Annotated in this window: 409 protein-coding genes, 10 tRNA genes, 5 pseudogenes and 1 riboswitch (2 of these 425 running past the window's edge); of the genes and pseudogenes, 218 read left to right on the top strand and 206 right to left on the bottom strand. The window is 71.2% G+C overall.

Annotated features, from left to right (window positions below):
• Positions 1-890, top strand: the 3' portion of a protein-coding gene (locus tag ACQPZX_RS29570) for a GntP family permease (protein ID WP_433362004.1). The gene continues 634 nt to the left of window position 1, outside the view; the window shows 890 of its 1524 coding nt (coding positions 635-1524); its start codon lies off the left edge, out of view; its stop codon occupies positions 888-890.
• Here the strand turns inward: ACQPZX_RS29570 and ACQPZX_RS29565 are convergent.
• Positions 887-2272: a PLP-dependent aminotransferase family protein gene (locus ACQPZX_RS29565; protein WP_433362001.1), complete on the bottom strand. Its 1386-nt coding sequence runs from the start codon at positions 2270-2272 to the stop codon at positions 887-889. The two genes, ACQPZX_RS29570 and ACQPZX_RS29565, sit on opposite strands and share 4 nt — an antisense overlap.
• Between ACQPZX_RS29565 and ACQPZX_RS29560 the strand changes: the two genes are divergently transcribed.
• Positions 2271-3188, top strand: coding sequence for a DMT family transporter (locus tag ACQPZX_RS29560; RefSeq protein WP_433361999.1), 918 nt, complete (start codon positions 2271-2273; stop codon positions 3186-3188). The genes ACQPZX_RS29565 and ACQPZX_RS29560 overlap by 2 nt on opposite strands.
• Here ACQPZX_RS29560 and ACQPZX_RS29555 read toward each other — a convergent pair.
• From ACQPZX_RS29555 to ACQPZX_RS29530, 6 genes are all read right to left on the bottom strand, one after another.
• Positions 3175-3630 carry a hypothetical protein gene (locus ACQPZX_RS29555; protein ID WP_433361996.1) on the bottom strand — a complete coding sequence of 152 codons (456 nt, stop codon included), beginning with the start codon at positions 3628-3630 and terminating at the stop codon, positions 3175-3177. The two genes, ACQPZX_RS29560 and ACQPZX_RS29555, sit on opposite strands and share 14 nt — an antisense overlap.
• A 104-nt stretch (positions 3631-3734) precedes the next feature.
• Positions 3735-4580: an ABC transporter permease gene (locus tag ACQPZX_RS29550; protein ID WP_433361993.1), complete on the bottom strand. Its 846-nt coding sequence runs from the start codon at positions 4578-4580 to the stop codon at positions 3735-3737.
• Positions 4577-5470, bottom strand: coding sequence for an ABC transporter ATP-binding protein (locus tag ACQPZX_RS29545; protein WP_433361990.1), 894 nt, complete (start codon positions 5468-5470; stop codon positions 4577-4579). Before ACQPZX_RS29545 ends, ACQPZX_RS29550 begins: the two co-directional genes overlap by 4 nt.
• Positions 5458-6513, bottom strand: a complete 1056-nt coding sequence (locus ACQPZX_RS29540) for a hypothetical protein (RefSeq protein WP_433361987.1) — start codon at positions 6511-6513, stop codon at positions 5458-5460. The genes ACQPZX_RS29545 and ACQPZX_RS29540 overlap by 13 nt, the downstream gene beginning before the upstream one ends.
• Positions 6497-6988 (bottom strand): sigma-70 family RNA polymerase sigma factor, encoded by a 492-nt coding sequence (locus tag ACQPZX_RS29535; protein ID WP_433361984.1) that lies wholly within the window; start codon positions 6986-6988, stop codon positions 6497-6499. The genes ACQPZX_RS29540 and ACQPZX_RS29535 overlap by 17 nt, the downstream gene beginning before the upstream one ends.
• A gap of 104 nt (positions 6989-7092) precedes the next feature.
• The gene (locus ACQPZX_RS29530) at positions 7093-7725 is read right to left on the bottom strand and encodes a TetR family transcriptional regulator (protein ID WP_433361981.1); all 633 of its coding nucleotides are present in this window, start codon (positions 7723-7725) and stop codon (positions 7093-7095) included.
• A gap of 36 nt (positions 7726-7761) precedes the next feature.
• On the opposite strand from ACQPZX_RS29530, the gene ACQPZX_RS29525 reads away from it, so the two are divergent.
• A complete protein-coding gene (locus tag ACQPZX_RS29525) occupies positions 7762-8604 on the top strand; it encodes an SDR family NAD(P)-dependent oxidoreductase (protein ID WP_433361978.1) in 843 nt (280 codons plus the stop codon).
• Here the strand turns inward: ACQPZX_RS29525 and ACQPZX_RS29520 are convergent.
• Positions 8571-9014, bottom strand: coding sequence for a hypothetical protein (locus ACQPZX_RS29520; protein WP_433361975.1), 444 nt, complete (start codon positions 9012-9014; stop codon positions 8571-8573). The genes ACQPZX_RS29525 and ACQPZX_RS29520 overlap by 34 nt on opposite strands.
• Before the next feature lie 146 nt (positions 9015-9160).
• Here ACQPZX_RS29520 and ACQPZX_RS29515 point away from each other — a divergent pair, with 146 nt between their 5' ends.
• Positions 9161-10987, top strand: a complete 1827-nt coding sequence (locus ACQPZX_RS29515) for a LamG-like jellyroll fold domain-containing protein (protein WP_433361972.1) — start codon at positions 9161-9163, stop codon at positions 10985-10987.
• A gap of 1 nt (position 10988) precedes the next feature.
• Here the strand turns inward: ACQPZX_RS29515 and ACQPZX_RS29510 are convergent, their stop codons facing one another.
• From ACQPZX_RS29510 to ACQPZX_RS29495, 4 genes are read right to left on the bottom strand one after another with little or no spacing between them, the layout of a single operon-like run.
• The gene (locus tag ACQPZX_RS29510; protein WP_433361969.1) at positions 10989-12569 is read right to left on the bottom strand and encodes a protein kinase domain-containing protein; all 1581 of its coding nucleotides are present in this window, start codon (positions 12567-12569) and stop codon (positions 10989-10991) included.
• A gap of 9 nt (positions 12570-12578) precedes the next feature.
• The gene (locus tag ACQPZX_RS29505; RefSeq protein WP_433361966.1) at positions 12579-14675 is read right to left on the bottom strand and encodes a bifunctional polysaccharide deacetylase/glycosyltransferase family 2 protein; all 2097 of its coding nucleotides are present in this window, start codon (positions 14673-14675) and stop codon (positions 12579-12581) included.
• On the bottom strand, positions 14672-15055 hold the full coding sequence (locus ACQPZX_RS29500; RefSeq protein WP_433361963.1) for a hypothetical protein: 384 nt from the start codon (positions 15053-15055) through the stop codon (positions 14672-14674). Before ACQPZX_RS29500 ends, ACQPZX_RS29505 begins: the two co-directional genes overlap by 4 nt.
• 36 nt (positions 15056-15091) lie before the next feature.
• Positions 15092-15715 (bottom strand): maleylpyruvate isomerase family mycothiol-dependent enzyme, encoded by a 624-nt coding sequence (locus ACQPZX_RS29495; protein ID WP_433361960.1) that lies wholly within the window; start codon positions 15713-15715, stop codon positions 15092-15094.
• A 340-nt stretch (positions 15716-16055) separates the two neighbouring features.
• Between ACQPZX_RS29495 and ACQPZX_RS29490 the strand changes: the two genes are divergently transcribed.
• The 8 genes from ACQPZX_RS29490 (at position 16056) to ACQPZX_RS29455 (ending at position 16703) form a co-directional block, all read left to right on the top strand.
• A tRNA-Gly gene (locus ACQPZX_RS29490) sits at positions 16056-16128 on the top strand.
• Positions 16129-16139: 11 nt separating this feature from the next.
• Positions 16140-16213: transfer RNA gene (locus tag ACQPZX_RS29485), tRNA-Leu, on the top strand.
• Positions 16214-16223: 10 nt separating this feature from the next.
• A tRNA-Leu gene (locus ACQPZX_RS29480) sits at positions 16224-16296 on the top strand.
• 12 nt (positions 16297-16308) lie between these two features.
• Positions 16309-16383 (top strand) — tRNA-Pro (locus ACQPZX_RS29475).
• A 10-nt stretch (positions 16384-16393) separates the two neighbouring features.
• Positions 16394-16467 (top strand) — tRNA-Pro (locus ACQPZX_RS29470).
• Between the two features lie 10 nt (positions 16468-16477).
• Positions 16478-16549, top strand: a tRNA-Val gene (locus tag ACQPZX_RS29465).
• Between the two features lie 2 nt (positions 16550-16551).
• Positions 16552-16625: transfer RNA gene (locus ACQPZX_RS29460), tRNA-His, on the top strand.
• 5 nt (positions 16626-16630) lie between these two features.
• A tRNA-Arg gene (locus tag ACQPZX_RS29455) sits at positions 16631-16703 on the top strand.
• Between the two features lie 91 nt (positions 16704-16794).
• Here the strand turns inward: ACQPZX_RS29455 and ACQPZX_RS29450 are convergent.
• Positions 16795-17925 (bottom strand): tyrosine-type recombinase/integrase, encoded by a 1131-nt coding sequence (locus tag ACQPZX_RS29450; RefSeq protein WP_433361957.1) that lies wholly within the window; start codon positions 17923-17925, stop codon positions 16795-16797.
• Positions 17926-17999: 74 nt separating this feature from the next.
• Positions 18000-18542: a hypothetical protein gene (locus ACQPZX_RS29445; RefSeq protein WP_433361954.1), complete on the bottom strand. Its 543-nt coding sequence runs from the start codon at positions 18540-18542 to the stop codon at positions 18000-18002.
• Between the two features lie 122 nt (positions 18543-18664).
• On the opposite strand from ACQPZX_RS29445, the gene ACQPZX_RS29440 reads away from it, so the two are divergent.
• The 14 genes from ACQPZX_RS29440 (at position 18665) to ACQPZX_RS29375 (ending at position 29124) form a co-directional block, all read left to right on the top strand.
• The gene (locus ACQPZX_RS29440; protein ID WP_433361951.1) at positions 18665-18877 is read left to right on the top strand and encodes a helix-turn-helix domain-containing protein; all 213 of its coding nucleotides are present in this window, start codon (positions 18665-18667) and stop codon (positions 18875-18877) included.
• 3 nt (positions 18878-18880) lie between these two features.
• Positions 18881-19108: a hypothetical protein gene (locus tag ACQPZX_RS29435; protein WP_433361948.1), complete on the top strand. Its 228-nt coding sequence runs from the start codon at positions 18881-18883 to the stop codon at positions 19106-19108.
• Positions 19105-19857, top strand: a complete 753-nt coding sequence (locus ACQPZX_RS29430; RefSeq protein WP_433361945.1) for a ParB N-terminal domain-containing protein — start codon at positions 19105-19107, stop codon at positions 19855-19857. The genes ACQPZX_RS29435 and ACQPZX_RS29430 overlap by 4 nt, the downstream gene beginning before the upstream one ends.
• A 162-nt stretch (positions 19858-20019) precedes the next feature.
• Positions 20020-21930: an AAA family ATPase gene (locus tag ACQPZX_RS29425; RefSeq protein WP_433361942.1), complete on the top strand. Its 1911-nt coding sequence runs from the start codon at positions 20020-20022 to the stop codon at positions 21928-21930.
• A 119-nt stretch (positions 21931-22049) separates the two neighbouring features.
• Complete coding sequence (locus tag ACQPZX_RS29420) at positions 22050-22400, top strand: hypothetical protein (protein ID WP_433361939.1); 351 nt, start codon at positions 22050-22052, stop codon at positions 22398-22400.
• A 104-nt stretch (positions 22401-22504) separates the two neighbouring features.
• The gene (locus ACQPZX_RS29415; protein ID WP_433361936.1) at positions 22505-22792 is read left to right on the top strand and encodes a hypothetical protein; all 288 of its coding nucleotides are present in this window, start codon (positions 22505-22507) and stop codon (positions 22790-22792) included.
• Positions 22789-23178 (top strand): DUF7715 family protein, encoded by a 390-nt coding sequence (locus tag ACQPZX_RS29410; RefSeq protein ID WP_433361933.1) that lies wholly within the window; start codon positions 22789-22791, stop codon positions 23176-23178. The genes ACQPZX_RS29415 and ACQPZX_RS29410 overlap by 4 nt, the downstream gene beginning before the upstream one ends.
• A complete protein-coding gene (locus ACQPZX_RS29405) occupies positions 23175-23591 on the top strand; it encodes a hypothetical protein (RefSeq protein WP_433361930.1) in 417 nt (138 codons plus the stop codon). The genes ACQPZX_RS29410 and ACQPZX_RS29405 overlap by 4 nt, the downstream gene beginning before the upstream one ends.
• A complete protein-coding gene (locus ACQPZX_RS29400) occupies positions 23588-24373 on the top strand; it encodes a hypothetical protein (protein ID WP_433361927.1) in 786 nt (261 codons plus the stop codon). Before ACQPZX_RS29405 ends, ACQPZX_RS29400 begins: the two co-directional genes overlap by 4 nt.
• Before the next feature lie 136 nt (positions 24374-24509).
• Positions 24510-24890, top strand: coding sequence for a hypothetical protein (locus ACQPZX_RS29395; RefSeq protein WP_433361924.1), 381 nt, complete (start codon positions 24510-24512; stop codon positions 24888-24890).
• The gene (locus ACQPZX_RS29390; protein ID WP_433361921.1) at positions 24887-25132 is read left to right on the top strand and encodes a hypothetical protein; all 246 of its coding nucleotides are present in this window, start codon (positions 24887-24889) and stop codon (positions 25130-25132) included. Before ACQPZX_RS29395 ends, ACQPZX_RS29390 begins: the two co-directional genes overlap by 4 nt.
• Positions 25129-25326 carry a hypothetical protein gene (locus ACQPZX_RS29385; RefSeq protein ID WP_433361918.1) on the top strand — a complete coding sequence of 66 codons (198 nt, stop codon included), beginning with the start codon at positions 25129-25131 and terminating at the stop codon, positions 25324-25326. Before ACQPZX_RS29390 ends, ACQPZX_RS29385 begins: the two co-directional genes overlap by 4 nt.
• 307 nt (positions 25327-25633) lie before the next feature.
• Positions 25634-28978 (top strand): phage tail tape measure protein, encoded by a 3345-nt coding sequence (locus ACQPZX_RS29380; protein ID WP_433361915.1) that lies wholly within the window; start codon positions 25634-25636, stop codon positions 28976-28978.
• Entirely contained in the window at positions 28978-29124 is a 147-nt protein-coding gene (locus ACQPZX_RS29375; protein ID WP_433361912.1) for a hypothetical protein, read from the top strand. The genes ACQPZX_RS29380 and ACQPZX_RS29375 overlap by 1 nt, the downstream gene beginning before the upstream one ends.
• Here ACQPZX_RS29375 and ACQPZX_RS29370 read toward each other — a convergent pair.
• From ACQPZX_RS29370 to ACQPZX_RS29355, 4 genes are all read right to left on the bottom strand, one after another.
• Positions 29121-29312: a helix-turn-helix transcriptional regulator gene (locus ACQPZX_RS29370; RefSeq protein WP_433361909.1), complete on the bottom strand. Its 192-nt coding sequence runs from the start codon at positions 29310-29312 to the stop codon at positions 29121-29123. The genes ACQPZX_RS29375 and ACQPZX_RS29370 overlap by 4 nt on opposite strands.
• A complete protein-coding gene (locus tag ACQPZX_RS29365; RefSeq protein ID WP_433361907.1) occupies positions 29309-29605 on the bottom strand; it encodes a hypothetical protein in 297 nt (98 codons plus the stop codon). The genes ACQPZX_RS29370 and ACQPZX_RS29365 overlap by 4 nt, the downstream gene beginning before the upstream one ends.
• Positions 29602-29745 (bottom strand): hypothetical protein, encoded by a 144-nt coding sequence (locus ACQPZX_RS29360; protein WP_433361904.1) that lies wholly within the window; start codon positions 29743-29745, stop codon positions 29602-29604. Before ACQPZX_RS29360 ends, ACQPZX_RS29365 begins: the two co-directional genes overlap by 4 nt.
• A gap of 160 nt (positions 29746-29905) precedes the next feature.
• Positions 29906-31009 carry a helix-turn-helix domain-containing protein gene (locus ACQPZX_RS29355; protein WP_433361901.1) on the bottom strand — a complete coding sequence of 368 codons (1104 nt, stop codon included), beginning with the start codon at positions 31007-31009 and terminating at the stop codon, positions 29906-29908.
• 109 nt (positions 31010-31118) lie between these two features.
• Between ACQPZX_RS29355 and ACQPZX_RS29350 the strand changes: the two genes are divergently transcribed.
• Positions 31119-31304, top strand: coding sequence for a hypothetical protein (locus ACQPZX_RS29350; RefSeq protein WP_433361898.1), 186 nt, complete (start codon positions 31119-31121; stop codon positions 31302-31304).
• Positions 31305-31513: 209 nt separating this feature from the next.
• Here the strand turns inward: ACQPZX_RS29350 and ACQPZX_RS29345 are convergent, their stop codons facing one another.
• Genes ACQPZX_RS29345 through ACQPZX_RS29335 form a run of 3 tightly spaced genes read right to left on the bottom strand, consistent with a single transcriptional unit; the run spans position 31514 to position 32453 of the window.
• Positions 31514-31921, bottom strand: coding sequence for a hypothetical protein (locus tag ACQPZX_RS29345; RefSeq protein WP_433361895.1), 408 nt, complete (start codon positions 31919-31921; stop codon positions 31514-31516).
• A complete protein-coding gene (locus ACQPZX_RS29340) occupies positions 31918-32250 on the bottom strand; it encodes a hypothetical protein (RefSeq protein WP_433361892.1) in 333 nt (110 codons plus the stop codon). The genes ACQPZX_RS29345 and ACQPZX_RS29340 overlap by 4 nt, the downstream gene beginning before the upstream one ends.
• On the bottom strand, positions 32247-32453 hold the full coding sequence (locus ACQPZX_RS29335; RefSeq protein WP_433361889.1) for a hypothetical protein: 207 nt from the start codon (positions 32451-32453) through the stop codon (positions 32247-32249). The genes ACQPZX_RS29340 and ACQPZX_RS29335 overlap by 4 nt, the downstream gene beginning before the upstream one ends.
• A gap of 140 nt (positions 32454-32593) precedes the next feature.
• On the opposite strand from ACQPZX_RS29335, the gene ACQPZX_RS29330 reads away from it, so the two are divergent.
• Positions 32594-32690 (top strand) — tRNA-Ser (locus tag ACQPZX_RS29330).
• A gap of 5 nt (positions 32691-32695) precedes the next feature.
• Here the strand turns inward: ACQPZX_RS29330 and ACQPZX_RS29325 are convergent.
• Positions 32696-33649: an SAM-dependent methyltransferase gene (locus ACQPZX_RS29325; RefSeq protein ID WP_433361887.1), complete on the bottom strand. Its 954-nt coding sequence runs from the start codon at positions 33647-33649 to the stop codon at positions 32696-32698.
• A gap of 78 nt (positions 33650-33727) precedes the next feature.
• Between ACQPZX_RS29325 and ACQPZX_RS29320 the strand changes: the two genes are divergently transcribed.
• Together ACQPZX_RS29320 and ACQPZX_RS29315 are read left to right on the top strand one after the other, a co-directional pair.
• Positions 33728-34657, top strand: a complete 930-nt coding sequence (locus tag ACQPZX_RS29320) for a PrsW family intramembrane metalloprotease (RefSeq protein WP_433361884.1) — start codon at positions 33728-33730, stop codon at positions 34655-34657.
• Between the two features lie 173 nt (positions 34658-34830).
• Positions 34831-35580, top strand: coding sequence for a sulfite exporter TauE/SafE family protein (locus ACQPZX_RS29315; RefSeq protein WP_433361881.1), 750 nt, complete (start codon positions 34831-34833; stop codon positions 35578-35580).
• A 128-nt stretch (positions 35581-35708) separates the two neighbouring features.
• Here ACQPZX_RS29315 and ACQPZX_RS29310 read toward each other — a convergent pair whose 3' ends face one another.
• Positions 35709-37145, bottom strand: a complete 1437-nt coding sequence (locus tag ACQPZX_RS29310; protein ID WP_433361878.1) for a DHA2 family efflux MFS transporter permease subunit — start codon at positions 37143-37145, stop codon at positions 35709-35711.
• 76 nt (positions 37146-37221) lie between these two features.
• Here ACQPZX_RS29310 and ACQPZX_RS29305 point away from each other — a divergent pair, with 76 nt between their 5' ends.
• Both ACQPZX_RS29305 and ACQPZX_RS29300 read left to right on the top strand, forming a co-directional pair.
• Positions 37222-37770: a TetR/AcrR family transcriptional regulator gene (locus ACQPZX_RS29305; RefSeq protein ID WP_433361875.1), complete on the top strand. Its 549-nt coding sequence runs from the start codon at positions 37222-37224 to the stop codon at positions 37768-37770.
• A 15-nt stretch (positions 37771-37785) separates the two neighbouring features.
• Positions 37786-37974, top strand: coding sequence for a hypothetical protein (locus tag ACQPZX_RS29300; RefSeq protein ID WP_433361872.1), 189 nt, complete (start codon positions 37786-37788; stop codon positions 37972-37974).
• On the opposite strand, the gene folP is transcribed toward ACQPZX_RS29300, so the two are convergent.
• On the bottom strand, positions 37971-38768 hold the full coding sequence (gene folP / locus ACQPZX_RS29295) for a dihydropteroate synthase (RefSeq protein ID WP_433385488.1): 798 nt from the start codon (positions 38766-38768) through the stop codon (positions 37971-37973). The genes ACQPZX_RS29300 and folP overlap by 4 nt on opposite strands.
• A 129-nt stretch (positions 38769-38897) precedes the next feature.
• Here folP and ACQPZX_RS29290 point away from each other — a divergent pair, with 129 nt between their 5' ends.
• Complete coding sequence (locus tag ACQPZX_RS29290) at positions 38898-39836, top strand: TIGR03557 family F420-dependent LLM class oxidoreductase (protein ID WP_433385485.1); 939 nt, start codon at positions 38898-38900, stop codon at positions 39834-39836.
• On the opposite strand, the gene ACQPZX_RS29285 is transcribed toward ACQPZX_RS29290, so the two are convergent.
• Positions 39837-40307, bottom strand: coding sequence for a MarR family transcriptional regulator (locus tag ACQPZX_RS29285; RefSeq protein ID WP_433361869.1), 471 nt, complete (start codon positions 40305-40307; stop codon positions 39837-39839).
• A 73-nt stretch (positions 40308-40380) separates the two neighbouring features.
• Here ACQPZX_RS29285 and ACQPZX_RS29280 point away from each other — a divergent pair, with 73 nt between their 5' ends.
• Positions 40381-41046 carry an NAD(P)-dependent oxidoreductase gene (locus tag ACQPZX_RS29280; RefSeq protein ID WP_433361866.1) on the top strand — a complete coding sequence of 222 codons (666 nt, stop codon included), beginning with the start codon at positions 40381-40383 and terminating at the stop codon, positions 41044-41046.
• A gap of 7 nt (positions 41047-41053) precedes the next feature.
• Here ACQPZX_RS29280 and ACQPZX_RS29275 read toward each other — a convergent pair whose 3' ends face one another.
• Positions 41054-41677 (bottom strand): CG0192-related protein, encoded by a 624-nt coding sequence (locus tag ACQPZX_RS29275; protein ID WP_433361863.1) that lies wholly within the window; start codon positions 41675-41677, stop codon positions 41054-41056.
• 195 nt (positions 41678-41872) lie between these two features.
• On the opposite strand from ACQPZX_RS29275, the gene ACQPZX_RS29270 reads away from it, so the two are divergent.
• Positions 41873-43555 carry a putative bifunctional diguanylate cyclase/phosphodiesterase gene (locus ACQPZX_RS29270; RefSeq protein ID WP_433361860.1) on the top strand — a complete coding sequence of 561 codons (1683 nt, stop codon included), beginning with the start codon at positions 41873-41875 and terminating at the stop codon, positions 43553-43555.
• On the top strand, positions 43555-44337 hold the full coding sequence (surE, locus tag ACQPZX_RS29265) for a 5'/3'-nucleotidase SurE (RefSeq protein ID WP_433361857.1): 783 nt from the start codon (positions 43555-43557) through the stop codon (positions 44335-44337). Before ACQPZX_RS29270 ends, surE begins: the two co-directional genes overlap by 1 nt.
• Here surE and ACQPZX_RS29260 read toward each other — a convergent pair.
• Entirely contained in the window at positions 44326-44862 is a 537-nt protein-coding gene (locus ACQPZX_RS29260; RefSeq protein WP_433361855.1) for a TetR/AcrR family transcriptional regulator, read from the bottom strand. The genes surE and ACQPZX_RS29260 overlap by 12 nt on opposite strands.
• A gap of 84 nt (positions 44863-44946) precedes the next feature.
• Between ACQPZX_RS29260 and ACQPZX_RS29255 the strand changes: the two genes are divergently transcribed.
• The 4 genes from ACQPZX_RS29255 to ACQPZX_RS29240 all read left to right on the top strand — a co-directional run bounded on the left by ACQPZX_RS29255 (position 44947) and on the right by ACQPZX_RS29240 (position 49141).
• On the top strand, positions 44947-46134 hold the full coding sequence (locus ACQPZX_RS29255) for a thiolase family protein (protein ID WP_433361852.1): 1188 nt from the start codon (positions 44947-44949) through the stop codon (positions 46132-46134).
• A gap of 45 nt (positions 46135-46179) precedes the next feature.
• Positions 46180-48213, top strand: a complete 2034-nt coding sequence (locus ACQPZX_RS29250) for a prolyl oligopeptidase family serine peptidase (protein ID WP_433361850.1) — start codon at positions 46180-46182, stop codon at positions 48211-48213.
• A gap of 68 nt (positions 48214-48281) precedes the next feature.
• Complete coding sequence (locus ACQPZX_RS29245; RefSeq protein ID WP_433361847.1) at positions 48282-48632, top strand: hypothetical protein; 351 nt, start codon at positions 48282-48284, stop codon at positions 48630-48632.
• A complete protein-coding gene (locus ACQPZX_RS29240) occupies positions 48632-49141 on the top strand; it encodes a glycosyltransferase (RefSeq protein WP_433361844.1) in 510 nt (169 codons plus the stop codon). Before ACQPZX_RS29245 ends, ACQPZX_RS29240 begins: the two co-directional genes overlap by 1 nt.
• A 12-nt stretch (positions 49142-49153) precedes the next feature.
• On the opposite strand, the gene ACQPZX_RS29235 is transcribed toward ACQPZX_RS29240, so the two are convergent.
• Genes ACQPZX_RS29235 through ACQPZX_RS29220 form a run of 4 tightly spaced genes read right to left on the bottom strand, consistent with a single transcriptional unit; the run spans position 49154 to position 55317 of the window.
• Entirely contained in the window at positions 49154-49468 is a 315-nt protein-coding gene (locus tag ACQPZX_RS29235; protein ID WP_433361841.1) for a nuclear transport factor 2 family protein, read from the bottom strand.
• A 17-nt stretch (positions 49469-49485) separates the two neighbouring features.
• Positions 49486-52965 carry a thiol reductant ABC exporter subunit CydC gene (gene cydC, locus ACQPZX_RS29230; protein WP_433361838.1) on the bottom strand — a complete coding sequence of 1160 codons (3480 nt, stop codon included), beginning with the start codon at positions 52963-52965 and terminating at the stop codon, positions 49486-49488.
• Positions 52962-53942, bottom strand: a complete 981-nt coding sequence (cydB, locus tag ACQPZX_RS29225) for a cytochrome d ubiquinol oxidase subunit II (protein WP_433361835.1) — start codon at positions 53940-53942, stop codon at positions 52962-52964. Before cydB ends, cydC begins: the two co-directional genes overlap by 4 nt.
• A gap of 13 nt (positions 53943-53955) precedes the next feature.
• Positions 53956-55317, bottom strand: a complete 1362-nt coding sequence (locus ACQPZX_RS29220) for a cytochrome ubiquinol oxidase subunit I (RefSeq protein ID WP_433361832.1) — start codon at positions 55315-55317, stop codon at positions 53956-53958.
• Between the two features lie 77 nt (positions 55318-55394).
• On the opposite strand from ACQPZX_RS29220, the gene ACQPZX_RS29215 reads away from it, so the two are divergent.
• The 3 genes from ACQPZX_RS29215 to ACQPZX_RS29205 all read left to right on the top strand — a co-directional run bounded on the left by ACQPZX_RS29215 (position 55395) and on the right by ACQPZX_RS29205 (position 57935).
• Positions 55395-55742 carry a BlaI/MecI/CopY family transcriptional regulator gene (locus ACQPZX_RS29215; protein WP_433361829.1) on the top strand — a complete coding sequence of 116 codons (348 nt, stop codon included), beginning with the start codon at positions 55395-55397 and terminating at the stop codon, positions 55740-55742.
• Positions 55743-55764: 22 nt separating this feature from the next.
• Positions 55765-56667 carry a M56 family metallopeptidase gene (locus ACQPZX_RS29210; protein WP_433361826.1) on the top strand — a complete coding sequence of 301 codons (903 nt, stop codon included), beginning with the start codon at positions 55765-55767 and terminating at the stop codon, positions 56665-56667.
• A 122-nt stretch (positions 56668-56789) separates the two neighbouring features.
• Positions 56790-56926: riboswitch (cyclic di-AMP (ydaO/yuaA leader) on the top strand.
• 16 nt (positions 56927-56942) lie between these two features.
• Complete coding sequence (locus ACQPZX_RS29205) at positions 56943-57935, top strand: NlpC/P60 family protein (RefSeq protein WP_433361823.1); 993 nt, start codon at positions 56943-56945, stop codon at positions 57933-57935.
• Positions 57936-58024: 89 nt separating this feature from the next.
• Here the strand turns inward: ACQPZX_RS29205 and ACQPZX_RS29200 are convergent, their stop codons facing one another.
• Positions 58025-58477, bottom strand: a complete 453-nt coding sequence (locus ACQPZX_RS29200; protein ID WP_433361820.1) for a MarR family winged helix-turn-helix transcriptional regulator — start codon at positions 58475-58477, stop codon at positions 58025-58027.
• Positions 58478-58530: 53 nt separating this feature from the next.
• On the opposite strand from ACQPZX_RS29200, the gene ACQPZX_RS29195 reads away from it, so the two are divergent.
• The 6 genes from ACQPZX_RS29195 to ACQPZX_RS29170 all read left to right on the top strand — a co-directional run bounded on the left by ACQPZX_RS29195 (position 58531) and on the right by ACQPZX_RS29170 (position 66524).
• Positions 58531-59604 carry an epoxide hydrolase family protein gene (locus tag ACQPZX_RS29195; RefSeq protein ID WP_433361817.1) on the top strand — a complete coding sequence of 358 codons (1074 nt, stop codon included), beginning with the start codon at positions 58531-58533 and terminating at the stop codon, positions 59602-59604.
• 44 nt (positions 59605-59648) lie between these two features.
• Complete coding sequence (locus tag ACQPZX_RS29190) at positions 59649-60896, top strand: AAA family ATPase (protein WP_433361814.1); 1248 nt, start codon at positions 59649-59651, stop codon at positions 60894-60896.
• A gap of 1 nt (position 60897) precedes the next feature.
• A complete protein-coding gene (locus ACQPZX_RS29185; protein ID WP_433361811.1) occupies positions 60898-62031 on the top strand; it encodes a tetratricopeptide repeat protein in 1134 nt (377 codons plus the stop codon).
• A 71-nt stretch (positions 62032-62102) separates the two neighbouring features.
• Complete coding sequence (locus tag ACQPZX_RS29180) at positions 62103-64814, top strand: ATP-binding protein (protein WP_433361808.1); 2712 nt, start codon at positions 62103-62105, stop codon at positions 64812-64814.
• Between the two features lie 32 nt (positions 64815-64846).
• Positions 64847-66073, top strand: a complete 1227-nt coding sequence (locus ACQPZX_RS29175) for a cation:proton antiporter (RefSeq protein WP_433361805.1) — start codon at positions 64847-64849, stop codon at positions 66071-66073.
• 4 nt (positions 66074-66077) lie between these two features.
• Positions 66078-66524, top strand: a complete 447-nt coding sequence (locus ACQPZX_RS29170) for a CBS domain-containing protein (protein WP_433361803.1) — start codon at positions 66078-66080, stop codon at positions 66522-66524.
• A gap of 12 nt (positions 66525-66536) precedes the next feature.
• On the opposite strand, the gene ACQPZX_RS29165 is transcribed toward ACQPZX_RS29170, so the two are convergent.
• Together ACQPZX_RS29165 and ACQPZX_RS29160 are read right to left on the bottom strand one after the other, a co-directional pair.
• A complete protein-coding gene (locus tag ACQPZX_RS29165) occupies positions 66537-67832 on the bottom strand; it encodes an SLC13 family permease (RefSeq protein WP_433361800.1) in 1296 nt (431 codons plus the stop codon).
• A gap of 104 nt (positions 67833-67936) precedes the next feature.
• Entirely contained in the window at positions 67937-68329 is a 393-nt protein-coding gene (locus ACQPZX_RS29160) for an SCO5389 family protein (RefSeq protein ID WP_433361798.1), read from the bottom strand.
• Positions 68330-68453: 124 nt separating this feature from the next.
• Between ACQPZX_RS29160 and ACQPZX_RS29155 the strand changes: the two genes are divergently transcribed.
• Positions 68454-69041: a tyrosine-protein phosphatase gene (locus tag ACQPZX_RS29155; protein WP_433361795.1), complete on the top strand. Its 588-nt coding sequence runs from the start codon at positions 68454-68456 to the stop codon at positions 69039-69041.
• Here the strand turns inward: ACQPZX_RS29155 and ACQPZX_RS29150 are convergent.
• From ACQPZX_RS29150 to ACQPZX_RS29130, 5 genes are all read right to left on the bottom strand, one after another.
• Positions 69019-70068, bottom strand: coding sequence for a HoxN/HupN/NixA family nickel/cobalt transporter (locus tag ACQPZX_RS29150; RefSeq protein ID WP_433361792.1), 1050 nt, complete (start codon positions 70066-70068; stop codon positions 69019-69021). The genes ACQPZX_RS29155 and ACQPZX_RS29150 overlap by 23 nt on opposite strands.
• Positions 70069-70260: 192 nt before the next feature.
• Positions 70261-71070, bottom strand: a complete 810-nt coding sequence (locus ACQPZX_RS29145; RefSeq protein ID WP_433361789.1) for a GntR family transcriptional regulator — start codon at positions 71068-71070, stop codon at positions 70261-70263.
• 66 nt (positions 71071-71136) lie between these two features.
• Positions 71137-71916: a tryptophan synthase subunit alpha gene (trpA, locus tag ACQPZX_RS29140; RefSeq protein ID WP_433361786.1), complete on the bottom strand. Its 780-nt coding sequence runs from the start codon at positions 71914-71916 to the stop codon at positions 71137-71139.
• Between the two features lie 77 nt (positions 71917-71993).
• Positions 71994-73148 carry a tryptophan synthase subunit beta gene (gene trpB, locus ACQPZX_RS29135; protein ID WP_433361783.1) on the bottom strand — a complete coding sequence of 385 codons (1155 nt, stop codon included), beginning with the start codon at positions 73146-73148 and terminating at the stop codon, positions 71994-71996.
• A gap of 77 nt (positions 73149-73225) precedes the next feature.
• Positions 73226-74332: a LolA family protein gene (locus ACQPZX_RS29130; RefSeq protein WP_433361780.1), complete on the bottom strand. Its 1107-nt coding sequence runs from the start codon at positions 74330-74332 to the stop codon at positions 73226-73228.
• A gap of 104 nt (positions 74333-74436) precedes the next feature.
• Here ACQPZX_RS29130 and ACQPZX_RS29125 point away from each other — a divergent pair, with 104 nt between their 5' ends.
• Genes ACQPZX_RS29125 through ACQPZX_RS29115 form a run of 3 tightly spaced genes read left to right on the top strand, consistent with a single transcriptional unit; the run spans position 74437 to position 77227 of the window.
• Positions 74437-75096: a response regulator transcription factor gene (locus tag ACQPZX_RS29125; RefSeq protein WP_433361778.1), complete on the top strand. Its 660-nt coding sequence runs from the start codon at positions 74437-74439 to the stop codon at positions 75094-75096.
• A gap of 1 nt (position 75097) precedes the next feature.
• Positions 75098-76438 (top strand): ATP-binding protein, encoded by a 1341-nt coding sequence (locus ACQPZX_RS29120; protein WP_433361775.1) that lies wholly within the window; start codon positions 75098-75100, stop codon positions 76436-76438.
• 45 nt (positions 76439-76483) lie between these two features.
• On the top strand, positions 76484-77227 hold the full coding sequence (locus ACQPZX_RS29115; RefSeq protein WP_433361772.1) for a YcnI family copper-binding membrane protein: 744 nt from the start codon (positions 76484-76486) through the stop codon (positions 77225-77227).
• A 104-nt stretch (positions 77228-77331) separates the two neighbouring features.
• Here the strand turns inward: ACQPZX_RS29115 and ACQPZX_RS29110 are convergent, their stop codons facing one another.
• The 8 genes from ACQPZX_RS29110 to ACQPZX_RS29075 form a co-directional block, all read right to left on the bottom strand.
• Positions 77332-78411: a hypothetical protein gene (locus ACQPZX_RS29110; protein ID WP_433361769.1), complete on the bottom strand. Its 1080-nt coding sequence runs from the start codon at positions 78409-78411 to the stop codon at positions 77332-77334.
• A gap of 500 nt (positions 78412-78911) precedes the next feature.
• Positions 78912-79472: a hypothetical protein gene (locus tag ACQPZX_RS29105; protein WP_433361767.1), complete on the bottom strand. Its 561-nt coding sequence runs from the start codon at positions 79470-79472 to the stop codon at positions 78912-78914.
• Between the two features lie 23 nt (positions 79473-79495).
• Positions 79496-80101, bottom strand: coding sequence for a hypothetical protein (locus ACQPZX_RS29100; RefSeq protein WP_433361764.1), 606 nt, complete (start codon positions 80099-80101; stop codon positions 79496-79498).
• 78 nt (positions 80102-80179) lie between these two features.
• The gene (locus ACQPZX_RS29095; protein WP_433361761.1) at positions 80180-80503 is read right to left on the bottom strand and encodes a hypothetical protein; all 324 of its coding nucleotides are present in this window, start codon (positions 80501-80503) and stop codon (positions 80180-80182) included.
• A gap of 28 nt (positions 80504-80531) precedes the next feature.
• Positions 80532-80933, bottom strand: a complete 402-nt coding sequence (locus tag ACQPZX_RS29090; RefSeq protein WP_433361758.1) for a hypothetical protein — start codon at positions 80931-80933, stop codon at positions 80532-80534.
• A 77-nt stretch (positions 80934-81010) separates the two neighbouring features.
• Positions 81011-82636 (bottom strand): family 43 glycosylhydrolase, encoded by a 1626-nt coding sequence (locus ACQPZX_RS29085; RefSeq protein WP_433361755.1) that lies wholly within the window; start codon positions 82634-82636, stop codon positions 81011-81013.
• A 93-nt stretch (positions 82637-82729) separates the two neighbouring features.
• Positions 82730-83716 (bottom strand): polysaccharide deacetylase family protein, encoded by a 987-nt coding sequence (locus ACQPZX_RS29080; RefSeq protein WP_433361752.1) that lies wholly within the window; start codon positions 83714-83716, stop codon positions 82730-82732.
• 284 nt (positions 83717-84000) lie between these two features.
• Positions 84001-84270, bottom strand: coding sequence for a DUF2277 domain-containing protein (locus tag ACQPZX_RS29075; protein WP_433361749.1), 270 nt, complete (start codon positions 84268-84270; stop codon positions 84001-84003).
• A 99-nt stretch (positions 84271-84369) separates the two neighbouring features.
• On the opposite strand from ACQPZX_RS29075, the gene ACQPZX_RS29070 reads away from it, so the two are divergent.
• From ACQPZX_RS29070 to ACQPZX_RS29060, 3 genes are all read left to right on the top strand, one after another.
• On the top strand, positions 84370-85143 hold the full coding sequence (locus tag ACQPZX_RS29070; RefSeq protein ID WP_433361746.1) for an isocitrate lyase/PEP mutase family protein: 774 nt from the start codon (positions 84370-84372) through the stop codon (positions 85141-85143).
• A 114-nt stretch (positions 85144-85257) separates the two neighbouring features.
• A complete protein-coding gene (locus ACQPZX_RS29065; protein ID WP_433361743.1) occupies positions 85258-85956 on the top strand; it encodes a TetR/AcrR family transcriptional regulator C-terminal domain-containing protein in 699 nt (232 codons plus the stop codon).
• Positions 85957-85962: 6 nt separating this feature from the next.
• Complete coding sequence (locus ACQPZX_RS29060) at positions 85963-86349, top strand: DUF1992 domain-containing protein (RefSeq protein ID WP_433361740.1); 387 nt, start codon at positions 85963-85965, stop codon at positions 86347-86349.
• Here the strand turns inward: ACQPZX_RS29060 and ACQPZX_RS29055 are convergent.
• A complete protein-coding gene (locus tag ACQPZX_RS29055) occupies positions 86346-87947 on the bottom strand; it encodes a DUF6114 domain-containing protein (RefSeq protein WP_433361737.1) in 1602 nt (533 codons plus the stop codon). The two genes, ACQPZX_RS29060 and ACQPZX_RS29055, sit on opposite strands and share 4 nt — an antisense overlap.
• Positions 87948-88034: 87 nt before the next feature.
• Complete coding sequence (locus tag ACQPZX_RS29050) at positions 88035-88658, bottom strand: DUF6230 family protein (RefSeq protein WP_433361734.1); 624 nt, start codon at positions 88656-88658, stop codon at positions 88035-88037.
• Between the two features lie 393 nt (positions 88659-89051).
• Between ACQPZX_RS29050 and ACQPZX_RS29045 the strand changes: the two genes are divergently transcribed.
• Genes ACQPZX_RS29045 through ACQPZX_RS29035 form a run of 3 tightly spaced genes read left to right on the top strand, consistent with a single transcriptional unit; the run spans position 89052 to position 94303 of the window.
• Positions 89052-91127 carry a transglycosylase domain-containing protein gene (locus ACQPZX_RS29045; RefSeq protein ID WP_433361731.1) on the top strand — a complete coding sequence of 692 codons (2076 nt, stop codon included), beginning with the start codon at positions 89052-89054 and terminating at the stop codon, positions 91125-91127.
• A gap of 39 nt (positions 91128-91166) precedes the next feature.
• Entirely contained in the window at positions 91167-92390 is a 1224-nt protein-coding gene (locus ACQPZX_RS29040) for a sensor histidine kinase (protein ID WP_433385482.1), read from the top strand.
• On the top strand, positions 92387-94303 hold the full coding sequence (locus tag ACQPZX_RS29035; RefSeq protein ID WP_433361728.1) for an ATP-binding protein: 1917 nt from the start codon (positions 92387-92389) through the stop codon (positions 94301-94303). Before ACQPZX_RS29040 ends, ACQPZX_RS29035 begins: the two co-directional genes overlap by 4 nt.
• A gap of 13 nt (positions 94304-94316) precedes the next feature.
• Here the strand turns inward: ACQPZX_RS29035 and ACQPZX_RS29030 are convergent, their stop codons facing one another.
• Positions 94317-94847 (bottom strand): hypothetical protein, encoded by a 531-nt coding sequence (locus tag ACQPZX_RS29030; protein ID WP_433361725.1) that lies wholly within the window; start codon positions 94845-94847, stop codon positions 94317-94319.
• 35 nt (positions 94848-94882) lie between these two features.
• On the opposite strand from ACQPZX_RS29030, the gene ACQPZX_RS29025 reads away from it, so the two are divergent.
• Genes ACQPZX_RS29025 through ACQPZX_RS29015 form a run of 3 tightly spaced genes read left to right on the top strand, consistent with a single transcriptional unit; the run spans position 94883 to position 96523 of the window.
• Positions 94883-95260: a VOC family protein gene (locus tag ACQPZX_RS29025; RefSeq protein ID WP_433361722.1), complete on the top strand. Its 378-nt coding sequence runs from the start codon at positions 94883-94885 to the stop codon at positions 95258-95260.
• 32 nt (positions 95261-95292) lie between these two features.
• On the top strand, positions 95293-95853 hold the full coding sequence (locus ACQPZX_RS29020) for a TetR/AcrR family transcriptional regulator (RefSeq protein ID WP_433361719.1): 561 nt from the start codon (positions 95293-95295) through the stop codon (positions 95851-95853).
• 4 nt (positions 95854-95857) lie between these two features.
• Positions 95858-96523, top strand: a complete 666-nt coding sequence (locus tag ACQPZX_RS29015) for a lysophospholipid acyltransferase family protein (protein ID WP_433361716.1) — start codon at positions 95858-95860, stop codon at positions 96521-96523.
• Between the two features lie 118 nt (positions 96524-96641).
• Here ACQPZX_RS29015 and ACQPZX_RS29010 read toward each other — a convergent pair whose 3' ends face one another.
• Positions 96642-97583 carry a DUF4037 domain-containing protein gene (locus ACQPZX_RS29010; protein ID WP_433361713.1) on the bottom strand — a complete coding sequence of 314 codons (942 nt, stop codon included), beginning with the start codon at positions 97581-97583 and terminating at the stop codon, positions 96642-96644.
• A gap of 71 nt (positions 97584-97654) precedes the next feature.
• On the opposite strand from ACQPZX_RS29010, the pseudogene ACQPZX_RS29005 reads away from it, so the two are divergent.
• A pseudogene (locus ACQPZX_RS29005) lies at positions 97655-98380 on the top strand (SGNH/GDSL hydrolase family protein); the annotation flags it as partial.
• Between the two features lie 72 nt (positions 98381-98452).
• On the opposite strand, the gene ACQPZX_RS29000 reads toward ACQPZX_RS29005, so the two are convergent.
• Positions 98453-98986, bottom strand: coding sequence for an EXLDI protein (locus tag ACQPZX_RS29000; protein WP_433361710.1), 534 nt, complete (start codon positions 98984-98986; stop codon positions 98453-98455).
• Positions 98987-99078: 92 nt separating this feature from the next.
• On the opposite strand from ACQPZX_RS29000, the gene ACQPZX_RS28995 reads away from it, so the two are divergent.
• From ACQPZX_RS28995 to ACQPZX_RS28985, 3 genes are read left to right on the top strand one after another with little or no spacing between them, the layout of a single operon-like run.
• A complete protein-coding gene (locus ACQPZX_RS28995; RefSeq protein ID WP_433361707.1) occupies positions 99079-100518 on the top strand; it encodes a hypothetical protein in 1440 nt (479 codons plus the stop codon).
• Between the two features lie 25 nt (positions 100519-100543).
• Positions 100544-101326 (top strand): FAD binding domain-containing protein, encoded by a 783-nt coding sequence (locus tag ACQPZX_RS28990; RefSeq protein WP_433361704.1) that lies wholly within the window; start codon positions 100544-100546, stop codon positions 101324-101326.
• The gene (locus tag ACQPZX_RS28985; RefSeq protein ID WP_433361701.1) at positions 101323-103905 is read left to right on the top strand and encodes a molybdopterin-dependent oxidoreductase; all 2583 of its coding nucleotides are present in this window, start codon (positions 101323-101325) and stop codon (positions 103903-103905) included. The genes ACQPZX_RS28990 and ACQPZX_RS28985 overlap by 4 nt, the downstream gene beginning before the upstream one ends.
• A 17-nt stretch (positions 103906-103922) precedes the next feature.
• On the opposite strand, the gene ACQPZX_RS28980 is transcribed toward ACQPZX_RS28985, so the two are convergent.
• The 3 genes from ACQPZX_RS28980 to ACQPZX_RS28970 form a co-directional block, all read right to left on the bottom strand.
• Positions 103923-104291, bottom strand: a complete 369-nt coding sequence (locus ACQPZX_RS28980; protein ID WP_433361698.1) for a LiaF domain-containing protein — start codon at positions 104289-104291, stop codon at positions 103923-103925.
• A gap of 88 nt (positions 104292-104379) precedes the next feature.
• Positions 104380-105015 (bottom strand): DUF4231 domain-containing protein, encoded by a 636-nt coding sequence (locus ACQPZX_RS28975; protein WP_433361695.1) that lies wholly within the window; start codon positions 105013-105015, stop codon positions 104380-104382.
• Positions 104969-105148, bottom strand: a complete 180-nt coding sequence (locus ACQPZX_RS28970) for a helix-turn-helix domain-containing protein (protein ID WP_433385479.1) — start codon at positions 105146-105148, stop codon at positions 104969-104971. Before ACQPZX_RS28970 ends, ACQPZX_RS28975 begins: the two co-directional genes overlap by 47 nt.
• Before the next feature lie 357 nt (positions 105149-105505).
• On the opposite strand from ACQPZX_RS28970, the gene ACQPZX_RS28965 reads away from it, so the two are divergent.
• The gene (locus ACQPZX_RS28965) at positions 105506-106681 is read left to right on the top strand and encodes an alginate lyase family protein (RefSeq protein WP_433361692.1); all 1176 of its coding nucleotides are present in this window, start codon (positions 105506-105508) and stop codon (positions 106679-106681) included.
• A gap of 14 nt (positions 106682-106695) precedes the next feature.
• Positions 106696-108876 carry an RICIN domain-containing protein gene (locus ACQPZX_RS28960; protein ID WP_433361689.1) on the top strand — a complete coding sequence of 727 codons (2181 nt, stop codon included), beginning with the start codon at positions 106696-106698 and terminating at the stop codon, positions 108874-108876.
• On the opposite strand, the gene ACQPZX_RS28955 is transcribed toward ACQPZX_RS28960, so the two are convergent.
• Positions 108863-109777, bottom strand: coding sequence for a quinone oxidoreductase family protein (locus tag ACQPZX_RS28955; protein WP_433361687.1), 915 nt, complete (start codon positions 109775-109777; stop codon positions 108863-108865). The two genes, ACQPZX_RS28960 and ACQPZX_RS28955, sit on opposite strands and share 14 nt — an antisense overlap.
• Positions 109778-109856: 79 nt before the next feature.
• Here ACQPZX_RS28955 and ACQPZX_RS28950 point away from each other — a divergent pair, with 79 nt between their 5' ends.
• The 3 genes from ACQPZX_RS28950 to ACQPZX_RS28940 are packed head-to-tail and all read left to right on the top strand — an operon-like array spanning position 109857 to position 111491.
• Positions 109857-110318: a MarR family winged helix-turn-helix transcriptional regulator gene (locus ACQPZX_RS28950; RefSeq protein WP_433361684.1), complete on the top strand. Its 462-nt coding sequence runs from the start codon at positions 109857-109859 to the stop codon at positions 110316-110318.
• Positions 110315-111094: a nucleotidyltransferase domain-containing protein gene (locus ACQPZX_RS28945; protein WP_433361681.1), complete on the top strand. Its 780-nt coding sequence runs from the start codon at positions 110315-110317 to the stop codon at positions 111092-111094. The genes ACQPZX_RS28950 and ACQPZX_RS28945 overlap by 4 nt, the downstream gene beginning before the upstream one ends.
• 43 nt (positions 111095-111137) lie before the next feature.
• Positions 111138-111491 carry a group I truncated hemoglobin gene (locus tag ACQPZX_RS28940; protein ID WP_433361678.1) on the top strand — a complete coding sequence of 118 codons (354 nt, stop codon included), beginning with the start codon at positions 111138-111140 and terminating at the stop codon, positions 111489-111491.
• Here ACQPZX_RS28940 and ACQPZX_RS28935 read toward each other — a convergent pair.
• A complete protein-coding gene (locus ACQPZX_RS28935; RefSeq protein WP_433361675.1) occupies positions 111488-112084 on the bottom strand; it encodes a TetR/AcrR family transcriptional regulator in 597 nt (198 codons plus the stop codon). The two genes, ACQPZX_RS28940 and ACQPZX_RS28935, sit on opposite strands and share 4 nt — an antisense overlap.
• A gap of 49 nt (positions 112085-112133) precedes the next feature.
• Here ACQPZX_RS28935 and ACQPZX_RS28930 point away from each other — a divergent pair, with 49 nt between their 5' ends.
• On the top strand, positions 112134-113804 hold the full coding sequence (locus tag ACQPZX_RS28930) for an FAD-binding dehydrogenase (RefSeq protein ID WP_433361672.1): 1671 nt from the start codon (positions 112134-112136) through the stop codon (positions 113802-113804).
• Here ACQPZX_RS28930 and ACQPZX_RS28925 read toward each other — a convergent pair.
• The gene (locus ACQPZX_RS28925) at positions 113801-114742 is read right to left on the bottom strand and encodes a ricin-type beta-trefoil lectin domain protein (protein ID WP_433361669.1); all 942 of its coding nucleotides are present in this window, start codon (positions 114740-114742) and stop codon (positions 113801-113803) included. The two genes, ACQPZX_RS28930 and ACQPZX_RS28925, sit on opposite strands and share 4 nt — an antisense overlap.
• Positions 114743-115030: 288 nt before the next feature.
• Between ACQPZX_RS28925 and ACQPZX_RS28920 the strand changes: the two genes are divergently transcribed.
• Positions 115031-116770, top strand: a complete 1740-nt coding sequence (locus ACQPZX_RS28920; protein ID WP_433361666.1) for an alpha/beta hydrolase — start codon at positions 115031-115033, stop codon at positions 116768-116770.
• A 148-nt stretch (positions 116771-116918) separates the two neighbouring features.
• Here the strand turns inward: ACQPZX_RS28920 and ACQPZX_RS28915 are convergent, their stop codons facing one another.
• From ACQPZX_RS28915 to ACQPZX_RS28885, 7 genes are all read right to left on the bottom strand, one after another.
• Positions 116919-119465, bottom strand: a complete 2547-nt coding sequence (locus tag ACQPZX_RS28915; protein WP_433361663.1) for a VIT domain-containing protein — start codon at positions 119463-119465, stop codon at positions 116919-116921.
• Complete coding sequence (locus ACQPZX_RS28910; protein ID WP_433361660.1) at positions 119462-120043, bottom strand: MerR family transcriptional regulator; 582 nt, start codon at positions 120041-120043, stop codon at positions 119462-119464. The genes ACQPZX_RS28915 and ACQPZX_RS28910 overlap by 4 nt, the downstream gene beginning before the upstream one ends.
• Before the next feature lie 33 nt (positions 120044-120076).
• Complete coding sequence (locus ACQPZX_RS28905; protein WP_433361657.1) at positions 120077-122137, bottom strand: peptidase M6 immune inhibitor A; 2061 nt, start codon at positions 122135-122137, stop codon at positions 120077-120079.
• A 47-nt stretch (positions 122138-122184) separates the two neighbouring features.
• On the bottom strand, positions 122185-122451 hold the full coding sequence (locus tag ACQPZX_RS28900) for a hypothetical protein (RefSeq protein ID WP_433361654.1): 267 nt from the start codon (positions 122449-122451) through the stop codon (positions 122185-122187).
• Positions 122452-122558: 107 nt separating this feature from the next.
• Positions 122559-123293 (bottom strand): ABC transporter permease, encoded by a 735-nt coding sequence (locus ACQPZX_RS28895; RefSeq protein ID WP_433361651.1) that lies wholly within the window; start codon positions 123291-123293, stop codon positions 122559-122561.
• Positions 123290-124189, bottom strand: coding sequence for an ABC transporter ATP-binding protein (locus ACQPZX_RS28890; RefSeq protein ID WP_433361648.1), 900 nt, complete (start codon positions 124187-124189; stop codon positions 123290-123292). Before ACQPZX_RS28890 ends, ACQPZX_RS28895 begins: the two co-directional genes overlap by 4 nt.
• A gap of 95 nt (positions 124190-124284) precedes the next feature.
• Positions 124285-125460, bottom strand: a complete 1176-nt coding sequence (locus ACQPZX_RS28885; protein ID WP_433361645.1) for a dipeptidase — start codon at positions 125458-125460, stop codon at positions 124285-124287.
• 468 nt (positions 125461-125928) lie between these two features.
• Between ACQPZX_RS28885 and ACQPZX_RS28880 the strand changes: the two genes are divergently transcribed.
• The gene (locus ACQPZX_RS28880) at positions 125929-128466 is read left to right on the top strand and encodes a putative bifunctional diguanylate cyclase/phosphodiesterase (protein WP_433361642.1); all 2538 of its coding nucleotides are present in this window, start codon (positions 125929-125931) and stop codon (positions 128464-128466) included.
• A gap of 221 nt (positions 128467-128687) precedes the next feature.
• Here the strand turns inward: ACQPZX_RS28880 and ACQPZX_RS28875 are convergent, their stop codons facing one another.
• On the bottom strand, positions 128688-129329 hold the full coding sequence (locus tag ACQPZX_RS28875) for a DUF998 domain-containing protein (RefSeq protein WP_433361639.1): 642 nt from the start codon (positions 129327-129329) through the stop codon (positions 128688-128690).
• 142 nt (positions 129330-129471) lie between these two features.
• Between ACQPZX_RS28875 and ACQPZX_RS28870 the strand changes: the two genes are divergently transcribed.
• The 3 genes from ACQPZX_RS28870 to ACQPZX_RS28860 are packed head-to-tail and all read left to right on the top strand — an operon-like array spanning position 129472 to position 132104.
• Positions 129472-129792 (top strand): YciI family protein, encoded by a 321-nt coding sequence (locus tag ACQPZX_RS28870; RefSeq protein ID WP_433361636.1) that lies wholly within the window; start codon positions 129472-129474, stop codon positions 129790-129792.
• A gap of 4 nt (positions 129793-129796) precedes the next feature.
• Positions 129797-131695 (top strand): DUF6596 domain-containing protein, encoded by a 1899-nt coding sequence (locus ACQPZX_RS28865; protein WP_433361633.1) that lies wholly within the window; start codon positions 129797-129799, stop codon positions 131693-131695.
• A 10-nt stretch (positions 131696-131705) separates the two neighbouring features.
• Positions 131706-132104: a MazG nucleotide pyrophosphohydrolase domain-containing protein gene (locus ACQPZX_RS28860; RefSeq protein ID WP_433361630.1), complete on the top strand. Its 399-nt coding sequence runs from the start codon at positions 131706-131708 to the stop codon at positions 132102-132104.
• Here ACQPZX_RS28860 and ACQPZX_RS28855 read toward each other — a convergent pair.
• Positions 132094-133308 (bottom strand): benzoate/H(+) symporter BenE family transporter, encoded by a 1215-nt coding sequence (locus tag ACQPZX_RS28855; RefSeq protein WP_433361627.1) that lies wholly within the window; start codon positions 133306-133308, stop codon positions 132094-132096. The two genes, ACQPZX_RS28860 and ACQPZX_RS28855, sit on opposite strands and share 11 nt — an antisense overlap.
• A 91-nt stretch (positions 133309-133399) precedes the next feature.
• Complete coding sequence (locus ACQPZX_RS28850) at positions 133400-135379, bottom strand: glycosyltransferase family 39 protein (RefSeq protein ID WP_433361624.1); 1980 nt, start codon at positions 135377-135379, stop codon at positions 133400-133402.
• Between the two features lie 141 nt (positions 135380-135520).
• Between ACQPZX_RS28850 and pgi the strand changes: the two genes are divergently transcribed.
• From pgi to ACQPZX_RS28835, 3 genes are all read left to right on the top strand, one after another.
• Entirely contained in the window at positions 135521-137146 is a 1626-nt protein-coding gene (gene pgi / locus ACQPZX_RS28845) for a glucose-6-phosphate isomerase (protein WP_433361621.1), read from the top strand.
• Between the two features lie 34 nt (positions 137147-137180).
• Positions 137181-138254: a winged helix DNA-binding domain-containing protein gene (locus tag ACQPZX_RS28840; protein WP_433361618.1), complete on the top strand. Its 1074-nt coding sequence runs from the start codon at positions 137181-137183 to the stop codon at positions 138252-138254.
• Positions 138255-138321: 67 nt separating this feature from the next.
• Positions 138322-139668, top strand: a complete 1347-nt coding sequence (locus ACQPZX_RS28835) for a carbohydrate-binding protein (RefSeq protein WP_433361615.1) — start codon at positions 138322-138324, stop codon at positions 139666-139668.
• A gap of 89 nt (positions 139669-139757) precedes the next feature.
• On the opposite strand, the gene ACQPZX_RS28830 is transcribed toward ACQPZX_RS28835, so the two are convergent.
• The gene (locus ACQPZX_RS28830) at positions 139758-140600 is read right to left on the bottom strand and encodes an alpha/beta fold hydrolase (protein ID WP_433361612.1); all 843 of its coding nucleotides are present in this window, start codon (positions 140598-140600) and stop codon (positions 139758-139760) included.
• 36 nt (positions 140601-140636) lie between these two features.
• On the opposite strand from ACQPZX_RS28830, the gene ACQPZX_RS28825 reads away from it, so the two are divergent.
• The 4 genes from ACQPZX_RS28825 to ACQPZX_RS28810 all read left to right on the top strand — a co-directional run bounded on the left by ACQPZX_RS28825 (position 140637) and on the right by ACQPZX_RS28810 (position 144611).
• A complete protein-coding gene (locus tag ACQPZX_RS28825) occupies positions 140637-141275 on the top strand; it encodes a helix-turn-helix domain-containing protein (RefSeq protein ID WP_433361610.1) in 639 nt (212 codons plus the stop codon).
• A 39-nt stretch (positions 141276-141314) separates the two neighbouring features.
• Entirely contained in the window at positions 141315-142049 is a 735-nt protein-coding gene (locus tag ACQPZX_RS28820; RefSeq protein ID WP_433361607.1) for a hypothetical protein, read from the top strand.
• Between the two features lie 482 nt (positions 142050-142531).
• Positions 142532-144067, top strand: a complete 1536-nt coding sequence (gene groL, locus ACQPZX_RS28815) for a chaperonin GroEL (RefSeq protein WP_433385476.1) — start codon at positions 142532-142534, stop codon at positions 144065-144067.
• Positions 144060-144611, top strand: a complete 552-nt coding sequence (locus tag ACQPZX_RS28810; RefSeq protein WP_433361604.1) for a hypothetical protein — start codon at positions 144060-144062, stop codon at positions 144609-144611. The genes groL and ACQPZX_RS28810 overlap by 8 nt, the downstream gene beginning before the upstream one ends.
• Here ACQPZX_RS28810 and ACQPZX_RS28805 read toward each other — a convergent pair.
• On the bottom strand, positions 144598-145563 hold the full coding sequence (locus tag ACQPZX_RS28805) for an FAD-dependent oxidoreductase (protein WP_433361601.1): 966 nt from the start codon (positions 145561-145563) through the stop codon (positions 144598-144600). The genes ACQPZX_RS28810 and ACQPZX_RS28805 overlap by 14 nt on opposite strands.
• A 303-nt stretch (positions 145564-145866) precedes the next feature.
• On the opposite strand from ACQPZX_RS28805, the gene ACQPZX_RS28800 reads away from it, so the two are divergent.
• A complete protein-coding gene (locus tag ACQPZX_RS28800) occupies positions 145867-146793 on the top strand; it encodes an SCO2521 family protein (protein ID WP_433361598.1) in 927 nt (308 codons plus the stop codon).
• Positions 146790-147755, top strand: coding sequence for a DUF6879 family protein (locus tag ACQPZX_RS28795; RefSeq protein ID WP_433361595.1), 966 nt, complete (start codon positions 146790-146792; stop codon positions 147753-147755). The genes ACQPZX_RS28800 and ACQPZX_RS28795 overlap by 4 nt, the downstream gene beginning before the upstream one ends.
• On the opposite strand, the gene ACQPZX_RS28790 is transcribed toward ACQPZX_RS28795, so the two are convergent.
• From ACQPZX_RS28790 to ACQPZX_RS28775, 4 genes are read right to left on the bottom strand one after another with little or no spacing between them, the layout of a single operon-like run.
• Complete coding sequence (locus tag ACQPZX_RS28790) at positions 147740-148684, bottom strand: SCO2522 family protein (protein ID WP_433361592.1); 945 nt, start codon at positions 148682-148684, stop codon at positions 147740-147742. The two genes, ACQPZX_RS28795 and ACQPZX_RS28790, sit on opposite strands and share 16 nt — an antisense overlap.
• A complete protein-coding gene (locus tag ACQPZX_RS28785) occupies positions 148681-149589 on the bottom strand; it encodes an SCO2523 family variant P-loop protein (RefSeq protein ID WP_433361589.1) in 909 nt (302 codons plus the stop codon). Before ACQPZX_RS28785 ends, ACQPZX_RS28790 begins: the two co-directional genes overlap by 4 nt.
• Positions 149589-151445 carry an SCO2524 family protein gene (locus ACQPZX_RS28780; RefSeq protein WP_433361586.1) on the bottom strand — a complete coding sequence of 619 codons (1857 nt, stop codon included), beginning with the start codon at positions 151443-151445 and terminating at the stop codon, positions 149589-149591. The genes ACQPZX_RS28785 and ACQPZX_RS28780 overlap by 1 nt, the downstream gene beginning before the upstream one ends.
• Before the next feature lie 33 nt (positions 151446-151478).
• Positions 151479-152243: an SCO2525 family SAM-dependent methyltransferase gene (locus tag ACQPZX_RS28775; protein ID WP_433361583.1), complete on the bottom strand. Its 765-nt coding sequence runs from the start codon at positions 152241-152243 to the stop codon at positions 151479-151481.
• A gap of 369 nt (positions 152244-152612) precedes the next feature.
• Between ACQPZX_RS28775 and ACQPZX_RS28770 the strand changes: the two genes are divergently transcribed.
• Both ACQPZX_RS28770 and ACQPZX_RS28765 read left to right on the top strand, forming a co-directional pair.
• Positions 152613-153698, top strand: coding sequence for an LLM class flavin-dependent oxidoreductase (locus ACQPZX_RS28770; RefSeq protein WP_433361580.1), 1086 nt, complete (start codon positions 152613-152615; stop codon positions 153696-153698).
• The gene (locus tag ACQPZX_RS28765; protein ID WP_433361578.1) at positions 153695-154309 is read left to right on the top strand and encodes an FMN reductase; all 615 of its coding nucleotides are present in this window, start codon (positions 153695-153697) and stop codon (positions 154307-154309) included. Before ACQPZX_RS28770 ends, ACQPZX_RS28765 begins: the two co-directional genes overlap by 4 nt.
• Positions 154310-154336: 27 nt before the next feature.
• Here the strand turns inward: ACQPZX_RS28765 and ACQPZX_RS28760 are convergent, their stop codons facing one another.
• The 5 genes and pseudogenes from ACQPZX_RS28760 to ACQPZX_RS28740 all read right to left on the bottom strand — a co-directional run bounded on the left by ACQPZX_RS28760 (position 154337) and on the right by ACQPZX_RS28740 (position 160520).
• On the bottom strand, positions 154337-154750 hold the full coding sequence (locus ACQPZX_RS28760; RefSeq protein WP_433361576.1) for a hypothetical protein: 414 nt from the start codon (positions 154748-154750) through the stop codon (positions 154337-154339).
• A 163-nt stretch (positions 154751-154913) separates the two neighbouring features.
• Positions 154914-157826 carry a protein kinase domain-containing protein gene (locus ACQPZX_RS28755; RefSeq protein ID WP_433385473.1) on the bottom strand — a complete coding sequence of 971 codons (2913 nt, stop codon included), beginning with the start codon at positions 157824-157826 and terminating at the stop codon, positions 154914-154916.
• Positions 157827-157862: 36 nt separating this feature from the next.
• Positions 157863-158393 (bottom strand): annotated as a pseudogene (locus ACQPZX_RS28750) (helix-turn-helix domain-containing protein); the annotation flags it as partial.
• 163 nt (positions 158394-158556) lie between these two features.
• A complete protein-coding gene (locus tag ACQPZX_RS28745) occupies positions 158557-159939 on the bottom strand; it encodes an MFS transporter (protein WP_433361573.1) in 1383 nt (460 codons plus the stop codon).
• A gap of 17 nt (positions 159940-159956) precedes the next feature.
• Positions 159957-160520, bottom strand: a complete 564-nt coding sequence (locus tag ACQPZX_RS28740; RefSeq protein WP_433361570.1) for a histidine phosphatase family protein — start codon at positions 160518-160520, stop codon at positions 159957-159959.
• 173 nt (positions 160521-160693) lie between these two features.
• Here ACQPZX_RS28740 and ACQPZX_RS28735 point away from each other — a divergent pair, with 173 nt between their 5' ends.
• The 3 genes from ACQPZX_RS28735 to ACQPZX_RS28725 all read left to right on the top strand — a co-directional run bounded on the left by ACQPZX_RS28735 (position 160694) and on the right by ACQPZX_RS28725 (position 162122).
• Complete coding sequence (locus ACQPZX_RS28735) at positions 160694-161107, top strand: hypothetical protein (protein WP_433361568.1); 414 nt, start codon at positions 160694-160696, stop codon at positions 161105-161107.
• 129 nt (positions 161108-161236) lie between these two features.
• Positions 161237-161431: a hypothetical protein gene (locus ACQPZX_RS28730; RefSeq protein WP_433361566.1), complete on the top strand. Its 195-nt coding sequence runs from the start codon at positions 161237-161239 to the stop codon at positions 161429-161431.
• 19 nt (positions 161432-161450) lie between these two features.
• Positions 161451-162122, top strand: a complete 672-nt coding sequence (locus ACQPZX_RS28725; protein WP_433361563.1) for an SAM-dependent methyltransferase — start codon at positions 161451-161453, stop codon at positions 162120-162122.
• Between the two features lie 9 nt (positions 162123-162131).
• Here the strand turns inward: ACQPZX_RS28725 and ACQPZX_RS28720 are convergent, their stop codons facing one another.
• The gene (locus tag ACQPZX_RS28720) at positions 162132-164510 is read right to left on the bottom strand and encodes a beta-glucosidase family protein (protein WP_433361560.1); all 2379 of its coding nucleotides are present in this window, start codon (positions 164508-164510) and stop codon (positions 162132-162134) included.
• Between the two features lie 36 nt (positions 164511-164546).
• On the opposite strand from ACQPZX_RS28720, the gene ACQPZX_RS28715 reads away from it, so the two are divergent.
• Positions 164547-165551, top strand: coding sequence for a LacI family DNA-binding transcriptional regulator (locus ACQPZX_RS28715; protein WP_433361557.1), 1005 nt, complete (start codon positions 164547-164549; stop codon positions 165549-165551).
• A 105-nt stretch (positions 165552-165656) separates the two neighbouring features.
• The gene (locus ACQPZX_RS28710) at positions 165657-166127 is read left to right on the top strand and encodes a hypothetical protein (protein ID WP_433361556.1); all 471 of its coding nucleotides are present in this window, start codon (positions 165657-165659) and stop codon (positions 166125-166127) included.
• On the opposite strand, the gene ACQPZX_RS28705 is transcribed toward ACQPZX_RS28710, so the two are convergent.
• Positions 166124-167125, bottom strand: coding sequence for an NAD(P)H-dependent glycerol-3-phosphate dehydrogenase (locus ACQPZX_RS28705; RefSeq protein ID WP_433361553.1), 1002 nt, complete (start codon positions 167123-167125; stop codon positions 166124-166126). The genes ACQPZX_RS28710 and ACQPZX_RS28705 overlap by 4 nt on opposite strands.
• Positions 167126-167204: 79 nt before the next feature.
• On the opposite strand from ACQPZX_RS28705, the gene ACQPZX_RS28700 reads away from it, so the two are divergent.
• A complete protein-coding gene (locus ACQPZX_RS28700) occupies positions 167205-168806 on the top strand; it encodes an acyl-CoA synthetase (protein ID WP_433361551.1) in 1602 nt (533 codons plus the stop codon).
• Positions 168807-168812: 6 nt separating this feature from the next.
• Here ACQPZX_RS28700 and ACQPZX_RS28695 read toward each other — a convergent pair whose 3' ends face one another.
• The gene (locus ACQPZX_RS28695) at positions 168813-169682 is read right to left on the bottom strand and encodes a hypothetical protein (protein ID WP_433361548.1); all 870 of its coding nucleotides are present in this window, start codon (positions 169680-169682) and stop codon (positions 168813-168815) included.
• Between the two features lie 9 nt (positions 169683-169691).
• Positions 169692-171410: a serine/threonine-protein kinase gene (locus ACQPZX_RS28690; RefSeq protein WP_433361545.1), complete on the bottom strand. Its 1719-nt coding sequence runs from the start codon at positions 171408-171410 to the stop codon at positions 169692-169694.
• A 213-nt stretch (positions 171411-171623) separates the two neighbouring features.
• Here ACQPZX_RS28690 and ACQPZX_RS28685 point away from each other — a divergent pair, with 213 nt between their 5' ends.
• From ACQPZX_RS28685 to ACQPZX_RS28675, 3 genes are read left to right on the top strand one after another with little or no spacing between them, the layout of a single operon-like run.
• Entirely contained in the window at positions 171624-172841 is a 1218-nt protein-coding gene (locus ACQPZX_RS28685; RefSeq protein WP_433361542.1) for an Ig-like domain-containing protein, read from the top strand.
• A 55-nt stretch (positions 172842-172896) separates the two neighbouring features.
• Positions 172897-174204: an MFS transporter gene (locus ACQPZX_RS28680; protein WP_433361540.1), complete on the top strand. Its 1308-nt coding sequence runs from the start codon at positions 172897-172899 to the stop codon at positions 174202-174204.
• 23 nt (positions 174205-174227) lie between these two features.
• Complete coding sequence (locus ACQPZX_RS28675) at positions 174228-175151, top strand: mycothiol acetyltransferase (protein WP_433361538.1); 924 nt, start codon at positions 174228-174230, stop codon at positions 175149-175151.
• A 349-nt stretch (positions 175152-175500) separates the two neighbouring features.
• Here ACQPZX_RS28675 and ACQPZX_RS28670 read toward each other — a convergent pair whose 3' ends face one another.
• The gene (locus ACQPZX_RS28670; protein WP_433361536.1) at positions 175501-176085 is read right to left on the bottom strand and encodes a hypothetical protein; all 585 of its coding nucleotides are present in this window, start codon (positions 176083-176085) and stop codon (positions 175501-175503) included.
• A 188-nt stretch (positions 176086-176273) separates the two neighbouring features.
• Between ACQPZX_RS28670 and ACQPZX_RS28665 the strand changes: the two genes are divergently transcribed.
• The 10 genes from ACQPZX_RS28665 to ACQPZX_RS28620 all read left to right on the top strand — a co-directional run bounded on the left by ACQPZX_RS28665 (position 176274) and on the right by ACQPZX_RS28620 (position 188365).
• Positions 176274-177539: an efflux RND transporter periplasmic adaptor subunit gene (locus ACQPZX_RS28665; RefSeq protein ID WP_433361534.1), complete on the top strand. Its 1266-nt coding sequence runs from the start codon at positions 176274-176276 to the stop codon at positions 177537-177539.
• Positions 177540-177607: 68 nt separating this feature from the next.
• The gene (locus ACQPZX_RS28660) at positions 177608-178363 is read left to right on the top strand and encodes a response regulator transcription factor (RefSeq protein ID WP_433361532.1); all 756 of its coding nucleotides are present in this window, start codon (positions 177608-177610) and stop codon (positions 178361-178363) included.
• Positions 178364-178410: 47 nt separating this feature from the next.
• Positions 178411-179865: an ATP-binding protein gene (locus ACQPZX_RS28655; RefSeq protein ID WP_433361530.1), complete on the top strand. Its 1455-nt coding sequence runs from the start codon at positions 178411-178413 to the stop codon at positions 179863-179865.
• A 64-nt stretch (positions 179866-179929) separates the two neighbouring features.
• The gene (locus ACQPZX_RS28650; RefSeq protein WP_433361527.1) at positions 179930-181162 is read left to right on the top strand and encodes an efflux RND transporter periplasmic adaptor subunit; all 1233 of its coding nucleotides are present in this window, start codon (positions 179930-179932) and stop codon (positions 181160-181162) included.
• Positions 181159-181896 carry an ABC transporter ATP-binding protein gene (locus ACQPZX_RS28645; RefSeq protein ID WP_433361524.1) on the top strand — a complete coding sequence of 246 codons (738 nt, stop codon included), beginning with the start codon at positions 181159-181161 and terminating at the stop codon, positions 181894-181896. The genes ACQPZX_RS28650 and ACQPZX_RS28645 overlap by 4 nt, the downstream gene beginning before the upstream one ends.
• A gap of 72 nt (positions 181897-181968) precedes the next feature.
• Positions 181969-183180: an ABC transporter permease gene (locus ACQPZX_RS28640; RefSeq protein ID WP_433361522.1), complete on the top strand. Its 1212-nt coding sequence runs from the start codon at positions 181969-181971 to the stop codon at positions 183178-183180.
• An 18-nt stretch (positions 183181-183198) separates the two neighbouring features.
• The gene (locus ACQPZX_RS28635; RefSeq protein WP_433385470.1) at positions 183199-183783 is read left to right on the top strand and encodes a hypothetical protein; all 585 of its coding nucleotides are present in this window, start codon (positions 183199-183201) and stop codon (positions 183781-183783) included.
• A 26-nt stretch (positions 183784-183809) separates the two neighbouring features.
• Positions 183810-184844, top strand: coding sequence for a LacI family DNA-binding transcriptional regulator (locus tag ACQPZX_RS28630; RefSeq protein ID WP_433361520.1), 1035 nt, complete (start codon positions 183810-183812; stop codon positions 184842-184844).
• A gap of 64 nt (positions 184845-184908) precedes the next feature.
• On the top strand, positions 184909-186870 hold the full coding sequence (locus tag ACQPZX_RS28625; protein WP_433361518.1) for a right-handed parallel beta-helix repeat-containing protein: 1962 nt from the start codon (positions 184909-184911) through the stop codon (positions 186868-186870).
• A gap of 34 nt (positions 186871-186904) precedes the next feature.
• A complete protein-coding gene (locus ACQPZX_RS28620; protein WP_433361516.1) occupies positions 186905-188365 on the top strand; it encodes an alkaline phosphatase D family protein in 1461 nt (486 codons plus the stop codon).
• On the opposite strand, the gene ACQPZX_RS28615 is transcribed toward ACQPZX_RS28620, so the two are convergent.
• Positions 188362-188691, bottom strand: coding sequence for a VOC family protein (locus ACQPZX_RS28615; protein ID WP_433385467.1), 330 nt, complete (start codon positions 188689-188691; stop codon positions 188362-188364). The two genes, ACQPZX_RS28620 and ACQPZX_RS28615, sit on opposite strands and share 4 nt — an antisense overlap.
• Between ACQPZX_RS28615 and ACQPZX_RS28610 the strand changes: the two genes are divergently transcribed.
• The 3 genes from ACQPZX_RS28610 (at position 188578) to ACQPZX_RS28600 (ending at position 192968) form a co-directional block, all read left to right on the top strand.
• Entirely contained in the window at positions 188578-189624 is a 1047-nt protein-coding gene (locus ACQPZX_RS28610; RefSeq protein WP_433361513.1) for a helix-turn-helix transcriptional regulator, read from the top strand. The two genes, ACQPZX_RS28615 and ACQPZX_RS28610, sit on opposite strands and share 114 nt — an antisense overlap.
• A 196-nt stretch (positions 189625-189820) precedes the next feature.
• Positions 189821-192586 carry an AAA family ATPase gene (locus ACQPZX_RS28605; protein WP_433361510.1) on the top strand — a complete coding sequence of 922 codons (2766 nt, stop codon included), beginning with the start codon at positions 189821-189823 and terminating at the stop codon, positions 192584-192586.
• A gap of 139 nt (positions 192587-192725) precedes the next feature.
• Positions 192726-192968 carry a hypothetical protein gene (locus tag ACQPZX_RS28600; protein ID WP_433361507.1) on the top strand — a complete coding sequence of 81 codons (243 nt, stop codon included), beginning with the start codon at positions 192726-192728 and terminating at the stop codon, positions 192966-192968.
• Here ACQPZX_RS28600 and ACQPZX_RS28595 read toward each other — a convergent pair.
• Positions 192956-193972, bottom strand: a complete 1017-nt coding sequence (locus tag ACQPZX_RS28595) for a TerC family protein (RefSeq protein ID WP_433361505.1) — start codon at positions 193970-193972, stop codon at positions 192956-192958. The genes ACQPZX_RS28600 and ACQPZX_RS28595 overlap by 13 nt on opposite strands.
• A gap of 921 nt (positions 193973-194893) precedes the next feature.
• Positions 194894-195655 (bottom strand): dioxygenase family protein, encoded by a 762-nt coding sequence (locus ACQPZX_RS28590; RefSeq protein ID WP_433385464.1) that lies wholly within the window; start codon positions 195653-195655, stop codon positions 194894-194896.
• A 449-nt stretch (positions 195656-196104) separates the two neighbouring features.
• Between ACQPZX_RS28590 and ACQPZX_RS28585 the strand changes: the two genes are divergently transcribed.
• The 3 genes from ACQPZX_RS28585 to ACQPZX_RS28575 are packed head-to-tail and all read left to right on the top strand — an operon-like array spanning position 196105 to position 198912.
• The gene (locus tag ACQPZX_RS28585) at positions 196105-196755 is read left to right on the top strand and encodes a GOLPH3/VPS74 family protein (RefSeq protein WP_433361502.1); all 651 of its coding nucleotides are present in this window, start codon (positions 196105-196107) and stop codon (positions 196753-196755) included.
• A 46-nt stretch (positions 196756-196801) separates the two neighbouring features.
• Positions 196802-198316: an APC family permease gene (locus ACQPZX_RS28580; protein ID WP_433361499.1), complete on the top strand. Its 1515-nt coding sequence runs from the start codon at positions 196802-196804 to the stop codon at positions 198314-198316.
• Positions 198313-198912, top strand: coding sequence for a GNAT family N-acetyltransferase (locus tag ACQPZX_RS28575; RefSeq protein WP_433361496.1), 600 nt, complete (start codon positions 198313-198315; stop codon positions 198910-198912). Before ACQPZX_RS28580 ends, ACQPZX_RS28575 begins: the two co-directional genes overlap by 4 nt.
• An 86-nt stretch (positions 198913-198998) precedes the next feature.
• Here the strand turns inward: ACQPZX_RS28575 and ACQPZX_RS28570 are convergent, their stop codons facing one another.
• Positions 198999-200729: a serine/threonine-protein kinase gene (locus ACQPZX_RS28570; protein ID WP_433361493.1), complete on the bottom strand. Its 1731-nt coding sequence runs from the start codon at positions 200727-200729 to the stop codon at positions 198999-199001.
• A 148-nt stretch (positions 200730-200877) separates the two neighbouring features.
• On the opposite strand from ACQPZX_RS28570, the gene ACQPZX_RS28565 reads away from it, so the two are divergent.
• Positions 200878-202308, top strand: a complete 1431-nt coding sequence (locus tag ACQPZX_RS28565; RefSeq protein WP_433361490.1) for a serine hydrolase domain-containing protein — start codon at positions 200878-200880, stop codon at positions 202306-202308.
• Here ACQPZX_RS28565 and ACQPZX_RS28560 read toward each other — a convergent pair.
• On the bottom strand, positions 202305-203048 hold the full coding sequence (locus ACQPZX_RS28560; RefSeq protein ID WP_433361487.1) for a hypothetical protein: 744 nt from the start codon (positions 203046-203048) through the stop codon (positions 202305-202307). The two genes, ACQPZX_RS28565 and ACQPZX_RS28560, sit on opposite strands and share 4 nt — an antisense overlap.
• A gap of 59 nt (positions 203049-203107) precedes the next feature.
• Here ACQPZX_RS28560 and ACQPZX_RS28555 point away from each other — a divergent pair, with 59 nt between their 5' ends.
• Positions 203108-203605: a GNAT family N-acetyltransferase gene (locus ACQPZX_RS28555; RefSeq protein WP_433361484.1), complete on the top strand. Its 498-nt coding sequence runs from the start codon at positions 203108-203110 to the stop codon at positions 203603-203605.
• Positions 203606-203650: 45 nt separating this feature from the next.
• Here ACQPZX_RS28555 and ACQPZX_RS28550 read toward each other — a convergent pair whose 3' ends face one another.
• From ACQPZX_RS28550 to ACQPZX_RS28540, 3 genes are all read right to left on the bottom strand, one after another.
• Positions 203651-205063, bottom strand: coding sequence for an MFS transporter (locus ACQPZX_RS28550; protein ID WP_433361481.1), 1413 nt, complete (start codon positions 205061-205063; stop codon positions 203651-203653).
• 132 nt (positions 205064-205195) lie between these two features.
• Positions 205196-205837 carry a TetR family transcriptional regulator gene (locus ACQPZX_RS28545; RefSeq protein ID WP_433361478.1) on the bottom strand — a complete coding sequence of 214 codons (642 nt, stop codon included), beginning with the start codon at positions 205835-205837 and terminating at the stop codon, positions 205196-205198.
• 12 nt (positions 205838-205849) lie between these two features.
• Positions 205850-206677, bottom strand: a complete 828-nt coding sequence (locus tag ACQPZX_RS28540) for an oxidoreductase (protein ID WP_433361475.1) — start codon at positions 206675-206677, stop codon at positions 205850-205852.
• 133 nt (positions 206678-206810) lie between these two features.
• Here ACQPZX_RS28540 and ACQPZX_RS28535 point away from each other — a divergent pair, with 133 nt between their 5' ends.
• Complete coding sequence (locus ACQPZX_RS28535; protein ID WP_433361472.1) at positions 206811-209531, top strand: ATP-binding protein; 2721 nt, start codon at positions 206811-206813, stop codon at positions 209529-209531.
• Here ACQPZX_RS28535 and ACQPZX_RS28530 read toward each other — a convergent pair.
• Positions 209517-210776: an alpha/beta fold hydrolase gene (locus ACQPZX_RS28530; protein WP_433361469.1), complete on the bottom strand. Its 1260-nt coding sequence runs from the start codon at positions 210774-210776 to the stop codon at positions 209517-209519. The two genes, ACQPZX_RS28535 and ACQPZX_RS28530, sit on opposite strands and share 15 nt — an antisense overlap.
• A complete protein-coding gene (locus tag ACQPZX_RS28525; RefSeq protein ID WP_433361466.1) occupies positions 210773-211369 on the bottom strand; it encodes a TetR/AcrR family transcriptional regulator in 597 nt (198 codons plus the stop codon). Before ACQPZX_RS28525 ends, ACQPZX_RS28530 begins: the two co-directional genes overlap by 4 nt.
• An 89-nt stretch (positions 211370-211458) precedes the next feature.
• On the opposite strand from ACQPZX_RS28525, the gene ACQPZX_RS28520 reads away from it, so the two are divergent.
• From ACQPZX_RS28520 to ACQPZX_RS28490, 7 genes are all read left to right on the top strand, one after another.
• Positions 211459-212460 (top strand): acetyl-CoA C-acyltransferase, encoded by a 1002-nt coding sequence (locus ACQPZX_RS28520; protein ID WP_433361463.1) that lies wholly within the window; start codon positions 211459-211461, stop codon positions 212458-212460.
• Positions 212461-212555: 95 nt separating this feature from the next.
• A complete protein-coding gene (locus ACQPZX_RS28515; protein WP_433361460.1) occupies positions 212556-212975 on the top strand; it encodes a YciI family protein in 420 nt (139 codons plus the stop codon).
• The gene (locus tag ACQPZX_RS28510) at positions 212953-214206 is read left to right on the top strand and encodes an RNA polymerase sigma factor (RefSeq protein WP_433361457.1); all 1254 of its coding nucleotides are present in this window, start codon (positions 212953-212955) and stop codon (positions 214204-214206) included. Before ACQPZX_RS28515 ends, ACQPZX_RS28510 begins: the two co-directional genes overlap by 23 nt.
• A 68-nt stretch (positions 214207-214274) precedes the next feature.
• Entirely contained in the window at positions 214275-215342 is a 1068-nt protein-coding gene (locus ACQPZX_RS28505) for a histidine kinase dimerization/phospho-acceptor domain-containing protein (protein WP_433361454.1), read from the top strand.
• 10 nt (positions 215343-215352) lie between these two features.
• A complete protein-coding gene (locus ACQPZX_RS28500; RefSeq protein WP_433361451.1) occupies positions 215353-218034 on the top strand; it encodes a tetratricopeptide repeat protein in 2682 nt (893 codons plus the stop codon).
• Positions 218035-218043: 9 nt separating this feature from the next.
• Positions 218044-218433 (top strand): hypothetical protein, encoded by a 390-nt coding sequence (locus ACQPZX_RS28495; protein WP_433361448.1) that lies wholly within the window; start codon positions 218044-218046, stop codon positions 218431-218433.
• Positions 218434-218512: 79 nt separating this feature from the next.
• Positions 218513-219046 carry a hypothetical protein gene (locus ACQPZX_RS28490; RefSeq protein ID WP_433361445.1) on the top strand — a complete coding sequence of 178 codons (534 nt, stop codon included), beginning with the start codon at positions 218513-218515 and terminating at the stop codon, positions 219044-219046.
• On the opposite strand, the gene ACQPZX_RS28485 is transcribed toward ACQPZX_RS28490, so the two are convergent.
• Positions 219043-219795: a GntR family transcriptional regulator gene (locus tag ACQPZX_RS28485; protein ID WP_433361442.1), complete on the bottom strand. Its 753-nt coding sequence runs from the start codon at positions 219793-219795 to the stop codon at positions 219043-219045. The two genes, ACQPZX_RS28490 and ACQPZX_RS28485, sit on opposite strands and share 4 nt — an antisense overlap.
• Positions 219796-219938: 143 nt before the next feature.
• Between ACQPZX_RS28485 and iolC the strand changes: the two genes are divergently transcribed.
• From iolC to ACQPZX_RS28425, 12 genes are read left to right on the top strand one after another with little or no spacing between them, the layout of a single operon-like run.
• Positions 219939-220889 carry a 5-dehydro-2-deoxygluconokinase gene (gene iolC, locus ACQPZX_RS28480; protein ID WP_433361439.1) on the top strand — a complete coding sequence of 317 codons (951 nt, stop codon included), beginning with the start codon at positions 219939-219941 and terminating at the stop codon, positions 220887-220889.
• Positions 220882-221751, top strand: coding sequence for a Cgl0159 family (beta/alpha)8-fold protein (locus tag ACQPZX_RS28475; protein ID WP_433361436.1), 870 nt, complete (start codon positions 220882-220884; stop codon positions 221749-221751). Before iolC ends, ACQPZX_RS28475 begins: the two co-directional genes overlap by 8 nt.
• Positions 221751-222638 (top strand): 5-deoxy-glucuronate isomerase, encoded by an 888-nt coding sequence (gene iolB / locus ACQPZX_RS28470; protein ID WP_433361433.1) that lies wholly within the window; start codon positions 221751-221753, stop codon positions 222636-222638. The genes ACQPZX_RS28475 and iolB overlap by 1 nt, the downstream gene beginning before the upstream one ends.
• The gene (gene iolD, locus ACQPZX_RS28465) at positions 222635-224488 is read left to right on the top strand and encodes a 3D-(3,5/4)-trihydroxycyclohexane-1,2-dione acylhydrolase (decyclizing) (protein WP_433361430.1); all 1854 of its coding nucleotides are present in this window, start codon (positions 222635-222637) and stop codon (positions 224486-224488) included. The genes iolB and iolD overlap by 4 nt, the downstream gene beginning before the upstream one ends.
• Before the next feature lie 8 nt (positions 224489-224496).
• Positions 224497-225993, top strand: coding sequence for a CoA-acylating methylmalonate-semialdehyde dehydrogenase (locus ACQPZX_RS28460; RefSeq protein WP_433361427.1), 1497 nt, complete (start codon positions 224497-224499; stop codon positions 225991-225993).
• An 11-nt stretch (positions 225994-226004) separates the two neighbouring features.
• The gene (locus tag ACQPZX_RS28455) at positions 226005-226952 is read left to right on the top strand and encodes a TIM barrel protein (protein WP_433361424.1); all 948 of its coding nucleotides are present in this window, start codon (positions 226005-226007) and stop codon (positions 226950-226952) included.
• Positions 226939-227931, top strand: a complete 993-nt coding sequence (locus ACQPZX_RS28450; RefSeq protein WP_433361421.1) for a sugar ABC transporter substrate-binding protein — start codon at positions 226939-226941, stop codon at positions 227929-227931. The genes ACQPZX_RS28455 and ACQPZX_RS28450 overlap by 14 nt, the downstream gene beginning before the upstream one ends.
• A 13-nt stretch (positions 227932-227944) precedes the next feature.
• Positions 227945-228994: an ABC transporter permease gene (locus tag ACQPZX_RS28445; RefSeq protein ID WP_433361418.1), complete on the top strand. Its 1050-nt coding sequence runs from the start codon at positions 227945-227947 to the stop codon at positions 228992-228994.
• Between the two features lie 2 nt (positions 228995-228996).
• A complete protein-coding gene (locus ACQPZX_RS28440; protein WP_433361415.1) occupies positions 228997-229815 on the top strand; it encodes an ATP-binding cassette domain-containing protein in 819 nt (272 codons plus the stop codon).
• Entirely contained in the window at positions 229815-230831 is a 1017-nt protein-coding gene (locus tag ACQPZX_RS28435) for a Gfo/Idh/MocA family protein (protein WP_433361412.1), read from the top strand. Before ACQPZX_RS28440 ends, ACQPZX_RS28435 begins: the two co-directional genes overlap by 1 nt.
• Positions 230828-231688: a sugar phosphate isomerase/epimerase family protein gene (locus ACQPZX_RS28430; RefSeq protein ID WP_433361409.1), complete on the top strand. Its 861-nt coding sequence runs from the start codon at positions 230828-230830 to the stop codon at positions 231686-231688. The genes ACQPZX_RS28435 and ACQPZX_RS28430 overlap by 4 nt, the downstream gene beginning before the upstream one ends.
• Positions 231689-231707: 19 nt before the next feature.
• The gene (locus ACQPZX_RS28425; RefSeq protein ID WP_433361406.1) at positions 231708-232946 is read left to right on the top strand and encodes a D-arabinono-1,4-lactone oxidase; all 1239 of its coding nucleotides are present in this window, start codon (positions 231708-231710) and stop codon (positions 232944-232946) included.
• Between the two features lie 4 nt (positions 232947-232950).
• Here the strand turns inward: ACQPZX_RS28425 and ACQPZX_RS28420 are convergent, their stop codons facing one another.
• The 8 genes from ACQPZX_RS28420 to ACQPZX_RS28385 all read right to left on the bottom strand — a co-directional run bounded on the left by ACQPZX_RS28420 (position 232951) and on the right by ACQPZX_RS28385 (position 249401).
• A complete protein-coding gene (locus ACQPZX_RS28420) occupies positions 232951-233760 on the bottom strand; it encodes a hypothetical protein (protein ID WP_433361403.1) in 810 nt (269 codons plus the stop codon).
• Between the two features lie 65 nt (positions 233761-233825).
• The gene (locus ACQPZX_RS28415; protein WP_433361401.1) at positions 233826-236834 is read right to left on the bottom strand and encodes an NACHT domain-containing protein; all 3009 of its coding nucleotides are present in this window, start codon (positions 236832-236834) and stop codon (positions 233826-233828) included.
• 96 nt (positions 236835-236930) lie between these two features.
• The gene (locus ACQPZX_RS28410; protein WP_433361398.1) at positions 236931-237809 is read right to left on the bottom strand and encodes a glycoside hydrolase family 16 protein; all 879 of its coding nucleotides are present in this window, start codon (positions 237807-237809) and stop codon (positions 236931-236933) included.
• 172 nt (positions 237810-237981) lie between these two features.
• Positions 237982-240042, bottom strand: coding sequence for an ATP-dependent zinc metalloprotease FtsH (ftsH, locus tag ACQPZX_RS28405; RefSeq protein WP_433361395.1), 2061 nt, complete (start codon positions 240040-240042; stop codon positions 237982-237984).
• Positions 240043-240166: 124 nt separating this feature from the next.
• Positions 240167-241354, bottom strand: a complete 1188-nt coding sequence (locus ACQPZX_RS28400) for a hypothetical protein (RefSeq protein ID WP_433361392.1) — start codon at positions 241352-241354, stop codon at positions 240167-240169.
• Between the two features lie 428 nt (positions 241355-241782).
• Positions 241783-246606, bottom strand: coding sequence for a DUF4011 domain-containing protein (locus tag ACQPZX_RS28395; RefSeq protein ID WP_433361389.1), 4824 nt, complete (start codon positions 246604-246606; stop codon positions 241783-241785).
• A gap of 49 nt (positions 246607-246655) precedes the next feature.
• Complete coding sequence (locus ACQPZX_RS28390; RefSeq protein WP_433361386.1) at positions 246656-248812, bottom strand: MMPL family transporter; 2157 nt, start codon at positions 248810-248812, stop codon at positions 246656-246658.
• Positions 248813-248852: 40 nt separating this feature from the next.
• The gene (locus ACQPZX_RS28385; RefSeq protein ID WP_433361383.1) at positions 248853-249401 is read right to left on the bottom strand and encodes a TetR/AcrR family transcriptional regulator; all 549 of its coding nucleotides are present in this window, start codon (positions 249399-249401) and stop codon (positions 248853-248855) included.
• 273 nt (positions 249402-249674) lie between these two features.
• Here ACQPZX_RS28385 and ACQPZX_RS28380 point away from each other — a divergent pair, with 273 nt between their 5' ends.
• Positions 249675-251891 carry an MMPL family transporter gene (locus ACQPZX_RS28380; protein ID WP_433361380.1) on the top strand — a complete coding sequence of 739 codons (2217 nt, stop codon included), beginning with the start codon at positions 249675-249677 and terminating at the stop codon, positions 251889-251891.
• 54 nt (positions 251892-251945) lie between these two features.
• Here the strand turns inward: ACQPZX_RS28380 and ACQPZX_RS28375 are convergent, their stop codons facing one another.
• Positions 251946-253157 (bottom strand): YncE family protein, encoded by a 1212-nt coding sequence (locus ACQPZX_RS28375; protein WP_433361377.1) that lies wholly within the window; start codon positions 253155-253157, stop codon positions 251946-251948.
• 137 nt (positions 253158-253294) lie between these two features.
• On the opposite strand from ACQPZX_RS28375, the gene ACQPZX_RS28370 reads away from it, so the two are divergent.
• A complete protein-coding gene (locus ACQPZX_RS28370; RefSeq protein ID WP_433361374.1) occupies positions 253295-254446 on the top strand; it encodes a PucR family transcriptional regulator in 1152 nt (383 codons plus the stop codon).
• 93 nt (positions 254447-254539) lie between these two features.
• Here the strand turns inward: ACQPZX_RS28370 and ACQPZX_RS28365 are convergent, their stop codons facing one another.
• Positions 254540-255355, bottom strand: coding sequence for a LysR family transcriptional regulator (locus tag ACQPZX_RS28365; protein ID WP_433361371.1), 816 nt, complete (start codon positions 255353-255355; stop codon positions 254540-254542).
• A 93-nt stretch (positions 255356-255448) separates the two neighbouring features.
• On the opposite strand from ACQPZX_RS28365, the gene ACQPZX_RS28360 reads away from it, so the two are divergent.
• Positions 255449-256690: an MFS transporter gene (locus ACQPZX_RS28360; protein WP_433361368.1), complete on the top strand. Its 1242-nt coding sequence runs from the start codon at positions 255449-255451 to the stop codon at positions 256688-256690.
• A gap of 153 nt (positions 256691-256843) precedes the next feature.
• On the opposite strand, the gene ACQPZX_RS28355 is transcribed toward ACQPZX_RS28360, so the two are convergent.
• The 5 genes from ACQPZX_RS28355 to ACQPZX_RS28335 all read right to left on the bottom strand — a co-directional run bounded on the left by ACQPZX_RS28355 (position 256844) and on the right by ACQPZX_RS28335 (position 262396).
• Complete coding sequence (locus ACQPZX_RS28355) at positions 256844-258037, bottom strand: alanine--tRNA ligase-related protein (RefSeq protein ID WP_433361365.1); 1194 nt, start codon at positions 258035-258037, stop codon at positions 256844-256846.
• A 243-nt stretch (positions 258038-258280) separates the two neighbouring features.
• Positions 258281-259840, bottom strand: a complete 1560-nt coding sequence (locus tag ACQPZX_RS28350) for a pectate lyase family protein (RefSeq protein WP_433361363.1) — start codon at positions 259838-259840, stop codon at positions 258281-258283.
• Positions 259841-260521: 681 nt separating this feature from the next.
• Positions 260522-261334, bottom strand: coding sequence for an alpha/beta fold hydrolase (locus tag ACQPZX_RS28345; RefSeq protein ID WP_433361360.1), 813 nt, complete (start codon positions 261332-261334; stop codon positions 260522-260524).
• A complete protein-coding gene (locus ACQPZX_RS28340) occupies positions 261331-261915 on the bottom strand; it encodes a TetR/AcrR family transcriptional regulator (protein WP_433361357.1) in 585 nt (194 codons plus the stop codon). Before ACQPZX_RS28340 ends, ACQPZX_RS28345 begins: the two co-directional genes overlap by 4 nt.
• A gap of 37 nt (positions 261916-261952) precedes the next feature.
• The gene (locus ACQPZX_RS28335) at positions 261953-262396 is read right to left on the bottom strand and encodes a MarR family winged helix-turn-helix transcriptional regulator (protein ID WP_433361354.1); all 444 of its coding nucleotides are present in this window, start codon (positions 262394-262396) and stop codon (positions 261953-261955) included.
• Positions 262397-262564: 168 nt separating this feature from the next.
• On the opposite strand from ACQPZX_RS28335, the pseudogene ACQPZX_RS28330 reads away from it, so the two are divergent.
• Both ACQPZX_RS28330 and ACQPZX_RS28325 read left to right on the top strand, forming a co-directional pair.
• Positions 262565-262666 (top strand): annotated as a pseudogene (locus ACQPZX_RS28330) (cupin domain-containing protein); the annotation flags it as partial.
• Positions 262667-262710: 44 nt separating this feature from the next.
• Positions 262711-262911 (top strand): hypothetical protein, encoded by a 201-nt coding sequence (locus ACQPZX_RS28325; protein ID WP_433386065.1) that lies wholly within the window; start codon positions 262711-262713, stop codon positions 262909-262911.
• Positions 262912-263058: 147 nt separating this feature from the next.
• Here ACQPZX_RS28325 and ACQPZX_RS28320 read toward each other — a convergent pair whose 3' ends face one another.
• The 6 genes from ACQPZX_RS28320 to ACQPZX_RS28295 form a co-directional block, all read right to left on the bottom strand.
• Positions 263059-264429 (bottom strand): NAD(P)/FAD-dependent oxidoreductase, encoded by a 1371-nt coding sequence (locus ACQPZX_RS28320; protein WP_433361351.1) that lies wholly within the window; start codon positions 264427-264429, stop codon positions 263059-263061.
• A gap of 117 nt (positions 264430-264546) precedes the next feature.
• Complete coding sequence (locus ACQPZX_RS28315; protein ID WP_433361348.1) at positions 264547-265650, bottom strand: glycoside hydrolase family 53 protein; 1104 nt, start codon at positions 265648-265650, stop codon at positions 264547-264549.
• Positions 265651-265740: 90 nt separating this feature from the next.
• On the bottom strand, positions 265741-266781 hold the full coding sequence (locus ACQPZX_RS28310) for a LacI family DNA-binding transcriptional regulator (protein ID WP_433361345.1): 1041 nt from the start codon (positions 266779-266781) through the stop codon (positions 265741-265743).
• Positions 266782-266801: 20 nt separating this feature from the next.
• Positions 266802-267707: a carbohydrate ABC transporter permease gene (locus tag ACQPZX_RS28305; RefSeq protein ID WP_433361342.1), complete on the bottom strand. Its 906-nt coding sequence runs from the start codon at positions 267705-267707 to the stop codon at positions 266802-266804.
• A gap of 1 nt (position 267708) precedes the next feature.
• Positions 267709-268629 carry a carbohydrate ABC transporter permease gene (locus tag ACQPZX_RS28300; RefSeq protein WP_433361339.1) on the bottom strand — a complete coding sequence of 307 codons (921 nt, stop codon included), beginning with the start codon at positions 268627-268629 and terminating at the stop codon, positions 267709-267711.
• Positions 268630-268696: 67 nt separating this feature from the next.
• Positions 268697-270013 (bottom strand): ABC transporter substrate-binding protein, encoded by a 1317-nt coding sequence (locus ACQPZX_RS28295; protein WP_433361336.1) that lies wholly within the window; start codon positions 270011-270013, stop codon positions 268697-268699.
• A gap of 216 nt (positions 270014-270229) precedes the next feature.
• Here ACQPZX_RS28295 and galT point away from each other — a divergent pair, with 216 nt between their 5' ends.
• Positions 270230-273568 carry a galactose-1-phosphate uridylyltransferase gene (gene galT, locus ACQPZX_RS28290; RefSeq protein ID WP_433361333.1) on the top strand — a complete coding sequence of 1113 codons (3339 nt, stop codon included), beginning with the start codon at positions 270230-270232 and terminating at the stop codon, positions 273566-273568.
• Positions 273569-273820: 252 nt separating this feature from the next.
• Positions 273821-274777: a hypothetical protein gene (locus ACQPZX_RS28285; RefSeq protein WP_433361330.1), complete on the top strand. Its 957-nt coding sequence runs from the start codon at positions 273821-273823 to the stop codon at positions 274775-274777.
• Here the strand turns inward: ACQPZX_RS28285 and ACQPZX_RS28280 are convergent.
• Together ACQPZX_RS28280 and ACQPZX_RS28275 are read right to left on the bottom strand one after the other, a co-directional pair.
• Complete coding sequence (locus tag ACQPZX_RS28280) at positions 274774-275334, bottom strand: gamma carbonic anhydrase family protein (protein ID WP_433361327.1); 561 nt, start codon at positions 275332-275334, stop codon at positions 274774-274776. The genes ACQPZX_RS28285 and ACQPZX_RS28280 overlap by 4 nt on opposite strands.
• 105 nt (positions 275335-275439) lie before the next feature.
• Entirely contained in the window at positions 275440-276540 is a 1101-nt protein-coding gene (locus ACQPZX_RS28275; protein WP_433361324.1) for a phytanoyl-CoA dioxygenase family protein, read from the bottom strand.
• A gap of 72 nt (positions 276541-276612) precedes the next feature.
• Between ACQPZX_RS28275 and ACQPZX_RS28270 the strand changes: the two genes are divergently transcribed.
• Positions 276613-277626 carry a LacI family DNA-binding transcriptional regulator gene (locus ACQPZX_RS28270; RefSeq protein ID WP_433361321.1) on the top strand — a complete coding sequence of 338 codons (1014 nt, stop codon included), beginning with the start codon at positions 276613-276615 and terminating at the stop codon, positions 277624-277626.
• A gap of 57 nt (positions 277627-277683) precedes the next feature.
• Entirely contained in the window at positions 277684-278346 is a 663-nt protein-coding gene (locus tag ACQPZX_RS28265) for a DUF4184 family protein (protein ID WP_433361318.1), read from the top strand.
• A 139-nt stretch (positions 278347-278485) separates the two neighbouring features.
• On the opposite strand, the gene ACQPZX_RS28260 is transcribed toward ACQPZX_RS28265, so the two are convergent.
• The 6 genes from ACQPZX_RS28260 to ACQPZX_RS28235 form a co-directional block, all read right to left on the bottom strand.
• Complete coding sequence (locus ACQPZX_RS28260) at positions 278486-279958, bottom strand: diguanylate cyclase domain-containing protein (protein WP_433361315.1); 1473 nt, start codon at positions 279956-279958, stop codon at positions 278486-278488.
• Positions 279959-280026: 68 nt separating this feature from the next.
• Entirely contained in the window at positions 280027-281736 is a 1710-nt protein-coding gene (locus tag ACQPZX_RS28255) for a VWA domain-containing protein (protein ID WP_433361312.1), read from the bottom strand.
• 92 nt (positions 281737-281828) lie between these two features.
• The gene (locus ACQPZX_RS28250) at positions 281829-283019 is read right to left on the bottom strand and encodes an FAD-dependent oxidoreductase (protein ID WP_433361309.1); all 1191 of its coding nucleotides are present in this window, start codon (positions 283017-283019) and stop codon (positions 281829-281831) included.
• Between the two features lie 47 nt (positions 283020-283066).
• Positions 283067-283918, bottom strand: coding sequence for a maleylpyruvate isomerase N-terminal domain-containing protein (locus ACQPZX_RS28245; protein WP_433361306.1), 852 nt, complete (start codon positions 283916-283918; stop codon positions 283067-283069).
• Positions 283912-284730: a fumarylacetoacetate hydrolase family protein gene (locus tag ACQPZX_RS28240; RefSeq protein ID WP_433361303.1), complete on the bottom strand. Its 819-nt coding sequence runs from the start codon at positions 284728-284730 to the stop codon at positions 283912-283914. Before ACQPZX_RS28240 ends, ACQPZX_RS28245 begins: the two co-directional genes overlap by 7 nt.
• Positions 284727-285869 (bottom strand): cupin domain-containing protein, encoded by a 1143-nt coding sequence (locus tag ACQPZX_RS28235; protein ID WP_433361300.1) that lies wholly within the window; start codon positions 285867-285869, stop codon positions 284727-284729. The genes ACQPZX_RS28240 and ACQPZX_RS28235 overlap by 4 nt, the downstream gene beginning before the upstream one ends.
• Before the next feature lie 48 nt (positions 285870-285917).
• On the opposite strand from ACQPZX_RS28235, the gene ACQPZX_RS28230 reads away from it, so the two are divergent.
• Positions 285918-286682: an IclR family transcriptional regulator gene (locus tag ACQPZX_RS28230; RefSeq protein WP_433361297.1), complete on the top strand. Its 765-nt coding sequence runs from the start codon at positions 285918-285920 to the stop codon at positions 286680-286682.
• On the opposite strand, the gene ACQPZX_RS28225 is transcribed toward ACQPZX_RS28230, so the two are convergent.
• Genes ACQPZX_RS28225 through ACQPZX_RS28185 form a run of 9 tightly spaced genes read right to left on the bottom strand, consistent with a single transcriptional unit; the run spans position 286675 to position 295691 of the window.
• Positions 286675-287772: an NAD(P)/FAD-dependent oxidoreductase gene (locus ACQPZX_RS28225; protein WP_433361294.1), complete on the bottom strand. Its 1098-nt coding sequence runs from the start codon at positions 287770-287772 to the stop codon at positions 286675-286677. The genes ACQPZX_RS28230 and ACQPZX_RS28225 overlap by 8 nt on opposite strands.
• A gap of 20 nt (positions 287773-287792) precedes the next feature.
• Positions 287793-287981 (bottom strand): ferredoxin, encoded by a 189-nt coding sequence (locus tag ACQPZX_RS28220; RefSeq protein ID WP_433361291.1) that lies wholly within the window; start codon positions 287979-287981, stop codon positions 287793-287795.
• A complete protein-coding gene (locus ACQPZX_RS28215) occupies positions 287978-289135 on the bottom strand; it encodes a cytochrome P450 (protein WP_433361288.1) in 1158 nt (385 codons plus the stop codon). Before ACQPZX_RS28215 ends, ACQPZX_RS28220 begins: the two co-directional genes overlap by 4 nt.
• A gap of 8 nt (positions 289136-289143) precedes the next feature.
• Positions 289144-290814, bottom strand: a complete 1671-nt coding sequence (locus ACQPZX_RS28210) for a CocE/NonD family hydrolase (RefSeq protein ID WP_433361285.1) — start codon at positions 290812-290814, stop codon at positions 289144-289146.
• Positions 290811-291695: an MBL fold metallo-hydrolase gene (locus ACQPZX_RS28205; protein WP_433361282.1), complete on the bottom strand. Its 885-nt coding sequence runs from the start codon at positions 291693-291695 to the stop codon at positions 290811-290813. The genes ACQPZX_RS28210 and ACQPZX_RS28205 overlap by 4 nt, the downstream gene beginning before the upstream one ends.
• Complete coding sequence (locus ACQPZX_RS28200) at positions 291692-292570, bottom strand: alpha/beta hydrolase (protein ID WP_433361279.1); 879 nt, start codon at positions 292568-292570, stop codon at positions 291692-291694. Before ACQPZX_RS28200 ends, ACQPZX_RS28205 begins: the two co-directional genes overlap by 4 nt.
• Position 292571: 1 nt before the next feature.
• The gene (locus ACQPZX_RS28195) at positions 292572-293684 is read right to left on the bottom strand and encodes an FAD-dependent oxidoreductase (protein WP_433361276.1); all 1113 of its coding nucleotides are present in this window, start codon (positions 293682-293684) and stop codon (positions 292572-292574) included.
• A gap of 10 nt (positions 293685-293694) precedes the next feature.
• The gene (locus tag ACQPZX_RS28190) at positions 293695-294648 is read right to left on the bottom strand and encodes a phosphotriesterase family protein (protein WP_433361273.1); all 954 of its coding nucleotides are present in this window, start codon (positions 294646-294648) and stop codon (positions 293695-293697) included.
• Between the two features lie 5 nt (positions 294649-294653).
• Complete coding sequence (locus tag ACQPZX_RS28185; RefSeq protein WP_433361270.1) at positions 294654-295691, bottom strand: hypothetical protein; 1038 nt, start codon at positions 295689-295691, stop codon at positions 294654-294656.
• A 248-nt stretch (positions 295692-295939) separates the two neighbouring features.
• Between ACQPZX_RS28185 and ACQPZX_RS28180 the strand changes: the two genes are divergently transcribed.
• Positions 295940-297178, top strand: coding sequence for an IS110 family transposase (locus tag ACQPZX_RS28180; RefSeq protein ID WP_433361267.1), 1239 nt, complete (start codon positions 295940-295942; stop codon positions 297176-297178).
• Positions 297179-297207: 29 nt separating this feature from the next.
• Here the strand turns inward: ACQPZX_RS28180 and ACQPZX_RS28175 are convergent, their stop codons facing one another.
• Positions 297208-298797 carry an MFS transporter gene (locus tag ACQPZX_RS28175; protein ID WP_433361264.1) on the bottom strand — a complete coding sequence of 530 codons (1590 nt, stop codon included), beginning with the start codon at positions 298795-298797 and terminating at the stop codon, positions 297208-297210.
• A 111-nt stretch (positions 298798-298908) separates the two neighbouring features.
• Between ACQPZX_RS28175 and ACQPZX_RS28170 the strand changes: the two genes are divergently transcribed.
• Both ACQPZX_RS28170 and ACQPZX_RS28165 read left to right on the top strand, forming a co-directional pair.
• On the top strand, positions 298909-299520 hold the full coding sequence (locus ACQPZX_RS28170; protein WP_433361261.1) for a TetR/AcrR family transcriptional regulator: 612 nt from the start codon (positions 298909-298911) through the stop codon (positions 299518-299520).
• 52 nt (positions 299521-299572) lie between these two features.
• Complete coding sequence (locus tag ACQPZX_RS28165) at positions 299573-300478, top strand: alkaline phosphatase family protein (protein ID WP_433361258.1); 906 nt, start codon at positions 299573-299575, stop codon at positions 300476-300478.
• Between the two features lie 7 nt (positions 300479-300485).
• On the opposite strand, the gene ACQPZX_RS28160 is transcribed toward ACQPZX_RS28165, so the two are convergent.
• The 3 genes from ACQPZX_RS28160 to ACQPZX_RS28150 are packed head-to-tail and all read right to left on the bottom strand — an operon-like array spanning position 300486 to position 304176.
• A complete protein-coding gene (locus tag ACQPZX_RS28160) occupies positions 300486-302879 on the bottom strand; it encodes an FtsX-like permease family protein (RefSeq protein ID WP_433361255.1) in 2394 nt (797 codons plus the stop codon).
• Positions 302876-303592 carry an ABC transporter ATP-binding protein gene (locus ACQPZX_RS28155; RefSeq protein WP_433361252.1) on the bottom strand — a complete coding sequence of 239 codons (717 nt, stop codon included), beginning with the start codon at positions 303590-303592 and terminating at the stop codon, positions 302876-302878. The genes ACQPZX_RS28160 and ACQPZX_RS28155 overlap by 4 nt, the downstream gene beginning before the upstream one ends.
• On the bottom strand, positions 303589-304176 hold the full coding sequence (locus tag ACQPZX_RS28150) for a helix-turn-helix transcriptional regulator (protein ID WP_433361249.1): 588 nt from the start codon (positions 304174-304176) through the stop codon (positions 303589-303591). The genes ACQPZX_RS28155 and ACQPZX_RS28150 overlap by 4 nt, the downstream gene beginning before the upstream one ends.
• Before the next feature lie 85 nt (positions 304177-304261).
• Here ACQPZX_RS28150 and ACQPZX_RS28145 point away from each other — a divergent pair, with 85 nt between their 5' ends.
• Positions 304262-305824 (top strand): Na+/H+ antiporter, encoded by a 1563-nt coding sequence (locus ACQPZX_RS28145; protein ID WP_433361246.1) that lies wholly within the window; start codon positions 304262-304264, stop codon positions 305822-305824.
• Here the strand turns inward: ACQPZX_RS28145 and ACQPZX_RS28140 are convergent, their stop codons facing one another.
• From ACQPZX_RS28140 to ACQPZX_RS28070, 15 genes are all read right to left on the bottom strand, one after another.
• Positions 305825-306523, bottom strand: coding sequence for an AfsR/SARP family transcriptional regulator (locus tag ACQPZX_RS28140; RefSeq protein WP_433361243.1), 699 nt, complete (start codon positions 306521-306523; stop codon positions 305825-305827).
• Positions 306524-306619: 96 nt separating this feature from the next.
• Positions 306620-306808, bottom strand: coding sequence for a hypothetical protein (locus ACQPZX_RS28135; RefSeq protein ID WP_433361240.1), 189 nt, complete (start codon positions 306806-306808; stop codon positions 306620-306622).
• Positions 306798-309278: a phage tail tip lysozyme gene (locus tag ACQPZX_RS28130; protein ID WP_433361237.1), complete on the bottom strand. Its 2481-nt coding sequence runs from the start codon at positions 309276-309278 to the stop codon at positions 306798-306800. Before ACQPZX_RS28130 ends, ACQPZX_RS28135 begins: the two co-directional genes overlap by 11 nt.
• Positions 309279-309301: 23 nt before the next feature.
• The gene (locus tag ACQPZX_RS28125; protein WP_433361234.1) at positions 309302-310459 is read right to left on the bottom strand and encodes a hypothetical protein; all 1158 of its coding nucleotides are present in this window, start codon (positions 310457-310459) and stop codon (positions 309302-309304) included.
• Positions 310456-311949: a hypothetical protein gene (locus tag ACQPZX_RS28120; RefSeq protein ID WP_433361231.1), complete on the bottom strand. Its 1494-nt coding sequence runs from the start codon at positions 311947-311949 to the stop codon at positions 310456-310458. The genes ACQPZX_RS28125 and ACQPZX_RS28120 overlap by 4 nt, the downstream gene beginning before the upstream one ends.
• Complete coding sequence (locus ACQPZX_RS28115) at positions 311946-312860, bottom strand: hypothetical protein (protein WP_433361229.1); 915 nt, start codon at positions 312858-312860, stop codon at positions 311946-311948. The genes ACQPZX_RS28120 and ACQPZX_RS28115 overlap by 4 nt, the downstream gene beginning before the upstream one ends.
• A 7-nt stretch (positions 312861-312867) precedes the next feature.
• Positions 312868-313953: a hypothetical protein gene (locus tag ACQPZX_RS28110; protein WP_433361226.1), complete on the bottom strand. Its 1086-nt coding sequence runs from the start codon at positions 313951-313953 to the stop codon at positions 312868-312870.
• The gene (locus ACQPZX_RS28105) at positions 313950-315008 is read right to left on the bottom strand and encodes a hypothetical protein (protein ID WP_433361224.1); all 1059 of its coding nucleotides are present in this window, start codon (positions 315006-315008) and stop codon (positions 313950-313952) included. Before ACQPZX_RS28105 ends, ACQPZX_RS28110 begins: the two co-directional genes overlap by 4 nt.
• 11 nt (positions 315009-315019) lie before the next feature.
• Positions 315020-316873, bottom strand: coding sequence for a hypothetical protein (locus ACQPZX_RS28100; protein ID WP_433361221.1), 1854 nt, complete (start codon positions 316871-316873; stop codon positions 315020-315022).
• Positions 316870-318252, bottom strand: coding sequence for a S8 family peptidase (locus tag ACQPZX_RS28095; RefSeq protein WP_433361218.1), 1383 nt, complete (start codon positions 318250-318252; stop codon positions 316870-316872). Before ACQPZX_RS28095 ends, ACQPZX_RS28100 begins: the two co-directional genes overlap by 4 nt.
• Complete coding sequence (locus ACQPZX_RS28090) at positions 318249-319109, bottom strand: hypothetical protein (protein WP_433361215.1); 861 nt, start codon at positions 319107-319109, stop codon at positions 318249-318251. The genes ACQPZX_RS28095 and ACQPZX_RS28090 overlap by 4 nt, the downstream gene beginning before the upstream one ends.
• The gene (locus tag ACQPZX_RS28085) at positions 319102-319335 is read right to left on the bottom strand and encodes a hypothetical protein (RefSeq protein WP_433361212.1); all 234 of its coding nucleotides are present in this window, start codon (positions 319333-319335) and stop codon (positions 319102-319104) included. The genes ACQPZX_RS28090 and ACQPZX_RS28085 overlap by 8 nt, the downstream gene beginning before the upstream one ends.
• Positions 319332-320780, bottom strand: a complete 1449-nt coding sequence (locus ACQPZX_RS28080) for a hypothetical protein (protein ID WP_433361210.1) — start codon at positions 320778-320780, stop codon at positions 319332-319334. Before ACQPZX_RS28080 ends, ACQPZX_RS28085 begins: the two co-directional genes overlap by 4 nt.
• Complete coding sequence (locus ACQPZX_RS28075) at positions 320780-323626, bottom strand: peptidoglycan-binding domain-containing protein (protein ID WP_433361207.1); 2847 nt, start codon at positions 323624-323626, stop codon at positions 320780-320782. Before ACQPZX_RS28075 ends, ACQPZX_RS28080 begins: the two co-directional genes overlap by 1 nt.
• A 23-nt stretch (positions 323627-323649) precedes the next feature.
• Complete coding sequence (locus tag ACQPZX_RS28070) at positions 323650-324384, bottom strand: AfsR/SARP family transcriptional regulator (RefSeq protein ID WP_433361204.1); 735 nt, start codon at positions 324382-324384, stop codon at positions 323650-323652.
• Between the two features lie 144 nt (positions 324385-324528).
• Here ACQPZX_RS28070 and ACQPZX_RS28065 point away from each other — a divergent pair, with 144 nt between their 5' ends.
• Positions 324529-325674: a DUF3500 domain-containing protein gene (locus ACQPZX_RS28065; protein ID WP_433361201.1), complete on the top strand. Its 1146-nt coding sequence runs from the start codon at positions 324529-324531 to the stop codon at positions 325672-325674.
• A complete protein-coding gene (locus tag ACQPZX_RS28060) occupies positions 325671-326810 on the top strand; it encodes an amidohydrolase family protein (protein ID WP_433361198.1) in 1140 nt (379 codons plus the stop codon). Before ACQPZX_RS28065 ends, ACQPZX_RS28060 begins: the two co-directional genes overlap by 4 nt.
• A 594-nt stretch (positions 326811-327404) precedes the next feature.
• Here ACQPZX_RS28060 and ACQPZX_RS28055 read toward each other — a convergent pair.
• From ACQPZX_RS28055 to ACQPZX_RS28045, 3 genes are all read right to left on the bottom strand, one after another.
• Positions 327405-327989, bottom strand: a complete 585-nt coding sequence (locus ACQPZX_RS28055) for a DoxX family membrane protein (RefSeq protein WP_433361195.1) — start codon at positions 327987-327989, stop codon at positions 327405-327407.
• Positions 327990-328086: 97 nt separating this feature from the next.
• Positions 328087-330456, bottom strand: a complete 2370-nt coding sequence (locus ACQPZX_RS28050) for a glycoside hydrolase family 65 protein (RefSeq protein ID WP_433361192.1) — start codon at positions 330454-330456, stop codon at positions 328087-328089.
• A gap of 71 nt (positions 330457-330527) precedes the next feature.
• Positions 330528-331121 carry a hypothetical protein gene (locus ACQPZX_RS28045; RefSeq protein WP_433361189.1) on the bottom strand — a complete coding sequence of 198 codons (594 nt, stop codon included), beginning with the start codon at positions 331119-331121 and terminating at the stop codon, positions 330528-330530.
• Positions 331122-331280: 159 nt separating this feature from the next.
• Between ACQPZX_RS28045 and ACQPZX_RS28040 the strand changes: the two genes are divergently transcribed.
• Together ACQPZX_RS28040 and ACQPZX_RS28035 are read left to right on the top strand one after the other, a co-directional pair.
• Entirely contained in the window at positions 331281-331892 is a 612-nt protein-coding gene (locus ACQPZX_RS28040) for a CBS domain-containing protein (RefSeq protein ID WP_433361186.1), read from the top strand.
• Positions 331893-332094: 202 nt separating this feature from the next.
• Positions 332095-332340 (top strand): hypothetical protein, encoded by a 246-nt coding sequence (locus tag ACQPZX_RS28035; RefSeq protein WP_433361183.1) that lies wholly within the window; start codon positions 332095-332097, stop codon positions 332338-332340.
• Positions 332341-332597: 257 nt separating this feature from the next.
• On the opposite strand, the gene ACQPZX_RS28030 is transcribed toward ACQPZX_RS28035, so the two are convergent.
• From ACQPZX_RS28030 to ACQPZX_RS28015, 4 genes and pseudogenes are all read right to left on the bottom strand, one after another.
• Complete coding sequence (locus ACQPZX_RS28030; RefSeq protein WP_433361180.1) at positions 332598-333797, bottom strand: hypothetical protein; 1200 nt, start codon at positions 333795-333797, stop codon at positions 332598-332600.
• Between the two features lie 12 nt (positions 333798-333809).
• On the bottom strand, positions 333810-334907 hold the full coding sequence (locus ACQPZX_RS28025; RefSeq protein ID WP_433361177.1) for a hypothetical protein: 1098 nt from the start codon (positions 334905-334907) through the stop codon (positions 333810-333812).
• A 403-nt stretch (positions 334908-335310) separates the two neighbouring features.
• A pseudogene (locus ACQPZX_RS28020) lies at positions 335311-336012 on the bottom strand (M23 family metallopeptidase); the annotation flags it as partial.
• 31 nt (positions 336013-336043) lie between these two features.
• Entirely contained in the window at positions 336044-336457 is a 414-nt protein-coding gene (locus tag ACQPZX_RS28015) for a hypothetical protein (protein WP_433361174.1), read from the bottom strand.
• A 95-nt stretch (positions 336458-336552) separates the two neighbouring features.
• On the opposite strand from ACQPZX_RS28015, the gene ACQPZX_RS28010 reads away from it, so the two are divergent.
• Positions 336553-338040 carry a serine/threonine protein kinase gene (locus ACQPZX_RS28010; protein ID WP_433361171.1) on the top strand — a complete coding sequence of 496 codons (1488 nt, stop codon included), beginning with the start codon at positions 336553-336555 and terminating at the stop codon, positions 338038-338040.
• Positions 338041-338732: 692 nt separating this feature from the next.
• On the opposite strand, the gene ACQPZX_RS28005 is transcribed toward ACQPZX_RS28010, so the two are convergent.
• Complete coding sequence (locus tag ACQPZX_RS28005; protein ID WP_433361168.1) at positions 338733-339449, bottom strand: hypothetical protein; 717 nt, start codon at positions 339447-339449, stop codon at positions 338733-338735.
• A 53-nt stretch (positions 339450-339502) separates the two neighbouring features.
• Entirely contained in the window at positions 339503-340213 is a 711-nt protein-coding gene (locus tag ACQPZX_RS28000; RefSeq protein ID WP_433361165.1) for a TSUP family transporter, read from the bottom strand.
• A gap of 72 nt (positions 340214-340285) precedes the next feature.
• On the opposite strand from ACQPZX_RS28000, the gene ACQPZX_RS27995 reads away from it, so the two are divergent.
• Entirely contained in the window at positions 340286-340510 is a 225-nt protein-coding gene (locus tag ACQPZX_RS27995) for a hypothetical protein (protein WP_433361162.1), read from the top strand.
• A gap of 7 nt (positions 340511-340517) precedes the next feature.
• On the opposite strand, the gene ACQPZX_RS27990 is transcribed toward ACQPZX_RS27995, so the two are convergent.
• Positions 340518-341378 carry an NAD(P)-dependent oxidoreductase gene (locus ACQPZX_RS27990; RefSeq protein ID WP_433361159.1) on the bottom strand — a complete coding sequence of 287 codons (861 nt, stop codon included), beginning with the start codon at positions 341376-341378 and terminating at the stop codon, positions 340518-340520.
• A 192-nt stretch (positions 341379-341570) separates the two neighbouring features.
• Here ACQPZX_RS27990 and ACQPZX_RS27985 point away from each other — a divergent pair, with 192 nt between their 5' ends.
• The 7 genes from ACQPZX_RS27985 (at position 341571) to ACQPZX_RS27955 (ending at position 348620) form a co-directional block, all read left to right on the top strand.
• Positions 341571-342572 (top strand): tripartite tricarboxylate transporter substrate-binding protein, encoded by a 1002-nt coding sequence (locus ACQPZX_RS27985; RefSeq protein WP_433361156.1) that lies wholly within the window; start codon positions 341571-341573, stop codon positions 342570-342572.
• Positions 342573-343022: a tripartite tricarboxylate transporter TctB family protein gene (locus ACQPZX_RS27980; protein ID WP_433361153.1), complete on the top strand. Its 450-nt coding sequence runs from the start codon at positions 342573-342575 to the stop codon at positions 343020-343022.
• Positions 343022-344527, top strand: a complete 1506-nt coding sequence (locus tag ACQPZX_RS27975; RefSeq protein ID WP_433361150.1) for a tripartite tricarboxylate transporter permease — start codon at positions 343022-343024, stop codon at positions 344525-344527. The genes ACQPZX_RS27980 and ACQPZX_RS27975 overlap by 1 nt, the downstream gene beginning before the upstream one ends.
• Positions 344528-344539: 12 nt before the next feature.
• Positions 344540-345484 carry an NAD-dependent epimerase/dehydratase family protein gene (locus ACQPZX_RS27970; RefSeq protein ID WP_433361147.1) on the top strand — a complete coding sequence of 315 codons (945 nt, stop codon included), beginning with the start codon at positions 344540-344542 and terminating at the stop codon, positions 345482-345484.
• A gap of 212 nt (positions 345485-345696) precedes the next feature.
• Complete coding sequence (locus tag ACQPZX_RS27965) at positions 345697-346938, top strand: BtrH N-terminal domain-containing protein (protein WP_433361144.1); 1242 nt, start codon at positions 345697-345699, stop codon at positions 346936-346938.
• 58 nt (positions 346939-346996) lie between these two features.
• Positions 346997-348163, top strand: coding sequence for a VOC family protein (locus ACQPZX_RS27960; RefSeq protein WP_433361141.1), 1167 nt, complete (start codon positions 346997-346999; stop codon positions 348161-348163).
• 10 nt (positions 348164-348173) lie between these two features.
• Entirely contained in the window at positions 348174-348620 is a 447-nt protein-coding gene (locus ACQPZX_RS27955) for an OsmC family protein (protein WP_433361138.1), read from the top strand.
• A gap of 6 nt (positions 348621-348626) precedes the next feature.
• Here ACQPZX_RS27955 and ACQPZX_RS27950 read toward each other — a convergent pair whose 3' ends face one another.
• Positions 348627-349673 carry an alcohol dehydrogenase catalytic domain-containing protein gene (locus tag ACQPZX_RS27950; RefSeq protein ID WP_433361135.1) on the bottom strand — a complete coding sequence of 349 codons (1047 nt, stop codon included), beginning with the start codon at positions 349671-349673 and terminating at the stop codon, positions 348627-348629.
• A gap of 132 nt (positions 349674-349805) precedes the next feature.
• Here ACQPZX_RS27950 and ACQPZX_RS27945 point away from each other — a divergent pair, with 132 nt between their 5' ends.
• A complete protein-coding gene (locus tag ACQPZX_RS27945) occupies positions 349806-350909 on the top strand; it encodes a cellulose binding domain-containing protein (protein ID WP_433361132.1) in 1104 nt (367 codons plus the stop codon).
• On the opposite strand, the gene ACQPZX_RS27940 is transcribed toward ACQPZX_RS27945, so the two are convergent.
• The 3 genes from ACQPZX_RS27940 to ACQPZX_RS27930 are packed head-to-tail and all read right to left on the bottom strand — an operon-like array spanning position 350902 to position 355479.
• Positions 350902-354054, bottom strand: a complete 3153-nt coding sequence (locus ACQPZX_RS27940) for an NACHT domain-containing protein (RefSeq protein ID WP_433361129.1) — start codon at positions 354052-354054, stop codon at positions 350902-350904. The two genes, ACQPZX_RS27945 and ACQPZX_RS27940, sit on opposite strands and share 8 nt — an antisense overlap.
• A gap of 21 nt (positions 354055-354075) precedes the next feature.
• Positions 354076-354552, bottom strand: a complete 477-nt coding sequence (locus tag ACQPZX_RS27935) for a hypothetical protein (RefSeq protein WP_433361126.1) — start codon at positions 354550-354552, stop codon at positions 354076-354078.
• Between the two features lie 9 nt (positions 354553-354561).
• Complete coding sequence (locus ACQPZX_RS27930; protein ID WP_433385461.1) at positions 354562-355479, bottom strand: helix-turn-helix transcriptional regulator; 918 nt, start codon at positions 355477-355479, stop codon at positions 354562-354564.
• A gap of 95 nt (positions 355480-355574) precedes the next feature.
• Here ACQPZX_RS27930 and ACQPZX_RS27925 point away from each other — a divergent pair, with 95 nt between their 5' ends.
• Positions 355575-356258, top strand: coding sequence for an alpha/beta fold hydrolase (locus ACQPZX_RS27925; protein ID WP_433361123.1), 684 nt, complete (start codon positions 355575-355577; stop codon positions 356256-356258).
• Here the strand turns inward: ACQPZX_RS27925 and ACQPZX_RS27920 are convergent, their stop codons facing one another.
• Together ACQPZX_RS27920 and ACQPZX_RS27915 are read right to left on the bottom strand one after the other, a co-directional pair.
• Positions 356259-356933: a response regulator transcription factor gene (locus tag ACQPZX_RS27920; RefSeq protein WP_433361120.1), complete on the bottom strand. Its 675-nt coding sequence runs from the start codon at positions 356931-356933 to the stop codon at positions 356259-356261.
• A gap of 13 nt (positions 356934-356946) precedes the next feature.
• Complete coding sequence (locus tag ACQPZX_RS27915; RefSeq protein ID WP_433361117.1) at positions 356947-357348, bottom strand: DUF1003 domain-containing protein; 402 nt, start codon at positions 357346-357348, stop codon at positions 356947-356949.
• Positions 357349-357408: 60 nt separating this feature from the next.
• On the opposite strand from ACQPZX_RS27915, the gene ACQPZX_RS27910 reads away from it, so the two are divergent.
• Positions 357409-358731, top strand: a complete 1323-nt coding sequence (locus ACQPZX_RS27910) for an ATP-binding protein (RefSeq protein ID WP_433361114.1) — start codon at positions 357409-357411, stop codon at positions 358729-358731.
• Positions 358732-358733: 2 nt separating this feature from the next.
• Here ACQPZX_RS27910 and ACQPZX_RS27905 read toward each other — a convergent pair whose 3' ends face one another.
• The 4 genes from ACQPZX_RS27905 to ACQPZX_RS27890 form a co-directional block, all read right to left on the bottom strand.
• Positions 358734-360014, bottom strand: a complete 1281-nt coding sequence (locus ACQPZX_RS27905; RefSeq protein ID WP_433361112.1) for a sugar ABC transporter permease — start codon at positions 360012-360014, stop codon at positions 358734-358736.
• Complete coding sequence (locus ACQPZX_RS27900) at positions 360011-360769, bottom strand: ATP-binding cassette domain-containing protein (protein ID WP_433361109.1); 759 nt, start codon at positions 360767-360769, stop codon at positions 360011-360013. Before ACQPZX_RS27900 ends, ACQPZX_RS27905 begins: the two co-directional genes overlap by 4 nt.
• Entirely contained in the window at positions 360766-361872 is a 1107-nt protein-coding gene (locus ACQPZX_RS27895) for a sugar ABC transporter substrate-binding protein (protein WP_433361106.1), read from the bottom strand. Before ACQPZX_RS27895 ends, ACQPZX_RS27900 begins: the two co-directional genes overlap by 4 nt.
• Before the next feature lie 581 nt (positions 361873-362453).
• The gene (locus tag ACQPZX_RS27890) at positions 362454-363053 is read right to left on the bottom strand and encodes an AMIN-like domain-containing (lipo)protein (protein WP_433361103.1); all 600 of its coding nucleotides are present in this window, start codon (positions 363051-363053) and stop codon (positions 362454-362456) included.
• Positions 363054-363192: 139 nt separating this feature from the next.
• Between ACQPZX_RS27890 and ACQPZX_RS27885 the strand changes: the two genes are divergently transcribed.
• The 6 genes from ACQPZX_RS27885 to ACQPZX_RS27860 all read left to right on the top strand — a co-directional run bounded on the left by ACQPZX_RS27885 (position 363193) and on the right by ACQPZX_RS27860 (position 367675).
• Positions 363193-364233 carry an NAD-dependent epimerase/dehydratase family protein gene (locus ACQPZX_RS27885; RefSeq protein ID WP_433361101.1) on the top strand — a complete coding sequence of 347 codons (1041 nt, stop codon included), beginning with the start codon at positions 363193-363195 and terminating at the stop codon, positions 364231-364233.
• 69 nt (positions 364234-364302) lie between these two features.
• Entirely contained in the window at positions 364303-364743 is a 441-nt protein-coding gene (locus ACQPZX_RS27880; protein ID WP_433361098.1) for a VOC family protein, read from the top strand.
• A gap of 59 nt (positions 364744-364802) precedes the next feature.
• Positions 364803-365339 (top strand): hypothetical protein, encoded by a 537-nt coding sequence (locus ACQPZX_RS27875; RefSeq protein ID WP_433361095.1) that lies wholly within the window; start codon positions 364803-364805, stop codon positions 365337-365339.
• On the top strand, positions 365339-366127 hold the full coding sequence (locus ACQPZX_RS27870; protein ID WP_433361092.1) for a hypothetical protein: 789 nt from the start codon (positions 365339-365341) through the stop codon (positions 366125-366127). Before ACQPZX_RS27875 ends, ACQPZX_RS27870 begins: the two co-directional genes overlap by 1 nt.
• A gap of 28 nt (positions 366128-366155) precedes the next feature.
• Complete coding sequence (locus ACQPZX_RS27865) at positions 366156-366569, top strand: hypothetical protein (protein WP_433361089.1); 414 nt, start codon at positions 366156-366158, stop codon at positions 366567-366569.
• A gap of 26 nt (positions 366570-366595) precedes the next feature.
• Complete coding sequence (locus ACQPZX_RS27860; RefSeq protein ID WP_433361086.1) at positions 366596-367675, top strand: hypothetical protein; 1080 nt, start codon at positions 366596-366598, stop codon at positions 367673-367675.
• Here ACQPZX_RS27860 and ACQPZX_RS27855 read toward each other — a convergent pair.
• The 3 genes from ACQPZX_RS27855 to ACQPZX_RS27845 are packed head-to-tail and all read right to left on the bottom strand — an operon-like array spanning position 367668 to position 370575.
• On the bottom strand, positions 367668-368759 hold the full coding sequence (locus ACQPZX_RS27855) for an NAD(P)/FAD-dependent oxidoreductase (protein ID WP_433361083.1): 1092 nt from the start codon (positions 368757-368759) through the stop codon (positions 367668-367670). The two genes, ACQPZX_RS27860 and ACQPZX_RS27855, sit on opposite strands and share 8 nt — an antisense overlap.
• 6 nt (positions 368760-368765) lie before the next feature.
• Positions 368766-370004, bottom strand: a complete 1239-nt coding sequence (locus ACQPZX_RS27850) for an NAD(P)-binding domain-containing protein (protein WP_433361081.1) — start codon at positions 370002-370004, stop codon at positions 368766-368768.
• Positions 370005-370008: 4 nt separating this feature from the next.
• Positions 370009-370575 (bottom strand): OsmC family protein, encoded by a 567-nt coding sequence (locus tag ACQPZX_RS27845; RefSeq protein WP_433361078.1) that lies wholly within the window; start codon positions 370573-370575, stop codon positions 370009-370011.
• A 124-nt stretch (positions 370576-370699) separates the two neighbouring features.
• Between ACQPZX_RS27845 and ACQPZX_RS27840 the strand changes: the two genes are divergently transcribed.
• Genes ACQPZX_RS27840 through ACQPZX_RS27830 form a run of 3 tightly spaced genes read left to right on the top strand, consistent with a single transcriptional unit; the run spans position 370700 to position 374802 of the window.
• Entirely contained in the window at positions 370700-373387 is a 2688-nt protein-coding gene (locus ACQPZX_RS27840; RefSeq protein ID WP_433385458.1) for an ATP-binding protein, read from the top strand.
• A 52-nt stretch (positions 373388-373439) separates the two neighbouring features.
• Positions 373440-374180 (top strand): alpha/beta hydrolase, encoded by a 741-nt coding sequence (locus tag ACQPZX_RS27835; RefSeq protein ID WP_433361076.1) that lies wholly within the window; start codon positions 373440-373442, stop codon positions 374178-374180.
• 13 nt (positions 374181-374193) lie between these two features.
• The gene (locus ACQPZX_RS27830; RefSeq protein WP_433361073.1) at positions 374194-374802 is read left to right on the top strand and encodes a nucleotidyltransferase domain-containing protein; all 609 of its coding nucleotides are present in this window, start codon (positions 374194-374196) and stop codon (positions 374800-374802) included.
• Between the two features lie 6 nt (positions 374803-374808).
• On the opposite strand, the gene ACQPZX_RS27825 is transcribed toward ACQPZX_RS27830, so the two are convergent.
• Positions 374809-375738 (bottom strand): anti-sigma factor RsbA family regulatory protein, encoded by a 930-nt coding sequence (locus ACQPZX_RS27825; protein WP_433361070.1) that lies wholly within the window; start codon positions 375736-375738, stop codon positions 374809-374811.
• Between the two features lie 2 nt (positions 375739-375740).
• On the bottom strand, positions 375741-376580 hold the full coding sequence (locus ACQPZX_RS27820; protein WP_433361067.1) for an MEDS domain-containing protein: 840 nt from the start codon (positions 376578-376580) through the stop codon (positions 375741-375743).
• Between the two features lie 230 nt (positions 376581-376810).
• On the opposite strand from ACQPZX_RS27820, the gene ACQPZX_RS27815 reads away from it, so the two are divergent.
• On the top strand, positions 376811-377632 hold the full coding sequence (locus ACQPZX_RS27815; protein WP_433361064.1) for a helix-turn-helix domain-containing protein: 822 nt from the start codon (positions 376811-376813) through the stop codon (positions 377630-377632).
• Positions 377633-377643: 11 nt separating this feature from the next.
• The gene (locus ACQPZX_RS27810; RefSeq protein WP_433361061.1) at positions 377644-378426 is read left to right on the top strand and encodes an SAM-dependent methyltransferase; all 783 of its coding nucleotides are present in this window, start codon (positions 377644-377646) and stop codon (positions 378424-378426) included.
• Between the two features lie 3 nt (positions 378427-378429).
• Here ACQPZX_RS27810 and ACQPZX_RS27805 read toward each other — a convergent pair whose 3' ends face one another.
• Positions 378430-378633: a DUF397 domain-containing protein gene (locus tag ACQPZX_RS27805; RefSeq protein ID WP_433361058.1), complete on the bottom strand. Its 204-nt coding sequence runs from the start codon at positions 378631-378633 to the stop codon at positions 378430-378432.
• Between the two features lie 230 nt (positions 378634-378863).
• Between ACQPZX_RS27805 and ACQPZX_RS27800 the strand changes: the two genes are divergently transcribed.
• Both ACQPZX_RS27800 and ACQPZX_RS27795 read left to right on the top strand, forming a co-directional pair.
• Entirely contained in the window at positions 378864-379475 is a 612-nt protein-coding gene (locus ACQPZX_RS27800; protein WP_433361055.1) for a GGDEF domain-containing protein, read from the top strand.
• Between the two features lie 24 nt (positions 379476-379499).
• A complete protein-coding gene (locus tag ACQPZX_RS27795; protein WP_433361052.1) occupies positions 379500-380528 on the top strand; it encodes a uroporphyrinogen decarboxylase family protein in 1029 nt (342 codons plus the stop codon).
• Positions 380529-380531: 3 nt separating this feature from the next.
• Here ACQPZX_RS27795 and ACQPZX_RS27790 read toward each other — a convergent pair whose 3' ends face one another.
• Positions 380532-381122, bottom strand: coding sequence for a TetR/AcrR family transcriptional regulator (locus tag ACQPZX_RS27790; protein WP_433361049.1), 591 nt, complete (start codon positions 381120-381122; stop codon positions 380532-380534).
• A 78-nt stretch (positions 381123-381200) separates the two neighbouring features.
• Between ACQPZX_RS27790 and ACQPZX_RS27785 the strand changes: the two genes are divergently transcribed.
• From ACQPZX_RS27785 to ACQPZX_RS27760, 6 genes are all read left to right on the top strand, one after another.
• Complete coding sequence (locus ACQPZX_RS27785) at positions 381201-382142, top strand: LLM class F420-dependent oxidoreductase (protein WP_433361046.1); 942 nt, start codon at positions 381201-381203, stop codon at positions 382140-382142.
• Between the two features lie 103 nt (positions 382143-382245).
• Positions 382246-383409, top strand: coding sequence for a monooxygenase (locus ACQPZX_RS27780; RefSeq protein WP_433361043.1), 1164 nt, complete (start codon positions 382246-382248; stop codon positions 383407-383409).
• Positions 383410-383463: 54 nt separating this feature from the next.
• Positions 383464-384612 (top strand): sensor histidine kinase, encoded by a 1149-nt coding sequence (locus ACQPZX_RS27775; protein WP_433361040.1) that lies wholly within the window; start codon positions 383464-383466, stop codon positions 384610-384612.
• The gene (locus ACQPZX_RS27770; protein ID WP_433361037.1) at positions 384612-385280 is read left to right on the top strand and encodes a response regulator; all 669 of its coding nucleotides are present in this window, start codon (positions 384612-384614) and stop codon (positions 385278-385280) included. The genes ACQPZX_RS27775 and ACQPZX_RS27770 overlap by 1 nt, the downstream gene beginning before the upstream one ends.
• A gap of 172 nt (positions 385281-385452) precedes the next feature.
• Positions 385453-388302 carry a hypothetical protein gene (locus ACQPZX_RS27765; RefSeq protein WP_433361034.1) on the top strand — a complete coding sequence of 950 codons (2850 nt, stop codon included), beginning with the start codon at positions 385453-385455 and terminating at the stop codon, positions 388300-388302.
• Positions 388303-388345: 43 nt separating this feature from the next.
• Positions 388346-388738, top strand: a complete 393-nt coding sequence (locus tag ACQPZX_RS27760; RefSeq protein ID WP_433361031.1) for a cupin domain-containing protein — start codon at positions 388346-388348, stop codon at positions 388736-388738.
• A 290-nt stretch (positions 388739-389028) separates the two neighbouring features.
• Here the strand turns inward: ACQPZX_RS27760 and ACQPZX_RS27755 are convergent, their stop codons facing one another.
• The gene (locus tag ACQPZX_RS27755) at positions 389029-389898 is read right to left on the bottom strand and encodes a hypothetical protein (protein ID WP_433361028.1); all 870 of its coding nucleotides are present in this window, start codon (positions 389896-389898) and stop codon (positions 389029-389031) included.
• Between the two features lie 239 nt (positions 389899-390137).
• Entirely contained in the window at positions 390138-391760 is a 1623-nt protein-coding gene (locus tag ACQPZX_RS27750) for a tetratricopeptide repeat protein (RefSeq protein WP_433361025.1), read from the bottom strand.
• A 101-nt stretch (positions 391761-391861) separates the two neighbouring features.
• Between ACQPZX_RS27750 and ACQPZX_RS27745 the strand changes: the two genes are divergently transcribed.
• Positions 391862-393169, top strand: coding sequence for a TIGR04013 family B12-binding domain/radical SAM domain-containing protein (locus tag ACQPZX_RS27745; RefSeq protein WP_433361022.1), 1308 nt, complete (start codon positions 391862-391864; stop codon positions 393167-393169).
• Between the two features lie 3 nt (positions 393170-393172).
• Here ACQPZX_RS27745 and ACQPZX_RS27740 read toward each other — a convergent pair whose 3' ends face one another.
• Genes ACQPZX_RS27740 through ACQPZX_RS27730 form a run of 3 tightly spaced genes read right to left on the bottom strand, consistent with a single transcriptional unit; the run spans position 393173 to position 398839 of the window.
• The gene (locus tag ACQPZX_RS27740; protein ID WP_433361019.1) at positions 393173-395794 is read right to left on the bottom strand and encodes a hypothetical protein; all 2622 of its coding nucleotides are present in this window, start codon (positions 395792-395794) and stop codon (positions 393173-393175) included.
• 18 nt (positions 395795-395812) lie between these two features.
• On the bottom strand, positions 395813-397183 hold the full coding sequence (locus ACQPZX_RS27735) for a pyridoxal phosphate-dependent decarboxylase family protein (protein WP_433361016.1): 1371 nt from the start codon (positions 397181-397183) through the stop codon (positions 395813-395815).
• A gap of 12 nt (positions 397184-397195) precedes the next feature.
• Complete coding sequence (locus ACQPZX_RS27730; RefSeq protein WP_433361013.1) at positions 397196-398839, bottom strand: HAMP domain-containing methyl-accepting chemotaxis protein; 1644 nt, start codon at positions 398837-398839, stop codon at positions 397196-397198.
• Between the two features lie 82 nt (positions 398840-398921).
• Between ACQPZX_RS27730 and ACQPZX_RS27725 the strand changes: the two genes are divergently transcribed.
• Entirely contained in the window at positions 398922-399119 is a 198-nt protein-coding gene (locus ACQPZX_RS27725) for a hypothetical protein (RefSeq protein ID WP_433385455.1), read from the top strand.
• A 3-nt stretch (positions 399120-399122) separates the two neighbouring features.
• On the opposite strand, the gene ACQPZX_RS27720 is transcribed toward ACQPZX_RS27725, so the two are convergent.
• Positions 399123-399545 carry a YybH family protein gene (locus tag ACQPZX_RS27720; RefSeq protein WP_433361010.1) on the bottom strand — a complete coding sequence of 141 codons (423 nt, stop codon included), beginning with the start codon at positions 399543-399545 and terminating at the stop codon, positions 399123-399125.
• Positions 399546-399626: 81 nt separating this feature from the next.
• On the opposite strand from ACQPZX_RS27720, the gene ACQPZX_RS27715 reads away from it, so the two are divergent.
• On the top strand, positions 399627-399998 hold the full coding sequence (locus tag ACQPZX_RS27715) for a YciI family protein (RefSeq protein WP_433361007.1): 372 nt from the start codon (positions 399627-399629) through the stop codon (positions 399996-399998).
• Positions 399986-401176, top strand: a pseudogene (locus tag ACQPZX_RS27710) (RNA polymerase sigma factor); the annotation flags it as partial. The gene ACQPZX_RS27715 and the pseudogene ACQPZX_RS27710, both read left to right, overlap by 13 nt.
• On the opposite strand, the gene ACQPZX_RS27705 reads toward ACQPZX_RS27710, so the two are convergent.
• Positions 401170-401265, bottom strand: a tRNA-Sec gene (locus tag ACQPZX_RS27705). The pseudogene ACQPZX_RS27710 and the gene ACQPZX_RS27705 overlap by 7 nt on opposite strands.
• 18 nt (positions 401266-401283) lie before the next feature.
• Here ACQPZX_RS27705 and selD point away from each other — a divergent pair.
• On the top strand, positions 401284-402282 hold the full coding sequence (gene selD, locus ACQPZX_RS27700) for a selenide, water dikinase SelD (RefSeq protein ID WP_433361005.1): 999 nt from the start codon (positions 401284-401286) through the stop codon (positions 402280-402282).
• A 29-nt stretch (positions 402283-402311) separates the two neighbouring features.
• Positions 402312-402878, top strand: coding sequence for a hypothetical protein (locus ACQPZX_RS27695; RefSeq protein ID WP_433361002.1), 567 nt, complete (start codon positions 402312-402314; stop codon positions 402876-402878).
• Here the strand turns inward: ACQPZX_RS27695 and ACQPZX_RS27690 are convergent.
• The 4 genes from ACQPZX_RS27690 to ACQPZX_RS27675 are packed head-to-tail and all read right to left on the bottom strand — an operon-like array spanning position 402850 to position 410068.
• Positions 402850-405126, bottom strand: coding sequence for an L-lactate MFS transporter (locus tag ACQPZX_RS27690; protein WP_433360999.1), 2277 nt, complete (start codon positions 405124-405126; stop codon positions 402850-402852). The two genes, ACQPZX_RS27695 and ACQPZX_RS27690, sit on opposite strands and share 29 nt — an antisense overlap.
• A complete protein-coding gene (locus ACQPZX_RS27685) occupies positions 405123-406007 on the bottom strand; it encodes a 4Fe-4S dicluster domain-containing protein (protein WP_433360996.1) in 885 nt (294 codons plus the stop codon). The genes ACQPZX_RS27690 and ACQPZX_RS27685 overlap by 4 nt, the downstream gene beginning before the upstream one ends.
• On the bottom strand, positions 406000-409263 hold the full coding sequence (gene fdh / locus ACQPZX_RS27680; RefSeq protein WP_433360993.1) for a formate dehydrogenase: 3264 nt from the start codon (positions 409261-409263) through the stop codon (positions 406000-406002). The genes ACQPZX_RS27685 and fdh overlap by 8 nt, the downstream gene beginning before the upstream one ends.
• Positions 409264-409273: 10 nt before the next feature.
• Positions 409274-410068 (bottom strand): SDR family NAD(P)-dependent oxidoreductase, encoded by a 795-nt coding sequence (locus ACQPZX_RS27675; RefSeq protein ID WP_433360990.1) that lies wholly within the window; start codon positions 410066-410068, stop codon positions 409274-409276.
• 48 nt (positions 410069-410116) lie between these two features.
• Here ACQPZX_RS27675 and ACQPZX_RS27670 point away from each other — a divergent pair, with 48 nt between their 5' ends.
• Complete coding sequence (locus ACQPZX_RS27670) at positions 410117-410500, top strand: winged helix-turn-helix transcriptional regulator (RefSeq protein WP_433360987.1); 384 nt, start codon at positions 410117-410119, stop codon at positions 410498-410500.
• A gap of 88 nt (positions 410501-410588) precedes the next feature.
• On the opposite strand, the gene ACQPZX_RS27665 is transcribed toward ACQPZX_RS27670, so the two are convergent.
• Positions 410589-411101: a DUF4240 domain-containing protein gene (locus ACQPZX_RS27665; protein ID WP_433360984.1), complete on the bottom strand. Its 513-nt coding sequence runs from the start codon at positions 411099-411101 to the stop codon at positions 410589-410591.
• A 45-nt stretch (positions 411102-411146) separates the two neighbouring features.
• Between ACQPZX_RS27665 and ACQPZX_RS27660 the strand changes: the two genes are divergently transcribed.
• Positions 411147-411560: a hypothetical protein gene (locus ACQPZX_RS27660; protein ID WP_433360981.1), complete on the top strand. Its 414-nt coding sequence runs from the start codon at positions 411147-411149 to the stop codon at positions 411558-411560.
• 4 nt (positions 411561-411564) lie between these two features.
• Here ACQPZX_RS27660 and ACQPZX_RS27655 read toward each other — a convergent pair whose 3' ends face one another.
• Complete coding sequence (locus ACQPZX_RS27655) at positions 411565-412308, bottom strand: SDR family NAD(P)-dependent oxidoreductase (RefSeq protein WP_433360978.1); 744 nt, start codon at positions 412306-412308, stop codon at positions 411565-411567.
• 181 nt (positions 412309-412489) lie between these two features.
• Between ACQPZX_RS27655 and selA the strand changes: the two genes are divergently transcribed.
• The 4 genes from selA to ACQPZX_RS27635 are packed head-to-tail and all read left to right on the top strand — an operon-like array spanning position 412490 to position 418740.
• Positions 412490-413788 (top strand): L-seryl-tRNA(Sec) selenium transferase, encoded by a 1299-nt coding sequence (selA, locus tag ACQPZX_RS27650; RefSeq protein ID WP_433360975.1) that lies wholly within the window; start codon positions 412490-412492, stop codon positions 413786-413788.
• 4 nt (positions 413789-413792) lie between these two features.
• Entirely contained in the window at positions 413793-415550 is a 1758-nt protein-coding gene (gene selB / locus ACQPZX_RS27645; protein ID WP_433360972.1) for a selenocysteine-specific translation elongation factor, read from the top strand.
• 54 nt (positions 415551-415604) lie between these two features.
• Complete coding sequence (locus ACQPZX_RS27640; protein WP_433360969.1) at positions 415605-417560, top strand: phosphocholine-specific phospholipase C; 1956 nt, start codon at positions 415605-415607, stop codon at positions 417558-417560.
• 10 nt (positions 417561-417570) lie between these two features.
• The gene (locus tag ACQPZX_RS27635; protein ID WP_433360966.1) at positions 417571-418740 is read left to right on the top strand and encodes an MFS transporter; all 1170 of its coding nucleotides are present in this window, start codon (positions 417571-417573) and stop codon (positions 418738-418740) included.
• A 17-nt stretch (positions 418741-418757) separates the two neighbouring features.
• On the opposite strand, the gene ACQPZX_RS27630 is transcribed toward ACQPZX_RS27635, so the two are convergent.
• Entirely contained in the window at positions 418758-419318 is a 561-nt protein-coding gene (locus tag ACQPZX_RS27630; protein WP_433360963.1) for a QsdR family transcriptional regulator, read from the bottom strand.
• A 149-nt stretch (positions 419319-419467) separates the two neighbouring features.
• On the opposite strand from ACQPZX_RS27630, the gene ACQPZX_RS27625 reads away from it, so the two are divergent.
• A complete protein-coding gene (locus ACQPZX_RS27625) occupies positions 419468-420343 on the top strand; it encodes an alpha/beta hydrolase family protein (RefSeq protein ID WP_433360960.1) in 876 nt (291 codons plus the stop codon).
• On the opposite strand, the gene ACQPZX_RS27620 is transcribed toward ACQPZX_RS27625, so the two are convergent.
• On the bottom strand, positions 420306-421232 hold the full coding sequence (locus ACQPZX_RS27620) for a LysR family transcriptional regulator (RefSeq protein ID WP_433360957.1): 927 nt from the start codon (positions 421230-421232) through the stop codon (positions 420306-420308). The two genes, ACQPZX_RS27625 and ACQPZX_RS27620, sit on opposite strands and share 38 nt — an antisense overlap.
• Positions 421233-421252: 20 nt before the next feature.
• Here ACQPZX_RS27620 and ACQPZX_RS27615 point away from each other — a divergent pair, with 20 nt between their 5' ends.
• Positions 421253-421741, top strand: a complete 489-nt coding sequence (locus ACQPZX_RS27615) for a RidA family protein (protein WP_433360954.1) — start codon at positions 421253-421255, stop codon at positions 421739-421741.
• On the opposite strand, the gene ACQPZX_RS27610 is transcribed toward ACQPZX_RS27615, so the two are convergent.
• Positions 421653-422552: a sigma-70 family RNA polymerase sigma factor gene (locus ACQPZX_RS27610; RefSeq protein ID WP_433360951.1), complete on the bottom strand. Its 900-nt coding sequence runs from the start codon at positions 422550-422552 to the stop codon at positions 421653-421655. The two genes, ACQPZX_RS27615 and ACQPZX_RS27610, sit on opposite strands and share 89 nt — an antisense overlap.
• Positions 422553-422615: 63 nt before the next feature.
• On the opposite strand from ACQPZX_RS27610, the gene ACQPZX_RS27605 reads away from it, so the two are divergent.
• The 6 genes from ACQPZX_RS27605 to ACQPZX_RS27580 all read left to right on the top strand — a co-directional run bounded on the left by ACQPZX_RS27605 (position 422616) and on the right by ACQPZX_RS27580 (position 426079).
• The gene (locus tag ACQPZX_RS27605) at positions 422616-423377 is read left to right on the top strand and encodes an SDR family oxidoreductase (RefSeq protein ID WP_433360948.1); all 762 of its coding nucleotides are present in this window, start codon (positions 422616-422618) and stop codon (positions 423375-423377) included.
• 35 nt (positions 423378-423412) lie between these two features.
• Positions 423413-423745, top strand: a complete 333-nt coding sequence (locus tag ACQPZX_RS27600; protein ID WP_433360946.1) for an ArsR/SmtB family transcription factor — start codon at positions 423413-423415, stop codon at positions 423743-423745.
• Entirely contained in the window at positions 423729-424196 is a 468-nt protein-coding gene (locus ACQPZX_RS27595; RefSeq protein WP_433360943.1) for an SRPBCC family protein, read from the top strand. Before ACQPZX_RS27600 ends, ACQPZX_RS27595 begins: the two co-directional genes overlap by 17 nt.
• The gene (locus tag ACQPZX_RS27590) at positions 424193-424465 is read left to right on the top strand and encodes a YciI family protein (RefSeq protein ID WP_433360940.1); all 273 of its coding nucleotides are present in this window, start codon (positions 424193-424195) and stop codon (positions 424463-424465) included. Before ACQPZX_RS27595 ends, ACQPZX_RS27590 begins: the two co-directional genes overlap by 4 nt.
• 82 nt (positions 424466-424547) lie before the next feature.
• The gene (locus tag ACQPZX_RS27585) at positions 424548-425195 is read left to right on the top strand and encodes a dienelactone hydrolase family protein (RefSeq protein ID WP_433360937.1); all 648 of its coding nucleotides are present in this window, start codon (positions 424548-424550) and stop codon (positions 425193-425195) included.
• Positions 425171-426079 carry a phosphoribosyltransferase family protein gene (locus ACQPZX_RS27580; protein WP_433360935.1) on the top strand — a complete coding sequence of 303 codons (909 nt, stop codon included), beginning with the start codon at positions 425171-425173 and terminating at the stop codon, positions 426077-426079. Before ACQPZX_RS27585 ends, ACQPZX_RS27580 begins: the two co-directional genes overlap by 25 nt.
• On the opposite strand, the gene ACQPZX_RS27575 is transcribed toward ACQPZX_RS27580, so the two are convergent.
• A complete protein-coding gene (locus ACQPZX_RS27575) occupies positions 426070-427278 on the bottom strand; it encodes a polysaccharide deacetylase family protein (protein WP_433360932.1) in 1209 nt (402 codons plus the stop codon). The genes ACQPZX_RS27580 and ACQPZX_RS27575 overlap by 10 nt on opposite strands.
• A gap of 519 nt (positions 427279-427797) precedes the next feature.
• A complete protein-coding gene (locus ACQPZX_RS27570; RefSeq protein ID WP_433360929.1) occupies positions 427798-429150 on the bottom strand; it encodes a ferredoxin reductase family protein in 1353 nt (450 codons plus the stop codon).
• A 189-nt stretch (positions 429151-429339) separates the two neighbouring features.
• Between ACQPZX_RS27570 and ACQPZX_RS27565 the strand changes: the two genes are divergently transcribed.
• The 3 genes from ACQPZX_RS27565 to ACQPZX_RS27555 all read left to right on the top strand — a co-directional run bounded on the left by ACQPZX_RS27565 (position 429340) and on the right by ACQPZX_RS27555 (position 431900).
• Complete coding sequence (locus tag ACQPZX_RS27565; RefSeq protein WP_433360926.1) at positions 429340-430821, top strand: D-alanyl-D-alanine carboxypeptidase family protein; 1482 nt, start codon at positions 429340-429342, stop codon at positions 430819-430821.
• Between the two features lie 83 nt (positions 430822-430904).
• Positions 430905-431306 (top strand): SRPBCC family protein, encoded by a 402-nt coding sequence (locus tag ACQPZX_RS27560; RefSeq protein WP_433360924.1) that lies wholly within the window; start codon positions 430905-430907, stop codon positions 431304-431306.
• Positions 431307-431345: 39 nt separating this feature from the next.
• A complete protein-coding gene (locus ACQPZX_RS27555; protein WP_433360921.1) occupies positions 431346-431900 on the top strand; it encodes a hypothetical protein in 555 nt (184 codons plus the stop codon).
• Between the two features lie 3 nt (positions 431901-431903).
• Here ACQPZX_RS27555 and ACQPZX_RS27550 read toward each other — a convergent pair whose 3' ends face one another.
• Positions 431904-434177, bottom strand: coding sequence for a helix-turn-helix domain-containing protein (locus ACQPZX_RS27550; RefSeq protein WP_433360918.1), 2274 nt, complete (start codon positions 434175-434177; stop codon positions 431904-431906).
• Between the two features lie 243 nt (positions 434178-434420).
• Between ACQPZX_RS27550 and ACQPZX_RS27545 the strand changes: the two genes are divergently transcribed.
• Positions 434421-435665: a PP2C family protein-serine/threonine phosphatase gene (locus tag ACQPZX_RS27545; RefSeq protein ID WP_433360915.1), complete on the top strand. Its 1245-nt coding sequence runs from the start codon at positions 434421-434423 to the stop codon at positions 435663-435665.
• Positions 435666-436015: 350 nt separating this feature from the next.
• On the opposite strand, the gene ACQPZX_RS27540 is transcribed toward ACQPZX_RS27545, so the two are convergent.
• A complete protein-coding gene (locus ACQPZX_RS27540) occupies positions 436016-436510 on the bottom strand; it encodes a hypothetical protein (protein ID WP_433360912.1) in 495 nt (164 codons plus the stop codon).
• Positions 436511-437068: 558 nt separating this feature from the next.
• Entirely contained in the window at positions 437069-437305 is a 237-nt protein-coding gene (locus ACQPZX_RS27535) for a CopG family transcriptional regulator (RefSeq protein ID WP_433360910.1), read from the bottom strand.
• A gap of 419 nt (positions 437306-437724) precedes the next feature.
• Between ACQPZX_RS27535 and ACQPZX_RS27530 the strand changes: the two genes are divergently transcribed.
• Positions 437725-438450 carry a methyltransferase domain-containing protein gene (locus tag ACQPZX_RS27530; RefSeq protein WP_433360907.1) on the top strand — a complete coding sequence of 242 codons (726 nt, stop codon included), beginning with the start codon at positions 437725-437727 and terminating at the stop codon, positions 438448-438450.
• Between the two features lie 218 nt (positions 438451-438668).
• Here ACQPZX_RS27530 and ACQPZX_RS27525 read toward each other — a convergent pair whose 3' ends face one another.
• On the bottom strand, positions 438669-440744 hold the full coding sequence (locus ACQPZX_RS27525) for a glycoside hydrolase family 15 protein (RefSeq protein WP_433360904.1): 2076 nt from the start codon (positions 440742-440744) through the stop codon (positions 438669-438671).
• 135 nt (positions 440745-440879) lie between these two features.
• Between ACQPZX_RS27525 and ACQPZX_RS27520 the strand changes: the two genes are divergently transcribed.
• Positions 440880-441929 carry an aldo/keto reductase gene (locus ACQPZX_RS27520; RefSeq protein ID WP_433360901.1) on the top strand — a complete coding sequence of 350 codons (1050 nt, stop codon included), beginning with the start codon at positions 440880-440882 and terminating at the stop codon, positions 441927-441929.
• Between the two features lie 55 nt (positions 441930-441984).
• On the opposite strand, the gene ald is transcribed toward ACQPZX_RS27520, so the two are convergent.
• Positions 441985-443100, bottom strand: a complete 1116-nt coding sequence (ald, locus tag ACQPZX_RS27515; RefSeq protein ID WP_433360898.1) for an alanine dehydrogenase — start codon at positions 443098-443100, stop codon at positions 441985-441987.
• 129 nt (positions 443101-443229) lie between these two features.
• Between ald and ACQPZX_RS27510 the strand changes: the two genes are divergently transcribed.
• The 3 genes from ACQPZX_RS27510 to ACQPZX_RS27500 all read left to right on the top strand — a co-directional run bounded on the left by ACQPZX_RS27510 (position 443230) and on the right by ACQPZX_RS27500 (position 444730).
• Positions 443230-443700 carry an Lrp/AsnC family transcriptional regulator gene (locus tag ACQPZX_RS27510; RefSeq protein WP_433360895.1) on the top strand — a complete coding sequence of 157 codons (471 nt, stop codon included), beginning with the start codon at positions 443230-443232 and terminating at the stop codon, positions 443698-443700.
• 132 nt (positions 443701-443832) lie between these two features.
• Complete coding sequence (locus ACQPZX_RS27505) at positions 443833-444090, top strand: ATP-binding protein (RefSeq protein WP_433360892.1); 258 nt, start codon at positions 443833-443835, stop codon at positions 444088-444090.
• 22 nt (positions 444091-444112) lie between these two features.
• Entirely contained in the window at positions 444113-444730 is a 618-nt protein-coding gene (locus tag ACQPZX_RS27500; protein ID WP_433360889.1) for an MBL fold metallo-hydrolase, read from the top strand.
• On the opposite strand, the gene ACQPZX_RS27495 is transcribed toward ACQPZX_RS27500, so the two are convergent.
• Both ACQPZX_RS27495 and ACQPZX_RS27490 read right to left on the bottom strand, forming a co-directional pair.
• Positions 444727-445728 (bottom strand): LacI family DNA-binding transcriptional regulator, encoded by a 1002-nt coding sequence (locus ACQPZX_RS27495; RefSeq protein ID WP_433360886.1) that lies wholly within the window; start codon positions 445726-445728, stop codon positions 444727-444729. The genes ACQPZX_RS27500 and ACQPZX_RS27495 overlap by 4 nt on opposite strands.
• 48 nt (positions 445729-445776) lie before the next feature.
• The gene (locus tag ACQPZX_RS27490) at positions 445777-446784 is read right to left on the bottom strand and encodes a hypothetical protein (protein ID WP_433360884.1); all 1008 of its coding nucleotides are present in this window, start codon (positions 446782-446784) and stop codon (positions 445777-445779) included.
• 144 nt (positions 446785-446928) lie between these two features.
• On the opposite strand from ACQPZX_RS27490, the gene ACQPZX_RS27485 reads away from it, so the two are divergent.
• The gene (locus tag ACQPZX_RS27485; protein WP_433360881.1) at positions 446929-447525 is read left to right on the top strand and encodes a hypothetical protein; all 597 of its coding nucleotides are present in this window, start codon (positions 446929-446931) and stop codon (positions 447523-447525) included.
• 76 nt (positions 447526-447601) lie between these two features.
• On the opposite strand, the gene ACQPZX_RS27480 is transcribed toward ACQPZX_RS27485, so the two are convergent.
• Positions 447602-449191: a cellulase family glycosylhydrolase gene (locus tag ACQPZX_RS27480; protein WP_433360878.1), complete on the bottom strand. Its 1590-nt coding sequence runs from the start codon at positions 449189-449191 to the stop codon at positions 447602-447604.
• A gap of 33 nt (positions 449192-449224) precedes the next feature.
• Positions 449225-451288, bottom strand: coding sequence for a glycoside hydrolase family 3 N-terminal domain-containing protein (locus ACQPZX_RS27475; protein ID WP_433360875.1), 2064 nt, complete (start codon positions 451286-451288; stop codon positions 449225-449227).
• Positions 451289-451415: 127 nt separating this feature from the next.
• Here ACQPZX_RS27475 and ACQPZX_RS27470 point away from each other — a divergent pair, with 127 nt between their 5' ends.
• The 4 genes from ACQPZX_RS27470 to ACQPZX_RS27455 form a co-directional block, all read left to right on the top strand.
• Positions 451416-452654 carry an MFS transporter gene (locus ACQPZX_RS27470; protein ID WP_433360872.1) on the top strand — a complete coding sequence of 413 codons (1239 nt, stop codon included), beginning with the start codon at positions 451416-451418 and terminating at the stop codon, positions 452652-452654.
• 2 nt (positions 452655-452656) lie between these two features.
• Complete coding sequence (locus ACQPZX_RS27465; RefSeq protein WP_433360869.1) at positions 452657-452869, top strand: hypothetical protein; 213 nt, start codon at positions 452657-452659, stop codon at positions 452867-452869.
• Positions 452866-453876 (top strand): LacI family DNA-binding transcriptional regulator, encoded by a 1011-nt coding sequence (locus tag ACQPZX_RS27460; RefSeq protein WP_433360866.1) that lies wholly within the window; start codon positions 452866-452868, stop codon positions 453874-453876. Before ACQPZX_RS27465 ends, ACQPZX_RS27460 begins: the two co-directional genes overlap by 4 nt.
• Before the next feature lie 74 nt (positions 453877-453950).
• Positions 453951-454848, top strand: the 5' portion of a protein-coding gene (locus tag ACQPZX_RS27455; protein ID WP_433360863.1) for a hypothetical protein. Its footprint extends 284 nt past the window's final position; the window shows 898 of its 1182 coding nt (coding positions 1-898); its start codon is at positions 453951-453953; the stop codon falls past the right edge of the window.

The raw sequence follows: 454848 nt of genomic DNA, 5'->3' as shown, positions 1-454848 counted from the left end.
TCTCCAAGCGGGTGCACGTGCCGGTGCCGGCGCTGCTCGAGCCGGTCGGCTCGGGCGCGGCCTCCGGCTCGGGCGCGGCCTCCGGCTCGGGCGCGGCCTCCGGCTCGGGCGCGGCCGCCAGCTCGGGCGCCGGCACTGCACCAGGCGACGAGGACTATGTCCCTGGCGACGAGGACTACGCGGAGGACGCGACCCGGCCGGAACGGCATCGGACCCACCGGCGCAACCCGGGCTTCTGGGCGGCCGTGCTGACCGTGCTGCTGCCGATCGTGCTGATGCTGGCCCGGGCGATCGGGGAGCTGACGCTCGACAAGGGCAGCGGCGCCCGCAACTTCCTCGACGTGCTCGGCAACCCGCCCGTGGCGCTGCTCCTCGGCGTACTCGTGGCGATGTGGACCCTCGGGAAGCGCTCGGGGATGGACCGCCGCGAGACCAACGCGGTGCTCGGCGGCTCGCTGCCGCCGATCGCCGGGATCCTGCTGATCGTCGCCGCGGGCGGCGGCTTCAAGCAGGTGCTGGTCGACGCGGGGATCGGCAACGTGGTGGCGGACGCGGCGCAGGACGCGCACATCAACGCGCTGCTGCTGGGCTGGCTGGTCGCGGTCGGCATCCGGCTGGCGACGGGCTCGGCGACGGTCGCGACGATCACGGCGGCGGGCATCGTGGCGCCGCTGGCGGCCACCCTCGACAAGCCGGAGATCTCGTTGCTGGCGCTGGCGATCGGGTGCGGGTCGCTGTTCTTCTCGCACGTCAACGACGCCGGTTTCTGGCTGGTCAAAGAGTATTTCGGGATGACCGTCGGGCAGACCATCAAGACCTGGTCGATCATGGAGACGATCATCTCCGTGGTCGGCGTGATCTGCGTGTTCCTGCTCGACCTCGTGGTCTAAAGAGCCCGAGCCAGGCGTCGCACGGCCTCGTCCATGAGGTCGGGCGGCGCCGCCGCGTAGGTGAGCCGCAGGTACGCGCCCGGCGGCTCGGCGGCGTGCCAGGGGCGGCCGGGGAAGACGACCACGCCCTCGGCCGCGGCCGCGGCGGTCACGGCGACGTCGTCGGCGCCGTCGGGGAGCGGGGACCACAGGTGCAGGCCGCCGCGGGGGATCGCGGGCGGGATCAGCGACGGCAGGTGACGGCGCAGGGCGGCCAGCAGGGCCTCGCGGCGCTCGCGCAGGGCGGAGCGCAGGGCCCGGCAGTGGCGGGACCACGCGGGCGCGGTGAGGAACTCGAGGGCGGCCTGCTGGAGCGGGCCGGCCACGAAGAAGTCGTCGAGAAGGCGGGCGGCGCGCAGGCGGGCGCCGGCCGGTCCGCGCGCGCCGATGGCGGCTATGCGGAGGCCGGGGGCGGCCGCCTTGGTGAGCGATCGCAAGTAGACGACGTGGCCGTCGGAGTCGTCGGCGGCCAGCGGGGCCGGGGCCTCGCCGTCGATGGTGAGATCGCGGGCGTAGTCGTCCTCGAGGAGGAACGCGCCGGCGTCGCGTACGCAATCGAGGACCGCGGCCCGGCGGTGGGACGCCAAGCTCGCGCCCGTCGGGTTGTGGTGCAGCGGCTGGCAGTAGAACAGGCGGGCGCCGGTGCGGGCGAAGGCGGCGGCGAGCTGGCCGGGGAGCACGCCGTCGGCGTCGGTGGGCACGGGCACGACGCGCAGGCCGGTGGCGCGGGCGGCGGCGAGCGCGCCGAGGTAGGTGGGCGACTCGACCAGCAGAGTGTCGCCGGGGCCGGCGAGCGAGCGCAGCGCCGACGAGAGGGCCGCCTGGCCGCCGGGGCAGATGACCATGTCGTCGGCGCGCAGGCCGCCGCCGGTGGAGCGGGCGAACCACGCGCGCAGGTCGGCGCGGCCCTCGACCGGCCCGCGCTCCCAGGCGGCGGGGTGGCGGGCGGCGCGGGCCAGGGCGGCGCCCAGGGCGGCCGAGGGCTGCAGGTCGGGGTGCAGGTAGCCGCCGGAGAGCGGGATCGCGCCGTCCGGCGGTAACGCCAGTAACGCCTGCATGTCGGCCTCGCCGCCGAGCCGGGCACCCAGCGCGACGGTCTGCCAGGACAAATCGGGCAAGCGAGGTATGGCGGATCGGCGCGCGACGAAAGTTCCCCGGCCCGGGCGAGCCTCGACGACGCCTTGCGCGGCCAGTTGGCGGACCGCCTCGGTCACGGTCACCGGGGAGGCGTGGTGGCGCGCGGTCAGCTCTCGCATCGAGGGCAGCCGCGAGCCGGGCGCGCCGGCCGCTGCCAGCGCGCGCAGATCTTGGATAACGCGGTCGACTGCGTTACCGTTCTCCATGACAGTACAGAGTAGCGCTACTGCGCCGGGCACGGTAACAGCCGATCGGATCGGTGGCCTCGCCCTCGGCGCGCTCGGGGTGCTCGCGTTCAGCATGTCGCTGCCGGCCACCCGGGTGGCGGTGCACGAGATCGACCCCTGGTTCGTCGCGTTCGGCCGGGCGGTGGGCGCGGCGGCGCTGGCCTGGGCTTACCTGAGCCTCACGCGAGCGCCGCGGCCGACCGGAAACCAGTGGCGACGACTCGCGATAGTTGCGTTCGGTGTCGTGTTCGGCTTTCCGTTCTTCACGTCGCTGGCGCTGACCACGCAGACCTCGGCGCACGGCGCGGTGGTGGTCACCGTCCTGCCGGCGATGACCGCGATTTTCGCGGTGTTGCGCGCGGGCGAGCGTCCGCCGCCGCTGTTCTGGGTCGCCTGCACGGCCGGTGTGGGCGCGGTGCTCACGTTCCTGATCACCAGCGGCGCGGTGCACGGCGCCCTGACGGCCGCCGACTTCTACCTGCTCACGGCGGTGGTGCTCTGTGGTCTCGGGTACGCCGAGGGCGGCGCGCTCGCCCGGGAGCTGGGCGGCGCCCGTACGATCTGCTGGGCCCTGGTGTTGAGCCTGCCCTGCACCCTGCCGATCGCGCTCGGCTCGGCCCTGCTGCACCCACCTCACGCCGGCGGCCCGGCCTGGGCCGCCTTCGGCTACGTCACCGTCATCTCCATGTTTCTCGGCTTCTTCGCGTGGTACGCGGGCCTCGCGCGCGGCGGCATCGCCCAGGTCGGGCAGATCCAGCTGGCTCAGCCGGTCCTGACCCTGGCCTGGTCGGCGCTGCTGCTCGGCGAGACCGTGACCCCGGCCTCGATCGGCGCGGCGCTGGTGGTGCTGACCTGCGTGGTCCTGATCCAGCGGACGAGGTTCAGCGGGAGATGACGCCGTTGCGGGCCTCGATCGCCCCGACGGTGTTGTGGAAGGCCTTCACCAGGCCGCCCTTCGCGACCGAGCCGAGCAGCGCCCCGACCAGCTTGCCCTTGACGTTCTTGCCCTCGCGGACCACGACCGCGTCGATGGCGGTGGTGCCGTCGGCCTGACGGGTCATCGTGTACGTGTGCCCGGACGCACCGCCCCAGAGGTTGGAGTCGATCGTCCGCATGACGATGCGGTTCGGGTCGGACCAGTCGTACTGCAGCCGCTCCCAGACGCCGCCCTTGCCCTCGGTGACGTCGGCCCGGTTCGGGCCCTGCGAATGCACCTTGAGCTCGCCGTCGGCGCTGTTCGTGAAAATTTCCTGGCGGCCCGGCCCGAAGTCGGTCACCCCGGCGACGAACTGCTCGGGAGTGAGGGTGGTCGTTTCGTGCATGTGGATCGTGGCCATCGGGGGTGCTCCTTCTTTCTCTGTGGTGACTACAGATTTCCGCAGCACCCCCGTGCGCCGAGCCAGTAGGAGACCCTGGGCGGACCCCTGGTAGGCCCCGGGTGTCACAGGTCGCGGCGCCCCAGCGCCACCCCGGCGAGCCCCAGGATCAGCGCGATCCACACTGTTGACCAGCCAAGATAGGCGATTGTCACGCTGTTGGCGCTGATGAACGGCGAGGCGCCCGCACCGGACGTGAACTGCGTCATGACACTCGGGTCCTGGAAGGCGTTCATGGTGCCCTGCCACAAGCCGTCGGTCGGAAGCAGGGCCCGCGAGACGGTGCCGACCCGCGCGACACTTTCGTTGCCGAGGTCCTCGCCGACCGTGCCGACCACCCCGGCGATCCAGGTCGCGCCGAACAGCCCGACCGCGACCACCCCGGAGGCCATGGGCGAGACGACGGTCGACAGCAGCAGGCCCAGAGTGAGCAGCACGGTCGCCTGGCCGGCCAGCAGCGCCAAGCCGGTGATCGGGTGCGGCGGCCAGTAGCCGACGGTCACCTTCACGATGATCAGCTGGGCCAGGCCGGCGACCGCGACGAAACCGCTGCCGAAGACGACCAGCCCCAGCCACTTGCCGAGCAGAATCCACCCGCGCCGCACCGGCCGGGCCAGCATGGCCAGGGAGATGCCCGACTCGAACTCGCCGGAGAGCGTGGGCCCGGCCAGGAACGCGGTGCCGAGCGCCGCGATCAGCGAGAGCCCGAACATGACGAGGTTGAGCACGATCGAGGCGACCATGCGGGCCTCGCCGGTGGTGAGCCCGTCGAACTCGGCGTCGATCCGGGAGAATCCCCAGGCGCTGAGCGCGAGGAGGACGACGGTGAGCGCGGCCAGGGCACGCAGGACGCGACGGCGAGCCGCCTCCTTGAGCGTGAGTGCGGCGATGACGCCGATTACCTTGATCATTTCGCCTCTCGCAAGATGTCGAGCAGCCGCTCCTCGAGCGTGATCCGGCCGGGCTCGACCGCGTGGATCCGCACGTCCAGCGCGACCAGGTCGGCCACCAGCGCCGGCACCTCGTCCTCGCCGGCGTCGAGCACGACATATTCGTCGCCGTCGCGCAGAAAGTTTCCGAGACGCTTCTCGGCCTTTTCGCCGACGTTGTCGAGCCGCAGCCGGATTTCCGGTCGTCCGAGCAGCTCGGGCAGCGTCCCGGCGGCGGCGACCCGGCCCTTGTCGAGGATGACGACCCGGTCGCAGACCCGTTCCACCTCGCCGATCAGGTGCGAGTTGAGCAGCACCGCCACCCCGCGCGCCTTGAGGCCGAGCAGCAGGTCCCGCACGTCGGCCCGGCCGATCGGGTCGAGCGCGCTGGTCGGCTCGTCGAGCACCACCAGCTCGGGCCCGGCCACCAGCGCCACCGCGAGCCCGAGGCGCTGCTGCATGCCCTTGGAGAAGCCGCCCACCCGGTCCCCGGCCCGGTCGGCGAGGCCGACCAGGCCGAGAGTCTCCCGGCGCGCGGCGGCGGGCACCTCCGCGTTCGCCAGGCGTACGTGCAGGTCCAGCACCTCGGTCGCGGTGAGCCAGGGCTGGTAGCGGAACAGCTCCGGCAGGTACCCGACCTTGGCCCGCGAGGCCGGGTCGCGTCCCGGGCGGCCGAGCAGCAGCACCTCGCCGGCGTCCGGCCGCACCAGGCCGAGCAGCATCTTGATCACCGTGGTCTTGCCGGCGCCGTTCGGCCCGAGCAGGCCCAGCACCTCGCCCCGGCCCACGGCGAGCGAGACGTCGCTGACCGCCGTGCGCTGCCGGTAGCGCTTGCGCAGGCCCGAGCACCAGGCCGCGGTCACCGGCTCCATCGCAGCCCCCGCGCCACCGCGACCGCCTCGCCGCCCGAGATCGAGCCGGCCACCGCGGTGATGTAGCCGCCGTCGACCCAGACCACGCCGGCCATCGTGCCGTCCTTGAGGGCGAGGACCGTGGCCTGCACGCCGCCGACGTCGACGGTCGAGGTGGTCTGGCTGTTGCCCTTGACGATCAGGGGCAGGGCGGCGGTCCCGCGCAGCTGGGTCGCGACCGACTCGGGCAGTCCCGGCAGGGACAGCAGGTAGTCCCGGGCGGTCTCGTACGGGATGCCGGTGGAGTAGACGACCGGGGCGACCACCCGGGCCACGATCATGGCCGGGACGCCGTGCCCTTCGCTCCAGATCGCGGCCAGGCCGGGGCCGGCGGTCAGGCGGAACTGGCTGCCGTCCATGCCGGCGGGCGGCGGCGGCAGCGGCTTTCCCACCTCGGCGGCGGTCTTCGCCGCTCGCTCGGCCTCGAAGGTGAAGGTCGCGGCGGCCTTGTCCCCGACCCGGTAGGCCGGCTCACCGGTCACGCCGCGGGGGAGGTCGGCCACGGCCGGGACGGGCAGGCCGGTCACCGCGGTCGCCTCCGCCGCGCCGCTCACCGCCCGGACGTGGGCCGGCTTGGTGAGCTCGACCGTCCCGTACGCGGAGAAATCGGGAAGCGCGACCAGGTCGCCCGGGCTGACCACCACCGGGGTGACCCGTTCGGCGTGGAAGATCGGCAGCCAGTCGGCGGCGGCCGCCGCTCCGGCGCCGGCCAGCAGGACCGCCACGGCCGCCCCGGCGACGAACGGGCTGCGAAGTTTCCAGCGCCGGCCGCGAATCTTTCCGGGCTCGGCGGCGGAATCGGACAGTCGTTGCCAGGCGGCGTCGACGTCCGGCGTCTCTTCGGCGTGCGACAGCATGCCGGCCGCGAAAGTTGCGTCCTCGCCGGCGGCAGCCAGCGCGGCCTGGCATTGCGGGCAGCCCGCGACGTGCGAGCGGTCGGCGTCCGGGATCGCCTCCGGCTCGTCGACGAGCCGGCGCAGCGTGCCCTCACTCGGATGACGCATGACTGTTCAACTCCTTCCGCAGCGCGGACTCGGCGCGTCGGACGGTGGTGCCGACGCTGGCCGGAGAAAGATCGAGAGCGGCTGCGACCTCGGCGTAGCTGAGCCCGCTGTGCCGCAGCACGAGGGCGACGGCCTGTTTCCGGGGCAGCCGCGAAAGGGCGGCCCGGACCCGTCGCCTTTCGTCGAGCGTGACCACCGCTTCCGCGACATCGGGCGAGAAAGTTTCGTGGTTCCCGACGGCTTCCTCGCGGCTGGCCCGGCGCCGGCCCGTCCGCAGATGGTTGAGCGCCGCGTGCGCCGCCGCGACCGACAGCCACGGCATCGCCTCGTCACCCGGCACCGACGATCGGCCGAAACTCAGGAAGACCTCCTGGGCCACGTCCTCGGCCTCGTCGCGCGACCCGAGCACCCGGGCCGCGACCGACACCACCCGCGGATAGGCGGCGCGGAAGACCTGTTCGAGGTCGGTCCGCACGGCCGGTCTTCTGAAAACGGCCACGCCACCCTTCCGTTCACCCCACCACGTTCCTGCAACGTCCACATCCATGAAGCACCGCCGGGCGGAGATCTGTGACAGGTCTAGCGCATGCCGGCCAGCAGAGCCGTGAGAATGCGGGTCAAGCGGGGCTCGACGTCGACGATCGCGTGGGCCAGGTCGGGGTTCGATTCGTAGAAAGCTCGCAGGGTCGTGCCGGGGGCGGCCATCTGCCAGAGGGCGCCGGCCATGCTCGTGGCGGTGGAAATGACGTCGAAAACTTGCTGCTCGGTCAGCGAAAGCATGCGTCGCAGATCGCTGACGAGAGGGGTCAGCGCCGCGAGGGTCGACGTCTTGTAGTCGCGAACGACCTCGAGCGAAACGTTGCGTTCCAAGTTGAGCGGGGCTTGCGCGAGCAGATCGCAGAAGAGGGGGCGGGAGGCGAGGGAGTGGGCGAGGATTCCGGCCACCTCGCCGGGGTCGCCCAGGCCGGCGCGGGCCTCAGCGATCCACTCGCGCCAGCCGTCGGCGGCGAGGGCGAGGAAAATCTGCTCCCTTGTCTCGAAATACCGGAGCATGGCCGATTTGTGGAGGCCGACCTCCGCGGCCACGTCGGTGAGCGTGATCTCGCGCACCGGGCGGGCCGTGGCCAGGGCCCGGGCCGCGGCGAGGATGTCCTGCGAGCGCTGTGCCTTGGCGGAGGCGCTGCGGGCGCGGCGATGAGTCGCTGAGGTCACATCCCAAGGTTAACGCAACCGCGTTTTACTAAAGGCATGAGCGAACAGACGTGGTTCATCACCGGCGCCTCCCGCGGTCTCGGCCGCGCCATTACCGAGGCCGCCCTCGCCGCGGGCGACCGGGTCATCGCGACCGCCCGCCGCCCGTCGCACCTGAAAGACCTGGTCGACGCGTACGGCGAAAGAATCGTTCCCGTCGAGCTCGACGTCACGGACGCTGACGCCGTGCGGACGGCGGTGGATCGCCGGATCGACGTGGTCGTCAACAACGCCGGCTACGCCAATCTCGGCCCGATCGAGACCACCAGCGAGGAAGACTTTCGCCGCCAGTTCGAGACGAATTTCTGGGGCGTCTACAACGTGACCCGCGCGGCTCTGCCGGGGATGCGCGAGCGGGGCAGCGGCACGATCGTGCAGATCTCCTCGATCGGCGGCCGGGTCGGCGGCAGCGCCGGACTCGGCTCCTATCAGGCCGCCAAGTTCGCCGTCGACGGGCTGAGCCGCGTCCTCGCCGTCGAGACCGCGCCGCTGGGCCTGCGGGTCCTGGTGGTCGAGCCGGGTGGCTTCGCGACCGACTGGGCCGGCTCGTCGATGACGATCCACGAGGTGCCGGCGGCCTACGACGCGACGGTCGGCGTGCTGGCGCGAGGCATGGGCGCCGCGAACTTTTCCGCCGGCGACCCGAAACGTGCCGGGGAAATTATCGTGCGGGTCGTCCACGGCGACGACGTGCCCACGCACCTGCCGCTCGGCGGGAACGCGACCACGATGGCCCAGGCCGAGGCCCGCCGCGAGCTGGCCGAGGCGCAGAAGTGGGAGCAGGTCAGCCGCTCGGCCGACTTTCCTCAGGCCGAGGGGCAGGCGTCGTCCAGCTTCTGACCCACGGTCTGGAAACCGCCGTTCGCGTACGCCTTCGGATCCGATCCCTGCGCGGCGGCCGTCAGATCGGACGACACCTCACCGAGCGCCTGCTTCAACGAGGGATCGGTCACGCCGGCCGCCTCGGTGTTCAGCTTGGCGGCCATGTCATTGAAAGTGTCGCGCAAACCCTGCCGGTTGTGCTCGCCGTCGCCGCGAATGTATCCGGCCATCCGCACCGCGCCGTCGGTGAGGATCTTGTAGGCGGCGGTGCACACGTACTTGGGCACGCCGGCCGAGCCGGACGGGGTCGGCGCCACGCTGAACGGCACCGGCACGCTCTCGGGCGAGATCTCGATCGAGCAACCGGCGGCCAGGGCCGCCGTCGCGACCAGGGCGAGGGGCAGGGCGGCGAGGCGGCGTTGCGGCACGGCGTTTCTCCCTCTGTTACTCGCGCGTACGGCGGGGGCCAAGCATAGAACGTCCGCGATGGGCGTGCTGAAGTTAGTCCCTTGAATCCTATTTGCCACCCGTTCGGCGACGCATCCTTCCGTGCGAACCACCGTTGACGTGCAATGTGCTCAACTTGCGAATAAGCGGTAAATCGGTCGTTCGGCGGGCGCTGATCGTCGGCGTCGCGACGGTCGTGGTCGCGGCCGGCGGCGCCGCCCTCGCCGAGGTGGTCTCGCCCGACCCGGTGACCTCGCCGTCGTTCAACGGCCCGGTCTACGCGGTCGCCTATCGCGGCGGCACCGTCTACGTCGGCGGAAACTTCACCACCGCCAACGCCGGCGGCAAGAACGTCGCCCGGACCCGGCTCGCCGCCTTCGACGCCCGGACCGGCGCGCTGCTGCCGTGGAACCCGAGCGCCGACGCTAACGTGCGCGCCCTCGCCGTCGACGGCGACGTGGTCTATGCGGCGGGCGACTTCGACACGATCAACGGCGAGCCCCGCGACGCGGTGGCCGGGATCGGCGCGACCAGCGGCCTGACCACCTCGCTGCGGCACACCGTGCTCGGCCAGCCCAACGCGCTCGTGACCGGCGCGGGGCGCCTCTACCTCGCCGGGCGGATCACCTCGGTCGACGGGGTTCCGCGCACCAACCTGGCCGCGTTCACGCTGGCCACCGGCGCGCTCGACGCGTGGGCGCCGACCGTGGACGACACCGTGAACGCCCTCGCGTACGCGAGCGACCGGGTCTATCTGGGCGGACGTTTCCACAAAACCAACGGGGTCAGCTCCACCCTTCGCCTGAGCGCGGTCGACCCGGCCACCGGCGTACTCGACAAGGGTTTTCTGCCGAAACCGGTGTCGCAAGTTTTCGCGCTCACGGCCGACAGCACCGGGGTTTATGCCGCCCTCGGCGGCCTCGGCGGACGAGCCGTCGCCTACACGCACGCGGGCGCGACCCGATGGACGCGGGTCTTCGACGGCGACGCGCAGGCGATCGCGGAGCTCGACGGCACGACCTATGTGGGTGGGCACTTCGACAAGGCGTGCACCACCTCGAACAACGGCATCAAGGGCGTGTGCACCGACGGCTCGGTGGCGCGCGGGAAACTTGCCGCGATCGACAGCCAGGGCAACCTGCTCGACTGGTCGCCGCAGGCCAACGGCGTGGCCGGGACGAGGCAGCTGGCTACCAGCGCGGCGCTCGGCGCGATCAGCGCGGTCGGCGACTTCACCCTGGTCGGCGGCGTGACCCGCAAGCGGTACGTGCAGTTCGCGGGGGTGACGCCGCACCAGGAGAAGGCCACGGCGGCCAGCGACTATGTGGCGTCGTACAACTTCGATACGACGATCGCGGACGGAACGTTCGACGACGGATCGGCGCACGGGCACCTGCTGCGCGCGGTGACCCGCAACGGCGGGAAGGTCACGCTGACGCCGCACGGGACCGGGCAGGCGCTGACGTTCCCGGCCAAGTGCACCGGCACGACCTGCCCGCGGCTGGTGCTGCAGGCCGCGGACACGCCCGACCTGAACCCGGGGGCGAGAAACTTGCGCTACGGCGCGTCGGTGCTGCTGGCGCCGGCCGAGACGGCCAGCGGCGAGAACATTCTCCAGAAGGGCTACTCGACCGGCGGCGGCCAGTACAAGCTGCAGGTCGACGGGGTTTCCGGCAAGCCGAGCTGTGGGATGGGCGGTGCGTCCGAGACGGCGGTGCACATCGCGCGCAGCCGCCAGTCGATCGCGGACGGGAAGTGGCACACCCTGGAGTGCCGCCGGACCGGGCCGACGCTGGCGATCCTGGTGGATGGGCTGGTGCAGGCGAGCGAGGCCGTGCCGGAGGATCTGGCAGTGACGTCGGCTCAGCCGTTCAGCATCGGCGGCAAGGGCGTGGGCGCCGACAACGACCAGTTCCACGGGTCGGTCGACGACATCTGGATCCACATCGGCTGAGTCAGGGGGTTGGCGTGGCGGCGGCCTCGGCGTTCTCCTCGCCCTGGTCGCCGCCGCCGCTTCCGCTTCCAGTGCCGCTGTCGCTGCCGCTGCCACCGCTCCCGCTGTCGCCTTCGTCGCCGCCGCTGGTGCCGGTGGTGGCGGTCGACTCGGGCTCGGTGGTCGCCGTGGGCGAAGTTTCCTTCGGCGTCGAGGTGGTGGTCTCGGTGGGGGCCTGGGTCGCGGTCGGCTTCGTGGTCTGGGCGGGGGCGCCGCCGGTGTTCGTGGTGGCGGTGGCGCCGGGGGTCGTGCTGCCGCCGTTCTTCGTGGCTTCGCGGTTGCTGTTCTTCTTGGTCGTGTTGCCGGCCGGCGCGGCGGGGGAGGCGTTGGTGCCGCTGGTCGCGTTGGGCGGGGTAGTGGCGGGAAGGTTTCCGCCGGTGTTGGCCAGGAGCAGGACGGTGGCGAGGGTGCCCAGCACGATCAGGGCGGCGGCGGCCAGCAGAATGTTTCGCCGCTTGTTTCCTGGGCTGCCGGGCGGGCCCGGTGCCCACGGCGGTTCGGGCGCTCCCGGCGTGGCGGGGAAGATCGCCGTGCCGGTGCCCGCCGCGCCGCCTGGGCGTGTCACGGCCGCCGACCCGGACCACGCGCCGTCCCGGAGCCCGCCGGCCGCTCCGTCCGCGCCCGCCACGCCCGCGCCCGCCATACCCGCGCCTGCCGCGCCCGCGCCTGCCGCGCCCGCGCCGGCCGCTCCGAGCAGGCCGGTTGCGGCCAGGATCGCCGTCGTTCCCGCGCCCGCCGATGCCAGCTCCGCCGCGTCGGCCATCGCCGCCGCCGACGAGAAGCGGGCCGCCGGGTCCTTGGCCATCGCGGTCTCCACCACGATGCGCACTGGTTCGGGGACCTCCCGGGGCAGGGGCGGCGGCTCCTCCTTGAGGTGATGCAGGGCGATCTGGATCGGGTTGTCGCCCATGAACGGGGGATGCCCGGTCAGGCAGTGGTAGGCGACGCAGCCCAGCGCGTACACGTCGGCCGAAGGCCCGGTTGTTTCCTTGGAAACTTGCTCGGGTGCGATGTAAAGGGCGGTGCCCACCACCTCTTTCGCACCGGTCAGCGCGGCCGACTCGGCCGAGCGGGCCACCCCGAAGTCGACCAGCACCACCGTGCCGTCCGGCTTGATGATCAGGTTTCCCGGCTTGACGTCGCGGTGCACGATGCCGGCCTGGTGCGCCGCCTCCAAGGCCCGTCCGGCCTGCGCCACGATCGACATCGTCTCGGCGGTCGTGAGCCGCCCCCGGGTCGCGATCCGCTGGTTGAGCGCCTCACCCTCGACGCGGGCCATCACGATGTACGCGTCCGGCCCGCTCTGCCCGTAGTCGTAGACGTCCGCCACCCCGGGGTGGTGCAGGACCGCCATCGCCCGCGCCTCGTGCTTGAAGCGTGTCTGGAAACCGGGATCCTCCGCTCGGCCGGCGTGCAGCGTCTTCACGGCGACGTCGCGGCCGAGCACCGTGTCGGTGGCCTGCCAGACCTCGCCCATGCCGCCGGCCGCTATCCGGTCGTCCAGCCGATATCGATCACCGAGAACTTCTCCAGGGTGGGGCATGTTGTCCCTCTACCCACTCGGCGCGGCGCTGAAATCTCCCGTCCGGCGTATCTTCTGCCAGCCCAGCCGCCGCCCGGTCAGCGCCGCGAGCGCCGAGGCGAGCAGCACCGCGTACATCACCTGGCGGTAGACAACTTGCTGCAGCGGAAGCGTCCACAACGGGCGCAGACTTTCGTGGTCGAGACGGAAAGCCAGCACCGCCGTTATCGTCTGGACGAGCAGCATGGCCAGCCAGCCGAGCAGCGTGATCCGCCGGTCCAGGAAGATCAGCCCGTACACGGCCATCAGGTCGATCAGGGGCGCGAGCAGCGGCAACACGACGCTGAAGAGCGCGATGAACGGGATCCGGGTACGGCCGAAATGACCGTGCCGATGTTTCCACAGCGCCTGCATCGTGCCGTAACTCCACCGGTACCGCTGGCGCCACAGCTGCCGCGGGGTGGCCGGCGCCTCGGTGTAGGCGACCGCGTTCTCCTCGTAGACGACCCGCCACCCTTTCTGCTGGATGGCGAGGGTCAGATCGGTGTCCTCGGCCAGGGTGCCGGTGCTCAGTCCCCGGGTGTCGTCGAGGGCCTTCCGGCGGAACGCGCCGAGCGCGCCGGGGACCGTCGGGATGCAGCCGAAAGTGTCGTAGAGCCGCCGGTCCAGGTTGAAGCCGATCACGTACTCGATGTGTTGCCACTTTCCGATCAGCCCGCGCCGGTTGCTCACCTTGACGTTTCCGGCGACCGCGCCCACTCGCGGGTCGGCGAACGGCTGGACGAGTTTGTGCACCGAGTCGGGCAGCAGCATGGTGTCCGCGTCGACCATGACGATCAGGTCGTCGCTGGACAGGGCCACGCCGGTGTTCAGTGCGCGGGCCTTGCCGCCGCTCGGAATCCGAACAACCCTGATATTTCCAATTTCTTCCAGTGCCTCGGCGGTGCCGTCGGTGGACTCGTCGTCGACCACCAGGACCGACACGTCCGGGTGCGCGGAACGGGTCATCGACGTCACGGCCGGCACGATCGTCTCGCGCTCGTTGTAGGCCGGCACCACGATCGTCACCGGATCGTTCACCTCGGGGCCCCACGACCAGGTCGGGGAACGCCGTCGCCGGGCGTGCGAGATCGAGAACACGAACAGGATCAGGGTGCGGATCACGATCAGTCCGCCGGCCAGGATCAACAGGGCCCAGAGCAGCCGCAGGATGCCGTCCGAGCCACGGATGGTCCAGGCCAGCGCCCGGCCCCGCCAGACCTCCGCCGTACCCGCCTCGGGGTTGGCCTGCCCGGTCACCGTGCTGAACCGGTACCCGCGCTGCTGCAACAGCGGGATCAGCCGGTCGAGCGCCGCCACCGTCTGCCCGCGGTCGCCGCCGGCGTCGTGGAACAGCACGATCGCGCCCTCGTCGCTCTTGGGCGTCGCGTTCTGCACGATCCGGTCGGCGCCCGGCCGCCGCCAGTCCTGGCTGTCCAGGTCGTCGAGCACGGTCAGGTAGCCCTGCGCGCCGACCGCCCGCACGGTCGCGTAGTCGTCGTCGGTGAGCGCGTCCGACGTCGACGAGTAGGGCGGGCGGAGCAGCGCGGTTTCGCGACCGGTCGCGTATGCGATCGCCAGTTGGGTCTGCGAATTTTCCAGCTGTTTGCGCCACTGCGACAGACGCGCGAGATCCGGGTGGGTGAACGTGTGCGCGCCGATCTCGTGGCCCTCGGACGTGATACGCCGGGCCAGCTCGGGATGCCGCGCAACCTCCGACCCGATCACGAAGAATGTTGCCGGCACATGATGCTTGGCGAGCACGTCGAGAATCCGTGGCGTCCACGTCGGATCGGGACCGTCGTCGAAGGTCAGCGCGATCGTCCGGGCCGGCATCCGCCGCGAGGTGGGCTTTCCGTTGTCCATCCCGATGATCGGCCCGCCGTCCTGCACGGTCGCGGGCACGTCACCGGTCGCGGAGTCGCGCGGGGTGGTGCCGTCCGGGCTGAACCCGGCGTCGGTGTACACCTCGACCACCACGACGGTCCCGATCAGTAGCAGCGCCACCAGCGCGAACAGCAATCTGGGGCCACGCCGGGGCCGCCGCGGGACCGTCTCGGCGGGCGCCGGCGTCCCATAGACCGTCACCGCGACACCGAGACCGACGGCACCGGCCGCGGCGGCGGTGCGGCCGGCCCGACCAGCTGACTCACCCACACCGCCGCCAGCGCCACAATCAACAAGACCCCCATCGCGTACGCGAAAGCGCGTATCCGCCGGCGCCGGGCACCACTCGGATCCACAAAGACCGGCTGGGTCAGAGACACGTCATGCTCGACGATGCCGGTGACCGCGTGCTCCGGCAGCTGGGCTTTCCCCACGGCCTGCCCGATCTTCGCCCGGCCGCGCGGGGGCCGCCGCACGGGCGCGCGCCCGGTCGGCTTCTCCTCGGCCGCCGGCGAACTTTCGTCCTCGGTCGCCCGCCGGCTTTCTTCCGCGGTTGCCCTCCGACTTTCTTCCTCGGTCACTCATCGACGCTAAGAGAAGCGCCCCGAGCCCGCATCTCAGCCGGAGAACCGTGCGGCCGCCGTACCCGTCAGAAGAGCGGACGGAATCCGCCTGCCGCACACCACCAACAGCAGGTCAGCGGCGCTGCCGCCCAGCGGCGTGCCCTGGCCGAGACTCCAGTCGAGGTCGTCGGCCTCCAGCCGCACGCCGGACAGGTCCGCGCCGAAGTAGCGAATGTTCTTGCTGTTCATCGAGTCGAGGATGATCCGCACCCGCGACGCCGGCGGTCGTCGCTCGAGGCCGAGCCCGACCGAGATGTCCAGCCCGTGGATGACGTCGTGGGAGAGCGCGCCCACGATCCCGCCGCCTGGCGGCCGCCACTGATGCTCGATGTTGTCGCGCAACGACGCCAGCAACTCCGCGTCGCTCAGCCGGGCGGTGTCCTGCTTCGCCTGCCGATCCGCCATCCGATGAAAGTTCCCCCGCGCCTTGAGCATCCCCAGCGCGAAACTTGCCGCCGACATCCGGAACGGCATGGTCATGTGCGCGACCACCTCCCGCACCCGCCACCCCGCGCACAGCGACGGCGCGGCCCACTGCTCGGGCGTCAGGGCTCCGAGCATCGCGGCGAGCTCGGTCCGCTCCGCCACCACCGCGTCCCGCAGCGTCTGGTCATCCATGGTTGTCGTCTCCTCCGGCGCGCGCCCCACGGCACGCTTCGGAGGGTGTACGCCCGGCGCGGCCCGAACTAATCGGTCGCGCTTAAATCCGTTGCCGGGTCGCCGCGTCCGGCCGTACGGTTTTAATCACCGACCGATTCCAGGGCGTAGGAGAAACGATGACACGGCATATCCCGACGGTTCCGCAGCGGCTCACGCCGTGCGGCCGGGTTGTCGTGACCGGCCTACGAGGTCTTCCCCTGCCCGTTCCGGGAGGCAGGCGCCGCTAGCGCACGCTGGCGATCGTCGAGCCGCCCTCCCGGAAACGCGGGATCGGGCGGTTTTTCTTTGCAATTTTCCCGCGGTTGTAGCTCAGCTGGCAGAGCGCCACCTCGCCATGGTGGAGGCCACCGGTTCGATTCCGGTCAGCCGCTCGAAACAAGTTGCCCTCGTGGCCCAACTGGCAGAGGCACGACGTCGAGAACGTCGACGGTGCGCGTTCGAATCGCGCCGAGGGCACGGTCCACCCGCCCGGGTAGCCCAACGGAAGAGGCACGCCGCCCAGGACGGCGCGAGTGCGCGTTCGAATCGCGCTCCGGGCACGAAAGAAACAGCGGGATGTGGCGCAGCTTGGTCAGCGCACCGGTCTGGGGGACCGGGGGCCGCCGGTTCGAATCCGGCCATCCCGACGCAGGAAAACGGGTCGTGGCGCAGCTTGGCAGCGCGCTCGCTTCGGGAGCGAGAGGCCGCCGGTTCAAATCCGGCCGACCCGACGAAAGAAACGCCCATATAGCTCAGCGGAAGAGCGCCGCTTTCACACGGCGGAAGTCCCAGGTTCGATCCCTGGTGTGGGCACGGTGGCCGTAGCTCAGCAGGTCAGAGCGCCGGGTCGTGACCCCGGAGGTCGTCGGTTCGAAACCGTCCGGTCACCCTCAAGCCCTCGTAGCTCAGTGGAGAGAGCACCGGATTCCGAGTCCGAAGGCCGCTGGTTCGAGTCCAGCCGGGGGCGCGACGAAAGTAGTCCGCTGACCAGCACAGATATTCGCGACCAGGCAAGTCGAGGCTCGCCTTCGGATCGGGATGTAGCAGCGGATGTAGCATCACGCGCCGACAATCTTGCGGAGTACGCCGTCCATCTTGTCGGCGGTGCCCTTGCGCACGCTCTCGAAGACGTGCACGTAGATGTCCGCGGTCGTCGCCTGCCGGGTATGGCGCAGCATGCTCTGCACCTCCTTGATCGAGGCGCCTTCGGCAAACGCCAGCGAGGCGGCGAGGTGCCGCAGGTCGTGCAACTTCATCGCCACGTCCGCCCGCTTGCACACGGCCGCCCATGCGCGGTTGACGCCGCGCGGCTCGATCGGCGTACCTACGCGGGTGGCGAAGATCAGGTCAGGGTCGAGCCATACCCGAGCCGCGAGCCGGGCGGCCACCTGCTCGCGGCGATGCTCGCGGAGTAGCTCGACCAGCGCGGCCGGCAGGCTGAGCGTCGCGCGGGACTCCGAGGTCTTCAGCTGTTTCTCGACCAGGCGACCCCGGCGCCGCCCGGTCTCCGGGTTGGCCTCGGCATCGCGAACTCGCCGGATCTGCTTGTGGAGCCGGGTCGTCGCCTTGTCGAGGTCGGTCAGTGACCACCGCATGCCCAGCGCCTCGCCGCGGCGAGGTCCGAGCGCGAGCATCGTCAGCCACAACACCCGGCGCTTGTCATTGATCATCTCGGCAAAAACGCGAGCCGCGTCGTCCTCGCTCGGCGGCGCGGCCGGTTTGCTCTGCCCGGCCGGCAACGGTACGAGCGCGAAGACGTTCCTGCCGATCAGCTCGTCGCGCATCGCGTCGTTCAGGGCTCGGCGCACCGCCCCGTGCGCCATGCCGACCGAGCGCGGCGAGTACTGCTTGCCGCGCGAACTGCTTGCCCGCAGCCGGTCGCGCTGCCACGCGCGCACATCCTCCGTGGAGAGCCGGTTGCGTTTCGCCTTAGCGATGTCGGTCGGCAAGACGTGGATCTCGATCTTCTCGCGATAGCTGTCGGCAGTGCTCTCGTCGAGATGGCCTGCCTCGACCTGGCCGGCGACGAACACGTCCAGCCACCACCTCAGATGCTCACCGAGCGTCGGATCTCGGCCGACTGTTACCGGACGGCCGGCCTCAATCTCGGCGAGCAGCGTCCGCCGGGCTTTCAATGCAGCTTTCTCGTCGTCGCCGTAGACGACTTTCCGCTTGCCGCTCGGCAGCATCACGGCCGCACACCATTTGCCGTCGCTCTTGCGCTGGTAGACGCTGCCCTCGCCTGATGGGCTGCGCTTGCTGGTCACCGCGTCCCCCGCTTCCGGGCGGGCGGAAGGAAGCCGCGGAGCCGCGCCTCACGCACCCATGTGTGGACTGTCGGAGGCTTCACTCCCGCCTCGGCAGCCATCGCTGCGACCACGTGCGGAACTGCACGAGCCCACGCCTTGTAGTGCTCGGCAACGAGCTGGGAGAACGCGACCGGGTCCGATCGGTCGGCATCCTTCAGTGGCGTTAGATCGGCGATCTCCGCCTGGACCTGGTCGAAGGTCTGGTTCAGGGAACGAGCGTTCTCGATTGCCGACACGGGAACCTTGCGCAGCGTCTCCGCCGTCACGGCATCGCCTGGGCCGTATGGCCGAATGTCCGCGAGCACCAGCACGCCGGCGAGGACCGGCCGACCATCCTCGTCATGCCGTAGCGCGGTGAACATCGCCGCGCCGGTCCTGGAGTGGTCCTTGTGGACACCGTCCCATTGCAGGCCGGTCTCGCGGGTCAGGGTCTCGGCCAGAGCATTTACGAAGCTCTTCGTCTCCGGGTCGTACTTCAGCGGGTCGCGTTCAGTCACGTTCAACACGGTACGCGCGAGCTGTCTAGCTCGTCAATGAACCGCGCTGACTTGTAAAAGATCTGCTCGTCCTGTATTCCTGTCGCAGTGGTCAATGAACGTGACCCACTCATGGAGGAACGATGTCGAGCACATTAGCCACGCCTCTGCTGCTGACGCCCGAACAGGCCGCCGCTCAGCTCGGGATCGGGCGAACCAAGATGTTCGCCCTCATCGGTGGGGGTGAGGTCGAGTCGGTGACGATCGGTCGCCACCGCCGCGTGCCCACAGACGCGCTCGCCGCCTACGTCGAGCGTCTACGCGCCCAGCAGGCCAGCACCGGAGCGGCGGCCTGACCCGTGACCCCCGACAAGAACGCCCGCCCCGGACGGCGATCCGAGACGGGCGCGAAGCAGGCCGGGCCGGCCGACGCCAGCGTACTCACCTGGGCCGAGGTCTACGACGATGCCGAGCGCTGGATCAGCTGGACGGCTCGGCGCCGTTGGCCGGATTTCGCCGTGAACGACCAGGTGTGGGCCTGCTCGATCACCGCGTGGGAGCTGCACGGGCGGAGGTCCGCCGCATGACCGGTCAGCCGTATCAACTGCTGCCACCCCTGGCTGCCGACGAGTATGCCGCCCTGCGCGCGGACATCGAGGCGCACGGGATCCGGGTGCCGATCGACGTCGACGAGGCCGGCCAGGTCCTCGACGGTCACCACCGCCAGCAAATCGCGGCAAGTCTCGGAATCCCTTGCCCCACAAGGCTTGTGGACGGGCTGACCGAGGACCAGAAGCGCGAGCACGCTTTAGCTGTCAACGCCCAGCGGCGGACTCTCAGCCGCGAGCAGCGGCGCGCCCTGGTCGTCGCGGAGCTAGAGCGCGACCCATCCCGGTCCGATCGCGCGATCGCTCGACTGTGCGGCGTCGACCACAAGACGGTGGCCGCCGTACGCCGCGGCGGGTGGGGAATTCCCCACCCGGTCACCGCGGCCGCTACCGGAGACGCCGAACAGGTGCGGTCGGCACTGGCCGAGGCTGAGGCCGCGGTCGAGGGCGGTCTGCGGTCGCTGGACGGGCAGGTCATCGTCATGCTGCTGCGCGGCGACGCGCCTACCCAGGTAGTGGGCTGGCTGGCAACGGTCTGGCACCGCTTCGAGACTGAGGCGACGAACATGGGCGAGGACTTCCTCAGCCCTCTCCGCAAGGTGTTGTACGCCGACCGTGTCACCGAGGTGCTGGCGTGGCCGGGCGGATGGTACGCCGCCGAGTGCCAGCGTGAGCCGGACGAGCTGAGCGAGATCTACCACGCGACGATCGGGGCGGCGCGTGACTGACCAGCTCCTCATCGAGCGCCCCGCTGCCCGCGTCGGCGATGCGGGCAAGCCGCGGTGCGCTGCCACCACCGTCCGGGGCGGGGCGTGTAGGGCCTGGCCTGCGCGCGACGGATTCCCTTGGTGCGCCTCGCATCGGTGGCTGCATGGACGGGTCGGTGCCCAGTGACCGACGATCCGTACCGCCGTGTACTCCGAGCCCTGCGCGACCGCGGTCTCGAGGTCCACGAGAGCGGCCAGAGCAAGGCCAGCGTGCAGTGCCCCGTGCACGACGACCACAACGCCTCGGCGACCGTCAGCCGCGGCGACCGGAAGGCCGTCGTGTTCAGCTGCATGGCCCAGAAGGGCTGCACGTACGACGACTTCCTCGCCGCCCTCGGGCTCGACAAGGCGGCCCTGGCCGACCGCACCGAGCGCGCTGTATGGACCCCGTACGGCGACGCGGTGGCGGTCTACCCCTACCGCGACGAGGCCGGGGCGCTGCTCTTCGAGGTGTGTCGCACGGCCGACAAGCAGTTCCCCGTGCGCGTGCCCGACCCGTCCCGACGGTCCGGCTACCGCTGGAAGCTGGCCAGCACCCGACGGGTGCTCTACCGCCTGCCCGAGGTGATCGCCGCCGTCGCCGCCGGCAGGCCGGTGTTCGTGACCGAGGGTGAGAAGGATGTTGCCACGCTTGTCGGGCTCGGCCTCGATGCGACGTGCAACCCGGGCGGGGCAGGCGGCGGCTGGCGGCCCGAGTACAGCGACTCCCTGCGCGACGCCAACATCATGATCATCGCCGACGCCGACGCGAACGGGCGTAAGCACGCCCGCAAGGTCCGTGCCGCCCTGGCCGGCATCGCCGCCACGGTGGAGATCGCCGAGCCCGCCGGCGGCTGCAAGGACGTGACCGACCACGTGGTCAAGTTCGGCGGCCTGGACGGCCTGCGCTACGAGGACGACCTGAGTGACGACACGCCGGATGAGCCGCCCGCCGAGGACGAGGCGCCGGAACCAGAGGCCATCAAGCCTGCCCTGACGTTCTCCACCGTCGCCGAGCTACGTGCCCGCGTTCGGGCGGCAGGGCCGCGGCGATGGCTGCTGCGCGGCCTCTGGCCGGCCGGGGACTACGGCGTCCACGCGGGCGAGATGAAGGCCCAGAAGTCGTGGAACACGGTCGCCGCGGCGGTCGCGGTCGCATCTGGGACGCCGTGGCTCGGCTCGGTCGACGTCGACCTGTCCGGGCCGGTCGTGATGTTCGCGGGCGAGGGCGGCGAGGCCGACCTGCTGCGCCGCATCGACGCCGTAGCCGCTGCGGCCGGGCTGAACGCCGACGACCTGCCGATCACGATCTGCGCCCGGGCACCGCACCTTCGCAACGTCGTGCACCTGGGCGAGATGGCCGACCAGATCGAGCGAGAGCGCCCTGTGCTGGTCACCCTCGACCCGCTGTACCTGTCGGCCGGCGGCGCCAAGGGCTCCGACCTCTACGCCATGGGCGAGCTGCTTGAGCGGCCTCAGCACCTGTGCCAGGAGGCCGGAGCAGGGCTGTGGGTCACCACGCACACCAACCGCAAGGAGGGCCGCGGCGCGTCCCGCATCACCGGCGCCGGCCCGGCCGAGTGGGGCCGGGTGCTGGCCACCGCCACGGTGAAGAGCCGCAAGGTCGACAAGGTCACCCGCGAGACCACCGTCATCACCGAGCTCGACTTCATCGGCGGCAGCATCCCCGGCGGCACGCTGCGGGTGACGCGACGGATTCGCGCCGACGATCCTGACGACCTCGATTCGCCGCTGCACTGCTGGGTGAAGGGCGAGTTCGTCGACGAGGACGAAACGGACACCGAGCGGCCCAAGATGCCGCCCTCGCGAACCAAGCTCCTCGATGCGCTACGCCACTTCTCGGGCGCGCCCGTGACGGTCAAGGCGCTGGTCGACCACATATCGACTTTGCACGGTCACGGGTTGACCCGCGAGACCTGCTCACGGGAGCTGAACGCACTTCTCGCCGACGGCCATGCCGACCGCATTGACCAGGGCAAAGGCGCTGCGGCCGAGTGGTTCGTGACCAGCGACGGACAGGCGGTGGACCTGTGACCATCACACCCCCCGTCACACCCGATCACAGGGGTGTGCGTGATGTGACCGCCGCCCTTATAGGGCGGTCACGTCATCACACCCCCCTCCCGCATCCCGTCACAGCGAAGGACATCAATGTGAGTGACGTGCCCAACCCGTACTCCGATGAGGAGTGGCAGCAGCGCCTCGCGCAGGCGGTCGGCAAGACCCTGCACAAGAAGGCGGCGGCGCGCGACGAACGCCGCGAGCGCCAAGCACGACGAGACGCGGGCCTCAAGCAGCGGCACAGCACGAAGCTGACCCAGCACGACGCCGCCACGGTGGTCGACGAGAGCGGCAGTCGATGCCGGTACCTCGTGAGCGAGGCGCCGCCGAGGCCGTGCCCGAACGAGCGGCTGCCGGGAGGCGAGTGGTGCCGCCCTCACTTGACGCGCGCTGTCCAGTTGGCCCGGCGACTCGGGCTCGACATGGAAGGGGAACGACCGTGACTCAGCAACCAGCGTGCTGCGCCGGCCTCGGCGAGGTCTGCCCGCAGCATCAGCAAGCCCAACGCGTGCAACGGCAAGCCAGCACCCGAGACGCAGGAGGACCGATGACCGACGCATCCGAGAGTGACGTGGAGCTGGCGAGCCGGCTTGCCGGAGTCGTGGTCGACCCCGACCCGGAGCGAGCCGCGATCTACTGCATGGACTGCCGTACGCCCAACCTCGTCGTCACCAAGGGACCGACCGGGCCACTGCTCGCGATCGGCCACGACACCGAGTGTCCGACGTACGCGGCCATGACCGATGACCAGCGCACGGTGATCGGCGAGGAGGCGGCACTCGTGCACACCTGCCGACAAGAGGTCGCGGACTGGCGAGAGCGGGCCGATCGGTGAAGGCGCTCGCGGCCACAGCTCGCACGCAGGGCGACGAGAGCTGGGACTTCAGCTTCACTGTGCCCGGCGAGCTGGTCTACCTCGGGCTCATCTGCGGGCGAGACGAGTACGACCCTGACGGGCCCAACGCTTGCGGCTGCGCCAAGGCGTTCATCGGGCTCAACAGCGGCATGGCCACCACGACGGCCGAGGTCCGGGAGATCCCGCTGTCGGCCGAGGACTTCCGGGAAGCGGTGCGCTCCAGCCTCGAGCAGAGCGGCTGGGCTGCGCTGGGCGCCGACCCGGGCGACTTCGTGACCGAGCTGGCTGAGATCGCAGCCGACTACCCGGTCGGCACGGTGCTCGGCCGGCGCATCGACGACCTGATCGTGCGCACGCAGGGATGACCGTGCAGCCGCAGCGGACGCCCGCCGCAGTCGCGATCGGCGGTGGAGTCTGGCTCGCCCCCGCTCTCGCCGAGCCGGTGTGGCGGGCACTGCGGGCCGAGATCGAGCGGCGCCGGGCCGACGGTGGCATGGTGCGGCCCGAGGTCGCCCAGGCGCTGGATGCGTTGCGGGAGGCGGCTCTCCGGTATCTCACGGACGCGAACGGACCAATTTCGCGGACATCCGCGGACATTGATCCATCATCGGCGGCGAGTGCTAGCGCGGTGCTCCCCACCTCGACCTTGGCCGACCATCTCGGCGTCTCGCCTCGCCACGTACGCCGGCTGGCCAAGGTCGAGGGCATCGCACCCCTACGCCGCAACCAGTGGGCCGCCGAAGACGCGGCGGCCCTAGTAGCTCGGAGGCGTCAGTGACCAGTCCCGACCCGGCGCTCGCCGCCATCCTCACCCGCCTGCGCGGCGACGGCAGCCTCACCGGGCCCGCGCCGCTTCCCGACGTCCGCGAGGACCGGAGCTACACGCAGGCGCTCGCGGCCAAGGAGACGTACACCGCGGCCGCCGCCCAGGCCCGCAACGACTCCCTGCAGCACCCGGCCGTACGCGCAGCCGCCGTGGTCAAGGCGTACAACGCCTGCATCCAGACGCTCGCCACGCTGCACGAGGATCTCGAGAGCCGGCGCCGGACACGGCAGGAATGGATCGAGACCCAGCTGCCCATCGGCCCCGGCATCGCGCCGGGCACCACACCGGCCGACCGCACCGTGCTGCTCGCCGCGTTCAACGCCGCACTGGCCAAGGCGCGGGAGACAGGCACCGCCGGCCGAGCGTCGATGCTCGCCGACGCCGAGCGCTTCGGCGACGAGGCCGTACGCCGCGCCGTCTTCACCGCCAGCTACGACGTCAGCGAATGGCAGCTGCTCGACCGATGGATCGACAGCCACTCGCCCGCGACCCGCGGCCTGGTCGACGAGTGGCGCACGCTGCAGAACCTGCTGCTCGGCTACACGGGCGAGATGCAGCTGCGCTTCGAGCAGATGGCGTTCGCTCAGCCGCCCAAGCCCAGCGAGGTGTACGAGCTGCCGCGCCTGGTCGAGACCTTCAACGCGACGGTGCGAGCACACAACGGCTCGCAGGCCGTACGCAGCGGTCAGGCGCGGGCACAGAACATCCTCGACCTCGGTCAACTCCTTACCTGAGCAGGCATGACTACAGAGAGGCATAGGGGGCTTCCCCTCCGTGTCCATATAGGAGCGGACCGCCGGGGAGGGGCAAAAGAAGCCGGGACCCCTGAAACGTCTGGACCTATTGGCCGAGTCGCACGCGAGGTGATCAATGTCTGAGGCTCCGAAGCCACCTACCGGCTTGCGCGCCGGCGGCCAGCGCCTGTGGGACTCGATCACCGGCGAGTTCGAGCTGGACGAGCACGAACTGTCCCTCGCCCGGGAGGTGTGCCGCACTGTCGACCAGGTCGACGAGCTGGAATCGATCGTCCGGCGCGACGGCGCGATCATCGAGTCGCCGCAGGGCCTGAAGACGCACCCGGCCATGGTCGAGGCGAGGCAGCAACGCATCGCGCTGGCGCGCCTCCTGGCGGCCCTGCGCATGCCCGCCGGCGACGAGGGCGACAAGGTTCAGGGTCGGCGCGAGCATCGCCCACAGAGGCGCTCAGGGGTCCGCGGCGTGTACGGCATCAAGGGCGGGAAGGCGTCGTGAAGCGCCGCGAGGACCCGTTGGCGAACCTGGGCGAGCTGCCTGACTGGTTGCCGAGGTTCGAGCTGGCGAGGTGGATCGACACGGACGCCCAGCCGCCGGAGGGCTGGGCCTTCGACGACGCGACTTGGCGGCACATCGTGGCGCACCAGCGCTGGGTGGACGCTGGCCGGGCGTGGCTGGCCGAGCGTGGCGTTCATCGCGGCCATTTCGCCCTGACGCGCCCGCAGGCGGTGTCTCGGTGAGGCGGCGCGTCGTCGAGGATCCCGCGGCTCAGGTCGAGGTGCCGATGTGGATCACTCACCTCGAGGTCGGCCTGCGCCACATCGGCAGCGTCGACGAGCACGGCACGGTGTCACTCGATGGCGTGGATCGGCTGAACGCCCGCCGAGACGCTTGGCTGCGCGAGCGCGGACTGGACCCGCGGGGCGTGCTGTGAGGCGCAGGGAGCCCACGCGCCGAGACGACCGGCCCGAGGCCCCGCTCTGGATCCGGCAGTGGAACTTCGGCCGCCATCGCTTCGGCGCTGCGCCCGACGAGGGGCCGGGCGGCCCGGCTACCCGGCGGTGGCGACAGGCGCAGGACAAATGGTGCGTCGAAAACGGCTGCTGGCGCCCGGGCAAGTCCTGCGCCGAGGTCTTCAAGTTCTGCAAGCTCGAGCGGCCGTGTGGGGCCGAGGAGAGGCTAGGTGCCTGATGGCTTTGCGGACCGTCGGGGTACGCCTTACGGCTGATGTAAGTCAATACATGTCCGGCCTCAAGCGCGCCGGCGCGGCAACGAAGGACTTCGTCGGCGAGCTGGACAAGTCCGCCAAGGCGGGCTCGCTCGACCACGTGGCCGACCGGGCGGCGCTGCTCGGCATCGGTCTGGCCGGTGCGGCGACTGCCGCGGTCAAGATGCGCGCGGACTTCGACAAGGCGATGTCGGGCGTCAGGGCGGCCACGCACGCCGGCGCGGGCGAGATCGATCGGCTGCGGGCAGCGGCAATAGAGGCCGGCAAGAGCAGCTCCTACAGCGCCACCGAGGCAGCCGACGCGATCACCGAGCTGTCCAAGGCGGGCGTGTCCACCGCCGACGTGCTCGGCGGCGGACTCAAGGGCGCGCTGTCGCTGGCGGCGGCCGGCCAGCTCGACGTCGGCGAGGCGGCCGAGACCGCGGCGTCCGCGATGACGCAGTTCAAGCTGTCCGGCAAGGACATCCCGCACATCGCCGACCTGCTCGCCGCCGGCGCCGGCAAGGCGCAGGGATCGGTGCACGACATGGGCATGGCCCTGTCGCAGTCCGGCCTGGTCGCAAACCAGTTCGGGCTCAGCGTCGAGGACACCACGGGCACCCTCGCGGCGTTCGCGAGCGCTGGCCTGATCGGCTCCGACGCGGGCACGTCGTTCAAGACGATGCTGCTACAGCTGGCGAACCCGGCCGAGAAGACCAAGGACCTCATGGAGGACCTCGGCATCCAGGCCTACAACGCGCAGGGCAAGTTCGTCGGCATCACCAACCTCGCCGAGCAGCTGAAAGACAAGCTCGGCGGCCTCACCCAGGCGCAGCGTGACGCCGCCCTCGCGCAGATCTTCGGCACCGACGCGATTCGCGCCGCCAACGTCCTGTACGAGCAGGGCGGCGCGGGCATCCAGTCCTGGGTCGGCAAGGTCAACGACGCCGGCTACGCAGCCGACACGGCCGCCGAACTGACCAACAACTTGGCCGGCGATCTGGAGCGCCTGAAGGGCTCCCTGGAGACGTTCGCGATCGAGTCGGGCGGCGGCGCGACCGGCGGCTTGCGCGCGCTGACGAAGAGCACCAATGCGTTCGTCGACCAGCTGAGTCTGCTGCCCTCCGGCATTACTGGCACGGTGACGGTGCTGGCCGCGCTCGGCGGCGCTACGGCGCTCGGCGCTGCGGGCTGGGTCAAGATGCGCAGCAGCACCGCCGACGCGCTCGAGGAGCTCCGGGCGACCGGGCCCGCGGGCGACAAGGCCGCCGGCGCCCTCGAGAAGACGACGAAGTGGGCAGGGCGTGCTGCGGTGGCGTTCGCCATCACGCAGGCCGCCGCCGCCGGCGTGAACGCGGCGTTCGGCAGCGACCTCAACCCGCAGGTCGACGCCCTCGGCCAGAGCCTCGACCAGTGGGCCACCACAGGCGCGAAGTCCGGCGAGGCCGCCCGGTTGCTCGGCGACGACTTCAAACACCTGGGCTACGACCTCGGAACCCTCGACTCCGGTTTCTGGACCGGCCTCGGCAACGGCGCGGCCGGAGTCGCCGAGTCGATCAGCGGCCTCGGCGGCGTCATGGACGAGAGCTTGCAGCACGCCAGAGAACGGCTTTCGGCGATCGACAGCACGCTGGCAACGATGGTCCAGAACGGCCAGGGCGAGCAGGCCGCGATCATCTTCTCCAAACTGGCCGGCGAGGCGAAGAAGTCCGGCGTCTCCGTCGACGAGCTCAAAAAGGGGATGCCCGGCTACGCCGCGGCCCTCCAGACCGCCGGTACGGCCGCAGGCGGGCTAGCCACGGCCACTGCGGGGATCGCCGGGCCCACCGAGGACGCCACCACGGCGACCGCGGAGTACAAGACCGCGGCCGACGCCGCGGCCGGCGCGGCCCTCGGCCAGCGCGACGCCATCGCGTCGCTGTCCAACTTCATGAAGGCCCAGATCGACCCTGTCTTCGGGCTGATCGACGCGCAGAAGAGCCTGAGCACGGCACAGAACGACGCCCGGCAGGCGCAGAAGGACCTGTCGGCCGCGATCCGCAAGCACGGGGCGGACAGCAAGGAGGCCCGGGCGGCGTCCGCCAAGCTGGACGAGGCGACCCGGACCCTCACCGGCTCGGCCGTCGACCTGCAGGGCAAGGTAGGCGCGCTCGGCGGAAGCTTCGACGGCAAGATGACCCCGGCGCTGTACTCGACGCTGCGTGCTGCTGGGCTGACCGACACCCAGATCAAGAACGTCAGCGGCCAGTTCAGGGACGCCAAGAAGGCGGCTGACGCCTACGACGGGAAGTACGAGGCGATTGCGTCGGCGCCGGGCGCGAAGCAGGCCAAGGCCGACCTCGACAAGGCATACACGGCGGCCAACCACTTCGCCGGGCCGTACCGGGCCAACGTCTCGATCAGCGGCGACGTGAACGTCGGCAAGCGCCTCGACCGGCTGCGCGAGCTGCAGGAAAGCCTCAAGGCCGGCAAGAACATCTCCGTCGCGAACGCCATGGCGAAGAAGGGCTTCGGCTATGCCGAGGGCGGCTGGACGGGGCCGGGCGCGAAGTACGACGTGGCGGGCGTGGTGCACGCCGACGAGTACGTGGTCAACAAGCAGGCCCGCGGGAACCTCGAGGACGCCAAGCCGGGCGGCCTGGATTACATGAACCGCACCGGCCGCTGGCCCGGCTTCGCCCAGGGAGGCCTGGTCGGCTGGCCGTACCGCACCACCGCGGCGATGACCCGGGTCCCGTCGGAGAAGGAGGCCCGCGCTGTCGTCGTGCCTGCCCTGCCGTCCGGCGGGCGGACCAGCGACTGGATCGTCCGGGTCGTGCGCGCCGCCTTCCCGGGCATGGAGGTTCTCTCGAAGGACCGCCCGGGCGCGATCACGTTGACCGGCAACCGGTCGTATCACGCGATGGGCCGGGCCGTGGATTTTCGGGCGTCAAAGCCGCTGGCCGAGTGGATCAACGCGAAGTACTTTGCGGCGACCCGCGAGCTGATCACCCCGTGGCAGTCGCTGAACATCCAGAACGGCCGCCGCCACGCCTACTCGTCGCTGGTCTACAACCAGCACAACTTCGCTGGCGGCAACCCGCACGACCACTGGGCGATGAAGAACGGCGGCACGATCTCGGAGCCGATCCTCGGCGTCGGCGCGTCGGGCCGCACCTACAGCTTCGGCGAGAACTATCAGCCGGAGCGTGTCATCCCGAACTGGCAGTCCTCCGCCGGCGGCGGTGGCGGCGGCAACACCACGGTCATCAACCTGACTGTGCCGATCGCGGCCGGCGCCAACCCGGTCGAGCACGGCCGGCAGATCGCGCAGGGCCTACGGCCGTGGCTCGACGCCGGCGGCACGATGGTGCTGCAGAACGGAACACGGGTGTTCTGATGGCGCTGCCACAGGTGTACGTGGATGTGGGCTTCACCGCATCGGGCACCGGCAACGTCTTCACCGGGCCGGTCGGCAGCCGCATGGAGCTGCAGGCCTGGCTGTCCGCGTCGATCGACGACCTGCGGCGCAGGGGACAGCTCTAGGCGTCGCGCCCGAGATCGGGCCTGTGCTCGCTGATCCACTGCTCGACCTCGGCGGTCCACCAGACCCGCCGACCGCTGGTGAGTCCTGGCTCCGGGAAGTCCGGCCTCTTGCTGAGGCGGTACGTCTGGCTGCGGCTCAGGCCGAACCGCTCGACCAGCTCACCGAAACCCACGAGGTCGAGCTTCACGCCGCGCCTCGCGGCCGGGTCCACGCGATGAAGCGCTCGAACGCGTCGCCCAGCGGGCCTGGCCCCTGGTCGAAGATGAAGCTCTCCAGGTAGGTCCACATCAGCACCGCGGTCCCGGTCGGGTCGTCCTGCTTCTCGGCGAGCAGGTTCTCTCGGGCCGCGTTGCACGGCCACTCGTCGCCGCACACCCGGCACGTCCACGCCGGCCGCTGAGGCACGTGAGTGGGGCGCGGCGGCTCGCCCGTCACCTTCATGTTGAAGCCGCGGAAGGTGTGCAGCGGGCGCTCGTTCATCGCTCGGCCCGTGCCTGCTCGATGAGCCGGCTCAAGGCTGCGGTGTGCTCGGCGGCCGACCGCTGCGGTGTCTCCTTGATCAGTCGTGCCAGGCGCCGGCGTCGCAGGAGCGCGCGCAGGCCGGGTATCCGTCGCAGCATTGTCGCCTCCGGGGGACGCGGGACCAAGGGGGCGGCGGCGGGGCCACGGGGTTCGAACGCGCTGCTCCGCCGCCGTCAACCTGATCGTGGTCGGGGGATCACCGGGTGTGGAGTAGGGGCGCGTCCCCAAGCTGTCCGCGGACACCCATCACGGACGGGCTCAGCTTCCGGCCTGGCGCTCCAGACGCTCCGCCTCGTGTGCCAGGGAAGCCGATCCTGTCGACGCAGCCAGCACGCGCACCTCGGCGATCAGTCCCTCGGCCACGTCGCGGTCACCGGCCTGCAGGTGCGCCTCGGCGAGCCGAAGCTTGTAGTTCGCGCCGAACTCCGACCCGGCGACCAACGGCCCCGCCTCGGCCAGGCCGGCACGCAGCTCGCCGATCGCGTCGTCGTTGCGGCCCAGAAGCCCGTACGCGAGTCCGCGCTGCATCCGCAGGTAGCCCGGCGTGTAGAAGTACGTCCACGGCGGCTCGCCCTCAGGGTGCGCGGCCGCCGCCGCCATCTGCTCGTCGGCCGCATCGAAGAGCCGCTCGACGTCACCGGCTTCGCCGAGCAGGGCATGCCCGCGCGCTTCCTGCTGAGCGGCCATCGCCCGCAGGCCCGGGCTCAGCGCGTGCCCCGCCGCGGCCGCGGACAGGCCGATCACGGGCCCGGGCTGCCGTGCCGTCCAGGCGAGGTGCCCGCGCATCGACAGCGATGTCGCGATCAGGTTGTCGTCACGCGCCTCGGTCGCGTGCTCCAACGTGCGCGCGTACCGGGCTCGTGCCGCCGGCCCCCTGCCACTGGCGGCCTGTAGCCATCCGGCGAACTGCTCCCACTGGCCGGCCACATCCACGACCCGCTCCCGGATGGCGCCGCGCGCCTCGTCGGCCAGCTCGTCGACCAGTCGCAGCGGCTCGGCGGTGACCACGATCAGACGCTCGGCACCGATCGAGTCCTCGAGGCGGCGCATGCTCGCCAGCGTCGCGGCAAGGGCATCGACAGCCGCAGTGTCGACCGTGCGCGGCGCGGCAGCCACGTACGCGAGCCGCTCGGCACTCCCGTTCGCACCGGGCATGCGAGCCGCAGCGGCCAGAATGCCGCCGGCGCCGAGAAGCGCGTCGACGCGCTCGGCCTCGACCGGGTCGGGAACCTTCGCGCCCGTGCGCCATTCACCGATCACGGTCTTCGAGTGGTTGGTCAGCTTCGCGAGCTCGCGCACGGACAGTCCACGTTCGTCGCAGAGGCGGCGCAGCACGTCGCCGAAGAAGCCCGAATCGTCCACGGGGTCACGTCCCTGCTTGCGGTCAGGGGCGGCGGACCGGCCCGCAAGAACCGGTCACGCCAACACGAGCGTACGCCCGAAGGCCGGAGCCGTTCGGGCACCCGAACGAGTGAGCGTCGTACGCCCCGCCCTGCCGGTCGTCCACCGATCGGTGGACGGTGATCTCGTGCGGTCGCACCGTACGGTGCGCAACATGGGCGCATTGAAGATCTGGCATCTGCTGGTCTGCCTGCTGTTCGTCTTCGGCGTGGCCGGGGTCATCGCCGCGATCACGGTGGCCGTACGCCGCAGGTAGCTCACGACGCTTCGAGGCTTCTGCCGGTCGGGCCCGTCTCCGGCGCTCGGGATTCGGCACCTGCGTGCCGATCTGGATTGCGCATTCGCGTGCGCGATTCGGCCACGCCCTGGCCGAATCCGTGAGCCGCGCGCGGGTCTCGGCGACAACGGAAGCGGCCCGCCCCGGCGAGGGAGCGGGCCGCGAAATCCGTACGGCCGTGACGGATTTCAGCCGATCGCCCGGGGCCTCCGCTGCCGGGCCGCGGGCAACGTGCGCTGATAGGTGACCTCGGGTCGGTCCGTGCGGTCGATGAGCCGCGTACGCCGGTCAACGTCCCCGCGGTCGACCGGCCTCGTCTTGCCGGGCGCCATCAGGAACGACGTGAGCTGTAGCGACGGCAGGTGCTCCGGCCGGCAGGCCAGCGCAATGTCCGCCGCGCCGTCGACGATCAGCCGCAGCGCCTCGATGTGGTCCGCCGGGTCGACGACCGCGACTAGGTCCAGGCCGAGCCGCTCGATGTCGTCGAGAGCACGGCTCAGCAGCAGCGCGGCGATCTCGCCGCTGCGGGGGACGACCAGCACGACGCGGGCGCCGGGCTCGGGCTGCCGCTGCGGCCGGCGGCCGGTGTCGCTCATCGCGCACCGCCCTCGAGCAGCTCGGCAGCGTCGAGGATCTCCAGGGCGAGGGTGTGGGCCTGCTCGGCGGTCGTGATGAGGCCCGGCAGCACGGAGACGGAAGGCTCGTGCCATTCGCCCGTCTCCAGATCCTCGGTGGCCCCGATCTTCACCCGCGCCGACAGTTGGCGCGCGTGCGCCCGCGTACCTTCCAGGTCGACGTCGGTCGCGTGGTCGACGTCGCACCACTCGGGGCACGGCCGCGGCCCCCCGGCCAGCCGGCGGCGGCTGTGCACGTGCCTGAACAGGGCCTGACTGAAGACGGCGCGCCCGGACCGGCGGCGGCTCACCGGGCACCACCCGGTGCCGCGTAAAGGAAGTTGAAGATCGCCTGCTGCAACGCGACCAGGTCGCCGCCCGACCTGACCTCGGGATAGCCGGCGTTGGCGAGAACCTGGCCAATCGTGAAGATCAAGCCGAGGGTGAAGCGGCGGTCGTCGTCGGGCGGGTCGAGCGGGTAGACCCGCTCCTGGGCAGGGTTGGGTACGGTCATCTCGGGTCGCCTCCTGGGGCGATCAAGGGCCCGGCCGGTGTTGCGATCACCGCGTCCGGGCCCGCTCTAACGGGCGGGGATGTAGCAGACGATGTAGCGTGCGAGCCTCGTTCGGGCAGGTTCACGAACGGTCAACATGGGCCGTTAGCTGGGAAGACAGACGGTGGCGAACGACCGCGAACCCCCTGCACCGGATTCCGAGTCCGAAGGCCGCTGGTTCGAGTCCAGCCGGGGGCGCGACGTCAGGCCTTGAGCAGCGCCACCCGGCCGAAGTCGGCGGTGATGATGCGAGCGTCGGTGAAACCGGCCTCGACGCACTCGGCCACCAGTTCCTCGATGGGCCGGGCGAAAGGCACGCCCCGCGACTGCGCGATCATCCGGCGCATCGTGGACCCGGGACCCTCCGACGGCGGCTCGAGCTCCTGCACCAGCAGCAGACCGCCGGGGCGCAGGCTGCGCTTGATCATCGCGAGGGTGGCGGCGCGGGCCTGAGCGGGAAAGAACGGCTGTGCCCAGAACGCCACGTCATAGGAAACTTTCGCGACGAAGTCGCGCGCGTCCATGCAGCGGATGTCGATGCGGTCGTCCACGCCGAGGGCCTTGGCCCGGTCGGCGGCGACGGCGGCCACCTCCGGCACCAGCTCCAGCGTGGTCGCCCGCATGCCGGGCAGCATGGTCGCGGCGGTCAGCACGAAACCGCCGACGCCGCTGCCCACGTCGAGCAGCCTGCCCTCGCGCATCGCCTCCCACATCTCCGGCATCGGCTCGAAGAGCATCGTCACCACCGCGCGGGCGCCGGGACTGGGCTTGAACGCGAACGACCGCGCGACCACCACGGCCTCCTCAGCGGTCAGCGGCGCGGCGCCGGTGCGCACCACGTCCTCGACCTGCCGGGCCACGAGCCGGGCGTTCTCGATTTTCGCGCCGAGGTCGATGGGCGCTTCGTCGGCGATCGCCTCCGCTACGCCGGGCGCAACGCGGTAGCGTCCCGCATCGGCGACGACGAGCCCGTTCGCGATCAGGGCCGCGAGCACATCCCGTACGCGATCGGGGTCTTGATCGGCGAATTTCGCGACCGCCGCGAGATCCTGCGGCTCGGCGAGAAACTTGATCCAGCCTTGCGCGAAAGTGGCGTGGAAAAGGGCGAGCGCTTGCGCGCCGCGACCCCACTCGGCCAGCTGATCATCGATGCTCACGAGCCCATGGTGCCCGACAATCCGGATCATCCGCGGCGGGGGAGGCGCACGGCGAGCGATCTCACAATGGTGGATGGCATGGCATCTTCCACCTACGGCGGCGCGACCCATCCTCCCGCGACGGCCGGCACCCGTGGCGCGGCGCGACGACGCCCGCCGTGGCTGGTCATCCTCACCACCGGCCTGGTCCTCTGGGTGCTCACGGTCGCGATCACGTTCATCACCGAGAACGCCAACCTGATCCCGACCCTGGTTCTGCTCGGAAGTTTCCTGGTGCCGGTCACGTTCGTGGCGTGGGCCTACGAGCATCGTGACCAGGCCACGCCGGTCGAGCTGACGTTCAAGTGTTTCGTGGTCGGCGGCATCCTGGGCGTCCTCGGCGCGTCGGTGCTGGAGTCCTATCTGCTGCATCCGTCGTGGTGGATGTTCGTGGGCGTCGGCCTCATCGAGGAGGGCGTGAAACTTGCCGCGCTGTGGTTTCTGACCAGGCACGTGACCAGCCGCTCGGTCCGCAGCGGCGTCATTCTCGGCGCAACCGTCGGGTTCGGTTTCGCGGCGTTCGAGTCGGCCGGCTACGCGCTGAACGCCCTGCTCACCGTCCAGGGACTTTCGCTGCGTTCGCTCGTCGAGACGGAAATTCTCCGCGGTCTGCTCGCACCTTTCGGCCACGGTTTGTGGACCGCGATCCTCGGCGGCCTGCTCTTCGCGAGCGCTACCGCCGCCGGCCACCTGCGCCTGACCGGCAAGGTGATCCTCGGATACCTGGGCGTTTCCTTGCTGCACGCCCTCTGGGACTCGATGCACGGCATCGCGGTTCTGTTAACTTTCGTGCTCACGAGCACCGCCGGTCAGCAGAAACTTTTCGCGCTCGGCTGGATCCCCCGCCCGACCGACGAACAGGTCCAGCTGTTCACGCTGTTCTCGATCGGCGGCATGATCGTCATCACCTTGGTCGCGCTGCTCTGGCTCCGCTCCATCTGGCGCAGCGGCCACCATCGATCCGCATAAACGCCGATATCGTACGGGGTCAGGCGTACCCAACCGCAGATCCGGCGCCGGACGCCATATGAGGCGGTGGCGGGTCCGGCTCCGCGACCCGCCACCGGCCGGCAAAATGGCCGGCTCACGGCTCGGGGAGGCGGCGAGCGGTTGGTGCGTTCGGTGGTGGGTAGGGTGGCCGGGTGCAGCCGGGCGACGCGATCCTGCTCGCTCTCGGCGGGGTCGGGGCCGGGCTGACCGGTTCCATGGCCGGGCTCGCGTCGCTGGCCAGCTATCCGGCGCTGCTCGCCGTCGGCATCCCGCCTATCGCGGCCAACGTCACCAACACGGTGGCCCTGCTGTCGAACACGGTCGGCACCGCGGCCGGCGCCCGGCAGGAGTTGCGCGGTCACCGCAATCGGCTGGTGCGGCTCTCGGCGGTCGCGGCGGTGGGCGGGCTGGCCGGGGCGGTGTTGCTGCTGGCAACGCCGTCGGAGGCCTTCGAGCGGATCGTGCCGGTGCTGATCGCGCTCGGGGCGGCGCTGCTCCTGCTGCGGGACCCGTTGCGCCGGTGGGCCGGGCATCGTTCGATGTCGCCGCCTCTGCTGGGCGGTGCGGTCTTTCTGATCGGGGTGTACGGCGGCTATTTCGGGGCGGCCGCCGGCGTGCTCATGCTGGCGGTGCTCTCGGTGGCCGCGACCGAGCCGCTGCCGGTGACCAACGCGGTGAAGAGCATCGCCCTGGGCGCGTCCAACCTGGCCGCCGCGGTCATCTACGCCCTGGTGGCGCCGGTCCACTGGCCGGCGGCCGCGTTCCTCGCCGCGGGGTGCCTGCTCGGCAGCTGGCTGGGGCCGGCGCTGGTCCGCCGCACGCCGGAACGCCCGCTGCGCTTCGCGATCGCCGCGGCCGCGCTGGGCCTGGCCGGTTACCTGTGGTGGCGCGCCGGCAAATGAAGTCGCCGCCGGGCGGCAGGCGTGGCGGGCGCAAGCGCGGGCGGCGGCAGGTGCGGTTGCGCGCGCGGCGACACGAAGATGAGCGGCCCGCCGAGGCCGTCACCTCGGCGGGCCGTTGCGACCGCCGGTCAGTCGTTGACGCTCTCGACGACGGCGGCGGGGGTCTCACGGCGGGGGAGCCACAGCGCGATCACCGCCCCGGCGGCCACGATCGCGGCGCCGACCAGCACGGCCGGGCGCAAACCGTTGACGAAACTTTCGTGGGTGGCGTAGCTGCCGTACGAGCTGAAGATCGACGCCAGGGCGGCGACGCCGACCGCCACGCCCAGCTCGCGGATGGTGTTGTTGGCGCCGGATGCGACGCCTCGCTGCTGCTCGTTGACGCTGGCCAGCGCCATGGTGCTGATCGGCGCGAAAGTCAGGCCCATGCCAACGCCGGCCATCACGAAAGCGACCATCAGGTGGCTGTAGCCCACCGTCGCCGAGGTGGCCACGCCGATCCAGAGGATGGCGCCGGCGAGGAGCACCTGGCCGGCGAAGATCAGGTTTCGCTGGCCGATGCGGTCGCCGAACAGGCCGGCCAGCGGCGCGACCACCATCGGCGCCATCGTCCACGGCAGGGTGCGCAAGCCCGAGCCGAGCGGGCTGAGGCCCTGCACCACCTGGAAGAACTGCGCCAGCAGGAACACCGCGCCGAAGGTGCCGGCCGAGAACGTCAGCGTGACGATGTTGACGAGGCTGAAGCCGCGCGAACGGAACAGCGAAAGCGGCAGCATCGGCGTGCGGTTGCGGGCCTGCCACGCGATGAACGCCACGATGAGGACGCCGCCGCCGATCAGCATGGTGAGCACCCGGGCCGAGCTCCAGCCGCGGTCCGGTCCGTCGACGACTCCCCAGATGAGCAGCAGCATTCCGGCGGCGGAGAGCACCAGGCCGAGCGGGTCGAGCTTGCGGGCGCCGCCGCGGGACTCGTCGAGGACCGTCGCCGCGAGGACGATGGCGACGACGCCGACGGGAACGTTCAGCCAGAAGATCCAGTGCCAGTCGAGGCCCTCGACGACCGCGCCGCCGACGACCGGGCCGACCGCGACGCCGAGGCCGCTGATGCCACCCCAGATGCCGACCGCCGCCGTTCGCATCCGGTCGGGGACCGCCTGCGCCAGCAATGTCAACGCGAGTGGCGCGACCGCCGCGCCGCCCAGCCCCTGCACCGCGCGAGCGGCGGTGAGCTGCCAGGACTCGGTGGCCAGGCCGGCGGCGGCCGAGGCCAGCGTGAAGACCGTGATGCCGAACAGGAACATGCGGCGGCGGCCGATGCGGTCGCCGAGCGCGGCCGCCGTGAGCAGGAAGGCGGCGAAGGGCAGCGTGTACGCGTTGACGAACCACTGCAGGTCGGCCAGCGACGAGTTCAGGTCCTCGCGGATCACCGGCAGTGCGGTGCTCACCACCAGGTTGTCCAGCGTGACCATGAAGGTGGGAATGCCGACGGCGGCCAGGACGGCGGCGAGGGGTCGGCCGGCGCGGCGCCGCGAGGGCGGGGCCGGTCGTACGGCGGTGGTGGTCATGGGTTCGCTCCCCGAAGTTGTTATCCACTGATAACTTCGCTTGGCGACGTTAGTTAGTGACTGATAACTTGTCAACATGACCCGGACCCGTCTCACCGCGGAGGAGCGCCACGAGCAGCTCGTGACGGCCGCCGTGACCGCGTTCAGCCACGGCGGCTACGCGGGCACCACCACCGATCAAGTGGCTCGTCTGGCGGGCGTCTCCCAGCCGTACGTGATCAGAATCTTTCGCACGAAACAAGAGCTCTTCATCGCGGCGGTGAATCGCTCGGGCGCCCGGATCGAGGAGCGGTTCCGGCGGGCGGCGGCCGAGGAGCCCTCGCTGGCCAGCCTCGGCGAGGCCTACAACGACCTGCTCGCCGAGCGGGAGCTGATCACCCTGTTGCTGCACGGCTTCACCGCCAGCGCCGACCCGGCGATCGGCGACCCGGTGCGCGCCTGCTTCGGCCGGCTCTACGAGGTGGTGCGCGAGCTGACCGGGGCGAGCGCGGAGGAGGCCCGCGATTTCTTCGCGGTCGGCATGCTGCTGAACTGCCTGGGCGCCATGCGAGTGGTAGGCCCCGACCCGGTCGCGCGCACCCCGTGGATGAATGACCTGCTGAGCACGTTCGACGACAAGCACTGAGGGTATTTCGCTCCCATGAGCAGCAACGAGCCGACCGTTCAGGGCGCGAGCACCGACCAGCACATCACCGGCCGCGAGGAAGAGGAAACTTTCCTCACCGACGAGCCGCCGACCTCGAAAACCCCGGCCAGCGGCAGCAGCAACGCCGGCATCAACAAGCTGCACGCCAACCAGGAAGAGCCGGAGTCGCAGAAGCGGCGTTAGATGTTGTGCCGGGTGTAGGCGGGCTGCCGCCACCCGAGCATGGCCTCGGTCATCCGCACGGCGCCGACCGTGGCGGCCACGTCGTGGACCCGGACGATCCGGGCGCCGTGCACGACGCAGAAGACGACCGCGGCCAGGGTGCCGGCCAGCCGGTCCGGCTGCGCCGCGTCGAGGGTCTCGCCGATGAAGTCCTTGTTGCTGACCGCGGCCAGCATCGGGTACCCGACCGCCGCGATCTCGTCGAGGCGCCGGGTCAGCTCGAGCGAGTGCAGCGTGTTCTTGTTCAGGTCGTGGCCGGGATCGATGATGATCTGATCCGGTCGGACGCCGCGATCGAGCGCGAGTTTCACCCGATCGCGCAGGAACGCGGCGACCTCCGTGGTCACGTCGGCGTAATGCGGGCTGGGCCAGGGCGTTCGCGGCGGCGCGAGGCTGTGCGTGATCACCAGCTGCGCGTCGGTGCCCGCCACCGCGTCGGCCATCGCCGGATCGCGCAGGCCGGACGTGTCGTTGATGACGCCGGCGCCCGCCTTGATCACCTCGGCGGCGACCTCGGGCCGGAAAGTGTCGACGGAAACCACCGCCAGCTCGCGCGCCTTGACCACGACCGGCAGCACACGGTCGATCTCCTCGGCCGCGCTGACCTCCGGCCCCGGTGCGAACGGCACCCCGCCGATGTCGATCCAATCCGCGCCGGCCCCGGCCGCCTTCTCGACCGCCGACAGCGCGTGATCGAGCGCGAAAGTGCTGCCTTGGTCGTGGAACGAATCGGGCGTCCGGTTGACGATCGCCATCACCGCGACCTGCCGTGCGAAGTCGAATTCCCGCTTGCCGATCACCCGCACGCTGTGCTTTTCGCCCACGGTCGCCGAGGGTAACAGGACGCGGGTTTGACCCGATCCGGCCGGGGAATCGCGGTGGGAATGAGACTGGGATACAAACTCGCGGCCGAGGCCTTCGGGCCCAAGGAGCTCATCCGGCAGGCGGTCCGCGCCGAGGAGTGCGGCTTCGATTTCGTCGAGATGAGCGACCACTACCACCCGTGGCTCGACGTGCAGGGGCATTCGCCGTTCGCGTGGTCGGTGCTCGGCGCGATCGCCGCCAGGACCCAGCGCCTCGGCCTGGCGACGGGCGTGACCTGCCCGACCGTCCGCTACCACCCGGCGATCATCGCGCAGGCGGCGGCGACCCTGGCGATCATCTCCGATGATCGATTCACGCTGGGCGTCGGTTCCGGCGAGCGTCTCAACGAGCACGTGGTGGGTCAGGGATTTCCCGGCGTACGGGACCGGCACGCGCTCCTCGCCGAGGCGCTGGACATCATCAACCTGCTGTGGGAAGGCGGCTACCAGCACTACGACGGGGATTACCTGTCGCTGGAGGACGCCCGCGTTTTCGACCTGCCGGAGAAACTTCCCGCGATCGCTGTCGCGGCCGGCGGGAAGAAGGCCGCCGAGCTGGCCGCCACGCACGGGTCGGGACTGTTCGCCACCGAGCCCAACACCGGCCTCGTGGAAACTTTCGTTGCGGCCGGCGGCACCGGCCCGAAGTATGCCGAGATCGCCGTGGCGTGGGCGCCCGACGAGGAGGACGCCGTCCGGGCGGCGCACGAGACCAGTCGCTGGTCGGTCTTCGGCTGGAAGGTGATGTCGGAGCTGCCCAACCCCGCGAACTTCGAGGCCGCCTCCGAGCTGGTGCGGCCCGAGGACGTACGGGAGAAAATGGTGACCGGCCCGGACCCGCAGCCGTATCGCGAGGCGATCGAAACCTATCGCCAGGCCGGTTTCGACCACATCGCCCTGATGAACTGCGGCCCCGACCCCGACGGGTTTCTTGACTTCTGCGCGAAAGAACTGCGCTGATCAGTCGGCAAGTTTCGCGGTCGCGTCCCGGCCGGCGGCGGCCGCGCGCCGCAGAAAGTCGGTGATGACGGCCAGCTCCTCGGCGCTATAGCCGGCGCAGATCCCGTCCATCAGGTCGTTCATGCCGGCATACAGGCCGAGGACCTCGCCGCCCCGTTCCGGCGAGGTGCGCACGACCACGGCCCGCCGGTCGCCCGGGTCGCGGTCGCGGGTCACGAAACCCGCCTTCTCGAGCCGGTCGAGCACCCCGGTCATCGTCGCCGGATGCAGCCCGGCCAGCTTCGCGAGCGCTCCCGGGCCCAGCGCGCCGTGCTGGTTCAGCAGATTGAGGCAGTCGAAGTCGGCGTCGCGCAGGCCGAGCTTCGTCCCGACCTGGTGGTTGAGCATGGCCACCTGCAGCGACGCCTCGCGCAGCGCCTGCTTGACGCCGTTCGCGAGCCGCCGTTGCTCCCGAGGTGTTACGGAAGTCATACGGTATGAACCTCAAAAGGAGATGTTATGGTTTCCATATTAACTGACTGACCGTCGGCCAGGGGAGGACGTCATGCGGCTCACCATTGTCGCCGCCACCGGAGGAATCGGGCGGCATCTGCTGCGACAGGCGATCGAGGCGGGCCACGACGTGACCGCCATCGCCCGCAGCCCCGAGAAGATCACCGACCCGGTCCGTACCGTCTTCGCGGATCTCGCCGCGCCCGACGTGCCCGACCTGGCCGAAGCCCTCAAGGACTCGGATGCGATCGTCTCCGGCCTCGGCGCCCGCACAAGTTTCGAGGCCGGGGTGGCGTGGCGAGGCACGAAAGCCCTCGCCGAAGCCGCGAAAGTTGCCGGCGTGCGCCGCCTGATCGTGGTCAGCGCGGCCCCGATCGGCACGGTTCCGTCGCCCGGCGTTCCGCATCCGCCGCGGCACGACCCCGGCGACGGTTTCTTCATGCGCTACCTCGGAGCGCCCTTCGCGAAGCGAATGTTTCGCACGCACTACGACGACCTGGCCCGCATGGAGGACGTGGTCCGCGCGAGCGACCGCGACTGGACCATCAGCCGTCCGCCCAAGCTCACCGACGGCCCGCTGACCGGCCGATACCGTACGGCGCTCGACCGCAACGTCCGCGGCGGTTTCTCGATCTCCCGTGCCGACGTCGCCCACCACATGCTGGCCTGCGTGACCATGCCTTCGACCATCGGCCACACGGTCGGCGTGGCCCGATAGAACCAGCTCAGTAGAGCACGGCCAACACCGTCGACGGCTGGCCGGACCAGGCCGCGACCAGCGACAACGGCCCGTCGGCGGGCTCCGCCGACAGCACCCGGCGCACGTCGAGACGGGCGGCCTCGGTCACCACCACGGCCGGGTCCCCGTCCTCGACGCGCACGAGCCGCCCGGCCGGCGCCGAGTCGGCCGCCATGCCGGTGCCGCGGACGGTCATCGACGAATCGCGCCGCTGCGGCCCGTCGGGCGTGTCGAGCAGCTCCTCCGCCTGGCCGGCGCCCGTGCGGATCGCCGTGGTCAGCGCCTCGATGTAGACGGGGTCGCCGACCGCGTCGTACACCCAGCGTTCGCCGAGCACCGAGTGCTCCAGCGTCCCCACCAGGAAGAACTCGCCGTCCTCGAGCGGCGCGCCCCGGTACGTCATCGGCACGTGGACCAGCGGCCCGTCCTCGCCCGACCGGACCACGATCATCTCCACCCCGACCTCGCCCGCCGGGTCGTCGAACCGGCAGGCCGCGACCCGCTGCAGGCCCGGGGCCTTGTCGGCGGGATACCAGTGGCGGCCGGGCAGCCAGGCCTCCAGCAACTCGAGCTTCGTCGGGGTGAGCGTGGCCTGGTGGATTGTCGCCATGGCCTCGGACTCTAGGCGATCCCAAGCGATCTTCCGGGGGCGGCCCGGCCGTGTTCCGGCGCACATCGCCTGGTCGTCGCCCGCCGGCAAGCCGTCCGCAATGGAGCGGCTTCGTGAATTCTTCCGTTCGTGAGTCGAGATCGACGAACCCCTGACGTAGTCTTGCCCACCAGGACGGGGAGGGTGGTGCCGCCGATGCCGCACGCGCCGGTGCTCGGCGATCTGGCCACCCCGGTGACGGTGATCGACGCGGACACCGGCGTCGGGGAGATCGAGGCGATGATCCGCGCCGACCCCGAGAGCCTGGGCCTGGTGGCGATCGACCACGAAATTCCGTACGTGCTGGATCGCTCTTATCTGGAAAATGTCCTCGCCGGGCGGCTCGGCTATGGCCGGGCGCTGCTGTTCCGCCGGCCGGCGCGAGCCATCCTGCGCGGGCCCGCTCTCGTGCTGCCCGCCGCCACCGCCTGGGACGACGCCGCCCGCGCGGTGCTGAACAGGCCGAGCGGCACCAAGGCGACGCCGGTCGTGGTCCGCTACGACGACGGCCGGCTCGGCATCGCCCCGGTCGGGCCGCTGGTCGAGCACCTGAGCCGCCGCTACGAGAGCCTCGCCCAGCAGGACATCCTCACCGGTCTCGGCAACCGGCGCCGTCTCACCGAGGCCGCGGGCGCGGTGCTGTCCCGCGACGACCGGCCGGTCGCGCTCATGCTGATCGACCTCGACCGGTTCAAGGAGATCAACGACGAGCTCGGCCACACCCGCGGCGACGAGCTGTTGCGGCAGGTCGCCGGCGTGCTCGACGCGGCGAGCCAGGCCGAGGGCGCCACCGTCTACCGGCTCGGCGACGACGAGTTCGTGTTGTTGCTCGACGATCTGGCCGACGATTCCGGCGAATGTCTCGAGAAACTCGGCCGCCGGTTGCTGCACGACATTCAGGGGCCGTTCACGGTCGGCGGCGTCCCGATCACCGTGGAGGCGTCGCTCGGCATCGCCCGCACCCACCCCGGCCGCCGCGAGCTCGGTGACCTGCTCGCCGGCGCGGACACCGCGATGTACGCCGCGAAAAGGCACCGCACCGCTGTCGAGCTGTGGCGGCCCGAGCTGGCCGCCGAGTCCAGCACCGACCTGCGCCTGCAGGCCGAGCTGCGCGCCGCCATCGACCAGGGGCAGCTGGTGCTGCATTACCAGCCGCTGGTCGACGCGCGCACCGGGACGACCACGTCCCTCGAGGCGCTGGTGCGCTGGGACCATCCCCGGCACGGGCTGCTCACCCCGGCAACTTTCCTGCCCGAGGCGGAACGTTCCGAGGTCATCACCGCGCTCACCGATCGGATCCTGACCGACGCCGTACGCCAGACCGCCAGCTGGCACCGCGCCGGCTGGCGTGTCCCGGTCGCCGTGAACCTGCCCGCCCCGGTCCTGGCCCAGGACCGCATCGTCGGCGTCATCGCGGGCCTGCTCGCCGAGTACGACCTGCCTGCCGCGTCCCTGAAGGTCGAGATCACGGAGAGCGCCGTGATGACCCGCCCCGAGCGCAGCGCCGACCGGCTCCGCGCGATCCGAGAGCTGGGAGTACGCATCGCGATGGACGATTTCGGCACCGGTTACACGTCGCTGGCCCTCCTCACGCAACTTCCCCTCGACGAGCTCAAACTGGACCGCGCTTTCGTGCACCGCATCCACGACCCGCGCGATCGCACGATCGTCGAGGCGGTGGCGGCGATGGCCAAGGGGTTGCGCCTGACCCTGGTGGCCGAGGGCGTCGAGGACCAGCAGACCGCCGACATCCTCCGCGACACCGGCTTCGACGTGCTGCAGGGCTACCACTTCGGCCGTCCCGCGCCGTCCCGCGAGACCGCGCCGAGGGCGGCGTGATGCGCATCCTGGTCACCAACGACGACGGCATCGCGTCCCCCGGCCTGGAAGCGCTCGCCTCGGCCGCCCGATCCGCCGGGCACGACGTGGTGGTGGCGGCGCCCGCGACCGAATACAGCGGCATGAGCGCGTCGCTGGCCGCGGTGACCACCGAGGGCCGGGTCGTCATCGAGAAAACCTCCATCGGGTACGCGGTGGCGGCCGCCCCCGCTTTCATCGCCGTCATCGCCGTTCTGGGCGCCTTCGGGCCGCCGCCCGACCTGGTCCTGTCGGGCATCAACCCGGGCGCGAACGCGGGCCGGGCGGTGCTGCACTCGGGCACGGTGGGCGCTGCCTTGACGGCGGCCGCCCGGGGCTGCCACGCGATGGCGGTCTCGCTGGACTACCTGGCCGCCCAGGGGGAGACCCTGCACTGGGAAACGGCCGCCGTGATCGCCCGGGACCTGCTGGATCGCGCGGCGGCGGCGCCGGCGGGGACGGCCCTCAACCTGAACGTGCCCAACCTGCCGTCGGTCACCTCGCTGCGGGAGGCGAGGCTGGCCGCGTTCGGTCAGGTCCAGATCCAGATCCTCGAGTCCGGGGAAGGTTTCGTTCGCACGGATTTCCTGAGGACGAGGGAAAGTCCCGTGCCCGGCACCGACCTGGCGCTGCTGGCCGAGGGCCACGCCACGCTGACGGTGTTGCGGCCGCCGTCCGAGGTCGTCGACCAGGCGATCCCGCACCAGCGCCGGCCGGCAGCTCCTCGGGAGAGTCGCCCTCATGAGGGCGACTCAGCCGACTAGTTCCTTGGCCCAGTCGACGGCGACGCGGGGCGGCGTGCCGGTGCCGGCGTAGAGCGCGTCGATCAACAGCCAGATCCGATCGGCGGTGACGGGTGGGGCGCCCAGCTCGGCGACCAAGTCGTCCACCTGCCGGCGGGTGTCCCGCAGGTAGTCCCGGGCGACCCGGGCCGGCTCGTCCTCGTCGCCGGGAAACTCGGTGAGATAGTTCCGGAAAGCGCAGCCCCGGAAATCGTCGCGCCCGACCCAGGCGGCCACCTCGCCGACCAGCGCGACGAGTCCCTCGGCCGCGTCCGATTCCGCCAGGGCCTTCGTGGTCGCCTTGTCGCGCTCGGCGCGCACGGCCCTCAGGTAGGCCGCCGTCAGGGCCGCCTTGCTGGGGAAATGCCGGTAGAGCATGTTCTTGCCGCAGCCGGCCGCCGCGATCACCTCGGCCATGCCGACCGCCCGGACGCCGTTGACGTAGAACAGCTGCGTCGCCGCCCGCAGGATGCGCTCACGCCCCGCCGGATCTTCCGCTCGTGCCACGAGTGACAAGTCTAACGGACCGATCGGTCCGTCGAGCGCCTAGCATCGGACCGATCGGTCCGTCAATTGCCGAGGAGGCAGGTCATGCGAGACGCCGTCATCGTCGACGCCGTGCGTACCCCGATCGCCAAGGGGAAGCCGAACGGCGCTTACCACGACATCCACCCCGTCACGCTGCACGCGCACGTCCTGCAAGCCCTGATCGACCGCAACCCCGGCCTCGATCCAGCCGAGATCGACGACGTCATCGGCGGCACCGTCGGCCAGGTCGGCGAGCAGAGCCTCAACAACACCCGCCTCGCCGCGCTGGCGGCCGGCTTCCCCGAGTCGGTGCCCGGGGTCACCGTCGACCGGCAGTGCGGCAGCAGCCAGCAGGCCCTCAGCTTCGCGGCGCAGGGCGTCGTCGCCGGGGCGTACGACATCGTGATCGCCTCCGGTGTGGAGTCGATGTCCCGCGTCCCGATCGGCTCCTCCGCGTCCGTGAACGGCAGCCGTGCCGACGTCGGCGGCCCGGACATCGCGCGCCGCTACGGCGGTGGCCTGATCCCGCAGGGGATCAGCGCCGAGCTGATCGCCCGGCAGTGGAAACTTTCGCGCGCCCAGCTCGACGAGTTCTCCGCGACGAGCCACCAGCGGGCCGCCGACGCGTGGAAGAACGGGCACTTCGACGCGCAAGTTTCCCCGATCAACGACCTCGGTGTCGACGAAACTGTCCGGCCCGGGACGACCCCCGAGATCCTCGGCGGGCTGCGGACCTCCTTCGAGGACGCTCGGTTCGAGGAGCGGTTCGGGCCGATCGAGTGGAAAGTTTCGGCCGGCAATTCCAGCCCGGTCAACGACGGCTCGGCCGCCCTGCTCATCACGACCAGTGAGATCGCCCGCCGGAACGGATGGCGACCGCGCGCCCGGGTCCACACGGCAACCGTGGTCGGCGACGACCCGATCCTCATGCTCACCGGCATCATCCCGGCGACCGGCAAGGTCCTGCGCCGGGCCGGTCTGCGCCTGGCGGACATCGACGCCTTCGAGGTCAACGAGGCCTTCGCCTCGGTCGTGCTGGCTTGGCAGGCCGAGACCGGCGCCGACCCCGCCAAGGTCAACGTCGACGGCGGCGCGATCGCGATCGGTCACCCGCTCGGCGCGAGTGGGGCGCGACTGGCCACGACCCTACTGTCCGTACTGGAGCGCACCGGCGGTCGTTACGGACTGCAGACCATGTGCGAGGCCGGCGGCACCGCCAACGCGACAATCCTCGAGCGCCTGGACGGGTAAGAGTCGCGCGGTTGAGAGAGACTGGCGAGCATGTGTGCCGCGAAAATGACGGAATATCCGAGCCTGCTCGCCCGCACTCAGCGCTTCCGGCTCGGCCGGCCGCAGCGCGTCACCCTCACCCCGGACGGCAGACGGGTCCTCTTCCTGCGTTCGCGCGGCGCCGAGGACCCGGTCCGCTGCCTGTGGCAACTCGACCTGGAGACCGGGGCGGAGCGCCTGCTCGCCGACCCGCTCACGCTCGGCGCGGGTGAGACCGCGCCTTCGGCGCAGGAGCGGGCCAGGCGGGAGAGAGCACGCGATCAGGGTTCCGGCGTCGTCGCCTACAACTTCGATCAGACCGTACGGCTCATCGCGTGCACTATCGGCGAAGAGCTGCACCTGGTCGGCATGCGCACCGGCACGGTCACCCAGCTGGCGGCGCGTGGCCCGCTCACCGACGCGACGATCAGTCCCGACGGCGCCCACGTCGCGTACGTGCACGACGGCGAGTTGCGCCTGATCGGCACCGACGGCGACGACGACCGTCCCCTGGCCACTCCCGAAGGACCCGACGTGACGTACGGGCTGGCCGAGCACGTCGCGGCCGAGTCGATGGAGCGCCACCGCGGCCACTGGTGGTCCCCGGAGGGCGACCGGCTCGCGGTGGCCCGGGTCGACAACTCGCCGGTCCGTGTCTGGTATCTGAGCGATCCCACCGAGCCCTCGGCCCCGCCGACCGCCCAGCGCTACCCGGCCGCGGGCACCGACAACGCGATCGTCGACCTGTGGATCTTCTCGGTGGACGGCCGTAAGACGCGGGTGGACTTCGGCTGGGGCGAATACGAATATCTGGTCGACGTGGTGTGGGACGCGCACGGCCTGATGGCGGTGCTCCAGAACCGCGCGCAGACGGTGTTGCGGACCGTTGCCATCTCGCCGGAGACCGGTGAGGCACGAATCCTGGCCGAGACGCACGACCCGGCCTGGACCCAGATCGTGCCCGGCGTGCCCGTGCGCACCGGCTCGGGCGCGCTGGTCGCCACCGGCGACATCGACGAGACCCGCCATCTGACGGTGGACGGCACGCCGGTGACACCGCCCGGGCTTCAGGTGTACGAGGTGCACGGCGTCGACGGCGAGACGGTGCTGTTCGCGGCCACCGACGAGCCGACCGAGCGCCACCTGTGGACGTGGTCGGCGGCCGACGGCCTGATCCGGGTCACGTCGGCGAGGGGATGCCATTCCGGGATCCGTACGGCGGGCACGACCGCGATCCTCGGCGCCACGCTGGACGGACACGCGGTGACCGTCGGCGCGCGGACGGTCAAGGATTTCTCGGCCGCTTCCCCCGTCGTACCCGAGGTGAATTTCTTGAAGGCCGGTGAGCTCGAGTTGCGGACGGCCGTGCTCCTGCCCGCCGGATGGCGGGGTGAGACGCTGCCGGTGCTGATGGATCCCTACGGCGGCGCGGCCATGCAGCGGGTCATCGCCGACCGCGACTATTACTACGCGTCGCAGTGGTTCGCCGACCAGGGTTTCGCGGTGATCGTGGCGGACGGGCGCGGCACGCCCGGTCGCGGGCCGCGCTGGGAGCGGACCATCCACGGCGACCGCTCGACGTTCCTGCTCGAGGACCAGGTCGCGGCACTGCACGCCGCCGCCGCGCAATTTCCGCTGGACCTTTCGCGGGTCGCGATCCGCGGCTGGTCGGCCGGCGGCTACCTCGCGGCGATGGCGGTGCTGCGACGGCCGGAAACTTTCCATTGCGCCGTCGCCGGGGCGCCGGTCACCGACATGTGGCTCTACGACACGCACTGGCAGGAAAGGTTTCTCGGCGACCCGCGGCACGACCCGGCGCCGTACGAGAACAGCTCGCTGCTCCGCGACGCGCCGAACCTTTCGCGGCCGCTGATGCTGATCCACGGTCTACGGGATGACAACGTCTACCCGGCGCACACGCTGCGGCTGTCCGCGGCGCTGCTTGCCGCCCGCAAGCCGCACACCGTGCTGCCGTTGCCCGGCGGCAGCCACATGCCGCCCGGCGTCGACCTGCTCACCCCCGAGCTGATCTTCATCCGGGAGGCGCTCGGCATCGCCTGAACGGCTCGGACCGCACCCTCTCCACAGTGGATTCATAGGTTTGACAAAACGGTCTAGCGTCTCGGCACATGCGCGTGCTTCTCGTCACCGGCAGCGGCGGTGTGCTGCTGGACCTGCTCGCGCTGCGCCCGTGGTGGGAGCGGTACGACACGTCGTGGGTGGCCGTGGCGGCGGCGGACACCACGAGCGCGCTGGCCGGCCAGCCGGTGACGTGGGTGCCCGCGCCGGCCGGGCTGTGGCGCGCGTTCCGGATTCTCCGCCGGCAGCGCCCGCATCTGGTGGTGTCCTCCAGCCCGCGGATCGCGCTGCCGTTCTTCCTGATCGCCCGGCTTTCGCGGGTGCCGGCGCTCTGGATCGGGAAACCTTCGTCCCGGGTCGCCCGCCTCGCCCGGGAAACTTTCGCGGGCGAGCTGTACTGATGGCCCGCCTGCTGGTCACCGTCGGGATGGGATCGTTCCCGTTCAACCGGCTGGTCGCCGCGGTGGCGCCGTTGTGCGCCTACCACGACGTCTTCGTGCAGACCGGGACGTCGTCGGTGGCGCCGCCGTGCCCGCACGCCCGCTATGTGCCGCTCGACGAGATGCGCGAACGGCTCGCCGAGGCCGACATCGTCATCACCCACGCCGGCCCCGGCACGGTCCGCCTGGTGCAGCGCCTCGGCGGGGTGCCGGTCGTGGTCGCCCGCCGGCGCGCGCTGGGCGAGACCCGAACGTCCCACCAGGAAGACTTTCTGCGCGCCTCGGAACCGGCCGGGCGGCTCCGCGCGGTCTGGGACGTGGCGTCGCTGCCCGACGTGGTTGCGTCGCACGGCGAAGCGGCGGCCCAGCTGGTGGAGAGCCGCCCGCTCCCACCGGTGCTCGCGCCGGAGGAGCTGATCGCCGCGCTCGACGAGATCGCCGGCCGCCTCTGCGGCCGGCCCCTGCCGTGATGCCGGCCTGGGTCAGTCGAAGGTCACGGCAAGTCTCGTGATCCCGCCCGGGCCGCGCCCGATCGTCAGCGTGCCGGTGCCGCCCTTGCTCCAGGCGAAGTGGACGATCTCGGTGTCGCCGTCGAGGTCGAGGCTCCGGATCTCCATGGTGTCGGTCGGCGGGTTGGCCTCGTAGGCGGCGGCGATGGCTTCGCGGCCCACGAAGGGCCCGACCGGCACGCCGTCGAAGCTCATCACGGCTTCCGGATCGAGGGTCGTCAGGAACTCGGCCCAGTCGCCGCTGCGCACGGCGGCATTGAATCGCTGGATGTGCTCCTGCGCCGTCATGCCCTGAACCTAGCCGTTCACACGGCCAGGGCGGCGGGCCGGGCTTGGAGGTCGACCACCCGGTCCACCCGGTCGAGGCCCTCGGTGCGGTGGGTGAGCAGCAGGACTGTCCGGCCGGCTGTCGCGTCGAGGAGGTCGGCCATCAGCGTCTCGGCGAGGTCGACGTCGAGTCCCTCGGTCGGCTCGTCGAGGATCAGCAGCTCCGGCTCGGCGAGCAACGCCCGCGCGGTGGCCAGGCGGCGCGCCTGCCCGCCCGACATGGTCGTGCCGCCGGTGCCGAGCCAGGTGTCCAGGCCTTCGGCGAGCGAGGCCAGCCAGCCGTCCAGCCGCACGCGGCGTAGCACGGCCCGCAACTCGTCGTCGGTGGCGTCCGGCCGGGCCAGGCGCAGATTCTCCCGGACGGTGGAGGCGAAGACGTGCCCGGTCTCGTCGCCGACCAGCACGATCCGGCCGCGCACGTCCTCCTCCGGGAACGCCAGGAGGTCCCGCCCGCCGGCGGTGATGGTCCCCGAGCGTGGATCGAGCAGTCGCGCGAGGACGGCACCGAGGGTGGACTTGCCCGACCCGGAGCGTCCGACGACCGCGACCCGGGCACCCGCTGGGAGGTCGAGGTCGAAGTCTCGCAGTACGGGCTGCCGCTCGCGGTCCCATCCCGCGCTCAGGCCGCGAATGGCCACCTCGCCCAACGCGGCGGTGGAATGGCCCGGCTGCGCCGGGAACGTCGCGGGTTCGGGGGAGGTCGTCAGCTCGGCCAGGCGCGTGGCGGCACCCGCATCGCGACGGCGGGCCACAGCGGCGTCCGGGAGGGTCAGGACAGTCTCGCCCAGAGCGACGACGGCCAGGAGCACCACGGCGGTCCACTCGGGGGAGAGGGCGGCCGCGTGGGTGAGGGCCCATGCGGTTCCCGTCGCGGCGATGCCCCAGCCGAGGTGGGCGATCGCGGTGGCGCGGCCGGCGGCGCTCGCGGCGCGGGACTCCAGGCGGAACAGGGCCCGGCTCCGCTCCTCCGGGACGGGGCTGCCGGCGGTCAGCTCCTCGATGCCGTCGACGGTCTCGACCATGGCGTCGCGGAGCTGGGCCCGGGCGGTGGCGGTGATCGCGTCCTCGCGCGTGGCCCGGCGCGCGGCGACCGCGGGGGCGATCACGGTGGACACGAGCAGGCCGGCGACCAGCGGGATCGCGATCGAGGGGGCGGTGGCGACGGCGGCCACCGTCGCCACCGCCAGGGTGACGGCCGCGGTGAGGGCGGGCAGGCGCCCTCGGAGCAGGCCGTCGACCCGCGCGTCCACGTCGTCGGCGACCCGGGTCAGCAGGTCGCCGCGGCGGCGCAGGCGCGGGCCGGGCACTCGGGGGATCAGGGCGGCGTAGACGCGGGCCCGACGCTCCCCGAGGCGGGCGAACGCGACGTCGTGGCCGACCAGGCGTTCCACGTAGCGCAGCAGTGGCCTGGCGACCGCGCTGCCCCGCACGAGCACGACTGCCGCGGAGAGCGTCAGCACCGGCGGTAGCGTCGCGGCTCGGACCAGAAGCCAGGCCGCAGCCCCGGTGAGCAGCAGCCCGGCGAGCGAGGATCCGCTGCCCAACATCACCGCCACTGGCCACGAAAGAGCACGCCTACGCCTCGGGCGCGAAAGGATGGCGGGGGCCGACGCACCGGCGGGAGGGTGAGCGGCCGTCAAGGGCGCGGCGGCGACGGAGAGGTCGGCGGGGGTGATCGTCGCAGCGGTGTGGCCGGGCGCGGCCGACTGGGCCGGGGCAGCGAGGCCGGGCGCGGGGGCGATCGCCGGGGCGGTGTGGCCGGGCGCGGGGGTGATCGCCGGGGCGGTGAGGTCGACGACGCGGTCGGCGGCGGCCAGGAGTGCCGGGCGGTGGGCCACCACCAGGATGGCGGAGCCGGCCTCGGCGGCCTCGCGGAGGCGGCCTATCACCAAGCGCTCGGTGTCGGCGTCCAGGTGGGCGGTGGGCTCGTCGAGGAGGAGGGTCGCGGGGGCGGCGCTCGCCTTCGCCAGCACGGCGGCCAGGGCCAGGCGGTGTCGCTGGCCGGCGGACACGCCGGTGCCGTGCTCGCCCAGAGGAGTTTCGGGAGTCACGTCGCCGGCTAGGCCGACCGTCGCCAGGGCGGCCTCGGCGGAGCCGGTGGGGAACAGGTCGGCGACCAGGCGGGCGTGCGGAAGGGCGGGTCGCTGCGGCAGATAGAGGGGATCGGGCGCGGTGAACTCGCCCGCCGTGGCGGGGTGCAGGCCGGCCAGGACGCGCAGGGCGGTGGTCTTGCCCGCGCCGGACGGGCCGCGCAGGGCGACGATCTCGCCGGGGGCGACCCTCAAGGCGGGCAGGGAGAGAGCTTCGACGGTCGCGCCCAGATAGCGGGCTCGCACCGCGGAGGCGGTCACGCCGACTCGGCGCTCCCCAGCGGACTCGCCGGTGGAGGGAGGCCCGGCCACAGCGGCATGGAAGCCGGGGGCCTCGGGGAAGGCGGGGGCGCTGAGGATCTCGTCCACGTCGGAGATCACGGCGGTGGCGTCCGTAGCGGCGTGATAGCGGGCGGCCATCTCGCGCAGGGGGCGGTAGGCCTCGGGAGCCAGGAGGATCACCAGCAGGGCCGGGGCCAGGGAGACGTCGCCGGCGGCCACGCGGAGGCCGGCCTCCACCGCGATCAGGCCTACGGACAGGGTGCCGACGAGGTCCAGGGCGGTGGACGACAGGAAGGCCACGCGCAGGACCCGCAGGGTCGCGGAGCGGTGCTTGTCGGTCAGGTCGGCGATCGCGGTGGTCTGGCGGTGGGCGCGGCCGAAGATTCGCAGGGTGGGCAGGCCCTGGACCACGTCGAGGAAGTGGCCGGCCAGGCGGGCGTCGGCCCGCCAGCGGTCGCGGGCCCGGGCCGCGGTGGCCCAGCCGATCAGGGCGCCCAGCAGGGGGATCAGCGGGAGGGTGGCCAGGGCGATCAGCGCCGAAGGCAGGTCTACCCAGGCCATCACGAGGATGACCAGCGGTGGGAGGGTCACGCCGAGGATGACCGACGGGAAGTACGCGCTGAACCACGGGCGCAGCGACGCCAGGCCGGTGGTCAGGACGGCGGTGAGGCGGCCGCGGCCGAAAGCGGCCACCCAGGCGGGGCCGCGGCGGGGGAGGGCGCGCAGCAGGCGGCGGCGCAGGGAGTCGGTGACCCGGGCGGCGGTGCGGACGGCCACGACCTGCTCGGCCCAGGAGACAAGGGCCCGCGCCACGTAGGCGGCGGCCAGCAGCGCGGGCGCCCACCAGCGCGGAGAGGCGACCAGCAGGGTGAGGGCGACCGCTACGACCAGTGTGGACAGGGCCTGGGCGGCGCCGAGCACGGCCAGAACGACGACCCCGCCGCCGGCGTGCCGCAGCAGCCGAGGGTCGACCGGGCCGCGGCGGCGGACTGCGGCCGGGCCGCGAAGAGCGCGGCGGCGGGCGGTGGCCGGGCCGTCGTAGACGTTGCTGTGGGCGGCGGGTGGGGTGGCGCCGGCGGGGGTCATGACGGGACCCTTTCGCTGGCTACGCGGCGGCGGAAGACGAAGTACGAGTACGCCTGGTAGGCCAGCACGCCGGGCAGGATGATGACGCCGAACACCGTGAGCAGGCTCAACGCCGATGGGGTGGCGGCGGCCGCGGACATGGTCAGGGACCAGGAACCGTCGAGGGTGCTCGGCAGGACGACGTGGCCGTTCGCGGTCATGACGGCCACTACGGCGCCGGCCACGCCCGCCGCGGTGGCGGCGAAGGCCAGGGCCTCGCGGCCGTGCCGTGCCAGCAGGCCGGCGGCCAGCGAAAGAACCGCGGCGGCGAGGACGGTGCGCGACGCCGTACCGAAACCTATGAGCACAAACGCGACGGCGCCGCCGGTGCCCAGCCACCGGGCCAGGTCGCGTGCCCGGCGGCGGACGGGACCGCTGGTGCGCAGGGCCAGGAAAGTTGCGCCCAACAGCAGCGCGGCGAACAGGGCGGCGCCGGCGCCCAGGAGGGATTGCCAGGTCAGGATGGGGTCGAGGCTGCGGCTCAGGCCGGAGCCGGTCACCGAGCCGTCGGGGCCGAGGGCGAGGCCGCGGACGAAGACGGCAAGCAGCGCGCCCCACAGCAGGACGATCGCGGCGGAGCTCGCGGTCAGGAAAATGTCGCAGCGGCGGCGCCAGCGTTCGCCGTCGCCCTTTCCGCGAAACTCGAGCGCTACTCCGCGCACGGCCAGGAGCAGCAGCAATGCCGCGACCGGCAGGTAGAGACCGGAAAGGAGCGCGGCATACCAGGCCGGAAAGGCGGCGAACGTGACGCCGATCGCGGCGACCAGCCACACCTCGTTGCCGTCCCAGAACGGGCCGATCGTGCGCACGATCGCGCCGCGCTCGTGGTCGTCGCGGCCGAGCAGCGGGCCGAGGACACCGACGCCGAAGTCGAAGCCCTCGAGGACGAAGAACAGGACCCAGGCGAGCACCACGATCGAGAACCAGAAGGTGATCACGATCAACAACCCCTCAGTAGACGGGAGCGAGCTCAGGCGACTTTCCGGACGGTTCAGAAACGTGGAGCGGCTGCCGCGCCAGATGACGGATCAGGCGGAACCAGACGACGGCGACCACCCCGTAGATCACGGCGAAACCGATCAGCGAGGCGAGGACCTCGGCGCTGGTCAGGCCGGGGGAGATGCCGTCGGAAACTTTCGTGAGGCCGAACGCGATCCACGGCTGCCGGGCGGTCTCGGTGAAGATCCAGCCGAGCGTGTTCGCCGCCGCCGGCAGCAGCGGGATCAACGGCAGCCATCGGGTCAGCCAGCGGGGCGCGTCGCGGTTCTTTCGCGTACGCCACAGGTAGAACGCGGCGACGGCAGCGGCCAGCATGCCGGCGCCGATCATCAGGCGGAACGTCCAGAAGGCCACCGGGATCATCGGCACGTAGCTGCCCGGCCCGTACTGCGCGACATACTGCGCCTGCAGGTCGTCGATGCCCTGGACGGTCGCACCCGGCGAGCCCTTGGCGAGGATCGACAGCAGCCACGGGATGTCGAGGGTGAACGAGGGCAGCGGCTTGCCGGTGGTGATGATCGAGAACGGCGCGCCCTTGGTGGTCTCGTAGAGCGCCTCGGCCGCGGCCATTTTCATCGGCTGGACCTCGGTGATCACCTTGCCCAGGTGGTCGCCGGTCAGCGCGGTCGCCGCCCCGCCGGCCAGCATCACCCAGGCGCCCAGCCGGGCGAGCGTCCGGTGGGCCGGCTCGGCCGCCATCCGCCACACCGCGATCGCGAGCAGCAGCGCGCCCCCGATCATCGCCGCCCCGGCCAGGGTGTGCGGGAAGGCCGCCAGGTTCACCTTGTTCGTCAGCAGCTCGGCGAACGACGTAAGGCGCGCTCGCCCGGTGACCGGATCCATCTCGTACGCGATCGGGTTCTGCATGAAGCTGTTGGCGGCAAGGATGATGAACGCGGACAGGATCGTGCCCAGCGAGACGATCACGATCGTGGCCGCGTGCGCGACGCGGGGCAGCCGGTCCCAGCCGAAATACCAGAGCGCCAGGAAAGTCGCCTCGAGAAAGAACGCGAGCATCCCCTCGATGGCGAGCGTGGGCCCGAAGACGTCGCCGTAGAACTTGGCGAACGCGCTCCAGCCCATGCCGAACTGGAACTCCTGCACGAGGCCGGTCACGACGCCGACCGCGAACGTGACGATGAGAAGTTTCCCGACGAATTTCGTGAGATCGCGGAACTTGTCGTTCTTCGTGCGCAGCCAGGTGATCTCCAGGCCGGCCGCGATCGCCGCCAGGCTGATCGACATGGGCACGAAGAAGTAGTGGTAGATCGTCACGACCGCGAACTGCAGGCGCGTCAGGTCCAGCACGTCCATCGGATGGTCCCCCTCTACGACGGCTCGTAGTAGATACTACGACGTGTAGTACGACGCTGTGCAGTAGACTGGGACACATGGCGCTGGGAGACCTGGAACGCGAGGTCATGACGGTTCTGTGGGACGCCGCGGAACCGCTCACGGTGCGGCAGGTGCACGAGTCGCTCAGCCGCGACCGCGACCTCGCCTACACGACCGTGATGACCGTGCTCGACCGCCTGGCCAGAAAGGCAGTCGTGGTGCAGCAGAGAGCGGACCGCGCCTACCGGTACGCCCCGGCGCAGTCCCGCGAGGAGATGACGGCGTCGGTCATGCTCGACGCGCTCAGCGCCTCGCCCGATCAGGACGCCGCGCTGGCGTATTTCGTCGGGCAACTTTCGCCGGCGGCGCTGCAGGCCGCCATCGAAGCCGCCACCAAGAAGTGATGGAGAGCCACGGGATCGCCGGATGACCGCGCTGCTGCTCGGCGCGCTCGGGCTCACCCTGTCGCTGATCGTGCCCGGCCTGCTGGCGCGGGCCCGCTGGCCCGACCGGGCGCCCGCCGCCGCCGTGCTGCTGTGGCAGGCCGTCACCCTGGCCGCCGTGCTCTCGGCCCTCGGCGTCGTGCTCGCCGCGCCCGAGGAGCTGACCCGCGCCGCCGGCTCCGGAAAGCCGGTCACCGCCGCCGCGCTGATCGGCGCCCTGGCGGTGGCCGCGATCATCGTGCTGCGGCTGCTCGTCTCGCTGTGGGGAGTTTCGCGGCGCTCGCGGGCCCGCCGCGCGAAACACCGCCTGCTCGTCGACCTGCTCGACAAGGCCGAGCACCGCGAGGAATTGGACGCCGGAAACGTTCGCGTCCTCGCCGGAAACTTGCCGCTCGCGTATTGCGTGCCCGGCCGGGAGGCGCGGGTGGTGCTCAGCGACGGCGCGCTTCGCCTGCTCGACCGCGACCAGGTCGACGCCGTCCTCGCCCACGAGCAGACCCACCTGCGCCACCGGCACGAGGTGGTCATGGAGTCGTTCACGGCCTTCTATCGCGCCGTGCCGCGTCCCCTGCGCAGCCGGGCGCCGCTGGACGCCGTACACGTGCTGCTGGAGATGGTGGCCGACGACGCCGCCCGGAAACGCGCCGGCGCCGCGCCCCTGCGCGGCGCGCTCGAACGCCTGACCGACGCTGTCCCCCTGGCGGAGGAAGTCGTGCCCGAACGAAACTCGCAACGACGCCGGCTGGACCGCCTGGCGGCTCCGCAACGCCCCTCGGCGGCCCTCAACACGGTCGTCGCGGTCGTCGCGCTTGCCCTGCTGGTACTACCCACCGTGATCCTGGTCGTCCCGTGGCTCGACCGCGCGCTGGATGCCTGGCCTCTCTGACCACGCTGGGTAGCGAAAGCCGTGCAGGAAGTTTCCCCGTCGTGGCAACTTCAGTTACCCGCATGATCGAGGGTACGGTGGTCGGCGGTCCGGCAGCCCCCCATCGTCCATCCGGCCGATCTGACGGATCACCGCCTAATCGCCGCATGCGGCGAACCGGGGACCCGAGTAGTCGGGGTGAAGCCGCAGTCCCCCTGCGGCCGGGCGCGCTTCCCGCCCGAACCCGTCAGCTAACCCGGTCGGCGGCGCGAGGGAAGAAGGGATAACGCACCTACGTGAAACGGATTGGGGCGCGCCGCGCCGCAGTTCTGCGCAGCATCGTCTGCGCCGTCGCCGCGGTCGGGATCGTTCTCACCGGCCCGTCCGTAGCGCACGCAGCACCCGACCCGGCCACCGTCGAGGCCGAGATCGACAAGCAGTGGAACCAACTCGAGCCGGTCATCGAGCAGTACAACGACGTGCACGGCAAACTGCTCAAGAACCAGGCTCAGCTGAAGAACCTCACCAAGCAGCTCACCCCGCTCCAGGTGCAGGTGGACGTCGCCCTTTCTCAGGTTCGCGGCATGGCGGTCGACGCGTACAAGCAGGGCGCGCCGAACGCTTTCAACGCCATGATCGTGAGCGGGTCGCCCACCGGGCTGACCGACAAGCTGACCTATCTCGATCAGCTCGCTCGGCACCAGCAGGACCAGATCGCCGGGGTCGCGAAACTTCGCGACAAGTACGCCGGCATGAAGTCCGACCTGGACGTGCTGACCAAGTCCATCGCGGCCCGCGATGCCGACCTGGCCAAGCAGAAGGCCGCGATCCAGAAGAAGATCGACAGCCTGCAGAAGCTGCGGATCCAGGCGTACGGCTCGGCGGGCGAGGCCGACGGCCCGTACAAGACCGGACCGTGCCCCGTCACCTACACCAACGACAAGGGCGGCCGAGCGGCGCAGAAGGCATGCGACCTCATCGGCAAGCCCTATGTCTTCGGTTCCGACGGACCGAACAGTTACGACTGCTCGGGCCTGACGAAGGAGGCGTGGGCCAGCGTGGGGGTGCATCTCGAGCACTACACGAAGGACCAGTGGAACGAGGGCAAGGCCGTGTCCCGGAACGAGCTGCAACCGGGTGACCTGGTCTTCTACTACCCCGGAAGCCTCCATCACGTCGCCATCTACATCGGCGGCGGCATGGTGGTGCACGCCCCGCACACGGGTGACCATGTACGGATGGCGACGATCGAACGGGGACCGATCGCCGGCTACCGGCGACCGGGCTGAGATCCGGAACACGAAGAAGGGCCGCCGGAAGGCGGCCCTTCCGCGTATCTAGCGGCTCGCCGTGTCGCGGGCAACCGGGAAACCTGCCGTCAGTCCATGGGCGGCGGGGCGGCCTCCCGCACACGGTGGTGCCGGTAGAGCTTCGCCAGCAGCGTGGTCAACTGCTCGCGCTCCACCCGGTCGAGGGGCTCGAGCAGCTCCTCCTGGATGGAGCCGACCTGCCGGGCCAGCTGCTCCGCGCGCGCCCGCCCGCCGTCGGTGATCGTGATGATGTTGCGGCGGCGGTCGTCGGGGCTGGGCACACGCTGGACGAAACCATCGGCCTCCAACTCGTTGAGGGCCTTGACCATGTCACTGAGGTGGATGCCCACGCGCCGCCCGAGGTCGGCCTGGCTGGCCGGGCCCTCGGTGGCCAGCGAGGAGAGCACGCGGTAGTGGTACCCGCGGGCGCCGACATCCGCGAACCGGGCGCTGACCATGCGCCCCGCAAACCCGGCGGTCTGGGTCAGCAGCCAGCTGGGCAGGTGCTCCACGCTCTCCACGTGAGCAGCATAACATTTGCGCTCCTAACGTTAGTGGACCTAACGTTAGGAGCATGAACGAATTCAGCGTGCACGTTCCGCAAGCAGAGCTCGACGACCTGAACGAGCGGCTGGCCCGCACCCGCTGGCCCGACGAGCTGTCCGGCGCCGGCTGGGACTACGGCATCCCGCTCGACCGGGTGCGGCAGCTCGCCGACGCCTGGCAGAAGCTCGACTGGCGCGCCCACGAGGCGCGGCTCAACGCGTACCCGCAGTTCACGACCACAATCGACGGCGAGAACATCTGGTTCTTGCATATCCGCTCGGCGTCGCCGGACGCGATCCCGCTGATCCTCACTCACGGCTGGCCCGGCTCGGTGGTCGAGTTCCTCGACCTGATCCCGCTGCTCACGCCGCGTTTCCACCTGGTGATCCCGGCGATTCCGGGCTTCGGATTCTCCGGGCCCACCCGCTCCCGCGGCTGGGGCCAGCAACGGGTGGCGCAGGCCTGGGTGAGACTCATGGCCGATCTCGGGTACGAGCGTTACGGCACCCAGGGCGGGGACTGGGGCTCTGGCATCTCGCGCCTCGTGTCCGCCGCCGACCCGGCTCATGTGATCGGCGTGCACATCAACTTCATGCCGACCGGGGGCGCCTACGACGGGAAACTTTCGCCGCTCGACGCCGAACGGCTCGAGAAGACCCTGAAACTGGCCGCCAATCGCCACCCGCATCAGGTGCTGTTCGCGGCGGCGCCACAGACCATCGCGTACGCGTTGAACGACTCCCCGGTAGGCCAGCTCGCCTTCCTCGCGGAGAAATTCTCGCAGTGGGCCGACCCGGCCCATCCGATCCCGGACGAGGTGATCCTGACCGACGTCATGCACTACTGGATCACCGGCACGGCCGGGTCGTCGTCGCGCCTGGTCAAGGAGAGCGGCCTCGGCAGCGGTCCGGTGCCGTGCCCGGTCCCGATCGGCATCGCGGTCCTCCCCAAGGACATCGTCCAGCCGGTCCGTCCCCTGGTGGACCTGCGTCACGACGTCCGGCAGTGGACCGAGTTCCCGTCCGGCGGGCACTTCGCGGCGCTGGAGGTGCCCGAGCTGCTGGCGGCGGACATCACGTCGTTCTTCCACGAGGCCCTGTGACCGCGCCGCGATCTTGTCAGGGGGCGCGGGCATAATTTGCTGTCATGAGCGACTCGCCCCTCATCGACAGCCTGAGCGCCGCCGTCGAGGCCCGGCCCGACGACCTGACGCTCCGGCTCCACCTGGCCGAGCTGCTGGTGGGGGCGGGCCGCGGCGCCGAGGCGATCGGCCACGCGGCCCAGGTCCTCGCCCGCGAGCCGGGCAACGAGACCGCCCAGCGCCTGATGACCTCGGCGCTGGGCGGCCCGGCGCCGGCCGAGTCGCCGGCGCGGGAAAAGCCGGCCGCTGAAAAGCCCAAAGGCGACGACACCGTCGACTGGGCGGCCATGGAGCAGGATCTCGGCGACATCGTGCCGCCGAGGTTCGCCAAGGCCGACGACGAGCCCGACCCCGTGCGGGGCCACGCCGACCGCACCTTCGACGTCGAGCGGTCCACCATCACCCTCGCCGACGTCGGCGGCATGCAGGAGGTCAAGAAGCGCCTCGAGGTCTCCTTCCTCGGCCCGCTGCGCAACCCCAAGCTGCGCAGCCTGTTCGGCAAGAGCCTGCGCGGCGGCCTGCTGCTCTACGGCCCGCCCGGCTGCGGCAAGACGTTCCTGGCCCGGGCCGTCGCCGGCGAGATGGGCGCCGCGTTCATCTCGCTGTCCATCACCGACGTGTTGAACATGTGGGTCGGCAGCTCCGAGCGCAACCTGCACGACCTGTTCCAATCGGCCCGCGGCCACGCGCCCTGCGTGCTGTTCCTCGACGAGATCGACGCGCTCGGCCACAAGCGCAGCCAGCTCAACTCGTCGTCCATGCGCACCGTCGTCAACCAGCTGCTGACCGAGCTCGACGGGGTCGACGGCAACAACGACGGCGTCTTCGTGCTGGCGGCGACGAACGCCCCGTGGGACATCGACTCCGCGCTGCGGCGGCCCGGCCGGCTCGACCGTACGCTATTGGTGTTGCCTCCCGACAAGGCCGCACGCGCCGCGATCCTGGAGTATCACCTGCGCGACCGCCCGGTCGCGGGCATCGACCTCGGCAAGGTCGCGGATGCGACCGAGAACTACTCGGGCGCCGACCTGGCGCACGTCTGCGAGACCGCCGCCGAGTTCGCGATGCGCGACTCGATCGCCACCGGCGAGATCCGCATGATCTCCCAGCACGACATGCTGGCCGCCGCGCGCGAGGTGCGGCCGTCGACCGACGCGTGGTTCTCCACCGCCCGCAACGTCGCGATGTTCGCCAACGAGTCGGGGGAGTACGACGACCTCGCGGCGTACCTGAAGAAGCGCAAGCTCCGATGAGATGACCGACTCCTATCGGCGCGCCCACCACCTCGCCCAGGCCGGGCGGTACGAGGACGCCGAGCGGATCGTCCGGGCCGGGCTCGCCGAGGAGCCCGGCGACGGCCGCCTGCTCACCCTGCTCGCGTCGGTGCTGCGGATGCGCCGCGAGTATCCCGCCGCCCTCGCGGCGGCCGAGTCCGCCGTCGCCGCGTCGCCGCATCTGGGCGACGCGCACGCCGAGCGTGCGGAAAACCTGATCCTGCTGATCCGCTCGAGGGACGCGGTCGCCGCCGCCACCGAGGCCGTCCGCCTCGACCAGCTCAGCGCCGCCGCCCACCTGGTGCTGGCCCGCGCCCTCGCCGCCGCTCACGACCACGAGGGCGCCCGCGCCGCCGCCGCGCGTGGCTTGAGCCTCGACCCGCGCTCGGTCGAGGGCCTGCTGACGGTCGCCGAGGTCGAGCGGGACGCCGGCAACCGGGAGGCCGCCACCGCCGCCGTGCGGGCGGCGCTCGCGATCGAGCCGGAGAACTCGTACGGCCGCTGGATGATCGCCATGATCGACGCCGAGCGGCTGCGGGTGCGCCGCTCGATGCGCGGCCTGCGCGACGTCGCCCGGATCAGCCCGGCCCGCCCCGACCTGATCTCGATGACCTGGCCGATCCGTGGTGTGCTCAGCGGCCTGCGCCGCGGCTTGTTCGTGGGCGCCGTCATCGTCTGCGCGCTGCTGCTGGTGGGCCACTGGTGGTGGTCCCCGGCGGCGACTTTCGCCCGCATCGTCTCCGCCGTGCTGGCCGCCGTGCTGGCCGGTTTCGCCGCGCGGGTCCTGCTGCCCGCCGGCCGGCTGCCGTGGCGCTGCCTGCCGCTGCTGCCCGCGCTGATGCGGCGTTCGGGGTATGCGGCGTTCGCCGTGCTGGTCGTCGCGGTCGCCCTGCTGGTCCTGCACGCGGCGGCCGGTTGGTGGCCGGCGGCCGTGCTCGCCCTGGCCTTGGCGCCCGTCCTGTGGGCGCTCAGCCTGGTCGAGATGCTCGGCGCCGGCCTCGACGACCCGGGCATCCGGCACGCGCTGCGCAGCCTCGGCGGCGAGTTCCGCGAGTGGTGGGTCACCACCAAGCGCGATCTGCGGGACGCCTGGAAGGACGATCCGAAGAGCTGAGGATCACCTTTTTGAACCAACACCCCTCTGGGCGCGCTCCCACCAAGGAGGACACATGAGGGGGTGGCGGCTTGCTGCACGGCCGGAGCGACGAGATCGCGGTGCTGAACGGTCTGCTCGGCGCGGTACGGGACGGCCGCAGCGGCGCGCTGGTGCTGCGCGGCGAAGCGGGCGTGGGCAAGACCGCACTGCTGGACGCGGTGGCCGAGGCGGCCGGCGACCTGCGCGTCGTCCGGGTCACCGGCGCCGAGGGCGAGGCGGAGCTGCCGTTCGCCGCCCTGCACCAGCTGTGCGCGACGCTGCTGGACCAGCTCGACGGGCTGCCCGGGCCGCAGCGCGACGCCCTGTCCATCACCTTCGGCCTGCGCGAGGGGCCGGTGCCCAGCCCGTTCCTCGTCGCCATCGCGGTGCTGACCCTGCTCTCGGCGGCCGCGGCCGGGGACCGCCCGCTGCTCTGCGTCGTCGACGACGCCCAGTGGCTCGACCAGTCGTCGGCGCAGACCCTCGCGTTCGTGGCCCGCCGCCTGCAGGCCGAGCCGGTGCTCATGTTGTTCGCGGCCCGGGAGGTATCCGGTGGGCTGCGCGGCCTGCCCGAGCTCGCCGTCGCGGGCCTGCCCGAGCCGGACGCGCGGGCGCTGCTGTCCACTGTGGTCTGCCGACCTCTCGACGAGCGGGTCCGCGACGCGATCCTGGCCGAGGCCCGCGGCAACCCCCTCGCCCTTCTGGAACTGCCGCTCGGGCGGATCGACGTCGCCGGCGGCTACGCGCTGCCCGGGGCGCTCCCGCTGGCCGGCAAGATCGAGGAAAGTTTCCTGCGCCGCCTCGACGGGCTGCCGGTGAAGGTGCGCCTGCTCATGCTGGTCGCCGCGGCCGACCCGGTCGGCGACCCGACGCTGATGTGGCGCGCGGCCGGCCGGCTCGGGCTGGGCCGCGAGGTGACCGACGAGGCCGAGGCGACCGGCCTGCTGCGCATCGGGATCCGGGTGATGTTCCGGCACACCCTCGCGCGCTCGGCCGTCTACGGGTCGGCGGCGTCGGCGGACCGCCGCAAGGCCCACCTCGCGCTGGCCGAGGCGACCGACCCGCGAGCCGACCCCGACCGGCGGGCCTGGCACCGGGCCCGCGCGACCGAGGGCCGCGACGAGACGGTCGCCGCCGAGCTCGAGGCGTCGGCCGGCCGGGCGCGCACCCGCGGCGGGCTGGCGGCGGCCGCGGCGTTCCTGGAACGGGCGGCCGACCTCTCCGAGGACCCGTGCCGCCGCGCCGACCGGGAGCTGGCCGCGGCCCGGCTCAAGTACGAGGCCGGCGCGCACGAGCACGCACTGCGGCTGCTGGCCCGCGCCGCGGCAGGCCCGGCCGAGGAGCACCGCGACGCCCGTGTCGGCCGGCTACAGGCCCACCTGACGTTCCGCAGCGTCGAGGCGCCGGCCCAGCTGCTCGCCACCGCCCGCCGGCTCGAGCCGTTCGCCCCCGACAGCGCCCGCGACACCTATCTGGACGCGTTCGTGGCCTCGGTCTACGCCGGCCGGTTCGCCGAGATCGGCCCGGCCCAGGTGGCCGCCGCGGCCCGGCACGCGCCGCCGCCCTCCGGACCCGCCCGGCCGCACGACCTGCTGCTCGACGGGCTGACCGCGTTCTTCGGCGACGGATACGAGGCCGGGACGCCGCCGCTGCGCCGCGCGCTGCAAGCGTTTCAGGGCGATCTGAACGACACCGACGCGCTGCGCTGGCTGATCGCCGCGGTCAACACCGCCTACGACGTGTGGGACGACGAGGCCTGGTCCGTGCTGTCCGCCCGCCAGGTGCGGCTGGCCCGGGCGGCGGGCGCGCTCACCGCGCTGCCGGTCGCCCTCAACCAGCGGATCTACCTCTGCGTGCACACCGGCGAGCTCGCCCAGGCGGCGGCGCTCGTGGAGGAGGCGGCGGCGGTCGCGCGGGCCACGGGGATCGCGCGGCCGCCGTTCGGCGCGGCGGTGCTGGCCTGCTGGCAGGGGGACGAGGCGGCCGCCCGGGATCTGATCCGGCACGCCGTCGAGCGGGGCACCGAGCGCGAGGAGGGGCACGGGCTGAGCATGGTGCAGCGGGCGGGCGCGGTGCTCGCCAACGCGCTCGGGCGGCACGAGCAGGTCCTGGTGGAGGCCGGGACAACTTTCGCGGACGGGGCGCTCGCCGAGGTGGTCGAGGCGGCCGCGAAACTCGGTGACCGGCCGCGCGCACGCCAGGCCCTGGAACGGCTCTCCCGGTCGACGAACGCCTCCGGGACGGCGTGGGGGCTGGGCATCGAGGCGCGGTCGCGGGCGCTGGTCAGCGACGGCGACGCCGCCGAGATGCTTTATCGCGAGGCCATCGAACGATTGGGCGGGTGCCGCGGCGCCATGCCGTTGGCCAGGGCACATCTCCTGTACGGGGAGTGGCTGCGCGCCGAGCAGCGGCGCGCCGACGCACGGGTGCAGCTGCGCGCCGCGTACGAAATCTTCGAAAGCGCCGGGGCCGCGGCCTTTGCCCGCCGCAGCAGCCGGGAGTTGCTCGCGGCCGGCGAGTCCATCGGGACCTCGTTGACGCGGACGGTGGGCCGGCCGGCGGAGCTGACCCCGCAGGAACGGCAGATCGCGCGGCGGGCCCGCGACGGCCGGTCGAACGCGCAGATCGCGGGGGAGTTGTTCCTCAGCTCGCGAACCGTGGAGTGGCATTTGCGCAAGGTTTTCGGAAAGCTCGGCATCGCCAACCGGCGGGAGTTGCGCGCGGCGCTGCCCGAGACTGCCGGCGTATTGATCCGGGGCTAGTTCCGCTCGCGTGCGTCCGGAAGGCTGGTCGCATGCTGCTGTTGTGCTTCGCCGTCGTCCTGCTGCTGGCCGTGCTGGTGTCGGCGCTGGCGAAGCGGACGATCCTGTCCACGGCCGTGTTGTTCCTGGCGGCCGGCATCCTGCTCGGCGCCGGAACCACCGGCGTGCTCGGGGTGCGCTCCGATTCCCCGATCGTCGGCACGCTGGCCGAGCTCGCGCTGTTCGCGGTGCTGTTCACCGACGGCATGCGGGTCGGCTGGGCGGACCTGCGCTCGGCGTGGCGCCTGCCCGGCCGCGCGCTCGGCTGGGGCCTGCCGCTGACCCTCGCGGTGACGGCCGTCGCGGCCCACTACGTCGCGGGCCTGGGCTGGGCGGAGTCGCTGCTGATCGGGGCGATCCTGGCCCCGACCGACCCGGTGTTCGCGTCGGCGCTGGTGGGCAACGACAAGGTGCCGGCCCGGCTGCGCCACCTGCTGAACGTGGAGTCGGGGGTCAACGACGGGCTGGCGCTGCCGTTCGTGATCGTCTTCCTGGCGGTCGCGGCCGGCGCCGACGACCTGCACCTGGGGGAGCTGGCCCTGGAGGTGTCGGGCGGCCTGGCGATCGGCGTGCTGATCCCGGTGGCGGCGATCCTGCTGGAGCGCACCCGGTTCTTCGCCGCCTCGGTCGCCTACGAGCCGCTCAACGGGTTCGCCATCGGGCTGCTCGTGCTGGCGGTCGGCGAGGTGACGCACGCCAACCTGTTCCTGGCGGCGTTCGCGGCCGGCATCACGGTGGCGACCTTCGGGCCGCGGCAGCGCGCGACGTTCGAGCACTTCGGGGAGAACATCGCCGAGCTGCTCAAGCTGGCGGCGCTGCTGGTGTTCGGCGCGCTGATCTCGCCGGGCTTCCTGGCCGAGATCTCGTGGCAGGGCTGGGTGTTCGCGATCCTGGCGATCTTCGTGGCCCGGCCGGTCGCCCTGTGGCTGTCGTTTTTGCGGTCCGGGCTCGATCTGAAGGAGCAGGCCGCGGCGATGTGGTTCGGCCCCAAGGGTTTCGCCTCGGTGGTCTACGCGCTGCTGGTGCTGGAGTCCGGCATCACCGCGGCGGACACGATCTTCCATCTGGTCGCGCTGACGATCGTCCTGTCGATCGTGCTGCACTCCTCGACCGACGTCGTGGTGGCGCGCGCCTTCGACGACGAGGCCGACACGCCGGCCTGGCACGGTGTCCTGCGGCGCACGCTCGGCTCGGCCCGTCGCGGCGGAGGACTACGGTGAGGTCATGCGCGCTGGCGATGTGGCGAGGCCGTTCAGCACCGTGACCGAGCAGACCCCGGCCCGTGAGGCGGTGAAGGTCCTGGCCGCGCAGGACCTGCCCGGCCTCGTCGTGGTGGACGGACGCGGACGGCCGCTGACCGTGCTGGCCGGGACCCAGGTGCTGCGGATGGCGCTGCCGTCGTACTGCCAGGACGACCCCGCGCTCGCCCGGGTCATCGACGAGAGCGCCGCCGACCTGATCTTCGACGGGCTGGGCGACCGCACGGTGGCCGAGCTGCTGCCCCGCACCCGCCCGGAGCTGCCGGCGGTGGCCCCGGAGGCGACCGTGCTCGAGGTCGCCTCGGTGATGGCCCGGTCCAACGTGCCGCTGGTCGCGGTGGTCGGCGCCGACAAGGTCATGCTCGGTGTGATCACGCTGGACGGGCTGCTCGACCGGATGCTCGGCACGTGACGGACGGCGGCGTCAAAGAACGAAGAATCGCAGCCACAGGTACGGGACGGCCAGCGCGACCGAGATGACGGTGACGATCAGACCGTACTTGGTGAAGCCCCAGAACGAGATGCGATGCCCCGCCCGTTCGGCGATCCCGAGCACGACGACGTTCGCCGAGGCGCCGACCGCGGTGGCGTTGCCGCCCAGATCGGCGCCGATCGCCAGGGCCCACCACAGCACCTGCGCCTTGTCGAGGCCGCCCTCGGCCCGCACCAGCTCGGCGACGATCGGGCTCATCGTCGCCACGTACGGAATGTTGTCGACGATCGCCGACAGCCCGGCCGAGGCCCAGAGCAGCAGCAGGGTCGCCGGCCAGAGCTTGCCCTCGACCGCGCCGGTCGCGGCGCGGGCGAGCGTGTCGATGACGCCGGTGGCGACCAGCGCGCCGACCATGACGAACAGGCCGGCGAAGAACACCAGGGTCGGCCATTCCACGTCCTTGGCGACCTCGGTGGCGTCCAGCCGCGACAGCGCGAGCAGCAACAGGCCGCCGAGCAGCGCCACCACCGACGGCTCGAGGCCGAGCAGGGTGTGCAGGCTGAACGCGGCGAGGACCAGGGCCAGGACGGACAGGCTGATGACGACCAGCCGGCGGTCGCGGATCGCGTCGGCCTCGCGCAGCGCCATGATGCGCTCGGCCCGCGCGGCGTCGTAGCGGAACGCCGAGCGGAACATCACCCGGCACAGCAGGATCAGAACGACCAGCACCACCACGATGAACGGCGCCAGCACCGACAGGAAGTCGTTGAAGGCCAGCCCGGAACGGCTGGCGATGATGATGTTCGGCGGGTCGCCGACCAGGGTCGCCGTCCCGCCGATGTTCGACGCCAGCACCTCGGCGATCAGAAATGGCTCCGGCGGCACCCCGAGCCGCTCGCACACCAGCAGCGTCACCGGCGCGACCAGCAGCACGGTGGTCACGTTGTCGAGCCCGGCCGACACCACACCGGTGACCACCAGCAGGATCACCATGACCGGGAACGGGCGGCCGCGGGCGCGCTTGGCGCTCCAGATCGCCACGTACTCGAAGACGCCCGTGCGCTTGAGCACGCTGACGATCAGCATCATCCCCAGCAGCAGGAAGATGACGTTCCAGTCGATGCCCGCGTCCTCGGAGAAGAAGGCGTGCTCGGCGTTCGTCGCCCCGATCGCCAGCATGATCGACGCCCCGCCGAGGGCGACCGCCACCCGGTTGACCTTCTCGGTGGCGATCAGCAGGTAGGCCGACGCGAAGATCGCCACCGCGATCCAGGCCAGCGTGCTCACCCGCGCGCCCCCTCTGCCGGACAGCCGTCATCGACCGCCGACCAGGCTTCCCGGCACACCTGAGATCAAACTATCAGCGGTGGCCGGGCAGCCGGGTCATCCGGTCAGCAGTTGCGCAACTCCGGCGACTGGTTGAGCAGCTGGCCGCGCGGCGACACGAACGCCTGGTAGCGATCGTTGCCGACCGCGTCGTAGGAGAACGCGGCGACGCGGTGGCAGTTCTGGAACGCGAGTTTCGCGCCGAAATGACGCTCGAGGCCGCCGCGGATGGAGTCGCTGGCCAGCGCGCGCAGCAGCTGGCCGCGCTCGCGATCGGTGGGCGGCGGGATCTCGTGGTCGGCGAAGTCGCCGCCGCCGGAACGCAGGTCGGTCATCACCTTGCTGACGACCTCCCACGCGTAGGGGAGGGACTCGCGCACGCAGGCGACGAACTCCTCGTCGGAGACGGGCCCCCGCTCGGCGGTGGCGAGCAGGGTCGGGGAGACGTTGAGTGACATTGGTTTTCCTTTCCATCAGGAACGCTTGCGACCATCCTGTTGGAAACGATTCCCATTAGCAAGTGGGGATCACCCGTTCGGTACGCTGCTGTCATGACGGACGTCGACTGGCCCGAGTGCCGCAATGCCCGTGACCTCGGCGGACTGCCCACGATGGACGGAACGGTCACGAGCAAGGGCGTGCCTCTACCGGACGGACGCGCTGTGCCTGCTGACCGAGGCGGGCGTGGCGGCGGTGCGCAAGGCCGGCGTCACCCGCATCATCGACCTGCGCTGGCAACGGGAGCTCGACGCGGAGCCCGGGCCGTTCGCCGGCGACCCGATCTACCGGCACGTGCCGATGCTCGAGGACGTCCTGTCGTACGAGGTGCGGCACGAGACGTACGGGCCGATGCTCGACTTCAACCGCGAGCGGATCGCGGCGGCCTTCGCCGCGCTGGCCACCGCGCCCGCCGGCGGCGGCGTGATCGTGCACTGCCAAGGGGGACGCGACCGTACGGGTGTGCTCGTGGCGCTGGCCCTGGCGGTGGCCGGCGTGTCCGCCGAGGAGATCGTCGCCGACTACGGCCGGTCCCCGGAACGGCCGCCGATCGCGATGGCCAACACCCTGGAGCACCTGGAGTCGCGCTACGGGGGCGCGTTCGCCTACCTGCGCGAGATCGGCGTGAGCGCGGAGGACGTCGAGGCGGTCAGGGTGCGGCTGAGGTCGTGACCGGGGCCGCCTCGCGCGTCTCCCATTTCTGCTCGATGCGACCGTAGCGCCACACCAGCAGCGCCACCGCCCAGGTGAGCACGAACAGCCCGACGATCACGAAACCGACGTAGTTCAGGTCGAGCCCGCCGATTGCGGCGAGCGGCCCGGTCGTGATGTGCAGCTTGTCGGTGACGATCGAGACCAGCTCGATGGTGCCGATGATGAGCGCGACCGCGACCGAGAGCCCGGTGATGGTGAGGTTGTAGTAGACCTTGCGCACCGGTTTCGCGAAAGCCCACCCGTACGCGAAGTTCATGAAGCAGCCGTCGATCGTGTCGAGCAGGCTCATCCCGGCCGCGAACAGGACCGGCAGGGTGAGGATCGCGTACCAGGGCAGCGCGAAAGCGGCAGCGCCGCCGGCCAGCACGAGCAGCGAGATCTCCGTGGCGGTGTCGAAGCCGAGGCCGAAGAGCAGCCCGATCGGGTACATCTGCCACGGATTGGTGACCGCCCCGGTGGTGCGCGACAGGATCCGGTTGAGGAAACCCCGGTTGTTCAGGTGCGCCTCGAGCTGCGCCTCGTCGAAGCTTCCCGCCCGCATCTTGCGGAAAACTTTCCAGATGCCGACCAGCAGCACCAGGTTGATGATCCCGATGACGTACAGGAAGACGCCGGAGACGCTGACCCCGATCACGCCGGTGATCCGCTGCAGCGTGGACGAGTCGCTCTCCACCTGGCCGGCGAGCGACTTGACGCCCAGGCCGAGCAGGAGGCAGAGGAAGAAAACCACGCTGGAGTGGCCGAGCGAGAACCAGAAACCCACCGACAGCGGGCGCTTCTCGTTCGCCATCAACTTTCGCGTGGTGTTGTCGATCGCGGCGATGTGGTCGGCGTCGAAGGCGTGCCGCATGCCCAGCGTGTAGGCGGTGACGCCGAGCCCGACGCCGTACACGCCCGCCGCGCCGACCTGGTAGTGCGCCGGCACGATCACGAAGAACAGCAGGCCCCAGCCGACGACGTGCAGCAGCAGGATGAACGCGCTCATCCCGCCGAGGCTCGCCCACCCCTTCGGCCCGACGGCAGCGCGTACGCGTCCGCGGGTCAACGCCGAGTTCGCCACGATCAACCTCCCACGCGACAGTCTTGCTGTTGCCAGGGTTTGGCAACAGCTTGGCAGCGAGGGAAGTGGCTAGCCTCACGCCGCGGTTCATTCGGCGCGCGGGAGGCGGCGGATGGGTCAGACCTGGCGGCTCCACTGCATCGACAGGCCCGTGACCGCCCGCTCGGTGCGGATCTCCAGGAGATTTCCCAGGATGGTGGCCCGGTCGAAGACCAGCGCGCGATCGTCGAGCCCGAAAGTGACGCGATCCGACACGAAAGCCGGCGTGCCCTCCGGGTGCCCGAGCAGATCGGCGGTCACCGTGTCGAGCACCCCCGGACGCACGACCTCCGAGGCCCGGTGCACGACGATGCCGCGGTCGGCCAGCGCCGCATAGAGCGAGGTCCCACTGAGATCCACCTCAGCAAGATCAACCCCGGTGATCCACGACAATTGGTGTACGGCGGGGCGGCCCGCCAGAAGACGCAGTCGCTCGAGCCGCACCACTCGGTCGGTGTCCCCGCCGAGCTGTGCCGCGACCCAGGAGGGTGGCTTGCGGACGGCCTGCCCGAGGATTTGCGTGCTTACGGTCTGGCCCTGGGCTCGCAGGTCCTCGGCGAACCCGCGCAGCGAGTCGAGGCGGTAGGCCGCGCGCGGCTCGGTCACGAAAGTTCCCCGGCCCGGTTGCTGCGAGAGGAGCCCGTCGTCCTCGAGTTTCCGCAGCGCCTGCCGCAGCGTCGCGAGGGTCACCCCGTAGGCGGCGCTGAGCTCCTTCTGCGGCGGCAGCGCCGACCCGGGCGCCAGCTCCCCACCCCGGATCTTGGCGGCGAGCTCGGCGGCGATGGCCTGGTATTTAGGGGTACGCGGCGCGGTCAGCGCATCCTCCCGGCGAGAAGGTCCGGCATGCGGGATCGATCGCCCCGCGTGCCAGACCCTAGTCGAGGCCACCCGCACAGTCCGCAACGCGCCGCGCGCCCATGTCGACGCGACACCGTCAACATGGGCGGTCTGACGTCAATCCAGTGCTGCCCGCAGGGCGGCGACATCGTCGCCCAACTCGCCGGGGCCGGCGCCGTCGAGAACCCGGCGCATCAGCGCCGACGCCACCACCGCCCCGTCGGCGTGCGCGGCGGCCGCGGCGGCCTGGGCCGGCGTCGACACCCCGAAGCCGATCAGCACCGGCAAGCCGGTGACCGCCTTGACCCGGCCGGCCAGGCGGGCCGCCGCATCGTCGAGGGCTTCACGCTCGCCGGTGGTGCCCATCAGGCTGACCGCGTACACGAACCCGCGACTGCGGGCCCCGATCTCGGCCAGCCGATCGTCGGGCGTGACCGGCGCCGCCAGGAGAATCAGCGCGATCCCGGCCTCGGCCGCGGCCAGCTCGACGGCAGCCGCCTCGTCGACTGGCAGGTCCGGGACGATCAGCCCGGTCACGCCGACCGCGGCCAGCCGCCGGCAGAACGCTTCCGGCCTCTGCCGGAACACCAGATTGGCGTAAGTCATCACGATAAGAGGGACGTCAACCTTTATTTCCGACAAGTTGCCCAGGATCGACTCGATCGTGGCGCCGCGGGACAGCGCGCGATCGGACGCCTGCTGGATGGTCACGCCGTCGAGCATCGGGTCCGAGAAAGGCAGCCCGATCTCGATGGCGTCCGCCCCGGCCGCCGCATAGGCGAGGACGTAATCCGTCCAGTCGTCCGAGATCCCGCCGGTCACGTATGGAACGAGGGCTTTCCCGCCCCGGCCGGCCAAGGCGCGCAACCCCTCGAATCCGGCGGCCGGCGCCGTCACCGGTGGCTCTGTCGCGCCGGCTGCGAGCGCCGGCTCGGCTGCGTCTGCGTTTGCCGCGCGAGAGGAGGCGTACGAAATCATGCCGCGACTCCCTCGCTCAGCGTGACCATGTCCTTGTCGCCGCGGCCGGAAAGCGTGAGCAACACGCTCGACCCGGCCGGAAGGTCGGCGGTGCCGGCCGCCCGCAGCACCCACGCCACCGCGTGCGCCGACTCGAGCGCGCAGATGATCCCCTCGCTGCGCGCGAGCCGCCGCAGCGCGACCACCACCTCGTCGTCGGTCACCGTCCGGTACTCGGCGCGGCCGATCGAACCCAGGTACGCGTGCTCCGGCCCGATGCCCGGGTAATCGAGCCCGGCCGCGATCGACGTCGCCTCGGCGACCTGCCCTTCCTCGTCCTGCAGCACCATCGAGCGCGCGCCGTGCACCACCGCGGGCGAGCCCGACGTCATCGCCGCGCCGCCGGTCGCCTCGACCCCGACCAGTCGCGCGGAAGTTTCCACGAAACCCGCGAAAGTTCCCGCCGCGTTGGAGCCGCCGCCCACGCACGCCACCACCACATCCGGCGTGGCGGGGACCTGCGCGCGCGCCTCCGAACCGATCACGGTCTGCAAAGACCGGACCATCCACGGGTACGGGTGCGGCCCGCCGACCGAGCCGAGCAGGAAGTGCGCGTTGTCCACGTCGGACACCCAGGCCCGCATCGCCTCGTTGGTCGCGTCCTTGAGGGTCTGGCTGCCGCTGGTCACCGGCACGACCGTGGCGCCGAGCATCTCCATGCGGAAGACGTTGAGGCGCTGGCGCTCGATGTCGCGCGAACCCATGAAAACTGTCGCGGAAAGCCCGAGCAGCGCGGCCGCCGTCGCCGTGGCCACCCCGTGCTGGCCGGCGCCGGTCTCCGCGATCAGGCGGGTGCGTCCCATGCGGCGGGCCAGCAGCGCCTGCCCGAGCACGTTGTTGATTTTGTGGCTGCCGGTGTGGGCGAGGTCCTCGCGCTTGAGCCACAGCGAGATGCCGAGTTGCGCGGAAAGATTCGCGGCCGGCGTCAGGGGAGTGGGCCGGCCGGCGTAGACCGCGAGCAGCGAGTCCAGCTCGTCGCGGAAAGTTTTGTCGCTCCAGGCCGCACCGAACGCGGCGGCCAGCGCGGAGCACGCCGGCACCAGGGACTCAGGGACGTACCGGCCGCCGAACGAGCCGAACCGGCCCGCGGACGGCTCCGCCATGAGCGTCATCGCAACCTCCAACAGTTATAGAACTCTCCGCCACAGTGTTGCACGATGTGGCGGAGAGTTCTAGAACTATGTGGTGGTTACTTGGCGGCGGCCTCGTACAGCTTCTCCGGGGTCACCGCGCCCGCGAACACCCGGCCGTCGTCGGTGACCAGCACCGTGAACAGCGGCCCGGCGAACTGGTGCCCGCTGCCCCACGATCCGCTCACCGCCGGCAGCATGTTCACGATGCCGCTGAGCTGCTGGCTCTCGGTGGCGTCCGAGGAAGGCTTCGGCAGCTTGGCCTCGACGATCGACGTCCAGCCCTCGCCGATGACCTGCGGCTGGTCGGCCTCGTGCGCCTTGGCCGCCTTCTCCGCCTCGGCCTTGTGCTCGGCCGCCAGACCGGAGGCGTCGCCCTCGGTCACCTTGGTGCCCGGCGGCGGGTTGAACTTGAACTGCTCCGCGTCCGGCACCGCGAAGCTGATCTGCTGGAACGCCACCCGCACGGCCGGGCTGGTCGCGTTCTTCGCGTACACGTCGACGCGCAGCGGGATGTGGTGCTCGGCGTCGACCGCCAGGCGCACCTGACCGATCAGCGACGCCGTGTCCTTGGGGCTGAGCACCAGCTCGTACGCGTCACGGCCGGCCACCTTGGCCGCGCCCGTCGTCGTCACCGTGGTGGTCGGGTCGATCGCGGCGAGAGCCGCGTCGGCCGCCTCCTGCGGCGTCTGCGGAAGCTCCGCCACCGGGCTCTTCTCGGTCGCCCCGGCCGGCAGCTTCAGGTGATTGGCCTGCTGATCCTTGCTGTTCCACAGCCAGACGTCATTGCCGTTACGGATGACGTCCGTCTCGCCCTGGGTGCCGACCAGCGCGAGGCGCATCTTCTCCTCGCCGGCGTACCACACGCGGGCCGTGTTGCTGCCCGCGAGGACGCTGGTCAGATCGCCCGCGCCGGACTTGGTGTTGCCGGCCAGCGACGCGATGGCCGGCAGGCCGAGGTCGGCGCTCTCGACGATGGTGCCGGACAAGCCGTCGACCTTGGCGGTCTGGATGTCGACGAGCAACTGGGCCGCGCTGCGATCCGGCAGCGACGGGTCCGCGCTCGCGACTATCGTTCCGGCCGCTGCGCCACCCCCGATGACGATGACCGCGGCGGCGGAGGGCACGAGCCAGCGGAGTGCTGGCCTGGACCTGAACACGGACACGATGTCCACCTCCCGTTCTCTGCCACCAAGACTGCGACGGGACCGCTGTGACGTCGCTGAGAGCTTCCCCTAGGGGTGGCACCCCACGTGTAAAGGTAGTCCTCGTGCGGTTGCTGGTGGTGGAGGACGAGGCGCGCCTTGCGGCGGCCCTGCAGCGCGGCCTGCAGGCGGAAGGTTTCGCGGTGGACGTGGCCGGCGACGGCCAGGACGGTCTCGAGATGGCCCGCCACGGCGGGTACGACGCGATGATCCTGGACGTCATGCTGCCGCGCCTGAGCGGGTACCGCGTGGTGCGCCAGCTGCGCGCCGAGCGCAACTGGGTGCCGGTGCTGATGCTCTCGGCCAAGGACGGGGAGTACGACCAGGCCGACGGCCTCGACTGCGGCGCCGACGACTACCTGACGAAACCTTTCTCGTACATCGTGCTGCTGGCCCGCCTGCGGGCGCTGCTGCGCCGCGGCGCCCACGAGCGCCCGCCGGTGCTCAGCCACGGCGACATAGAGCTCGACCCGGCCGAGCGCCGCGTGCTCGTCGCCGGCGGCGAGGTCGTTCTCACCACCCGCGAATTCGCCCTGCTGGAATACCTCATGCGCCGTCCCGGCGAGGTGGTCAGCAAGATCGAGCTGCTCGACCACGTGTGGGACGCCGCCGTCGAGACCGCCCCCAACGCGGTCGAGGTGTATGTGGGGTATCTCCGCCGCAAGATCGGCCGCGAGCGCCTCGAGACCGTGCGCGGCGCCGGCTACCGCCTGTCGGGCAGCTGACGTGCGCCGGCCCCGCGAGTTCAGCCTGCGGTCCCGCCTGGTGTGGCTCACCGTCATCGTGGTCACCGCGGGCCTGGCCGCCGGCGGTGTGCTGCTGGTCGGAGTGCTCAACTACGCGCTGCTGCGAGCGGTCAACGCCGAGGCCCTCGACACCGCCACCAGCGTCGCCAAGCTCGTCGACCAGCACCAGCTCAGCCAGCCCATCCCGGTCAACCCGGCCATGCAGGTGCAGGTGGTCGACAGCCAGGGGCGGGTCCTCGCGGTCTCGGCCGGCGCCGACCGGCTCATCCCGATGCTGCACGACGACGAACTGCGCGGCCTCAAGGACGGCGAGGTCACCGAGATCCCCGGCAACCGGATCGGCCTGGACGGCAACGCCCGCGTCGTGATGAAGGTGGCCGGCCCGCCCAGCGACCCGGTGCGGGTGCTGGTGGCCCGCTCGACCGACGACCTCAGCCAGGGCGTGCACATCCTGCGGGTCACGCTGCTGATCGCGTTCCCGCTGCTGGTCGGCATGCTCGCGGTGGTCATGTGGCGGATCCTGGGCGCCGCGCTGCGCCCGGTCGACGCGCTGCGCGCCGGCGCCGAGGAGATCACCGGCGGCACCCGGCACGGCCGCCTGCCGCTGCCCGAGTCGCGCGACGAGATCTACCGGCTCGCCGTGACGCTCAACGGCATGCTCTACCGGCTCGACTCCGCCCGCGCCCGGCAGCGGGCATTCGTCGCCGACGCCGCGCACGAGCTGCGCAGCCCTCTGACGAACATGCGCACCGAGCTCGAGGTCGCGCAGCGCCTGCCCGACACCGACTGGCCGGCGCTCTCGGCCGACCTGCTCACCGACGTCGGCCGCCTGAGCCGCCTCGTCGACGACCTGCTGCTGCTGGCCCGCTCCGACGACGCCGCCCCGCCCGGCAAGCTCGCCGACGTCGATCTCGACGGCGTGGTCGCCGCCGTGGCGTCCCGCTACGAGGACGTCTGCTACGAGGGCCCGCCCGAGCCCGTGCGCGCCACTGTCGAGCCCGACGCGATCGGCCGGGTCGTGGCCAACCTGCTCGACAACGCCGAGCGCCACGCCCGGTCGCGGGTCACCGTCGAGGTGGCCGACGAGGGCGGGTACGCGCGGATCACCGTCCGCGACGACGGGCCCGGCATCTCGCCCGAGGACCGTGAGCGGGTCTTCGACCGGTTCACCCGCCTCGACGACGCCCGCGCCCGCGACGCCGGCGGCACCGGGCTGGGCCTGGCGATCGTGCGCGAGCTGGTGCGGCGGCACGGCGGCACGGTCACGCTGGGCGACGCCGCACCCGGTCTCCGCGTCGACGTGCGCTTGCCCGTCACCTGAAAGTTTCGTGGGAACTTTCCGGGAATCCGGGGCGACCAACGGAACGTGCGAACACTCATCAAGCGATCCGTCCTCGTGGCCGCCGTCGCGGGCGGCCTCACCCTCGCGCTGGCCGTCCCCGCGTCCGCGCACGTCACCGTCAACCCGAACACCGCCACCCCCGGCGGTTACACCAAGGTGACTTTCCGCGTCCCCAACGAAAGCGACACGGCGAGCACGACCAAGCTCGAGGTGAACCTCCCCGCCGACAAGCCGGTCGCCTCGGTCTCGGTCAAGCCGGTGCCGGGCTGGACCGCCGTCGCCGTGAAGTCCAAGCTCGCCACCCCGATCAAGGCCCACGACACCGAGATCACCGAGGCCGTCTCGAAGATCACCTGGACCGCCGACGGCAGCTCCGCCGTCAAGCCCGGCCAGTTCCAGGAGTTCGACGTCTCGCTCGGCCCGCTCCCCGACTCCGGCCAGATGATCTTCAAGGCGCTCCAGACGTACTCCGACGGCTCGATCGTCCGCTGGATCGACGAGCCCACCACCGACGGTTCCGAGCCCGAGCACCCCGCCCCCGTGCTCAAGCTGGCTGCCGCGGCCGCTCCGGCCGCCGCCGCTCCGGCCCCGGCCGACAGCGCTGACGAGTCGTCGAGCGGCACCAACGCCTACGGCATCGCGGGACTTGTCGCCGGCCTGATCGCCCTGGTCCTGGCCCTGCTCGCCTTCCAGCGCGCGGGCCGCAAGCCCGAGCTCGCCTCGCCTGCGGCATCGGAAGACAAGAAAGTTTCCGCTGGCAAGGCGTGATCCTTTCGCACTTTCGGACGTACGGGCGACGGAAAGTTACCGGCGCGGCGGACGGCCTGGGCGGCCCCTCGGGCCGTCGCCGGCCGTCCGGCCGCGTGGTGGGTTCAGCAATTCACGACGACATCGGTCGACGAGAGCAGCCGGGGCAGTTCCGCCTCGGCGAACCCGCTTTCCTGCCCCAGGGCGAGCTTCAAGGCGGTGGTCGCATCCAGGACCGCCATCCGCAGCAGGCACGGCTGAACCACGTCGCCGCCCCGGAACGCCACTGACGTGCACCCCCAGCGCTGCCCGTCGGAGGTGCAGGGCCCTTGCGGGTAGAACCGCCCGTCGTCGCCCGCCCGCGTCAGCGCCCACACCTCGACACCGCCGGTCGCGTTGGTGATCGAGCCCTGGGACTTGTCGAGATGCTCCATCCGGTAGCCGGACCGCGGGTAGGTGACGTCGAGGACCGGCGGCGGCCCGCCCGGACCCGCCGTCGGGGATGGCGGCGAGGGCTGGTCCGAGTTCCCCGTGTCCGGCCCCGGCGGAGTCGTCGTCGGGCCTGATCGACCCGGCCCGTTGGCGTCCCGGCCGCCCATGCCCGGCCCGTTGTCCCGGCCGTGGGCGTCTCGGCGGTCGGCGTCCCGGCCGTTTACGCCGGGAACGTTCCCCCCATGGCCGTTCGCGTCCCAGGCGTTCCCATCCGCGCCGTTCGTCCTCCCGCCGATCGCGCCCGGCCCGTTCGCGATCGCCGCACCGCCGCCCGTAGCCGCGATCGGATGATCCGCGATCGCTGTGCCGTTGCCGGGGTAGGGCGCGACCGTCAGGTTTCCGAGTCCGGGCGGAAAGTTCGTCGCGTGCGGGGTTTCCGTCGTGGCTGACGAGGCCCCCGGCGGAGGCGGCGCGGGCGACGGCGTGGGGCCGCCGTCGGGGAGCGTCACCGGGTTCGACGGCCCGTCCTCGCCCCGCAGCCCTTCGAGGACCGCCGCGCCGGCGAGCGCGAGCACGAGGATCGCGCCGATCGTCGCCGCGCCCTTCCGGGTGGCGCTGTACCGGCGGATCGTCAGGCTGATGAACAAGGCGATCGTCCCGCCGCCGGCGAACGCCAGCAGCAAGCGCCCGTCGACCTGGGCCAGCGAGTACAGATCGGCGATCGACCCGACGATGGCGAGCGCGAAAGCTATCGCCGTGATCGCCTCAAGCACGGCTCCCGAGTGGACGGCCGGCCCTCTCCGGCGCGCTTCCCCCGTCGCGGGCTGGTCGTCCCGGGAAGACGGCTCCGCCCCGGGCCGTGAGTCTCGCCCCGGTTGCTCCAGGCGCTGCGCGTCGTCCCGCTGCGCCGGCGTAGTCCCGGGCGGGGTGTCGCGCTGCGCCGGCGTTGCGCCGGGCGGGGTGTCGCGCTGCGCCGGCGTAGTCACGGGCGGGTTGTCCCGCCGCGTTGTTCCGGGCGGGTTGCCTTGCCGCGTTGTTCCGGGCGGGTTGCCTTGCCGCGTTGTTCCGGGCGGGTTGCCCTGCCGCGTTGTTCCGGGCGGGTTGCCCTGCCGCGATGGGTCGGGCCGGCTGTCCCGTTGCGCATCCCCCATGGCGTTCGCTGCCTCCTCGCGGCACCCCGGGCGGCGCGCGGCCCCCGGCAGGCTCACCGTCATCCGGGGCGGGAGTCACGCATCGGCTATCGGGCGCGGATTCACCCTGCGGGGTGACAAGTTCAGACCGGGGGAGGGGTCCGCGCGGGGACCTTTCCGTTCGGGGACGGCGCAGATTTGCGCGCGGGCGGGAAAATCGAGTGCGACATCCGTACGATATCGGCGCCTTGAATTTCCTCGACCAAGTGCTCGAACGCGTTGTAGAAAGCGAGCTCGTCGCCGCGGTGAAGGCGCTCGTTGCGCACGAAAGGCTCGACCGACGCCCACGTGCGCGGCGCCCGGTAATGCACCGGCAGGATCGCGAGCCGCTTGTCGACGAGGTCCAGCCCGACCAGGTAGGCGACCTTCTGATAGAACGTCAGGATCGACTCGGCCTCGTCGCGCAGGGCCCGTGGGAGCTCGTTGAAACGCAGGCTCGGATCCTGTTTCGGCAACTCCTCCCAGAGGTGCTCCTCGGAGCGCAGAAAATCGGGCGAGCGCATGATCCAGAGAAAGTCGACGGCCGGGAGTTGATGCGCCAGCCTGGCCAGCCGGATCTGCCGGATCGCGAAAGTCGACGACATGGTCAGCGCCAGCAGCGACGCCAACACCGCGGCGAAGTTGAGCGAAATCGGCACTGTCATGACCGCATGGTGTCAGCGTGCCGCTACTTCGTGTCGCTCTCGAATCGGATGTATCCGGCGGGAAAGGACCGATAGAGCGCCACCAGAGCGGCAACGACCAGGATCCCCGCCCCTAGGGGAGAGGCGATCACGGCGCACACGATCGCCGAGATCCCGCAGGCCGCGGCCGTGACGAGGTGGGCGCGCCGGGAGAAGTGGCGGCGAACGGGGGCACGCTCCACCCGCCGTACGAAAGAATTTGTTTCTGTCCACCGCAGCGCGACCGGCTCGGGGACGCCGGCCAGATAGAGGTCGCCGGCCCCGGTGCGCGCGGGCCGGGGCGCAACGTCCCAGCGGTTGGCAAGAAACCCGGCCAGGAGCAGCACGACCGTGGCGATCGGCAACCATGTCGAGCCGCCGGGCATCCAGTCGGCGATGACCGCCACGGCCAGGATCACGTAGGCGAGCAGCACCACCCGGTGGACGTGCGCGAACCGGGCGCCCCGCCGCAGCTTGGCCGCCGACATCGGGTCGTAGGGCAGCTTGATCCGGGGGCCGCCCAGGCGCAGCGGGCCCCAGTTGCGATCGCACCAGACGACCTGCTCGTCCCCGGTCGTGAGCGCGACCGGCGGGATCCGCAGATGAGGCACGGACTCCTTGGGAACCAGGAGATTGACCAACGCCGAGGTACCCCCGTTACAGTGCCGCCGCGGACAGCGTTGATCGTCTCATCGAGGATCGGTGAACGAGACCGGCTTGCCGGTGGCGCGGGCGTACGCGATCTCCCTGCTCGTGGACTCGCCGATATACCCGCCGGGGTTGACGACCAGGACCCGGTCAGCCAGATCGATCTTGCGCAGGTGGAGGGCGTCCAGCGCGGCCTTCTGCTCGTTGGTGATCGACTCGGCTGCTTCGTGATCCTCGGCGTGCAGGAAGACGCCGGGCGCGACGACGATGACACCAGCGAAAGTCAGATCACGGTTCGCCGCCCTCATCTCGTCTGCGAAGCGGGTGGAGCCGCAGATGCAGACGATCTCAGGTCGGTCGGGCATGGCTCGGTCCTTCGGGTCGAACGGGAAACTATCGTCGAAGAGTTTGCCTCACCCGCTTCGACGTGAGGATGTAGGCGATCAGCACGATATTCGGCGCGGTGTCGATCACGACGCCCACCGTCGACTTCATGTGAAAGGCGTGCCACGTCACCAGGAAAACTATCGACAGGATGTTGAAGATGACGCTGTGTACGATCGCGGAACGTTTCCTCTTCGTGATCAGCATGAACAAGAGAACCGTGTAGAGGATCAGCAGCAGATTCGAGATGACATAGAAGGTCAGGGCGTACGCCGGCACGAAAGTTGCCAGTCCGGCCAGCGACGGATCGGCGCCGATGATGAGCGACGCGATGGTCAGCTCCAGCCCGTGCGCCGCCAGCACCGCCAGCACGATGACGTAGACGAGAAACCAGCCGCGAACACGAAGCATGGCTTCATGCTTCGGCTCGCCGGCCGGGCCGCCAATCGTGGTAGCACCCGCGGCGTGGTGGTGTTACCTCCACCGGCTCACGGGTTCGCCAGGTAGGCCGGCAGCTCATGCCCGTCCCGGCTGACCAGCACGCCGGTCCCGATGCGCCACGGCCCACCAGCAAGCGCTCGCCCGCTATGAGTGTTCACGACGCGGTAGTAGCCGTCCCCCACGTGCTGGAAGCGCCACAACCCGTCGAGCGCCCGCGTCCGGTTCGCGTCGGCGATCAGCACCGGACCCACCGGCTGGAGACGGAACTCCTGGCATGCCGTGCCGTTCGCGGTGACCGTCTGGATGAGGTCACCGGTGCAGGCGGCCGGCTGGAGCACCCGCCCGTTGAGCTTGCTGCGGATCACCGACCAGCCGTCGCCGGCCGGGTCGATGGCGAACTGCTGGCAGTCGTTGTGCAGCCAGCCCCACTGCGCCACCCGCGCCCCGTCCGCGTTCACGCACGCCGCGACCTCGGCGACCTTGTTGCTGAACCGGTTGCCCAGGCTCACATATCCGGGATCCCGCTCGTCGAGCCGCCACTGCGCGCACGTGTCGCCCGGCGCCGCGGCCAGCGCGATGTCGGCGCCCTCGTAGCCGCACGACGGATTGGAGATGACCCGCCCGTCGGCCCGGCTGACCAGCGTCATGTACGCCGGCCCGTGCCCGACCGCGCGGCTCCCGGTCAGCGGGTCGCCCAGCGCCGGCCAGCCGCCGTCCCAGCGCAGCGGTCGCACGCTCAGCCGGGGTGTGCCGTTGTCGTACAGGTCGTAGTAGTGGTGGAAGTAGAGGTTTCCGGAAACATCGCCGCCGCCAGGGCCGCGGAATTCGTTGTAACCGCGCAAAATTTCGCTGCCGCCGCCGGAAAGCATCGGCACCCCGGCCCGGTCCACATAGGGCCCGGTCACGCTGGCCGACCGCCCGACCACGACCCGGTAGTCGCTCTCCACCCCGCGACAGCAGTAGTCGAAGCTGGCGAAAAGGTAGAAGAACTTTCCGTGCCGCACGATCGACGCGCCCTCGATCGAAGCGCCACCACGCGACGCCAGCGAGAACAGCGAAGGATCCCCGGCCAGCCCGGTGGCGGCGTCGAGCCGGCGCATCTTGATGCCGTCCCAGAACGAGCCGAACGCGAGCCACTGCTGTCCGTTGTCGACGACCACCTCGGGGTCGATCGCGTTGAAGTTGTCGCCCGCGCCCGACCGCAGCACCATCCCGCGATCCACCCAGCGGTAATCGGGGCTGGCCGGGTCGAGCGTGCGGTTGGTGGCCAGCCCGATCACCGAGTTGTTGGTCCCGAACGACGAGGCGGCGTAGTACAGCCGGAACTCCCCATGGGAATACGTGATGTCGGGCGCCCAGAAGTCGCCCGGCGTGATCCCCAGCTCGTCGACGACCCAGGCGGGCGGCGTGGTGAACACCGGCCCGAGAAACTCCCAGTGCACCAGGTCGGCCGACCGCCGCATCGGCAGGTAGGTCCGCGTCCCGATGTCCCCGGTGATGAAGCTGTAGTAGTACCGCCCCTGCCGGATCACCGTGGGGTCGTGCGCGATCGGATCGTCGGCGATGCGACCGGCCGGTTTCGTGCCGTGCGCGACGGCCTGCCCCGGCATCACCGCGACCGATCCCACGATCAAGAGCAAGATGGCGTACGCCCGGCAGACAGCTCTCCGCATGCGCTGATCGTCGTCAATGCCCCGCGGAAACACCAGCGAAAGTCAGATGTTGAACGCGGCGGCCCCGTGGACCGCCGCGCCCGTCGTGTCAGGTCAGGTCACGCTGCAGGAGACCGTGGGCCACGTCCGCGAGCCGTTGGTCTGGATGGTGACGCCCCAGTTGTTGCCGGCGCCGTTGGGTTTCGCGACCAGCACCTGCGAGCTCGGGTAGCTGGCCGTGATGTTCCAGGTCGCGATGATCCTCTCGGGGGAGGGGACGTTCATCGTCACGGTCCACGAGTTGGAGCCGGTGACCGAGACGTTCAGGTTGTACCGGTCGCTCCACGAGGAACCGGCCGACAGCGACGCGGTGCAGCTACCGCCGCCTCCGCCACCCCCTCCGCCTCCGCCTCCGCCGCCGCCACTGCCGTCGGGCGCCACGGCCCGGCCGGTCGACGGCGAGATCATCCCGGCGCACAGGTTCTTGCTGGCGAGGGTCTGCGCGATGCGCGGGATCGCAGCGAGGGTGTTCGCCGGCCACTCGTGCATGAGGATGATCTGCCCGTTGGTCAGGCGGGCGTTGGCCGCGACGATCGCGTCGACGCTCGCGTTGTTCCAGTCCTGCGAGTCGACGTCCCAGATGATCTGGGTGAGGCCGTATTTCGCCTCCACCGACTGCAGGGTCCCGTTGGTCTCGCCGTACGGCGGCCGGAACAGCTTGGGCGTCCCGCCGCCGGCGTTGGCGATGGCCGCCTGTGTTCGCGAAATTTCCGAGTCGATTTGCGCCTGGCTCTGCTGCACCAGATGCGGGTGGGTGTAGCTGTGGTTGCCCACCCACATGCCCGCGCTGACCTGCGCCCGCACCTGCGCCGGATAGGCGGCCGCGTACTGGCCTTCGTTGAACATCGTGGCCCGCAAGCCGTTGGCGCGCAGCGCGTTGAGGATGGCCGGCGTCTTGTCGTTGGACGGCCCGTCGTCGAAGGTCAGCCCGACGTATCCGTTGCAGGTGGCGGCCTGCGCGGGGGCCTGGAGGGCGGCGAGCGTGCCCGCCATGGTGAGAGCGGCGACGGCAAGCCCGGTGAGAAGGGAACGCTTCTTCATGGGTCATCTTTCTCGTGACGGCCGGCCGAGGAAGAGCCGGCGGGAGGCCTCCTGACAAAGGGGGACGGGCAGCCTGCATCGAGCCGGCTGGTGGAGGCCGGCTTGAGAGCAGGGTGAATCAGGCCGTCACAAGGGCGGCGACCTCGCGGTGAATCCGGGTCCGGGGACGACCCGCATCGACGGTTATCGAGTTCCGTCGATGGCGCCAGTATTGGCCCGCGCGCATCGCCGTGTCAACAACTTCCGGTGAGTGACCGAAACTTTCGGAGACTCTGACGTTAGTGTCAGGAGGCGTAGCGGCGCTCGGCTCGCGCGCGGGCCTTGGCCGCCTCGACCTCGCGATTCTTCGCCGGAGCGGTCGTCACGAGGGCGCCCAGCAGGTCGGCCGTGGCGGCGGCGACGGCCGCGACGGCCTGGTCGAAAGCCTCTTGATTGGCCTGGGACGGGCGGGTGGCGCCGGCGACCTTCCGCACATATTGCAGGGCGGCGGCCTGGATCTCCTCGGACGTCGCCGGCGGCTCGAAGTTGTGCAGTTGGTGGATGTTGCGGCACATCGCGTGGCTCCTCCTCGCTGGGGTTGCGGCCCAACCTACGCCGAAGGTGCGACAAAATTTCGCCCGCCGCCGAAGCCTCCCGCGCCTACCGTGGTCGCCATGCCCGACTTCCGCGCGCTGCACCGCCCCGGAGATCCGCTGCTGCTCCCCAACGCCTGGGATGTCGCCTCGGCGCTGGCCCTCGAGCACGCCGGTTTCGCGGCGATCGGCACCACCAGCCTGGGCGTCGCCGCCGCGCACGGGCTCCCCGACGGCCAGGCCCAAGGCCAAGATCAAACCCTTGCTCTCGTACGGGCTCTGCACGGTCGCCTGCGCGTCCCGCTGACCGTCGACGTCGAGGGCGGCTTCGGCGGCACTCCCGGCGAGGTCGCCGCCCTGGCCGTGGCCCTGCACGACGCGGGCGCCGCCGGCATCAACCTCGAGGACGCCCGCCCCGGCGCCGGGCTGGCCGGCCCCGCCGAGCACGCCGCCCTGATCGCCGCCGTCAAGGAAAGGTGCCCGGACCTTTTCGTCAACGCCCGCACCGACACTTTCTGGAGCGGCGCGAAAGATGTCGGCGAAACCCTCGCCCGCGTCACCGCCTACCTCGACGCCGGCGCCGACGGCATCTTCCTGCCCGGGATCGAGAAGGACGACGACATCCGCGCCCTGGTGGCCACGAAAGCCCCGCTCAACGTCCTCCTCCTGCCCGGCATGACGGTCGGCCACCTGGCCGGCCTGGGCGTGGCCCGGATCAGCACCGGCTCGCTGCTGTTCCGCACCGCCCTCGCCGCCGCCGTCACCACCGCCCGCGAGATCGCCGCCGGCGCGCCGGCCCGGGCGGCCACGATGTCCTACGCCGAGGTGAATGCCCTCTCGCCGGCGGAGTCGTAAAGTCGGCGTCAGGCCTTGTTCTCGTGACCCGTGCCGCAGCCCGGGGCCGGGTCGCGCAACCGGGCCCGGGGAGGGACATGGCCGTTCATCACCGTCGCGGGAGCTGAGCCCGGCATGGCCAGGCCAGGCCGCGCGGTCACCGAACGGGAGATCCTCGACGCCGCCCTGGGTCTGCTCGACACCGGCGGCCGGGAGGCGGCCTCGATCCGCCGCATCGCCGCCGCGGTCGGCGTCGCGCCCAACGCGGTCTACACGTTCTTCCCCGACCGGACCGCAGTCGAGTTCGCCCTGGTCGAGCGACTGCTGGCCGCCGCGCGAACCGGCGGAGTCGGGGGCGGTGGGGGAGCCGGACGGACCGGGGAAGCCGGGCAGACAGGGGGCGCCGAGGGAGCCGGGCAGACCGGAGGAGCCGCGCAGACCGGGGGAGCCGGGCCGGTCGGGGGCGCTGGGGGAGCAGGGCGGACCGGGGGAGGGGGCGGCTGGCGCGCGGGGGTCGAGGCGGTCGCGCTCGACCTGCGGGAGCGCCTGGTCGCCCACCCCGGTGCCGTCCCGCTCGTGCTCAGCGTCCCGCTGGACGGCCCGCACGCCCGGCGCATCGCCGACCACCTGCTGGACCTGCTCGGCGGGAGCGGCCTCGATTCGTGGTCGGCGGCGCGAGCCTCGTACGCGATCATGGTCTTTGTCCTGGGCGCGATAGCGCTGGAAACTTTCGACGTCCCGCGCGCCATGGTCGGCCCGATCGGCGCGGAACGCTATCTCTGGGGCCTGCGGCGGGTGCTCGACGGGGTCGAGGCCGAAGCGAAACTACACTGAGAAAGCATGGTGCACTGGTACGAGTCGTCGATCGACCGGCAGCTGCGCGAGGCTACCGAGCGCGGCGAGTTCGACAACCTCGAAGGGACCGGAAAGCCGCTGCGTGGCCACGGCCGGGACTACGAGGAGGACTGGTGGGTCCGGGACTGGCTCGAGCGTGAGGGCGCGACCGCGGGCGTGATCCCGCCGACCCTCGCCCTGCGCCGCGAGCTGGAGGACCTCGAGGCCCGCACCGACCGCCTGCCGGCCGAGCGCGACGTGCGCGACTACGTCGCCGAGCTCAACGAGCGCATCCGCAAGGCGAACGTCGGCCTCCTGGACGGCCCGCCGGTGGTGCTCCCGCCCCAGGACCCCGACCAGGTGGTCACGGCGTGGCGGGAGCGTCGCGGCTAGCCCTGGACCTTGAGCGGGTCGCCGGTGAGCGTGTCGCAGCGGACGAAGGAGAGCTGGATCTTCGCGTCCGTGAACCAGAGGATCGGCAGCGTCAGCGGCGGCGGCTGCTCGGGCGTGAAGACCACCGGGATCACGCCGAAGAGCTTGCCCTCGAAGCGGGACGTGTAGAACTTCACCGTCCCGGTTGTCGTGAGGTCCTTGCTGGTGATGACCGTCTTGCCGCCGCTCACCTCGTCGATGGTGAGGCTGAACGGCTTGTTCGTCGCCTTGTCCATCGTGAACTTCAGCGCCTTGTACGATCCGCCACCGGTCGTCGGCATGTCCACGACGCCGTCGTAGGTCGAGTTGTACATGGTGAGCGAGTCGACCTCCATGAGGCCCGGCTTCTTCGCCACCGTCGGGATGTCGTCGGCGCTGGCGACCTTGCCGTAGACGCGGGCGCCCAGGCAGGGGATCTCGTCGTCGGTCGCGCTGGTCTCCACCGCCGCCGGCTTGGCCGCGGTCGTGGTCTTGGTGGGGTCGGCGGCCGGCTCGGTCGTCTTGGTCGGGTCGGCGGCCGGTTCCGTGGTCTTCGTCGGGTCGGCGGCCGGCGCGGTGGTGGCTTCCGACGATGCCTGCGACGTGCTCGGAGCCGACGTCTCCTCGCCGATGCCGAGCAGGTTGCTGACGCCGTCGACGAAGCCCTCGATGCCGTCGGAGATCGGGTTTCCGCCGTCATCGGCCGGGGCCGTCGTGGGGGCGGCGGTGGTTGCCTCGGTCGTGGGGTTGGCCGGCTCGGTGGTCTTCTCGGCGGCGGGGGTCGTCGGCTTCGTGGCGTCGTCGCCGGCGGCCGGGGTGGTGGGCTCGGTCGTGGGCTTGGCCGGCGCCGAGGACCCGGCGACCGACCGGGAGGGCAGGCCCTCCGGACACTCCGCCGCGCTGGCCTGCAGGTTGGCGCCGGCGACGATCGTCGCTATGACGGCGACCGGGACCATGGCCGTCGCCATCACCTTGCGGTTGCGCCCGAGTCCCTGAAGCCCGGCACGCCGCGAGGGCCGCGGCGCCGCGAACGACGCGGACCGCACCTCCTTCTCCTCGTGCGGCCGGTCGTCGTGTCCCGCGATCTCGATCTGCTGGGTCTCCTCGATGTCCTCACGGCGCCGGTCGTTGAAGATGTCGTCGCCGACGTCGACCGGCCCGTCCTCCTGGTGGTCGGTGGGCTCGCCGGTGGGCGGCGCTGCGTTGCCCTTGCCGGGCCGGTTGCGCGGCGGGCCCCAGGCGATGACCAGCGCGCCGCCGAGGATGCCCATCAGCATGCCGATGAAGAAGCCGCCGAGGTTGAGCCCGATGAAGCTGTAGAGCGCGGCGAGCAGCGCGACGATGCCGTAGAAGAGCCGCTGGGCCGGGGTGAACCAGACGAGCAGGCCGCAGAGCAGCAGGATCGCCGGGATCAGGTAGGAGAGGAAGCCCTGCGGGCCCAGGTGGATCTCGATGCCGCCGATCGCCATGTTCGCGCTGAGGAACAGCTCGACAGCCGACAGGATCAGGAGCAGGCCGCCCCAGAACGGGCGGCGACGCCGCCAACGGCGGAACTTGCCCCAGAAGTTGTCGGTCGCCACGTGTTCCTCCACAAAGAGCTTGCAAAAGAGAAAGATGAAACATGAACAGGGCCCGCGGGACAAGCCCCGCGAGCCCCGCGTGTCAGATCAGAAACATTCCTTGCCGTCACCCACGTGCAGCTTGAGGGACATGCCCGTGAGCTTGAACGTGTGAGCCGTCGTGGAGTACGCGACCTGGTGCAGGCCCTCGATGGTGACGTGCTCGGCCTCCTGGCCGAAACCGCCTCGCGCGCCATGCGTGTCGAAGCCGTCCTTGTTGAGCTTCGAGGCGTCCGTACCGATGTTGATGTCGGTGAAGGTCGCGTCGCCGCTGAGCTCGGACATGCCGATCAGCAGGTTGTCGGCGACGACCGGGTTGTTGTTCTTGCCGGCTTCGATGCGGAGAACGACCGGCCCGACCGCGACGGTCTGGCAGAGGTTGTAGATCTCCGCGTGGTTGATGCCGGACATCGCAGCCGGGGTGGTCGGCACCTCGTTGCCGTTGGCGTCGACCGTCTTCAGGATGCTGCTGTACTGGGTGAAGCCGGTGCCCTCGAGCCGGTCGGCGGAGAGCTTGAACTGCGTGCCCGAAATCGAGAAGCTGGCGGCGACGGCGCCCGACGCGACACCGGCCACCAGGACGCCTGCGGCAACGATGGGAAGACCCACCGCCACGCCGAAGCGGCGCCAGTTGGTGCGCCCCTCCATCGCGTCGCCTTGCGAATCCACCACGGATCCTCCTATGGAAAGTCAGACGGCTCGCAGGCCACACCGCCATGGGCTCGCATCGACGGGCGACCCTGTCGATCAACCGCCAGCAGAGAGGTCCGTCGATGCCGTCGTTTAACGTGCGGGAAATGTTGCCGCCCCTGCTCAGCGGTTACAAGTGCCAGAGCTACCAGTCAGTAACCCAGCTCACTGGATATTGATCACGCACAGTGACATTCGTCATTCGATCTGCCGGATTTCCCGGCTTAATCTGGACAGAACCGCGCTCGATGTCCGATGTGACGGTCACCACGTGTATATGAAGCATCTAAGGTTACGGATCGGTAACGAAACCCAGGAAGAACTCAGATTCCGGTGCTACCGACTAGAGGTCTGACCAATGAGGGGATCTTGGGGATGGCAAGGGAAACACACGGGGGCGCGCTGGCCCGGCTCAGCGGCGTGCTGATCCTCATCGGCGCGCTGGTCGGGGTCGCGGCGATACCGGCCGGGATCGTGCTGACCTCGGCCGCGCACTGGTCCGACCAGCAGCGCGCCGAGCTTCCCGAGCAGCTCCTCAACCCGCCCACGGCCCAGGTCACCCGCGTCTACGCGAACGACGGCAAGACGCTGATCACCACGTTCTACGACGAGGACCGGCACGACGTCGCGCTCGGCCAGATCGCCACCGTCATGCAGCAGGCGATCGTGGCCGCCGAGGACGTGCGCTACTACCAGCACGGCGGCGTCGATCTGAAGGGCGCCGTCCGCGCGCTGGTCACCGACGCGCGCAGCGGCGAGGCCGAGCAGGGCGCCTCGACGCTGACCATGCAGGTGGTGCGCAACGTCCTCAAGGAAGATCCGACGCTGACCGCCGCCGAGCGGGCCGACGCGACCGCCGACACCCCCGAGCGCAAGCTCAAGGAGATCCAGTACGCGATCGAGCTCGAGCAGCGCCTCACCAAGCAGCAGATCCTGCAGAACTACCTGAACATCGTGTACTTCGGCGACGGCGCGTACGGGGTGGAGGCGGCGTCCCGGCGCATCTTCGGGGTCACGCCGTCGCGCCTCGACCTCGCGCAGGCCGCGATGATCGCCGGCATCGTGCAGTCACCCGACGCCGACAACCCGATCAGCGGCGACAAGGCCAAGGCCAAGGCCCGTCAGCTGTACGTGCTGGGAGCGATGCAGAAAGCCGGGATGATCACCGCTGCGCAGCAGAAAGCGGCCGCCGCCGAGAAGCTCACGTTCTCCGGCAAATCGCAGCCGAACGGGTGCGTGGACGCCTCCGGCAAGGCCGACGGCTGGGGCTTCTTCTGCGACTACGTGCGCACCTGGTTCGACTCGCAGGCTCAGTTCGGCAAGACCGTCACCGAGCGCGACACCGCCCTGCGTCGCGGCGGCTACACCATCGTCACCACGCTCGACCCGGACGTGCAGCAGGCCGCTTCCGAGCAGTCCCGCGCCGTCTACGGCCTGAACAGCAAGAAGGTCCTGCCGATCGCGGTCGTGCAGCCCGGCACCGGCAAGGTCCTGGCGCTGGCGGTCAACCGGCACTACAGCACCGCGAAAGGCACCTCCAACACGGTGAATCCGCTGGTCAGCGGCGGCACCAGCCTGCACGGCTACCCGTCCGGCTCGACCTTCAAGATGTTCACCATGCTCGCCGCCCTCGAAGCCGGCATGCCGCTCGACACCGGCTTCGACTCGCCGGCCAAGCTGCCCACCGAGTGGCCCGACAGCGGCCCGGACAGCTGCAACGGCATGTACTGCCCGGGCAACAGCAACCCCGCCTGGATGGACGGCTACCGCACCATGTGGAACGCGTTCGGCCGCTCGGTGAACACGTACTTCGTGCACCTGGAGGAGCAGGTCGGCCCGGCCGCCGCGGTCGCCGAGGCCAAGAAGCTGGGCATCAGCTTCAGCTCCCCGTCCGACGCCGCGCTGGCCGCGAAGCCGGACGGCTGGGGCTCGTTCACCCTCGGCGTCATCGACACCACCCCGCTGGAGCTGGCCTCCGCGTACGCGACCGTGGCCAGCGAGGGCACCTACTGCTCGCCGCTGCCCGTCCAGTCGATCACCGGGCCCGACGGGCAGAAGGTCCCCGTCTCGTCCAGCTGCAAGCAGGTCCTCGACCCCGAGGTCGCCCGTGCGGCTACCGACGCGGCCCGCTGCCCGGTCGGCCAGCAGAGCTCGTACGGTGAATGTGACGGTGGCACCGCCACCCAGGTCGACTCGATCATGGGTGGCCGGCCGGTGGCCGGCAAGACCGGCAGCACCGAGGACAACCGCACCGAGACGTTCGTCGGGTTCACCCGCACCGCGGTCGCGGCCGGCATCGCGGCCGACCCGGTGACCCCGTCCGACCACGTCGGCAGCGCGGTCGAGACGCAGGTGGTCACGGCCGTCGGCCGTACGCTGAAAATCGCCGTCGGCGACGGCGACTATCTCGATTTCACCTCGCCCGGCGCAGAGATCGCCCTGGGTAACTGACGTCTTAGGAATGGGCGGTCACCTGCCGATTTGACCGGAGTGACCACCGACGAGCGGGCACGCCTGGCCGCCCTGCACGAGTACCGCCTGCTCGACGCCCCCGCCGGCGACGAGCTGGAGGCGGTCGTGCGGGTGGCCGCGTCCGTCGCCGGCGTGCCCACGGCCACGCTGAACCTCATCGACGAGAACCGGCAGTGCCAGCTCACCACCACCGGCTTCGAGGGCGGCGACTCGCCGCGCGAGGACTCGATGTGCGCGGTGCGCTTCGAGCGGGGCGAGTTCGTCTACTTCCCGGACGCGCGCAGCGACCCGGCCTACGCCGCGAACCCGTGGGTGACCGGCGTGTACGCGAACGTCCGGTTCTACGCGTCGGCGCCGCTGGTCACCCCGCAGGGCCACGCGCTCGGCTCGCTCTGCGTCTTCCACGACGAGCCGCACGAGCTGACCACCGATCAGATCGAGCGGCTCAAGGACCTCGCCCAGGTCATCCTCGCGCTGTTCGAGCGGCGCCGGCAGGCCCGGCACAACGCCGAGCTCGCCGCCGACCTGAAGCACGCCAACGCCGAGCTGCGGCGCTCCAACACCGAGCTGGAGCAGTTCGCGGGCGTGGTCAGCCACGACCTCGCCGCCCCGCTCAGCGTGGTCGGCGGCTACCTCGAAGTGCTCGGCGACCGGCTCGAAGGCGATGCCGAGGCCACCGGCTGGGTCGGCGCCGCCCGTCGCGCGGTCGGCCGGATGTCCGGGCTGATCACGTCCCTGCTCACGTACGCGCAGGCCGGCAACGCGCCGTGCCGGTTCGAGCCGGCGGGCCTCGGCGACCTGGTCGAGCTGGCCCTCACCGACCTGCGCGCCGCGCTCGACGGCGCTATCGTCACCGTCGCTCCCGGCCTGCCCGACCTGGACTGCGATCCCACCCTGATCCGGCAGCTGCTGCAGAACCTCATCGGCAACGCGCTCAAATACCGTCACCCCAACCGCGTCTGTCACGTCACCGTCGACGCGCGGCGCGAGGGCGCCGTCTGGGCGGTCACGGTCGCCGACAACGGCGTCGGCATCCCCGCCGACCAGCGGTCCCGGGTCTTCGAGATGTTCGCCCAGATCGACCGCGCGCCCGGGAACGGCTTCGGCGTCGGCCTGTCCACCTGCCAGCGGATCGTCGACCGGCACGGCGGCCGGATCGCCGTCACCGACACGCCCGGCGGCGGGACCACTGTCACGTTCACCGTCCCGGCCGTCGCCGGGGTCCCGGCGGGCCGCCGATGAATCTCCAGCGCCGCGTCGCCGCCGGCTTCGGCGTCCTTTGCGTCCTGTTTCTAGCGCTCGTGGCGCTGCAACTCGTCGTCGGCGACCGCCTCCAGGCCCGTCACGAGGAACGGGTCGGCCGGATCGAGCGCATGATCGACGAGAACCGGCAGTTCCTGCAGTACATGACCGACGCCGAGACCGGGGTGCGCGGTTTTCAGCTCACCGGCGAGCGCGCGTACCTCATGCCCTACGACTCCGGGCGCGCCGGCGCGTTCGTCGCGCTCAACCGGCTCGGCGCCGCTGCCGCGGGCGCCGACGATCTGGGCGGGTTGGTGACGGCTGAGCGGGTGGCGGGGGATCGGTGGCTTTACGCGTACGCGATCCCGATCGTCAACGCCGGAGTCGCGGACGCGGATGCCGGGCGGGCCGCCCACGGCAAGGCCATCTTCGACCAGCTGCGCGCCGCCAACGCCGCGGTCTCGGCCGAGCTGGAGGCCGAGCGCGTCGCGGTGGTGGCCGCCGACCGCCGGGACATCCGCCGGCTGCACCTGCTGTTCGGCCTGCTCGCCGTCCTCGTCATCGGCACCGGCCTGGGCGTGGCCTGGCTGCACGAGCGCCATCTGGTGCGCCCGCTCGAGCACGTCCGCCACACGCTGCGCCGCCTCGCCGACGGCGAGCGCTCGGCCCGGGCCCGCCCCTCCGGCCCACCCGAGATGCGCGCCGTCATGGGCACCCTCAACGACCTCGCCGCCGAGACCGAGCGGCTGATCACCGCCGAGCAGGCCCGCGCCGCCACCGGCGAGCTGCGCCAGCACGTGGCGGCCGAGCTGCGCAGCGACCTCACCCCGGCCGAGGCCGGCGAGCGGGTCGCCCACATCGTCGCGGAGGCGCTCGGTGGCGACGCCGTCCACGGCCAGGTCAGCCTCGGCCACGCCGCCGGCGTCACCGTGTCCTGGCCGCCGGACGCGCCGCCGCTCGACGCCGCACTGGTCCGCGAGATCCGCGCCGGGCAGCCGTACGCGGTCCGCGAGCTGGCCGGCGGCCTGGCCGTCGCCCTCAGCGGCGACGACGACTGCCCGCCCGGCGTCATCCTGGTCGCCCGCGCCGGTCCGTGGAGCGAGAGCGAGCGCGACCTGCTCGACAACCTCGCCCGGGAGATCGACCACGGCGTGCGCCAGGCCCGGCTGCGCCTGAGCCAGTCCCGCCTGATCAGCGACCTGCGCGTGCTCGACGAGCAGAAGGACGTCTTCGTCTCCACCGTCACGCACGAGCTGCGCACCCCGCTGACCAGCATCCTCGGCTACACCGAGATGCTCACCGACGGCGCGGACGGCGACCTCTCGCCGGCCCAGCGGCGCGGCCTCTCGGCCATCCTGCGCAACGCCCACCGCCTGCAGGCGACGGTGTCCGACCTGCTGCTGCTAGACCGCACCAACGAGAGCATCGGCGGGGAACCCGGCCCGGTCGACCTGGCCGCCATGGTGGCCGGCGTCCACGACGACACCGCGCCGTCCGCCCGCGCCAAGAACGTCGGCAGCCACCTGGAGGCCGACCCGGTCTGGGTGCACGGCGACGCCGTCCAGCTGGAGCGCGCGCTGCGCAAGCTGGTGGACAACGCCATCAAGTTCACGCCCGCCGGCGGCCGCTTCGAGCTGCGGCTCGCGTCGCACGGCGCGAACGCGGTCCTCACCGTCACCGACACCGGAATGGGCATCCCCGCCGACGACCTGCCGGGCCTGTTCACCCCGTTCCACCGCGCCACCAACGCCATGGACCAGGCCGTGCAGGGCCCGGGTCTCGGCCTGGCGATCGTCCGCAACATCGTCATCGACCACGGCGGCACGGTCGCGGCCCGCTCGTCGCTGGGCAACGGCTCGACGTTCACGGTCACGCTGCCGGCGCTGATCCCGGCGCACGTCCCCTCGGCCTGACCCCAGCCGCGGGTCAGCGCTGGAGCGGGCTCGGCATCGGTTCCGGCCGCAGTCCCCGGGCCAGCGCGTCGGCGATCTCGTCCCGGCGCCGGAGCGCGGCCCGCCAGCCGACGACCTCCTGCGCGATCAGGGTCTCCCCCGGGGCGGTGGCCTCGACCGTCCACGGGCGGCGGAAGAGCACCCGCGCGACCACCGACACCGCCAGCAGAAGCAGCACGATCATCCCGTCGAGCACCAGCAGCAGGAGCGGCAGCAGCACCCACCAGAACAGCACCGCCGCCAGCACGAACCCGATGAGGATGAAGGCGATCACCGCGAGCTCGTTGTCCAGGCTGAAGAAGCCACCCCCGCCGCCACCGCCGCCCCCGGAAGGGGGAACGTTGCTTGCGACCTGCATGGTGCCGTCGACGACGTCGCCCGGGGTCTCGGTGCGCTTCGAGCGCCAGCCGCCGAAGCGTCGCGCGAGAATCCGCCAGCGCGGCGCCCACACGACGCGCACGCTCCACGCGGTGCCGGTGGGGGACGTGACGCCGACAGTTCGCATGCCTTCAAGATAGATACCGGCCACAATCGGGAGTCATGCCCATCGGCCGACTCCACCACGTGATCATCGACTGCCCCGAGCCGCTCGCCCTGGCCGCCTTCTACAGCGAGCTGCTGGGCCGGCCCATCACCTACTCCGACGACGACTTCGCCGTCGTCTCCCTCGACAACCGCACGTCGGGGCTGGCCTTCCAGCGATCTGGAGACCAGCGGCCGGCCACCTGGCCCGACCCGGCGATCCCGCAGCAGATCCACCTGGATGTGATGGTCGACGACCAGGCAGTGGCGCACGAGCGCGTCCTGGCACTGGGTGCGACGGCGCTTGCCGGGGGCGACCACGTGTACGCCGATCCGGCCGGCCACCCCTTCTGCCTCATCCCACGGCCGCACTGGGCGCCGCCGGTCGAGGAGTAGACAGTGTCTACGCAAGGTGGTAGACACTGTCCATGCAAGCGGGGGATCTTGAGTCGCGGCTCGTGGCGGCGGGCGTGGAGTTGCTCGCCGAGGCCGGCACCGACGCGCTGTCGTTGCGGGAGATAGCCCGGCGGGCCGGCGTCTCGCACGGCGCGCCGCGGCGATACTTTCCCACGCACCAGGCGTTGCTCGCGGCGATCGCGCGGGAGGGCTACCGCCAGCTCGGCGCGGTGGTCGGCGAGACCATCGGCGAGAGCGGCGCCGAGCCCCGGGCGGCGCTGCTCGCGCTCGGCCGGCGGTACGTGGATTTCGCGAAAGACGAGCCCGGAATGTTCGCGCTGATGTTTCGCCACGATCTGCTCCGCGGCAACAACATCGGGCTGCGTGAGGAGAGCACGCCGCTGTTCGGCGTACTCGTGAAACTGCTGACGCAAGCCGGCCTGCCGCAACCCACCGCCGGCGCCGCGGCCCTGTGGGCCGCCCTGCACGGGATCGCCCAGCTCTGGCACTGGGGGACGCTGCAGGTGGTGACCGGGTTCGACGCGCCGGAACCGCTGCTCGTGGCCGCCGTCGACGCCCACCTGAAGGGCTGACGCCATGCTCGCCGCCGCGCTGAGACCGATCCTGCTGCCGCTCTCCCGGATCGCTTTCCGCCCCGACGTGCACGGCGCCGCGAACGTGCCGCGCGCCGGCCCGGTGATCCTGGCCGCCAACCATCTATCTTTCGTGGACAGTTTCCTGATCCCGCTGATGACGCCGCGCCGCGTTTCCTTCCTCGCCAAGGAGGAATACTTTCGCGCCGGCGGCCCGAAACAATGGGCGACCCGCACGTTCATCACCGGCATCGACGCGATCCCGGTCCCGCGCGGCGGTTACCGGGCGGCGCAGGAGTCCCTCGAGGTCGCGTTGCGGGTGCTCAAGGACGGCGGTGCGTTCGGCATCCACCCGGAGGGCAGCCGCTCGCGTGACGGCCGGCTCTACCGCGGCCGCACCGGCGTCGGCTGGCTGGCGATCGCGTCGGGCGCGCCGGTCGTCCCGGTCGCGCTGCTCGGCACCGACCGCATCCAGCCGGTCGGCGCAAGTTTCCCGAAACCGGGAAAGCTCACCGTGCGCTTCGGCGAGCCGATGTTTTTCACGCCTCCGCCGGGCGGCCGGCAGGGCCCGGCCCGCCGCGCCGCCACCGACGAAATCATGGCCGCGATCGCGAAACTGTCGGGCCAGGAAGTCGCGCCGGAGTACAACGAACTTTCCGGCGGCCAATGAGTTCCCGGCCATTCGGCGCGGCCCGAGCACCTTCGTTGCGCCACCTCGTCGGGCTGGGCCGCGCCGGCGTTGCGGCGCGGCGAGCGCTGGCGGCGCCGGCATTGCGGCGCGGCCAGCGTCAGCCGAGCCCCAGCAGCGGCCCGGCCTCGCGGAAACGTTGCGTGTTGCCGAGGATGTCGGTCGAATCGACGGCCTGGTCGATCGTGCCCGGCAGCTTCGGGATCTCCTGCCGGCGGCCGACCCGGTCGATGACGCCGAGCAGCACCGGATCGGTGATCTCGCCGGTCAGCGCCACCGTGAAGCGGTCCGCGGCCAGCACCCGGATGTCCCGCGTGTAGAACTGACGCGACGACGGATCCAGCGCCGGGCCCAGCCCGAGCTCGTTGGTCGCCGCGGCGAGCGTGCTCCCCGCCGTGCCGATCATCTCCTCGCGCTCCCGCCAGCTCTCCGCCGTCATCGCCGCCTTCAGCGGCGCCGCCAGCCGGGCGGCGAGCGAAAGTTCGCCGAAAGCCCGGCCGAACCATTTCGCGTACGGCGCCCAGCGCCGCTCCACGAGGAAAGCGAGCCGCATCAGCTCCCGGACGAGCCGCGCGGCCAGGACCCGAGAGCCGATCTCGTCCCCGGTCGAGCCGGTACGCGCGACGAAAGCCTCCTCCTGCGAAACCTTCAGCCACCCGGCCGCCAGGGCGTAGCGCCACACGTCGTCGGGATACCACGCGATCGCCGCCCGGCGGCGGGCCAGCTCACCGTCCGGGTCGTGGAAGACCGCGCCGCGCGTCAGGCTCGCGAAAACTTGCGTGGGCGTGAGCAGCCAATCCGCGATCGTCACCCCGTTGCCGGGATCGAAGCCGAGCAACCCCGCGAAAAACTCGCCGACAGTTTCGTGGCCGGCGCGGAAAACTTGCACCCGCTCCCCGAAGTCGTGGTCGGGCGACACGTCGTCGTCGTATCCCAGCACTTCGGACCCGGGCCCCAGCAACGCCGCCGCGTGCGGCACCCCACGCAAGCCCGGCGCCACCGACGACAGGTAATGACGTCGCGAAATTTCCACCCCGTTCACGACCCCAGAAGTAGCACCTCCGGACGAAAAGTGCGTCATCGTTTTCCGGGCCGGGTGAAGCGTCAGCTCCCATGAAGTGCTTGGCAAGGCGCCTCACCGCGGCAATGGTCGTGCCACTGATCCTCTGCAGCCCGGGCCCGCTGCCGGCGAGGGCGGCCGCACCGGCGAGGGCGGCCGCACCGGCGCAAGCCGTCGCACCGGCGCAAGCCGTCGCACCGGCGCAGGCCGCCGTGCCCCGGCGGCCGAACTTTCTCGAGCGAGCGACCATGCCGGAGCGGCCGGTCCACGAGGAGAGCGGCCCTCTCCGGATCATGCCGCTCGGCGACTCGATCACGTGGGGCGTCGGCTCGAGCAGCAACGACTCCTACCGCGGCGACCTGCTCCGGCAACTCACCAGGGCCGGACTGAGCGTCGATCTCGTCGGCTCGCAGCGCTCCGGCGCCTCTCGCGACCTCGACCACGAGGGCCACAAGGGCTGGACGATCGCCCAGATCACCGCCCACGTCGACGAGTGGCTCGCCGCCTACGAGCCGGACGTGATCCTGCTGCACATCGGCACCAACGACATGGCGCGCGGCCGTCGCCAAGCGCCGCGCGACCTCGGAAAGTTGCTCGACCGCATCGCCGCCGACCGGCCCGGGGCGCAGGTTTTCGTCGCGAAGATCGTCGGGCTCGGCGACTATCCCGGCGTCGCCCGCCAGGCACGCCGGACCACCGGCTACAACAAGGCCGTCGTCCGGATCGTCGCCGCCAAGGGCCCTCGCTTCCACCTCGTCGACCAGAGCCACGTGCGCGGCGCCGACATGTGGAACCGCCTTCACCCCAGCGACGAGGGCTATCGGAAGATGGCGCGCAACTGGTTCCGCGCGTTAGATGTCCAGATCCTCGATCGGCGGCTGCTCGAGGGTGCCGGCGATCAGGTCGTAGAGCTCGGTCGGGATCCCGTCGCGCAGCGACTGGGCCGTGTCGTACACCTCGAGGGCGCGCTCCCCGCTGTTGCTGCCCCAGCTCTGGTTGGGGCTCAGCGCGTTGATCAGGTTGCGCCAGGTGCTCTCCCCTGAGCCCGAGCCCGACCCGGCCTGCCAGACATAGTCGGCCGAGCGCTCGGTGTGCACGACGAACTTGCCCTTCTGGCTGCGATACACCTTGAAGACTTCCATGGTCTTGGCCGTGGAACGCCCCCACTCGCCGAGCAGCACGCCGGTGAAGCGCACCTTGCGCCCGGTGCCGGGCCCGACCCGGACGGTGATCTCCTCGTACCCCTCGTTGCGGCCCTCCTCGGCGTCGACGAAGCGCTTGAGGGCGGTGGTGATCGTCGCGGAAAGGTTGCCGCCGGAAAGTTCCTGCGCGCGCGCGAAAAGCGCGAGGTCCTCCTCGGAAACATAAATCGTCTTGTTCGGCATGCCAGCCCTCCACGTTCTACGTACATTATACATATATCACGAGCTCGGCAATTCCGCCCCGCGGCGCGCGAATTCTCGCCGACCATAGAGACATGGGTCGGCTGCTGCGCGTCGAGGGGCTGGTGCCGGTCACCGGGGTGGTGGCTTTCGTGCTGCTTTTCGGGCGTCTCGGCGGCGCCGGCGACCCGTCGCCCTTTGCCGCGTGGGTCGGGCTGGGCGTCCTCCTCGCGCCCGCGATCATGGTGTACGCGCACCGCGGCGCCGCGGCCTGGGCCGGGGTGCTCGCCGCGGTGGTGTGGACGTCGCTGGCTCAGACCGCATCGGCGGCGCTCGTCTGCTGGGCGTACGCGTTGGTGGTCATCGGCCTCACCCGCCGTGACCGGACCCCGGTGGCCGCCATGGTCCCTCGCCGGCAGCCGCCGGCCCCGGCCGGCCTCCCGCATGTCGCCGTCCCCGCCGAGGCCGCCGGGCTCGCCCTGATGGCGCTGGCCATGGCCGGTTTCGTGGCCGTGCTGCTCCAGCACGCGGGCCCGCCGTGGGTGACCGGAGTGATCGCCGTCTTCGGGCTCGGCTGCGCCCTGGTCGCCCGCGCCGTCACGCACCGTGCGCGCCTGCGGCAGCTGTTCGGCACCCCGCAGCCGATGCACGCGGTCCGCGTCGTCGAGCAGATGGGATACGTGCACGTGCTCATGCCGCATCCGGGCGGGCTGATCGCGAAAGAGTTCGCCTTCGACGTCGCCGAACCCGGCTGGGCTGGCGAAAGTGAAGCGAAAACTTGCCCGGGAACGCTCTACGGGGAGCCGCGAAGAGGCGCGTGGTGCGCGGTCGAGGTCCAGGGCCGCATCCACGTGCCGGTCGGGCCGGTCGGCGACGTGATCGAGGTGGCCTACGACGTGGTGCAGGGGCTGCCGCGCGAGATCGAGGACGACGAGGAGCAGCTGGTCGACCCGGCGGCGCTACGGCCGGCCGACCGCGGGGTGAGCGCATTCGAACCGCGCGAGCACCGGATCGCGCCGCCACGCGCGTGGGCGGCAACTGTCGCGATCGGTTTCGGCGCGGCCCTCGCCGCCGGCGAGCTGGCGGGCATCGCGGGCGCCGACCCGGCGGTGCTGGCGCCGGTCGCGGCGGTGGCGGGTGCTTTCGGGTACGAGTTCGGCTGGCGCGCCCAATTGCGCCCGCGCCTGCGGTGGCACGTGGGCGGTGTCGCCGCGATCGGCTTTCGCGGACCGGACCGGCAACCGTGGGCGACCGACAGCGCGGTCGTGCACGACGACGCGGGAACCGTGCTGCTCACCGCGGGCGAGTCGGTGCTGACCGTGCCGGTGCCGCCGCCCTGGCCGTCGCCGGAAAGCCAGCGCAACGCCGACGAGTTGGTGGCCGCGTTGCGCGACGCCCGCAGCCAGTCCTTCGCGATCAGTCCGTTGCCGCCGCCGCCCGAGATCGAGGTGCCCCGCCGTCCTCTCGCCCTGTACGCCTCGTGGCTGGTCTCCATCGGCCTCACGCTGCTGATACTGCTTCCCGCAAAGATCTGAAACAACAGGCGCGTAGCGTACGAACGTGGATCTGAACACCGTCGCGGACGTGATCAGCCCCGCCCAGGTCGGCCAGTGGCGGCCGGGTGACGCCTGGCTGGGCGGCGGCACGGCCCTGTTCGCCGAGCCGCGGCCGCATCTGACCCGGCTGCTCGACCTCGCCGCCGCCGGATGGCCGGCCCTGACCGTCCGCGACGACGAGCTGGAGATCGCCGCGACCTGCACCATCGCGGAGCTCGCGGCCAGCGGCCACGACATCGTGGAAAGTTGCTGTCACGCCTTTCTGGCCTCGTTCAAGATCTGGAATGTCGCGACCGTCGGCGGCAACCTCTGCGCGGCGCTGCCGGCCGGCCCGATGATCGCCCTCGGCGCCGCCCTGGACGGAACCTGCCTGCTGCAGAGCCCGTCCGGATCGCGGAAAGTTTCCGTGAGCGATTTCGTGACCGGCGAGGAATCCACGGTTCTGGCCGACGGCGAACTGCTCAGGTCCGTGCACCTGCCCGCGGCGTCGCTCGCGGCGAGGACGGCCTTCCGGCAGGGCTCGCTGCACACCCACGGCCGCTCCGGGGTGCTGCTGATCGGCCGGGTCACGGCCGGCGACGGGCTGGTCGTCACGGTCACGGCCGCCACCAAGAAACCGTACGTCCTGAGTTTCCCGGCGATGCCGAGCGCCGAGGTCCTGCAGATCGCCCTCACCGAGCGCATCCCCGACGACGCCTACGTCCGCGACGTGCACGGCTCGCCGGCCTGGCGGCGGCACATGACCCGGCTCTACGCCGAGCAGATCCGGCGGGAGCTGGGCGCGTGAGGATCAACGGCGAGGACCACGACCGCCCGCCCCGGCCCGGCCAATGCCTGCGCACCTATCTGCGCGAGGAAGGTTGCTTCGGCGTCAAGAAAGGTTGCGACACCGGGGACTGCGGCGCGTGCACGGTGCACGTCGACGGCGTACCGGTGCACTCCTGTGTCTATCCCGCCTTTCGCGCCGTGCCGCGAAAGGTGACCACGATCGAGGGCCTCGCCGCGGCGGGGGAGCTGCATCCGGCGCAGCGCGCTTTCCTCGACGCGCAGGGTTTCCAATGCGGTTTCTGCACCGCCGGCCTGATCATGACCACGGCCGCGCTCACCGACGACCAGCGTGCCGATCTTCCCCGCCACTTCAAAGGCAACCTCTGCCGGTGTACGGGGTACCGGGCGATCGCCGACGCGGTGGCGGGCGTCGTCAACGCGTCCGAGCCCCCACCCGGGTCGGCTGTCGGCGCCAGCCTCGGCGCTCCCGCCGGGCCGCAGGTCGTCACCGGCGCCGCCCGCTACACGTTCGACCTCGATGTCCCCGGCGTGCTGCACATGAAGGTGCTGCGCTCGCCCTACGCGCACGCCCGGATCGTGGCGATCTCGGTCGAGGCCGCGCTGTCGGTGCCGGGCGTGGAGGCCGTCTTCACCCACGCCGACGCGCCCGACACGTTGTTTTCCACGGCCCAGCACGAAAATGTCGCGGAAGACCCCGCTGACACCCGTGTGCTCGACGACGTGGTCCGCTTCGCCGGCCAGCGGGTCGCCGCCGTCGTCGCCACCTCCGAGGCCGCGGCCGAGGCCGGCTGCCGCGCCCTGACGGTCGAGTACGAGGTGCTCCCCGCGGTGCTCTCCGCCGAGGCGGCCCTGCGACCGGGCGCGCCTCTCGTGCATTCCGCGGCGCCGGGCAACGTGATCGGCCGCCTCGACGCCTCGATGGGCGACGTCGAGGCGGGTTTCGCGGAGGCCGACGCCGTTTACGAGGAAACTTTCCGCACCGCCCGGGTGCAGCACGCCAGCCTCGAGACGCACGGCGCGGTCGGCTGGCTCGACGACGACGGCCGCCTCGTCATCCGCACGAGCTCGCAGACCCCGTTCCTCACCCGGCGCGAGCTGGCGTCCCTCTACGACCTGCCGCTCGACCGGGTCCGCGTGCTCACCGGCCGGGTCGGCGGCGGTTTCGGCGGCAAGCAGGAGATGCTCGTCGAGGATCTGGTCGCGCTTGCCGTGCTGCGGCTGCGGCGGCCGGTCAAGCTCGAGTACACCCGGGCCGAGCAGTTCACCTCGGCGACGACACGGCATCCGTTCACCGTCACGCTCAAGGCCGGCGCGCGCCGCGACGGCACCCTCACCGCGATGCAGCTGCGGGTCGTGGCCGACACCGGCGCGTACGGAAACCACGGCCCGTCGGTGATGTATCACGGCTGCCACGAATCCCTCGCCGTGTATCGCTGCCCGAACAAGAAAACCGACGCCTATGCCGTCTACACCAACACCGTCCCGTCCGGTGCTTTCCGCGGCTACGGGCTGGGCCAGGTGACTTTCGCGGTGGAGTCGGTGCTCGACGAACTTGCCCGCGCGCTTTCGCTCGATCCCGTCAAACTTCGAGAGACAAATATCGTACGGGCGGGGGAGCCGCTCCTCGCCCCCGGCGACCACGTCGACGACCTCTCCATCGCCAGCTACGGCCTGGACCAGTGCCTCTCGCACATCCGCGCCGCCCGCGAAGTCCCCGACACCGCGCCGGACGGCTGGCTCATCGGCGACGGCACCGCGATCGCGATGATCGCCGCCGGCCCACCCGGCGGTCACTACGCCGACGCGACCGCAACCGTGCTGCAGGGCGGCTTCTACGAGATTGCGGTGGGAACGGCCGAGTTCGGCAACGGCAGCACCACCGTCCATGCCCAGATCGCCGCCGACGCCCTGCACACCACCCCCGACCGCATCTGCGTGCGCCAGTCCGACACGGATGTGGTCCGCCACGACACCGGCGCCTTCGCGTCCACGGGCGTCGTCGTGGCCGGCCGCGCCGTCCTCGACGCCGCGACAGCCCTGCACGAAAAGATTCTCGCCGCCGGCGCCCCGCTCGACTCCTTGGCCGGCCTCTCGGCGACCGGCCATTTCGACGGCACCCCCCGCTCGGTTGCCTTCAACGCCCAATGGTTCCGGGTGGCGGTCGACCCCGACACCGGCGAGCTCCGCATCCTCCGCAGCGTCCACAGCGCCGACGCCGGCACCGTCATGAACCCGCTGCAGTGCCGGGGCCAGATCGAGGGCGGCGTGGCCCAGGCCTTGGGCGCCACCCTCGCCGAGCATGTCGACATCGGACCGTCGGGCGAGGTCACCACGACCAGCTTCCGCCAGTACCACCTGCCCACGTTCGCCGACGTTCCCCGCACCGAGGTCCTGTTCGCCGACACCACGGACGCGATCGGCCCGCTCGGCGCCAAGTCGATGAGCGAGAGCCCTTTCAACCCGGTCGCTCCCGCCCTGGCCAATGCCCTGCGCGACGCCACCGGCGTCCGCTTCACCGACCTGCCCTTCACCCGCGACCGCATCTGGGAGGGCCTGCAACGCTCGACGCGAAGCTAGGGGACAGGGCCTGGCCGTCAGCAGCGTTCGATGTGGACACCACCCGCGAGGCTGTACTCGCGCACTTTCAGCGTCCGCGCCGCCGGCTCACTGCGCCGCGCCGGCTCGACCCGGATGCCGCCGAAGATGCGGAAGCCCTCGACCTCGACGTCCACGTCGTGCGGCACCCGCAGCGAGACGCCGCCGACCAGGCTGACCTTCGTGAGCACCGGCTGCTCGCCGAGCGCGGCCTCGCACAGGTCCAGGTTGGCCCCGCCCAGAATGTTGACCACTCGCATGTCCCGCGGCATCCGCCACCGGCCGCGGCGCTTCTCCCCGCCCAGCAGATTGACGAACCAGGTAGCTCCGGAACGGTTGCTCAAGAACGGCGTCTCGCTGTCATCCATACCGAAAACCCTAGGTGCGCCCGGGCGTTCATCCCGCTGTCGACTGGCACGCCTGGATCGATGACATTCGTCATGGCGCTCGCCACGATCACCGACGGGCATCGCCCGGACCGTTGATCGTGGGCTGTGCGCCGAACGACTGCTGAACCACGGCGAGGCGCTCGTTGTCGTTGGCTTCGCGGATCTCCTCGACGCGTTTGACCAGGAGCGTGAACGATCTGTCCGCGGTCTCGTAGTCCCCGACCTTGGTGCGGTACATGCGGAACTCGCGATTGAGCGCCGTCGCCCTTTTCGTGTCGAGGACGGCGCGCTCGTTGATGCGAGTCAGCTGGATGGCCCCTTCGCTGAGAAACGCGACGGTTCCGATGGTGGCGGTGATGAACGGTGCCGCGTCGAGGAGAGCCACGGCGGGCGTCACGGCCGACGCCGCCAGCGCCAGGAACCTGAGCAACCGGTACGTGAGGAGACGCCGGCGAGCGTGCATGGACACTGCCGAAAGCTCCCGTTCAAGGTCGGAGAGGTACAGCTGTGCCTGATCGGCCTCCTCGGTGGCTCCCTCGTGGGGCTTGACCACATTGCCGGCGCCCATGACCACGTTGCCGCTGCCGCTGATGTAGGCATAGTCGCGATCGGCGACCTGCGCGACCACGCGGGACCGCTGCTCAAGCTCGGCGTGCTCAAGAAGCTCTGATAGCTCCGGCCCTTTGCTCTGCTGAGAGGTCACCGATCGCCGCGATGATCCGTCGAAGAGTCCCGGGGGTGGGGACTCTGCGGCCAGTGATCACCGCGTCGAGGCTTGACCTCGATACGTGAGCCTTGTCCGCGATCCTGTCGGATGGGAGCGCTTTCTCACGCATCAACCGTCTTATCGCGACACCCAATGCCTCGGCCGACGTCGGCTCGTCGGCGGGACTGTTGTCGACCACTCTGAGGCCTCCGCGCCGGATAGTTCATTACAGGTGCTCATCATGATGGCGACTGCTGCGCGGTGGCGCCACGCGCGCATTGAGCGCGCAGCGACTCGTACGGTATGCGGCTTTTGACTCTGGGTGGAAGCGGTTCCGGGAGCGGTGCCGAAGGGAGAGCGCTCTCCTGTTCCGGAACCTTTAAGGGAGTCTTAAGTCGGTCGATGCCGGGTTGACCCGGTGGTTGCCGAGCGGGAACTGTTAACCCACTTTCCGGTTTCCCCATCCCCAACTCCGGGAGCATCCCCCATGCGCAGACGCGCCCTATTAGCGGCTTTCACGGCCTTGGTCGCGGGGGTCGGCGCCTTCGGCGCGCGGCTCGCGACCGCCGATGCCGCACCGATCAGTTTCAGTCATCCGGGTGTGCTGGTCAGTCGCGCCCAGCTGGACTTCGTCAAGGGCAAGGTGAACGCGGGCGCCGCGCCCTGGCTCGCCGCCTACAACCAGATGCTGGCCAGCAAGTATGCCTCGCTCTCGCGCACCCCCAAGCCGCGGGCGACGGTCGAGTGCGGCTCCTACTCGAACCCGAACAATGGCTGCACCGACGAGCGCGAGGACGCGATCGCGGCCTACACCGACGCGCTGGCCTGGTACATCACCGGCAACGCGGCCTACGCGCAGAAGTCGATCGCGCTGATGGACGCGTGGTCGGCGACGATCACCTCGCACACCAACAGCAACGCCCCGCTGCAGACCGGATGGGCCGGATCGGTCTGGCCGCGCGCCGCGGAGATCATCAAGTACACGTATTCGAGCTGGCCCAACCAGGCGCGGTTCGCGACCATGCTGCGCAACGTCTACCTACCGGTGGTGATCGTCGGGAGTTCCAGCAACGGCAACTGGGAGCTGTCGATGATGGAGGCCGCGGTCGGGATCTCGGTGTTCCTCGACGACAAGGCGAGCTACGACCGGGCGATCACGCGGTTCAAGGCGCGGGCGGCCGCCTACATCTACATCGCGGCCGACGGCGCGCAGCCGAAGTACCCGCCGGTGGGCAGCGTCGACACGCCGAGCGAGCTGATCTCGTACTGGCAGGGGCAGAGCACGTTCGTCGACGGGCTTTCGCAGGAAACTTGCCGCGACTTCACGCACACCGGCTACGGCATCTCCGCGATCAGCCACGTCGCGGAGACCACCCGGATCCAGGGTGAGGACCTGTGGCCGTCGCTGCAGGAGCGGATGCGGCAGGCGCTCGGTTTCCACACGAAGTTCGAGAACGGGACCGCGGTGCCATCGAACATCTGCGGCGGCGCGGTGACCAAGGGCCTCGGGCCGGTCACCGAGGTGGCCTTCAACGCGCTGCACAACCGGCTCGGGATCGCGATGACCAACTCGCAGCAGTACACCGAATCCCGCCGTCCGCAGGGGACGAACAACCTCTTCGTCGCCTGGGAAACCCTGACCCACGCCAACAACCCGGCCTGATCGGAGCACGTCACATGAGATCGAGAAAGCTTCTGGCCGGCACGATCATGGCCGTGGTGGTCGGCGCGCTCGGCGTCGTCGGGATCACGAGCGCGTTCGCCGCCTCGTCGGGAACGATAGTTTCCTCGCTGAACGGGAAATGCCTCGACGTCACCAACGGGTCGACGGCCAACGGCAACCAGCCGCAGATGTGGTCGTGCACCGCGGCCAACCAGAACCAGGTGTGGACCCTCGCCGACAACGGCTCGGTCCAGGGCCGCGGGAAATGCCTGGACATCGCCAACAACTCGACCGCCAACGGCGCGGTCGTGCACCTGTGGGACTGCTACGACACCGTCGCCACGCAGAAGTGGACGCTGAGCGCGGCGAAGGATCTGGTCAACAACGCCTCCGGCAAGTGCCTCGACATCAAGGACAACAGTTCCGCCGACGGCGCGAAACTTCAGCTCTGGGACTGCGCCGGCACGGCGAACCAGAAGTGGACCTTCTCGGGAGGAACGACGACGCCCACAACGCCGCCGACCACGGTGCCGACCAACCCCGCCAACCCCGACCTCGGGCCGAACGTCAGCGTCTTCGACCCGTCGATGTCCGCGTCGACCATCCAGAGCAAGCTGAACAGCGTCTTCAACTCGCAGGTCAGCAACCAGTTCGGCAACGCGCGCTACGCGCTGCTGTTCAAGCCGGGCAGCTACAACGTCGACGCCAACGTCGGCTTCTTCACCCAGGTCGCCGGCCTCGGCCTCACCCCCGACCAGGTGAACATCAACGGACACGTCCACGTCGAGGCCGACTGGTGGCCGGACGGATCGCAGAACGCCACGCAGAACTTCTGGCGCTCCGCCGAGGGCCTGTCGGTCACCCCGGGTGACGGGCTCGACCGCTGGGCCGTGTCCCAGGCCGCGCCGTACCGCCGCATGCACGTACGCGGCAGCCTTGCTCTCTCCGACGGCGGCTGGTCGTCCGGCGGCTTCATCGCCGACTCCAAGATCGACAACCAGATCCAGTCCGGCTCGCAGCAGCAGTTCCTCACCCGCAACTCGCAGATGGGAAGCTGGAACGGCTCGAACTGGAACCAGGTCTTCGTCGGCAGCCCGGGCGCCCCGGCGCAGAGCTTCCCCTCGCCACCGTTCACAACGGTTGCGAGTACGCCGACAGTCGCCGAGAAGCCTTATCTGTACGTCGACAGCGCCGGCGCCTACCAGGTGTTCGTCCCCGCCCTGCGGTCCAACGCGAGCGGCACGACCTGGGCCGGCGGCAACCCGGCCGGCTCCTCGCTGCCGATCAGCACCTTCTACATCGTCAAGTCCGGCGACACCGCCGCGACGATCAACGCCGCCCTCGCGGCCGGTAAGAACCTGCTCGTCACGCCCGGTGTTTACCACCTCAACCAGACACTGAACGTGAACCGCGCGAGCACGGTCATTCTCGGTCTCGGCCTCGCCACGTTCGTGCCGGACGGCGGTGTCGACGCCATCCACGTCGCCGACGTCGACGGCGTGCGGCTGGCCGGCATCCTGCTCGACGCCGGCACCACCAACTCGAACATCCTGCTGCAGGTCGGCCCGGCCGGCTCGTCCGCGTCGCACGCGGCCAACCCGACCGTGCTCTCCGACGTCTTCGTGCGGATCGGCGGCTCGATCGCCGGCAAGGCCACGGTCAGCGTCGAGATCAACAGCAACAACGTCATCGGCGACCACGCCTGGATCTGGCGCGCCGACCACGGCAACAACGGGACCGTGGGCTGGAACGTCAACACCGCCCGCAACGGCCTGATCGTCAACGGCCAGAACGTGACCTTCTACGGCCTGTTCGTCGAGCACTACCAGCAGTACCAGACGATCTGGAACGGCAACGGCGGGCGGACCTACTTCTACCAGAACGAGATGCCGTACGACCCGCCGAACCAGGCGGCCTACATGAACGGGTCGACCCAGGGCTGGGCCGCGTACAAGGTGGGCGCCGCGGTGACCACGCACGAGGCGTGGGGCCTGGGCAGCTACTGCTACTTCAACGTCAACCCGGCGGTGGTGAACGCCCGCGCCTTCGAGGTGCCGGCGGTTGCCGGGGTCAAGTTCCACGACATGGTGACGGTTTCGCTCGGCGGCACCGGCACGATCAGCCACGTCATCAACAACACCGGCGCGGCGGTGAACAGCGGCCACCAGGTGACCAGCATCGTCAGCGGCCCGTGACAAGTACCGTGCGCTCGCCCGGCGCGTCCTGGTGAGCCCATGCATCCGTAACTGAAGACAGGGGGACCGGGCGGGGCGCGATTTCGATCGTGCCCCGCCCGATCTCGTCGATCAGCGACGGCAGCTCGGCGAGGTAGGCCCGCGGCGACACCGCGCCCTGACCGTTGCCCTGCAACCGGAAATTCGCCGAGCGCAGCGCCACCGACGGCAGCTCGATCGTCGGGCCGGCCACCGAGCCGATCTGCACCCAGTCGAGCAGGCGGCTGCGGTCGGAGCGGTTCGTCAGGATCTCGACGATCGCCTTCTGAGCCGGCTCGCCCCACAGGTAGTCGAGCACGATGCCGGCCTCGGCGGCCTTGCCGACCTCGTCCAGGGCGAGAAGGCCGTCGCCGGCGCGGCGCGCGGCGCCGATGACTTCGCCCGCGCCCAGCAGCTTGGCGACCTGCATCGCCATCGAGCCGGCGTTGCCGGCCGCACCGAGGACCAGCACGCTCTGCCCCGGCTGGATCGGCACCCGGCGGCGCAGCGCCACCCAGGACGACATGGCGGGGTTCATGGCCGCGGCGACCCGGGCCGCGTCGGCCCCGGCGGGCAGCTCGATCGTGCGCCGGGGGTCGACCACCGCCTTCTCGGCCATCGTGCCGATCACGTCGTCGTCGGCGACGAAGTAGACCAGCTGGCCGTCGGCCCGGCGGCCCACCCCGTCGATGCCGGGGATCATTGGCAGCTGTCCGGTGCTCGTGTAGTGGCGGCCGGCCGCGCCGCTGCGGGTGCGCGGGTGCAGCCCGACGGCGACCACGTCGACGACAATTTCGCCCCCGCGCGTCGTCGGCACGTCAAAAGTCTCGTAGTGCGGCGGCTCGTCGAACGAGGTGACGACGGCGGCGTTCATCTTCTCCATGACAGCTCCTTCCGGGATTTAGTTGGTGGCACGAACTAATGTAGTTGGTGGCACGAACTATTTCAAGTAGGCTGTCCGTATGGCTTCCCTGAGTACCGTCGACGGCCTCGCCCAGCTCTCGTTCCTGGTGCTGGGCACGCTCGAGCGCCGTGCGGCCGAGCACGACCTGTCGCTCATCCAGACCCGGCTGCTCGGCGTGCTCCGCGACCGCCGCCCCACCATGCTCGAGCTGGCGAAACTCCTCGGCCTCGACAAGTCGAGCGTCTCCGGGCTGGTCGACCGGGCCGAGCGCCGCGGGCTGGTCGCACGCATCCCGTCGGCCGCCGACCGCCGCTCGGTGCTGGTGAGCCTCACCGATCAGGGGCGCGCGCTCGCGACCGAGGCGGCGGCCGCTTTCGAGAGCGACGTGACCACTTTCGTCAGCTTGCTTTCGCCGTACGATCGCGAAAATCTCACGAAACTTGTCAGCCGCCTGCTCGTCGAGCACGCGAAAGCGAACGGCGTCGACCTTTTCGACACTCTGCTACCGTCGCGCGAGTGATCGACACCGTCACGCGCGACTATCTGTCCGCGGCCGACGCCGCGCTTCCCGGTTTCGTCGAGGGTTTCTATCTGGTCGGCTCGGTGGCCCTCGGCGCGTACCAGGAAGGCCGCAGCGACATCGACGCCATGGTCTTCACGTCCCGGCCGGCGTCTCCCGAGGACCTCGACGCGTTGCGGGAGATCCACGCGAAGGTGCCCGTTGACGCTGTCTATCTCGAGCCCGCGCTCGCACGCGCCTGGCCCACCGATCGCCCGGTCGCGCCCTTCGTCGTCGATGGCGATCTCAAGACCGGCAAGCCCTGCGGCGAGCTCACGCCGGTCGTCTGGCTGATCCTGCAGAGGCACGGGATCCCGGTGCGTGGCCCAGCCGTCGCGGACCTCGGCGTGCGCGTCGACCCCGACGTGGTCCGCCGCTACAACCTCGACAACTTGCGCGAATACTGGCAGGGAAACGCCCACAACTTTCGCGGCTACGTGGCGGCCCTGCCCGCCGACGAGGTGCGCGACACGGTGACGGTCGCCTGGTATGTGCTCGGCCCCGCCCGCCTGCACCACACCGCCGCCACCGGCAACATCATCTCCAAGAGCGAGGCCGGCCCCTATCTGGCTTCGCTGTTTCCCGAGTACGCGGAACTGGCCGATCGCGCCGTGCGGCACCGCGCCGGCGAGGACGTCGCGTTCCGGACCACCGACCTGCTGATGGCCTTCGATGCGGTCGACGCCGTCGCCGAGGACGCCTGGCGTCGATTCGGACATCCCGGCGGGACCCCGTAGCGGCCCGGAATCGGTTAGCTTGTGGCTCGGAAAGGGGGCCACAGTGGACAGTTTCTACGCACGCGTCGGCGGCGAGCCCGCCGTGACCGAGGCCGTCAACCGGCTGTATCGCGTCATCCTCGCCGACGACCGCCTGTCGCCGTACTTCGAGCACGTCGACATCGGCCAGCTCAAGACCCACATGGTCGCGCTGCTGAGCCAGGTGCTCGGCGGGCCGGAGGCCTATTCCGGCCGCGACCTGCGCATGGCGCACACCGGCCTGGGCATCACCCGCGAGCACTACGACCTGGTCGGCGCCTACCTCATCGGCGTCCTGGCCGGCCTCGGCGTCGACGACGAGGTCCTCGACGCGGTCCGGGGAGTCCTGGCCGCCTCGGTCGACGACGTCGCCGCCTAGCGCACGAGCAGGGCGCTCAGCAGCTGGGTGAGCCACTCGCGGGCAGCCCTCACATCACCGTCGAGCAGGAGCTGGACGGTGACGCCGTCGTAGGCGGCCACCACCGCGTGGGCCGCGGCCGGCACGTCCGCCACGCCCTCGGGCAGCGCGAGCCTGCCCTGCACCCCGCGCAGCCGTGCCTCGATCGCGCCGCGCAACTCGGCCCGATGGGCGGCCAGCCTCGTCGCGACTTCGGGGTGCCGCGCCGCGTACAGAAGAAAATCGGTTTTGACCAGGAGCCAGTCGCGGTCGAGCAGGAGCGTCGCGGCGGTGCGAGCGATCACGGCGTGGATCGACGGCTCTATCGGCGCCGCCTCGTCGGCGCTCAGGGCGTCGCTGACCTGGGCCGCTATGACCGCGGCACGCTCGTCGTAGAGGGCGAAGAAAAGTTCGTCGAGGGTCGCGAAATTCGAGTAGAAAGCGCCGCGGGTGTAGCCGGCGGCCTCGCAGACGTCGTCGATGCGGGCCGGGCCGAAACCTTTCGCGGCGAACACCCGGAAAGCGGCGTCGAGCAGCCGGGCCCGCGTCTCCGCCCGCCTCTTCGTGACCCGCACGCGCAGAACCCTACCCAATACGTTCGTGCATCCGATACATTTCTGAATCGTGAATGCGGACGTGATCGTCGTCGGCGCCGGCCTGGCCGGGCTCGCCGCCACCCATGAGCTCACCGCGGCCGGCAAGCGGGTCGCGCTCGTCGACCAGGAGAGCGCCGCCAACCTCGGCGGGCAGGCGTTCTGGTCGTTCGGCGGGCTGTTCCTCGTCGACACCCCCGAGCAGCGGCGGCTCGGCGTCCGCGACTCCTTCGACCTCGCCTGGCAGGATTGGCAGGGCAGCGCCCAGTTCGACCGGGTGGACGGGGAAGACGCGTGGGCCGTGAAGTGGGCCCGGGCGTACGTCGAATTCGCGGCGAGCGAGAAACGTTCCTGGCTTTCGTCGCTCGGCATGAGCTGGCTGCCAACCGTCGGCTGGGCCGAGCGCGGCTCGCTGCGCGCCGACGGGCACGGCAACTCGGTGCCCCGCTTCCACGTCACGTGGGGGACCGGCACCGGCGTGGTCGCGCCGTTCATCGCCTCCGTGCAGCGGGCGGCCGAGGCCGGCCTGGTCACCTTCCACCACCGCCACCGGGTGGACGAGCTGATCGTTTCGGCGGGGGCCGCCACCGGCGTACGCGGAAAGATCCTTGCCCCTGACACATCGCCGCGGGGTGTCTCCTCGAACCGCGAGGAGACCGCGGATTTCGAGCTGACCGCGCAGGCGGTCGTCGTGACCACGGGCGGTATCGGCGGCGACCACGACCTCGTGCGCCGTTACTGGCCGTCACGGCTGGGAGATCCGCCGCGGAGCATGGTCACCGGCGTTCCCGCCTACGTCGACGGCCGCATGCTCGACATCGCCGAGACGGCCGGCGCGCACCTGGTCAACCGCGACCGGATGTGGCACTACACCGAGGGCATCCGCAACTGGGACCCGATCTGGCCCGGCCACGGCATCCGGATCCTGCCGGCGCCGTCGTCGATGTGGTTCGACGCGCTGGGCCGCCGCCTGCCCGACCCGTGCCTGCCCGGCTACGACACCCTCAGCACGCTGCGTCACCTGCGGACCACGCCGGACATCGCCGAGTTCGACCACTCCTGGTTCATCCTCACCCAGAAGATCATTCGCAAGGAGTTCGCGCTCTCCGGCTCGGAGCAGAACCCGGACATCACCGCGAAAGATCGCCGGGCTTTCGTGCGCGAGCGGATCCTGGGCAAGGGCGCGCCCGGCCCGGTCGAGGCGTTCAAGCGCAACGGCGCCGACTTCGTGGTGGCCGGACAGCTGGAGGAGCTCGTCGCCGGCATGAACAAGCTGACCGACTCGCCGCTGCTGGACGCCGCCCGCATCCGCACGCAGATCGAGGCACGCGACCGCCAGATCGACAACCCGTACAGCAAGGACTCCCAGATCCAGGGGATCCACAACTCGCGCCGCTACCGGGGCGACCGCCTGGGCCGCACAGTGTCGCCGCACCGCATCCTCGACCCGGCCGCGGGCCCGCTGATCGCGGTGAAGCTGCACATCCTGACGCGAAAGTCGCTCGGCGGCATCCAGACCAACCTGGACTCGCAGGCGCTGACGCCGGGCGGCGAGGTCTTCCCGGGCCTGTACGCGGCGGGCGAAGTGGCCGGCTTCGGCGGGGGCGGGGTGCACGGCTACAACGCCCTCGAAGGCACCTTCCTAGGCGGCTGCATCTTCAGCGGGCGCGCCGCCGGTCGCGCGCTGGCGAAGAGCCTCTAGGGCAGCGACCAGCGCTGGTTGGCGCGGCCGTCGCAGGTGACGACCCGGACGGCCGTGCCGGCGGCTGTGCCCGAGGATGGGTCGGTCAGGCACTTGTCGTTCGCCGTGTTGATCACCAGCTGGCCGGAGGTGCGCCACTTGGCGGTGGTGCGGCCGTCGCACCTGGTGATGTGGACCGTGTCGTCGCCGGCGATCAGGGCGCACATGTCGAGGACGCGCACCGTGCCGTCGGTGGCCAGGGTCCAGCGCTGAGCGGCGGTGTTGTTGCAGGTGAAGACCTGGATGTGGTTGAAGTCGACCACCACGGCGCCGTTGAGGTCGAGGCAGAGGCCGTTCTGGCCGCGGATCGTGCCGGTGCGCGCAGGCACGAGGGCCGCGGGCGGCGAGGTGGTTTTCCCCGGAACGCCCGCGGGCGTGCTGCCCGGCGCGGACGAAGACGTGACCGCGGACGAGGACGAGGCGGGCGCGCCGGCCGCGGTGGTGACGGTCGTCGAGTCGGCGCGGCGGGTCGCGGACTTGCGCGGCGTGGAAGACGATGACGCGGTGACGGGCGGCGCGGCGGGGGAGGGCGGAACCAGGCCCGACAGGGCGGGGACCGGAGCGTCGGGCAGCGCCGCCGACACGGACGGGCGCCCACTGGACCGCAGCGCGGCGAAGCCGGCGACGGCCGCGCCGAGCAGAACCACGGCGCAGGCGGCGACCAGCACCACGAGCCGGCGGCGGCCGTTGCGGGCCGGCCGCTCCGCCGGCACCACGGGCAGGATCGCGGTGGGATCGTCGGCGCCCTCGAGCGCGCGGTGGGAGCGGACCTCCCGGGTGGTGGCGGACGGCCAGGTCTGCGTCGACTGATCGGCCTCCGGGGCGCCGGCGCCGTCGAGCAGGTAGGGGCGGACGAGCAGGGGATCCCGCTCCTCGTCGTGGTGGTCGTCGTCCGTCACGCAACACCTGCCGCCATCGAGCCGTCAAGACACGATCGACCGCCCAACCTACCCCCGGCCGCCGGTGAGCCGCTGACCCCCGAAGATCCGACTTTCCGCGCGTTGCGGCCGTCGGGGCCGAGACGGAACACACCGGCCTGCGGCGATGTACGGGGCGTCGGATGGCCGACACCTCGCGTGAACGGCAACGGAGCTGCTCCGTGACGGCGAACCGAGAAGATCCGCCGCGAACCTACCTTTCTGATCATCCGGGGCGACGTGGGCGCCGGTCTACCAGGAAGGTGACGCATGCCGCTCTCCACCCGTCTGCTCGCGGCCGGCGCCGCGAGCCTCGCGCTGGCCGGGGCGATGATCATCGCACCGGCTCAAGCGTCCGCCGCGGCGGCCCCGGCCCGCACCAGCGCCGCCGAGCGCCGCCGGGTCGACTCGGTCGCCACCCCGAAGCTGCGCTGGTACTCCTGCTACGGCTGGGGCGAGTGCGCGACGGCGAAGGTGCCCCTCGACTACGACCGGCCGCAGGGCAAGCAGGTCACGCTCGCGCTGCTGCGGGTCAAGGCCCGCGACCAGAAGCACAAGATCGGCAGCCTCTTCGTCAACCCCGGCGGCCCCGGCGGCTCCGGCGTCTCGATCGCCCTGGCGGCGCCGTACTTCATGAGCGACGCCCTGCTGGACCGCTTCGACGTGGTCGGCATGGACCCGCGCGGCATCGGGTTCAGCGACCAGGTCAACTGCTTCCCCGACGCCGGCCGGCAGACCCCCGCGATGACGACGCTGAGCATCGGCTTCCCGTGGGGCGCCGCGCAGGAGAAGGCGTTCGTCAAGGCGGCCGGGCAGGAGGCCCGGGCCTGCTCGACGACCGGGCGGGAGCTGGCCGGGAGCATGTCGACGGCCGAGGTCGCCCGGGACATGGACGTGATGCGCCGCGCCGTCGGCGACAGCAAGCTCACCTACCTGGGCTTCAGCTACGGCACCGCGCTCGGCCAGTACTACGCCAACATGTTCCCGGACCGGTTCCGGGCCATCGCCGTCGACGGCGTCATCAACCCGCAGGCGTGGGTGGGCACCGCGAAGACCGGCGGGCAGATCCAGGACGACCGGCTGCACTCGGCGGACGGCGCGTGGAGGGCCCTGGCGGAGCTGCTGCGCCGCTGCGGCCTGGCCGGCCCGGCGAAATGCGCGTTCAGCGAGAGCCCGATGCGCCGCTTCCGGGTGATCGCCGAGCGCCTCAAGGCCCATCCGTTCGCCGCCGGCAACGAGAAGGTCACGTACGCCATGTTCATCGGCATGGTGCTGAGCGCCCTCTACGAGCCGGACGCGGGCGACGAGGTGACGGCGCTCGCGGCGCAGCTCTACCAGCTGACCACGCCCGGTTACGTGCCCGACAAGGCGAAGCTGGCCGAGGCGGCCGAGAGGATCGGCCGCATGCGAAGGCAGGCCGAGGGACGGGCGTTTCCCTACGACAACAGCTTTGACGCGTACGCCTCCGTGATGTGCACCGACGGCCGCCACCCGGCGAGTGGCGCCTCGTGGGCCAAGGCCGCCGCCCGCGCGGACAAGCGGGCCACCTACTTCGGCCGGGCGTGGGCCTGGTCGAGCGTGCAGTGCGCCCGCGACAACTGGACGGTGCACGACGAGGACGCCTACACCGGCCCGTTCACCAAGCGCACCCAGCACCCGGTCCTGATCGTCGGCAGCTTCTGGGACCCGGCCACCAACTACGCCGACGCCGTGAAGTCGTCGCAGCTGCTGCCCAACAGCCGCCTGCTGTCCAGCGACAACTGGGGCCACACGGCCTACGGCACGTCGTCCTGCGCCACCGGCATCACCGACCGCTACCTGCTGTACCGGTCGCTGCCCGCCCGCGGCACCAGGTGCGTCGGCGAGCAGCCGTTCCGAACCCCCCTCGAAACCGACCCGACCGTCCAGACGCAGGACACCTTCAACCTGACAACCGCGTCGGTCACCGAGATCGCCGCCCAGGGCCTCCCCGTCCCGGGCGCGCCGAAGGTGCTGCCGCCCGTCGTCTGACCCGGCTGCGAAAGGCCGTCTAAACCCGACTGCGAAACGCCGTCTGACCCGGCGGTGAAAGCGGATGGCCCGCCCTTGGAGGGGCGGGCCATCCGTCGTTGCCGGCGCTTGCATCAGGGACGGCGACTGCGGGACGGACTCCTGGTCGTCAGCGCTTCCAGAAGGCCTTCCGGGAGGGGCGGTCACCCGCGCTGCCCGCGCTGCCCGCGCTGCCCGCGCTGCCTGCGCTGCCCGCGCCACCTGCGCTGCCCGCGCCACCTGCGCCGCCCGCGCCACCTGCGCCGCCCGCGCCGCCCGCGCCGGCGAAGGTGGTCAGGGCGGTCAGGGCCGCCGCCCACTTGTCGTCGACGGAGCCGTCGCCCGTCAGGAGCGTGACCAGGTCGCGCAGCGGGGTGAACTCGTCGCCCGGCAAGGAGCCGAGCAGGACATCGAGGCGACTCGCCAGGTCGTCGAGCAGGTCGCGCCGCTCGTAGGCGGGCAGGCCGGCCGCGTCGCGCAGGCGGCCCGCCTCGACCGTGGCGATCTCGCGCACCTGGTCGAGGGTCGGCGCCGCGCCGCTGGGGGCCATCGCCTTGCCGGCCCGCATCGACCCCGAGACGGCGGCGAAGGTCATCGGCCCGCGGCTCCGCCCGAGGCCACCGCCCGCAGTCCCGCCAGGGGCACGGCCCGCAGCCCCGGCAGGGGCGCCGCCCGCAGCCCCGGCGAGGCCGGCGTCCCCGGACTCGGCCCGTGCCGGAGCGAACCGCGGGGCGCCCGGCGGAGGCGGCGCCATCGGAGCGGCCAGCGGCATCGACGCCGAGATGCCCCGGAACGAGGCGACCTCGAGGCTGGAGTCGTCCCACCCCGACGGCAACTCGACCGGCTGGGTGACCCGGCGGGTCTCGCCGCCCTCGTTGACCACCCGGGCGTCGACCGCCACGAACGCGGTGAACCGGCACAGCACGCCGTAACGCAGGGATGTGGCGACGATCGTGCTCTCCAGGCCACGGTTGCCGGCCGCGTACGCGTCCTCGAGGTCGCGCAGCCGCGCCCGCGCCCACTGGGCGGTGATCGCCGGCTCCTCGCGCTCGCGCACGTCGACCGTCGTGCGGAACTCGCGGTCGTCGCGGGTGCGGCCGGTGACGGTGAGGGTGCCCTCGGCCTTGCCGGCGAACCGGCCCGAGACCACGAGCGGGACGCCCGGGTAGATGCCAGGCAGCCGGGCCGGGCTGCGCTCGTCGTCGAGCAGGCGCAGGCCGGTCGCGGTGACCGTCAGGTCGGTGACGACGGGCGCGCCGATCCGGCGGTGGATCTGCTCCATCGCCGCGTCGAGGCGGTCCTCGCTCTCCACCAGCTCGGCCCGGCCGGCGCCGAGCGCGGCGAGCCGGCCCAGGAAGCCGGCGTTGACCGCGCGGTCGATGCCGATCGTGTGGATGCGGGCGCCGCCGACCAGCGGGGTGATGTCGTGGACGATCTGATCCTCGTTGCCCACCTGGCCGTCGGTGACCAGCACCAGCACCCGGTCGCGGCCCTCGCTCTGCTTGAGCAGGCCGAGCCCGGCCATCAGCGGCGCGAGCAGCTCGGTGCCGCCGCGGGCGTCGGCGCGGGCGAGGTGCTCGACGGCGCGGAAGCGGTTGCGGTCGCTCGCCTCGGCCAGCCCCTCGCCGAGGCCCTCCGGCCGGTCGACGTGGTGGTCGAAGGTGAGCACGGCGAACCGGTCGGCCGCGGTGAGGGTGTCGACCACACGGGCCGCGGCCCGGCGGGCGGCCACCATCTTCCACCCGCCCATGCTGCCGGAGCGGTCCAGCAGCAACACGACGTCCTTGGGGCGGGCGGCGGCGGTGTCGTCGGGCGGGAGCACGACGAGCTGGTAGACGCCCTCGGGCTCGCTCGCGGTCACGTCGGGCACGGCGATCGCGGTCTCGCCGCCGCCCGCATACCCGATGCGGAGCACGAAATCGCGGTCGGCCCGCTCGCCGGGCCGGATGCTCACCGTGCCGTCGTCGTCGGTGACGGTGTGCAGGCTGGATTTGACGTCGCCGAGTGTCAGCCCGGCTGGGTCGATGTGCACGCCCAGGGACAGGCGCAACGGGTTGGGGAAGCCGGGCAGCAGCACCGGCGGGGAGATGCGCGACGCGTCGGGCACGGCGTCGGTGTCGGGCACCTGTCCGTCGCCGACGTAGGGGCCGGGCAGCGGGTTGCCGGGGATGTAGCGCGGCGCCACGACCAGCGGGAAGCGGAACGTGGCCGCGCCGTCTTCGAAGGGCAGCGGGCCGACCAGGCTCAGCTCGATCGTCACGTGCTCGCCGGGCAGGATGTTGCCGACCCGCATGGTGAACACGTCGGGCCGCTCCTCCTCGGCGATCGAGGCGCGCTTGCCGGCCGCGATGGCCTGGTCGTACGCCTCGCGGGCGGCCCCGCGCTCCTGCAGCTCGGCCTCGACCGTGCGGTTGTCGGCGGTCATCTTCATCGAGGTCACGGCGGCGCGGTCGGGCAGCGGAAAGATGTATGTCGCCTCGAGCGCGGTGTCGTGCGCGTTACGGAACTCGGTGACCACTGTGGTGCGGGCGACCAGCCCGCTGACCCGGCTCTGCACGTCGAGCCGGTCGAGCGGCAGGTTGCCCCGCTCGGTGCTGAGGTTGCCGAAGCCGGCGTCGGGCAGGATCCTGATGCGGCCGAGCTCGCCCGGGCTCATCGGGGTGACGGAAAAGGTCATGGCGTTCTCCCATCGATCAGTCCACGGGACTCGAGCAGGCCGAGCAGGGGTGCGGCTGCCTCGGCGATCTCGGCGCGGTCGGTGTCGGTGACGGGGCGCGGGAGCAGCAGGATCGCGCCGCCGCCGAGACTGACCCCGTGCACCGGGGCGGCCTCAGCCACCCGTACGGGATCGGTCTTGTCTTTGCCTTTTGCCGGTTGGTCGGCCCAGAAACGCGGGCGCTCCGCCAGATCGGGGGTGGCGCCGGGCGGATCGTTGGCGGCCAGCAGGTGCTCGGGGATGCGGGAGGCGTCGTCCAGAGCGCGGGGGCTGAGCCAGACGAAGTCGGCCTGGATCTGCCGGAGGCTGCGGCCCTCGGCCTGCCAGCGCTTGATGGCCACCAGCTGCTGCAGGTGGCGAGGGCCGTAGAGCGCCGTCCGCCCGCGCATGCCCAGCGGGCGGTCGACCAGGCCAATCGTCGTATACCACCGGATGGCGCGGCGGTCGGGGACATCGCGGACGCGGCCGTTGGGGGCGCCCGGATACTCGGCCGCCAAGGCCTCGCGCACCCGCTCGACCAACTCATCCATCGTCCACATGCCGACGAGTCTGACACTGTCACCGTGACAGTGTCAACGTTTTAAGCCACCGCCAGGCTGGACCGCGCCGTTGACCACCAGGCGGTAGGGCGCGTATTGCCTGACGTTCTCGCTCGGCTCGTCAAAAGCGACAATCGCCACCACCTTCGCGTACGCCTTGAGCTCGGCGAACTTGTCGACGGGAACGATCCGGGCGCGCTTGCCGTCGATGCCGACCAGGCTCAGGTGCCAGGCGTGCACCGGGGTCGGCACGATCGCCGTCGGGGATCGCCAGGCTTCCAGGCTGGTGCCGTCACTGAGCGTCTTCTTGCCCAGGGTGATCTTCCCGATCCGCCATCCGCCCCGGCTCACGGCGGCGTCGGTGACGTACCTGAGACCCAGGAGCACCTTCTTCCCGGCGTACGGCTTGAGGTTGTAGCTCGCCGTGACCACGCCGGCGCTCGCGGCCGTCAGGCCCGGACCCAGCGGCCCCGGCACCGTCCGATCCCCGGTCACCGCGGTGTAGGTCCGGCCGCCGTTGGTGGAGATCGTCACGTACGCGAAGTCGTAGGAGTCCTCGATGGCGTAGGACGTCTCGAGCTTCAGGGTCGCGTCGGCGGCCGCCGGGACGGTGACCGGGAGAACCGCCTGCGAGTCGAGCCCGTTCGTGTTGCCGGAGAACAGCGTCTTGCCGGCGACCGACCAGCCGGTCGGCAGCGGCGGCAGCGTCGGCGCGCCCTCGAACGACACGGACTTGAGCGGGGTCGGCAGCGGCACGAAGTCGGCGCCGTTGGGCGCGGCCCCGAGAACGTCGTAATCCGCCTTGTTGGCGAGGTTGATCGTGGACCGCAGGCTCTTCGCGGTGACCTGGCTCAGCGGGGCGCCGATCATCTGCCCGCCGTCCTCGCCGACGATCTTGTCGACCAGCGTCATCGTCTGGAAGTCGTGCAGCACGTCGTAGAGGGTGGTCCCGGTGGGCAGCGCCGCCTGCACGCCGGCCAGGCCCTGCCGCACGCCGTCGCGGTGCAGCATCGTGATCACGCCCAGGCCGAAGCGGTCCCGCAGGTAGAGCATGAACGAGTAGGTGATGCCGTAGTCGGCGAGCACCTCGGTCGGCGTGCCCTCGTCCCACAGGTTCAGCGAGTTCTGCGGGCCGCCGCACTCGCGCGGGTTGGCGTTGTACTTCGTCTTGACGTTGCCGAACCCCTGGTAGCAGACCAGGTGACTGTCGTTGCCGGGGTCGTTGACGGTCGCCTTGCCGTCGACGTAGCCGGTCAGCGTCTGCGCGAAGTCGGACAGGCCCTCGTTGACCCAGGACACCTCGGCGGGATCGGCGTAGTACTCCAGCAGGTGCTGCCATTCGTGGGCGAAGGTCGCCTCGTACAGCCGCGGACGGGCCGGGCGGCTGGTGCACAGATCGTCGGTGGGGTCGTCGGCGGGCGCCGCGCCCAGCCGGTGCTTCCAGTCGTACGCGTCGATGGTCATGACGTTGCGGTCGAACATCTCGTTGAGCTGGGCCGAGAAGAACCCGGCGACGTAGGTGACCGCCTTGGGGAAGGTGAAGTAGTTGTCGTCGCGGATGTTGTCGACGAGCGTGACCGTCTTGTCCGCGTCGCCGGTGTAGTCACCCTCGAGGGCCGCGTTCGTGCCGTCGCGGCCGGGCGGGGTGCTGAAGGTGGCGGTCTCCTTCGGATAGATCGTGTCGTCGAACTCGTGGATCAGGCCCGCGATCCGGGCGTCGCTCACGTCGATGGAGTTCTTGCGGCAGTCCTTGGCCGGGAACGCGAGGTCCTCGGCCACCCACACCTCGATGTGCTTGCCGACGGCGCGCAGCTTGTAGCTCTTCGGGTAGTACCGGCCGGCGACGTCGTCGAGACCCATCCACTCGCGGACGGTGCCGATCGCCGGCGTGCCCACGGCGGCGCGCGACTCGGGCCGCTTGCGGTACCGGGGATGCTCGGGCAGCGGTTTGCCGTCGAGGGTGAATCGCGTGCGGGTGAGCTCGCGGGTGTCGGACACGGGAGCCGGCCGCGCGGCGGTGGCCGGGGCCGGCACGGACAAAAGCGACGAGACCACGGCGGTCAGCGCGAAGGTTGCAAAACGGACACGATCCATGAAAATGGACGCTACCCGCCACGCGACCAGGCCAGGCGCAACACGCGCTATTCGAACAGGGAGTGGTGGCCGTCGCCTTCCGCGCGGCGGCGCGCCCGGCGCCGGAACTGCACCACGACCATGTCGACGACCGCGACCACGGCCCAGGCGAGCAGCAGCCAGCCCGGCACTGTCCAGCCGGCGTGGAACAACCAGATCGCCAGCAGGGTGCACACGACGAAGCCGAACGCGGCCAGGATCAGCCGCAGGTTCAGCGCGCTGTACGGCTCGTCGGCCGTCCCGCGACGGCCCGGCGGCTGGGCTCCGATGGGCATGTCCGGCGCGTACCCCTGTCGTGTCGGCGGCAAACCGGCCGGGCATCAGGCTACGCGCGGCCGGGTTGGCCCGGCGGGACCGGGCCAACCCGGGCCGTCCACGGACGTCAGGCGATCTCGCGGCGCAGGATCCGCCACGAGCCGAGGACCAGCGGCAGCGCCACCCAGACCAGGCAGGACACCGCGAGCCGCCCGTACTCCCCGGCGGTCATCGACGGCTCGGACAGCGGCCCGGAGGTCAGGCCGAGGTCGAGCCAGCCCGAGACCCGTTCCAGCGACTTGATCGTCTCGCGCAGGATCCCCCAGATCGTCGGCAGCGCGAAGAACGCGACGATGGCCAGCGGCGAATTCTGCAGCAGCGCGCCGAACGCCATGCCCACCATGAGGAACAGCACCTCGGTCAGCGCGCCCTGCCAGATCAGCGACCCGTCGACGTGCCAGCCGCCGTCGCCGCCCAGCGCCGCCGCGAGCACGTTGGCCGCGGCGGCGAACAGCAACGTCACCGCCGTTGTGGCGAGCGCGATCAGCACCCCGGCCGCCAGCTTGGCCGTGACCACCCGCAGGCGCGACGGGACCAGGGCGAAGGTGGTCAGCGCGGTGCGCTGGGACCACTCGCCGGTCATCGACAGGATGCCGAGCACCGGCAGCAGGACCGTCGACGGCGCCAGGCCGAAGGCGAAGAAGTCGGCGAAGGTCTGCTCCTCGTCGGGCGCCCAGCCGAGCAGGATCACCGCCGTGCCGACGACGCCGAGCGCGATCAGGACCAGCATCCACAGGCCGGCCCGGGTATCGGCGAGCTTGCGCAGCTCGACCAGCGTGAGGCGGGGGAGCGGGATGCTCATCGGACCGCCTCCCGCACCGACTCGCCGGCGGTCAGCTCGAGGAAGATCTGCTCCAGCCCGCCGGAGCCGGCCGGCCGCAGCTCGACCAGCGCCACGCCGGACTCGGCCGCGGCCCGGCCGATCGCCTCGGCGCCGCCGCGGACGACGACACCCCCGTCAGTCGTCGGCGTGCCGGCCAGGCCGGCTCGGTCGAGCGCCGCGGCGAGCGCGGCCGGGTCGAGGGCCCGGACCAGCGTGCCGGCCGAGGCGAGCAGATCGTCGCGGGCGCCCTCGGCGACGACGCGGCCGCCGCCGATCACGACCAGATGGTCGGCCACCGCCTCCACCTCGCGCAGCAGATGGGACGAGAGCAGCACGGTGCCGCCGCGGTCGGCGAACTCGCGCAGCAGCCCCCGCATCCAGAAGATGCCCTCGGGATCGAGCCCGTTGGCCGGCTCGTCGAGGATCAGCACCGCCGGGTCGCCGAGCAGGGCGTGGGCCAGGCCGAGGCGCTGGCGCATGCCGAGCGAGTACCGCCGCACCCGGCGGCGGGCGGCCGTCGCGTTGAGACCGACGCGCTCCAGCGCCCGGTCGGCGTGGCCCCGGCCGACACCCATGGTGAGCGCGGCGAGGGCGAGCACCTCGCGGCCGGTGCGGCCGCCGTGCTGGGCGGAGGCGTCGAGCAGGACGCCGATCTGCCGGCCCGGGTTGCCGAGCCGGCGGTAGGGGACGCCGCACACGGTCGCGGCGCCGGAGGTGGGCGGGGTGAGCCCGCAGATCATGCGCATGGTGGTGGACTTGCCGGCCCCGTTGGGCCCGAGGAACCCGGTCACCGTGCCCGGCTCGCAGGTGAACGACACGTCGTCGACGGCGGGGTGACTCCCGTATCTCTTCGTGAGGTGCTCGACCCTGATCATGCGTCTCAGGGTGCGGGGGCGGGCCGGGACGCGGCGACGGCCAGAGGTCGACGCCGGCCGCCGAAGGTCGATGAAACCGTCGACTTTGGTCGGTATCAGCGCGCGGGCGAAAGGGGCCAGAGTGGTTCCTGCGCGAGGCGCTCGGCCTCGCGGAGCACGCGCAGGATGTTGCGGCCGGCCAGCTTGTCGAGGTCGGCCTCCGACCAGCCACGGGAGGAGAGCTCGGTGAGCAGTCGGGGATACCCGGATACGTCGGACAGCCCGTCGGGCAGCTCGGTCGTGCCGTCGAAGTCGCCGCCGAGGCCGACGTGGTCGACGCCGGCCACGTCCCGGGCGTGGTCGACGTGATCGGCGACCTGGGCGACCGTGACGACCGGCCGGGGGTTGGCCGCCACCCAGGCGCGGAAGGCGGGCTGGGCCTCGGGATCCGCCTCCCGGCTCGGCGGCATGGTGGCCGGGTCCTCGGCCGGGCGCGGCGCGCGCGGCCAGGTGGTGAGCGGGTCGGGCAGGCCGAGCCGCCGCCACTCGGCGTCGGCGGCGGCCATCCAGGCGCGGGCCTCGGCCGAGACGAAGGGGGCGACGAAGGTGAGCTGGACGACGCCGCCGTTGTCCCGCAGGCGGGTCAGCACATCGTCGGGCACGTTGCGGGGATGGTCGTGGACGGCGCGGGAGCCGGAGTGGCTGAAGATGACCGGAGCGAAAGCAGTGTCCAGAGCGGCGTGCATGGTGACCGGCGCGACGTGGGAGAGGTCGGCGAGCATGCCGATCCGCTGCATCTCCCGGACCACCGCGCGGCCGTCGTCGTTCAGCCCTTCTACCGCGGGCTCGGCGGCCGCCGAGTCGGCCCACGAGGTGTTGTGGTTGTGGGTGAGGGTCATGTACCGCACGCCCAGGCGGGCGAACGCGCGTAGCACGCCGAGCGACGTGGCGATGCTGTGGCCGCCCTCGATGCCGATCAGCGAGGCGATCCGGCCCTCGCCGATGATCCGCTCGACGTCGTCGGCGGTGTAGGCGATCGCAAGGTCGTCGGGATAGGCCGCAGCCATCCGGTAGACGGCGTCGACCTGCTCCATCGTCGAAACCACGGCCTCGGGCTCGGGCAGCGAGGACGGCACGTACACCGACCAGAACTGGCCGCCCACCCGGCCGGCGCGCAGCCGGGGGATGTCGGTCTGCAGCTCGGGGCGGGGCTCGTCGAGGCCCCCGACCCGGTAACCGAAGCGGGCGCGCAGTTGCAGGGGCAGGTCGTTGTGCCCGTCGACGATCGGCATCATGAGAATCTGGCTACCCGCCGGGCCGCCGTCGCGCAACTCGTTCGCCGGGAAAGCGGGGCCCCGGCGGACTTTGGCGTCGCTTTCGTGGGCACTCACGCGAGTTTGAGGTAGATCAGATCGCCAGTTTGTTCATCTTGAGATGGGCCCAAGACGGCTGCCGTTTCCGTATTGTTAACGAACGGCCGCCGCCCACATTCGGCGGCCCGCGCGATGCGGAATCCGTTGCGCGCGAAGCGGTCGCGTGACCGACGGCGTCGGAGGGAGGCCCATCATGGCTAAGAAGTCGAAGAAGTCGAAGAAGGACAAGAAGAACAAGAAGAAGAAGTGATCCCACGCGGGGCGGCTCCGGATATCCGGGCCGCCCCGCGCTTCTCGGCACAGGCTCCCGAATCTCTCAGGTAGCCACCCTCCCGCCCGATTCTGTGACCCGACGGCTTTGTCAGGCACGACGGGGGAGGGAGTCGGGTGACTGTTCGGCGTCCCGTTCCCGTAGCGATCGCGATCGTGCTCGCACTGGCCTGCGCATTGGCTTACACGGCCCCGCTTGCGGCCACCCACATCGCGACCGGCCTGATCGCCCTCGGCGCGGCCGTGGCCTGCCTGGTGCGGGCCGGTCGGCGGCAGGGCCGGATGCGGGTCGCCTGGGCCGGTCTCGGCCTCGGCGCTCTCGCGGGTGGGCTGCCCGGCGTGCCCACCCCGGGCTACTTCGCCATGATGCTGCTGGTGCCGGCGATGTTCTACGCGCCGGTCCCGGACCGGTCGACCCTCGAGAAGGTCCGCGGCTTCACCGACACCCTGATGATCGGGTCGTCGCTGGTCGCCCTCAGCTACCACGTGCTGCACAACCAGGCCCACGCGGTGTATGCGATCGGCGATGTCGTGCTCGGCACCGTCGCCCTCGCCGGGCTTGCGCGGCTGCGCCGTGGCGTTCCCGACCTGCGAGCCCTCACCCTCGCCAGCAGCGCCCTGCTCACCGTGGCCGTCGCCGGCAGCCTCGGCCACGGCGGCTACGACCGGCTCAGCGCGGCCGGGTGGCTCGCCGGATTCGCGTTGCTGGGCCTCGCCGCCGTCCTCGGGCACACCGGGGCCGACGACGAGGTCGAACGCGACGAGCGGCGATCGATGACCATGCTGCTGCCGTACGCGGTCGTGGTCCTGGGCTTGATCGTCGGCACCGTGCGGCTCGCCATGGGCGGCTCGCCCAGCACCGTGGGGAACTGGACCCGGTCGATCTGCATCGGCCTGATCGTGGTGCGGCAGGCGCTGCTGATGCTGGAGAGCCGCCGGCTCGCCCGGCAACTGGAGCAGCGTGTCACCGAGCGCGCCGCCGACCTGCACGCCCGCGAGTTGCGGTTCCGCGCGCTCGTCGAGCAGAGCAGCGACTCGATGGCGATCCTCGAGGCCGACTCGACAGTGCGCTACCAGTCCGAGTCGATCGAGCGAATCTTCGGCTACCCGGCTTCGCACCTGATCGGGAAAAGTTTCTGCGACCTTGCCGGCAAGAAGGTGGGCGCGCGGGTCGTGGCCGCGATCGACGAGGTCAAGAACACCCCGGGCGCGACCACCACTTTCGAGATCATGCTGTGGCACGCGGACGGGCAGGCCCGGCTCGCCGAGATGACCATCACGAACCTGCTGGACGACCCGTATGTCCAGGGCCTGGTCTTCAACACCCGTGACGTCAGCGAGGCCCAGGTGCTGCAGGACCGCCTGCGCCAGGAGGCCTACTACGACGGGCTGACCGGGCTGGCCAGCCGGGCCGGCTTCCGCGAGCGGCTGGCCGAGTCGGCCGAGCGCAACTCGTGCTCGCGGATCGCGATTCTTTTCCTGGACCTCGACGGCTTCAAGGAGATCAACGACAGCCTCGGCCACGACGCCGGCGACCACTTGCTCGTGCACGTTGCCGAAAGGCTGCGAAAGTTGCTGCCCGCGCCGCGCGTGGTGGCGCGCCTCGGCGGCGACGAGTTCGCGGTGATCGTCGAGGCCGACAACGCCCGCGACGACGCCGAGATGACCGCCATGGAGATCATCGCCGCGCTCGCCGCGCCGATCCTCGTCGACGACCGCGAGCTGCACGTGAGCGCCTCGATCGGCATCGCGTCGGCCGCCGACGCCGGCGACATCGAGCAACTGCAGCGCGACGCCGACCTGGCCATGTACCGGGCCAAGGACGCAGGCGGCGACGGTTACCGGGTGTACGACCCGAGCATGCACGATGCGTTGACGCGCCGGCTCGAGCTCGCCGCCGACCTGCGTCTCGCCCTCGAGCGGGACGAGCTCGTGCTGCACTACCAGCCCAAGGTCGACCTGCGCACCGGCGAGATCTTCGGCTTCGAGGCGCTGGTCCGCTGGCAGCACCCGACCCGCGGGATGGTGCCGCCGCTCGACTTCATCGGCGTCGCCGAGGCCACCGGACTCATCGTTCCGCTGGGCCGATGGGTGCTCACCGAGGCGTGCCGGCAGGCCGTCGCGTGGGGCCGCCCGCTGAAGATGGCGGTCAACCTCTCGGTGCGCCAGTTCGAGGACGGCGATGTCGCGGCGATGGTCGCGGCCGTGCTCGCCGAGACCGGGATGCCGCCCGGACAGCTGTGCCTGGAGATGACGGAGAGTGTTCTGCTCACCGACACCGACGAGAATCTGTCACGCATCGTGTCGCTGAAGGCTCTCGGCGTCATGCTCGCGATGGACGATTTCGGCACCGGCTACTCGTCGCTGGCCTACCTGCGCCGCTTCCCGATGGACGTGCTCAAGATCGACCGCTCCTTCGTGGACCGGCTCGGCGGCGAGAGCGAGGACGAGGCGCTCGTGCGCACCATCGTCCGCTTGGGGCAGCGCTTCGGCATGCACACGGTCGCCGAGGGCATCGAGAACGAAACTCAACTCGCGATCCTGCAGGAAATGGGCTGCGATTTCGCACAGGGCTACCTGCTCTCGCGCCCGCTCCCAGCCACCGACGCGACAAAACTCCTGGACCGAGGCTTGCCCTTCCCGGTCCCCGCATGAACCTAGCCTCCTAGGAAGCCGAAGACAGAGCGACCAGCAATACCCATTTGGTACGCGGTCGGTGAAGCACCCGCCGCGGCGCCCGGCTGGCTGCCGGGTCACCCTCCGCGCGCGGCCGCCGGGCTGTCCCGGCGGGCAAAAACAAGCCCCGCACCGGTTTTCCGGTGCGGGGCGAAAGTTTCCGGTAGGGGATCGATGCCGCTGCGGGTCGCCGGCTTCAGTCAGCGCAGGCGCTGGGCGCAGAGGGCCGAGACCCAGAGCATCGCGGTGATCGCGCCGATCGCCAGGGTCAGCGAGCCTGCCGTGCCGCCCGACATCGCCCAGCCGTTGCCGAGCAGCAGGGCCGTGCCGGCGGCGGCCGAGGCCAGGGCGCGGCGGCGGTCGCCGGAGCGGGCGAAGTGGCGGGCCAGGACGTAGCAGGCGGCGATCAGGGTGCCGAAGGCGATGGTGCCGCTGCCGAAGTGCGCGAAACTGTGCCACGAAAGAACCCCGGGGCCGGCGGGCGTACCGGCCGGGAAACCGTCGGCGGGGTCCATCGTGAAGATGCCGGCGGCGAACACTCCCGCGCCGCTGACGGCCAGCAGGCGCGGCGCCCAGCGGCTGTCGACAACGTCGCGCAGGCCGACCGCGCCGGCGACCATCAAGGCGCCCGCGATCAGGAAGTTGGCGATCTGCAGCCAGCCCAGCGAACCGGTGCTCAGCATGCTCAGCGGGTGCCGGGTGATGTCGAATCCGTCGCGGGTGAACGCCTGGACGAGCGAGACGCCGGCCCACAGCGGCGCGGCGACGGCGCCGGCGAGGAGCAGGGAACGGGTGCGGCTGCGGGTGGTGGGAACGGCAGCGAAAGCAGCAACTGCGGACATGACTGGTTCCTCCTGGAAAGTTTGGTGTCTGTCCTGACGTCGGCTCGCCGATGCGACAGGGAACGGCCGCCATTCCCTGTCGTTATGCTGAGCCGACGAAGGGGTGTCCGCGACACACCGACCTCACCCGAGGAGCAGAACGATGCGTTACCTGATGATTTCGAAGCCTTCGGCCACCCCGCCCGACGCGAAGCTCTTCGCCGACATGGGGGCGTTCATCGAGGAGCTCACCGCGGCCGGCGTCCTGCTGGCCACCGGCGGCCTCGAGCCCGGCGGCGTCACCATGCGCTCGGAGGGTGACGAGATCACCGTCACCGACGGGCCGTTCGCCGAGGCGAAGGAGGCCGCGGCCGGCTTCGCGCTGATCGAGGTCGGCTCGAAGGAGGAGGCGATCGAGCTGGGCCGCCGCTTCCGCAAGATCGTCGGCGATGGGGAGAGCACCATGCAGCAGGTCTTCGGCTAGCGAGATGCCCGACGTCCACCGCACGATCGACGCGGTCTGGAAGCTGGAGTCCGCGAAGATCGTGGGCGGTCTGGCCCGGCTCGTGCACGACGTCGGGCTGGCCGAGGAGCTCGCCCAGGACGCCCTGGTCGCCGCCCTCGAGCAGTGGCCGACGGCGGGTGTCCCCGACAACCCCGGCGCCTGGCTGACGACTGTCGCCAGGCGCCGGGCCATCGACCACATTCGCCGGGAACAACGAAACTTCGCGATGGACGGCGATGTGCCGTACGCGGAAAGTTTTGAACCGCAAGACGACGTACTGCGCTTGATGTTCGTCTGCTGTCACCCGGCGCTGACGCGCGAAGCGCGCGTCGCGCTGACCCTGCGCCTGGTCGCCGGCCTGTCCGCGGCGGAGATCGCCCGTGCCTTCCTGCTGGACGAGCCGCAGGTGGTGCGGCGGATCGCGGCCGCGAAACAAACGCTGGCCGATGAGGGTGTGGATTTCGCGAAACAAACGTCGCCGGGGCGGCTCGACTCGGTGTTGGAGGTTCTTTACCTGGTCTTCAACGAGGGTTATGCGGCGACGGCGGGTCAGGATCTGATCCGGGCGGATCTGTGCCGGGAGGCGTTGCGCCTGGGCCGGATGCTCGCCGAGCTCGCGCCGGACGAGGCAGAGGTGCACGGCCTGGTGGCGCTGATGGAGTTGCAGGCGTCCCGGTCGGCGGCCCGGATCGGCCCGTCGGGCGAGCTGATCCTGCTGCACGAGCAGAACCGCGGTCGCTGGGACCATCTGCTCATCAAGCGTGGTTTCGCCGCGATGCTGCGGGCCCGGGCGCTGAACGCGCCGCCGGGGCCTTATGTGCTGCAGGCCGCGATCGCCGTCTGTCATGCGCAGGCGTCGTCGGCCGCCGAGACGGATTGGGCCCGCATCGCGACGCTGTATGACGCGCTGGCGCGGCTGCTGCCGACGCCGGTGGTGCGCCTCAACCGGGCCGTGGCGATCGGCATGGCGCGGGGGCCGGCGGCGGGGCTGGCCGAGGCCGACGAGCTGCTGACCGATTCGTCGTTGCGCGACTATCACCTGCTGCCGTCCGTGCGCGGTGACCTGCTCGCCCGGCTGTCGCGGCGAGAGGAGGCGCGCCGGGAGTTCGAGCGGGCGCTGACCCTGACCCGCAATGAGTCCGAGCGCGAGTTTCTGCGCCGCCGGGCCTGGGAGATGGGCGAAATTTCGCCCGCCATTGCCACCTTGGGCGAGGCCGTTTCCGCGTTTCTTTCGCGCGACGACCTCGACGCGGCTTCGGTGCGGTCGTATCGGCAGACTTTCGAGCGGTTGAGCCGGGCGTTGGGGGAGAGCCTGCCGCTCGACGAGCTGACCGCCGAGCGGTTGGCCGAGGTGTGCACGACGGCGTGGGGCGGCGCGGCCGCGAAGACGTGGAACCGGCATCGCGCCACGCTGAGGTCCTTCGCCGCCTTCTCGTCGCTGCCGACGCTGGCCGATGCGCTGACCCGCCGGGCGGAAACTGTCGCGCCGGCTTCACCGATCCCGGCGGAAACTTTCGCGGCGCTGTTTTCCGAGGCGGCTCACTCCGTGCGGGAGCGAACTTTCTGGCGCCTGTTGCACGAGTCGTCGGCCGCCGTGACCGCCGTGCTGGCCCTCAACGTGGAAGACCTCGACCTGGAGGATCGGCGCGCCCGCGTCGGCGGCCGGTGGGTGACGTGGCGGTCCGGGACCGCGAAACTTCTGCCCTCGCTGGTAGCGGATCGCACGGCCGGCCCGTTGTTTCTCACCGATCGCCGGCCGGCGCCATCCGCGACCGCGGACCGGTGCCCGCACACCGGGCGCGCCCGCCTGTCCTACGAGCGTGCCGAGTATCTCTTCAAGCGGGCCTCCGGGTTCACGCTGCGGTCGCTGCGCGCGGGATAGGGTGCCCGGCGTGAGCGAGTCGCCGTGGCGGATGGTCCGGGAGTTCCACGAGGTGTTCGGGCTGGAGCACCCCGACCGGCCCACCCCGATTCCGCCCGAGCGGGCCGCCGTCCGGCAGCGCCTGCTCGACGAGGAGGTCGGCGAGGTGGCCGAGGCGTCCGCGGCTGCCCAGCTCGACCCGTCGCCGCGGCGCCTGGCCGAGTTGGCGCGCGAGCTCGCCGACGTCGTGTACGTCGCCTACGGCACGGCGATCACCCACGGCATCGACCTGGACGCCGTGATCGCCGAGGTGCACCGGGCCAATATGAGCAAGCTCGGCGAGGACGGCCGTCCGGTGGTGCTCGACGGCAAGGTGCAGAAGGGGCCGAACTTCCGCCCGCCGGATCTGGCCGCGCTGTTCAGCGAGTGACCGCTGGGGTATCGGCTTCCTTGGCGCGCCGGCTTATCGCGCCGGTCGCCGCGGCCGTCAGCAGCCCCGCGATCAGCCCCCAGAAGGCCGAGCCGATGCCGAGCAGTTTCACGCCCGACGCCGTGGCGAGGAAGGTGACCACCGCCGCCTCGCGCCAGCGGGTGTCGCTGAGCGCTGAGGTCAGTGAGGAGCCGATCGTGCCCAGCAGCCCGATCCCGGCGATGCCGAGGACCATGGGGGCGGGCAGGGCGAGCAGCAGCGAGCCGACCGTCGCGCCCAGCGCGCCGATCACCAGGTAGAAGACGCCGGCCCAGACGCCCGCGAGGTAGCGGCGGCGCGGGTCGGGGTGGGCCTGCGGGCCGGTGCAGATCGCGGCGGTGATGGCGGCCAGGTTGAGGCCGAAGGCGCCGAACGGGGCGAGCACGAAGTTGGTGACGCCGGTCCAGGTGATCAGCGGGGAGACCGGGACGTCATAGCCGTCGTTGCGCAGGACCGCGACGCCGGGGAGGTTCTGTGAGGCCATCGTGACGACGAACAGCGGGAGGGCCACGCCGATCGCGGCCTGCCAGGAGAACGAGGGCGCGGTGAAGACCGGCTTGGCGAAGGCCAGGTCGACCGAGGACAGGTGCATCTCGCCGAGCGCGGCCGCCACCGCGATGCCGGCGGCGAGGGCCGCGAGGACGGCGTAGCGGGGGAGCAGGCGGCGGCACACCAGGTAGACCGCGAACATGGTGAAGACCAGGGCGAAGTCGTTCTCCATGCTGCCGAACAGCGCCGAGCCGAACTGGACCAGCACGCCGGCCAGCAGCGCGGCCGCCAGGGAGACCGGGACGCGGCTCATCACGCGGGCGAACCAGCCGGTCACGCCGCTGAGGGTGATCAGGGCCGCCGAGATCAGGAAGGCTCCGGTGGCCTCGCGCAGGTTCAGGCCGTCGAGGCCGGTGGCGAGCAGCGCGGCGCCGGGCGTGGACCAGGCGGTGATGATCGGGGCCTTGTAGCGCAGGGACAGGCCGATGCAGGTCAGGCCCATGCCCACGCCGAGCGCCAGCATCCAGGAGGCCAGCACATCGCTGTCGGCGCCGGCGGCCCGGGCGGCGGAGAAGACGATCGCCGCCGAGCTGGTGAGGCCGATGAGCGTGGCGAGCAGGCCGGCGGTCACGGCGGAGAGCGGAGCCACCCGGGACAGGCGGCGGAGGAAGGTCATGCACGCTCCCCGGCAGGTTCATCAAGCGAAAAGCGATGCTAAACCAAGGAGCCCCGCGCCTGGCTGGCGCGGGGCTCCGGACGGGTGACGACTAGCTGGTCGCGGCCTGGGTCAGGTCGTAGACCGTGGTGCCGCCGACCGTGGTGGCCGTGTAGTGCTCGGCGACCCAGGAGGCGATCTGCGACGAGTCGCTCGAGGAGCCGCCGCCACCGCCCATGCCGCCGCCCGAGATGTAGTAGTGGATCTGGCCGGCCGCCACGTAGGCCTGGAACTCGGCCAGGGTCGGGCTCGGGTCGCTGCCGTTCCAGCCGCCGAGGGCGATCACCGAGGTGCCGCTGTCCAGCTCCAGCTCGGCCGCGGAGGTGGCGCCGCTGATCGCCGCCGACCACTTGGTGGTGCTGGCCTCGAGCAGGGCGACCAGCTCGCTGTTGCTGCTGGAACCGCCCATCCCGCCCACGCCGCCGCCGGGGCCGCCACTCGGGGCCGTCGACGACTCGGTGGACGACGACGAGCCGGACCCTGACGCGGAGCCGGACCCCGACGCGCCTCCGAAGCCGCCCGCCCCGCCGATGCGGCTGGTGACTCCTCCGCCCGTACGGGATGAATTTGCCGGGCCGGAAGAAGGGATCGAGCCGGTGTGGGCGACGGAAGCTGTTGCCGCCGCATAGGCCGCGCCGGAGGCGCCGGCGGAAAGAATCGCGGCGACGAGCGCAACTATCGCGAAACCCCGCAGCTTCGCTGCCGGAACCACAAGCACAAGAGCGAGGAGGACGCCTAGGGCAAGCGACGCCCAGCGCAGCGCCGGAAGCCAGTCCGCCCGTCCCATCAGCACCGAACCCCACGCCGCGGTCACGAGGATCATCGCGGCGAGCAATGCCCGGCCCCAAAGTTTCGCGCGGTAGAGCCACAAGATTCGGCCACCGATCGCGACGAGTGCCGCGATCGCGGGCGCCAGGGCGACCGTGTAGTACGGGTGGATCGTGCCACTCATGTAGGAGAACGTGATGCCGGTGACGAGCAGCCAGCCGCCCCACATGACGACCGCGGCGCGGGCCCGGTCGGTGCGCGGTCCGGTGAAGGTGATGCCCAGGACCGCGACCAGGGCGATCAGCGCGGCCGGCAACAACCAGGAAATTTCCGTGCCCATCGAGGAACCGAAGAGCCTGCCGATCCCGGTCGAGCCGCCGAAACCGGTGTTGCCGCCGCCTCCGCCGCCACCCCCGTTGCCGTCGCCGCCGAAGATGCGGCCGAGGCCGTTGTAGCCGAGCGCGAGCTCCCACAGCGTGTTGTTGGTGGAGCCGGCGATGTACGGGCGGGACGACGCGGGCCAGAGCGAGACGAGCGCGATGTACCAGCCGGCCGAGACGACCAGGGCGAGGCCGGCGATCAGCAGGTCGCGGACGCGCTTGCCGAGACCGGTCGGGGCGGCGATCAGGTAGACCAGGGCGAAGCCGGGCAGGACCAGGAACGCTTGCATCATCTTCGTCAGGAAACCGAAGCCGAGCAGCACGCCGGTGAGCGCCAGCCATTTCCACGAAGCTTTCTCGACAGCCCGGGTCGTGGTGTACGCGCCGGCCGTCATCAGCAGCACCAGCAGCGCGTCGGGGTTGTCGTAGCGGAACATCAGCACCGCGACCGGGGTCAGCGCGAGGGCGGCGCCGGCGAGCAGGCCCGCGTTCTGGCCGAACCAGCGCTTCACGGTCGCGTACAGCAGGTAGACACTCGCCACGCCCATCAGCGCCTGCGGGGCGAGAATTGCCCAGCTGTTCACCCCGAAGACGCGGGCGGACAGGCCCATCACCCACATGGCGGCGGGCGGTTTGTCGACGGTGATGGCGTTGCCGGCGTCGAGCGAGCCGAACAGCCAGGCCTTCCAGCTTTGCGCGCCGGCCTGCGCGGCGGCGGCGTAGAAGCTGTTGCCCCAGCCGGAGGCGCCCAGGTCCCACAGGTAGAGCACCGCCGTGGCGGCGAGCAGCGCCAGGACCGGCCATCGTCGCGCGCGGGGCGGCGGCGGTGGTGGTGCTCCGTGTCTCGGCGAAGCCACCCGGGGGCGTTCCATCAACGTCGTCATGACTATTGAGCTTTGGCTCGCCGACTACGTCCGCCTTGTGCCTGGCCTGTGCGATCGCTATGACCACCGCTACGCCACGGGCGTCTCCGTTTCGTGCCAGGATGGCGAGGAGAGTCCGGGTTCAAGGGAGAGACTGGGGCAATGAGCGAACACGTTTCCGACAGCGCCGAGTGGCAGGCCCTGCAGGGCCACGCGGAGAAGTTCTCGGCGGTGCACCTTCGTGACCTGTTCGGCAGCGACCCGGGGCGCGGCGCGCGGCTGACCGCGAAAGTTGCCGACCTGACCGTGGACTACAGCAAGAACCTGATCACCGACGAGGTCATGACCTCGCTGCTGGCGCTGGCCGCGAAAGCTTCGCTGCGCGAGCGCATCGCGGCGATGTTCGAGGGCAAGCACATCAACGTCACCGAGGACCGGGCCGTGCTGCACACCGCGCTGCGGCTGCCGCGCGGCGCGAAGCTGGTGGTGGACGGCCAGGACGTGGTGGCCGAGGTGCACGAGGTGCTCGACCGGATGGGGGCGTTCAGCGACAAGGTGCGCTCGGGGGAGTGGACCGGGCACACCGGGCAGCGCATCAAGACCGTCGTGAACATCGGCATCGGCGGGTCCGACCTGGGACCGGTGATGGCGTACGAGGCGCTGAAGGCCTACAAGACACCCGACATCGAGTGCCGCTTCATCTCCAACATCGACCCGACCGACCTGTACGAGAAGACCCACGACCTCGACCCGGCCACGACACTTTTCATCATCGTGTCGAAGACTTTCGGCACCCAGGAAACGCTGACCAACGCGACCGAGGCGCGCAACTGGCTGCTCGCCACGCTCAAGGACGACGCGGCGGTCGCGAAACATTTCGTGGCCGTGTCGACGAACGCTCAGCGGGTCGCCGACTTCGGCATCGACACCGCCAACATGTTCGGCTTCTGGGACTGGGTGGGCGGCCGCTACTCGCTGCCGAGCGCCGTGGGCCTGTCGGTGATGGTGGCGATCGGCAAGGAGCAGTTCGCCGACATGCTCGCCGGTTACCACCAGGTCGATGACCATTTCCGTACGGCTCCGCTCGAGTCCAACGTGCCGGCGCTGCTCGGGCTCATCAACGTCTGGTACGACACTTTCCTCGGCGCCCAGTCGCACGCGATCCTGCCGTACTCGCAGTACCTGCACCGTTTCGCCGCCTACCTGCAGCAGCTCACCATGGAGAGCAACGGCAAATCGGTGCGCCTGGACGGGTCGCCGGCCACCTACCAGACCGGCGAGGTGTACTGGGGTGAGCCCGGCACCAACGGGCAGCACGCGTTCTACCAGCTCATCCACCAGGGCACCAAGATGATCCCGGCCGACTTCATCGGGTTCTCCCAGCCCAACCACGACATCGGCGGCATGCACGACCTGTTCATGTCGAACTTCTTCGCGCAGACCGGCGCCCTCGCCTTCGGCCGCACCCTCGACCAGGTGCTCGCCGAGGGCAGCAGCCAGGAGGTCGCGCCGCACCGCGTCATGCAGGGCAACCACCCGACCACGACGATCCTGGCCGACAAGCTGACGCCGTCGATCCTCGGGCAGCTGATCGCCCTCTACGAGCACATCACCTTCACCGAGGGCACGATCTGGCAGATCAACTCCTTCGACCAGTGGGGCGTCGAGCTCGGCAAGGTGATGGCCAACCAGCTCGCGCCGAAGCTGACCGGCTCGACCGCCGCGGCCGACGACGACTCGTCGACGAACAACCTGATCAAGCTGTATCGAGCCGCGCGCGGCCGCTGAGCTTTTTGTCGTACCCGGGGCCTAGGGTCGTTCCATGGATTCACGGACGGCCTTGGGTCTGCGGCTTTCCAGCCTGCTGCTGCGGGGCAACGCGCCCTCGTCGGTCGGCGAGATCGTGTCGTGGTTCGGCGCGATGCAGTCGCAGGACGCGAACAGCATGCTGTGGTCGCTCGGCGCGCGCCTGCCGGGCTGGTCCCTGGCCGACGTCAACGACGCGCTCGAGAAACGCACGGTGTTACGCACGTGGCCGATGCGCGGCACGGTGCACCTCGTTCCCGCCGTCGATGCCCACTGGATGCTCGAGCTCATGGGCTCGCGGCAGCTGGTCGGCGCGGCCAAGCGCCGCGAGCAGCTCGGCATCGACGAGCGCGACGCCGAGCTGGCGGTCGAGGTGCTCGGCTCCGCCCTGACGGGCGGCAAAAGACTGACGCGATCCGAGTGCATGGCGACGCTGACGTCCGGCGGCGTCGAGGTGAGTGGGCAGCGTGGTTACCACCTGCTCTGGTACGTGTCGCAGCGCGGTGTCACGGCGATCGCGCCGCATGTGGGCAAGGAGCAGACGTTCGTGCTCCTCGACGAGTGGGCGCCGGCGCCGTTCCGCCCCGCGCGGGAGGAGGCCCTCGGCCTGATCGCCCTGCGGTACTTCCAGAGCCACGGCCCGGCGACCCGCAAGGACTTCGCCGGCTGGACCGGCCTGACCATGGCCGACTGCAAGACCGGGATAGCGGTCGCCGGTGACGCGCTGGCCACGGTCGACGTCGACGGGGTCGAGATGATCGCCTCCGCCTCTCTTCTCGGCTCGGCGTCGCCCTTCACGGGCTGGCTCGCGCTGTCCGGCTTCGACGAATACATGCTCGGCTACAAGGACCGCTCTCTCATGGCCACCCCTTCCGATCTGGCGGCGATCATCCCGGGCGGCAACGGGGTCTTCCAGTCGACCCTTGTGCGGGATGGACGGGTGGTCGCCACCTGGAAACGGGTGCTGGGATCGAAGGGCGTCACCGTGACGGTCCTGCCGCTGGCTTCACTGCCCGCCAAGGCTGCCGAGAAAGCGCTTGCCCCGTTCGCCGATTTTCTGGGGGTGCCGCTGACTGTTAAGAACCCTTGATATTTACGAATGTGAACACCATGATGTGGGTGTCGTAGGTCACGTTCGTCGATGAAAAGGGGCTGCCATGGGCGTCCGTCGTCGGGTCTTAGCGCTGGTCGCAGGGGTGGCGGTGACGGCCGGGGCGTTGGCTGTGGCCGTCGCCGGGGAGGGCACGTCGTTCGCGGCCGTGGCCTGCTCGGGCACCGTCTGGGCCGAAGGTGTCACCTATACGGCCGGGCAGCAGGTGACCTACACCGGTCACCTGTACCAGGCGCTCGTCACGCACACCGCCTACGTGGGCGCCGGCTGGAACCCGGCCGCCACCCCGTCGCTGTGGAAGGACCTCGGGGCGTGCACCGGTGGCCCGGCCACGACGCCGCCGACGACGCGGCCCACAACCACGCCGCCGACGACTCCGCCGACGACGCGGCCCACCACCCCGCCGACGACGGCGCCCACCACGACGCCGCCGACCGGCTCGACCTGCGCCGTGAAGTCCCGGCCGGGCGGCAAGGTGCTGCAGGGCTACTGGGAGAACTGGGACGGCGCCGCCAACGGCGTGCACCCGGGCCTCGGCTGGATCCCGATCAACGACAGCCGCATGCTGCAGCACGGGTACAACGTGATCGCCGCGGCGTTCCCGGTGATCCGCTCCGACGGCACCGTGCTGTGGGAGAACGGCATGGACGCCGGCGTGAAGGTCTCGACGCCCGCCGAGATGTGCGCGGCCAAGGCCTCCGGCGCGACCATCCTCATGTCGATCGGCGGGGCCGCGGCCGGCATCGACCTGTCGTCCAGCGCGGTGGCCGACCGGTTCGTCGCGACGATCGTGCCGATCCTCAAGCAGTACAACTTCGACGGCATCGACATCGACATCGAGACCGGGCTGACCGGCAGCGGCAGCATCTCGACGCTGTCCACTTCGCAGGCCAACCTGATCCGCATCATCGACGGCGTGCTCGCCCAGATGCCGTCCAACTTCGGCCTCACCATGGCGCCCGAGACCGCGTACGTGACCGGCGGCAGCGTCACCTACGGCTCGATCTGGGGCTCGTACCTGCCGATCATCAAGAAGTACGTCGACAACGGCCGCCTGTGGTGGCTGAACATGCAGTACTACAACGGCTCGATGTACGGCTGCTCCGGCGACTCCTACTCGGCCGGGACGGTGCAGGGCTTCACCGTCCAGACCCAGTGCCTCAACAACGGCCTGACCATCCAGGGCACGACGATCCGGGTGCCCTACGACAAGCAGGTCCCGGGTCTGCCGGCCCAGTCCGGCGCGGGCGGCGGCTACATGGCGCCGTCGCTGGTGTCGCAGGCGTACAACAGCGTCAGCTCCATCAAGGGCCTGATGACCTGGTCGATCAACTGGGACGGCTCGCGAGGCTGGACCTTCGGCGACAACGTGAAGGCCCTCGAGGGCCGCTGAGCAGGTGACGGCCGGCCGGCGGCAACCGGTCGGCCGTCACGGCCGGCAGCCGGGCTCGGGCTGCGCGCCGCGGTCGAGCCCCGCGCCGCTCAGCCCTTGCTGGCGATCAGGTCGTGCAGGGCGTCGCGGACCTCGTCGGGGTGCTCGATGTGCATGAAGTTGTGGGTGGCGCCCTCGATCACGCGGTGCGAGCCGTGGGTGGACGACGCGGCGATTCCGGCGTGCAGCTCTCGGATCCCGTCGAGGGCCTGGCGGATCAGCTCGGGCGAGCCGAACGACTGCCACGCCGGGTTGCCGGCGCCGGCCGACAGCACGATCACCGGCACGTCCGGGACCGGGCCGCCCGACCGGAGCTCGTCGTAGACCTCGCTCTCCAGGTTCGCCGCCTCGAGCAGGCCGGTGCGCCAGTGCTCCACGTGATGGTCGGCAAGCTCATCGCGTACGGAAGATGGCCAGGAACCGAGAATCTTCGCCCAAGCCTGTTTCCCGGCGGCGCGCTGCTCGGCCGTCAGGTCGGGCAGCTGCGCCGGGTCCGGCTTCATCTGATCGTTGAGCGCGGCGGCCTCGGCGGGCAGGTGCGCGAAGAGATCCTCGTGACCCGGATCCAGCAGCAGCATCCCGGCCACCGACGCCGGGAAAAGTTGCGCGAAACGTCGCGCGTAGACCGCGCCCATCGAATGCCCGACCAGGAAATGTCTCCCGTCGCCGGCGACCTCCCGCAGCTCAGTCGCCACCTCGGCGGCGCTGCGCGGCAGGGCGACCGGCGCGCTCCACCCCGTGCCGCCGCGGTCGTAGAGCAGGTGCGTTGCGCCGGAAAGTTGCGTGAGATTGAGGAAATCGAGCCCGACCAGCCCGGCCCCGGGCAGGTACAGCACGCTCGCCCCGCCGTCGCCGATCCGATAGGTGGCCACCCCGCCGACCATTGTTCTCATGACTGCGAACATTAGCAGTCGTGCGAACATTACGGAATGGACCCCGTCGAGCTTCTCCTCCATCCGGTACGGCTGCGCATCGTGCACGCCCTCTCCGGCCGCACCGTGACGACGGCGGAACTGTGCGTGCGCCTGCCCGACGTCTCCCAGGCGACCGTCTACCGGCACGTCGCGCTGCTCACCGACGCCGGCATCATCGAGGTCGCGGGGGAGCAGCGGGTGCGCGGTTTCGTGGAACGCAGCTACCGCCTGCGCCGCGACCGCGCGGTCATCGACGCCCGGAAGGCGACGGTCGACGACCACCGGCGCGCGTTCGCCACCGCCACGGCCGTCCTGCTCGCCGAGTTCGGCTCCTACCTCGACGGCGACCCCGACCCGGTGTCCGATCTGGTCGGCTACCGCCAGCACGCGATCTGGCTGACCCCGGCCGAGCGCGAGAAACTCATCGCCGGCCTGCGCGAGGCGATCCTCCCGGTCCTCGGCAACGAGCCCACCGACGACCGCGCGCCCCACCTGCTCAGCCCGATCCTGTTCCCGATGCACGAAGGCCCGACGCAGGAAGGCGCGATGCGCGAAGGCGCGATGCGCGAAGGCGCGATGCGCGAAGGCCCGACACAGGAAGGCGCGATGCACGAAGGCGCGATGCACGAAGGCCCGGCCACACCGGACCGTTGAGCCGATGGGCGGTTCGCCGCCGGCACATACCCTGGCCGCATGCGCCACGACATGATCGAGCCGCCGCTGACCGACGATTCCGGTTACCGCGTGACCCCGGCCGATCTGTCCTTCCTGGGCATCGCCGACGCCTCCTTCGCGGCGTTCCGGCGGCAGCAGTACCCGCTGGGCTGCGACCCCGACGAGTGGAAACAGTTCGTCGAATCGCTGCAACAGGCGCTCGAGATCGAGGGCATCACCGACGCGCAGGTCCGCCTGCAGGGCTCCGCCGCCCGCTTCTTCGCCGGGCGGCACAAGACCATGCCGTACGGGAAGGAGGAGATCGCCGACCTCTTCCTCAGCCTGCGCGGCCGTACGCCCAGCCTGTTCGAATCCGAGCGCACCGCCCGCGCGCTCGCCGAGACGTGGCCCGACGAGGACGGCCGGCCCCGGCGGCGGCCGTTCGATGCCCTCTACCGCCTGCGCATCGACCGCAACCCGTCCGACATCGACGTTCAGGTGTCCAGCGCCCAGATCCTCGACCGGGTGAAGCTCCACCTCGCCCGCGCGGGCCTGCCGCCCAGCCAGTTGCTCGTGGAGAATCCGAAGTACGCGTTCATCCGCAAGCAACACATCGCGGTCACCTGCCCGTACCTGACGAACTGGCATCTCGTGCAGAGCGATATCCTCGACCGGCCGGTCACCCTCGCCGTCTTCGGCGGTGACGGCCCGCCGCGGCTCGACGACCTGCCGCAGTCCAGCCACCACCAGCCCGGCGACTGGCTGGTCCGATGACCGTCGCCGCGGGCCGCATCCCGCCGACCGTGCGCTGGCGCCACGACCTCGCCCGCCCGCTGACCGAGCAGGGCGCCGAGTACCTCGAGACCCAGCTCGGCATGACGTTTCCCTGGCTGTTCCGGCCGGACGAGTGGATCGTCGGCTTCCGGGTCCTGCCGGCGCCGGACGACGAGATCGCGCAGCTGCGGGCGACCCGCGTCGCCGGTTCGCCCGGGCTCGCCTTCGAGGCCGTCACCACCCGCGCCGACTACAACCCGGGCCTGCTCGGCGAGCTGGAAAAGCGGGTGGTCGAGGCCCTGGGCGCGGTCGACCGGCCCGCCTCGGGCGCGGTGAGGTTCGCGCCGACGGCCCCGCTCCTTCCCCCGGAGCGCCTGGCCGAGGTCCGGATCCGACGGCCGGCCCCTTCCGAGGGAGAGCCCGATGTGGAGTACGTCGCCGTCGCGTACGGCGACGCCGTGCGCATCGGGTTCGCGCGGGGCATGAACCGGCTCGCCGACACGGTGAAGGTGACGCTCGGCCCGCGCGGCCGCCACGTCGTCCTCGAGCGCAAGTGGAGCGCCCCGGCGGTCACCAAGGACGGCGCGACGATCGCCCGGGAGATCGACCTCGACGACCCGATGGAGGGGATCGGCGCCGAGTTGCTCAAGGAGATCGCGCGCAAGACCGACGAGGTGGCCGGCGACGGCTCGACGACCGCGACCGTCCTCGCCCAGGCGCTGCTGCGCGAGGGCCTGCGCAACGTCAGCGCGGGCGCCAATCCGATGGCGGTCAAACGGGGCATCGAGGCGGCCGTGGCCGGCGTGACCGAGGCCCTGCGGCAGATGGCGAAGGACGTCGAGACCAGGGAGCAGATCGCCGCCACCGCGTCGCTGGCGGCCGGTGACTCCGCGATCGGCTCGACGGTCGCCGACGCCCTCGAACTGACCGGAAAGCTGGGCGTGATCAGCGTCGAGGACGGCACCACGTTCGGCCTCGAGGTCGCGGTCGGCGACGGCATGCGCTTCGAGCAGGGTTTCATCTCGCCGAACTTCGCGACCGACGCCCAGCGGATGGAGGCCGTCCTCGACAACCCGTACCTGTTGCTCGCCGACGTCCGGATCTCCGCCGTGACCGAGTTGCTACCGGTGCTGGAGAAGGTCCTGGCGACCGGACGACCGCTGCTCATCGTCGCCCAGGACGTCGAGGGCCAGGCGCTGTCGACCCTGGTGGTGAACGCGATCCGGGGCATCCTGCGGATGGTGGCGGTGAAGGCGCCCGGCTTCGGCGACCGGCGCGCGGCCGTCCTGGAGGACATCGCCGTGCTGACCGGCGGCACCGTGATCAGCGAGGAGATGGGTCGCAAGCTGGAGAGCGCCGACCTGAGGACGCTGGGGACGGCCCGCAAGGTGATCGTCACGACGGACGAGACCACCATCGTCGACGGAGGCGGGAGCGAGCAGCTCATCGAGGGCCGGCGCGACCGGATCCGCGTGGAGATCGAGCACGCCGTCTCGGAGTACGACCGGGAGAAGCTGCAGGAGCGCCTGGCCAAGCTGGCCGGCGGGGTGGCGGTCATCAAGGTCGGCGGGCCGACCGAGGTCGAGGCGGCCGAGCGCAAGCAGCGCGTCGAGGACGCCGTCCGCAACGCGCGCGCGGCGATCGAGGAGGGCATCGTCCCCGGCGGCGGCGCGGCCCTGGTGCACGCCGCCGAGACCGCGTTCGACAAGCTCAACCTGACCGGCGACGAGGCGACCGGCGCCCAGATCGTGCGGGCCGCGCTGGCCGCCCCGCTGCGCCAGATCGCCGCGAACGCGGGCTTCGACGGCGCGGTCGTGGTGGAGAAGGTCCGCGGCCTCCAGGCGAGCCAGGGGCTCAACGCGGAGACCGGCGAGTATGTCGACCTGCTCGACGCCGGCATCATCGACCCGGTCAAGGTGACCCGCACGGCTCTGCAGAACGCGGCCTCCGTGGTCGCCCTGTTCCTGACCACCGAGGCCGTGGTGAGGGCGCCCCGCGCCGAGGTCGCCGGTGACTGACCCCGCCCGGGAGGAGACGCAGCGCCAGCGCGACGTCGTCGACCTCATGGCCAGCGCCCACGCCACCCTCCGCGACCGCTACCGCCGGCGCGCCACCGTCATGACCTGCACCTTGCTGGCCGCGTCGGTGGTCGCCACCGCCTTCGCGTTCGCGGCCGGCGACACCAAGGTCACCCTGCTCGGCGTCACCCTCGACCGGTCGGCGTGGCTGGGCTGGTTCGCGGTCGCCACCTTCACGCTCACCCTCGCCGACCTGGTGCTCGACTGGCGCGGCAACGGGCGCCGTCACGAGGACGCGGTCCGTCAGCTGGCCGGGCTCAAGGCGGAGTACCGCCGGCCCCTTCCGGCGGGCGCCGAGGCCGCGGCCCGGGCGCGGCTGACCGGGCGCTACCAGTCCGTCATGGACACCGTCGCCCCGATCCCGGAACGGAAGTTCCTCGCCCTCAAGGCCGCCCACCTGCGAAAGTCGGAGCTCAGCCGACTGCTGTCGGCAAAACCGGGCATGAGCGTGCGGCAGGCCCGGCGCGCGCTCAAGAAGCCCTGAGCAGGCCGAGCACGACGCGGGTGACCTCGTCGGCGCAGCCCCAGGACACGCTGACGCCGGCGCCGCTGTGCCCGTAGTTGTGCACGATGTGGCGGTCACCGAGCTTCTCGTGCTCGAGGCGGATGAGCGGGCGGGACGGGCGGATCCCGCCGCGGTGGCCCAGCACCTCGGCGTCGCGGATCTCGGGGAAGATGTCGCCGCACCGCTTCACGATCGCCTCGGCCACCAGCGGGTCGGGCTCCGGGTCGGCGATGCCCTCCTCGGCGCTGCCGCCCAGCAGCAGGATGTCGCCCTGGGGGAGCAGGTAGATCATCTCGCCGAGCTCGTCGGTGTGCTCGGCGAAGAACTCCTTGTGCCCGGGGTTGCGGATCGCGACGAGCTGCCCGCGGATCGGCTTGACGGCCGGGTCGGGCACCAGCTCGCGGGCCCCCGAGCCGCTGCAGTTGACCACGATGGGCGCCTCGGCGAAGCCCTGCTCCAGCGAGGTCAGCCGGGTGCCGAACCGCATCTCGGCGCCCGAGGCCAGGACCATCGCCTCCAGCGCCGCCAGGTACGGCGGCATGTCGATGATCGGCGCCGTGTAGTGCCAGCCGTGCACGAAGCCCTTCGGCAGCTCGCCCGGCTCGCACTCGCGGTACCCGGGCAGGTCGAGGGCCCAGGCCGGCGAGGTCATCGGGTTGCGGGACGCCTCGACGCCGTCGACGACGCGGACGCCGGGGAACCGCTCGGCGGCCATCCGGGAGAACACCTTGTAGCTGCTGGCCGCCCACACGGGAACCCGCGGGTGCTCGGCGTAGATCGGATCCCAGATCGCGCCGGCGGCGGCCGAGTTGGTGTCGCGGGGTGCTGCCTCGGCGACGAGCCGGACGCGCAGGCGGTGCTCGGCCAGTCGCACGCTCGTGGTCAGCCCGGAGACACCGGCGCCGACGACGAGCACATCGGGTCGGTCCATCTTTCGACGCTAACGGTGATCGATGGTCCGCCGCGGGGCAAGGCCACGTGAGGAACATGAATGTGCGGACGATGCGGATATGGCATCGGAAGCTTGAATCACCCCGGCGTTGATGCTATGTACACCGACCGCTCTGGATCGATCACTGACGGTTGCATTCCTCGGGTCTTTGGGGTGCAATCGACAGGCTGGCGTCATGCGGGCGGGGACGCCCCGCTGCGTTGCGGGGGACGACCGGGGCGCGCAGACGGTCACTGGCGACCCGCCCCAGGTCCCCGCGCCGCCGATGAATGGGGGCCCTACGTGCTCGTCGTGGGTGAGGTGGACACCGGACTGCTGCGGGGACGAGACCCGTCGTCCAGTGACGACGGACGGCGGCTGGTCGAGCTGGTCGCCGGCGAGCGGGTGCTGGTCGCCACCCGGCCACGGTCCTATGTGCGCTCTCCGGAGCGCCCGGTCGGCGTCGACTGCGCTCTCGCCGCTGGCCACGCGCGGGGCATCGGCACGGCGTTGCAGCGGGCGGCGATCACCGACAACGAGGTGGTGCAGGGCTCCGCGTACGCGTCGATCGTGCCCGCCGATCACACCGCCCGCCGCCCGTGGTCGCACTATCTGGCACGGCCCGGCCGGATCGAGGCGATCGGCAAGCCCCGCTGGGACGCGCTGGCCGGCGACCTCGTGAGCCCCGAGCGCGCCCCGGCCGTCCTCGACCTCGGCGCGGTCGCCCAGCGCGCCACCAACGAGGTGCAGAGCGCCGCGCGCGGCGGCGCCGAGGACTCCTTTCGCGCCGCCCGGTCCCGCCTGCGATGGGTGGCCCGGGTGAGCGACGACGACGCCCCGCTCTCCGCCGTCCACTTCGAAGTCCACGACCGCCGGCTCCGGCTGCTCACCTTCACCACCGGCCGGCTGGACGCCGGACGGGTCGCCGCCGCCTGCGAGGACGTCGCCCTGCACGACTGGCTGCTCTCCACGCTCATCGAGAGCGTGCGCAAGTCCGCGATCGGCCTGTTACCCCGCGGCGACACGCTGCGGCGGCTCGGCCCCGCGATCGACCGGCTGCTGCACCTGTGGATGCCGGCCGCCCGCGCCGACGAGCTCACCGAGACGATGTGGACGGTCCTCGAGCGACGGGCGGGCTTCAGCCGGCAGTGGACCGCGCTGGCCACCCGCGTCCGCGACCAGTTCTCGGTGATGCTGGCCGAGTCCCTGTCCGCGGCGACGCGCCGGTGAGCGCCGAGACTGCCGTGCGGCCGTCCGGGAACGGCACCAGCGGCGTCATCAAGACGGCCCTGCTCACCGTCGCCAGTGGCGGCGTCACCTTCCTGGTCACCAACGGGCTCGACCAGCCGCAGGCGATCTGCATCATCCTGTCGATCCTGATCGGCGGCATCGCGCTGATGGTCCGCTTCCTGGTCGACTTCGAAAACCGGCTGGCCGCCGTCGAGGATCTCGAGCGCGAGGGGATGGCGGACATGAAGAAGCTGGTCGGCGACGCGTTCTCGGAGATCAGCGAGGCCACCGCGCTGTTCGGGCTGATCGAGGCGTCGGCGCTGCAGACCGACCTGGTCACCCAGCTGGTGCGCAACTCGACGAACATCTCGCCCGACTCGCCGCCGATCGTCTACAAGTTCGTCCAGGCCAAGATCAAGGAGATGTCGGACTTCCTCAAGCAGCTCGCCGAGGGCGGCACGGTCACCTACTACGGCGAGGACCGCGACTGGCTGCTCGGTCTCACCCGCACGGCCACCACCAGCGTCGACGCGATCAGCCTGGCCGCCGTCGACCACGACCTGTGGCACAGCGAGATCGGCCAGCGCTACCTCGACGCCCAGCGGCGGGCGGCCCGCGACGGCCGGCGGGTGCGGCGCATCTTCGTCCTGGAGTCGCCGGACATGGAACACGATCCCGAGCTGCGCCGGGCCTATGAGGAGCAGCGCGAGATGCTGATCGAGGTGCGCCTGCTCGACCGCATGGCGGTGCCAACCCCGCTGCAGGTCCAGGTGCGTGATTTGATCCTGTTCGACGACATTCTCGCGTACGAGACGACGCCGACCACCACCGATCCGAGCAAGGCCCAGGTGGCCGAGACCCGGCTGGTGCTCACCGATTCACGGGTCAAGGAGTGCTCCCAGCTGTTCCGCGAGCTGTGGGACGTCTCCCGCGAGCTGCGCCCCGCTCAGACGAAGAGATAGTCGATCCGCTCGATCGTCTCGTCCGGCAGTTCCAGGCCCTCGGCGGCGGCCCGCTCGAGGACCTGCCCGGAGACCAGCGGGTCGACGCCGACCTGGCTCAGGATGGTCCGTACCGCGTGCTCGATCGCCAGGAACCGCCGGTCCAGCACGTTGAAGGTGCGGTAGGCACGGAACGGCGCCGCCTTCGGGTTGAGCCGCACGACCGCCGGCATCTCGTCCCATGCCTCGGGCAGATCGCCGGGGTGGGCCGGCACCGGCTCGGCGACCGGCTCGCCGAGGTGCCGCAGCAACCCGAGCCGCTGCAGCTGCCAGACCGCCGCCAGGAACGGGCACGACCACTTCCGCTCGCCGTTCTCGACGTTCCACAGCTCGACGTCGACGAAGATCGAGTGGTTACGGATGGCGCTCTCGCGCGGCGGCACCCACTGCCGGGGCGCGGACATCGCCGAGGCCGCCGTGGACGGCGAGCGCTCGCCGTTGGTCAGCCAGCCCGACACGCTCGCCGGCGGGCGCCCGCCGTTGGTGCCCTCGGGCGGCTCGTCCACGATGTGCGCCTGCACGACCGCGGCCAGGTCGAGGTCGCCGACGCGGGCGCAGCCGGACTCCCGGGCCACGTAGTCGATGCCGAGGTCGCTCGCGCGGGCCGCCGCCACCAGCGCGGGCACGACCTCGCGCGGCGAGGAGAACTTGGTGAAGTAGTCGTCGATCAGGAAGCACGTGCTGATCCGGGGCCGGGCCGCGCTGACCTGCCCGGCGGCCGCACGAGCCCACGGCGCGACCCGCCGGAAATGCTCGCGCAGGCGCTCCTCGCCCCGGTCGTAGTCGTCCATGTAGAGATGGCCGAGCTCCAGCGACAGGTGCGACAGGGCCACCGACCGGGCCGCGGGGACGGCGCTCACCTCGGTGAACACGTCGTCCGCCGTGGTCACAGACCCTCCCACGCGCTCTCGTCGACGATCTTCTTGGCGAGCTCCTCGAGCGCGTTGACGGTGCGGTCGTTGGCCGTGCGGTACAGCCAGACGTCGTCGTTGGACAGCAGCTGCTCCTGCCACTGCAGCACCGGGTCGAGCGGCACCTCGCCGAGCAGCTTGGCCTGGCCGACCCCGCTGCGGCTGGCCAGTTCCTGCAGCCGCCGGTTGCAGACGTCGAGCCAGGCGAGCTGCTCGGGCCGCAGGCCGGCCTGCTCGGGCGCGGACGGGTCGAGCACCGCGGTCCGTACGAAGCGGATGTTCTCCACCAGGTCGGCCCGCACGTGGCCCTTCTGCTCGCCGGTGTCCAGGATGCCCTGCGGACCCTGCACCAGGTTGCTGGCGGCGATGATGTGCTGCCTGGTCCACCGATGGAAGACGATCCAGCGGGCCGGGATCGCCGCCACCGCGGTGGCCTCGAGGACGATCTCGGTGGCGTACGAGCGGCCGGCGCTCAAGTCGACCAGGACCAGGTCGTACTCCTCGGACAGCCGCAGCAGCAGCTCGGTGCAGCGCTCCACGATCCCCGGCCCCGAGCTGAACTCGCCGCGACCGCGGTCGCCGGGCAGCAGCACCAGCTCGCCCGCGCCGGCCGGCCGCGCCCGCAGCGCCTCCCGCTGCGACGCCGCCCAGACGTTGATCTCCCGCGGCTCGGTCTCGCCGTCGATCAGGTAGCTGTGCAGGCCGCCGCCGGCCACCCCGGCCAGCGCGTTCGGCAGGTCGAAGATCGCGCCGGCCGTGGGCGAGCCGAAATCGAAGTCGAGATAGCACGCGTTCTTGCCCTGCAACGCGTGCCGGTACGCCAGGTTGCAGCTGGTCACCGAGCGGCCGGTGCCGCCCTTGTCGGAGGTCGCGAAGATCAGCATCAGGTCAGCCCGCTGTCCGCCCCGCGGGCCGCCGAGAGCCGGTCGAGCCGGCCCAGGACCTCCTGGGCGAGCGCGACCGCCACGCCCGGCCGCCGCGGCCGCACCGACCGGGCCCGGCGCAGCTCCAGGCCGATCTGGTCGAGCTCCACCTTCAGCCCCACGCCGCGGGTCGTCGTGCCGTTGAGCAGCTCCCGGTCGTACAGGTACTCCGCCTCGTCGAGCAGGTCGTCGGCCACCCGGCCGAGCAGCTCGCTGGGCGGCGACGCCTCCTGGATCAGCTGGGCCGCCGAGACCAGGCAGTCCACCACCCGCTTGGTGTAGTACCAGGACACCTTGCCCGGGCCGTCGTCCTCCTTGGCCAGGTACGGGAACGCGCCGGCCGGCCTGTCCCACAGTCCCCGGTCGTCCCCGTCGGTGATCATGCGGGAGCGCAGGTGCTTCCAGATGTCGTCGGACAGCCCGATCATCCGGCTGCGGGCCGCGCCGTCGGTGAGCATCTGAGCCAGGTTGAGCGTCCGGCGGAACAGCGTCGGCGAGATGTCGGCGACCGTCCACGCCAGCGTCGGGCCGCCCACGTCCTCGCTGCCTTCGAGCGGGAAGTGCATGCCCGGGTAATGCACGGCGATCGCGCTCTCCGGCTCGGTCGAGCGCCGCGTGATGCGGCTGCGGGCGGCGAGGTCTTCCATCACGTTGGCCACGCGCCGGCGGTCGGTGTCCGAGGAGCCCGCCGACTGCATGTTCTGCACGACCATGCCGCCGATCAGCAGCGTGAAGTAGTCGGCCTCGATGCCATCGGTGGTACGCCACGGCATGTCCTCGAGGGGCCATTTCCCGCCGCCGAAGGTCGCGACCGTCGCCCAGTAGGACTGGGTGAGCTCGTAGCGCAGCTGTAGCGACTGGGTGAGGCGGGCCTGCTCGGGGTCGAGCAGGCCGAGCAGCCGGGTACGCGGCGAAGTGAGCTCCTGGATCGCGTCCAGCGCCACGGTGGTGAAGTACAGGTACGGCGCGTTCTGCGCCACGCCGGCCTTCTGCGCGCCGATCGCGGCCTGGGTGTCGATCTCGGGCGCCTCCCGGACCACGCCCCAGGACCAGCCGCACTCGAAAAGCCGGTTCGGGTTGTCGAGCTCGCTGCCCTCGGCGGCGCCGGAACCGATCGTGACGTCGTCGCGGAGCCGGGCGTTGATCTCACGCAGCGCCTCGCGCAGCTCGTCGACCACCTGCTGGACCGGGCGCCGGCCCTGGTTGACCGTGCGGATCAGCTCGTCGCCGAAATCGCTGTCGGCCGAGAACACGTTGACCGCGAAGCTGCGCAGCAGGCCGGTCATCGCCGCCGACAGCCGCCGGCTCGCCTTCTGCTCCAGCTGCTCCACCAGCTCGATCAGCGCCGGCCGCCCCAGCTCCTGCCGGAAGATCTTGATGAAGCCGGCGATCGCCAGCATCAGCGTCACCGAGATCGAGAACGAGTCCACCACGTCCAGTTCCCGTTGCGCCTGCTTGATCTCCTCATCCTCCACATCGGAGCGGAAATACCCGCTGCCGGAGAAGATCGGCGTGCCGTCGGGGGCGGTGTAGCGGTCGATGTACGCGGTGAGCGCGCGGATCAGCCGTACGGGAATCTGCCGGTTGTCGCCCAGCGCCCGCAGCTTCTCCAGAACGTCGCCGGCGACCGCGTCGGGACGGTCGAGCCGGAACAGGGGGATCTGGGTGGCGGGCGCCATGATGCAGAGCAGCTGCTCCGCGTCGCTGATCGAATTGCCCCCGTTGCGGCCGTCACGGATCCACTCACCGTCGCGATAGGAGACCCGTGCTGTTGCCTGCCAGATGTCGAGCAGTTGCTGACGCGGTTGGGTCTGCATAGGTGTGCCGTCACCTACCCGTCCGTGGGTGTGCTACCTCTTCCATCCCGTCGCGACGATCATCCCGCTGTAGCCGTCGCGGAGGTCGTCGCTTTCGACCCTCTTAATCTGGCTCATCCGCGCCACGGGGGCAAGGCACCGCTCGACGTCGGCGTCGTCGATCGAGCATGCCGGGAAGAAGGTGGAGCCCACGAAATACCCTTCCGAGCGGCACATGAAGGCCGCGGCGAACGGGGCGCCGGACACCAGCGAGTCGACGAAGTGCTCGGTCGCCTTGCAGAACTCGTCATACCGAGTGGTGATCGACTCGGCGACGAAGAACATGGTGCCCAGGTCGTACTTGTCGGCGCCGAGGGCGAAGACGTTGCCCTTGGTCACCCAGGCGCGCCCGGCCAGGACGTCGAGCGGGTCCTTGATGGTCTGGTAGGTCGGCCGGTCGGTGGCGATCGCGTCCCAGAACTCGTCGCGCCAGGTGGCCTGCGGCTTCACCAGGGCGTCGATCAGCCACTGGCGATTGCTGTGCGAGCGCTCGAAGAGCGTCAGCTTCGAGGCGAAGGGCAGCATCGTGAGCGCGGGGTAGAGGTTGGTGCCCGAGCCGACGTCGATCGCGTTGGCCAGCTTGCGCGGCTGGCTCTTGCCCGGCTGGGCGCGGTCGAAACAGTGCAGGAAGAAGTCGGCGACGATCTTGATGATCTTCTGGTCGTCGTGGCGGAGGTGGCCGTAGTTGTGCCAGAAATACTCGTAGGAGTCGAAGCGATCCCAGGGCGCATCGTCGTTGGCGGCCCCGGCGGTCGCCACCGCCCCGGCCGCTAAGCCACTATCACCGAGACCCACGGCACTCCTCCAGCACTCAGGTATCACACGACTAGCACGGTCGAGGCTGGCGGAGCGGCCAGGCCGTTGCAGCCTAGAACTTCCCCTAGTCATGGCGCAACCATTCGTCCGCGAGGAACGACGATGCACATTAAGTCATCGTCTCCCGAATCGCACTCCACCACACGGGTATGCCGCGATTGGTGCCCCAGCCGACAAAGGATCAGCCCTGTTCGGGGGTCGCCCGAACGGGGGTGTGACCCGCACCGCAGCGCAGGTCTTTTAGATTTGAAATACTTCCCGGGTCGGCGGCGTTGAGCCGGGCAGTGAACAGCCCAATCGAGGGAGCGGGTCATGCAGTTCGGGATCTTCAGCGTCAGCGACATCACCACCGACCCGACGACCGGGCAGACCCCGACCGAGGGCGAGCGCATCAAGAACATCGTCACGATCGCCAAGCACGCGGAGGAGGTCGGCCTCGACGTCTTCGCGCTCGGCGAGCACCACAACGAGCCGTTCTTCTCGTCCTCGCCGACGACCACCCTCGCGTACATCGCCGCGCGGACCGACAAGCTTCTGCTCAGCACCGCGACCACGCTGATCACCACCAACGACCCGGTGAAGATCGCCGAGGACTACGCGATGCTGCAGCACCTGAGCGGCGGCCGCGTCGACCTGATGATGGGCCGCGGCAACACCGGGCCGGTCTACCCCTGGTTCGGCAAGGACATCCGCGCCGGCATCCCGCTCGCCATCGAGAATTACGCGTTGCTGCACCAGCTGTGGCGTGAGCAGGTTGTCGACTGGCAGGGAAAGTTCCGCACCCCGCTGCAGGGCTTCACGTCCACGCCGCGCCCGCTCGACGACATCCCGCCGTTCGTCTGGCACGGCTCGATCCGCAGCCCCGAGATCGCCGAGCAGGCGGCCTACTACGGCGACGGTTTCTTCGCCAACCACATCTTCTGGCCGGCGTCGCACACCCAGCGGATGATCGCGCTCTATCGCGAAAGGTTCGCGCACTACGGCCACGGCGACCCGGACCAGGCCATCGTCGGCCTCGGCGGCCAGGTGTTCATGCGCAAGAACTCGCAGGACGCGGTGAACGAGTTCCGGCCGTACTTCGACAACGCGCCTGTCTACGGCCACGGTCCGTCGCTTGAGGACTTCACCCGCGAGACGCCGCTGACCGTCGGCAGCCCGCAGCAGGTCATCGACCGCACGCTCGGCTTCCGCGACTACGTCGGCGACTACCAGCGCCAGCTGTTCCTGATGGACCACGCCGGCCTGCCGCTGAAGACCGTCCTCGAGCAGCTCGACCTCCTCGGCGGCGAGGTCGTGCCGGTCCTGCGCAAGGAGTTCGCCGCCCTCAAGCCCGAGCACGTCCCCGACGCGCCCACCCACGAGTCCCTGAAAGCCGCCAAGGAGCAGGTGAAGGCATGAACACCCGATCTCTGGTAGTCGTCTCCGCGGGCCTCAGCCAGCCGAGCTCGACCCGCCTGCTCGCCGACCAGCTCTCCGCGGCGGCCGTCACCGCCGCCGCGGAGAAGGGCATCGCGCTGGACGTGAAAGTCGTCGAGTTGCGCGATCTCGCGCACGACATTGCCAACAACTTGCTCACCGGTTTTCCGCCGGCGGCGCTCAAGGAGGCCATCGACGCCGTCGAGGCCGCCGACGCGCTGATCGCGGTCACGCCGATCTTCGCGGCCAGCTACAGCGGCCTGTTCAAGTCGTTCATCGACGTGATCGACAAGGACGCGCTGGTGGACAAGCCGGTGGTCATCGCGGCCACGGCCGGCACCGCGCGGCACTCGCTGGCCCTGGAGCACGCGCTGCGGCCGCTCTTCGCCTACCTGCGCGCGGCAGTCATCCCCACCGCCGTCTTCGCCGCCACCGACGACTGGGGCTCGGACTCGGCCGACGGCACGCTTCGCACGCGCGTCGAGCGGGCGAGCGCCGAACTGGCGCGGGAGCTGGACCGCCGCGATCCGGTCTCGGTGGCCGATCCCTTCGCTCTCAACGTCAACTTCGAAGACCTTCTGAAACCCCTCTGACGTACGGCGGGAGCAAAGTACCCGCGTTCAGCGACGGCCTGGCGGCAAAGTCAGGCCGTCGCGCGCTTCCGGCCCGCTGGGTTCGCTGTTGCCGGCGCCATCATCAAGGCGCCGGCGGCGGCGGCGAGCTACCCCATACGTCACCGCGCCCGGGCTGGCGCCCAGGGTGATGCCGGTGATCGCCGACCAGAACGCCGAGGTGCCCACCACGGCGTGCGCGACCAGGCCGAGCCCGCCGAACACCAGGGCCAGCAGAACCGAGGCCAGGACCAGCACCTGGCAGGTTCGGGACCAGGTCATCGTGTCCAGGAACCACCACAGCAGGTCCCGCCAGCTCTGTGGCCGGAATCCGGGACTCGCCGGAGCGCCGGCGGCAGGGGTGTCCGGCTTGACGGCGGGCGTGCCGGCCGCGCGTAAGGTGGCACGTTCGATGGCAGCCATTTCCCGGCAGGTCCGGTTGCCTGGTTCCCATCGTCGATCCGGGCAGTAACACAGGTTGCCGCCACGACCCTCGCGCCGCGGCAGCGCCACCCCGCATTGGCTGTACCGGCATCGCCGCGGGATCGTAGCCTGCTGGTCCGGGGGCTGGGCCGGCTGCTTCACCCTATCCATCGTCATGTGGCCCTCTTCCGACGGCGGGCCGAGCGACCGCGGCGGCCAGGACGCGGGCGACCTCGCTGCTGCCCGGGCGAGCCCGGGGATCGGTCGCCAAGCATCGATTGCAGATCTTCGTGACTTCGATCGGCAAACCTTCGAGATCCGGCGATCCGCCTCCTTCGGTGGCGTCGGCGGTCGGCGACGGCTGCTGACCGGTGAACATCTCGTACATCAGGACGCCAAGCGCATAGATGTCGCCGGCGGATTGTGCGGTCTCGCCGGCCAGCTCCGGCGCGCGATAGGTGATCGCCTCGCGCACTTCGGACCGGCCCGCCGGACGAGCGGCACCGAAGTCGACGAGCGTCCACTTCGCCCCGTCCGGCGTCAGCAGGACGTTTTCCGGCCTGAGGTCGCCGTGCACGATGCCACGGTCGTGCAGGTGGGACAGTCCGGCAGCGAGGCCCGCCGCGACCCGGAGGGCGGATGGCGCCGGCAACGGGCCGCCGGCGAGTTGGCGCCGCAAGCTCCGGCCGGCGGACGGTTCGGTCACCACGTACGACGTGACCGAACCGTCCGAGCCCATCGAGTCACCGACGTCGTACACGCTGCCCACGTTCGGATGCGACAGCGCAGCAACCTCCAGGGCGCGCTGCCGAGCTTGGGCGTCCGGGGCGCCGGCGAGCATCTTGACCAGCACTGACCGTTCCAGTTCCTCGTCGTACGCCCGCCAGACGACCGAGCCTGACGCGCCGGCGGCGAGGCGTTGGATCAGGCGATAGCGGCTGGCGAGTCGGTCTTGCCGGTCGGCGTCCGATCGGGTGGCGAGCAGGGCCCGCACCCGCCGTCCCGTCCAGCCCGGTGCGTCGGCCAGGCGCCGGACGATCGCCATCAGCTGCTCGTCGACGTCGTCGCCGAGCACCTCGATGGCTGCGGTGGCCGCCCACGGGTCACCGTCCGCCGCTCGAGCCCGGAGCTCGTCGATCTCCTCGTCTCGGGCGAGGAGCCGTGCCAGGTGAGCGGCGGCCGGCGCGAGCCCCAGGTCGGCCATCTGACGCAGGCGCTGAAGAGCACGATGGCCGTCATCCTGCCGATCGGGAAGTCGTACCAGGCGCTCGGCGGACCAGGCGTCGCCGGCCTCGGCCCGCGCGCGGAGGGTGCTCAGGTCGCCGCGTTCCGCGAGCAGCCGCGCCAGCTGTGCGCTCGCGGCCTGGCTGTCCATCTCGGCGAGCCGCAACAAGTCGTCGATGCGGCCTCGCTCGGCCAGCCGCTCGGCCAGCTGTGCCGTCGCGTGCTCGTCCCCGGTGGCGACGAGGCCCTGCAGCATCCAGATCGCCTCGTCCTCGCGGCCCGACTCGGCCAGCAGCTCAGCCTGCTTCACCCGTACCCGCTGGTCTCCCCGGTCGGCAACCTCGCCCAGAAGCGCAAGCGCCTCGTCCACCTGCCCCCGGCCGACCAGCAGCTCTGCCAATTGATACCCGGCGGCCGGATCTCCGGCATCTGCTCGCTCGCGCAATTCGTCGACCCGGCCGCGCCCGGCCAGTACTTCCACGAGCCGCTGTGCGGCGGCTGCATCTCCGGCGTTCGCCCGCTCCCGCAGTTCATCGACCTGGCCGGCGGCGGCCAGCACTTTGGCGGTACGAAAAGCCGCGTTGTCCGACTGGATCCGGCCGAGCAGTTCCAGAGCTTCGCCACTGCGGTCCTGCAGATACAGCAGGTCGGCCAGCCGCAGGCCGCCCTCGGCCGACCCGGCGCTGAGGGCCGCACCGTACAGGAGCTCGGCATAGCGGAAGCGCAACTGCTCCTCGGCCGCCCGACCCGCCACCAGGAGGTCGGCGACATCGGTCGAATGGTCTCGCAGCGCCTGCCAGATCGTGTCGGGCACCGGAACACCATGGCGAGCCTGTTCGATGTGCGAAGCCAGAAAATCGGCGATGGCGTAACCGGCGACGTCGTGCAAGCCAACCGAAACCGGCGCCACGATCGAGGCTGCACCCCGCACGGCGGACGTGGCGTAGGCAAGGGCGTGGTCAAGCCAATCCGATGGTGCGGCCGCGCGCTGCGTGGCGGTGAGGTATCCGGGCGCCGCCGCGGCCAGCAGTTCGCGGGTCGGTGCCATGTGGACGCCCAGCCGGCGGACGTCGGCGGCCGCGGTGATGACCGCTTCGGCATACGGCGGGGCGGTTCGCCAGCGCGTGATCAGTTCCGGACCCGCCGCCAGGACCTGTGTCAAACCCGCGTCGGTGGCATCCAAGGCTGCCCGGATTCGCGGATCCGTGGCCAGGACAGCTTCGGCATTGCGCTGTTCCTCGGCCGAGAATCGGTCCGGGACGGTGATGACACGCGCCAGGCCGAGCAGTTCCCGGTCGATGGCGTATCGATCGGGCCGGCCCGCGGAGGGGAGGGCACTGCGGGCCACGTACTCATCCGGCCACATCGTCCCGAGCAGCACCGTTCCGGCGCTCATCAGCCTGCGAACCGAGCCCGCCACGCCGATCTCCGGGTCGGCATCGAGGAAGCGCCGCAGGTTGTCCAGCCAGGCCACGGTACGTGGCGCGGGAACGGCGGCGAGCGCGCGAATCGCCTCGGCGTCGGCGGGATCGACGAGCCACCAATCCGGCAACATCGCCCTTGTCGCCTCGTAGAGCGAGCGTGTCTTGCCCACCGAGGAGCTGCCCACCAGAACGACAAACCCGCCATTCTCGGCGGCGCCGCCGACCGCCGCGCGCAGCTCGTCGTCGAAGTCGCGCGGGACATACATTGGCAGTTCGCCCGATGCGCCGGACATTTCGATGGCCGGGTGGACGCCCAGCTGTCGAGGACTCGCTACGCGGAACCTGACCGCGCCCGAGGGGCGTCGGACATCGGCTGTCCGGGCGCGATCCCAGGCGCGCAGCCAATCCGGCATCTCCTCGTCCGGCACTCCGCACGCCACGAGGAAAGCAGTGAGTGTCCGCCGCGACGGGGCGGCCTTGCCGGCAATCAGGTCCCCGGCTGTGCTGCGCCCAAGTCGGCCGTCCCAGCCGCCCGGCCGTGGGGACGTGCCCCGGGAGGCCTGGGCCAGGTCGGCGAGGCTCAGGCCGCGCCGAAGCCGTAGGGCGTTCAGCGCATGGGCCAGCTCCGCCCTCGTCTCCACCCGTGTCGGATCAGCGTCCCCGGCGGGCGCCGGTGGTGTCCGTCTGCCAGTTTCTCGTGTGGCGTCCCGGACGACCTCCGGGCGGTGTGCGGTGGCCCATCGATCACTGGCGTGCTCCCAGCGCCGCAGCCACTCGTCGACCGGCCCGCCGCACGCCCGCACGTACGCCGCCACCAGCTCCCGGCTGGGAAGACGATCTCCGCGGGTCGCCTCGGACAATACCGAGATCGACCGGTCGGTTCGTTCTGACAGCTGGCTGAGCGTCAGCCCGGCGTCGCGGCGCAGCGCCTGAAGGCCGCCCGCCAGTTCCGCGAGCGGCCCGGCTGGATCGACTCTCCGTGGTGGCCGAGGCACCGTCTCATCGTGCCCGCCGCCTAGGGACCTGCCAAGATGGGCCAGCAAGGTTTTTCGTCCGGTCTAGCCGAAAAACATTCGGCCATCTGCCGCGAGTTCAGCGGAGGAGTGAGCGAAAAATCGGTTCGGCATTCGACACCCACCGGACGGCGGAAGCCGAAATTCAGCGGCCGTCTCGGCCCGCCACCACGTTGCCCGCGGTCCGGGGAAGGGTGAAGGCCTCCACGGCCGGGATCAGCAGCAGCACCGCGAGCAGGACGAACGCGAACCGGTAGGCGCCGTCCCCCTCCGCTCCCACGCCCGCGCCCAGCCGCACCAGCAGGGCGCCGGCCGCCACGCCCAGGCCGCCGCCGAGCTCCTGCAGCGTCGACATCAGGGTGTTCGCGCTGGTCATGCGGGGGCCGGGGACATCGGCGAACGCGACGGTGTTGTAGGTCGTGAAACCGATCGAGCGAAAGATTCCGCTCAGCGTCAGCAAACCCAGCAGCAACACCAGCGGGGTCGACGGGGTCAGGAACGCCATCGCGACCAGGCAGACCGCCGAGGCGAGCACCGAGGCGAGCATCACCGGGCGCATGCCGAAGCGGCGCATCAGCGGGGTCGTGGCGGGCTTGATGCCCACGTTGCCGGCGAACAGGGCGATCACCACCAGGCCGGCGTGCGCGGCGGTCCAGCCGAAGCCGAGCTGGAAGAAGAGCGGCAGCAGGAACGGGATCGCGGTGATCACGGCGCGGAACACCGACCCGCCGAAGGCCGTCACCCGGTAGGTGCGCACGGCCAGGATCCGCAGGTCGACCAGCGGGCCCGGGGCGCGCAGCAGGTGCCGCACGGTCAGGGTCAGCGCCGCCGCGGCCAACGCCAGGGCACTGCTCGCGAGCGCCCACGACGGGTGCCTGGCGGCCACCCCTTCGAGCCCGAAGACCAGGGCCGCTATCCCACATGCGGCCAGCAGGAAACCGCGCACGTCGAGGCGGCCGGGCTCGTCCGCGCGGACGTCCGGCACCAGCCGGCGGGAAAGCAGCAGCGCGACCACGCCCAGCGGAATGTTGATCAGGAAGATCCAGCGCCAGGACGCGTACGTGCTCAGCACGCCACCCAGCGCCGGCGCGATCAGCGGCGCGGCCAGCGCGGGCCAGGTCAGGTACGCGACGGCGCGGACGAGATCGGTCTTCTCGGTGGTGCGGATGACGACCAGCCGGCCGACCGGAACCATCATCGCGCCGCCCACGCCCTGCAGGATCCGGGTGGCGACCAGCATCGGCAGGCTGGTGGCGGCGGCGCAGCCGGCCGAGGCCAGGGTGAAGACCGCCACCGCCAGCATGAAGATCCGGCGGGCGCCGAAGCGGTCGGTGAGCCAGCCGCTGATCGGGATCAGGACGGCCAGGGTCAGCACGTACGCCGTGATCGCGACGTTGACCGTGACCGGCTCGATGTGCAGGTCCGCGGCGATGTGCGGCGCGGCCGGCGCGATCACCGTGGCGTCGAGGATCTCCATGAAGAACGTGCCGGCCACCAGCAGGGCCAGCCAGCGCGCGCCTCTCGTCATACCTAGATCATGAACGATCAGGCGTTCCAGGAGTCGATCGCCGGGGTGCCGTGCTCGAATCCCAGGACGGAAAGGGTCGCGGTGCCGAGCTTGAGCTTGCCGCCGCCGCTCGCCGGCAGGCCGATCCAGCGCGCGCCGGCGACCCGCAGCGAATGTCCGTGCGCGATCAGCGCGACGTCGCCACGGCCGGTGAGGTCGCGGGCGTGCGCGAGCACCCGGTCGATACGCACGGTGATCTGCTCGGGCGTCTCGCCGCCGGGCGCGCCGTCGGTCCACAGCGACCAGCCGGGGTCGGTCTCGTGGATCGTCGCCGAGGTGATGCCCTCGTACTCGCCGTAGTTCCATTCCGCGAGGTCGTCGGTGGTCTCGGTGACCGTGAGGCCGGCCAGCTCGGCGGTGCGCAGGGCCCGCTTGCGCGGGCTGGAGATCACGGCGGCGAACGTACGGCCGGACAGGCGCTCCCCGGCCACGCGGGCCTGGCGGACGCCCTCCTCGGTGAGATCGAGATCGGTGTACGACGTGTGGCGGCCCGCCGCGCTCCACTCCGTCTGCCCGTGCCGGATCAGGACGATCTCACCCATGCCTTCTTTGTACCCCGCCACCCGGGCCGGCGGGCGGTTATGCGGGCCGTGCGCTCCACCACAGCAAGATCGTTGCGCCTGCCCCGTTGCGTACGGGAAGCGCATCTGCTTTTGTCGATCTAATCCGGTCGCCGGGCGGCGTCCGGGAGGCTTCCGTCGGATCGGGGGTCGGCGTGGGCGTTTCGGTGGCGAAGTCGTTCGAGACCGAGGTGGAGAGGGCGTTCCACTTCCTGGTCTCGGAGTACGGCCTGTCGAGGCCGTTCGGCGGGGACTCCGCGGTCTGCTATGCGGGCTCCGGCGTGAGCTATCAGATCCTCTTCGACCCGGCGGCGCGGTCGATCACGACCAGTGTGGCCAAGGACATCGGCGAGGTGCGGCTGACCGCCGACCTCCGGGCGCTGGTGGTGGGCGCGGCGCTGGGCACGCCCGAGAAGGTGCGCTGCGGCGCGCGCACGCTGACCGAGCTGCGCGCGACGGTGCTGGCGCACGCCGGGTACGTGCGGCGCCTGCAGCCCTACCTGACGCCGCTGAACGCGTTGCCGCTGATGCGCGCCGCGCACGCCCGCGCCCAAAGACCACAGTCCTAGCTGCACAAACAGATGATCGACTTCCCGACCATCGGCCATCGGGGAGCGACAGGACGGCGGAACTCCGAGACGCGACCGCCGAGTTAGCTTCGCATGATCATCAGCGGGGCGAATTCGGGGAGGCGACGCGTGGGCCTGCGGAAACTGCCGTGCCGTCGCTGGATCCGGCGATATCCGCGGGCATCTCGTGGGACGGCCATGCTTGCGGCCGTCCGGGCATGGACGCGCGAGCAACCGGTGTCCGAGGCGGACTTGCGCGCCGCCGAGGGTGTGCACGCCGAACTGCGCGCCGCGGCCCTCCTGGAGGACACCACCGACGCCTGAGATCCGGTTGACTGGGCGGATGGTCAGGGACTGGGTTCGATGGCACGAGGACTACGACAACCCGGACTCCTCGCTGAGCCGGCGCCTCGACGTGGTGCGGGAGCATCTGCGCGGCGCCCTGGCCGGGGGAGCGCGGAGTCTGCTCAGCATTTGCGCGGGCGACGGGCGCGACGTGCTGCCGCTTCTGGCGTCACAGCCCGGCGGCCGGTCGGTGCGAGCGTTGCTGATCGAGCTGGACGCCGAGCTCTCGGGCCGCGCCCGCCAGGCGGCGGCCGAGCTCGACCTGCCGCTCGCCGAGGTCCGCACCGCCGACGCCGGCGCGACCGCGACCTACGCCGGTGGGGCCGTGACCGACGCCGGCGTGACTGCGACCTCCGCCCGCGTCGAGCCGGTCGATGTTCTGCTGGCCTGTGGCGTCTTCGGCAACATCCCGGACGCCGACATGCGCCGCACGGTCGCGGCGCTGCCGGCGCTCACCAACCCGGGCGCCACCGTCATCTGGACCCGCGGCCGTGGCGACGGCGGCACGGATCCGAGCGCCGAGGTCCGTGCCCGGTTCCGCGCGGAGGGCTTCACCGAGGTCGCGTTCGTCGCCCCCCACGATGCCCGGTTCCGGGTCGGCGTCGCCCGCCGTTCCGGCGGTGGCCCGGCCGACCTTCCGACCGTGCCCCGCCTTTTCAGTTTCGATTGATGTGACGCGTCAGGACACCACGCCGCGGATGTCGCCCAGGCCCCGGGCCACCAGGAACTCGCCGCCGTCGGACAGGCGGGTCCACGACGAGGAGTCCGCGTCCCACTTGCGCCACAGACGGGCGTCGGTCTGCACCGTCACCCGGGCCGACTCGCCGGGGGCGACCTTCACCGAGGTCCAGCCGACCAGGCGGATCGGCTCGTCCTTCTCGACCGGGCGCAGGTAGACCTGGACCACCTCGCGGCTCGGGCGGCGGCCGACGTTCTTGACGGTGGCCGTCACGGCGGGGGCGTCGCCGGTGACGAGGCGGACGTCGGAGTACTCCCACTTGCCGTAGCCGAGGCCGTGCCCCAGCCAGAACGCGGGCTCGGGCGCCCGGCCGGCGAAGTGGCCCCGGTAGCCGATGAAGGTGCCCTCCGCATAGGGGAGCTTGCCGTCCACCGGGGTCACCGACCAGGCGGGCGCGGCCTCGTCGGCGGCGGGGAAGGTGGTGACCAGGCGGCCCGCCGGCTCGATGTCGCCGAGCAGGGCCGCCGCCACGGCGTGGCCGCCCTCCTGGCCGGGGAGGCCGGCCCACAGCACGGCGTCCACGCGGGACAGCCACGGCATCAGCACCGGGGTGGCGGCGTTGACCACGACCACGGTCCGCCGGGCGGCGCCGGCCACGGCCTCGACCAGGGCGTCCTGGGCGCCGGGCAGGCTCAGCGTGGACTTGTCGACCGACTCGGTCTCCTGCTCCTCGGTCAGGCCGACCACTACGACCGCCACCTCGGCGTCGGCGGCGGCCCGCACGGCGTCGTCGATGACGTCCACCGTCGAGCGTGGGGTGTTGAACGCGATAAGTCCGAAAAGGCCCATGGGCATGGTGAGCGTGACGGTCGCGGTGAAGAGGTCGCCGGCCGCGACGTCGAAGCGGTCGGTGCGCAGGGGAGGGGTGAGGACTTCCTCGCCGAAGCCGTTGCCGCTGGCATGCAAAGAATAGGAGAGATCCGACTCGGTAACGGAGACGGTCCAGTCGCCCACGCCGAGGACGCCCAGCTCTACCGAGCCGGTCACTCCCACGCGGCCGGAGAGGCGGGCGGAGGCGACGGTCCCGGGGAAGTCGTCGTCCATCCCGACCATGGTCTTGGACTGGGGGCAGAAGCGCTCCTCCAGCACGCTGCCGGAAGCGTCCAGCAAGGTCACGCGGACGCCGTCAGCGCCGGTGAGAGGGTCGGTGAGGAAGCCGTCGCGGGCGGGTACGGGCCGGGTGCGCACGTCGACCCCGTCGACGACCGTGACCTGGTCGCCCAGCAGCGCGGTCAGGCCGGTCGCGACCGAGACCTGGTGGGGCGGGTTGACCTGGGCCGAGCCGCCGCCCATGTCGATGGTCTCGACGGCGTGCCGGCCGATCAGGGCCACCCGCGCGGAACGGGCCAGCGGCAGCACGTCGCCCTCGTTGCGCAGGACGGTCATGCCGGTGGCGGCGAGGCGGGTCAGTTGCTTACGCCGTACGGGAGAATCGGGCAGCGGAAGCGACGACGGCCAGGAACGCTCGCCGCCCAGCGCGCCCGCTCGCTGCGCCAGCAGCAGAAGTCTTTCCAGGTGGTCGTCGATGACGGACTCGTCGACCAGGCCGGCCCGGACGTCGGCGACCAGGGCATCGCCCCACGGGCCCTCGGGGCCGGGCATGACCAGGTCGAGCCCGCCGTTCGCCGCGGGGGCCGCCGACTTGGTGGCGAACCAGTCGGACATGACCAGGCCGGAATAGCCCCACGCGTCCTTCACGATCTCGTTGATGACGTGGTGCTGCTCGGTCGCGGGGACGCCGTTGACGGTGTTGTAGGCGCCCATGATGGACCACGCCTCGGCGGCGATCTCGAACGGCAGCAGGTAGAGCTCGCGCAGCGTGGCCTCGTCGACGACGCTGTCGACCGTGTTGCGGTCGGTCTCGGACTCGTTGGCGACCAGATGCTTGAGGCAGGCGGCGATCCCGTTGTCCTGCATGCCGCGCACGTAGGCGGCGGCGAGCTTGCCGGTGAGCAGGGGATCCTCGGAGTACGCCTCGAACAGGCGCCCGCCCAGCGCGGTCCGGTGCAGGTTGATGGTGGGGCCGAGCACGACGTGGATCTCCTGCGCCATGGCCTCCTCGGCGAGCAGCACGCCGACCTCGCGCAGGACACGCTCGTCCCAGCTGGAGGCGAGCAGCGTCGCGTTGGGGAACAATGACACGACCCGGCCGCCGGAGAACTTGAGGCCGCGCACGCCGGTCGGGCCGTCGGAGAAGCGGAGCTCGCCCAGGCCGATCTCGGGCGCGGGGTGCAGGGTGAAGGCGGAGGCGCCGGTGAGCAGCCGCACCTTGGCGGGCAGATCCAGCGACTTGACGAGGGAGGCGAGGTCGGTGGTCATGGCAACATGGTTACACGTGTAAGTAAGGTTGTCACCATGACCGATCGCAACCGTCGCCGCGTCACGAGCGCGGACGTCGCGCGGCTGGCCGGCGTCTCCCGGGCGACGGTCAGCTACGTGCTCAACGAGACGCCCGGGCAGACCATCTCGGCCGACACCCGCGGGCGCGTGCTCGACGCCGCCGCCCGCCTGGGTTACGCGCCCAGCGCCGCCGCCCGCACGCTGCGCACCGGCCGCTCCGAGGTCGTGCTCTGCCTGCTGCCGGACTGGCCGATCGGGCCCGAGGTGGGCTCGATGCTGGGCAACCTGTCCACGGCCCTCGCGCGGCACGGGCTCACGCTGGTGGCGCACCCGGGCAACCGCGAGGACAGGCCGATCACCGAGATCTGGAAGGCGATCACCCCGGCCGCGGTGATCGCGTTCGCCGACTTCTCCGAGGGGGAGATCGCGGCGATGCACGCGGCCGGGGTGGCGCTGGTGGTGGCGCTCTTCGGCCGGGGGCCGCAGCGCGGGCGGCGCGAGCTCGAGGTGCCGCAGCAGCTGGTGGGGCGCCGTCAGGCCGCGCATCTCGCGGCCACCGGGCACGAGCGGATCGGCTATGCCTACCCCGACGACGAGCGGCTGCGGATCTTCGCCGAACCCCGGCTCGCCGGTGTGCGCGACGAGCTTCAGGAGCGGGAACTGCATGGTCCGGCGATCGAGACGGTCGCGCTCGACCCCCAAAGAGCAGCAGATTCCGTACGCCGATGGCACGCGGCCCGCGTCACCGGGGTGTGCGCCTACAACGACGAGGTCGCGTTGGCCGTGCTCGCCGGCGTACGGAATCTGGGTCTTGAAGCCCCCGCGGACCTCGCGGTGATCGGCGTCGACGACATCCCCTCGGCGCGGCTGGCCGCGCCCGCGCTGACCACCGTGACCACCGACCAGGTCGCGATGGCCTCCTACCTGTCGGCGACCGTGGTCGCCGCCATCTCCGGCAAGCCCGGCCCGGACGTGCCGACCTCCGCCCTGATCCAGCTCGTGCGCCGGGAGAGCGCCTAGATCATCGGCGTACATGAAACGCACAGGCACGGCACATGGGTGGCTCAGGCTGCGGGCGAATGGTGAAGGGGAACCGGAAACCACGTCAGCTCAGGAGGACGCGCCATGCTTGTGCAGCTCAACCGCAACAATGGTGCCCGCGACTTCAGCGCCACCGCGACCGCCCTGCCGCTGAATCCGGCGATGCTGCCCGCGAGCACCGGCCCCCGCCCGGTCGTGGCGGTGCTCGGCCCGCGCGGACGGGTGGCCGGTCTCGAGCACCACCTGCCGTCCGGGTGGTCCGTGCGCTACGCCCGCGACCTCGACGACGTCAGCGCCGACGAGCTGCTGCTGTTCTCCGGCCCGGCGGTGCGCGACATCGCGCTGGCCCGGCGCCTGCTGCCGTCGCGCACCCAGCTCGTGGCGCTGGTCGACGACACCGCCCCGGCCGAGACCGTGGCGGCGGTGCTGACCGCGGGGGCCGACGCCTGCGTACGCGGCGGCCAGCCGGCGATCCTGGCCAGCCACCTCGTCGCGTGCCGCCGCCGCCAGCTCGCCGGCCGCTGGGCGCGGCTCAACGAGCAGGGCCGCGTCTAGCCCGGCTCGGACTCGTGCCCGGCCGGGTGGCTGCGCAGCAGGCCCGCATAGGCCCGCTCGGCGGTGATGTCGCCGGTGACCACCCGGTGGATCGTCCGGGTGATGGGCATGGCCAGCCCGTGCTGGTCGGCCAGCCGGACGGCGGCGTGCACGGTCTTGACCCCCTCGGCGACCTGCCCCATCTCGGCGAGGATGTCGTCCAGGCTGCGCCCGCGGCCGAGCTGCTCGCCGACGTGCCGGTTGCGGCTGTGCGGGCTGATGCACGTGGCCACGAGGTCACCCATCCCGGCCAGCCCGGCGAGCGTGCCCGGCTCGCCGCCCATCGCGACCGCGAGCGTGGTGAGCTCGGCCAGCCCGCGGGAGATCACCCCGGCCCGGGTGTTGTCGCCGACACCCAGGCCCTGGGCGATCCCGGTGGCGATGGCCACGACGTTCTTCATCGCCGCGCCGACCTCGCAGCCGATCACGTCGTGGTTGGTGTAGACGCGCAGCACGCCCCGGCGGAACACCCGCTGGATCTCGGCGGCGACGGTGAGATCCTCGGTGGCGATCACCGTGGCCGCCGCCATGCCCGCCATGATCTCCTTGGCGATGTTGGGGCCGGTGAGCGCGGCCGCCGGGTGGCCCGGCAGCACCTCCTTGATCACTTCGGTCATCCGCGACAGCGAATCGCGCTCCAGACCCTTGCTGAGGCTCACCACCGGGATCCACGGGTGCAGGTCCGGCCGGACGCGCTCGAGGGTGTCGCGGAACGCCCCGGTCGGCACGCCGACCACGAGCAGCTCGGCGTGGGCGGCCGCCTCGGCGAGATCGGCGGTGGCCCGCAGCCGGTCCGGCAGCGGGAAGCCCTCGAGATAGCGCTCGTTGGTGTGCTTGGCGTTGATCTCGTCGGCGGTGGCCGGGTTGCGCGCCCAGATCAGCGGCTCGTGATCCCGTCGGGTGAGGACGGACGCGACAGTGGTGCCCCACGAACCCGCGCCCAGCACCGTGATCCGCATGGTTCCCCTCTCCCTTGCCGTGACCTGGCTCACTCAATTACGGTCACGCCAGACTCTAAGGGGTAGGGGCTTCCCAACCATGATCGAGCATCTGCGCGCCGTCCTTCGCATGCACCAGATCGGCATCGTCAACCTGCTGCGTCCCCGCCGCCTGCTCCGGGCGGCCGCCGGCAACGCCCGGCTCGGCCCGCAGGCCGCCCTGATCATGAAGGCGGCCGCCGAGCATCCGGACGCCCCGGCGGTGACCGACGAACGCGGCACCCTGACCTACCGGGATCTCGACGAGCAGTCGAACGCCCTGGCCCACGGCCTGAAGGCGCTCGGCCTGCCGGACCGGTCGGTGGTCGGGGTGCTGGCCCGCGACCACCGCGGCCTGTTGCTGGCGATCAGCGGCACCGCCCGGGCCACGCTGCGCCTGGCGCTGATGAACACCGGCCTGTCCCGGCAGCAGCTCGCCGAGGTGGTGGCCCGGGAGAAGGTTCGGGTGGTGCTGTACGACAGCGAGTTCGCCGAGGTTGCCGACGGCCTGCCGGACGACATTCCCCGGTATCTCACCTGGGGATCCGCCGCCGACCCGCCCATCTCCTCCGCCGCGACGTCGATCGACGACCTGATCGCGGCGCACCCGGTCACGCCGTTGCCCCTGCCCGACCGGCCGGGCGGGTTCATCATCCTGACCAGCGGCACCACCGGGCTGCCCAAGGGCGCGCCGCGCACCAAGGTGTCGCCGCTGGCCAGCGTCCTGATCGCGGACCGCATCCCGTTCCCGCGCCAGGGTGCGGCGGTGTTCGCGTCGCCGCTGTTCCACAGCACCGGCTTCGGCGCCTGGACGGTCGGCCTGTCGCTGGCCAACCACGCCGTGCTGCTGCGCCGCTTCGACGCTGAGAGCATCCTCCGGGCGATCGCCGACCATCGGGCGCAGATGCTGGTCGCGGTGCCCACCATGCTCACCCGGATCCTCGCCCTCGGTCCCGAGATCATCGGCAAGTACGACACCTCGTCGCTGACGACCGTCTTCGTTGCCGGGTCCGCCCTCGCGCCCGAGCTGACGAGCCGGTTCCACGACGTGTTCGGCGAGGTGATCTACAACGTGTACGGCTCGACCGAGGTCGCCGTCGCGTCGGTGGCCCAGCCGGCCGAGTCGCGCCGGGCGCCCGGGACGGTCGGCAAGCCGCCGGTCACCGTGCACGTCGCCCTCTTCGACGAGAACGACCGCCGGGTGACCGGGGCCGGGAACCACGGGCGGGTGTTCGTGCGGACCGGCATTCCGTTCGAGGGCTACACCGACGGGCAGCGCAAGCAGATCATCGACGGGTACATGGCCACCGGCGACCTCGGGCACTTCGACGGCGAGGGCCTGCTCTTCATCGACGGCCGTGACGACGACATGGTGATCTCCGGCGGGGAGAACGTCTACCCGGTGGTGGTGGAGAACCTGCTCGCCGAGCGCGAGGACGTGGTCGAGGCGGCGGTGATCGGGGTGGACGACGCGGACTTCGGTAAGCGGTTGCGCGCCTTCGTGGTCCCGACCGACGCTTCCGATCGCGACCCCCAAGCGATCAAGGACTACGTGAAGGGGCGGCTGGCCCGCTACCAGGTGCCGCGGGACGTGGTGTTCCTGGACGCGCTGCCGCGCAACGCCACCGGCAAGGTGGTGCGGCGCGAGCTGCCGACGGACTGACTCTCGTCAGCCGCCCTGGCAGCGGTAGGCGACCTGGGTTCCTGCCTGGAGCGGCGACGGCTCGACGATGTTGACGGTGGCGGTCTCGGTGGTGGTGCCGACGCCGCTGAACGTCCACTTGAGGGTGAGCAGGGCGGTGCGCTGGCCGCGGCCGACCTGCTCGGTCAGCACGGCACCGGGCGCGGCGCCCGTGCGGATCCACTGGTAGCGGATGACGCCGCTGCGGCCGTTGGTGCGAACGGTGGCGACCACGTCGACGGTGACGTCGCAGCGATTTCCGGCGGGGCGGGGCACGGAGACCGTGGCGCTCTCCACCTCGAGGGGCCGGAGCCGCTGCCACAGGTAGAGGCCGACGACCACGAGCAGGGCGAGGGTCAGCAGGCTGGAGAGCACGGAGACCAGGCGGCGCCAGGGGCTCCGGGGGCGCTTGGCCGGGCCGGGCCACGCGGGGGCGGCCGGCACGGGCACGGGCACGCCCGGGCCGAAACGCACCTCGTTGTGGGCACGCACGGTCGGCGCGTCCGGCATGCCCGCGCGGAGCGCCGTCGGGTCGGGCCTGCCTGCGCGCATCGTCGGCGCGTCGGGCATGCCCGCGCGGAACGTCGGCGGGTCGGGTGTGCTTGCGCGGAACGTCGGCGCGTCCGGGGCGCCCGCGTGCATGGTCGGGGTAACCGGCGCGATGTGCTGGTTCGGATTCGGTCCGGGCTGGTGGGCGGGCCGGCCGGCCGGGCCGAAGCTGACGGTCTTGTCCGCGCCACCGACGTGCGCGGTCGTGTCCGGGCCGCCCAGGTGCACGGTGGGGGCCGGGCGGTTGATGGTCGCCCACGGGTCGGCGGGTGGCGGCAGCTCGCGATCGTCGACGGGTTCGCCAGGCACGGCGTGCTCCTAACCGGGGGTGCAGTAGTTCGCGAGGGAGACGTAGGTCGGTGACGCCGATTTGGCCGAGTTGCCGGCGGCGTCGGTGGCGACGACGGAGATCGGGATGCGGGTGGACGACTTCTGCATCGGCAGCGGGCCCAGCGTGCCCTGGAAGGTGCCCTTCCCGCTCATCGCGACGGTCGAGGTGGTGCCGCCCAGGGTGTAGGTGAAACTGACCTTCAGCGCGGCCGGGCCGCTGCGGTCGTCGCTGACGGTGGCCGAGATGGTGCTCGTGCGGGCGCCGTACTTGCAGCCGTCCGGCTCCAGGGACGCGGGGCTCGCGCTGACGGCGCCGACCGTGGGGGCGGTGGTGTCCGGCGGAGCGGTGCTCGTCGACGTCGACGGGGAAGGGGTGGGCTTGGTGGTGGGGGGCGGCGCGCCGGTGGGCGTCGTGGTCGTGGCTGGGCCGGTCGTGGCGCCGGGGCCGGCCGGATCGGCCGGGTCCGCGGGATCGGCCGGGTCGGTCGTCGCGGCCGGGTCGGTCGTTGCGGCCGGAGCCGCCGGGTCCGACGAGGCCGCGGTCGTCGACGAGGCAGCCGGATCCGCCGGGGGCGCCGCGCCGGACGACCCGCCCGCGGGGGGATCGGTGGGGGCCGGGGTCGACTGGCCGCCCGCGAAGGCGGCGTGCTCGTCCGCGGCGGCGAAGCGGTATCCGACACCGCCGATCAGCACGGCCGCCACGAGCGCGCCGCTGACCAGCATCGTGCGCCTGCGGCCGAGACGGAAGACGCCGGAGCGGCCCGGCGTGGTGGCGCCGGAAGTGCCGCCGAGCGCCGTCGAGGCGAGGCTGGTGGCGCCCGAGGTGCCGTCGGGGAACGGCCACAGCGCGGCGAGCAGGGCGGCCCGGCGCGCCAGGTCGCGCAGCCCGTGGTCCTCCCACTCCGGGCCGTACGCCTCGCCGGCCACCTGCTCGAGCATGTCGAGGAAGGCGAGGGCGTGCTGGGGCCGGTCGGCGGGCCGCTTGGCCATGCCCTGCCGGATCAGCTCGTGCACCGGCTCCGGGGTGGCGTCGGTTGGGATGGGCGCGTTGGCGTGCTGCTCGTGCAGGGCGAACAGGTTCGCTCCGTCGTACGGTGGCTTGCCCGTCAGGCACTCGTAGAAGGTGGCGGTGGCCGCGTAGATGTCGCACGCCGGTGTCACCGGCGCGCCCGTCCACTGCTCCGGCGCCATGTAGCGGGGCGTGCCGGAGACGATGGTGTCGGCGCCGCCCTGGCCGGCCGGCACGGCGATGCCGAAGTCCGCGAGCTTGCTCTGACCCTCGCCGGTGACCAGCACGTTCTCCGGCTTGTAGTCGCGGTGCACGACGCCGTGGGCGTGCGCGGCGCCCAGCCCGGCGAGGGAGCCTTTCAGGACCACCAGCGCCGACTCGGGGGTGGTCGCGCCGTGCGCGCGCAGCATCTGCCGCAGCGACACGCCGTTGACCAGCTCCATCACGATCGCGGCGCCGTCGGCGGACTCGATGTACTCGTACAGCCGGCAGACGTGCGGGTCGTCGATCTCGCCGAGCAGCCGCGCTTCCTCCCGGAAGTCGGCGCGGAACGAAGCGTCGTCGCCGAGCTCGCGTACGAGATATTTGATCGCGACCGGAGTGCCGGTGGCGTCGTGGGTGGCGAGCTCGACAGTGCCCGACGTGCCGGAGCCGAGCTGACGAACAGGCGTGTAGCCGGACGGCTTCCAACCGTTCATGCGAAGCGCTCCACGGTCCGGGGGCGGATGTCTGCCCCCGCCGCGCCGACCATTGTGGCGGTGGCGCGCCAGCCGGGCATCCGCGCAACGGCCGCTCTCGATGACCGGATGGATGACCGTCCATTCCGCGAGCATGTAACCTATCCGGCCTCAGCTATGTGTTGTCCTGTGCGGCCTTGATGGCGTCAGCGCGGATCGTCGATTGCGGGAGCCATGATTCAGCGACGCAAGGTCATCATCGGGACACTGAGCGCTGCCGCCGCAGTGGCGACCGTCGGTGGTTCCGCGCCGGGCTCGGCAAACGCGGAAACCCCTGCGGCGGGCCCCGCGAAACTCGAGGAGAAGGCCAGCCTGCCGCTCCCGATCCGGCTGGCCGTGACCCCGGCCGGCGGCGCGACCGGGGTGTCCCCGACGAGCCCGGTCGTGGTCACCGTCGAGAACGGTGAACTGCGGGAGGTCGCGGTCACCGCGGGCGCGACGAAGGTCGGCGGCGCGCTGCAGGCCGACGGGACCTGGCGCTCCACCGGCGATCTGCAGTACGGCAAGACGTACAAGGTGGTCGCGACCGCCACCGACGGCACGGTGCAGGTCTCCAGCTTCGCCACGGTGAAGCCGCAGCGCGTGGTCGGGGCGACCTTCCGGGCCAATTCCAACTACTCCCTCAAAAAGGGCAACGCGTACGGCGCCGGCCAGCCGGTGATCATCGCGTTCGAGCGCGCCGTCAACAAGGCGGCCGCCGAGAAGGCCATCGAGATCACGACGTCGCCGGCCGTCGAGGGCAAGTTCTACTGGGCGGACGGCCGGACCGTGCACTGGCGGCCGGCGAAGTACTGGGCCGGCGGCACGTCGATCGCGGTGAAGGTCAACCTCTTCGGCGTGAAGCTCGGCAACGGCGTCTACGGCGAGAAGAACGCGTCGACCCACTTCACCATCGGACGGCAGCTGATCGCCATCTGCGACAACAAGACGCACCTGACGAAGGTCTACATCAACGGCAAACTCGTCCGCACGATGAAGTCGAGCCTCGGCAAGGGTGGCTCGACCACCGGCGCGAACGGCCAGCACATCAGCTACTGGACGACCGGCGGCCCGCACGTCGTGCTGTCGAAGGAGCGCGTGCACAGCATGAGCTCGGCCAGCTACGGCATCACCGACCCGGAGGACCCGAACTACTACGGCGCCGAGGACATCGAGTACTGCACCCGCATCACGTACTCCGGGGAGTTCCTGCACGCCGCCCCGTGGAACCATTCGCTCGGCCGGGCAAACCTCTCGCACGGCTGCGTCAACCTGAGCGTCTCCGACGCCAAGTGGGTCTACGAGAACTTCCTGATCGGCGACATCGTCGACGTCCGCAACAGCCCGCGAAAACTGCAGATCTGGAACGGCCTGGGCGATTGGACAGTCTCGTTCGACAAGTACGGCCACTGACCGCGCGCCGGAAAATGGCGCGACAAACTGTCGTCCGGACAATGAGACTCTCCGGGTGATTGTCGCCGCCGTCCTCCGCCAGGTGCGGCCCCCGTCGCCGCTGGCCGGACGGCTCTCTGCCCAGTCGCTGCTGTTCGCCCTGGGCGAGGGCGCCTTCATGACCGGCTCGGCCGTCTTCTTCACCCAGATCGTCGGGTTGTCCGCCGCCCAGGTCGGTCTCGGCCTGACCTGCGCCGGGATCGCCGCGTTCCTGGCCGCGCTGCCGATGGGCAAGCTGGTCGACCGCTTCGGCCCGAAGAGGATGTGGGCCGTCAGCGCGGCCGGGCAGGCGGCCATGTTCGCGCTGTGGCCGTTCATCACCGACTTCCGCGGCTACGTCGTCATGGCCATCGGCATGGAGGTCATCGGCGCCCTCGGCGAAGCCGCGCACGGCGCGTACACGATCGATGTCCTGCCGCCCGGCGAGCGGGTGAAGTCACGGGCCTACATGTACTCCGCGCTCAACGCCGGCTTCACCCTCGGCTCCCTCGCCGGCGGCATCGCGCTGGCGTTCCACTCCAACGCGGTCCTGCACGCGCTGCCGTGGTTCACCGCCGCGGTCTTCCTGGTCAACGCCACCGCCATCGGCCGGTTGCCGCGGGCGGGCCACGACAACCGCACCGCCGCGGAACGCAAGGCGAAGATCCCCGGGCCGGGGCCGCTGCGCAACCCCGGCTGGCTGCTCACCAACTTCTTCGACGGGGTGTTCTGGACCAACCAGGTGCTGCTCAACGTCGTGATCCCGTTGTGGCTGGTGGAGGAGACCGACGCGCCGCGGGTGCTGCTCGCCTTCCTGTTCGGCACCAACACGGTGATGTGCATCTTCCTGCCGATGGTGGCGGCCCGCGGAGTCGTCGGTATCTCCACCGCGCTGCGGGCGGTGCGGGTGTCGTCGACCTTCTTCGTGATCTCCTGCCTGATCACGCTGGTCACGCACGACACCTCCGGCTGGGTCACGATCGCCCTGGTCTGGCTGGGGCACGTCACCGTGACCGGGGCCGAGCTCTACCTCTCGGCCGCCAACTGGACGTTCGAGGCCGAGCTGATGGACCCGCGCCAGCGCGGCGCCTACCAGGGGGCCGCCAACCTGACCGGCACCCTCGGCAAGGTGTGGGCGCCGGCGGTGTACACGTTCCTCGCGATGAACTGGGGCGCCGCCGGCTGGCTGGTGATCGCCGGCATCGTCGTGGTGGCCACCATCGCGGTGCACCCGTCGACCCGGCTGGCGCGGCGGTTCCTCGAGACGCACGTTCCGCCCGACGTGCTGAACGACGCCCGCGCCTCCAGCCCCGAGCCGGTCGACGTCGCGACGGCCCGGGATTGACGATCGACGAAGGGAACCCGACTGTGCTGACCATTCGTCCCGCCCGCCCCGCCGAGCTGCCCGCGCTGATGACCCATCCCGGCGACGACGAGCGGAACGCGGCGACCGCTGCCTACCTGTCCGGCCTGCTGGAGAGCGGCTGTACCCGGCCCGAGTGGTGCCTGGTCGCCGAACGCGACGGTCACCTGGCCGGCAACGTGGTGCTGTGGACGATGCCCGGCCGCACCGTGCCGATGGACATCGTGCTGCTGGAGCCCGGCGACCCGGAGACCGGCGAGGCGCTGCTGGCGTACGCCGCCGAGCGGGCCCGCGAGCTGGGCGCGCAGACCCAGGGGCATGTCCTGGACACCCCGGCCCTGGCTCCGCAGTTCCAGCGGGGTCCGCAACTGCGCGAAACGCTGCTCGCCGACGCCGGGTTCACCGTCGCCCGCGACGGCTGCCGGTTCCTGTGGACCGCGGGCGACCCGATGCCGGTGCAGGACGAGCGGCTGCACTGGCGATCGCTGGCCGACCTGGGTGAGACGCCGTTCGTGGAGTTGCTCGCCGACACCTTCACCGACACCAAGGACGCGATCTTCCAGGCCGAGATCGCCGAGCACGGCCTGCGCGGCGCGGCCGAGCGCAACGTCGCCGAGATGCTCGAGATCGACCACCAGACCGGCTGGTACGAGATCGGCTACGACGCGTCGGACAGGCCGGTGGCGATCAGCATGCCGGCGCGGACTCCCACCTCGGCGGTGATCGGCCTGGTCGCCGTCGCGAGGATCGGCCGCGGTCAGGGCTACGCCACCAGCGTGGTCGCCCGGGGCACCCGGGTGCTGCTCGACGCCGGCGCCGCCGAGATCCGCGGCGACTGCGACGCCGCCAACATCGGCATGTTCAAGGCGTTCCGGCGCGCGGGCTACCGCAACTTCGCCAACCGGAAGATGTTCACCCGCCCGCTCTGAGCCCGTTGCCGGGGTGTCCGGGCAGCGCGGTCGCAAGACGACGGAGGCGCTCAGCGATACGGCGCTCTCGCCCCGAGCAAGTGCGCGCGGCCTGACCGGCGGACCCGAATCAGGCACCAACGCCGGTGAGCAGAGCCGACCGTGCTACGCCCCGGGTTCACCCCGCGGCCGCGACAGGGACGCCTCGCGCGACCACCGCGCCGTGGGGTCTGGGGGTCGCCCCCAGGTTGGTACAGGCCGGGCCGCTCGCGGCGCGCCGGGGGGAGGTCCACGTCGCGAGCGGCCCGGAGGGGGACCGTGCCGCCGCTGCTGCTACGGGGGATGCGGTAGCGACGGCACGGAGAATCTGTCAGGCGGTGGGGGTGGCGCTCGCCTGGGGCTGCTGGAGGACCCGGCAGGTCTCCAGGGCCTTCTTGACCGTGGCGTCGTTGGTGTCGAGGTTGCCGCCGGTCGCGGTGACGCCGTGGTCCTTCAGGCAGTTCTGGAAGGCGGCGTTCTGGCCGTTGCCGCCGCGGTTGCCGGCGCCGAAGGACGGGCGGACCGAGGCGCAGGCCTCCTGGGCCTTCTGCCACGTGGCGTCGTCGACGCCCTCGGGCTTCTGGAAGCCGCCGCCGCCGGGGAAACCGCCGCCGGTGCCGCGGCTGCCGCTCGGGCGGGGCATGCCGGACGGGCGCTCGCCCTGGGGGAAACCCTCGCCGGGCGCGCCGGAAGCGCCGTTGCGGGGGCCGCGGGACGGCATGGTGATCGTCACGCCGTTCTTGGCGAGGCATTCCGTGTACGCGGCGAACGCGTTGTTGCCGCCGCCGTTGCCGTTGCCGCCGCCGTTCTGGCCGCCGCCCGACGAGTCGGAGCTGTTGCCGCCGCATGCCGCTACCAGCAGCACGGCTGCGGAGGCGACGAACAGCGCTGCCGCGCGGGACCTGACTGTGCGCACGATGCCTTCTTTCCTCAAGGGCTCGGTCGTCGACCCACCCAAGCGGGGCAACCTGCGGAGAACGTCGGGGGATCCTCAGAGTTCGCTCGGAGCGGCTGTGCCGGAGCTGTGCGCGTGATCTTCGCTCCTAGGTAACTCCGAGGTGGGACCGAGCGGACGGCGAGATCGGTTCGGAACACTTCCGGCCCATGGGTGAAGCTCTGGCCGGTCGTCGGCGCTGGATCTGGGTCGCCGCGGCTGTCGTCGTGCTCGCGCTGATCGTGTACGGGGTGGTGCACGCGCTGAGCGCGGACGCCACCGAGAAACCGAAGGCGATCGCCACCGTGGCGGTCGACAAGGGCGCGGTGACCACCGAGGTGGCGACCACCGGCACGGTGCAGCCGGCGCAGACGCGCAGTCTGTCGTTCGCGGTCAAGGGCACGGTGGAGAGCGTGTCGGTGCGGGCCGGGAGCACGGTGACCGCGGGCCAGGCCCTGGCCAAGGTCGACGACACGGACGCCGCCGAAGCCGTCTCGGACGCCCAGGACTCGCTCGACGACGCCGAGGACGCGCTGGCCGAGGCGCGCGACAACGCCTCCAAGACGTCCGCGACGACCAGCGCTTGCGGCTCCAACGTCGCGGCGGCGTACACGTCATCGTCACCCACCGCGTCGCCGTCGCCCAGCGTGACGGTCTCGCCCAGCGCAACCGCCACTGCCTCGCCGTCGGCGACGTCCACCAGGACCACGTCTCCCACGAAGACCACGGCGCCCGCCTCCACCGGCGGCACGAGGGGCGGCACGACCGGCGGCGGCACGGGATCTTGTGGATCTTCCGGAAGCTCGGGACAACAGGGCGGCCAGGGCCAGAGCGGCGACGCGATCCTCAGCGCGCAGCAGCGGGTCACGCAGGCCAACACGACGCTGGCCGAGGCCGAGGAGGCCCTCGAAGGCGCGACGATCACGGCGCCGATCGCCGGGCGGATCATCAGCGTCAGCGGCAAGGTGGGCAGCCAGGTCAGCGCCGGCTCGGCGTTCATCACCCTCGCCGACGTGTACGACATGCAGATCAGCGCCGACTTCCCGGAGGCCGACGCCGACCGGCTCGCGGTCAAGCAGGCCGGCGTGGTCACCCTCGCCGATCGGGCGGGCACCGACTTCAAGGCGACCGTGGTGCAGGTCGACCCGACCGGCACCAGCGACGGCACGATGGTCCGCTACGGCGTGCTGCTGTCGTTCGTCGACGCCCCCGAGGACCTGCTCGTCGGGCAGAGCGCCAACGTGAAGGTGACGACCGGCTCGAAGGCGGACGTGCTGCGGGTGCCGAGCACGGCGGTGCACGACGTGCACGGCGACAGCGGCACCGTGCTCAAGGACGGCGCCCAGGTGAAGGTGGGGGTCGGCCTGCGCGGCGACCAGTACACCGAGATCACGTCGGGGGTCGCGGAGGGTGACCAGGTGGCCCGATCCTGGTGACGCTGCGATACAGCGGGCTCTCCCGGAATTCATAGGGAATTCAAAGGTCGCGTTGATATCCCTTTCGAGTGCTATCTGATTCGCGTTCCTCCGTAGCGCTCGGCGAGCCGCCGGCGCGGGCCGCAAGGGTCCTGGTCGTCGACGACGAGCCGAACATCTCCGCCCTGCTCAGCGCCACGCTCCGGCTGGTCGAGTTCGAGGTGCGGGTGGTCGACTCGGGGCACCGGGCCCTGGTCGCGGTCGAGGAGTTCGAGCCTGACCTGGTCGTGCTCGACGTGATGCTTCCCGACCTGGACGGCTTCGACGTGGCCAAGCGGCTGCGGGCGACCGGCAGCCGGGTGCCGGTGCTGTTCCTGACCGCCCGCGACGCCGTGGAGGACCGCATCTCGGGCCTGTCGGCCGGCGCGGACGACTACGTGACCAAGCCGTTCAGCCTCGAGGAGGTCGTGCTGCGGATCCGGGCGATCCTGCGGCGCAGCCAGCCCGAGCTCGAGGCGGCCCCGGCCGACACCGGGGTGCTGCGCTACGCCGACCTGGAGCTGGACGAGGACGCGCACGAGGTGCGCCGGGCCGGGCGGCTGATCGACCTGTCGCCGACCGAGTTCAACCTGCTGCGCTACCTGCTGATCAACGCGGGCCGGGTGGTCAGCAAGGCGCAGATCCTCGACCGGGTCTGGAAGTACGACTTCGGCGGCGACGGGCGCATCGTCGAGTCGTACGTCTACTACCTCCGCCGCAAGATCGACAAGACCGACCCGCCGCTGATCCACACCGTCCGCGGCGTCGGCTACGCGCTGCGGCTGCCGCGCGGCGGCGAGGAGTGAGGCTGCGGCCGCGCAGATGGAGCCACTGGACGCTGCGGGCTCGACTGGTGCTCGTGGTCGGCGCGCTCTCCGCGGTCGCCCTGATCGTCGCCAACATCGCCGGCCTCGTGCTGATCCGGGGCTATCTGCTCGGCCGCATCGACGACCAGCTGCGGGGGATGAGCCGCCCGTTCGCGGACCGGCCGAACGTCACGCCTTACATTCCGCGTAATCGTCTCCTACATCTTGGCCCCGACCAGGTCATGTACGTCTACAAAACGGACGGCACGCTCGACCCGGCGCGCAGCTCGTCCACCGATGCCACCCGGCCGGCGGTGGAACAGTTCGCCGAGGTGAAGGCCCGGGCCGACAACGGGCAGCCGTACACGATCGCCGCGTCCGACGGCAGCGCCGACTGGCGGGTGATCGCCGTGCCCGATCCGCTGACCGGCGGTGTCGCGGTCGTCGGCCTCTCCCTCAGCGAGGTGCGGCAGACCACCGACCAGCTGCTGCTCATCGACGCCGGCGTCTCGCTGCTGGTGCTGGGGTTGCTGACCGGGGGAGCGTGGTTCGTGGTGCGGCTCGGGCTGCGGCCGCTCACCGACATGGAGAAGCTGGCCACCGACATCTCGGCCGGCAGCCTCTCCGGCCGGGTGTCCGATACCGATCCGCACACGGAGCCGGGCAAGCTGGGCCTCGCGCTCAACTCGATGCTCACCCGCATCGAGGCCGAGGTCGACGCGCGTACGGCCAGCGAGCGCCGGCTGCGGCAGTTCGTCGCCGACGCGTCGCACGAGCTGCGCACCCCGCTCACCTCGATCCGCGGCTTCGCCGAGCTGTACCGCCGCGGCGGCGCCCGGCCCGGCCCCGAGTTGGACGAGACGATGAGCCGCATCGAGGGCGAGGCCGGCCGGATGGGCGTGCTCGTCGAGGACCTGCTCATGCTGGCCCGCCTCGACCAGGAACGGCCGCCCGCGCTGCGCCCGGTCGACCTGCTCGAGATCGCCGCCGACACCATCCGCGACGCGCACGCCCGGGTCCCGGGCCGGCCGGTCAAGCTGGCCGGGCTCGAGGACGACGACGACACGTTCGAGCCGGCCACCGTGCTCGGCGACGAGCACGGCCTGCGGCAGGTCGCGACCAACCTGGTCTCCAACGCCCTGCAGCACACGCCCGGCCGGGCCCAGGTCACGGTCCGGGTCGGGCGGTTGCCGGCGCGGCCGCCGCGGCCGACCACCGTGCTGTCCGGGCCGGCCACGGTCCTTCCCGGCCTGCCCCTCGCCGTCTTCGAGGTCACCGACGACGGGCCCGGCGTGCCGCCCTCGCACGCGCCGCGGGTCTTCGAGCGGCTGTACCGCGCCGACTCCAGCCGCACCCGCGGCAAGGGCGGCGGATCGGGGCTCGGGCTGTCCATCGTCGCCGCGATCGTTCATGGTCACGGAGGGTGGGTCGAGCTGGACGCGCCACGCGGCGGAGGCGCGACTTTCCGGGTGCTGCTGCCCACTTCCGGTGACACGCCGTGAGATTCCGAGCTGGCTCCGAGGTTCCGACGAAGATCCTCCCAGGCCGCCCCACCACAGTGTCGGCATGCCAGCGCGCCTTAACCTGCGACGTCCCACGGTGGCGGTCAACGCCGCCCTCGCCGTCGCCCTCGCCGCCGGGGGTTTCTGGGCTTACCGGACCCTGTCAGGATCGGACACCCCCACGGCCGCCAACGCCTCGGCGCGCACGGTTGCGGTCCAGCAGGGCACGGTCACCAAGACCGTGACCGCGGACGGGACCGTCGAGAGCGCCACCACGGCGAGCGCGAGCTTCGTGACCGGCGGGACGGTCACCGCGATCAACGTCAAGGTCGGCTCGGTCGTCAAGAAGGGCCAGGTGCTCGCGAAGGTCGACCCGGCCGACGCGCAGCGCGGCCTGGACGCCGCCGAGGCCGACCTGGACGCCGCGAACGACTCGCTGGACCGGGCCGAGGACGCCGGCTCCGACACGTCCAGCGCCGAGAACGAGGTCGAGCAGGCCAAGCTCGCGGTCGACGAGGCCGAGGCCGCCGTCGACGGCTGCGTGCTCACGGCGCCGATGGCCGGCACGGTCACCGCGGTCAACGGCACGCTCGGCAGCTCGTCCTCGGGCACCGGAAGCTCCTCGTCCTCGAGCAGTGGCGGCAGCCAGGGCGGGGGGAGCCAGGGCGGCGGCTCGACGACATCCTCCTCGTCGTCGTCGAGCTCGTCGTCCGGCTTCGTCGAGATCGAGGACCTGACCAAGCTGCAGGTCAGCGCCGCGTTCGCCGAGGCCGACGCGACCAAGCTCAAGGAGAAGCAGGCCGGCGAGGTCACCTGGAACGCGCTGTCCGGCACCACCGCCACAGCCAAAGTCACCGCGATCGACCCGTCGGCGACCACGTCCAACAACGTCGTCACGTACGGGGTGACGCTCAGCATCGACAAGGTGCCGACCGGCGCCAAGGTCGGCCAGACCGTGTCGGTCGCGGTCACCACCGGCAGCGTCGAGAACGCCACCTATGTCAACTCGGCGGCGCTCACCACGGTCGGCAGCCGGCACTCGGTCACCGTGGTCACCAACGGTCAGACCGAGGTGCGGCAGGTCGAGATCGGCCTCCAGGGCGACGCCGCCACCCAGATCACCTCCGGTGTCGAGGCCGGCGAGATGGTGCAGCTCAAGACCACCTCCACCTCGACCGGCTCCGGCAACCAGCTGCCCGGCGGCGGCGCCTTCCCCGGCGGGGGCGGCAACTTCGGCGGCGGCGGGAACTTCGGTGGCGGCGGCACCCGCACCGGCGGCGGGACCGGTGGCCGATGAGCCGGCCGGTCCTCGAGGTCCGCGACCTCAAGAAGATCTACGGCGAGGGCGAGGCGACCGTGCACGCGCTGGCCGGGGTGTCGCTCACCGTCCACCGCGGCGACTACGTGGCCATCATGGGATCGTCCGGCTCCGGCAAGTCCACGCTGATGAACATCCTCGGCGCGCTCGACGTGCCGACCCACGGGACGTACCACCTGGACGGCGTCGACGTGAGCAAGCTCGCCGACCGGCAGCTGGCACTCGCCCGCAACCGGCTCATCGGCTTCATCTTCCAGGCGTTCAACCTCATTCCCCGTACGTCCGCGGTGGCCAACGTGGAGCTGCCGCTCGCGTACGCCGGAGTGAAGCCCAAGGAACGACGGCGCCGCGCCCTCGCGGCGCTCGACGTGGTCGGCCTCGCCGACCGCGCCAAACACGAGCCCAACCAGCTCTCCGGCGGGCAGCAGCAGCGCGTGGCGGTGGCCCGCGCGCTGGTCACCGAGCCGGCGCTGCTGCTCGCCGACGAGCCCACCGGAAACCTGGACAGCCGCTCCACCGAGGACGTGCTCGACGTCTTCGACCAGCTCAGCACCGCCGGCCGCACCATCGTGATCATCACGCACGAGCCCGAGGTCGGCGCCCGGGCCAAGCGGCTGATCCGGCTGGTCGACGGCCGGATCGTCGAGGACAACCGGCAGTCGCCGATCCACATGCCGCCCGTGGGCGCCTTCGCAGGACGGCACGCCATATGACCGAGCGAAGCGAGGGCATCATCAGGCTCAGCTATTCACTCATGCCGGCACAGAGCGAAGCGGAGTGACGGCATGAGCTTCAAAGAGGTACTGAGGTTCGCGCTGCGCGGCCTCTCCGCCAACAAGCTGCGCTCGGCGCTGACGATGCTCGGCATCCTGATCGGCGTGGCCGCGGTGATCCTGCTGGTCGCGGTCGGCAACGGCTCGGCCAAGGCGATCAGCGACCGGATCGAGGCGCTGGGCACCAACACCATCACGGTGATGAGCACCAGCCGCGGCGGATCCACCAACACCGCGCTGACCACCGAGATGGCCGACGCGCTCACCGACCCGGCCATGGCGCCCGACGTGAAGTCGGTGTCGCCGGTGGTCAGCTCGTCCGCGACGATCACCTACGAGGGCACCGACCACGACGTCAGCTCGTTCGTCGGCACCACCCCCGGCTGGTTCACCGCCTCCAACACGCCGATCGGTACGGGCAGCGGCTTCACCGCCGACGACGAGTCGCAGGGCCGGCGGGTCGTGGTGCTCGGCCAGACCGTGGTCGACGAGCTCTTCCCCGGCGTCGACCCGATCGACAAGCAGGTCACGGTCGGCGGCGCGCTGTTCACCGTGGTCGGCGTGCTCAAGGAGAAGAGCTCGACCGGCTTCCAGGACGCCAACGACACCGCGGTGGCGCCGCTGAGCGCGGTGCGGCAGGTGCTGACCGGCTACGGGGCATTGAACTCGATCCTGGTCGAGGCCAAGGACCCGGGCAAGGTCGACGCCGTGCAGTCCGAGGTGTCGACGATCCTGGACCAGCGGATGAGCGTCTCGGCGTCGACGTCCTCGAACTCGTCGACCACGCCGTACCGGATCCAGAACGCGTCGCAGCTGCTCGAGACGCAGACCGAGACCGCCGACACATTCACCACGTTGCTCGGCGCGGTCGCCGCGATCAGCCTGCTCGTCGGCGGCATCGGCATCACCAACATCATGCTGGTGACGGTCACCGAGCGGACCCGGGAGATCGGCATCCGCAAGGCGCTCGGCGCGCCGCGCCGGGTGATCCTGACCCAGTTCCTGATCGAGGCGACGCTGCTGAGTGTGATCGGCGGCGCGCTGGGCGTCGCGGCCGCGCTGATCGGCAGCAGCTTCGAGATCGTCGGGGTCAAGCCGGTGATCGTGCCCAGCTCCGTCGGGCTCGCCCTGGGCGTGTCCATCGCCATCGGACTGTTCTTCGGCGGCCTGCCCGCCAGCCGCGCCGCCCGGCTGCGTCCCATCGACGCGCTGCGCTACGAGTGAGGACCCGCTGTGACTCCCATGAATGACGACACCGCCGTGATCAACGTTGTCCCCTCCGCGGACTCCTCGGACGAGGGCGATTTCCGGGACGACGGGCTGGCCCAGGAGCTGGCCAAGGCCGCGCCCAAGAAATGGTGGAACAAGGCGACCGTCGTGCTCGGCGCGGTGGTGCTGCTGGTCGGCGGGTTCGTCGGCGGCCTGCAGGCCCAGAAGCAGTGGGGCACCTCGTCGACCGGCGGCGGCAATCGGGCTGCCTCGGGCTTCCCCGGCGCCGGGACCGGGCGGTACGGCGGGGGTTCCGGCGCGTACGGCTTCCCCGGCGGTCTTCCGGGTGGCGGCACGAGCACCGGCCAGCAGGGCGGCGCCACAACCGCCGCGGCCGGCACCACGGGCACGGTCAAGCTGGTGGACGGGACCACCATCTACGTGCAGACGCCCGACGGGAACGTGGTGACGGTCAAGACCGACGGCAAGACCAAGGTCGCTACGGCCAAGACCGGCAAGGTCGCCGACGTGAAGGCCGGCCAGTCGATCACGGTCCAGGGCGCCACCGGCTCGGACGGCACGGTCACGGCGACCTCGGTGACGGCCCAGCCGAAGTAGGCCCAGCCCAAGGAGATACTGGCTGCATGGCTGGTGACACCTCCGCGCAGCGCGCGACCCTGTCGGCCGTCGCGCGCGCGGCGGGAGTCTCGGTGCCGACCGTCTCCAAGGTCGTCAACGGGCGCACCGACGTCGCCCCGGAGACCCGGGCGCGGATCGAGGCGCTGCTGGCGGAGCACGGATACGTCGCCCGCGGTCCCGGCGGCGCCCAGCCCGCGACCCGTACGGTCGCCGTGGTCTTCGACGCCATGCACACCCCGAACAACGTCTCGATGCTGCGGGGCGCGCTCGAGGCGGCCTCGGCCGAGAACGTCGACGTGGTGGTCGACATCGTCCCCGACGACCCGCTCGGCGCGGCCTGGGCGCGGCGGCTGGCGGCGGCGCACCGCGAGGGCATGATCCTGGTGACCTCGAGCATCAATTCCCAGCAGTGGCGGCATTTCGCCGAGCAGCACCTCCCGATCGTGACGATCGACCCGGTCAACCTGCCCGGCCCCGACGTGCCCAGCGTGGGCGCGACCAACTTCAACGGCGGCATGGCGGCCACCGGGCACCTGCTGGAGCTCGGGCACCGGCGGATCGGCTTCGTCGAGGGGCCGCCGGGGGCGATGATGAGCCTCGCCCGGCTGCATGGCCACCACGCGGCGCTGTCCCAGGCCGGCCTGGCGAGCGACCCCGCGCTGATCGAGCCGGGCGGGTTCAGCTTCGACGGCGGGTTCGCGGCCGCGACCCGGCTGCTGAGCGCGGAGTCCCGGCCGACCGCGCTGTTCGCCTCCAACGACTCCCAGGCCTTCGGCGCGATCGAGGCGGCCCGCACGCTCGGGCTGCGGGTCCCGGAGGACGTCAGCATCATCGGGTTCGACGACGTGCCGGGCGCGCAGTGGTCGGCGCCGCCGCTGACCACCGTGCGGCAGCCGTTCGACGAGATGGGCCGGGTGGCGATGCGGCGGCTGCTGCGGCTGGTCGCGGGGGAGGAGCTGACCTCGCCGCGGGTCGAGCTGGCGACCGAGCTGGTGGTGCGGAAATCGACGGCCGAACCGTCGAAAACTTTCGAAGGTTGACGCGGAAGTTTTCGCAACATTACGTTGGTGATATCGCGGCGACCCCAGGAAGGCTCGAAATACCATGACCTCCGTGTTTCACGTGGCCACCACCGGTTCCGACACCGCCGACGGCTCGGCCGGGCGGCCGTTCCGCACGATCAACCGGGCCGCAACTCTCGCTCAGCCGGGCGACACCGTCGTGGTGCACGCCGGCGAGTACCGCGAGTGGGTCAAGCCCCGGCGCGGCGGCCTGAGCGACAACCGGCGCATCACCTACCAGGCGGCCGACGGCGAGCACGTGGTCATCAAGGGCTCGGAGCGGGTGACCGGCTGGACCCTCGAGGCCGGCAGCGTGTGGCGGGTGGCCGTGCCCAACGCGCTGTTCGGCGACTTCAACCCGTACGCGGAGGAGATCGCCGGGGACTGGATCGTCTACCGCGACGGCGACCCGCGCAAGCACCTCGGCGACGTCTACCTCGACGGGCTGAGCTTCTACGAGGTCGGCTCGCGCGCCGCCGTGGAGCGCCCGGAGACCCGCACCGAGGTGCGCGACGACTGGACCGCCGTCACCGTGCCGATCGCCAACCCGGCGCAGACCGGCCACGTCTGGTACGCGGAGGTCGGCGACGACGAGACGACGATCTGGGCCAACTTCCAGGGCGCCGACCCCAACGTCTCGCTGACGGAGATCAACGTACGCCGTTCGGTCTTCTTTCCTTCGGAGCACCACGTCGACTACATCACGGTGCGCGGCTTCGAGCTCTGCCAGGCCGCGTCGCCGTGGACGCCGCCGACCGCCGACCAGCCCGGCCTGATCGGGCCGAACTGGGCCAAGGGCTGGATCATCGAGGACAACGACATCCACGACGCGAAGTGCTCGGCGATCTCCATCGGCAAGGAGGTCTCGACCGGGCACAATTTCGCCACCGTACGCGGTGACAAGCCGGGCTATCAGTACCAGCTGGAATCCGTTTTCGCTGCCCGGCAGATCGGCTGGGACTCCGAGCACATCGGCTCTCACGTCATCCGCCGCAACACCATCCACGACTGCGGCCAGAACGGCATCGTCGGCCACCTCGGCTGCGTGTTCTCGACCATCGAGGACAACCACATCTACAACATCGCCACCAAGTACGAGTACTACGGGTACGAGATCGGCGGCATCAAGCTGCACGCGGCGATCGACGTGGTGATCCGGCACAACCGCATCCACGACTGCACCCTCGGCACCTGGCTGGACTGGCAGACCCAGGGCACCCGCATCTCCCGCAACGTCTACTACGGCAACAGCCGCGACCTGTTCGTCGAGGTCTCGCACGGGCCGTACCTGGTGGACCACAACGTGCTCGGCTCCAAGGCGTCGTTCGAGTCCTTCAGCCAGGGTGGCGCGTTCGTCAACAACCTGGTCGCCGGCACGGTGCGCCTCGAAGCGGTGCCCGACCGCGCGACGCCGTACCACCGCCCGCACAGCACGCAGGTGGCCGGGTACGCGGTGATCTGGGGCGGCGACGACCGCTGGATCGGCAACATCTTCCTGGGCGGCGACGTCGCGCAGGCGTACGGCCATGGCGGCGACGGCAAGGCGACGCCGCACCACGGCCTTTCCGGCTATGAGGGCTTCCCCGCGTCGTTCGAGGAATACCTCGAGCGCATCGAGGCCAAAGGCCCCGGCGACCACCAGAAGTTCCTCGACGTCCAGCAGCCGGTCTACGCCAGCGGCAACGTCTACGCGGCCGGCGCCCGCCCGTTCGCCGGTGAGCAGGAGCCGATCGTGCTCGAAGGCGGCCGCGTGGCCGTGGTCGAGCAGGACGGCGAGGTCTACCTGGAGGCCGACCTGCCGGCCGGCTTCGGCGAGGCCCGCGTCGGCGTCGTCTCCGGCCGCGACCTGCCGCGGGTCCGCTTCGCCGACGCCGACTTCGAGGAGCCGGACGGCACCCCCGCGGTCATCGACGTCGACCTGACCGGCCGGGTGAAGGCCGAGCCTTCGGCGGCGGGCCCCCTCGCCGGCCTCTCCTCCGGAAAGACTCGCACCCGCATCTGGTGACGAAACGCCCGGGTCGGGCCTTACCCTGAAATATATGGACAGAAGGACTTTCGTCCTGGGTGGGCTCGGCGCCGTGGCGCTTCCCCGCAAGGTCGCGTATCCGTTCACGCTCGGCGTGGCATCGGGCGATCCCGCGCCGGGCAGCGTGGTCCTCTGGACGCGGCTGGCGCCCTCGCCGCTCGACGCCGACGGATACGGCGGCATGCCATCCGGCGACGTCCGGGTCGAGTGGCAGGTCTCGAAAACCGAGGATTTCGGGAGCCTGGTCGCCGGCGGGACGGTGACCGCCCGGCGAGCCGGCGCGCACACGGTCCGCGTGGTGGCCGGTGGGCTGAAGGCCGATGCCGAGTACTACTACCGGTTCCGGGCGCAGGGGCACCTCTCGCCGGTCGGGCGGACCCGCACGACACCCGCGGCCGGGGACGCCGGGCGGGAGTTCACGTTCCTGTTCGCCTCGTGCGCGAACTTCGAGGCCGGCTACTTCACCGCCTACCGCCGGATGGCCGAGGAGCGCGCCGACCTGGTGCTGCACCTCGGCGACTACATCTACGAGGGCGGCCCCAAGCCCGGGCACGTGCGGCAGCACCTCGGGCCGGAGATCCGCACCCTCGCCGACTACCGGCGGCGGTACGGGCAGTACAAGACCGACCCCGATCTGCAGGCGGCGCACGCGGCCGCGCCGTGGGTGGTGGTGCCGGACGACCACGACGTCGAGGACGACTTCGCGGGCACCAGCCGGCTCGACAACATCCCGGCGCTGAGCGCGGCGCAATGGCAGGCGCGCCGAGCGGCCGCCTACCGGGCCTACTTCGAGCATCAGCCGCTGCGGGCGGAGCGGCTCTATCGCCGGATCCGGTGGGGGCGGCTGGCCACCTTCCACATGCTCGACACCCGGCAGTTCCGGGATCCGCAAGCCTGCGGCGGGCTGTGGAAGGCCTGCCCGGACGCGAACCGGCCGGCCCGCACCATCACCGGCGCGGCGCAGGAGGCTTGGCTGCTCGACGGGCTCGGGCAGAAGCTGGGCGCCTGGGACTTCCTCGGGCAGCAGGTGTTCTTCGCGCGCCAGGTCAACGCGCGCGGAGCGGCCAACATGGACGCCTGGGACGGATACCGCGCGTCACGGGACCGGATCCAGCGCGGGTGGGTGCAGCGCGGCGTCCGCAATCCGGTGGTGCTGACCGGCGACATCCACACGGCGTGGGCCAACGATCTCAAAGCCGACTACGCCGACCCGGACTCGGCCACCGTCGGCACCGAGCTGGTGTGCACGTCGATCACATCGCGCGGGGACGGGTCGGCGACGGCCACGATCCCGAACAAGGCGAACAACCCGCACCTGAAGTTCTACTCGGACCGGCGCGGCTACTCGCGGGCGACCGTCGGCGCCACGAGCGTCCGGGTGGACTTTCGTGGCGTCGACGCGGTCAGCCGGCGGGGCGCGGCGGTCCGGACCGTCCGGAGCTTCACGCTCCGGGACGGACGGCCCGGGATCTAGGACGCGACGACGTCGAGCACCCAGGTGACGCCGAAACGGTCCGTGAGCATGCCGTAGAGCGGGGACCAGCCGGCCGGTCCGAGATCCTGGACGATGGTGGCGCCCTCGGCGAGGGACTTCCAGTACGCGGTGATCTCGTCGGCATCCTGGCCGCGGACCGACACGAAGACCGGGGTGTAGGACCGGCCGGCCAGCACGTCGTAGGCCATGACGTGGAAGCCGTTGCCGGCCTGGACCTGTCCCCACATGATCTGGCCGGCATCGGCCGGGCCGGGGTGGTCGACCGCGGCGAGCTCGCCGCCGAAGACCGAACGGTAGAACTCCAGCGCCTGCCGGGCGTCGCGCGACTGCTGGCCCTGCTCTCGCTGTTGCAGGCCCGGCGGGACTGGCCGGGCACAGTTCTCGCCGATCGGCTCGGCATCAGCCTGCGCACGGTCCGCCGCGACGTCGACCGGCTCCGCGAGCTCGGCTATCCGATCGCCGCGGCCAAGGGGCCGGACGGCGGCTACCGGCTCGGCGCGGGCACCCAGCTGCCGCCGCTGCTCTTCGACGACGAGCAGGCCGTCGCCCTGACGATCGCGCTGCAGGTCGCCGCGACCACCCCGGGCAACGGACTCGCCGAGGACGCCGCGCGGGCGCTGACCACCATCCGGCAGGTCCTGCCCGCGCGCCTGCGCAACCGCGTGAACGCTCTCCAGATCACCGCGGTCGAGCGGCCGGGCACGCCAGCTCCCGTCGGCGGCGACGTCCTCCTGGCGATCAGCGCGGCCGTTCACGCGCGCGAGGTCCTGCGTTTCGACTACAACGCGGCCCCGCGCCGCGCCGAGCCGCATCACCTGGTCACCTGGGACGGGCGCTGGTATGTCGTCGCCTGGGACCTCGACCGCGCGGACTGGCGCACCTTCCGCGTCGACCGCATGAGCTTGCGCACCCCCAACGGCCCACGCTTCACGCCCCGCACGCTGCCGGGAGGAGACGTCGCCGCCTGGGTCAGCGAAACTTTCCGCGGCGCTGTCTGCCAGGGCACGGTGATCCTCGACCGGCCCGCCGCCGAGGTCGCGCTCTACACCCGGGACGGCGTCGTCGAGGAGCTCGGCCCGGACCGCTGCCGGCTCACCGTCGCCTCCTGGTCGTGGCCGAGCCTCGCCGCCGCGATCGCCCGTTTCGACGGCGGCATCGAGGTCGTGGCGCCTCCCGAGCTGTCCGAGGCCTTCTCCCATCTCGGGCGTCGGCTACTAAATGCCGCGGGCGGATCGTGATCTTTGTCAATACGTTGTCATATGTGAACCCATTGATGACGGCCCTCCGTGTTCCTAGGCTGAATCCAGCTCGGACGAGGGTCTGTGTGGGAGTGGGGGCCGGAGTGAGGCGAGGTCCAGGTGTGCGCCCAGGCGGCGGCTGGGCCACGCCGCAGCCCGTCTCCCACTCCCACACAGATCCTCCGAGGTGACTCGCGTGCAGTCCGACGCGACCTCCTTACGTGGCCGGGGCGCGCTGCTCGCCGTGATCGACGCGCGGCTCGGCGCGGGCGGCGGCGTGGCCCTGCACGGACCGGCCGGCATCGGCAAGACCGCCGTCCTCGATGCCGTCGCGGCGCAAGCGGCCGCGAGAAACGAGCTGGTGCTTCGGTTACGGCCCGTGCGGACCGAGCGATCCCTGCCGTACGCGGGAATCGCCGACCTCGTGTCGCAGCTCCCGGACGACGCCGCCCAAGCCCTGCCACCCGCCCAGCGTGCCGCTCTCGCCGCGTTGCGGCAGGGTCTCCCGCCGCGCGGCGGCACGCCGGCCCTCGCCCGCCGCCTCGTGCTGCCCCTGATGCTCGCCCATTGCGCCCGGCGCCGCGCCGTGCTGCTGGTGCTCGACGACGCCCAATGGCTGGACGCCGAGTCGGCCGAGCTGATCGGCTTCGCCATGCGGCGGCGGCCGGGACATCGGGTCCGGGTGCTCGCGGCCCAGCGCCGCCCCGACCCGGCCGGCAAACGCCGCGCCGCCCGGCTGTGCCCGGCCCCGGCGCTCGAGCTGGCCGTGCCGCCGCTGGACGCCGACGAGCTGACCGCGCTGCTCGAAGCGCGCGGGCTGCCCTGCCGCACCGCCAGCCGGATGCACGAGGCGAGCGCCGGCAACCCGTTCCTCGCGCTCGCGCTCGGCGGCGCGGTCGCTCCGGGACCCGCGTGGCGCCCGGCCCCGATCCCGGAGACCGCGCGGGAGCTGCTGCGCGACCGGCTGCGCGCGCTGCCCGCCGGGGTGGCCGCGACGCTGCTGGTGGCGGCGCTCGCCACCGACCCCACCACCACCGTCCTGCTGCGCGCCGGGCGTGACGACGCGGTACGCGACCTGCGGCTGGCCGAGACCGAGGGCGTGGTGGAGCTGGACGGGGAGGCGATCCGGTTCACCCCGCCGCTGCTCGCCCAAGTCCTCGCCGAGGAGGCCACCGCGGCCGAGCGGCACTCCGCGCACGCGGCCCTGGCGGCCGGCGCGGTCGACCCCACCGAGGCGCTGCGCCATCGGGCACTGCGTACGGGAAGGCCCGACGCCGCCGTCGCACGGTCCCTCGCGGCCGCCGCCGACCGGCGGGCCGAGCGCGGCGCGGGACGTGACGCCGCCGAGCTGTATCTGCTCGCCGCCGATCGCTGCCCGCACACCCTCGCCGCGCAACGGCTCGACTGGCTGGTCGCCGCCGCCCGCGCCGCCACCACCGGCGGGGCGCCGACCCTGGCCGGACGGGCCGCCGAGGCGGTGATCGCGGCGGACGCGCCGGCCGGCCACCGGGTACGGGCCCGGCTCGTCCTGCTCGACCTCGCCGGACAGGCGCTCGCCGAGATGGGGGAGACGTTCGCGGCGGCGCTCGCCGAGGCCGGCGACGACCCGGCCCTGCTCGCCCCGGTGCGGCTGCGGCTGACCTGGGCCGCGTTCCTGACCGGCGACCCGGACCGCGCCGCCGCCGAGGCCGGGCGCACGGTCGAGGCGGCGCGCCGGGCCGGCGACCCGACCACCGAGGCGATGGGGCTGAGCCTGATCGCGCAGGTGCAGCGGCTGCGCGGCGAGGCGCGCTGGGTCGACACCCTCTCGCAGGCCCTGGAACTGCCGGCCACCCCGGCGCCGGACTGGCTGCACTACGGGCCGCGCTACATGGCGGCCCGGTTCGCGATGATGGACGACCGCCTCGACGAGGCCCGCGACGAGCTGCTGAAGCTGCTGGTGGTGGCCGAGCACGACCGGATCGGCGAGGCCCGGGTCGAGGTGCTGCGCAGCCTCTCCGAGGTGGCCACCCGGGCCGGCCGCTGCCGGGAGGCCCTGCAGTACGCGCACCGCGCCGTCGACGCCGCTCAGCACGCCGGCCTGAGCCCGGGCCCGACCTGGTACACCGCCGCGGTCGCCGAGCTGGCCGGGGGCAGCCTGACCGCGGCCGCCGGGTTCGCCCGCCGCGGGGTGCGCGCCAGCGAGCAGGAGGGCGACAGCCTCTACCTGCGGCGCAACCTGCACGCGCTGGGCCAGGCCGAGCTGCGGCTGGGGGAGACCCGGGCGGGTGTCACCGCGCTGCGGCGGCTGCGCGACCTGGAGGCCGACTCCGGCGGCGCCGACCCGATGATCGTGCGCTGGCACGGCGATCTGGCCGGCGGCCTGGCCTCGCTGGGCGAGCACGCCGAGGCGGCGGCCACCCTCGCCGAGGCCCGGGCGGCGGCGCACCGGCTCGGCAACACCCCGGGCACGGTCGGCTACCTCGACCGGGCCACCGCCGTGGTGCTGTCGGAGAGCGGGCAGGCCGATTCGGCGGTGGTGCTCTCGGCCGCCGCGGCGCAGCACTTCGAGCAGCTGCACCAGCCGATCGAGCAGGCGCACGCGCTGCTCGTGCAGGGCGGCGCCGAGCGGCGGCGGCGCCGGTACGCGGCGGCCCGGGTGGCGATCGGCGCGGCGCTGGCCATCTTCCTGGCCGCCGACGCGAAGCCGTGGGCCGAGCAGACCGAGCGGGCCCTCGCGCGTACCGAGGGCAACTCGGCGCCCGGCATCCCGCCCGCCGACCTCGGCCTGACCTCCACCGAGCTGCGGATTGCCGGCCTGGTGCGCGACGGCGCCAGCAACCGGGAGATCGCCACCCAGCTCTACCTCAGCGTCAAGACCGTCGAGGCGACGCTGACCAGGGTGTACCGCAAGCTCGGCGTACGGTCGCGGACGCAGCTCTCGTCGCGCCTGCAGGTGTCCGAACTCACCTCGCCCGCCTGAGCTGCCCATTGTCGACGGAGAGTGACGTCGACTACAACGTTCTAGGCGAGTTTTACCTGCTTGATTTGGGGATGAAACCTCGGGCGTGGAGTGTTGTACCCGTCGAAGAACACTACGATCCGTTTAGGAGACACCCGCCATGCTTCGCGACGCCCTTACGGCTCTGGCCACCCGCCGGACCATGCGCATCGCCCAGCGCCGGCTCGCCGACGAGCTGGCATCGTTCCGCACCACCGCCGAGCGGGCGGAGCTCGACGAGCTCCTGAGCCGCCACACGGCGGAGGAGACCCGGGAGATCCGGGCCATCCTCTACCGTCAGGACGTCGAGCGTCAGCAGAGCAGCCGCCGGCAGACTGCCGGACTCGGTGGCTACCTCGGCTGAGCCTGCTGCTCGTCCTTCTTTGTCGAACTGGCCCGGACACTGCCCGCGTGGGCCTTGGTGTCCGGGTCTTTGCGTACCTTGATCAGGCTCGCGACAACCGTGACCGCCAGAACGACGACGATGACCGCGAGCGAGAGGCCGATGCCCACCTCCGGCACCGACTTGCTGATGTCCTCGTGCGCCCAGTGCAGCACCAGCTTGACGCCGATGAAGGCCAGGATCACCGACAGGCCGGTCGACAGGTAGACAAGGCGGTCGAGCAGGCCCTTCACCAGGAAGAACAGCGCCCGCAGGCCGAGCAGAGCGAACGCGTTGGCCACGAACACGATGAACGCCTCGTCGGTCACCCCGAACACGGCGGGGATCGAGTCGAGCGCGAACAGGATGTCCGAGCTGCCGATCGCGATCAGCACCAGGAACAGCGGGGTGAACATCCGCCTGCCGTCGACGCGGGTGATCATCTTGCCGTCGACGTAGTCATCGGTCAGCGGCAGGAACCTGCGGCCGGCCCGGACCAGCGCATTGTCCTCGATATCGGGATCCTCGTCGCGGTGCCGGAACAGCTGGATCGCCGTCCAGACCAGCAGCAGGCCGAAGATCAGGAACATGAACGAGAAGAGGCTGAGCAGAGTCGCGCCGAGCGCGATGAAGATGACCCGCAGCACCAGCGCGATGATGATGCCGAAGGTCAGCACCTCCTGCTGGTATTTCTCCGGCACCGCGAACGTGGTCATGATGATCACGAAGACGAACAGGTTGTCGACCGAGAGGCTCTTCTCGACGATGTAGCCCGCAAAATACTGCGCGCCGAAATCCCAGCCGGCGACGCTGCCGAAGACGACGCCGAAGGCGACCGCCACCGCGATGTAGAACGCGGACCACAGGGCCGCCTCACGGAACCCGACGGCGTGCGGGCGCAGCACACCGAGGGTCAGATCGAGGGCGAGCAGGGCGACGATGACACCGATGGTCAGCGTCCAGCCGAGCGCGGTGACCTCAAGCAACAGGGAACCTCCGAGCCGTAGTAAGCGGGGGCGATTCCTTTGAATTGTCCCCGCTTTTCCTGGGAGGTCCCTGGCAACGGGTCAACTGACCTGGAAAGACCTTTTCGCGAGCCCCCGTGGAATCGTCCGAGGCCCGCCTGTGGACGACCGCGCAAAAATGTCAGACCCACCTGCTCTGCTCGGCCCCACCCAGTGCCGGGGCGGGGGATGGCCTGTGGGCGCCGCGGAGATCAACAATCTTCGGCGCGGGCGCGGGCGCGGGCGCGGGCGCGGGCGCGGGCGCGGGCGCGGGCGCGGGCGCGGGCGCGGGCGCGGGCGCGGGCGGCGGCTCGGATGGCGGCGAGGGCGGGGCGCGGCGGTTGCGGTCGTCGGTTGCTGGGCTGGGCTTGCCATGGCCCGGGGGCGTGCGTGGTTGCGGTGGGGTGCGGCCGGTCGCGCCGACGTCGTTGACGGCGTCTGCGTCCCTTATGCCGGTTATGCCCAGGCGTTTGAGGACCGGAAGGTACATGTCGGGGAGATCTTGAGGAAATGCGGTTCGGTGCCCGCGGGAAGTCATCATCCTTCGCCAACCGCTGCGGCTAGCGCCGGAAATACCAGGATATTCCGGATCGGGCGCCGACGCGGTCGGCATGACCGACCGCGCCAACCGCCATAACCGCAGCCGGCTGCGTGCCGCCGCGGCCTGGTGAGCGGCGCGAGCTGGTGGGCCTGCGGCCTGGTGGGCGGGGAGAGCTAGCGAGCGCCCGTGTGCTGGTGGGCGGGGAGAGGTGGTGGGCGGCGCGAGGTGGTGGGCGGGGAGAAGGTGGTGGGCGGCGCGAGGTGGTGGGCGCCGCGAGGTGGTGGGCGCCGCGAGGTGGTGGGCGGCGCGAGGTGGTGGGCGGCGCGAGCTGGTGGGCGGCGCGAGCTCGGCGGCAGGGCGTGCTAGTTCACCTGGAATGAGCGCTTGGCGAGACCCATCCAGAAACCGTCGATCGGCTGCTCAGGAGCGCGCTCGGGATCCTCGGAAGCGCCCAGGGTCAGGAACATCGGCGCGAAGTGCTCGATCGTCGGATGTGCCCACGGCATGCCGGGGGCGCGGGAGCGGAAGTCGGCCAGCTCGTCCACCGCGCCGCGGGCGAGGGTCTCGGCGGCCCACGCGTCGAACTCGACCGACCAGCCAGGGGCGGCCGCGTCGGGGCGCCAGTCGCGCAGGAACGGCAGGCCGTGGGTGGTGAAGCCGGAGCCGACGATCAGGACGCCCTCGTCGCGCAGCGGCGCCAGCCGGCGACCCAGCGAGAGCAGGCGGTCGGGCTCGAGGGTGGGCAGCGACATCTGCAGGACGGGGATGTCGGCGTCGGGGTACATGACGGTGAGCGGCACATACGCGCCGTGGTCGAGGCCCCGGGTGGTGCGGGCGACCTGCTCGCTGTCCGGCATGAGCTTCTCGATCCGCGAGGCCAGCGCAGGAGCGCCCGGGGCGGGGTACTGGACCTCGTAGTACTTCTGAGCGAAGCCGCCGAAGTCGTAGACCAGCGGGACCGTGGCGGTGGCGCCGAGCATCAGCGGCGCCGACTCCCAGTGGGCCGAGGCCATCAGGATCGCCTTCGGCCGGGGCAGGCCGGCGGCGAGCTCTTGCAGCTGGGCGACCCAGCGCACGTCGTCGACCAGCGGCGGGGCGCCGTGGCTCAGGAACAGGGCGGGCATGCGGCTCACGAGATCCTCCGTTGAAGCTTCAAGCAACGGAAGGCAAGCGTACCTCCGATTTAGTTGTTCCGTCAAGTAACTACACAGCGTAAGCGTTGATCATGATCGATACTGTCCGTTATTGGTTGATTGCACCCATACCTAGCCATCGGCGTCTATCGACATGATCGGCGGGGATCCCCCGGCGGTGCGTTAAATCCGTTTTACATCGAACGAGTGACATTTATGAAAGTCCTGGTCAGAAGCCTTTGGCAGAATGCATTACGGATTCGGCCACTGCGGACGCAAACTCGCTCCGCAAAGGACATTGCGCCTGGCCTGCCACGCTGGCATGCTACGCGATGTTGCGCAGGGGGGCGCTCACCGTAACGAATGGCGAAGACTCACCCGCATCACGGTTAGTAGTCGCCACAGGTAGTTCAACGCACCACTCATAAGGAGGGCCCGCAGTGGCGTCGTCGCCGCAGCTCCCCCTCGCCGATGATCTGTTCTTGACCGCGCACGACACGGTCAAGGGCAAGTCGCTGCTGACGCCGGCCACCCTCGGCCTCGGGCTCGCGGCGGCGCTCATCGGTGAGCTTGTCTTCTGGCGGCGGCTGGATCTGATCGACGGCAAGCTGGCCTTGATCGACGATCGCCCCACCGGTGATCCGGCCACCACCGCCGTCCTCGACCAGCTGCTCCGCGAGGGCCACCACCGGGCGGTCCGCGACTGGATCTCGTTCCTGGCCACCGGCATCGCCACCGACCTGGTGGAACGCCGCCTCTCCCGGGCCGGTCTGCTGCACCGTCAGGAGAAACGCGGCCTGCTGGGCACCAAGGTGTCGTTCGTCCCCGCCGACTCCATGGTCGCGGGCTGGCCCGCCACCCGGATCCGCACCTTCATCGGACGCGGCGAGCTGCTCGACGTCTCCGACCTGGTCCTCGCCGGCCTCATCCTTGCCACCGGCCTCGACCAGCATGTCTTCCTCACCCTCGACGCCCGCGGCCGTGAGGCGTTGTTCGACCAGTTCCGGCGCCGTCTCCCGACCATGCTGCAAGAGCTCGTCGCGCACGCGGAGGCCTCGGTGGGCGACGCCGTCATGGCCCGGCGCGCCTGACAGACACACCACCCCTCAACCCCTCAACCCCCACCCGGAGACCCACGTGTCCAGCACTACAACACCACCGCAAAGCCAGCTGTCGACAGCCCTGGCCCGCGACCGCCTCGGCGTCGCCGCGGTGGTCTTCTTCGTGATGTCCGCCGCCGCGCCGCTGACCGTGGTGGCGGGCGTCGTCCCGACCGGCCTCGCCGTCACCGGTCTGACCGGTATCTCGATCGCCTTCCTCGTCCTGGCCGTGGTCCTGGCGATCTTCGCGGTCGGCTACGTCGCCATGTCGCGGCACATCGACAACGCCGGCGCGTTCTACGCCTACATCTCGCAGGGCATCGGCCGGCCGATCGGCGTCGGCGCGTCCTGGCTCGCGCTGCTCGCCTACAACTGCTTCCAGATCGCCGCGTACGGCGGTTTCGGCGCGATCGCGCAGCCGCTGTTCAAGGACTGGTTCGGCCTCGACATCCAGTGGTGGATCCTGGCGCTGATCTGCTGGGCGATCACCGCGGTTCTCGGCGTGCGCGACGTCGCCGTCAACGGCAAGGTCCTCGCCACCCTGCTGGTCGCCGAGATCATCCTGGTCGTGGTGTTCAGCTTCGCCGACATCTTCTCGCCGAACTTCCACCCCTCGTCGGCCCCGCTCGACCCGGGCAGCCTCGTCGGCTCCGGCTCCGGCGCGCTGCTGGCCATGGCGATCACCGGTTTCGTCGGCTTCGAGCAGTCCGTGGTGTTCTCCGAGGAGTCCCGTGACCCGCGGCGCACCGTCGCCCGGGCCACCTACATCGCCATCGCGCTGATCGCCGTCCTGTACGGCTTCGCCTCCTGGACGATGATCTCGGCGGCCGGTGACGACGTGGTCGGCCGGGCCACCAACGAGGGCCCCGACCTGTTCTTCAACGTCGCCTCCGACCAGCTCGGCACCGCGGCCATCCACCTCGGCCACGCGCTGTTCCTGACCTCGCTGATCGCCGCGATGATCTCGTTCCACAACATCATCTCGCGGTACACGTTCTCGCTGGGCCGTGAGGGCGTGCTGCCGCGCATGTTCGGCCGCACCGTCCCCGGCACCGGCGCGCCGAAGAACGGCTCGCTCGCCCAGTCGGCGCTCGGCCTGATCGTCATCGTGCTCTACGCGGTGATGGGCTGGGACCCGCTGGTGCAGATGTTCTTCTGGGGCGGCTCGTCCGGCGGCATCGGCGTTCTGCTGCTGATCACGGTCACCTCGGTCGCCGTCATCGGCTACTTCGCCCGCCACCCCGCCGGCGAGGACTTCTGGCACCGCATCGGCGCCCCGGTCCTCGGCACGATCCTGCTGCTGGTCATGAGCTACCTGACGCTGACCAACATCGCCACCCTGTTCGGTGTCGAGGCGGGCAGCGGGCCGACCTGGGTCGTGCCGCTCGCGTTCGGCATCGTCGCCGTGGCAGGCATCCTCTGGGCGCTGGTGCTGCGCAGCAGCCGGCCCGACGTCTACCAGGGCATCGGCCTCGGCGCCCGCAGCTCGACCGCCGGCAGCGGTGGCGGCGGCTTCGCGGCGGCGCTCGCCGGTGACCAGGGGGCCAAGTGACGTACCCCGAGATCCGCCCGGCCCGCGCGGACGAGATCCCCGCGGTCGGGCACCTGGTCGCCCTCTCGTTCCTCGACCTGCCGCAATGCGCGTACCTGGTGCCGCCGCTGGAGGACCGGCTGGCCGTGACGGCGGACTACTTCACGATGCTCACCGAGCACGCGCACCGGTACGGCCGGATCGACGTGATCGACGACCCGGACGGCGGGCTCGCCGCCACGGCGGTGTGGTTCGACTACACGCGTGACGCTCCGGACCCGGAGAACTACGAGGAGAACCTGCGGTCGATGGCCGGGGAGTACCTCGACCGGTTCCAGGCGCTCGACGTGCTGTTCGAGAAGCACCACCCGCACGACGAGCACCTGCACCTCGCGTTCCTGGCGGTCCACCCCGACCACCAGGACCACGGGCTCGGCAGCAAGCTCATGGAGCGCACCCACGCCGAGCTCGACACGGCCGGCACTCCGGCGTACCTCGAGGCCACGAACCAGAACAACGTGCGCCTCTACCGCCGGCACGGTTACGTCGACATGGATCCCTTCGAGATGCTGCTGCCCGACGGCACGCCCTTCTTCCGGATGTGGCGCGCGGTCTGAGGCTCGCGAGCGAAAGGGCGTGACCACCGTCCGGTCACGCCCTTTCGCATGCCTGAAGAAGCCATGCCTCGAGGAAGCAAAACAGGTCACCAGTCGAATTCGGGCCCCCGCGCGCTTCCCGAGGGCAGCAGCGGCCGCTGGGTGTACTGCCAGGTCTCCACCACGACGTACCGATGGCCGCGGGGCGGGTTGAACTCCGCCGGCCCGCAGTCGTGCTTCAAGGCAAAATCGGTGAACATCAAACCCTTGCATTCGTACGGCCCGGCGGCCACTTCATCGGTCTTGACGTCGCGGACCGTCAGCGCGAGATCGATCTGTATCCCCGGCGCGGCCTCCAGCTGACCCATCACGCGGATCGACGGGCCGACCGCGTGGCAGGGACGAGCCAGAACCGGATGACCAAGATCCCAGCTGTACGAGTCACCGCAGCGCCACGGCCCGAACTGGACCTTCGCTCCCGCCTTGGCCGGACCCACCGTGGCGGCCGCCTCGGCCTGCGCCCCGCCGGTGATCGCCCGCCCGCGGGCCTGCTCCGGCAGGGACGAGCCGAGGCTTCCGGGAAGGCCAGGAAGTCCCGCCGCCTGTTCCTGGGCCACCTTCGACGGGACCTGTTGCGCGGCCGCCGAGGCGCCCGCGCTCGGGTGCAGCCCGGCGCCCCCGGCCGGCGGCAGGGCCAGGCCCGGCTGGGCGCCGTCGGCGGAGGCGGCCGGCGGACGCCCGGCGCCGATCAGCTGCCACGCGTTGAAGCCGCCCAGCCCCGCCACCGCCGCCGCGGCGGCGACCAGCGCGATCATCATGCCCGGGTGGCGCCACATCCAGGTGCGGGGGCCGTTGCGCGGCCGTTTGCGGGCCGGCGGGCGCCGCGTGGAGGGATGTGGCTGCCCGAGGTGCGCTGTGTTCCCGTACGCGAAATCGGGGTTTTGGGTCGTCGAAGTCAACGCCGGGACGCCGGCCATCTGCCGGGCCAGGTCCCGCAAGGCGCCGCCCAGCTCACCGGCGGTCGGGCGGCGCGCCGGATCCTTGTCGAGACACCATTCGATCAGCGACCACACCGGCTGCGGCATGCCCGGCGGACGCTCGGGGGACTCCTCGACGTGGCGGCGCAGCACCGCGAGAGGCTCGCCCGAGTACGGGGGAGCGCCGGTGACCAGCTCGTAGAGGACGATCCCGGCCGAGTAGACGTCGGACGCCGGCTCCGCGTCGCCGTGGATCGCCTCGGGCGCCATGTAGTGCGGGGTGCCCACGATCGCCTGCGGGGTGGTCAGCCCGGCCGCGTCGAGCACCCGGGCGATGCCGAAGTCGGTGAGGCGCACCTCGTGCCGCCCGTCGGTCTCCTGCAGCAGGATGTTGTCGGGCTTGACGTCGCGGTGCACCACGCCGAGCTCGTGCGCCTGGGTGAGCGCCGCCGCGACCTGCGCGAGGAGGGTGGCGGCCTCGGCCGGCGGCAGCGTGCCCGCCGAGATCAGCCGGTTGCGCAGCGAGCCGCCGGCCACGTAGTCCATCACCAGCGCGAGGGAGCCGCCGACGCTGAACAGGTCGTGCACGCCGACGATGTTCTCGTGGCGCATCATCATCAGGATCGTGCGCTCCTGCACGAAGCGGATGACCAGCTTGGGCTGGCGCAGCAGGCCTTCGTGCAACAGCTTCACGGCGACGTACTCGCCGGTGGACCGGTCGATCCCGCGCCAGACGGTGCCGGTGGCGCCATGCCCGACCGGGCAGACGAGAACGTACGAGTTTCCTACGCAGCGACCGCTGAGATCGGCGGTGGCGGCCTCGGCGGGTCCCGGGCCACTCATGGAGAGGGATGACTGCACCCGGCCGATGTTGTGCGCCGGGGCCCGGGACGAGCAACTTGCAGCGCCCGTTCTGTCAGGAAAGGCGGATCACGAGAATGCATCGTTACCCGCTCACGTTCTGAATCGTTCGGCTATCCATGCGCGCCGTTCTTGTTAGGGTGCCCGGATGCCTTCCGCGCCCGCCCTGCTGCCGCGCTCGGCCCCGGCCGCCGCGGGGGTGTCGTCCCGCGCCATCGGCGCGCTGCTGGACCGGCTCGACGAGCGATCGGTCGAGTGCCACTCCATCATGGTCGTCCGCCACGGTCAGGTCGTGGCCGAGGGCTGGTGGGCGCCGTACTCGGCCGCCCGCCCGCACCTGCTGTACTCGCTGACGAAGTCGTTCACCTCGATCGCCGTGGGGCTCGCGGTCGCCGACGGGCTGCTCTCGCTCGACGACCGGGTGGTGGACGTGCTGCCCGAGCACGTTCCGGCCGGCATCTCGGCGCAGGGCCGCCGCATCACCGTCCATCACCTGCTGTCGATGACGAGCGGGCATGCGACGGACAGCCTGGCCGAGGCCTGGGAGCGGGAACCGGGCGACCTGGTGAAGGGCTTTCTGCGGGTGCCGTTCCCCGACCCGGAGGGCACCCGGCACGCCTACGACAACGCGACCACGTTCCTGCTGGCCCGGATGGTGGAACGGGTGACCGGCCGGGGCCTGCCGGAGTTCCTGGACGAGCGCCTGTTCGCGCCGATGGGCGTCGGCCACGCCGAGTGGGACCGGGTGGCGAGCGGGCTGGCCTTCGGATTTCACGGGCTGCATCTGACGACCGAGGCCGTCGCCGCCTTCGGCGAGTTGCTGCGACGCGAAGGCCGGTGGGGAGACCGGCAACTCGTCCCGCGCGATTGGGTACGGCTCGCGACCAGCCGGCACATCGAGACGCTGCCCTTGGAGGACGGCGCGAGGGCCTCCGACTGGCTCTGCGGGTACGGGTACCAGTTCTGGATGTCGCGTCATGGCTACTTCGGCAGCGGCGCCAACGGCCAGCAGTGCCTGGTCGTGCCCGAGCACGACCTCGTGGTCGCCCTGACCTGCGCCACGCTGGACGAGCAGGCGTCGCTCGACGCGATCTGGGAGTGCCTGCTGCCCGGCCTGGACCAGGCTGACAGCGCCCGGGACGACGAGATCCTCGCCGACCGGCTGCGGCGGCTGTCGCTGGCGCCGGTGCCGGGCACGGCCGACCCGGACCGCTCGGTCGAGGCGAAACTCGACGGCTTCGCCGAGGACTCACCGCTGCCCGACGGCACCACGGTGGTGGTCGATCCCGCGCACGGCGGGTGGCGCTTGCGGCTGGGGTCGTCGCTCGCCGTCGAGGCCGGCCACGGCGAGTGGCGGGAGAGCTCGCCGCTCGGCCGCCCGGTCGTCGCGGCCGGCGGCTGGCAGGGCGACACGTTCGTCGCCGACCTCTACGTCATCACCAGCCCGCACCGGGTCCGGCTGGTCGTCGACGCCGCCGCGGGCACCGCCGTGGCGGCGTGGAACACCGTGCCGCTGACCAAGCCCGATCTGACGCTGCACCTGCGGGCGCCTTTGATGACGCGCCCCGACGTCGCCTAGAGGTCGTCGCAGGTCTTCTCGTAGGGGAGCAGCGGCCGGACCCGGAGCGAGAGCGTCTTCTCCCCGGAGGACCAGCGGGTGCGCGCGGTGGCGGTCAGCGCCGTCCGCAGCAGGCGCGCCGCGTCGGCGCCGTCGAGGACGAGACAGGGGCGGCCCGGATAGCCGGGCATCTGGGCGGCCGGCGTGGGCAGCGGCCACGGGCGTACGTCGGTGGTGTCCTCGTCCTCGCCCACCACGACGGCCGCGACCTTCTCCGGCACGTAGGCGCCGCCGGGCTCGCCCGCCCGGAGCGCCTCGGTGGCGAACCTGATCGCCCGTCCGCGCGCGCCGCCGTCGCCGAAGTCGGGCGCCACGACACTGGTCTCGTGGGTGCCCTTGTCGGTGGTGATCCGCACGACGAGCGCCCCGGCGTCCAGCACGTCCTCGGTGTGCCGCCGCGACCGCATCAGACCGGCATCGTCGGCGTCGCGGTAGAGCTCGGCGACCTGCCCGGCGGTGAGGGCGCGGCGCTTGCCGGTGAACGCGATGCCCTGGTCGTCGTCGCCGATGATCGCGCTGCCGTCGCCCAGCAGCACGAAGGAGGGAAGCGCCCACCGCGACGCGGGCGGAGAGAACCCGGGATGCTCGTCGATCAGCAGGATCGGCTGGTCGCCACCGGCCGGCGGCGGAAGCTCCGGCTCCCCGCCGCAAGCGGCCAGTAGCGACAGGACCGCGAGGGCGGCGAGAAGTCGGAAGCGCATGCCCCTCCGACGCCCGGACCGGAGTGAAGGTTCCGCACCATCTGGGTAACGTCGGGTGAATGCCCGAGCTGAAACGGCTGGACGCCGGTCATGCCCCGGCGGTGCTGGCTTTCGAGCTGGCGAACCGCGCCTATTTCGCCGCCTCGATCTCCGACCGCGGCGACGACTATTTCGAGCAGTTCACCGAGCGCTACAACGCCTTGCTGGCCGAGCAGGAGGCCGGCGTTTGCGCCTTCTATGTGCTCGTCGCCGAGGACGGCTCGGTACTGGGCAGGTTCAATCTGTTCGACATCGCGGACCACTCGGCGAACCTTGGCTACCGCGTCGCGCAGCATGTCACCGGCCGCGGCGTGGCGACCGCGGCCGTCCGGGAGCTGTGCGAGCTGGCGGCGGCCGAGCATGGGTTGCGCATCCTGCGGGCGGCTGCCGCCTTCGAGAACGCGGCTTCCCGGAGGGTGCTCGCCAAAGCCGGGTTCGTCCCGGACGGCCCGGCGCAACCCGGCGGCAAGCCGGGCACCTGGTATCGCCGCGACCTGGCGCCCGGCCAGCGCCGATGATCAGCGAGGGATCGTCACGGTCTGGCGATCGGCGGAGTGCGAGCCTCAGTCGACCGGGGCCAGGTCGACCGGGATGGCCGCCGGGGTGGGGACGCGGCGGCGCCGGGTGGCGAAGGCGACGGCGATGCCGAGGGCCAGGGCGGCGATGAAGAAGACGTAGGCGCCGGTGAACGCGGCATGGAAGCCGGCCACGCGACCGTGGACTGCGCCGTGGGCGTACGCGATGGTCAGAATCGCGACGCCGAGCGACGCACCCACCTGATGGGCCACGTTGACCAGGCCGGAGGCGGCGCCGGCGTCGCGGGGCTCGACCCCGGCGACGCCGCCGTTGGTCATCAGGATGATCGCGATGCCCTGCCCGACGCCGATCACCAGCAGCGGCAGCAGCACGTCGGGGAAGTACGACGAGCCGGTCGAGATCCGCGACAGCCACCAGGTGCCGGCCAGGGCCACGGCCAGTGACGCGACCAGCAGGGCCGGGCGGCCGAAGCGGCTCAGCAGCGGCCGCACGGCGTACACCATCGCGAAGAACATGCCGGTGACCGGGACGAACGCGAAACCGGTCGCGAGGGCGCTCAGGTGCAGCACCTCCTGGAGGTACTGGCTGAGGAAATAGAACACGGCGAAGTTCCCGCCGACGATCAAAATCCGTCCCGCGTACGCCCCGGAGCGCTCGACGCTGGCGAACAGGCGCAACGGGGTGATCGGCTGGGCCACCACGCGCTCGATGAGGACGAAGGCGATCAGCAGCGCGACGCCGAGGGCCAGCGGGATCACGGTGGAAACCGAGGTCCAGCCCTTCTCGGCGGCCTGGATGAACCCGTAGACGAGCCCGGTCATGCCGAGCGTGGAGGTCAGCGCGCCACCCAGGTCGAAGCTGCCGGTGCTGCGCTCGGTCTCGGCCAGGAAGCGCGGCGCGAGCAGCGCGATGACGATGCCGATCGGGACGTTGACGAGCAGGCCCCACCGCCAGGAGAGCAGGTCGGTGAAGAAGCCGCCGATCACGATGCCGACGCTGCCGCCCGCGCCGATCACGCCGCTGTACAGGGCGATCAGCCGGGCCCGGTCGGCCGCGTCGCGGGAGCCGGAGACCAGCAGCGCCAAGGTGGACGGCACGGCTAGCGAGGCCGCCACGCCCTGCACCGCGCGGGCGGCGATCAGGAACGGGCCGGTGGGGGCGAGGCCGGCGGCCAGCGACGCGACGGTGAACAGCGCGATGCCGGCGACGAAGACGCGCCGGCGCCCGAGCAGGTCACCGGCGCGGGCGCCGAGCAGCAGCAGGCCGCCGAAGGCGAGCACGTAGGCGTTCTGCACCCAGGACAGCGCGCCCTGGGAGAAGTCGAACTGCTGCTGCACCTTCGGCAGCGCGGTGGTGATGATCGACGTGTCGAGCGTCATCATCAGCTGGGAGCCGAGGATCAGCGCGAGCGCGATGCGGCGGGGTGGTGCGGTGTCCATGCCGGTGTCTTCTTTCGTCGGGCATGCGGGTGCGGGGACGTGATCGACGATTGCCTTCGTCCGGGCGTGGCCGAGCCCGTGTGCCACACGTGGGATTGCCCTGGGAGGACCGCCCGGTGGGGGCGGTCACACCTAACTCAGGGCCAGTAGTCCGGCGAGTGCGACCTCGAGGGACCGGCCGAGCCGGGCCGCGAAGTCCACGCGGGAGTGCGCGAGCCGGGGGTCGGTGACCGCCTCGGCGACCGCGGGGGCCGGGTTGGCGAACGGCCAGAGCCCGGCGAGCAGCAGGATGGTCAGTGCCACGAACTCGCGGGCGGCCGGGCCGGCCAGGGCCGGGACCCGCTCGGTGAGCAGGCCGGCCAGCCGGGCTTGCAGGGCCGAGTTGGCGAGCTTGAAGTCGCGGACCGCTTCGGCGGAGATGTTGCGTTCCAGCTCGGTGCCGAGCGAGCTCCACAGCTCGCACAGCAGCGGGCGGGCGGCGAGGGACCGGGCGAGCGCGCCGGGCACCGCCGCCGGGTCGCCCGCCGGGAGCTCGGCGGGCAGCTCGGCCAGCCAGTCCTCGATGCCCTGGTTGAGCAGGGCGAAGAAGACGGCTTCGCGGGTCTCGAAGTAGCGGACCACGTTGGTCTTCGACAGCCCGACCCGGCGGGCCAGCTCGCGCAGGCTGATCTCGCTCAGCGGCATCTCGCCCAGCAGGTCCGCCGCCACGCCGAGGATGGCGCGGCGCCGGGCCTCGCGCTGCTCGGGGCTGCGGGCGCGCTGGAAGTCGGTCATGACATGCGCAGACTACTGGTAGCTGACCGACTCGCTGACCGTGCGCCACGCCGCGTCGGAGGCGGCGAGGCTCTGCGCCTGCGCCGCCGCGACGGCCACCGCGTCGGCGCCGAGCAGCAGGTGCACGGGCGGCTCGGGGTGCTCGGCCAGGTCGATGAGGACCTGGGCGATGCGGGCCGGGTCGCCGGGCTGGTTGCCGTCGGCGGCACGCAGCCGGGCCACGGCGGGCTCGATGACCGGGCGGTAGGCCTCGCTGACCGGGTGCTCGCTCATCGACGAGCCGGCCCAGTCGGTGCGCATGCCGCCCGGCTCGGCGACGGTCACCTTGATGCCGAGCGGCGCGACCTCCTTGGCCAGCACCTCGGAGAAGCCGCCGACGGCCCACTTGGCCGACTGGTAGGCGCCGAGGCCCGGCCCGCCGACCCGGCCGCCGACCGACGAGACCTGGATGATGCGGCCGCCGCCCTGCGCCCGCATGACCGGCAGCGCGGCCCGGGTGACGTTGACGACGCCGAAGAAGTTCGCGTCGATCTGCGCCCGGAACTCGTCGGCGGGCATGTCCTCGATGGCGGTGACGTCGGCGTACCCGGCGTTGTTGACCAGCACGTCGAGCCGGCCGAACGCGTCCACCGCGGCGGCGACCGCGGCTTGGGCGGCGGCCGGGTCGGTGACGTCGAGGGCGACGGTGCGCACCCGGTCGCCATACGCGTCGGCCAGGTCCTTGAGCTGCTCGGGGCGGCGTGCCGTGGCGACGACCCGGTCGCCGGCGGCCAGAACCGACTCGGCGATCTGCCGGCCGAGGCCGCGGGAGGTGCCGGTGATGAGCCAGACCTTGTTCATCAGTCTCTCCTCAGTTAAGAGGCCAGTGGAACCTTATGGCTCCACGATAAGAGGCCACTGGACCTTTAGCCAGCGTCTGCGACGCGGATCACGAACCGCGACGTTTGCGTGCGCGATCAGCGACGATGGGCCGGTGTTGCAGGGGCGGAGCCGGGAGCAGGCGGAGCTGAGGCGCCACCTCGACGAGGCCCGCCAGGGCGCGAGCGCCGCGCTCGTGCTGCTCGGCGAGGCCGGCATCGGCAAGTCGGCGCTGCTCGACGAGCTGGCCGGGGCGGCCGGCGGTTGCCGCGTCGTGCGGGCCGTGGGGATCGAGTCGGAGATGGAGCTGCCGTTCGCGGCCTTGCACCAGCTCTGCGCCCCGCTGATGGCGCACGACGACCGGCTGCCGGCCCCGCAGCGCGACGCCCTGCGCGTCACGTTCGGCTTCCAGGAGGGTCCCCCGCCGGACGCATTCCTGCTGGGGCTCTCGGTGCTCACGCTGCTGTCCGAGGCCGCCGCCACCCGGCCGCTGGTCTGCCTGATCGACGACGCCCAGTGGCTCGACCGGGAGTCGGTGCGGACCCTCGCCTTCGTCGCCCGCCGGCTGCTCAACGACTCGGTCCTGATGCTCTTCGCGATCCGGGAGCCGGCCGGCGACGAGGTGCTCGCGCTGCGCAGCCTGCCCGCGCTGACCGTCGGCGGCCTGCCCGGGGCGGACGCCCGCAAGCTGCTCGCCTCGGTGCTGCGCTGGCCGCTGGACAACGACGCCCGCGAGGCGATCCTCGCCGAGGCCCGCGGCAACCCCCTCGCGCTGGTGGAGCTGCCGCTCGCCCCGGCCACCCTGGCCGGCGGGTTCGGCCTGCCGAGGCCCCTGCCCGGGCGCATCGAGGACAGCTTCCGGCGCCGGGCCGAGGCGCTGCCGGCCGACGCGCGGCTGCTGATGCTGCTGGCCGCGGCGCATCCGGCCGGCGACTCGATCGTGCTGTGGCGCGCCGCCGCCGGCCTCGGGCTCGGCAGCGAGGCCGCCCGCGCCGCCGAAGAGGGCGGGCTGCTGACCATCGGGGTCCGGGCGGTGTTCCGGCACCCGCTGGTGCGCTCGGCCGTCTACGGCGCGGCGACGCCCGCCGACCGGCGCCGGGTGCACGCCGCCCTCGCCGAGGTGACCGACCCGGCCGCCGACCCGGACCGCCGGGCCTGGCACCGGGCGCACGCCGCCGAGGACGCCGACGAGACGGTGGCCGCCGAGCTGGAGGCCTCGGCCGGCCGGGCGCAGGCCCGGGGCGGGCTGGCGGCCGCGGCGGCCTTCCTGCGCCGGGCCGCCGAGCTGAGCGACGACCCGGGCCGGCGGGCCGAGCGGGAGCTGACCGCCGCCCGGGCGTTGTACCAGGCCGGCTCGCCGACCGAGGCGTCCCGGCTGCTGGCCCTCGCCGACGCCGGGCCCGCCGACGAGCGGCGCGGCGTCCGGATCGGGCTGCTGCGCGGGCAGATGGCCTTCTCCGACGCGCGCCGGGCCGACGCGCCGGCGATGCTGCTCGACGCGGGCCGCCGGCTCGAACGGCTCGATCCCGGCGGCGCCCGCGAGGTCTACCTCGACGCGTTCGCCGCCGCCATCTTCGCCGGGCGCTTCGGCGGCGACACCCTCGCCGAGATCGCGGCCGCGGCCCGCCAGGCGGCGCCGGCTTCCGACCCGCGCGGGACGGATCTGCTGCTCGACGCGCTCGCGACGCTGTTCACCGAGGGGTTCGCGACCGGCATCCCGCTGGTGCGGGTGGCCCTCGACCGCATCCGGCACGACGAGCAGACCCTCGCCGAGGCGATGCACTGGCTCTACCCGGTGGGGCACCTGGCGTACACGGCGTGGGACCAGGAGGCGTGGCGGGAGCTCATCGCTCGCTATCTGGGCCTGGTGCGGGCGGCCGGCGCGCTCGCCCGCCTGTCGTATCTCGCGTCCCACCGCATCGCGTTGCACCTGTACGCGGGCGAGCTGGACCAGGCGGGCGCGCTGGTGGAGGAGATCGAGGCGGTCGACGCGGCTACCGGGTACGACCGTCCCGCCTATCCCGCGCTGGCCGTCGCCACTTACCGGGGCGACGAAGCGCAGGCGCTGCGGCTCATCGACCAGGTCACCGCCGACGAGGCCGAGCGCCGCGAGGGGGCGGTGCTGACCCTGGTGCAGATGTGCGCGGCGGTGCTGCACAACGGGCGGGGCGATCACGCCGCCGCCAAGGTCGCGGCCGAGCGGGCGACGAGCGGTTCCGCCCGGGAGACCGGGTTCGTGAACTGGGCGCTGCCCGAGCTGGTCGAGGCGGCCGCGCGCAGCGGGGACCTGCCGGCGGCCGAGCGTGCGCCGCAGCGGCTGGTCGAGCGCACCCGGCCCGGTGGGACCGACTGGGCGCTGGGCGTCGAAGCGTGCTCACGGGCCCTGGTCAGCGACGATGCCGAGGACCATTTCCGCGAGGCCGTCGTCCGGCTGGGGCGCTGTGGCGCGGCTTTCGCTCTGGCGCGGGCGCATTTGCTGTACGGCGAATGGCTGTGTCACCGCGGCCGCCCCGGCGATGCGGTTGTCCAGCTACGTCAGGCGTACGAGATGTATGTGGGTTTCGGGTCCGAAGCCTTCGCCGAACGCGCCCGCCGTGCCCTCGCGGCGACCGGTGAGACCGTGCGAGCCCGGCCGATGGCCGCGGGCGCCGACCTGACCGCCCAGGAACGGCAGATCGCCCGGCGGGCCCGCGACGGCCTGTCCAACACGCAGATCGGCGCCGAGCTGTTCCTCAGCAGCCGCACCGTCGAATGGCACCTGCGCAAGGTCTTCACCAAGCTGGGCGTGAGCAGCCGCCGTGACCTCGCCGGGGTGCTTCCGTCAGCGCATGCCTGACGCCATGTCCATGAGATGACCCAGCACGGCCTCGCCCGAGGTGCGCAGGCCGTCGTGCTCGTGCTCGTTGGTGACCCAGGCCCGCACGTTGCCCACGGCCGCGGCCGTCTCCAGCGAGAGGCCCGCGTCGACGTACATGTCATCGGCGTAGACGGCCGCGAGGACCGGCACCTCGTTGGCGGACAGCCGGCGGCGGTCGTAGAGCACCGGCCAGTCCTCGGCCTCGGCGAGCAGGTTGGCGGCGCCGGCGAACGGGCGCAGCGCGGCGATCTGCTCGAACATCCAGGGATACATCATCTCGCCGGTGAACAGCAGCGGGTCGGCATCGGCGGCGAAGGCCGGGTGCTGCCCGAGGGCGCGCTCGGCGGCCCAGCCGGTCGGGCCGTTCGCCTGGCCGTAGCAGTACTCCTGCAGCGCGAACAGCGGCTGGTCGATGAAGCCGGTGTGCGCCATGACCTGGTGGAGGAAGGTGTCCGAGAGCTGGTCGCCGTGCCACGTCTCGTCGAGGATCCAGTGCACCTGGGCGTACCCGTAGCTCATGCCGAACGCGTTGCCGAGCACCCGGAACCGCTCGGCGGTGAGCCGGTCGCCGTCGGGCAGCCGCACGTCGCCGGCCGTCAGGTGGTCGGCTATCCGGCGCACGGCGGCCGCGTCCTCGGGAAAGGCCCGGTAGAACTCGGCGTTTTTGCCCGCGACCCGCGGATAAGTGCGGGCGTAGATGTCGTCGGCGGTCGCGGCCAGGCCGGGCAGGCCGCCGGTGACGAAGCAGTTGCGCAGGCCACGCGGGGCCTGGGAGAGGTACGCCATCGTGACGAAGCCGCCGTAGGACTGCCCGAGGGTGTCCCACTTCGTGCCGCCGGTGACCCGCTCCCGCAGGATCTCGGCGTCGGCCACGATGCTGTCGGCGCGGAACAGCTTGAGGTAATCGGCCAGCTCCCGGTCGGTGCGGCCGCCGATCGTGCGCGCGGTGATCGGCGTGCTGCGCCCGGTGCCGCGCTGGTCGAGCAGCAGCACCCGGTGTGTCTTCACGGCGTGCCCGATCCAGCTCTCGGCCCGCGCCGGCCGCGGCGACTTGCCGCCCGGGCTACCCTGGAAGAAGACCAGCCACGGCAGGTCGTCGCCGGCCCGGTCGGCCGCCACCACCTCCCGCGCGAAGACCTCGATCGTGCCGCTTCCCGGCCGGGCGTGGTCGAGCGGCACGGTGACGGTGTGGTCGGCGAAGCGGATTCCGGGATGCGCGATCATTCTTTGCTTTCTAACATGCCGACGGCGAGCTCCGCGTAGTGCTCGGCCAGCTTTCTGGCGGAGCGCGGGCGCCCCTGACCCCACCACCGGCAGATGTCGATCGTGAGCGAGAGCAGCGCGAGGGCCGCGTCGGCCACGTCGGCGACGTGGAAGGTCTTCTCCGTCACCCCCGCCGCCACGGCGTCGCGGAAGATCTTCTCGATGCGGCGGCGGGTGACCGCGGACTCGGCGCGGTGCTCCGGGGTGAGCGCCGGCAGCTCGTGGTGGATGACCCGGGCCAGGGCATGGTTGCGGGCGTGCCACTCGGCGAAATGCGCGACCATCGTCCGGATCCGCTCGACCGGCTCGGTGACCGGCGCGACCGCCCGCTCCAGCGCGGCGAGGGCCTCGGCCTGTCCGATCCGGCTGATGTCGAAGAGCAGCAGCTCCTTGGTGCGGTAGTGCACGTAGAGGGCGGCCGGGCTGAGCCCGGCGCGGGCCGCGATGTCGCGGGTGCTGGTGCCGTGGAAGCCGCGCTCGCCGAACGCCTCGACGCCGGCCGTGAGCAGCCGCCGCTGGGTCGGCGACTCGACGGTTTCCCAGAGGTCGCTCATGGCTTGACATGATCTCGCGGCGCCGCTTTGCTAAGCAAGCGCTCAGTGGCTAAGCAACCGCTTAGTAATGGGTGGAGTGTGGAGGGTCGATGCGGGAAGCGGTGATCGTGGCGGCGGCGCGCTCGCCGATCGGGTCGCTGCGCGGGCTCGGCCCGGCCGACGTGCTGTCCTCGGTGGTCCGCGCGGCGCTCGACCGGGTGCCGGCGCTGGAGCCGGCCTGCACCGACGACCTGTACGTGGGCAGCGCCTACGCCCGCCCCGACACGGCCGTGCGGGTCGCCGCCCGGCTCGGGCTCGGCGGCGGGCCCACCGCGCTGGTCAGCGGGTTCGCCGCGTCGTCGATGCAGACCGCGCGGATGGCGGTGCACGCGATCCGGGCCGGGGAGGGCGACGCGTACATCAGCGCCGGGACCGACTCAGGCACCCCGCGGTCCTCGCGCCGGGGCGGGCTCGCCGGCGCCCGCTGCGCCGGCGGCCGCACCCGCGAGCACGACGACGCCCGCCGGGCGGCGGCCGAGCACGCCGCCGCCCGGCACCGGATCAGCCGGCAGGAGCAGGACGATTGGCTCCTGCGCAGCCGCCTGCTGGCCGAGCAGGCGACGACGGCCGGCTTCTACCTCCGCGAGATCGTGCCGGTGCGGCTGCCGAGCGGGCGCGTCGTCGACCGCGACGCCGGCGTCGCGGCCGACGGTGCGGCGGCGACGGTCATCCTCAGCGACGTCTACGCCCGGGAGCTCGGGCTGACGCCGCTCGCCCGGGTGGTCGCCACCGCGGTCGCCCCGGCCGTCGTCGAGTGCGTCCGGCGGGCGCTGTTCCAGGCCGGGCTGTGCGCGGGTGAGGTCGACCTGTGGGAGATCGACGAGGCGTCGGCGGCCGAGACCATCGCCGCGCACCGGAGCCTGCGCATCGACGTCGCCCGGCTCAACGTGCACGGCGGCGCGCTCGCGCTCGGCCACGCGGCCGGGATGACCGGCGCCCGGATCGTCACCACGCTGCTCAACGGGCTGATCAGCAACGACCTCGCGCTCGGGCTGGCGGCCGTGGGGACCCCGTCCGGCCAGGCGATGTCCTTGATCGTGGAAAGACTCTGAAATCTTTTTGGGTGTCGTGTCGATCCGGTGCGGGGCCGTTCGACCTTGGGGTGAGAAGGTCGGAAGGCGACCGGACCTGACAGGGAGATATCACGATGGCCAAGTACATGCTGATCATGCGCGGCTCGGACGAGACCATGGCCAAGATGGCCGAGACGTCGTTCGACGAGGTCCTGGAGACCATGGGCCGCTTCAACGACGAGCTGATCCGGGCGGGCGTGCTGGTCGCGGCCGAGGGCCTCGACGACGCGGCGCAGGGCGTGGTGGTCGACTACTCCGGCGAGACGCCGGTGGTCACCGACGGGCCGTACGGGGAGACCAAGGAGCTGTTCGGCGGCTTCTACATCCTCGACGTCGCCACCAAGGAGGAGGCGGTCGAGTGGGCGAAGCGGATGCCCGCCTTCCCCGGCAGCAAGACCGAGATCCGCCGGGTGCCCGGCATCGAGGAGTTCCCGCAGGACAACAAGTGGATCCAGAACGAGAAGGCCTGGCGTGAGCGCACCGGTCAGCTCTGAGCAGGCCCGGCGCGCTGTCGGTGCGGTCTGGCGGATGGAGTCCGCCCGCATCGTCAGCGCGCTGGCCCGCTACACCAAGGACTTCGCGCTCGCCGAGGACGTCGCCCAGGAGGCCCTGGCCGAGGCGCTGGTCGCCTGGGCGCGCGACGGCGAGCCGGCCGACCCGGTGGGCTGGCTGCTGTCCACCGCCCGGCGGCGCGCGATCGACAGCTTCCGCCGCCGGTCGGCGCTCGGCGAGCGGTACGCGACGCTGGCCCAGCACCTGCCGGAGTCGGAGGAGCTCGACTGGGACCCGGACCGGATCGACGACGACATCCTCGCGCTGATGTTCGTGTCCTGCCACCCGGTGCTCTCGCCCGAGGCCCGGGTCGCGCTCACGCTGCGCGCGGTCGGCGGCCTCACCAGCGAGGAGATCGCCCGCGCGTTCCTGGCGCCGGTGCCGACCGTCCAGGCCCGGGTCACCCGCGCCAAGAAGACGATCGCGGCGGCCGGCGTGCCGTTCGAGCTCCCGCCGGCCGGGGACCGCCCGCAGCGTCTCGGCGGCGTGCTCAGCGTCCTCTACGTGATCTTCACCGAGGGCTCGACCGCGACGGCCGGTGACCAGCTGCTGCGGGTGGACCTCGCGCGCGAGGCCATCCGCCTGGCCCGCATGCTCGTCGCGCTGCTGCCCGGCGAGCCGGAGACCCACGGGCTGCTGGCGCTCTTCGAGCTGACCGCGGCCCGCTTCCCCGCCCGCACCGGCCCCGGCGGCGAGCCGATCCTGCTCGAGGACCAGAACCGCCGCCTCTGGGACCGCTCGGCGATCCGCCGCGGCCTGGCGGCGCTGGGCCAGGCCGCGGCGGCCGGCCGCGGCCTCGGCCCCTACGGCCTGCAGGCGGCGATCGCCGCCTGCCACGCGTCGGCGCCGTCGGTGGGGGAGACCGACTGGGAGCGGGTAGTGCTCCTCTACGAGGCTCTCGGCCGGGTGGCGCCGTCGCCGGTGGTCGAGCTCAACCGGGCCGTCGCCGTCGCAATGGCGTCCGGGCCGCAGGCCGCGCTGGCGATTGTGGACGACCTGGTCGCCACCGACCGCCTGGCCGGCTCGCACCTGCTGCCCACCGTCCGCGGCGAGCTGCTGACCCGCCTCGGCCGCACCACCGAGGCCCGCGCCGAGCTGGAGCTGGCCGCCCGCCTGTGCGGCAACGTGCGGGAACGCTCGGTCCTGCTGCGCAAGGCGGAGGCGCTGGGCTGACCCAGGTCTCAGGGAACCCGCAGCCGTGGCGCAGCCCGGACGCAGTGAGCCGATGAAGAATGCCGGGCATGGCCCGCTCCCTGTTCCCGCTGCCGGGCCTGCGCCGCGTCTCGTTGCGTGCCAAGCTCGTCGCGTCCGTGCTGGTCCTGGTGTTCGCGGCGCTCGTTCTGATCAGCCTGGCCAGCGCGTTCGTGGTGCGCCGCTACCTGATCTCGCGGATGGACGACCAGCTGCGCACGCTCGCGGGCACCGCGGCCGAGGTCGCCACCTCCGGCGATCGCGCGCACACCGACTGGGCGTTCGTGCCACCGGAGTACCTGGCCGCGCTGACCACGGTCGCCGGGGCGGGCGAGCTCCACGCCGACGGACAGCTGACCGCCGCCGACCTGCCGGCGCTCCTGTCCGGCGCCGGTGCGATCGACGCCCACGCGGGCAGGCCGTACACGGCGCGTTCGGCCAACGGGGCGTACAGGTGGCGCATGCTGGTGATCCGCCGCGGTGACGACGTGGTGGTGCACGTCGGGCAGCGGATGACCGGCATCGACGACGCGATCACCCAGCTGGTCCGGGCGGACGTGCTGGCCGGCCTGGGTGCGCTGATCGCGCTCGCCTCGGCCGGGGCGGCGCTGGTGCGGCAGAGCCTGATCCCGCTGCTGCGGATCGAGCGCACCGCCGCGGCGATCGGCGCCGGTGACCTCAGTCAGCGGGTGCCGGATCCGGAGGGCCACGCCCGGGAGTCGCGTTCCGAGCCGGCGACGGAGCTGGGGCGGCTGGCGCGGGCGCTGAACGCGATGCTGGCCCAGATCGAGGCGGCGTTCACCGCGCGGGCCGCATCGGAGCAGGAGGCCCGGCAGGCGGCCGAGGCCGCGCGGCTGTCCGAGTCGCGGGCGCTGGCGTCGGAGGCGAAGATGGGGCAGTTCGTGGCGGACGCGTCCGACGAGCTACGCGCCCCGCTGACCACGATTCGCGGCTCCGCCGAGCAGTACCGGCTGGGCGCCGTCACCGATGCCGAGGACGTGGCCCGGCTGGTGCGGCGGATCGAGGACGAGGCGGCCCGGATGGGCCTGCTGGTGGAGGATCTGCTGCTGCCGGCCCGGCGAGATCCGGATCGTCCCTCGTTTGGGGGACGGCCCTAGCTTCGTCCGCATGCGTGCAAGCCTCCTCGTTCTGCTGACCGTGGCGGTCGCGGTCATCCCGGTGGTCGACGAGTGGCTCGGCCTGAAAGGGCTGGCCGCCGTGATCGCGGTAGCCGTCGCGGCGGTGGCCGGCCTCGCGCAACCGATGGTGCAGCGGGCCTTCGAGGGCCGGGCCGCGCAGCGCGATCGAGCCGCGGCCGCGATCGGCCGCCGACCCCTCCCGCGCGTCCGCGACCTGGCCGATGATTCGATCCTGGCCGGCCTGCACCGGGCGATCCCCATCGACGGGCCGGCCGGGGGTCTGTCCGAGGATCTCCCTGCCTTCGTGCCGCGCGACATCGATGCCGGCCTCCGGGCGGAGCTGACCCGGATGAGCGCCCGGGGCGGCGTGCTGATGGTGGTCGGCAACGCCGCGTCCGGTAAGACCCGATGCCTCCTCGAAGCGCTGAAGGCGACGGTCGGCGACCGGCGGATCCTGGTCCGGCCGGATCCTGAGGACCTGCGCGATCTGGCGGCCGGCTCGGCGCTTCTGCGGCGCGCGGTGGTCTGGCTCGACGACGCCGAGCGGTATCTGACCGTCACCGGCCTGACTCCGCAAGTGGTGCGCGCGCTGATCGGCGAGCAGGTGATCGTGATCGGCGCCGTCTGGCCGGAGACGTACGAGCGGCTCTCCGCCCGGGGCGCCACGCCACCGTCGTCTCGCCATGACCGCCCGGCCGCCGCCGGGGACGAGGCCGCCGACGTGCTCGGCATGGCCGTGCTCTTCCGCTTGCCGGACCAGTTCAGCCCGGCCGAGCGGGAGCGCGCCGAGCAGATCGCCGAGGCGGACCCGCGCATCCGGGAGGCGCTCGACCACGACGGCTTCACCCAGACGCTCGCGGCGACGCCCGCGTTGGAACAGCGCTGGCACCAGCCGGGCGAGCCGCTCGGCGCGGCGCTGCTCAAGGCCGCCGTGGATGCCCGGCTCGCCGGTCACCCCGAGCCGCTGCCCCGGGCTCTGGTCGCCGGGCTGACCGAAACGCACTACCTGAGCCGGCGGGAGCTGCCGGCACTGACGACCGACTGGTTCTCTCGCGCCGAGGACTGGGCGACCCGACCGGTCCGCGGCAAGGTCGCGGCCCTCTACAAGCACGGTGTCCGGGCGGGCATCACCGACGGCTATGAGGTGTCCGATGTGCTCGTCCAACTTGCCGGCAAGCAGCAGACCGCGGACGAGGACCGGATCGCCGCCCTGACCTCTCTGATCGAGCGCGCGACGCCCGCCGCGTGCCTGGAGATCGGCGTGGTTCAAGCCGACGCCGGCCGCCTCGAGCTGGCCGAAACCGCCTGGTCCCGGTGTGCCGCGGACGGCATGGCCTCCGGCATGTACAACCTGGGGCTCCTCTTCGAGCGCAACGACCGGGAGCGGGCACGCGAGTGGTACCGGCGCGCGGCCGGACAGGACCATCTCGCCGCGGTGACGAGCCTCGGCTACCTGGCCGAGGCCGATGGCGACGACGCGGAGGCGCTCCGCTGGTACACCAGGGCAGCCGAGGGCGGCGACACCCGGGCCATGTTCAACCTCGCGCTGCTCGCCGAGCGCACCGGCGACACCGGTACTGCGGTGCGCTGGTACGAACGCGGCGCCGAGGTGGGCGACGCCGACTGCATGGTCAACCTCGCCTGCCTGTTGCACGACCGGCGGGACCCGGACGGCGCCGTGTGCTGGGGTCGCCGGGCCGCCGAGACCGGCTCGGTCATGGCGATGGGCAACCTCGGTCAATGGCTGGTGGACCGGGACGAGTTCGAAGAAGCCCGGCGCTGGCTCGACCGCGCCGTGGCCGAGGGCAGCAGCAGCGCGATGTTCGGACTCGCCCGGCTGCTCGAAAAGCAGGGCGACATCGCCGGCGCCAAGGTCTGGTACGAGCGGTCCGTCAAGGGCGGCTCCACCGTGGCGGCGAACAACCTGGCCATGATCTACCGGGACGAAGGCGACCTCGACCGCGCGCGGGACTGGCTGCGGCGCGGCGCCGCGGCCGACGATCCGCGGTCCATGATGAACCTGGCCGAGCTGCTCCGGCTGAGCGACCGGGACTCCGCGGAGGCACTCACCCTGTTCGGACGAGCCGCCGCGGCCGGCAACCCGCGGGCGCGCACCCATCTCGCGCTGGCGGGTCTTCAGGCCGGCCGGGCGGAGCCGGTTCTGGCCGATTTCGACGCCGCGCTGGCCGCGGACGATCTCGGCGCGCTCGTCGGCATCGGACCCGCGCTGTTCCTGGCCGGCCGGCCGGAGCCGATGCGCGACGCGTTCCTGGCAACGATCGCCGACCCGGAACGACTCACCATCGGCGTCTACCTCGGGCTCATGCTCTACCGCATGGGCGACGTCGAGACCACACCGGGCTGGATCCGCTCGGCCGATCTCGACCGGGACCTCGCCGCGGTCGGTAGCCTGGCGCCGCTCCTCACGCAGCTCGGCTGCCCCAGCCCGCTGCGCGCGGTGTTCGACAGATGTATCGCCGCGGCCGACTTCGACCGGGCGATCGTGTTCGGAGCGGCGCTCGCCTGCTGGGACCCCGAGCATCTTTCCGCCGCACGCTGTGCCGCCGCGGAACCGGCCCTGACCAAGGTCTTCAGCCTGGTCGACCGGCTCGCCGCGGGGATTGTCCGATCGGGGGCAGAAGGCTGCCCCTCGGCGGCCGGAGGTAGTTAGCTTCCGGCCATGGCGAGACTCATCGTGGAAGCGAGCGGAACCGCGGCGAGCGGTGCCGCGCTGGGGGACCAGAGCGCCGACATAGCCATGCCGGGCAACAGCCGGGCGCTGCCGGTGGTCGTGTCGGTGACCGACGCGGACGGCGTGCCGGTGAACGGCCTGGGCGCGGCGAACTTCGACGTGCAGCAGAAGCTCGTGGCGCCGTTTGGGGCCTCCGTCGAGATCGCCGCGGCAAACGGCATCATGGGCGGCGCGGACGGCTACTACTGGGTGCGCCTCGTGCCGGTGACCTACCAGGGCACCCAGTACACGTGGGCGGCCGGCAGGTTCGTCTTCGCCGTAGCGGTGACCTCGGGCACCGACCGCGGGCAGACCCTGTGCGCGGTGCTGCTGGAGTGACCCCCTGCCATTCAGGCACAACCCGCGCGGCCAAGGCTGTCGACTGGGCCGACCCGCCGGGCTGAGCGAGACTGTGCTCGTGGTGGAACCGGAGCTGGGTGAGCACGACTATCTGCGGCAGATCGAGTTGCTCGCGCGCGACGTCGTCGACGCGGCGTATGAGGAGGGGTGGCTCAGTTACGAGGCCGATCCCGAGGACGCGGGGGTGGTGCGGCGCGCCGTGAACGAGCTCGGCCGGATGTTGCGGCATCGGCATTTCGGCGGCGACGGGTGCCTGCCCGAGGAGCGGCCGCTGCTGCATCTGGGGGGCGCGGCGCTGATCACCCCGGATCTGGGTGACAACTATCGCGCGGGATGTGCGCGGCTCGGGGTCGCCGAGCGCGAGGAGGGCTGGGCCCTCTGGCACACCTGGGACGACCGGGCCCGGGCGCACACGATGGTGACCACGGCGATCGAGACCACTCGCGCCCTGCTCGACGGGTGGGCACGCGGGGAGGACGTCCACCCGGGACAGCCGCGGCGTGCGCAAGTCGCCGCGGTGGTCCGGGGGTGGGTCGGGCCGGTGACGCTCTCGCCCAGTCACGCCACGACGATCGGGCTGGGCGGGCGCTAGCCGGCCGAGAGGTTCAGCTCGAAGCTGTAGCGGCTCGCGCGGTATAGGTGGCTGCCGTACTCCAGGGCCTGCCCCGAAGCGTCCCAGGCCGTGCGGACCATGGTGAGCAGGGAGGCGCCTCTTTTCTCGTCGAGGGTGCGGGCCTCGGCGGCCGTCGCTGAGCGGGCGCCGATCACCTGGGTGGCTATCCGGGGGACGTGGCCGGCCATGCGGAGCAGCTCGTAGAGGCCGTGGGACGCGAGGTCGGCCTCCGTCACCGAGAGGACGTCGAGCGGGATCGCGTTGTGCATCAGGGCCAGGGGCTCGCCACCGGCGAAGCGGAGCCGCTCGATCCACGTCACCGGGGTGCCGGCCTCGATGGAGAGCGCCGCGGCCATGGCGTCGGAAGCGGGAATGACGCGAAGGTCGAGGACATCGGTGCGAGGGGAGCGGTCGCCGGCCACGAGGTCGTCGTAGAGGCTGGAGAGCTCTACCGGCCTCCGGACCTTGGGGTGGACGACCTGGGTGCCGACGCCGCGTTTGCGGACCAGCATGCCGCGCTCGACCAGGTATTGGATCGCGCGGCGGGTGGTGGGGCGGGAGACACCGAGGCGCTCGGCGAGGTCCACTTCGTTCTCGATGCGGGCGCCCACCCCGATCTCGCCCTTCTCGATCAGCTCCTGCAGACGGGTCGCGACCTGGTAGTACAGCGGCACCGGGCTGGACCGGTCGAGGTGCACCGGTCGCACCGGGGTCAGGTCGGATGGCACGGCGTCCCCCTGTGAAGTCTCAGATGGTGCAAGTCAGTTTGTCATGACAAAGTATTGACGTCAGAGCCACCACGTTATTACATCGAGGGCAGCCAACATAGAGCAACCGCCCAACTACCAAAGGTCGATCTAGGGGGAAGCGCATGCCCGCGGACGACGTCCTGACGATGGGACGCATCGGCGTCGACCTGTACCCACAGCAGATCGGTGTGTCGCTGCGCGAGGTGCGCACGTTCGAGAAGTTCCTGGGTGGCAGCGCGTCCAACGTGGCGGTGGCGGCCGCCCGCTACGGGCGCCGGTCCGCGGTCATCACGCGTACCGGAAATGATCCGTTCGGCGAGTTCCTGCACGACGCGCTGCGCGGCTTCGGGGTGGACGATCGCTTCGTCACGCCGGTGGCGGGCCTGCCGACGCCGGTCACGTTCTGCGAGATCTTCCCGCCGGACGACTTCCCGCTCTATTTCTACCGCTTCCCCAAGGCCCCCGACCTCGAGATCCGCGCGTCCGAGCTCGACGAGGACGCCATCCGCGACGCCCGGATCTTCTGGGTCACCGGCACGGGCCTTTCCCAGGAGCCATCGCGTACGGCGACATTGCACGCGCTGAGAACCCGCAACAAGAACGGCATCACCGTCTTCGACCTCGACTACCGGCCGATGTTCTGGGAGTCCCGCGAGGAGGCCCGCCGCTGGTACGCCGAGGCCCTGCCCTACGCCACCGTCGCGGTCGGCAACCTCGACGAGGTGGACACGGCGGTGGGCGTCCGCGATCCCAAGGTTGCCGCCGCCGCCCTGCACGACGCCGGCATCGAGCTCGCGGTGATCAAGCAGGGCCCGGCCGGCGTGCGAGCCTCCCGCCGCAGCGGCGAGCAGGTGGAAGTCCCGCCCGTCCCGGTCGAGGTGGTCAACGGGCTGGGCGCCGGCGACGCGTTCGGCGGCGCGCTCTGCCACGGCCTGCTCGCCGACTGGGATCTCGAGGCGACGATGCGCTTCGCCAACGCCGCCGGCGCCATCGTCGCCTCGCGTCTGGCCTGCTCCGACGCCATGCCCACCGAGGACGAGGTACGAGAAAAGCTGGGGGTCTCTCGTGCGTGACTTCGCTGACTTGCTGGAGGCGCGCACCAAGCGCCCGGACGCCATCGCCGCGGCCGCCGCGGCCCGCAAACGGCCCGGCACCCTGTTCGGGCCGCACGGCAAGTTGATGATCATCGCGGCCGACCACCCGGCCCGCGGCGCGCTGCGGGCCGGCGCCGACCCCCTGGCGATGGCCAACCGGGTCGACCTGCTCGAGCGCATCCGCACCGCTCTGGCCCGCCCGGGCGTCAACGGCGTGCTCGGCACCCCGGACATCCTGGAAGACCTCCTGCTGCTCGGCGAGCTCGACGACAAGGTCGTGATCGGCTCGATGAACCGCGGCGGCCTGGCCGGCACCAGCTTCGAGATGGACGACCGGTTCACCGCCTACGACGCCGGCAGCATCGCCTCGGCGGGCTACGAAGGCGGCAAGATGCTGCTGCGCATCGACCCCGACGACCCCGGCACCGTCGCCACCCTGCAGGCCTGCGGCACCGCCGTGGCCGAGCTGGCCGGGCGGCGGCGGATGGCGATGGTCGAGCCGTTCATCTCGCACCGCGTCGACGGCCGGGTCCGCAACGACCTGAGCGCCGAGGCGATGATCCGCGCGATGACGGTGGCCGCCGGCCTCGGCACGACGTCGGCGTACACGTGGCTCAAGGTGCCGGTCGTCGACGACATGGACCGCGTCATGGCCGCCACCACGCTCCCCGCGCTGATCCTCGGCGGCGAGGTCGCCCACGACGCCGAGGCCGCCTACGCCAACTGGGGCAAGGCGCTGCGGCTGCCGACCGTGCAGGGGCTTGTCATCGGGCGGTCGCTGCTCTACCCGGCGGCCGGCACCGTCGCCGACGCCGTCGACCGAGCGGTGGGATTACTGTGATGGCCCGGGTCAACCCGCTGATGCGGCGGGGCAGCACGGCCGACAAGCCGTTCGACATGGTGGTGTCGCCCGAGAACGCGGGATGGCGCTACAGCGGCCTGCGCGTGCTCGAATTGCCGATCGGCGCGAGGGCGCGGTTTTTCACCGGCGACGATGAGATGCTTGTCCTGCCGCTTTCCGGCGGCTGCGACGTGACCTGCGACGACGAGCGGGTCACCCTGACGGGCCGGCGCTCGGTCTTCTCGCGGGTCACCGATTTCGCGTACGTGCCGCGGGAGTCCGCTGTGACCGTGCGGGCGCCCAACGGCGGGCGGTTCGCCCTCCCCGCGGCCCGGGCCGGGCGCAGGCTGCCCTTCCGCTACGGCGCGGCCGAGGACGTCCCGGTCGAGCTGCGCGGGGCGGGGCAGGCCAGCCGGCAGGTCAACAACTTCTGCACGCCGGAGAGCTTCGAGGCCGACCGGCTGATCGCCTGCGAGGTGCTCACCCCGGGCGGCAACTGGTCGTCTTACCCGCCGCACAAGCACGACGAGCAGGCCGACGGTGAGTCCAGCCTCGAGGAGATCTACTACTTCGAGGTGGCGCCCTCGCCCGCCGGCGGCGCCGGCTGCGGCTACCAGCGGGTGTACGGGCATCCCGACCGCCCGATCGACGTCTGCGCCGAGGTCCGCACCGGCGATGTCGTGCTGATCCCGTACGGCTGGCACGGCCCGTCGATGGCCGCGCCCGGATACGACCTCTACTACCTCAACGTGATGGCCGGGCCCGGCGCCCGCGAGTGGCTGGTGCGCGACGACCCGGCGCACGGCTGGGTCCGTGCGTCCTGGACGTCGATGGATGTCGACGCGCGGCTGCCGCTCTCCACCTGCAAGGAAAGGACTCGCTCGTGAGACTCACCGTCGGCCAGGCCGTCGTCCGGTTCCTGGCCAGCCAGTGGACCGAGCGCGACGGGGTGGAGCAGCGTGCCGTCGCCGGCTGCTTCGGCATCTTCGGCCACGGCAACGTCGCCGGCCTCGGCCAGGCGTTGCTGCAGGCGCAGCGCACCGGGGAGGCGGACCTGCCGTACCACCTGGCCCGCAACGAACAGGCCATGGTGCACGCGGCCGCCGGGTACGCCCGCATGAAGAACAGGCTGTCCACGATGGCCTGCACGGCGTCGATCGGGCCGGGCTCGACCAACATGCTCACCGGCGCCGCCCTCGCGACGGTCAACCGGCTGCCGGTCCTCCTCTTCCCGTCCGACATCTTCGCGACCAGGGTTGCCGCGCCGGTGCTTCAAGAGCTCGAGGACCCTTCCTCGTACGACGTGAGCGTCAACGACGCGTTCCGGCCGCTCTCGCGGTTCTTCGACCGGGTGTGGCGGCCCGAGCAGCTGCCGGCCGCCCTGCTCGGCGCGATGCGGGTGCTGACCGACCCGGCCGACACCGGCGCGGTGACCATCTGCCTGCCGCAGGACGTGCAGGCCGAGGCCTACGACTTCCCGGAGGAGCTGTTCGCCAAGCGGGTCTGGCACGTGCGGCGCCCGCTCGCCGAGCCCTCTTTCGTGGAGCGCGCCGCCGACGTCGTACGGAATGCCTCTCAGCCCTTGTTGATCGCCGGCGGCGGCGTCATCTACGGCGAGGCGTCCGACGAGCTCGACCGGTTCGCCCGCGAGACCGGCATCCCGGTCGCCGACACCCAGGCCGGCAAAGGCGCGATTCCCTGGGACCACCCCAACTCGGTCGGGGGAGTGGGCTCGACCGGCACCCCGGTCGCCAACCGGCTCGCCCGCGACGCCGACGTGGTGATCGGCGTCGGCACCCGGTACAGCGACTTCACCAGCGCCTCGCGCACCGCGTTCCGCAACCCGGACGTGAAGTTCGTGAACATCAACGTGGCCGGCTTCGACGCGGCGAAACAGGCCGCGTACCCGATCGTCGCGGACGCTCGCTCCGGGCTCTCCGCGCTGCTGGCGGCCCTGGGCGGCAAGCGGTTCCCGACCGATTACCGGGCCGACGTCACCGCCTGGCAGGCGACTGTGGACGACGCGTACGGGATGGGTCACAGCCCGTTGCCCGCCCAGAGCGAGGTGATCGGGGTCGTGAACGAAGCGTGCGGAGCGCGCGACGTCGTGGTGCAGGCGGCCGGAAGCATGCCCGGCGACCTCCAATTGCTGTGGCGCGCAAGGGATCCGAAGCAGTATCACGTCGAGTACGGCTACTCCTGCATGGGTTTCGAGATCGCCGGAGCGCTCGGCATCAAGATGGCCGACCCGTCGCGCGAGGTGTACGCGCTGGTCGGCGACGGCTCCTACCTGATGATGTCGCAGGAGATCGTCACCGCGGTGTCCGAGGGCATCAAGCTGATCATCGTCCTGGTGCAGAACCACGGCTTCGCCTCGATCGGCGCGCTCTCGGAGTCCCTCGGCTCGCAACGGTTCGGCACGAGCTACCGGTTCCGTGGGCCGGGCAACGACTACGACGGCTCCCACCTGCCGGTCGATCTCGCGGCCAACGCCGAGAGCCTCGGCGCCTCGGTGATCCGCTGCCGGACCATCGCCGACCTGCGCGACGGGCTGAAACGCGCGCGGGAGGCCGACCGGCTCACGGTCGTGCACATCGAGACCGACCCGCTGTCCCCGGTCCCCTCCTCGGAGTCGTGGTGGGACGTCCCCGTACCGGAAACATCTGCCTTGTCGAGCACGCGCGCGGCCCGCGAACGCTACGCGGAAGCGAAGCGCGACCAGCGTCAATACCTCTAAGGATCGTCATGTCAACCATCGAGCACTGGATCGGCGGCGAGTTCACCTCGGGCGCGTCGATCCGCAAGGGACCGGTCTTCAACCCGGCGACCGGCGAGCAGCAACACGAGGTCGTGCTCGGCTCGGCCGCCGACGTCGACGCCGCCGTCCGCGTCGCGACCACGGCGTTCGAGGAGTGGAGCCAGGCGTCGCTCAGCAAGCGCACGAAGATCCTGTTCGGCTTCCGCGAGCTGGTGAACGCCCGGGTCGGCGAGCTCGCCGAGCTCATCTCGGACGAGCACGGCAAGGTGCTCTCCGACGCGGCCGGCGAGGTCCAGCGCGGCCTCGAGGTCATCGAGTTCGCCTGCGGCATCCCGTCGCTGCTGCAGGGCTCCTACAGTGACCAGGCCTCCACCGGCGTGGACGTGTTCAGCTTCCGCGAGCCGCTCGGCGTCTGCGCGGGCATCACGCCGTTCAACTTCCCGGCCATGGTGCCGATGTGGATGCACCCGGTCGCCATCGCCTGCGGCAACACGTTCCTGCTCAAGCCGAGCGAGCGCGACCCGAGCGCCTCCAACTACGTGGCCCGGCTGTGGCGCGAGGCGGGGCTGCCCGACGGCGTCTTCAACGTGGTGCACGGCGACAAGGAGGTCGTCGACGCGATCCTGCAGCACCCCGGCATCGCGGCGGTCTCGTTCGTCGGGTCCACGCCGATCGCCCGCTACATCCACGAGCAGGCCAGCGCGACCGGCAAGCGGGTGCAGGCGCTGGGCGGGGCCAAGAACCACGCCATCGTGCTGCCCGACGCCGACCTCGACTTCGCCGCCCAGCACCTGACCGCCGCCGCGTTCGGCTCGGCGGGGGAGCGGTGCATGGCCATCTCGGCGGCGGTCGCGGTCGGCAGCGCCGGCGACGCGCTGATGGACCTGGTGTCCCGCAAGGCCGCCGAGGTAGTGGTCGGTCCCGGGCGCGACCCGCGGTCGGAGATGGGCCCGGTTGTCACCGCCGCCGCTCGCGATCGCATCGAGTCGCTCATCGGCACCGGGGAGTCGCAGGGCGCGAAGCTGCTGGTCGACGGGCGGGGGCTGCGGGTGCCGGGGCACGAGAACGGCTTCTTCGTCGGGCCGACCGTCATCGACCAGGTACAGCCCACGATGGACGTCTACACCGAGGAGATCTTCGGGCCCGTCCTCTCCACCGTGCGGGCCGACGACGTCGACACCGCGATAGACCTGATCAACAGCAATCCTTACGGGAACGGCACGGCCATCTTCACCTCCAGCGGGGAGGCGGCGCGCCGGTTCCAGCGTGGCGTGAAGGTCGGCATGATCGGGATCAACGTGCCCATTCCGGTGCCGATGGCCTACTACTCCTTCGGCGGGTGGAAGGACTCCCTGTTCGGGGACAAGCACATCCACGGGCCTGAGGGGGTCTCGTTCTATACCCGCGGCAAGGTCGTCACCTCGCGGTGGCCGCACGTGTCGCACGCCTCCGGCGCTTCTCTGCATTTCCCCACGGCGAGCTGAGGTTTTAAGACATGGAAATTCGTCACCTGCAACTTGGTAGCTGCCCCGATTCCTGGGGAGTGTGGTTCGCCGACGACCCGCGTCAAACCCCCTGGGATCGCTTCCTGGACGAGCTCGCCGGGGCCGGCTACAGCTGGCTGGAGCTGGGCCCATATGGATATCTGCCGACCGACCCCGCGCGGCTGGGCGACGAGATCGCCAAGCGTGGCCTGTCGGTGGCCGGCGGGACCGTGGCCGGCGTGGGCGGGCCGCACAAGGATTTTGACGCGGTGGTGGCGGAGACCCGCAAGGTTGCCTCTCTCACCGCCGCCCTGGGCGCGGAGAATGTCGTCTTTGTCCCGGTGCCCGGCTACCGCGACGACGTGACCGGCGCCTACCGCGAGGCGGCTTCGCTCGACGACGAGGCCTGGCGTGCCCTGACCCGCAACTCCAACACCCTCGGGAAGATCCTTCTCGAGGAGTACGGAGTCCACATGCGTTTCCACCCGCATGCGGACTATCAGGTGGAGACGCAGGAACAGGTCGAGCGCTTCCTCGCGGACACCGACCCGGACTACGTCTCGCTGTGCCTGGACACCGGGCACCTCGCGTACCGCCGCGCAGACGTACCCGGATTGATCCGAAAATATCCGTCGCGAGTCGGATATGTCCATATCAAGCAGATGGATCCCGTCATCGCCCAGCGCGCCGCCGACGAGGACCTCGCCTTCGGGCAGGCCGTCGCGATGGGCGCCTCCATCGAGCCCCCCGCCGGCGAACCCAAGATCCCGTCGGTGATGGAGGCGCTGAGCGAACTCGACGCCGACATCTTCGTCGTGGTCGAGCAGGACATGTACCCGGTCGACTTCGACCTGCCCCTGCCGATCGCGACGCGCACCCGCACCTACCTCAACTCGGTCGGCCTGCACTCCCGGCCTGCCGCCGTCCCCTCCGAGGAGATATCCGATGAACGCTCGTAGTCGCACCTTCCGCATCGCCGCAGTCCTCTCGGTGATAACCCTCGCCGCCGCCGGTTGCAGCGGCGGCGGCCGCGAGAAGACCACCGACGACACCAGCGGGGGCGGCAATGCCGCCGGCAGCTCCGGATACACGATCGCCTTCATCACCCACGAGACCCCGGGCGACACGTTCTGGGACAAGGTGAAGAACGGCGCGCAGCAGGCCGCCAAGGACACCGGCGTCACGCTGAAGTACTCCAACGACCCCGAAGCGCCCAAGCAGGCGGTCCTGATCCAGAACGCGGTCGACTCCAAGGTGAACGGCATCGCCACCACGCTGGTCACCCCCGACGCCCTCGCCGGCGCGGTCAAGGCGGCCACCGACGCGGGCATCCCGGTGGTCGGCTTCAACTCCGGCATCGACCAGTACAAGAAGCTCGGCGCTCTGATGTACTTCGGCTCGGACGAGACCCTGGCCGGCACCACCGCCGGCAAGCGCCTGGCCGAGCAGGGCGCCAAGCACCCGCTCTGCGTCATCCAGCAGACCGGCTCGGTCGCCCTCGAGGCCCGCTGCGCCGGCGTGAAGAGCTCGGTGCCGGGCACCGAGAACATCCAGGTCAACGGCGCCGACGACGCGGCCGTCACCACCACGCTGCAGGCCAAGCTCTCCCAGGACAAGTCGATCGACGCGATCGTCACGCTCGGCGCCCCGCAGGCGATCGACGCGATCAAGGCGAAGGACCAGTCCGGCAGCCAGGCCAAGCTGGTGACCTTCGACCTCAACCAGGAAGCCGCCCAGGACATCAAGGACGGCAAGATCCTGTTCTCGATCGACCAGCAGCCGTACGTGCAGGGCTACATGGCCGTCACGTCGCTCTACCTGAACCTGAAGAACGGCAACGACATCGGCGGCGGCAACGCCGTGCTGACCGGTCCCTCCTTCGTGGACAGCACCAACATCGACAAGATCCTGCCGTTCACCAAGAACAACACCCGGTAGGCGGGGTGAGGTCATGACTCAGACAGTGGAAGCGCCGGCCCCACCGGCCGGACGGGTGCGCCTCGGCCTCTCCAACCGGCTGCTGGCCCGCCCCGAGATCGGCGCCCTCGTGGCCGCCATCATCATCTTCATCTTCTTCCTGGTGCTCGCGCCGTCGTTCCGCTCGGCCGAGTCCTTCTTCACCGTGCTCTACCAGTCCTCGGTGATCGGCATCGTGGCGGTCGGAGTCGGCCTGCTGATGATCGGCGGCGAGTTCGACCTGTCGGCCGGCGTCATCGTCTACACCGCCGGGCTGGCCAACTCGATGTTCTGCTGGTACTTCGGCATCAACCTGTGGGTCGGCGCGATCCTCTCGCTCGCGTTCTGCCTGGCGATCGGATTCCTCAACGGCTACCTGGTGATGCGGACCGGCATCCCCAGCTTCCTCATCACGCTGGGCACGTTCTTCGTGCTGCAGGGCGCCAACCTGGGCGTCACCAAGCTGGTCACCGGCACGGTCTCCAGCACGGACGTCAGCCAGATCGCCGGGTACGACTCGCTCGGCAAGATCTTCTCGTCGAGCTTCAAGGTCGGGTCGGTGACGATCTGGACCTCGGTGATCTGGTGGTTCCTCTTCGTGGCGCTCGCGACCTGGATCCTGCAGCGCACCCGGGCCGGCAACTGGATCTTCGCGGTCGGCGGCAACCCGGACAGCGCCCGGGCCGTCGGCGTGCCGGTCCTGCGGACGAAGATCGGCCTGTTCATGGCGGTCTCGTTCCTCGGCTGGTTCGTCGGCATGCACCAGCTCTACCGGTTCAACACCCTGCAGGCCGGCGGCGGCGTCGGCAACGAGTTCCTCTACATCATCGCCGCGGTGGTGGGCGGCACGCTGCTCACCGGCGGCTACGGCAACGCGATCGGCGTGGCCATCGGCGCGTTCATCTTCGGCATGACCAGCCTCGGCATCATCTACGCCGGCTGGGACCCGAACTGGTTCAAGGCGTTCCTCGGCGTGATGCTGCTCCTCGCCGTACTGGTGAACCTGTATGTGAAGCGCATGGCCACGATGCGGAAAGTGGGTTAGCCATGACCGACACCCTGGCCGAACACGCCGACAGTCACCTGCACAAAGGTGAGCCGCTCATCGAGATGGACGGCGTCGGCAAGTCGTACGGCGCGATCCGGGCCCTGCGCGGCATCAACCTGCGGGTCAACGCCGGCGAGGTCACCTGCGTGCTGGGCGACAACGGCGCCGGCAAGTCCACCCTGATCAAGATCATGTCGGGGCTGCACCCGCACAACGAGGGCACGGTCAAGGTCGACGGCGCGGCCGTCACCTTCTCGAGCCCTCGCGAGGCCCTCGGGCACGGCATCGCCACCGTCTACCAGGACCTGGCGGTGGTCGGGCTGATGGAGGTCTGGCGCAACTTCTTCCTCGGCTCCGAGATGACGGCGGGCAAATACCCGCTGGCCGGGCTCAAGGTGAAGCAGATGAAGGAGATCGCCGACACCGAGCTGCGCAAGATGGGCATCGTCGTCAAGGACATCAACCAGCCGATCGGCACGCTCTCCGGCGGCCAGCGGCAGTGTGTCGCGATCGCCCGCGCCGTCTACTTCGGCGCGCGCGTGCTGATCCTCGACGAGCCGACCGCGGCGCTCGGCGTCAAGCAGTCCGGCGTGGTGCTCAAATACGTCGCCGCGGCCCGGGACGCGGGCCTCGGCGTCGTCTTCATCACCCACAACCCCCACCACGCGTACATGGTGGGCGACCACTTCGTGATCCTGAAGCTGGGCCAGACCGCGCTCGACAAGACCCGCAAGGAGGTCGGCCTCGACGAGCTGACCACGCAGATGGCCGGCGGCGACGAGCTGGCCGAGCTCTCGCACGAGTTGGGACGCCAGTGATGCTGAAGGTCGGAGTCATCGGCACCGGCATGATCGGCCAGGACCACATCCGGCGGCTGACCACGGTGCTCAACGGGGTGACGGTCACGGCCGTGGCCGACGTCGACGCCGCGGTCGCCGCCGAGGTGGGCGGCCGGATCGGCGCCACGGTGCACGCCACCGGCGAGGAGCTGGTGGCGGACCCCGGCGTCGAGGCGGTGCTGGTCTGCTCGTGGGGGCCGACCCACGAGCAGTACGTGCTCGCGGCGATCGCCGCCGGCAAGCCGGTCTTCTGCGAGAAACCCCTGGCCACCACCCAGGGCGCGTGCCTGCGCATCGTCGAGGCCGAGGTCGCGCACGGCAGCCGGCTCGTCCAGGTCGGCTACATGCGGCGGTTCGACTTCGCGTACCGGCAGCTCAAGCACGCGCTGGACAGCGGCGAGATCGGCACGCCGCTGATGATGCACTGCGCCCACCGCAACGCCAGCGTGCCGGCCTTCTATCAGAAGGAGATGGCGATCACCGACACCGCGGTGCACGAGATCGACATGGTGCGCTGGATGTTCGGCGCCGAGATCGCCGCGGTGCGGGTGCTCGTCCCGCGCCGCAGCAGCCACGGCGGCGACCTCCAGGACCCGCTGTTCCTCATCTTCGAGATGGGCAACGGGGTGCTGGTCGACGTCGAGACGTCGGTGAACATCCGCTACGGCTACGACATCCGCGGCGAGATCGTGGGGGAGAGCGGCACGGCTTCGCTCGGGTCGCTCTCGCCCGTCGCGGTGCGACGGGACGGGCGGGTGGCGAATCCGGTTCCGGCCGACTGGCGGGAGCGCTTCCTTGCCGCGTACGACGTGGAGCTGCAGGAATGGGTGCTCGCGATCTCCGGTGGGGGGCAGCCTCTGGGGCCCAGCGCCTGGGACGGGTACGCCGCGGCGGTCGTGTCGGACGCGGGAGTCTCCGCACTCCGTACGGGAGAAAGGGTTTTGGTGTCTCTCGCCGACCAGCCGAAGCTCTATGACTCGGGGGTGACGGTGTGAAGATCGCTCTTGACCCTTACATGCTGCGCCGGGTGCCGCTGCTGGAGTTGCCGGGCCTCGTGGCCTCCCTCGGCTACGAATACATCGAAATGTCGCCCCGCGACGATTTTCTGCCGTTCTTTGTGCATCCTCGGGTCGACAACGCCGGCGTCGCCGCCTTCAAGCGTGAGCTAGCCGCCGCCGGAGTGTCTATTGCGTCAGTCTTGCCGCTTTATCGCTGGTCGGGACCTTCCGAGGAGGCGCGGCAGGCGGCGGTGCGGTACTGGAAGCGGGCCATCGAGATCACCGTGGATCTCGGGGTGGACGTGATGAACTCCGAGTTCAACGGGCGGCCTTCGCATCCGGACGAGAGCGAGGCTCAGTTCTGGCGCTCGCTCGAGGAGCTGCTGCCGATCTTCGAGCGGGAGGGGGTGCGGCTCGTGCTCGAACCGCACCCCGACGACTTCGTCGAGGACGGGATCGCGGGCGTCAACCTGGTCCGCGGGATCAACTCGCCGAACGTGACGTTCCTGTACTGCGCGCCGCACACGTTCCACCAGGGCGGCGACCTCGCGGCGGTTCTTCGCCATGCCGGGCCGCTGCTCACTCAGGTGCACATCGCGGACTCGTTCGACCATCGCGGGTCCTCGGGGCTGCGGTACATCGTCAACCCGCCCGGCTCGACCGCCCGGGTGCACCAGCATCTGGACATCGGGCAGGGCGAGGTCGATTGGGACCTGTTCTTCGCCACGCTCGCCGAGGTGGGCTTCGACGGGATCGCGACGGTGTGCGTGTTCGCCTGGGAGGAGCGGGCCGAGGACAGCGCCCGGTACAACCTTTCCCAGGTCAATCAGTACCTTCGTAAGTCGGTGGGTTGATCAACTGTAGGCTGGGGCGATGAGCGAGAGCGTCACGAACTGGGCCGGCAACATCGTCTTCGGGGCGCTGCGGCTGCATCACCCCGGCTCGGTCGAGGAGGTGCGCGACCTCGTCGCGGCCGGGGGGCCGCTGCGCGTGCTGGGCAGCGGCCACTCGTTCAACCGGATGGCCGACACGACCGGCGACCTGATCTCCCTCGCCGGGCTGCCGCGGGTCGTCGAGGTCTCGGCGGACCGCAAGTCGGTGCGGGTCGACGGGGGGATCCGGTACGGCGAGCTGGCGGTGCGGCTGCAGGAGGAAGGCCTCGCCCTGCACAACACCGCTTCGCTGCCGCACATCTCGGTGGCCGGTGCCGTTGCTACCGCTACTCATGGCTCGGGCGTGCGGAACGCGAATCTCGCTACCGCCGTTTCCGGTCTCGAGTTCATCGACGGCTCGGGCAACATGGTGGTTTTGACGCGTGACAACGCGGATTTGTCGGGTGCCGTGGTGGGCCTCGGTGCGCTGGGTGTGGTCACTGCGCTGACGCTCGACGTGGTGCCGGCCTTCTCGCTTCGCCAGTATGTGTACGACGCGGTGCCGCGCGCGTCTCTCGTGGGGCATTTGTCGGAAATGTTGGCTGATGGATACAGTGTCAGCCTATTTACGGACTGGACCGGGCTGGACGCCAACATGGCGTGGCTGAAGCGGACCGAGCCGATGTCGGGGCCGTGGTTCGGCGCCCAGCCGGCCGACGGGCCGCGGCACCCGGTGCCCGGCATGCCCGCACAGAACAGCACCGACCAGTCCGGCGAGCTGGGACCCTGGCACACGCGGCTGCCGCACTTCCGCATGGAGTTCACCCCGTCCGCCGGCGCCGAGCTGCAGTCCGAGTACCACGTGGCCGCCGCCGACGGGCTCGCCGCGATTGACGCGGTGGCTTCGATCCGCTCGCAGGTCGCCTCGGTGCTGCAGGTCTGCGAGATCCGCGCGATCGCCGCCGACTCGCTGTGGCTGAGCCCGAACTACGAGCGCGACAGCATCGCCCTGCACTTCACCTGGATCGCCGACACCGCGGCCGTGGAGCCGGTGGTCGCGGAGGTGGAGCGGGTGCTCGCGCCGCTGAACCCCCGCCCGCACTGGGGCAAGGTCTTCACCATGGCGCCGGCCGACGTGCGAGCGGCGTTCCCGCGCTTCCAGGACTTCGCCGAGCTCGTACGGCGTTACGACCCGGCCGGCACGTTCCGCAACGAGTGGCTCGACGCGATCCTGGGCTGACGCGTCAGGCCGGCTCGGTGCGGACCAGCGCGCGGGCTCCCGTCAGCAGCGCCTGGTGGTCGCCGATGCCGTCCAGCGTCGACTCGATCCGGCGGCTCATCTCGTCGATCCGGTTGCGGGTGCGCTCGTTCAGCGCGCGGTAGTCGGCCCGGTCGGTGGCCTGGGCGCTCTCCAGCCGCCCCAGCTGGACACGCAGCTGGGCGAGGTCGTCGGCGAGCGCCTTGCCGACCCGGTGCAGCTCCGCGCTTGCGGCCGCCCGCGCCTCGCCGAACGTCTCCCGCAGCACCCCGAACTCGCTGCCCAGCTGGTGGACCCGGCCCCGCAAGGCGGCGACGTCCTCGTACGGGAAGGCACCGTCCCGTCGCAGGATGCCGATCCGCTCGCGCAGGTGCGCGAGGAACGCCTGCGCCGGCCGGACCGCCGTGGAAATCAGGTAGAACGCCGACAGGTAATACCCGATCAGGCTGCCGGTGACGGCCGCGAACGCCGCCGTGACCAGCGCCGTGCCCAGGTGGCCGGCCAGCGCGAGGATCAGCGTGCGCCGGGCGATCAGCCGGGCCTCGCGGTCGCTGCCCTCCGGCACGTTGACGCCCCGCTCCCGGGCGACTTCGTTGCGCCGCAACACCTGCCGCGCGTCGAAGTACAGATTCCAGGGGAGCGTGACCAGTACAACCGTCCACATCAGAGCGGCGACCCCGCCGCCCACGGCCAGCAAGGCCGAGACGGGCAGCCCGGCCAGCCGCCCCAGCCAGGCGAGCAACAACGCAACCGCGGCGCCCCCGACGACCACCGCCCACGACTTCAGCATGCTCATGCGCCACACTCTTGCCGCCGGCCGGCATCGACGCCTGAGTATGCATACCCGTCGCCCGGACACGTCTACCTCAGCTCGAGGCCCACGTCCATCGGCGCGATGTCTTCCAATCTGATGTCCTCCGGCTCCGGTGGCGGCGTCCACAGATTCAGGTCGCCGGCCGACCACGCCCGGAGCACTTCTCCGGATTCGGACGAATAAAGGGCGCTGTCCTCGGCGATGTCCGTCGTCCGGCCGAGCCTCCGGGCGATGACAGGTGCGAGGGAACGAAGATTGCCCCACCAGTCCAGATCGTCGAACATAGCCGACTCCACCGCGTTGACTTCCTCAGCCGAATAGGACCGGGCACCGTAGAGCCGGAAACCCTCCACCGCCAACGCCAGGATGAGTCCGCAATCGGACAGCTGCTCGGGCGTCAGCGCGAGGGCGGCCCGGTCCAGCCTTGACCTGTCGGTCATCAACGACATCATGCTGTACGACACCGGCTCGATGTCCCGGGATCCGAACGGGATCTTACCGCGGATGTAGTCCGCGCAAAGCGACGTGATTACGGCGAAGGACATGACGTCCACCAAGAACCGGGATGACGTTCCCGCCCTCAGCAGCCGGACCGCCACCGTTGCCGGTCCGTAGAAGTACTGGCTCTTGCCGAAATGCGCGACGGTCACGTCCTGCAGCGTGTTATCCATGCCGATGGAGTCGCAGAGCAGCGGCACGCTGAGCCGGCCGTCGTAGAAGAGCTTGATCGCCGGCCAGTGCCACCTCTGCCGATTGGCAACCAAGAGGTCGAGGATCGTTGTCGCGAGTGCTTGGACGTGCTCCGATTCGTCGGGTTCCGGCGGTCCTTCGAGGGGCCGGTCGCCGATGAGCATCACGGCGGCGCCGCACAGGTCTTCGACGGCATCGTGATCAGCGCCGTCCGTGCTCAGGATCTCGGTGATCCTCTCCATGACCGACGAGATCAGCAGTGGTTGGATCTCGGTCGCGGCGAACTCAAGGCGCCGGATGAGCTCCGACCGCATCGTACGGTCGAGCTCCACGTCGCTGAACCGGTCGACCACGAGGCGCGCGACCTGACGGGTGACCGCCGGCGACGAAATCAGGAATTCCAGGGATCGCGCGACGAAGCTGATGAGATTCGCGCGGCCGTGCAGATCTCGGTCGAGGAATGAGCCGTCGATCTCGACAAGGGATCGGAGCACGGCGTCCGGACCGCCCTGGAGCGGTTTCGCCTTGATCTGCAGGGCGAGCTGACACACCACGTCCCACTCGCCGCGAATGATCCGCGGCACGAGCTCGGCAAGCAGCGCCTCGATGCTCTCGGACGTCCGAGCCAAATGGGCGGCGGTGAAGTATTCGAGAAAGGTGCGGTGGGTGAACTGGAAAAGGGACTCGCCGCCCGGGTTCAGGCCCACATCGGTGAAGACCCATGCGCGGCCCTTGCAGAAGGCGATGAACTGTTTCGCGGCATGCTCCGCCTTGGCCCGGCTCTCGTACTGCCACTCTTGCAGGTAGCGCGATGCCTCGTCCACCAGCGCCTGCTCGCGCACGCCCGACTCCAGCTCAGGGTCACCATAGATCATGTGCGCCAGATGCATGAGGCAGGGCTCGACGTGCGCCTCGAACTCGAACGACGCGAGCAGCCCGCGGTGCCTGTCCCACCGATCGAAAAGCATGGTGGCGCACTTCTGGTAGATGTCGGGCCGGTTGCGCGGGATGTAGGACTCGGTTCGATAGATGTTGCACATAAGTGCCAGCAGCAGTGGGTTCTCCCGGATGTCGCCGACCCGGTCGGACTCACGGAGGAAGTTCCAGATCAGATTCAACCGACGGTGCTGTGCAAGTTCGTCGTCCAGGGAGAACCATTTCTCGACGTATTCCTTCACCCGCAAGTAGTCGAACCCACCCAGGGCGAAGGACTCGAAGACGTCGGGCGACAAAGGCGCCTCCATGTACCCGACGCGCCGTGAGGTGACGAGGACCGGGACGCTGGGATATGCGATCGCGAACGCCTCGATCGCCTCCGACACGGTTCTCCGGAAGGAGGACTCCAGCAGTTCGTCGAGCCCGTCGAAAATGACGCGCAACCGCCCCACCGCGAGCAGCCACCGCACGGCCTCCGGCGAAAGCTCGACCTGATAGGAGGCCCTCAGATGCTCGGAGATGTACTCCGCGATGCCGATGCTGCGAGACCGCAGAAAGGAACCGAAGTCACGAAGCGTTACGATGATCGGCACAACACGATGGGCGCCCCGGCGCGGTCCGTCATCCTCGGACAGGGCATCGTGGACCAGCTTCAAGGTCAGCGTGGTCTTCCCGCCGCCCGGATCGCCCAGGACGACGGCTCTGCTCTTGAGCGACAGGCGCGACAGGTCGAGGGACGGCGCGTCGGAGTCGGGCCGGCTCGGCACGAATCGCGGGCTCACGTAGATGCGGTCGATGGGAACGGTGGGCGATCCGTCGAAGCTGGGCGGCTGAACCCGGCCGGTGCGCACCTTGGCGATACGGCAATAGGTCTCGAGTTTGTCGTTGATGTCGTCCAGGTCGAGGCTCGGTGGCGCGGACAGCTCCTTCACCTGAGCCTCGATGGATTGCAGATACAGCTCGATCGCGATCTCGGAGGCCCGGGCGGCCGAGGACTTCTCCATCGGAGCCTTCGGTTCGATGGGCCCGGCGACTCGGGTGACGGCGCCGATCAGGACCCTTGCGAGCGCAGCCTCATCGCGCTTGGAGAGGGTGACGTAGGTGCTGAGGCCGGCATGGAGCTCACGCCGCAGCGGGCCGTCGGCCGTCAATGGCCGGCCGGAGATGTGAAACGCGAGAGCGTGTTCCACGAAGGTCACGCACTCGGCCGAGCCGAGATAGGCCTCGATGCCGGTTGACTGCCCTTCCGGCAGGACCTGCGTGAACTGGACCTCCAGCCACGCCGTCATCTCCGCGAGCACCGCCCGCCCAGGAATCTTCGGCTCGCCCTTGACGTACTTCCAGACCGCCGGAAGCGCTTGTTTGACGGCCACCGACGCTATCGGGGCCATGACTTTCGCCGCCGCCGTGGCCATGACTGGCTCTGCCATCTCCGACCCTCTCCCGTGTCGGCCGGTTCGTCGGTCTCCGTGAACAGGGTATGACGGGTCGGAGCGGACGCGTCTGCGCCCGAGAATGACACGCGGTCAGGGGACCGGATACACCTTCACCCAGTCGACGTCCATCGTCACGGTGGCGGGGGTCGACGCGGTCCGGCACGGGATGAAGTCGTCGCAACCCTGGTCGAGCTGGAGCGCCAAGTGCATCACCGACTCGGTGGGCAGGCCGGTCTCGATCTGGCCCGGCGTCACGCTGAAGTACTTCTTGCCGTCGAGGTAGTACGTGACGCGGTCCGGCCGCCAGTCGACCGCGACGGTGTGGAACTTGGTGAAGTCGGCCTTGGTGTCGGTGCCGACCTTGTGGTTGTCCTTGCCGTGGTGCAGGAAGCTGCCGAACGACGCGCGCGCCGGGTTGGTGATCTCGGCGAGGTCGATCTCGCCGGCGGCCGGCCAGTCGGCGTTCTCCTTGGGCCACAGCAGCACAACGCCCGCGTACCCGGCGCCCGCCTGCACCCGGAACCGGACCTCCCAGCGCCCGTACTTCTGGTCGCGCAGCAGCATCACGCCGCCGCCGACGTCCTTGCCCACCCGGCCGTTGACGCCGCCCCGGAGGTGCAGCATGCCGCCCGACACCGACACCTGGTCGCCGCTGCGGGGCGGCGTCCCGTCGGGTGTGTCGTACTTGCCCCATTCGTCGGACAGGGGTCCGTCGAAATTCTCAACAAAACCCGGCGACTTGCTCTTGCTGCCGCCGCTTGCGGCGAGTGGTTTTTTCGACACATACGCGGCGGGGCCGCGCTCTTGCACGCCCGACGCCGCCGCCGAGGGAGAACTACTGGGAGTAACCGTCGGAGCGACCGATTCGCCGGGTCGGGCGGTCCCGCACGCGGCCGCGGCCGCCGCCAGGATCAAGCCGATGCCGGCCGCGACGACGCGACGGATCGGAGCAGCACGCAGGTCAGGCACGGGCAGAAAGTCTTCCGCAAGCCGGCGACCGCCGGGACGGTGAAACGGCCGACCCTTCTGACTCTCCGGCCAGGACTGTCACTTTGAGTGGAAGGAGCCCCGCCCGCAGGAGGCGGACGGGGCTACGAGTGGGCGCTTGCCCACTCAGAGTGGGCAAGCGCCGACTTCAGGGTCAGGCCGACGGCGCCGGCGTGGACGTGTCGGGGAACGCCGGCACCGCGGGGATGCCGGGCGCCGGGTGGGTGCCGGGAGCCTCGCCGCGGGCCACCGCGCCGGGGGCCGTGGCACGGTCGACGCCGGCGGCCGCGTACGCGTCGTCCTCGTCGAGGGTCTCGCTCTGCAGCAGGTTGTGGGCCAGCGAGTTCAGCTGGGCCCGGTGCCCGCGCAGCAGTTCGAGAGCCTCGGCGTAGCACTCCTCCACGATCTTGCGGACCTCGGCGTCGATCAGCTCCTTGGTCGCGGGGGCGACACCGTCGAGGCCGAGCGGCGACTCCTGCCCGGGCGGCGGCAGGACCGTCACCGGGCCGATCGCGTCGGACATGCCCCAGCGGCCGACCATCTGGCGGGCGATGTTGCTGACCTGGTCGAGGTCGCTCTCGGCGCCGGTGGTCATGTCGCCGTACACGACCTCCTCGGCGGCCCGGCCGCCCAGCGCGCCGATGATGCGGCCGCGCAGGTATTTCGCCGAGTAGCCGTAGCGGTCGGTCGACGGGCTCTGGAAGGTGACGCCGAGCGCCTGGCCGCGCGGGATGATCGAGATCTTGCGGACCGGGTCGGCGCCGGGAGTGAGCATGCCGAGCAGGGCGTGCCCGGACTCGTGGAACGCGGTGCGCTCGCGCTCGTCCTGGGTGAGCATGATGCCGCGGACCGTGCCCAGGGTGATCTTTTCCAGCGAGTCGGTGAAGTCGGCCATCTGCACCTGGGTGTGCTCGCGCCGGGCGGCCAGCAGGGCCGCCTCGTTCACCAGGTTCTTCAGGTCGGCGCCGACCATGCCGGGGGTGGTCGAGGCCAGCGCGTCGAGGTCGACGCCGGGCGCGACCGGCACGCCGCGGGTGTGCACGGCGAGGATCGCGCGGCGGCCCTTCTGGTCGGGCGGGCTCACCGTGACGCGGCGGTCGAAGCGGCCGGGCCGCAGCAGCGCCTGGTCGAGGATCTCCGCGCGGTTGGTCGCGGCGATCACGACCACGCCCTCGCTGCCGTTGAAGCCGTCCATCTCGGTGAGGATCTGGTTGAGCGTCTGGTCGCGCTCGTCGTTGCCGCCGAACGACTGGGCGCCGCCGCGGGCCCGGCCGATCGCGTCGAGCTCGTCGATGAAGATGATCGACGGGGCGACCTTCTTGGCCTGCTCGAACAGATCCCGTACGCGGGAGGCGCCGACGCCGACGATCGCCTCGATGAACTCGGACGCCGCGATCGAGAAGAACGGCACCTGGGCCTCGCCGGCCACGGCGCGGGCCAGCAGCGTCTTGCCGGTGCCGGGCGGGCCGGACAGCAGCACGCCGTGCGGGATCTGCGCGCCGAGCTTGCGGTACTTCTCCGGCTCGCGGAGGAAGTCGACGATCTCGGTGACCTCCTGCTCGACCTCCTCGATGCCGGCCACGTCGGCGAAGGTCGTGCGCGGCCCGCCCTCGGGCTGGTAGAGCTTGGCGCGGGAGCGGCCGAACCCGCCCAGCGCCCCACCGGCGCCGCCGAGACCCGCCGCCGCCCGCCGGCTGATCCAGATGAACAGGCCGACCAGCAGGATCGTCGGGCCGAAGCCGACCAGGATCTGCTGCCAGATCGGCGCGGGCGCGTCCGGCGGATTCGCGTTCACCGGGACCTTGTTGGTCTGCAGCTGCGCGAAGAGATTGTCGTCGGCGAAGGAGGGGCGCTGGGTGGTGAAGCGCTCGACCTCCTCGGCCTTGGTCTCGCCGGAGGGCGTGTAGGACACCTGCTTGGTGAACTGGCCCTCGATGGTGTCGGCGGTCGAGGTGATCTCGGCGACGTTGGCCGCCTGCACCTGGGTGAGGAAGAACGTGTACGACACCGAGGTGCGCTCGGGCGGCGCCAGCAGCACCGAGGAGATGACCCAGTTGATCGCGAGCAGCACCAGCAGCATCCACCCGAAGCGGAACCAGGCGGGGCGCTGCTTGGGCGGCTGCGGGTCCTGCCCGTGGCCGGGCGGGGCGCCCTCGACCCGCCAGGGGTGCGGGCGGGTGTTCTGAGCTGGTGGTTTCGGCGCATCGGCGGGCATGAGCGCTAAGGTACCGCGCCCGTGTGTCAAGAAAACGCCCTCGTGACGCGCATGACTGAATTGAACTCACGAACTCCGGGCGACCCCACCACCAGGGGCCGCCCGGAGTCCGGTCCGGGGGTTGTTACCCGTTCAGCGAGCAGGTTCGCAGACCCTCCGCGTTGAGGTTGGGCTTGGCGGCGTTGCGGCCGATCGCCGTCTCGATGCGGTTGATGGTCGAGAAGCGCTTGTCGGCCAGCGGGCCGAGGATCGCGTTCTGGATGAAGTTGGGTCCACCCTGGCCGACGGTGGCGGCCAGCCGCTTGTTGGCCTCGGCGATCTGGGTGTTGAGCAGGTCGAGGTTGCGCTGCACCTCGGCCTGGGCCTGGGCCGGGATCGCCACGTTGATGGTCAGGTCGGGGCAGGCGACGGTCGGGGCCGGGCCGGTGCCGGCGGCGTTCTGGCCGGCCTCGCGGACGGTGACGCTGGTGCCCTGCTGGGCGGAGGCGGCGCCGTCGGCGTTGAGCGAGCACTTCGACAGGCCCTCGGCGTTCAGGTCCGGCTTGGGCGCGCGGCGGCCGATCGCGGTCTCGATCCGGTTGATGGCCGCGAAGCGCTTGTCGGCCAGCGGGCCGAGGATCGCGTTCTGGATGAAGTTGGCGCCGCCCTGGCCGACGGTGTTGACCAGGCGGGTGTTGGCCTCGGAGATCTGCGTGTTCAGCAGCTGCAGGTTGCGCACGACCTCGGCCTGGGCCTCGGCGGGCACCGCGACGTTGACGCTGACCTGCGGGCAGTTGACGGTCGGCACGCCGGCCGCCGCGTCGCCGCCGCCGGTGGCGCCGTCACCCGCGGCGTCGCCGCCGCCGTTGTCCGCCGGCGGCACGGCCGTCGGCTGGGCCGCCGACGCGCCGCCGCCCTGGTTGAGCGTGCAGGTCTTGAGGCCTTCGGCGTTGAGGTCGGGCTTGGCGGCGTTGCGGCCGATCGCGGTCTCGATCCGGTTGATGGCCGCGAACCGCTTGTCGGCCAGCGGGCCGAGGATGGCGTTCTGGACGAAGTTGGGACCGCCCTGGCCGACCGTGGTCTTCAGCCGGTTGTTGGCCTCGTTGATCTGGGTGTTCAGCTGCTGGAGGTTGCTCTGCACCTCGGCCTGGGCCTGCGCCGGCACGGCCACGTTGATCGCGACGGCGGGACAGTTGATCGTGGGAACGGCCTCGTCGGCGGAGGCGACACCGAGACCGACGCCCACGATGGCGACCGCGACCCCGGCGACGGCACCGATCTGCCAGCGGCGCACGTTCGTGCGGGATTTTGTGAACCGGGACCTGGAGTACATTGGAACCTGCGCTCTCCGAGAGGGGCCGAAATTCGCGTTCGGCTGGGATTACGGGAGCGCTCCCACGGGCAGATCAACGCTTAAGGAAGACTTAATCCGCGCTGGTCAGCCGCCCGGCACGGCTGTTCTATGACGCGGCGAGCCTCGCGCTCGCGTCCAACGATGATGAGTCGCCGTTCGCGCCGAACAGCAGCTCATCAAGATTCGCCGCGCGCCGCAGCGCTCGGGGCGGCGGGGCGTGCGGCGCGGTGGAGGGCGCAGGCCGCGGCGCGGTCGCGCGGCGTGGGGCGTCGCACGGCATGGGGCGGTCGCGCGCGTGGGGCGGTCGCGCGCGTGGGGCGGTCGCGCGCGTGGGGCGGTCGCGCGCGTGGGGCGGTCGCGCGGCGTGGGGCGGTCGCGCGGCGTGGGGTTGCGACGCGCGGGATCGGTTAATCGTCGGGGTCGGTCACGGATGGCGGGGCGCCGAAGATGCCCGTCGAGGCGGCGGCGCCGAAGGGCGTGTCGGTGGTGATTGAGCGGCCGACATGCCGGTACGGCGGGTTCCAGCCGCGTGACGGCAAGCGGTCGAAGGCGGGCGCCGGGTCGGACACGGCGCGCTGGATCGCGGCGAGCAGGCGGCCCGCCTCCTCGGCCTGGTTGGTGTACCAGGCCGTGGACCAGACGCGGTGCAAGTGCCAGCCGAGCTCGCGCAGCTCCTGCTCGCGCAGGCGGTCGCGGTCGCGGGCCGATGACACCGCGCGGTAGCCGGGGCCGTCGAGCTCGATGCCGAGCGCGTACACCTCGTCGGGGTGGTCGGGGTGCAGCACGCCGATGTCGATCCAGTGGCCGGCGGCGCCGACGCGGCGGCGGGCGGCGAAGTTCCAGCCCTGGATGGTCTCCAGCACCGACTCCTCGAAGGCCGTCATGTCCGAGGCGTCGGAGACGTCCTTGCCGAGCGTGGCCGCGTCCCGCTCGGCGTACTCGAGGAAGGCCTTCAGGTGCCGGATGCTCTCGTTGCCCATGTCCTGCACGTCGGTGGCGTGGATCGACGAGACCACCTCGATGCGCCGGCGGGCACGCGTGATCGCGACGTTGAGGCGGCGCCAGCCGCGGGCGCGGTTGAGCACGCCGAAGTTGGTGCTGATCTTGTCGTGCTCGTCGTAGCCGTAGCCGACGGACAGGATGATCACGTCGCGGACGTCGCCCTGGACGGCCTCGAGGCTCTTCACGAAGAAGCCGTCGAGCCGGTCCGATTCGTCGAGCGAGAGCTCGGGATGCTCCGCGAGCATGTCTTCCACCGCCGCCGAGATCGCCTCGGCCTGCGCCACCGACAGGGTCACCACGCCCAGCGACTTGCCGGGCCGGTGGGTGACGTGGTGCAGCACCCGCTCCGCGACCGCGGCCGCCTCGATCGGATTGTCCGAGGTGGTCATCCGGTGGTAGATGCCGTCGACGTGGTAGAGCTGCACGCCGTGGTCGGGCTCCCGGGCGTACGCGCGCGGCAACGAAACCAGCCGCCCGTTGTAGTACGCAAGATTCGCGAAAGCGAACAGCGCCTCGTGCCGGCTGCGGTGATGCCAGCCGAGCTCCATGACCGGGAAAGTTTCGCAGGCGAGGTCGTAGATCGACGGGAAGTCGATCACGTCGTCCTCGATCTTGTCGTAGAAGGTGGTCGGCGGCAGCTGCTGCGCGTCCCCGACGGTGATCAGCGCGTCGCCGCGGTAGACGCAGTTGATCGCGTCGGCGGTGGTGACCTGCGACGCCTCGTCGATGATCACCACGTCGAACTCGATCTCCGGCGGCAGCAGGCGGCTCACCGCCAGCGGTGACATCAGCAGGCAGGGCTTGAGCGCCTGCACCGCGTGCCGGGCCTGGGCGATGAGATCGCGTACGGCCAGATGCCCGGTCCTCTTGCTGCCCTCCCGCCGGATGAGCGCGGGTTCGCCGGTCGTGGCCGCCGAGGGCCGCCGGGCCTCGACGGCGTAGACGATGTCGGCCAGCGCCGCCGCGTTCAGCTCGTTGTCGAGCAGCTTGAACACCTCGATCAGGTGCACCCGGTCCTCGGCGGCGAGGGGCTCGAGGCCGTGGTCGGTGCGCAGGATCTGGTCGGCCCAGCCCCGGTACAGCGCACGTTCGAGCACGGGCCAGATGCCCTCGGCGGGGATCTCCTGATCGGCGCAGAACTCGAGCGCCTCGCCCAGGGCGTACGAAAGAATCGTGTCCTTGGCGTCTTGATGGACGAACCATTCCTGCTGTCCCGCGGAGTCGTGCAACAGCTCCACCAGCAGATCGCGGGCCGTGTCGTAGTCGCCCAGGTGCGTGGTCAGCTCGATCCGCCGGGCCGGGGCGAACGCGCTCAGCACCTGCTCGCGGGCGTGCTCCCAGCCGGCCACCGCGGCGGCCAGCCCGTCGCTCGGCTCGGCCTCGGCGAGCGCGTGCGCCTGCTCGGGGGTGAGCTGCTGGTCGTGCCCGGTGTGCAGGCGGCGGGCCTCGGCGGTCCAGGCGACGATCTCGTTCATCAGGTCGTCGTTGGTCTTGGTGCCGCGGTAGATCGACCCCAGGACGGCGGCATGCGGTCCCGCGGCGGCCCAGATCGCGGCCTCGGCGTCCACGGCCGCCTGGCGCTGCTGGGCGATCTCGACCGCCTCGGCCAGGGTCAGGTCGCCGCGGCCGGTCGGACCGCCGTACGCCCGCAGCATCTCGGCGGCCGCCCGCAGCGGCGCGATGTGCGACCGCAGCCAGGTGACCGCGTCCTGGATCGCGCCCTCGCCGAGCTCGGGCCGCGGCGCACGGGCCGGTGGCTCGCGCAGCGTGGTGCGGAACCGGTCGAACTCGTCGCGAGCTTCGCCGACGATGCGCAGCAGCGCGCTGTTGGGCCGGGGCGCGGTCACGTGCACGACGACCGCGGCGAGCGCCTCGGCCGGCGTCTCCCGGATCACCTCGTCGGCGGTGTGCAGCGCCTCCTGGACGGCGGCGAAGTCGGTGTCCATGCCGTCCCAGTGCCGGCCGAGGATGCCGGCGTGCTCCTCGGCGAGCTCCTCCAGCTCGTCGAGGGCGGCCTTCCACGCCGCCGCGTCCTCGACGTTGGCGACCGCCTCCTCGGGCGTGACCTCGGGCAGCGCCGCCTCGATCGCGGTCTTCTTGGCCTTGCGGGTGGAGCGCAGCAGCTTGCGCGGACCGCGCCGGTTGGTGAGCCGCTCGGCCATCTCCTCGATCGGCTCCTGCAGCACGCCCTCGTCGAAGTGGCGGCGGGCCTGCTCCTCGGCGGCGTTGACGGCGTCGACGCCCTTGCGCAGCGCCCGGACGGCGGCGTGCGCGGCGGCGATCCCGCCCTCGGCGAACCAGGCCGCCTCGGGCTTGGTGTCGCGGCCGATCAGGCCGGTGATCGTGATGACCCGGGCCGAGTCGGGGAAGCTGACCACGTGCGGCAGGCCGAGCCGGGCGGTGACCCGGTCGAGGCTCTCCTGCCGGGTCTCGAGCCGGTCAGCCTCCTCGGCGAACTTGTTGGCCAGATGCTCGGCCTGCGCGGCGTTGAGCGGCTTCAGGTCGATCGGATCGGGACGCAGATGCGTCAGGTCCGGGACGCCGGCGAGGTCGGCCGCGGACGGCAGGTCGGCCCACGGGATGCCGCCGTAGCGCAGCGCGGCCAGGTGCCGGGTCAGGTCGGCGGCGGCCTGCTGGACCGGCTGCAGGCTGGACGCGGTCAGCCACTCCTCGACGATCTTGCCGGGCTTGTGGGTGGCGTGCGCGGCGAGGGCCGCCAGCGCGCTCGCCCCGGCCGGCTCGTGCAGGTCGAAGGCGTCGGCCAGGGTGGAGTTGGCGATCACCATCTCGGCGAGCTTGCCGAGCGCCTTGAGGGCCTGCTTGAGCGGGATCTCCATGGGCTCGCGCTCGACCGCGTCCCGCCACAGGTAGCTCTCGCTGCGCAGCCGTCCCAGCCGCCCGACCGCGTCGCGGATCTGGTCGAGGCCCTCCGCGGTCAGTTCCGACGGGATCTCGCCCGGCACCGGCGCCGCCGGCACGTGTTGCAGCCGCGCACAGATGCCGATCACCTCGTGCAGGCTTCGCCCGAGCGGTTGCCTGATGCAATTCACTGCTTCCGCGTACGCCGAGAGGCGTTCCCGCCGTTCCCGGACCGCTCGCCGGTCGATCGGGTCCATGGTCGCGAGCGGGGACGGGTCGGTGTCCAGCGCCTCGGTGAGCGCCGTCGCCACCTCGGGCCGGCCGGTCAGGTCGCTGTGCAGCGGCAGCAGGTAGTTGCCCAGCCCCACCTCGGTGAGCCGCCGGTGCACGGTCTCCAGCGCCGCCGCCTTCTCCGAGACGACCAGCACCCGCTTGCCCGCGTGCAGCAGGCAGCCGACCATGTTCGCGATCGTCTGCGACTTGCCGGTGCCGGGCGGGCCGTCGAGCACGAAGCTGCGCCCGGCCACCGCGGCGGCGACCGCGGCGCGCTGGGTGGAGTCGGCGTCGAGCAGCAGCGGGATGTCCTCGGCCGGGGCGATCTCGTCGATCCGGGCCGGGTCGGGCGGGTCGAAGTTGAACTCCTGGGCCGCGTCGCGGGTCGCGAGGGCCCGCACGAGCGGGTGCTCGACGATGTGCGGCTCGCTCTCCACCAGGTCGGCGTGGATCGACTCGCGGTGCACGCCGAAGCTCGACAGCACCACGGTCTCGTCGGCGTACCAGCCGGGCCGCTCGCCGATCGCCACGTCGATGTGCGCCCAGAGCACTGTCACGTCGAGGTCGGCGAGCGCGCTCACCTCGGGCAGCTCGATGTCGAGGGGGCTCATCCGCAACGCCAGGGCCGGGTTCACGATCGGGTCGTCGTGCCGCGCGCGCAACACCGGCCCGGCCGGGTCGATCTCGACCGGGACCAGCAAGATCGGGCTCTGGTACGGGGTGTTGCGGTCGTCGGTCCAGTGCAGCATCCCGATCGCCAGGTACAGGGAGCACACCCCGCGGTCGAGCATCTCCTGCCGCGACCGGCGGTAGAAGCGGTGCAGCAGGGCGCCCAGCTCCTCCTCGGGCAGCTCGGTGCGAAGAAGGTCCTGCTCGTCCCCGCCGGGGAAACCGAACGCGCCGTCCTCCTGCAGAACCTTGAGCAGCGTCTTGGGGGAGGGCCCGGTGATCGGGACGGCGTCCGACGGGGTGCGGCCGAAGTTGAGCAGCCGGTTGGCGTCGGTGAGGTCGACGAGGCCCTCGCGCCACGTTTCGAGCGCAGCCCTGACCTCGCCGTCGGGCTGCTCGCTCAGTTCCGCTGCATGATCCGGCCGCATGCCTCAATTGCAGCAAGACATACGGCCGTTATGTGGCGGTTTGCTGGTATCAAGGAACCGGGACGGGCTCCGGCGTCTCGCGCTCCAGCGCGGCGCCCTCGACGTCCAGCTCCGGGAGCTTGCGCAGCCAGCGCGGCAGCCACCAGGCGGCCCGGCCCATCAGCGCGATCGCAGCCGGGATGGCGATCATGCGGACCACCAGGGCGTCGAAGAGGATGCCGATGGCCAGCGCGAACGCGATCGGCTTGATCGTGTCGTTGCCCTGCGGCACGAAGCCGGCGAACACGGAGAACATGATCGTGGCGGCCGCGACGACCACCGGAGCCGCCTGCCGGAAGCCGGTGACCACCGCGTCGCGTGGGGTCGCGCCGTGCGCGTGGGACTCGTGCATCCGCGACACCAGGAACACCATGTAGTCCATGGCCAGGCCGAACAGGATGCCGACGATGATGATCGGCGACAGGCTCAGCAGCGGGCCGGTGACCTTCGCGTTGACCACCTCCTGCAGCCAGCCCCACTGGAAGACCGCGACGGTGGCGCCGAACGCCGCGCCGATCGTGAGCAGGAAGCCGAGCACGCCGGCCACCGGCACCAGGATCGAGCGGAACACCAGCACCAGCAGCACGAACGCGAGGCCGACGACGAGCGCCAGGTAGATCGGCAGGGCGTCGCTGAGCTTCTGCGACACGTCGATGCTGATCGCGGTCTGGCCGGTGACATAGACCTTGGCGTCCGGGCCGTCCGAGACCTTTTCCCGTACGGCGTGCACGAGGTCGACGGTGTCCGGGCTGTCCGGTCCGCTCGCCGGGATCACGGTGATCAGGGCGGCGCTGCCGTTCTGGTCCGGACGGGGTGCGGTCGCCACCGCCACGCCGGGCAGGGTGCTGATCTGTTCCCGTACGGAATTGGCGTAGGAAGCGGAACCGGATCCGTCGACCAGGACCAGCAGCGGCCCGGCGAAGCCCGGGCCGAACCGCTCGGAGATGATCGCGTCGGCCTTGGCCTGGGTGCTGCCGGGGACCTCCTGCTGGATCAGCGAGGTCTGCATCTTGGTGACCGGGATGGCGATGATGCCGAGGGCCGCGACGGCGACGATCAGGCTGATCCAGCGGCGCTTGGTGACCAGGTTGGCCCAGCCCTTGAAGAAGCCGCGGCCGTCATTGGCTTTTTGTGGTGCGGTGCGGAGTTTGCGGGGAAGCGCCTTCAGACCGATGATGCCGAGCACGGCCGGGACCAGGGTGATCGCGACGAGGACGGCGATGACGATGGTGGCGGCGGCAGCCAGGCCCATCTCGGTGAGGAACGGGATGCCGGCGACGCTCAGGCCGGCCAGCGCGATCACGACGGTGAGGCCCGCGGTCACCACTGCCGAGCCGGCCGTGCCGACGGCCATCGCGGCGGCCTCGGGGACCGGCAGGCCGCGCAGCAGCTCCTGCCGGAAGCGGGTGAAGATGAACAGCGCGTAGTCGATGCCGACCGCGAGGCCCAGCATCACCGCCAGGATCGACGTGGTCGACTGCAGCTCGACGAAGCCGGAGAGCGTCACGATGCCGAGCGCGCCGATGCCGACGCCGACGATTGCGGTCAGCAGGTTCATCCCGGCGGCGACCAGCGAGCGGTAGGTCAGCGCCAGCACCAGCAGGGCCACCACGACGCCGAGGCCCTCGGCCGGGCCGCCCACGTCGGCGCCGGACTCCTTGGACGCGTCGCCGCGCACCTCGACGGTGAGACCGCCGGCGCGGGCCTGGTCGACCGCGGCGACCAGCGCCTCGCGCTCCTCGGCGGTGATCTCCGAGGCCTGCACGCCGTAGCTGACCGTGCTGTACGCCGCGCTCTGGTCGCGGGAGACCACCGGCGCCTTCGGGTCGAGCGGGTTGGTGGCGGCCACCACGCCGGGCAGTTTCGCCAGCTTGCCGACGAGCAGGGCGACCTGGTTGACGTTGGTCGGGTCGGTGATCTTGCTGCCGCCCGGTGCGACCATCACCACCTGGGCGGTCGCGCCGGCCGAGGCGTCGCCGAAGCGCTGCTTGAGCAGGTCGAGCGCGATCGTCGACTCCTGCCCGGGGATCGAGAAGGTGTTGACGGTCGTCCCGGACAGGGTGGCCGCGCCGACGCCGACCGCGATCAGCGCCACCAGCCAGGTGACGGTGACCATGATCTTGTGACGTACGGCGGCCAGGCCGAGGCGATGCAGCAGCGTTGCCATGTCGGGGGTCCTCTTTTTCCGGCGTGCTTTTCTCGGGGCGTCAGTGGTGGCCGAGCGCGTCGTAACTGACCTCGACGATGCCGTCGAGCGTGACCTTTTCCTGGAGGGCGACCGCGGTCACGGCGAGCGCTCCCAGGGCGCCGACGATCCGGAGCATCCGGGGCGGGTCGATCTCGGTGACGCATTGCGGGTCGGTGATGCCGAAGGCCGCGAACACCACCGCGCCGACCTGCTGGAGCATGTCGCTCTCGGGGGCGCTCATCAGGGCGCTGAGCAGCAGCGCGACCGCGCCCGGGCGTTGGATCGCGAGCTGGGCCACGCCGGTGATCACCACCCGGTCCCGCTCGGGGCCGACCGGCAGGCCGTCGGCCTCGGCGGCGATCGCGCGCATCTCGGCGATCGCCCGGTCGACCACCGCCTGCTGGAGGGCTTCCTTGGTCGGGTAGCGGTGCAGCAGGCCGGTCTTGGAGTAGCCCACCGCGTCGGCGACCCGCTGGATCGACGTCTCCTTGAACCCGTGGCGCGCGAAGAGGGTGGCGGCCGTCTCGAGGATCTCGTCCTCGATCTCCTGCTTGGTCGGGCGCGGCATGCGGACCACGGTAGTCGGATAGGGACCGATTCGGTCGGGAACCGACCGTGGTGGTCCTCACATGTTTTTCGGGGAAAGCCCCTGAGTCGCCGTCAGGGTCCGCTGGGTTTGTGCGGCTACTTGTCCGTTTTATGCATCGCTTCTGTCGCCGCCTCGACACTTCCGCGGCTCCGGGTCCGACGGGGGTTCAGCCCGGATGTTCCCAGCTCGCGCCCTGTCTAACTTCAGCTTCGACACAGAAATCTGGATTTCGACGGGCAGGGGGACCCCATCATGGGGAAGCGGCCGGTGACGGTACGCATGGCGCGGTGGAGCGCCGAGCATCCATGGCGCGCGATCGCGCTCTGGGTGGTTTTCGTGGCGGTGTGCTTCGTGGGGGGCAACGCCGCCGGCACGGTCGAGGCGACCGCGCAGGACGACGCGATCGGCGAGTCCGGCGAGGCGTACGTCATGATCGAGAACGGCAAGTTCGCCGACGAACCGGCGGTGGACAACGTCCTGATCACTTCTCTTTCCGGCAAGCTTGATCTTGACAAGGCCGGCGCCGCCGCCAAGGACGCGGCCGCCAAGCTGGGCGCCGTGACCGGCGTGGCCTCGGTCGGCGAGCCGATCCCGGCCCGCGACGGCTCGGCGCTGCTGGTGCCGATCACCATGGCCGGCGACCCGGACACCGCCTCCGACCGGGTCGAGCCGCTGCGCGCGGCCACCGCGTCGGTGCAGGCGGCCCACCCCGACCTGCGTATCGAACAGGTCGGCGGCCCCTCGATCAACAAGGCGCTCGACGACACCCTCGGCAAGGACTTCCAGAAGGCCGAGATCCTCAGCCTCCCGGTCACCCTGGCCATCCTGATCATCGCGTTCGGCGCGCTGATCGCAGCCGGCATCCCGGTGCTGCTCGCCCTCATGTCGGTGGCCGCCGCCATGGGGCTGTCCACGCTCGCCTCGCACCTGGTGCCGATGGGCGACGCGACCTCCAGCGTGATCCTGCTGATCGGCCTGGCCGTCGGCGTCGACTACTCGCTGTTCTACGTGCGGCGCGAACGCGAGGAACGCGCCCGCGGCAAGGGCCACGTCGACGCGGTGGAGATCGCCGCCGAGACCTCCGGGCACGCGGTCGTCGTCTCCGGGACCGCCGTGATCATCGCGATGGCCGGGCTGTTCCTGGCCGGCGACTCGACGTTCTCCTCACTGGCCACCGGCTCGATCCTGGTCGTCGCGGTCGCCGTGATCGGCTCGCTGACCGTGCTGCCCGCGATCCTGGCCAAGCTCGGCCGCTGGGTCGACCGGCCCCGCGTGCCGTTCCTGTGGCGCCTGACCGCCCGCCGCTCCGGCTCGGGCGAGCCGGGCCGCGCCTGGCGCAAGATTTTGTCGCCGGCGCTCAAGAAGCCCGGGATCACGCTCGTGGTCAGCGTTCTCGCGCTGCTGGCGCTGGCCGGACCGGCCATCGGCATGAAGCTCCGGTTCCCCGGGATCGAGGACCTGCCCCGCACCACGCCGGCGATGCAGGCTTACGACCGGCTGACCGCCGCGTACCCGAGCAATGGGACCAACCACGTCGTGGCCGTCACCGCGCCGGCTTCGCGCGCCGGCGAGGTCAAGGAGGCGCTCGCCGGGCTGGCCCGCAGCACCGAGGGCAACCGGCTCTTCGCGCCGCTGGAGACCACCGGGCCCGACATCGACCAGTCCGCCTCGAAGACCGTGACCGTGCTCAACCTGGCCACGCCCTTCGCGACCCGCAGCGACGAGGCGGTTGACTCCCTCCACGAGCTGCGGCTTCGGTTGGTGCCGGCGGCGCTCGACGGCATCCCCGGCGTGAAGTACGCGGTCGCCGGTGGCGTCGCGGAGAACGAGGACTACGCCGCGCACATCTGGAAGACGCTGCCGGTCGTGGCCGGCTTCGTCCTGATCCTGACGTTCCTGGTGATGGCCTGGACCTTCCGGTCGGTCGTGGTCGCGCTGACCTCGATCGGGCTGAACCTGCTCTCGGCGGCCGCCGCATATGGCCTGCTGGTGCTGGTCTTCCAGAACACCTGGGCCGAAGGGCTGCTCGGCTTCACCTCGACCGGCGCGATCGTCACCTGGCTGCCGCTGTTCCTGTTCGTGGTGCTGTTCGGCCTGTCGATGGACTACCACGTCTTCGTCGTCAGCCGGATCCGCGAGGCGGTCGGGCGCGGGGTGCCCACCCGCGAGGCGGTCGCCGACGGCATCGTGGGCTCGGCCGGGGTGGTGTCCAGCGCCGCCATCGTGATGGTCGCGGTCTTCTCGATCTTCGCGACGCTCAGCACGATCGACATGAAGCAGCTGGGCGTCGGCCTGGCGGCGGCGATCCTGCTGGACGCGACGATCATCCGGGCCGTCGTGCTGCCGTCGCTGATGACGCTGCTGGGGCCGGCCAACTGGTGGGCGCCGCGGTTCATGCGGCCGCGCGGCCGGCACGCCGCGGCCTCGCTGCCCGAGGAGAAGGAGCGCGAGCTGGTCGCGACTCACTGACCTTTATCCCGTACGCCGGTGGGCCGCTCCTCGCGGCCCACCGGCTCTTCCTTTTTACGGCGCGGTCCAGCCGGTGGGGACGTGACCGATCCGGACCCGCTGCGGGTGGTCACCGACCGCCACCGTGGCAACTTTCTGCCCGGTGGCGAAACTGATCGCGGAAACCCGGTCGGCGCCCGACTCGGAGATCACACAGTCGAGGCCGTCGCCGCTCACCGTCGCCCAGTACGGCTTGCTGGCCGTCACGAGGGGGCCAGGGTTCAGCGTCGCCCGGTCGACCACCGTCACGTAGTCGTCCATCGTCCCGGCGACGCAGATCTTCCCGCCGTCCGGGCTCATCGACAGGCCGTGGTGCCGGGAGTCGTTCACCCAGGTCGTACGGTCGGGGCTGGTGGCCGGGTTGAGCGGCAGCTCCTTCACCCGGGTGATCTTGTCGGTGGCGACGTCGTACTCGACGACGCCCGCGAAGAACGAAACCTGGAAGTAAAGTTTCGACTCGTCCGGCGTGAGCACCGCCGGCCGGACCGCGTCGGAGAGATCCTTGCGGCCGAAGGCGTCGAGCCGGGGCCGCATGTCGATGGTCTTCACCACGCGGTACGTGGTCGCGTCGGCGATCGTGATGTGCCGGTCGCCCTTGGTCCAATCCTGCGACGGGTCATCGAGCGAGGTGTTGACCTCGCCGATCGACATGTTCCAGAGGTAGCGGCCGTCGCGCGTGAAGATGTTCTCGTGCGGCTTGTCGCCGGCCGCGAACGAGCCCAGCTGCCGGCCGGTGACGATGTCCAGCACGTGCACGGTGTTCGAGGTCGACGCCGACACGGCAACTTTCGTGCCGTCCGGCGAAACCGCCATGTGGTCGGCGCGGTAGCCGGACACCGGGAAGCGCCAGCGGACCGCGCCGGTGGCCAGGTCGATCGACACGACGTCGGCGAAACTGGGCCGCGACGCGACCAGCGCGTCACCGGCCGGCGTCGTGTACATGTCGTCGACCAGTTGGTCGTGGCCCTCGCCCGGACCCTGCTGGATGCCGAGGTAGTAGGCCAGCTTGATGGGGTTGAGGTAGATCTCGAGGAGCCGCTGGGTCTTGTCGGGCACGACGTTGATCCGCCCGATCTTGGCGAAGTCGCCGCGGGAGTGGATGACGTCGACCGTGCCTTCCCAGTTGTTGCCGACGAACATGACCTCCTGCAGGGTCGTCGGGGCTTTGGCCGCCGTTAGCGGGACGACGGCCAGCAGCATGCAGAGAACGCTCCGAATTCGTCCCATGTGTACGGTTCCCTTACCCGGGTAGAGGCTGTTACTTTTCGGTAACACAATGGGAACAAGCCAACGATCGACGTCGATAGAGGGCGACCCCCAATGCCGCTGCGTCTCCTTGTCACCGGCCCACAACCGGAGGGTCCATGCTGACCGGCACCGTCGCCGCCCTCGTCCAGGACATGTCGCAGGACGAGCAGCTGGTCGACGACGTGGTGGCGTCGGCGCGGGCCCAGTTCCCCGAGGTGGCCCGGCTGCCGTGGGCGGAGAGCCGGCGGCACGTGGCGGCGCTGCTCGCGGCCGGTTTCGCGGCGTTCGCGCGGGCCGCGGCCGAGGGGGATTTCGCGTCGGATCTCGACTTCAGCGAGGCCCGGCGGTTCGGTGAGGAGCGGGCCGCCCTCGGCGTGCCGGTGGCCGGGCTGATGGCCGGCGTGCACGGCGGGCGGTCGCGGCTGCTGGAGATCGCGATCAACCGGGGGCGGGAGTCGGGGATCCCCTACGACGAGCTGCTCCAGGCGCTGCTGAAGCTGGACCGGTACGGCACCGAGCTCGAGCGGCACGTCATCGACGGATACCGGGCGGCCGAGCGGCAGCTGAACCGCGACGACCGGACGGCGCGGATCCGGGTCCTCCGGCGGCTGTTGCTCGACGACGACGGCGCGCCGGCGGCCCCCGAGGAGGATCCGGCGCGGTTCGGGTTGCACCCGAGCGGGACGTACCACTGTGTGGTTTCCGATGTTGCCGATCCGGCCCGGGTGCGCGCCTTGGAAGAGGCGTTCAGCCGGTGCGGTGGCGTGCTCGCACCGGTGGGCGGGCGGCTGAGCGGGCTCACGCCGCGGGTCCCGGCCGGGCGGGCGCTGGATCCGGCCGTACTCGTCGTGATCACTCCGCCGGTGACGTTGGACCAGGCCCAGAGCGCGTACAAACTGTGCCGGACGGCGCTGCACGCGGCCCGGGGCCGGGAGTCGACCGGCATCTGCGACGTGGTCGAGCTGGCGGGGGAGACGGCGCTCGCGGCGCAGCCGATGCTGGCTACTTTTTTGAGCGGCAACCTTCTCGGGGCCTTGGCGCCGTCGGACGACTTCCATCGCGAGCTCGTGGCGACGGCGCTCGCCTATCTCGACCACGGGCAGCGGCTCGACCTGACCGCGGGCGCGCTGCACCTGCATCCCAACACGGTGCGTTATCGGTTGCGGCGGCTTCAGGATCTGACTGGGTTCGGGACTCCCGCCGAAGGGCTGCCGGTGCTGGAGACCGTTCGGTGGTGGTGGGCTCTACGGGCGTGGTCGCGCTCCTGACCAGGTCGGAAGCCAGACGTCCCTTGCCCGACTTTTCCGCTTATTTAGATATTCGCGGAGCTGCTTGAGTGCCGGATGGGGGTTGTCGGCTCGCTATAGTATCGACATCGGGTAGACCGGTGACGGGCTGCGGACCGGGATGAGGCGCAGGTCGTAGCTGTCGGGCCAGAGGTAGCGCGAGTTTCCGCCCTTCAGGGTGGCCAGGTCGGAGGAGTCGGCGATCTCGGCGAGCAGCGCCTCGTAGCCGAAGACCGGGCCGAGCACGTCGATGGTCAGGCCGAACGCCGCCGACAGCTCCTCGTAGTAGGCGGCCCACTCGGTGCCGGCCGCCATGCCCGGCATCCAGATGCGCAGCCCCGCAAGCTCGTGCGGCGTGATCTCCCGGGCGTCGGCGAGCGGGTGGCGCGGCCCGATCAGCAGCTCGTGCGGCTCGTCGATCACGTGCGCGGACCTGATCCCGGCCGGCGTGGGTTGCGGGACGGCGTGGAAAGTTGCGTCGATCGTGCCCGCCTCGACGGCCTGGATGGCGCCGTGCACGTCGGCGTTGAGGGTGATGACGTCCAGCTCGATCTGCGGGTGTGCCCGGTAGAAGTCCTGGAGCAGCACCGCCGGCGCGATCCTCCGGCTGTGCACGTCGACCCGCAGCGGCCGCCGTCCCGGGCGCACCGAGGCGTCGGCTTTTTCGGCGACCCGCAACAACTCCCGGGCGTGCGGCAGGAACGCCTGGCCGTCGATGGTGAGCTGGGCGCCGCGGGGCGTGCGGGTGAACAGCCTGACCTCGAGGTCGCGCTCCAGAGCCGCGATCCGCTTGGAAACCGCCTGCTGGGTGAGGTGCAGCGTCGCCGCCGCCTCCTGGAACTGCCCCGCGTCCGCCACCGCCACGAACGTGCGCACCGCCTCCAGATCCACGCCCGGGACGCTACCCCCACAACATTTGGTTGTGACGCGCCGCCCACGCTGTTGTTTGATCGCGGCGCCGCTTTCGCGCTTTGATTTCCCGCCATGGGGCGACAGTTTCGTTGGTTGTGGGCGGCGTATGCGGTGAGCGCGTACGGCTCGGGTTTCGGTTTCGGCGCGCTGCCCCTGATCGCCGTCCTCGTCCTGCACGCCTCGCCCGCGCAAGTTTCCGCGCTCTCCGCCGTCGGCCCCGCCGTAGGCGCCCTGATCGCCGTGCCGCTGGGCCCGTGGGTCGAGTTCCGCCGCAAGCGCCCGGTCATGATCGCGATGGATCTCCTGCGCTTCGCGGCCATGATTTCCATCCCCATCGCGTACGCGTCAGGCAAGCTGACTTTCGCGCAACTCCTGACGGTCTCCACCGCGACGGCCGCCGCGAAAATCGCCTTCAACGCCGCAAGCGGTTCTTTCCTGAAGGCCCTGGTGCCCGCCGACAAGTTGCTGACCGCCAACGCCCGCTTCGAGTCCACGCAGTGGAGCTCGATCGCCATAGGCCCACCGCTAGGCGGCGCCGCGATCGGCTTACTCGGCCCGGTGACCACGATCGTGGCGGACGCGCTCAGCTACCTGCTCTCCGCGCTGGGCATCCTCGCCATCGGCGGCCGGGAGGAACGGCCGCCGCGCCCGGCCGTTGTGTCCCGGTCGCACCCGTTACTCGACGGCTGGCGGCACATCCTCGGCCACCGTGACCTGCGCGCCCTCTTTGCCAACCAGCTCATGGTCGGCGGTCTGATCATGGCCACCGAGCCGCCGTTGGCCGTGCTTCTGTTGCGTGACCTGGGTTTCCCGCCCTGGCAGTACGGCCTGGCCTTCGCCGCCCCCTGCCTGGGCGGCCTGATCGGCTCCCGCCTGGCCCGCCGGGTCGTGGCCCGCTACGGCCAGCACCGGATCATCCGCGTGGTGGGCACCCTCCGCGCGATCTGGCTGGTCGGCCTGGTTTTCGTGCAGCCCGGCGTGGCCGGCCTGCTGATCGTGATCGTCGTGGAGCTGGCGATCATCATCAGCATGAGCCTGTACAACCCGGTCCTGGCCACCTACCGCCTCCAGCAGACCCCGCAGGACCGGGTCGCCCGAACCCTCACCGCCTGGTCCATCACGAGCAGCGCCTCCATCGCCGTCTGCACCGCCTTGGCCGGCCTGCTGGCCGACGCCACCAGCCCGCGCACCGCGATCGGCGTGGCCGGCCTGCTGATCCTCGCCAGCCCGCTGCTGCTGCCCCGGCGCCCGTCCTCGCGGGAGCCCGCCGAGCAGGCCGGCGAGCTCGCCCGCGAGGACTTGTCCAGCCGATAACGCGGTTTTCCACAATCGCGGTCTGTCCACAGGAACTCCGCTCCGCCCGCACGATCAACCCCCTTCCTCCGCGACAATGACCAGCGGGGGCTCCCCCGGTGGAGGGCGGGCTTTGTTGTGGGTCCGCTGCTCAGAACGGCTGCTGGCTGACCTCTAGCCCACCGGCTGTGTGAGGCTTGGTTCGCCGAGCAGGTCTACGAGGTCGCGCGGCAGGCCGTGCGTGTCGTGCAGGTAGTGGTAGTCCTCGTCGGTCAGGTGGCCGTTGCCTCGGGATCGGTGGCGGGAAACTATCGGACCACCTTTCGTCATGAGGGTGCGGAAGCGGTCCTCCTCATTTCGCAGGGTTTCGCGAACGTTGCGTACCTCGATGTCCTGCTTGAAGTGGTCGATAGTGTGCTCGATCGGGTGGGTAGGCAGTTCGCTCAGGGTGCGAGTCGGATCGGTGCGCCACAAGGTGGTCAGGACTCGGCGGATCAGGCGGCGGAGCACGTAGCCGCGCTGGGTGTTGGACGGGCGGATGCCGTCGCCGATGACCACCACGGTGGAGCGCAGATGGTCGCTGACGATGCGCAGGGAGCGATCGTCGAGCTGCCAAAGGCTCGGAATGGTTTCCGTCCAGGGCACGAAAATGTCGCAGTCGAAGACGGAACTCTTGCCCTGCAGGATCGTGAGCATGCGTTCCAGGCCCATGCCGGTGTCGACCCGTTCCGGGGTGAGCGGCTCCAAGGTGCCGTCATCGTGGCGGCGGTAGCGCATCATCACGTGGTTCCACACTTCGGTCCAGCCCGGGTCGGTGGTGGGTGTGCCGCGCGGTGGGGTTTCGCCGGTCCAGACGAATATTTCCGAGTCGGGGCCGCAGGGGCCGGTCGGGCCGTTGGACCACCAGTTCTCGTCCTGGGTGAGCTCGACCGGCACGCCCAAGCTTTCCCAGGTGTGGAGGGAAGTTTCGTCGGGGCCGACCTGGTCGTCGCCGCCGAAGACCGTCACGTGCAGGCGGTCGGGGGAGATGCCGAAGCCGTCGCGGAGCAGCTCGTAGCCCCACTTCAGGCTCTGCACGCCGGGGTAGTCGCCGAGCGACCAGGAGCCGAGCATCTCGAAGACGGTCAGATGGGTGTCGTCGCCGACTTCCTCGAGGTCGGTGGTGCGCAGGCAGCGTTGCACGTCCACCAGACGGCGGCCTTCAGGGTGCGGTCGGCCCTCGAGATACGGGGTCAAGGGATGCATGCCCGAGGTCGTGAACAGCACGGAATCACCGGGCGGTGAGATCAGGGAGTTGCCGGGAATCAGGATGTGGCCGCGTTCGCGGAAGAAGTCGGTGAACGTACGTGTGGTCTCGTCGACGTTCATGATGGTGGTCCTTTCGGGTCAAAAGACCGGAAAGGGGTCACCGGCGACGGGCGCTGGGCACGAAAATGCCGGCGAGCCGTTTCCGGTCGCCGGCGGAAGAGAAAGTCAGGCAGCGGCAACCGACGAGCAGGTAGCTCGTGCGGTCGCGTAAACGGTGCTGCCGGTCATGACATCCATGGTACGAGCGTGGGCCAGCGCTTTTCGTGCGCCGGGGCCGCCAGTGCGACGGCCCCGGCGTCACTCCTACGACGCGTACGTCTCGAACTCACCCACGCGCGGGGTGCCGGACGCGCTCACGATGTCGAAGGTAACTTTCTTGAGGGATGTCGCGGTGAACGTGATGACGCCCGAGCCCGTCCCGGTCTTGAGGACCGCGCCGGTGTCGCCGTTGAGCACCCGGTAGGAGCCGATCGTGCCGCCGCCGCTGGCCGCGCGGATGTTGATGCGGGAGACCGTCGTGGCCGTACTCCACTTGATCGAGATGTAGCCGGTGCTGCCGTTCGGTGACCAGTAGGTGGTCATGTTGCCGTCGCGGACGTCGCCGTAGCTCGTGCCGGTCGCCTTGCTCGAACCGTCCGAGCCCGCCCCGATGCTCAGGTTCGTGCCGCTGGGCTGGGTGGCGGTCGGCGTCGGGGTCGGCGTCGTCGGGTTGGGGGTGGTCGGTGACGGGCTGTTCGGGGAGGGGCTGCTCGTGACCGAGCAGTTGCCGGTCGAAGTCTTCATGCCGGTGTTCGCGCCCGCGGTCGAGCGGACGATGCTGGGCACGCACGACGCGTTGTCCAGGCCGTAGGCGTACGGAATGGAAACGCTCGTGTTGGACGGCATGGACGGACCCGCGGGGTTGGTTTCGCTGTCGGCGGCCGACCAGGTGACGTTGTCGAGAATGTTTCCGGACGCCTGCCAGTAGCCGGCCGCGTCGGTGTAGAACGTGCCGAGGACGTTCATCGAGTCCTCGAAGTAGTTGTTCTCCACCTTGGCGCGGGCGCCGGCGCGCGAGTTGATGCCGGATTCGTTGAGGCTGAAGTAGTAGTTGTTGTAGATGTGCGCGACACCGCCGCGCAACAACGGCGTACGTGAATCGATGTTCTCGTAGCGGTTGTGGTGGAACGTGATGAAGCTGTTGGCGGTGTCGCTCTCGCTCGAGCCGATCAGGCCGCCGCGGCCGGAGTTCTTCAGGTACGCGTAGGACAGCGTCACGTATTGCACGTTGTCCTTCAGGTCGAACAGGCCGTCATAGCCCGCGTCCTCGCCGCCCGAGGCCTCGAGGTTGACGTGGTCGACCCAGACGTTTCGCACGGTACTTTCCATGCCGATCGCGTCGCCGCCGTTGGAGGTCGGCGAGCCCGACTTCTTGACGTTCCGGACGGTCACGTTCTGGATGATGATGTTGCTCGAATCCCGGATGTGGATGCCGAGCTGGTCGAAGACGGCGCCGCTGCCCACGCCGATGATCGTGACGTTGCTGATCTCCTTGAGCTCGATCTTGTCGGCGGCGGTGTTGCAGCTGTCGCCGGAAACTTTCGTGGTGTTGCCATGGTTGATCGTGCCCTGGACCTCGATGGTGATCGGGGTGCTGCTGCTGGCCCTGCTGCACAGCGCCTGGTGGATCTGCGTCCCGGTGGTGGCCCGCACGGTCGTCCCGCCGTTGCCGCCGGTCGTCCCGCCGTTGAGGGACGCGTAGCCGATGGGGCTGCCGACCGCGGCGGCCGAAGCCTCCAGGGACGGCAGGGCGACGGCGACAGCGGCGCCCGCCGCGCCGGTGGTCAGTGCCGCGAACACCCGCAGCGCGACTGATCGTCTCATCCTTGCCTCGCTTCTTCGTCGAACCCGTTTGCCCGACCTGCCTGCCACCGGAAGACGGCGGCCCCACGAGGCAGGAAAGCGCTTTCCTGTGCGAGGATAGAGACACATCTATTACGTACGCAAGAACGAGTTACCCGGACGGCAACGCGGCCACCCGGGCCTCAACCGCGCCCGACCAGCCTGAACGCGGGCTCGCGCGGCCGCGGGTACGCCGCCTGGGCCGCGCTTCCTGTTTCGGCCGCGCGCCTCTGTTGGCCGCGCGTCGCTGCTGACCGCGCCCCGCTGGTGGCGGTGGCCCGCTGGTGGTCGCGCGCTGCTGGTGGCCGCGCGCCGCTCGGGAGCGTCTGCCGCTTCGAATCTTGATTAGCTGCCGCTCGCCGCGTGCGCGAGTTAATCAACGCTTGCCGCGCCTACCCGGGTCGCGCGCCTGCCGTGCGAGATCTTGGTGAAGCTGGGTGCGGTGTGTGCGGCAAGTCATCAGGGTTCGTGAGGTGACCGGGTGAGCGCTCGGCAGTGTCGCGTGCGGAGGCGGGGTGAGTGCTCGGCGGGTTTCGCGCGTGTGGGCCGGGTGAGTGCTCGGCGGGTTTCGCGCGTGTGGGCCGGGTGGGCGCACGGCGGGTCTCGCGCGTGGCGGTTGGGTGGGTGCTCGGCGGGTCTCGCGGGCGGCGGCTGGGCGAGAGGTCAGGCGGGCAGCTCGGCGTAGAAGGCGCGCAGGGCGTCGGCCATCAGGTGCGGGGCGGCGCTCGGGGCGAAATGCGACTGGCCCGGCCACGCGAGTCGGCGCGCGGCGGGGAGGGCGGCGGCCAGGGCGTCCATGGTGGTGGGCATCGGCTCCCAGGTGTCGGCGCCGGCCAGGATCAGGGTGGGCACTGTCAGGTCTGACCAGCGGGACGGGTCGGGGTCGTCGTCGGCCAGGGCCTCCAGGTCGTGGAGCCAGCCGATGGCGGTGCGACGGGCCTCGGCCGGGTCGGGCTTGCGGTCGCCGGCGGCGGCTGCGAAAGCGGCAACGATCGCGGGTGGCACTCGGGTGACCTCGTTGAGGACGGCGAACATCTCGGCGGCGTCGTCGCGCTCGAAAGCGGCTCGATAGCGGTCGAGCAACGGCGCGACGGCCGGGCCGGAGGCGAACAGCGGTGGCTCGAAGACTGCCAGCGAGAGCAGCGAATCCGGGTTAACAAGAGCGGTGTGCAGCGCGAGCGTGGCGCCGCAGGAGGCGCCCACCAGATGCGCGGGGCGGCCGATGGCGTCGAGGATCGCGGTCAGGTCGCCGACCTCGTCCTTGAAGGACTTGCGGATCGACGGCACGTCGCTTGGGCCGTAGCCGCGGCGGGCCGGCATCCACAGCTCGAACGAATCCTCCAGCAGCGGGGCGAGCGGGGCCCAGCTGTGCAGGCCGCCACCCGAGCCGTGCAGCAGGACGACCGGGGTGCCCGCGCCCTGGCGGTGCACCATCAGGCGGGTGCCGTCGGCCGCGCGTACGGGAAAGTCGGTCATGGCATTTGATCCTCTCGGGCGGGCCAGTGAGTGAGCGCCGTGTGGACCGCGTCCACCACGTGGCGGAAGGACGTGTCGAGGTCGCGCGGGTGGCCGAAGCCGGCGGACGACTCGAGCGTCGCGAAACCGTGCAGCGTGCTGCGGACGAAACGGATCGCGTCGGTGAGGCCGGGCTCCTCGATGCCGTAGGCGCGGAAAGTTGCGTAGCTCAGGTCGATCAGGCGCAGGTGACCCGCGGAGTTGTGGCCGATCTCGGGTGGCAGCTGGAGGTTGGTCGCGGCGTACTGGCCGGGGTGAGTTACCGCGAAATTTCGGTACGCCTCCGCGAAACCCGTCAACGCGTCTTGACCGGAACGGCCGGCCACGGCGAGCGCGATCTGATCGGAGAACGCGGTGGCGGCCCGGATGGCGACCTGGTGGAGCAGCGCCTCGCGGTTGCGAAGGTGGCCGTAGAGGCTGGCGTCGGCAACGCCGAAATGCCGCGCGACGGCGGCGACGGTGAGCCGCTCGAGGCCCAGCGAATCGGCCAGCTCGGCGGCGGCTGCGGCGACGCGCTCGGTGGTCAGGCCCTGCCGCGGCATGGCAATCCTTAGGGTGCTCGGTAAAAACCTAGGAGCCCTAGGTTAGCACCACGGCGCGGCGGATCGCCTCCAGGTCCTCGCGCAGGGCGCGGGCCCGGGCGGCACCCACGATCTCGCCGATCCACGACTCCATCTCGGGAACGAGAGCCTGCGCGATCCGCACGACCTCGCGGCCGCGGTCGGTCGGCTGCACGAGCTTGGCCCGGCGGTCGGCCGGGTCGGGGACGCGCACCACGTACCCGTGCGTCTCGAGGTGGGCGACCAGCTCGGCCATCGCCTGCTTGGTCATCTGGGCGCGCTCGGCCAGGAGGCTCACGGTCGTGCCGGTGTCGTCCAGGTATTCGAAGACCGCACTGTGCACCGGCCGCACCGCCTCGTGGCCCTGCTCGGCAAGATGCGTGAGAACGCGGCCGTTGAGTGCCACGAAAATTTCGCGCATGAGGACGGCGAGGTTCTCCGGACGCGGGCGTCCGTCGGTCATCGGGGGACGTCTTGACATTCGACAGGCCACCTGTCTAGTTTGCGGATATGGACAAGCTACCTGTCGATCGTGCCACATGCGAGCGGTTGGTCACCGGGACCGACGAGATCACGATTCTGGCGGGGAGCGCGCAGACCGGGCGGCGCGCTCTTCGCGGTGGAGATCCGGATGAAGCCGGGCGGCGGGCCGCCCGTCATGCACCGGCATGCGCCGGGGGAGATCTATCACGTGCTCGAGGGCGAGTTCACGTTCTATCTCGATGAGGACGATGCGGGGGTACGGCGGGTGACGGCCACCGCCGGCGAGTCGTTCCCATGGCGGGCGGGACGCCGCACACGGTCCGCAACGAGTCGAAGGAGGACGCGGTCGCTTTCGTCGTGCACGCGCCGGGCGGGCCGATGGAAAGTTTCTCGCGGGCAGCGGCGGCGGCCACGAGCCCGGACATGGAGACGATGCTGGCGATAGCGGCCGCCAACGGGATCGAGCTGCTCGGCCCGATCCCCGCCGTGGCCTAGCATCACGGCCGTTGTCGGCGGCGCGGCGTGCAGGTGGTGCGGTGTGCATGCGGTGCGGTCCTCTGGCGGGCGTACGCCGGACCCGGAAACTTTCCGGGTCCGGCGTTGCTGTGGCTCGGGCGCGGCTGGGGAGACGCTTGCCGGGCGCTAGTGGCCGGCGGAGTGCTCCTCGGCGATCTCCTCGCGAGCGCGCTCGAACGGATCGCCGTACTCGTGGATGGCCCGGCGGGCGAAGGCCTGCTGGACCGTCGCGACGCGTTCGGAGCGGCCGCGGCCCAGGAAGCTGATCGCCCAGTGCATCACGGCGCTCACCCTGTTCTTGAAGCCGACCAGGTAGAACAGGTGGACCACCACCCAGATCACCCAGGCGAAGAAGCCATCGAGGCGGAGCTTGCCGATGCTGGCGACCGCCGCGAAGCGGGAGATCGTGGCCAGGCTGCCCTTGTCGAAGTACTTGAAGGGCTTTCCGGCGGGCTTTCCGGCGAGGCGGGTCTTGATGGTGTTCGCCGCGTACTTGCCGCCCTGGATGGCTACCTGGGCGACGCCGGGGAGCTGCTGGCCCTGCTCGTCGTTGAGGTTGATCATGTCGCCGAGGACGAAAATTTCCGGGTGGCCGGGGACCGTCAGGTCGGGCTCCACGAAAATGCGGCCGGCGCGGTCGGCCTTGGCGCCGGTGGTCTCGGCCAGCTTGCGGGCCAGCGGCGGAGCGGAGACGCCGGCCGCCCAGACCTTCGTCATTGACGGGATCCGCTCGTGGCCGCGCTCGGTCTCGACCTCGATGCCGGTCGCGTCGACGCCGACGACCTTGGTGTTCAGCTCGACCTCGACGCCGAGCAGGTGCAGCTGGCGCAGCGCGCGGGTCGACAGGTGGTCGCCGAACGTGTTGAGCACCGCCGGCAGCGCGTCGATCAGGATGATCCGGGCCTTGCGCGGGTCGATGTGCTTGTACTGGCCGGGCAGGTTGCGGTGGGCGAGCTCGGCGATCTGACCGGCCATCTCGGTGCCGGTCGGGCCCGCGCCGACGACCACGAAGGTCAGCCAGCGGTCGATGTCTTCCTCGGAGGTCTGCAGGTCGGCGATCTCGAAGGCGCCGAAGATGCGGGCGCGCAGCTCGAGCGCGTCGTCGATGTTCTTCATGCCGGGCGCGTGGTCGGCGAAACCGTCGTTGCCGAAGTAGGACTGCGCCGCCCCGGCGGCCACGATCAGCGTGTCGTACCCGACCTCGTAGTCGATGCCGGGGCCCTCGACCGAGACGATCTTCTTCTCGACGTCGATCTTGGAGGCCCAGCCCAGGCGTACGTCGACGTTGTCCTGTCGCTTGAGCACCTCACGGATCGGGGGCGCGATCTCGCCCTGCGACAGGATGCCGGTCGCGACCTGGTAGAGCAGGGGCTGGAACAGGTGGTACGCCGTACCGTTGATCAAAGTGATGTCGACGGGCGCGTTCTTCAATGCCTTGATCGCGAAGAGTCCGCCGAACCCGGCGCCGATGACCACTACACGATGCCGCTGCATCATCACTCCCGTTGTACTCGGTTTCCGCCATGTACAGCGCTCTGATCAGGGTGATTATGCCGTGAGTATCGACACCGTGACGGGCCCGGAGTGGAACATCACTCCGGGCCCGGAACAGGTTTACGGAGTCCAGACGATGTTGGGGTTCACGTGGCCGGTCCAATCGAAGGTGGCCATGTTGTCCCAGCCGTCGCCGGTGCCGTTGATGTTGGCGGGGTCCCAGCCGTTGCCCTTGACGGCGTACCAGGTGGGCTCCCAGTAGAAGACGCCCACCGCGCCGGCGTTGCGGGCCGTGTTCTGCACCCAGGTGAACTGTTGCGCCTGCCCGGCCCAAGTTGCCGGAATGTTGTCGCAGAGCACGGTGCCGGGGATCGAGTTGGAGGTGCTGTCCGCGTTCGCGGTGGTGAACTGGTACGCGGTCTCGGCGATGACGACCGGCTTGCCGTAGCGGGACTTCACGTCGGCGATGACGTTGTACAGGTTGGCGAGCGTGCCGTGCCACATGCAGTAGTACGACAGCGCCGTGACGTCCCAGGTGACGCCCTGCGCCCTGATGCCGTCGTAGAACCAGCGGGCGTTCGCGTCACTGTCCGCGTCGGCGGTGTGGATCCACACCTGCGTGGAGCTGTTGCAGGCTTTCGTCGCGTTGTAGCCCTGCTTCAACAGGGAGGCCAGGGGCGCGAAATTGTTGTTGGAAACTTTCCCGGTCGGCCAGAGCATCCCGACGTTGATCTCGTTGCCGATCTGCACGCTGTCGGGAGTGGTGCCCTGTGCTTTCAGGGCGGTGCAAACGTCGTACGTGTAGCTGTAGACGTCTGTCTGCATTTGCGTGAGTGAATGCGATGCCCACGCCGCAGGCGGATATTGCTTGCCCGGGTCGGCCCACGTGTCGGAGTAGTGGAAGTCGACCAGGAGCTTGAGGCCCTTGGCTTTGATCGCCTTCGCCTGTTGCAAAACTTTCGCTTTGTTGTTGTAGCCGCTGGCCGGGTTGTTCCAGATGCGCAGCCGCATGTAGTTGGCACCTGCCGACTTGAGGATGTCGTAGGGGTCGGCGGCGGCGCCCGACTTGTTGTAGTACTTCGCGCCGAGGTCGAGGCTGCGCTGCAGCGACGAGACGTCCGCACCGAGCATGGTGAGGGTGTTCGCCGCGTGGGCGGGGGTGGGGATGGCCAGCGACAGCGTGAAGATCACGGCGATCGCGACGGCCTTGAGGGACGGTTTCATGGCGCTCCTTCGAGAAAAAGGTGCGTAACCGATATTTCCGAAATATCTGGTGCGGAGCGCCGGATATCTCGGACCCCGGGGGAGCGGGAGTCAGCCGAGAGCGGGGGAGGTCTCTCGCAGAACCAGAGAGGTGGGAACGGTGATCGAGAGCGGGGTGCGCCCGGCGATCACGTCCGTGAGCAGCCGGACCATCTCTTCGCTGATGCGGTCGAGCGGATGCCGCACCGTCGACAGCGGCGGATCCAGCGTCGCCGCCAGCCCCGAGTCGTCGAACCCGACGACCTGCACGTCTCCCGGCACCTGCTGGCCCGCGTCGCGCAACACCGGCAAAGCTCCCGCCGCCATCGCGTCCGAGGCGGCGAAAACGCCGTCGAGATCGGGCGCCTGCTCGAGCAGCTGCCGCATCGCCGCCGCCCCGCTCGCCCGCCCCCAGTCGCCGTGCACGATCAGCGCCGGATCGAGCTCGAGCCCGTGCGCGAGCAGCGCGTCCGTGTACCCCTGCAGGCGGTCGACGCCGCCGACCATGTCCTGCGGCCCGGTGATCGTGGCGATCCGCCGGCAGCCGGCCGACGCCAGATGGTCGACCGCCGAGCGGGCCCCCGACCGGTCGTCCGCCATCACCGACGAGATCACCTGCTCGTAGCCGAGCACCCGCCCGCAGGCCACGATCGGCACTTCCGCCTGCACGAGGTGGCTGAGCAGCGGATCGCCCGAGTGCGGCGAGATCAGCACCACGCCGTCGACGTGGCCGCCGGAGAGGTACGCGATGGTCCTGTTCCGTTCCTCCGGCGTCGACGCGATCATCAGGATCAGCGTCAGCTCGCGGTCGGAAAGTGCCTGCGCAACACCGCGCAACAACACGGAAAAGTTCGGGTCCTCGAAGAGCAGATGTTGCGGCTCGGTGAGCAGGAAAGCTATCGACCCGGACTTTCCGGTGGCCAGCGAGCGGGCATGCGGGTTCGCCGTGTAACCGGTCCGGGCGATCGCCTCGCGCACCGCTCTGACGGCCTCGGGGCTGACCCACTCCCGGCCGTTCAGGACGCGGGAGACGGTCGCGTAAGAGACCCCGGCCTCGCGCGCCACGTCGCGGATGGTGGGCCGCTTGCGCCCCGTACCGGGCGGTGTCGGCACGTGGGGGATCATAGTGCTCATCAGGCCTTCACCGCGCCCGCGCCGAGGTCGACGCGCCAGTAACGCTGCAGCGCGAGAAAGAGCACGACCAGCGGGACGATCGAGATCAGCGCGCCGGTGACCACGATGATGTACATCGACGGCTGGGCGGCGCCCTGATTCAGCAAGCTGTTGAGCCCCACGGTCAGGGGATAGAGGCGGTCACTCCCCAGCATGATGTAGGGCAGCATGAAGTTGTTCCAGATCGCCACGAATTGGAACAGGAAAACGGTGACCAGGCCCGACCGCATCATCGGCAGCGCGACCGTTCCGAAGGTGCGCCAATCGCCGGCGCCGTCGATATGAGCCGCTTCCAGGACGTCGGTGGGAATCGTCGCGGCCGCGAAAATCCGGCAGAGATAGATTCCGTACGGGGTGATCATGCTGGGCAGCAGCACGGACCAGTAGGTGTTGGTCATCCCCACCTTGGCCAGCAGCAGGTACTGCGGGATCGCCAGGATCACGCCGGGCACCAGCACCCCGGCCAGGATGAGGTTGAAGACGAGCTTCTTGCCGGGAAAGTTGTACTTGGCCAGCGCGAAACCCGCCATCGCCGAGATCAGCGTCGAGCCGGCCGCGCCCACCCCGGCGTACAGGGCGGTGTTGGCCATCCAGCGCCAGTACAGCCCGTCGCGGTAGGTGCTGAGGTCGCCGATGTTCGCGAAAAGATGCGTGCTCGGCGCCAGGGTGAAGGTCGAGAAAAGCTCGCTGGGGCTTTTCGACGCCGCGATCAGCACCCAGACCACCGGGAAGAGGCAGTACAGCGCGCCGAGCAGCAGCAGGATCGTCGCGGCCGGGCTGAACCGCCGGTTGCCGCGGCGGTCCCGCGGGTCGGTCGCGGGCTCGGTGGTGGCCGGGACGGCCGGCAGGGCGGTGGTGACGCTCATGTCAGTCCTCCTGGTTGAAGGCCCGGTTCCCGACGAGCTTGAGGAACCCGAAGGACAGGACGAAAGTTGCGAGCGCGATGACGACCGAAGTCGCCGCCGCGGAGTAGATGTCGTTGCGGGTGAAGGCGTCCCGGTACACCTTCATCAGCGGCGTCCACGTGGTGGAGATGGTGTTGCTCAGCGGCTTGAGCGTCATCGGCTCCGCGAAAACTTGCAGCGTCGCGATGAGCGAGAAGACGAACGTCATGATGAGCGACGGCAGGATGATCGGGATCTTGATGCGCCATGCGATCTGCTTGTCCGAGGCGCCGTCGAGCCGGGCGGCCTCGAACAGCTCGGTGGGGATCGCCCGCAACGCCGTGTAGATGACGATCATGTTGAAGCCGGTGCCGCCCCAGACCGCGATGTTCGCGACCGCGTACAACACCCCGGAGCCGGCGAGCACGTCCGGCGAGGAAAGTCCGAAGACGCCGAGGAGATCGTTGAAGGGGCTCACCCGCGGCAGATAGAGAAAACCCCAGAGAAGGGACGCCACGACTGCCGGCACCGCATAGGGCAAAAAGATCGACGTACGGGCGAAAGTGCCGACCCTCGTGCGCCCGGCGTCCAGGAGCAGGGCCATCAGCAAGGCGAGCCCGAGCATGGTCGGCACCACGATCATCCCGTACGCGGCGACCCGGTAGACGCTGGGCAGGAAGTCGGGGTCGCTCAGCGAGCGCGCGTAGTTGGTCAGCCCCGCCCAGACCTCGGTGCGCGCGCCGGCGCCGAGCCCCAGGCCGCTCACCTTCACCCGGCGCAGGCTCAGGTAGGCCGCGTAGACGATCGGTGCGGCCAGGAACAACGCGAACAGGATCAGGGCCGGCGCGAGGAACTGATAGGGCGCCCCGGCCCGGCGCGTACGTGTGCTGGAAACCGCCGGCACGGCCGTCACCTTCTTCTCGAAGCGGGGTTGGCGGCGGGCGCTTTCGCGCCCGCCGCGAAAATTTCCGTCAGCCGGCGACCTTGAAGCCGGTGTTCTTCATGTCGTCCACCGTGGTCTTCTGCATGGCGGCCAGCGCCGTGGCGAAGTCCTTCGCCTGCTTGGAAGTGGCGGCCTTGCCGAAAGCGTCGTTGTAGCTGGAGTACGCCACGTTGACGTTCGGGCCGTAGGTGAACGGGTTGGTGATTTTCGCGGCCTCGGCGGCAACCGAGTAGAAATCGCTCTGGTTGGACAGGAACGCCGGCGGCTGGGTCAGCGCGGCGGCGGAGTCGACCGACGCGGGGTAGACGTTGGCGGTCTGGGCGAGGGCCTTGATGCCGGCCGGGTCGGTGTTCATCCACGCGATGAACTGCGCGGCCTGCGCCTTGTGCTTGCTCTGGGTGGTGACGCTGGTGGCCGAGCCGCCCCAGTTGCCGTTCTTCGGGCTGGCGGCGTCCCACTGCGGCAGCAGCGTCGCCTTCCACTTGCCCTTGGTGCTGGCGGCGTTGCCCTCGAGCACGCCGGGGCCCCAGACCGAGCTCAGCCAGCCGACCTGCGTGCCGTCGTTGAGCGCGGCGTTCCACTCCGGGGTGTACATCGGCTTGTTGTCGACGACGCCCTCCTGCACGAGGCCACCCCAGTAGCTGGCGACCTTCTGAGTGTTGGTCTCGTCGATGGCGACCGACCAGGTGTCGCCGTTGACGCCCCACCAGGAGGCGCCGGCCTGCTGGGAGAGCCCGGCGAACCAGCCCGGGTCGTTGGCCGAGAAGGTGCCGAGGTACTGCTTCTTGTTCGCGGTGTGGATCTTGCGGGCCGCGGCGGCGTAGTCGTCCCACGTCTTCGGTGGCTGGAGGCCGAGTTTCTCGAAAATGTCGGTGCGGTAGTAGAACATCATCGGGCCGGAGTCCTGCGGGACGCCGTAGAGGGCCTCGGAGCCGAGGGTCATCGCGTTCCAGGCCGAGTCGGGGAACTTCGCCTTGAGGCTGCCGGCCTCCTTGGAGATGTCGGCGAGCGCGTCGGCGGAAACCAGCGTGGGAACTTTCTGGTACTCGGCCTGCATGACGTCGGGGGCGCCGCTGCCGGCCTTGATCGCGGTGAGCAGTTTCGTGACGGCCGGGTCGCCGCCGTCCTGCTTGTTGACGGTGACGTGGATGTCGGGGTGGGCCGAGTTCCAGCCCTCGACGACCTTGTCCATGTTCGGCGCCCAGGTCCAGTAGGTCAGCTCGACCTTCTCGCCCGGCTTGGTGGCGGTGTCGCCGCTGCTGTCGTCGTCGCTGGAGCAGGCGGCCGTGGTCATCATGAGCGCCGCGGCCAGAACCCCGGCGAGCGGCAGGAATGTCCGTTTCATCGATCCTCCTCGATCGGACGGCCGCGGGAGGGGTGCGGCCGCGGTCGCTGCCGGGGGAGACGTGCGTCACCGAACAGGACCTGTGACCGGTTACAGTGCTGCCCGGTAATGCAATTGTCAAGCCCTTGCGTCACGGCAGTTACAGGGCTGTATCGTGCGGAGCCAGGCGGCTGTGACCGGTTACAGCCAGGCCTCCCCGTTCAAAAGGAGTCACCCGTGTTGGACGTCGCGCACCATCCCTGGTCCGAGCCGCTGCGCCGGCCGCGGATGAGCAACGACGAGGACGTGCGGGCCGGTGTCTCGCTCACCAGCCGCTACCTGATCCGTCACGGCCGTCCGGTCATTCCGGTCTCCGGCGAGATCCACTACAGCCGCGTCCCACGCGCCCGCTGGCGGGAGCGCCTGCGGCAGATGCGCGCCGGCGGGGTCACGGTCGCGTCCAGTTACGTGTTCTGGCTGCACCATGTTTCGCGGAAAGGTGAGCCGCGCTTCGACGGAAACCTCGACGTGGGCGCTTTCGTGGACCTGGCGAACGCGGAAGGGCTCGACGTCTTCCTGCGGATCGGGCCCTGGTGCCACGGGGAGTCGCGTAACGGCGGCTTTCCGGACTGGGTGCAGGAAACTCCCGTACGCCATCGCACCGACGACCCCGGTTATCTTTCGCTCGTCCGGGAATGGTTCGGCCAGATCGCCGCGCAGGTGGGCGACCGTCCGCTGCTGGGCATCCAGCTGGAGAACGAGCTCTACGACCAGCCCGCGCACCTCGTCACGCTCAAGCGGCTGGCTCGCGATGCCGGCCTGTCCGCGCCGCTCTGGACGGCGACCGCGTGGGGCGGCGCGGAGCTGCCGGACGACGAGGTCATGCCGCTCTACGGCGGCTACGGCGACGGGTTCTGGGTCGACGCCGACGCGCCGTGGGACCCGACTTTCCGCGACCACTACTTCTTCTCGCACGTCTGGGACGACCCCGGGATCGGCGCCGACCTGCGGCGGATGCACGAGGCCAAGCTGAGCCTGCCGCAGCCGCGCACCCCCTCGCTGCTGTTCCCGCCGGCGACCTGCGAGCTCGGCGGCGGCATGGCGACCGCGTACCACCGCCGGCCGCGACCGGCCGCCCTCGACGTCGCGACGATCGCGCATTGCAAGATCGGGAACGGCTCGGCGTGGCAGGGCTACTACATGTACGCCGGCGGCACGAACCCCGCTCTCGACGGCGGCGCCCAGGAGTCCCACGCGACCGGCTACCCCAACGACATGCCGCGCCTGGGCTACGACTTCCACGCCCCGATCGGCGAGGCCGGCCTGCTCGCCGAGAGCCACGCGCTGCTCCGATCGCAGCACGCTTTCCTGGCGGCCTTCGGCGCCTCGCTGGCCGAGATGCCGTCGAGCCTGCCCGCGGCCCGGCCGACCGGCGTCGAGGACGCGGAAACCTTGCGCTGGGCGTTGCGCAGCGACGGTCGCAGCGGGTTTCTCTTCATCGCGTGGCACCAGCCGCACGACCCGCTGCCGGCCTATCGCGGCGCGCAGTTCCAGGTGGCGCTGGCGAACGAAACCTTCGTGCTGCCCGCCGCGCCGGTCGACGTCCCGCCCGGCACACTCGCCCGCTGGCCCCTCGCGCTGACGCTCGGTGGCGTGCGGCTCGACTGGGCCACCGCGTCCGCGCTGACGGTCCTGCCGGGCACGGTGCCCACCCTCGTGCTGGTCGCGGAGGCCGGCATCGAAGTCTCTTACTCCGTCGGCGGATCTGTCGCCACCGTCGAGCCGGGCCTGTCGCCGGTCCGGCTCCGGGCGGGCGGCGGCGAGCTGGACCTGCTGGTCCTGCCCGCCGCCGTCGCCGGCTCGCTGTGGGTCTGCGAGGACGGTCCCGCCCGCCGTTTGCTGCTCTCGGAGGGCGCGCTGACCTGGGGCCCGGACGGACGCGTCGAGTCCACGGATCCTTCCGTGCGGGTTTACGACCCGGCGGCGGAAAGTTTCACCGACCTCGTTCTCGAGCGTTCCGCCGAGCCGGGCGTGCGCGGCGGTTCGGCGCGGGCCGACCTGGTGCGCCCGGCCGGGAGCGCCGTGCCGGTCGCCTACGGAAAGTTCGACGGCCGGCAGTCGGCGCCCACCGCGGAAACTTTCGAGGAACTGGCGGCGGTCTTTCGCGTGACGTTGCCGGACTGGGCGACGGACGGCGGGCTCGACTCCTACCTGCGGATCTGGTGGGCCGGCGACGTCGCGCACCTTCGCGTCGACGGGCGGACCGTCACCGACCGCTTCTGGGACGGCTCGACGTGGGTCGTCAGCCTCCGCGACGCCGGCGTGCGCCCGGATTCCGAGGTCACGCTGCACGTGCTGCCGCTCGCGGCCGGGTCGACCGTTTCGCTTCCCGAGGACGCCCGCGACCGCCTCGCGGCGGCCGACGGGCAGCTTCTGGCGATCGATCGGCTTGCGCTGCAAGGGTGGCCGGTCTTTCGAGAGCCCCATCTCGTACGGCGCAGCGCACGGCGCATGGCGGATGGTCGCGAAATCATCTACTTCGACGACACGCCGCCGTTCACCGACCGGGACGCCGTGGACGTGCGCCCGCTGCCGCCGGCGTCGTCCGATCCGGAGATGCGCTACGACCCGCTGACCGGGGAATGGATCGCGATCGCGGCCCACCGTAACGACCGGACCTTCCTGCCCGCGCCCGACCAGGACCCGCTCGCCCCCACCGTCCCCGGCGGCGCCCCGACCGAGATCGCCGCGGCCTCCTACGACGTGGTGGTCTTCGAGAATCGGTTCCCGTCCTTCTCGCCCCGGGCGCGGGGCGGGCTCGAGCTCGTCGACAACGATCCGCTGTGGCCGGTGCGGCCCGCGCGCGGGCGTACGGAAGTCGTGGTTTTCTCCTCGGCGCCGCAAGGCTCGTTCGGGAGCCTGTCGCCGCACCGAGCCCGCACGGTCATCGAGGCCTGGGCCGACCGGACCGCGGCGCTCGGGGCGTCACCCGACGTGGAGTACGTGTTCCCGTTCGAGAACCGGGGACGCGAGATCGGCGTGACGCTGCCCCACCCGCACGGGCAGATCTACGCGTTTCCCTTCGTGCCGCCCAAGGCCGCCCGCATGATCGCCATGGCCGGCGCCCACCGCGGCGGAAACTTGTTCCGCGACATTCTCGACGCCGAGCGAAAAGCCCGGACGCGTCTGGTGGCGACCTCCGTGCACTGGACGGCTTATGTGCCGGCGGCGTCCCGGTGGCCCGTCGAGGTGCACTTGGCGCCGCACCGGGATGTTCCCGACCTGCCGGCGCTGACCTCGGCCGAGCGCGACGACCTGGCCGTGATCTACCTGGATGTGCTCGGGCGGCTTGACCGTTACTTTCCGGGGGTGGAGGCGCTGCCATACATCGCGGGGGTCTTCCAGGCCCCGGCCCGCACCCAGCGTGACCTTTTCCGCCTGCACCTCCAGGTTTTCTCGATTTTGCGCGCGCCCGGCAAGCTCAAGTTTCTCGCCGGCGTGGAATCGGCGATGGGCTCCTGGATCAACGACACCCGCCCGGAGGCGGTGGCGGCGCGGTTGCGCTCACTCGGCTGAGGCCTCGGGTTCGCGGTGTTTCCCGCCTATGCCACGGGCAACTTGGGCCGCGGCACTCCCTGTAGCGTGCGTGCGGTGAAGTCGTGGAGGGGCGCGGCGGCCGGTTTGGTCGTCCTGACGGGGCTGACGGGAGGCTGTGTCCCGGGATCGTGGCGCTCCGAATCGGACTGTCCGGGTGGGAAGGTCACCCCCATTTGGACCGGTCCGACCTCGCCTGCACCTCCGTCGACTGCTGCCCGGGAATCGTTGTGGGTGGCCGACGGAAGCGGGACGGTCCGGACCGTCGACGGGCGGTCGGTCAGCGTCGGCGGTGTGGATCCGCGGATGCCGCCCTCGCTCGTGGCCGGCGCCGGGAAGGTGTGGTCTTACCGGCTCGACAGCGGCGACGTCTCGGTGATCGACCCGGCGGCCGCCAAAGTGACCGGGCACGGCGGCGTGCCGGTGGCGACACCGCTGGTAGAAAACCGGCTGATCGTTGCGCACAAGGCGTTGTGGATCGGTCAGCCCGGGAAACTTTCGCGAATTACGCCGTCCGGGCAGGTCACGCAGGTCGCGTTGCCGGAGAGGCTCATGCCGTCGGCGGCGACCGCCACGAGGCGGTGGCTCTGGCTGGCCTCGGGCAAGCGCCTGCTGCGGATCGATCCCGCCGCTGCGGCTCAGCCCTCGCAGCCGGGCCAAGCGTCGGGGTCTGCTCAGGCGGCGGGTGTCGTCGAGACAGCGTTGCCGGAGAGCGTGGGTGAGCTCGACAGCGGATATGCAGCCGGGATCAACTCGCCGGTGGTGCGGCGGCTCGATCCCGATACCGGGCGGGTCGTTGCCGAGGTTCGGATGCCACACGACGAGCTGGTGATGTCGCTGGCCGGCGGGTGGGCGATCGGCAACTGCGGCACCGCGATGCGGCTGACCGACCGCCTTGCGGTCCGCGTCGCCGACGTCTCACAGGATTTGCCGGCGGTCGCGGCGGTCGGCTCGCTGTGGGTGGGTGACGAGGTCAGATCCGAGATCGTACGCATCGACGCCGCGAGTGGGCATGTCCTGGCGCGGATGCCGTTCGTGGCTTCGGATCCGGACGACCCGGCCTTCTATCTGGTGGCCGGCGAATCGACCGTATGGGTGCTCGACCAGGGAGTGTCGAAAGTGGACACTGTGGCCAACCGGGTCGCCCGCGTGAGGGACGTTCCGGGGATGGCGTCCGCAGTCGCGTATTAGAGGATCTGGTCGTGTGCGTGGGCGCCGTAGTGGCGAGCCTGCCGCGCCATGATTTCGCGCATCGGGGTGCCGCGTGCGACGCCGTAGACCGTTCCGGGGAAGTCGAGGCCCTCCTGGACGGCCCACAGCTCGTCGTGCTGTGACGGCGCGAAGAGCTCGGCGGGATCGCCGGCCGCGATCCAGGCGATCGGGACGACCGTGCCGGGCGGCAGGGTCGAGTTGATGTGCAGGACGCTGTTGATGCGCAACTCGGCGCCCGCGCCGGCGACCGAACCGGGAAACAGGGACGCGCCCGTTGCCACGAAAACTTCGTCCTGCAGGGTCGCGCCGTTGACGTGGGCGTGCGGACCGATCAGCACGGCGTCGCCGATCATCGCCGGATGGTCGCGGCGGCCGCGGACCAGGGCGTGCTCCATCACGACGACATCCTCGCCCAAGCAGACCTCGCCGTCCTCGGCCGTGAGCACCGCGTTGTGCAGGATGCGGGCGCGCTCGCCCAGAATCACGCGCCCGCACAGCACAGCACTCGGCGCCACGTAGGCCGAAGCCGGAACCACCGGCCGTTCACCACGGTGCTCGATGAGACTCATACGAAGCGAATTGCCCACCGGCGCCCCCGCAAACGCTCGCGGCCGGCTTGATCCGCAGCCTGGGGCCCGGAGTCAGGCTGCCTGGTCCGCCAGGGCCTGCTCGAAGCGCGCGGTGTCCCATTTCTCGGCCAGAGCCTGGCGGACCACGTCGGCCTGTGTTGCCGGCGCCATGCCGCCGATCGGCTGGTGACGGTCGAGGTTGGTGGGGAACGCGTAACCCTCGGCCGACGCCGCTATCACGTTTTCCGGGTTGCCGGGAAAGTGTCGCAGAACCGGGTACAGGGCGCGGAGCATCGCCGCGCGGTCGACAGTTTCCATCGCGCGGCCGAAAGCCGACGAGATCTGCAGGAGGTTCGCCATCCGGCGTACGTCGGCGGAGTGGTTCGTGCCGGCGCCGTGGAAGACGGCAGGGTTGAAGAACGCCGCGTCGCCCTTGGCCAGCGGGAGCTGGACCCGGTGCTCGTCGAAGTAGGCGGTGAATTCGGGCTGGTGGAAGGCGATGTAGCCCGGCGGGTACTTCTGCGAATGCGGCAGGTAGAGCGTCGGGCCAGTCTCGAGTGGCATGTCCACATGAGCGACAGCCCCCTGCAGGGTCAGCACGGGAGAGAGGGCGTGGATGTGCGCGGGGTAGCGCAGCGCCTGCTCCCGGGACATGAAGCCCAAGTGGTAATCGCGGTGGGCGACCTGCGCCACGCCGCCGGGGTTGACCACGTTGACCTGCGAGGTCAGCTGGTAGCCCGTGCCCAGCCAGGCCTCGCAGATCAGCGCCAGCGTGTCGTTGTCGTAGTAGGCCGCGAAAGTTGCCGGGTCACGCAGCGCGAACTTGTCGAGGGCGCCCCAGACGCGATCGTTGGCGCCGGGTTTCGCGAAATGGTCGCCGCCGGTGACTCCGGCGGCTTTCTGGGCGGCGATGAGGTCGTTGAGGACGGCGGTGGCGCGGTCGACCACGGCCGGGTCGAAGGCGCCGGCGAACACCACGATCCCGGGGCCGTCCATCAGGGCCCGGACCAGTTCGGCCCGGATCGCTTCCGTGTTCTCCAAGCCGGCCGGGAAGACGAGGACGTTGTCGACCACGTCGATCGCGTGCGGATAGTCGCTCGGATCGGTCTTCTGCTCGCAGACCGCCCGGAAATCGTCCAGGTCGCAGTCCGCGGCGGTGAACCAGGTTGTCATGTCGTCACGCTAGGTCACCGCGAGGCATCGACGAGCCTTGAAAACCCATCAAAATCACATCATGGTGTACGGGTGAAGCACCCGTACCGCATTCGTGAGATCGCCGCCCAGGCCGGCCTCAGCGAGGCGACCGTGGACCGGGTGCTCCACGAGCGCGCCGGCGTGCGCGAGAGCACGATCCGCGAGGTCCGCCAGGCGATCGCCGATCTTGACCGGCAGCGGAGCCAGGTGCGCCTGGCCGGGCGCACATTCATGATCGACGTGGTGGTGCAAGCGCCGCCGCGTTTCTCGGCGTCGATCCGGGCCGCGCTCGAAGCCGAGCTGCCCGGCCTGCGACCCGCAACTTTCCGGGCACGTTTCCATCTCCTCGACGGGCCGTCGGTGCACGAAGTGGTGACCGTGCTCGACCGGATCGCCCGCAACCGTTCCCAGGGCGTGGTGCTCAAAGCTCCCGACGTACCCGAGATCGTGGCCGCGGCCTGCCGCGTGCCCACTCCGCTGGTCACCCTCGTCACCGACCTGCCGGCCACCCGGCGGATCACCTACGTGGGCCTGGACAACCACGCGGCCGGAGCGACCGCCGCCTACCTGATCGATCGGTGGCTCGGCGCTCGTGAGGGGGACGTGCTGGTGGTGCGCGGCCGCAGCGAATTCCGCGGCGAGGACGAGCGGGCCGCCGGGTTTCGCGCCGAGATGCCGAGCTTTCGCCGGCTCTTCTCGGTGGTGGACGCGGAAGACAGTCCGGAAACTGTCGCGGCCGGCATTCGCGACGTGCTCGCGGTCGCGCCGTCGATCCGGGGGATCTACTCGATGTACGCGGGCGCCGGCGGCAACCGGGCCGTCGTGTCGGCCTTTCGCGACCACCCGTACGACGTTTTCGTGGCGCACGACCTCGACGCCGAGAATGTTGCGTTGCTCCGGTCGCGAAAGCTTTCCGCGGTGCTGCACCACGATCTGCGCACCGACCTGCGTCGCGCCTGCCACGCCATCATGCAGGCGCACGGGTTGCTGCCCGGCCCGATCCGCACCAACCCGTCCGCGGTCCAGGTGATCACCCCGCACAACGCGCCGCCGGTCGAGTTCTGACGCGATCTCCGCCGGATCTCCACCCCTTCTCCACGGCTGATCCCTAGCGTCGCCGGGGTGCCGCTCACCGTGCCGACCCACCCCGCCGCCGTGCTGCCGCTCAAGCTGTGGCGGCCCCGCTGGTTCGACGGCGTGGCCCTTGCCGTCGGCTCGACGGCCCCCGACCTCGCGTATGCGCTCGACGGATCCGGCCTTCCGGTCTGGCCGCTGTCGCATCAGGTTCGCGGGCTGATGCTGTGGTGCCTGCCGGTGACGCTCGTCGTGACCTGGCTGATCCGGCTGGCCGCGCCCGTGCTCGCTCCCCATCTGCCGGCGTTCGGCCCGCTCGCGTTGCGGGACTACGGCTCGCTCGGCGGCAGGCCGCACCGGTGGGCGGTCACCTGCTACTCGGCGCTGCTGGCCGCCGCCAGCCACCTCGTGCTCGACGCCCTCGAGAACCTTTCGTCCACCGCCGAATACGCCGGTCACCTGCTCGGTGCGGCCGGTCTGCTCGCGGTCCTGGCGACCATCGGACGCCACAGGTTGCTGCGGCGGTGGCACGGCGAGCCGCCGGCGATCCGGTCGCGGCCGGTGCTGTTCTGGGCGGTCGCCGCCGGGGTTACGTTGCCGCTCGTCGCGGCGGCGCTGTTCCTGCCAGCGGTGTTCCTGGTCCACACGACCGCCGTGCGACTGTTCTGCACGGCCGCGGCGGCCCTACTGCTCGCTACGCTGGCCGTCTAGCTCGACCGAGCACCTCGCCCGGCGGGTAGCTCGCTGAACGTGTCCCGCCACCGGCCGCCCGTCGACGTCGCCCTCCGCCGGCTATGAATGGCTCGCTGCGGAGGGCTGGCAGTGAGCGGCCCGCTCGGCGAGGCGCTCGTCAGCGAGACAAGTGCTCCACCGGTGCCTCTTCATCGCGGTGGATGCGGTTGCGGCCGCCCGCCTTCGCCGCGTACATCGCCGCGTCAGCGCGTCGCAGCTCGCTGTCCGGGTGCGCCCCCGACGTCGCCCGGATGATGCCGATGCTGGCGCCGATGTAGACCTGGCGCGACGGCGTTTCGAAGGGCAGGGCCAATGTTTCCAGGATGCGTTCGGCGACCGTGTCGGCGGTGGCGTCGTCGGTCCACGGCAGGATCACCGCGAACTCGTCGCCGCCCAGCCGGGCCACGACGTCGCCGGCCCGGGTGATGGCGTTGATGCGCTCGGCCACCGCCACCAGGACAGCGTCGCCGGCCTCGTGGCCGAAGGCGTCGTTCACCGGCTTGAAGCCGTCCAGGTCGATGTAGAGCAGCGCGGTCGGGCCTACCGATTCGCCCAGCGCGGACGCCCAGCGGTCGTGGAAACGGCGGCGGTTGGCCAAACCGGTCAGCTGGTCGGTGGTGGCCTGCTCCTCGACCGCGCGCAGGGCCTTGGAGGTCAGCCGCACGAGGCCGTCCAGGCGGGCGATGACCAGCAGGAACAGGACGGCGCAACCGAGCACGATGACCGGCACGTCGATCGGCATGCCGCGTAGCCACTCGATGGCGAGGACCGCGGGGGCCATCAGGCTCGCGATCGCCAGCGCGGCCACGCGGCCCCGAGGCGCGGCGGCCTCGGCCACCGGCGGGCTCTTGCGGGACAGGGTGGTGACCGACGGGTGCAGGGCCGCCGCGCCGCCGAGGGCCTGCATGGCCAGCCAGCCCAGGTCGACGATGTTGCCCGCCTGGTAGCCGATGGTGAGCTCCAGCAGGGCGTACCCGACGTCGGCCACGAGCATCGCGAGCACGCTGGCGACGATCAGGCGGAACGCCGGCGGCTTGTCGCCGCGGCCGGTGACCAGGCGGGCCAGCACGGCCAGCACCAGCAGGTCGGACACCGGGTAGGCCAGGGAGACCGCGCGGGCCAGCGGGCTCAGCGTGTCGTCGCGGACATAGGGAACGATCAGGAAAACCCACGAAAGCATCGCGGCGCCGGTGGAAAGAACCAGCGCATCGAGCAGGCCGGGGAGGTCCTTGCCGGGGCGACGGGCGCGGACCAGGCCGACGACGGCGATCGCCATCATGACCGCGAAACTGATGTAGAGAAAGTCGGCGTAGCTCGGGAAAACATCGCCGCCGGCGGCGAACGTCTGGATCCAATAGACGATTTCGGCCAGGGCGAAACAGGCGCGCGCCGCGGCCATCAAATACCACGGCCATCGTACGAGGGGGCGATGGCGCCGGACGCCTGCCGCGATCGCGACGGCCGCCGACAGGCCGATGGTGCCCACCAGGACGGTCTTGACCTGGTCCACCGGGACCGCGTAGTAGATCACTACGATCACGGCACAGAAGGCCAGGTACATCTGCCAGGCCGGCCGGCGCCATCTGCCCACGCGTTACCCCCTGCCGATCGTCACCGCATCCGGCTGATCGGCAGGGGATGGCCCGGCTTGAGGGGAAGTCAGGCGCCCTTGCGGCTGGCGATCGCCTCCAGGAAAATTTCGCCGATCTTCGCGGGGTCGGTGGCGATGAAGACCCCGCCCGAGCCGGCCGCCTTGGTGATCGCCTCGAGCTCGGCGCGGTCGAGCGCGGTGCCCATGCCGATGATGATCATGCGGACCGGGCGTTTCGGGTCGCGGATCTTGGTGAGCTTGTCGACGACCTGCTCGATGGTGAGGCCGCCCGGGTTGTCGTTCTTCCCGTCGGTGTAGATCACGACGGAGTTCGAGACGCCGGCCTGCCAGCCCTTCTGCACCCGCTCGTAGGCGGCGAGCGCGGTGTCGTAGAGGCCGGTGTCACCGCCCTCCTTCGGCACGATCTTGTCGATCGCGGCGAGCATCTCCGGGCGGTGGCCGGCGCAGGACAGGATCGGCAGGTTCTCCACCCACGGGCGCTTGCCGGCCATGTTGGTGGAGAAGGTCCAGTTACCCACCGACCAGCGGTCGTCGAGCAGCGCCAGGCCCTGCCGGGCGACGCCCTGGGTGACTTGGGCCCGGGTCGCGCCGCCGGCGGTCGGCACCTTCGCCTTCATCGACGCGGAGACGTCGAAGACCGCCAGCATCCGGCCGGGCTGGGTGATCGCGGTCCAGCTGCCGAGGAGCTGGCCGATCGCGCCGGCGACCACCGCCGGCTTCTGCGCCGGGGGTGGCGGGACCGACGCGGGTGCTCCCTTGGGGGCGGCGAACCCCGCTCCGGTGGTGCCGTCCGGACCCCGTACGCCGGCCTTTGCCAGATCTTGAAGGAAAGTTTTCGTGGCGAGCGTCTTGCGGAACGCGGTTGCCGCCGCCGCCTTCTGCGGGTCGACGCCGGGCATGATCGCGAACGGGTAGTCGAGGACCACCGAGAGCGGCTTCGGATAGAGGGCGGCCAGAGCGGTCGCGGGGTTTCCGCCGTTGTACGCGATGACATCCGCCTCGGAGAGCGGCGCTAGGCCCACGCCCGCGCCACTTTCGCCGGCGGACTGCGGAAGTTTCTGGAGAAGGTCGTTGCGGATGCTGGAACTGTTCGCGGAAAGAGCGCGCATCACTCCCACCTTGAGGGTGGCCGCGGAGGCGTCGGTGCCGGCTGCGGCGGCGAAGGCGAGCAGCCCAGCCAGGCCGGTGGCGTCGCGCAGTGGGTCGACCGTACCCGGGCGCAACGCCTTGTCGGTCGCGACCTTTTTCGCGAGGTCTTTCCAACCGGGAGTGCCGGCGGTCCAGCCGAACGCGGTGGCCGTGGACTCCGGGGCGGCGAGCACGAGCGGGCTCTCGGCGATCGAGCCGAGCGTGGTCGGCTGGAAGCCCGGCGCCTCGGATCCGATGCGCAGCAACCACGTGCTCGAGTCGGGGATCCACGCGTCGACGTCCGGGTCGGCGTTCTGCGCGGCGCCCACCCCGCCCAGGTTGACGCCGTGCCGCCCGCCCACCGCGGCAGCCATACCGGTCGGGTCGGAGGGGGTCACGGCGACCGTGGCGCAGGCGTCGTCGCTGTTGGCCCAGGTTGTCGCCGCGGACTGCACGGCCGGCGCCACCTCGGGCGCGACGGCGACCTTGAGGCTCACGGTCTCGGTGCATTTCTTGCCGGAGAACTCGTGATACCCGGCCCAGGCGCCACCGGCGATGACGGCGATCGCGAGGGCGGAGGCGGTCACGACGAGTCCGGTGCGCTGAAGTTGACGATGTCGGCCGGGCACCGGGACATCTTGATCGCCGGAGCCCTGAAAAATCTTCACTACCGCTGCAGATAGTTTTCAGTTGACGCCAAAAGCCACATCCCGGCCATCGCTCAGACACTTTCCGGAAACATGGCGGGCTCCTGCTCAGGGGTGCTCGCGGTGGGGCCGAAAAGCCAGTCGACGTACGTGTAGTCGTACACGTCGCGGTCTCGAAGAATTTTGTTACGCCAGGTCCGCTTCTCGCCGTCATAGTGCCAGAAACGGCCCCAGGCGCGAGCGGTGGTGACGACGCGGCGGCAGTGCTCGGGGCGGACGGCGTTGTAGGCCGTGAGCATGGCGTCCCAGCCCTGGCCGGCGTGCGTGGAGAGCACCCAGGCGTCCTCGATGGCCATGACCGCGCCCTGCGCCAGGTATTGCAGCGGGGGGTGGGCGGCGTCGCCGGCCAGCGCGATCCGGCCCCGGGTCCAGGTCATGATCGGGTCGCGGTCGAACATGCGCCACCAGCGGTCGCGCCACATCAGCGGCAGGCCCGCGCGAACTTGCGCGCAAGTTTCCGCGAAAGCCGCGTCGAGCTCGTCCGGGGTGCCCCAGTCCTCGAGGCCGGCGAGCGCCTTCGGGGACTCGAAGACGGCGACCTGGTTGAACATCTCGCCGTGGCGCAGCGGGTACTGCACGAGGTGGCAGCGCGGGCCGACGTAGACGACGACGTCCTTGAGATGCACGTCGAGCTCGGAAACTTTCTCGATCGGGACCGCGCCGCGATAGGCGACGTAGGCCGAGCTGACCGGCTTGTCGTCGCTGAACATGCGGCGGGCGGTCGAGTGCAGACCGTCGGCGGCGACAAGAACCTTTCCGTACGACTTTCCGCCGGCGTGCACCGCGACCGCGCCGTCCGGGGCCTGCTCGTAGGCGGTGACCTGCGCATCCGTGACCAGCGAGACGCCGGCCCGCCGGCAGGCCCGGAGCAGTGCCCCGTGCAGGTCGCTGCGGTGGATGACCAGGTAGGGGAAGCCGTAGCGGCGCTCCACATCCTGCAGGTCGAGGCTGCTCAGCACGCTGCCGTCGACGGCGTCCTTCATGACGATGCGCTGCGGGAGAACGCCGAGCTCGCGAACCTCGTCGAGCAGGCCCCACTCGGCGAGGATGCGGGTGCAGTTGGGGGCGATCTGCATGCCGGCCCCGACCTCGCCGAAGCGGGACGCCTGCTCGAGCACCTCGACTTGTAGACCCTTGCGGGTGAGCGCAAGGGCAGCGGACAGACCGCCGATCCCGCCGCCGACCACGACCACGTCGGTAGCCATGTGAGTCCTTCCCGAGATGTCAGAAATGCGCGATGGAGGGGCCGCCGTCAGAGCCAGCGGGGCAGGGCGGGTGCGCCGACCACGCCGCGGGTGTGGCGCCCGGCCAGGTAGGCAGCGATGCCGGCGAGGGTGCCGGTGACCGCGGTGACCGCGGTGACCGCGGTGACCGCGGTGACCGCGGTGGGCACGGTGGGCACGGTGGGCGCGGTGACTGCGGTGGGCGCGGTGCGCGTGGTGGGCGCGGTGGGCGCGGTGGTTATGGTCGCGGCGGGCGCGTGCAGGCCGTTGACCGCGCCGTGGCCGGCTATGCGCCAGACGCCGTAGTGGTCGGTTGCGGTCAGGGTGAGGGCGGGGCCGTCGTTGGCGGTCGAGCGCTTGGCCACGATGTCGTCGACCAGGGCTGCCAGGAAGCCCGACGCCAGGTCGTCGAAGCGGACGCCTCCGCCGAGGTCTACCGAATGGATCATCACTTCGCGGGCTCGGAGCCACGAGATTTCCGTGGCGGGGACGGTTCTGCCCTGGGCCGTCCGGACCGGCCGGGCCCCGTCGGCGGGGTCGAGGGTGGCGAATGCGGAATCCAGGGCCGCGGCCGAGTCGGTGACCCATGCACGCAACGAGGCCAGCGGGCGGCGGGAGCCGGCCTCGATGTCGGCGTCTCGCTGGGTGGGAGAGGAGTACATCGGGGTTTCGATGCCGGTTCGGGCCCAGGTGACCAGGTTTCCGAGGGCCTCGGCGTTCAGCGCCACGTGGGCCAGGAGGTGGCGGCCGGTCCAGCCGGGGAGGGCGGTTTCCCGTTCCAGGAGGTGGTCGGGGAGGGTGGCCATGGCGCCGAAGAAATGGGCGTTTCCCTGTGCCACCCAGCGCAGGCTGTCGGTGTGGCCGCGGTCGACGCTCAGCACGCTTCGGCCTTGACCTCGGAACGGCCTAGGTGCGTGATCTCGGTGGTGAGCACGCTGCCGCCGGTCAGGTAGCGGGCCGGCTTGCGGGCGTGGCCGACGCCGCCGGGGGTGCCGGAGGCGATGACGTCGCCGGGCTTCAGGGTCAGGATCGTGGAGATGTACCGGACCAGCGCCACCGGGTCGAAGACCAGATCGGCGGTGTCGGCCTGCTGCACGATCTCGCCGTCGACGCGACCGGTCAGGGTGAGCGACGGGCGGACGCCGCCGGGCAGCTCGTCCGGAGTGACCAGGTAGGGGCCGAACGGGGTGCTCGCCTCCCAGGTCTTGCCCTGCAACCACATCGGTGTGCGGTACTGCCAGTCGCGCATGGTCACGTCGTTGAGAACGGCGAAACCGGCGATGGCGTCGGCCGCCTCCGAAGCTGAGGCGCGGCGGACGGTCCGGCCGACGACGATGGCGAGCTCGGCCTCCCAGTCGACCGCGTCCGACTCCGGCGGCAGCGAAATTTCGTCGTAGGCGCCGACCAGGGCCTCGGAATATTTCGCGAAAAGGGTCGGGAACCGCGGAAGCTCGTGGCCCATCTCGAGGATGTGGTTGCGGTAGTTCAGCCCCACGCAGATGATCTTGCCGGGATGGGGGACGACCGGCGCGAAACCGGCGGCGTCGACCGGCACATCGAACGTACGCGAGGACCAGGCGGGATCGGCCAGCAGCGCGCCGACGTCGGTCGCGCCGGCGTCGAGGAAAGTATCTCCCTCGACGCGCACCGCGCGGGTGACGCCGTCGGCCGTGCGAATGGTGGCTAACTTCATGCGGAAGGTCCTTCGGTACGGTCGAGGCCCAGCGCCTCGAAAACGGGGGCGTCGCTGAACGCGAACAGGTCGAGCGCGCCCGAATCCGAGTCGGAGGCCGACGCTTCCGACGTCGCGGAGAACGCGGTCCACGACGGCACCACGAAGAGGTCGCCGCGGGTGACGGACCAACTCTTGTCGCCGACCGTGACCCGGCCGCTGCCGTCGAACACCTGGTAGACCGCCGATCCGGTCTGGCGGCGGGGCGCGGTCTCGCCGCCACGGCTGACGCGGTGCATCTCGGCGCGGATGGTCGGCAGTACATCGCCGCCGGTGGCGGGATTGGTGTAGCGGACCGCGGCGTGCCCGGGCTCGACGACGCCCGGGTGCCCTTCGTCGGCGAGGGCCAGCTGGTCGGCGAGAGCACGGTCGGTGTCCGCCCAGGCGTACCGGAGAAGTGGTGAACCGGATCGCCCAGCTTGCGCCGCGATGGGCCGCAGGCCCGGATGTCCCCAGAGACGCTCGGAGCGTGAGCGCGCCGGCGTGCTGTGCTCCGCCTCGCTGATGGCCTCGCGGCCGAACTCGAAGAACTGCGCCTCGGTCTGGTACTGGAACGGGATGTCGAGGCCGTCGATCCAGGCCATCGGTCGGTCGGCGGCGTTGTGGTGCGCGTGCCAGTTCCACCCGGCCTGCGGCAGGAAGTCGCCGCGGCCCATCGGCACCGGGTCGCGGCCGACCACTGTCCACACGCCTTCGCCCTCGACGACGAAGCGGAACGCGTGCTGTGTATGACGATGTTCCGGCGCGTTCTCACCCGGCATCAGATATTGGATCGCCGCCCACAGCGTCGGCGTGGCGAACGGCCGTCCGCCGAGCGACGGGTTGGCCAGGGCGATGGCGCGGCGTTCGCCGCCGCGACCCACGGGCACGAGATGGCCGGCCTGATCGGCGAGCTCCAGCAGGTGCTTCCAGCGCCACAGATGGGGTACGGCCTTGGACCGCGGATGCGCCGGCATGAGGTCGCCGATCTCGGTCCACAAGGGAACGAGGAGCTCCCGCTCGAAACCACGGTAGAGATCGGCCAGCGCGTCGGACGGGGTGGGCTGGTCCGGCGCGTCGACCATGCCGAGGCGCACCGGGCCGTTCGCGATTTCAGACATGCTCCCAGCTTGTAGGGTGGGTTGCGGAATAGAACAGGAGATTCTGCTGTGAAGAATCCGCCGAACTACTCGATCCGCAGCGTCGATCACGCGCTGCAGCTGGCGGTCATGCTGCAGGTCGAGGGGCCGCTGTCGGTGGGCGAGGCGGCCGCGCGCCTGGATGTGGCGGCGTCGACCGCGCATCGACTGCTCGCGATGCTGGTGTACCGGGATTTCGCGGTGCAGCGCGAGGATCGCAAATACGCGGCCGGGCCGGTTCTTTCGTTGAGCGCCGGCTCGCAGTCGCGCACGGCGTTGTTGCGCACGGTCGCGATGCCGCACCTCGCGGCGCTGGTCGACCGGGTGCGCGAAAGCGCGAATCTTTCCGTCCTCAGCGGCGACCATGTGCGGTTCATCGGGTCGGTGGAGTGCACGCAGGCGCTGCGGGTCGGAAACCGGGAGGGCATGGTCTTTCCGGCGCACCTCGCATCGGGCGGCAAGATCATGCTGGCGGAGTTGCCGCCCGAGCGGCTCGAGGCGTTGTACGGCGACGACAGGTGGGCGGACCGCCTGGATCAGCGGCCCGCTCTGGCCACGCTGCGCCGCGAGCTGCGGACGGTGCGGGAGCGCGGTTTCTCCATCAACGCCGGAAAGACGGAGTCGGGGGTGACGGCGGTCGGGCGGGCCGTACGCGACGAGCACGGCCGGGTCGAGGCCGCCGTCTCGGTCTCGATGCCGACCGCGCGGTTCTCGCGGGACCGGTTGCCGGAGATCGTCGCCGCGCTCGCCCTGACCGCCCGCGACATCGAGGACCAGTTGTGCGCCGTCAGCTGAGCACGGCGCCCGCGCTCAGCTTGCGCAGCCGGGGAATGGGGATCCGGTAGTTTACCGCCGCCACCGTCGCCGGCCCGGCTGGCCGCTCCCAGCGCAGGAGACCGTCGCCGTCGAGCGGGGTCGGCGGCCCGATGGCCGGCAGGGGACCGGCGACCTTGAGCGAGATCCCGAATTGCTCGGTCCAGAAGTAGGGGCGGGGGTCCAACGGCGCGGCGGCGTCGCCGTACAGCAGCGCCGCGGCCGCCACCTTGCCCTGGTCGATTGCGCTGCTCCACAAGGGAACCCGGCGAAAGCCCTGCGCGGTTGGGATCGCGGCGACATCGCCGGCGGCGACGATGCCGGGCCGGAACCGGAGCCGACCGTCCACCTCGAGCGCGCCGCTCATCCCCAGCCATTCGACGTTCGGAAGATCCCCGGCGGCCGTGACGATCAGATCGGCCTCGAGGCGGTGCCCGCCGGCCAGAATGACCGTGCCCGGTGAGTCGATCCTCGCCTCCTTCGTCTCGACGATGCGTAGGCCGCGCTCCCGGGCCGCCGCCGTGAACAGGGCCGAGAAGTGGCTCCCGAGCTGCGCGGCGAGTGGCATCCCCCGCGAGACGAGGGTGACGCCGCAGCCGGCGGCCAGGCAGCTCGAAGCTATCTCCATCCCGAGCGGGCCGCCGCCGACCACGAGCACAGCGGGCCGGTCGGCGATCCGGCGGCGCAGCCGCAGCGCGTCGTCGAGGCCGCGCAGGGTCAGCTCGCCGCTGTCCGGCGGACCGAGGCGGCGCGCTCGGCAGCCGGTCGCGACCACCAGGCCGTCGTACAGCACGCGGTCGCCGTCGTCGAGCACGACCAGCCGCCGCTCGTCGTCCAGCGCGGCCACCCGTACGCCTAGCCGCTCGGCCGCCCCGTGCGTCGGCGGCGGCAGCTGGTGTGCGGTCAGGCCGGCCTCGTCGCGCAGCAGAGCCTTGGACAGCGCCGGCCGGCTGTACGCCGGATGCGGCTCGTCGCCGATCAGGGTCAGGTCGCCGTCGAATCCATTGGCCCGCAACGTGTCGGCAGCGGTGAGACCGGAGATGCCGTTGCCGGCGATGACGATCCGCCTCATCCCGGCGATGCCGTTGCCCCTCATCCCAGGCGTAGCGCGGCCACCGGGCAGACCCGGACCGCGGCGTTGGCGGCGGTCAGGTCCGTGTCGCCGACCTGCTCCCGGTCCAGCACCAGCTCGCCGTCGTCGTCGAGGTGCATCAGCTGCGGCGCCGCCTCCTCGCAGAGGCCGTGGCCCTCGCAGCGTGGCCGGTCGAGAACGATCCTCATGCGGGAACCACCTCCAGCACCGGGAGCCGGTCGAGACCGCGCGTGATGTTGCTGGGCACGCGGGTCCCGAGGCCGGCGACGAGACGCTCGACCCGGCGGGCCAGAGCGGCGATGACGGCGTGCCCCTCGAGCCGGGCGAGTCCCTGGCCGGCGCAGCCGTGCGGCCCGTACCCGAAGGAGAGATGGTCGACCGGGTTGCGCTCGACCCGGAAGGCGTCGGGATCGGGATAGTGCCGCGGGTCGCGGTTGCCGGCGCCGAAGAGGATGGCCACCTGCGCGCCCGCCGGCACCCGCGTGCCGCCGAGCTTTACGTCTCTCGTGACCCGCCGCCCCCAGGCGTGCACCGGCGCCCAGAACCGGAGCACCTCGTTGAAGGCGGCCGGCACCAGGGCCGGGTCGGCCCGAACCAGCGCGAGCTGCTCGGGATGGGCCGCGAACAGCGCGACCACGTTGCCGAGGGCGGCGACCGTCGTGTCGAGACCGGCGCCGAGGTACTGGTGGATGATGTGACCGGCGGTCCCGGCGGGGATGTCGCCGCGCGCCTCCGCGTCGAAGATGCCCCGCCCGACCGAGCCGGGCGCCAGGTCCTCGGCGGCGACGGTGGAGCACCAGCCGTACAGCTCGCCGGCGATCGGGAAGCTCTCGGCCGTGCGCTGGTTCAGCGGGCCGATCACCTCCATCGCGGCCTGGCCCCAGCGCAGCATGTTGGCGCGGACGTGGCCGGTGAAGCCGATCAGGTCGGCGACCACCTCGAGGGGCAGGGCGCGGGCCAGCGCGTCGATCGCCTCGAAGGCGCCCGTGGCGGCCAGCCCGGCGACGAGGTCGTCGGCCTTCGCGTCGATCCGGCTTTTCATGCCGCGCAGGGCTCGCGGCGAGAGGTTCTCGGTGAGGGCGGCGCGCAACCGGGTGTGGTCCGGCGGGTCGGAGGCGAGCGAGGTGCCGGTCAGGGCCTCGTTGACCATCGGGTTGAAGCCGATCGAGGACGAGGAGAAGGTCTCCCAGTCGCCGAGCGCGGCGCGGATGACGTCGTACCGGGTCAGGGCGTAGACGTCGTTCTTCGGCAGGTACACCACCGGGCCGCGCTCACGCAGCTCGGCGAAGACGGGATAGGGGTCGAGCAGGACGTCGTCCGCGAACAGGTCGATGCCGGACATGGCTCTCCCTAGGAGTGAGTGGTGAACGGGAGCACGAGTCGCGAGGGGTGGTCCGCATCGCGGTAGATCTTGTGCGTGACCGGACGGCCGACCGGCAGGTGGAAGGCGTCCGGCGGGAGCAGCGCGTTGTGGGCGTCGGAGAGCGGCTCGTCGTTGGACAGCTCGACGACCAGGCGGTGGCCAGGCCGGAGCGTGGTCGCGAAGGGGTAGAGCCGGACGACGTACTCCTCGATCTTGCCGGGCTCGACCGGGACCGCGCGGGTGTGCGGGTGATAGGGGTTGCCCTCGGTGGTGCGGTCGTCGAGGTCGCGGTGGGACGCCTTGAGGAAACCCGTCGTCATCAGCTGCCGTCGGCCGTCGGGCGCGGCGTCCCAGAGGCGCAGGATGAGGTTGGTGTCGTCCTGGTCGATCTCGACGAACAGGTGGGCGGCGCCGGCGCCGATCAGCTCGGTGGGCCGCTCGAACGGCTCGGTGCTCCAGCCGACGGTCTGGACGGTGTCGGTGACCGTGAGCGGCGCCTGGAAGAAGCCGTCGGGGGCGGCGCGCATCAGCTCGGGTTGCGCGGAAAGTTTCTGGCGCGGGCGCAGAAACAGCGACTTGTACGTGACTTCCTTGGGCGGCCACTGCGCGGCGGTGACGACCTCGCGTGAGCCCTCGACGAAGACGCTCACGGCCGGCTCGTCCATGATCCCGTTGTCGATGCCCTTGAGCCAGTAGTCGTACCAGCGGAACATCTTGTCGTGCTCCTCGACCCAGGGGCGCGATTGCATGGGCGGGTAGGAGCCGATGTCGAGTTTCTTGGGGCCCTTCAGGACGTGGAACAGCTCGATGTGGCCGTCCACGGTCCAGCCGCGGCCCTGGTCGATCTGCAGGTAGACCGGGATGTCGATGTTTCGCGCGAGGGTGATGGGGTTGCGTTGCTCGTACCAGTCGCCGTCGAGCTCGTTCATCACGATGTCGAACCAGAGCTCGCGGTTCTTCGGGTAGCGCAGCACGTGAACGAGGTTGGGCCAGGCCGCCACGTCCGGGTCCTCGAGCCGTTTCGCGACAAGTTTCGCCATTTCCTCGCTCGAGTGTCGCGAAAGCATGCGGGACTTCACGTCGGTGTGCGCGATGCCGGAGTCGCCGCCGCGCCCCTCCCGGGCGGCGCGCGGCATCAGCCACATGATCCCGCCGTGGTAAGTGGTCTCGTAGAAGTCGAAATGGCCGCCGCTCACGAAAATCGCTTTCAGGTGCGGCGGGCGCTCGGCGGCCGCGAGGACCTGCATCGACCCGAAATAGGAAATGCCGATCATGCCGATGTTGCCGTCGCACCAGGGCTGCGCGGCGACCCACTCGATGAGGTCGTAGAGGTCCTGGCCCTGCGACACACCGCCGAAGTTGTAGTTGCCGACCATCTCGCCGCCGGAGTCCCCGGTGCCGCGCATGTCGCCGATGACGTGGACATATCCCTTGGCGACCACGCGGGTGATGTCGCCGGCCTCGATGCAGCCGTCCCACATCGGGCTTGGGCGGCGCTGCGGCGGCATGGTGAGGGCCAAGGCCTGGAGCTCTTTCCCGTACGCGCTCATCGCGATCAGCGCGGGGCGTGGCCGTTCCCCGTCCTCGTGGTAGGCGTCGATCGCCAGCTCGACGCCGTCCCGCATGGGGACCCTCAGGTCCTTGCGAACCCTCATCATGGCCGCTCCTCATGGTGGTAGCCGTGCAAGGTGGTGAAGAAGGGCGACGGCTCCAGGGTGGGGTCGCCCCGGTAGCCGAGCTGCCCGGCGAAAGCGCTCTCGTCGCCGGCGGCGCGCTCGGCGGCCGCGGCGACTCGCGCCTCGATGTCGAGGCTCTCCTGGAGGGCCGCGCGGGCCTGGCCGGCGTCGAGCTCGACGCCGTAGGGGGTGCCATCGGTGCGCCGGTAGGGGTGGCCCAGGTAGAGGCGGTTGGGGCGGATCTCGTCGCGCAGGCGCTGGAGGCTCGCGCGGTAGGCGGCCGGTTCCTCGTAGCCGGGGAAGCCGTTGGCGGCGCCATGGATCTGGACGGCGTCGCCGACGAAGACGTGGCCGTCGAGGGCGTAGGCGACGGAACCTTTCGTGTGGCCGGGGATCGCGTGGACCTGAAGTTTCGTTCCGCCGCCGAGGTCGAGGGTCTCGCCGCCCCGAACCAGCAGGGTGGGTTCCATCTCGCCGGAGATGACTTTCGCGGCGGTGGCGACTTGTTTCGCTTCGCCGTCCGGGTCGCGCAGGTAGCGGCCGCGGCCGTTGAGGTACTCGTCGACGTGGGCGCGGCGGGAGCGCAGCATCGGGGCGTCGGCCTCGTGGATGACGACCTGGGCGCGGCGGCCGGTCAGCTCCCAGAGCGCGTGGGCGCCGCCGATGTGGTCGATATGGCCGTGGGTCAGCAGGATCCAGCGCACGTCCTCGATGCGGCGGCCGAGCTTCTCCAGGGTGGGGGCCATGCCCTCGGCCGGGGAGGTGGCGATGCCGGTGTCGACGATGGCCGGCTCGGGGGTGTCGAGGAAGTACGTGTGGAGGCCGAAGCGTCCCCACGGCGAGAGCAGCGAATGGACCTTCACTTGTCGTCCTCGTCCTCGCGCAGGAACGCCGCGGTTTCCTCGAACGCCCGGTAGTAGTCGGGGATCCAGGAGAAGTGCTGGACGAAGCCGTGGCCCGCGCCGGCGTAGCGGCTGACGGTGGCGTCTACGGCGGCTTCCTGGAGGCGCCGACCGTAGAGCTCGCCCTCGTCGCGCAGCGGGTCCAACTCGCCCGTGATGATCAGCGCCGGAGGGAGGCCGGTGAGGTTCTTTCGCTTGATCGGGGAAACTTTCGGGTCGGCCGGGTCGGCGCCGCTGGCGAGGTAGAAGGCGTTGAACGGCTTGAGGCCGGCGGTTTCCAGGCCGTAGCCGGTCGCGTTTTCGCGCAGCGACGGATACCGGTCCTCGTCGAAATCCAGGTCGAGGGACGGGTAGTAGAGGATCTGGTGGCTGATGCGGTCGAAGCCGCCGTCGTGCGCCGTCGCCGCAACCGCGGCCACGAAATTTCCTCCCGAGCTGTCGCCCGCGATCGCGACAGTTTCGTTCGCGGCCGCCCAGCGGACCACGGCGTAACAGTCGTCGAGGCCGGCGGGGAAGGCGTGCTCCGGCGCGAGGCGGTAGCCGACGGACACGACCCGGCGACCGGTCTCTTTCGCGAGGGACCGGGCGATGTGGTCGTGCGTGTCGAGGCTGCCGAGGAAGAAGGCGCCGCCGTGGAAGTAAACGAGCGTTCGCGGGGCGGCGGCGTTGTAGATCCGCACGGGGACATCGCCAACGGTGACGTCGTCGGCAGGCTGGGGGAGCCCATCGCCGGCCGGCGCATGCTCAGCGGCGCGCATGGTTGGCGGGTCGAGCGGGCCAGCCGGGGGTGGGGGCAGGGTGGCGAGGGCCTTCGCGATCTCGGGGTGCAGGGGCATGTCAGGCGCCCGCAGGCTGTTGGGAGGCGGGTTTCTGGCCGGGGAAGACGTCGTTTACCTCGTCGGCGATCCAGCCCTGGCGGGAGATGCGCTGCAGCTCGTCTGTCACCGGCTTGCGGGTGGCCTGAAAGAGGGCCAGCGCCTCCTTCACCGTGGCGGCCTCGGAGAGGGCGTCGGCTAGGGCGCCGGCGTCCATGATGGCGGAGTTCGCGCCCTGGCCCTGGTGGTGCAGCATCGAATGGGCGGCGTCGCCGATCAGGACCACCGAGTCGGTGTGCCAGGTGTCTACCGGGTCGATGTCGTAGACGGCGCGGACGTTGACCGTGGTCATGTCCAGGTCGCGGGTGATGGCGACGATCCGGTCGTCGAAGCCTTCGACGGTGGCCAGGAGGTCGTCCCTGGTGACGCGCGGGGCCCAGGTGGGGTCGGGGCAGAGGGCGGTGATGTCGAACGACACCTGGCCGCGGTGGCGCAGCGGCAGGAGATACACCTTGGTGCCGCGGCCGATGTACATGCGCAGGTTGTCGTCCACGCACATGCCGTACGCGGAATCGGTGTCTATCACGGCGCGGTAGGCGTGCTCGCCGGAGAAGACCGGGCCGCGGTCGTCGAAGAGCTGCTCGCGGACCACCGAGCGGATGCCGTCGGCGCCCACCACCAGGTCGGCGGTGACCTTCTCGCCGCCGGCGAAGAGCAGTGTCGACTCGGCGCCGCGGTCGATGACGGCCTCGAGCTTGCGGCCCAATCGCACCATGCAGTCGGGCAGGACGCCGAGGAGGGCCTCGATGAAGTCGCCGCGGTGGATGAGGTGGGTCTTCAGGCCGTAGGCGTCGATCTCGGGCCAGGACTCTTTCATGATCGGTTCCGCGGTGGCGGTGAGGATCTCGAAATAGTCGCTGGGTGAGCTGACTTTCGCTATCGCGCCGGCGATTCCCCATCGGCGGAAACGGTCCATCGTGGAGGGACGCAGGCCGATGCCGGCGCCGACCTCGCGGATCTGCGACGCCTGCTCGTACACGGTGACGTCGGCGCCCTGCAGGCTCAGGGCCTTGGCCGCCGCCGCGCCGCCGTACCCGGCGCCGACGACGGCGATCCTCAAGTCCTTGATGTCCATGTGGTGTCTCTCAGTTCTGGATGGCCAGGAAGGCGGCGGGATTGTCGACGAAGATGGTGGTGATCGCTGCGTCGTCGAGGCCGGCCGCCCGCAGGTCGGGGACGAGGTCGGTGAAGAGGTAGTTGACGGTGTGGCCCTTCACGCCGGGCCAGCCGAGCGGGCTGCAGTTGGCGTCGGCGGAGGCGAGCACCTGATCGATGCGGCCCTCGCCGATGAAGCGCAGGAAGTGGTCCAGGCGCTCCTTGCGCGGGCGGGCCCAGAACGGCGGGTCGGGCAGCTCGGTCTCGTACCCGAAGGTGTCGAAGCCGATGCGGCCGCCCTGGTCGGCGATCCACGTGTCGCGGGTCTTGTCGGCGTTGACGCCGTCGTCGACATGGCCGAAGAGCACCCGGTCGAGGGGGAGGCCCTCCTCGCGGAAAATGGCGATCGCGTTCTCGGCGTCGATGGCGAGGTGGGTGAGGACCGGCACGCCGGTCTGCAGGGCGGCTCGGGCGGCGGCGCGGTAGATGCGCTTGTCGAGGTCGGTCATCCGGCCGCCGCGGCTCACGCCGACCTTGATGATGCCGGCCCGGCCGCCGCTGCTGCCGATGCCGGCGGTGATCTCGTGGACGAACTGGCGGACCAGATAGTCGACGGTGGCGCGGGCGAAGAGCGGCAACGCGGTGTCACCGCCGACGAAGCCGGTGCTGGCCACGATGTGAACGCCGGTTCGCGCCGAGAGCGCGCGGTAGTAATCGACGTCGCGGCCGTTGCAGATCCCGGTCGCGTCGACGAAGGTGCCGCCGCCGTTCGCGTGGAATTCGCGAAGTTTCGGAATGGTTTCCGCGAACCTTTCCTCCGGGGTCTTCCACCATTTCGTGTCGAGCTCGGAGCCGGGCATGCCGTAGCCGATGTGCTCGTGGACGGCCACGAAGCCGAGTTGCTCGGGGGCGATCGGGCCCAGGACGGTGTTGACTTTCGGCACGGCGGTCACCTCTGGGTCAGCAGGTCGCGGGGGTTGTCCACGATCAGGCGGCGGACGTCGTCGTCGCCGAGCCCCTGTGTTTTGAGGTAGGGGACGAAGGTCGACAGGACATAGTCGTAGGGCATGTCGTAGGCGGGGTGGCCCTTGGCGACGCCGATCGCGTTGGCGGACAACAGGATCCGGTCGCCGTGGCCGGCCCGGACGAGGTCGGCGACGAGGTTGGCGCGCTCGCGGTCGGTCAGGTAGCGGTCGTCGTCGTTGAGGCCGACATGGTCGAGAGCGACATAGGCGCCACGGCGAGCGACCGCGGCGGGGGCCAGCGCGGTCGAGGTGGGGGCGAGCGCGGTCGAGGTGGGGGCGAGCGCGGTCGAGGTGGGGGCGAGCGCGGTCGAGGTGGGGGGCGGCACGGCCGGGGCGGCGTCCCGGCGGTCGAGGTCGCCGACGATGACGCGGTCGGGTGGGAGCTTCTCGTCCAGGACCACGTCGAGGTCGCCGCCGAAGCGGAGGGAGAGAGGCACACCCGTGGCCAGCGCGGCGCGGGCGGCGCCGCGGAGCAAACTTTCGTCCGTTGCCGTCATGCCGGTCGAGGTCGCGGCCGTTGAGACCAGGCCGGCGGCGGCGCGGCGCTCCACGCGGGGGACGACCATGCCCTCGGTGACCTCCCGGGCGAACAGGTCGGCGAACTTCGAGGCCGGCCACGGTGTCGGGGGATTGGTCTGCGGGGTCAGGAAATAGCCGCCGAGCATCTCCTCGGGGCCCAGGCCGGTCGACGCCACGATGTGCACACCTGTCGCGCGGGAGAGCGCCTCGTAAAGCGGCAGATCGCGGCCGTGGAACATCCCGGTGCTGTCGACGATCGTGCGTCCACCGGCGGTGCGAAAGGCCGTTAACTTCGCCGCCAGGGTCGCGAAGATCTCCGCGCGGTCCAGGGTGATGTCGTACGCGTGCTCCGCGCCGGGCAGCACCGACAGCAGCGCCTCGTGCACCGCGACGACGCCCAGCTCATCGGCCGGAACGGGCCCGAGGACGGTGTTGACGGTCACTAGTGCACCCTCTTCCGTGCGGGCCCCTGGATGGGGCTTGTGGTAGGAACTAGGCGGAAGTCGGGGTGACGGCCTTTGATGGTTGCCCCTTGTGGGCTTCGATGACACTGCCGCCCCCGGCTTCCCCGGAACCGCTGATCGATGACAGAGGGACGCGCCGCAGAGCGCCGGTTAGTGACCGCTCGACAATCGGTTCCTTCGCCTCCGCCTGGCTCCTGCCTGTTGCTGCGAACGGGAAGGCGACGAGGTTGTCGCTGCAAGAGGGGCCGTTGTTCTTCGTCGGGATCGACTGGGCGACCACCGAGCATGCCGTGTGTGTGCTGGACCAGGGTGGCCGCAAGGTCGCGGCGTTCACCGTCGAGCACACCGCTGCCGGGTTCGCCAGGCTGGTCGTGCGGCTGGGCAAGCTCGGCGACACCGAGTTGACGCCGGTGGCGATCGAGCGTCCGGATGGGCGTCTGGTGGACGCTCTGCTGGAGGCTGGGCATCCGGTGATGCCGGTCAAGCCGAACGCGATCAAGGCCTGGCGTGAGGCCGAGGTTCTCTCCGGCGCCAAATCCGACCCAGGTGACGCACAGGTGATCGCTGATTACCTGCGCGTGCGGATCCACCGGCTGCGGCCGGCGGTCCCGTATTCGGGGCCTACCAAGGCTTTGCGGACGGTGACCCGCAGCCGCGGTGACCTGGTCGAGGCCCGGGTGGCCGCGGTCAACCAGCTCGCCGCGCTGCTGGACGCGCACTGGCCCGGAGGCAAGGCGATCTTCGCCAGCCTGTCCTCGGCGATTGCGCTGGCTTTCCTCACGAAATACCCGACCGCCGTGTCGGCAGCCCCCTTGACCGAGGCCCGGCTCGCCGCGTTCTGCACCAAGCAGAGTTACTCCGGCAAAAGGCCCGCGGCGGTTCTCCTGACCCGCCTGCGCTCGGCGCCGGCCGGCACCACCGATCCTGACCTGTGCACGGGAGTCCGTGCGGCGGTGCTGGCCCAGGTCAGCGTGATCAAGGCGCTCAACACCGCGATCAAGGACCTCGACCGGGCCATCGCCGAGAAGATGGACACCCACCCCGACGGGAAAATCTTCCAGTCCTTCCCCCGCGCCGGGACCGTCAACGCCGCCCAGATCCTGGCCGAATGGGGTGACGCAAGGGCCGCGTTCGAGCATCCCGACGCCATCGCCGCGCTGGCCGGGATCACCCCCGTCACCAAGGCATCCGGCAAACAACGCGGCGTGTCGTTCCGCTGGGCCTGCAACAAACGGCTCCGCCAGGCCATCACCACGTTCGCCGACAACAGCCGCCACGCCAGCCCCTGGGCCGCCGACATCTATGACCGGGCCCGCGCCAGCGGCAAAGACCACCCGCACGCCACCCGCATCCTCGCCCGAGCTTGGGTCCGCATCATCTGGCGCTGCTGGCAGAACAACACCACCTACGACCCGGCCCTGCACGGGAACGCACGGCACAGCACCGAACAACAGCTCGCGGCCTAATTCCGATCTACAGGTGGACACAGGGGGTGTCATCGGACGGCCTCCTGGACCTCGAGTGACGGGCTGACCGGAGTTGGCCGGCCCGTGAGACCGACGAGGGTCAGCACTGCCGCGGCGGCCGCGCAGATGCCGGCGACCAGAAACGCGGTGTTGTAGGCGCTGCCGAGCGACTCGAAAGCGAGCTGGTGCAGCTGCTGCGGCATCGGCACCGGCGCCAGGCCGGGGCCGGCCCCGGGCACGACCGGCATCGAGTTGATGGCCATCGCGCCGCCCTCGTGGGCGATGCCGCCGGCGATCTGCGAATACGGCTCCTGCAGCCCGGAAGCGCCGATCGCCGGGCCGAGGCCGTCGAGCATGGCGTCGTTGGCCCGGTTGATGGCGAGCGCGCCGATGAGGACCGGGCCCAGTGCGAATCCGAAGTCACGTAGCAGGTTGGTGGTGGCGCTGGCCATGCCGGCGAGCCGCACCGGAACCGTGGTGATGGCGACGGCGGTGATCGAGCCGACGGTGAGCGCGAAACCGCAGCCGAAGATCAGCATCGGGGCGATGAAGCGCGTCCAGCTCAGGTCGGCGATGTCGAAGGTGGAGCACCAGACGCCGGCGACGGCCATGAGCGCGAAGCCGCCGGTGAGGACCCAGCGGGCGGGAACCGTGCGGATCAGGCGGGAGACCACGGGCACCAGCGCGAAAGCGGGGCCCTGGATGAAGACGAACAGCACGCCGATCTTGAGGGCGCTCTGGTGCTGCACGGCGCCCAGCCAGATGCTCATCGAGTAGCAGATCGCCAGGAACGCGAACATGCCCACCACGGTGGCGACCGCGACGATCGCGTACGCCCGGTTGGTGAACAGGCGCAGGTGCAGCAGCGGCACCGCCGTACGCGTCTCAATGATCACGAAGGCAATCAGCAGGACCACCCCGGCGGCGAATGCCGCCATGATCTCCGGACGGCCGAAGCCGGCCTCGGAGCCCTGGGTTGCCGCGAAGAGGATGGCGATCAGGCCCAGCGCGAGCGTGGCCTGGCCGGGAATGTCGAGCTTGCGCCCCACCGGCGCGGACGAATCGGTGGCCCGGAAGGTGAGCAGGAACGACACGATCGCGGCGGCGATGACCACGGCGTACGCGCCGCGCCAGCTGCCGCCGGTGGCGAAGGCGCCGCCGAGCAGCGGCGAGACGGCCGCGCCGATGGAGAGGAAGCCGGCCCAGAGGGCGATCGCCCGGGCGCGCGCCTCCGTGGTCGGCGCGAGCGCGGCGATCATCGCGAGTGAGATGGGGTAGAGGATCGCGGCGCCGAGGCCCGCGACGACCTGGCCGGCCCACAGGACCTGCACGGTGCCGGCGAGGCAGCAGATCAGCGAGCCGGCGACGGTGAGGGCGGCGCCGGCCTGGAGCAGCCGCTTGCGGCCGAAGAGGTCGCCGATCACGCCGGTGGTCAGCTCGAAGACGACCATCGGGATGGCGAACGCCGCGGTGATCCAGGTCAGCTGCGAGCCGGTGGTCTGGAACTCCTGCTGGAAGGTGCCGTTGAGCGCGCCGGGCAGCGAATACGCCACCTGGGCGAGGAACACGGCGAAGCAACCGGCCACCACCGTCGCGGCGTAGCCAGGTCTTGGGGTCATGGGGGCTCCCTTGCACGGTGAGGGGGGTCACGTCTGTTGCGTGCAAGGTGCCAGATTTCTTAACAGCATGTCAAGAGTTCCGTCATTGCGTAAGCTTTGTAAGCTGACGGGGTGGCGAGCCTCCGTGAAGCGCAGAAGGAGATGACCCGGCGCCTGCTTCTCGACGCCGGGCTGGGCCTGTTCGTCGAGAAGGGGTACGCCGCGACGACCGTCGACGACATCGCGACGGCGGCCGGGACCACGCGGGTGACGTTCTATGCGTATTTCCCGTCGCGGGGCGAGCTGATGAAGGCGCTGATCGACGAGCGGCTCAACGAGCGGCTGCAGCGGATCCGCTCGCCCGAGCACGGCTCGACCGCGCTGGGGCTGGTCGCCGTGGTGGCCGACGGCGGCGCCGAGGCGATCGGCGCCTGGATCCGGCAGACGGCCGAGCGCTGGCCCGACATCCACCCGATCATCCGGATCGGGCGCGACGCGGCGGCGGTCGAGCCCGAGCTGCGCAACCTGGTCGAGCGCTGGCTGGAGGAGGCGATCAGCGACGTCGAGGACGGGCTGAGCCGGGCCGGGCGCTTCGATCGGGGCGTGCGGCACTTCCGCGGGGTGCTGGCCATGGCGGAGCTGGATTACGTGGCGCAGAACTGGGGATACGCGGATTGGAAGATCGACCGCGACCGGATGCTGGACGAGCTCACGACGAGCTGGGTGCGGCTGCTCGGGGCGTAAGCCGGGGCGTTTTCAACCAATTCTCAGGATTCCGCGGCTAACGTCCCGTGTCATGACTTTCCGGCTGCGGGCCCGATCGGCCCTCGTCCTCCTGGCCGCCGTGATCATCGCGGGCGCCTGCCAGGAGAGAGGATCGGCGGCGCCGGATCACGGCAACAAGGTCATGATCATCGTGGAGGAGAACCACGCGTACGGCGAGATCGCCGGCAATCCGAGCGCGGCGTACCTCAACCGGCTCGCGGCCGACTACGGCGCCGCCACCGGGTACGACGCCGGCTATCCGGCCCGCTGCCCGTCGCTGGCCGCGTACATCCTGCTCACCAGCGGCAGCACCCACGGCATCTGCGACGACAAGGATCCCAAGTCGCACCCGTTGGCCGGCGACAACGTCTTCCGCCAGGTCGGTGCGTCCGGCCGCGAGTGGCGCGGCTACGCCGAGGCGGCGCACGGCGATTGTGAGCTCACGAGCCACGGCCGCTACCTCGTCCGGCACGTCCCGGCCACGTACTACCGCGGCGAGCGCGCCGACTGCCGCCGCTGGACCGTCCCGCTCGGCATCGCCGGCGGCGGCGTGCTGCACGACGACCTCGCCGCCGGCGCGCTGCCCGCCCTCTCCTTCGTCAGCCCCGACGCCTGCGACGACATGCACGGCGGCCCCGGCTGCCCCCGCGACCTGGTGGCGGCCGGCGACCGCTGGCTGCGGACCTGGCTACCGCGGATCATGTCCGGTCCGGACTACCGGTCCGGCCGGCTCACCGTGATCGTCACCTGGGACGAGGGCACTCCGGCCAGCAATCACATCCCCACCGTCGTCGTCGCGCCGGCGGTGCGGCACGTCGTCGCCACCCAGCCGCTGACGCATTGCTCGACGCTGCGCTTCGTCGAGGAGCAACTTCGCCTGCCCCTGCTCGGCTGCGCGGCCGCGGCCGCGTCGCTGGGTCCGCCCTTCGGTCTGTGACCTGCCCTCATTCCAGCGGCGACCGGGCGATCCCGGCCGGCTCCCGGCCGGCGAGCAGCCAGGCCGCCGCGGCGGCGACCAGGGGCAGCCCGATGATCAGGCCGGTCAGATGCTCGACCGGAACGCTGGTCAGGGCGTGCAGGTCGCGGTGGTACCAGGCGATCAGCGCCGCGTACGCGCCGGCCGTGCCGAGCACCGCGCCCAGCAGCGCCAGGGCCAGGGCGGTGGTGGCGGTGAGCCGGCGCCGGGTGCCGCGGCCGGCGCCGTTCGCGGCGAGGGTGCGCAGGTCGCGGCCGGCCTCGCCGCGGATCAGCCCGACCGTCATGGCGAGCACGCCGAGGGCCACGCCCGCGCCGATCGCGGTGGCGCCGGTGCGCAGCCGGGACAGGTCGGCCGCCAGCGGGCGGGTCTCGACCGACAGGGCCAGGCCGGCCGCGTTCGCGGTTGTCTGCGCCTTGTCGACCTGGGCCGGGGTGAGCGGGCTGGCCGCGGTGATCAGCCAGCCGACCGGCACCGGGGTGAGGCCGAGCGCGCGGATCCCGTGGTCGGTGACCAGCACGGTGGGGTCGGAGGTGTAGGCGGGCAGCCGGGTGGTGTGCTGCGCCTTGGGCTGCCAGGCCTCGCCCTCGCGACCGGCACCGATCAGCCGGTAGCGGTTCAGGTCGGTGTGTGAGGTGAGAACGTCGGCGGCCGGGTCGATCAAGGTGGCCGGTATGCCGTACCGCTGAAGCATCTCCGGGGTTGCCACCAGCAGCGGAATCATGTCGTCGCCGCTGTAGATCGTGCTGCCGCCGGATTGGTGCGGGATCCCGAAGGCGGCCACCGGTTTGCCGCTGAGACCGTTCTCCGGTTGCGTCTCGATGCGCGCGTTCGGGCTGATTCCGCCGGTCAGTGGCAAGGGTGTGCCGGATCCGACCGACGCGGCGATCGAGGTCACCGCGGACCGGGCGTGGGCGAGCTGGGTGGCGTCGAGTTGCGGCACCGGGCCCTGGATCTTCTGCGGGGTGAGCCAGACGATCAGCTCGTCGTCCGGGAGGTTGCCGCCGGAGGGAGCGGCGGCCTCGGCGGCGCCGGCGCCGATGATGATCGCGGCGGCGATGCCGGTCGCCATGCTGATCGCGGCGAGCGCAGCGCCGGAGCGGGCCCGGTAGCGGGCCAGGTCGCGCAGCGCGATGCGGGCCGCCACCGGGCAGGCGCGGGCGATCGGGGCCAGGGCGGAGATCAGCAGCGGGGCGAGCAGCAGCATGCCCGCGGCCGTGCCGACGATGCCGCCGACGCCCACGAAGGGCCGGGACGGGTCGTTGAAGGCCAGCAGGGTCAGGCCGCCGGCGAGAACGATCGCGCCGAGCAGGGCGAACCGGTGGGCGGGGCGGGGCTGCGGCGGGCGGGCCGACAGGGCGGCCACGACCGGGACGCGGGCCGCGGCACGGGCCGGCCACCAGGCGGCCGCGATCGCGGTGAGGGTGGCCAGCAGCAGCGCGGCCAGCAGCGCGAGCCAGGGCAGGTCGAACCGGTCGATGCGATGCTGCGCGACCGTCTCGATCCGGGGTGTCAGCAACAGCCAGGCGGCCAGGCCGGTGGCGCCGCCGGCGAGTGCGGCCACCCCGCCGACCACGGCGCCGTTGGCCAGCATGACCAGGCGCAGGTGGCGGTGGCGGGCGCCGACCGCGGCCAGCATGCCGAGGGCGCGCAGGCGGCGCTGCGCGAGCACGGTGAACCCGGCCGCGGCGAGCAGGCCGACGAACAGCAGGCCGATGGTGGCCAGCATCAGGACCACGACGGCGGGTTCGACGCTCGCGGTCCCGCGCATCTGGACCTCGGCGCTCTCGGGCCGGTCGGCCGCGCGGAACTGCGCCTCGGTCGCCCGCACCAGCACGGTGACGCGGTCGGGCGAGGCGAGCTGACCGGGCGCGACCAGGGCGAAGGTGTCGAGCAGATTGTTCGGGTTCTCCACCAGGCCGACGACCTTGTCGCCCTGCCAGGTGCCGCCGATGGCGAGGCCGAAGAGGCGGGCGGTGCGGTCGGTCACGGCGACCTCACCGGACGCGGCCGGGTAGCGCCCCTCGTCGAGCCGCAGCATCGGGGCGCCCAGCGGGCCGGTCGGTGACTGGTCGCGCAGGTCGATCGGGTTGGCCGAGCCGGGCACCGGGATCTTCTTGTGGTTGATCACCTCGGTCGCCGGGTAGGCCCGCCGGGCCGTGTCGGCGTCGCCGGTGTCGCGGAAAACCAGCAGATAGTCGGCGTTGCCGAACTGCGCGGCGCCGTCCGGCAGGGTGCTGCCCGCCGCGCCGAGGCCGAAGACGGTGGCGCCGACGGCGACGGCCAGCAGGGTCAGCACGAGGGCCTGGCTGCGCCACTCGCGGCGGAACATGCGCCACGTCCAGCGGAGCACGGCGATCATCGGTCGGCTCCGAGCAGCGACTCCGGGCCGGGCGGCGGCATCGTGTGGTCGATGACCCGCCCGTCGCGCAGGAACACGACCCGGTCGGCCCAGGAGGCGAGCTGCGCGTCGTGGGTGACCATGACGGCGGCCACGCCCCGCTTGCAGGCGGCCAGGATGAGCCGCATCACGGCCTCGCCGGTGGCCGAGTCGAGGGCCCCGGTCGGCTCGTCGGCGAGCAGCAGCCGGCGATCGCCCACCACCGCCCGGGCGATCGCGACCCGCTGGCGCTCGCCGCCGGAGAGCTGGTCGGGGAAGTGGCCGGCCCGATCGGCCAGGCCGAGCAGGTCGAGGGCCTCGAGGCCGCGCTGCCGGGCCCGGCGGCCGCTGAGCCCGTCGAGCTCGAGCGGGAGCGACACGTTCTCCACGGCGGTGAGGCCGGGCAGCAGGTTGAAGTCCTGGAAGACGTAGCCGATCGAGCGGCGGCGCAGGCGGGCCAGCTCGTCGCGGCTCATGCCGGCCAGGCTCACGCCGCCGACCAGCACCTCGCCGGAGCTGGGCGACTCCAGGCTGCCGGCGATGGTGAGCAGGGTGCTCTTGCCGGAGCCGCTCGGTCCCATCACCGCGACCAGGGCGCCAGGGGCGACGGACAGGTCGATGCCGCTCAGCGCGGTCACCTCGGCGGGGCCTCGCCCGTACACCTTGGACACATCACGCATCTCGAGCACGCTCATCGCCGGCCTCCCACTCGCCGGCGCAGCTTGGGCAGCGGGCCGGTGGCCGCGGCCGGGGCGGCCGGCTCGGCGGACACGCGGCGCAGGCGGCCGTCGGCCGAGTCGAGCCAGCGGATCACCGAGTCGAGGCGGAACAGCTCGGCGTCGACCACCAGGGCGAGACCGAGGTCGGTGTCGGCCTCGTCGTTCTTCAGCCGGGTCCACTGCTGCATCAGCTCGACCAGGTAGCGCCGGTGCACCTGGATGACCTCGTGCACGTCGGCGCCGGGCATGCGAGCGGCGACGAGCACCTTGATGACCAGCTCGTCGCGCGGCGGGGCGGCCAGGTCGGGCGGGGTGCGTAGCCAGCCGGTCAGCTCCTGCTCACCGCCGGAGGTGATGCGGAAGCCTTTCTGCGGGCCGGGGTCGGCGGCGTCGTCGGACTCGACCAGGCCGTCGCGCTCCAGGCGCTGCAGGGTGGTGTAGACCTGCCCGACGTTGAGCGGCCAGACCTCGCCGGTGCGCTCGACGAACTCCTCGCGCAGCTGCAGACCGTACTTCGGGCCCTCGGCGAGCAGGGCCAGCAGCGCGTGCCGGACGCTCATGACATCGACCAAACGCGTATCATGCCGAGGATAATACTGAGTATAGTTATAGATCGCCAGGCCTTCTTCGCGAGAAACTGAGCCGGTGTCCAGTTTGGCGTTGGTCGTCGCGGTCGGTGTCGCGATTCTGGTGGCCACCGGAGCCGCCCGGCGCTGGGGAGTCGCCCCGCCGGCGCTGCTGCTGATCGCGGGCGTGCTGCTGGGCTTCGTGCCGGCGCTGCGCGCGGTGCACCTGCCACCCGAGGCCGTCCTGCTGCTCTTCCTGCCGCTGCTGCTCTACTGGGAGAGCTTCACCTCCTCGCTGCGCGAGATCCGCAGCAACCTGCGGGTGATCGTGCTGCTGAGCACGGTGCTGGTGGCGGCGACCGCGGCCGGCGTCGCGGTGACGGCGCATCAGTTCGGGATGCCGTGGGGGCCGGCGTGGGTGCTGGGCGCGGCGGTGGCGCCGACCGATGCCACCGCGGTCGGGGTGCTGGGCCGCATCCTGCCGCGCCGGCTGGGAGCGACGCTGCGGGCCGAGAGTCTGGTCAACGACGGCACCGCGCTGGTGATCTACGCGCTCGCGGTGGGCGTCACGCTCGGCGAGGAGCACGTGAGCGCGCCCCGGGTGGGCGGCATGTTCGCGCTGTCCTATCTGGGTGGCATCGCGATCGGCGCGGTCGTCACCTACGCCGGGATCCAGGTGCGGCGGCGGCTGTCCGACCCGTTCCAGCACAACGTGCTCGCGATCCTCACGCCGCTGACCGCGTACCTCGTCGCCGAGCTAGTGGAGGTGTCGGGAGTGCTCGCGGTGGTGGTGTGCGGCCTGTGGGTCGGCCGCATCTCGCCGCGCTTCTTCCCGAGCCGGGTCCGGCAGTACGTCCGGACCGTGATGAGCTTCCTGACCACCCTCGCCAACGCGGTGCTGTTCGTGCTGATCGGCCTGGAGGCGCAGTCGGCGGTGCGCGACCTGAGCAGCGTCGGGGTGGTGACCGGCGCGCTGATGGTCGTGGTCATCAGCGCGGTCGTCGTGGCGGTGCGGTTCGGGTGGATGTTCACCAGCCCGTACCTGATCCGGGCGGTCGACCGCCGGGACAGCCAACGGGCCCGGCGGCTCGGGGCCCGGCCGCGCGTGGTGATGGCCGCGGCCGGCTTCCGGGGTGCGGTGTCGCTGGCAGCGGCACTGTCGGTGCCGGAGACCCTGCACTCGGGGGCGCCGTTCCCCGACCGGGATCTGATCATCTTTGTGACCGCGGGGGTGATCGCCGTGACGCTGGTCGTCCAGGCGCCGCTGCTGCCGCGGGTGTTGCGCTGGGCCCGCCTCGGCGAGGACGGCTCGGCCGAGGAGGAACGGCGCCGCGCCGAGATCGCCGCGACCGAGCGGGCCCTCGAGGTCCTGCCCGGCCTCGCCGCCGAGCTCGGCACCGACGACGCGATCGCCGGGCAGCTGCGCGCGGAGTACGAGGAGCACCTGCGCGTGCTGCGCGACGGCGGCGGGCCGGGCGCGCGGGACAAGGCCGCCGACCTGCGCCTGGCCGTCATCGCGCGCAAGCACGAAGCCATCCTCCGGATGCGGGATCGCGGCGAGATCGACGACGCCGTCCTCGTCCGTCTGCAGGGCCTGCTCGACATGGAGGCGGTCAACCTGGCCATGCGGCGCGGCTCCTGATCAGGACGAGCTGACCAGCGCGGCGAACTCCGGGCTCGGGTCCACGCCCAGCTCCCGCCGGAGCCGGGCCCGGTACTCGTCGTAGGCGCGGCGGGCGTCGGCGACGTTGCCGCCCGCGAGATGGGCCGAGGCCAGGGCGCGCTGGGCGCTCTCGCGCAACGGGTCGATCCCGGCCACCAGCAGCGCCGCCTCGACCGCCTCGGCGGTGCGCTTCTGGTCGAGGAGCCGGGCCACGAGCGCCTCGACGCCGTGCAGCAGCCGCTGCCGGATCCGCTCGCGGGCCAGGATCACCCAGGTTTCGGCCCATCCCGGCAGCAGCTCGAACTCGTCCTCGGCCGGCGGGGCGCGCAGGTCGGCCTCGGTCGCGGTGCCGCCGACCAGGCGGCCCGCCCAGTCATAGCGGTCGCGCATGTCGACCCCGACCTCGGGCCGCAGCGTGATCGTGCACTTCGTGGCGGCGATCAGCCGGGGGAGGGCGCCCCGCATGCGCCACAGCTCGGTGCGCAGGCGGCCGCAGGCGGCGGGCGGATTGAGGTCGGGCCAGAGCGTGCGGGCGGCGACCCCGCGATCGACCAGGCTCTCGCGCAGCGCCACGAACGCCAGCACCCTTTTCGCGCCGTCGGCGAGGGGGACCGGCTCGCCGTCCAGCACGAGATAAGGCCCGTTGAACAGGCACAGTCTCGGCGGGTCGGCACTCATCGTGTGCCCCATTCGTCAGCGGCGTTGCCGGTCTACGAGCCTAAACCCGGCGGCCAGGCCGCCACGACGGCCGTGTCGTTGATTCGCCTCCCCCGGTCACTCGGACACGCCGGCTTCCGCCAGAAAACGGCGCACTTCGTCCAGGATCGGGCCGGCCCGCAGCAGCCGCCGTTCCCGGGCGACCCCCGAGCCGAGATCGCTGGTCTCGGTGATGGTCACCCGGATCCCGTACGGCGCGGCCTCGCACCGCAGCACGCAGACCGCGACCCGGGGCTCACTGTCCATCGGTGTACGCCTCGAGCGCCTCCCGCGCGTAGACCCGCCGCTCGGCGAACTTCGCCTGCACCGCCGGGTTGTCGCGGGGGAGCTTGTTGAGATCGCCCGGGTTCTCGACGGTGTACAGGTACTCGTCGCAGGCGTCGTCCACAGTGATCATGGAATCCATCAGCATGCGTTCGACGACCGCGAAGTTCGACGCCGTGCGCAGCTCGTGCACGAGGTAGTCGACCTGGGCGTCCATGTCGAACAGGATCCGCAGCCCGGCAGGCGCCGTGCCGTAGGCGTACGCGAAAAGGTCCTTCCGCCGCGATTTGAATGTCCACTGCGCGAGCCCGATCCCGTCGGTGCGGTTCATCACCTCGCTGAGCGGGATGTCCCTGCCCCCGACACGCAGCGGTTTGTCCTCCGCGCTGTTCTGGATACGCGACGGCAGAACGCCGGACTCCTTGGTCAGGTTGCCAACGATGCCGGCGGCGCCACCCAGCGGATAGCCGTAGACCCTGATCAGCCGGTCGATGACGTAGCGCTGGCGTTCGGCCTTCGGGACGGCGGGCCAGTGGATGATCGGGCCGCGGACCGCCACCTCGGTGGCCAGCCGCTGCACCTCCTGGTCCCATTCGGGTACGGCCGGGTCGTTGCGCTCGCGGGCGAGGGCCGTGGCCATCAGCAGCGCGTTGCCCTCGGCGTCGCCGGTCAGCGGGGCCTCGCCGACCGACCCGGCCGCCAGCCAGCTCACCACCAGCCCCCACTCGTCGTCGTCCAGCGGCTCGGCCCCGGTGGCCAGCGCGGTCGTCACGGTCGTCGTGGGTGGCCGCTCGTCGGCGGTGGCGGCGCGGAAGGCCCAGTCGAGGTCTCCGGACACCATCATCCGCTGCAGGCCCGACACCGGCTCGGGCGTCCGCCGCGCCTCCGCGATCAGCGTGTAGACGTCGATGTAGTTGAGCACCTGCGGCGACGCCATCACCTGATCGACCGTCATGCCGTTCTGGAGCATGGCCCGCACGCTGGGCGCGGGGTAGGGATGGAACGGGGACTCGGGCGGGACCACGATCGCGCCCCAGTGCACGAGCTCGTCGGGCGGCCGCAGCGCGAGCACCTGCGCGTCGAGCGCCGCCTCCCGCTCGGCCAGCAGCCCGCCCACCCAGCGGCGGCCCTGCTGGAAGGCCTGGTCGAGCACGGCGGTCAGGTTGGCGGAGGTGACCGAGCCGTCCCGCAGCGCCTGCGCGAGCGACCAGCCGGCGTCCTCGGCGATGAGGTCGTTGATCGGGTCGCGGCCGAAGACGTCCCACTGCTCCAGGTGCCATTCCTCGTAGGCGACGAAGAAGTCCCGGATGCGCTCGTGCGACGTGTCGTGGTTCTTGACCCCGGTGGCCCAGTGCATCAGCTGGCTCTCGTTGATGTCGGCGCCCGCCTGGAGGTCGGGGTCGAGGGCCGCGGCCGCGACCTGGCCGCAGTCGAGGGGGTCGACGCCGCCGTGCTTGCCGATCAGGAAGGGTCCGTCGATGTGGTCGAGGTCGCGCCGGTTGGCGACCGAGATGATGTCGGTGGCCGCGCCGAACCCGTCGAGCAGCCCACTCAGTCCCGGGACGCTGGACAGCAGCGGCACCTTCATGTCGTTCAGCTGCGGGAACATGGCCTCCCAGCGGTCCCGGCGGCCGCAGACGTCGGTGACCACCCCGGAGCGGTTCTGCGCGGCGATCCGGGCGATGGCCGCCGCGCCGTTCGGGGGGTTCGGGTCGAGCAGGTAGTCCCCGAGGTAGCGGGACCGCAGGACGGTGACGAAGCGTTCCCCGCCGGTGAAGTTTCGCGGGGTCGTGGACGCGGCGTCGGCCGCCGACTTGATCCGGCTCAGCACTTCCGCAACATCAAGATCAAGATCCAGCGATCGTACGGCCGAAGTGGCGCTCGACCGGCACTGCGAGAGGATCGCGGTGGCGACCGCCTGCGCCAGGCGCTCCAGGCCGGCGGGGTCGCGCAGCTCGCCGGCCCGGCGCGGGTTGCTCAGGTCGCAGGCTTCCAGCAGGGCCACCCGGGTGCGGTCGAGGTGCCGGGTGCGGGCCACCACGCCGAGATCGGCCGCGAGGACGCCGCCGGCGGTCGTGCCCAGCGCGCCGCGCACCGACTCGTGCAGGGCGGTGGCCAGCTCGCGGTCGCCCGGGCTGGAGTTGCGGGCGACGTAAGCCTCGGTCGAGTCCGTGCGCGGGTCGGGGGCGGCGTTGAAGTGCAGCGACACGAACAAGTCGGCACCGACCAGGCGGGCGAACGCGGCGCGGCCGTCCAGGGACACGTTGGCGTCGCTGTCCCGGGTCAGCATCACCGTGCAGGTGGGCGTGAGCAGGGCGCGGACCCGGCGGGCCAGGCCCAGGGTGAGGCCGCGCTCGGAGAGGCCCGCCACCGTCCGGTCCGGGGTGGAGGCGCCGGCGGGCGCGGTGCCGCCGTGGCCCGGGTCGAGCACGACGATCGGTTGACTGGGCATCGCTGCCTCCTCCTGCTTCGTCTCTATTGCGTCGGGGCGGGTGCTGACGGGGCCGCGAGCGGGTTGCCGGCCGGGTTCGCCGTGCCGCCCTGGATCTGGGCGACCAGGCCGGTGTCGGCGAACCGCTCGAGCGGGAAGGTCTGGCTGGCGAACCGCAGGTCCAGCTCGCCGGAGAGGTCCACGTTGACGTTGATCTCGTCGCTGGCGACCTGCTTGGCCGTCTGGATGTACGCCACGCTGGTCCGCGCGCCCGCGTGGAAGCCGATCAGGCCGCCGGAGGCGCTGCTCTCGTGCTTGGCGTCGAAGCTGCTGGCGGTCTCGGCGCGCCCGGTGTCGGACGCGTCGATGTGGAAGTCGAGCTTCGCCCGTACCCGGCCGCTGGTGACGACGATCCGGTTGATGCCCATCAGCACCATCGTGGACAGCAGCTGGTGCCGGCTGCTCGCGAGCTGCCGCCGCGCCGCCGGGACCAGCGTCTCCTCGACCGAGCGGTCGTCGATCGCGACGTCCGGGCCGACGCCGAGGTCGCCCTGGAGGTTGGGCGCGGGCAGGTCGGCGGCGCCCTCGCGGGCACGGGCCACCGGGCTCTGGCCGCTGGTGTCCACGGCGATGTGGCCCGGGTAGCGGGCGGCTAGGTAGTCGCGGGCCTGGTTGTCGGTGATGTTGTCGGCCATGAACTGGTCGACCGTCTTGGCGACGTTGGCCACGAGCTCGCCGAACGCCTCCATCTGCTGGATCGAGGCGTCCACGATGGCGTTGAACGTGCCCTTGATCAAGTCGGCGACGAACCGCGGGAAGTCGATCGCCCCGAGCACGTCGCCGGTGACGTCGGCGACCCGGTCGACCGCGCGGCTCTCGAAGGTGGAGTCGGCGGCCGAGCGGGCCCAAGGGGAGCGGCGGTTCGGGCGCGGCGCCGGCTCTGTGCGGAGGACCGGCGTCTGGCCGATCCGCCCGGCCTGGCCGAAGCCGTCGTGCAGCAGGGCCGCGCTGTAGGCGGCGATCTTGGTGAGGTCGCGCTCCATGTTGCGGCGGGCGGCGTCGCCGATGCGGTAGTAGGCCGGGCTGGACCGCAGCAGCGCCTGCACCTGCGGGACGACGAGGTCCTCGACGGCCTGGGTGACCTGGACGCCGGCCGGGTGCGGCGGGGTGGCGAACGGTCCCGGCAGCACTGTGGCGGTCATGCTGCTACCCCCTCGGCGACGGATGTGGTCTTGCCCGCCGGCTTCGTCTCGGCCTTCGTCTCCGTCGGCTTGGCGTCGGTCGGCTTGGCATCGGCCGGCTTCGGTGCGGCCGGTGGGGCCGTCTTGGCGGGTGTCTTCGTGCCGTCGGGCGACCAGGTGGGGTCGGGGATCTTCGGCACCGGCGGCGCCTCGGTCGCTGGTCGCAGCGGGGCGATCGCGGGCGCCGCGGTCCGCGGGGTCACCGGCGCCCGGACCGGCGGGCTGTCGCCCCACGGCGGGTCGTTGTACTGCGGGACGGCCGTGTTGCCCCGGATCACGTCGGCCTTGCCCGGGTCGATGAAGCGTTCCATCGGCACGGCTTGCGTCTGGAAGTGGATCTCCACCTCGCCGGTGAGGTCGGCCGCCACGTTCATTTCGCTGTCCGACTGGGAGCGGTCGGAGCGCACATACCCGACCGACATCGACGCCGACACCGCCCACGGCCCGAACCCGACACTGCCCGACGCGCCGGTGTGGAAGTCGAAGTCGCTGGCGTGCTGCTGCGCCGCCCGGTCGGTGGTGTCCACGTGGAACGACATGGCCGCCCGGATCTTGCCGCCGGTCACCACGATCCGGTTCATGCCCATCAGCACGAGCGTGGAGAGCGTCTGCAGCCGGCTCTGCGCGAGCTTGCGCCGAGCGGCCGGCAGCAGCACCTCCTCGTAGGAGTCCTCGTCGCCCGGCTGCACGTCGTCGCTGAGCATCAGCTTCTCGCGCCAGTCCGGCGCCGGCGCGTTGTCGCTGCCCCCGGCGGCAACCAGCCGCGGCTCGCCGTCGGCCAGGGCGATCTGCTGCGGGTACGCCTGCACGAGCCAGTCCCGCGCCTGGTTGTCGGTGATGTTGTCGGCCATGAACTGGTCGACGGTCTTGCTGACGTCCTCGAGCAGGCGCGCGTATCCCTCCAGCTGCTGGATCGAGCTGTCGACGATCGCCCGGAACGTCCCCCGGATCAGATCGGCAACGAAGTCCGGGAACGACAACGCCTTCAACGTGGCCGCCGTGACGCCGGCGATATTACCGGCCGCCGCGGGAACGAAATCCTCCGCCGCGGCCTGCCCGCGCGCCGGGCCCGCCACCGGCAACGGCCCGGCGTGCGCCACCGCGCTGTGGTCCGCCGCCGCGGCTCGTGCTTGCGCTACCTCGAGATCCCCGCGCACGGCTGGGGCTGCCCCGGTCGCGGCCGGGCGCTCGACCAGGACCGGGCGCTGGCCGAGGCGGGCGCTGCTGGCCCAGTCGTCGCGGACGCACTCGGCGGCGTAGCCCGCGACCTTGTTGAGGTGGTGTTCGAGAGAGATCCGGTCGGCGGCCGGAAGGCGGTCGAAGGCGGCCGTCCTCGACAGCAGGCGCCGGATCTCGCGGCGCACCACGGCACGGGTGGGGCCGGTCGGTCGCAGGCCGCCCGGATTCGCCCCCGCGTCATGCGGGGCCGGCAGCGGCAGGACGGTCGTCACCGGACCGCTCCGGACCAAGCAGCCGCGGCCGTGGCGGGTCCGGTGCCGGTCGTGGCCGTCGCTGTCCCGGCCGGACCGGCCAGGCCTGACTCCGCCAGCCAGGTTGCGGCGGCGGCTCGCGCGGGCTCGGGTGGGTCGGCGATGGATTCCGGTGGGCTGCCGGACCAAGTAATGAGGGTTTGGCCGGACTGGCCCAGGGCTACCAGGCGGTCGATGTCGGGGCGTTCGTCGTCCGGCCAGGTCGCGCGGACCACGTCCCAGGCCGACGTGCCGTTGACGAGGGCGAGGATGCCGGGGTGGGAGAGCAGGGCCACGGCCTGGCGGGCCTGGGCGGCGATGCGGCCCGTGGCCAGGACCGTGTTGCCGTGCTGACGTGGGGCCAGATTGGAGCGCAGCCTCGCGGCGGCCCGGGAGAGCTGGGAGCGGAGGGCGATCAGGGGGCCGCCCAGGAGGATGGCGCGGTCGTAGGCGGAGATGGCGGAGGCGGTGTCGGAAAGGGCGGGAAGGAAGTCGGTGTTGGCGGGGACGTGAGCCACCGCGGCGCCGGGGCCGGTGCCGAAGACGCGGGCGAAGAGCTGCTCGCGGGAGGCGCGCGGTATCCAGTCGCGGGACGCGTCGGCGGTGTCCTCGAGGAGCTGGGCGGCGTCGGCGGAGCGGAGGTCCAGGCCGAGGCGCTCGGCGACCAGGAGCTCGGCGGCGGCGGGGAGGCCGGTCTGTTCTACCTGGGCGAGCAGGTAGAGGCCGGCGAGGGTCTCCAGGGTGGCGGCGTCGATCTCGGCCTCGGCGGGCGGCACCAGCGGGGGCACGACGAGGCGGAACGGGTCGTCGGCGGCCAGGGCGGCGGCTGCGGGCGCGAGGAGGCGGCTGGACCGCTCGATGGCCAGCAGGCGGGGGACGAGATCGGTGTGCACGGCGCGGTCAGGGGCTCGGTGTGGTGCGGGGCGCGGAGGTGGGCAGGCTCGGCTCCTGCAGGCCCAGCAGGTTCGACATCTGGTCCAGCGGGAAGGTCTCGCTGGCGAACTGCACGCTCACATCCCCGGTGAGTTTGGCCTTCAGCTCCTGGGTGTCCTTCGTGTCGTACTTGTTGGAGGTCGTGACGTTGATCTTGTTTTCGGATTCGGTCTTCCAGGAGGGCGAGAACCAACCGGCGAAGAACGAATTCTTCGACCTGGTGTTGGTGGTGTTGTCGAACGTGGTCGCGCTGTCGCCGCTGGTGCCCTTGGTGCTGGACAGATCCAGGTCGAAGATGACCGCGGCCTTCACCGAGCCGTTGGTCACGACCAGGCGGTTGATGCCCATCATCACCATCATGAGCAGCATCCGCTGCCGGTCGATGGCCAGCTGCTGACGGGCCGCCGGCATCAGGACCTCTTCGGTGGTCTGCTCGTCGAGGTTGTCGACGGGCATGCTGAGGCCCAGGTCCTTGAAGAAGTCGGGCATCTCGGTCTGGTCGGCGTCGGGCTTCGGAACCACCTTGGGCTGCCGCCCGGACACGTCGACCTGGAGGTGGTCGGGGTAGCGGCCGGCCAGGTAGTCGCGGGCCTGGTTGGGGGTGACGTTGTCCTTCATGTACTCGTCGACGCTCTTGGACACGTTCTTGACCAGCTCGGCGAACGCCTCCATCTGCTGGATCGAGGCGTCGACGATGGCCTGGAAGACACCCTTGATCAAACTGGCCACGAAGCCGGGGAAGTCAACGGTGGCGATGGCGGCGCCGAGGTTGTCGACCGTGTACGGGTTGGCCGGCGGGGCCGGGTCGCCGTCGGCGAGGGCGCGGGCCGGCGGGCGCTCGCCGATCGCCGCCGCGAGCGGAAGGCCGTAGGTGTTGCCGCCGGCGTCGGCCATGTACTGACCGATGTTGACCAGGTCGTGGGCCAGCTGGCGGCGGCGGTCCTCGGGCAGCGACCGGAACGTGGGGCTGCTCTTGAGGATCTGGCCGATCTCCTGCCGCACCAGGGGAACGGTGGGCCGGGCGGGCGCCGTGGTCCGGACGGGCGCGGTCATCGCCGGGGGTCCCAGGGCGAGCGGGACATGCTGGATGCCGCTGCGGGAATGGGCTCCAGTGCCGGCGGCGGGCCGGCGTCGGGGGTTGCCAGGATGGCGCTGGGGCGCAGCTGGATCGCCAGCCGCGGGCCGCAGCCGGGGGCTACGACGACCGACAGCAGCGCCAGCTCGCCGGGGTTCACCATTCCTGCGGGTGTCATGGCGCCGACCCAGCGCTCGAGCGCGCGCAACCCTTGCGGCCGCTCCACCAACTGCAGCTGGAGCAGCGTCGCCACGTTCGGCGGGATGTCGGGGATCGCCTCCAGGTCGACGTCGACCCGCAGCTCCATCCCGGCGGGCGACGGGCGCAGCGTGAGCAGCGTCGTGTCCGGCGGGAGCACGAAGCGGGCGCCGAGCACGAAGGCGAGCGCGTTGGTGAGCCGGGTGTGCTGGTCGCCGAGGCCGAACCGCTCCATGACCGGGCGCAGGTCGGCCAGCCGCAGGGCGCCGTCCACCCCGAAGGTGACCTCCTGGCTGCCGTACGAGCGGCCGCAGCGCACGGTGGTCAGGGCCGGCCGCAGCGACGGCATCGCCTCGGTGGCCGCCTGGACCGCCTCGTGGATGGGCCGGGCGAGCGAGTCGGCGGTCTGCGGCGCCCAGGCGTAGGTCACCTCCGACTCGCGCAGGCCCGCGGTGTCGAAGCAACTCGAGAACCAGGCGTCGCCGCTGCCGTACGACAGGGGCTCGCTGCGGCCGTCGACCCAGGACAACGCCCGCGGGCCGAACGTGCCGCCGACCACCTGGCGCATGGCCCGGGTGGCGCCGGCGACCCGCTCCGGGGGCCCGGCGAGCGGGTCCGCCGGGCTCAGATCGAACGCCAGCGTGCTCGGGGCCCGCTCGGAGAAGCGGGTCTCGAACGAATGCGGCCGGCGGTAGGCCTGCGCGCCGGGCGGCAGTGCCAGCGACTCGTCGAGGTAGCCGCCGAGCAGCCCCACCGGGTCGGCCGTGTGCAGCCGGCGTGCCGCCGAGCTGAGCAGCCGCCGGGCGCCCAGCGATGCGGGGGACGCTGCGTGCATGACCGCTCTCCCTACCTGCCGAGTAGCTGCTGCACCTGGTCGGCCGACGGCGTCTGGCCGGAGTTGACCATCTGCATGAGCTGGTCGCGGATCGCGTTCGGGTCCGGCGCGGTGAAGCCGCCGAGCTGCGGCAGCGACGGGGCGGCCGGGGCCTCCCGGGGCTGCGCGGCGTCGTACCGCTGGGTGTCGGTGATGGCGCTGGCGGCCAGCCAGTTCTCCACGTGGACGAGCAGCGTCTGGTACTCGGACGCGGAGAACACCGAGGCGGGGCCGCCACCATTGACATTGATGACGCCCGTGTCGGGCGGCGGGAACAGCGGGATGCCGGCCCGGTTCGCGGCGATGTCCTTCGCCTTGGCGGCCAGCAGGTCCATGACCTCCTTGCCGGTGGACGACAGCGTCAGCTCCTTGGCCAGGTTCGGCGTGCTGCCCGAGGTCATCGTGTTGATCCGCTCGACGACCTGCCACGGCGCCGTCACTCCGTACGCCTTCTGGACCTCGGCGTTCTCGATGATCTCGACGCAGGTCCGGATGTGGTTGCCGATCCGCCGGGCGGCGAACGCGGTGTACGCCCAGCCGTGCATGGACGCGTACGCGAGCAGGTCGCGCGCGGTCTTGCGGACGGCGGCGTCCTGCGGCTGCACGCTGCGCCGGTTCTGCGGGCCGCCGGTCAGGTACTCGCTGAGGTAGAAGCCGCGTTCCCGCTCGGAGACCGCGGAGCAGAACCGCAGCAGGTAGTCGTCGAGCTCGGAGATCCGGTCGTACTGGATCTGGCGGGCGGCCGGGTCGAGGCGGTCGCGGGCGCCCCACACGTACGGGTCGAACAGCCGGCCGGCCGGGTCGCCCACCGGGAGCACGCCGTCGCTCCAGTCCTGCGCCGCCTGGTCGACGGCGAGCATGAGCCCGGCCCGGTCCAGGTGGTTGGCCGCGCCGATCATCGCGCACGCCCGGATGTTCGACGGCTCGTACGCGCCCTGGGTGTTGTCCTCGGTGATCAGCGGCGGCAGGTCGAGCGTGTCGTACTGCGGGGTGAGCCCGACGAAGTCGTCGAAGGCCGACCGGGCCTTGGCGGTGGTGTTGTCGTTGACCGGCCCGCGGTCGATCACCTCGTCGGAGACGAACGCGACCTCCTGCACGCTCGGCTTCTGCGCGCCGTTGAAGTCGTTGATGAGGCGGAACACCGAGAGGTAGACCTCGATCCGCCGCAGGTCGGCGGCCGGAGTGTCCACCTTGGGCAGCTTGCCGCTGCCCACCGTGTCCGGCCGGATGTAGCCCTCGTTGAACTGCTCGACGAAGGCGTCCTCGAAGCCGGGGCTCTTGGTGTCGTAGTAGCTGTCCCGGAGCAGCGCCCCCGTGACGTACGCGGCATGGGCCTTGGCCGTTGGTGTCGTGAGCGGGATGTCCCGCGCGTTGAAGAGCTTCTCGATCCCCGTCAGATAGGCGTCCGGATCGAAGGTGTCGGGGAGGTTGCGCATGTCGATGGTGATGTCGGCGAACTTGCTCTCTGGCATGGCGTCGTCCTTCCGATCCTGTGCCAGGTCCCTGTCGATGGCGTCGCGGATGGCCGCTGCCAGAGTGGTTTCGTCGGTGTTGTCCCGTGGGTCGAGGCCGAGCCGCCCGGCCAGCGCGCGGAGCACGGCCAGCCGCATCCTCGGCGGGTTTTTCGCGGCCGGGTCGTCGGTGTCCTTCGAGACGGTCTGCAGGCCCCGCCGGCCGCCGTTGCCGAGGTCGGCGAACAGGCGCTCGACGTGCTCGTGCACGGCGTCCCAGCGGGCGTCGCCCGCCTCCGGCGGATAGGCGTCCGGCCAGAGCAACTGGTACGCGAGCAGGGCCAGCCGGCGTACGTGCGGCGGGTTGCTGCTCATGGCGGGCTCCAGGTGTCGTCGGGGGACAGGTCGGCGTCGCATCGGGCCAGCGCCCCGACCACGTCGAGGACGCCGGCGCCCACCTCGTCGGGCGGGGCGTGGCTGCGGCGGGCGCCGCCGGTGAGCCAGGAACGCACCCGCTCGGCGCCGGGTGAGACACCGCCGCGGCGGGCCCGGGAGACCAGCAGCGCGCAGGCGCCGGTGACGAAGGGCGCGGCGTGCGAGGTGCCGGTCGCCCGCCGGTAGCTGAGGCGGCCCACGCCGATCACCCGCTCGCCGGGTGCGGCGAGCGCGATGTGGTGGCCGTACGAGCTGAATGCTGAACGGGCGCCGCCGGGGCCGACCGATCCGACGGCGATGACCCGGGGGTCGACGGCCGGGTGGTACGGCTCGGCCGAGCCGGCGTTCCCGGCCGCGGCCACGAGCACGCAGCCGGCCCGATCGGCGTAGCCGACGACGGCCTCGTGCGGGGCCGGGGCGTACGGGTCGAGGGCCGACTGCGGCGTGCCGAAGCTGCAGTTCACCACGTCGGCGCCGAGGTCCACGGCCACCTTGAGACCGAGGTTGATCTCGGTGATCGCGCCCACGCCGAACCGCTCGGCATCCGGGCCGGCCCCAGCGCGGGTGGCCGCGGCGAGCACCCGGATCGGCAGCACCCGGCACCGGCCGCCGACACCGCGCGGCAGGCGCCACCCCTGGGCGCCGATCACGCCGGCGACATGGCTGCCGTGCCCGACGTCGTCGGTGGGCGCGAAGTCACGGCCGCGGCTGTCGCCGACCAGCACGGTCTCCTCGTCCAGGCCGCCGAGGCCGAAGTCGACCACGTCGTAGCCGCTGAGCAGCTTGCGTTGCAGCTCGGCGTGGCCGAGCGAGACACCGGTGTCGACGACCGCGACGGTGACGCGCTCGTCGCCCGGCTCGGTTTCGAGGGCCTCGCGGGCGCGTACGTAGTCGTAGGGCGCGACGATCTCGTCCGGCCGCGGGGTCGCCATGACCGCGACGCTGCCGGTGGTGGCGAGGGGCTCGACGGTGACGCTCTCCACGATGGCGAGGCCGCGGAGGGCGTCGACCACCCGGTCGGCGTGAGCGGCCTCGGCCAGCTGCAGCCGGTACGTGCGGGACAGGCCCAGCTCGTGCTCGACGTCGTCGTAGGCGAGGCCGCGCGCGCCGACCCGGCCGAGGTTGCGGCGGGCGTGGTAGACGGCGGTGGCGCGGAAGCCGCCGGCCAGCGCGCGGACCGTGCGGTCGAGGCGGCCGCCGGTGACCCGGTCGGCGGGGCGGGCGGCGCCGACCAGGACGTCGAGCTGCGCGGGCATCCGGAGGACGGTCTCGCCGGCCCGGAGCGTCACGACCACATAGCCGTGGTGCCGGCGGCTCATGACGGCTCCCACACGGCGCCATTGGCGGCACTGTCGGCCGCGGCGGCCGTGTCGCTCAGGAGGCCGCCGGGCGCACCGCTCAGCGGGCCGCCGGGCGGGCTGTCGTATTCGTCGCCGAGCTGGAACGACAGCGTCTGGCCGTCGCCGAGGCGCACGTCGAGGCGGCCGCGCGGGTCGCGGTGGCCGAGGTCGACGACGGCGTGCGCCGGGCCGGACTCGACGATCGGCACGCCGACGCCGTCGAGCGCGGCGGCGCCCGAGGTGGTGAGGCCGTCGAGGTTCTCGCCGTCGAGGCGCAGCCGCCGCGTGCCGGGCGGCACCCGCACTCGCTGGACGGCGGGGTCCGGCGCGAGCCGCGGCGGCGACTCGGGCTGGACGGCGCGCACGGCCGGGCGGCCCGCCTGCAGCGCCGCGCGGAGGCGGTTCACCGGCAGATCGGCGAACTGGGCGACGGCGTTCTCGCTGGACTCCGAGGAGAGCCGGCGCAGCTGCGCCACGTTGCGCACACCCAGGCGCTCAAGCTGGCGTTGCTCGGCCGGGGCGAGGCCGGCGTCGTTCAGCGTCGGGCCCTGCGCCTCGGCGATGTCCACCGTGTTCTCCCGGATCATCGTCCGGGTGATCGTGGTGAAGCCGACCGACACGGTGCTCGCGCCGGTCTCGTTCGGGCCGGCGCTGCGGAAGCGGACCACACCCTCGTCGTCCATCTCCACGAAGACCTGCAGGCTCAGGGAGAACTCGCGGATCGCGTACGTGAGGGGGCGGTTGACCGCCTTGAGGCTCAGCGCGTCCTGGGTGCGGTCGAGCTGGGAGGTGATCGCCTCGAGGAAGTCCTGCACGGCGAAGCTGTCGTCAGCCATCGGCCACCACCCGGATGCAGGCGGTCGAGGTGGCCGGCAGGAAGCCGGCCTTCCAGCGGGAGTGCGGCACGCGGCCGAGGACGACAAGACGTCCGTCGATGGTCGCGGTCGCCAATTCCAGGGGTACGGCGAGAGCGGCCTCGCCGATGTGCAGGCCGGTGCCGGGCTCGGGCTCCAGCGCCCGGACCAGCTCGGTCAGCGTGAGGTGCAGCTCCGGCCGGCTCATCGCCGCGGCCTCCACGGGTCGTAGGCGGCCGTGGCGGGCTCGCCGTAGGTGGCGGCGCCGTTGGGCTCGTCGTAGGCCTCGGTAGCCGCGGTCGGCAGGCTTTGCGCGGGGGAGGCGGTCGGGCCGACGGCCGGTACGGGGCTCACGGGTGCCGCACCGGCCGCCGGGGTCGGGGTGGTGCCGTCGGCCACCGGGGGGAGTGGCGTGGAGGACGGGACCGTGGCGTTCTGGTTGATCAGCTGGATGGCGGCCGAGTTGGCGAAGCTGGCTAGGGGCAGCACGTCGCTCACGAACTTGACCCGGACCTCGCCGGTCAGGTCGGTGCGCAGGTTGATGTCGCTCTGCGCGTTGAGGCTGACGGTGTTGACCATGATGCCGTTGCCGGAGAACGTCGACTTGCCGGACGTGCCGGCCATGTTGCCCATGCTGGTCTGGGTGGAGTCGAACTTGATCCCCGTGGTCTCGGAGGCGTCGACGTGGAACTGGAGCTTCGCGTTGATCTCGCCGTCGCTGATGATGATCCGGTTGAGGCCGAGCAGGACCATCGTGGCCAGGGTCTGGTGGCGCTGCTCGGCCATGGTCTTGCGAGCGGCCGGGACGATGACCTGCTCGACCGAGTCGGGGTCGATCTCGGCGGGCATGTCGAAGCCGAGGTCGGTGAAGAACGTCGGCAGCTGCTGGGTCGGGTTGCTGAGGTCGACGTCCAGCGACGGGGTGCCGGTGGTGGTGTTCCGCGTCAGGACGGACGGGTAGCGGTCGGCGAGGTAGTCGCGGGCGGAGTCCTCGGTGACGTTGTCCCGCATGTAGTCGTCGACGGTCTTGGCGACCTCCTGCAGCAGCGTCGCGTAGGCCTCCATCTGCTGGATGGTGGCGTCGACGATGGCCTGGAAGGTGCCCTTGATCAACCCGGAGACGAAGGAGGGGAAGTCGACGGCGTTGAGCGTGGCCCGGGCCAGCTCGCCGACCCGGCCCACGGTGCCGCCCCCGCCCGCCGGTGTCCCGCCCCCGCCGGCCGGGGCGCCGGCCGGGGCGCCGCCCGGTGGCGTTCCGCCCGGTGCCGGCTGCGTCCCGCCGGGCCGCGGCAGGCCGCCGGGGCCGAGCGGGTCGGCCAGCCCGCGCGCCGAGGGCTCGGCCAGCCCGCGTGCCGAGGGCTCGGCAGCAAGCGCGTGCCCGCCCGCCCAGCGGTCGGCCGGGCCGGCTTGACCGGTCGCCCAGCGGTCGGCGGCGCCGGCTTGGCCGGCCGCCCACGGGTTGGTGGCGCCGTTGGGGCCGCCCGCCCAGGGAGCGGCGGCTGCGGCGTCGGTGGCCAGATAGCCGCCGATCTGGCCGAGGGAGGCCATCAGCGACCGCCGGGTCTCCGGTGGCAGCTGCCGGTAGGCCGGGGCGCTCCGCAGCGCCGCGGCCACCGAGTCGACCACGGCGCGGGGGCCGGCGGGCGAGGTCATCAGGGCACCGGGACCGGCGCGAGCTGGTCGCCCACGGACGGGTCGGTGACCAGGCGGACGATCCGGTCGCCCCAGGGCTGGCCGGTGGCCCGGCGGCCGAGGGACTCGATCATCTGCTGGTAGGTCATCAGCGGCACCGGCGACGCGACCCCGGCGGCCTGCCGGAGGGCGAGGATGCCGGTGAGGGCGGCGTGGGTGAGCGGCCCGAACTGGTCGTCGACCAGCAGGTCGGGCTGCGAGCGCTGGAACTCCTCGACGCTCGCCATGCCGATCGCGGCCAGGGCGGCGTCGCGCAGCGCGGTGGTCTGCAGCGGGCCTACGGTCTCGACGACCCAGGCCATGCCGCCGGTGGGGCCGCGGTGGGCGGCGCGGTCGAAGACGACGGCCAGGCCGCGGGGCGTGGCGAGGCCCAGGTCGGCGCAGAACCGCAGGACAGGGTCGAGGTAGAGGCCGGAGGCCAGTTCGATCTGGGCGCCGCGGAACGGCGGGTACGCGCCGGCCTGGCGGAACCGGGAGAGCCACGGTTCGGTCCAGAGGTCGGCGCCGGCTACCGGCTGGACCCGGGCCGAGCGTCCCTCGGGGAGGTCGCGGCCGAGCGGCCCGGGGCGGTTGGTGACGTCGAGCAGGGCGGGGGCGTCGGGGCCGAAGGTCTCGGCGAAGCGGGCCGGGTCGCGGCGCTGCATCAGCGTCACGAGCTGGCCGAGCTCGCTGCCGTCCTGGTTGAACGCGACGATGCCGAACGAGAGACCGAGGTGGTAGCGCTGGTAGGCGGGGTGGTCGGCGCCGGCCGCGCCGGTGAACTCGGCGTCGGCGCTGACCATGGCGTAGAGGTCGGTGTCGGCGCCTACGTAGGTCTCGACGATCTCGCGTTTGGCCTCGGGCGGCAGGACCGGCAGGGCGGGCCGGGCGGACCCGGGCGAGGGCGACGGCGAGGGTGAGGCCGGGGCGGGGGTGGGGGGCGCGGTGGGGTCGGCGAGGTCGAACTCGTCAGACGGCGGGAGGATCTCGTCGCCGTCGGAGAGGTTGCGGGGGCCGCCCTCGGCGTCCCACTCCTCCCAGCCGTCGGAGTACCAGTTGTCGGCGGCTACGGCGGTGCGATGGCCGTTGGCCACAGTGGAGAGAGCGGCCGTGGGCTGGCTCCCGGCGACGCCGGCCGCGCCGTTGGGAGAGGGCGGCGGCGCATAGGAAGGGGACGAGGGCGGCGAGGCGTAGGCGGGGGAGGAAGGCGGCGAGGCGTAGGCCGGGGACGAAGGCGGCGACGCGCAGGCAGGGGCGGGCGACGACGGCTGCGGGGTGAAGGCGGGCGAAAGCGGCGCGGGCGCGGGGGCGTAGGCCGCCGGGGGTGGCGGGGCCGGGGAAGGGCCGGGCGGCGAAGCCAGCGGGGGCGGACCGAACCCGGGCACCCCCGCCTTTTGCACCGCGGGGACCGGCGTGGCGGGTGCTGTCGTGGCGAGGCGCTGCCTCATGTCGTACCCGTCTTCTCCTTCAAGACGATCGGCCTCGGCGCGCGGCACCGCCGCAAGCCCCCGCGAAGCCGGCGTCATGCGCCGCAAGCCCGCCGCCCGCGCGACCGCGGCGCCACGCGGCGCGAGCATCCCGAGCGGAACGCCGAGCGTCTCGGTGCGCGTGTGGCCGGTGAAGCCCGGAAGCATCGACACACTCGCTGCCGCATAGGCCAGGAGTTCCGGCGAAGCGGCCGGAACAGCGCCGGCACCATGCTCGTCGGCATAGCCCACCACGGTGTAGAAGATGCGGCCGCCATCGGGGTTGGCGCGGGCGAAGCCGGCGACGACGCCGACCGGAGCGATGTACCGGCCGTAGGCGTCGGCGGACCGGGTCAGGCCGTCCTGCCGGGAGGTGTAGAAGTTGTCGGCGGTGCGCCGGTCGGCCGCCGACGGCGAGAAGAGACCGGGCGAGGTGGTCAGGACGATCTCGAAGAACGGGGAACCGGCCGGGTCGACGGCGAGGGTGAGGCTCGGGAAGGCGTTGCTCAGCGCCCGGGTCGTCGCCCGCACGGTGGGGCGGGACAGGGACAGGGAAAGGGACTGAGTAGACGAGACAGCGAGCAACCCGGTGATGTCGATGAGTCCCGGGTCCCAGTGCGCGTTCTGCGGCACGTGCTGATGACCCACCCAGCCGGTGCTCGCCTCCCATCCGGCCACGTCGAGGCGGACGGTGCCGTTCTCGCCGTAGGCTTTTTCGCCGTCGAAAGTCACCGCACATGAGTTGGCGACGCCGGCATTCGTTTCGGCCCAGCGCATCCACTCGCCGAGGGCCTGGAACGTGTCGGGCTGGTCGGTGGCCATGGTGGCGGTGTTCTGGGCGAAATAGATGATCTCGATCTGGATGGCGCCGTAGCGGTTGGTCTCGGGCGGGCCGTCGGGGTTGGCGAGGGCCCGCGCCGCCACGGTGACCGGGAAATGCTGCCAGAGCTGGGCGGTGGCGCCGGCGCCGTCGCGGCCCACGGTGAAGTGCGGCGGATTCGGGTACGACGGCAGCGTCGTTCCCTCGGTGGTGTGCAGGACGCCGCGCCGGGTGGTCGTGGTGAAGGACCCGCCGGTGCTGGTCTGCTGCACGTCGCGGATCGCGGACGGATGCCAGCCGCCGGAGACGGCGTCGCCCGCGTACGCGTCGGCGGCCGTGCGCGTGCCGTTGCCGACCTGGCCGTCGCAGCCGATGCCGGCGGACAGCTGGAACGCCTTGACCGCCTGGTCGGTGTCGGCGTCGAAGATGCCGGTGGGCGCGGCCGCGGCGATCAGGAACCCGCGGTCGATCAGCCACTGCTGGAGCTCGGTCACGCCGTCGCCGGTGGAGCCGACCTGCAGGACGCCCGTTCCGAATGTCATGACGTTCCTCCCGATTTCCCTTCTCACCCGGCTCGGAGCGCGCGCCCGCCGCGGATCGGGATGAGCAGCTCCTCGATCCGGGTGGAGGGCAGGATGCCCAGCTCGCCGAAGAGCAGGGCGCGGAATTGCTCGTACTGGCGCAGCGCCTCGGCCGCGTTCGCCTCGGCCAGGTGCGCGCGGATCAGCAGGCGGTGGGCGCTCTCCCGGAGCGGCTCGGCGGCGACCGCGGCGAGCGCCGACTCGATCGCCGAGGGGATGCGGCCGCGGTCCAGCTCGCGGGCGGAGAGCTCCTCGAGGGCGTGCAGGCGGAGCTGGCGCAGCTGTTCGCGGGGCTCGGTGAGCCACGGCTCGTACCAGTCGGCCAGCAGGTCGCCGCAGGACAGCCGGCGGCAGGCCTCGCCCGTGGGCCCGGGGTCGCCGCCGGCGAGGATGCAGCGGGCCAGATCGAGGGCTTCGCGGACGTCCACGCGTACGCCCGCGCCCGCGCGCAGCCGCCCGCTGGACTCCTCGACGAGGTCGTCGCCGGCCTTGCGCAGCCGCCACAGCGCCGCCCGCAGGTAGCCCAGCGAGCGGGATTCGGGGGTGTCGGGCCACAGCGTGTACGCCACGTAGGAGCGGATCATCGGCCCGCTCCCGAGCGCCAGGAAGGCCAGCACGCGGCGGGCGCCCTCGGCCAGCGGGACCTCCGCGCCGTCCACGACGAGCGCGAAGGTCTCCACGAGCCGAAGGCGCACCGGCCGGGCTGCTGCGGGATTCACCCCGTCATCGTTGGACGCGCGTGTGTCCCGGCCGTACGCGCGGGCGTATCCGGCGCGTCGCAGCGGCGTATCACGCCCGTCCTCCGGGGGATTCCTCGTTCCCGGAGAAGGTAAACCTGCCCGGCTCCTCGTTAGATTGGCCGGGTGACCCACGAAACGCCACGCCACCGCGTCGCCGCCACGATGGCCGAGGCCGCCCGCGCGTGGCTGGACATGCTGAGCCCCGACCAGCGGGCGACCGCCGCCGGGCATCAGCCGGCCGACAACGCCTCCGACGGCGAGCGCCGGCGCTGGTTCTACACCCCGACCGACCACGGCGGCCTGACCGTCCACCAGCAGCGGCCCGCGCAGCAGCGGGCGGCGATGCGCCTGGTGTCCACCGGCCTGTCCCGGGCCGGCTACGTCACGGTGGCCACCACCATGGGCCTGGAGAACGTCCTCGACCACACCGAGGGCTTCGTGGCCCGCTTCGACCGGGAGCGCGGGCGCGACCCGGGTCTCTACTACCTGCGGGTCTTCGGCGAGCCCGGCGGCACCGGGACGTGGGGGTGGCGGTTCGGCGGCCACCACGTGTCGCTGAACAACCTGGTCGTGGACGGTCAACTGGTCTCGTCGACGCCCTGCTTCATGGGCGCCGACCCGGCCAGCTCCGAGCTGCTCGGGGGCGCGGTGAACCGGCCGCTGGCCCGGGTCGAGGATCTCGGCCGGGAGCTGGTCCGGTCGCTGAGTCCCGGACTGGCCGGGCGGGCGATCCTGTCGCCCAAGGCGCCGTCGGATTTCGTGACCGGCAACCGCACGTCGATCGCGGAGGGGGACAGGGTCATCCCCCTCGCGGGCATCTGGCGGGACGAGCGCTTTCCCGACCCGGCCGAGCAGGCCAAGCTGCAGGCGCTTAGCGACGCCATTGACGCCGCGGCCGGCTACGAGGAGGACGACCACCGGTCGCTCGAGTACACGGCCCGGCCCAAGGGGATCGCGGGCGCCGACCTCTCCACCGGGCAGCGGGATCTGTTGCGGGCGCTGCTGGACACCTATTTCGGGCGGGTTCCCGACGAGATTTCACCCCTTGACGCGTACGACGAAGCCGCGCTCGACGCCGTGCACTTCGCCTGGGCGGGTTCGGTGGAGCAGGGGGCGCCGCACTACTACCGGGTGCAGGGCCCGCGGCTGCTGATCGAATGGGACAACACCCAGCGCGACGCCAACCACGCGCATTCGGTCTGGCGCGACCCCTCCAACGACTTCGGGCTCGACGTGCTGCGCGCCCACTACCGGGGCGTGACGGTATGACGCTGGTGATCCGGGCCGCGGCGATGGTCGACGGCACTTCGCTCATCCCCGACCCTGTGCTGGTGGTCGACGGGCCGCGTATCGTCGCCGGCTCGTCGGGCGGCGAGATCGTCGACCTGGGCGATGCCACGCTCCTGCCCGGCCTGATCGACACGCACGTCCATCTGGCCTTCGACGCGAGCGCCGACCCGGTTGCGTCCCTGGCGGCCCGCGACGACGCCGCCGCGCTCGCCGCCATGGCCGCCGCCGGTCGAACCGCCCTGGCCGCCGGGATCACCACCGTCCGTGACCTCGGCGACCGGGACTACCTGACCCTGGGCCTACGGGGCCGCGCCGACATGCCCACGATCGTCGCCTCCGGGCCGCCGATCACCACCCCGGACGGGCACTGCCACTTCCTGGGCGGCCCGGCCGCGCCGGAGCCGTCGGCGCTTCTCGCTGCCGTGCGGGAGCGGGCTGCGCGTGGCGTCGACGTCGTCAAGGTGATGGCCAGCGGCGGCACCATGACGCCGGGCACCCGCCAGGAGACCTCCCAGTTCACGACCGAGCAGCTGCGGGTCATCGTCGCCGAGGCGCACCGGCTCGGCCTGCCGGTCACCGCGCACGCCCACGGCACCGAGGCGATCCGCAGCGCCCTCGACGCCGGCGTCGACGGCATGGAACACGTTTCGTTCTGGAGCGCCGACGGCGTAGACGACCCCGGCGACCTGATCGGCCGCATCGCCGCCAGCCGCGTAGCCGTGGGCATCACCGCCGGCGTCGCGCCCGTGGAGGGGGTCGCGCCACCCCCGGTGATCCTGATGCGGATGCCGCGGATCATCGCCAACACCCGTGCCCTCTACGAGGCGGGCGCCCACCTGCTCATCGGCACCGACGCCGGCATCGGCCTCCCCAAGCCGCACGACGTGCTCCGGCACGCCCTCGCCCAGACCGCGATGATCGGGGTGCACCCGGCCGACGCGATCCGCCTGGCCACCGCGACCGCCGCGGAGGCGTGCGGCTTGGGCGCGAGCAAGGGCCGCCTGGCGCCCGGCTACGACGCCGACATCCTGGCCGTCGACGGCAACCCGCTCGAAGACCTGACGGCGTTGCAGCGGGTCCGCGCGGTCTTCGCCCGCGGCGTGCGGGTCAAATGATCGCGATCGCCATTGCCCGGCGGCCGGGGTTTCGACATTCGGGTCGCAGGACCCGCTGGTCGCCAACGGCTGGATCTACGGACACGACCCGCTGGCTCTCGCTACCTGATCGACCAGCAGGTGGGGGCGGTCCCATGCCGCCAGTCCGCCGAGCCCAAGCGTTCCGATCGCCACCGCCGTGACCGCGTGACAAGTGATGGTCTTCATGGCTCTTCTCCCTTCGACGGTGTGTGCGCAGGCGTTCGTCATCACTGCCTCGCAGGCTCCGCCTCGCGACGGTCCGGGATGGGCACCGGGACGACGACCGGGCAGGTCGCCTTGCGGACGCACTCCTACCGGCCGGACGGATCACCTTCCACGGTCCGCGCGGCGGTCCGGGCGCGGCAGGGCCGGAAGACCCGCCCGCCCGGGAGGACCGAACTGACTTCGGTCCCGTTCGTATGGGACGTGTCTCCCTGCCGACGGGAACGGTTGCGCCGCACGCTCGAGGGAGAGAGCCGAGAGGAGCGGTCATGAAAGCCAGGCCCGCCATCGTCGGCGCCGACGGCACCGACTGGAGCAAGGCGGCGGTGAGGTGGGCGGCAGCGCCGGGGCTCAGATGAGCCAGCGGTTCTTCCGTACGAGAGGTAGCGCGGCCCACCACCGGCCCAGGCCCCAGGTGCGGCCGGCGTAGGTCAGCGCGATCACGATGGCGCTGAGGGCGTAGATGACGTGGTAGTCGTCGACCGGGTTCGACGATCCGGTGAGGTCGCCGGCGTCGGTGGTCTTAGCGAGCGGCCACTCGGCCAGCCACATGAGCGCCATCATGGCGACCATGGCGACGGCGGCCACGCGCAGGCCGATGCCGAGGATGAGGGCGAGGCCCAGGCCGAGCAAGCCCAGCATGAACAGCCAGTCGGCCCAGGGCTTACCGGCGATGTCGTGGAAGAAGTCCTGCAGCGGTCCGACGTCCACGGACGCCAGGAAGCCCTTGGTGGGGGAGCCGCCGTTGATCCAGGCCCGGGCCTCCGGGGTGGAGTAGCCCAGGCCGAGGGCCTTGTCGAGGAACGACCACAGGAAGATGAAGCCCAGGGCGACGCGCAGGAGCGCGAGCGCCCGCGCCGCGGACGCGGTGATGACGGAGCCGGGCTCACCGGCCCGCTCCAGGTGGGTGGCGGAATCCCGGCCGATCGTGGTCATGGTGTCCTCCTCCATCGACCTGTACCGATGACCATCTCCGGGTCAGCATCCCGCCCGCGGGCTGACGGCTCATCATCCGGAAGGGACTAATCGCCGCCTATTTGATGAGGTCGTCCCGGCGGACGGGGCTGCGGCCGGGCGGCTGGACCGGGTCGCCGGCCAGCGGGACGATCGGGGGGATCGGGCGGGTCACCGGGGCCTCGGTGGTGAGCATCAGCGATTCGCCGTGATGCCACAGCTCCAGCTCGGCGCCGTCGTGGCCGTCGCGCAGCTTGTACGTGGCCTCGCCGGGGTGGATCGTCACCTGCAGGCGCAGGCCGCGCCAGAGCAGCGAGAACGCGAGCCGGTCGATCCGCCCGGGCAGGCGGGGCGCGAAGGACAGCACGCCGCCGTGGTCGCGCATGCCGCCGAGCCCGGCGACCAGGGCCAGCCAGCCGCCGGCGAGGGCCGCGATGTGCATCCCGTCGCGGGTGTTGCGGTGCAGGTCGTAGAGGTCCATGAGCACGGCCTCGCCGATGTAGTCGTGCGCCAGCTCGAGGTGGCCCACTTCGGCCGCGATGATCGCCTGCGTGGACGCCGACAGCGAGGAGTCCCGCACCGTACGGCGTTCGTAGTAGTCGAAGTCGCGGGCCTTGTCCTCCGCGCTGAACGCGTCGCCGCACCAGTGCAACGCGAGCACCAGGTCCGCCTGTTTGATGACCTGGGTGCGATAGAGGTCGAGATATGGGAAGTGCATCAGGAGCGGGTAGTACTCGGGGCGGGTGGCGGCGAAGTCCCACTCCTTCATGAGCGTGAAGTCGCGCACCTGCGGATGCACCCCGAGCTCCTCGTCGTACGGGATATGCATCGCCGACGCCGCGGCCCGCCAGGCCGCCACCTCGTCGCTCGTGCCGCCCAGTGCCCGGAACCGCTCGGGATGGCGGGCGGCGGCGTCGGCGGCCGCGGTCAGGTTCCGCTGCGCCATGAGGTTGGTGTAGACGTTGTCGTCGGCGACCGCCGTGTACTCGTCGGGGCCGGTGACGCGCTCCAGGTGGAACACGCCGTGCCGGTCGTGGTGGCCGTACGACACCCACAGCCGCGCGGTCTCGGTCAGCAGCTCGACGCCGATGTCGCGGTCGAAAACCGCGTCGCCGGTCGCGTTCACGTACCGCACCACGCCGTCGGCGATGTCGGCGGCGAGGTGCACCGCCGCGGTCCCGGCGGGCCAGTAGCCGGAGCACTCGTGGCCGCGGATGGTCCGCCACGGGAACGCCGCGCCGGCCCAGCCCAGCGTCGCCGCCCTCTCCCGGGCCAGATCGAGCGTCGCGTGGCGCCAGCGCAGCGTCTCGGCCGCTGCCCGCGGCTGGATGTAGGTCAGCACCGGCAGCACGTACCGCTCGGTGTCCCAGAAGACGTGCCCGTCGTAGCCGGGACCCGTCAGTCCCTTGGCGGCGACGGGTCGCTTCTCGGCCCGGGCGCCGGCCTGGAGCACGTGGAACATGCCGAAGCGGACCGCCTGCTGCACCTCGGCGTCGCCGTCCAGCTCGACATCGGCGCCGGCCCAGAAGTCGTCCAGATAGGCCCGCTGCCCGGCGAGGAGGCCCTCCCAGCCCTCGAACCGGGCGCCCTGGATCGCGGCGGCCACCTGGTCCCGGATCGCGGCCGCCGAACGGCGGCTCGACCAGCCGTACCCGACCATCTTGACCAGGCGTAACGTCTGGCCGGGCGCCAACCGGCAGGCCACCGTGGTGCGGGCCAGGTCGGGCTGCGCCTCGGTGGTGCAGCGCAGCCCGGGCGGGCCCTCGACGAAGTGGTCCATCGCGGCGGCGAGCCGCAGGCCGCTCTCGCGGGTGATGTGCGCCAGTTGCGCGCCCATCTCGCTCGCGTGGCAGTCCTCGGCCACCAGCGGCGCCATCAGCACCGCGGACACCCGCGGGTCCTTGAGGGGGCCGGGCAGGGACTCGTTCGCCACCAGCTCGGACTGCACTATCACCCGCACCGGGGCGTCGACCGGCGTCACCTCGTACTCGATGGCGGCTATTGATCTTTGGGTGAATGACACCAGCCGGGTCGAGCGCACCCGCACGGCCCGCCCGGCGCCGGACTCCCACTCGGCCTCGCGGCGCAGCACCCCGGCCCGCAGATCGAGGACCCTCTCGTGCCGTCGCAGGCGCCCATCTCGTACGTCAAAAGGCTCGTCATCGACCATCAGCCGGATGAGCTTGCCGTTGGTGATGTTGACGACCGTCTGGCCCGACTCCGGATAACCGTAGCCACCCTCGGCGTACGGGAGCGGTCTTAGCTCGTAGAACGAGTTGAGATAGGTGCCCGGTAGCGCGTGCGGGTCGCCCTCGTCGAGGTTGCCGCGCAGGCCGATGTGGCCGTTGGACAGCGCGAAGATCGACTCGGAGCGGGCCAGCAGCTCGGTGTCGAGCTGCGTCTCGCGCACGTGCCACGGTTCCACGGGGTAGGCCGAATGCCGGATCACGAAGCCTATCCTCCACCCAAAAGCGCCGCCCGGCCCCTGGTGGGACCGGGCGGTTGTGGGCGGCGATCGGGTCAGATGAGCCAGCGGTTCTTCTGGACGAAGGGGAGGGAGGCCCACCACTTCCCGAGGCCCCACGTGTGCCCGGCGTAGGTGAGGGCGAGCACGACACCGGTGACGCCGTAGATGAAGTGGTAGTCGGTGATGGGGTTGGACGAGCCGCTCGGCTTGCCGTCGGCGGTCGTCCTGTCGAGGGGGAACTCGGCGAGCCACATCATGGCCATCATCAGGACGCCCGCGCCGGCGGCCAGCCGCAGGCCGATGCCGAGCACGAAGGCGAGGCCGATGCCGAGCAGGCCGAGCATGAACAACCAGTTGGTCCACGCGTCGCCGGCGATGTTGTGGAAGAAGTCCTGCAGCCAGACCGGTCCGACGTCGACGCCGGAGAGGAAGCCCTTCGTGGGGGAGCCACCGTTGATCCAGGCCTTCGCCGACGGGGTGGCGAAGCCCCAGCCGAAGGTCTTGTCGAAGAACGCCCACAGGAACACGAAGCCGGTGGAGATGCGCAGGACCGCGAGGGCCTTGGCGGCGGTCTTGGTCAGCATGGAGCCGGGCGCCTCAACCTTCTCGAGGTGGTGGGCGGCGGCGCCGCGGCCGGTGGTTGTCATGGTGTCCTCCTCAATCGATGTCCTCACCTATGAGCGTTCTCTTCGGGGACGCCCGGCGCCGGTGCCCAATGGCCTGACTCCTCAGGGCCCAAAGTCCTCAGTCGCCGGCCGGGACCTTCGGCCCTGCCCACCGGGACGTGGCGGCGGGACGCTGAGGTCATGCGTGCGAAGGACATCATGAGCAGCCCGGTGCACACCGTGCGGCCGACCGCGTCGGTGGAGGCCGCGGCCGAGTTGATCACCGCCAGGAGGGTGACGGCGCTGCCCGTCGTGGACGACGCAGGGCGGCTGGCCGGCATGGTGAGCGAGGGCGATCTGCTCCGGCACCGCGTGCCGGCTGACCAGAGCGCGCACATGCTGCGACTGCCCGAAGCCGACCCGGGGTCCCGGCCCGCCACGGTCGCCGAGGTCATGTCGCCGGCGCCGGTCACCACCCGGCCCGACGCGGACGTCGCCGACGTGGCCGGGCTGATGCTGGAGCACGACGTGCGCAGCGTGCCGGTGGTCGACGACGGGGCGGTGGTGGGCATCGTCAGCCGCCGCGACATCCTGCGCGCCATGGTGCGCGGAGACGATGTGCTGACCGCCGAGGTGCAGCATCGCCTGGACGAGTACGCGGGCGGCCCGCGCTGGACCGCCCGCGTCGAGGGCGGGGTCGCCCGTCTCGGCGGCGAGTTCCGGGACGAGGCCGAGCGGGGGATCGTCGCCGTGCTGGCCCGTACGGTGCCCGGGGTCGCCGCCGTCGACCTGGCCGGCACCCGGTTGGCGTGACTACTCGATTCCGGAGGCCTGGCCGCGCACGATCGTCGGACGTGCCGGGCGCCCGGCGGCAGAGTGCTTGGTCCCGATCGGACGGGCCGGACGTCCCGCCGGTCGGCCGCCCGCGGCGGGACCATCGGCCCTGCCCCGCCGGGACGTTGGACCCTGCCGGTCCGTGTGGCGGGCGAGGAGCATCGATGCTGAGGTGAAGTGGATGGTGTTTCTGCTCCTGTTCGTGGTGGCCGTCGTGATTGTCTGCCGGTTGACCGTCTGGTCCTGGCCCACGCCGGTCCGGGCCGCCGCCGACCGGATGAGCCCCGAAGGTGTGCTGACGGCACAGTTGCTTACCTTCCGGATCTCGCCGGCTCAGTACCGGCACGCGATCGAGGGAATCGCCGCCCGTGACGGTGATCGTCACCGGGTGGCGGCCCGGCCCGGGACCGACGCCGCGGAGGAGTGACCAGCGATCGCCGACTCGATGCGGGCGTCGGCCCGTGACCTTGCCGGCCGGCGGAGCTGGGTTCTCGGTCCACCCGAATTCCTCGACGAATCCAACGACCGTGGCGATCGTTCATTCGAATCAGGCCGGATGGACAACTCGCTCGCCGTGGGCCTGATCGGTGAGTGGGAACGGGTGTTGAATTCTCCCTAGATCGCCGCGACAGGCCGCGGGGCTCGTTCCGCCCCGCGGCCATCTGACAGAGGACCGTCCCGTTCTCAGCAGTCGGGGATCACGGTGCCGTTGTTGTCGCGGGCCTCGTCGTTGCCCCAGCGGCTCAGGTAGTACGCGGACACGTACTGGTCGGCCGGCCCGGTGTCGGGGTCGGTCTTGAGCCAGTAGTGGTTGTAGGCACTACCGCTGCCGATCTGTCGCCCCCACGCCTTGCAGAAGACGTAGTTGGTGCCCGCGTTGAGCGTGCCCGTCTGGCTAGTGCTGGTCGGCGTGGCGAAGACCGGCGCCGCGGCGAACGTGTCCACCCAGTACTTGGGGCGGCTGCTGCCCGCGCAGTCGGGAAGCACGACGCCGTTGTTGTCGCGCGCCTCGTCGTTGCCCCACCGGCTCAGGTAGTAGGCCGAGACGTACTGGCCGGCCGGCCCGCTGTCCGGGTCGGTCTTCAACCACCAGTGGTTGTAGGTGCTTCCGCTGCCGATCTGCCGCCCCCACGCCTTGCAGAACACGTAGTTGGTGCCCGCGTTGAGCGTGCCCGTCTGGGCGGTGCTAGTCGGCGACGCGAATGCCGGTGCCGCCGCGAACGTGTCGACCCAGTACCTGCTCGCGCCCGTGCCGCCACCGCCGGACCAGAGCGCGTTCGCGAGCAGCTGCGCGTCGTGCACCTCGTTGCGGTACGCGTCCGGGAAGGCCGACACCTGCACGGCCTGGCAGATCGCCCCGATGTCGCCGCTCATCCACGCGTTGTTCGGGTACTTGCGGATCATCGCGTTGAGGAACGCGTTCGTCGCGTAGACCGGGTCGGTCAGCTGCGCCGGCGTGCCCCAGCCCTGCGACGGCCGCTGCTGGAACAGCCCGAGACTGTCATGGTCGACCGCCTCGGTGTAGTTGTGCAGCGACGACTCGGTGATCGCGGTCGTGATCGCGATGACCGCGGCCCGCTTGTCGAGCCCGCGTCCCGCGACGGTCGCGGTGATCGCCCGGGCGCACGACACGTGGTAGCCGTTGAGCGCGGTGCCGACCCGCTGCCCGTTCATCTGCGCGCGCAGGTTGTTGGCGGTCGTCGTGTCCGAGCTGGTCGCCCCGCCCGACACGCAATTGGCGTACGCGATCGCCGCCACCATCGAGAGCGGCACCGGCTTGCCCGCCGGACCGGGAACGTCGGGATTCGCGTACGCGGGATTGATCGCGACCGTGAGCGCCGCGGCCACAGTGACCCCGACGACGGCGATTCTCTTCCAGACCATGATCTGAGCTCCTTAACAGTCAGGGACGCCGGGCAGTTTGTTGTCGGGGGAATTGACGTAGATGTTGGTCATGTAGCCGCCGAACTGCGGCAGATAGGCCCACCACGGGTTCCGGTAGGGGCTCACCACGACCTCCTGGCCCAGCGCCTGGCACGAGACCAGGACGTCGGTCCCGGAGGGCACGACCGCCAGCTGCGGCGAGGCGGTGGTCGTTCCCGACCGGACCCGTACGCCGGAGCCCCAGGTCCCGAACGGGACGCCCGGCAGTCGCGTGCCACCCGGCACGTTCAGCGAGCGGACGATCCCGGTCAGCGCGTTGTAGGCCTTGGCGAACGGCGTGCCGTCCGGGTGCAGGGTCAGCACGACCACGATGGACCGATCGTCCGGCCCGACAGTTCCGGTCGTGTGCAGCGCTTCCTGCACGAGATCCACGCCGGACGCGCGGGCCGACAGGGTCCCGGAGCACGTCATCGGCCCGTTCCCGAACCCGGACCAGCCCTGCTTCACCGCGCGCGGCCCGCCGAAGACACTCGGGATGCCGAAATACTGGTCGTAGGAGTCGGCCGCGCATCGCGTGCTCTGCCGCAGGTCACCCATCACGAACTGCCGCACCGGCAAGGGCGCCGATTCCAACAAGAAGCGATATATGCGTACGACGTCAGCAGCGCTGATCGCGGTATAACCCCAGTAGCCGCGCTGGGAGCTCGGCGGCGGCGCCGTGTTTCGCAGCCCGAGTCGCGGCACCATCCGATTGACGACGGCCTCGTAGCCGCGCTGCACCCAGTAGTAGGACGCGGCATCGTCGTCGCTGCTGCGCAGCATCGCGTCGAGCCGGGTCCGGTCAGCGCTCGGCACGACGTAATCCGGCCCGCGATCCCAGAGATAGTCCAGCGCGATGAGCAGCTTGACGATCGACGCCGACCGGAACTGCATGTCGGCATTCTGTTGTTCGGTGAAGGTCCCGGCCTGCCGGTCGAAGACCGCGATCCCGGCCGTGACTCCGGCCGGCACCACCACAGCCGCGTGTGCCGTTGCCGGAACGGTGGTCGCGACCAGCACGCACGCGATCGCGACCACGCCCCGCAGCGATCTCCCGATGAGCGATCCCATGTCAGCAGTCCGGGATCACGGTGCCGTTGTTGTCGCGGGCCTCGTCGTTGCCCCACCGGCTCAGGTAGTACGCGGACACGTACTGATCAGCCGGCCCGACGTCGGGATCGGTGCGCAACCACCAGTGGTTGTAGGCGCTGCCGGAGCCGATCTGCCGGCCCCACGCCTTGCAGAACACGTAGTTGGTGCCCTGGTTGAGCGTGCCCGTCTGGCTGGTGCTGGTCGGCGACGCGAACACCGCGGCGTTGGCGAACGTGTCCACCCAGTACTTGGGCCGGCTGCCGCCCGCGCAGTCCGGGATCACGACGCCGTTGTTGTCCTTGGCCTCGTCGTTGCCCCAGCGGCTCAGGTAGTAGGCCGAGACGTACTGGCCGGCCGGCCCGGTGTCCGGGTCGGTCTTGAGCCACCAGTGGTTGAAGGCGCTGCCGCTGCCGACCTGCCGCCCCCAGGACTTGCAGAACACGTAGTTGGTGCCCTGGTTGAGCGTCCCGGTCTGGCTGGTGCTGGTCGGCGACGCGTAGACGGGCGCGTTCGCGAAGGTGTCCACCCAGTACTTGCCGCCGCCGCCCGAGCCGCCGCCGCAGCCGTTGGTGCTGGTGATCGACTTGGAGCCGTAGGAGCCGGGGTACGGCGCGAGCGAGGCGCCGTCGATCACGATGTTCTGCCCGGCGCCGTTGTACAGCTGCTCGTAGTGGATGTGCTCGCCGCTGGAGTTGCCGGTTGTCCCGGTGAGCCCGATCTGCTGGCCCTGCGCCACGTACGCGCCGTCGTCGACGGAGTACGCCTGCAGGTGGAAGTAGTAGGTGTGCCAGCCGCCGCCGTGGTTGATGTCGATGTAGTTGCCGGCGCCGCCGGCCTGGTACTTGCGCGCCGCCGTGCCGGCCGCCGAAGCGAGCACCGGGGTGCCGGCCGTCGTGCCGCCGTCGTTGCGGATGAAGTCCAGGGCCAGCCGCACCTCCTGATCGTGGTGCGAATAGGTCCAGCGCTGGCCGCACGGGAACGGCGCCTTGAAGGCGGGCGCGGCCGCCTGGGCCGGCGAGGCCATCACGCCGGCGGTGACCAGCACCGCGCCGATGACCGCCGCGGCCCTCGTGAACAGAGACATGCGTCGCATGAGCGTCCTTCCGAGTCGGAGATCAGAACGGCGAGCCGTGGACGCCGTTGCAGGACGGCGTGTTGGAGAACTTGCCGTTGTTGTCGCCGCCGGACGCCGCGACCGCGTTCACCCAGCCCTGGTTGCCGTTCTCGGCCGTGGTCCACGCGAACCACTTGTTGTAGTAGGGGTAGCCGTGCAGGTAGGTCACCGGCCCTTCCTGCTGGCAGATGATCCAGTTGCGGCCCTGCGGCAGATATCCGACAAGCACCGGTCCGTCGGCCACCGGGCTGCCTCCCGAGTAGCCGTCGCCCGGCACCCAGAAGTCGCAGTACACCTTTCCGCCCGAGCCCGGCGTGCACGGCACCTGAGCTGGCGCGGCCTGCGCGGGCGCGGCGCCGGTCGCGGCGAACGCGGCCACCGCCAGCCCGGCCGCGGCCAAGATTTTGATCCGCATGAATGTCCCCCTCGTGTTCGCGAGCCCCCGCATGGGGCTTGCGCGAGTGAGCATCATGGACGGTGTTCGATCCCGGTACCTGAAAGGTTCCAGGTATGGAGCAGGACACCTGCACCGTGCGAGTGCCGACCGGATACGTCGTCGGCGGGTGGCGCGTGGGGGAGGCCCTGGCCAGCGGCAGCTGGAGCAGCGTCTACCGCGCCGCGCGGGTGGGTCCCGGCGAGCCGGGCGAGGCCGCGCTCAAGTTCATCCCGACCGGCACCCTGACCAACCGCCAGCTCAGTCACCTTGCCGACATGGCCGGCCGCGAGGTCGCCGTGCACCGCCACGTCGAGCACCCCGGTCTGATCCGGGTGCTCGACATCATCGTCATCGACGACCCGGCCGACCCGGTGCTCGACGGCATGACGGTGCTGGCCCTCGAGCTCGCCGCCGAGTCGGCGGCCGCGGCCCTGGAACGCGCCGGCGGCCGCGGCCTGCCGGACGCCCCGCGGATCATCGCCGAGGTGTGCGGCGCCCTCGCCCACCTGCACGAGGCGGGCTGGGTGCACGGCGACCTGAAGCCCGGCAACATCCTGCTCATGCCGGACGGCTCGGCGCGGCTCGCCGACTTCGGCCTGGCGGCGCACCTCGACGGCACCCACGCGTACCTGCCGCCCGGCGGCACCTCCGACTACGTGCCGCCGGAGCGCTGGTCCGAGCCGGTGCGGTGCCACGGCGCCGCCGTCCGCCAGACCGCCGACATCTGGGCCGTCGGCGTGGCCGCCTGCCAGCTGCTCACCGGCCGGCTGCCGTTCCCCGGCGTCACCTCGCGGGCGCGCGCCTCGGCCGCCGCCGCGTACACGACCGGCCAGGCGGACCTCACCCTGCCCGACAATCTGAGCGAGCCATGGCGGCGCTTCATCACCGACTGCCTGGCGCCCGACCACGGCACCCGCCGCCGCCACGACGCGGCGTCGCTGCACCGGCGCGCCCAGGAGATCGCCGCCATCTCCCGCCCGTCCCGCCGCCTCCACGTAGCCGCCGCGAGCCTTCTGCTCACGATCGGCCTGGTGGTAGCGCTGATCTGGACCCTGCCGGGCCATCCGGCCGCGGCCTCCAAATACAACGGCTATTTCCGTACGGACGCCGACATCCCGCCCGCCTATTACGACCTCATCGTCGAGGCCGGCACCATGTGCCCCGAGAACAAGGCCGTCTCCCCGGTGCTGGTGGCCGCCATGCTCAAGGCGGAGAGCGGCTTCGACCCCAACCTCGCCGACCCGGCCGTCGACGAGTACGGCATCGCCCGCTGGACCCCCGCAGTCCTCAAGTTCTACCTACCGGCCGGCCAGCGCGACCAGGTCCCCACGCCGCCCTTCCCACCCGAGATGTCGATTCCCGCGGTCGGCCGTTACCTGTGCTGGATGGCCCCCAAACTGGAGGAGATCCCCGGCAGCCCCGAGGAGAACCTGGCCGCCGCCTACCGCACGTCCACCGACGTGGTCCGCAACGCCGGCGGCGTGCCGACGGACCGTCCCAAGCTGACCCTCTACATGGGCAAGCTGCGCACCAACCTCACCCAGTACCGCCCCACCACCTGAGCCCCCCCACCCACCGCCCCGCCTCAGGCTTCCGCGCGCCGCCTCGCCACGCGCCCGCGCCGCCTCGCTCCGCGCCGTCTTGCGGGCGCCGGCCCCGCGTTGCCCGCGCCCGCGCCCGCCCCGCGCCCGCGCCCGCCCCGCGCCCGCGCCCGCCCCGCGCCCGCCCCGCGCCCGCGCCGCCCCGCGCCCGCGCCCGCGCCGCCCCGCGCCCGCGCCCGCGCCGCCCCGCGCCCCGCGCCCGCGCCGCCCCGCGCCCGCGCCCGCGCCGCCCCGCGCCCGCGCCCGCGCCGCCCCGCGCCCGCGCCCGCGCCGCCCCGCGCCCGCGCCCGCGCCGCCCCGCGCCCGCGCCCGCGCCGCCCCGCGCCCGCGCCCGCGCCGCCCGCGCCGCCCCGCGCCCGCGCCCGCGCCGCCCCGCGCCCGCGCCCGCGCCGCCCCGCGCCCGCGCCCGCGCCGCGCCATGCCGCGCTGCCGCATCGCGGGTGGTCACGGTGGATGCGCAGGTTGCCGTGTCCGGTGCCGGGCGGGGCGTGCCATGGCCCGCGGCGTGCGTGGCCCAGCCAGGTGCGGCCCGTTGCGCCGGAAATATCCGCTTAAAGCCACCAGCGTCCACTCGGGGCGCTCAAGCCTGATGACCTGCTGCTCGCCATCAACGGCAAGTCATCAAGATCGACGCGGCGCGGGCGAAGGGAGGGTCAGGTGTCGAGGAGGGTGAGGTGCTCCTCGCGTACGAGATTGAATTGAAGCGCGAGCGACACGATCGCATTGCGTTGCCAGTCGGCCTTGGGGGTTTCGGCTGTGGGGGACTTCACCCGCAGCTTCTCGCGGGCCAGGTAGTCGATGTGGAAGTTGACCGCGGCTCGGGTCAGGCCTAGCGCGGCTAAGCGCTCGACGATCTCCGGCGCGGTGGGGATGACGGGGCTGGAGGCGTTGCGCAGCCGCGGCTCGCAGAGGGCCAGCAGGATCAGGAAGTACTTCGCCGTCTCGTCCAGGGGGAAAGACGTGCGGGTGGCGTCGGCGGAGCCGTCGGGGGTTGCGGCGATGTCCGCGTACGTGTGCTGGGGTGCGAAAACGAAGAACGCGGCCGACCGGTCCGCGCCGGGCACGACCACTCGCGAGAATTCGAACGGGACCGGCATCTCCAGGCGGCGGGGCGCGACCTTGATGAACTCGCCGCCCCCCTCGGGGTTCTCGATGACGTAGGTGCTGCGCGCGCTCAAGTTGCTCACCAGCCAGTGGTCCTCGACCGCGAGGATCTGGCCGGCCACCCGGGAGATCGCGGCGTCCGGCAGGGCGATGTCGACCGGCCGCCCCGGTGAGCCGCGCCCGAACGTGGCGGCCTGCCCGGGAGCCAGCTCCCGCACGATGGGTGGGTCGTCGGAGCTCTGCACGATGACGCCGGCTACCCGCACGGTTCCGCCTCCCTACGCGTCGTCACCGGCAGACTACGCGGAGGCGATCGACGCTAGAAGATGGCTCGGGCGATGAGCGAGATCGCGCCGACCGTCGCCATGCTCAGCGCGAGCGCGCGCACCGCACCGGGTCCGATCCGGCTCGCGAACGGCCAGGCCACCGCCGCGCCGGCCAGCAGGGCGAGGATCGCGCCGGCGAACAGGGACACATGGCCGGTCGGCGGGCCCAGCACCGCGAGGGTCACGGCGTTCAACGGCAACGAGTACGCCTGCAGCGTCGCCGTGGAGATCCGCGGCTCCCATTCGCGATGCGCCACGAACAGCGCCACCGGTGGGCCGCTGACCCCGGCGAGGACGTTGAGCACCCCGCTCGCGGCGCCGGCGGCGATCGCCCCGACCGGCTTGTCGACCCAGTGCGCCCGCCGTCCGGAGACGATCAGTCCGACCCCGGCCAGCACCGCGACCCCGGCGAACGCCAGCACCCAGCCCTCCCGCAGGCGGCCGGTGATCACCGCCGCCGGCCAGACCAGCAGGGCCGCGGGGACGAACAGCCGGGCCGCGTCGCCCCACCGGGCGTGCCGGAACGTGCCGGCCAGGATCGTGGCGTTGAGCAGCAACGACAAGGCCACGGTCAGGCGTACGCCGTCGGACTGTCCCAGCGCGAGGATGAGCAGCGGGCCGGCCACGAGAGCGAAGCCGATCCCGCTGAGGGCCTGCAGACCGGCGGCCACTGCTACGACCGCCACGACGGCGACCAGGATCATTCCTGCTGCCCGGTAGTGGGGTTGGGGGCTGGCAGCGACGACAAGCGCCCGCGAAGACGCGAGGCTGAATGCATGAGGACCACCTTCGACACCGCCCGTGCCGAGGCGCTGTTCGCCTCGGCCCTCCAATCGTCCGACCAGCCTTCCACCGCCGAGGTCCGGGATGCGGTCACCAACACGCTGCTGGCCCTGGGCCTGCGCGGTTGCGCCGCCCGGGTGGCCGCCGAGTTCGGCGACCACCCGGAGACCGCGGCCACCCGGATGCACTGGGCGATCAGCACGATCGGCACGATCTGACGCCGGCTCAGCCGCCCACCGCGGCCCGGGCGGCGCTGATGTCCTCCTGCCCGTGCCCGGCGTCCACCGCCGCCCGCCACTGACCCGACAGCGTCTGCAGCAGCGGAAGCCGGTCCGCGCCCGCCGCGCTGATCGCCAGGTTCACGTCCTTCAGGGCCCACTGCAGCGGGAACTCCGGCGTGTAGTCGCCGATCTCCATCTTGTGCAGCTTGGCGTCGGCGATCGGCGCGTCCAGCGGGCCGCCCTCGATCGCCTCGGCCAGCCGAGCCGGATCGATGCCGAGATGACCGGCGAGCTCGAGTGCTTCGGCCACGCCTTCGATCAAGATCGACATGTACGCGTTGACGGCCAGCTTCATCGCGGTGCCCTCACCCGCCTGACCCAGCCACACCGTCTTGCGCCCGACCGCCGCGAAGGCGTCACGCACCACCGGCTCCGCCGCGGCCGGCCCGGAGGCGAGCACGAGCAGTTGCCCCGCCTCGGCGGGTCCCTTGCTGCCCGAAACCGGCGCGTCCACGTACGATATGTCACCCCGTGCCTGCCGCAAGCGAGCGACGAGGCCGGCGGTGGCAGCGAGCCCGATCGTGCCCATCTGGGCCCACACCGCGCCGGCCGGCATCGCCTCGACCACGCCGTCATCGAACATCACCGACTGCACCACCTCGGCCGTCGGCAGCATCGTGATGACAACGCCGGCGCCGGCAACCGCCTCCACCGCGGACCCGGCCACGGTCGCGCCGGCCGCACCCAGCGGCACGGTCGGCGCGGGCGACCGGTTCCAGACTGTCGTGGGCACGCCGGCGGCCAGCAGATTGCGGGCCATCGCCGACCCCATGATCCCGGTCCCCAGCAGCGCAACCCTGTTCATGGGCTCTCTCCTTCTCGTATGGCCCCCTTCTCAGCGTCGCGCGCCGCTACGGCCGGGACATCACGGCTGGCCGGACCATCGGCTACCCACTAGCGGGTAGCGGTTCGGCGACAGACCGGGCGGCGGCCTGGTGATCTGGCTCACATGGTCAATACGATCATCGACGGACACCGATGGGAGAGGAGTCCTTCGATGATGTGCAGCAGGCCACGTACGGCCGCCGCGCTCGTCGCCGCCATGCTCGTCGCCGGCTGTTCCAGCAACGGTGGCGGCGGTAGCGAGGGCGGCGCCTACCCGGAAGAGAACATCACCTTCGTCGTGCCGTTCAGCGCCGGCGGCCCGACCGACACCGTCACCCGGATGATCGCCGAGCCGATGGCCAAGGCGCTCGGCGGCAAGATCGTCGTCCAGAACGTCGAGGGCGCGGGCGGCACGGTCGCCGCCGGCCAGGTCGCGCGGGCCCAGCCCGACGGCTACACGGTGCTGATGCACCACATCGGCATGGCGACCGCGCCCGCGCTCTACAAGGACCTCGGGTACGCGCCGCTCGAGGACTTCCAGACGATCGGCCTGGTCACCGAGGTGCCGATGACCGTCGTGGCCCGCAAGGACTTCCCGCCCGCCACGCTGGCCGACCTCGTGACGTACGTGAAATCCAACGCCGGCAAGGTCACCCTGGCCAACGCCGGGCGCGGCGCCGCGTCCCACCTGTGCGGGCTGCTGTTCCAGTCGGCGGCCGGGGTCAAGCTGCAGGAGGTCCCGTACCAGGGCACCGGGCCGGCGCTGACCGACCTGGTCGGCGGGCAGGTCGACTTCATGTGCGACCAGACCACCAACACCACCGGCCAGATCTCGGCGGGCAAGGTGAAGGCGTACGCGGTCACCACGCCCGATCGCGTGAAGAGCCTGCCCGATCTGCCCACCACCACCGAGGCCGGGATGCCCCAGCTTCAGGTCAGCGTCTGGCACGGCCTCTATGTCCCGGCCGGCACCTCGCAGGAGATCGTGCAGAAGCTGTCCGAGGCGCTGAAGACGGCCCTCGCCGACCAGGCCGTCATCGACCAGATGGCCAAGCTCGGCACCGCGCCGGTCGCGGCCGCCGACGCGACCCCGGAGGCGCACAAGGCGCACCTCGACGAGCAGCTCAAGACCTGGTCGAAGGTCATCTCCGACGCCGGTGTGAAGGCCTCCTAGATGCAGCGGCGACGGTCCCTGGCGGACGTGCTCGCCGGGGGGATCTTCGTCCTGATCGGCGGCGCGTTCGTGGTGGGGTCCCTCGGCTACGACCGGGGGACCCTGCTGCGGATGGGCCCCGGCTACTTCCCGCTGGTGGCGGGCGGGATCGTGGCCGCGCTGGGCCTGGCGATCGTCGTCAAGGGGCTGGTGGCCGGCGAGGTGATCCCGCTCGGTGCGGTGCCCTGGCGCGCGATCGCGCTCATCACGGTCGCCGTGGTGTTCTTCGGCTTCTTCGTCCGGCGGCTCGGCTTCGTGCCGACGTCGCTGGTGACCGCCCTGCTCACCGCGCTGGCCAGCAGCCGGGTGCGGTTCCTCACCGCCGTGGCCGTGGCCGCCGGGCTGACGGTCGTCGCCACCGGCATCTTCATCGTCGGCCTGCAGCTGCGCATCCCGCTGTGGGGCTGGTGATGGACCTTCTCGACAACCTGGTCCTGGGCTTCTCGACCGCCTTCCTGGTGCAGAACGTCCTGTACTGCTTCGTGGGCGTGCTGCTCGGGACGGCGGTCGGGGTGCTGCCCGGCATCGGCCCGACCGCGACCGTGGCGATGCTGCTGCCGATCACCTTCAACTTCGAGCCGGTGACCGCGCTGATCATGCTGGCCGGCATCTACTACGGCGCCCAGTACGGCGGCTCGACCACCGCCATCCTGATCAACCTGCCCGGCGAGTCGTCGGCGGCGGTCACCGCGCTCGACGGCCACGAGATGGCCCGCCAGGGGAGGGCCGGTCCGGCGCTGGCCGCCGCGGCGATCGGCTCCTTCATCGCGGGCACCGTCGCCACCGTCGCGCTGGCCGTCGCCGCGCCGCCGCTGGCCGACATCGCGCTGAAGTTCGGCCCGGCCGACTACTTCGCGCTCGTCCTGTTCGGCCTGATCGTGTCGATCGCGCTGGCCCGCGGCTCGGCCCTCAAGGCCCTCGCGATGATCGCGCTCGGCATTCTGCTCGGCACCGTCGGGCAAGACATCTACACGGGTACGCCGCGCTTCGTGCTCGGCCAGCGCGAGCTGTACGGCGGCATCGACTTCGTCTCGGTGGCCGTCGGCATGTTCGGCATCGCCGAGATCCTGCGCAACCTGGAGAACGAACAGGACCGCCCGGCCCTGCTCTCGAGGGTCACGAACCTCTGGCCCACCCGCGAGGACCGCCGCCGCATCGTCGGCCCGATCCTGCGCGGCACCGGCGTCGGCGCCGCGCTCGGCGTCCTGCCGGGCGGCGGCCACGTGCTGGCGTCGTTCACCTCGTACGCCGTTGAGAAGCGCATCTCGCGGCGGCGCGCCGAGTTCGGGCACGGCGCGATCGAGGGCGTCGCCGGCCCCGAGTCGGCCAACAACGCCGCCGCGCAGACCAGCTTCATCCCGCTGCTCACCCTCGGGCTGCCCGCGCACCCGGTCATGGCCCTGATGGTCGGCGCGTTCATCGTGCACGGCATCACCCCCGGCCCGAACGTCATCAACGACGAGCCCGCGCTGTTCTGGGGCCTGATCGCGTCGATGTGGATCGGCAACGTGTTGCTCGTGCTGCTCAACCTGCCGCTGATCGGCATCTGGGTGCGCATGTTGCGGATCCCGTACCAGGTGCTCTTCCCGATGATCGTCCTTTTCGCCGTGATCGGCACCTATTCGCTGGCGATGAACGAGTTCGACGTGTACGCGATCGCCTTCTTCGGCCTGCTGGGCTACGTCCTGATCAAGTGCGGCTGCGAGCCCGCGCCGTTGCTGCTCGGCTTCGTCTTGGGCCCCCTGCTGGAGGAGAACCTCCGGCGGGCCCTGATCATCTCCCGCGGCGACCCGACGGTGTTCCTCACCCGGCCGATCTCCGCCGCTTTTCTGATCCTGACCGCGACGGCGCTGGTCATCGCCGCGTTCCCGGCGATCCGCCGCCGGCGCGAGGTCGTGTTTACCGAGGACGAGTAGCTGAGGTGTCACGTGAAGGTCTTGCTGACCGGTGCGGCCGGCAATGTCGGGTCGCACACGCTGCCGGAGTTGGTCGCGCGCGGGCACACCGTGCGCTGGTTCGAGCGGCCGACCAAAGCCAAGCGGCGTACGGCTCGCGACCTGCCGCCCGGCGTCGAGGTGGTCTGGGGTGACATCACCGATGCAGCCGCGGTCCTGAGCGCGACCGCCGGCGTGGATGCGGTGGTCCACCTCGCGGCGATCATCCCGCCGGTTGCCGACGAGGAGCCGGAACGTGCTCGCGCGGTCAACGTCGACGGCACGGCCAACGTCGTGGCCGCCTGCCGGGCGCAGCCGACGCCCCCGAGGCTGCTGTTCACGTCCACCTTCGACGTCCACGGGTTCACCTTGGCGAACTCGCCGCCCCGCCTTGTCGACGATCCGCTGGTCGCGACCAACCCGTACACGGAACACAAGATCAAATGTGAAGAGCTCATCCGCGAGTCCGGCCTGACCTGGTGCATCTTCCGCTTCGCCGACGTGCCGATCCTCGGCGTGCGCGATCCGCACCCGATCATGTTCGAGATCGGGTTGGACAACCGGATCGAGGCCCTGCACGCCGACGATGCCGGCCTGGCGATCGTCAACGCGCTGGAGACGCCCGAGGCCTGGGGCCGGATTCTGTTCGTCGGCGGGGGACCCTCGTGCCAGCTCACGTATCGGGAGTACCTGACCCGGCTGCTGGCGGCGATGGGCGTCGGGCCCTTGCCGGACGATGCGTTCAGCACCGCGGTCTACGCCACCGACTGGATCGACACCACGGAGAGCGAGGCGCTGCTGCGCTACCAGCGCCACGACTTCGACGACATCGCCGAAGCGATCGCGGCGAGTCTCGGCTGGAAGCGGCGTCTGGTGCCACTGGCCGGGCCGCTCGCGCGAGGCGCGATTCTGCGGCTGTCGCCTTACCGCGGCCGATAGGGGCGGCAGCGGTACAGTGTCGGTGGCGCCGTCCGCGCGCCGTACCTCCTGACCGGCGAACCACGCACGCCGGCGATGCGGGGGCGAAGGTGGCCTTCATGCCGTCGCGGAGCGGTAGTCGAGCTGTCCATGTCCAGCCGTAAGCAGCCGGACGGGGCGCGGTGAGCCGGCGTGGGGCAATGCCGCTGCCGCCGTCCAGGACGGGACAGGACGTGACCGGACAACGCCGACTCAAGCAGCTGGTACGAGAGCGCATGGCGCGCACCGGCGAGTCGTACACCACCGCTCGCCGCCATGTGGTCCGGCCGGCGCCGACCGCGCCGCCGAGCAGCCTGGTTCCCGGCTACGACACGTTCGGGCCGGAGCAGCACCGACTCAGCTCGCTCGCCGCGCACCTGCTGCGCCAAGGCGGGATCGCGTGCTCCGAGGCGCTGGTGTGCGGACTCGCCGGGGGTATCGGCTTCATGTACGCGGTCTTCGAGTACCGCGGCACGCCGCCGATCCTGACGATCGTGGCGCAGCACCACCCGGATCCCTGGATCGAGTCGGCTCTGCGCCGCCTGCCGGTCTCCTTCGCCGAGGAACACAGCACGTCGCCGTCGCGGGCCGTGGCCGCGCTGCGCGACGCCGTCGAGCGGGGCAAGCCGGTCTACGTCAGCGTGGACCGGGCGCGGCTGCCGTGGCACAGCGGCGAGGCGGCGCCGGCGACGGAGCCGTACGGCGTGGTGGTGGCCGGCATCGACGGCGACACCGTGTTCGTCGACGACTGCGCCGCGGTGCCGCACCGGCTGTCGATCGACGAGTTCGCGGCGGCCTGGACCGGGCACAAGAAGGGCCGGCACCACCGGATCGTGGTGGAAACCGTGGGCGCCGGCCGGCCGGATGTCGAAGGCGCGATCGCGACCACCGTCGCGCACCTCACCGGGCCGGTGCTCGGGCACAGCTTCGACGCGAACTTCGGCCTCTCCGGGATGCGCCGATTCGCCGATCAGCTACGCGACGGGCGGACCAGATCGGGGTGGCAACGCCGATTCGGCTCGCCGGAGTCCTTCGGCATGGCGATGCGGCGGCTCTACGAATGCCTCGAACTGTCCTACACCGCGCCGGGCGGCACCCGCCCGCTCTACGCGGACTTCCTGGACGAGGCGGCCGGCATGCTGGACCGGCCGGCGCTGGCCGGAGCGGCGAAGCTGTTCCGCGAGTCGGGCGCCCGCTGGTCGGCGCTTGCCGCACGGGCCGAAGAGCACGCGGGCGAGTACGGGGAACTGTCCGAGCGCCGGATGTTGCTCGCCATGATCGGCGCCGATGTGCGCGAGACCGACGAACGCATCGCGGCCCTGCCGCCGGTGCCCGACCTCGGCGCCGACGGCCGAGCCGCGTTGTTCACCGAGATGGCCGACCTGGTCGACGCCGCGCGCGACCTGGAGACCCGCGCGGTGGAGATGCTCGGATGAGCGTCTTCCCCTGGTCGAAGTCCAAGATGACCGGCCCTGGAGGTCTACAGTGCCGGGCATGACACGGATCGGAACGGACTGGCAGGTGGTCGACGGCGTGGCGACGGCGTGGTTCGACGCGCCGTCGCTGACCGAGGGAGCCGCGCTGGCCGGGCGCATCGTGGAGCTGCCGGCCGTGGTCGACCTGCGCGCGACCGGCGTGCGGGTGCGCCTCGACTCGGGCGAGCACGCCGAGACGGTGTCGGCGGCCGCACGGGATCTCGGGCTGGCCGCGGACCCCGCCGTGCCGCAGCGCCTGAGCGTCGTGTTCGAATCCGCGAACCCGTCCGCGCTGCGGGGGTTCTGGCAGCGTGTGCTCGACTACGCGCCCGGCGAGGACGGCGGCCTGGCGGACCCGTTGCGGCGCGACCCCGCGATCCGGATCCGGCAGTCGGCCGAGCCGCGGCCGTTGCGCAACCGCGTCCACCTCGACGTGGTGCGGCCGGCCGCGGTGGTCGAGCAGGCGCGTCCCGGCGAGGCGTCGGGACCGTACGGGGTCTGTCACGCCGACCCCGACGGCAACGAGGTCGACCTGGTGCCGGGCGACGCGCTCGGCGAGGACACCGCGACGGCCGACTGGCAGGCGGTGTTCAGCGCGATGGCGTGCTACCGCGTCACCTCGCCGGCGCAGCAGCGCGACCTGGCCGCCGCGGCGGCGGCGCTGGCCGGCGACGCGGGCTTCCCGCTGCTGGTCGACCTGCGTCCCGGCCTCGTCATCATCGACAGCGGCAAGGACCAGGCCGACGCCGACGCCCACGGCCTCGAGCTCGACTTCACCGACCTCGCCGCAGCCATCCAGACCGCGGCCCGCGAGCTCGGAGCCACCGCGGATCCGGGGCTGCCGCGCTTCGCGCAGCTCTTCCTCGACGCTGCCGACGTCGCCGCGGTGCGCGCGTTCTGGGTCGCCGCCCTCGGATACACCCACGACCGGCGAACCGGGGTCAGCGACATCCACGATCCGCGGCGGCTGAACCCGGTGCTGGTGTTCCAGGAGCTCGACGCCGCGGAGACCGAACGACGCCGGCAGCGCAACCGCATCCACTTCGAGCTCGCCGTGCCGTCGGAGCTCGCTCAGACGCGCCTCGCCGCGGCCGTCGCGGCCGGTGGCCGGCTCCTGGACGAGTCGGCGGGCCGCTGGCGGATCGCCGACCCTGAAGGCAACGAGATGGCGATCATCGTGGGATAGGTTCGCTGGTATGGCGGATGACACCCAGCGCTCGGTGACCCTGCAGCGCACGAGCCTTGGCCAGTACGAGGTCCGCAACGCCCGTGGCGGCACGATAACCGTCGGCGTCGGGGACGGCGCCGAGTTCAGCCCGGTGGAGCTGCTGCTCGCCGCGCTCGGCGGCTGTACGGGCGCCGACGTCGACTACATCACGAGCAAGCGCGCGGAGCCGGACAGCTTCGTCGTCCACGTCACCGGGGACAAGGTGCGGGACGAGAGCGGCGGCAACCGGCTGGTCAACCTGGCCATCGAGCTGCGCGTCTCGTTCCCGGAGGGCGCCGCCGGCGACGCCGCCCGGGAGATGCTGCCGCGAGCGGCGCGGATGTCGCACGACCGGCTCTGCACCGTCTCGCGCACGGTCCAGCTCGGCACTCCGGTCGACACCCACATCGCGCCGGCGCCGACCGGCTCCGCGTAGCCGCCTTCAGGCGGGCGTGATGATGACCTTCAGGGCGGAGTTGGCCGCGGCGTTGCCGAAGACGCCGTACGCCTCATCCATCTGATCGAAGTTGAACGAGTGGGTGCCCATCTTCTCGGCCGGAATGCGGCCGCTCGCCACCATCTTGAGCAGCGTCGGGATCGAGACCGTGTCGACCAGGCCCATGGTCAGCCGGACGTTCTTGATCCACATGTCCTGCATCGGCAGCGAGACGGGCACGCCGTGCACGCCGATGTTGGCGATGGTGCCGCCCGGCCGCACCAGTGAGGCGGCGGTCAGCAGCGTCTCGGGGTAGCCGACAGCCTCGATCGCTACGTCGACCCCGAGCCCGTCGGTGAGGGCCAGGACGTCGCCGGCCGTGCTGTCGCCGGCCTCGAAGACGTCGGTCGCACCGAATTCGAGGGCCTTCTCCAGGCGGAACTTGTTGGCGTCGATGGCGATCACCCGCGAGGCGCCCCACAGGCCGGTGGTCAGGATGGCGGCCAGGCCGACCGCGCCGGCGCCGACCACGGCCACCGTGTGGCCGGGGCGTACCTCGCCGGCCAGGACGCCGACCTCGTAGCCGGTGGGAAGCGAGTCGGCCAGGAAGATGGCTTGCTCGTTCGTGACGTTCGGCGGTACGGCGTAGAGGGAAGTGTCCGCATAGGGCACGCGGACCAGGTCGGCCTGGGTGCCGTCGATGAGGTGGCCGAAGATCCAGCCGATCCCGCCGACGGTCTGGCAGTGCGACGGCATGCCGCGCTGGCAGTATTCGCACCGGCCGCACTTGGTGATCGCCGGCACCAGAACCCGGTCGCCGGTGGCGAATCCCTTGACCGCGTCGCCGACCGCGGTGACGGTGCCGACCGCCTCGTGGCCGAGGATGCGGCCGTCGGTCACGGCGGCCACGTCGCCGTGCAGGATGTGCAGGTCCGTGCCGCAGATCGTGGCGGTGTCCACCCGGACGACCACGTCGGTCGGCTCGATGATCGTGGCATCCGGAACGTCCTCCCAGGCCTTGCGGCCCGGGCCGTGATAGACGAGTGCCTTCATAACGGCCGACGCTAACGGCGAGGTGCGGGGGCGGCCGTCGCAATATGGGACGGCTTGACGCGTACGGGAAAAGCGTCGATGCTTCTGGGAGCGCTCCCATCGACTGGGTTCAATCTCGCCGGAGGCCCGAAGATGCGTCGGATCCTGCTGTCCGTCCTGCTGGCGGTCGCCGCCGTGGTCATCGTGGCTCCGTCCGCGCACGCCGCCGCTCCCGTACGGATCATGGCGCTCGGCGACTCGATCACGGCCGGGCCCGGCTGCTGGCGCGCCAAGCTCTGGCACCGGCTGCAGACCTCGGGCTACACCGGCATCGACTTCGTCGGCACCCAGTCCGACGGCGGCGGCTGCAATCCCGGCTACAGCTACGACTTCGACCACGAGGGACACGGCGGGTTCTCGGCCACCGGCATCGCGAGCAACAACCAGCTGCCGCCGTGGCTGGCCGCCGCCCAGCCCGACGTCGTCCTCATGCACCTCGGCACCAACGACATGTGGGGCGGCTACATCCCGTTGCAGGACAAGCTGACCGCTTTCACCAAGCTGGTCGGCCAGATGCGCGCCCAGAACCCCGACATGAAAATCGTCGTCGCCCAGATCATCCCGATGAGCGCGGCCGCCTGCGCCACCTGCCCGGCCGACGTGGCGGCGCTCGACAACGCGATCCCGGCCTGGGCGGCCGGCCTGACCACGACCCGCTCGCCGATCACGGTCGCCGACCTGTGGACCGGCTACGACGCGGTAGCCGACAACGTCGACGGCACTCACCCGAACGACACCGGCTTCCAGAAGATGTCCGACGCCTGGTACCCAGCGGTGACGCGCGTCCTCGGCGGCACGACCCCGACAACGCCGCCGACGACACCGCCCACCACCCCGCCGACGACACCGCCCACCACGCCCCCGACGACACCTCCCACGACCGCGCCGCCGACAACCGGATGCACGGCCACCTACAAGGTCGTCTCCCAGTGGACCGGCGGCTTCCAGGGCGAAGTCACCGTCAAGAACGGCTCCGCGACCACCTCCACCGGCTGGACGGCGACGTTCTCCTTCGCCAACGGCCAGACCGTCACCCAGTCCTGGAACGCCACCGTCACCCAACCCGGCGCCGCCGTGACCGCCCGCAACGTCGACTGGAACGCCCGCCTGACCGTGGGCGGAACCGCCACCTTCGGCTTCCTCGCCTCGTCGGCCACCACCAACGCCACCCCGGCGGTGACCTGCACCCTCAGCTGAGCGTGAACGGGTCCTCGAGGCCGAGGTTCTGGTAGAGCCGGATCAGCTCCGCTCGCACGGGGTTGTCCGGCTCCGGCGAGAAATCCCAGTTGATGGCGTTGAGCAGGGCCAGAGTCTCGCGCCGGGCAGTGGCCGACAGCATGGCCAGGAATTCTGCCGGCATGCTGCCGACGTCGCTGGTCGCGAGCTGCTCGAAGATCCAGACCAGGTCGTCGGCCGGCAGCCGTGAAGCGTCGTCGGCGAGCTGCCGGATGAGCAGGTCACGCTGCCGGCGCTGTTCGATCAGCGAGAACGCCCACGCGTACTGCTTGGCGCGTTGCCGACCCCGCGTCCCAGACAGGAGCAGGTCGAAGAACAGGGCCGCTTCGGACACCAGGAACGGCTCGCCCTCGACCTCGTGCAGGCCCGGCACGCCGACGTTCCGCCAATAGGGCATGAGGTCATAGAGGCATTCCCGTACGTCGTGGCCGGTCTGCACGAACGCCGACCGGCGCAGTGAGCGTCCGATCTGGCCGTCGGCGGCGACCGACACGTCGGGCGCCAGCATCGCGTGATCGTCGGCGCGGTAGGTGGCGGGACGTTCGTACGGCGGCCACGGCAACGATTCGTAGACGCCTACCGCCGTGCCGTCCTCCGCGCGTACCTCCAAGCGCGTGGGGTCGGTGTCCAACCGCCAGGCCACTCGCAGCGTCTGCCACATGCGCTTGGCGTCCTCGCCGTCAAGCTGGCACTGCCACAGCAACGCCTGCCGCCGCCAGTTGTCCACGACCGGTTCGCCGACCAGTTCGGCCGCGTCCACCGGCTTGTCGCTGAGCAGGACGACGAAGCACACGAGGTTCGCCGAGAACGCGGCATGCCGGGTCGCCAACGGTGTCCGCCGCGGCTCGTAGTCGCCCCTCGTCCACGTCGGATGGGCGTAGCCGGCCTCGGGCAGCAGATCCAGCGCCAGCTCACGGCAGATGCGCCGCTTGTCGGCGCCGAGTTTGCCGAGCAACCCCCGGCAGAACTCCCACAGCGGTGCGCGCCGGGCGATGGTGACGAACGACGTGATCGCGTACAGCGGACCGGGGTCGGCCACGCCCTGGCGGCGTCGCTGGTGGAGGCGTTCCTCCGCCACGTCGACGAGGGAGGCGACGATCTGCCGGGCGGCCAGGAAGTCCCCGAAGGTGGCGTGCAGGAACTCGAAGCTGCGTTCCGGGCCGCCGGTGTCCCGAGCGGCCCGGGATTCGTGGACGAAGAAGAACCGGCCGACCATCATCTGGCTGACGGACAGGGCGCGATCGGCCGACTCCTCGAGCGCCGGGCGTAGGTCGGCCTCCCACAGCAGATGCGGGAGGTCCTCGTTCAGCTCCGCTTCGAGGATCACGTCGCCGCCTCGGTTCAGGCTGGCCAGCGCTACCGCGCTGAGGCGGCGCCACTCCGCGTCGACCTCGTCGCGGCGCCGGTCGTCGGTCCGGTTCCCGTGCTGTTTGACGACCTCCCGTTCGATGAAGTCGGCGAAGAGCCGCTCGTACAAGTCGACGCGGCCGAGGTTCCGGTCGGCGGACCGCAACGCGTTGGCGCCCGCGTCGTAGAGCGCGAGCAGCAACAGGAGCAGGGGCTGGCCGGCCAGCTCGCCGTGCGAGAGGACCGTCTCGGCGGACAGCGGGTGCAGGTCCCGGCCGGTCAGGCTCGCGGCATTGTGGGCGTTCCAGATGCCGACCCAGGCGCGGACCCGTGGCTCGTCGAACGGCTCGAGCCGGAGGACGACGGTGCCGTCCGGGAACCGTGCGCGGTCGGCGACCACGGTACGACTGGTGACGAGCACCGCGACGGGCCGGTCGAGCTCCTCCTCGCGCTGCTGGAACTGTTTGATCAGCTCGAGGTAGTCCGCCCGGTTCATCCCGGTGGCCTGCAGCAACTCGTCGAAGCCGTCCAGGATCACCACCGGCAGCGCGGCGCCGGCCCGGCGCGCGAGATCCGGCCACGAGACGCGTTCGCCGAGCATCTGCAGCAGCGACTCCTCGATCTGCGTCTGGATCGACGAGTCGGCCGGCACGTTGCGTAGCTCGACCCGGATGACCAGGAACTCGGCCGCGGGCAGTCGTGCGGCGAGGACCCGGGTCATCGCGGACTTGCCGGAGCCGGGCTGACCGAGCACCACCAGCGGGCTCATCACAGCCTCCGGGCCGGTGAGATGGGCGAGGAGGAAGCCCTGGACGTCGTCGACGACGCTGGATCGCTGCCACCACGCCTCGGTGGCCGGAAGATCGCGCGGTCCGGCCACCGAGGTCCGGCCACGCGGGTTGACATAGCTGTCGCCGAGGCTGGGGAGGACGACGTGCGCGGGCGCCTGCGTCGAACCGAGGATGCGCGTCTCGAGTCCCGCCCGGTATCGCTTGCCGAGTCCCGCGACGACGGCGTCGAGGGCGGCGGCGGGCGAGACCGCGCGGAGGCCGGCGAGCTGCACCGACAGATCGGCCGCGGTTTCCCGCAGCAGGGTGCGGGTCGCCTGCGCGTCGACCATTCCCGCCCAGACGCCGAACTCGGGCGCTTGTGTGATCAGGCGCCGATAGGCCTGCGTGTAGCGGTCGGTGGCCGTCCGGCGCACCTCGCTCGCGACGACCACCGGAGCGTCGCGGCCCTCGAATGCGCTCAGGCCGCCCAGAAAATCCCGAACGGCCGCGGCTGCGTTCTCGAAGAACTGCTCGAGGTCTCGCACGGTTGCCTCGAACGGCCGGTGCGGAGCGGGGATCGGCAGGGGAGTGTCGACCAGAATCCCTACCCAGTCGGCGTACCGGTTCATCGCGGTGGTCGACGTCGCGATGGCGACTTGCTCTCCTGCGGTCAGCCGGGCCGCCGTCAGGTCCACATCGAGTGCTTCGTAGAAGGCGGTGACCACGACGATCGCGTGGGCGGCGACGAGGCGCTGCGTACGGTCGAAGCGCCGCACACCGGTGACCCGCTCCCGCAGGTGGCTCACCGCGTCGTTGCCCCACTTGATCAGCTCGCCGCGAAGGGCGAACAGGTCGTTGCCGCCGAGGCTGCCCAGGGTCACCGCGGTGGCCGCGGCGCCGGTCACGGCACCCAGCAGCCGGATGACGGGTTCGTCCGCGCTGCCGAGAAGCCGCGCGGCGTCGGCGTAGCTGAGTTGGCGGGGCCGCATCGACGTACCTTAACGGCCGGCTCAGAGGGCGAGCAGAGCCGCCAGGAACAGAACGAACGCGGCCCAGGTCGACCCAGCGTTGATCCAGTTGATGCTGAAGTACTTGCGGCGGCCCGCCTCCCAGTCTGCCGGCATGTTTTCCGGGTCCCACGCCAGCATGCGGTCGTAGTGCGGTTCCTTCCACACGTTGGCGACCACGTACACGCCGGCGATCACCAGGATCCAGCCGATCAGGGTGAGCCAGAACGACGCGCTGCCGCGGTCGTCCCAGAGGGCGATCAGCGCGACGATCGGCGCGACGCCCATGCCGATCGAGCACGCGTAGTTGAACCACGCCTTTCGCGCGAAGCGCAAGAAGGCGCCCATGAAGTTGCGGAAATCGCGGCCGTCCATCGCCGCCAGCATCGGGTGCAGGATCGTGGTCAGCATCGCCAGCAGGCCGGACCACGGTCCCGCGAAGAAGACGGACGCCGCGAGCGCCCATTGCTCGACCGTCACGGCGGCATCCTACGCCCCTGAATCGACGTCGATCGAAGCAGCGAAACGGGCGGCGACGGCGGCCACGGCGGCGCGCAGCTCCGGTCCTTCCTCGACGGTGAAGGCGAACGGGATGGCGGCCAGCCACTCCTGGGCGTACATCTCGGTGTTTCTCGTGGTCCCGGTGAGCACGCACCGGTCGCCGCCGGCCTCGAGGCGGCCCATCGGCGGCCGGATCCAGGGCGCCACCCGCTCGTAGGGCGCGTGGAACACCACGCGGGTCGGGTACTTCCAGCCCGAGCCCAGGTTTTCCTCCAGGGCGGCGACCGGGTCGAGGCCGTCGGGCGGGGTGAAGGGTTGCGGCAGCTGCCGCACGTCGCGCATCCGGTCGATCCGGTACGTGCGGATCGCGCCGGCCCGGTGCGAGTGGCACAGCAGATACCAGCGGCCGAAGCGCACCACCACCGCCCACGGATCGACCTCGGCCTCCCACTCGCTGCCGCTCTCGCCCGCATAGGTGACGGCCACCCGGCGGCGGGCGGCAACGGCCGCGACCAGCGCGCTTGTCGTGGCGGGATCGGCGCGCGCGGCCCGGCGGTCGGGGGCAGCCGACGCGTACGCCCGCAGCGCCGCCGCCTGCCGGCCGACGCTCTCCGGCAGCGCGCGGATGACCTTGCTGAGCGCCTCGCCGACCGGATCGGCGGCGTCGATGGCCGACGGGTGCCCGTCGAGCACGGCCATGACCAGACCGAGCGCCTGCTCCTCGGTGAAGACCACGGGCGGCAGCCGGGCGCCGCGGCCGAGGCGATAGCCCCCGTACGGCCCGCGGGCGGACTCGACCGGGATGCCGGCCTCCCGGAGGATCCCGACATATCGCCGCGCGGCACGCTCGGTCACGCCGAGGGCCGACGCCAGCTGCTCGGCCGTCGTGCCCGGCCGGGCCTGCAGGATCTCGAGCGTGCGCAGCGCCCGGGCGGTGGGACTTTCCACCCGAGTCAACATACCGGAAGTAGAACGTCCGGAATGGGTCATAGGTTGAGGGCATGACTGACGAAAACATCGTGCTTGTCGGCGGCCTCTGGCTCGATCCCTCGGCGTGGGACGCCGTCGTCGCCGAGATCGAGAAGTCCGGCCGCAACGCCGTGGTCGTCGCCCTGCCCGGCCAGGGCGACGGGAACGTCGCGGCGACGCTCGACGACCAGGTCGGCGCGGTCGTCGCGGCCGTCGACGCGGCGCCCGGCCGGCCCGTCCTCGTGGGCCACTCCGCCGCCTGCGGTCTGGCCTGGATGGCCGCCGACGCGCGCCCCGAGCGAGTGAGCAAGGTCGTGCTGGTCGGCGGGTTCCCGTCGGCCGACGGCGACAACTATTCCCCTTCGTTCCCGATCGAGAACGGCGCGATGCCCTTCCCTGGCTGGGAGCCCTTCGAGGGCGCCGACTCGGCCGACCTCGACGAGGAGGCGCGTAAGAGGTTCACCGCCGCCGCCGTTCCGGTGCCCGAGGCGGTGGCCAAGGCGACCGTCCGCCTGACCGACGAGCGGCGCTACGACCTGCCCGTCGTGATGGTCTGCCCCGAGTACACGCCGGCCGAGCTGCGGGAGTGGCGGGACGCCGGTGAGCTGCCCGAGCTCGCCCGGGTCAAGCACGTCGACCTGGTCGACATCGACTCGGGCCACTGGCCGATGCTGACCCGCCCGGCCGAGCTGGCCCGGATCCTGACCAGCGCCTGATCAAACGGCCGGGTCGAGGCGGTAGCCGACACCCCGTACGGTCTGGATGGAGTCCCGGCCGAACGGCCGGTCGACCTTGTCCCGCAGGTACCGGACGTAGACGTCGACCACGTTGGACCCGCCGTCGTAGGCGAAGTCCCACACGTGCTCGATCAGGTACGTGCGGGTCAGCGTCTCGCCGGCGCGCCGCATCAGCTCGTGCAGCAGCGAGAACTCCTTCGGCGACAGGCTCACCGCGGTGCCGCCGCGGCACACCGACCGGGTGGCCGGATCGAGGACCAGGTCCGCCACCCGGAGCTCGGCCGGCCGCTCCCGGACGTCGCGCCGGGCCAGCGCCCGCACCCGGGCCAGCAGCTCGGCCAGCGCGAACGGCTTGGTCAGGTAGTCGTCGGCGCCCGAGTCGAGCCCCCGCACCTTGTCGGCCATCGCGTCGCGGGCGGTGAGCATGAGCACCGGCACCCAGCGGCCGCGGTCGCGCACCTCGCGCAGCACCTCGAAGCCGTCCGGCGCCGGGATCATCGCGTCCAGCACCACGATGTCGTAGTCGGTCTCGGTGATGCCCCAGACCGCGTCGGTGCCGGTGCCGACCGCGTCGACCGCGTACCCCGCGCGGCGCATGCTGCGCGACAGCATGGCCGACATCGCCCGGTCGTCCTCGACCACCAGCATCCTCATGCGTACCCCAAAGCTAGAAACCGCGGCGGTCCGCACGCGCGACCACCCGGGCCATCTCCTCGCGCAGGCGTTGCACCTCGGCCCGGAGATCCTCGGCGGCGGCCGTGGCGCGCCGGCCCTGGTCCACGTCGTACAGTGCCGCCTCCAACCCCTTGCGGTCGGCGTGCCGGCCGGACATCAGCACCAGCGACACCTCGAGCAACGCCACCGCCGACAGCACGAGCCCGAGCACCGCCACCGCCCCGGCGTGCCGGTCGCCCACGACCGCGGCGGTGGCCGCCGCGACGACCACGGCCGCCAGCACGAGCAGGTAGCGCCAGGTGCCGGCGACCCGCAGGACCAGATCGGCCGCGCGCTCGCCGGGGCTCAGCCGCCGCCCGGTTCGTACCCCGGGGTGGCGGTCCCAATCAGTCATGGCAGTCACACTGCTCCCCGGCGCATGAGAAATCCGTGAGCGCCGTGCCAGGGTCGATCCATGCGCCTGATGCCGCGCTCGCTGCGCTCCCGGCTGGTCCTGCTGTTCGCCGCCGGCACGCTCGCCGCACTCGTGCTCTGCCTGTCGCTGCTGTTCGTGGCGCTGGACCGGGAGCTGCGCACGTCCGTCGACGACGACCTCAGCAGCCGCGGCGACGACCTGGTGGCGGCCTTGCGCGACGGTGACCTGAGCGCGGTGACCAGCGATCCGTACGCGCAGCTCTACAACGCGGACGGGACCGTGATGGCCGGCTCGGCGTCGCTGGCCGGCCAGCGACTGCTGCAGCCGGCGGAGGTGCGCGCGATCCGGGGGATGGTGTCGTCGAGCCGTACCCTCCCGCTCGGGCCGGAGGGCCATGCCGCCGACGTCCGGTTGCGGTCGCGGGTGGTCGGGTCGGGGGACGTGCTGACCGTCGCCCTGCCCTACGGCGTGGTCGAGCAGGCCAGCAGCCGCCAGATGCTGGTGATCGTGGCCGCGGTGCCGCTGCTGGCCGCGGTGCTGGCCGGGCTGGGCTGGACGCTGGTCCGGGCCGCGCTGCGCCCGGTGGACGTGCTGACCCGGGAGGCCGCGGCCATCTCGACCCTGGAGAACGGGCGCCGGCTCCCGGCGGTGGCCGGCGACGACGAGATCGCCCGGCTGGCCGCCACTCTGGACGCCATGCTGGCCCGGCTCGCCGTGGCGTTCGCCCGGGAGCGGGAGTTCGTCGACGACGCGAGCCACGAGCTGCGCACGCCGGTCGCGGTGCTGCGCGGGGAGATCGAGCTGGCATTGTCCGAAGATGATCCGGCCGAGGTGCGCCGGTCGCTGCTGGCCGCGCAGGACCAGGTCGACCGGCTCGCCCGGCTCACCGAGGACCTGCTGCTGCTGGCCCGCGAGCGCGACGGGTCCCTGGCGGTGCACCGCGAGCCGGTCGACCTGGCCGATCTCGCGGCCGCCGAGGCCCGCGCCCTGGGCCCGGCGATGGGCCTCGCGATCACCGTCCGCGGCGAGCCGGTTGTGGTGGAAGCCGACCCGGACCGGTTGCGCCAGGTGTTCGCCAACCTGGCCGCCAACAGTGCCGCCGCCGGGGCCGCCACGGTCGCCGTACGGATTGGAATGGAGCGGACAGCGGTCCGCCTGGAGTGGGCCGACGATGGCCCGGGGTTCCCGCCGGATGTGCTCGCCTCCGCGTTCGAAAGGTTCGTCCGCGGTACGAGCTCGCGTGCGTCCGGCGCGGGCCTCGGGTTGTCCATCGTCCGGGCCGTCATGATCGCGCACGGCGGCAGCGCCGGGATCCGCAACGAGGGCGGCGGCGTGGTGACCGTGCGGCTTCCGATGAATTGACCTCAGCGTGAGCGGCGCACGACCGCGTCGAAACCCGCCGCGAGCAGCAGCACCGCGCCGGTCACGATGTATTCGTAGCCCGAGGAGTTCGCGCCCTGGATCAGGTCGCTCATCCCGTTGATGATGACGGCGACGACCAGCCCGCCCAGCACCGCGTCGATGATCCGGCCGTGGCCGCCGAAGAGCGACGTGCCCCCGATGACGGCCGCGCCGACCGCGAGCAGCAGCGTGTTGCCGGCGCCCGCGTTCGACTGCACGGACTGCAGCAGCGACGCGGCGACCAGCCCGGAGATGGCGGCCATCCCGGATCCGATCGCGAAGACCGAGATCCGCACCCGGTTCACCACCACACCGGCCCGGCGCGAGGCCTCCTCGTTGCCGCCGACCGCGTAGACGTGCCGGCCGTAGCGCGTGCGGCTCAGCATGAAGTGCCACAGCACGTACAGGATCACCAATAACACGACGACCCAGGGCATGCCCTGGGCCTTGTTGCTGAAGAAGGCGTTGGCGACCAGGTTGCGGTTCAAGCCCATCTCGTACGTGAAAGCAGCGCCGACGACCGCCAGCAGCACCACCTTCGCGGCGATGACCGTGTACGGCACCGGCGGTAGCCCGGCCCGGCGGCGTCCCCGCGCGTCGTTCACCTTGATCGACGCGTACCCGAGAACGAAGAGTGCCAGGAGCACCCAGCCCAGCCAGATCGGGACGAAGCTGTTCTCCAGTTCGATCAGCGGGTTGCCGTCCGGCAGGTTCACCGACCCCTGCCCGCCGATCAGGATCAGCGTGACGCCCTGGAACGCCAGGAACGTCGCGAGCGTGATGACGAACGACGGGATGCCGACCCGGGCCCGCAGCCAGCCGATCCCCAGGCCGATCGCGACGCCCGCGGCCAGCGCGATCAGGACGCCCAGCAACCAGGGCACCCCGTGGCGCAGCTCGAGCACCGCCATCAGCGCCGAGCAGAGCCCGCCGGTGGTGCCGGCCGACAGGTCGATCTCGCCGAGCAGCAGCACGAAGACCAGGCCCATCGCCATCACGATGATCGGCGCGGCCTGGATCACCAGCGCCTCGATGTTGTACGCGCTGAGGAAGCCCTGGTGCACCACGGCGAACACCGCGGTGATGACCACCAGCCCGACCAGCGCGGGAAGCGAACCCAGCTCACCGCCACGCAGACGGGCCAGGTAGCCGCGCGTGTACGCGGCCAGGGCCGCCCTGCCCTCGGGCGGCGGGCTGTCGCCGGGCTCGTTCTGCTCGGCGATCTCGTCGATCGGCGCGCTCATACGACCGCCCCCGAAAGTCCGAGCTCGCCCGAGCGGCCCGCCGTGATCAGCTCGACCACCTGGGTCTGGGTGACGTCGATCCGGCGGACCTGGGCCGCCGTCCGGCCCAGGTACAGCACCGCGATCGAGTCGGCCACCCGCATGACGTCGTTCATGTTGTGCGACACCAGGAGCACCGCCACGCCCTGGCCGGCCAGCCGCCGGACCAGATCGAGGACCTGCTCGGTCTGGGCGACGCCGAGCGCCGCCGTCGGCTCGTCCAGGATGACCACCCGCGACTGCCAGAGGACGGCCTTGGCGATCGCCACGGTCTGCCGCTGGCCGCCGGAAAGGCTCGAGACCTTCTGGCGTACGGATCGGACGGTCCGCACCGACAGCGACGTCAGCGCGGCGCGGGCCTTGCGTTCCATGCTGTTCTCGTCGAGGGTGCGGAGCCGGGTGACGTCCTCCCGGCCGAGGAACATGTTCTCGACGACGTCGAGGTTGTCGGCGAGCGCCAGGTCCTGGTAAACGATCTCCACGCCCAGGGCCGCGGCGTCACGCGGCCCGTGCAGCACCTGCGCGACGCCGTCGAAGAGGATCTCGCCGGCGTCGATGCGGTGAATGCCGCCGACGCACTTGATGAGCGTTGACTTCCCGGCGCCGTTGTCGCCGACCAGCGCGGTGATCTCGCCGGGGCGAGCCGTGAGGCTCACCCCGGACAGCGCGCGCACCGGCCCGAACGACTTGTCCACGCCACGCAGCTCGAGCGTCATTGGCCGGCCTTGAGGCCGTTGGCGGTGCAGAGCTTTGCCAGCGAGGCGGTCGGGCAGACCGCGGCGTAGGTGACGTAGCCGTCGGTGACCGGCTGCGCGACGTTCGCCTTGGTGATCACGGTCGGCGCGGCCAGGTACGACGGGACCTCGCGTCCGCTGACCGGGTCCTTGACGGTGGCCGGCGCGGCCGGCTTCTGTCCGGCGAGGATCTGCGAGGACAGCTTGATCGCGACGTCGGCCTCACCCGCGACCGGCTTGTAGATCGTGAAGCACTGGGTGCCGGCCATCACGTTGTCCAGGCCGCCCGCCGTGGCGTCCTGACCCGAGACCGCCACCTTGCCGGACAGGCCCTGCGCCTTGAGCACGTTGATCACCGACTGGGCCATGGTGTCGTTGGCCACCATGACGGCGTTGATGTCGTGGTGCTGCCCGAGCATCGTGGTGAACACCGTCTGCGCGGTCGCGGCGTCCCAGTTGCCGCTCTGGTCGGCGAGCTTCTTCCAGCCCGCCTGCTTCGACAGCACCGAGTTGTAGCCCTGGGCGAACAGCGTCGCGTTGTTGTCGGTCGCGGCGCCGTCGATCTCCACGTAGTTGACCGTGCTCTTGCCCTTGACCTGCGCGCACTGGGTGAGCGCGGTGCCCTGGTCCTCGCCGACCTTCACGTTGTCGTACGAGACGTAGTAGGCGGCGTTGCCGCCGGAGGTGAGCCGGTCGTAGTCGATCGTGACGACGTTGTGCTGCTGCGCGAGCGACTCGATCGCCTTGCCGGACCCCGGGTCGAGGTTGGTGAGCAGCAGCACCCCCACGCCGGCGTTGATCAGCGCCTGGGCCTGCGCCTGCTGCGTGGTGGCGCTGCCGTTGGCGTTGTCGATGTAGCAGGTCAGCTTGAACGCGATGCACTGCTTGTTGAGCTCGTTCGGATCCGCCGACACCCACCGCGGCGACGTCGAGGTGTCCGGCAAGAGGATGCCGACCTTGGTGTTGGCGGGTGCGGCGCTGCCGGCGCCGCCACCCGAGTTGTTGTTGCCGCACGCGGCCAGTCCGGCCAGCACCGTGACGGCGACTCCGGCGAGCGCCACGGCCCGGCGGGGCGAGGTACGCATCGATGTGCTCCTTCCAGTTCAGAAACTGGAACCCACGATGCGACCGCGAAAATGAGACAGCCGTGAGAGCTTGCTTGTGCTCGACTACTGGCGGCGCCGCGGGCCGTTGTGTAGTGCTGCCTCTTCGGACTCGCTGAGCCAGGCGCGGTACCAGTCGGCGAAGGTCACTCGGCTGCCATCCGGGTTCTGCAGGGGATGGAAGCCCTCTTCGTCCGCTGTGTTGTCGGCCCACATCTGACCACGGGACGGGCCACTCACGACAAGTGCCTCACGCGCGGCGCAGCCCAGGTCGCAGAGGTAGAGCAGGCCGGTCTCCGGCTGTGGAGGCAGGTCGTCGGCCGGGTTGAAGGCTCGGGTGTGGCCGAACGGCAGGGCGAGCGTTTCACGGTCGTTGAGGGAGGCGCCGTCGCCTTCCCACCGCCAGCGCCCGTTGACGCATCGCAGCGGAAAGAGACCGCATTCCGGGCGTGGCGCCGAAATCCTCCGCGGCGCCGGCGAGTCCGGCCAGGGCCGCGATGCGAGGCCGGACGTCTGACCAATCGATCTCCGTCATGGCGCGGACACTAGCGCCACCCGGCGCTTCAGACGGCGACGTCCACGTAGATGCGGTTGGTCAGCTCGCCGACGTGGAACTTGTGCTTGCCGCTCAGGCCGAGGGCGATCGTGACGTAGCCCTCGTAGTCGCCGGCGACCGCGTAGGCCTTGATGGTCGCCAGGCCGGTGCGGTGGGTGCCGGTCACGGTGGGGGTGCCGTCGTCGCGGTGCGCCTGGGCCGGATGCAGGACGATCAGCAGGAAGGCCGCGCCGGGCATCGGGACCGGCTCGCCGGAGCCGTCGCTGCGTACCTCGGTCACGTACTTGACCTGGTAACCGGGCAGTGCGCCCGGAATGTCCAGCACGATGCGGTCGAAGCCGTCGCTGTGTGCGGCGTACCGGATGCCGGTGACCACGGGAACCGGCGGCACGGGCGGCTCGTGGGTGACGGTGACCGGGGTCGTCGCCCAGGTGGTCGCCGCGGCCGTGACTTCCCGGGCCTGCGAGGAGGACGAGGGCGAGGGTGAGGGCGAGGCAGCTGTCGTCGCCGGTGGTGGTGATGATGCCGCGGTGGGGGTGGAGCCGCCGGCGCAACCGCCGGTGACGGTGAGTGCGATGAGAACGATGAGCGCGGTGGTTCCCTTCATGGCCGTGGCCTCCGTCGCTGGTGCAGGGTGAGATCAGGCTAGGCACTTCCGGGCCCGGTGTATTCCCGGATTCGTGCCGCCCGCGGTTCTGCGCGTTTCGTTCAAGACCGGCGGCCGCGCGGCGCCTAGGTTCGACCGGGTGACCGACAACGACACAGACAGCGGGCCGGCGATCCTGGTCACCGGCGGGCTGGGCATGATCGGCGCGCAGACCGCCCGCGCGCTCGCCGAGCTCGGCCGCGAGGTCGTCGTCACCTCGCACCGCCGGGCCAAGGTCCCGTCGTTCCTGGCCGGCCGGGCCGCTGACGCCGGCCGGGCCGCTGACGCCGGCCGGGCCGCTGACGCCGGCCGGGCCGCTGACGCCGGCCCGGTGGCCGACGCCGGGCGGGTGACCGTCGAGCGGCTCGACGTCACCGACCGGGACGCGTTTCTCGCGCTCGCCGACCGGCACGGCATCGGCGACGTCGTCCACCTGGCCGGCAGCATCCCGGGCGAGAACCCGGTCGACTACTTCCGGACCGACATGATCGGGCTGCTCAACGCGCTGGATGTCGCCCGCGCCCGGCGGGTGCGCCGGTTCGCCGTGGCGAGCAGCCTCGGCGCGTACATCGGGCGCCGCGAGGTCCCGTGGCACGAGGAGCTCGCGCTGCCCACCGCGTCGCTGCCGCACCCGATCATCGCGTTCAAGAAGGCGGTCGAGCCGCTCACCACCCACGGCCTGCTCGGCAGCGGCGTCCAGCCGGTCGTGCTGCGGATCGGGAGCACGTGGGGGCCGCTGATGGACCCGGAGTCGCCGTTCAACGCCATCCCGCCGTTCATCAGCGCCGCCCTGCGCGGGGAGCAGCCGCGGACGGTGCACGCCGGCGATGGTGGCGACTTCTGCTACGCGCCCGACGCCGGCCGCGCGATCGCGCTGCTGATGACCGCGGACGAGCTGCGGCACGACACCTACAACGTGTCCGGCGGCCGCTCGTTCACCTACCGCGAGCTCGCGGACGCGGTGGAGGCGGCCGTCCCGGGCGCGCGGATCGACCTCCTGCCCGGCCGGCAGCACGGCCCCGGCGCCGACCCCTACCTCGACATCACCCGGCTCACCGGGGACACCGGCTTCATGCCCGCCTTCGACGTCGCCACGGCCGTGGCCGACTACGTGAAGTGGCGCGCGGCGAATTCGCGCTGACGAAGATGTCGAGAACCGCGCGGCGGTTCCGTCCCCGCTACGAAACCGCACTCACCAAGGAGACTCAGCATGGCGCTTCAGCGCATGGACAACGTCCTCATCGTCGTCGAGGACATCGACGCCGTCATCGCGTTCTTCGTCGAGCTCGGCATGGAGCTCGAGGGCAAGGGGCCGGTCGAGGGGCGGTGGGTGGAGCGCGTGATCAACGTCGACGACGTGCGGCAGGACGTCGCCATGCTGCGGGTCCCGGGCGGTCCCGGGAAAATCGAGCTGGCGATGTTCCACACGCCGAAGGCGATCCGCTCGGAGCCGGCGGACGCGCCGGCCAATACGCTGGGCATCCGGCGGGTCATGTTCGCCGTGGACGACGTCGACGACACCGTCGCCCGCCTGCGTGCCCACGGCGCCGAGCTGGTCGGCGAGGTGGAGGACTTCGAGAACGTGTACCGGCTCTGCTACGTCCGCGGCCCCGAGGGCATCGTCGTCGGATTGGCCGAAGAGCTCTCCTGAGGTCCATGGACACGCTCCGATATGGTGACGGCGAGTGTTGCCGACGTGTGCGGGGTGTCATGGGGGAGCTGGCCGAGAGGCTCTCGTCGCTCGCGGTCCAGGCGGAATCGCCGGACGGGGGAGTGGCGGCGAGCGCGCGCGGCCGGGGCGAGGTGCGGGTGTGGTTCCGCGCCGGCGCCTACCGGGGTTATCGCGCCCCCGACCTGGGACGCCAGCTGGAGGCGTTGGCGACTCTGCTGTGGACCGCGTACCGGCGGCGCTACCTCGAGATCGTGGCGTCCTGGACCGATCGGGACGATGAGCCCGAGGCCACCGGGGAGGATCGGGAGTTCGAGCGCCGTCTCGGCGAGCTGAGGGTGGCCGGGGTCTCCCCACGCGGATGGGTGACGGTGCGCAGCCGCGCACTGGTGTCGTGGCGTGTGGAGATCAAGGATGACCCGGTAGGGTCGCTGACCGAGCAGGATTTCCTGGCCGAGGTGGACGGCGCGATCAGCTCCTTGCTGGCCGGCCACCGGGCCCGGGTGACGCTGCTGACGGACGCGGTCTACGACATCGGCCTGCCCCGGTCGATGCGGGCCACCGGACGGGAGATCTGATGAGCGGCGAGAGTCGGCTGCAGTCGGGGCACTGGCTGCTGATCGGGCTCGCCGTGCTGGTCGTGGCCGGTGGCATCACCGTCATCCTGCGCCGCGGCGACGCCGACCCGACCGTCGCCGGGCCGAGCGGCACACCGTCGGCCGCACCCAGCGCCTCGGCGACGCCACGGCCCGACTGCGCGCCGCAGATTACCTCCACCTGGGCGGACGGCCGGCTGTTCTCGTACGGGATGGTCTATCGCAGTAAATGCGACCAGGTGGTCCGTAAGCTGCGGTTCCGGGTGGCGGCGGTGAACAAGGCCGGCGACGAGGTGAGCACCGACGACACGATCGCCTTCGGCGGGGTGCTCTTCCCGGGCGCCGAGCTGGCGGTGGCCGGGCCGCTGCAACTGCCCAAGGGCGCCCAGGTCAGCGGGCTCAAGGCGCAGGTGATCGACTACACCGTGCAGCCCGCGCCCGACTTCTCGGGCTGGGCGCGGCCCGAGGTGGTGGATCTCGCGCGCGGCAAGCCCGGCGCGCAGGGCATGTCCACCGTGACCGGCACCGTCAAGGTGGAGCCGCCGTCCACGCCGATCTGCGTCTCCGACTTCGTGCTGATCATGCGCGACAAGGCCGACAAGATCGTGTACGCGGACGTGGACCCGACGGTCGGGCAGACCCTGGTGAAGCCGGAGTTCCAGGTTCCGCCGGTGCCGGCCGCCGATTTCGCCCGGACGAAGATCTACGCGCCGCAGACGCCGCGTACCCAGAAGGCGCCCGCTGCGGGCGTGCCCTGCGACGGCTCGTGACCGGGCCGTCCGGTGAGAGGTGGCCAGAATGGAAGGCTGGCAGTTCGCGGCGGAGTTGTCGCAGCTGCGCGTCGTGGGCCGGGTCGACCTGACCGCCCTGAGCACGACGTACGCGAAGATGAACAACGCCGTCGACAGCACCGCCGACGGTGAGGCCGCGGCCTTCCAGGCGCCGGGCGGGGGAGTGGCGGCCAGCCAGGCGGCGTGGACCGGGCTCCGCGACGACCTGCAGAACATCCTGGGCAACACGTCCACGGCGTTCCTCGAGGCCGGCGTCGTGATCGAGCACATCGTGGACGCCTACATCGCCACCGACGAGGGCGCCCGCGACAGCCTCACCGCGGCCTGGGCGAACGGCCAGCCGCCCGACCTGCAGCCGCTCGAGCAGGAGTTCTCGCAGAACGCGCCGCCGGCGGTCGTGATCAGGAATTCCGGCGCCTGACCGGCGTCGTCCACGGGGAGGACACCATGGGATTCAGCTATCACAGTCCGGCCGACCTGCAAGCGCTCGGCGTGCAGATCCGCGACAAGGCCGTCCAGGTCACGATGGACCAGGCCGACTCGTACGCGCAGGCGCAGCAGTCCGCCAACAACGACGCGACCCGCTCGGACACCGGGCAGGTCACCCAGGTGCCTGGATACACCACGCCGGCGCAGGGGCGTCCCGACGACGAGGCCAACCTGCACGCGTACGTGAGCCAGGCGTACGCCGCGATCCCGGACATGTTCGCCGTGTTCGCCCTGCCGAACCCCGACGACTGCCGGCCCATGCTCGACGCCCTCTACTCGGTGGCCGCGACCGTGCAGGTCGACCTGCAACTGACGGCCCGCGACAACAGCCTCGCCACCCCCGGCGCGGTCCGGCCGATCGACGGCACCGCGCAGGTCGGCACCGTCGTCGACCTCATCCACGGGCACATGAAGGAGTGGACCGGGAAAGCCGCCCTCGCCTTCGACCACTACCTGGCCGAGAACGTGCGCGCGGCCGCGCTGCAGCGCGAGGTGGCCCTGTCGCTGGCGCTCGGCCTGGAAGCCCAGCTCGAGATCAACCGCCGGATCAACACCGACATCTGGGAGGTCGGGCAGAAGACGTACAAGGCACTGGACGGCCTGGACGCCTGGTGCCCCGGCGCCAACGCCTCCAAGACCGTCGCCCTGCTCACCATCGGCGGGGCCATCGCCGCGGTCATCTTCGCGGGCGCCACCGCCGGCGCGGGCGGCGCCGCGTTCGCCGCCGCGGTCGGGGTCGAGGGCCTGCAGAGCCTGGCCACCACCCTGTCGAACACCGGCCCGCTCCAGCCGCAGAAGGCCGACATCGGCGGCATGACCGTCCCGCCCATCATCACCGGCATGCAGAACGCCATGACCCAGCTGAGCCGCACGATCGACGCGCAGCAGCAGGATCTCGCGGGCGCGCTGGGCACGTTCGCCCAGGACGTCCGGGCCAACATGAGACACATCATGATCCCCGGTCCGGACGCCCTGAGCGCGCTGCGCACCGCGGACAGCGCCAGGATCAGCTCGTCCGAGGGCATGTTCGTCAACTAGCGACGAGGTCCAGCTCGGCGCTCATCGCGCGGCTGAGCTCCAGCAGATCCGTACGCAGTCGCGGGAGGTCCCAGCCGTACGCGGCGACCCGGTCCACGACGTCGAACGTCGTGCCGATCACGCGGTTCCGGGTGGTGGCGAACTCGTCGAGGGACGCGCTCCGGGCCAGGGTCTCGGCGTCGCGCAGGGCGTCGGTGATGCCGTGGGTGCTCAGTGGATCCAGGAACGACCCGGCGTCGCCGACCAGGACCCAGCCGGGACCGTGGGCCTGCCGCACGTAGCCGGGCCGCCCGATCCAGGTGTGCAGGCGGCCGGGCGGACGGGCCCGCGCCAGGCGGCCGCCGGCCCCGTCGGTGGTGACGGCGAGCAGGCGATCGTACGTGGCGCGCAGGTCACCCCGGGGAAGATGGCTTGCCGGCACCCCCGCGAAAACGCAGGCCTCGCCGGCGTTGGTGGGGATGAAGCCCGCGCTGTGCCCGGGCCGGTAGAACCATTCGTAGCGGTCGGCGCCGAGCTCCGACCAATAGCCGTAGACGACCGCGCCACATCCGGCGCCGGTCCGCAGCGTCCCGGCGCCGGCCTCGCGGGCCACGATCGACTTCGTGCCGTCGGCGCCGACGGTCAGGCGGGCGCGAGCGGTGAACGCGGCGCCGGCGCGGTCGCGGCCGTGCACCCCGGCGACCCGGCCGGACTCGTCGCGAAGCAGGCCGGTGACGCGGACGCCGTACCGGATCTCGGCGCCCGCGGCCATGGCGGCGTCGGCCAGCGCCCGGTCGAGCACCGTCCGGCGGGGCGCGTACAAGGCGTCGACCCCGTGGGCCGGCTTGATGCCGACCGTCACCGCGTCGGCGCCGAAGTCGAAGTGGGTCTCGCGGATCGGTGGCGTGCCGGCCTCGACGATCCGGTCGAGCACACCCCAGCGGGACAGCAGGAAGACGCCGCCGCGCATTAGCGCGTGTGTGGACAGTGTGTCGGCGCCGTATCGGTCGCGGTCGACCACCAGCACCCGCAGGCCCCGCCGGGCCAGTAGCAACGCGGTCGCGGCCCCGGCGACCCGGGCGCCGACGATGACGACGTCGTGCATCGCCGCTCACCCCGCCGGCCGCAGCGTGCGCCGGGCCGTGAGGTGGCCGGCGAGGTACTCGGCATCGTGGCGGGCGCCGTCGATGAACGTCGAGTTCCGCCGGCTCTGGAAGCGCAACCCGATCGCGTACAGCCCCGGCACCGTGGTCACGCCGCGCCGGTGGCGGATCCGGCCGCTCTGGTCGAGGGCGGGCAGGGTCAGCCACGGGTACGAGGGCCGGAAGCCGGTCGCCCAGACCACCGTCGAGATGCCCGTCCGTCGCAGATCCACCTCGAGCGGGGCGGACGGCACGGCGATCTCCGGCGGCGGATCGGGCGGCCCGGCGGCCGTGCCCGGCTTGGTAGCCGCGTAGCGGTCGATGTCGCCGAGAAGCCGGGTCATCCGCTGCTGCGCGCCGCCGATCGTGGTCGCCAGGTCGCCGGCGAACCCGGCGACGGCGCCGTCCAGCGCGCACAGCCGGCCGGCCAGCACCACGCCGGCGGCCGACAGGACGCCAAGGTCGGCACCCCGGGCGTCGGAGGCGCCGACGAGCTGGAGCGAAGGCTCCGCCCGGGCCGCCGCCGGGTCCGGGACGTCGTCGATGTCGCGGTCCAGCGCGCCGATCCGGTCCAGCCACCAGAGGATGTCCCGGCCGCGGTACCGGCGGGGCAGCCGCGTGTGGCCGCCGACCGCCAGCACCACCCGCCGTCCGGCGCGGGCCAGCTCGTACGCGATCTGCGTGCCGGAGGCCGAGGCTCCGACGACCAGGACGCCGCCGCCGGGCAGCGCCGACGGGGATCGGTAGTGGGCGGGCGTGACCTCGGTGATGCCGGGCGCCAGCCGGGCGGCGAGGCCGGGCACCGCCGCCCGGCTGTGATAGCCGGTGGCGAGGACCACGGTCCGCGCCGCCCAGTCGCCCCGATCGGTCTCGACCCGGAACCCGCGCGGGGTGCGTTCGAGCCGGGTCACCGCCGTGTGCGGCCGGACCGGGGCGGCGAACGAGCGGGCGTACGCGGACAGGTGGTCGCCGAATTCCACGGCGGACATGAACCCGTCCGGCTCGGGCCCGCGGTACGACCAGCCCGGCAGCCGGGTGAGCCAGTTCGGGGTCAGCAGCCGGAAGCTGTCCCATCGGGCGGTCCGCCAGCGCTCGCCCGCCTCGCCCCGCTCCAGGACGACGTGGTCCACGCCGAGCCCGGCCAGGCGGTGGCTCATCGCCAGTCCCGCGTGGCCGGCGCCGACGATCACCGTATCCGTGCGTGGCATGTCGTCAGTCGGTGCTGACCTGGACGGACACGGGCACCCCGTTGGTCAGGACATCGAAGACGGCCGACCGCCGGCAGGACTGCTCGACCAGTTCCCGCAGCTTCTCGGTGCCGGCGTCGCCGCGTACGATGAAATCGATCTTGATTTGCTGGTAGCCGTTGCGGACCTGGTCGGACAGCCCCAGGATGCCCAGCAGGTCGATGTCGCCCTCGACGGTCGACGAGACCTCGGTCAGGGTGACCCCGCGGGCGGCGGCGATGTTGGCGATGCCGGCGGTGAGGCAGGCGGCCAGGGCGTGCAGCAGGTGCTCGACCGGCGTCGGGCCGTTGTCCGTGCCCACCAGCACCGGCGGATGGTCGGCGTCGAAGGTGAACGGCTGCCGGTGGGTCATCTCCTGCTTGGCGCCGTGGAAGCCGTGGATCGTGGACTGGTTGTGGGTGCCGCTGACCCAGCGGTTCGTGGCCCGGAACTGGAACTTGGCCAGGTCGGTGTCGGCCCGCACGGCGTCGATCGTCGCGAACAGGGTGGCGGTGTCGACGCCGTTGCGGGTGGCGCTCTCGGTGCTGGTCATGGGTTCTCCTCCTCGAATCGTGCTCGTATGCTCGCCCCGCGGACCGGCGGGCACATCCGTGTCCAGCACGGATCCGCGGCACCCGTGCTGGACACGGAAGAGCGGGGATGACACCGTGACGACGATGGGGTCCGCCAAGGACATGGAGATCACGGCGCGCGAGGCCGAGATCCTGGCCCTGATCGCCCGGCACCTGACGAACGCGCAGATCGCGGAGGCGCTGCTCATCTCGGCGCGCACCGTCGAGAGCCACGTGTCGGCCATGCTGCGCAAGCTTCAGCTCCCCGACCGCCGCAGCCTGGCCCGGCAGGCGGCGACCATGCCGGGCCTGCTGGTCCGATCCGGGCATCGCGGCCTGCCGCTCCCGGTGACGCCGTTCATCGGCCGGGCCGGCGAGCGGGCCGCGCTGACCTCGGCGCTGGCCGGGCATCGGCTGGTGACCGCGACGGGTCCGGGCGGGATCGGCAAGACCCGGCTGGCGCTCAGCGTCGCCACCGCGCTCGCCCCCGCACGGCGCGAGGGAGTGTGGTTCCTGGACCTGGTGCACGTCACCGACCCGGCGATGGTCACGGCGGCGGTCGCGGAGGCGGTGGGCGTGCCCGAGCAGCAGACCACGTCGCTCGACCGGGCGCTGGTGGCCGTGCTGGCCGACAGCGACGCGCTGCTGGTCCTGGACAACTGCGAGCACGTTCTCGACGGTGTCCGGGCCTGCGTCGAGCGGGTTGTCGCCGCCTGCCCCGAGATCACCGTGCTGGCGACAAGCAGGACAAGACTGCTTCTTCCGTACGAGCGGGTGTATGTGGTGCCCGGGCTTTCGGTGGCCGGCGGGGGCGGGGATGCTGTCGATTTGTTCACGGCGCGGGTGGCGGCGGCGACGGGCGATGCGGCGCCCGGGGACGGCGAGCGGATCGCGGCGCTGTGCCGGGCGCTGGACGGGATGGCGCTGGCGATCGAGCTGGCCGCGGCGCGGTTTCCGGCGCTCGGGCTGGACGGGCTGGAGTCCGGGCTCGGCGAGCGGTTGCGGGTCCTGACGACCGGCACCCGGGGGAACGACCGGCACCGCTCGCTGCGCGACGCTATCGGGTGGAGTTACGACCTGCTCTCGCCCGCCGATCAGGCCCTGCTGCGGCGGGTGAGCGTGTTCGCGTCCTGGTTCGACGTGGACGCGGCGTGCGCGGTCGCGGGCGCCGACCGCGGGCGTGGCGAGGTGGTGGATGGGCTGGCCCGGCTGGCGGAGCACAGCCTGCTCGTCGTCGAGCGGGGCGAGCCCACCCGATACCGGGCGCTGGAGACGATCCGCCAGTACGGCATCGAGCAGCTGGAGCAGGCCGGCGAGCTTTCCCAGGTCCGGGACGGTCACGCCCGGTGGTGCCGCACAGAGGTGGCCGCGCTCCGCCGCCACGAGCCGGCCCGGATCGACGAGGCCTGGTGCGCCACCTTCGACCGCATCGCCGACGACGTCGACGCCGCCGTCGCGTGGTCGCAGTCGGCCGAGCTGGCCGCCGAGCTGGCCGGACTGCTGTTCCTACGGGGACGGCAGGCACAGGCCCAGCGACGCTACGAGCAGGCCGCCGACCTGGCCGCATCGGCCGAGCGGGCGGGCCACCTGCGGCGGGCGGCGGGGGCGGCGGCCAGCCGGTTCGTCGGGGATGACGCGCTTCGGCTGCTCCGGGAGGCGGGGCGGGCGGCCCTCGCGGCGGGCGACCGCGGCGGCGCGGCCCGGGATCTGGCGACCATGGCGATGTACATCAACCGCGCGCCCGGAATCATGGCCACCCCGCACTCGGCGGCCGAGGCCGACGCGGTGCTCGCCGAGGCGCTGGCCTGCTCGGACGACTCGCCGGTCGTCCGGGCGGCGTTCGCCGTCGCGACCGCGTGGCGTGACCTCACCGCCGTCGGCGAGGCGCGACGGGCGGTCGAGCTCGCCGAGCGGGCCGGCGACGGGATCCTGCACAGCATCGCCCTGGACCTCCTGACCGCCACCCACCTCGCCGGTGACGACGTCGCCGAGGCCGGGCGGGTCGCGCACCGGCGGCTCGAGGTGCTGGACACCGTGGCCATGGACTCGCTGAGCGGGTTCGAGTTCGGCGACGGTCACCTCATGGCCGTCGAGACCGACCTGGCCGCCGGCGACCTGACCGGCGCGGCGGCCGGCGCGCGGACCCTGGCCGGCCTGCCGTTCTATCGCGACGAGGACCACCTCGCGATGTGCCGGCGCCTGCTCGTCGACGCGTTCGCCGGCCGCTTCGACGATGTCGTCCGCACCGGCGAGCGCTTCCGGATCGCCTGGGAGCGTGCGGGCCGGCCGATCGCCCGCAACTTGGCCCGGGGCGCTTACGCCGTCGCCATGGCCTACGGAATGCGGGGCGACGACGAGCGCCGGGCGATGTGGATCCGCCTGTCCACCGACCTCGGCGCCGATGCCGACGACCTGGCCGGATGCGCGCTGGGCTGGCCTCCGGTGTTCGACGGCATGCTCGCCCTGCACCGCGACGACCCGGCCGCCGCCGTGCGCCGTCTCGCGGCCGACATCGACGACCCCGACCCGTTCCGTTCCGTGGGTGTCGGGCCGTGCCGGCCGTGGTACGCCGCATTGTGGGCGGAGGCCGCCGTGCTCGACCACCGCGCCGACGCGGCCGACCGCATTCGGCGCAGCCGGCACGCGGTCCGCGACAACCCGATCGCCGCCGCCATCGTCGAGCGCGCCGCCGCCCTCGCCGCCGGCGACCACGCGACGATCGCCCGCCTCGCGGACACCTTCGCCGAGCTGGGCTGCCCGTACCAGCAGCTTCGCAGTGCTCATTTCGTGTGACGACGCGGCCGTTCGGCCGGGGGAGCGGTCCGTGCCTTCGTAGTTTTCGACCATGAAGGCACTCGTGACGTTTCTGGCGGTCGTGCTCGGCGCCGGCCCCGCCCTCGCCGCCCCGCAAAGCCGTGCGACCGTGCCGACGCTGGCGTGGGAGGACTGTGGTGATGGCGTTCATGAATGCACGCCCGCGCAGGTCCCGCTCGACTATCGGTATCCGGGTGGAACGCAATTGACGCTGCAATTGCGACGCTGGAAGGCCGCCGATCCCGACGCCCGGATCGGCACCCTGTTCATCTATGCCGGCGGGCCGGGGAGTTCCGGCTGGGATTGGGTCCGGAGTTTCGCGACGTCGGCGACCCAGGAGATCCGGGACCGGTTCGACATCGTCGGTTTCGACCCGCGCGGGGTGCACCGCAGCCAGCCGGTGGTCGCCGCGGAATTCCCGCTGACCGGGCCGGGCATGGCCTACGGCCCGCCCGCCTACGACCAGACCCACGCGCCGGCCTGCCTGCAGTGGGCGGCCGCGCGGCTCAGCCGCTACACCGGCTCGTACCGGGCGCACGGATCCGCCGCCATCCTGGTGTCCGGCAACACCGGCGACCCCGACACCCCGTACGCGGACTCGGTGGCTTTGGCCCGCACCCTGGAGAACGGTCACCTGATCACCTGGCAAGGTGAGGGGCACACCGCCCGCCGCAAGAGCGCCTGTGTCGAGCGGTACATGTATGAATATCTGCTTCGAGAGGTCGTCCCGCCGGAGGGAACCGTGTGCCGGGACGCGCCGATCCCGGACTGAGGAGGTCGCCGTCGTGAGCCAGCCCGACATCGAGGCGTGGGACGCCTGGCACCCGCGCCGGATGGCCGATCATCTGCGCGACCTGGAGTTCCCCTGGTTCGTCGCGGCGGGCTGGGCGGTGGATCTGTTCCGGGGCGAGCAGACCCGCGACCACGGCGACCTGGAGATCGGGGTGCCGGCCGGGCACTTCGCGGCGCTGCCGCCGTTGTTTCCCGGCCTGGAGTTCTGGGTGCCGGTCGGCGAAGGAGTCCTCACCCCGATGACGGCCGAGGCGCTGGCCGGCGAATCGCACCAGACCTGGGCCTGGGACCCGGCGGCGGCCCGGTGGCGCTTCGACGTCTTCCGCGAGCCGCACGACGGCGAGGTCTGGGTCTGCCGCCGCGACGAGCGGATCCGCCGCCCGTACCGCGAGATCATCCGGCGGACCGACGAGGGCGTCCCCTACCTGGCGATCGAGGCCACGCTGCTGTTCAAGGCGAAGCACAAGCGCGACAAGGACGAGCTCGACTTCACCGGCGCCCTGCCCTTGATGTCGCAGGCGGAACGCGGCTGGCTGGACGCCACGCTCGGCCTGGTCCACCCGGACCATCCGTGGCGCGCCCGGCTCCGGCGCGGGATCTGACCGTCCTCAGCGGCAGACGCGGAACCGCACCCGGGTGACGCCGTCGCGGTGGTCGGCGCCGAGCCGGTCGCTGAGCTGGGCGGCCAGCCAGAGGCCGGCGCCGCGCTGCTGGGGATTGGCCGGCGGGCGGTAGCCGACGAGCGGATCGGGGAACCCGTCTCCGTTGTCGGTCGCCTCGCAGGTGATCGCGTCCGGCTCGATCCAGACCTTCAGCTGCCGGTCGGGGCGGCCGTGGACGAGGCTGTTGACCGCGATCTCGGTGACCACCAGCGACAGCTCGTCGATCGCCCGCCGGCCCCAGCCGAGGCCCCGCGCCACGGCCTGGACCGCGTAGCGGGCGCGGCGCGGGTCCATCGGATCGTCCAGCCGGATCGCGACGAGCGGTTCCGGCGTGATCGGCGGCATCGGCTCGGCCAGGATCCGCAGCAGGTGACCGGGCGGCTGGTACGAACCGGACGGCTCGCGCCGGCCGGCGGTCACCACGGGATGGGTGCGCCGGGCGCTGGTGATGATGCGATCGGGCAGCGCGCGGGTGTCGTACGGGCAGACGATCCAGGCCGGGGTCGTGGCGAAGACGTCGTTGATGGCCGACTCGTAGCGGATCCAGGTGTCGTGCCGGGCGCCCTCCCCGAACGCCACCTCGCCGATGACGCGGACCGACTCCTGGCCCCGGGCCCGTGCCCCGTCGATCAGGCCGATCCAGCCCGCGATCGTCGACGCGGGACGCACGTACCAGGAGTCGCGGTCGATGAAGGTGACCTCGCCCGCCTCGTCGCCGAGGGATTGCCGGAGCAGGTCGATGTTGTGCCCGGTGACGACGGCGACGACGGCGCTCCCGTCGCGCAGCCCGTCGGCGGCGAAGGGTCGCAGCGCCGCGACGAAACCCTCGTCGTCGTCGTAGATGAGAGCCTCGTGGGTGAGGGGAGCGCAGGTCATCGTCAATCCTGGAGAACCACGTTCGGGAAGAGCTTGGACCAGCTGTGCGGTCGCCAGATGTCGTGCAGCAGCGAGGAGGCGCCGCGGACGGTGGTGGGCCCGTGCCGGCCGGCGATCGCCTCGCACGCCATGCCGATGCCGCGGGCGCCCTTGACGTCGATGAGGGTCACGCCGCTGACGTCGAGCACGGCGCTCGGCCGGCCGGGCGCCGCTCCCACCAGCAGCCGGTACACCTGGTCGGCGGCGAGGAAGTCGATGTCGCCCGACAGCCGCAGCGCGCCGTCCCGGCCGCCGTGCAGGCTGAAGGCCCGATGGTCGTGGGATCGCCGGCTGTGCACCGTCCCCGCGAGCATCAGGTCGCCGGGGGTGCACCGGCGCGCGTCGTACGCGCACACCGCGGTCAAGGGGATCTGCTTGATGAGCAGGTCGGCGCGGAGCTCGTAGGCCGGCCAGACCGCCGGCACGCGCGGATCGCCGAGCAGGAACTCGGTCTCGGTGTAGACGCGCAGGCCGGCGAAGCCGTCGGCCACGGCGGATCGAGCCGCCTGGGCAAGCCGATCGAGCCGTTGATCGGCCTCGACCTCCAGATAGGCCTCCGCCGCCGAGCCGAGGACGAGCATCCCCAGGTCCACGAGAACGTCGACGGGGACACCCGCGGCCCGCAGGTCGTCGCCGATCGCCGCGGTGGCCAGGCCCGGCGCCGTGAGGACGCACACCCGCTCGTGCCGGGCCAGACCGGCCACGGTGTAGTCCAGCACGGCCCGACGGGCGTCGGCGTCCCGGTCGTACACGAAGCACAGATGGTCGTGCGGAGCCAGACCGGGAACACCGTCTGCCAGCACGACCTCACACCCTCGTCACCACGCTCGTCCGGAACCGCTCAGCGCACCGGGGCATCCTATGGCGGGCGGAGAGGCCGCTGACCGATCGGCGGCGATAATCCCCCGATCAGGTATCCGGGTTACCTCTCGGACCGTGTTCGCCCGCGCACTTTTGGTTCTGCGGATCTCGGGGATATGGTGTGGGCCACATCGCCCGCCGGTCTCGTTGGCCGTGGTACGGAGGAGTGAGCGTGCCGGTCACCGGTCAGCGTGTCGTGCGTCGGGCCCTGGGACGCAGGCTGACCCGCTTGCGGCTGGCGACCGGCAAGAGCAGGCGCGAGGTCGCGGAGGCCAAGCTCGGCATCTCCGAGCCGACTCTGCACCGCATCGAGACCGGCAAGGTTCCGGTCACGGTGGCGAACGTGCGCGCGCTCTGCTGGCTGTACGGAGTGGACGAAAGCGTCGCCAACGCGCTGTCCGATCTGGCGCTCGGTACCTCCCAGGAGGAGTGGTGGGACGCGAATCCCGCGCTTCCGGACTGGTTCAAGCTCTACGTCGGGCTCGAGGCGAGCGCGAGCGCCATCCGGACGTACGAGGGTGAGGTCGTCCCCGGCGAGCTGCAGACCGAGGAGTACACCCGGGCGATCTACAGCGCCGAGCAGTCCCTGGGAGCCGACGCGACCGAGCGGCACGTGAAGCTGCGGATGCAGCGCCAGGCCGCGATGGCGTCCCGCTTTCCGAAGCCGTGCCTGATCACGGTGCTCGGCGAGGGCGTGCTGACCCGGCAGGTCGGCGGCCCCGCGGTGCTCGCCGCGCAGATCGGTCATCTCTGCGAGCTCGCGCGGCAGGAGCACCTCGAGATCCGGGTGCTGCCCTGGTCGGCCGGCGCGCACGCCGCCATGGCCGGAGCGTTCCGGATCATGGATTTCGAGGACCCCGAAGATCCCGACGTGGTCTATCTGGAGTCCCATGTGGGCGCGCTGTACCTCGAGGAGCCGGCCGAGGTGCAGGAGTACCGGCGCATCTTCGACCTGATCACCGCGGCCTCGGTGCCGATCGCGGACTTTCGCTGAGAGGCAGAGGCATGAGTGACTCCCGGAAGGCCGCGACCGCCGCGCGGATGTACGACTACTACCTCGGCGGCGTGCACAACTTCCCGGCCGACCGGGAAGCCGCCGACGCCGTCATCGAGCGGTTCCCGTTCATTCCGGAGGCCGCCCGGGCCAATCGCGCGTTCGTCGTGAACGCGGTGCGGCACCTGTCCGAGTCCGGGGTCCGGCAGTTCCTCGACATCGGCTCCGGCATTCCCACCGTCGACAACGTGCATTCGATCGCCCGGCGGATCCACCCGGAGACGCGGGTCGCCTATGTCGACATCGACCCGGTGGCGGTGGCCGAGAGCATGGAGATCCTCAACGGCGACGGATCGGCGGTGGCGGTGCGCGGCGACGTGCAGCAGCCGCGGGCGGTGCTCGATCACGCCGAGGTGCGCCGGCTGCTCGACTTCGACCAGCCGATCGGGGTGATCCTGGCCGCCGTGCTGCATTTCGTCCCGGAGCATCAGGTGGCGGACGACGCGGTGGCCACGCTGATCGGGTCGGTCGCCCCGGGCAGCCACTTCGTCATGTCGCACAGCGCCACCGAGAGCTTCGCGCTGTTCACCGCGACCGAGGACGTCTACCAGCGGCGGACCTCGACCCCCGGCACGGTCCGGACCCGTTCGGAGGTCGAGCGTCTGTTCACCGGGCTCGAGCTGGTCGATCCCGGGGTGGTCTGGGCGCAGGAGTGGCGTCCCGGCGCCGTGGTCGAGCGGGTCGAAAGCCCGCGGCTCGGCGGCATCTGGGCCGGCGTGGGGCAAAAGCCCTGAGCGTCAGCCGGAAAGCAGCCGGTCGAATTCACCCTTCTTCGCGCCGTCCAGGAACGAGTCCCATTCCTCGACGGTGAAATGCACCGTGCTCGCGTCGGGCCGCTTGCTGTTGCGCACCTCGATCAGGCCCGCGTGCCGCCGGACCTCGACGCAGCTGCCGCCGTTGCCGGTGGACCGGCTCGACATCATCCATTCGCCGTCATACATCGCACCGCTCCGTCACTCTGAGTAGTGTGGACTGCCGCCAAATTCGGATATATGGCGCAAAAATGAGTCCCCGCGTCCCCTTCTTCTTTCGTCGTGAAATTTTGCGTACCGAGGGTAGGTGATGGCAAGAGAGTTCATCGAAACCGGGGACTGAACTTCTGCACTGTGAAATCTTGCACCGTGGAAACTTGGCAAGGGATGATGGCGATCTCGACGAAGGGGGCGCATTCATGGACATCCTCAGTCGCGCCGGCCGCCCCGCGGCGGCGGACGCCGAGGAGTCCGAAGTGGCCCGCCTGCGAGCGCAGGTGGCCCGGCTGGAATCCGAGCGTGCCGCCCTGTGGTGGGCCATCCACCACGACGACCTCACCGGCCTGGCCAACCGCCGCCTGCTCGACGCCGTCGGCCCGTCGATGCTGCGCAACGCCGCGCGGTACGCCGTACTCGTGCTCGATCTCAACGGCTTCAAGCCGGTCAACGACCGGTACGGTCACGCCGTCGGCGACGAGGTGTTGCGCACGGTCGGGCGGCGGCTGTCCGGCTGCCTGGTCGGCGACCTGGCGGTCCGGCTCAGCGGCGACGAGTTCGCGGCGATCCTCACCGAGTCGTCCCTGGCCGGCGCCCACCACGACTGGCCGACCCTGGTCGGCGAGATCTCCGAGGCGGTGGCCGAGCCGATGGACATCGACGGCAACCGGCTCGTCGTTACCGCGTCGATCGGCGTCACGACCGGGCGCGGCGAGCCGACCGGCATGACCGACCTGATCCGCCGGGCCGACCTGGCGATGTACCACGCCAAGACGCACTGCTACTACTCGTACATCGCCTGGGACCAGAACTGACCCACCGGCGGGGATACTGGGATCATGCCAGCGCTTCCGCTTTTCCCGACCACCCTGGTGGGCAGCTTCCCGCAGCCGGAGTGGCTGATCGACCGGGCCCGGCTCGCCGGCCGCTTCCCTCCGCGCGTGCGGGCGAGGGAGCTGTGGCGGCCCGCGCCCGAGCATCTCGCGCGGGCCCAGGACGACGCGACTTTGCTCGCGATCCGTGCCCAGGAGGATGCCGGCCTGGACATCGTGACCGACGGGGAGATCCGGCGGGAGAGCTACTCCAACCACTTCGCGACGGCCCTGGCCGGTCTCGACCTCGACAATCCCGGCACGGTGATCAACCGCAGCGGGCAGCCCAATCCGGTGCCCCGCGTGGTCGGCGAGGTGAGCCGGCCGGCGCCCGTGCAAGCGGCCGACGCCCGTTTCCTGCGCGAGCACACCGGCCGCACGATCAAGGTCACGGTGCCCGGTCCCTTCACGATGTCGCAGCAGACGCAGGACGACTTCTACGGAAACCCCGAGTCCCTCGCGTACGCGTACGCCGACGCCGTCAACGCCGAGGTGCGTGACCTCTTCGCAGCCGGGGCGGACATCGTCCAGCTGGACGAGCCGTATCTCCAGGCGCGGCCGGACGCCGCTCGCGCGTACGGTGTGAAGGCTCTTAATCGCGCCCTCGACGGCGTCACCGGCACGACGGCGGTGCACCTTTGTTTCGGCTACGCCGCGATCGTCCACGAGCGCCCGTCGGGCTACTCCTTCCTGCCGGAGCTGGCGGAGTGCGCCTGCGACCAGGTCTCCATCGAGACCGCCCAGTCGCATCTCGACACGTCGGTGCTGAAGCACCTCACCGGAAAGACGATCATGCTGGGCGTCATCGACCTCTCCACCCCGGAGGTCGAGGACACCGGCACGGTCGTCGAGCGGGTGCGCCGGGCCCTGCCCCACGTGGCGCCGGAGAAGGTCGTGATCGCGACGGACTGCGGCATGAAGTACCTGCCGTGGGAGTCGGCGACCGGCAAGATGCGCGCCATGGCCGGCGCCGCCGAGATCTTGCGCCGCGGGTGAGCCTCAGGGTCTGATCAGGGCTCGCGCGGCGGTGGTGGCGCGCTCGGCGGCGTCGCCCGCGGTCAGCCCGCCGTGGGCGAAGAAGTTGTCGGTGAACAGCGCCGCGTAGCCGTGCGCCACCGCGATGGTGGCCTCGACGAGACGGACCGCCTCCTCGTACGACGCGCAGGCGGTCGCCGTCGCGAGCTCGGTCAGCGTGGTGATCAGGGCGCGGGTCTGCTCGCGGCGGGCGTCGTCGGGCACCTCGTACAGCTCGGGCGCGAAGATCACCGGGAAGCCGGCGCGGGTGCGCACCACGTACCGCACGTAGGCGCCGGCCATCGACGCCAGCCGTTCCCGCGGATCGGCGCCGGCCGCGTCGGCGGCCGCGGCCACCTCGGCCCGGAGATCGTGCGCGGCCACGGCGGACACGGCGCTGAGCAGGTGGTTGCGGTCGGGGAAGTGACGGTACGGCGCGGCCGAGCTCACCTGCGCGCGGCGGGCGACCGCGGCCACCGAGAAGCGCTCGAGCCCGCAATCGGCGAGCACCTCGAAGCTGGCCCGGATGAGCGCGGCGCGGAGGTCGCCGTGGTGGTAAGCCCGGTCCGCCGACACGTCGCCTCTCCTGCTTGCCTCGATGTAAGAGGGGTCCTACATTAACATGTGATAGCCCTCTTACATCCGGGAGACAGCGTGAGCATCCGGCTCGGGTACCAGATTCCGAACTTCACCTACCCCGGCGTCCCGGTCGAGGACCTGTTCGCCACCGTGGCCGCGCAGGCGCGCGAGGCGGAGTCGGCCGGGTTCGACACCGTGCTGGTGATGGACCACTTCTACCAGCTGCCCGGCATCGGCACGCCGGACCAGGCGATGCTCGAGTCGTACACGACGCTCGGCGCGCTGGCGTCGGCCACCTCGACGATCCAGCTGTCGACGCTGGTCACGGGGAACACGTACCGCAATCCGGCCTTGTTGGCCAAGACCGTGACCACCCTGGACGTGGTCTCCCGGGGCCGGGCCATCCTCGGCATCGGGGCCGGCTGGTTCGAGCGGGAGCACCACGACTACGGCTTCGAGTTCGGCAGCTTCGGCGAGCGGTTCGAGCGGCTCGAGGAGGCGCTCACGATCATCGCGCCGATGCTGCGCGGCGAGCAGGCGTCCTTCGAGGGCAAGTGGTACACGGCCCGCGGCGCCATGAACAACCCGCGGCTACGGCCGTCCGTCCCGATCATGCTGGGCGGCAGCGGCGAGCGGAAGACCTTCCGGCTGGCGGCCCGCTTCGCCGACCACATGAACATCATCTGCGACGTCACCGACCTGCCGCGCAAGGTCGCCGTGCTGCGCGAGCGCTGCGAGGAGATCGGCCGCGACCCCGCCACCCTGGCCACGAGCTTCCTGGTGATGGGCATGGTGGGCGAGACCGAGCAGGAGGCCAAGGAGCTCGGCGAGACCATCCCGGAGGACCGGCGCGACCGGGCCTTCGTCGGCACGGCCGAGCAGGTCGCCGAGCAGCTGCACGAGAAGATCCTGGGCGCCGGCATCGACGGCCTCACCATCAACCTGATCCGCAACGGTCACCGTCCTGGCATGGTCGCCCAGGTCGGCGCGGCCCTCAAGCCGCTGGTCGCGGCCTGACGCCGCGCGCCCGGGGAACGCACCCAGGGATGAACCCCGATGTGCCACGGCCGCGTCGCGACGAGAATCCCGGGGAGGCGGGCCGACTCGGGGAGGCACGGGGATGAGCAAGCGGATCGTGGTCGTGGTGGCCGTACTGGCCATGGTGGGAGCAAGCGCGGCGTGCGGCGGGGCTTCACCAGCGGCGGCGCCGCCGAGCTCGCCGGTCCACAGTGCGCACGAGCATGCGGCGGGGCCGCCGCCGTCGCCGGAGCCACTGCGGGCCGGCGAGCGTTTCGTCACGCTGAAGATGCCCGAGCCGTACCAGCCGGTCGCGCCCGGCGGCGGCACCGACGAGTACCGCTGCTTCCTGGTGGATCCTAAGATCACCAGCCCGTCGTACCTGACCGGCAGCCAGTTCCTGCCGCAGAACCAGGACATCGTGCATCACGCGATCTTCTTCCGGATCGCCCCGGAGGGTGCCGCCAAGGCTCGCGCGCTCGACAAGAGCACTCCCGGCGAGGGCTGGCAGTGCTTCGGCGACTCCGGCGTCCCCAACGACGCGTGGGTGGCGCACTGGGCGCCGGGCGCCAACGAGGTGCTGCTCGGCGAGCACCTCGGATACGAGATGCCGCCCGGCAGCCTGCTGGTCATGCAGGTGCACTACAACCTGCTGGCGACCGGCGGGAAGTCCGGGCCCACCGACCAGTCGAGCATCCGGCTGCGCCTCGCCGGCGACACCCCGCCGGTGACGCCGCTGGACACGTTCCAGCTGGCGGCGCCGATCGAGCTGCCCTGCACCGCGCAGGAGAGCGGCCCGCTCTGCGATCGGGCGGCGGCGGTCCAGGACGTCGGCAAGCGCTTCGGCGAGGACGTCGGCGGCACCGAGGAACATCTCGTCAGCGAGTGCAGCGGGGGCCAGCCGGTCCCCGGTACCACCCAGCACTGCGACTATCCGATGCCGGGTCCCGCCACCGTCTACGCCGCCGCCGGGCACATGCACCTGCTCGGCCGGTCCATCAAGATCGAGCTCAACCCGGGGACGGCCGGCGCCAAGACCCTGCTGGACATCCCGCAGTACAACTTCGACGACCAGGCCCTCCGGCCGCTGGCCGCGCCGATGAAGCTCAATCGGGGCGACGTGGTCCGGGTGACCTGCACCCACGACGCCGGATTGCGCAAACTGCTGCCGCAACTGCGTCAGCTGCCGCCGCGCTACGTGGTGTGGGGCGACGGCACGGCCGACGAGATGTGCCTCGGCCTGCTGATCGGCACCACCGCCGGCTGACAGATACACCACCTGGTTGACGACACCGGGCGCGGCCGCGTCTATCGTGCGCCGATGCGTACCGCTTCGTGGTCGCGCCCGCCCTGGTGGCCGTGGGTCGTGGATGCCGGGCTGGCCGTGGGGCTGGCGGTCGTCTGCGTGCTCCAGGGGCTGGACGACGACTCGGGGCACTGGCGGGCGTTCGACGCCACGGCGGTCGCCCTCTCCGTGCTGGCCACGCTGCCCACCGTGGCCCGGCGGCGCTGGCCGGTGCCGGTGCTGCTGACCTGTTACTTCTTCTGGGTCTGGCAGATCGCGCTGGGGTACAACCCGGTCGTCACGACGTACGGCGTGCTGCTCGCCGCCTACACCGTCGCGGCCACGCAGCCATGGCGGCCGGCCGCGGCGTACCTGTCGATCGGCACCGTGGTCTGGATCGGGGCCGGGGTCTCGGAGCACACCGCCTCGGTCGCCGGCGTGGTCCTGCAGGGCGCGGTCATCCCCGCCGTGATCTGGAAGGTCGGCGACAGCAACCGGCGGCTGGCCGAGGCGAACGCCCAGCTGAACCGGGACCGGGAGGAACGGGCCCGCCGCGCCGTCACCGACGAGCGGGTCCGGATCGCGCGGGAGCTGCACGACGTGGTCGCTCATCACATGTCCGTCGTCGCGGTGCAGGCCGGGCTCGCGAAGTACGTGCTGCGCACCGACCCGGACACCGCCGAGAACGCGATCGGCACGGTGCTGACGACCAGCGGGCAGGCCATGGACGAGATGCGGCGGATGCTCGCCCTGCTGCGGGTCGGCGCCGAGCCGGTCGTCTACGAGCCGGTGCCGGGGGTGCCGGGGCTTCCCGATCTGTTCGAGCGGGTCCGATCCGCCGGGGTGCCGGTCCAGGTCGCGGTCACCGGCACTCCGCAGGCGCTCCCGCCCGGCCTGCAGGCGTGCGTCTACCGGGTCGTCCAGGAGAGCCTCACCAACATCCTCAAGCACGCCGCGCCGGCCACCGCGATGGTCGCCATCGATTACCGTACGGATCGGCTCACCGTCACCGTTCGCGACGACGGCGCCCGCGCCAGGGGGAGCGGACAGACGGGTAACGGACTGATCGGCATGCGGGAACGCGCGATGCTCTACGGGGGCACGCTGGACGCGGGTCCCCGCCCGGGCGGCGGCTTCGAGGTCCGGCTGACGCTGCCGACGCTGGAAGGGGACAGACCGGACTGATGATCAGGGTGCTCGTCGTCGACGACCAGGTCCTCATCCGGGCCGGGCTGGCCGCGCTGATCCGGGCGGCTCCCGGGCTCGACGTGATCGGGGAGGCGGCCGACGGCGCCGAGGCGATCGAGCTCGCCGCGCGGCTGACGCCGGAGGTGGTGCTCATGGACATCCGGATGCCCGGCATCAACGGCGTCGACGCGACCGCCCGCATCCTCGCCGAGACCAAGCCACCACCGCGGGTTCTCGTGCTGACGACGTTCGACTTGGACGAGTACATCTACGCCGCGTTGCGGGCCGGGGCCAGCGGCTTCCTGCTGAAGGAGACCCCGCCGGACCGGCTGCTGGCCGCCATCCGCACCGTCGCCGGCGGCGACACGCTGCTCGGCCCCAGCGTCACCCGCCGGCTGATCGAGGCGTACGTCCCGACCCCGCACCCCGAGCAGCCCACGCCCGACCTGGCGCCGCTGACCGCCCGGGAGACCGAGATCCTGCGGCTGGTCGGCACCGGCCGCTCGAACGCCGCCATCGCCGAGACGCTGGTCGTGAGCGAGGCAACGGTCAAGACCCATCTCGTACGGCTGATGTCCAAGCTCCACCTGTCGAGCCGGGCCCAGGCGGTGGTTACCGCCTACGAGACCGGCCTGGTCATCCCCGGCCGGGCCGACGCGCCGTAAGGCCTGCTTCGCTGTCGTCAACCCAGCGGTGTATTTCCGTACGCCGCAGGAATGCAACCCGGTGGGGAACGCGCCAGCGCATCGAAAGTGATGAACTTCCGGCAGCGGAGGGTCATCGGGACCGGCCGCGGAACGGGGGTAACCGATGCTACGGAAATGTGCGCTGGCCCTCTTGCTCGCTCTTGTCGCGACAGTGGTCGCCGTGGCCCGCGCCGCGCCACCGGCGGAGGCCGCCGTCCCCGCCGATTGCGACTTCCCCACCACGTCGAGGTCGTGGCACAAGAACATCGACCGGTTCACGGTCTGCGCGTCGTTCCCGATCGAGTGGATCGGGGTGGACGTCGCGACCGGCAAACAGAACGGGCGGATGCTCGGCCGGTTCGACCAGTGGTACAAGCTCAACGGCAGGTCGCTCACCGTCGAGCGGAACTTCAAGATCTCGGCCATCCTCGGCACGGCCACCGGCACTATGCTGCCCGGCATCGACCTCGAGATCACGAACCCGTGCCTGGTCGAGGAGCCGTACGGCTGCACGAGCGACGCCCCGGCCCGGCTGGTCGCCTACCGTGCCCTGGTCGAGGGCATGTCGTTCACGAAGACCTTCCACGAGACCTTCCACCTGCCGAACCCCAGCACCTCGCCGCTTCCGCGCGGCTTGCTACGCGACGCGCTCATCATCCAGTCGCATCCGATCGCGCCCGGCACGATGCCGATTCCGCCGCAGGCCGAGCCGATCAACGGGTACGACTTCTGGTGCGACGCGATCAAGGGCGGCACCTGGGCCGGCTGCGTGAACCGCGACGTGGATCCGGGGATCACCTTCGACGCCACGAAGGACCCCTTGCTCGCGCCGGTCGCGCATCACATCGCCGCCGCGCAGAGCCGCCTGCCCGGCTCTTTGGGAACCAAGGACGCGCCCTTCGAAGTGATCGGCGACCAGTCCGACATCGCGGCTACCCGCAACCGGCACTGCGACGGCAACAGCGCCTTCCAGTACGACAAGCCCCGCAACGGCGCCTGCGACGACTTCCCGTTCGCGATGGTGAAGCAGAACGGGGTCACGCCGTTCTCGGTGATGCCGGTGCCGTCGGCCGCCGAGGCCGCGCGGGACGCCACCCTGACGACGTTCATCCTGGACAACCACCTCTTCGCCGGCGACAAGTTCACGGTCGGGACCAAGGTGGACGACGGCAGGTCGGGCAATGTCGCGCCCTACACCGCTCTCAACAATCAATTCACCGCGTACGGCAACAGCGCGACCTGCGAGGACTGGAGTGGCGCCGACGCCACCAACTCGATCCAGCTCCCGAACGGCCAGCGCGCCTGGTTCTTCTCCGACAGCTTCCTGGGCAGCCCGTCGTCGCGGCGCAACTTCTTCGGCTTCTCGTCGCTGCACAACTCGATCGTGGTGCAGAACGGCTCGTCGATGCGCACGATCACCGGCGGCAACACGTGCCAGGAGGGCAACCTCAGCCGCGACTTCTGGGACCGGTACGCCAAGACCGTCGCCGACGCGCCCGACAAGGGCGGCTTCTACTGGACCGGCGACCAGCAGCTGGTCGGCGACACCGTGGTGAAGTTCTACTACCACGGCACCCCCAGCGGCGACCTGTGGGTGAACGACTACTCGGCGGTGGCGCGCATCCCTGTGAGTCAGCTAGCTAACTCGGTGCTCAGCGTGACTCCGACGCCGATGCGCTGCTCGACCGACCCCAAGGTGCTCTGGGGCACCATGACGATGAAGTGGTCCGACGGGAACTACTACATCTACGGCACCGGGGCCGTCGCGCCGCAGCGGCTCTACCTGGCCCGGGCCAGCGCCGCCAACCTCAGCTCGTTCGCCAACTGGCAGTTCCTCAGCTCCACCGACACCAAGGCGGGCACGGCCGGGTGGTCGGGCAACTGCGCCGACGCGGCGTACCTGCCGATCGGGTTCGCCACCGGCGGCAGCGTCAGCAACATCGACGGCGTGGCCTGGCTCGTCCAGAACCCGACCCGGGTCACCGGCGACCCGTCCGGCGCCGCCATCAAGGCACACCCGTCGGCCACGCCGTGGGGCTTCAGCACCCGCAACATCAAGCTCTACACCCCGCCCGAGTCGCACCACGACAAGCCGTTCTACTACCAGGTGTATGAGCCTCGCCTGCAGGCCGGCCTGACCGCCGGGAGCGACCTCGTGCTGTCGTACAACGTGAACACCGCCGCGGTGAACACCGGCTGCGTGTCGGCGAACAACTGGGACGCCTCGATCTACCGCCCGAGGTTCATCACCATCCCGCGGAGCTGGTTCAACCAGGACGACGCGCCGACGGTGATGAACGAGCCGGACTCCAAGGCGTCCAACCCGGGCGCGACGAGCATCGGCGGCGCCACCGACTGGTCCAGTCACTGGGGTCACCCGTGCCCCGAGGTGCCGCCGGCGACCGACCTCAAGGCCGTCGTGAACAACACCGGCTCGGTGTCGATGTCCTGGAAGAAAACGGGCAGCGACGTCTGGACCTACCTCTACCAGTGCGACACGACCACCACGGCGTGCAGCACCACGTCGTCCTGCACCAGCGAGACCGGCGGCTTCACCAAGCAGTTCGACGGCCTCTGGATGACCGACGACTACGTCGTCCACCAGCCGATCAGCTCCGCCGCCGTCAACGGCCACACCTTCGCCTGGTACGTCTGCACGTCCGGCGCGAGCAGTGGCAAGGGCGGTCCGTCGGCCCAGGTGAGAGCCAAGGTGACCATGCCGGTCCCGGCCGCGCCGACGGGCCTGCAGGGCACTCGCTCGGGCACGTCGGTGTCGCTGTCCTGGACCGGCGTGACGTTCCCGAGTCCGTCGGTGTACTACACGCCGTACTACTGGGACATCACCGCCGGCGGCACCGCGGCCAACGCCATCGCCGGCGCCCCGGTCACCGCCACGTCGCTGACCATGAGCGTCCCCGACGCCACCCACCGGTACGGCTTCTTCATGCGGGCCTCGAACGTGGCCGGCGCGAGCGGCAACTCGAACAGCGTCACCCTGTAAAACGCGCATGACCACGGAGCCTGGCTGGGGCAGGCTGGTTCGCATGGATCAGCCCGTGAACCTCAGCCAGGCGCTCGCGTCGTTCGACGCCGTCTACAGCCCCCGGATCGTCACCCGCGTCAACGACTACGACGTGCGGATCGCGCACACCCGGGGAGAGCATGTCTGGCACGTCCACCAGGACACCGACGAGTTCTTCCTCGCCCTCGACGGCCAGTTCGACGTCGCCCTGCGCGACGCGGACGGCACCGAGCGAACCGTGACGCTGCGCGCCGGCGACGTGTTCGTCGTCCCCAAGGGCACCGAGCACAAGCCGTCCTCACCCGGCGGCGCCATCCTGATGTTCGAGCCCACCGGCACGTCCACGACCGGCGACCAGCACGACGGCGAGGTGCCGGACCACGTCGACAGCACCACCGGTCACCCGCTGACCTGACCCGAATTGTTCGCCGTAACACCGTGCACAACTCGTTGACCTGCGTAAACGAAACGTTTGTGCACGTTTGGCGGCAGCCGGTTCCGGCCCCGGGCCCGGAACCGGGATGCTCCTTCCCGGACGGCCGCAATCAGCCGGCCGGCACGGGGGAGGGGCCGCGAGATGCTGCGTGCGTTGACATCTGTCGTTCTGCTGGGCGCCTTGTTCGGTGGCGCCGGCGCGCACCGCAGTGTCCGCGGCCCCGGCCCGCGCCGAGGCATCGGCCGGGGAGGCCGCGGCACGGACGGGCGTCAGCAGCGCAACGCTCTCGTCAAACAATTGGGTGGTGTCGCCGGTTGGGGCTCGTGCAGCCAGAAGACTTGGTTGTCCGGGCCGTCGGGGCTGTCGGGCAGAACGGGGGGTGGGGTGTAGATGAGGGGGCTGTTCATCGCGTAGCAGTTCGGCTCGGTGGCGGCCGTTGTGTGCAGGGCCAAGTGGCCTTCGCCGTTGCGGTCTATCGCGACCGTGGTGGTGGCTCGGTAGCGCAGCGGGAGGCACACATAGAGGTGGAGGTCGGCGGGCTTGTTCGGGGGGAAGCCGCCTAGGTAGACGTCGACCGTCTCGCCCAGGTCGGCGTTCCGGCGGTGGATCCACATCGTGGGGGTGCTGGCGCGGCGCACCTGGAACTCCGTGTCGGCTGACCGGCTGCCCTGGGTCGCACGTACGCGGTAGCGGCCGGTCGGGCTGCCCGGTGGCACCGGGTACGCGAAGCCCCCCAAGCTTTGCCACCGGGCTTTCAGGGTCATGGTGGCGGAGCCGGTAGGGGTGGTGACGACGATCCGCACGTCCCGGGCGACGTCGAAGCCGCGGAAACAGAAGTTCGGCACGCTGGGGATCTCGGTGAACTGTCTCGTCGAGACCTGTGGCGGTTCGTCCTGCTCCAACTCGCCGTCGGGGCACTCCGGGCCACCGCCGAGGAAGAAATTGAGCTGGGCGGCCACGCCGTCGGGGACGGTGCCGTCCTGGTCGAGCAACCTGTCGAGGTCGGCGGTTTGCGGGCCGGCCGGGTTGGCCGGGGGAGGGGCCGGCCGGTGCGGCAACGGCTCAGCGCCGGGCCGGGTGGAGCTGGGCCGGGTGGAGCTGGGCCGGGCGGAAGTGGGCCGGGCGGAAGTGGGTCGCACCGGGCCGGAGGTTACAACGCCGGCCGGCGGATCCGTGGGAGGCGTCGTGGCCGGCGAGGAAGGTGTGACGGGGGCGGGGGACGGCGTGCCGGGTGGCGACGCGGTCACCGTAGGGGAGGATGCCGGGGGCACGGCATCGGAGGACGCCCCACGAGGGTCGGCGTCCGCCAGCCGGACGACGATGCCGGTTGACAGGGCCAGCACGGTCACGGCGGGGATCAGGACGCGCCGGCGGCGGATCACGTTGTGCCGCCGGCCCGTCGGATCCGGGCCTCTACGTCGTCGGCCTGGGCGGTCGCGTGCATCGCGCGATAGACGTCCCGCAGATTGCGCAGGAGGATCAGCTTGCGGTCGCGGAGGGTCGGCCGGTCCACGTCGATCCGGCCCAGCAGGCCCAGCGCCTCCTCGTAGGCGATCGCGGCCTGCGGGTTGCGGCGCGCCTGCCAGGCCGTCAGCGCCTGCCCGGCCCGGGCCTCGGCCGCCAAGCGCATGGACTGCCGGCCGGCCTCGCCGGGAAGGTCGCTGTCGGCGTACGCCCGCAGCACCGCTCCGAACTGCTCGTCCGCCTCCGACCAGTGCTCGCCGGCGTGCAGAACGGTCAGGTTCTGGTACGTCAGCCCCAGCCCGAGGCGCGTCTTCATCTCCAGCAGCGCGCTTTCGGGCTGGGTCAATGCCGCCTGATAAAGGCCCAGCGCCCGCCGGAGCCCGGCCGGGTCGGCCGGCGAACCCGCTCGCCACGTCTCGGCGAGCCCGACCGTGGCCCGCGCGTAGCCGGGACTCTGCCGCAGCGCCCGCTGGAAGATCTCCGCCGCCTCCGGATACCGCGCCCTACGCCCGATTGCGTTGCCCAGCATCAGCAGGACGACCTCGTCCCGGATGGTCTTCGGAATCCCGGAGAGCGTTCCGTCGGCCGTACGGAAAAAGCCCTCCGCCCCGGGATAGTCGTCGAGCGCGTAGCGTCCCAGGCCGCGGACGAACGCGACCACCGCCTCGACGTAGCGCACGGCGTCGCCGGCCAGCTGCCGGTTCACCTCCACGTTGCCGCGGACCACGTCGGCCGGCTCGGTGAGGCTGATCTCGTGCCGGCCGACGAACTCGGGTGTCTCGCTGAAGACCCGCTCGGTCAGCACCACCTCGATGGTCATGGTCCACAGGTCGCCCGCCGTGTGCAGCCGCCCGGTGAGGACCACGTCGGCGCCGTGCTTCGCGCCGATGCCGGCAAGCGATTCCGAGGACGCCCGGTCGACCCCGGACGGCCCCCGTACGGCGACGGTCGGCTCCGCGTCTGCCCACTCTCCCAGCTCCCGGGCCAGCGTGGTCTCCAGCGCGGGAAGGCCGGAGAACGGCACCACGAGGATGTTGAAGAGTCCCGTCATCGGGGTGGGCCCGCGCGTCCAGGCCACCGACCCGGACAAGGTCGCCAACAGGGCCACCACGATCAGGGCGGCCGCCGGACGCCACACCCGGCGGCGCGGCGGGGGTGGCGCGGCCGGCAAGATGTCGTGTTCCTGGTCGGCGGGCGCGAGGCGGTGGGCCTTCTCGCGCACCGAGGCGTCCTCCCAGGCCCGGCGCCACTGCGGCAGGATCGTGTCGATCTCCGCGGACCTTCCGGCGTGGCGGAGGCACGCGATCACGTACGCCTGGGTCGTCTCCCAGCTCGGCAGGCGACGGCCCGCGGCGGCCCCGGAAAGCGCGGCGAAGCTGCAGTGGGCCAGCTCGCTCATCGCCCGGTAGGTCGGCCGGCCGCACTCGTCCCGCAGGCGGCGCAGCCGGGATGCCAGTGCGACGCGGTGCTCGGGCAGCGACGTATCGATACCCGCCTCGCGGCGGCCCCGTCGCGAGGAGTCCTTGATCCCCGACATCGATCGTCCCCCATGCCAGCCCGCCGGATCGACAGAATTCTACCTATGCCGGTCCCGGCCGGGTGCCCCGCCATTTGTCCGGTTGCTGGCAGAATCCCAGCATGGCTGGTCAGGATCTGGTTCTGGTGCTGCGGTACCGCAAGGCGGTCACGTACGGCTTTCATGTTCTGCTGGGCGCGCTCGGCGAGCACGAGACCACCACCAGGTACGAGGTCCGGTTCGGTGAGACGCCCGAGGCGACGGCCGAGCACATCCGCGGGTGCCTTGCCGACGGCGTACGGGCGCTGGTGTTGTGGTCGTTCTATTCGCCCGACGCGGCGGCGCTGGCCGAAGAGCTGAAGCTGATCCGATCACTCGCGGATGGGCCCGGGGTCACGCACATCGCGGGTGGCGTGCACGCGACGGCCGAGCCGGCGCAGACGCTGGATGCCGGGTGGGATGTGGCGGCGATCGGCGAGGGGGAGTCGACGCTGCTGGCCCTGGTCGACGCGCACGGCAACCCGACCGGGATTCCCGGGCTAGCTTATCGCGATAAATCCGGACAAATCCAGCGCGGCGTCAAGGCGAGGCAGCGGCCGCTCGACGACTTCCCGGGCTTCGGGCTCAAATGGGACAAATTCAACGCGCTGGAAATAACCCGCGGATGCATATACGCCTGCAGATTTTGCCAAACGCCCTTTATGTTCTCCGCGCGATTCCGGCACCGGAGTGTCGCGAATGTTCGGTGGCACGTCGACCAGATGCGGGCGCGGGGATTGCGCGACGTCCGGTTCATCACGCCGACGGCGCTGTCCTACGGTACGCAGACGGACGAGCCGAACCTTGCCGGCGTCGAGGAACTGCTGGCCACCTGCAAGGAGGGGATCGGGCCGAACGGGCGGGTCTTCTTCGGATCGTTCCCGAGCGAGATTCGCCCCGAGCACGTGAGCCGGGAAGCGCTGCGACTCGTCAAGAAATATTGCGCGAACACGAACATCATCGTTGGCGCCCAGTCCGGATCGGACCGGGTGCTCGAGGCGGCCAAGCGCGGCCACGGCGTGGAGGAGGTGCGCCGGGCGGTGCGGCTCGGCGTCAAGGAGGGCTTCCAGATCAACGTGGACATGATCTTCGGCATGCCGGGGGAGGACCGGGCGGACGTGGACGCGTCGCTCGGGCTGGCGCGGGAGCTGGCGGACCGGGGGGCGCGGATCCACGCCCACACGTTCATGCCGCTGCCGGGCACGCCGTGGCGGGACGCGCCGCCCGGCGACGTGGACCCGGCGACGATCAGCGAGGTGGACCGGCTGTCGCAGCGCGGTGCGTTGTACGGGCACTGGCAGAAGCAGCGGGACCACGCGGTGCGCCTCGCCGCGGCGGCCGAGGCCTATCCGCGGCCCGGGCGCAGCCGCACGATCCTGCCGCAGGCGTAGCCGCTAGCGCTTCCGCTTCTTCGCCCTCGGGGGCGCGGCCGGGCCGCTCAGGTCGAAACGCCCGCACTCCAAGGCGCCCAGTTCGCGCCATCGCGTGACCGCGGCCCGCGCCCGGTCGCGCTGCCCGGCGTCGTCGTGGAACCGCCCGGACGCGATCAGCGCGGCCACGCCGGGGTGCGTCTCGACCGCATCGAACAGGCGCCGCGCCGCGATCTGCCGTGCCTCGTCCCGTACCGGAAGCACCTTGGAGGTCAGCAGGGCGACGGCCGCGGATATCTGCAGCTGGGCCCACGGGTACACGAACGGGTCGGCCGCGTCGGCCACCCGCCCGGCGACCCCGAAACCGGTGAGGCCGAACGGCTCCCGCACCGGCGACACGAGGTCGTCGACCACCGTGGCGGCGACCTCCGGCGGCAGCTCGTCCCCGGTCCAGGCGAGCGCGAGCGACCGCCGGAACGCCGCGTTGTCCGAGTCCTCGGCCGGGCCGCCGAGGAGCACCTGCAGCAGGCGCGCACGCTGCTCGGCGCTCAGGTCGGTCCGATAGACGCGCGCCAGCAGGACGGCCGCCGACAGACGCAGCGGCGCCACGAACAGGAGGCGGGTCGCGACCAGCCGGCGTAGCTCGGCGGGCAGCAGGCGCCCGGTGATGCCGAGCCGCAGCAGCAGGCGGAGCCCGGGCTCGTAGAGCGGTCGTCCGTCGGCCAGCAGCGACGGCAGGGTGCGGGCCGCGACCCGCGCGGCGATGCCGGGCGCCTGCCGGTCCAGCCGGGTCCAGCCCCGGGTCATCTCCGGCGGCCCGGCCCAGGCGTTGGCGAAGGTCATCGAGCCCGGAACGTGCCGGTGCACGACCCACCGCGCCGCGATGGCCCAGCCGTCGCCCGGCAGCGGTTCCTGCCCGGTCGTCAGTTCCTCCCAGAGAGCGAGCATGTCGCGCGGGCCGCTCGGTTCCGACGACTCGCGGGCGAACTGCACCTCCGAGGCGAAGCCCAGCGTGGCGAACCAGACCTCGGGGTCGACCGCCCGGCCGCGTAGCCCGGCCTCGGTGACCAGCTCGCGGTACTGGAAGGCCTCCTGCCGCGACAACTCGTACAGCGTTCGCCCGCCGCCGAGCGGGCCCACGGTGGCCTTCGCCCACAGGCGTCGCAGGAGCGGCCCGGACACCTCGGTCAACGCCTTCGTGCACAGCCTGGTGTCCCGCATCGCCTGCGCCCGCGCGTACGCGTAAGACGGCTCGTCGACGAACACGAACTGCTCGGCGTCGCCCGATCGCAGCGCGAAGCCGGACTGCTGGACCTCATCCACCCAGGCGGTGTCGTCGCCGAGCGCGGGCAGCATGATGGAGGCGGCCTCGAAGGCGAACGCCGGGCCGCGCAGCGAGCCGGCCGTTACGGCGGCGCGCGCGGTGGCGGGCAGCGCGTCGAAGCGGCGTCGCGCCTCCTCCTCCACGAACCGCGGCAGATGCTGCTCGGCCCAATTGTCGTCGACCGTGCTCCGCGGATCCGTCAGGCGGTCGACCTGCTCGCAGTGCGCGATCAGCAGGGAGGCGTTCACACCGCCGAGGACGCGGTCGGCGGCGCGCTCGGCGATCATGCGCAGCTGTTCCTCGCCGAGGGCGTGCCGCGCGAGCAGCCGCGCCGCGACCGCGGCGGCCGCGTCGCCGTCCAGCAGACGCAAAAGGTCCTGGTCCGCGGCGACGACGTCGATGCCCTGCTGCCGCCAGGTCTCCACCTGCGCACCGAAGTGATCCGGCTCCGACGGGCCCAGCGGTTGCGCCGTCGCCAGAATCAGCAGCGGCGCCGCCGCCGGCAGCCCGCGCGCGGCCGCGTGGGCGCGCGGCGGCCCGCTGAGAAATCCGGAGCCGAGCAACTCGGCCTCCGGGTCGGCGTGCACAAGCGCGTCGAGGGCGGCGACCGCCGACGGGTCGAGCAGGTGCGCGTCGTCCACCGCGATGACCGCCGGCGCCAGCGCGGTCTCCGAGCCGCCGAGGACACCGGTCACGAACATGGTGGCGAGCACGGCGCGAGCCATCGCCGCCGGATCGCTCACCGACAGCTGGACGCCGAAGTCGTCGCGGGCCGTGATGCCCTGCCGGACGGCCAGCGCCGCCTCGAGACCGGTCTTCACCAGTCCGGCCCCGGCCAGGTCGGCGAGCACGTCCTTGGCCGCCTTGACCAGCCCGGGCAGGACGTCGCGGGCCGCGCCCCGCCGCAGGGCATCGGCGGCGCCGGCCGGCAGCCGGCCCTCCGCGAACCCGGCCACGATCGCGTCGTTGACCAGGCGCAGCTGCCCGGCGAAGTCGACCCGGCCGAGCGGGTAGCCCTCGAGTCCCAGCCACAGCCAGCCGGGCGCCTGGGTGATGTCCACCGACTCCGGCGCTACTCTCTTGCGCCGTTCCCGCCAGCCGGGCAGGGCGTCGCCGGCGAGCCGTCCACGCCAGAACCGCCGGCTCTGCGGCTGGCGGCCGGCGAGCCCGTCGTAGAACTCCTGGACGATGCGGGTCTTGCCGCGGCCGCCGGGCGCGTCGAGCACGACGACGGCCGGTTCCGCGAGCTTGCCCCAGACCTCCGAGATCACCCCGGCCACCGCCGACTGGGCCGGCGTCAGGCGCGCCCCGCTATCGCTCACCCGATCACGATAGGGATGTCAGCCGGGTAGCAGCGACAGGATCGCCGTCACCGAGCGGTCCACGTCCTCCTCCGTCGTGGACCAGTTCGACACCGAGATCCGCATGGCGGCCTTTCCCCGCCAGGTCGTGCCGCTCATCCAGCAGGTCCCGTCGTGCTGCACCCGCTCGACGAGCTCGCGGGTGTCGTCGTCCGCGCCCGGCACCCGCACCAGCACCTGGTTGAGCACCACGTCGCCGAGGATCTCCACCTGGCCGGAGGCCGCGAGCCGTTCGGCGAACCGCGTCGCCAGCGCGCAGCACCGGTCGACCAGATCGGCGACGCCGTCCCGGCCGAGAGCACGCAACGCCGCGTACACGGCGAAGCCCCGGGCCCGCCGCGAGTGCTCCGGCCCGTAGTCGAGCGCGTCCCGCTCACCCTCGGCGCCGTGCACGAGGTAGCCGGCCCGGGCGCCCATCGTGGCCCGGTGCGCGTCGGGATGGGCACAAAAGATCAAGCCCGAGTCGTACGGGACATTGAGCCACTTGTGCGCGTCGGTGGCCCACGAATCGGCCTTCTCCACGCCGTCGACCAGCCCTCGCAGCCGGGGACTGGCCGCCGCCCACAGCCCGAACGCTCCGTCCACATGCACCCAGGCCCCGCGCTCGTGGGCCAGATCGCAGATCTCCCCGACCGGGTCGAGCGCCCCGCTGTTCACGTTGCCCAGTTGCGCGCAGACTATCGCCGGGCCGTCGTCCAGGGCGGCTCGCAGCGCCGACGGCAGCATCCGCCCCTGATCGTCCATCTCGATCGGGACGATCGACCCGGTCCCGGCGCCGAGGAACCGCAGCGCCCGGTCGATGGTCCCGTGCCGTCCCTGCCCGGCCAGGACCCGCACCGGCGGGGCGCCCCACAGTCCCCGTTCCGCGACGTCCCAGCCGGCCCTGCCGAGGACTTCGTGGAGCGCGACCGCGAGCCCAGTGAAGTTGGCCATCTGCGCGCCGGTCACGAAACCGGCCGACACCGTGGGCGGCAGCCCGAGCAGCTCGGCGAGCCATTGTCCCGCGGTCTCCTCGACCACCGCGGCCGCCGGCCCGATCACGTAGAGCCCGGCGTTCTGATCCCAGACCGAGGTCAGCCAGTCCGCCGCGAGGGCGGCCGGCGTGGCCCCGCCGATCACGAACCCGAAGTACCGCCCGCTTGACGACGCCACCACACCCGGATCGGCGTGCCGGGCGAGCGACGCGATGACTTCCCGAGGGTTTTCGCCCCGATCCGGCAACCTTCCGCCGAGCGTTTCGCGCAGCTCGGCGAGCGTCGCGCTGCTGCCGACCCGCCGCTCGGGCAGCCCGTCGAGATATCCCACGGCGTACTGCGCCGCTTCGTCCAGCACTTCTCTCCACTGCGACATGAACCAGGTTTATTACACGCGGAACTGCGACGCCAGTTGCTGCAGCTCAGTTGACATCCGGGCGACATCCGAAGTGGCGATCTGCGACTGCGTCACCCCGTCGGTCGTGGTCTGCGCGGCGGTCGCCACTCCCTGGACGCTGCGCGCGATCTCGGTGGCTCCGGTCGCCGCCTCGGAAATGTTCCGCCCGATCTCCTGCGTCGTGGCCGTCTGCTGTTCCACGGCCGCCGCGATCGTCGTCTGGAACTGGTCGATGCGGGCGATGACCTCGGAGATGTCGGCGATCGCCGTGACCGCGTTGGTGATGTCGTTCTGGATGGAGTTGATCCGCTGGCCGATGTCGTCGGTGGCTTTCGCGGTCTCCTGCGCCAGGTCCTTCACCTCGGACGCCACCACCGCGAAACCTTTCCCGGCCTCGCCGGCCCGCGCCGCCTCGATCGTCGCGTTCAGGGCGAGCAGGTTGGTCTGCTCGGCGATCGACGTGATCACCTTGATGACGTTGCCGACCTCCTCGGACGACCGGCCGAGCTCGGTCATCGTGGTGCTCGCCGTGTGGGCCGACTCCACCGCCTGCGCCGCGACCTGGGCGGCGTCGGTCGCGTTGCGCGCGATCTCGCTGATCGACGCGGTCATCTGCTCCGAGCTCGCGGCGACCGTCTGCACGCTGCTGGAGACTTCCTCGGCCGAGGTGGAGACCATCTGCGCCTCGGCCGAGGCCTGATCGGCGGCGTTGCTGATCTCGCGACTGGTCGCGGAAAGTTCCTCGGCGCTGGACGCGAGCGTCACCGCGGTCGCCGTGAAGGCCTGGACCACCTCCCGCGTACGGGCGTTGGCGCGGTCCAGCGCCTGGGCCATCCGGCCCAGCTCGTCGCGGGAGAGCACGCCGGCCACCCGGGTGAGGTCACCCTCCGCGACATGATCAAGAACGGCCGACACCGTACGCAGGGGGCGCAGCACCATCCGCGTCACTAGCCACGCCAGAGCCAGGCCGATCAGCAGCCCGACCACCAGGATCACGATGACCGTGGAGCGGGCGCTCTGGTACGTGGACTTCGCGTCGGCCAGCACGGACGCGGCGTCGGCCTGTTCGGCCTGGCTCGCCTCGTCGAGCGCGCTCATCGCCTTGGTGTTGAGCGGCGAGGTCTGCGTGTTGAGGATGCCGGCCGCCGCCGTGTAGTTGTTGGACTCGGCCTCCGGGAGCAGCTTGTTGTCGCGGGCGTCGCGGAACTGCGTCCAGATCGACGCGAACTCGTCGATGGCGGCCGGATCGGTGGCCTCGCCGCGGTAGAGCGCCACCGCCGCGTCGAGCTTCTCGTCGGTGGTCTTGATCGTCTCCTCGATCTTCCTGGTCGCGGCGACGTCGGGGGCCAGCACCGCGTCGCGGATCTGAACACGCGACTGCTGCGCCAGATCGCGCAGGGTGGCCAGGTGGACCGACGGAGTCAGGTTCCCCGTCGCGATCCTCTCGCCCCTGTTGTAGACGCCGGCGAGGCTGACGATGGACACGACGCCGACCACGATGGCCGCCGCGGCGAGCACCAGGACGATCGAGGTGATCTTCACGCCCGTGCGGGCGTCCGCCACGAAAGCCAGCCCGCCCCGATTACCGTCCGACATGCGCACCTCGAAACCTCGCGGAGAGAACCACTCGATCATCGGAAGCGCATAGCGGGCGAAACGGCAGGACGATCGTTCTGCAACCAAAAAACAACCGGGCTAGGCTGCGATCGTGGCGGAGATGAGGCGGTGCCCGCGGTGCGGGCACCCGACTCGCGCCGACCGGATGGTCAAGGGATTCGGCCGGGAGTGCGCCGTGCAACTGGGCCTGGTCGGACGGACGGCCGACGTCGGCCACGAGGGTCCCGACCTGCTCGACGTCCTCAATGATCAGACCGACGACGCCTGCGACGGCGCCGACCGCCCGGCCGACCGCTGATCCCTATGGCTCCAGGTCGAGGGCGGCCTTGAACGAGCCGTCCATGTGGAAAGGCACCGACTCGTGCTCGTGGGTGACCAGCCACCGCCCGTCGATCCGGCGCAGGCCGCGGGTCACCCGGTACCAGAGGGTGAACGACTCGTCCGACCCCTTCGGCGTCGCCGACATCGATTCGATGCTGGTCGCGAACGCCACGTCGCCGTCCGCCGTGATCTGCAGCCGGGTCACCTCGTACCGCGGCGGCGCCTCGAAGCCGGTCAGCCACTCCTCCGTCGGCTTCGGGTCGTGGCCGTCGGCCGTTCCGCCCAGCGGCGGGGCCAGGGTGAACTCCACCACCTCGGGCGCGTTGTGCCGCTGGGACCCGGCCACGTCGCCGGCCTGCAACCGCTCGGCCCGCGCCAGGATGACGTCCTTGATCTCCTGCATGTCGTCCTCCTCGTCAGAAACTTTCCGCGGGGACGTCGAAACCGTGCCGCCGGTTTCGACACTTATTCGAAAGGGGGAAACATGAAGTACCTGATTCTCATCCAGTCGAACCCGCGCAGCCTCGCCGCCTGGGACGCCATGTCCGACGACGAGCGAATGGCGTTCGGCCGCGATCACCTGCGGCTCTCCGACGAGATGGCCGACGCGGGGGTGCTGGTCGCCTCCGAGGGCCTGGCCGACCCGTCGCTGGCGAAGTGGGTGTCCGTTCGCGACGACCGCACGATCCCGTCGGACGGACCGTTCGCCGAGGTCAAGGAGCATCTGGCCGGCTTCTATCTGATCGACTGCGCGTCGATGGACGACGCGGTCGCGTGGGCCGGCAAGGTTCCGGACGCGAAATACACCGAGGTGGAGGTGCGCCCGGTGCTCGACATGAGCGGATGGGAGTTCTGACCCCGGTGGAAGAGCTGTTGCGTGCGGCGGCGCCGCAGGTCCTGGCCGCGGTCGCCCGCCGGTACGGTGACTTCGACGCCGCCGAGGACGCCGTGCAGGAGGCGTTGCTCGCCGCTGCCCGTCAGTGGCCGTCCGAGGGCGTTCCCGACGATCCCCGGGCCTGGCTGATCAGGGTGGCGTCACGACGCCACATCGAGGCCGTCCGCAATGAGCAGGCGCGCCGGCGCCGGGAGGCGATTCCACCAGATCCACCCCCACGCGTACGGGGTGACGACGAGCTCACGCTGCTCCTGCTGTGCTGCCATCCCGCCTTGACGCCGCCCGCCCAGGTCGCGCTGACCTTGCGGGCCGTCGGCGGCCTGACCACGGCCGAGATAGCGCGGGCCCTGCTCGTCCCGGAGCCGACCATCGGCCAGCGCATCAGCCGCGCCAAGCAGCGGATCCGCGCCGCCGGTGGCCGCTTCGTCCTGCCGTCCACCGGCGAGATCGGCGAGCGGCTCCCCGGCGTACGAAATATTTTGTATTTGATTTTCAATGAAGGCTCGACGGCGAGCTCGGGGAAGTCGCTGCACCGCGTGGAGCTGACGACGGAGGCGATCCGCCTGACCCGGCAGCTGCGCGACCGCCTGCCCGACGACGGCGAGGTGGCCGGCCTGCTGGCGCTGATGCTGCTCACCGACGCCCGGCGTCCCGCCCGCACCGGCGACGACGGGATGCTGGTCCCGCTGGCCGACCAGGACCGCTCACGGTGGAACGCCGCGGAAATTTCCGAGGGAGTTTCCCTCATCACGGATGCGCTGGCCCGCTTCCCGGTCGGCCCGTTCCAGGTGCAGGCCGCGATCGCCGCCGTCCACGACGAGGCGCCCTCGGCCGCCGAGACCGACTGGCCGCAGATCCTGCAGCTGTACCGCCTGCTGGAGGTGCTGGCGCCCGGCCCGATGGTGACGCTCAACCGGATCGTCGCGCTGGCCGAGGTGGACGGCCCGCTGGTGGGTTTGAAGGCCCTCGAAGAAGCGGGATCGCCGGGACACCACCGGGTCGCCGCCGTGCGCGCCCACCTGCTGGAGAGGGCGGGATCGCGGGACGCGGCGCGCGACGAATACCGCACAGCCGCGAAACTGACGCTCAGCCTGCCCGAGCGGCGATACCTGGAGTCGCGGGCCGCGCGCATTGGCGGAGGCGGACGGGAATCGAACCCGCCTGACCCGGATGCCGGATCACACCAGTTTTGAAGACTGGGAGGGGCACCAGCCGCCTGAACGCCTCCGGGGATCACACTAGACGAATGGCGATCAAACGGCTCACGGAGTACGCGCACGGCGGTGGATGTGCCTGCAAGATTCCGCCGGGCGAGCTCGAGGCGGTGGTCTCGGGCCTGGTCGGCGGGCCGTCCCGGGGTGTGGGGGAGCTGCTCGTCGGGCTCGACGACGGCGACGACGCGGCGGTCGTGCGGATCGCCGGGGAGACCGCGGTGGTGGCGACGGCGGATTTCTTCACGCCGGTGGTCGATGACGCGTACGACTGGGGGCGCATCGCGGCGGCGAACGCGCTCTCCGATGTCTACGCCATGGGCGGGACGCCGGTGGTGGCGGTGAACCTGCTCTGCTGGCCCCGCGACCTGCTGCCGATGGAGCTGGCGGCGGAGGTGCTACGGGGTGGTCTGGACGTCGCGCGGGAGGCCGGCTGCCACGTGGCGGGCGGGCACAGCGTGGACGATCCGGAGCCCAAGTACGGCATGGCGGTGACCGGGGTGGCCGACCCGGCGCGGCTGATGCGCAACGACGCGGGTAAGCCGGGGGTGCCGCTCACGCTGACCAAGCCGCTGGGGATCGGGGTGCTCAACAGCCGGCACAAGTCGACCGGCGAGGTCTCCGCCGCGGCGGTCGAGGCGATGACCACGCTCAACCGGGACGCGTCGGAGGCGGCGCTCAGGGCGGGCGTGGTGTGCGCGACCGACGTCACCGGGTTCGGGCTGCTCGGGCACCTGCACAAGCTGGCCCGGGCCAGCGGCGTCACGGCCCGGATCGACGCGGCGGCCGTCCCCTATCTGCCGGGCGCCCGCCAGGCCCTCGCCGACGGCTTCGTGAGCGGTGGCACCCGGCGCAACCTGGACTGGGTGCGGCCCCACCTCGATCCAGGGAACGCCACCGAGGACGAGCTCCTGCTGCTGGCCGACGCCCAGACGTCGGGCGGGCTGCTGGTGGCCGGCGAGATCCCGGGCTTCCCGGTGGTGGGGGAGCTGCTCCCGGCCCGCCCCGACAAGGTGACCGTCGAGGTGCGTTAGAGGGTCGCAGGCAGGCAGACTCTACGGCCATGAAGCGGATTCTGGTGGTGTGCGTCGCCCTGGGCCTCGCCCTCGGCGGCTGCAGCGGCTCCACGAAGGCGGGCGGCACGGCGGCCCCGGCCGGCTCCGCCAGTGCCACGGCCGGCGCGGGCGACGCCCCCGGGACCCCGGCGACCTCCGCCGCGCCGTCGCCGGTCCTGCCCGACGGCCGCAGCCCCGTCTACCTCACCGGCCTGGACACCGCCAAGAACACCGTCACCTTCGACCTGATCGAGTTCCTGACCGGCGACGCCGCCAAGGCCGAGTGGAAGAAGGAGCACCCCGACCAGCCCGACGGCCCCGACAACGACTACATGATCATCAACAACAACAAGAAGCTGCGCACGCTGCCGGTGGCCGCCGACGCGAAATGCGTGGTGCTGGCCACGCTCGGCGGCACCGACACCAAGACGATCAAGTTCGCGGCGCTCCCCGCCTTCCTCGAGAAGCACCACGAGGGAATCACGCTGGACGCCCCGCACATCTCGGTCCTGCCGTTCTGGCTGACCGTCCAGCGTGGTTCCGTCATCAAGCTCGAGGAGCAGTTTCTTCCGTAGCGGCGGGCTCGGCCGCCGGCGCCGAGGGCATCCTCGTCACGAGCGGCAGCACCAGCGACACCAGCGCCACGGCCGCCAGCACGAGGAACGGCAGCGTGTAGCTCTGGTCGTTCGCCTCGTACAGGGCCGCCGTCAGCAGCGGGCCGACCACGCCGCCGATGCTCCACGCGACGATCATCGCGCCGTAGACCGCGCCGGCGTTGGGGGTGCCGAAGTAGTCCGCCGCCGTCGCCGGCATCGTGCCGAAGCCGCCGCCGTACGCCAGGTAGATCAGCGCGGCCAGGATCGCGAACAGGGCGAACGCCGTGGCGAACGGAAGGATCGCGAAGCAGATCGCCTGCAGCGCCAGCATGCCGAGGAACGCCTGCATGCGGCCGATCCGGTCGGAGAGCCACGCCCAGAAGATGCGCCCGCCGCCGTTGAACAGGCCCAGCACGCCGACCATGGTCGCGGCCGTTGTCGCCGCCACCCCGGCGATGTCCTCCGCGGAGTCGGCGGCCTGCGAGATGAAGCCGATGCCGCAGGTCACATTGAGGGCGAGGATCGCGGTGAGCATGTACCACTGCCGCGTGCGCAGCGCCTCGGGCAGCGTGTAGACGCGGGTCCCGGCGACCGCCTTGCCGGTCGACGCCGGCACGAAGCCGGGCACCGCGTAACCCTCGGGCGGGTTGCGGAAGAAAGTTGCGCCGATGACCCCGGCGATCAGGTACGCGATGCCCAGCGGCAGGAACACGCTGGGCTTGTCGTCGGTGTTGCCGAGCAGCGCTTTCGCGACCGGCGCCGTGACCACCGCGCCGAACCCGAAGCCGGCGACCGCGATCCCGGTGATCAGGCCGCGCCGGTCGGGGAACCATTTCGCGAGCATCGCGATCGGCGTGATGTAGGCGGCACCGAGCCCGATGCCGCCCATCGCGCCGTAGGTGAGCACGAGCAGCCACAGCTGGTCGGACGACGAGACCAGCGAGGCGAGGATCGTGCCGAGGGAGTAGAGGGCGACCCCGCCGAACGCGACCGGCCGGGGCCCGTACCGGTCCTGGATGCGCCCGCCGATCAGGCTGCCGATGAAGATGGTGCCGATCGCGACCTCGAACGGCAGCACCGCCTCGGTCTTGCTCCAGCCGAACTGTTCCTGCAGGGGTTTGTTGAACACACTCCACGCGTAGACCGCCCCGAGCGCGAGCTGCACGAGTACGGCGGCTACCACGATCCACCATCGGCCCCGGGTGGGGTTGGGGTTGCTCGACGTCGCCATCTCGACCTCCTGTCGGCGGCGTGCCAGAACTAACCCCCCCGGGGTTTCCCCCTTTTGAAGATCGTCAACCTTCGATGCCAGGCGGGCCCGCTGCGGCACCACGGTGTACTTGGGGTCGCGCGCCGACGCCATCCCGCCGTCGAAGATGCCGAACCGGGTCAGCGCCGAGGCCGTGAGCAGCGAGAGCCCGGACAGCGCCGACACCACCCGGCTGCGCCGGCCGAGCACCGCCCCGGCCACGCCGATCGCGGTCAGCGCGCGCCCGGCCCGCAGGAACTTTCCGGCCTGTCCGGTGGTGTAGGGCTCGCTGAGCAGCCCCTTCGTCGTCTCGATCCGGCGCGCGCCGTACAGCTCGAGGGCCGCGCCCAGCACCGCCATGCGCCGGGCCGGCGGCGCCGGATCCGCGATCAACCCGATGCCCGCGCCGCTCGCCAGCGCGCTCCCGGCAAAGACAAAGGGCAGTTCCGGGTACGCCGCGTGCCAGCTGGGCGTGGCCGTGTTGGCCAGCAGCACGGCGGTGTAGGTCGCTACCACCGGAGCGACCGCCGCCGCGCCCAGCCCGGCCGCCGCCCCGACCGGCGGCGCCACCCGCCGCACGAAACGTGACGGCACCAGGGGTGCCGCCTCGGACAGCGCCGCGGCCCCGGCGGCCGCGCCGAAGGCGGACAGCGCCCAGGTGCCCATCGACATCGGCGAGGTTGGTTTCGCGACGCGCAACATGTGGTGGAAACGTTCCGGCCGGCCGAGGTCGGCGACGAGGAAATATCCGCTCGCCGCGAGCGCGCCCAGCGCCGCGACCCGTCCCGCCCGGCGCATCCGTGGCCGCCGGGTGACCTGCCCGCCCGCGGCGAGCAGCGCCGACCCGGCCGCGAGCCCGCCGGTGAACAGGTACGCCGCGACGTCGTGGGTCCAGGGCGCCGGGCGCACGATCGACCGCCCGTAGTACGACTTGAAGTCGGCGCGAGGCACCATCGGGCGATCGGCGCGGGGGCTCATCCACGCCTCCCCAGGAACGCGACGACCACCGCGCCCGCCATCGTCAGCGCCGCCATTCCGGCGCGTTTCCACATGTCCGGCAGATCTTTCGTCGTCACTACCGGGTCGGGCGGCAGCCCGTACACCTCGGGCTCGTCCAGCAGCAGGAAGAACGCGCCGTCCCCGCCCACACCGTCGTCGTCGGAATGGCCGTAGAGCTTCGCCGACGACACACCCTCGGCCTGAAGTTTCTCGACACGTTCTTCCGCGCGTATGCGCAACTCGGAGAGCTCACCGTACTGAATGGACTGCGTTGGGCACGCCTGCGCGCAGGCCGGCGTCAGCCCGTCGCCGATCCGGTCATAACAGAGGGTGCATTTCCAGGCGCGCCCGTCGCCCTCGCGACGGTCGATGACACCGTACGGGCACGCTGTCACGCAGTACCCGCAGCCGTTGCAGATGTCCTCCTGCACCACGACCGTGCCGAACTCGGTGCGGAACAACGACCCGGTGGGGCAGACGTCGAGGCAGGCCGCGTGCGTGCAGTGCTTGCACACGTTGGACATCATCAGCCAGCGGAAATCGGTGCGCTCGGCCTCCGGGTCGGCGCCGGGCAGCTCCGTTCCCGGCATGCCCAGGAAGACCGGCTCGGAGGTTGCCGGCTGCTCGATGAACGCGACGTGCCGCCACGTGTTGGCCGACAGCCCGCCGGTGTTGTCGTAGGACTGCCCGAGCAGGTCGAACCCGTCGTCCGGGATCGCGTTCCACTCCTTGCAGGCCACCTCGCATGCCTTGCACCCGATGCACACCGACGTGTCGGTGAAGAACCCCATCCGCGGCGGCGCGTCCTCGTAGCCGGCGTCGGGCGCCGGGTCGAGCGGTCCGTACAGGCTGTTAGCCATCGGCGTCCCCGGTGGTGACGATCGGCGTGTGGTGGCCGGGGATCAGCCCGGCGCGGCGACGATACCCCTCGACGTACGCGAGCAATGCCTTGCCGATCGGGCGCCGGCCGGGCTGGATGTCGCAGGTGCCGACCTTGCTCTCCTGGATCAGGACGTTGGGGTCGAGCGTGATGCCGATAAGGTCGTTCGCCGAGTCGCCGGTGACGAGCCCTTCGGAACCCCAGTGGTAGGGCAGCCAGAGCTGGTGGATGATACGGCCCTCGACGCGCAACGGCGTGAGGCGCGACGTCACCAGAACCTTGGCCTCGATGGCGGCGCGCGCGGTGACGATGTGTGCCCAGCCGAGGTGGGTGAGCCCGCGTTCCGCGGCAAGTTGCGGCGAAACTTCCACGAACATTTCCGGCTGCAGCTCGGAAAGATACGCGAGTTGCCGGCTCATCCCGCCCGCGGTGTGGTGCTCGGTGAGGCGGCTGGTGCTGAAGACGTACGGGAAGACGTCGCTGTGCTGCTCGGGCGGGCTCGGATTGGTCGGGTTGTCCTCGCGCTCGTAGACCTTGCGCGTCGGGTTCGCCTGCTGGCCGTAGAGCGGGTTGCGCACCATCGACTCGGCCGGCTCGTAGTGCGTCGGCATCGGCCCGTCGATCAGCCCGGACGGCGCGTAGAGCCAGCCCTTCCCGTCGCCCTGCATGATGAACGCGTCGTCCCCGGAGATCGCGGCGACCCCGCTGGCGCCTTCCGGCGGGCGGTACGAGGGCGGCTTCGTTTTCTCGAAATCCGGTACGTCCTCGCCGGTCCACTCTTCCTTGTCGGCGTCCCACCACACGTACGCCTTGCGCTCGGACCACGGATTGCCCTCCGGGTCGGCGGACGCCCGGTTGTAGAGCGTGCGGCGGTTGGCCGGCCACGACCAGCCCCACTCGCCCGCGACCCAGTTCTGCTCGCGGCCGGGCTTGCGCCGGTTGGCCTGGTTGACGCCGTCCTTGAACACGCCGCTGTAGATCCAGCAGCCGCCCGAGGTCGACCCGTCCGGCTTCATCTCGGCGAACCCGGAGAGCAGGCGGCCGGTGGTCAGGTCGTACCCGTTGATCTCCTTGAGGACGGCCTCGCTGTCGGGTTCGTCGCCGCGTGCGCCGGTCATGCCGTAATCCCAGGTCAGGTTGCGCAGGCCCTGGTCGCGCGGCAGCACCGAATCGGCCAGCCGCTCCCGGACGCGCCGGCCCAGGTGGTAGAAGAACCACAGCTCACTGCGCGCGTCGCCCTGCGGCTCGACGGCTTTCTCGCGCCATTGCAGCATCCGCTGGGTCTGGGTGAAGGTGCCTTCCTTCTCGGCGTACGAGGCGGCCGGCATGAAGAAAACTTCGGTGCGGCAAGTTTCCGGAGTGATTTCGCCGGTCTCGATCTCGGGGCCGTTCTTCCAGAAGGTCGCGCTCTCGATCATGTACGGGTCGCGGACCACCAGCCAGTCCAGGTTGGCCATGCCGAGGCGCTGGGCGCGGCCGTGCGCCGACCCGACCGCCGGGTTCTGGCCGAGCAGGAAGTACCCCTTTATCTTTCCGTCGATCATGGAAAGTGCCTGCTGATAGGTGCCGTGATCGCCGGTGAGCCGGGGGATCCAGTCGAAGCCCCAGTCGTTGTCCTCGGTCGCGGCGCCGCCGAAGTACGCCTTGAGCAGGCTGACCGCGTAGGACTCCGCGTTCGCCCAGAAACCTTTCTGCCCCGGGTGGCGAATCTCGTCGACCCATTGCTGGAAAGTTTCGTGCTTCTCGTGGTGCGGCATCGGCAGGTAGCCGGGCAGCAGGTTGAACAGCGTCGGGATGTCGGTCGACCCCTGGATGCTGGCGTGGCCGCGCAGCGCGAGCACCCCGCCGCCGGGCCGTCCCATGTTGCCCAGCAACAGCTGGATGATCGCGCCGGTGCGGATGTACTGCACACCCACGCTGTGCTGCGTCCACCCCACCGAGTACACCAGTGCGGTGGTGCGCTCCCGGCCCGAGTTCTCCGTCCAGGCTTCGCAGACCTTCAAGAAAAGATCTTCGGGTACGCCACAGAGCCGCTCGACGACCTCGGGGGTGTAGCGCGCGTAGTGCCGCTTGAGGATCTGGTACACGCAACGGGGGTCCTGCAGCGTGAGGTCCCGGGGCACGTCACCCGGGATCGGCGGCCCGTGCGACTCCTGCTGCAGGCCGGCGCCCGTCTCCCGGCTCACATGCGCGTCACCGTGGTCGCCGACGTGCTCCTCGTGCCCCGCATAGGTCCAGGACGAGGGATCGTACGTGTTGGTCTCTGGGTTGAAGCCGGAGAACAGGCCGTCCAGGTCCTCGGTGTCCTTGAAGTCGTCACTCACGATCATGGACGCGTTGGTGTACGCGAGGACGTACTCCCGGAAATCCTTCTCGTTGCTCAGGATGTAGTTGACCACCCCGCCCAGGAACGCGATGTCCGCCCCCGCGCGCACCGGCACATGGGTGTGCGCGATCGCGCTCGTCCGGCTGAACCGCGGGTCGACGTGGAAAACTTTCGCGCCACGATTCTTGGCCTCGACCACCCACTGGAACCCAACCGGGTGTGCCTCGGCCATGTTCGAGCCCTGGATGATGATGCAGTCGGCGTTGGCCAGATCCTGGAGGAAGCTGGTGGCCCCGCCACGGCCGAAGGAGGTCCCCAGACCGGGGACGGTGGCGGAGTGTCAAATACGCGCCTGGTTCTCGATCTGGATCGCGCCCAGAGCCGTGAAAAGTTTCTTGATGAGGTAGTTCTCTTCGTTGTCGAGCGTCGCCCCGCCCAGGCTCGAGATGCCGAGCGTCCGGTTCAGCGGCCGGCCCTTCTCGTCCTCGTCCTCCCAGGTCGCGTCGCGGGCGGCGAGCACCCGGTCGGCGATCATGTCCATCGCCGTCTCGAGCTCGAGCCGTTCCCACTGCGTCCCGTACGGCCGGCGGTAGAGCACGTGTTGCTGGCGGCGGTCGCTGGTGACCAGGCTGAGGCTGGCCGACCCCTTGGGGCAGAGGCGGCCGCGCGAGATCGGGCTGTCCGGGTCGCCCTCGATCTGGACGATTTTCTCGTCCTTCACGAAAATGCGCTGACCGCAGCCGACCGCGCAGTAGGGGCAGACGCTCCTGGCGACCCGGTCGGCGGTCTCGGTGCGCGGAGTCAGGGTCTTGGACCGCTCGGATTGGGCGGCCGCGCCACGGCCCAGCGGGTCGGTCCCGGTCAGCTGCCGGTAGACCGGCCAGCCCTCGATCCAGGTCCGGACGCCCACGGCATCGACCCTAGCGGCTGCCGGCGGCCCCCGCACGGTGGAGAAGCCGTTCGGTCGCGCCGGCGAGTCGATGAGCGTCCGCCTCGCGCAGCCTAGGCAGGTCGAGAGAAAGTTTCCGGCCGCGATCGACGGCGGTGAGCGGGTCGGCCGGCGGGTCGTCGATCCAGTCGTGGATCGGGCGTATGGCGTTCTCCACCGGCTGCGCCTTGAGTTTCGCGGCGATCCTGATGGCCGCTCGCAGGGGCTTCGGCAGCGGGGTGAGATCGCCGCTGCGGGTGAAGCCCGGGTGGCACAGGACGTAGTTCGGGCGCTGGATCAGCCCGAGAAGGTCGTTGCAGCGGCCGGCCTGGAGCTGGGCGCGGAGCATGCTGTAACCGCTGGTCAGCTGGAGGTCGTCCCAGGCGATGCCGCCCTTGGTGATGCCGACGCCGGCCACGTTGACGATGACGGGGTTTCCGGAGCGGTCGAGGTTGGGGCGCAGGTCGCGACCGAGCAGGTAGCGGGACAGGTAATAGAGCGCGAAAGTTTTCTCGAAACCCTGTTTGGTCTCCTCCCGGCGGGGCGCCTGCCGATTGGCGAACAGGAGAAGGGCGTCGATTTTCGGCCACTTCTCCGCGATGGCGGCGGTCGCGTTTCGCGTGTCCTCGAGGTCGCTCAGGTCCACCCGTACGAAATTGGGGGTTTCAGCGCCTTTGACGGGGTTGCTGCCGAGGGTGATGACCTCGTCGCCCCGGGCTGCTCTCGCCAGCGCGATGGCCCGGCCCATGCCGTCCGTCCCGCCGCTGACCACGATCGTCTTCGTCATGCATACGATCGTCGAGTACCGCCCGGCCAGCGGAAAGAAGGCAGTTTGATGTCGGCAGCGAACACCGGTGTGCCCTCGATGCTCGCGCACGTCTTGCCGGCGCCGGTGCCGGTCGCCGAGCACGAAAGTTGCCCCGTGACTTTCGTCTTCCGCCGCCTCAGCGACAAATGGACGGTGCTGGTGCTGTCGCTGCTGGGGCAGCGCCCTTATCGCTACAACGAGCTGCACCGCACCATCGAGGGCATCAGTCAGCGCATGCTCACCCGCACGCTGCGAAACCTGGAAACCGACGGCCTGGTTTCGCGAACGGTCTTCCCGAGCGTCCCGCCGAGCGTCGAGTACCGCCTGACCCCGCTCGGCGAGAGTCTGCTGGCCCCGCTGTCCGCCCTGGCCGACTGGTCCGTCGACTGGGCGAACCGCCCGCCCGCCTGACGTCGGCCGCGGGCCTGATGTGGGCCGCCGGCCTGATCTCGGCCGGCCGCCTGGTCTGGGCCGGCTGCCTGATCTTGGGCGGGTGCCGTCAGGCGGGCCAGCCGGCCGGGTTGCTGACGGATTCGCGGGTGATGCCCGAGCCCGTTTGCGGCCAGCCGCCGAAACGCTCGCCGTGCAGGTGCGCGAAGAAGTAGCAAATCGACTCGCACTCGGCGTCCTCGATCGCCCGCTCCGGATCTGCGCTGACCGCCTCGTAGAATTCGCGGCCCAGCGCCACGATGTAGCCGCGGCAGTACAGGAAACCGTCGTCCGAGCCGTCGGTGACCGCCTGGATGTCGGCGCGGTCGATGTCGTAGAGCTTTCGCTCCACCACCCGGTCGATGTCCACGAGGTCCTGCTGGGAAAGTTGCGCGCTCACCACGCGAAGTTGCGCGAGAAACGGGTTGAGCCATTTGTCGAGCGCGTACGGGTCGGCGGCCTCGCCCGCGACCGTCGCCCGGCGCAACGCCGCGGCCTCCGGCCCGAGTGCCTCCCACGCCGACTCCACCAGCGCCCAGAATCGTGCCTCGTCCGCCGCCGTGGGCAACTTCTGCTCAGTCACCGGCGGAGTGTAGCGACGGCGATCTTCGTCATCGATAATCGCCGCGTGAGTTCGATCATCGAATTTTTCGTCGCGCCCGACGACGACGCGGCGGCCGACGTTCTCGAGGACGGCCCCTCCGACGAGTACGAGACGGCCTCCTACGGCAACTTCGACGTCTTCTCCACGATCGAGGAATGGGAGCAGATCTTCACCGGTGGCGACACCGGGGGCGGCGAGGTCGTCGCCGGCGACGACGACGAGCCCCTGGTCCTGCTGCTCCCGTCCGCGCTGACCGCCGCCCTCGCCGCCGCCTCCCGCGACCAGCTCGCCGACGTCACCGACCAATGGCTCGACCTGCGTGCCGAGGAGGGCGAGGAGATCGACGAGGCGCTCGCCGCCGAGCTGGTCTCCGAGGTCGCCGGCCTGGCCACCGAGGCGGCCCGGGCCGGCGCCTCGCTCTACTGCTGGGTCTCCTGACCGATCAGATGGTGAATCCGCCGTCGACATTGACGGTCGCGCCGGTGAGGTAGCGCGCCTCCGGCCCGGCGAGGAAAGCCACCGCCGCCGCCACGTCGCCGGGCTCGGCGTAGTGCCCGAGCGCGGTGAGCGCCCCGATCTGTTCGGCGGCCGGTCCGTCGGCCGGATTGGAGTCGGTGTCGGTCGGCCCGGGGTTCACCAGGTTGACGGTGATCGCCCGCGGCCCCAACTCCCGCCCGAGTGCCTTGGTCAGCCCGACGAGCGCGGTCTTGCTCATCGAGTAGAGCGCGAACCCCGGGAACACTGCCCGCTCGGCCATGTTGCTGCCGATGTTGATGATCCGCCCACCGGCCGCCATGTGCCGCACCGCCGCCTGCGACGCCACGAACGGCGCCCGCACGTTCACGGCGACTGTCTGCTCGAAGTCGTCCAGCCCGAGCTCCTCGAGCGGCCCCACCAGGAACGCTCCCGCGTTGTTCACCAGGATGTCGAGGCGCCCGAACTCCTCGGCGGCCCGGTCCACCGCCGTGACGACCGCTGCCGCGTCAGCGCTGTCGGCCCGCACCACCATGGCCCGCCGTCCCAGCTCCCGGATCCGCGCCGCCACCTTCTCGGCACCGGCCAGATCCTCCCGGCAGGTCAGCACCACGTCGGCCCCGTCCGCCGCCAGCCTCAGCGCGATAGCCGCCCCGATGCCCCGCGAACCGCCGGTGACCAGCGCCCTCTTGCCTTCAAGTCCGTTGCTCATGCCCAGAAGCCTGCCGCTTGATCAACCGCCGGTCTGGCGGCGATCGGACCTGGCATTCCGCCAGGCGGCCCCGAGCGCCGGGCGGGCGGCAGCGGCCGGCCGTCGGGGCGCCGCGCGAGACACGCGGGCGTGAGCCGGCTGAGAAAGCGCGCCCGCGAAAGTTCGCGGATAGATTCGAGCGATGACGGATCCGCGGCGGCGCGTGCCGCGTACCGATGTGGTCCTGGCCGACCCTCGCCTGGCCGACGCCGCCGCCAGGATCGGGCGTGTGGCCGTCAAGGCCGCCGTCGTCGCCGCCCAGCAGCGCGCCCGCGCCGGAGAGCTCGCGCCCGACCAGGTCGCCGACGCCGCCGTGCAAGCGCTCCCCAGCACCGCCGGCGGCCTCCGGCCGGTCCTCAATGCCACCGGTGTCGTCCTGCACACCAACCTCGGCCGCGCCGCGCTCTCCGACGCCGCGCGAAAGGCGGTCGCCGCAGCGGCCGGGTACACCGACGTGGAGCTCGACCTGCACACCGGCCGCCGGGCCCGTCGCGGCCGCACCGCCCTGGCCGCCCTGGCCGGCGCCGTCCCCGACGCGGCCGACGTGCACGTGGTCAACAACGGCGCCGCCGCCCTGGTCCTGGCCGCCACCGCCCTGGCAAGCGGCAAGGAAATCATCGTGAGCCGCGGCGAAATGGTGGAGATAGGCGACGGCTTCCGCCTGCCCGACCTCCTGGAATCCACGGGCGCCCGCCTCAAGGAGGTCGGCACCACGAACCGCACATCCGTAGGAGACTATGAAAAGGCGATAAATCCGGACTCGGGCTTCATCCTGAAAGTCCACCCGTCCAATTTCGTCATCAGCGGGTTCACCAGCGACGCAAGTATCGAAGAACTTTCCACGTTAGGCCTGCCGATTGTCGCGGACATCGGCTCCGGCCTGCTCCAACCCGACCCGCTCCTGCCCGGCGAGCCCGACGCCACCACCAGCCTCCGCAAGGGCGCCGCCCTGGTCACCGCCAGCGGCGACAAACTCCTCGGCGGCCCCCAAGCCGGCCTCCTTCTCGGCGACGCCACCCTCATCGAGCGCCTGCGCCGCCACCCCCTGGCCCGCGCCCTTCGCGTCGACAAGCTCACCCTCGCCGCCCTCCAGGCCACCCTGACCGGCCCCGAAACACCCACCTGGCAGGCCCTCCGCATCGACGAGTCCACCCTCGAGGCCCGCACCCGCAAGGCGGCCGACAGCCTGGCCGAGCAGGGCGTCCCCGTCACGGTCGTCGCATCGAAGGCCGTCGTGGGTGGCGGCGGCGCCCCGGACGTCCAGCTCCGCAGCTGGTCACTCTCGCTTCCGCACACGTACGCCGAAAGCCTGCGCACCACCACGCCACCGATCGTCGGCCGAGTGGAGCACGGACAACTCCTCCTGGATCTCCGCTGCATCCCAACCGAGGCCGACGCCGAGGTCGTGACCGCCGTTCTCCGTGTAGCCGGAAACTTGTAGCGAAATGCACGTCCTCGCCACCGCCGGCCACGTCGACCACGGCAAGTCCACCCTGGTCCGCGCCCTGACCGGCATGGAACCGGACCGCTGGGCCGAGGAACGCCGCCGCGGCATGACGATCGACCTGGGCTTCGCCTGGACCACGACACCGAACAACGAAACTGTCGCGTTCGTGGACGTCCCCGGCCACGAACGTTTCGTGCCCAACATGCTTGCCGGCGTCGGCCCCGTCCCCGCCGCCCTCGTGATCGTCGCCGCCGACGAGGGCTGGATGCCGCAGTCCGCCGAGCACCTGGCCGCCCTGAACGCCCTCGACGTCCGCCACGGCCTGCTGGTCGTCACCCGCGCCGACCTCGCCGATCCCGCGGCCGCAACCGCGCAGGCCCGCGCGAAACTTGCCGGCACCACCCTGTCCGGCGCCGAGTCGGTGGCGGTGAGCGCCCCCACCGGCGAAGGCCTGGACGACCTGAGAGCGGCCATCGACCGCCTCGTAGCGAAACTTCCCACCCCACAGAGCGAAACTCCCGTCCGCCTGTGGATCGACCGCGCCTTCACCATCAAGGGCGCCGGCACGGTCGTGACCGGCACCCTCGGCGCCGGCGCCGTCCGGGTCGGCGACGAATTCCGGCTGGGCGACGAAACCGTCCGCGTCCGCGGCCTCCAGACTCTCGGCGAACCCCAGACCGAGGTGACCGCCGTGTCCCGGGTCGCCATCAACCTCCGCGGCACCGACAAGGACCGGGCCGCCCGGGGCAACGCCCTCCTGACCCCAGGCCTCTTCCGCCTCACCGACCTCATCGACGTGCGCATTCACGGCGACCCGGCCAAGGAGCTCCCCGCCACCCTGACCCTCCACATCGGATCGGCGGCCGTCCCCGCGAGAGTCCGCCCGCTAGGCCCCGACACCGCCCGCCTGCGCCTGTCCCACCCGCTCCCGCTGCGCCTGGGCGACCGTGCCCTGCTGCGCGACCCGGGCCGCCGCCACATAGCCGGCGGCGTCACCGTCCTGGACGTCGCCCCGCCCGGCCTGTCCCGCCGGGGCGCCGCCGCGGCCCGCGCCGCCGAGCTGGCCGGCGAGACCGGCACGCCCGACCTCGCCGCCGAGCTACGCCGTCGCCACCTCATCAGGCGCGACGACCTCACCACCATGGGCGTCCCCATCGACCGCGCTCCCTTGGCCGGGGAGTGGTTCGCCGATCCGACCCACTGGGCCGCCCTGGAAGAGCGCCTGCCACAGGTGGTGGCCCTCTACAAGTCCGAGCACCCCCTGGAGCCCGGCATCCCCTTGGAGGCCCTGCGCCACCGGATGGAGCTTCCCGACCGCGCCCTGGTGGAAGCCCTCGTCAAGCCACCGTTGGCGATCCGGTCGGGCCGGGTCACCGTCGCCGGGCAGGAAGGCATCCCGGCCGAGCTGCAGAACGCCGTGGACAAGGCGTTCGCCGGAAAGGGCCCGTTCACCGCCCCCGAGGCCTACGACCTCGCCGGCCACGGCCTGGGCGCCCGCCAGCTGGCCGCCGCCGTCCGGGCCGGCCTCCTGGTGCAGCTCGCCCCCAACGTCGTCCTGAAAGCCGGCGCCCCCGAACACGCCGCAAAAGAGCTGCGGAAACTTTCCCAGCCCTTCACGCTCAGCGAGGCGCGCAAGGCGCTCGACACCACGCGCCGCGTAGCCGTGCCCCTGCTGGAGTTTCTCGACCGGAAAGGGCTCACGGCACGGCAGGAAGACGACCGTCGAATCATCTCGCCGAACGCAGACCCTCAGTAGAACTTCGCCTGGCCGCCGCCCGCCGTTCAGGACACCGCGCCGAGACTGACCGGCATGGATCGGATCAATCGTCGTGGATTCTTGGGGCTGGCCGCCGGCGCGACCGCCATGACCGCCCTCTCGCCCAGCATCGCCCGGGCCGCGGCCATCCCGGCCGACCGCCGCACCGGCACCCTCGCCGACGTCGAGCACATCGTCGTCCTCATGCAGGAGAACCGGTCGTTCGACCACTACTTCGGCGCGCTGCGCGGCGTACGCGGCTTCGGCGACCGCACCCCGGTGACCAAGCCGGACGGCGAGTCGGTGTGGCATCAGGACGGCGTGCTGCCGTTCCGCCCCGACATCGACGACCTGGGTCTGGCCTTCCTCGAGGACCTGCCGCACGGCTGGAACGACGGCCACGACGCCTTCGACCACGGCCGCTACGACCGGTGGGTGCCGGCCAAGTCGGCGACCACGATGGCGTACCTGACCCGCGAGGACATCCCGTTCCACTACGCCCTCGCCGACCAGTTCACGATCTGCGACGCGTACCACTGCTCGCTGATGGGTCCGACGGACCCGAACCGCTATTACATGTGGACCGGCTACACCGGCAACGACGGGACGGGCGGCGGGCCGGTCGTCACGAACGACGAGCTCGGGTACGGCTGGACCACCTATCCCGAGCGGCTCGAGGCGGCCGGCGTCTCGTGGAAGATCTACCAGGACGCCGGCGACGGTCTGGACGCGGCCGGCTTCTGGGGCTGGACCTCCGACCCGTACATCGGCAACTACGGCGACAACTCGCTGCTGTACTTCGACGCCTACCGCAACGCCGCCCCCGGCTCGCCGCTCTACGACAAGGCGCGCACCGGCACGAACCTCAAGGGCGGCGACGACATGTTCCGCATCCTCCACGAGGACGTGCTGACCGGCAAACTCCCGAAAGTTTCCTGGATCGCCGCCCCCGAGGCCTACACGGAACACCCGAACTGGCCGGCGAACTACGGCGCCTGGTACATCGCGAACGTCCTCGACGCGCTGACCGCCGACCCCAAGGTGTGGGCGCGGACGGTCCTGCTCATCACGTACGACGAGAACGACGGCTTCTTCGACCACGCCGTCCCGGCCTACCCGACCGCCGGAAACTCCACGGTGGACTTGCGCGACGAGTTTCTGCCGGCCTCCAACGGCCACATCGCCGGCCCGTACGGTCTCGGCCAGCGCGTTCCGATGCTGGTGGTCTCGCCCTGGAGCACCGGCGGTTTCGTCTGCTCCGAGGTCTACGACCACACCTCGATCATCCGCTTCATCGAGAAGCGCTTCGGCGTCCACGAGCCCAACATCTCGCCGTGGCGGCGCGCCGTCTGCGGCGACCTGACGGCCGCCTTCGACTTCCGCAAGACACGTCCGGCCGCGCCGCGACTGCCCGACACCGCCGGGTACGCCCCGGCCGACCGCGACCGCCATCCCGACTACGTGCCGACGCCGCCCGCCGATCCCAAGCTTCCCCGGCCCGAGCGCGGCGTGCGGGCGGCCCGTCCGCTGCCCTACGACCTGGCTGTGGACGCCCGTTTCGGCGGGGGCGAACTGACCTTGACTTTCGCGAGCCGGGGGAAGGCCGGCGCCGTCTTCCACACGACGACGCCGGGCGGGGAGCCGCGCACCTTCACGGCCGCCACCCGTACCCACCTGACCGGCGCGTGGCCCGCCGACGCGGACGTCACCGTGCACGGCCCCAACGGCTTTCTGCGCCGCTTCCGCGCCGCCGGCGTCGAGCCGGCGATCAGGAACGCGCGACTCACCCTGGCGAATCCTTCCGCCCGCGCCGCACGGGTCGTTCTCGTCGACGCGTACGGCGGGGAGCGCACCGTCATCCGCCTGAACCCCGGCCAGAGCCAGGTGCGCCACCTCCCACTGCGCGACGGCTGGTACGACATCTCCCTGACCAGCGACCTCGACCCCGCGTATGTCCGCCGGCTGGTCGGCAGCGTCGAGGACGGCACGCCGGGAGTCAGCCAGCCGTAGTCTTCCCCGCATGACCGTGACCCCGCGGCGGCAGATGTGGCCGCTCTACGCCGCGGGTTTCACCACCGCCTTCGGCGCGCACGCGATCGCCGCGAACCTCGGTGGCTTCTCCGACGACGCGGTCACCTCGCTGCTCGTCCTCGGCGGCCTGCTCGCCCTCTACGACGGCGCCGAGGTCCTGCTCAAGCCGGTCTTCGGCAGTCTCGCCGACCGCGTCGGCGCCCGCCCGCTGCTGCTCGGCGGCCTGGTCGCCTTCGCGCTCGCGTCGGCCGTCTACGTGCTCGCCGACAGCCCCGGCTGGCTGTGGGCCGCCCGCCTCGGCCAGGGCGCCGCCGCCTCCGCGTTCTCCCCGGCCGCCTCCGCTCTGGTGGCCCGCCTCAACCCGGCCGCGAAACACGGGCGCGCGTTCGGCTCGTACGGCTTCTACAAGTCGATCGGCTACACCCTTGGCCCCCTGCTCGGCGGCCTTCTCGTGTGGGCGAGTGGCCTGCGGCTGCTTTTCGCGGTCCTCACCGTGCTGGCCGTGGCCGTGGCGGTCTGGGCGCTGGTGGCCGTCCCGGTCGTCCCGCCGCTGCCCAAGAAGCGGCAGACCGTCCTCGACCTCGCCCGCCGCCTGACCGCCCCCGCGTTCCTCGGCCCGACCGCCGCCCTCGCCGCCGCCACCGCCGCGCTGTCCGTCGGCGTCGGCTTCCTGCCCGTCACCGGCCGCGAGGCCGGCCTCGGCACCGTCGCGACCGGCGCCGCCGTCTCCGTTCTGGCCCTGTGCGCGGCCGTCGTCCAGCCGCGCGCCGGCCGGGCTCTCGACGCGGGCCGCCTGACCACCCGCACCGGCCTGACCGCGGGCCTGCTGCTGGCCGCCGCCGGCCTGGCCGCCGCCATGCTGCCCGGCCTGGCCGGGGTGCTGATCTCCGCCGCGCTGATCGGCGCCGGCACGGGTCTCATCACCCCGCTCGGGTTCGCCGCCCTGGCCGCGAACACCCCGCCCGAACGCCTGGGCCAGACCATGGGCGCCGCCGAGCTGGGGCGCGAGCTCGGCGACGCGGGCGGCCCGCTCCTGGTCGCCGGGGTCGCCACGCTCACCAGCCTGACGTACGGCTTCGCTGCCCTGGCCATCCTCCTGGCCGCCGGCGCCGCCCTGGCCCTGGCCCGCCGCCACACCAGCGCGCCCACCACAGCCTGACCGCACGCGGGCGGCCCTCAAGCTCCCGAGAGCAGCGCCCGCAACGGCCTCTCCGCCACCGCGAAATCCACCCGCCGCCCGCTGAACAACTCCCCGTACAGCACCGACTCCATGATGCGCACGTAGAGGAATGCCAGCGGAAGCAGATCGCCCTCCGCCGCCACCCCCGCCTCCACGAAAATGTCGCGCTGCGCCAGCACCGCCCGCCGATGCACCTCACCCGAGGGCGTGAACAGCACCCGCGCCGCCGTCGACGGCTCCTCGGCCACGAACCGCCGCATCGGCCGCGCGCTCCACAACCGGTCCGCGAACCGCCGCGACACCTCGATCACGCCATCCACCCCGGACTGCTTCCGCGCCGCCCGCGCCCGGTCGAGCGTCCGCCGTCCCAGCGCCCACAACGCGTCCCCGAGCAGGGCATCCCGGCTGCCCACGATCCGATAGAGAGTGGCCCGGCTGATCGCCAGCTGCGTCGCCAGCAGATCCATGTCGAGCGATCCCCTGACCTGGAACTGACGCACGGCGCCGCGCACCACCGCGCCCGGGGCGATCACCCGGCGGGAATTCTCAGTCTTCACCGCGCCCTCCCGGCCCGTATACCCCGCGACGGCGCCGCCGGTTCACCGACCTGCGACAGCCGTCTCACGCCTCGCGGATCCTCGAACGAATCCCGGAAAGCGATCCGTACTGCGGGCCAATCGCATCTCCAACACCACCGGGAGAGATCATGCAGGTCAGGACACGCAACGTGGTCGCCGCGCTCGCCGGCCTGGCAATCGCCGGCGCCGCACTCACCCTGGTGCCGGACGCCGGCGCCGCCACCGCCTCGTTCCGCCGCGGTCCCGACCCGTCGGCCGCGAGCATCCGCGCCGCCAACGGCCCGTTCGCGATCACCCGGACGAATGTTGCGCGCACGAGCGTCACCGGTTTCGGCGGCGGCGATATCTACGCCCCGAACGAAACCAGCGCCGGCACTTTCGGCGCGGTAGCGATCGCGCCCGGCTTCACCGCCACCCGGAGCAGCCTCGCCTGGCTGGCGCCGCGAATCGCCTCGCAGGGCTTCGTCGTCTTCAACATCGACACCCTGACCACCTCGGACCAGCCGGCCCAGCGGGGCCGCGAGTTGCTCGCCGCGCTCGACTTTCTCACCGGCAGCAGCAACGCCCGCGCGAAAATCGACAAGAACCGCCTCGCCGTGATGGGTCACTCGATGGGCGGCGGCGGCACCCTCGAGGCCGCCAAGAGCCGCCCGTCGCTGCAGGCCGCGGTCCCGCTCACGCCATGGGATCTGACCAAGAGCTTCTCCGCCGTCACCGTTCCCACGATGATCATCGGCGCGCAGTCGGACACGATCGCGCCGGTGCGCCAGCACTCCGACCGGTTCTTCGCGAGCCTGCCGTCCACCGCCGACAAGGGCTATCTCGAGCTGGCCGGCGCGTCGCATTTCGCGCCCAACATTCCGAACACCACGATCGCCTCGACCAGCGTCGCGTGGCTGAAGCGTTTCGTCGACGACGACACCCGCTACGAACAGTTCCTCTGCCCAGGCCCGTCCGGCAGCGGCGTCAGCGACTACGAGACGAACTGCCCGCACCGCGGCTGAAGGGCATCGCCGCCGTCGTCAGGTGCTCCAGAAATCGCGTGACCGCGGGGGAAAGTCTCCGGCCGGGCGGCGTGGCCGCGTAGATGTGCCGGACCGACTCGTCGTCCGGGTGGAGCCGCAGCACCGCGATGCCCGGCGGGACGCGGCCGGCGGCCAGGGCGGGGATCAGCGCCACGCCCAGGCCGGCGGCCACGCACCCGAGCTTGCCGGTCCACTCGGCCGCGGTGATTTCGATCCGCGGGCGAAAGCCGGACGGCAACGAGGCCCGCAACAGCGTCTCCTCCGCGCTGGCCGACCCGGCGATGAAGGCGTCACCGGCCAGCTCGTCGAGGCGGACCGTGCGGCGCCGCGCGAGGCGATGGCCGCGAGCGACGGCGACCAGCATCCGTTCGTCGAGCAGATGCCGCAGCTCGAAGCGGGCGCGATCGAGCGGCCCGGCCGGCGAGGAGCTCACCACGGCGACGTCCGCTTCGCCGGCGGCGAGCCGTTCCAGCAGCCCCGGCGTGAGGCCTTCGACCAAGGTCAGACCCACTTCCGGGTACGCCTCGCGAAAGCTCGCCAGCGCCGCCGGCACGAGCGCCGCGACCGCCGTGGGAAAGGCGCCGACCCGCAACCGCCCGCTGCCGAGGGACCGCACCTCCTCGACCGCACGGCGGGCGCTGTCGAGCCCGTCGAGCACCTGCGACGCGTACGGGAGAAGGGCGCGACCCTCCTCGGTCAGCGTGACCCCGCGCGGCAGCCGGTCGAAGACCCGGCTGCCCAGTTCCGCCTCCAGGGCGCCGATCTGCCGGGAGACCGCGGATTGGGTGTACCGGAGGCGGCGCGCGGCGGCCGTGATCGAGCCGAGGTGCGCGACCGTCCGGAAGATCGCCAGGAGCTGGGTGTCCATGCCGTCGAAGCATGCCAGCCATGCCGGACATTCGTTGGCCGCATCGCTCGCGAGAATTTAGCGTTGCCCGTATGAAACTCACGCTCGACAACCCGGAAACTGTCGCCGCGCCTTTCGGAGACCGGTTCGCTCACGTCGCCCGCCTCGACCTCGACGGCGGCGCTCTGCTGATGCTGGCCGGGCAGGTGGCGGTCGACGACGAAGGGAAAGTTTTCGCGCCCGGTGACGCCGCCGGGCAGGCCGAGCGGATCTTCGAGATCATCGGGGGGCTGCTCGCGGCGCATGGCGCGACCTTCGCCGACGTGCTGCACATCCGCACGTTCATGACCGATTTCGGCGATCTGACGGCCTACGGCGCGGTCCGCCGCCGCCTCTTCGGCGGAGCCGGCACCCCACCGCCGGCGAGCACGACCGTGCAGGTCAGCGGACTGTTTCTGGAGGGGGCGGTGCTGGAGGTGGAGGTGACAGCGGCGGCACCGGCAGCGTCCGGAGCCGCTCCGGGTCGTTGAGGACGTCGATCGCGACGATCCGCCCCTCGCGCACGGTCAGCGCCATCACGGTCAGGGTGCGCCCGCCCGCCACCATGACGAGCCCGGCCGCGCCGTTGACCAGCGCCGGGCGGGCGTAGGGCGCGAACCGGCCGAACCCGGTCGCCTGCTCCGCGATGCCGCGGGCGCCACGCAGCACCGCCGTGAACTGCGGACGGCCGGGTCCACCGTCGGCCCGCAGCACGGCGTCGGGGTGGAGCACCTCGAGGAGCCGGTCGAAATCCCCTTCGCGCGCGGCCGCGAAAAAGGCGTCGACAATTTCGCGCTGCCGGCCGAGATCGGGATCGGGGGAGGGCGCCTGCTCGCGCACCCGACGCCGCGCCCGGCTCGCCAATTGCCGGGCCGCCGCGGCGTTGCGGTCGAGCAGCGCGCCGACCTCATCGAACGGCACCGCGAACAGGTCGTGCAGCACGAACGCGAGCCGCTCGTCCGGCCCGAGCGTGTCCAGCACGACCATCAGCGCCACGCCGACCTCGTCGGACAGCAGCGCCTGCTGCTCCGGGTCCGGCCCCGACGGCAGGCTCACCACCGGGTCCGGCATCCGCACCTCGGGATGGTTGCGGCGGCCGCGCAGCACGTTGAGGCAGACCCGCCCGACGATCGTGGTGAGCCAGCCCGGAATGTTCGCGACACTTTCCGCATCCGCGCCGCTGGCCCGCAGCCACGCCTCCTGCACCGCGTCGTCGGCCTCGCTGAACGAGCCGAGCATCCGGTAGGCAACCGCGCGCAACCGCGGTCGCTCCGCCTCGAAATCGTCCGTCAGCAAATGCATCGGTCACATCTTCGCGCCGCCGGGTGTCATGCGGGAAACCCGAGACGCGAAAGAGGAGAAGTCATGTTTCTGGTGACCGGTGGTACCGGCACCCTCGGCCGGCACGTGATCCCGCTGCTGCGGGAGGCCGGCGCCGAGGTGCGCATCCTGACCCGCCAGACGCTCCCGGGCCACGTGACCGGCGACCTGGAGACCGGCCTCGGCCTCGACGAGGCCTTGGACGGGGTCGACACGGTGCTGCACCTGGCCGGCAGCCCGAAGAACGACGATCAAAAAGCAGCCCATCTCGTACGCGCGGCCGGCCGCGCCCGCAAGCCGCACATCGTCTACGTGTCGGTCGTAGGTTGCGAGTGGATTCCGGTTCACAGCGCGATCGACCGTGGAATGTTCGGATACTTCGAGCGCAAGCGGGCCGCCGAGGTCGTCATCGAGAAGTCCGGCCTGCCCTGGACGACGCTGCGCGCGACACAGTTCCACGACCTCACCTGGAAAGTTGCCGAGTCCGCCGCGAAACTTCCTGTGATGCCGGCCCTCGCCGGCGTGCGCTTCCAGCCGGTGGAGACCGCCGAGGTCGCGCGCCACCTCGTCGGCCTCGCCCTCGGTGGGCCCGCCGGCGTGCGCCCTGACCTGGCCGGGCCGCGGGTCTACCCGATGACCGAGCTGTTCCGGATGTGGTTGCACGCCACCGGCCGCCGTCGCGCGGTGCTGCCCGTGCGCGCCGCCGGGGGCGCCTACAAGGCCGTACGCGATGGCGCCGTCCTGCCCGGACCGGACGCCGACCTCGGCACGGTGACCTGGGAGGACTTCCTCAAGATCAGAGCTTGACGGCGGCTTCGGTAAGTCGTAGCTTACGGTAAGCCATGACGAACGCAACCGCGATGCTGACCGCGCTGGGCGACCCGACCCGGCAGGCGATCTTCGAGCGGCTGGCCGACGGACCACTCGCGGTCGGCCAGCTCGCCGGCGTCCTGCCGATCAGCCGCCCGGCCGTCTCCCAGCACCTCAAGGTCCTCAAGGACGTCGGCCTCGTCACCGACCGGCAGGACGGCACCCGCCGCCTCTACTCGGTCGACCCGGACGGGCTGGCGGTCCTGCGGGCGCACCTCGACGGGTTCTGGGAACGGTCGCTTGCGGCCTTTCAGCAGCACGCCAACCAGGATCGGGAGAAACCAGACCATGATCGGGACAACTGAGGCCGTACGCCGGGAGGTCGTCGTCGACGTGCCACCCGCTCGCGCCTTCGAGCTGTTCACCGCGGAGATGACCTCGTGGTGGCCGGCGAAGCACCACATCGGCTCGGCGCCGATCGCGGAGATCGTCATCGAGCCCCGCACCGGCGGCCGCTGGTTCACCCGCCACGAGGACGGCACCGAGACGTCCACCGGCGTCGTCACCGCCTGGGAGCCGCCGTCCCGCCTGGTCGTAACGTGGCAGATCGCCGCCGACTGGAAATTCCACGACGATTTCGTGACCACCGTCGAGGTGACTTTCCAGCCCGAGGGCGACGACCGCACCCGCGTACGGCTGGAACACCGTGACCTGGACGCCTTCGGCGCCGACGCCGCCGCGATGCGGGAAACTTTCGAAGGTCCCGAGGCCTGGAACGGCACCCTGCAGGCGTACGCGGCGGTGGCCAACGCATGAAGCTCGCCGTCGTTCTCTACCAGACCGCCGACGACTTCGCGGCGAAGGCGACCGCGCTGTTCCCGGCGCACAAGGCCCGGCTCGACGAGTTCCACGCGTCCGGCGACCTGCTGATGGTCGGCACTTTCGACAACATCGCGAAAGATGGCTCGATGGCCGTTTTCGCCTCCCGTGCGGCCGCCGAGAAGTTCGTCGACGGCGACCCGTTCCTCCTCAACGGCGTCGTCCGCAGTCACGAGATCCGCGATTGGAACGAGATCTACTCCTGATCCGCCAAGTCAGACGTATGGGACTTCTTTCCGGGGGTACGCGGTAGTCGAGGCCATCGCGCCCCGGAGGGAGAACCCCGTCATGACCACGGCGACCACCACGCATTTCCCGACCGCGGGAACCCAGCTCGAGGGGGATCTGGTCCTGCCGCCCGGTGCGCACGGCGTGGTCGTCTTCGCGCACGGCACCGGCAGCTCCCGGCACAGCCCGCGCAACCGCATGGTGGCCGCCGCGCTCAACCGGCGCTCCCTCGGCACCTTGCTCGTCGACCTGCTGACCCACGAGGAGGAGGTCGAGGACGCCCGCACCCGCGACCTGCGCTTCGACATCGGCCTGCTCGCCGACCGCCTGATCGGCCTCGTCGACTGGCTCGGCGAGCACCCGGAGACCCGCAGCCTGCCGGTCGGCCTCTTCGGCGCCAGCACCGGCGCGGCCGCCGCCCTGGTCGCCGCCGCGTCCCACCGCGAGCACATCGCCGCCGTCGTGTCCCGCGGCGGCCGCCCCGACCTGGCCGGTCCGGCGCTGATCCAGGTCGAGGTGCCGACGCTGCTGATCGTGGGTGAGCGGGACCTTCCCGTGGTCGAGCTCAACGAACAGGCCCGCAACACGATGACCGTCGACGCGGAGCTGCGGATCGTCCCCGGCGCCACGCACCTGTTCGAGGAGCCCGGCGCCCTGGAGATCGTCTCCGAGGAGGCCGGGACATGGTTCGCGACGCATCTCCGATAGTTTTCGCCGACCGCGACGAGGCCGGCCGCCTGCTCGGCCACGAGGTCGCCCGCCGCCTCGGCCACGACCCCTCGCCGGCGCCCGGCCACGACCCCTTGCCGGCGCCTGGTCGCGGTCACTCGCCGTCGCCCGGTCACGACCCCTCGCCGGCGCGTGGTTACGACCCCTTGCCGGCGCCTGGTCGCGATCACTCGCCGGCGCGCGGTCACGACTCTTTGCGGGCGCCCGGTCACGACCGTTCGCCGTCGTCCGTTCCGGACACCTCGCCGTCGTCCGTTCCGGACACCTCGCCGTCGTCCGTTCCGGACACCTCGCCGGCGCTCGTGCTCGCCCTGCCACGCGGGGGAGTCCCGGTGGCGGTCCGGGTGGCGGCCCGCATCGGCGGCGACCTCGACATCGTCCTCGCCCGCAAGATCGGCGCTCCCGGCCGCCCCGAGTTCGGCGTCGGCGCGATCGCGGAGGACGGACCTCCCGTCTTCGACGAGGGCTCGCTGGCGTTCCTGGGCATCACCGAGGACGACCTGGCCGACACCGTCACCAAGGAGCGCGCCGAGCTGGCGCGCCGCGTCCGCCGCTACCGCGAGGGCCGTCCCGCCCCGGCGGCCACCGGCCGTACGGTCATCCTGGTCGACGACGGCCTGGCCACCGGCGTGACCGCCCGCGCCGCGCTGCGGTGGCTGCACGACCAGTCCCCGCGCCGCACCATCCTGGCCGCGCCCGTCTGCGCCCCACAGGCCGCGGAAAGTCTCGCCGCCGACGCCGACACGGTCATCTGCCTGAGCGTCCCGCCGTCATTCCGCGCGGTGGGTCAGTGGTACGACGACTTCCACCAGCTCACCGACGAGGACGTCGCGCTGGCGATGAGCGGTTTCGCTCACACCTGATCCTGTACGCCCGGCGTGCGCCCCGGATACTGCGGGGGCCCCTGGCCGAGCGGCACGTAGTCCTCGAGCAGCGCCGGGGTGAGCCCCGCCTTGTGGATCGCCCGCAGCGCGGCCAGGAAATCCTTCACGAACGCCGGCCGGAAATGCATGAGGATGATGTCGCCCCGCTGAACGGACTTGCCCTCCTGGTAGCGGACGATCCCCTTGTCGACGGTTTCCTTCCACATGAAGGCCGCCTTGATCCCGCACTCCTTGGCCACCCGCAGCGTGGTCGAGTCCTTGTCCCCGAACGGCGGCCGGAACAGCACCGGCCGGCGTCCGTACCACTGCTCGAGCTGGTCGGTGCCGTCGCAGATCTGCCGCCGCTGGAAGCCGTAGGACTTACCCGCCAGCTCCGGATGCGAGATCGTATGCGCCTCGATCACCGCGCCGTAGCTCCGCAGCCGGTCGAAGAACGCCACGTTGTCCTGAATAGCCTCGGTAGTGAGAAACAGCGTCACCGGAATCCCGGCCGCCGCGAAAAGTTTCAAGGCCTCCGGGTTCTTGAGATACCCGTCATCCATGGTCAGAAAGGCAACCGGCTGCGTAACCGGCACCCGCGACAGATACGGAACCTGATCCCCGTCCGGCAGCACGATCGGCTCCGGCGCCGGGCGGGGCGGAAAGGCCGGGATGTCGCTGAGCTTCCACCCGACGGGCGCCCCGAGACTCGGGTCAAGAGCCGGCCCACCCGCGACCCCGCCGTAGCCCAGCGGCCCCTGCGTCCCGCCCAGGCCCGCTCCGGGCGTACCGCCGTAGCCCGGTTGTCCGGGTGCGCCGCCGATCCCCGGTCCCTCCTGTGTCCCGCCGTTGCCCTGGTTGCCGAGTGTTCCGCCCCCGAGTGTTCCGCCCCCGGGTGTTCCGCTGTTGCCCGGCGCTCCCGGAACCGAGCCCGACCCGACCACGGCACCCGGGCCCGCGCCGGCGCCCGGCGCGCCCAAGCCGCCTGACGGCCCGCCCGACGGAAAGCCGACCGGCCCGGCAGTCGCGGCGGGATCGAGCGTCGGCGCCCCGGCTGCATCGACCGACGCGGAAGGCGATGCCGAAGGCGCGGCGGTGCGCAGAGCCCGCTCGGCGCTCCAGCCACCCACGGCCGGCAGCGCCACCAGCCCCGCACAGACGGCCCCGAGCACGACCCGTCGCCGATTCAGCGTGATCACCCGGCGCACCCTACCGGCTCGAGGCAAACCCGCAGCCCACGGCACCCACCGCCCCCAATCACCCCAAATCCGCCACCACCCTCATCACTAAATATCCTGATTTATCCGGCGGGGGCTCGCGCAACGTGAAGACTTGCCGCGCGCTCCGAACCGCAGATCATCAAGATCCGCCCGCGATCGGCGACCCGGCGCGAGCGGGGGCGCGTGGGCCGCGCGAGGGGCGGAGCGGGCCGCGGTCGGGAGCGGGCAGCGCGCGGGAGCGGGCAGCGTGCGGTGGCGGGCAGCGTGCGGTGGCGGGCAGCGTGCGGCAGCGAGCAGCGTGCGGCACCGAGCAGCGGGCAGCGTGCGGCACCGAGCAGCGGGCAGCGTGCGGCAGCGAGCAGCGTGCGGGAGCAGACAGCGTGCGGCAGCGGGCAGCGTGCGGGAGCGGGCAGCGCGCGGGAGCGGAAGCACGGAGGCGTCGCCGATCGTGATGAGTTGGCGTCGGCAGCGCACGCCAACTCATCACCCTTGCCAAGCTCAACTCGCCAGGCGGAAAGTTTCCGCGTGCTGCTGGCGGGACGGCACCTTCAGCGCCCGCAACGACCGCAGCACCGCGTCCGTCATCGCCGCCGGACCGCACACATACACATCCCGCTCGACGATGTCGGGCACCAGGGCGACCAGACTCTCCGGGCTGAACGGCTGGTTCGGCGGCTCGCCCGCCCCCGTGCGGCCCGTGAGCAGGTGCAGCTTCGCCCCGCGTACGGAAGCAAGGTTTTGCATTTCTCCCAGCAGGACCGCCTCGGCCTGGCCCGGCACGCGGTACAGCACCACGATGTCGCCGGGCTGGCGATCGTCCTCGAGCAGGGCCCGGATCGGTGTCACGCCGATGCCCCCGGCGATCAGCAGCGTCTTGTCGGTGACGCGCTGACCGGAAGTGAACGCGCCATACGGTCCCTCGGCGAACACGCGCGTGCCGATCGGCAACTTTCGCAGGCCCGCGCTGGTGACGCCGATACCCTTCGCGGTCAGGCGCAGCGAACGGCCGTCGGGAGCCGCGGACAGCGAGAACGGGTTGACCTGCCACCAGGGGTTGTGGCCGAGGAAGCGCCACAGGAAGAACTGCCCGGCCCGGGCCTGGAGGCGGCTCAGATCGTGGCCGGTCATGTAGACCGAGACCACGTCGTCGGCCTCGGGCACGACCGCGGCGACCTTGAGCTGGTGCCGGGCGTTGCGGATCAGCGGGGTCAGGAACCGGCCGGTGAACAGGGCGCCGAGCGCGAAAGCCCACAGCCCCCACCAGTACACCTGGGTGAAAATGTTGGTCTTGAAGGCTGATCCCTCGTAGACCTGGTGGATGATCCCCAGCGTCACGATCAGGTAGACCAGCAGGTGCAGCGTGTGCCACGTCTCGTAGGAAACCCGGCGGCGCACGGCGCGCAGCGAGACCGCGGCGACCACGACCAGCAGCCCGGCGGCGATCATGCCGAGGAGCACGGGCATCTGCTTGGCAAGGTTGGGGATCTCGGCGAAGAACGAAATCTTGTCGAGCGACGAATAACCCAGCAGCACGAAAGTTGGGTGCAACAAAACCAGCCAGAAGAGGGTGAAACCCGTCCAGCGGTGCCAGGTCGTGAGCTTGTCCATGCCGATGCGCCGGTCGAGGAACGGCAACCGGGCGATCAGCAGCAGCTGAAGGGCCATGACGAAAGCGAGATGCAGGCCGAGGAAACGGCCGACCGAGGTGAGAGTGTTGTGCGCCGGCGTGGCCGGGCGCGCGAACATCAGCTCGACGATCGCCAGGTTGGCGACCAGGAAGATCCAGAGGGCTATATGTGCGCTGCGAGCGGTCGTGGTGGCGCGGGTCTGGGGCTGGGTCACGGCTGTCATCCGATATCTCCCCGCTGCTGGCGTTGCCGGCGTGTACCACAGGTAGCGGAACCGGGTTCACCGCGCAACCGGGGAGGTGACAGGAGTTGGCGCGGGCCGGGAATACTGGTCGGGCGCCCGGGGATTCCGGGACGCGGAGGAGGGTTCACGGGGATGCCGGGCGAGGACGTTGTGCCTGACAATACGGATATGCCGGACAAGGGCCAGGCGATGGGCTCGGCACGGGTCACGCCGCCGGCTTCAAGACCCGGCACCGTGTACGGCGGCCACCCCGCCCCCGGGCCATCGGCCCCCACGCCGGCCACTCCCAAGGCAGCCGGCAAGGCTTCCGTCCCGGTGCCCGCCTTCCCGCCCCGGCCCCAGCCCGCGCAGCCCCCGGCCCAGCCGATGTTCCCCCAGGCCCAGCCGCCCGCGCTTCCCCCGTCGCAGCCCACGCCCCCGCCCGTACCCGGAAAGCCCCGCAAGCGCCGCCGCCTCCTCCTGGCCGTACTCCTCCCCGCGATCCTCCTCATCGCCCTGGCCTCCTCCGGCGTAGCGGTCCAGCTCAACCGCGCCCTCCCCGCCGCCACCCTCACCACCACCGTCGCCACCACCCTCAAGATCCCCGGTAAGCTGCCCGCCCTCCCGTGGCCGAAGTCCGGCTCGGCCGAGCTGATGATCGAGGGCTTAGGGCGCATCGGAGGCTCCGGCGACAACGACGCCGAGGCGATCGGCAGCGTCGCCAAGGTCATGACCGCCTACCTGATCCTCAAGAACCACCCGCTCAGCGGCGACGAGCAGGGCCCCACGATCACCGTCACCCAGGCGGACGTGGCCGACTACCAGTCCCGCATCCCGTCCGGGCAGTCCCTGGTCCCGGTCCAGGCCGGCGAGAAGATCACCGAGCGCCAGGCCCTCGAGGCCCTCATGCTCCCGTCCGCCAACAACATCGCGCACATGCTCGGCGTCTGGGATGCCGGCAGCGAGGACGCCTTCCTCACCAAGATGAACGACGCCGCCGCCGAGCTGGGCATGAAGAACACCCACTACACCGACCCGAGCGGCTTCCTCCCGACCACCATCAGCACCGCCGCCGACCAGGTCATCCTCGGTCGCGCCGCGCTCAAGGACGCCGTCTTCGCCGAGATCGTCGCGCTGGAGAGCGCCGAGATCCCGGTGGCCGGCAAGATCAAGAACTACAACGACCTTCTGGGCGAGCAGGGCGTCTTCGGCATCAAGACCGGCTCCACGGGCGAGGCCGGCGGCAACCTCGTCTTCGCCGCTCACCTGGAGGTCGGCGGCAAGACCCTCACCCTCGTCGGCGCCGTCTTCAACCAGCCCGGCGCGCACACCCCCGAGCAATTGGCCCAAGTCAACAGGGTGGTCCGCAAGCTGCTCACCGCCGTGCAGAACGTCGTGAAGCAGTACACCCTCCTCGAGGACAAGCCCGCCGGCACCGTCAAGACCGCCTGGGGCTCCACCGCGACGATCAGCCCCACCGCCCCGCTCAGGGTGGTCGGCTGGCCAGGACTGGCCGTCAAGGTCAAGACAACCAGGGCAAACCCGGGCTCAGAGGTCAAGTCCGGCCAGGTGGTGGGCAATGTCCAAGCGGCCGACGTACGGGTCGACCTGTCCACAGACGCAGCAACCACTCCACCGAGCTTCTGGTGGAAGGTGACGCGCCGCCCCTAGCCGAGTCCCGCCCCGGCACCGGCCGACACCCGCCCGTCCCCGTCCCTCCCTACCGGCGGGACAACGACCCGAGAGGCTCAGCCATGCCTTCCGACTCACGCCAGGTCGCCGAGCGCATCGACCGTCCCGCCGCCGACGTCTACGCCTACGCAGTGAACCCCGCCCACATCGCCGACTGGGCCCCCGGCCTGGGCGATCGCGTGGAACACATCGACGGCGATTGGTTCGTGGAGACCGGCATGGGCCGCGTGCGGGTCGTCTTCGCGCCGGCGAACGCATTCGGCGTCCTCGATCACGAGGTGTTCCTGCCGACCGGCCAGCGCTTCTACAATCCGCTCCGCGTCGTCCCCCACGGCGACGGCTCCGAGATCGTGTTCACGGTTCGCCGTACGCCCGGAATGTCCGACACGGACCTGGACCGCGACGCCGGCGCGGTCGCCGCGGACCTCGCCCGTCTCAAGCAGATCCTGGAAACAAACGAATAACCCCTGGCCAGAGCCCTGCGAGGCGTGCACCATCGGATGATGCTCATCACCTTCGCCCGGGCTTTGAGCGGTTCCACACTGGCCACCATCCGCCGCGGCGACGGGGTGGTGCTCGAGTTGCCCGGCTACGACCGCAAGTACCGGGTGCCGCACGACCTGGCCCACGCCGTGACCGAACGCGAGCTCGGCATGACCGGCGGCGTCTTCGGCTCGATCGCCGGCGGCGGCGTCTTCGACAACATGCGCGTGGTCGCCGGCCGCCCGCGCCACGACGCCGCCGAGCGCAGCAAGCGCCTGCTAGCGGCCAACAAGCAGTCGCTGGGCATCGCCGAGGTGCTGGCCGGCGTGGTGCACGACGCCGTCGAGCACGACGAGAAATCCACTCTCGAGCGCGCCCGCCGCAGCTGGGGCGTCTTCAGCACCGACCCGTTCCCATGGACCGACGAGCAGATCAAGGCCACCGTCGCCGTGCTGGCCGAGCTGGCCGTGGAGTACCAGGCGAACGGCAAGGTCGCCTTCACTTGGCCCGACCGCCTCATCAGCCAGGTCCCCGCCATGGCCGGCGCCAAACGAGGCCGCCGAGGCCGCCTCTGATCTCTACCCCTCGTCGAGCAGGTGCTGCACCTCGGTCATGCGGTCGCGCAGCAGTTGGGTGCGCGGCGCCCGGACGCCCATCTCGTCGTACATCTTGTGGACCGTGGCGAGGTCGGCGCGGGCCAGTTCCAGGTCGCCGAGCCGGGCGTGGACCAGCGCGCGGTGCGACACGGCCGTCAGCAGCGGCTCGTTCGGCTGCTCGAGCCGCTCGGCGACGGCGATCGACTCGTCGAGCCGGCGCAGCGCCGTCGGCCAGCGCTCCGCGTCGAACTCGATGCCGGCCAGGAACGCGCGGGCCACCGACTCGGCGAACAGCGCGATGTGCGGCGGCGGCGCGGTCGCCGGGTCGGTGACCGCCACGATCGCCTCCTCGAACAGCGGGATCGAGGCGTCCGCCGGCCCCGTGCCCTTCACGGCGATCGCGACGAGCATCAGCCCGTTCGGCAGGCCCTCCTTGTCGACGGTCTCCCGGAAGCAGGTGACCGCCGGCCGTGCGTACTCGAGGACCTCGGCCCAGCGCCCCTGCCGGCTCAGCGCCCACCCGACGTAGTAGTTGGACCAGCCCTCCTGCTTGCGGTCGCCGGCCCGGCGGGCGGCGGCCAGCGCGCGACGGGCGTGGCCGGTGGCGACCTCCGGTTCCTCCATGCAGATGATGTGGACCCAGGCGAGATAGCCGAGGTGGGTGGCGAGCAGCGAGTCGCCGAGCCGCTCGGCGGCGCGGGTGGAGAGGGTGAACACGTCCAGCCAGTGCGGCCAGATGCCCCAGCTGTCGGAGAACCAGTGCAGCGACTCGGCGACGTCGACCACCCGCTGGTCGTCGCCGTCGCGGGCCGCCCGCTGGAGGGCGGGCAGCCAGTTGTCGGCCTCCTGCCGCAGCCAGGCCCCGGCCTCCGCCTCGGTGGCCGGAGCGTTCGCGGGCGGGGCGTTCGCGGGCGTGGCGCCGGCCGGCGGCGCGCCGAATCCCGGTTCGAAGAAGCGCCCGGCCAGCACAACCGTGTCGAGCAGCCAGCCGTCGCGCCGCCGGATCACGTCGCGCCGCTGCGCGACGGTCTCCTCCCGGTCGAGCTCGGCGCCGGCGTAGAGGCGCAGCAGGTCGTGGAACTCGAGCCGCCCGTCCGGCCGTTGCTGCAGCAGGCAGAGCTCGACCAGCTCGTCGAGGGCCTGCTCGGTGACCGGCATCGGCTCGCCGGCGAGGACGCTGGCCAGCCCGGCGCCGGTCGAGGGCCCCGGCACCAGCGACAGGCGCCGGAAGAGCCGCCGCGCCACGTCGGTCAGCTGCTGATATGACAGCCGGAACGCCGCCTCCACCTGCAGATCCCCGGCCGCGAGCGCCGTCAGCCGCTGCTCCTCGGCGGCGAGCCGGCTGATCAGGTCGTCCAGGGTCCAGCCCGGGCGGCTCAGCAGCCGGTTGCCCGCGATCCGCAGCGCGAGCGGGATGTTGACGCAGATCCCGGCGAGGCGACGCAAGCTTTCCGGCGCGCCGCCGGCATCGTCGAGGATCACGGACAGCAGCCGTACGGCGTCAGCTTCGGGCAACGCGTCGAGGCGCAGCCGGCGTACGCCCTCGAGTCCGCTGAGCGCACGGCGGCTGGTCACCAGGACCGACGCCGGCCCGTGCGGCGGCAGGGCCGGGCGCACCTGGCTCTCGCTGATCGCGTTGTCCAGCACCACCACGAGCCGCCGGCCGCGTGTCAGCGTGTGCCACAGCGCCGCCGCCTCGTCCACGTCGCGCGGCACCGCCCGCTGCTCCGGGCTCACCGCCCGGATGAGCTTGCCGAGCACCGCCGACGGGCTCAGCGGCCGCGTGTCCAGCCCGCGCAGGTCCACGAAGACCTGCTCCTCGACCGGCCACGCCTGCGCCGCCTGCACGGCGAACGAGGTCTTGCCCACGCCCGGCGGCCCGCTGATCACGACGACCGGCGCCGTCTCCTCGGACGCGCCCGCGGCCCAGCGCGCGACCCGCCCGAGCTCGGCGTCGCGGCCGGTGAAGTCGAGCACCCGGCGGGGAAGCGGCAACCCGCCCGGCACCGGCGGCGCCGCGCTCGCGCGCCCCGCCCGGGCCGCCGCGAACAGCGCCGCCCGGTCGTCCCCCGAGAGCCCGAGCCCGTCCGTGATCGCCTCGACGGTCCGCACCCGCGGCCCGCGGCTGACCCCGCGCTCCATGTCGCTGATCGCCCGGTCCGTCACGCCGGACGCCTCGGCGAGTTGTTCGAGCGTCAGGTCGGCAGCCGTGCGCAGCCGGCGCAGCAGCGCCGCGAACGAGAGCTCCTCCGTCATGACTCGCACTTCCCCCAGGTCCTGGAGCGTCCACTCTGTCACGCGCCGCATTCTTCGTGGCTTCTTCGTGGTGCACGGCTCACTGTCCCTGCTCGAATAGCGTGGAGGTGCGGCAGGCATCGGTCGAATGACTCCGCTGTCACAGATCACGCGGTGGACCGGTCACACGGACAGTAAAACGGCGGATGCTCCGCCGCCCGGGGATTGTCACGCTCGTATGCATCTTGCAAGGGGGAGCTGCCGATGATGATCGAGAAGAGCGACGCCGCCCTACGTCGGAGCCGGCTGTTGCTGCACGCGAGCGAGGCGCTGTCAGCCACGTCGACCACGGCCGACGTCCTGGTGACGGCCCCGGCGCTGCTGCGCGACACGATGGGCGCCATGCACGCCGCCGTCGTGCCCGCCGGCCCGCCCACCGGCGCCGCCTCGGCCGTGTCCGAGGCCCTGACCCGCACCGCCATCCGCGACCGCCGGTCCCAGTTCTACGAGAGCGCCATCGACCTCACCGTCGAGCATCCCGCGCTCGCCGAGGACTTCACCCAGCTGGGCTGGCAGGCGGCCGTCTGCGCCCCGCTGCCCGGCGAGTCCGGCGCGGCCACCGGCGCCCTGCTGCTGGCCTGGGACGAGCCCCGCAACTTCTACGTCTTCGACCGGGCCGTGGTCGCCACCCTGGCCCTCTACGTCGGACAGGCGCTGGACCGGGCCGTGAAGCACGACGCCCGCGCCGCCATCACCGAGGCCCTGCAACAGGCGATGATCTCGCAGCTGCCGCACGTCGACGACTACGACGTGGCCGCCTACTACCGCGCGGCGGATGCGCAGCGGGTGGGCGGCGACTGGTACGACGTCATCCCCGGCCCGCACGACCGCCTCGCCCTGGTCATCGGCGACGTGGTCGGCCACGATCCCGCGGCGGCCGCCCGCATGGGCCAGCTGCGCAACATGCTCCGCGCCTACTTGGTGGACCGCCGGGAGCCACCATCCACCCTGCTACGCCGCCTGGACGCCGCCAACCACGCGCTGGGCGAGCCCACCATGGCGACCGCGGTGGTGGCGTTTCTGGATCGAGCTCCACAAGGCGGCCATCGCCTGCGCTGGTCCAACGCCGGCCACCCACCACCGGTCCTGATCGAGCCGACCGGCGAGGTGAGATCCCTGACCGGCAACGACACCCTGCTGGGCGCCCGCCGCAACACACCCCGCCACACCTACACCGCGGCGCTGCCACCCGGCTCGACGCTGCTGCTGCACACCGACGGCCTGGTAGAGACCCGCAAGCACAGCATCGACGAGGGTTTCGCCCGCCTGCACCGCCGCCTGCGCCGTCACGACGCCGAAAACCCGCGCGACTTGCTCAACCACGTGGCCGGCGAGATGGCCTGCGAATGCTCGGACGACATCGCCATGCTCGCAATCCGCGTCCCGCATGCGAGAGCGTCGGTTGACGATGCCATGCTTCCACTCGGCATTCGCCGCCCCGTGAGCTGACGTATTCCGCGGCATAGGTAAGCGCGAGCGGATGATGCTCGCGATGCCTGGGGCCGCGAGACCGGCTGGTACGGCCTATGGCCGCGTTACTCTCGCCGGTAGCGAAATGTTGTCGCCGGACACGGTGTGGCAGCAATTATTGGCCATCACCGTAATGGCCGAATGGCAACGACCTGGATCTGGAGCTCTCCTAGCGGCGGATTCGCCGCCGGTGCTTACCAATTTGTTTTGCCGCCGCCGCGCACAGGTCGATGCGGTGAGATGGCATAAGAGCGTTTTTGAGATCGTTGGCGGGCATTAAAAAGGCGCCCCCGGAGGGGCGCCTTTCAGAACATCGCCTGCCGCGGGCGCTAGCGGTGGAAACCCCGCGCGACCAAAATGATCACCGGAATCAGCGACACGACAAATACCTGAAGGAACATGTTCACGGTCTGCTGGTCGACGCCCTTGACAAGGAGCCACGCAGCCACCACGCCGCAGGTGGTGAGATAGCCGATAAGCACCAGAAGGATGGTGAGGTTGTACCGGTCGCGTCGTTTGGTCTGCTCCAACTCGGCGAGCCACCGCTCCTTCGGCATCGCGAGGCCCGGTTTCATCTCTTCATCGAGCTCCCAGATCTCCTCGTCGCGGTGGTGCGCTCCGTCGGGGGTCGGATGTGCCTCGGCCCGACGGGAACGCCTCGACCGAACGTCGGCCTCGTGCCGCGCGCGGTTCGTCGACGGCTTGATCATCGACGGGTTGGTCGCCGAGTTCTCGGCCGCCAAGTTCTGGTTGTCGGTGTGTTCGCCGACCCCGCCCTCGTACGGCTGGTCGTCTCCGGTGGAACCCTGAGCGAAGTGGTTCATCTTGTTGTCTCCGTATCTTGTATATCATTCGCGATTGTTATCTGGAGCCTCTGCCGTAGGCGTAAATCAATTGCTTTGTTGTGCTTTCCCGGATTCAAGTGCGATCCGGTGGAGACCTTCCGCGAACTGACATCATTACCATCCTGAGTTGGTGATTTTATTTTTTGGGATGTAGCGATCTGCTGAGCAATACGACCAGGGATCCCCCGAGCATCCCAGCCGCGGCCACAACGAGATGGCTGGGTCCGTCACCGGCGAGAACCGGCAATGCCCGCTTCATCAGAGCGAGCACCAGAACCAGAAGAACCACAACCTGGATTAGGTGCAGGGCAGGCGCTTCAAGGCCGCCCGCCGCAACGACGGGGTGATCGAAACGCCGTCTTATCGGCGATATTAGGGTGGACAAATTTCCTCCTGTCGAATCGGATCGACTTTGCGTTAAGGCTCGATTTGGCAGTGACGAGCCTCGTTTGATCGCGAATGAGTGAAGACAACTTCACCACTTTGCCGCTTTGGAATTGTCAAGTTACGGTGGTGATCGCCCGATGATGATCACGATCACATGTCGAAGACGAGTTCCTTCACGTCTCCGTTGGACTCACGCACGACGACGGTTGCGCCGCGCTTTCGGGCCTCATGGACGTAGTTCTGCATTGAGATCGCCCACCGCAGCGCCTCGGTGATCGTTACACCGCGCTCCTCGGAGATCTTTTTCAGTGCCGAAGCCGCCTGCGGCGAAAGCTTGACGGTCATTCGGACCGCCGCCTGGGTCTCTTCCGTGTCGAGACCGGCCATGTTTCCCTCCTTCTCCCATGAACGGGACTCTTGGAGGCACTGAGGACGTGTGCCCCAGCGCTGACATCAGGCTACCACTGGACGTGCGTATCGCGCACTAAAAACGCACGTCGACCCGTCGTGACTTGATCCGTGATCGACGAGAACCGCTGATCCGTGACTGTGTGCGCGGATCCCGGCACCCGCCCCTCGGGAGCCGTCCCAGCTTCAACCTGGTGACGGCGGCGCTGGGTCGCAGACCTTGAACGTGCCGCAGCACGCATGACAGGCGGGGGAGCGGGCCAGCCGGCCGCCGCGAATGCGCATCCCGCGACGCCCGTCCCGACGTTTGCGGACCTCGGGAGGCGACCGCCACGCGCAAAACACGCTCATTGATGGACTGGGCTTCCGATACGGTCGCGGAAGTGAAGAACCGCACCATGTTTGAGCACCTGGTTGCCGAGGCCGTCGAGGTGTCGCTGAAGGGCTGGGACTTCGGCTGGCTGGCCGGCCGCGCCACGGGCTCCGACCCGTCGTGGTCCTATCCGGAGCTGGCGGCCGGGATGCTGCGCGACAGCACGAGCCTGCTCGACGTCGACACCGGCGGGGGCGAGCTCCTTGCATCGCTGGCGCCGCTGCCCCCGCGCAGCATCGCCGTCGAGGGCTGGGCGCCCAACCTCCCGGTGGCGCGCGAGCGATTGGGCCCGCACGGAGTCGACGTACATTTCGCGCCCGGCACGAAACTTCCCGTCGACGATCGCTCGATAGAACTGCTCCTGAACCGCCACGGTCGGCTGGACGCCGCCGAGGTCGCCCGCGTCCTGGCGCCCGGCGGCACTCTGCTGACCCAGCAGGTCGGCAGCGACGACTGCGCCGGGATCAACGAGACGCTGGGCGCGCCCCCGGCCTACGACCGGGTGTGGAACGCCCACACCGCGGTGACCGAGTTGACCGCCGCCGGGCTCACCGTGGTCGACGTGCGCGAGGAGTGGCCGGCCTTCACGTTCCACGACATCGGCGCGCTGGTCTATCAGCTGCGCGCGGTCCCATGGCAGATCCGCGACTTCACCGTCGACCGCTACGAGCAGCCGCTGCGCCAGATCTGGGCGGCCGGCGAGCTGAGCGTCCGAGCGCACCGCTTCCTCATCCAGGCCCGCGCGGACTGATACATCCAGGCCCGGGCGGCACAGCATGATGATTTGCGGCTCGCGGTGAACGGCAAATCATCAAGGGTGTCCGCGCTGCACGAGCGGAGGGGTCGCGGCCGGATGCTTCCGAATCCCTGCGGCTTGGGCGCGTGCGAGGCGCGGGCCGGCCGAAGTGGACGAGCGCAAGCACGGTTCCGGCTGCGCGGGCCGAATCGGGCGCGCTGCGGTGGGATGTGTCAGTGCAGGTAGCGCTGCGCCACCACCGCCGGCTGCTCGGTCACCCGGCCCTGCTGGACGTTCCAGGCCAGGCGGATGTACTGGGCGTGCGTCCAGGCCAGCGGCGTCGCGGAGAACGTCGGCGTCCCGGGCGCGATCGCCGGCGGATACTGGTCCCACACCTGCTCGGGCAGCATGCGGCCGGGGCCGGTGGCGCGGGCGATGGTGGCCAGCTGGGTGCGGGCGCCGGAGCGGGAGCCGAGCGCCAGCAGGTACTCGCCGCGCTCGCCGTTGAGCAACGGCCACGCGCGGCCGCGGGTGATCAGGGAACCGTCGGGCAGGCCGTAGTCCCAGGCGCTGCCGTCGGCCTTCTCGCCGTAGCCGTCGAACGACGCGCGATGCCAGAAGAACCCGTTCGGCGTGGCGACACCCAGCTGAGCGTCGATCACCTGCAGCGTGGTGCGCACGTCGGGGTCGTTCGCGGGCAGCACGCCGAGACGCACGAGCTCCAGGAAGCTCGGGTCGACGACGCGTCGCTGGTCGACGTTCGCGGGGCCGCTGTCGCCGATGTTGTAGGTGGTGCCCGCGTTCGGGTTGCCATCTTTCGTCAGTCTGAGGAAATAAGGCTTTGACGCGTACGGGCCGGAGCTGGTGACCGTCCACTGCTTGACTTTCGCCCGCCATTCGTCGGCGACGGCGAGATAGTGCGAGCCGTCGGCGCCGTTCGCGGACGCGATCGCGGCGGCGCACACCAGGCCGGAGATTTCGGCGGCGATCGTCGCGGGGGAGTAGCCGGACTGGTTCTCCCAGCGCTCCTGCGGGGTCCACGGCGCGGCGAAGCCGTCCTGACTGAAGCCGACCAGGAAGTCGGCGGCGCGGCGCACATGCTCCCAGGTGGCGGCGTCGGTGCGGCCCAGCTGGTAGGCGAGCACGATCGGCAGCGCTACCTCGTCGAGCTGGAGGCCGCCCCAGACGGGAGTGCCGTCCACCTGCGAGTTCTGCGGGAACGAGCCGTCGGGCTTCTGCTGGACCTCGAAGAGGAAGTCGAGGGCACGGGTGGCGCCGGCCCGGTCGCCGGCCGCGATCAGGGCGGTGGCGATTTGGTAGAGGTCACGCGACCACACGAGGTGGTAGGGGCCGGACGGGTCGTCGCGGCCGAACGCCCACGGGGACGCGGGCGCGGCGACGTACGCGCCGGGGTGGGTCTTGTCCTCGCTGGCGGCGAGCACCATGGCGGACGTGCGGTACAGGCCGGCGGACGCGGACGCCGGTGGCTGCCGCAACCCGGCGAGGTAGTGCTTCCACCCGTACGAGAAATCCTGCGAAACGCGGCCGAAGCCGCGCCGCAAAGAGGAAGTCGCAGTAGCGATTGCGGCGGGGCCGAAACCGAGCGCAAGTGTCGCTCTAGGCGCGAGGGCGGCGGTCTGTACGAGGTTGCCGGCGGTGGCCGACGAGTAGTGCCAATCCATGCGGCCGTCGGCGAGCAGGTCGGTGAGGCCGTCGCTGACGCCGGCGAAACCGCTCGACGCCGCGCGGATCGGCGGGGAAGCGACCAGGGCGCTGGAGACCGAGCCGTCGGAGGCCAGCAATGCGTCGCCCGCCGTCGAACCCGAGTCGCCGCCGCGGGAGTTGCCGAGTGCGGGGTCGTACACGGCGAACAGATCGAACCCGCGACCGTCGAGCGCCAGGGAAACCAGCACGGTGTCGCGGGCCGGGTCGGTCACGTAGGAGGCGGTGAGACGCCAGCCGGCGCCCGCGAAAGTTTGCCGGAAACTGAGGCTGCGATCGTCCGCGAAAGTTGCCGTGGCGCGCGCGATAGTGGCGTGGCCATGGCGGTCGGCGACGACGAAACGCAAGGCCCGCGCGCTGGGCCCGCCGATCGTCGGGTAGAAGATCTCGCCGAGGCCGCCCTCGCGCTGCACCGTCGCCCACACCTTGCTGGTGGTCGTGCGCGAGGTGACCAGCCCGGCCTTGTCCGCGGGAAGGTACTGCTCGTCGACGCCGGGAGCGCCAGGGGCCGCGCCGGCGACCGGGCCGAGTCCTGTTGGTGCGAGGAAACCCGCCAGCAGCGCGGCAACCATCCACGGGTACGCCATTTCGGCCTCCTTGCCGAGACGACAGACCTCCCCGGTATACCCCGGCGTGGGCAGAACCGCATTCGGTGGACAACCGGCACCGGACCGGGGAAGGCTGGGCGAGGCACTTTCGAACCGCAGAGAGGGCGATGACCAATGCAGTACCGGCAGCTCGGGCGCACCGGCCTGAGGGTTTCCGCGTTCACCCTGGGCACCATGGGCTTCGGCGGCACCGGCTGGGCGACCCCCGTCGGCTCGATCGGCGTGGACGGCGCCAAGGAGGAGATCGCGATCGCCAAGGAGGCGGGCGTCAACCTCATCGACACCGCCGACGTGTATTCGGCGGGGCTCTCCGAGGAGATCATCGGGCAGGCGCTGGGCGGCAGCCGTGACGACTGGCTGATCGCCACCAAGGTGCGCATGCCGATGGGCGACGGGCAGAACGACGCCGGCCTTTCGCGCCACCACGTCATCCGCGGCGCCGAGGCCAGCCTGCGCCGGCTCGGCACCGACCACATCGACCTCTTCCAGCTGCACGAGTGGGACGGGCAGACCCCGCTCGAGGAGACCCTGACCGCGCTCGACGACCTGGTGCGCAGCGGCAAGGTCCGCTACGTGGGCTGCTCCAACTACGCGGCCTGGCAGATGACGAAGGCGCTCGGCATCTCCGACGCCCGGCACCTGGAGCGGTTCGCCAGCAACCAGCTGTACTACTCGTTGCAGGGCCGCGACATCGAGACCGAGATCGTGCCGGCCTGCCTCGACCAGGGCGTCGGCATCCTGGTGTGGAGCCCGATCGCGGGTGGCCTGCTTTCCGGAAAGTATCGCCGCGGCGTGCAGGCGCCGGCCGGCAGCCGGCACCTGAGCGAGTGGGACGAGCCGCCGGTGCACGACGAGGACAAGCTGTACGACACGATCGAGCTGGCCGTGAAGATCGGCGAGTCGCACGGGGTATCGGCGGCGCGGGTGTCGCTCGCCTACATCGCCCAGAAGCCGGGCATCACCTCGGTGATCGTCGGCGCGCGCACCCCGGAGCAGCTGCGCGACAACCTCGCCGCGGCCGACCTCGAGCTCACCGCCGACGAGATCAAAGCGCTCGACGACGTGAGCGGCGAGCCGCTGCGCTACCCGTTCTGGCACCAGGCCAAGACCAGCAACGACCGGCTCAGCGCCGCCGATTTGTCGCAGATCGAACGGCACCTGTAAACCAAGATCGCCGCCCCGGGGTCTGGGTCCCGGGGCGGCGACTGGAAGAGCTGGGTCAGGCGAGGACTGACGATACCTCGACGGAGGGGAGGCCCAGCGCTTCGCCGACCGACGCGTTCGTCAACTGGCCGGCGTGGATGTTGAGACCCTGCGCGAGCGCGGGGTCCTGCCCGAGCGCCGCCTGCCAGCCGAGGTCGGCCAGGCGCAGCGCGTAGGGGAGCGTCGCGTTGGTCAGCGCGTACGTCGACGTGTTCGGCACCGCGCCCGGCATGTTCGCCACGCAGTAGAACACCGAGTCGTGCACCCGGTAGACCGGGTCCTCGTGGGTGGTGGCGTGCGAGTCCTCGAAGCAGCCGCCCTGGTCGATGGCGATGTCGACCAGCACCGAGCCGGACTTCATCCGCTTGACCAGGTCGTTGGAGACCAGCGTCGGGGCCTTCGCGCCGGGCACCAGCACCGCGCCGATCACCATGTCGGCCTCGATCGCGGACTGCTCGATCGCGTAGGAGCTCGACACCAGAGTCTTGACCCGGCCGCCGAACTGGGCGTCGATCTGCCGCAGCCGGTTGATGTTGAGGTCGAGCACGGTCACGTCGGCGCCCATGCCGAGCGCGATCGTCGCCGCGTTCACGCCCGAGACGCCGCCGCCGATGACGGTGACCTTCGCCGGGCTCACGCCCGGCACCCCGCCGGGGAGCACGCCGCGGCCGCCCGAGTTGCGCATCAGCGAGTACGCGCCGACCTGCGGCGCGAGGCGGCCGGCGACCTCGCTCATCGGGGCCAGCAGCGGCAGTGAACCGTCGGCGAGCTGCACCGTCTCGTACGCGATGGCGGTGGTCCTGCTCTTGAGCAGTGCCTCGGTGCCGGCCTTGTCCGCCGCGAGGTGCAGATAGGTGAAGAGGACCTGGCCCTCGCGCAGCCGGTGGTACTCGACGGCGATCGGCTCCTTGACCTTGAGCAGCAGGTCGGCTTGCGCCCACACGCTGTCGGCGTCGGGGACGATGCGCGCGCCCGCGGTGGCGTAATCGTCGTCGGTGATCGCCGAACCGGCGCCGGCGCCGGCCTGGATGAGCACCTGGTGCCCGCGGCGGACGAACTCGGCCACGCCGGCGGGGGTGATGGCCACCCGGTACTCGTGGTTCTTGACCTCGGTCGGCACGCCGACGATCATGTAACGCTCCCTCTTCGTGACGTCGTTGTCGTGGGGTTAGAGTGAAACGATGTGCAGGTTTCGCGCAATGGGACAGAAAATGATTCTGTATGTCGGTTGCAAACCGAAGAAGATGCGGACGAGCCGCTCATGATGCCGGATTCACCGAAGGATCTTCGAGGCCTCGATCACATCGACCTCGACCTGCTGGCGCTGCTCGAGACCGACGGCCGGATGCCGAACAACGCGCTCGCCGAGCGGGTCGGCATCGCGCCCTCGACCTGCCTGACCCGCATCCGCCGGCTGCGCGAGCTCGGCGCGATCCGCGGCTTCCACGCCGACGTCGATCCGGCCTGGATCGGGCGCCCGATCCAGGCCATGATCGCGGTGCGGATCCGGTCCGACGCGCGCGACGCGATCGGCAAGTTCGCCGAGTCCCTGGCGGGGATTCCGGCGGTCCGCGACGTCTACTTCGTGTCCGGTTCCTACGACTTCCTGCTGCACGTGGCCACGGCCGACGTCGAGGACCTGCGCTCGATCATCACCGAGCGGCTCAGCGGCACCCACCTGGTCGCCGGCACCGAGACCCACCTGATCTTCGAGCACCGGCGCGGCAACTGACCGGTCAGGCCGGCCCTTCCCGGCGCCGGTTGATCAGGTTCATCGCGGCCGGCTCGGCCTTGCGCAGCAGGTCGATGATGTCGGCGGGCATGCGTCCCGGCTCCGGGTCCATCGCCGCGCGGCGACATCACCGTGACGGCCCGCGCGTGCGGCGACGACGCCGTGCTGGAGATCCGCGACACCGGCATCGGCATCAGCCGCGCGGATCAGCAGCGGGTGCTCGCGCCGTTCCGCCGCGCCGCGATCGCCGAGAGGGCGGAGGTGCAGGGTGCGGGACTGGGCCTGAGCATCGTGAAGGCGATCGTCGACGCCCACGACGGCGTGCTGTCCATCGACAGCGACACCGGCTGCGGCACGACCGTGACTGTGCGGCTGGCCCGCCACCGTTGATCCCCATGCGTACGTTGATCGGATGCGTCTGACGAAACATGGCCACGCCTGCGTGCGCCTCGAAAGCGACGGCAATGTGCTCGTGATCGACCCGGGCAGTTTGTCGGGACCTGGCGTGCTGGCCGGCGCCACCGCCGTGCTCATCACCCATGAGCATGACGACCACATCGACGTCGACCAGCTCAGGGCGGCACGCGAGAGCAACCCGGCCCTGGCCGTCCACACCCATGCCGCCCTTGCAGACACTATCGGCGCGGAGGTGACCGCCGTCGGCGTGGGCGACACCTTCACCGCGGCCGGCTTCACCGTCCGTGTCGTCGGCGGCGAGCATGCGGAGATCGTCGACGGCCTGCCCGGCTGTCCCAACGTCGGCTTTATCGTCGACGGCCTCTACCACCCCGGCGACTCGTTGTTCGTCCCCGCCGAACCCGTCGACACGCTCCTGGTGCCGGCGTCGGGCCCGTGGCTGAAGCTCGGCGCCGCCATCGAGTTCGTCCGTGCGGTCAAGCCAAGTCGCGCGTTCCCCATCCACGACGCTCACCTGAGCGAGGTCGGCATCGACTCCTTCGACTGGTGGCTGGACGCGAAAGGTGGGACCGACTACGCCCGGGTCCCGCTGGGCGGGTCGGTGACCGTCTAGACAGTCACCTCGACGGCCCGGGAGCTCTGGCGGACCCGCAGCTCGGCCGGGAAGACGCAGCGCCAATGCGGCGCCAGCTGCCGGTGCACCAGGGCGCGGGTGGCGGCCGCGGCCATCTGCTCGACCGGCTGGTGCACCGAGGACAGCGGCGGGGTGGCGCACTCGGCGATGACGCTGTCGTCGAAACCGACCACCGCGACGTCGTGCGGCACGCGGCGGCCGGCATCGGCGAGGGCCTGCATCGCGCCGGTCGCCATCAGATCGCAACCGACGAAGATCGCGTCCAGGCCGGGCTCCTCGGCGAGGAGAACTTTCGTCAGCTCGTAGCCCGATTCACGGCGAAACTTTCCGACGGCGAAGATGTCCGGCAGCCCGAGATCCCGGACGGCGCGGCGGTGCCCCTCGCGGCGGGCCTCGGCGCACGGGTTGCTCTCCTGGCCGTGCAGCGCCGCGATGCGCCGGCGCCCGGTCGCGTGCAGGTGCTGGACCGCGGCGTAGGCGCCGTCCGCGTTCTCCGCGTCGACGAACGGGACGCCCGGTGCCGACGGGCCCAGCGTCACCACCCGGTCGCAGCGGGCGTAGAAGTCGGCGGCGAGCGCCGGCGAGACGTTGCTGAGCAGCACTCCCAGGCTGGCCGACTCGGCCACCTTGGCCAGCAGCGCCGGCGCCTCGGACTCCTCGACCACGTGCACGCGCAGCTGGGCGGTGCCGCCGGCCAGCTCCTGGAGGATCCCGGCGGTGACCCGCCCGTAGTAGGGGCTGCTGCCGAAGACCGACGGATCGTCGACCACGACGAGCTCGATCAGATCGCCGTGCCCGGAGGCGAGCGCCCGGGCCACCGAATCGGGCCGGAAGCCGAGCCGCGCGATGACGCCACGAACGTGCTCGCGGGTCTGCGCCGACACCCCGGGCGCGTCGTTGATGACCCGCGAAACGGCCGCCTTCGACACCCCCGCCGCGGCGGCGACATCGGCCAGCGTCGGCCTTCTGTGCGCCATCGGCCCACTATAGGAGGGCCGGCGCTACCCGCGCGCCGCAGTTTCCTCTCAGGAGGCGAGGACCCGGAAGCTGCGGACGTCGATCTGCTGCCCGGAGGTCCACAGGCCGGCCCGGCCGGGAGACAGGTACTGATTGTCGCTCGCGGTGAGCAGGGGTGCTCCGTCGACCGAGAACGTCAGTACGTTGCCATCGGCTTCGAGGCGGTAACGGTGCCAGCCCTCGCCGCGGTCGAAATCGCCCTCCGCGAGCGTGCTGCCGAAGGGGGCGGCCAGGCCGGCCAGCCAGGTCTCGCTTGTGCCGATCACCGCGATGTATCCGGTCGGCTCGGTTCCCCGGCGCACGAACAGCCCGAACGAGCTGCTGCCCGGATGGGAACGGATCTCGGCCTCGACCGCGTAGTCGGCGCGGCCGGCGGGATCCCACGGCGCGATGGCTTCGCCGCTGTCGGTGCCGGTGCTGAGAAGCTCGCCGCGCAGAGTCTGCCAGGGGCCGGCGCCGGACCATCCGTTCATGCCGGCCGACCAGTCCGCGCTGTACAGCGCGCCCGCGGGCCCGGAGGCGGTCGACGGCTGCGACGGGCCGGGGGTGGCCGACGGCTGCGACAGCCCTGGGTCGGTCGACGGTGGCGACGGCTGGGCGGCCAGGGTGAAGCCGACGTTGGTCACCGCGGTCCATTCTTCGGCGCCGGGGTCGCCCACGTAGGCTCGCACCCCGACCTTGAGACCCCAGGTGGGCGCGCCGTCCGGGCGGATGGCCCGATGCCCGGGGGAGTCGACCGCGATCGTGTACGACGTGCCGTCCAGTCGTCCCTCGTCGCGATAGTTCTCCCAGACCATGGCGTCCGGGCTGGAGAAACTGTAGAGATAGCCGGTGGCGCCGGCGACGGGCCGCACCCGCACAGTCAGGTCCTGGTCGTACGGGACGATCGCCCCCTGCGCCGGGGTGACGACGATCGGGCCCGGCGCTTCGGCCCTCCGGGCGTCGTCGGCCATCGCGAGCGCCGGTCGGGTCGTGACCAGCGCCAGCGCGAGTAGGAGCCCGAGCAGCCTGCGCATGCGCCGAGTCGAGCACGCCGGCGGGCTCCGCGTGCGGGAATCGGGAAACTGCGACACACCGCAACCCGGCGGCAACCTCGTCTGCAACTCGCCTGCACCCCAGCGGCGCAACGATCGGGTCTTCCCCCGATCAAGGAGTCGCAAGTGCGTTTTCGCCGCATCGCCGTTGCCGCGGCGCTGGCCACCGCCGTCGTCGTCCCGACCGCCTCGGCTGTCGCGGTGGCGGCGCCCAAACCGGCCTCCGCCGCCCACAAGGGCGACAAGGACGACAAGGGCAACAAGGGCAACAAGGACGACAAGGGCAACAAGCCCGCCAAGCCGGCCAAGAAGACCAAGTTCACGGCCAGCGGTGTCGTCACCGCGGTCGGTGACGGCACGGTGACGATCAAGGTCAACGGCGGCACGAAAGATGTCCGCCGTTCCACGATCACGGTCACGGTCCCGTCCGGTGCCCGCATCGTCGTCAACGGCGGACGCAAGACGCTCGCCGACATCGCGGCCGGTTACGGCATCACGGTGACCGGCTTTCGCGAAGGCACGACCTACACGGCCACGAAAGTCGAGGCCCGCGGCAAGAAAGTTGTCGTGAAGCCGAGCCCGACGACGAAGCCGAGCCCGAGCCCGACCACCAGCCCGACGACCAGCCCCAGCCCGACGACCAGCCCCAGCCCGGCCACCAGCCCGACTGCCGACCCGTCCCCCACCGGCGACGTCACGCCGGAGCCCGACTTGCTCTCCTGAGAAGAAAAGACCCTGGGAAGGGGAGAGCGGTGCGGGCCGCCCGGAGGCCCGCACCGCTCGGTCTATCGCAGCGCCCCTAGGAGCAGGTGGCGCCGTTCAACTTCACCGTGGCCGGCGCGCCGGCCGTCCCGTTCGCGGTGAAGCCGATCGTCACCGAGGCGCCCGCGGCCAGCGACGACGAGTAGGCAGGCGCCGCCGCGGTCACGGTCGTTCCACTTTGGGTGACCGTCGCGTTCCAGCCGCTGCCGAGAGTCACGCCCGAGGGCCAACTCCACGTGACCGACCACGGGTTGACCGCGCCGCTGCCGGTGTTCTTGACGGTCACCGAGCCCTGGAAGCCGCCCTGCCAGGCGTTGTCCTGCTTGTACGTGGCCGTGCAGCCCCCGGTGGCCGGTGGGTTGGAGGACGAGCTCGACGGGGTGGGCGAGGAGGTCGTGCCGCCACCGCCGCCGCCGACCGGCGGAATCAGGTACGGCTGGAGAATCGACTGCTTTGCCTGGTTGATGGTCGTCCAGTCGTCGTTGGCGATGCCGCCGGTGTCACCCGAGTTCGGGTTCCACGACCAATAGGTGAACGACATCCCATTGACGCCGGTGCCCGTGTAGGCCATCAGGTTCTGCAGCCACACCTTGTCGATATTGCTGGCGAGTGTCGTCCCGAACTCACCCATCATGATCGGCGCGATGTTCTGCTTGTACAGATAGCCCCAGTACTTGTCCCAGATCGCCGGCATGTTCGCCGGGTAGGACGGGTCGTCGAACCAGGTCTGGTGGTAAACCGACGTCGCGTACTCGTGCGGCGAGTAGACGACTCGGTTGGCCGTGTTCAGGCGTACGGGATATTGCCCCGCCTTGGAGAGGTTGCCACCCCACCAACCGCAATCCTCGTCATTGCTCGTGTCGCCGTCCCAGACATTCGACAGTCCGCCGGACGGGCACGACACACCCTCCACGAAGATCAGCCAGTTCGGCTGCACCGAGAGGATCGCGTTGCCGGCCCGCTCGGCGGCGAGCCGCCAGTCCCGGGCGGTGTCGCCGCAGCCCCAGCAGGCGCCGGTCGCCGCCGGATTGGTGCCCTCGGCGTGCGGTTCGTTGTGCAGATCCGCGCCGATCACGGTGGTGTTTCCGGCGTATCGCCGGGCGAGCGACTGCCAATCCGCGATCCAGGTGCTCTCGGGAACGGCCGAGGTGTACCAGAGCGCGGTCTGCTGGGCGGACGTAGGCCGGTGTCGATCGAGAATGACGCGCATGCCTTTGCCGCCGGCGTACTCGATGACCTTGTCCAGAATTGCCAGCGGCGAGAGCCCGACCAGATCCGGGTTCACGTAGTCATTGATGCCCGTGGCGACGGCTCCGGTCTTGAGCGCGTCGTCCGAGAACGGGATCCGCAACGTGTTGTAGCCCAGCGACGCCATCGTGTCGAGCTGGCTGCGCCACGGATTGCTGGCCCAGAGACCGTGGAACGTCTTGTTGTCGGTCTCCATGCCGAACCAGTTGATGCCGGTCAATCGCACGGTCGCCCCGGTGCTGTCTAGGATCTTGTTACCGCTGGTGTGCAGATAACCGGTTCCCGTGCCGCCGGCGGCGGCGGAGGCGGGCAGGGCCGTGATGATGCCGGCGATCAGGGCGCCGGCGGCGGCGGTCGCTAACGCGACGCGTCGGAACATGGGGTGCTCCTACGGTGGGGGGAACGGGGAGTATCACGTCGCGACACACGGTCCGTGACGTGCCTTGCAACCGCCGGGGATCGGGACGGTGATCACCAGCGGGGTCGAGGGGGCCGAGCGGTTGCCGGCCTTGTCGCGCGCCACGACCGTGAACTCGTAGCGCACGCCGGCGTTCAGCGCGCCGATCGGGTACGAGAGCCCGGAGAGGGCGCCGATCAGCGTGCCGTTGCGGAAAATGTCGTAGCCGTCGACGCCGCTTCCGCCGGGGTCGGTCGAGGCCATCCAGCGCAACCGGCTGGCGGTCGCGATCGGGTGGCCGGGCACGCTGGGCGGCGCGGTGTCGGGTGCGCGTTCGGCATAACCGAGGCCATATCCGTACGCGTAGAGGCCGTTGCCGTCGTTGACCGGCTGCTGGTCGGCCGTGCGGGGCCAGGTCACCGGCAGCCGTCCGGTCGGCGCGTAGTCGCCGAACAGCACGTCCGCGACGCCCGCGCCCTCGGAACCGGGCAGCCAGGCCGCGACAAGAGCCGCCATGCCGCCCAGCTCGTGCGAGATGTCCAGCGGACGGCCCGACACCATCACCACGATGACCGGGATGTGGGCCGAGGAAAGTTTCGCGAGAAGTTGCCGGTCCTCGACGTCGAGGGACAGCCCGCCGGGCCGGTCGCCCTCGCCCTCCGCGTACGGCGTCTCGCCGATCACCGCGACGGCGGCGCGATAGGTGCTGTCGACGCCGTTGCCGTCCCGCTCGTAGGTGATTGTCGTGCCGTCGCCGGCGACGTCGCGGATCCCCTGCAGGATCGTGGTGCCCGGCACGGTGTCGCCGGAGGCGCCCTGCCAGGTCAGCGTCCAGCCGCCGCTCTGGTTGCCGATGTCGTCGGCGTTCTTGCCGGCCACGAAGATCTTCCCACCGGATTTCGCCAGCGGCAGCGCGTCGTCGTCGTTCTTGAGCAGCACCTGCGACTCGCGGACGGCCTGGCGGGCCAGCGCCCGGTGCGCCGCGTTCCCGACCGTGCCGGCGTAACCGCGGTCCGCGTACGGATGCTCGAAGAGGCCGAGCTCGACCTTCTTGGTGAGGATGCGCCGGACCGCGTCGTCGATGCGCGACATCGGGATCTGCTTGGATTCCACGGCGTCGCGCAAGTAGTCGAGGAAAGTTTCCCAGTTCTCCGGCACCATCAGCATGTCGAGCCCGGCGTTGACCGCGGTGACGACCTCGTCCTCGGTGAAGCCGGGCCGGCCGTCGAGCTGGTCGACGGCCGCCCAGTCCGAGACGGTGATGCCGGTGAAGCCCAGCTCGCTCTTGAGCACGTCGGTGATGAGGTACTTGTTCGCGTGCATCTTGTCGCCGTTCCAGCTGCTGAACGAGATCATCACCGCGCCGACGCCGCGGTCGACCGCGGCCTTGAACGGCGGCAGGTGGATCGCTCGCAGGTCGGCCTCGCTGACCTGGGTGTCGCCCTGGTCGTCGCCGCCGGTCGTGCCGCCGTCGCCGAGATAGTGCTTGGCGGTGGCCATGATCGCGGCCGGGCCGTGCTGGAGGCCGTCGATGACGCTGGTCATCTGGGTGGCGATCTCGGGGTTCTCGCCGAAGGATTCGTAGGTGCGGCCCCACCGGTCGTCGCGGGCCACGCACACGCACGGCGCGAAGGTCCAGTCCAGGCCGGCGCCGGTGACCTCCTCAGCGGTGGCCGTGCCGATCCGTTCCGCCAGGTCGGCGTCGCGCGAGGCGCCGAGGCCGATGTTGTGCGGGAAGATCGTCGACCCGTACACATTGTTGTTGCCGTGGACCGCGTCGATCCCGTACAGGATCGGGATTTTCAGCGGGGTGGCCAGCGCCCCGCGCTGGTAGGCGTCATACATGTCGGCCCACCCGGCCGGCGAATTGTCGGGCGGCGCGGAGCCGCCGCCGGAGAGCACCGAGCCCAAGCGGTACTCGGTGACCTGCGACGGCGTGACGCCGGCCCGCTCGGCCTGGACCATCTGGCCGATCTTGTCGGCGAGCGACATGCGGCTCATCAGGTCGTCGACGCGGTCGGCCGGCGGCTTCGCGCGTAAGTCGCATCCCGCGGCGAGCACGACGAGCGCGATGGCCATCCAGGTGGTTCTGCCCCGGCCGCCTCGCATGTCTGCCCCCACAGTGTGTCGATCGAATGACATCATCGTGTCATGGGAGCGCTCCCATCTCAATGTCTTGCTACCGTGCCCGCGTGGATCAGCGCGCATGAGAGCCTTCGTCGACCTCCGCCCGCTCCGGGAGAACCCCACCTTCCGGCGTCTCTGGCTCGGCAGCACCGCTTCCGGGTTCGGCGGTCAGTTCGGCGCTTTCGCGGTCGTCTACTACGTCTGGCAGAGCACGCACAGCGCCGCCGCGGTCGGCCTGGCCGGGCTCGCCTCCGGGCTGCCCCTGATCGTGATCGGGCTGGCCGGCAGCGCTTTCGTCGACCATGTCGACCGGCGGAAACTCGCGATGCGCTGCGCCGGGGGACAGATCGCGGTCAGTTTCGCGATGACTTTCGTGGCGTTCTCGCCGGCCGGTGGCGTGCCGGCCATGCTCGGGCTCGCGGCCCTGAACGCCGCGATCGGCGCGATCGGCGGCCCGGCCCGGCGTGCGTTCATCCCCGCGCTGCTGACGGGGGAGCGCCTCGCCGCGGGCCTCGCCGTCAACCATCTGTCGTTCCAGCTGGCGATGCTGCTCGGCCCGGCCGCGGCCGGCGGGCTCACCGCGATCGCCGGCGTGGGCTGGTGTTTCGCGTTCGACGGGTTGACTTTCGTGGCCGCGCTGATCGGCCTGGCCGGCCTGCCGTCCGGCGTTCCGCCGGCCGATGCGAGTGGGAGCGGCATCGGGCGGGTCAAGGCGGGACTTTCGTACGCGATGCGCAACTCACCCGTACGCGGCGCCTTGCTCTGCGACCTCGCGGCGACTCTCCTGGCTATGCCGATCGCGCTCTTTCCCGTCCTCAACGCGGAACGTTTCGGCGGCCGGCCGGAGATTCTCGGGCTGTTCACGACGGCGCTCGCGGTCGGCGGGGTGACGGCATCGGCGGTGTCCGGGCTGGTCACCGAGCGGCGGCACCCCGGGCAGGTGCTGCTGGTGTGCGGGATGGTTTGGGCGGCGGCGCTCGGGCTTGTCTGCTTTTCGTGGAATCTTTCCGCGACGCTTGCTCTGATCGCGGTCGCGGGCGCGGCCGACACCTGGGCGGTCGTGTCCCGCGGGACCGTCGTGCAGGGGTCGACGCCGGACGCCTACCGCGGGCGGGTGGCGGCGCTCGAACAGATCGTCGGCGGGGCGGGCCCGCAGCTCGGAAACTTGCGGGCCGGCCTGGTGGCGTCCGCGACTTCGGGCGGGGCGGCGCTGGCCGTCGGAGGACTGACAGCGCTGGCGGCGACCGCGCTGATCGGGGCCGGCACGCCCGCGCTGAGGAGCTTTACCGTGTCGGACGAGGCGAAGGTGACACGCTGATCATGTTCTGCGCTGCGCAAGGCAGGTACTTTGTGTCGGGCGCGACGGGCGACGTCGCGTTGTTCGGCGCGACGGGCGACGTCGCGCCGGTGGGCACGGCGGGCGACGTCGTGCTGGTGAGCGCGACGGGCGACGTCGCGTTGTTGGGCGCGGCGGGCGACGTCGCGTTGATGGGCACGGCGGGCGACGCCGTGCGGAGGAGGTGCCACGGATGACGGCGGATCGAAGCCGGGCCTCCGGCCGGCCGACCCTGGAAGAGGTCGCGCTGCGTGCCGGCGTGGGCCGCGGCACGGTGTCCCGCGTGGTGAACGGGTCGGCCCAGGTCAGCCCCCGGGCCAAGCAGGCGGTCGAGGACGCGATCGCCGAGCTCGGCTACGTCCCGAACCGGGCGGCGCGCACCCTGGTCACCCAGCGGACCGACTCGGTGGCGCTGGTGGTCTTCGAGTCAGGCGAGCGGTTCTTCGCGGAGCCGTTCTTCGGCCGCATCGTGCAGGCCGTCTCGTCGGTGCTGGTGGCCCGCAACCTCCAGATGGTCCTCATGATCGCGCAAGCCCCCGAGGAGCGCCGCCGCCTCGAGGGCTATCTGACCCGCCAGCACGTCGACGGCGCGCTGCTGCTGTCGCTGCACGGCGACGACCCGCTGCCGCACCTGCTCGAGGAGCGCGGCGTGGCGACCGTCCGGGTGGGCCGCCCGATGTACGCCGAACGGGGGACTTTCGTCGACGCCGACAACCGCGCCGGCGCGCGCGAGGCGGTCGCGTACCTGCAGGCCCAGGGCCGCCGCTGCATCGCGGCGATCACCGGCCCGCTCGACATGGCCGCCGGTATAGCGCGTCTCGACGGCTACCGCGACGTGGTCGGCGACGGCCCGGTGGCGTTCGGCGACTTCAGCCAGGAGAGCGGCGCCGCCGCCATGTACCGGTTGCTGGAGCAGTACCCCGAGGTCGACGGCGTGTTCGCGGCGTCCGACACGATGGCCGCCGGCGCGCTCCGCGTGCTGCGCCAGTTCGGCCGCCGGGTGCCGGAGGACGTCGCCCTGATCGGCTTCGACGACTCGGTGATCGCCCGTCACACCGAGCCGCCGCTGACCAGCGTCGACCAGCCGATCGCCGAGATGGGCCGCGAGGTGGCCCGCCTGCTGCTGGCCAAACTGGACGGCGACGACGTCGGCGACAGCGAGGTCGTGCTCCCGACCCGCCTCGTGATCCGCGGCTCCGCCTAGGGCTGTCCTGCCGAGACGAATGCGCGGGGGCTTTACCCTGGAGCCCCCGACATTCCGTCAATGGCAGGACGTGGATGAAATCCCAGCGGACCAGGGCAATTCTCGGCAGCGTTCTCGCGATCCTGGTGATAGCGGGTGGCTGGTCGGTGGCCGCCGACCGCCGCGGAAAGGCCTGTGAGATCCAGGTTCCCTTTCTGCTCACCTGCGATTTGTTCGACGTTCACGGTCTCGTCGGTTCCGAGAAACTTTCCTTTTTCCAGGACCAAAACGTTATCGACGCTTTCGAGCGGCACGGCTTGAAGGTCTCCGTCGAGGCGGCCGGGTCGCGCACGATGGCCTGCGACGCCGACCTGCCCAGCTACGACTTCGCGTTCCCGGGCAGCGAAAACGCCGCGACAGACGTTCTGGCGAAGGCCGGAAAGTCCACGAAAGCCGTGCCGGTCTTCTCGTCCCCGCTGGTGGTGGCGACCTTCCGCGACGTGGCTCGGGCTCTGCCGTCCGGCGTGGTCTCCTCCGACCTGCGGACGTTCGACTTCCAGCATTACCTGACCGACGTCTTCCAGACCCGTACGCGGTGGCGCGACCTGCACCTGCCCGCGCCGTACCCGTTGTTCCAGCGGGCCGTCGTGCTCAGCACCCGGCTCGACACCTCCAACTCGGCCGAGCTCTACCTGGCCTTGAGCAGCTATTCCGCGAATGGTGGCGCACCGATCCAGGCCGCCAACCCCGGCACGGTCACCGAGCAGATGCAGGCGCTCTTCCGCGCCCAGGGCAGCACCGGCCTGACCAGCGAGGAGCCGTTCGACCAGTACTTCTCGGCCGAGGGGTACCAACTGCCGATGCAGGTCGTCTACGAGGCGCAGTTTCTCGACGCCGCGCGCGAAAACCCCGACGGCCTGGTCACGAAAGTTACCGCGGTCGACGGCACCGAGGTCACCCTCGACCGCATCATGCTCTATCCGAAACAGACCA

The organism is Actinoplanes sp. CA-142083, assembly GCF_050942195.1.
Lineage (GTDB): Bacteria > Actinomycetota > Actinomycetes > Mycobacteriales > Micromonosporaceae > Actinoplanes.
Note: the sequence above shows the minus strand (reverse complement) of the source record. Positions and strands in the feature narration are given on the sequence as shown.

Coding starts and splice junctions, on each gene's coding strand:
- ACQPZX_RS28745 (WP_433361573.1), bottom strand. CDS start 159,939: ATGACGAGAGGCGCGCGCTGGCTGGCCCTGCTGGTGGCCGGCACGTTC.
- ACQPZX_RS27520 (WP_433360901.1), top strand. CDS start 440,880: ATGCAGTACCGGCAGCTCGGGCGCACCGGCCTGAGGGTTTCCGCGTTC.
- ACQPZX_RS28620 (WP_433361516.1), top strand. CDS start 186,905: ATGGACAGAAGGACTTTCGTCCTGGGTGGGCTCGGCGCCGTGGCGCTT.
- ACQPZX_RS29395 (WP_433361924.1), top strand. CDS start 24,510: ATGTCTGAGGCTCCGAAGCCACCTACCGGCTTGCGCGCCGGCGGCCAG.
- ACQPZX_RS28785 (WP_433361589.1), bottom strand. CDS start 149,589: ATGCTGATCTTCGCGACCTCCGACAAGGGCGGCACCGGCCGCTCGGTG.
- ACQPZX_RS28040 (WP_433361186.1), top strand. CDS start 331,281: ATGCGTGCGAAGGACATCATGAGCAGCCCGGTGCACACCGTGCGGCCG.
- ACQPZX_RS27880 (WP_433361098.1), top strand. CDS start 364,303: ATGGCGCTTCAGCGCATGGACAACGTCCTCATCGTCGTCGAGGACATC.
- pgi (WP_433361621.1), top strand. CDS start 135,521: ATGAGCGAACACGTTTCCGACAGCGCCGAGTGGCAGGCCCTGCAGGGC.
- ACQPZX_RS28825 (WP_433361610.1), top strand. CDS start 140,637: ATGGACCCCGTCGAGCTTCTCCTCCATCCGGTACGGCTGCGCATCGTG.
- ACQPZX_RS27580 (WP_433360935.1), top strand. CDS start 425,171: ATGGTTCGCGACGCATCTCCGATAGTTTTCGCCGACCGCGACGAGGCC.
- ACQPZX_RS27545 (WP_433360915.1), top strand. CDS start 434,421: ATGATGATCGAGAAGAGCGACGCCGCCCTACGTCGGAGCCGGCTGTTG.
- ACQPZX_RS29560 (WP_433361999.1), top strand. CDS start 2,271: ATGACAGTACAGAGTAGCGCTACTGCGCCGGGCACGGTAACAGCCGAT.
- ACQPZX_RS28530 (WP_433361469.1), bottom strand. CDS start 210,776: ATGATCGCGCATCCCGGAATCCGCTTCGCCGACCACACCGTCACCGTG.
- ACQPZX_RS28505 (WP_433361454.1), top strand. CDS start 214,275: ATGGCCCGCTCCCTGTTCCCGCTGCCGGGCCTGCGCCGCGTCTCGTTG.
- ACQPZX_RS27775 (WP_433361040.1), top strand. CDS start 383,464: ATGCGTACCGCTTCGTGGTCGCGCCCGCCCTGGTGGCCGTGGGTCGTG.
- ACQPZX_RS29185 (WP_433361811.1), top strand. CDS start 60,898: ATGACCGACTCCTATCGGCGCGCCCACCACCTCGCCCAGGCCGGGCGG.
- ACQPZX_RS27465 (WP_433360869.1), top strand. CDS start 452,657: ATGTTCTGCGCTGCGCAAGGCAGGTACTTTGTGTCGGGCGCGACGGGC.
- ACQPZX_RS28340 (WP_433361357.1), bottom strand. CDS start 261,915: ATGCCGCGGCAGGGCCTGACCACCGAGCGCGTCGCCGCAGCCGCCGCC.
- ACQPZX_RS27615 (WP_433360954.1), top strand. CDS start 421,253: ATGCCGGACATTCGTTGGCCGCATCGCTCGCGAGAATTTAGCGTTGCC.
- ACQPZX_RS28355 (WP_433361365.1), bottom strand. CDS start 258,037: ATGAACGTCGACGAGACCACACGTACGTTCACCGACTTCTTCCGCGAA.
- ACQPZX_RS29525 (WP_433361978.1), top strand. CDS start 7,762: ATGAGCGAACAGACGTGGTTCATCACCGGCGCCTCCCGCGGTCTCGGC.
- ACQPZX_RS28345 (WP_433361360.1), bottom strand. CDS start 261,334: ATGACCGACTTTCCCGTACGCGCGGCCGACGGCACCCGCCTGATGGTG.
- ACQPZX_RS27605 (WP_433360948.1), top strand. CDS start 422,616: ATGTTTCTGGTGACCGGTGGTACCGGCACCCTCGGCCGGCACGTGATC.
- ACQPZX_RS29380 (WP_433361915.1), top strand. CDS start 25,634: ATGTCCGGCCTCAAGCGCGCCGGCGCGGCAACGAAGGACTTCGTCGGC.
- ACQPZX_RS28025 (WP_433361177.1), bottom strand. CDS start 334,907: ATGGGATCGCTCATCGGGAGATCGCTGCGGGGCGTGGTCGCGATCGCG.
- ACQPZX_RS28225 (WP_433361294.1), bottom strand. CDS start 287,772: ATGAGGCGGATCGTCATCGCCGGCAACGGCATCTCCGGTCTCACCGCT.
- ACQPZX_RS27560 (WP_433360924.1), top strand. CDS start 430,905: ATGCCTTCCGACTCACGCCAGGTCGCCGAGCGCATCGACCGTCCCGCC.
- ACQPZX_RS29450 (WP_433361957.1), bottom strand. CDS start 17,925: ATGCTGCCGAGCGGCAAGCGGAAAGTCGTCTACGGCGACGACGAGAAA.
- ACQPZX_RS28220 (WP_433361291.1), bottom strand. CDS start 287,981: ATGAGGATCGTTCTCGACCGGCCACGCTGCGAGGGCCACGGCCTCTGC.
- ACQPZX_RS29235 (WP_433361841.1), bottom strand. CDS start 49,468: ATGACGGCGCAGGAGCACATCCAGCGATTCAATGCCGCCGTGCGCAGC.
- iolC (WP_433361439.1), top strand. CDS start 219,939: ATGCCCGCGGACGACGTCCTGACGATGGGACGCATCGGCGTCGACCTG.
- ACQPZX_RS29440 (WP_433361951.1), top strand. CDS start 18,665: ATGTCGAGCACATTAGCCACGCCTCTGCTGCTGACGCCCGAACAGGCC.
- ACQPZX_RS27750 (WP_433361025.1), bottom strand. CDS start 391,760: ATGTCGGGGATCAAGGACTCCTCGCGACGGGGCCGCCGCGAGGCGGGT.
- ACQPZX_RS28590 (WP_433385464.1), bottom strand. CDS start 195,655: ATGCCCGCCCTGTTCCTGAGCCACGGCGCCCCGCCGCTGGTCGACGAC.
- ACQPZX_RS28820 (WP_433361607.1), top strand. CDS start 141,315: ATGCGCCACGACATGATCGAGCCGCCGCTGACCGACGATTCCGGTTAC.
- ACQPZX_RS27475 (WP_433360875.1), bottom strand. CDS start 451,288: ATGGCCATCGCGCTCGTCGTGCTCGCCGCGGGATGCGACTTACGCGCG.
- ACQPZX_RS29070 (WP_433361746.1), top strand. CDS start 84,370: ATGCCCGACTTCCGCGCGCTGCACCGCCCCGGAGATCCGCTGCTGCTC.
- ACQPZX_RS28455 (WP_433361424.1), top strand. CDS start 226,005: ATGGAAATTCGTCACCTGCAACTTGGTAGCTGCCCCGATTCCTGGGGA.
- ACQPZX_RS27875 (WP_433361095.1), top strand. CDS start 364,803: ATGGGGGAGCTGGCCGAGAGGCTCTCGTCGCTCGCGGTCCAGGCGGAA.
- ACQPZX_RS28015 (WP_433361174.1), bottom strand. CDS start 336,457: ATGCGGATCAAAATCTTGGCCGCGGCCGGGCTGGCGGTGGCCGCGTTC.
- ACQPZX_RS29105 (WP_433361767.1), bottom strand. CDS start 79,472: ATGACAGTGCCGATTTCGCTCAACTTCGCCGCGGTGTTGGCGTCGCTG.
- ACQPZX_RS28495 (WP_433361448.1), top strand. CDS start 218,044: ATGGCGAGACTCATCGTGGAAGCGAGCGGAACCGCGGCGAGCGGTGCC.
- ACQPZX_RS28100 (WP_433361221.1), bottom strand. CDS start 316,873: ATGAGCAGCAACCCGCCGCACGTACGCCGGCTGGCCCTGCTCGCGTAC.
- ACQPZX_RS28720 (WP_433361560.1), bottom strand. CDS start 164,510: ATGACCACCGACCTCGCCTCCCTCGTCAAGTCGCTGGATCTGCCCGCC.
- ACQPZX_RS29155 (WP_433361795.1), top strand. CDS start 68,454: ATGCCCGTGACCTCGGCGGACTGCCCACGATGGACGGAACGGTCACGA.
- ACQPZX_RS27490 (WP_433360884.1), bottom strand. CDS start 446,784: ATGCGCAGGCTGCTCGGGCTCCTACTCGCGCTGGCGCTGGTCACGACC.
- ACQPZX_RS29160 (WP_433361798.1), bottom strand. CDS start 68,329: ATGTCACTCAACGTCTCCCCGACCCTGCTCGCCACCGCCGAGCGGGGG.
- ACQPZX_RS28640 (WP_433361522.1), top strand. CDS start 181,969: ATGAGCTTCAAAGAGGTACTGAGGTTCGCGCTGCGCGGCCTCTCCGCC.
- ACQPZX_RS29375 (WP_433361912.1), top strand. CDS start 28,978: ATGGCGCTGCCACAGGTGTACGTGGATGTGGGCTTCACCGCATCGGGC.
- ACQPZX_RS27525 (WP_433360904.1), bottom strand. CDS start 440,744: ATGGCGTACCCGTGGATGGTTGCCGCGCTGCTGGCGGGTTTCCTCGCA.
- ACQPZX_RS29085 (WP_433361755.1), bottom strand. CDS start 82,636: ATGCGGAGAGCTGTCTGCCGGGCGTACGCCATCTTGCTCTTGATCGTG.
- ACQPZX_RS28905 (WP_433361657.1), bottom strand. CDS start 122,137: ATGGATCGTGTCCGTTTTGCAACCTTCGCGCTGACCGCCGTGGTCTCG.
- ACQPZX_RS29430 (WP_433361945.1), top strand. CDS start 19,105: ATGACCGGTCAGCCGTATCAACTGCTGCCACCCCTGGCTGCCGACGAG.
- ACQPZX_RS28545 (WP_433361478.1), bottom strand. CDS start 205,837: ATGACCGACTTCCAGCGCGCCCGCAGCCCCGAGCAGCGCGAGGCCCGG.
- ACQPZX_RS27850 (WP_433361081.1), bottom strand. CDS start 370,004: ATGCCACGCACGGATACGGTGATCGTCGGCGCCGGCCACGCGGGACTG.
- ACQPZX_RS29195 (WP_433361817.1), top strand. CDS start 58,531: ATGAACGAATTCAGCGTGCACGTTCCGCAAGCAGAGCTCGACGACCTG.
- ACQPZX_RS29175 (WP_433361805.1), top strand. CDS start 64,847: ATGCTGCTGTTGTGCTTCGCCGTCGTCCTGCTGCTGGCCGTGCTGGTG.
- ACQPZX_RS29545 (WP_433361990.1), bottom strand. CDS start 5,470: ATGGAGCCGGTGACCGCGGCCTGGTGCTCGGGCCTGCGCAAGCGCTAC.
- ACQPZX_RS29250 (WP_433361850.1), top strand. CDS start 46,180: ATGACGGAATATCCGAGCCTGCTCGCCCGCACTCAGCGCTTCCGGCTC.
- ACQPZX_RS27920 (WP_433361120.1), bottom strand. CDS start 356,933: ATGAGGATGCTGGTGGTCGAGGACGACCGGGCGATGTCGGCCATGCTG.
- ACQPZX_RS27500 (WP_433360889.1), top strand. CDS start 444,113: ATGCGTCTGACGAAACATGGCCACGCCTGCGTGCGCCTCGAAAGCGAC.
- ACQPZX_RS29565 (WP_433362001.1), bottom strand. CDS start 2,272: ATGGAGAACGGTAACGCAGTCGACCGCGTTATCCAAGATCTGCGCGCG.
- ACQPZX_RS29220 (WP_433361832.1), bottom strand. CDS start 55,317: ATGGACGTGCTGGACCTGACGCGCCTGCAGTTCGCGGTCGTGACGATC.
- ACQPZX_RS28010 (WP_433361171.1), top strand. CDS start 336,553: ATGGAGCAGGACACCTGCACCGTGCGAGTGCCGACCGGATACGTCGTC.
- ACQPZX_RS29075 (WP_433361749.1), bottom strand. CDS start 84,270: ATGTGCCGCAACATCCACCAACTGCACAACTTCGAGCCGCCGGCGACG.
- ACQPZX_RS28400 (WP_433361392.1), bottom strand. CDS start 241,354: ATGTACTCCAGGTCCCGGTTCACAAAATCCCGCACGAACGTGCGCCGC.
- ACQPZX_RS29215 (WP_433361829.1), top strand. CDS start 55,395: ATGGCGCTGGGAGACCTGGAACGCGAGGTCATGACGGTTCTGTGGGAC.
- ACQPZX_RS29015 (WP_433361716.1), top strand. CDS start 95,858: ATGCTCGCCGCCGCGCTGAGACCGATCCTGCTGCCGCTCTCCCGGATC.
- folP (WP_433385488.1), bottom strand. CDS start 38,768: ATGGCGATCGTCAACCGGACGCCCGATTCGTTCCACGACCAAGGCAGC.
- ACQPZX_RS29020 (WP_433361719.1), top strand. CDS start 95,293: ATGCAAGCGGGGGATCTTGAGTCGCGGCTCGTGGCGGCGGGCGTGGAG.
- ACQPZX_RS28425 (WP_433361406.1), top strand. CDS start 231,708: ATGAGCGAGAGCGTCACGAACTGGGCCGGCAACATCGTCTTCGGGGCG.
- ACQPZX_RS29210 (WP_433361826.1), top strand. CDS start 55,765: ATGACCGCGCTGCTGCTCGGCGCGCTCGGGCTCACCCTGTCGCTGATC.
- ACQPZX_RS28275 (WP_433361324.1), bottom strand. CDS start 276,540: ATGACAACCTGGTTCACCGCCGCGGACTGCGACCTGGACGATTTCCGG.
- ACQPZX_RS27855 (WP_433361083.1), bottom strand. CDS start 368,759: ATGCACGACGTCGTCATCGTCGGCGCCCGGGTCGCCGGGGCCGCGACC.
- ACQPZX_RS27640 (WP_433360969.1), top strand. CDS start 415,605: ATGGATCGGATCAATCGTCGTGGATTCTTGGGGCTGGCCGCCGGCGCG.
- ACQPZX_RS29025 (WP_433361722.1), top strand. CDS start 94,883: ATGCCCATCGGCCGACTCCACCACGTGATCATCGACTGCCCCGAGCCG.
- ACQPZX_RS28215 (WP_433361288.1), bottom strand. CDS start 289,135: ATGTCCGGCATCGACCTGTTCGCGGACGACGTCCTGCTCGACCCCTAT.
- ACQPZX_RS27595 (WP_433360943.1), top strand. CDS start 423,729: ATGATCGGGACAACTGAGGCCGTACGCCGGGAGGTCGTCGTCGACGTG.
- ACQPZX_RS28875 (WP_433361639.1), bottom strand. CDS start 129,329: ATGTCCGCAGTTGCTGCTTTCGCTGCCGTTCCCACCACCCGCAGCCGC.
- ACQPZX_RS29280 (WP_433361866.1), top strand. CDS start 40,381: ATGCGGCTCACCATTGTCGCCGCCACCGGAGGAATCGGGCGGCATCTG.
- ACQPZX_RS29095 (WP_433361761.1), bottom strand. CDS start 80,503: ATGCCCGACCGACCTGAGATCGTCTGCATCTGCGGCTCCACCCGCTTC.
- ACQPZX_RS29170 (WP_433361803.1), top strand. CDS start 66,078: ATGCGCGCTGGCGATGTGGCGAGGCCGTTCAGCACCGTGACCGAGCAG.
- ACQPZX_RS28835 (WP_433361615.1), top strand. CDS start 138,322: ATGGGCGTCCGTCGTCGGGTCTTAGCGCTGGTCGCAGGGGTGGCGGTG.
- ACQPZX_RS28375 (WP_433361377.1), bottom strand. CDS start 253,157: ATGGGACGAATTCGGAGCGTTCTCTGCATGCTGCTGGCCGTCGTCCCG.
- ACQPZX_RS29550 (WP_433361993.1), bottom strand. CDS start 4,580: ATGATCAAGGTAATCGGCGTCATCGCCGCACTCACGCTCAAGGAGGCG.
- ACQPZX_RS27735 (WP_433361016.1), bottom strand. CDS start 397,183: ATGTCGCAGTGGAGAGAAGTGCTGGACGAAGCGGCGCAGTACGCCGTG.
- ACQPZX_RS28440 (WP_433361415.1), top strand. CDS start 228,997: ATGACCGACACCCTGGCCGAACACGCCGACAGTCACCTGCACAAAGGT.
- ACQPZX_RS29270 (WP_433361860.1), top strand. CDS start 41,873: ATGCCGCACGCGCCGGTGCTCGGCGATCTGGCCACCCCGGTGACGGTG.
- ACQPZX_RS28840 (WP_433361618.1), top strand. CDS start 137,181: ATGGATTCACGGACGGCCTTGGGTCTGCGGCTTTCCAGCCTGCTGCTG.
- ACQPZX_RS28980 (WP_433361698.1), bottom strand. CDS start 104,291: ATGGATGACAGCGAGACGCCGTTCTTGAGCAACCGTTCCGGAGCTACC.
- ACQPZX_RS29290 (WP_433385485.1), top strand. CDS start 38,898: ATGAGACTGGGATACAAACTCGCGGCCGAGGCCTTCGGGCCCAAGGAG.
- ACQPZX_RS27805 (WP_433361058.1), bottom strand. CDS start 378,633: ATGTATGACGGCGAATGGATGATGTCGAGCCGGTCCACCGGCAACGGC.
- ACQPZX_RS27895 (WP_433361106.1), bottom strand. CDS start 361,872: ATGCGTACCTCGCCCCGCCGGGCCGTGGCGCTCGCCGGAGTCGCCGTC.
- ACQPZX_RS27835 (WP_433361076.1), top strand. CDS start 373,440: ATGAAGGCACTCGTGACGTTTCTGGCGGTCGTGCTCGGCGCCGGCCCC.
- ACQPZX_RS28125 (WP_433361234.1), bottom strand. CDS start 310,459: ATGACCGCCACAGTGCTGCCGGGACCGTTCGCCACCCCGCCGCACCCG.
- ACQPZX_RS27600 (WP_433360946.1), top strand. CDS start 423,413: ATGACGAACGCAACCGCGATGCTGACCGCGCTGGGCGACCCGACCCGG.
- ftsH (WP_433361395.1), bottom strand. CDS start 240,042: ATGCCCGCCGATGCGCCGAAACCACCAGCTCAGAACACCCGCCCGCAC.
- ACQPZX_RS28055 (WP_433361195.1), bottom strand. CDS start 327,989: ATGACCACGATCGGCCGGGATTCCGCCACCCACCTGGAGCGGGCCGGT.
- ACQPZX_RS28435 (WP_433361412.1), top strand. CDS start 229,815: ATGCTGAAGGTCGGAGTCATCGGCACCGGCATGATCGGCCAGGACCAC.
- ald (WP_433360898.1), bottom strand. CDS start 443,100: ATGATCGTCGGCGTGCCGACCGAGGTCAAGAACCACGAGTACCGGGTG.
- ACQPZX_RS29080 (WP_433361752.1), bottom strand. CDS start 83,716: ATGAAGAAGCGTTCCCTTCTCACCGGGCTTGCCGTCGCCGCTCTCACC.
- ACQPZX_RS28900 (WP_433361654.1), bottom strand. CDS start 122,451: ATGCCCATCGGAGCCCAGCCGCCGGGCCGTCGCGGGACGGCCGACGAG.
- ACQPZX_RS27840 (WP_433385458.1), top strand. CDS start 370,700: ATGGGGTCCGCCAAGGACATGGAGATCACGGCGCGCGAGGCCGAGATC.
- ACQPZX_RS27800 (WP_433361055.1), top strand. CDS start 378,864: ATGGACATCCTCAGTCGCGCCGGCCGCCCCGCGGCGGCGGACGCCGAG.
- ACQPZX_RS27925 (WP_433361123.1), top strand. CDS start 355,575: ATGACTGACGAAAACATCGTGCTTGTCGGCGGCCTCTGGCTCGATCCC.
- ACQPZX_RS28105 (WP_433361224.1), bottom strand. CDS start 315,008: ATGCACGCAGCGTCCCCCGCATCGCTGGGCGCCCGGCGGCTGCTCAGC.
- ACQPZX_RS27570 (WP_433360929.1), bottom strand. CDS start 429,150: ATGACAGCCGTGACCCAGCCCCAGACCCGCGCCACCACGACCGCTCGC.
- ACQPZX_RS28240 (WP_433361303.1), bottom strand. CDS start 284,730: ATGAAGTTAGCCACCATTCGCACGGCCGACGGCGTCACCCGCGCGGTG.
- ACQPZX_RS28030 (WP_433361180.1), bottom strand. CDS start 333,797: ATGGTCTGGAAGAGAATCGCCGTCGTCGGGGTCACTGTGGCCGCGGCG.
- ACQPZX_RS28600 (WP_433361507.1), top strand. CDS start 192,726: ATGCTTCGCGACGCCCTTACGGCTCTGGCCACCCGCCGGACCATGCGC.
- ACQPZX_RS28830 (WP_433361612.1), bottom strand. CDS start 140,600: ATGAGAACAATGGTCGGCGGGGTGGCCACCTATCGGATCGGCGACGGC.
- ACQPZX_RS27690 (WP_433360999.1), bottom strand. CDS start 405,126: ATGAGCCCCCGCGCCGATCGCCCGATGGTGCCTCGCGCCGACTTCAAG.
- ACQPZX_RS28565 (WP_433361490.1), top strand. CDS start 200,878: ATGCCTTCCGCGCCCGCCCTGCTGCCGCGCTCGGCCCCGGCCGCCGCG.
- ACQPZX_RS27910 (WP_433361114.1), top strand. CDS start 357,409: ATGCGCCTGATGCCGCGCTCGCTGCGCTCCCGGCTGGTCCTGCTGTTC.
- ACQPZX_RS27980 (WP_433361153.1), top strand. CDS start 342,573: ATGCAGCGGCGACGGTCCCTGGCGGACGTGCTCGCCGGGGGGATCTTC.
- ACQPZX_RS28320 (WP_433361351.1), bottom strand. CDS start 264,429: ATGATGCAGCGGCATCGTGTAGTGGTCATCGGCGCCGGGTTCGGCGGA.
- ACQPZX_RS29065 (WP_433361743.1), top strand. CDS start 85,258: ATGGCCAGGCCAGGCCGCGCGGTCACCGAACGGGAGATCCTCGACGCC.
- ACQPZX_RS27480 (WP_433360878.1), bottom strand. CDS start 449,191: ATGTTCCGACGCGTCGCGTTAGCGACCGCCGCCGCCGGCGCCCTGATC.
- ACQPZX_RS29240 (WP_433361844.1), top strand. CDS start 48,632: ATGGCCCGCCTGCTGGTCACCGTCGGGATGGGATCGTTCCCGTTCAAC.
- ACQPZX_RS28765 (WP_433361578.1), top strand. CDS start 153,695: ATGAACACCCGATCTCTGGTAGTCGTCTCCGCGGGCCTCAGCCAGCCG.
- ACQPZX_RS29300 (WP_433361872.1), top strand. CDS start 37,786: ATGAGCAGCAACGAGCCGACCGTTCAGGGCGCGAGCACCGACCAGCAC.
- ACQPZX_RS27655 (WP_433360978.1), bottom strand. CDS start 412,308: ATGAGCAACGGACTTGAAGGCAAGAGGGCGCTGGTCACCGGCGGTTCG.
- ACQPZX_RS29365 (WP_433361907.1), bottom strand. CDS start 29,605: ATGAACGAGCGCCCGCTGCACACCTTCCGCGGCTTCAACATGAAGGTG.
- ACQPZX_RS28000 (WP_433361165.1), bottom strand. CDS start 340,213: ATGATCCTGGTCGCCGTCGTGGCGGTCGTAGCAGTGGCCGCCGGTCTG.
- ACQPZX_RS27745 (WP_433361022.1), top strand. CDS start 391,862: ATGGCTGGTCAGGATCTGGTTCTGGTGCTGCGGTACCGCAAGGCGGTC.
- ACQPZX_RS29255 (WP_433361852.1), top strand. CDS start 44,947: ATGCGAGACGCCGTCATCGTCGACGCCGTGCGTACCCCGATCGCCAAG.
- ACQPZX_RS27620 (WP_433360957.1), bottom strand. CDS start 421,232: ATGGACACCCAGCTCCTGGCGATCTTCCGGACGGTCGCGCACCTCGGC.
- ACQPZX_RS28175 (WP_433361264.1), bottom strand. CDS start 298,797: ATGACCCCAAGACCTGGCTACGCCGCGACGGTGGTGGCCGGTTGCTTC.
- ACQPZX_RS28325 (WP_433386065.1), top strand. CDS start 262,711: ATGGCGGGCGGGACGCCGCACACGGTCCGCAACGAGTCGAAGGAGGAC.
- ACQPZX_RS28090 (WP_433361215.1), bottom strand. CDS start 319,109: ATGGCTGACGACAGCTTCGCCGTGCAGGACTTCCTCGAGGCGATCACC.
- iolB (WP_433361433.1), top strand. CDS start 221,751: ATGGCCCGGGTCAACCCGCTGATGCGGCGGGGCAGCACGGCCGACAAG.
- ACQPZX_RS28415 (WP_433361401.1), bottom strand. CDS start 236,834: ATGGCAGAGCCAGTCATGGCCACGGCGGCGGCGAAAGTCATGGCCCCG.
- ACQPZX_RS28315 (WP_433361348.1), bottom strand. CDS start 265,650: ATGAAACCGTCCCTCAAGGCCGTCGCGATCGCCGTGATCTTCACGCTG.
- ACQPZX_RS27725 (WP_433385455.1), top strand. CDS start 398,922: ATGAGGCGGTGCCCGCGGTGCGGGCACCCGACTCGCGCCGACCGGATG.
- ACQPZX_RS28630 (WP_433361520.1), top strand. CDS start 183,810: ATGGCTGGTGACACCTCCGCGCAGCGCGCGACCCTGTCGGCCGTCGCG.
- ACQPZX_RS27900 (WP_433361109.1), bottom strand. CDS start 360,769: ATGACGCTCGAGCTGCGTGGCGTGGACAAGTCGTTCGGGCCGGTGCGC.
- ACQPZX_RS29405 (WP_433361930.1), top strand. CDS start 23,175: ATGACCGTGCAGCCGCAGCGGACGCCCGCCGCAGTCGCGATCGGCGGT.
- ACQPZX_RS27810 (WP_433361061.1), top strand. CDS start 377,644: ATGAGTGACTCCCGGAAGGCCGCGACCGCCGCGCGGATGTACGACTAC.
- ACQPZX_RS28200 (WP_433361279.1), bottom strand. CDS start 292,570: ATGCCCCTGCACCCCGAGATCGCGAAGGCCCTCGCCACCCTGCCCCCA.
- ACQPZX_RS28560 (WP_433361487.1), bottom strand. CDS start 203,048: ATGCGCTTCCGACTTCTCGCCGCCCTCGCGGTCCTGTCGCTACTGGCC.
- ACQPZX_RS27495 (WP_433360886.1), bottom strand. CDS start 445,728: ATGGCGCACAGAAGGCCGACGCTGGCCGATGTCGCCGCCGCGGCGGGG.
- ACQPZX_RS28450 (WP_433361421.1), top strand. CDS start 226,939: ATGAACGCTCGTAGTCGCACCTTCCGCATCGCCGCAGTCCTCTCGGTG.
- ACQPZX_RS29190 (WP_433361814.1), top strand. CDS start 59,649: ATGAGCGACTCGCCCCTCATCGACAGCCTGAGCGCCGCCGTCGAGGCC.
- ACQPZX_RS28665 (WP_433361534.1), top strand. CDS start 176,274: ATGGGTGAAGCTCTGGCCGGTCGTCGGCGCTGGATCTGGGTCGCCGCG.
- ACQPZX_RS28130 (WP_433361237.1), bottom strand. CDS start 309,278: ATGCCCAGTCAACCGATCGTCGTGCTCGACCCGGGCCACGGCGGCACC.
- ACQPZX_RS28555 (WP_433361484.1), top strand. CDS start 203,108: ATGCCCGAGCTGAAACGGCTGGACGCCGGTCATGCCCCGGCGGTGCTG.
- ACQPZX_RS29090 (WP_433361758.1), bottom strand. CDS start 80,933: ATGCTTCGTGTTCGCGGCTGGTTTCTCGTCTACGTCATCGTGCTGGCG.
- ACQPZX_RS27975 (WP_433361150.1), top strand. CDS start 343,022: ATGGACCTTCTCGACAACCTGGTCCTGGGCTTCTCGACCGCCTTCCTG.
- selB (WP_433360972.1), top strand. CDS start 413,793: ATGCACGTCCTCGCCACCGCCGGCCACGTCGACCACGGCAAGTCCACC.
- ACQPZX_RS28045 (WP_433361189.1), bottom strand. CDS start 331,121: ATGACAACCACCGGCCGCGGCGCCGCCGCCCACCACCTCGAGAAGGTT.
- ACQPZX_RS28360 (WP_433361368.1), top strand. CDS start 255,449: ATGGGGCGACAGTTTCGTTGGTTGTGGGCGGCGTATGCGGTGAGCGCG.
- ACQPZX_RS28740 (WP_433361570.1), bottom strand. CDS start 160,520: ATGGGTGAGATCGTCCTGATCCGGCACGGGCAGACGGAGTGGAGCGCG.
- ACQPZX_RS28760 (WP_433361576.1), bottom strand. CDS start 154,750: ATGGCTGCCATCGAACGTGCCACCTTACGCGCGGCCGGCACGCCCGCC.
- ACQPZX_RS28150 (WP_433361249.1), bottom strand. CDS start 304,176: ATGAGCGTCCGGCACGCGCTGCTGGCCCTGCTCGCCGAGGGCCCGAAG.
- ACQPZX_RS27890 (WP_433361103.1), bottom strand. CDS start 363,053: ATGAAGGGAACCACCGCGCTCATCGTTCTCATCGCACTCACCGTCACC.
- cydC (WP_433361838.1), bottom strand. CDS start 52,965: ATGACCCCCGCCGGCGCCACCCCACCCGCCGCCCACAGCAACGTCTAC.
- selA (WP_433360975.1), top strand. CDS start 412,490: ATGACGGATCCGCGGCGGCGCGTGCCGCGTACCGATGTGGTCCTGGCC.
- ACQPZX_RS28080 (WP_433361210.1), bottom strand. CDS start 320,780: ATGACCTCGCCCGCCGGCCCCCGCGCCGTGGTCGACTCGGTGGCCGCG.
- ACQPZX_RS28725 (WP_433361563.1), top strand. CDS start 161,451: ATGGTCAGGGACTGGGTTCGATGGCACGAGGACTACGACAACCCGGAC.
- ACQPZX_RS28135 (WP_433361240.1), bottom strand. CDS start 306,808: ATGGACAGTGAGCCCCGGGTCGCGGTCTGCGTGCTGCGGTGCGAGGCC.
- ACQPZX_RS28395 (WP_433361389.1), bottom strand. CDS start 246,606: ATGCGGCCGGATCATGCAGCGGAACTGAGCGAGCAGCCCGACGGCGAG.
- ACQPZX_RS27995 (WP_433361162.1), top strand. CDS start 340,286: ATGAGGACCACCTTCGACACCGCCCGTGCCGAGGCGCTGTTCGCCTCG.
- ACQPZX_RS28955 (WP_433361687.1), bottom strand. CDS start 109,777: ATGGAGAAGATGAACGCCGCCGTCGTCACCTCGTTCGACGAGCCGCCG.
- ACQPZX_RS27610 (WP_433360951.1), bottom strand. CDS start 422,552: ATGCATTTGCTGACGGACGATTTCGAGGCGGAGCGACCGCGGTTGCGC.
- ACQPZX_RS27860 (WP_433361086.1), top strand. CDS start 366,596: ATGGGATTCAGCTATCACAGTCCGGCCGACCTGCAAGCGCTCGGCGTG.
- ACQPZX_RS28060 (WP_433361198.1), top strand. CDS start 325,671: ATGACGCTGGTGATCCGGGCCGCGGCGATGGTCGACGGCACTTCGCTC.
- ACQPZX_RS28970 (WP_433385479.1), bottom strand. CDS start 105,148: ATGCGTGAGAAAGCGCTCCCATCCGACAGGATCGCGGACAAGGCTCAC.
- ACQPZX_RS27590 (WP_433360940.1), top strand. CDS start 424,193: ATGAAGCTCGCCGTCGTTCTCTACCAGACCGCCGACGACTTCGCGGCG.
- ACQPZX_RS27565 (WP_433360926.1), top strand. CDS start 429,340: ATGCCGGACAAGGGCCAGGCGATGGGCTCGGCACGGGTCACGCCGCCG.
- trpB (WP_433361783.1), bottom strand. CDS start 73,148: ATGACGCTCATGGCGGAGCCGTCCGCGGGCCGGTTCGGCTCGTTCGGC.
- ACQPZX_RS29360 (WP_433361904.1), bottom strand. CDS start 29,745: ATGCTGCGACGGATACCCGGCCTGCGCGCGCTCCTGCGACGCCGGCGC.
- ACQPZX_RS28140 (WP_433361243.1), bottom strand. CDS start 306,523: ATGAGTGCCGACCCGCCGAGACTGTGCCTGTTCAACGGGCCTTATCTC.
- ACQPZX_RS28110 (WP_433361226.1), bottom strand. CDS start 313,953: ATGACCGCGCCCGTCCGGACCACGGCGCCCGCCCGGCCCACCGTTCCC.
- ACQPZX_RS29035 (WP_433361728.1), top strand. CDS start 92,387: ATGAATCTCCAGCGCCGCGTCGCCGCCGGCTTCGGCGTCCTTTGCGTC.
- ACQPZX_RS28295 (WP_433361336.1), bottom strand. CDS start 270,013: ATGAAACGGACATTCCTGCCGCTCGCCGGGGTTCTGGCCGCGGCGCTC.
- ACQPZX_RS27905 (WP_433361112.1), bottom strand. CDS start 360,014: ATGAGCGCGCCGATCGACGAGATCGCCGAGCAGAACGAGCCCGGCGAC.
- ACQPZX_RS29540 (WP_433361987.1), bottom strand. CDS start 6,513: ATGCGTCATCCGAGTGAGGGCACGCTGCGCCGGCTCGTCGACGAGCCG.
- ACQPZX_RS28995 (WP_433361707.1), top strand. CDS start 99,079: ATGGGTCGGCTGCTGCGCGTCGAGGGGCTGGTGCCGGTCACCGGGGTG.
- selD (WP_433361005.1), top strand. CDS start 401,284: ATGGCGATCAAACGGCTCACGGAGTACGCGCACGGCGGTGGATGTGCC.
- ACQPZX_RS28890 (WP_433361648.1), bottom strand. CDS start 124,189: ATGATCAGGGTCGAGCACCTCACGAAGAGATACGGGAGTCACCCCGCC.
- ACQPZX_RS28650 (WP_433361527.1), top strand. CDS start 179,930: ATGCCAGCGCGCCTTAACCTGCGACGTCCCACGGTGGCGGTCAACGCC.
- ACQPZX_RS28850 (WP_433361624.1), bottom strand. CDS start 135,379: ATGACGACGTTGATGGAACGCCCCCGGGTGGCTTCGCCGAGACACGGA.
- ACQPZX_RS28645 (WP_433361524.1), top strand. CDS start 181,159: ATGAGCCGGCCGGTCCTCGAGGTCCGCGACCTCAAGAAGATCTACGGC.
- ACQPZX_RS29335 (WP_433361889.1), bottom strand. CDS start 32,453: ATGACCGTACCCAACCCTGCCCAGGAGCGGGTCTACCCGCTCGACCCG.
- ACQPZX_RS28705 (WP_433361553.1), bottom strand. CDS start 167,125: ATGCGGATCACGGTGCTGGGCGCGGGTTCGTGGGGCACCACTGTCGCG.
- ACQPZX_RS27695 (WP_433361002.1), top strand. CDS start 402,312: ATGAAGCGGATTCTGGTGGTGTGCGTCGCCCTGGGCCTCGCCCTCGGC.
- ACQPZX_RS27685 (WP_433360996.1), bottom strand. CDS start 406,007: ATGGCTAACAGCCTGTACGGACCGCTCGACCCGGCGCCCGACGCCGGC.
- ACQPZX_RS28520 (WP_433361463.1), top strand. CDS start 211,459: ATGCGGGAAGCGGTGATCGTGGCGGCGGCGCGCTCGCCGATCGGGTCG.
- ACQPZX_RS28350 (WP_433361363.1), bottom strand. CDS start 259,840: ATGAGACGATCAGTCGCGCTGCGGGTGTTCGCGGCACTGACCACCGGC.
- ACQPZX_RS28460 (WP_433361427.1), top strand. CDS start 224,497: ATGTCAACCATCGAGCACTGGATCGGCGGCGAGTTCACCTCGGGCGCG.
- ACQPZX_RS28540 (WP_433361475.1), bottom strand. CDS start 206,677: ATGAACAAGGTCTGGCTCATCACCGGCACCTCCCGCGGCCTCGGCCGG.
- ACQPZX_RS29495 (WP_433361960.1), bottom strand. CDS start 15,715: ATGGATGACCAGACGCTGCGGGACGCGGTGGTGGCGGAGCGGACCGAG.
- ACQPZX_RS28165 (WP_433361258.1), top strand. CDS start 299,573: ATGACTTTCCGGCTGCGGGCCCGATCGGCCCTCGTCCTCCTGGCCGCC.
- ACQPZX_RS29415 (WP_433361936.1), top strand. CDS start 22,505: ATGACCGACGCATCCGAGAGTGACGTGGAGCTGGCGAGCCGGCTTGCC.
- ACQPZX_RS27940 (WP_433361129.1), bottom strand. CDS start 354,054: ATGCGGCCCCGCCAACTCAGCTACGCCGACGCCGCGCGGCTTCTCGGC.
- ACQPZX_RS28895 (WP_433361651.1), bottom strand. CDS start 123,293: ATGAGCATCCCGCTCCCCCGCCTCACGCTGGTCGAGCTGCGCAAGCTC.
- ACQPZX_RS27550 (WP_433360918.1), bottom strand. CDS start 434,177: ATGACGGAGGAGCTCTCGTTCGCGGCGCTGCTGCGCCGGCTGCGCACG.
- ACQPZX_RS29320 (WP_433361884.1), top strand. CDS start 33,728: ATGGCATCTTCCACCTACGGCGGCGCGACCCATCCTCCCGCGACGGCC.
- ACQPZX_RS27985 (WP_433361156.1), top strand. CDS start 341,571: ATGATGTGCAGCAGGCCACGTACGGCCGCCGCGCTCGTCGCCGCCATG.
- ACQPZX_RS28445 (WP_433361418.1), top strand. CDS start 227,945: ATGACTCAGACAGTGGAAGCGCCGGCCCCACCGGCCGGACGGGTGCGC.
- ACQPZX_RS28710 (WP_433361556.1), top strand. CDS start 165,657: ATGCTTGTGCAGCTCAACCGCAACAATGGTGCCCGCGACTTCAGCGCC.
- ACQPZX_RS27825 (WP_433361070.1), bottom strand. CDS start 375,738: ATGACCTGCGCTCCCCTCACCCACGAGGCTCTCATCTACGACGACGAC.
- ACQPZX_RS28385 (WP_433361383.1), bottom strand. CDS start 249,401: ATGCCGCGCCCGACCAAGCAGGAGATCGAGGACGAGATCCTCGAGACG.
- ACQPZX_RS28770 (WP_433361580.1), top strand. CDS start 152,613: ATGCAGTTCGGGATCTTCAGCGTCAGCGACATCACCACCGACCCGACG.
- ACQPZX_RS27730 (WP_433361013.1), bottom strand. CDS start 398,839: ATGATCGAGTGGTTCTCTCCGCGAGGTTTCGAGGTGCGCATGTCGGAC.
- ACQPZX_RS27470 (WP_433360872.1), top strand. CDS start 451,416: ATGAGAGCCTTCGTCGACCTCCGCCCGCTCCGGGAGAACCCCACCTTC.
- ACQPZX_RS28305 (WP_433361342.1), bottom strand. CDS start 267,707: ATGAGCGTCACCACCGCCCTGCCGGCCGTCCCGGCCACCACCGAGCCC.
- ACQPZX_RS27960 (WP_433361141.1), top strand. CDS start 346,997: ATGACACGGATCGGAACGGACTGGCAGGTGGTCGACGGCGTGGCGACG.
- ACQPZX_RS28805 (WP_433361601.1), bottom strand. CDS start 145,563: ATGGACCGACCCGATGTGCTCGTCGTCGGCGCCGGTGTCTCCGGGCTG.
- ACQPZX_RS27675 (WP_433360990.1), bottom strand. CDS start 410,068: ATGACGAAGACGATCGTGGTCAGCGGCGGGACGGACGGCATGGGCCGG.
- ACQPZX_RS28370 (WP_433361374.1), top strand. CDS start 253,295: ATGCTGACCGGCACCGTCGCCGCCCTCGTCCAGGACATGTCGCAGGAC.
- ACQPZX_RS28085 (WP_433361212.1), bottom strand. CDS start 319,335: ATGAGCCGGCCGGAGCTGCACCTCACGCTGACCGAGCTGGTCCGGGCG.
- ACQPZX_RS28335 (WP_433361354.1), bottom strand. CDS start 262,396: ATGACCGACGGACGCCCGCGTCCGGAGAACCTCGCCGTCCTCATGCGC.
- ACQPZX_RS27715 (WP_433361007.1), top strand. CDS start 399,627: ATGAAGTACCTGATTCTCATCCAGTCGAACCCGCGCAGCCTCGCCGCC.
- ACQPZX_RS27510 (WP_433360895.1), top strand. CDS start 443,230: ATGATGCCGGATTCACCGAAGGATCTTCGAGGCCTCGATCACATCGAC.
- ACQPZX_RS29310 (WP_433361878.1), bottom strand. CDS start 37,145: ATGACCACCACCGCCGTACGACCGGCCCCGCCCTCGCGGCGCCGCGCC.
- ACQPZX_RS27770 (WP_433361037.1), top strand. CDS start 384,612: ATGATCAGGGTGCTCGTCGTCGACGACCAGGTCCTCATCCGGGCCGGG.
- ACQPZX_RS27760 (WP_433361031.1), top strand. CDS start 388,346: ATGGATCAGCCCGTGAACCTCAGCCAGGCGCTCGCGTCGTTCGACGCC.
- ACQPZX_RS27625 (WP_433360960.1), top strand. CDS start 419,468: ATGCAGGTCAGGACACGCAACGTGGTCGCCGCGCTCGCCGGCCTGGCA.
- ACQPZX_RS28715 (WP_433361557.1), top strand. CDS start 164,547: ATGACCGATCGCAACCGTCGCCGCGTCACGAGCGCGGACGTCGCGCGG.
- ACQPZX_RS28855 (WP_433361627.1), bottom strand. CDS start 133,308: ATGACCTTCCTCCGCCGCCTGTCCCGGGTGGCTCCGCTCTCCGCCGTG.
- ACQPZX_RS28210 (WP_433361285.1), bottom strand. CDS start 290,814: ATGATGAGGGTTCGCAAGGACCTGAGGGTCCCCATGCGGGACGGCGTC.
- ACQPZX_RS29345 (WP_433361895.1), bottom strand. CDS start 31,921: ATGAGCGACACCGGCCGCCGGCCGCAGCGGCAGCCCGAGCCCGGCGCC.
- ACQPZX_RS27945 (WP_433361132.1), top strand. CDS start 349,806: ATGCGTCGGATCCTGCTGTCCGTCCTGCTGGCGGTCGCCGCCGTGGTC.
- ACQPZX_RS28250 (WP_433361309.1), bottom strand. CDS start 283,019: ATGGCTACCGACGTGGTCGTGGTCGGCGGCGGGATCGGCGGTCTGTCC.
- ACQPZX_RS28910 (WP_433361660.1), bottom strand. CDS start 120,043: ATGTGGACGATGGATGAGTTGGTCGAGCGGGTGCGCGAGGCCTTGGCG.
- ACQPZX_RS29150 (WP_433361792.1), bottom strand. CDS start 70,068: ATGAGCGCGTTCATCCTGCTGCTGCACGTCGTCGGCTGGGGCCTGCTG.
- ACQPZX_RS28500 (WP_433361451.1), top strand. CDS start 215,353: ATGCGTGCAAGCCTCCTCGTTCTGCTGACCGTGGCGGTCGCGGTCATC.
- ACQPZX_RS27720 (WP_433361010.1), bottom strand. CDS start 399,545: ATGCAGGAGATCAAGGACGTCATCCTGGCGCGGGCCGAGCGGTTGCAG.
- ACQPZX_RS29030 (WP_433361725.1), bottom strand. CDS start 94,847: ATGCGAACTGTCGGCGTCACGTCCCCCACCGGCACCGCGTGGAGCGTG.
- ACQPZX_RS28155 (WP_433361252.1), bottom strand. CDS start 303,592: ATGAGCGTGCTCGAGATGCGTGATGTGTCCAAGGTGTACGGGCGAGGC.
- ACQPZX_RS27845 (WP_433361078.1), bottom strand. CDS start 370,575: ATGACCAGCACCGAGAGCGCCACCCGCAACGGCGTCGACACCGCCACC.
- ACQPZX_RS27955 (WP_433361138.1), top strand. CDS start 348,174: ATGGCGGATGACACCCAGCGCTCGGTGACCCTGCAGCGCACGAGCCTT.
- ACQPZX_RS28550 (WP_433361481.1), bottom strand. CDS start 205,063: ATGGACACCGCACCACCCCGCCGCATCGCGCTCGCGCTGATCCTCGGC.
- groL (WP_433385476.1), top strand. CDS start 142,532: ATGAACCGGCTCGCCGACACGGTGAAGGTGACGCTCGGCCCGCGCGGC.
- ACQPZX_RS28885 (WP_433361645.1), bottom strand. CDS start 125,460: ATGCCGATCGTCGACGGGCACAACGACCTGCCCCTGCAACTGCGCGCC.
- ACQPZX_RS28195 (WP_433361276.1), bottom strand. CDS start 293,684: ATGGACATCAAGGACTTGAGGATCGCCGTCGTCGGCGCCGGGTACGGC.
- ACQPZX_RS27460 (WP_433360866.1), top strand. CDS start 452,866: ATGACGGCGGATCGAAGCCGGGCCTCCGGCCGGCCGACCCTGGAAGAG.
- ACQPZX_RS29060 (WP_433361740.1), top strand. CDS start 85,963: ATGGTGCACTGGTACGAGTCGTCGATCGACCGGCAGCTGCGCGAGGCT.
- ACQPZX_RS27635 (WP_433360966.1), top strand. CDS start 417,571: ATGACCGTGACCCCGCGGCGGCAGATGTGGCCGCTCTACGCCGCGGGT.
- ACQPZX_RS29000 (WP_433361710.1), bottom strand. CDS start 98,986: ATGCCGAACAAGACGATTTATGTTTCCGAGGAGGACCTCGCGCTTTTC.
- ACQPZX_RS27795 (WP_433361052.1), top strand. CDS start 379,500: ATGCCAGCGCTTCCGCTTTTCCCGACCACCCTGGTGGGCAGCTTCCCG.
- ACQPZX_RS27870 (WP_433361092.1), top strand. CDS start 365,339: ATGAGCGGCGAGAGTCGGCTGCAGTCGGGGCACTGGCTGCTGATCGGG.
- ACQPZX_RS28160 (WP_433361255.1), bottom strand. CDS start 302,879: ATGATCGCCGTGCTCCGCTGGACGTGGCGCATGTTCCGCCGCGAGTGG.
- ACQPZX_RS28865 (WP_433361633.1), top strand. CDS start 129,797: ATGCCCGACGTCCACCGCACGATCGACGCGGTCTGGAAGCTGGAGTCC.
- ACQPZX_RS27555 (WP_433360921.1), top strand. CDS start 431,346: ATGCTCATCACCTTCGCCCGGGCTTTGAGCGGTTCCACACTGGCCACC.
- ACQPZX_RS28635 (WP_433385470.1), top strand. CDS start 183,199: ATGAATGACGACACCGCCGTGATCAACGTTGTCCCCTCCGCGGACTCC.
- ACQPZX_RS28235 (WP_433361300.1), bottom strand. CDS start 285,869: ATGTCTGAAATCGCGAACGGCCCGGTGCGCCTCGGCATGGTCGACGCG.
- ACQPZX_RS27950 (WP_433361135.1), bottom strand. CDS start 349,673: ATGAAGGCACTCGTCTATCACGGCCCGGGCCGCAAGGCCTGGGAGGAC.
- ACQPZX_RS29285 (WP_433361869.1), bottom strand. CDS start 40,307: ATGACTTCCGTAACACCTCGGGAGCAACGGCGGCTCGCGAACGGCGTC.
- ACQPZX_RS28780 (WP_433361586.1), bottom strand. CDS start 151,445: ATGCAGACCCAACCGCGTCAGCAACTGCTCGACATCTGGCAGGCAACA.
- ACQPZX_RS28950 (WP_433361684.1), top strand. CDS start 109,857: ATGGCTTCCCTGAGTACCGTCGACGGCCTCGCCCAGCTCTCGTTCCTG.
- ACQPZX_RS28075 (WP_433361207.1), bottom strand. CDS start 323,626: ATGACATTCGGAACGGGCGTCCTGCAGGTCGGCTCCACCGGCGACGGC.
- ACQPZX_RS27670 (WP_433360987.1), top strand. CDS start 410,117: ATGTCGGCAGCGAACACCGGTGTGCCCTCGATGCTCGCGCACGTCTTG.
- ACQPZX_RS28625 (WP_433361518.1), top strand. CDS start 184,909: ATGACCTCCGTGTTTCACGTGGCCACCACCGGTTCCGACACCGCCGAC.
- ACQPZX_RS29275 (WP_433361863.1), bottom strand. CDS start 41,677: ATGGCGACAATCCACCAGGCCACGCTCACCCCGACGAAGCTCGAGTTG.
- surE (WP_433361857.1), top strand. CDS start 43,555: ATGCGCATCCTGGTCACCAACGACGACGGCATCGCGTCCCCCGGCCTG.
- ACQPZX_RS28035 (WP_433361183.1), top strand. CDS start 332,095: ATGGTGTTTCTGCTCCTGTTCGTGGTGGCCGTCGTGATTGTCTGCCGG.
- ACQPZX_RS28920 (WP_433361666.1), top strand. CDS start 115,031: ATGCCGCTCTCCACCCGTCTGCTCGCGGCCGGCGCCGCGAGCCTCGCG.
- ACQPZX_RS29510 (WP_433361969.1), bottom strand. CDS start 12,569: ATGCCCCACCCTGGAGAAGTTCTCGGTGATCGATATCGGCTGGACGAC.
- ACQPZX_RS29555 (WP_433361996.1), bottom strand. CDS start 3,630: ATGGCCACGATCCACATGCACGAAACGACCACCCTCACTCCCGAGCAG.
- ACQPZX_RS28420 (WP_433361403.1), bottom strand. CDS start 233,760: ATGAGCATGCTGAAGTCGTGGGCGGTGGTCGTCGGGGGCGCCGCGGTT.
- ACQPZX_RS27780 (WP_433361043.1), top strand. CDS start 382,246: ATGAGCAAGCGGATCGTGGTCGTGGTGGCCGTACTGGCCATGGTGGGA.
- ACQPZX_RS28390 (WP_433361386.1), bottom strand. CDS start 248,812: ATGGCAACGCTGCTGCATCGCCTCGGCCTGGCCGCCGTACGTCACAAG.
- ACQPZX_RS28685 (WP_433361542.1), top strand. CDS start 171,624: ATGATTCAGCGACGCAAGGTCATCATCGGGACACTGAGCGCTGCCGCC.
- ACQPZX_RS28915 (WP_433361663.1), bottom strand. CDS start 119,465: ATGACCTTTTCCGTCACCCCGATGAGCCCGGGCGAGCTCGGCCGCATC.
- ACQPZX_RS28515 (WP_433361460.1), top strand. CDS start 212,556: ATGGCCAAGTACATGCTGATCATGCGCGGCTCGGACGAGACCATGGCC.
- ACQPZX_RS28380 (WP_433361380.1), top strand. CDS start 249,675: ATGGGGAAGCGGCCGGTGACGGTACGCATGGCGCGGTGGAGCGCCGAG.
- ACQPZX_RS28960 (WP_433361689.1), top strand. CDS start 106,696: ATGAGATCGAGAAAGCTTCTGGCCGGCACGATCATGGCCGTGGTGGTC.
- ACQPZX_RS29305 (WP_433361875.1), top strand. CDS start 37,222: ATGACCCGGACCCGTCTCACCGCGGAGGAGCGCCACGAGCAGCTCGTG.
- ACQPZX_RS27540 (WP_433360912.1), bottom strand. CDS start 436,510: ATGAACCACTTCGCTCAGGGTTCCACCGGAGACGACCAGCCGTACGAG.
- ACQPZX_RS27585 (WP_433360937.1), top strand. CDS start 424,548: ATGACCACGGCGACCACCACGCATTTCCCGACCGCGGGAACCCAGCTC.
- ACQPZX_RS28965 (WP_433361692.1), top strand. CDS start 105,506: ATGCGCAGACGCGCCCTATTAGCGGCTTTCACGGCCTTGGTCGCGGGG.
- ACQPZX_RS28095 (WP_433361218.1), bottom strand. CDS start 318,252: ATGAGCCGCCGGCACCACGGCTATGTGGTCGTGACGCTCCGGGCCGGC.
- ACQPZX_RS27530 (WP_433360907.1), top strand. CDS start 437,725: ATGTTTGAGCACCTGGTTGCCGAGGCCGTCGAGGTGTCGCTGAAGGGC.
- ACQPZX_RS27865 (WP_433361089.1), top strand. CDS start 366,156: ATGGAAGGCTGGCAGTTCGCGGCGGAGTTGTCGCAGCTGCGCGTCGTG.
- ACQPZX_RS29245 (WP_433361847.1), top strand. CDS start 48,282: ATGCGCGTGCTTCTCGTCACCGGCAGCGGCGGTGTGCTGCTGGACCTG.
- ACQPZX_RS28700 (WP_433361551.1), top strand. CDS start 167,205: ATGATCGAGCATCTGCGCGCCGTCCTTCGCATGCACCAGATCGGCATC.
- ACQPZX_RS28870 (WP_433361636.1), top strand. CDS start 129,472: ATGCGTTACCTGATGATTTCGAAGCCTTCGGCCACCCCGCCCGACGCG.
- ACQPZX_RS27915 (WP_433361117.1), bottom strand. CDS start 357,348: ATGACTGATTGGGACCGCCACCCCGGGGTACGAACCGGGCGGCGGCTG.
- ACQPZX_RS27990 (WP_433361159.1), bottom strand. CDS start 341,378: ATGAACAGGGTTGCGCTGCTGGGGACCGGGATCATGGGGTCGGCGATG.
- ACQPZX_RS27535 (WP_433360910.1), bottom strand. CDS start 437,305: ATGGCCGGTCTCGACACGGAAGAGACCCAGGCGGCGGTCCGAATGACC.
- ACQPZX_RS28690 (WP_433361545.1), bottom strand. CDS start 171,410: ATGAACGGTTGGAAGCCGTCCGGCTACACGCCTGTTCGTCAGCTCGGC.
- ACQPZX_RS29045 (WP_433361731.1), top strand. CDS start 89,052: ATGGCAAGGGAAACACACGGGGGCGCGCTGGCCCGGCTCAGCGGCGTG.
- ACQPZX_RS28525 (WP_433361466.1), bottom strand. CDS start 211,369: ATGAGCGACCTCTGGGAAACCGTCGAGTCGCCGACCCAGCGGCGGCTG.